The organism is Mesorhizobium sp. W050, from assembly GCF_054719535.1.
Window position 1 is genome coordinate 1010063 of the sequence record NZ_JBTTIH010000001.1, and the last position, 461373, is coordinate 1471435.

Annotated in this window: 419 protein-coding genes, 1 other RNA gene and 5 pseudogenes (2 of these 425 only partly in view); 248 read left to right on the top strand and 177 right to left on the bottom strand. The window is 62.1% G+C overall.

Annotation, left to right across the window (positions count from 1 at the left end; genetic code table 11):
• The 5 genes from ACYG9Y_RS04870 to ACYG9Y_RS04890 all read left to right on the top strand — a co-directional run.
• Positions 1-973, top strand: the 3' portion of a protein-coding gene (locus ACYG9Y_RS04870) for a sugar ABC transporter ATP-binding protein (protein ID WP_050592974.1). It extends 569 nt beyond the left edge of the window; the window shows 973 of its 1542 coding nt (coding positions 570-1542); the start codon falls outside the window, past its left edge; it ends in the stop codon at positions 971-973.
• Positions 974-993: 20 nt separating this feature from the next.
• The gene (locus ACYG9Y_RS04875; RefSeq protein WP_023716367.1) at positions 994-2049 is read left to right on the top strand and encodes an ABC transporter permease; all 1056 of its coding nucleotides are present in this window, start codon (positions 994-996) and stop codon (positions 2047-2049) included.
• Positions 2050-2077: 28 nt separating this feature from the next.
• Entirely contained in the window at positions 2078-3013 is a 936-nt protein-coding gene (locus tag ACYG9Y_RS04880) for an SMP-30/gluconolactonase/LRE family protein (protein ID WP_023716368.1), read from the top strand.
• A 102-nt stretch (positions 3014-3115) separates the two neighbouring features.
• Positions 3116-4192 (top strand): ABC transporter substrate-binding protein, encoded by a 1077-nt coding sequence (locus tag ACYG9Y_RS04885; RefSeq protein WP_373432856.1) that lies wholly within the window; start codon positions 3116-3118, stop codon positions 4190-4192.
• 62 nt (positions 4193-4254) lie between these two features.
• The gene (locus ACYG9Y_RS04890) at positions 4255-4587 is read left to right on the top strand and encodes a hypothetical protein (protein WP_023716370.1); all 333 of its coding nucleotides are present in this window, start codon (positions 4255-4257) and stop codon (positions 4585-4587) included.
• Between the two features lie 349 nt (positions 4588-4936).
• On the opposite strand, the pseudogene ACYG9Y_RS04895 reads toward ACYG9Y_RS04890, so the two are convergent.
• Positions 4937-5292 (bottom strand): annotated as a pseudogene (locus ACYG9Y_RS04895) (tyrosine-type recombinase/integrase); the annotation flags it as partial.
• A 1346-nt stretch (positions 5293-6638) separates the two neighbouring features.
• Here ACYG9Y_RS04895 and ACYG9Y_RS04900 point away from each other — a divergent pair.
• The 22 genes from ACYG9Y_RS04900 to ACYG9Y_RS05005 all read left to right on the top strand — a co-directional run bounded on the left by ACYG9Y_RS04900 (position 6639) and on the right by ACYG9Y_RS05005 (position 28816).
• Positions 6639-7256, top strand: a complete 618-nt coding sequence (locus tag ACYG9Y_RS04900; protein ID WP_023739628.1) for a cupin domain-containing protein — start codon at positions 6639-6641, stop codon at positions 7254-7256.
• A 141-nt stretch (positions 7257-7397) separates the two neighbouring features.
• Positions 7398-8339, top strand: a complete 942-nt coding sequence (locus tag ACYG9Y_RS04905) for an ABC transporter substrate-binding protein (RefSeq protein ID WP_023739627.1) — start codon at positions 7398-7400, stop codon at positions 8337-8339.
• Between the two features lie 95 nt (positions 8340-8434).
• Positions 8435-9235 carry an ATP-binding cassette domain-containing protein gene (locus ACYG9Y_RS04910; protein WP_444849049.1) on the top strand — a complete coding sequence of 267 codons (801 nt, stop codon included), beginning with the start codon at positions 8435-8437 and terminating at the stop codon, positions 9233-9235.
• Entirely contained in the window at positions 9232-10242 is a 1011-nt protein-coding gene (locus ACYG9Y_RS04915; protein ID WP_023672472.1) for an ABC transporter permease, read from the top strand. Before ACYG9Y_RS04910 ends, ACYG9Y_RS04915 begins: the two co-directional genes overlap by 4 nt.
• 1 nt (position 10243) lies before the next feature.
• Positions 10244-11332 carry a phosphotriesterase family protein gene (locus ACYG9Y_RS04920; protein WP_023739625.1) on the top strand — a complete coding sequence of 363 codons (1089 nt, stop codon included), beginning with the start codon at positions 10244-10246 and terminating at the stop codon, positions 11330-11332.
• A gap of 32 nt (positions 11333-11364) precedes the next feature.
• Positions 11365-12135 (top strand): glutamine amidotransferase, encoded by a 771-nt coding sequence (locus ACYG9Y_RS04925; protein WP_023739624.1) that lies wholly within the window; start codon positions 11365-11367, stop codon positions 12133-12135.
• A gap of 2 nt (positions 12136-12137) precedes the next feature.
• Positions 12138-13049, top strand: a complete 912-nt coding sequence (locus ACYG9Y_RS04930; RefSeq protein WP_023739623.1) for a ribokinase — start codon at positions 12138-12140, stop codon at positions 13047-13049.
• Entirely contained in the window at positions 13046-13888 is an 843-nt protein-coding gene (locus ACYG9Y_RS04935) for a BtpA/SgcQ family protein (protein WP_023739622.1), read from the top strand. Before ACYG9Y_RS04930 ends, ACYG9Y_RS04935 begins: the two co-directional genes overlap by 4 nt.
• Positions 13885-15123 carry a Zn-dependent hydrolase gene (locus ACYG9Y_RS04940; protein ID WP_023739621.1) on the top strand — a complete coding sequence of 413 codons (1239 nt, stop codon included), beginning with the start codon at positions 13885-13887 and terminating at the stop codon, positions 15121-15123. Before ACYG9Y_RS04935 ends, ACYG9Y_RS04940 begins: the two co-directional genes overlap by 4 nt.
• A gap of 223 nt (positions 15124-15346) precedes the next feature.
• On the top strand, positions 15347-15613 hold the full coding sequence (locus ACYG9Y_RS04945) for a hypothetical protein (RefSeq protein WP_023739620.1): 267 nt from the start codon (positions 15347-15349) through the stop codon (positions 15611-15613).
• Between the two features lie 305 nt (positions 15614-15918).
• On the top strand, positions 15919-16488 hold the full coding sequence (gene msuE / locus ACYG9Y_RS04950; protein WP_031193016.1) for an FMN reductase: 570 nt from the start codon (positions 15919-15921) through the stop codon (positions 16486-16488).
• Positions 16489-16512: 24 nt separating this feature from the next.
• Positions 16513-17613 carry a dimethylsulfone monooxygenase SfnG gene (gene sfnG, locus ACYG9Y_RS04955; protein ID WP_023739635.1) on the top strand — a complete coding sequence of 367 codons (1101 nt, stop codon included), beginning with the start codon at positions 16513-16515 and terminating at the stop codon, positions 17611-17613.
• Between the two features lie 51 nt (positions 17614-17664).
• Positions 17665-18567 (top strand): ABC transporter ATP-binding protein, encoded by a 903-nt coding sequence (locus ACYG9Y_RS04960; RefSeq protein WP_023739619.1) that lies wholly within the window; start codon positions 17665-17667, stop codon positions 18565-18567.
• Positions 18567-19463 (top strand): branched-chain amino acid ABC transporter permease, encoded by an 897-nt coding sequence (locus ACYG9Y_RS04965; protein ID WP_023739618.1) that lies wholly within the window; start codon positions 18567-18569, stop codon positions 19461-19463. The genes ACYG9Y_RS04960 and ACYG9Y_RS04965 overlap by 1 nt, the downstream gene beginning before the upstream one ends.
• Positions 19464-19466: 3 nt before the next feature.
• A complete protein-coding gene (locus ACYG9Y_RS04970; protein WP_023739617.1) occupies positions 19467-20516 on the top strand; it encodes a branched-chain amino acid ABC transporter permease in 1050 nt (349 codons plus the stop codon).
• Between the two features lie 50 nt (positions 20517-20566).
• A complete protein-coding gene (locus ACYG9Y_RS04975) occupies positions 20567-21898 on the top strand; it encodes an ABC transporter substrate-binding protein (protein ID WP_023739616.1) in 1332 nt (443 codons plus the stop codon).
• Positions 21899-21963: 65 nt separating this feature from the next.
• Entirely contained in the window at positions 21964-22755 is a 792-nt protein-coding gene (locus tag ACYG9Y_RS04980; protein WP_023739615.1) for an ABC transporter ATP-binding protein, read from the top strand.
• A complete protein-coding gene (locus ACYG9Y_RS04985) occupies positions 22752-23999 on the top strand; it encodes an SfnB family sulfur acquisition oxidoreductase (RefSeq protein WP_023739614.1) in 1248 nt (415 codons plus the stop codon). Before ACYG9Y_RS04980 ends, ACYG9Y_RS04985 begins: the two co-directional genes overlap by 4 nt.
• Before the next feature lie 33 nt (positions 24000-24032).
• Positions 24033-25208, top strand: coding sequence for an FMNH2-dependent alkanesulfonate monooxygenase (gene ssuD, locus ACYG9Y_RS04990; RefSeq protein WP_023686773.1), 1176 nt, complete (start codon positions 24033-24035; stop codon positions 25206-25208).
• The gene (locus ACYG9Y_RS04995) at positions 25205-26635 is read left to right on the top strand and encodes an FAD/NAD(P)-binding protein (protein WP_023739613.1); all 1431 of its coding nucleotides are present in this window, start codon (positions 25205-25207) and stop codon (positions 26633-26635) included. Before ssuD ends, ACYG9Y_RS04995 begins: the two co-directional genes overlap by 4 nt.
• A 27-nt stretch (positions 26636-26662) precedes the next feature.
• On the top strand, positions 26663-27169 hold the full coding sequence (locus ACYG9Y_RS05000) for a flavin reductase family protein (RefSeq protein WP_050593150.1): 507 nt from the start codon (positions 26663-26665) through the stop codon (positions 27167-27169).
• 1461 nt (positions 27170-28630) lie between these two features.
• Positions 28631-28816 carry a hypothetical protein gene (locus ACYG9Y_RS05005; RefSeq protein ID WP_023681021.1) on the top strand — a complete coding sequence of 62 codons (186 nt, stop codon included), beginning with the start codon at positions 28631-28633 and terminating at the stop codon, positions 28814-28816.
• A gap of 172 nt (positions 28817-28988) precedes the next feature.
• Here the strand turns inward: ACYG9Y_RS05005 and ACYG9Y_RS05010 are convergent, their stop codons facing one another.
• Positions 28989-29192 carry a hypothetical protein gene (locus tag ACYG9Y_RS05010; protein WP_155921622.1) on the bottom strand — a complete coding sequence of 68 codons (204 nt, stop codon included), beginning with the start codon at positions 29190-29192 and terminating at the stop codon, positions 28989-28991.
• A 371-nt stretch (positions 29193-29563) separates the two neighbouring features.
• On the bottom strand, positions 29564-29935 hold the full coding sequence (locus ACYG9Y_RS05015; protein WP_023670881.1) for a response regulator: 372 nt from the start codon (positions 29933-29935) through the stop codon (positions 29564-29566).
• Between the two features lie 506 nt (positions 29936-30441).
• On the opposite strand from ACYG9Y_RS05015, the gene ACYG9Y_RS05020 reads away from it, so the two are divergent.
• The gene (locus ACYG9Y_RS05020) at positions 30442-31134 is read left to right on the top strand and encodes a N5-glutamine methyltransferase family protein (RefSeq protein WP_023681023.1); all 693 of its coding nucleotides are present in this window, start codon (positions 30442-30444) and stop codon (positions 31132-31134) included.
• Positions 31135-31188: 54 nt separating this feature from the next.
• Here ACYG9Y_RS05020 and ACYG9Y_RS05025 read toward each other — a convergent pair whose 3' ends face one another.
• From ACYG9Y_RS05025 to ACYG9Y_RS05045, 5 genes are read right to left on the bottom strand one after another with little or no spacing between them, the layout of a single operon-like run.
• A complete protein-coding gene (locus ACYG9Y_RS05025) occupies positions 31189-31455 on the bottom strand; it encodes an acyl carrier protein (protein ID WP_023670883.1) in 267 nt (88 codons plus the stop codon).
• A gap of 52 nt (positions 31456-31507) precedes the next feature.
• Positions 31508-33064 (bottom strand): class I adenylate-forming enzyme family protein, encoded by a 1557-nt coding sequence (locus ACYG9Y_RS05030; protein WP_031253256.1) that lies wholly within the window; start codon positions 33062-33064, stop codon positions 31508-31510.
• Positions 33054-35081, bottom strand: a complete 2028-nt coding sequence (gene asnB, locus ACYG9Y_RS05035; protein ID WP_023739610.1) for an asparagine synthase (glutamine-hydrolyzing) — start codon at positions 35079-35081, stop codon at positions 33054-33056. Before asnB (ACYG9Y_RS05035) ends, ACYG9Y_RS05030 begins: the two co-directional genes overlap by 11 nt.
• 6 nt (positions 35082-35087) lie before the next feature.
• Positions 35088-36068 (bottom strand): NAD(+) synthase, encoded by a 981-nt coding sequence (nadE, locus tag ACYG9Y_RS05040; protein WP_280790896.1) that lies wholly within the window; start codon positions 36066-36068, stop codon positions 35088-35090.
• Positions 36065-38815, bottom strand: coding sequence for a non-ribosomal peptide synthetase (locus ACYG9Y_RS05045; protein WP_023739608.1), 2751 nt, complete (start codon positions 38813-38815; stop codon positions 36065-36067). Before ACYG9Y_RS05045 ends, nadE begins: the two co-directional genes overlap by 4 nt.
• A gap of 340 nt (positions 38816-39155) precedes the next feature.
• Between ACYG9Y_RS05045 and ACYG9Y_RS05050 the strand changes: the two genes are divergently transcribed.
• The gene (locus ACYG9Y_RS05050; protein WP_023739607.1) at positions 39156-39881 is read left to right on the top strand and encodes an AAA family ATPase; all 726 of its coding nucleotides are present in this window, start codon (positions 39156-39158) and stop codon (positions 39879-39881) included.
• An 80-nt stretch (positions 39882-39961) separates the two neighbouring features.
• Here ACYG9Y_RS05050 and ACYG9Y_RS05055 read toward each other — a convergent pair whose 3' ends face one another.
• Both ACYG9Y_RS05055 and ACYG9Y_RS05060 read right to left on the bottom strand, forming a co-directional pair.
• Positions 39962-40174 (bottom strand): DUF768 domain-containing protein, encoded by a 213-nt coding sequence (locus ACYG9Y_RS05055; RefSeq protein WP_023733260.1) that lies wholly within the window; start codon positions 40172-40174, stop codon positions 39962-39964.
• A gap of 88 nt (positions 40175-40262) precedes the next feature.
• Entirely contained in the window at positions 40263-41741 is a 1479-nt protein-coding gene (locus ACYG9Y_RS05060; protein ID WP_023739606.1) for a M10 family metallopeptidase C-terminal domain-containing protein, read from the bottom strand.
• A 1000-nt stretch (positions 41742-42741) separates the two neighbouring features.
• On the opposite strand from ACYG9Y_RS05060, the gene ACYG9Y_RS05065 reads away from it, so the two are divergent.
• The 6 genes from ACYG9Y_RS05065 (at position 42742) to ACYG9Y_RS05090 (ending at position 53085) form a co-directional block, all read left to right on the top strand.
• Complete coding sequence (locus tag ACYG9Y_RS05065) at positions 42742-43968, top strand: glycosyltransferase family 4 protein (RefSeq protein WP_023689774.1); 1227 nt, start codon at positions 42742-42744, stop codon at positions 43966-43968.
• Entirely contained in the window at positions 43965-45224 is a 1260-nt protein-coding gene (locus tag ACYG9Y_RS05070; RefSeq protein ID WP_023681031.1) for an O-antigen ligase family protein, read from the top strand. Before ACYG9Y_RS05065 ends, ACYG9Y_RS05070 begins: the two co-directional genes overlap by 4 nt.
• A gap of 1 nt (position 45225) precedes the next feature.
• Positions 45226-47223: an asparagine synthase (glutamine-hydrolyzing) gene (asnB, locus tag ACYG9Y_RS05075; protein WP_023739604.1), complete on the top strand. Its 1998-nt coding sequence runs from the start codon at positions 45226-45228 to the stop codon at positions 47221-47223.
• 1 nt (position 47224) lies between these two features.
• Positions 47225-49426 (top strand): GumC family protein, encoded by a 2202-nt coding sequence (locus ACYG9Y_RS05080; RefSeq protein WP_023739603.1) that lies wholly within the window; start codon positions 47225-47227, stop codon positions 49424-49426.
• A gap of 69 nt (positions 49427-49495) precedes the next feature.
• Positions 49496-51664, top strand: coding sequence for a polysaccharide biosynthesis C-terminal domain-containing protein (locus ACYG9Y_RS05085; RefSeq protein WP_031253257.1), 2169 nt, complete (start codon positions 49496-49498; stop codon positions 51662-51664).
• Positions 51665-51879: 215 nt separating this feature from the next.
• Entirely contained in the window at positions 51880-53085 is a 1206-nt protein-coding gene (locus tag ACYG9Y_RS05090; protein WP_023739601.1) for an acyltransferase family protein, read from the top strand.
• 49 nt (positions 53086-53134) lie between these two features.
• Here the strand turns inward: ACYG9Y_RS05090 and ACYG9Y_RS05095 are convergent, their stop codons facing one another.
• A complete protein-coding gene (locus ACYG9Y_RS05095) occupies positions 53135-54271 on the bottom strand; it encodes an NAD-dependent epimerase/dehydratase family protein (protein ID WP_084014363.1) in 1137 nt (378 codons plus the stop codon).
• Positions 54272-54430: 159 nt separating this feature from the next.
• On the bottom strand, positions 54431-55108 hold the full coding sequence (locus ACYG9Y_RS05100; protein WP_023689781.1) for a helix-turn-helix transcriptional regulator: 678 nt from the start codon (positions 55106-55108) through the stop codon (positions 54431-54433).
• 253 nt (positions 55109-55361) lie between these two features.
• Between ACYG9Y_RS05100 and ACYG9Y_RS05105 the strand changes: the two genes are divergently transcribed.
• Positions 55362-57080, top strand: a complete 1719-nt coding sequence (locus ACYG9Y_RS05105) for a PAS domain S-box protein (RefSeq protein ID WP_023739599.1) — start codon at positions 55362-55364, stop codon at positions 57078-57080.
• 101 nt (positions 57081-57181) lie between these two features.
• On the opposite strand, the gene ACYG9Y_RS05110 is transcribed toward ACYG9Y_RS05105, so the two are convergent.
• Positions 57182-57859 (bottom strand): LuxR C-terminal-related transcriptional regulator, encoded by a 678-nt coding sequence (locus ACYG9Y_RS05110; protein WP_023681040.1) that lies wholly within the window; start codon positions 57857-57859, stop codon positions 57182-57184.
• Positions 57860-58479: 620 nt separating this feature from the next.
• On the opposite strand from ACYG9Y_RS05110, the gene ACYG9Y_RS05115 reads away from it, so the two are divergent.
• The 9 genes from ACYG9Y_RS05115 (at position 58480) to ACYG9Y_RS05155 (ending at position 69046) form a co-directional block, all read left to right on the top strand.
• The gene (locus tag ACYG9Y_RS05115) at positions 58480-59208 is read left to right on the top strand and encodes a nucleotidyltransferase family protein (protein WP_023706591.1); all 729 of its coding nucleotides are present in this window, start codon (positions 58480-58482) and stop codon (positions 59206-59208) included.
• Positions 59209-59257: 49 nt separating this feature from the next.
• Positions 59258-60409, top strand: coding sequence for a DegT/DnrJ/EryC1/StrS family aminotransferase (locus ACYG9Y_RS05120; RefSeq protein ID WP_023681042.1), 1152 nt, complete (start codon positions 59258-59260; stop codon positions 60407-60409).
• Positions 60406-61080, top strand: a complete 675-nt coding sequence (locus ACYG9Y_RS05125; RefSeq protein ID WP_023681043.1) for a sugar transferase — start codon at positions 60406-60408, stop codon at positions 61078-61080. Before ACYG9Y_RS05120 ends, ACYG9Y_RS05125 begins: the two co-directional genes overlap by 4 nt.
• A gap of 44 nt (positions 61081-61124) precedes the next feature.
• Positions 61125-62129 (top strand): SDR family NAD(P)-dependent oxidoreductase, encoded by a 1005-nt coding sequence (locus ACYG9Y_RS05130; RefSeq protein WP_023739598.1) that lies wholly within the window; start codon positions 61125-61127, stop codon positions 62127-62129.
• Positions 62126-63403 (top strand): hypothetical protein, encoded by a 1278-nt coding sequence (locus ACYG9Y_RS05135; RefSeq protein ID WP_023739597.1) that lies wholly within the window; start codon positions 62126-62128, stop codon positions 63401-63403. The genes ACYG9Y_RS05130 and ACYG9Y_RS05135 overlap by 4 nt, the downstream gene beginning before the upstream one ends.
• The gene (locus ACYG9Y_RS05140; protein ID WP_023691487.1) at positions 63390-64649 is read left to right on the top strand and encodes a polysaccharide biosynthesis/export family protein; all 1260 of its coding nucleotides are present in this window, start codon (positions 63390-63392) and stop codon (positions 64647-64649) included. The genes ACYG9Y_RS05135 and ACYG9Y_RS05140 overlap by 14 nt, the downstream gene beginning before the upstream one ends.
• Before the next feature lie 72 nt (positions 64650-64721).
• Positions 64722-65636 (top strand): class I SAM-dependent methyltransferase, encoded by a 915-nt coding sequence (locus ACYG9Y_RS05145; protein ID WP_023749118.1) that lies wholly within the window; start codon positions 64722-64724, stop codon positions 65634-65636.
• A gap of 333 nt (positions 65637-65969) precedes the next feature.
• Positions 65970-67682, top strand: a complete 1713-nt coding sequence (locus ACYG9Y_RS05150; RefSeq protein WP_023739595.1) for a type I secretion system permease/ATPase — start codon at positions 65970-65972, stop codon at positions 67680-67682.
• A gap of 26 nt (positions 67683-67708) precedes the next feature.
• On the top strand, positions 67709-69046 hold the full coding sequence (locus ACYG9Y_RS05155) for an HlyD family type I secretion periplasmic adaptor subunit (protein ID WP_031253261.1): 1338 nt from the start codon (positions 67709-67711) through the stop codon (positions 69044-69046).
• 171 nt (positions 69047-69217) lie between these two features.
• Here ACYG9Y_RS05155 and ACYG9Y_RS05160 read toward each other — a convergent pair whose 3' ends face one another.
• Positions 69218-70648, bottom strand: coding sequence for a coiled-coil domain-containing protein (locus tag ACYG9Y_RS05160; RefSeq protein ID WP_023697139.1), 1431 nt, complete (start codon positions 70646-70648; stop codon positions 69218-69220).
• Positions 70649-71430: 782 nt separating this feature from the next.
• Between ACYG9Y_RS05160 and ACYG9Y_RS05165 the strand changes: the two genes are divergently transcribed.
• Entirely contained in the window at positions 71431-71658 is a 228-nt protein-coding gene (locus tag ACYG9Y_RS05165) for an aminotransferase class I/II-fold pyridoxal phosphate-dependent enzyme (protein ID WP_084014362.1), read from the top strand.
• A 1075-nt stretch (positions 71659-72733) separates the two neighbouring features.
• Here the strand turns inward: ACYG9Y_RS05165 and ACYG9Y_RS05170 are convergent.
• Positions 72734-73246: a response regulator gene (locus tag ACYG9Y_RS05170; protein WP_245260475.1), complete on the bottom strand. Its 513-nt coding sequence runs from the start codon at positions 73244-73246 to the stop codon at positions 72734-72736.
• 96 nt (positions 73247-73342) lie between these two features.
• On the opposite strand from ACYG9Y_RS05170, the gene ACYG9Y_RS05175 reads away from it, so the two are divergent.
• From ACYG9Y_RS05175 to ACYG9Y_RS05210, 8 genes are all read left to right on the top strand, one after another.
• A complete protein-coding gene (locus ACYG9Y_RS05175; protein ID WP_050596043.1) occupies positions 73343-73723 on the top strand; it encodes an ATP-dependent DNA ligase in 381 nt (126 codons plus the stop codon).
• Between the two features lie 68 nt (positions 73724-73791).
• Positions 73792-73941 carry a hypothetical protein gene (locus ACYG9Y_RS05180; RefSeq protein WP_245260474.1) on the top strand — a complete coding sequence of 50 codons (150 nt, stop codon included), beginning with the start codon at positions 73792-73794 and terminating at the stop codon, positions 73939-73941.
• 1504 nt (positions 73942-75445) lie between these two features.
• Positions 75446-75589: a hypothetical protein gene (locus tag ACYG9Y_RS05185; RefSeq protein ID WP_156942341.1), complete on the top strand. Its 144-nt coding sequence runs from the start codon at positions 75446-75448 to the stop codon at positions 75587-75589.
• A 1531-nt stretch (positions 75590-77120) separates the two neighbouring features.
• The gene (locus ACYG9Y_RS05190; protein WP_023739588.1) at positions 77121-77837 is read left to right on the top strand and encodes a pentapeptide repeat-containing protein; all 717 of its coding nucleotides are present in this window, start codon (positions 77121-77123) and stop codon (positions 77835-77837) included.
• Positions 77838-78341: 504 nt separating this feature from the next.
• Positions 78342-79529 (top strand): magnesium transporter, encoded by a 1188-nt coding sequence (locus ACYG9Y_RS05195; protein ID WP_023739586.1) that lies wholly within the window; start codon positions 78342-78344, stop codon positions 79527-79529.
• A 535-nt stretch (positions 79530-80064) separates the two neighbouring features.
• Positions 80065-81282 (top strand): tetratricopeptide repeat protein, encoded by a 1218-nt coding sequence (locus ACYG9Y_RS05200; protein ID WP_198018651.1) that lies wholly within the window; start codon positions 80065-80067, stop codon positions 81280-81282.
• Positions 81279-82103 carry a FecR family protein gene (locus ACYG9Y_RS05205; RefSeq protein WP_031251132.1) on the top strand — a complete coding sequence of 275 codons (825 nt, stop codon included), beginning with the start codon at positions 81279-81281 and terminating at the stop codon, positions 82101-82103. The genes ACYG9Y_RS05200 and ACYG9Y_RS05205 overlap by 4 nt, the downstream gene beginning before the upstream one ends.
• A 15-nt stretch (positions 82104-82118) precedes the next feature.
• Positions 82119-84164 (top strand): CHASE2 domain-containing protein, encoded by a 2046-nt coding sequence (locus ACYG9Y_RS05210; RefSeq protein ID WP_081726929.1) that lies wholly within the window; start codon positions 82119-82121, stop codon positions 84162-84164.
• An 85-nt stretch (positions 84165-84249) separates the two neighbouring features.
• Here the strand turns inward: ACYG9Y_RS05210 and ACYG9Y_RS05215 are convergent, their stop codons facing one another.
• The 4 genes from ACYG9Y_RS05215 to ACYG9Y_RS05230 all read right to left on the bottom strand — a co-directional run bounded on the left by ACYG9Y_RS05215 (position 84250) and on the right by ACYG9Y_RS05230 (position 87421).
• Positions 84250-85224 carry a L,D-transpeptidase family protein gene (locus ACYG9Y_RS05215; protein WP_023691458.1) on the bottom strand — a complete coding sequence of 325 codons (975 nt, stop codon included), beginning with the start codon at positions 85222-85224 and terminating at the stop codon, positions 84250-84252.
• 313 nt (positions 85225-85537) lie between these two features.
• Complete coding sequence (locus ACYG9Y_RS05220) at positions 85538-85792, bottom strand: hypothetical protein (protein WP_023699977.1); 255 nt, start codon at positions 85790-85792, stop codon at positions 85538-85540.
• 224 nt (positions 85793-86016) lie between these two features.
• The gene (locus tag ACYG9Y_RS05225) at positions 86017-86220 is read right to left on the bottom strand and encodes a hypothetical protein (protein ID WP_023667962.1); all 204 of its coding nucleotides are present in this window, start codon (positions 86218-86220) and stop codon (positions 86017-86019) included.
• 289 nt (positions 86221-86509) lie between these two features.
• Positions 86510-87421 carry a LysR family transcriptional regulator gene (locus ACYG9Y_RS05230; protein WP_023681081.1) on the bottom strand — a complete coding sequence of 304 codons (912 nt, stop codon included), beginning with the start codon at positions 87419-87421 and terminating at the stop codon, positions 86510-86512.
• Between the two features lie 176 nt (positions 87422-87597).
• On the opposite strand from ACYG9Y_RS05230, the gene ACYG9Y_RS05235 reads away from it, so the two are divergent.
• The 5 genes from ACYG9Y_RS05235 to ACYG9Y_RS05255 all read left to right on the top strand — a co-directional run bounded on the left by ACYG9Y_RS05235 (position 87598) and on the right by ACYG9Y_RS05255 (position 93532).
• Positions 87598-88800: an MFS transporter gene (locus ACYG9Y_RS05235; RefSeq protein ID WP_023714681.1), complete on the top strand. Its 1203-nt coding sequence runs from the start codon at positions 87598-87600 to the stop codon at positions 88798-88800.
• Between the two features lie 299 nt (positions 88801-89099).
• Positions 89100-89927 carry a transporter substrate-binding domain-containing protein gene (locus tag ACYG9Y_RS05240; RefSeq protein ID WP_023691453.1) on the top strand — a complete coding sequence of 276 codons (828 nt, stop codon included), beginning with the start codon at positions 89100-89102 and terminating at the stop codon, positions 89925-89927.
• A 144-nt stretch (positions 89928-90071) separates the two neighbouring features.
• On the top strand, positions 90072-91352 hold the full coding sequence (locus ACYG9Y_RS05245) for an NAD(P)/FAD-dependent oxidoreductase (protein ID WP_023687784.1): 1281 nt from the start codon (positions 90072-90074) through the stop codon (positions 91350-91352).
• 19 nt (positions 91353-91371) lie between these two features.
• Positions 91372-92343 carry an amino acid ABC transporter permease gene (locus ACYG9Y_RS05250; protein ID WP_023687785.1) on the top strand — a complete coding sequence of 324 codons (972 nt, stop codon included), beginning with the start codon at positions 91372-91374 and terminating at the stop codon, positions 92341-92343.
• Positions 92344-92968: 625 nt separating this feature from the next.
• A complete protein-coding gene (locus ACYG9Y_RS05255; protein WP_023667968.1) occupies positions 92969-93532 on the top strand; it encodes a sigma-70 family RNA polymerase sigma factor in 564 nt (187 codons plus the stop codon).
• On the opposite strand, the gene ACYG9Y_RS05260 is transcribed toward ACYG9Y_RS05255, so the two are convergent.
• From ACYG9Y_RS05260 to ACYG9Y_RS05310, 11 genes are all read right to left on the bottom strand, one after another.
• On the bottom strand, positions 93533-93709 hold the full coding sequence (locus ACYG9Y_RS05260; protein WP_023739583.1) for a hypothetical protein: 177 nt from the start codon (positions 93707-93709) through the stop codon (positions 93533-93535).
• A 142-nt stretch (positions 93710-93851) separates the two neighbouring features.
• On the bottom strand, positions 93852-94070 hold the full coding sequence (locus ACYG9Y_RS05265) for a hypothetical protein (RefSeq protein WP_023739582.1): 219 nt from the start codon (positions 94068-94070) through the stop codon (positions 93852-93854).
• Between the two features lie 73 nt (positions 94071-94143).
• Positions 94144-95046, bottom strand: a complete 903-nt coding sequence (locus ACYG9Y_RS05270; protein WP_023739581.1) for a class I SAM-dependent methyltransferase — start codon at positions 95044-95046, stop codon at positions 94144-94146.
• A gap of 4 nt (positions 95047-95050) precedes the next feature.
• Positions 95051-96031 carry a GNAT family N-acetyltransferase gene (locus ACYG9Y_RS05275; RefSeq protein ID WP_245260473.1) on the bottom strand — a complete coding sequence of 327 codons (981 nt, stop codon included), beginning with the start codon at positions 96029-96031 and terminating at the stop codon, positions 95051-95053.
• A gap of 8 nt (positions 96032-96039) precedes the next feature.
• Positions 96040-97197: a glycosyltransferase gene (locus ACYG9Y_RS05280; RefSeq protein ID WP_023739579.1), complete on the bottom strand. Its 1158-nt coding sequence runs from the start codon at positions 97195-97197 to the stop codon at positions 96040-96042.
• 7 nt (positions 97198-97204) lie between these two features.
• The gene (locus ACYG9Y_RS05285) at positions 97205-98137 is read right to left on the bottom strand and encodes a glycoside hydrolase 5 family protein (protein ID WP_023739578.1); all 933 of its coding nucleotides are present in this window, start codon (positions 98135-98137) and stop codon (positions 97205-97207) included.
• Positions 98130-98891 carry a TIGR04290 family methyltransferase gene (locus ACYG9Y_RS05290; RefSeq protein WP_023733222.1) on the bottom strand — a complete coding sequence of 254 codons (762 nt, stop codon included), beginning with the start codon at positions 98889-98891 and terminating at the stop codon, positions 98130-98132. The genes ACYG9Y_RS05285 and ACYG9Y_RS05290 overlap by 8 nt, the downstream gene beginning before the upstream one ends.
• Positions 98892-98894: 3 nt before the next feature.
• Positions 98895-99698 (bottom strand): sugar phosphate nucleotidyltransferase, encoded by an 804-nt coding sequence (locus tag ACYG9Y_RS05295; RefSeq protein WP_023739577.1) that lies wholly within the window; start codon positions 99696-99698, stop codon positions 98895-98897.
• Positions 99698-100798 (bottom strand): CgeB family protein, encoded by a 1101-nt coding sequence (locus tag ACYG9Y_RS05300; protein ID WP_023699986.1) that lies wholly within the window; start codon positions 100796-100798, stop codon positions 99698-99700. Before ACYG9Y_RS05300 ends, ACYG9Y_RS05295 begins: the two co-directional genes overlap by 1 nt.
• 14 nt (positions 100799-100812) lie before the next feature.
• Complete coding sequence (locus ACYG9Y_RS05305; protein ID WP_023667978.1) at positions 100813-101409, bottom strand: histidine phosphatase family protein; 597 nt, start codon at positions 101407-101409, stop codon at positions 100813-100815.
• Positions 101406-102509, bottom strand: a complete 1104-nt coding sequence (locus ACYG9Y_RS05310; RefSeq protein ID WP_023739576.1) for an inositol-3-phosphate synthase — start codon at positions 102507-102509, stop codon at positions 101406-101408. The genes ACYG9Y_RS05305 and ACYG9Y_RS05310 overlap by 4 nt, the downstream gene beginning before the upstream one ends.
• 14 nt (positions 102510-102523) lie before the next feature.
• Between ACYG9Y_RS05310 and ACYG9Y_RS05315 the strand changes: the two genes are divergently transcribed.
• Positions 102524-104407, top strand: a complete 1884-nt coding sequence (locus ACYG9Y_RS05315) for a hypothetical protein (protein ID WP_245260472.1) — start codon at positions 102524-102526, stop codon at positions 104405-104407.
• Positions 104408-104415: 8 nt separating this feature from the next.
• On the opposite strand, the gene ACYG9Y_RS05320 is transcribed toward ACYG9Y_RS05315, so the two are convergent.
• The 9 genes from ACYG9Y_RS05320 to ACYG9Y_RS05360 form a co-directional block, all read right to left on the bottom strand.
• A complete protein-coding gene (locus tag ACYG9Y_RS05320) occupies positions 104416-104601 on the bottom strand; it encodes a hypothetical protein (RefSeq protein ID WP_023667982.1) in 186 nt (61 codons plus the stop codon).
• A 94-nt stretch (positions 104602-104695) separates the two neighbouring features.
• A complete protein-coding gene (locus ACYG9Y_RS05325; RefSeq protein WP_023681096.1) occupies positions 104696-105736 on the bottom strand; it encodes a UDP-glucuronic acid decarboxylase family protein in 1041 nt (346 codons plus the stop codon).
• Positions 105737-105759: 23 nt separating this feature from the next.
• On the bottom strand, positions 105760-106863 hold the full coding sequence (locus ACYG9Y_RS05330) for a CgeB family protein (protein WP_023725529.1): 1104 nt from the start codon (positions 106861-106863) through the stop codon (positions 105760-105762).
• Positions 106860-107954: a CgeB family protein gene (locus ACYG9Y_RS05335; protein ID WP_023667985.1), complete on the bottom strand. Its 1095-nt coding sequence runs from the start codon at positions 107952-107954 to the stop codon at positions 106860-106862. The genes ACYG9Y_RS05330 and ACYG9Y_RS05335 overlap by 4 nt, the downstream gene beginning before the upstream one ends.
• The gene (locus tag ACYG9Y_RS05340; protein ID WP_023739574.1) at positions 107951-109081 is read right to left on the bottom strand and encodes a CgeB family protein; all 1131 of its coding nucleotides are present in this window, start codon (positions 109079-109081) and stop codon (positions 107951-107953) included. The genes ACYG9Y_RS05335 and ACYG9Y_RS05340 overlap by 4 nt, the downstream gene beginning before the upstream one ends.
• 2 nt (positions 109082-109083) lie before the next feature.
• The gene (locus ACYG9Y_RS05345) at positions 109084-110184 is read right to left on the bottom strand and encodes a glycosyltransferase family 4 protein (RefSeq protein WP_023681099.1); all 1101 of its coding nucleotides are present in this window, start codon (positions 110182-110184) and stop codon (positions 109084-109086) included.
• Positions 110169-111461, bottom strand: a complete 1293-nt coding sequence (locus tag ACYG9Y_RS05350; protein WP_023739573.1) for a TIGR04295 family B12-binding domain-containing radical SAM protein — start codon at positions 111459-111461, stop codon at positions 110169-110171. The genes ACYG9Y_RS05345 and ACYG9Y_RS05350 overlap by 16 nt, the downstream gene beginning before the upstream one ends.
• Positions 111458-112531 (bottom strand): GDP-mannose 4,6-dehydratase, encoded by a 1074-nt coding sequence (locus ACYG9Y_RS05355; protein ID WP_023691444.1) that lies wholly within the window; start codon positions 112529-112531, stop codon positions 111458-111460. The genes ACYG9Y_RS05350 and ACYG9Y_RS05355 overlap by 4 nt, the downstream gene beginning before the upstream one ends.
• Complete coding sequence (locus ACYG9Y_RS05360; protein ID WP_023681102.1) at positions 112528-113634, bottom strand: NAD-dependent epimerase/dehydratase family protein; 1107 nt, start codon at positions 113632-113634, stop codon at positions 112528-112530. The genes ACYG9Y_RS05355 and ACYG9Y_RS05360 overlap by 4 nt, the downstream gene beginning before the upstream one ends.
• Before the next feature lie 217 nt (positions 113635-113851).
• On the opposite strand from ACYG9Y_RS05360, the gene ACYG9Y_RS05365 reads away from it, so the two are divergent.
• Positions 113852-114127 carry a hypothetical protein gene (locus ACYG9Y_RS05365; protein WP_023667991.1) on the top strand — a complete coding sequence of 92 codons (276 nt, stop codon included), beginning with the start codon at positions 113852-113854 and terminating at the stop codon, positions 114125-114127.
• Positions 114128-114339: 212 nt separating this feature from the next.
• On the opposite strand, the gene ACYG9Y_RS05370 is transcribed toward ACYG9Y_RS05365, so the two are convergent.
• The 4 genes from ACYG9Y_RS05370 to ACYG9Y_RS05385 form a co-directional block, all read right to left on the bottom strand.
• Positions 114340-114666 carry a low affinity iron permease family protein gene (locus tag ACYG9Y_RS05370; RefSeq protein WP_023739572.1) on the bottom strand — a complete coding sequence of 109 codons (327 nt, stop codon included), beginning with the start codon at positions 114664-114666 and terminating at the stop codon, positions 114340-114342.
• A 110-nt stretch (positions 114667-114776) separates the two neighbouring features.
• Positions 114777-115259 carry a DUF2269 family protein gene (locus tag ACYG9Y_RS05375; RefSeq protein WP_023681104.1) on the bottom strand — a complete coding sequence of 161 codons (483 nt, stop codon included), beginning with the start codon at positions 115257-115259 and terminating at the stop codon, positions 114777-114779.
• Complete coding sequence (locus ACYG9Y_RS05380) at positions 115259-116545, bottom strand: SDR family oxidoreductase (protein WP_023739571.1); 1287 nt, start codon at positions 116543-116545, stop codon at positions 115259-115261. Before ACYG9Y_RS05380 ends, ACYG9Y_RS05375 begins: the two co-directional genes overlap by 1 nt.
• A 165-nt stretch (positions 116546-116710) precedes the next feature.
• Entirely contained in the window at positions 116711-117667 is a 957-nt protein-coding gene (locus ACYG9Y_RS05385) for an NAD(P)/FAD-dependent oxidoreductase (RefSeq protein WP_031253265.1), read from the bottom strand.
• Positions 117668-117855: 188 nt separating this feature from the next.
• Here ACYG9Y_RS05385 and ACYG9Y_RS05390 point away from each other — a divergent pair, with 188 nt between their 5' ends.
• The 8 genes from ACYG9Y_RS05390 (at position 117856) to ACYG9Y_RS05425 (ending at position 124485) form a co-directional block, all read left to right on the top strand.
• Entirely contained in the window at positions 117856-118197 is a 342-nt protein-coding gene (locus ACYG9Y_RS05390) for a DUF768 domain-containing protein (RefSeq protein WP_023667997.1), read from the top strand.
• 157 nt (positions 118198-118354) lie between these two features.
• Complete coding sequence (locus ACYG9Y_RS05395; protein ID WP_031253266.1) at positions 118355-119389, top strand: ABC transporter substrate-binding protein; 1035 nt, start codon at positions 118355-118357, stop codon at positions 119387-119389.
• Positions 119283-120167 carry an ABC transporter permease gene (locus ACYG9Y_RS05400; protein ID WP_245260469.1) on the top strand — a complete coding sequence of 295 codons (885 nt, stop codon included), beginning with the start codon at positions 119283-119285 and terminating at the stop codon, positions 120165-120167. The genes ACYG9Y_RS05395 and ACYG9Y_RS05400 overlap by 107 nt, the downstream gene beginning before the upstream one ends.
• A complete protein-coding gene (locus tag ACYG9Y_RS05405; protein ID WP_023714661.1) occupies positions 120167-120838 on the top strand; it encodes an ABC transporter ATP-binding protein in 672 nt (223 codons plus the stop codon). The genes ACYG9Y_RS05400 and ACYG9Y_RS05405 overlap by 1 nt, the downstream gene beginning before the upstream one ends.
• Complete coding sequence (locus tag ACYG9Y_RS05410; protein WP_023739566.1) at positions 120835-122010, top strand: type 1 periplasmic-binding domain-containing protein; 1176 nt, start codon at positions 120835-120837, stop codon at positions 122008-122010. The genes ACYG9Y_RS05405 and ACYG9Y_RS05410 overlap by 4 nt, the downstream gene beginning before the upstream one ends.
• On the top strand, positions 121998-122960 hold the full coding sequence (locus ACYG9Y_RS05415; RefSeq protein ID WP_023739565.1) for a PQQ-dependent catabolism-associated beta-propeller protein: 963 nt from the start codon (positions 121998-122000) through the stop codon (positions 122958-122960). The genes ACYG9Y_RS05410 and ACYG9Y_RS05415 overlap by 13 nt, the downstream gene beginning before the upstream one ends.
• Positions 122957-123682: an ATP-binding cassette domain-containing protein gene (locus ACYG9Y_RS05420; protein ID WP_023739564.1), complete on the top strand. Its 726-nt coding sequence runs from the start codon at positions 122957-122959 to the stop codon at positions 123680-123682. Before ACYG9Y_RS05415 ends, ACYG9Y_RS05420 begins: the two co-directional genes overlap by 4 nt.
• Positions 123679-124485 (top strand): ABC transporter permease, encoded by an 807-nt coding sequence (locus ACYG9Y_RS05425; protein ID WP_023713344.1) that lies wholly within the window; start codon positions 123679-123681, stop codon positions 124483-124485. The genes ACYG9Y_RS05420 and ACYG9Y_RS05425 overlap by 4 nt, the downstream gene beginning before the upstream one ends.
• A gap of 1 nt (position 124486) precedes the next feature.
• Here ACYG9Y_RS05425 and ACYG9Y_RS05430 read toward each other — a convergent pair whose 3' ends face one another.
• The 13 genes from ACYG9Y_RS05430 to ACYG9Y_RS05490 form a co-directional block, all read right to left on the bottom strand.
• Positions 124487-124903, bottom strand: coding sequence for a c-type cytochrome (locus tag ACYG9Y_RS05430; protein WP_023668005.1), 417 nt, complete (start codon positions 124901-124903; stop codon positions 124487-124489).
• Complete coding sequence (locus tag ACYG9Y_RS05435; protein WP_023668006.1) at positions 124884-125762, bottom strand: cytochrome c oxidase assembly protein; 879 nt, start codon at positions 125760-125762, stop codon at positions 124884-124886. Before ACYG9Y_RS05435 ends, ACYG9Y_RS05430 begins: the two co-directional genes overlap by 20 nt.
• Complete coding sequence (locus ACYG9Y_RS05440; RefSeq protein WP_023681115.1) at positions 125759-126100, bottom strand: hypothetical protein; 342 nt, start codon at positions 126098-126100, stop codon at positions 125759-125761. Before ACYG9Y_RS05440 ends, ACYG9Y_RS05435 begins: the two co-directional genes overlap by 4 nt.
• A complete protein-coding gene (locus ACYG9Y_RS05445) occupies positions 126100-126705 on the bottom strand; it encodes a cytochrome c oxidase subunit 3 (protein ID WP_023681116.1) in 606 nt (201 codons plus the stop codon). The genes ACYG9Y_RS05440 and ACYG9Y_RS05445 overlap by 1 nt, the downstream gene beginning before the upstream one ends.
• Positions 126702-128672 carry a cytochrome c oxidase subunit I gene (ctaD, locus tag ACYG9Y_RS05450; protein ID WP_023725519.1) on the bottom strand — a complete coding sequence of 657 codons (1971 nt, stop codon included), beginning with the start codon at positions 128670-128672 and terminating at the stop codon, positions 126702-126704. Before ctaD ends, ACYG9Y_RS05445 begins: the two co-directional genes overlap by 4 nt.
• Positions 128669-129682, bottom strand: a complete 1014-nt coding sequence (gene coxB, locus ACYG9Y_RS05455; RefSeq protein ID WP_023681118.1) for a cytochrome c oxidase subunit II — start codon at positions 129680-129682, stop codon at positions 128669-128671. Before coxB ends, ctaD begins: the two co-directional genes overlap by 4 nt.
• Positions 129679-130212 carry a c-type cytochrome gene (locus ACYG9Y_RS05460; protein WP_023681119.1) on the bottom strand — a complete coding sequence of 178 codons (534 nt, stop codon included), beginning with the start codon at positions 130210-130212 and terminating at the stop codon, positions 129679-129681. Before ACYG9Y_RS05460 ends, coxB begins: the two co-directional genes overlap by 4 nt.
• Entirely contained in the window at positions 130209-131000 is a 792-nt protein-coding gene (locus ACYG9Y_RS05465; protein WP_023668012.1) for a substrate-binding domain-containing protein, read from the bottom strand. The genes ACYG9Y_RS05460 and ACYG9Y_RS05465 overlap by 4 nt, the downstream gene beginning before the upstream one ends.
• A gap of 58 nt (positions 131001-131058) precedes the next feature.
• On the bottom strand, positions 131059-132936 hold the full coding sequence (locus ACYG9Y_RS05470) for a methanol/ethanol family PQQ-dependent dehydrogenase (protein WP_023681121.1): 1878 nt from the start codon (positions 132934-132936) through the stop codon (positions 131059-131061).
• Complete coding sequence (locus ACYG9Y_RS05475; RefSeq protein ID WP_023712209.1) at positions 132933-133715, bottom strand: heme-binding protein; 783 nt, start codon at positions 133713-133715, stop codon at positions 132933-132935. The genes ACYG9Y_RS05470 and ACYG9Y_RS05475 overlap by 4 nt, the downstream gene beginning before the upstream one ends.
• Before the next feature lie 273 nt (positions 133716-133988).
• The gene (locus ACYG9Y_RS05480) at positions 133989-135038 is read right to left on the bottom strand and encodes a chemotaxis protein CheB (protein WP_023681123.1); all 1050 of its coding nucleotides are present in this window, start codon (positions 135036-135038) and stop codon (positions 133989-133991) included.
• Positions 135039-135179: 141 nt separating this feature from the next.
• Positions 135180-136148 carry a manganese catalase family protein gene (locus tag ACYG9Y_RS05485; RefSeq protein ID WP_023681124.1) on the bottom strand — a complete coding sequence of 323 codons (969 nt, stop codon included), beginning with the start codon at positions 136146-136148 and terminating at the stop codon, positions 135180-135182.
• A 379-nt stretch (positions 136149-136527) separates the two neighbouring features.
• Entirely contained in the window at positions 136528-139680 is a 3153-nt protein-coding gene (locus ACYG9Y_RS05490) for a GAF domain-containing hybrid sensor histidine kinase/response regulator (RefSeq protein WP_023739563.1), read from the bottom strand.
• A 221-nt stretch (positions 139681-139901) separates the two neighbouring features.
• On the opposite strand from ACYG9Y_RS05490, the gene ACYG9Y_RS05495 reads away from it, so the two are divergent.
• The 4 genes from ACYG9Y_RS05495 (at position 139902) to ACYG9Y_RS05510 (ending at position 142529) form a co-directional block, all read left to right on the top strand.
• Positions 139902-140156, top strand: coding sequence for a hypothetical protein (locus ACYG9Y_RS05495; protein WP_023696347.1), 255 nt, complete (start codon positions 139902-139904; stop codon positions 140154-140156).
• 128 nt (positions 140157-140284) lie between these two features.
• Positions 140285-141343: an alpha/beta fold hydrolase gene (locus ACYG9Y_RS05500; RefSeq protein WP_023739562.1), complete on the top strand. Its 1059-nt coding sequence runs from the start codon at positions 140285-140287 to the stop codon at positions 141341-141343.
• Positions 141344-141363: 20 nt separating this feature from the next.
• Entirely contained in the window at positions 141364-141894 is a 531-nt protein-coding gene (locus ACYG9Y_RS05505; RefSeq protein ID WP_023739561.1) for a DUF1003 domain-containing protein, read from the top strand.
• Positions 141895-142136: 242 nt separating this feature from the next.
• Entirely contained in the window at positions 142137-142529 is a 393-nt protein-coding gene (locus ACYG9Y_RS05510; protein WP_023668021.1) for a response regulator, read from the top strand.
• A gap of 168 nt (positions 142530-142697) precedes the next feature.
• Here ACYG9Y_RS05510 and ACYG9Y_RS05515 read toward each other — a convergent pair whose 3' ends face one another.
• The 3 genes from ACYG9Y_RS05515 to ACYG9Y_RS05525 all read right to left on the bottom strand — a co-directional run bounded on the left by ACYG9Y_RS05515 (position 142698) and on the right by ACYG9Y_RS05525 (position 144162).
• Entirely contained in the window at positions 142698-142874 is a 177-nt protein-coding gene (locus ACYG9Y_RS05515; RefSeq protein WP_023725512.1) for a hypothetical protein, read from the bottom strand.
• 192 nt (positions 142875-143066) lie between these two features.
• On the bottom strand, positions 143067-143303 hold the full coding sequence (locus tag ACYG9Y_RS05520; protein WP_023668023.1) for a DUF6894 family protein: 237 nt from the start codon (positions 143301-143303) through the stop codon (positions 143067-143069).
• Positions 143304-143322: 19 nt separating this feature from the next.
• Complete coding sequence (locus ACYG9Y_RS05525; RefSeq protein WP_245260468.1) at positions 143323-144162, bottom strand: Crp/Fnr family transcriptional regulator; 840 nt, start codon at positions 144160-144162, stop codon at positions 143323-143325.
• Between the two features lie 306 nt (positions 144163-144468).
• Here ACYG9Y_RS05525 and ACYG9Y_RS05530 point away from each other — a divergent pair, with 306 nt between their 5' ends.
• Positions 144469-147798: a DEAD/DEAH box helicase gene (locus ACYG9Y_RS05530; RefSeq protein ID WP_023739559.1), complete on the top strand. Its 3330-nt coding sequence runs from the start codon at positions 144469-144471 to the stop codon at positions 147796-147798.
• 71 nt (positions 147799-147869) lie between these two features.
• Here ACYG9Y_RS05530 and cyoD read toward each other — a convergent pair whose 3' ends face one another.
• The 5 genes from cyoD to ACYG9Y_RS05555 form a co-directional block, all read right to left on the bottom strand.
• Positions 147870-148280, bottom strand: coding sequence for a cytochrome o ubiquinol oxidase subunit IV (cyoD, locus tag ACYG9Y_RS05535; protein WP_023668026.1), 411 nt, complete (start codon positions 148278-148280; stop codon positions 147870-147872).
• A complete protein-coding gene (locus ACYG9Y_RS05540) occupies positions 148277-148954 on the bottom strand; it encodes a cytochrome (ubi)quinol oxidase subunit III (protein WP_023739558.1) in 678 nt (225 codons plus the stop codon). The genes cyoD and ACYG9Y_RS05540 overlap by 4 nt, the downstream gene beginning before the upstream one ends.
• The gene (gene cyoB, locus ACYG9Y_RS05545; RefSeq protein ID WP_023704618.1) at positions 148951-150951 is read right to left on the bottom strand and encodes a cytochrome o ubiquinol oxidase subunit I; all 2001 of its coding nucleotides are present in this window, start codon (positions 150949-150951) and stop codon (positions 148951-148953) included. Before cyoB ends, ACYG9Y_RS05540 begins: the two co-directional genes overlap by 4 nt.
• 2 nt (positions 150952-150953) lie before the next feature.
• Positions 150954-151883 (bottom strand): ubiquinol oxidase subunit II, encoded by a 930-nt coding sequence (cyoA, locus tag ACYG9Y_RS05550; RefSeq protein ID WP_245260467.1) that lies wholly within the window; start codon positions 151881-151883, stop codon positions 150954-150956.
• Between the two features lie 230 nt (positions 151884-152113).
• A complete protein-coding gene (locus tag ACYG9Y_RS05555; protein WP_023668030.1) occupies positions 152114-153004 on the bottom strand; it encodes an MBL fold metallo-hydrolase in 891 nt (296 codons plus the stop codon).
• Positions 153005-153303: 299 nt separating this feature from the next.
• Here ACYG9Y_RS05555 and ACYG9Y_RS05560 point away from each other — a divergent pair, with 299 nt between their 5' ends.
• Positions 153304-154461, top strand: coding sequence for a hypothetical protein (locus tag ACYG9Y_RS05560; protein WP_023739556.1), 1158 nt, complete (start codon positions 153304-153306; stop codon positions 154459-154461).
• Positions 154462-154530: 69 nt separating this feature from the next.
• On the opposite strand, the gene ACYG9Y_RS05565 is transcribed toward ACYG9Y_RS05560, so the two are convergent.
• The 3 genes from ACYG9Y_RS05565 to ACYG9Y_RS05575 are packed head-to-tail and all read right to left on the bottom strand — an operon-like array spanning position 154531 to position 157417.
• On the bottom strand, positions 154531-155052 hold the full coding sequence (locus ACYG9Y_RS05565) for a ferritin-like domain-containing protein (RefSeq protein ID WP_023687824.1): 522 nt from the start codon (positions 155050-155052) through the stop codon (positions 154531-154533).
• Positions 155053-155099: 47 nt separating this feature from the next.
• Positions 155100-156242 (bottom strand): UDP-galactopyranose mutase, encoded by a 1143-nt coding sequence (gene glf, locus ACYG9Y_RS05570; protein ID WP_023681140.1) that lies wholly within the window; start codon positions 156240-156242, stop codon positions 155100-155102.
• 2 nt (positions 156243-156244) lie between these two features.
• On the bottom strand, positions 156245-157417 hold the full coding sequence (locus tag ACYG9Y_RS05575; protein WP_023704621.1) for a glycosyltransferase family protein: 1173 nt from the start codon (positions 157415-157417) through the stop codon (positions 156245-156247).
• A 353-nt stretch (positions 157418-157770) separates the two neighbouring features.
• On the opposite strand from ACYG9Y_RS05575, the gene ACYG9Y_RS05580 reads away from it, so the two are divergent.
• Positions 157771-158688, top strand: a complete 918-nt coding sequence (locus ACYG9Y_RS05580; protein ID WP_023668035.1) for a glycoside hydrolase family protein — start codon at positions 157771-157773, stop codon at positions 158686-158688.
• A 290-nt stretch (positions 158689-158978) separates the two neighbouring features.
• Here ACYG9Y_RS05580 and ACYG9Y_RS05585 read toward each other — a convergent pair whose 3' ends face one another.
• Entirely contained in the window at positions 158979-159281 is a 303-nt protein-coding gene (locus tag ACYG9Y_RS05585) for a hypothetical protein (RefSeq protein WP_155929678.1), read from the bottom strand.
• A 17-nt stretch (positions 159282-159298) separates the two neighbouring features.
• On the opposite strand from ACYG9Y_RS05585, the gene ACYG9Y_RS05590 reads away from it, so the two are divergent.
• The gene (locus ACYG9Y_RS05590; protein ID WP_023739555.1) at positions 159299-159808 is read left to right on the top strand and encodes a pyridoxamine 5'-phosphate oxidase family protein; all 510 of its coding nucleotides are present in this window, start codon (positions 159299-159301) and stop codon (positions 159806-159808) included.
• Positions 159809-159848: 40 nt separating this feature from the next.
• A complete protein-coding gene (locus tag ACYG9Y_RS05595; RefSeq protein ID WP_023739554.1) occupies positions 159849-160448 on the top strand; it encodes a cupin in 600 nt (199 codons plus the stop codon).
• A gap of 100 nt (positions 160449-160548) precedes the next feature.
• Here the strand turns inward: ACYG9Y_RS05595 and ACYG9Y_RS05600 are convergent, their stop codons facing one another.
• The 6 genes from ACYG9Y_RS05600 to ACYG9Y_RS05625 all read right to left on the bottom strand — a co-directional run bounded on the left by ACYG9Y_RS05600 (position 160549) and on the right by ACYG9Y_RS05625 (position 163341).
• Positions 160549-160845, bottom strand: coding sequence for a SemiSWEET family sugar transporter (locus ACYG9Y_RS05600; protein ID WP_023687830.1), 297 nt, complete (start codon positions 160843-160845; stop codon positions 160549-160551).
• Between the two features lie 15 nt (positions 160846-160860).
• Positions 160861-161427: a hypothetical protein gene (locus tag ACYG9Y_RS05605; RefSeq protein WP_023739553.1), complete on the bottom strand. Its 567-nt coding sequence runs from the start codon at positions 161425-161427 to the stop codon at positions 160861-160863.
• Positions 161428-161540: 113 nt separating this feature from the next.
• Entirely contained in the window at positions 161541-162317 is a 777-nt protein-coding gene (gene xth, locus ACYG9Y_RS05610; RefSeq protein WP_023739552.1) for an exodeoxyribonuclease III, read from the bottom strand.
• 68 nt (positions 162318-162385) lie between these two features.
• Positions 162386-162598 (bottom strand): hypothetical protein, encoded by a 213-nt coding sequence (locus tag ACYG9Y_RS05615; protein WP_245259911.1) that lies wholly within the window; start codon positions 162596-162598, stop codon positions 162386-162388.
• The gene (locus tag ACYG9Y_RS05620) at positions 162595-162750 is read right to left on the bottom strand and encodes a hypothetical protein (RefSeq protein ID WP_155929676.1); all 156 of its coding nucleotides are present in this window, start codon (positions 162748-162750) and stop codon (positions 162595-162597) included. The genes ACYG9Y_RS05615 and ACYG9Y_RS05620 overlap by 4 nt, the downstream gene beginning before the upstream one ends.
• Before the next feature lie 63 nt (positions 162751-162813).
• A complete protein-coding gene (locus ACYG9Y_RS05625) occupies positions 162814-163341 on the bottom strand; it encodes a YciE/YciF ferroxidase family protein (protein ID WP_023681150.1) in 528 nt (175 codons plus the stop codon).
• 413 nt (positions 163342-163754) lie between these two features.
• Between ACYG9Y_RS05625 and ACYG9Y_RS05630 the strand changes: the two genes are divergently transcribed.
• Positions 163755-165155, top strand: coding sequence for a phospholipase D family protein (locus ACYG9Y_RS05630; protein WP_023700029.1), 1401 nt, complete (start codon positions 163755-163757; stop codon positions 165153-165155).
• Between the two features lie 91 nt (positions 165156-165246).
• On the opposite strand, the gene ACYG9Y_RS05635 is transcribed toward ACYG9Y_RS05630, so the two are convergent.
• On the bottom strand, positions 165247-165444 hold the full coding sequence (locus ACYG9Y_RS05635; RefSeq protein ID WP_023700030.1) for a hypothetical protein: 198 nt from the start codon (positions 165442-165444) through the stop codon (positions 165247-165249).
• Positions 165445-165615: 171 nt separating this feature from the next.
• Entirely contained in the window at positions 165616-166608 is a 993-nt protein-coding gene (locus tag ACYG9Y_RS05640; RefSeq protein WP_023739551.1) for a YihY/virulence factor BrkB family protein, read from the bottom strand.
• A gap of 193 nt (positions 166609-166801) precedes the next feature.
• Between ACYG9Y_RS05640 and ACYG9Y_RS05645 the strand changes: the two genes are divergently transcribed.
• The 3 genes from ACYG9Y_RS05645 to ligD all read left to right on the top strand — a co-directional run bounded on the left by ACYG9Y_RS05645 (position 166802) and on the right by ligD (position 170121).
• Positions 166802-167026: a hypothetical protein gene (locus ACYG9Y_RS05645; RefSeq protein ID WP_155921617.1), complete on the top strand. Its 225-nt coding sequence runs from the start codon at positions 166802-166804 to the stop codon at positions 167024-167026.
• Positions 167023-167316, top strand: a complete 294-nt coding sequence (locus ACYG9Y_RS05650; RefSeq protein ID WP_023739550.1) for a hypothetical protein — start codon at positions 167023-167025, stop codon at positions 167314-167316. The genes ACYG9Y_RS05645 and ACYG9Y_RS05650 overlap by 4 nt, the downstream gene beginning before the upstream one ends.
• Positions 167317-167478: 162 nt before the next feature.
• Positions 167479-170121 carry a DNA ligase D gene (ligD, locus tag ACYG9Y_RS05655; RefSeq protein ID WP_023739549.1) on the top strand — a complete coding sequence of 881 codons (2643 nt, stop codon included), beginning with the start codon at positions 167479-167481 and terminating at the stop codon, positions 170119-170121.
• A 55-nt stretch (positions 170122-170176) separates the two neighbouring features.
• Here the strand turns inward: ligD and ACYG9Y_RS05660 are convergent, their stop codons facing one another.
• Complete coding sequence (locus ACYG9Y_RS05660) at positions 170177-170410, bottom strand: GFA family protein (protein ID WP_023712194.1); 234 nt, start codon at positions 170408-170410, stop codon at positions 170177-170179.
• 20 nt (positions 170411-170430) lie between these two features.
• On the opposite strand from ACYG9Y_RS05660, the gene ACYG9Y_RS05665 reads away from it, so the two are divergent.
• The 4 genes from ACYG9Y_RS05665 to ACYG9Y_RS05680 all read left to right on the top strand — a co-directional run bounded on the left by ACYG9Y_RS05665 (position 170431) and on the right by ACYG9Y_RS05680 (position 173856).
• Positions 170431-170676: a hypothetical protein gene (locus ACYG9Y_RS05665; RefSeq protein ID WP_245260466.1), complete on the top strand. Its 246-nt coding sequence runs from the start codon at positions 170431-170433 to the stop codon at positions 170674-170676.
• A 160-nt stretch (positions 170677-170836) separates the two neighbouring features.
• Positions 170837-171061 carry a hypothetical protein gene (locus ACYG9Y_RS05670; RefSeq protein WP_023712192.1) on the top strand — a complete coding sequence of 75 codons (225 nt, stop codon included), beginning with the start codon at positions 170837-170839 and terminating at the stop codon, positions 171059-171061.
• A gap of 290 nt (positions 171062-171351) precedes the next feature.
• Positions 171352-172842 (top strand): alpha,alpha-trehalose-phosphate synthase (UDP-forming), encoded by a 1491-nt coding sequence (locus tag ACYG9Y_RS05675; protein ID WP_245260465.1) that lies wholly within the window; start codon positions 171352-171354, stop codon positions 172840-172842.
• A 750-nt stretch (positions 172843-173592) separates the two neighbouring features.
• Positions 173593-173856 carry a hypothetical protein gene (locus ACYG9Y_RS05680; protein ID WP_023681159.1) on the top strand — a complete coding sequence of 88 codons (264 nt, stop codon included), beginning with the start codon at positions 173593-173595 and terminating at the stop codon, positions 173854-173856.
• A 222-nt stretch (positions 173857-174078) separates the two neighbouring features.
• On the opposite strand, the gene ACYG9Y_RS05685 is transcribed toward ACYG9Y_RS05680, so the two are convergent.
• Positions 174079-174369: a hypothetical protein gene (locus ACYG9Y_RS05685; protein ID WP_031253272.1), complete on the bottom strand. Its 291-nt coding sequence runs from the start codon at positions 174367-174369 to the stop codon at positions 174079-174081.
• A gap of 2 nt (positions 174370-174371) precedes the next feature.
• Complete coding sequence (locus tag ACYG9Y_RS05690; protein WP_050588792.1) at positions 174372-174926, bottom strand: response regulator; 555 nt, start codon at positions 174924-174926, stop codon at positions 174372-174374.
• Between the two features lie 158 nt (positions 174927-175084).
• Between ACYG9Y_RS05690 and ACYG9Y_RS05695 the strand changes: the two genes are divergently transcribed.
• Entirely contained in the window at positions 175085-178198 is a 3114-nt protein-coding gene (locus tag ACYG9Y_RS05695; RefSeq protein ID WP_023739545.1) for a CheR family methyltransferase, read from the top strand.
• Positions 178195-178611, top strand: a complete 417-nt coding sequence (locus ACYG9Y_RS05700) for a response regulator (protein WP_023700039.1) — start codon at positions 178195-178197, stop codon at positions 178609-178611. The genes ACYG9Y_RS05695 and ACYG9Y_RS05700 overlap by 4 nt, the downstream gene beginning before the upstream one ends.
• A 181-nt stretch (positions 178612-178792) precedes the next feature.
• Here ACYG9Y_RS05700 and ACYG9Y_RS05705 read toward each other — a convergent pair whose 3' ends face one another.
• The 3 genes and pseudogenes from ACYG9Y_RS05705 to ACYG9Y_RS05715 form a co-directional block, all read right to left on the bottom strand.
• Positions 178793-179038, bottom strand: coding sequence for a hypothetical protein (locus ACYG9Y_RS05705; RefSeq protein ID WP_023725497.1), 246 nt, complete (start codon positions 179036-179038; stop codon positions 178793-178795).
• Positions 179039-179128: 90 nt separating this feature from the next.
• Positions 179129-179531, bottom strand: a pseudogene (locus tag ACYG9Y_RS05710) (SDR family NAD(P)-dependent oxidoreductase); the annotation flags it as partial.
• Between the two features lie 604 nt (positions 179532-180135).
• Positions 180136-180921, bottom strand: a complete 786-nt coding sequence (locus ACYG9Y_RS05715) for an SDR family NAD(P)-dependent oxidoreductase (RefSeq protein ID WP_031253273.1) — start codon at positions 180919-180921, stop codon at positions 180136-180138.
• A gap of 531 nt (positions 180922-181452) precedes the next feature.
• Here ACYG9Y_RS05715 and ACYG9Y_RS05720 point away from each other — a divergent pair.
• Genes ACYG9Y_RS05720 through ACYG9Y_RS05735 form a run of 4 tightly spaced genes read left to right on the top strand, consistent with a single transcriptional unit; the run spans position 181453 to position 183822 of the window.
• The gene (locus ACYG9Y_RS05720; protein ID WP_245260464.1) at positions 181453-181911 is read left to right on the top strand and encodes a hypothetical protein; all 459 of its coding nucleotides are present in this window, start codon (positions 181453-181455) and stop codon (positions 181909-181911) included.
• On the top strand, positions 181908-183128 hold the full coding sequence (locus tag ACYG9Y_RS05725) for an NRAMP family divalent metal transporter (RefSeq protein WP_023739541.1): 1221 nt from the start codon (positions 181908-181910) through the stop codon (positions 183126-183128). Before ACYG9Y_RS05720 ends, ACYG9Y_RS05725 begins: the two co-directional genes overlap by 4 nt.
• Positions 183125-183487, top strand: a complete 363-nt coding sequence (locus ACYG9Y_RS05730; protein WP_245260463.1) for a hypothetical protein — start codon at positions 183125-183127, stop codon at positions 183485-183487. Before ACYG9Y_RS05725 ends, ACYG9Y_RS05730 begins: the two co-directional genes overlap by 4 nt.
• A 2-nt stretch (positions 183488-183489) precedes the next feature.
• A complete protein-coding gene (locus ACYG9Y_RS05735) occupies positions 183490-183822 on the top strand; it encodes a hypothetical protein (protein WP_023681169.1) in 333 nt (110 codons plus the stop codon).
• Positions 183823-183902: 80 nt separating this feature from the next.
• On the opposite strand, the gene ACYG9Y_RS05740 is transcribed toward ACYG9Y_RS05735, so the two are convergent.
• Positions 183903-184478: a GNAT family N-acetyltransferase gene (locus ACYG9Y_RS05740; RefSeq protein ID WP_245260462.1), complete on the bottom strand. Its 576-nt coding sequence runs from the start codon at positions 184476-184478 to the stop codon at positions 183903-183905.
• A gap of 201 nt (positions 184479-184679) precedes the next feature.
• Between ACYG9Y_RS05740 and ACYG9Y_RS05745 the strand changes: the two genes are divergently transcribed.
• The 5 genes from ACYG9Y_RS05745 to ACYG9Y_RS05765 all read left to right on the top strand — a co-directional run bounded on the left by ACYG9Y_RS05745 (position 184680) and on the right by ACYG9Y_RS05765 (position 188513).
• Positions 184680-185000 (top strand): hypothetical protein, encoded by a 321-nt coding sequence (locus ACYG9Y_RS05745; RefSeq protein ID WP_031195797.1) that lies wholly within the window; start codon positions 184680-184682, stop codon positions 184998-185000.
• A gap of 631 nt (positions 185001-185631) precedes the next feature.
• Entirely contained in the window at positions 185632-186042 is a 411-nt protein-coding gene (locus tag ACYG9Y_RS05750; RefSeq protein ID WP_023739537.1) for a DUF427 domain-containing protein, read from the top strand.
• Positions 186043-186082: 40 nt separating this feature from the next.
• Positions 186083-186502 (top strand): HD domain-containing protein, encoded by a 420-nt coding sequence (locus tag ACYG9Y_RS05755; RefSeq protein WP_023681173.1) that lies wholly within the window; start codon positions 186083-186085, stop codon positions 186500-186502.
• Between the two features lie 329 nt (positions 186503-186831).
• The gene (locus tag ACYG9Y_RS05760) at positions 186832-187338 is read left to right on the top strand and encodes a YciE/YciF ferroxidase family protein (RefSeq protein ID WP_023739536.1); all 507 of its coding nucleotides are present in this window, start codon (positions 186832-186834) and stop codon (positions 187336-187338) included.
• A gap of 128 nt (positions 187339-187466) precedes the next feature.
• Positions 187467-188513 (top strand): ATP-dependent DNA ligase, encoded by a 1047-nt coding sequence (locus ACYG9Y_RS05765; protein ID WP_023714624.1) that lies wholly within the window; start codon positions 187467-187469, stop codon positions 188511-188513.
• Positions 188514-189166: 653 nt separating this feature from the next.
• On the opposite strand, the gene ku is transcribed toward ACYG9Y_RS05765, so the two are convergent.
• Positions 189167-190156 carry a non-homologous end joining protein Ku gene (gene ku / locus ACYG9Y_RS05770; RefSeq protein WP_444849048.1) on the bottom strand — a complete coding sequence of 330 codons (990 nt, stop codon included), beginning with the start codon at positions 190154-190156 and terminating at the stop codon, positions 189167-189169.
• Between ku and ACYG9Y_RS05775 the strand changes: the two genes are divergently transcribed.
• From ACYG9Y_RS05775 to ACYG9Y_RS05805, 7 genes are all read left to right on the top strand, one after another.
• Positions 190149-190691: a DUF6894 family protein gene (locus ACYG9Y_RS05775; RefSeq protein ID WP_023700055.1), complete on the top strand. Its 543-nt coding sequence runs from the start codon at positions 190149-190151 to the stop codon at positions 190689-190691. The two genes, ku and ACYG9Y_RS05775, sit on opposite strands and share 8 nt — an antisense overlap.
• Positions 190692-190714: 23 nt before the next feature.
• Positions 190715-191335 carry a cysteine hydrolase family protein gene (locus tag ACYG9Y_RS05780; RefSeq protein WP_023739533.1) on the top strand — a complete coding sequence of 207 codons (621 nt, stop codon included), beginning with the start codon at positions 190715-190717 and terminating at the stop codon, positions 191333-191335.
• Positions 191336-191631: 296 nt separating this feature from the next.
• On the top strand, positions 191632-191907 hold the full coding sequence (locus tag ACYG9Y_RS05785) for a hypothetical protein (protein WP_023725485.1): 276 nt from the start codon (positions 191632-191634) through the stop codon (positions 191905-191907).
• Positions 191908-191934: 27 nt separating this feature from the next.
• Positions 191935-192108, top strand: a complete 174-nt coding sequence (locus ACYG9Y_RS05790; RefSeq protein WP_198018650.1) for a response regulator — start codon at positions 191935-191937, stop codon at positions 192106-192108.
• Between the two features lie 380 nt (positions 192109-192488).
• The gene (locus ACYG9Y_RS05795) at positions 192489-198200 is read left to right on the top strand and encodes a HAMP domain-containing protein (protein ID WP_031259075.1); all 5712 of its coding nucleotides are present in this window, start codon (positions 192489-192491) and stop codon (positions 198198-198200) included.
• 49 nt (positions 198201-198249) lie between these two features.
• Positions 198250-199575, top strand: a complete 1326-nt coding sequence (locus ACYG9Y_RS05800; RefSeq protein ID WP_460223105.1) for an ATP-binding response regulator — start codon at positions 198250-198252, stop codon at positions 199573-199575.
• Positions 199576-199620: 45 nt separating this feature from the next.
• Positions 199621-200286, top strand: coding sequence for a response regulator (locus tag ACYG9Y_RS05805; RefSeq protein WP_460223106.1), 666 nt, complete (start codon positions 199621-199623; stop codon positions 200284-200286).
• A gap of 84 nt (positions 200287-200370) precedes the next feature.
• Here ACYG9Y_RS05805 and ACYG9Y_RS05810 read toward each other — a convergent pair whose 3' ends face one another.
• The 7 genes from ACYG9Y_RS05810 to ACYG9Y_RS05840 all read right to left on the bottom strand — a co-directional run bounded on the left by ACYG9Y_RS05810 (position 200371) and on the right by ACYG9Y_RS05840 (position 206002).
• On the bottom strand, positions 200371-200799 hold the full coding sequence (locus ACYG9Y_RS05810) for a GFA family protein (protein ID WP_084014358.1): 429 nt from the start codon (positions 200797-200799) through the stop codon (positions 200371-200373).
• Positions 200792-200968 (bottom strand): PPC domain-containing DNA-binding protein, encoded by a 177-nt coding sequence (locus ACYG9Y_RS05815; RefSeq protein ID WP_023739530.1) that lies wholly within the window; start codon positions 200966-200968, stop codon positions 200792-200794. Before ACYG9Y_RS05815 ends, ACYG9Y_RS05810 begins: the two co-directional genes overlap by 8 nt.
• A gap of 26 nt (positions 200969-200994) precedes the next feature.
• A complete protein-coding gene (locus ACYG9Y_RS05820; RefSeq protein WP_023687854.1) occupies positions 200995-201312 on the bottom strand; it encodes a hypothetical protein in 318 nt (105 codons plus the stop codon).
• Between the two features lie 269 nt (positions 201313-201581).
• Positions 201582-202553, bottom strand: a complete 972-nt coding sequence (locus tag ACYG9Y_RS05825) for an SDR family oxidoreductase (RefSeq protein WP_023687856.1) — start codon at positions 202551-202553, stop codon at positions 201582-201584.
• Positions 202554-202736: 183 nt separating this feature from the next.
• On the bottom strand, positions 202737-203378 hold the full coding sequence (locus tag ACYG9Y_RS05830; protein WP_023702102.1) for a hypothetical protein: 642 nt from the start codon (positions 203376-203378) through the stop codon (positions 202737-202739).
• A 455-nt stretch (positions 203379-203833) separates the two neighbouring features.
• Positions 203834-204814 (bottom strand): cell division protein FtsZ, encoded by a 981-nt coding sequence (gene ftsZ / locus ACYG9Y_RS05835; RefSeq protein ID WP_031193049.1) that lies wholly within the window; start codon positions 204812-204814, stop codon positions 203834-203836.
• A gap of 318 nt (positions 204815-205132) precedes the next feature.
• The gene (locus tag ACYG9Y_RS05840) at positions 205133-206002 is read right to left on the bottom strand and encodes a LysR family transcriptional regulator (RefSeq protein WP_023739528.1); all 870 of its coding nucleotides are present in this window, start codon (positions 206000-206002) and stop codon (positions 205133-205135) included.
• A 235-nt stretch (positions 206003-206237) separates the two neighbouring features.
• Here ACYG9Y_RS05840 and ACYG9Y_RS05845 point away from each other — a divergent pair, with 235 nt between their 5' ends.
• A complete protein-coding gene (locus ACYG9Y_RS05845) occupies positions 206238-206393 on the top strand; it encodes a DUF1127 domain-containing protein (protein WP_023739527.1) in 156 nt (51 codons plus the stop codon).
• Positions 206394-206533: 140 nt separating this feature from the next.
• A complete protein-coding gene (locus ACYG9Y_RS05850) occupies positions 206534-207604 on the top strand; it encodes a DUF930 domain-containing protein (protein ID WP_023739526.1) in 1071 nt (356 codons plus the stop codon).
• 87 nt (positions 207605-207691) lie between these two features.
• Here the strand turns inward: ACYG9Y_RS05850 and ACYG9Y_RS05855 are convergent, their stop codons facing one another.
• The 6 genes from ACYG9Y_RS05855 to ACYG9Y_RS05880 form a co-directional block, all read right to left on the bottom strand.
• Complete coding sequence (locus tag ACYG9Y_RS05855; RefSeq protein WP_023739525.1) at positions 207692-208435, bottom strand: ribonuclease activity regulator RraA; 744 nt, start codon at positions 208433-208435, stop codon at positions 207692-207694.
• A gap of 23 nt (positions 208436-208458) precedes the next feature.
• On the bottom strand, positions 208459-209622 hold the full coding sequence (locus ACYG9Y_RS05860; protein WP_023739524.1) for a mandelate racemase/muconate lactonizing enzyme family protein: 1164 nt from the start codon (positions 209620-209622) through the stop codon (positions 208459-208461).
• A 31-nt stretch (positions 209623-209653) separates the two neighbouring features.
• A complete protein-coding gene (locus ACYG9Y_RS05865) occupies positions 209654-210751 on the bottom strand; it encodes an ABC transporter ATP-binding protein (protein ID WP_023739523.1) in 1098 nt (365 codons plus the stop codon).
• Between the two features lie 124 nt (positions 210752-210875).
• A complete protein-coding gene (locus tag ACYG9Y_RS05870) occupies positions 210876-211766 on the bottom strand; it encodes a carbohydrate ABC transporter permease (protein ID WP_023714612.1) in 891 nt (296 codons plus the stop codon).
• A complete protein-coding gene (locus tag ACYG9Y_RS05875; protein ID WP_023681191.1) occupies positions 211763-212722 on the bottom strand; it encodes a carbohydrate ABC transporter permease in 960 nt (319 codons plus the stop codon). The genes ACYG9Y_RS05870 and ACYG9Y_RS05875 overlap by 4 nt, the downstream gene beginning before the upstream one ends.
• An 81-nt stretch (positions 212723-212803) precedes the next feature.
• The gene (locus ACYG9Y_RS05880; protein WP_023712166.1) at positions 212804-214282 is read right to left on the bottom strand and encodes an ABC transporter substrate-binding protein; all 1479 of its coding nucleotides are present in this window, start codon (positions 214280-214282) and stop codon (positions 212804-212806) included.
• 205 nt (positions 214283-214487) lie between these two features.
• Here ACYG9Y_RS05880 and ACYG9Y_RS05885 point away from each other — a divergent pair, with 205 nt between their 5' ends.
• From ACYG9Y_RS05885 to ACYG9Y_RS05905, 5 genes are read left to right on the top strand one after another with little or no spacing between them, the layout of a single operon-like run.
• A complete protein-coding gene (locus ACYG9Y_RS05885; protein ID WP_023739522.1) occupies positions 214488-215198 on the top strand; it encodes a GntR family transcriptional regulator in 711 nt (236 codons plus the stop codon).
• A 54-nt stretch (positions 215199-215252) separates the two neighbouring features.
• On the top strand, positions 215253-216419 hold the full coding sequence (locus tag ACYG9Y_RS05890) for a mandelate racemase/muconate lactonizing enzyme family protein (protein WP_023739521.1): 1167 nt from the start codon (positions 215253-215255) through the stop codon (positions 216417-216419).
• A 56-nt stretch (positions 216420-216475) separates the two neighbouring features.
• Complete coding sequence (locus ACYG9Y_RS05895) at positions 216476-217834, top strand: mandelate racemase/muconate lactonizing enzyme family protein (protein WP_023704649.1); 1359 nt, start codon at positions 216476-216478, stop codon at positions 217832-217834.
• Positions 217835-217881: 47 nt separating this feature from the next.
• Entirely contained in the window at positions 217882-218208 is a 327-nt protein-coding gene (locus ACYG9Y_RS05900) for an NIPSNAP family protein (RefSeq protein WP_023704650.1), read from the top strand.
• Between the two features lie 8 nt (positions 218209-218216).
• Entirely contained in the window at positions 218217-219419 is a 1203-nt protein-coding gene (locus ACYG9Y_RS05905) for a mandelate racemase/muconate lactonizing enzyme family protein (protein ID WP_023739520.1), read from the top strand.
• 74 nt (positions 219420-219493) lie between these two features.
• On the opposite strand, the gene ACYG9Y_RS05910 is transcribed toward ACYG9Y_RS05905, so the two are convergent.
• Positions 219494-220132 (bottom strand): MarR family winged helix-turn-helix transcriptional regulator, encoded by a 639-nt coding sequence (locus ACYG9Y_RS05910; RefSeq protein ID WP_023739519.1) that lies wholly within the window; start codon positions 220130-220132, stop codon positions 219494-219496.
• Between the two features lie 117 nt (positions 220133-220249).
• Between ACYG9Y_RS05910 and ACYG9Y_RS05915 the strand changes: the two genes are divergently transcribed.
• Together ACYG9Y_RS05915 and ACYG9Y_RS05920 are read left to right on the top strand one after the other, a co-directional pair.
• Positions 220250-221779: an MDR family MFS transporter gene (locus ACYG9Y_RS05915; RefSeq protein ID WP_031253278.1), complete on the top strand. Its 1530-nt coding sequence runs from the start codon at positions 220250-220252 to the stop codon at positions 221777-221779.
• A 69-nt stretch (positions 221780-221848) separates the two neighbouring features.
• Complete coding sequence (locus tag ACYG9Y_RS05920; RefSeq protein WP_023739518.1) at positions 221849-222685, top strand: amidohydrolase family protein; 837 nt, start codon at positions 221849-221851, stop codon at positions 222683-222685.
• A 49-nt stretch (positions 222686-222734) separates the two neighbouring features.
• On the opposite strand, the gene ACYG9Y_RS05925 is transcribed toward ACYG9Y_RS05920, so the two are convergent.
• Positions 222735-223520, bottom strand: a complete 786-nt coding sequence (locus ACYG9Y_RS05925) for an SDR family NAD(P)-dependent oxidoreductase (RefSeq protein ID WP_023739517.1) — start codon at positions 223518-223520, stop codon at positions 222735-222737.
• Positions 223521-223603: 83 nt separating this feature from the next.
• Between ACYG9Y_RS05925 and uxuA the strand changes: the two genes are divergently transcribed.
• The 5 genes from uxuA (at position 223604) to ACYG9Y_RS05950 (ending at position 230944) form a co-directional block, all read left to right on the top strand.
• Positions 223604-224788: a mannonate dehydratase gene (uxuA, locus tag ACYG9Y_RS05930; protein ID WP_023739516.1), complete on the top strand. Its 1185-nt coding sequence runs from the start codon at positions 223604-223606 to the stop codon at positions 224786-224788.
• A gap of 203 nt (positions 224789-224991) precedes the next feature.
• Positions 224992-226281, top strand: coding sequence for a D-arabinono-1,4-lactone oxidase (locus tag ACYG9Y_RS05935; protein ID WP_023739515.1), 1290 nt, complete (start codon positions 224992-224994; stop codon positions 226279-226281).
• Positions 226278-227450, top strand: coding sequence for an alanine racemase (locus ACYG9Y_RS05940; protein ID WP_031253280.1), 1173 nt, complete (start codon positions 226278-226280; stop codon positions 227448-227450). The genes ACYG9Y_RS05935 and ACYG9Y_RS05940 overlap by 4 nt, the downstream gene beginning before the upstream one ends.
• A gap of 79 nt (positions 227451-227529) precedes the next feature.
• Positions 227530-229242, top strand: a complete 1713-nt coding sequence (locus tag ACYG9Y_RS05945; protein WP_023739513.1) for an aldehyde dehydrogenase family protein — start codon at positions 227530-227532, stop codon at positions 229240-229242.
• Positions 229243-229291: 49 nt separating this feature from the next.
• Positions 229292-230944: an FAD-binding dehydrogenase gene (locus tag ACYG9Y_RS05950; RefSeq protein ID WP_023739512.1), complete on the top strand. Its 1653-nt coding sequence runs from the start codon at positions 229292-229294 to the stop codon at positions 230942-230944.
• A gap of 237 nt (positions 230945-231181) precedes the next feature.
• On the opposite strand, the gene dgoD is transcribed toward ACYG9Y_RS05950, so the two are convergent.
• On the bottom strand, positions 231182-232330 hold the full coding sequence (dgoD, locus tag ACYG9Y_RS05955) for a galactonate dehydratase (RefSeq protein ID WP_023739511.1): 1149 nt from the start codon (positions 232328-232330) through the stop codon (positions 231182-231184).
• 7 nt (positions 232331-232337) lie between these two features.
• On the bottom strand, positions 232338-233027 hold the full coding sequence (locus ACYG9Y_RS05960) for a FadR/GntR family transcriptional regulator (protein ID WP_245260479.1): 690 nt from the start codon (positions 233025-233027) through the stop codon (positions 232338-232340).
• A 245-nt stretch (positions 233028-233272) separates the two neighbouring features.
• Between ACYG9Y_RS05960 and ACYG9Y_RS05965 the strand changes: the two genes are divergently transcribed.
• The 4 genes from ACYG9Y_RS05965 (at position 233273) to ACYG9Y_RS05980 (ending at position 237611) form a co-directional block, all read left to right on the top strand.
• A complete protein-coding gene (locus ACYG9Y_RS05965; protein ID WP_023739509.1) occupies positions 233273-234262 on the top strand; it encodes an arabinose ABC transporter substrate-binding protein in 990 nt (329 codons plus the stop codon).
• Between the two features lie 70 nt (positions 234263-234332).
• Positions 234333-235844 (top strand): L-arabinose ABC transporter ATP-binding protein AraG, encoded by a 1512-nt coding sequence (gene araG / locus ACYG9Y_RS05970; protein ID WP_023712137.1) that lies wholly within the window; start codon positions 234333-234335, stop codon positions 235842-235844.
• An 11-nt stretch (positions 235845-235855) separates the two neighbouring features.
• Positions 235856-236806, top strand: coding sequence for an L-arabinose ABC transporter permease AraH (gene araH / locus ACYG9Y_RS05975; protein WP_023729461.1), 951 nt, complete (start codon positions 235856-235858; stop codon positions 236804-236806).
• Between the two features lie 25 nt (positions 236807-236831).
• Entirely contained in the window at positions 236832-237611 is a 780-nt protein-coding gene (locus ACYG9Y_RS05980) for an SDR family oxidoreductase (RefSeq protein WP_023739508.1), read from the top strand.
• 62 nt (positions 237612-237673) lie between these two features.
• Here the strand turns inward: ACYG9Y_RS05980 and ACYG9Y_RS05985 are convergent, their stop codons facing one another.
• Positions 237674-238621 (bottom strand): GlxA family transcriptional regulator, encoded by a 948-nt coding sequence (locus ACYG9Y_RS05985; RefSeq protein ID WP_023739507.1) that lies wholly within the window; start codon positions 238619-238621, stop codon positions 237674-237676.
• 86 nt (positions 238622-238707) lie between these two features.
• Between ACYG9Y_RS05985 and ACYG9Y_RS05990 the strand changes: the two genes are divergently transcribed.
• The 7 genes from ACYG9Y_RS05990 (at position 238708) to ACYG9Y_RS06020 (ending at position 245842) form a co-directional block, all read left to right on the top strand.
• Positions 238708-239415: a DJ-1/PfpI family protein gene (locus ACYG9Y_RS05990; protein WP_023739506.1), complete on the top strand. Its 708-nt coding sequence runs from the start codon at positions 238708-238710 to the stop codon at positions 239413-239415.
• A 121-nt stretch (positions 239416-239536) separates the two neighbouring features.
• Positions 239537-240271, top strand: a complete 735-nt coding sequence (locus ACYG9Y_RS05995) for a FadR/GntR family transcriptional regulator (protein WP_023668124.1) — start codon at positions 239537-239539, stop codon at positions 240269-240271.
• Entirely contained in the window at positions 240268-241464 is a 1197-nt protein-coding gene (locus ACYG9Y_RS06000) for a PLP-dependent transferase (RefSeq protein WP_023712132.1), read from the top strand. Before ACYG9Y_RS05995 ends, ACYG9Y_RS06000 begins: the two co-directional genes overlap by 4 nt.
• 26 nt (positions 241465-241490) lie before the next feature.
• On the top strand, positions 241491-242768 hold the full coding sequence (locus tag ACYG9Y_RS06005; RefSeq protein WP_023739505.1) for an ABC transporter substrate-binding protein: 1278 nt from the start codon (positions 241491-241493) through the stop codon (positions 242766-242768).
• Positions 242769-242999: 231 nt separating this feature from the next.
• On the top strand, positions 243000-243923 hold the full coding sequence (locus tag ACYG9Y_RS06010) for a carbohydrate ABC transporter permease (protein ID WP_023685296.1): 924 nt from the start codon (positions 243000-243002) through the stop codon (positions 243921-243923).
• Complete coding sequence (locus tag ACYG9Y_RS06015) at positions 243923-244771, top strand: carbohydrate ABC transporter permease (protein WP_023668128.1); 849 nt, start codon at positions 243923-243925, stop codon at positions 244769-244771. The genes ACYG9Y_RS06010 and ACYG9Y_RS06015 overlap by 1 nt, the downstream gene beginning before the upstream one ends.
• 3 nt (positions 244772-244774) lie before the next feature.
• A complete protein-coding gene (locus tag ACYG9Y_RS06020; RefSeq protein ID WP_023739504.1) occupies positions 244775-245842 on the top strand; it encodes an ABC transporter ATP-binding protein in 1068 nt (355 codons plus the stop codon).
• Positions 245843-245844: 2 nt separating this feature from the next.
• On the opposite strand, the gene ACYG9Y_RS06025 is transcribed toward ACYG9Y_RS06020, so the two are convergent.
• Positions 245845-246687: an AraC family ligand binding domain-containing protein gene (locus ACYG9Y_RS06025; RefSeq protein WP_084014369.1), complete on the bottom strand. Its 843-nt coding sequence runs from the start codon at positions 246685-246687 to the stop codon at positions 245845-245847.
• Between the two features lie 246 nt (positions 246688-246933).
• On the opposite strand from ACYG9Y_RS06025, the gene melA (ACYG9Y_RS06030) reads away from it, so the two are divergent.
• From melA (ACYG9Y_RS06030) to melA (ACYG9Y_RS06055), 6 genes are all read left to right on the top strand, one after another.
• Positions 246934-248400 carry an alpha-glucosidase/alpha-galactosidase gene (gene melA / locus ACYG9Y_RS06030; RefSeq protein WP_023739501.1) on the top strand — a complete coding sequence of 489 codons (1467 nt, stop codon included), beginning with the start codon at positions 246934-246936 and terminating at the stop codon, positions 248398-248400.
• A gap of 164 nt (positions 248401-248564) precedes the next feature.
• On the top strand, positions 248565-250658 hold the full coding sequence (locus ACYG9Y_RS06035) for an ABC transporter substrate-binding protein (RefSeq protein WP_032923908.1): 2094 nt from the start codon (positions 248565-248567) through the stop codon (positions 250656-250658).
• Positions 250659-250757: 99 nt separating this feature from the next.
• Positions 250758-251765, top strand: a complete 1008-nt coding sequence (locus ACYG9Y_RS06040; protein ID WP_023668135.1) for an ABC transporter permease — start codon at positions 250758-250760, stop codon at positions 251763-251765.
• Positions 251766-252902 (top strand): ABC transporter permease, encoded by a 1137-nt coding sequence (locus ACYG9Y_RS06045; RefSeq protein ID WP_023739499.1) that lies wholly within the window; start codon positions 251766-251768, stop codon positions 252900-252902.
• 10 nt (positions 252903-252912) lie between these two features.
• Positions 252913-254580 (top strand): ABC transporter ATP-binding protein, encoded by a 1668-nt coding sequence (locus ACYG9Y_RS06050; RefSeq protein WP_023739498.1) that lies wholly within the window; start codon positions 252913-252915, stop codon positions 254578-254580.
• A 21-nt stretch (positions 254581-254601) separates the two neighbouring features.
• The gene (melA, locus tag ACYG9Y_RS06055) at positions 254602-255972 is read left to right on the top strand and encodes an alpha-glucosidase/alpha-galactosidase (RefSeq protein WP_352608518.1); all 1371 of its coding nucleotides are present in this window, start codon (positions 254602-254604) and stop codon (positions 255970-255972) included.
• Between the two features lie 29 nt (positions 255973-256001).
• Here melA (ACYG9Y_RS06055) and ACYG9Y_RS06060 read toward each other — a convergent pair whose 3' ends face one another.
• Together ACYG9Y_RS06060 and ACYG9Y_RS06065 are read right to left on the bottom strand one after the other, a co-directional pair.
• On the bottom strand, positions 256002-257648 hold the full coding sequence (locus ACYG9Y_RS06060; protein WP_023739496.1) for an acetolactate synthase large subunit: 1647 nt from the start codon (positions 257646-257648) through the stop codon (positions 256002-256004).
• A gap of 107 nt (positions 257649-257755) precedes the next feature.
• The gene (locus ACYG9Y_RS06065; RefSeq protein ID WP_023739495.1) at positions 257756-258643 is read right to left on the bottom strand and encodes an AraC family transcriptional regulator; all 888 of its coding nucleotides are present in this window, start codon (positions 258641-258643) and stop codon (positions 257756-257758) included.
• A gap of 147 nt (positions 258644-258790) precedes the next feature.
• On the opposite strand from ACYG9Y_RS06065, the gene ACYG9Y_RS06070 reads away from it, so the two are divergent.
• Positions 258791-259447, top strand: a complete 657-nt coding sequence (locus ACYG9Y_RS06070) for a glutathione S-transferase family protein (RefSeq protein WP_460223107.1) — start codon at positions 258791-258793, stop codon at positions 259445-259447.
• 124 nt (positions 259448-259571) lie between these two features.
• A complete protein-coding gene (gene msuE, locus ACYG9Y_RS06075) occupies positions 259572-260132 on the top strand; it encodes an FMN reductase (RefSeq protein ID WP_023739493.1) in 561 nt (186 codons plus the stop codon).
• Positions 260133-260296: 164 nt separating this feature from the next.
• Here the strand turns inward: msuE (ACYG9Y_RS06075) and ACYG9Y_RS06080 are convergent, their stop codons facing one another.
• The 9 genes and pseudogenes from ACYG9Y_RS06080 to pcaQ all read right to left on the bottom strand — a co-directional run bounded on the left by ACYG9Y_RS06080 (position 260297) and on the right by pcaQ (position 269838).
• Positions 260297-261328: a hydroxyacid dehydrogenase gene (locus ACYG9Y_RS06080; protein WP_023739492.1), complete on the bottom strand. Its 1032-nt coding sequence runs from the start codon at positions 261326-261328 to the stop codon at positions 260297-260299.
• A gap of 253 nt (positions 261329-261581) precedes the next feature.
• Positions 261582-263027 carry an aldehyde dehydrogenase gene (locus ACYG9Y_RS06085; RefSeq protein ID WP_023739491.1) on the bottom strand — a complete coding sequence of 482 codons (1446 nt, stop codon included), beginning with the start codon at positions 263025-263027 and terminating at the stop codon, positions 261582-261584.
• A 94-nt stretch (positions 263028-263121) separates the two neighbouring features.
• Complete coding sequence (locus ACYG9Y_RS06090; RefSeq protein ID WP_023739490.1) at positions 263122-263907, bottom strand: coniferyl-alcohol dehydrogenase; 786 nt, start codon at positions 263905-263907, stop codon at positions 263122-263124.
• A 2-nt stretch (positions 263908-263909) separates the two neighbouring features.
• Positions 263910-264974, bottom strand: a complete 1065-nt coding sequence (locus ACYG9Y_RS06095) for a branched-chain amino acid ABC transporter permease (RefSeq protein ID WP_023739489.1) — start codon at positions 264972-264974, stop codon at positions 263910-263912.
• On the bottom strand, positions 264971-265867 hold the full coding sequence (locus tag ACYG9Y_RS06100; RefSeq protein WP_023696245.1) for a branched-chain amino acid ABC transporter permease: 897 nt from the start codon (positions 265865-265867) through the stop codon (positions 264971-264973). The genes ACYG9Y_RS06095 and ACYG9Y_RS06100 overlap by 4 nt, the downstream gene beginning before the upstream one ends.
• Positions 265864-266585: pseudogene (locus tag ACYG9Y_RS06105) on the bottom strand (ABC transporter ATP-binding protein). Before ACYG9Y_RS06105 ends, ACYG9Y_RS06100 begins: the two are co-directional and overlap by 4 nt.
• Positions 266582-267256 (bottom strand): ABC transporter ATP-binding protein, encoded by a 675-nt coding sequence (locus ACYG9Y_RS06110; RefSeq protein ID WP_444848975.1) that lies wholly within the window; start codon positions 267254-267256, stop codon positions 266582-266584. Before ACYG9Y_RS06110 ends, ACYG9Y_RS06105 begins: the two are co-directional and overlap by 4 nt.
• Before the next feature lie 89 nt (positions 267257-267345).
• Entirely contained in the window at positions 267346-268644 is a 1299-nt protein-coding gene (locus tag ACYG9Y_RS06115; RefSeq protein ID WP_023739488.1) for an ABC transporter substrate-binding protein, read from the bottom strand.
• A 276-nt stretch (positions 268645-268920) separates the two neighbouring features.
• Positions 268921-269838 (bottom strand): pca operon transcription factor PcaQ, encoded by a 918-nt coding sequence (pcaQ, locus tag ACYG9Y_RS06120; protein WP_023685275.1) that lies wholly within the window; start codon positions 269836-269838, stop codon positions 268921-268923.
• Positions 269839-269930: 92 nt separating this feature from the next.
• Here pcaQ and pcaD point away from each other — a divergent pair, with 92 nt between their 5' ends.
• From pcaD to pobA, 6 genes are read left to right on the top strand one after another with little or no spacing between them, the layout of a single operon-like run.
• A complete protein-coding gene (pcaD, locus tag ACYG9Y_RS06125) occupies positions 269931-270740 on the top strand; it encodes a 3-oxoadipate enol-lactonase (RefSeq protein ID WP_023696241.1) in 810 nt (269 codons plus the stop codon).
• Entirely contained in the window at positions 270733-271146 is a 414-nt protein-coding gene (gene pcaC / locus ACYG9Y_RS06130) for a 4-carboxymuconolactone decarboxylase (RefSeq protein ID WP_023714835.1), read from the top strand. The genes pcaD and pcaC overlap by 8 nt, the downstream gene beginning before the upstream one ends.
• On the top strand, positions 271136-271891 hold the full coding sequence (gene pcaH, locus ACYG9Y_RS06135; RefSeq protein ID WP_023739487.1) for a protocatechuate 3,4-dioxygenase subunit beta: 756 nt from the start codon (positions 271136-271138) through the stop codon (positions 271889-271891). Before pcaC ends, pcaH begins: the two co-directional genes overlap by 11 nt.
• Positions 271891-272505, top strand: coding sequence for a protocatechuate 3,4-dioxygenase subunit alpha (pcaG, locus tag ACYG9Y_RS06140; RefSeq protein WP_023668155.1), 615 nt, complete (start codon positions 271891-271893; stop codon positions 272503-272505). The genes pcaH and pcaG overlap by 1 nt, the downstream gene beginning before the upstream one ends.
• A gap of 19 nt (positions 272506-272524) precedes the next feature.
• Positions 272525-273577, top strand: a complete 1053-nt coding sequence (locus ACYG9Y_RS06145; protein WP_023739486.1) for a 3-carboxy-cis,cis-muconate cycloisomerase — start codon at positions 272525-272527, stop codon at positions 273575-273577.
• Positions 273577-274749, top strand: a complete 1173-nt coding sequence (gene pobA / locus ACYG9Y_RS06150) for a 4-hydroxybenzoate 3-monooxygenase (protein ID WP_023739485.1) — start codon at positions 273577-273579, stop codon at positions 274747-274749. The genes ACYG9Y_RS06145 and pobA overlap by 1 nt, the downstream gene beginning before the upstream one ends.
• A gap of 13 nt (positions 274750-274762) precedes the next feature.
• On the opposite strand, the gene pcaF is transcribed toward pobA, so the two are convergent.
• The 3 genes from pcaF to ACYG9Y_RS06165 are packed head-to-tail and all read right to left on the bottom strand — an operon-like array spanning position 274763 to position 277612.
• Positions 274763-275968 (bottom strand): 3-oxoadipyl-CoA thiolase, encoded by a 1206-nt coding sequence (gene pcaF, locus ACYG9Y_RS06155; protein ID WP_023739484.1) that lies wholly within the window; start codon positions 275966-275968, stop codon positions 274763-274765.
• A gap of 1 nt (position 275969) precedes the next feature.
• Entirely contained in the window at positions 275970-276758 is a 789-nt protein-coding gene (locus ACYG9Y_RS06160; RefSeq protein WP_023739483.1) for a CoA-transferase subunit beta, read from the bottom strand.
• A complete protein-coding gene (locus tag ACYG9Y_RS06165; protein WP_023739482.1) occupies positions 276755-277612 on the bottom strand; it encodes a CoA transferase subunit A in 858 nt (285 codons plus the stop codon). Before ACYG9Y_RS06165 ends, ACYG9Y_RS06160 begins: the two co-directional genes overlap by 4 nt.
• 116 nt (positions 277613-277728) lie before the next feature.
• Here ACYG9Y_RS06165 and ACYG9Y_RS06170 point away from each other — a divergent pair, with 116 nt between their 5' ends.
• The 12 genes from ACYG9Y_RS06170 (at position 277729) to ACYG9Y_RS06225 (ending at position 289470) form a co-directional block, all read left to right on the top strand.
• Positions 277729-278499 (top strand): IclR family transcriptional regulator domain-containing protein, encoded by a 771-nt coding sequence (locus ACYG9Y_RS06170; RefSeq protein ID WP_023739481.1) that lies wholly within the window; start codon positions 277729-277731, stop codon positions 278497-278499.
• A 189-nt stretch (positions 278500-278688) separates the two neighbouring features.
• Positions 278689-279414, top strand: coding sequence for a GntR family transcriptional regulator (locus tag ACYG9Y_RS06175; protein WP_023687928.1), 726 nt, complete (start codon positions 278689-278691; stop codon positions 279412-279414).
• Between the two features lie 3 nt (positions 279415-279417).
• Positions 279418-280452, top strand: coding sequence for an ADP-ribosylglycohydrolase family protein (locus tag ACYG9Y_RS06180; RefSeq protein WP_023714832.1), 1035 nt, complete (start codon positions 279418-279420; stop codon positions 280450-280452).
• Positions 280449-281423, top strand: a complete 975-nt coding sequence (locus ACYG9Y_RS06185) for a PfkB family carbohydrate kinase (protein WP_023714831.1) — start codon at positions 280449-280451, stop codon at positions 281421-281423. Before ACYG9Y_RS06180 ends, ACYG9Y_RS06185 begins: the two co-directional genes overlap by 4 nt.
• A gap of 33 nt (positions 281424-281456) precedes the next feature.
• A complete protein-coding gene (locus ACYG9Y_RS06190; protein WP_023687931.1) occupies positions 281457-282518 on the top strand; it encodes an ABC transporter substrate-binding protein in 1062 nt (353 codons plus the stop codon).
• Positions 282519-282584: 66 nt separating this feature from the next.
• A complete protein-coding gene (locus ACYG9Y_RS06195) occupies positions 282585-283454 on the top strand; it encodes an ABC transporter permease (protein WP_023739480.1) in 870 nt (289 codons plus the stop codon).
• Positions 283454-284242 carry an ABC transporter permease gene (locus ACYG9Y_RS06200; protein WP_023687933.1) on the top strand — a complete coding sequence of 263 codons (789 nt, stop codon included), beginning with the start codon at positions 283454-283456 and terminating at the stop codon, positions 284240-284242. The genes ACYG9Y_RS06195 and ACYG9Y_RS06200 overlap by 1 nt, the downstream gene beginning before the upstream one ends.
• Positions 284242-285309, top strand: a complete 1068-nt coding sequence (locus ACYG9Y_RS06205; RefSeq protein ID WP_023712103.1) for an ABC transporter ATP-binding protein — start codon at positions 284242-284244, stop codon at positions 285307-285309. The genes ACYG9Y_RS06200 and ACYG9Y_RS06205 overlap by 1 nt, the downstream gene beginning before the upstream one ends.
• A 103-nt stretch (positions 285310-285412) precedes the next feature.
• Complete coding sequence (locus tag ACYG9Y_RS06210; RefSeq protein WP_352608507.1) at positions 285413-286501, top strand: Gfo/Idh/MocA family protein; 1089 nt, start codon at positions 285413-285415, stop codon at positions 286499-286501.
• A gap of 54 nt (positions 286502-286555) precedes the next feature.
• The gene (locus ACYG9Y_RS06215) at positions 286556-287470 is read left to right on the top strand and encodes a sugar phosphate isomerase/epimerase family protein (RefSeq protein WP_023668170.1); all 915 of its coding nucleotides are present in this window, start codon (positions 286556-286558) and stop codon (positions 287468-287470) included.
• An 18-nt stretch (positions 287471-287488) separates the two neighbouring features.
• Complete coding sequence (locus tag ACYG9Y_RS06220; protein WP_023739938.1) at positions 287489-288580, top strand: fatty acid desaturase family protein; 1092 nt, start codon at positions 287489-287491, stop codon at positions 288578-288580.
• A gap of 86 nt (positions 288581-288666) precedes the next feature.
• Complete coding sequence (locus tag ACYG9Y_RS06225; RefSeq protein WP_023705642.1) at positions 288667-289470, top strand: 3-methyl-2-oxobutanoate hydroxymethyltransferase; 804 nt, start codon at positions 288667-288669, stop codon at positions 289468-289470.
• Here the strand turns inward: ACYG9Y_RS06225 and ACYG9Y_RS06230 are convergent, their stop codons facing one another.
• Complete coding sequence (locus ACYG9Y_RS06230) at positions 289471-290979, bottom strand: HAL/PAL/TAL family ammonia-lyase (RefSeq protein WP_023739937.1); 1509 nt, start codon at positions 290977-290979, stop codon at positions 289471-289473.
• On the bottom strand, positions 290976-291977 hold the full coding sequence (locus ACYG9Y_RS06235) for an ornithine cyclodeaminase family protein (RefSeq protein ID WP_023739936.1): 1002 nt from the start codon (positions 291975-291977) through the stop codon (positions 290976-290978). The genes ACYG9Y_RS06230 and ACYG9Y_RS06235 overlap by 4 nt, the downstream gene beginning before the upstream one ends.
• Before the next feature lie 109 nt (positions 291978-292086).
• Here ACYG9Y_RS06235 and ACYG9Y_RS06240 point away from each other — a divergent pair, with 109 nt between their 5' ends.
• The 7 genes from ACYG9Y_RS06240 (at position 292087) to ACYG9Y_RS06270 (ending at position 301263) form a co-directional block, all read left to right on the top strand.
• Positions 292087-293520, top strand: a complete 1434-nt coding sequence (locus ACYG9Y_RS06240) for a DHA2 family efflux MFS transporter permease subunit (RefSeq protein WP_023696221.1) — start codon at positions 292087-292089, stop codon at positions 293518-293520.
• A gap of 272 nt (positions 293521-293792) precedes the next feature.
• Positions 293793-294779, top strand: a complete 987-nt coding sequence (locus ACYG9Y_RS06245) for an ABC transporter permease (protein ID WP_023690774.1) — start codon at positions 293793-293795, stop codon at positions 294777-294779.
• A gap of 59 nt (positions 294780-294838) precedes the next feature.
• Positions 294839-295864 (top strand): sugar ABC transporter substrate-binding protein, encoded by a 1026-nt coding sequence (locus ACYG9Y_RS06250; RefSeq protein ID WP_023668177.1) that lies wholly within the window; start codon positions 294839-294841, stop codon positions 295862-295864.
• 78 nt (positions 295865-295942) lie between these two features.
• On the top strand, positions 295943-298066 hold the full coding sequence (locus ACYG9Y_RS06255; RefSeq protein ID WP_023739935.1) for an ABC transporter permease: 2124 nt from the start codon (positions 295943-295945) through the stop codon (positions 298064-298066).
• Positions 298063-299112: an SMP-30/gluconolactonase/LRE family protein gene (locus ACYG9Y_RS06260; RefSeq protein ID WP_023739934.1), complete on the top strand. Its 1050-nt coding sequence runs from the start codon at positions 298063-298065 to the stop codon at positions 299110-299112. Before ACYG9Y_RS06255 ends, ACYG9Y_RS06260 begins: the two co-directional genes overlap by 4 nt.
• Entirely contained in the window at positions 299112-300608 is a 1497-nt protein-coding gene (locus ACYG9Y_RS06265) for a sugar ABC transporter ATP-binding protein (protein ID WP_023739933.1), read from the top strand. Before ACYG9Y_RS06260 ends, ACYG9Y_RS06265 begins: the two co-directional genes overlap by 1 nt.
• 247 nt (positions 300609-300855) lie before the next feature.
• Entirely contained in the window at positions 300856-301263 is a 408-nt protein-coding gene (locus tag ACYG9Y_RS06270) for a carboxymuconolactone decarboxylase family protein (RefSeq protein WP_023739932.1), read from the top strand.
• Between the two features lie 45 nt (positions 301264-301308).
• Here ACYG9Y_RS06270 and ACYG9Y_RS06275 read toward each other — a convergent pair whose 3' ends face one another.
• From ACYG9Y_RS06275 to ACYG9Y_RS06330, 12 genes are all read right to left on the bottom strand, one after another.
• Complete coding sequence (locus tag ACYG9Y_RS06275) at positions 301309-302196, bottom strand: amidohydrolase family protein (protein ID WP_023739931.1); 888 nt, start codon at positions 302194-302196, stop codon at positions 301309-301311.
• A complete protein-coding gene (locus ACYG9Y_RS06280; RefSeq protein ID WP_023739930.1) occupies positions 302196-303332 on the bottom strand; it encodes a vWA domain-containing protein in 1137 nt (378 codons plus the stop codon). The genes ACYG9Y_RS06275 and ACYG9Y_RS06280 overlap by 1 nt, the downstream gene beginning before the upstream one ends.
• 235 nt (positions 303333-303567) lie before the next feature.
• Positions 303568-304449 (bottom strand): AAA family ATPase, encoded by an 882-nt coding sequence (locus ACYG9Y_RS06285; RefSeq protein WP_023739929.1) that lies wholly within the window; start codon positions 304447-304449, stop codon positions 303568-303570.
• Between the two features lie 7 nt (positions 304450-304456).
• Entirely contained in the window at positions 304457-305461 is a 1005-nt protein-coding gene (locus ACYG9Y_RS06290; RefSeq protein WP_023733134.1) for a xanthine dehydrogenase family protein molybdopterin-binding subunit, read from the bottom strand.
• 1 nt (position 305462) lies between these two features.
• Complete coding sequence (locus tag ACYG9Y_RS06295) at positions 305463-306830, bottom strand: xanthine dehydrogenase family protein molybdopterin-binding subunit (protein ID WP_023739928.1); 1368 nt, start codon at positions 306828-306830, stop codon at positions 305463-305465.
• A gap of 11 nt (positions 306831-306841) precedes the next feature.
• Positions 306842-307324: a (2Fe-2S)-binding protein gene (locus ACYG9Y_RS06300; RefSeq protein ID WP_023673043.1), complete on the bottom strand. Its 483-nt coding sequence runs from the start codon at positions 307322-307324 to the stop codon at positions 306842-306844.
• Between the two features lie 60 nt (positions 307325-307384).
• A complete protein-coding gene (locus ACYG9Y_RS06305; RefSeq protein ID WP_023739927.1) occupies positions 307385-308179 on the bottom strand; it encodes an FAD binding domain-containing protein in 795 nt (264 codons plus the stop codon).
• A gap of 15 nt (positions 308180-308194) precedes the next feature.
• A complete protein-coding gene (locus ACYG9Y_RS06310) occupies positions 308195-308638 on the bottom strand; it encodes an SRPBCC family protein (RefSeq protein ID WP_023739926.1) in 444 nt (147 codons plus the stop codon).
• 111 nt (positions 308639-308749) lie between these two features.
• Positions 308750-309577, bottom strand: a complete 828-nt coding sequence (locus ACYG9Y_RS06315; RefSeq protein WP_023739925.1) for an AraC family transcriptional regulator — start codon at positions 309575-309577, stop codon at positions 308750-308752.
• Between the two features lie 151 nt (positions 309578-309728).
• On the bottom strand, positions 309729-310499 hold the full coding sequence (locus ACYG9Y_RS06320) for an SDR family oxidoreductase (protein WP_031253285.1): 771 nt from the start codon (positions 310497-310499) through the stop codon (positions 309729-309731).
• Between the two features lie 39 nt (positions 310500-310538).
• Entirely contained in the window at positions 310539-311537 is a 999-nt protein-coding gene (locus tag ACYG9Y_RS06325) for an ABC transporter permease (RefSeq protein ID WP_023673048.1), read from the bottom strand.
• 41 nt (positions 311538-311578) lie between these two features.
• A complete protein-coding gene (locus ACYG9Y_RS06330) occupies positions 311579-312319 on the bottom strand; it encodes an ATP-binding cassette domain-containing protein (RefSeq protein WP_023682237.1) in 741 nt (246 codons plus the stop codon).
• A gap of 466 nt (positions 312320-312785) precedes the next feature.
• On the opposite strand from ACYG9Y_RS06330, the gene ACYG9Y_RS06335 reads away from it, so the two are divergent.
• Together ACYG9Y_RS06335 and ACYG9Y_RS06340 are read left to right on the top strand one after the other, a co-directional pair.
• Positions 312786-313775 (top strand): sugar-binding protein, encoded by a 990-nt coding sequence (locus tag ACYG9Y_RS06335; protein WP_023673050.1) that lies wholly within the window; start codon positions 312786-312788, stop codon positions 313773-313775.
• Between the two features lie 179 nt (positions 313776-313954).
• Positions 313955-314737 carry a FadR/GntR family transcriptional regulator gene (locus tag ACYG9Y_RS06340; RefSeq protein ID WP_023729411.1) on the top strand — a complete coding sequence of 261 codons (783 nt, stop codon included), beginning with the start codon at positions 313955-313957 and terminating at the stop codon, positions 314735-314737.
• 19 nt (positions 314738-314756) lie between these two features.
• Here ACYG9Y_RS06340 and ACYG9Y_RS06345 read toward each other — a convergent pair whose 3' ends face one another.
• Positions 314757-315695 carry an NAD(P)-dependent oxidoreductase gene (locus ACYG9Y_RS06345; RefSeq protein ID WP_023690788.1) on the bottom strand — a complete coding sequence of 313 codons (939 nt, stop codon included), beginning with the start codon at positions 315693-315695 and terminating at the stop codon, positions 314757-314759.
• Positions 315696-315813: 118 nt separating this feature from the next.
• Here ACYG9Y_RS06345 and ACYG9Y_RS06350 point away from each other — a divergent pair, with 118 nt between their 5' ends.
• Together ACYG9Y_RS06350 and ACYG9Y_RS06355 are read left to right on the top strand one after the other, a co-directional pair.
• On the top strand, positions 315814-316704 hold the full coding sequence (locus ACYG9Y_RS06350) for an NAD-dependent epimerase/dehydratase family protein (protein WP_023739923.1): 891 nt from the start codon (positions 315814-315816) through the stop codon (positions 316702-316704).
• Positions 316705-316822: 118 nt separating this feature from the next.
• On the top strand, positions 316823-317599 hold the full coding sequence (locus tag ACYG9Y_RS06355) for a FadR/GntR family transcriptional regulator (protein WP_023739922.1): 777 nt from the start codon (positions 316823-316825) through the stop codon (positions 317597-317599).
• Between the two features lie 140 nt (positions 317600-317739).
• On the opposite strand, the gene ACYG9Y_RS06360 is transcribed toward ACYG9Y_RS06355, so the two are convergent.
• The 6 genes from ACYG9Y_RS06360 to ACYG9Y_RS06385 all read right to left on the bottom strand — a co-directional run bounded on the left by ACYG9Y_RS06360 (position 317740) and on the right by ACYG9Y_RS06385 (position 323191).
• Positions 317740-318846: a Gfo/Idh/MocA family protein gene (locus tag ACYG9Y_RS06360; RefSeq protein ID WP_023739921.1), complete on the bottom strand. Its 1107-nt coding sequence runs from the start codon at positions 318844-318846 to the stop codon at positions 317740-317742.
• A gap of 33 nt (positions 318847-318879) precedes the next feature.
• Complete coding sequence (locus ACYG9Y_RS06365) at positions 318880-319716, bottom strand: ATP-binding cassette domain-containing protein (protein WP_023712088.1); 837 nt, start codon at positions 319714-319716, stop codon at positions 318880-318882.
• On the bottom strand, positions 319713-320828 hold the full coding sequence (locus ACYG9Y_RS06370) for an ABC transporter permease (RefSeq protein ID WP_023739920.1): 1116 nt from the start codon (positions 320826-320828) through the stop codon (positions 319713-319715). The genes ACYG9Y_RS06365 and ACYG9Y_RS06370 overlap by 4 nt, the downstream gene beginning before the upstream one ends.
• Before the next feature lie 157 nt (positions 320829-320985).
• A complete protein-coding gene (locus tag ACYG9Y_RS06375; protein ID WP_023687959.1) occupies positions 320986-321954 on the bottom strand; it encodes a rhizopine catabolism ABC transporter substrate-binding protein in 969 nt (322 codons plus the stop codon).
• 63 nt (positions 321955-322017) lie between these two features.
• Complete coding sequence (locus ACYG9Y_RS06380) at positions 322018-322929, bottom strand: polysaccharide deacetylase family protein (RefSeq protein WP_023739919.1); 912 nt, start codon at positions 322927-322929, stop codon at positions 322018-322020.
• Positions 322904-323191 carry a hypothetical protein gene (locus tag ACYG9Y_RS06385; protein ID WP_156929748.1) on the bottom strand — a complete coding sequence of 96 codons (288 nt, stop codon included), beginning with the start codon at positions 323189-323191 and terminating at the stop codon, positions 322904-322906. Before ACYG9Y_RS06385 ends, ACYG9Y_RS06380 begins: the two co-directional genes overlap by 26 nt.
• A 112-nt stretch (positions 323192-323303) precedes the next feature.
• On the opposite strand from ACYG9Y_RS06385, the gene ACYG9Y_RS06390 reads away from it, so the two are divergent.
• Entirely contained in the window at positions 323304-324548 is a 1245-nt protein-coding gene (locus tag ACYG9Y_RS06390) for a DegT/DnrJ/EryC1/StrS family aminotransferase (protein ID WP_023739918.1), read from the top strand.
• Positions 324549-324569: 21 nt separating this feature from the next.
• On the opposite strand, the gene mocR is transcribed toward ACYG9Y_RS06390, so the two are convergent.
• From mocR to ACYG9Y_RS06410, 4 genes are all read right to left on the bottom strand, one after another.
• The gene (gene mocR / locus ACYG9Y_RS06395) at positions 324570-326036 is read right to left on the bottom strand and encodes a rhizopine catabolism transcriptional regulator MocR (protein ID WP_023696197.1); all 1467 of its coding nucleotides are present in this window, start codon (positions 326034-326036) and stop codon (positions 324570-324572) included.
• A 1-nt stretch (position 326037) separates the two neighbouring features.
• Positions 326038-326244, bottom strand: a complete 207-nt coding sequence (locus tag ACYG9Y_RS06400; RefSeq protein ID WP_023705614.1) for a LacI family DNA-binding transcriptional regulator — start codon at positions 326242-326244, stop codon at positions 326038-326040.
• Positions 326245-326458: 214 nt separating this feature from the next.
• The gene (iolE, locus tag ACYG9Y_RS06405; RefSeq protein ID WP_023739917.1) at positions 326459-327370 is read right to left on the bottom strand and encodes a myo-inosose-2 dehydratase; all 912 of its coding nucleotides are present in this window, start codon (positions 327368-327370) and stop codon (positions 326459-326461) included.
• A 208-nt stretch (positions 327371-327578) separates the two neighbouring features.
• Positions 327579-327866, bottom strand: a complete 288-nt coding sequence (locus ACYG9Y_RS06410; protein WP_023673065.1) for a DUF3175 domain-containing protein — start codon at positions 327864-327866, stop codon at positions 327579-327581.
• A 229-nt stretch (positions 327867-328095) separates the two neighbouring features.
• Here ACYG9Y_RS06410 and ACYG9Y_RS06415 point away from each other — a divergent pair, with 229 nt between their 5' ends.
• The 7 genes from ACYG9Y_RS06415 (at position 328096) to ACYG9Y_RS06445 (ending at position 336078) form a co-directional block, all read left to right on the top strand.
• On the top strand, positions 328096-329268 hold the full coding sequence (locus tag ACYG9Y_RS06415) for an MFS transporter (RefSeq protein WP_050587434.1): 1173 nt from the start codon (positions 328096-328098) through the stop codon (positions 329266-329268).
• Between the two features lie 159 nt (positions 329269-329427).
• Entirely contained in the window at positions 329428-330456 is a 1029-nt protein-coding gene (gene gntR / locus ACYG9Y_RS06420; RefSeq protein WP_023739916.1) for an HTH-type transcriptional regulator GntR, read from the top strand.
• A gap of 324 nt (positions 330457-330780) precedes the next feature.
• Positions 330781-331905, top strand: coding sequence for a sugar ABC transporter substrate-binding protein (locus ACYG9Y_RS06425; protein WP_023682221.1), 1125 nt, complete (start codon positions 330781-330783; stop codon positions 331903-331905).
• A 93-nt stretch (positions 331906-331998) separates the two neighbouring features.
• The gene (locus ACYG9Y_RS06430; protein WP_023733122.1) at positions 331999-333561 is read left to right on the top strand and encodes a sugar ABC transporter ATP-binding protein; all 1563 of its coding nucleotides are present in this window, start codon (positions 331999-332001) and stop codon (positions 333559-333561) included.
• A complete protein-coding gene (locus tag ACYG9Y_RS06435) occupies positions 333558-334538 on the top strand; it encodes an ABC transporter permease (protein ID WP_023733121.1) in 981 nt (326 codons plus the stop codon). Before ACYG9Y_RS06430 ends, ACYG9Y_RS06435 begins: the two co-directional genes overlap by 4 nt.
• Entirely contained in the window at positions 334535-335521 is a 987-nt protein-coding gene (locus tag ACYG9Y_RS06440; RefSeq protein WP_023696194.1) for an ABC transporter permease, read from the top strand. Before ACYG9Y_RS06435 ends, ACYG9Y_RS06440 begins: the two co-directional genes overlap by 4 nt.
• Before the next feature lie 2 nt (positions 335522-335523).
• Positions 335524-336078, top strand: a complete 555-nt coding sequence (locus ACYG9Y_RS06445) for a gluconokinase (RefSeq protein ID WP_023673072.1) — start codon at positions 335524-335526, stop codon at positions 336076-336078.
• On the opposite strand, the gene ACYG9Y_RS06450 is transcribed toward ACYG9Y_RS06445, so the two are convergent.
• Positions 336073-337218: a hypothetical protein gene (locus ACYG9Y_RS06450; protein WP_023739915.1), complete on the bottom strand. Its 1146-nt coding sequence runs from the start codon at positions 337216-337218 to the stop codon at positions 336073-336075. The two genes, ACYG9Y_RS06445 and ACYG9Y_RS06450, sit on opposite strands and share 6 nt — an antisense overlap.
• Before the next feature lie 113 nt (positions 337219-337331).
• Between ACYG9Y_RS06450 and ACYG9Y_RS06455 the strand changes: the two genes are divergently transcribed.
• Positions 337332-338873 carry an acyl--CoA ligase gene (locus tag ACYG9Y_RS06455; RefSeq protein WP_444849052.1) on the top strand — a complete coding sequence of 514 codons (1542 nt, stop codon included), beginning with the start codon at positions 337332-337334 and terminating at the stop codon, positions 338871-338873.
• Between the two features lie 63 nt (positions 338874-338936).
• Here ACYG9Y_RS06455 and ACYG9Y_RS06460 read toward each other — a convergent pair whose 3' ends face one another.
• Both ACYG9Y_RS06460 and ACYG9Y_RS06465 read right to left on the bottom strand, forming a co-directional pair.
• The gene (locus ACYG9Y_RS06460; RefSeq protein WP_023673075.1) at positions 338937-339386 is read right to left on the bottom strand and encodes an RrF2 family transcriptional regulator; all 450 of its coding nucleotides are present in this window, start codon (positions 339384-339386) and stop codon (positions 338937-338939) included.
• Between the two features lie 261 nt (positions 339387-339647).
• A complete protein-coding gene (locus ACYG9Y_RS06465) occupies positions 339648-340631 on the bottom strand; it encodes a sulfate ABC transporter substrate-binding protein (RefSeq protein WP_023673076.1) in 984 nt (327 codons plus the stop codon).
• A gap of 228 nt (positions 340632-340859) precedes the next feature.
• Here ACYG9Y_RS06465 and ACYG9Y_RS06470 point away from each other — a divergent pair, with 228 nt between their 5' ends.
• Positions 340860-341129: an AbrB/MazE/SpoVT family DNA-binding domain-containing protein gene (locus tag ACYG9Y_RS06470; protein ID WP_023739913.1), complete on the top strand. Its 270-nt coding sequence runs from the start codon at positions 340860-340862 to the stop codon at positions 341127-341129.
• On the top strand, positions 341129-341527 hold the full coding sequence (locus ACYG9Y_RS06475; protein WP_023739912.1) for a type II toxin-antitoxin system VapC family toxin: 399 nt from the start codon (positions 341129-341131) through the stop codon (positions 341525-341527). The genes ACYG9Y_RS06470 and ACYG9Y_RS06475 overlap by 1 nt, the downstream gene beginning before the upstream one ends.
• Positions 341528-341534: 7 nt before the next feature.
• Here the strand turns inward: ACYG9Y_RS06475 and ACYG9Y_RS06480 are convergent, their stop codons facing one another.
• The 7 genes from ACYG9Y_RS06480 to ACYG9Y_RS06510 all read right to left on the bottom strand — a co-directional run bounded on the left by ACYG9Y_RS06480 (position 341535) and on the right by ACYG9Y_RS06510 (position 354159).
• Entirely contained in the window at positions 341535-342575 is a 1041-nt protein-coding gene (locus ACYG9Y_RS06480; RefSeq protein ID WP_023739911.1) for a sulfate/molybdate ABC transporter ATP-binding protein, read from the bottom strand.
• Between the two features lie 73 nt (positions 342576-342648).
• Positions 342649-343533 (bottom strand): sulfate ABC transporter permease subunit CysW, encoded by an 885-nt coding sequence (cysW, locus tag ACYG9Y_RS06485; protein WP_023690809.1) that lies wholly within the window; start codon positions 343531-343533, stop codon positions 342649-342651.
• The gene (gene cysT / locus ACYG9Y_RS06490) at positions 343526-344377 is read right to left on the bottom strand and encodes a sulfate ABC transporter permease subunit CysT (protein ID WP_023739910.1); all 852 of its coding nucleotides are present in this window, start codon (positions 344375-344377) and stop codon (positions 343526-343528) included. Before cysT ends, cysW begins: the two co-directional genes overlap by 8 nt.
• An 18-nt stretch (positions 344378-344395) precedes the next feature.
• A complete protein-coding gene (locus tag ACYG9Y_RS06495) occupies positions 344396-345424 on the bottom strand; it encodes a sulfate ABC transporter substrate-binding protein (protein ID WP_023673082.1) in 1029 nt (342 codons plus the stop codon).
• A 230-nt stretch (positions 345425-345654) separates the two neighbouring features.
• Positions 345655-346338, bottom strand: coding sequence for a M15 family metallopeptidase (locus ACYG9Y_RS06500; RefSeq protein ID WP_023739909.1), 684 nt, complete (start codon positions 346336-346338; stop codon positions 345655-345657).
• A 145-nt stretch (positions 346339-346483) separates the two neighbouring features.
• Positions 346484-348589, bottom strand: a complete 2106-nt coding sequence (pbpC, locus tag ACYG9Y_RS06505; RefSeq protein ID WP_031245218.1) for a penicillin-binding protein 1C — start codon at positions 348587-348589, stop codon at positions 346484-346486.
• An 83-nt stretch (positions 348590-348672) separates the two neighbouring features.
• Positions 348673-354159: an alpha-2-macroglobulin family protein gene (locus ACYG9Y_RS06510; protein ID WP_352608489.1), complete on the bottom strand. Its 5487-nt coding sequence runs from the start codon at positions 354157-354159 to the stop codon at positions 348673-348675.
• Positions 354160-354436: 277 nt separating this feature from the next.
• Between ACYG9Y_RS06510 and ACYG9Y_RS06515 the strand changes: the two genes are divergently transcribed.
• From ACYG9Y_RS06515 to ACYG9Y_RS06550, 8 genes are all read left to right on the top strand, one after another.
• Positions 354437-356365, top strand: coding sequence for an autotransporter assembly complex protein TamA (locus ACYG9Y_RS06515; RefSeq protein WP_023739907.1), 1929 nt, complete (start codon positions 354437-354439; stop codon positions 356363-356365).
• Between the two features lie 2 nt (positions 356366-356367).
• Complete coding sequence (locus ACYG9Y_RS06520; RefSeq protein ID WP_023739906.1) at positions 356368-362415, top strand: translocation/assembly module TamB domain-containing protein; 6048 nt, start codon at positions 356368-356370, stop codon at positions 362413-362415.
• 252 nt (positions 362416-362667) lie between these two features.
• Positions 362668-364320, top strand: coding sequence for an ABC transporter substrate-binding protein (locus ACYG9Y_RS06525; protein WP_023668187.1), 1653 nt, complete (start codon positions 362668-362670; stop codon positions 364318-364320).
• 223 nt (positions 364321-364543) lie between these two features.
• A complete protein-coding gene (locus ACYG9Y_RS06530; RefSeq protein ID WP_023668188.1) occupies positions 364544-365578 on the top strand; it encodes an ABC transporter permease in 1035 nt (344 codons plus the stop codon).
• A 13-nt stretch (positions 365579-365591) separates the two neighbouring features.
• Complete coding sequence (locus ACYG9Y_RS06535) at positions 365592-366749, top strand: ABC transporter permease (RefSeq protein WP_023690814.1); 1158 nt, start codon at positions 365592-365594, stop codon at positions 366747-366749.
• Between the two features lie 47 nt (positions 366750-366796).
• Positions 366797-369013, top strand: coding sequence for a dipeptide ABC transporter ATP-binding protein (locus ACYG9Y_RS06540; RefSeq protein ID WP_023668190.1), 2217 nt, complete (start codon positions 366797-366799; stop codon positions 369011-369013).
• Positions 369014-369154: 141 nt separating this feature from the next.
• The gene (locus ACYG9Y_RS06545; protein ID WP_023668191.1) at positions 369155-369382 is read left to right on the top strand and encodes a hypothetical protein; all 228 of its coding nucleotides are present in this window, start codon (positions 369155-369157) and stop codon (positions 369380-369382) included.
• Positions 369379-369816 carry a TA system VapC family ribonuclease toxin gene (locus ACYG9Y_RS06550; protein ID WP_023682204.1) on the top strand — a complete coding sequence of 146 codons (438 nt, stop codon included), beginning with the start codon at positions 369379-369381 and terminating at the stop codon, positions 369814-369816. Before ACYG9Y_RS06545 ends, ACYG9Y_RS06550 begins: the two co-directional genes overlap by 4 nt.
• Before the next feature lie 56 nt (positions 369817-369872).
• On the opposite strand, the gene ACYG9Y_RS06555 is transcribed toward ACYG9Y_RS06550, so the two are convergent.
• Positions 369873-370463 carry a transglycosylase SLT domain-containing protein gene (locus tag ACYG9Y_RS06555; protein WP_023739905.1) on the bottom strand — a complete coding sequence of 197 codons (591 nt, stop codon included), beginning with the start codon at positions 370461-370463 and terminating at the stop codon, positions 369873-369875.
• A gap of 217 nt (positions 370464-370680) precedes the next feature.
• Between ACYG9Y_RS06555 and ACYG9Y_RS06560 the strand changes: the two genes are divergently transcribed.
• Both ACYG9Y_RS06560 and ACYG9Y_RS06565 read left to right on the top strand, forming a co-directional pair.
• The gene (locus tag ACYG9Y_RS06560; RefSeq protein ID WP_023739904.1) at positions 370681-372219 is read left to right on the top strand and encodes a trimethylamine methyltransferase family protein; all 1539 of its coding nucleotides are present in this window, start codon (positions 370681-370683) and stop codon (positions 372217-372219) included.
• 78 nt (positions 372220-372297) lie between these two features.
• Positions 372298-374739, top strand: coding sequence for a GcvT family protein (locus tag ACYG9Y_RS06565; RefSeq protein ID WP_023739903.1), 2442 nt, complete (start codon positions 372298-372300; stop codon positions 374737-374739).
• Positions 374740-374837: 98 nt separating this feature from the next.
• Here ACYG9Y_RS06565 and ACYG9Y_RS06570 read toward each other — a convergent pair whose 3' ends face one another.
• Positions 374838-375230, bottom strand: coding sequence for a DoxX family protein (locus ACYG9Y_RS06570; RefSeq protein ID WP_023739902.1), 393 nt, complete (start codon positions 375228-375230; stop codon positions 374838-374840).
• Positions 375231-375437: 207 nt separating this feature from the next.
• Between ACYG9Y_RS06570 and ACYG9Y_RS06575 the strand changes: the two genes are divergently transcribed.
• A complete protein-coding gene (locus tag ACYG9Y_RS06575; RefSeq protein WP_023739901.1) occupies positions 375438-375926 on the top strand; it encodes a hypothetical protein in 489 nt (162 codons plus the stop codon).
• A 75-nt stretch (positions 375927-376001) separates the two neighbouring features.
• Here ACYG9Y_RS06575 and ACYG9Y_RS06580 read toward each other — a convergent pair whose 3' ends face one another.
• On the bottom strand, positions 376002-376778 hold the full coding sequence (locus tag ACYG9Y_RS06580; RefSeq protein ID WP_023739900.1) for a VOC family protein: 777 nt from the start codon (positions 376776-376778) through the stop codon (positions 376002-376004).
• A 191-nt stretch (positions 376779-376969) separates the two neighbouring features.
• Between ACYG9Y_RS06580 and ACYG9Y_RS06585 the strand changes: the two genes are divergently transcribed.
• The 7 genes from ACYG9Y_RS06585 to ACYG9Y_RS06615 all read left to right on the top strand — a co-directional run bounded on the left by ACYG9Y_RS06585 (position 376970) and on the right by ACYG9Y_RS06615 (position 383259).
• The gene (locus tag ACYG9Y_RS06585) at positions 376970-377686 is read left to right on the top strand and encodes a gamma-glutamylcyclotransferase (protein ID WP_023739899.1); all 717 of its coding nucleotides are present in this window, start codon (positions 376970-376972) and stop codon (positions 377684-377686) included.
• Between the two features lie 128 nt (positions 377687-377814).
• On the top strand, positions 377815-379170 hold the full coding sequence (locus ACYG9Y_RS06590) for an NAD(P)-dependent oxidoreductase (protein WP_023739898.1): 1356 nt from the start codon (positions 377815-377817) through the stop codon (positions 379168-379170).
• A 5-nt stretch (positions 379171-379175) separates the two neighbouring features.
• The gene (locus ACYG9Y_RS06595) at positions 379176-380018 is read left to right on the top strand and encodes a class I SAM-dependent methyltransferase (protein WP_023739897.1); all 843 of its coding nucleotides are present in this window, start codon (positions 379176-379178) and stop codon (positions 380016-380018) included.
• A 12-nt stretch (positions 380019-380030) separates the two neighbouring features.
• A complete protein-coding gene (gene preA, locus ACYG9Y_RS06600) occupies positions 380031-381344 on the top strand; it encodes an NAD-dependent dihydropyrimidine dehydrogenase subunit PreA (protein WP_023699020.1) in 1314 nt (437 codons plus the stop codon).
• Between the two features lie 452 nt (positions 381345-381796).
• Positions 381797-382315, top strand: coding sequence for an RrF2 family transcriptional regulator (locus tag ACYG9Y_RS06605; RefSeq protein ID WP_023739896.1), 519 nt, complete (start codon positions 381797-381799; stop codon positions 382313-382315).
• A gap of 31 nt (positions 382316-382346) precedes the next feature.
• On the top strand, positions 382347-382805 hold the full coding sequence (locus ACYG9Y_RS06610; RefSeq protein WP_023668206.1) for a carboxymuconolactone decarboxylase family protein: 459 nt from the start codon (positions 382347-382349) through the stop codon (positions 382803-382805).
• Positions 382806-382881: 76 nt separating this feature from the next.
• Positions 382882-383259 (top strand): DoxX family protein, encoded by a 378-nt coding sequence (locus ACYG9Y_RS06615; protein ID WP_023668207.1) that lies wholly within the window; start codon positions 382882-382884, stop codon positions 383257-383259.
• Positions 383260-383261: 2 nt separating this feature from the next.
• On the opposite strand, the gene ACYG9Y_RS06620 is transcribed toward ACYG9Y_RS06615, so the two are convergent.
• Together ACYG9Y_RS06620 and ACYG9Y_RS06625 are read right to left on the bottom strand one after the other, a co-directional pair.
• Positions 383262-383984 (bottom strand): SDR family oxidoreductase, encoded by a 723-nt coding sequence (locus ACYG9Y_RS06620; RefSeq protein WP_023739895.1) that lies wholly within the window; start codon positions 383982-383984, stop codon positions 383262-383264.
• A complete protein-coding gene (locus tag ACYG9Y_RS06625; protein ID WP_023739894.1) occupies positions 383981-384820 on the bottom strand; it encodes an SDR family NAD(P)-dependent oxidoreductase in 840 nt (279 codons plus the stop codon). The genes ACYG9Y_RS06620 and ACYG9Y_RS06625 overlap by 4 nt, the downstream gene beginning before the upstream one ends.
• Before the next feature lie 99 nt (positions 384821-384919).
• Between ACYG9Y_RS06625 and ACYG9Y_RS06630 the strand changes: the two genes are divergently transcribed.
• Positions 384920-385792: a helix-turn-helix transcriptional regulator gene (locus ACYG9Y_RS06630; protein WP_023739893.1), complete on the top strand. Its 873-nt coding sequence runs from the start codon at positions 384920-384922 to the stop codon at positions 385790-385792.
• A 9-nt stretch (positions 385793-385801) separates the two neighbouring features.
• On the opposite strand, the gene ACYG9Y_RS06635 is transcribed toward ACYG9Y_RS06630, so the two are convergent.
• Positions 385802-386431, bottom strand: a complete 630-nt coding sequence (locus ACYG9Y_RS06635; RefSeq protein ID WP_023687993.1) for a TetR family transcriptional regulator C-terminal domain-containing protein — start codon at positions 386429-386431, stop codon at positions 385802-385804.
• Between the two features lie 255 nt (positions 386432-386686).
• Between ACYG9Y_RS06635 and aptA the strand changes: the two genes are divergently transcribed.
• The 5 genes from aptA to ACYG9Y_RS06660 all read left to right on the top strand — a co-directional run bounded on the left by aptA (position 386687) and on the right by ACYG9Y_RS06660 (position 391623).
• The gene (gene aptA / locus ACYG9Y_RS06640) at positions 386687-388015 is read left to right on the top strand and encodes an omega-aminotransferase AptA (RefSeq protein ID WP_023739892.1); all 1329 of its coding nucleotides are present in this window, start codon (positions 386687-386689) and stop codon (positions 388013-388015) included.
• Between the two features lie 69 nt (positions 388016-388084).
• Positions 388085-389335 (top strand): Zn-dependent hydrolase, encoded by a 1251-nt coding sequence (locus ACYG9Y_RS06645; protein WP_352608479.1) that lies wholly within the window; start codon positions 388085-388087, stop codon positions 389333-389335.
• A gap of 62 nt (positions 389336-389397) precedes the next feature.
• Positions 389398-390849, top strand: coding sequence for a dihydropyrimidinase (gene hydA, locus ACYG9Y_RS06650; protein WP_023699634.1), 1452 nt, complete (start codon positions 389398-389400; stop codon positions 390847-390849).
• Positions 390850-390929: 80 nt separating this feature from the next.
• Positions 390930-391223 carry a hypothetical protein gene (locus ACYG9Y_RS06655; RefSeq protein ID WP_245260981.1) on the top strand — a complete coding sequence of 98 codons (294 nt, stop codon included), beginning with the start codon at positions 390930-390932 and terminating at the stop codon, positions 391221-391223.
• Positions 391224-391245: 22 nt separating this feature from the next.
• Positions 391246-391623 (top strand): hypothetical protein, encoded by a 378-nt coding sequence (locus tag ACYG9Y_RS06660; protein ID WP_023705581.1) that lies wholly within the window; start codon positions 391246-391248, stop codon positions 391621-391623.
• Between the two features lie 17 nt (positions 391624-391640).
• Here ACYG9Y_RS06660 and ACYG9Y_RS06665 read toward each other — a convergent pair whose 3' ends face one another.
• A complete protein-coding gene (locus ACYG9Y_RS06665; protein WP_031196380.1) occupies positions 391641-392045 on the bottom strand; it encodes a cupin domain-containing protein in 405 nt (134 codons plus the stop codon).
• Positions 392046-392155: 110 nt separating this feature from the next.
• Between ACYG9Y_RS06665 and ACYG9Y_RS06670 the strand changes: the two genes are divergently transcribed.
• Genes ACYG9Y_RS06670 through ACYG9Y_RS06690 form a run of 5 tightly spaced genes read left to right on the top strand, consistent with a single transcriptional unit; the run spans position 392156 to position 396513 of the window.
• Positions 392156-392947: an ABC transporter ATP-binding protein gene (locus ACYG9Y_RS06670; protein WP_023687997.1), complete on the top strand. Its 792-nt coding sequence runs from the start codon at positions 392156-392158 to the stop codon at positions 392945-392947.
• The gene (locus ACYG9Y_RS06675) at positions 392937-393473 is read left to right on the top strand and encodes an endonuclease domain-containing protein (protein WP_023749128.1); all 537 of its coding nucleotides are present in this window, start codon (positions 392937-392939) and stop codon (positions 393471-393473) included. Before ACYG9Y_RS06670 ends, ACYG9Y_RS06675 begins: the two co-directional genes overlap by 11 nt.
• Positions 393474-394352, top strand: a complete 879-nt coding sequence (locus ACYG9Y_RS06680; RefSeq protein WP_023697049.1) for an ABC transporter permease — start codon at positions 393474-393476, stop codon at positions 394350-394352. It begins immediately after the preceding gene.
• Positions 394349-395503, top strand: a complete 1155-nt coding sequence (locus ACYG9Y_RS06685) for an ABC transporter permease (RefSeq protein ID WP_023739889.1) — start codon at positions 394349-394351, stop codon at positions 395501-395503. Before ACYG9Y_RS06680 ends, ACYG9Y_RS06685 begins: the two co-directional genes overlap by 4 nt.
• 38 nt (positions 395504-395541) lie before the next feature.
• Positions 395542-396513, top strand: a complete 972-nt coding sequence (locus tag ACYG9Y_RS06690; protein ID WP_023682178.1) for an ABC transporter substrate-binding protein — start codon at positions 395542-395544, stop codon at positions 396511-396513.
• A 49-nt stretch (positions 396514-396562) separates the two neighbouring features.
• On the opposite strand, the gene ACYG9Y_RS06695 is transcribed toward ACYG9Y_RS06690, so the two are convergent.
• Positions 396563-397021: an Lrp/AsnC family transcriptional regulator gene (locus ACYG9Y_RS06695; protein ID WP_023690839.1), complete on the bottom strand. Its 459-nt coding sequence runs from the start codon at positions 397019-397021 to the stop codon at positions 396563-396565.
• A 122-nt stretch (positions 397022-397143) separates the two neighbouring features.
• Between ACYG9Y_RS06695 and ACYG9Y_RS06700 the strand changes: the two genes are divergently transcribed.
• A complete protein-coding gene (locus ACYG9Y_RS06700) occupies positions 397144-398427 on the top strand; it encodes a cystathionine gamma-synthase family protein (RefSeq protein WP_023739888.1) in 1284 nt (427 codons plus the stop codon).
• A 446-nt stretch (positions 398428-398873) separates the two neighbouring features.
• A complete protein-coding gene (locus ACYG9Y_RS06705) occupies positions 398874-399662 on the top strand; it encodes a transposase (protein ID WP_198018660.1) in 789 nt (262 codons plus the stop codon).
• Between the two features lie 343 nt (positions 399663-400005).
• On the opposite strand, the gene ACYG9Y_RS06710 is transcribed toward ACYG9Y_RS06705, so the two are convergent.
• From ACYG9Y_RS06710 to ACYG9Y_RS06720, 3 genes are all read right to left on the bottom strand, one after another.
• Positions 400006-401655 (bottom strand): thiamine pyrophosphate-binding protein, encoded by a 1650-nt coding sequence (locus tag ACYG9Y_RS06710; RefSeq protein WP_023739886.1) that lies wholly within the window; start codon positions 401653-401655, stop codon positions 400006-400008.
• Positions 401652-402827, bottom strand: coding sequence for a CaiB/BaiF CoA transferase family protein (locus ACYG9Y_RS06715; RefSeq protein ID WP_023739885.1), 1176 nt, complete (start codon positions 402825-402827; stop codon positions 401652-401654). The genes ACYG9Y_RS06710 and ACYG9Y_RS06715 overlap by 4 nt, the downstream gene beginning before the upstream one ends.
• Positions 402828-402909: 82 nt before the next feature.
• On the bottom strand, positions 402910-403842 hold the full coding sequence (locus ACYG9Y_RS06720; protein WP_023739884.1) for an alpha/beta fold hydrolase: 933 nt from the start codon (positions 403840-403842) through the stop codon (positions 402910-402912).
• Positions 403843-404087: 245 nt separating this feature from the next.
• Between ACYG9Y_RS06720 and ACYG9Y_RS06725 the strand changes: the two genes are divergently transcribed.
• From ACYG9Y_RS06725 to ACYG9Y_RS06740, 4 genes are all read left to right on the top strand, one after another.
• Positions 404088-404873 (top strand): alpha/beta fold hydrolase, encoded by a 786-nt coding sequence (locus tag ACYG9Y_RS06725; protein ID WP_198018659.1) that lies wholly within the window; start codon positions 404088-404090, stop codon positions 404871-404873.
• Positions 404870-405319, top strand: a complete 450-nt coding sequence (locus ACYG9Y_RS06730; protein WP_023739882.1) for a MarR family winged helix-turn-helix transcriptional regulator — start codon at positions 404870-404872, stop codon at positions 405317-405319. Before ACYG9Y_RS06725 ends, ACYG9Y_RS06730 begins: the two co-directional genes overlap by 4 nt.
• Before the next feature lie 98 nt (positions 405320-405417).
• Entirely contained in the window at positions 405418-406425 is a 1008-nt protein-coding gene (locus tag ACYG9Y_RS06735; RefSeq protein WP_023739881.1) for a ribonuclease T2 family protein, read from the top strand.
• 70 nt (positions 406426-406495) lie between these two features.
• Positions 406496-407110: a hypothetical protein gene (locus ACYG9Y_RS06740; protein ID WP_156929749.1), complete on the top strand. Its 615-nt coding sequence runs from the start codon at positions 406496-406498 to the stop codon at positions 407108-407110.
• Positions 407111-407115: 5 nt separating this feature from the next.
• Here the strand turns inward: ACYG9Y_RS06740 and ACYG9Y_RS06745 are convergent, their stop codons facing one another.
• A complete protein-coding gene (locus ACYG9Y_RS06745) occupies positions 407116-408402 on the bottom strand; it encodes a GGDEF domain-containing protein (protein ID WP_023739879.1) in 1287 nt (428 codons plus the stop codon).
• A gap of 234 nt (positions 408403-408636) precedes the next feature.
• Here ACYG9Y_RS06745 and ettA point away from each other — a divergent pair, with 234 nt between their 5' ends.
• The 3 genes from ettA to ACYG9Y_RS06760 all read left to right on the top strand — a co-directional run bounded on the left by ettA (position 408637) and on the right by ACYG9Y_RS06760 (position 412359).
• Positions 408637-410286, top strand: coding sequence for an energy-dependent translational throttle protein EttA (ettA, locus tag ACYG9Y_RS06750; RefSeq protein WP_023688009.1), 1650 nt, complete (start codon positions 408637-408639; stop codon positions 410284-410286).
• Positions 410287-410335: 49 nt separating this feature from the next.
• Entirely contained in the window at positions 410336-411106 is a 771-nt protein-coding gene (gene tam, locus ACYG9Y_RS06755; RefSeq protein WP_023739878.1) for a trans-aconitate 2-methyltransferase, read from the top strand.
• 131 nt (positions 411107-411237) lie between these two features.
• Entirely contained in the window at positions 411238-412359 is a 1122-nt protein-coding gene (locus tag ACYG9Y_RS06760) for a beta-ketoacyl-ACP synthase III (protein ID WP_023668239.1), read from the top strand.
• Here ACYG9Y_RS06760 and ACYG9Y_RS06765 read toward each other — a convergent pair whose 3' ends face one another.
• Positions 412360-412506, bottom strand: a complete 147-nt coding sequence (locus ACYG9Y_RS06765) for a hypothetical protein (RefSeq protein WP_023749129.1) — start codon at positions 412504-412506, stop codon at positions 412360-412362.
• A 71-nt stretch (positions 412507-412577) separates the two neighbouring features.
• Here ACYG9Y_RS06765 and ACYG9Y_RS06770 point away from each other — a divergent pair, with 71 nt between their 5' ends.
• On the top strand, positions 412578-413195 hold the full coding sequence (locus ACYG9Y_RS06770) for an MOSC domain-containing protein (RefSeq protein ID WP_023739877.1): 618 nt from the start codon (positions 412578-412580) through the stop codon (positions 413193-413195).
• 59 nt (positions 413196-413254) lie between these two features.
• On the opposite strand, the gene ACYG9Y_RS06775 is transcribed toward ACYG9Y_RS06770, so the two are convergent.
• Together ACYG9Y_RS06775 and ACYG9Y_RS06780 are read right to left on the bottom strand one after the other, a co-directional pair.
• A complete protein-coding gene (locus ACYG9Y_RS06775) occupies positions 413255-414097 on the bottom strand; it encodes an SDR family oxidoreductase (protein ID WP_023690853.1) in 843 nt (280 codons plus the stop codon).
• Between the two features lie 145 nt (positions 414098-414242).
• Positions 414243-415205 (bottom strand): aminotransferase class IV, encoded by a 963-nt coding sequence (locus ACYG9Y_RS06780; RefSeq protein ID WP_023739876.1) that lies wholly within the window; start codon positions 415203-415205, stop codon positions 414243-414245.
• A gap of 152 nt (positions 415206-415357) precedes the next feature.
• On the opposite strand from ACYG9Y_RS06780, the gene ACYG9Y_RS06785 reads away from it, so the two are divergent.
• Positions 415358-415864 carry a hypothetical protein gene (locus ACYG9Y_RS06785; protein ID WP_023739875.1) on the top strand — a complete coding sequence of 169 codons (507 nt, stop codon included), beginning with the start codon at positions 415358-415360 and terminating at the stop codon, positions 415862-415864.
• Positions 415865-415870: 6 nt separating this feature from the next.
• On the opposite strand, the gene ACYG9Y_RS06790 is transcribed toward ACYG9Y_RS06785, so the two are convergent.
• Both ACYG9Y_RS06790 and tsaA read right to left on the bottom strand, forming a co-directional pair.
• Positions 415871-416185 carry a DUF2293 domain-containing protein gene (locus ACYG9Y_RS06790; protein ID WP_023739874.1) on the bottom strand — a complete coding sequence of 105 codons (315 nt, stop codon included), beginning with the start codon at positions 416183-416185 and terminating at the stop codon, positions 415871-415873.
• Positions 416182-416688, bottom strand: a complete 507-nt coding sequence (tsaA, locus tag ACYG9Y_RS06795) for a tRNA (N6-threonylcarbamoyladenosine(37)-N6)-methyltransferase TrmO (RefSeq protein WP_023690854.1) — start codon at positions 416686-416688, stop codon at positions 416182-416184. The genes ACYG9Y_RS06790 and tsaA overlap by 4 nt, the downstream gene beginning before the upstream one ends.
• Positions 416689-416855: 167 nt before the next feature.
• Between tsaA and ACYG9Y_RS06800 the strand changes: the two genes are divergently transcribed.
• Both ACYG9Y_RS06800 and metF read left to right on the top strand, forming a co-directional pair.
• Positions 416856-417878: an ArsR/SmtB family transcription factor gene (locus ACYG9Y_RS06800; RefSeq protein ID WP_023739873.1), complete on the top strand. Its 1023-nt coding sequence runs from the start codon at positions 416856-416858 to the stop codon at positions 417876-417878.
• Positions 417878-418795: a methylenetetrahydrofolate reductase [NAD(P)H] gene (gene metF / locus ACYG9Y_RS06805; RefSeq protein WP_023688016.1), complete on the top strand. Its 918-nt coding sequence runs from the start codon at positions 417878-417880 to the stop codon at positions 418793-418795. Before ACYG9Y_RS06800 ends, metF begins: the two co-directional genes overlap by 1 nt.
• A gap of 449 nt (positions 418796-419244) precedes the next feature.
• On the opposite strand, the gene ACYG9Y_RS06810 is transcribed toward metF, so the two are convergent.
• Positions 419245-420162: a DMT family transporter gene (locus tag ACYG9Y_RS06810; protein WP_023733081.1), complete on the bottom strand. Its 918-nt coding sequence runs from the start codon at positions 420160-420162 to the stop codon at positions 419245-419247.
• A 211-nt stretch (positions 420163-420373) separates the two neighbouring features.
• On the opposite strand from ACYG9Y_RS06810, the gene ACYG9Y_RS06815 reads away from it, so the two are divergent.
• Positions 420374-421594: an alanine racemase gene (locus tag ACYG9Y_RS06815; RefSeq protein WP_460223108.1), complete on the top strand. Its 1221-nt coding sequence runs from the start codon at positions 420374-420376 to the stop codon at positions 421592-421594.
• Here the strand turns inward: ACYG9Y_RS06815 and ACYG9Y_RS06820 are convergent.
• Positions 421591-422322 (bottom strand): SDR family oxidoreductase, encoded by a 732-nt coding sequence (locus ACYG9Y_RS06820; protein WP_023668251.1) that lies wholly within the window; start codon positions 422320-422322, stop codon positions 421591-421593. The genes ACYG9Y_RS06815 and ACYG9Y_RS06820 overlap by 4 nt on opposite strands.
• A 131-nt stretch (positions 422323-422453) precedes the next feature.
• Between ACYG9Y_RS06820 and ACYG9Y_RS06825 the strand changes: the two genes are divergently transcribed.
• Positions 422454-422975, top strand: coding sequence for a LysR family transcriptional regulator (locus tag ACYG9Y_RS06825; protein WP_023739872.1), 522 nt, complete (start codon positions 422454-422456; stop codon positions 422973-422975).
• A 37-nt stretch (positions 422976-423012) separates the two neighbouring features.
• Entirely contained in the window at positions 423013-423354 is a 342-nt protein-coding gene (locus ACYG9Y_RS06830; protein ID WP_023739871.1) for a LysR substrate-binding domain-containing protein, read from the top strand.
• 25 nt (positions 423355-423379) lie between these two features.
• Here the strand turns inward: ACYG9Y_RS06830 and ACYG9Y_RS06835 are convergent, their stop codons facing one another.
• Both ACYG9Y_RS06835 and ACYG9Y_RS06840 read right to left on the bottom strand, forming a co-directional pair.
• Positions 423380-424609, bottom strand: a complete 1230-nt coding sequence (locus ACYG9Y_RS06835; RefSeq protein WP_023682152.1) for a lytic murein transglycosylase — start codon at positions 424607-424609, stop codon at positions 423380-423382.
• 32 nt (positions 424610-424641) lie between these two features.
• Positions 424642-425439, bottom strand: a complete 798-nt coding sequence (locus ACYG9Y_RS06840) for a glycoside hydrolase family 25 protein (RefSeq protein ID WP_023682151.1) — start codon at positions 425437-425439, stop codon at positions 424642-424644.
• 283 nt (positions 425440-425722) lie between these two features.
• Between ACYG9Y_RS06840 and ACYG9Y_RS06845 the strand changes: the two genes are divergently transcribed.
• On the top strand, positions 425723-427102 hold the full coding sequence (locus tag ACYG9Y_RS06845; protein WP_023690860.1) for a serine hydrolase domain-containing protein: 1380 nt from the start codon (positions 425723-425725) through the stop codon (positions 427100-427102).
• 123 nt (positions 427103-427225) lie between these two features.
• On the opposite strand, the pseudogene ACYG9Y_RS06850 reads toward ACYG9Y_RS06845, so the two are convergent.
• The 3 genes and pseudogenes from ACYG9Y_RS06850 to ACYG9Y_RS06860 form a co-directional block, all read right to left on the bottom strand.
• A pseudogene (locus tag ACYG9Y_RS06850) lies at positions 427226-427882 on the bottom strand (class I SAM-dependent methyltransferase); the annotation flags it as partial.
• Positions 427879-429177, bottom strand: coding sequence for a BtaA family protein (locus ACYG9Y_RS06855; protein ID WP_031201832.1), 1299 nt, complete (start codon positions 429175-429177; stop codon positions 427879-427881). The pseudogene ACYG9Y_RS06850 and the gene ACYG9Y_RS06855, both read right to left, overlap by 4 nt.
• A 31-nt stretch (positions 429178-429208) precedes the next feature.
• Positions 429209-433168, bottom strand: coding sequence for a hydantoinase B/oxoprolinase family protein (locus tag ACYG9Y_RS06860; RefSeq protein WP_023739869.1), 3960 nt, complete (start codon positions 433166-433168; stop codon positions 429209-429211).
• A gap of 177 nt (positions 433169-433345) precedes the next feature.
• Between ACYG9Y_RS06860 and ACYG9Y_RS06865 the strand changes: the two genes are divergently transcribed.
• From ACYG9Y_RS06865 to ACYG9Y_RS06890, 6 genes and pseudogenes are all read left to right on the top strand, one after another.
• Positions 433346-433543: a hypothetical protein gene (locus ACYG9Y_RS06865; protein ID WP_023668260.1), complete on the top strand. Its 198-nt coding sequence runs from the start codon at positions 433346-433348 to the stop codon at positions 433541-433543.
• 208 nt (positions 433544-433751) lie between these two features.
• Positions 433752-434471: a J domain-containing protein gene (locus ACYG9Y_RS06870; protein ID WP_023739868.1), complete on the top strand. Its 720-nt coding sequence runs from the start codon at positions 433752-433754 to the stop codon at positions 434469-434471.
• Positions 434468-435235 carry an N-acetylmuramoyl-L-alanine amidase gene (locus tag ACYG9Y_RS06875; protein WP_023739867.1) on the top strand — a complete coding sequence of 256 codons (768 nt, stop codon included), beginning with the start codon at positions 434468-434470 and terminating at the stop codon, positions 435233-435235. The genes ACYG9Y_RS06870 and ACYG9Y_RS06875 overlap by 4 nt, the downstream gene beginning before the upstream one ends.
• A gap of 184 nt (positions 435236-435419) precedes the next feature.
• A complete protein-coding gene (locus ACYG9Y_RS06880) occupies positions 435420-436124 on the top strand; it encodes a lytic transglycosylase domain-containing protein (RefSeq protein ID WP_023739866.1) in 705 nt (234 codons plus the stop codon).
• A 50-nt stretch (positions 436125-436174) separates the two neighbouring features.
• Positions 436175-436571, top strand: an RNA gene (rnpB, locus tag ACYG9Y_RS06885) — RNase P RNA component class A.
• A gap of 178 nt (positions 436572-436749) precedes the next feature.
• A pseudogene (locus ACYG9Y_RS06890) lies at positions 436750-437109 on the top strand (type II toxin-antitoxin system ParD family antitoxin).
• An 85-nt stretch (positions 437110-437194) separates the two neighbouring features.
• Here ACYG9Y_RS06890 and ACYG9Y_RS06895 read toward each other — a convergent pair.
• Positions 437195-438310 carry a cystathionine gamma-lyase gene (locus tag ACYG9Y_RS06895; protein ID WP_023739865.1) on the bottom strand — a complete coding sequence of 372 codons (1116 nt, stop codon included), beginning with the start codon at positions 438308-438310 and terminating at the stop codon, positions 437195-437197.
• Positions 438311-438711: 401 nt separating this feature from the next.
• On the opposite strand from ACYG9Y_RS06895, the gene mraZ reads away from it, so the two are divergent.
• From mraZ to recN, 19 genes are all read left to right on the top strand, one after another.
• Complete coding sequence (gene mraZ / locus ACYG9Y_RS06900; protein ID WP_023739864.1) at positions 438712-439185, top strand: division/cell wall cluster transcriptional repressor MraZ; 474 nt, start codon at positions 438712-438714, stop codon at positions 439183-439185.
• Positions 439182-440198 carry a 16S rRNA (cytosine(1402)-N(4))-methyltransferase RsmH gene (rsmH, locus tag ACYG9Y_RS06905; protein WP_023739863.1) on the top strand — a complete coding sequence of 339 codons (1017 nt, stop codon included), beginning with the start codon at positions 439182-439184 and terminating at the stop codon, positions 440196-440198. The genes mraZ and rsmH overlap by 4 nt, the downstream gene beginning before the upstream one ends.
• Before the next feature lie 4 nt (positions 440199-440202).
• Positions 440203-440595, top strand: a complete 393-nt coding sequence (gene ftsL / locus ACYG9Y_RS06910; protein WP_023739862.1) for a cell division protein FtsL — start codon at positions 440203-440205, stop codon at positions 440593-440595.
• Positions 440596-440609: 14 nt separating this feature from the next.
• Complete coding sequence (locus tag ACYG9Y_RS06915; RefSeq protein ID WP_023739861.1) at positions 440610-442334, top strand: peptidoglycan D,D-transpeptidase FtsI family protein; 1725 nt, start codon at positions 440610-440612, stop codon at positions 442332-442334.
• Between the two features lie 54 nt (positions 442335-442388).
• Positions 442389-443843 carry a UDP-N-acetylmuramoyl-L-alanyl-D-glutamate--2,6-diaminopimelate ligase gene (locus ACYG9Y_RS06920; protein ID WP_023739860.1) on the top strand — a complete coding sequence of 485 codons (1455 nt, stop codon included), beginning with the start codon at positions 442389-442391 and terminating at the stop codon, positions 443841-443843.
• The gene (locus ACYG9Y_RS06925) at positions 443840-445273 is read left to right on the top strand and encodes a UDP-N-acetylmuramoylalanyl-D-glutamyl-2,6-diaminopimelate--D-alanyl-D-alanine ligase (protein WP_023682139.1); all 1434 of its coding nucleotides are present in this window, start codon (positions 443840-443842) and stop codon (positions 445271-445273) included. Before ACYG9Y_RS06920 ends, ACYG9Y_RS06925 begins: the two co-directional genes overlap by 4 nt.
• 18 nt (positions 445274-445291) lie before the next feature.
• Complete coding sequence (gene mraY / locus ACYG9Y_RS06930) at positions 445292-446374, top strand: phospho-N-acetylmuramoyl-pentapeptide-transferase (protein ID WP_023682138.1); 1083 nt, start codon at positions 445292-445294, stop codon at positions 446372-446374.
• Between the two features lie 8 nt (positions 446375-446382).
• Positions 446383-447783, top strand: coding sequence for a UDP-N-acetylmuramoyl-L-alanine--D-glutamate ligase (gene murD / locus ACYG9Y_RS06935; RefSeq protein WP_023682137.1), 1401 nt, complete (start codon positions 446383-446385; stop codon positions 447781-447783).
• On the top strand, positions 447783-448934 hold the full coding sequence (gene ftsW, locus ACYG9Y_RS06940; protein ID WP_023668275.1) for a putative lipid II flippase FtsW: 1152 nt from the start codon (positions 447783-447785) through the stop codon (positions 448932-448934). The genes murD and ftsW overlap by 1 nt, the downstream gene beginning before the upstream one ends.
• A gap of 1 nt (position 448935) precedes the next feature.
• Positions 448936-450060, top strand: a complete 1125-nt coding sequence (murG, locus tag ACYG9Y_RS06945; RefSeq protein ID WP_023682136.1) for an undecaprenyldiphospho-muramoylpentapeptide beta-N-acetylglucosaminyltransferase — start codon at positions 448936-448938, stop codon at positions 450058-450060.
• Positions 450060-451466: a UDP-N-acetylmuramate--L-alanine ligase gene (murC, locus tag ACYG9Y_RS06950; protein ID WP_023739859.1), complete on the top strand. Its 1407-nt coding sequence runs from the start codon at positions 450060-450062 to the stop codon at positions 451464-451466. Before murG ends, murC begins: the two co-directional genes overlap by 1 nt.
• Positions 451463-452428, top strand: coding sequence for a UDP-N-acetylmuramate dehydrogenase (murB, locus tag ACYG9Y_RS06955; RefSeq protein WP_031244260.1), 966 nt, complete (start codon positions 451463-451465; stop codon positions 452426-452428). Before murC ends, murB begins: the two co-directional genes overlap by 4 nt.
• Positions 452429-452730: 302 nt before the next feature.
• Complete coding sequence (locus tag ACYG9Y_RS06960) at positions 452731-453657, top strand: D-alanine--D-alanine ligase (protein ID WP_023668279.1); 927 nt, start codon at positions 452731-452733, stop codon at positions 453655-453657.
• Positions 453645-454586, top strand: coding sequence for a cell division protein FtsQ/DivIB (locus tag ACYG9Y_RS06965; protein WP_023739857.1), 942 nt, complete (start codon positions 453645-453647; stop codon positions 454584-454586). Before ACYG9Y_RS06960 ends, ACYG9Y_RS06965 begins: the two co-directional genes overlap by 13 nt.
• Positions 454583-455890 (top strand): cell division protein FtsA, encoded by a 1308-nt coding sequence (ftsA, locus tag ACYG9Y_RS06970; RefSeq protein ID WP_023668281.1) that lies wholly within the window; start codon positions 454583-454585, stop codon positions 455888-455890. Before ACYG9Y_RS06965 ends, ftsA begins: the two co-directional genes overlap by 4 nt.
• Before the next feature lie 66 nt (positions 455891-455956).
• Positions 455957-457615 carry a cell division protein FtsZ gene (gene ftsZ, locus ACYG9Y_RS06975; RefSeq protein WP_023705548.1) on the top strand — a complete coding sequence of 553 codons (1659 nt, stop codon included), beginning with the start codon at positions 455957-455959 and terminating at the stop codon, positions 457613-457615.
• A gap of 271 nt (positions 457616-457886) precedes the next feature.
• A complete protein-coding gene (gene lpxC, locus ACYG9Y_RS06980) occupies positions 457887-458834 on the top strand; it encodes a UDP-3-O-acyl-N-acetylglucosamine deacetylase (protein ID WP_023668283.1) in 948 nt (315 codons plus the stop codon).
• Between the two features lie 262 nt (positions 458835-459096).
• Positions 459097-459966 carry an outer membrane protein assembly factor BamD gene (locus ACYG9Y_RS06985; RefSeq protein ID WP_023668284.1) on the top strand — a complete coding sequence of 290 codons (870 nt, stop codon included), beginning with the start codon at positions 459097-459099 and terminating at the stop codon, positions 459964-459966.
• A gap of 218 nt (positions 459967-460184) precedes the next feature.
• On the top strand, positions 460185-461373 hold the 5' portion of the coding sequence (gene recN / locus ACYG9Y_RS06990; protein ID WP_023739856.1) for a DNA repair protein RecN. It continues 485 nt past the right edge of the window; only the first 1189 of its 1674 coding nucleotides appear in the window; the start codon lies at positions 460185-460187; its stop codon lies off the right edge, out of view.

Sequence of the window (461373 nt, forward strand, 5' to 3'; positions counted from 1 at the left end):
CGCTGACGAAGTCGAGCGGCTGTTCGACGCCATCCGCCCGCTCAAGCAACGCGGTGTCGGTATGATCTACGTTTCGCATCGGCTCGACGAGATCTTCCGCATCGCCGACCGGGTCGCCGTGCTGCGCGACGGCAGGCTGGTCGGCCAGAAGAGAGTCGCCGATACCAGCCCGGACGAACTTGTCGAGATGATCGTTGGTCGCCCGGTGAACCAGGTTTTCAGCAAGGCTCAGACGCAGGCCGGCGAAACGGTGTGCACGGTCCGTGACCTGGTCTGCGCCGGTGCCGGCCCTGTCTCTTTCGACGTGCGCAAGGGTGAGCTGCTCGGTCTGGTCGGCCTTCGCGGCGCCGGGCAGGAACTGGTTGGTCGGACGCTGTTCGGGTGTCAGGTTTTCTCCGGCTCGGTGACGATCAATGGCGTTGTGCCCGACCTGTCGAGCCCGATCGCGGCAATGTCGGCCGGCGTCGGCCTCATCGCACGCGACCGGACCGAGGAATCGATAGCAGCCTCCTTGTCGATCCGCGAAAACAGTTTTCTCAATCCCGGCGCCGGTAAGCGTGGCCTGTTCTCGTTTTTGGCGCCCTACAAGGAGGCGGCGCTGGCGCGTGAGATCGGCGGGACGGTCGGGCTTCGCCCCAACGATCCTAACCTGCCGATCGAAGCACTGTCCGGCGGCAACCAGCAGAAGGTGATTGTCGGCCGCTGGCTGCACACCGACCGAAAGTTGCTGATCGCCGAAGACCCGACCGCCGGCGTCGACGTCGGCGCCAAGGCCGAGATCTACCGGCTGATCGGCCGCGCACTTGAAGCCGGCCTCGCCGTCGTCGTGGTGTCGACCGATTTCGAGGAGATCGCCCATATCTGCCACCGCGCCCTGGTGTTTTCACGCGGACAGATCGTGCGCGAACTCACCAGCAACGACCTGACCACATCCGCCGTGATCACCGCGGCATCGGCTTCGGAAGCCGCCTGATCTTTCTGGGAGCGAACCTCATGCAATCGATCGAATCCAGCGCACTCGAACCGACCCGTGGCGAAATGGCAGGCTTGTCGTTGGGGCAGAAAATCATCCGGCTGCTGCCGGTCTACGGGCTGGTGATCCTGACGGCGCTGCTGATCCTTTTGTTTTCGATCCTGCTGCCAAACACCTTTCCAACCCTGCTCAATTTGCGCTCGATCATCTCCGACAAAGCAATCATCGCGCTGCTGTCGCTGGCGGCGATGATCCCGATGGCTTCTGGCCGCATCGACCTCACCGTTGGCTACGGCATCGTGCTGTGGCACATTCTCGCCATCAGCCTGCAGACCATGTTCGGCGTTCCGTGGCCGCTGGCGGTGATCATCGTGCTGCTTCTCGGCGCTGCGACCGGCTTCCTCAACGGACTACTGGTCGAAGTTGCCCGCATCGACTCTTTCATCGCCACGCTCGGCACCGGCACCGTGCTCTATGCGCTGGCGCTCTGGCACACCGGCGGCCGGCAAGTGGTCGGCGTGCTGCCCAACGGCTTTTACGCCCTCAATGGCACGATGGTATTCGGGCTGCCTATCACCGGCCTTTATGTGCTGGCGATCGCCGCAGCACTCTGGATCATCCTCGAATATCTGCCGATCGGCCGCTACGTCTATGCCATCGGCGCCAACCCGAAGGCTGCGGCTCTGAACGGCATTCCGGTGCGCCGCTTCGTCATCGGTGCCTTCATCTCGTCGGGCTTCCTGACGGCGCTGACAGGCGTGCTGCTCGCCTCTAAGCTGCGCATCGGCCAGGCCAGCGTCGGGCTGGAATATCTGCTGCCGGCGCTCGTCGGCGCCTTTCTCGGTTCGACCACCATCAAGCCCGGACGCGTCAATGTCTGGGGCACGATGACCGGCGTTGTCATCCTGGCGGTCGGCATTTCCGGCATCCAGCAGTTCGGTGGCTCGTTCTTCGTCGAACCGCTGTTCAACGGCGTGACGCTGCTCGTCGCCATCGGCATTGCCGGTTACGCCCAACGCAAGCGCGGCGCGGCGAACAGGGCCAGGACCAAGACCGCAACGCAGCCCTCGAAGTGACCAGCCGAACCCATCCGGGAATAGTGGAATGAGCGACTACGAGATTCTGGACGACCGGTTCCGAAAGCTGACGATCGGGCATGCCAAGCTCGAACGGCTGTGGACCGGGAGCCGCTGGGCGGAAGGACCGGTCTATGTTCCGGCGGCAAGGCATTTGCTGTGGTCGGATATCCCGAACGACCGGTTGCTGCGCTACGACGAAAGCGACGGCTCGGTCAGTGTCTTCGAAACCCATTGCAACAATCAGAACGGCCATACGCTCGATCGTGAAGGCCGCGTCGTCGCTTGCGACCATCGCGGTCGACGCATCTCCCGGCTTGAGCATGATGGGCGATGGCAGTCGCTTGTCGAAGTCATCGACGGCAAGCGGTTCAATTCACCGAATGACGTGGTGGTCAAATCCGATGGGACGATCTGGTTCACCGACCCCGTGTACGGCATCGACAGCCACTATGAAGGCATGATTGCCCGACCAGAGATCGGCGGGTCCCATGTCTACCGGTTCAACGAAGCAACCTGCGAGGTGGGTGTCGTCATCACTGATCTGGTGCAGCCGAACGGGCTGGCCTTTTCGCCCGACGAGACCATCCTCTACGTGTCGGATACTGGCGCAAGCCATGTTCAGGGCCTGCCGCGGGCGATCAAGACCTATGATGTCGCCGCGGACGGACGCTCGCTGCGGTCGCACGGCACGCTCGCCGAATGCGAGGCAGGATTTTTCGACGGCTTCCGCGTCGATCGCGATGGCAACATCTGGGCCTCCAGTGCCGATGCGGTTCGCGTCTACGCGCCGGACGGGACGCTGATCGGGCGCATCCTGGTTCCCGAAATCGTCTCCAATTTGTGCTTCGGCGGTCCGAAGCGCAACCGGCTCTACATCACCGCCCAGACGTCGCTTTATTCCATCTATGTCAACGCGCATCCAGCCGGTTTGGGCCCGGTGGCTGGGCAAATCAGCCAGTGACTTGGCGCCCGAAATCGAGTTCCGGAAGACCAGACAATTTTTGAAACCAAGGGAGGTACCAACATGCAACGCAGAACATTTCTAAAATCATCCATCGCCTTGATGGCCATCACAATCGCTGCTCCGGTCCTGTTCGCCGGCCAGGCACGGGCGGACGCGATGGCCGACGCCATGGCGGTGGTCGAAAAATATGCCCAGAAGGTCACCGCCTGGGACGGCCCGGCCACCGGTCCGAAGGCCCAGCCGGGCAAGACGATCGTCGTGCTCGCCGGCGACCTCAAGAATGGCGGCATTCTGGGCGTCACCACCGGCGTCGAGGAAGCCGCCAAGGCGATTGGCTGGGAGGTCAAGGTGATCGACGGCGCCGGCTCGATCGGTGGCCGCACCGCCGCCTTCGGCCAGGCGATGGCTCTGAAGCCGAATGGCATCGTCATCAACGGTTTCGACGCCATTGAGCAGGCGCCGGCGCTGGAACAGGCGAAGGCCGCCGGAATCCCGCTGGTTTCCTGGCATGCCGGACCGGTGATCGGACCCGACGAAAAGAGCGGCGTGTTCGCCAACGTCTCGACCGACGCCATGCAGGTCTCGACGGCTGCGGCCGACTGGGCCTATGCCGACGCCAAGGGCAAACCCGGCGTCGTCATCTTCACCGATTCGACCTACGCCATAGCCATCGCCAAGGCCGACAAGATGAAGGCCGAAATCGAGCGGCTCGGCGGCAAGGTGCTCGAATATGTCGACACCCCGATCGCCGAGACCTCGCAGCGCATGCCGCAGCTGACCACCTCGCTCTTGCAGAAATACGGCGATGCCTGGACGCATTCGCTGGCGATTAACGACCTCTATTTCGACTTCATGGGACCATCGCTTGCCGCTGCCGGCAAGGCCGGCACCGACGCGCCGATCAATGTAGCCGCCGGCGACGGTTCGGAATCGGCCTATCAGCGCATCCGCGCCGGGCAGTTCCAGAAGGTCACGGTCGCCGAACCGCTCAACTTGCAGGGCTGGCAATTGGTTGACGAGCTGAACCGCGCCATCGCCGGTGAAAAATGGTCGGGCTATCTGTCGCCGCTGCATGTGGTGACGGCCGACAATGTCGAGTTCGACGGCGGCCCGAAGAACGCCTTCGACCCGGAGAATGGCTACCGCGATCAGTACAAGAAAATCTGGGGCAAATAGGCCACCGAGGAGGGCGCATCACCGATGCGCCCTCATCCATGCAGACAATCAGGAACTTCAACATGATCATCCGCTACGCCCTCTTCGAAGGTGAAATCCATGCCGGGCGTGAGAACGAATTCCGGCACTTTGTCAAGGAGAAGCTGGTGCCGCTGTGGACGCAATTTCCCGGGGCGCAAGAGGTTCGCGTCCTGGATGGTACCGCGCGTGACGAGGGTGCTCCCGTCTACGCAATGGCTCTCGCCATTCGCTATCCCGACATGGACACCTGCAACCGGGCGCTTCAGTCGGATGTGAGATTTCAAAGCCGCGACGTGACGGGGGAATTGCTGAAGATGTTCACTGGGCGCGTTCATCATCATGTCTTCGAGGCAAATGAGTATCCAACCGGCTAGATCGAGCACGGCGACGTCTCTGCCAGATCTCGCAAACGCCCCCGGCATCTACATCGCCAGAACGTTCAAGTTGAAGCGCCGTTCTGTTTGGATTTCCCTGTTGGGCCACGATCATTTCGCTGTTAGCCCGCGCAGGGAATCCCTTACTAAGGCATTGAATCTGCGCCGAGATTCCGGCGCAAATTCGCCTTGAGCGCGGAAAATCGCCGAAATTCGCTGTTTTTCGGCGGCTAACAGGGAAAATCAGACAGAGACTGGTTCGCCAATGACTGCCAGCACCACCATTGTTATGGAGTGATTCGCCACGAGGTTCGCCGACAGGTTCGCCAAGCATCGGCTTGCGCGTGACCAGCCGCACGACTCGATCCATCCCCGGGACCGCCAGCCGCACCTGCGATGCCTCGCACGAATAGAGCTCCGCATGATCGATATCGTCGTGACCGAGACGTCCATCATCTGCCTGGTGAAGGCCTCGGCCTTCGCCAGATAAACACCGAGCGATTTCCTCAAACCATGCAGGGTAAGGCCGTTCGGAAGACCGGCAAGCTTGCACCAATGCGCCATCATTCCAGTCAAGGACTTGGCGGAGAAGGGCTCCCCATAGGCGTTGACCAAGACGGTCTCCCCGCGCCTGTCAGCCGCATCCAGGATCTCGGACAGCATCGGCGTGATTGGCACGAAAAGCCGTTTGCCGCCGGTTCCCCTTGTTCTTGGCCTGGACGATATCAAACCCCGTCGAAGTGCGCTCGATCTTGGAACCCCGGATCAGGATCGGCCGAATCGAACAGCTCAACGACGACTTTGAATTCATCGGCGTGACGCTGTCTCAAAAGGCCGATCGGATCGCACTGCGAGAAATGCGCCGGCACCTCAGCGTCAAGAACGGCGTGATCTGCATGAGCAAGGACTGGGACAGCCCCTCATGTGGGCGCACTACGCAGGCAGCCATAAGGGTATAGTCCTCGGCTTCGACGTGCCTGAAAAGGCACTCTATGATGTCGACTATGTGAAAAAGCGTCCGACGCTCACTGACATGGGCCTCAACATTCTGGATGAAATCACCCCCGAAGACATCAAACGTCTAATCCGGACAAAGGCCGATGGGTGGCCTATGAGCAAGAATATCGCGCCTACGTCGCGCTCAAAGACGGTGTCGAGGTCAATTGTGAGATGCACTATTTCATGCCCTTCTCGGAGAACATAAGCTGCGCGCGGTGATCGTGGGCTCACGCTACAAAGGCAGGCGGACCGAAATGGTGGCGGCCGTCAACGATCCGAGCGTCGACGTCTACATGGCGCGCGGATCGCTCGAGGAATTCAGGTGGTGCGACAGAACCAAGAGAGCATGTGGCCCTGACCATTACGGGTTGGGCGGCGTAGCTTTGGTGTCGCTGCTAAGGGCGGCGATGGTGTTGTTCAGCCGACGCAGCCTTCTATCCTATCGTTTCCTAGTACCTGCTCGTGCGGATCGCATGGAGGTCAAACACCATATACTCGGCCGGTTGGCAAAAGTGATGCGCCACGTCGTAGTCGCGCGCAAGTGCATCGACCATCTTGGGCGTTGGCTCGATCGCGAAGGTCCTTGGTACGGCAGAAGCGAGGTCATAATCGGGCCGATCAAAAACACGCGCGCATGGCGCACGCAGTCGGCGTCGAGATCGAGGTCGGCGAGCGCGGCCTCGCCGGTTTCCGACTGCATGAGACATTGCAGGTCGTAGTAATGGCCCGCTGCCCTGACGGCCGCAGTTCGCTGCGTCGGTCCCCAGCGGCGCGGTCAGTGAGCGATCACCACTTTGTCCCGGAAGGTTGGGGTCGCCTCGATCATGGTGTGCGGTACTGCGAGATCAACGCCTGCGTTGTCCTAACTTCTGCGGCATGCATCGGGCAGTTACTCGCAAATGCGCCGAACGCGTCGTAGCGTTTAGTGGGGGATGATGGTTTTGAAAAGGCCCACCGACGATTGGATGCATCGTCCGTTTTTCACAGGATGGACAACGCCTGGGATCGGTTTTACGAGTCAGCCCAACCAGCGGAGATGTTCGCGTCCCCAAATGAACAAGATGGACACCCAACACAGCAAGGGCGGCGACGAGCGCTCGACCGCCACCAGCCTTCTGCGGCTCGGCATACGGTTGAAACTCTCCCGGCAGACGCGTGGGCTGACCTTGAAGGCGCTAGCTGCCGCCGCGAACTGCTCTGAAAGCCTGCTTTCCAAGGTCGAGAACGGCAAGGTCTCGCCCTCGCTTCCCATGCTGCACCGGCTTGTCGAGGTGCTTGGCACCAACATTGGCTGGATGTTCGAGGAATCCGATGGTGAGGAAGGCATCGTCTTTCGGGCTGGATCGCGGCCGTTGATCGCGCTCGATCCGCTTCGGCGCGGCGAAGGCATTTCGCTCGAGCGCGTCATTCCGTATTCGCCCGGCCATCTCCTGCAGTGCAACATCCATCACATCGAGGCGGGAGGTGAGAGCGCCGGCCCGATCCAGCACGCTGGCGAGGAAGTCGGCTACCTCCTGGAAGGTGCGATCGAATTGATGGTCGGCGAAAAGACGTTTCGCCTGTCGGCCGGCGATTCCTTCGTCTTCAATTCCGAACTGCCGCACTGGTACCGCAATGTCGGCGACGAACGCGCCAGCATTTTCTGGGTGAACACGCCGGCAACATTCTGATCGGGCGAGCCCCTCATTTCTCTTCGTTGATGCCAATTCAAGTCACTTGACAAGAAATCAAGCATCTTGAAATATGCTCTGCGCTCAGGCGCCACGTGAGCCCGATCAAGGGCCTTTTCGAGAAAACCAAGGGGAACCGGAATGCGTCTTACCAAGATCCTTTCAGGCTGCGCCGCAGCCATCGCCATGACCCTCGCCCTCGGCTCTGCTTCCGCCATGGCCGAGACCTATGCGCTGGTGACCATCAACCAGCAGGCCCTGTTCTTCAACCAGATCAATGACGGCGCAACGGCTGCCGCAAAGGCTGCCGGCGTGGACCTCGTCATCTTCAACGCCAACAATGTACCAAGCGCGCAGAACGACGCCATCGAGAACTACATCACCCAGAAGGTCGACGGCATCATTCTCGTCGCCATCGATGTCAACGGTGTGAAGCCGGCCATCACCGCGGCCAAAGCCGCCGGCATTCCGGTCATCGCCATTGACGCGCAGATCCCAAATGGCGACAACGTCGCCTTCGTCGGCGTTGACAACACGAAGGCAGGCGAGGATATCGGCAAGTTCTACGCCGAATACGTGAAGACTAAGCTGAGCGGCACCGCCAAGATCGGCGTCGTTGGCGCGCTCAATTCGTTTATCCAGAACCAGCGCCTCGACGGCTTCAAGAAGGCTGTCACCGACAGCGGCCAGAAGGTCACCTTCCTCGACACGGTCGACGGCCAGAACGTCCAGGACGTCGCCCTGTCCGCCTCCGAAAACCTGATGACCGCCAATCCTGACATGACGACGCTTTACGCGACCGGCGAGCCGGCTCTGCTCGGCGCGGTTTCCGCCGTCTCCAGCCAGGTCCGTACGGGCGACGTCAAGGTGTTCGGCTGGGACCTGACCAAGTCGGCGGTGCAGGGTCTCGAAGAGGGCTGGGTGGTCGCTGTCGTCCAGCAGGATCCGGCCGGTGAAGGCAAGGCTGCCATCGAAGCTTTCGTCAAGCTCAAGAAGGGCGAGAAGATCGACCCGATCATCAACGTTCCGATCACCATCGTGACCAAGGAAAATGTCGGCCAGTTCAAGGACATGTTCAAGTAGTATCCTCCCCGGACCGCTGGGCTGCGCATTGACCCGAGGGTTGCCTGCGCGGCCCGGCGACCGATTGAACATGTCGCGCCCAGAGAATTGGAACCATGATGAGCGATGGCGAGACCTACCGCGTCAGGATGACCGGTATTTCCAAACGGTACGGCCCTATCCAGACGCTGGACGATGTCTCGCTGAACCTGAAGCCTGGCGAAGTGCTCGGTCTGGTCGGCGACAATGGCGCCGGCAAATCCACCTTGAGCAAGGTCCTGTCCGGTGCGGTCATTCCTGATGCCGGCACCATCGAGATCGATGGCAAGGCGGCGTCTTTCTCGTCGCCGGCCGATGCCCGCGCCGCGCGGGTGGAGATGGTCTACCAGGACCTTTCGCTCTGCGACACGGTGGATGTGGCGGGCAATCTCTTCCTCGGCCGCGAGCCGCGTCGCCGCGTTCTCGGCGTCCCCTTTCTCGACAACAAGCGCATGCATGGCGAGACGCGCCAGATGCTCGACCGGCTCGGCATCGTCATTGCCGATACCAGGCTCAAGGTCGAAAACCTCTCCGGTGGCCAGCGCCAGTCGATCGCCATCGGCCGCGCCGCTTCCTTCGATCCGTCGGTGCTGATCATGGACGAGCCGACGGCCGCCCTTGCGGTGGCGGAAGTCGAGGCGGTTCTGGAACTCATCCGCGCCGTCAGCGCCCGTGGTGTCAGCGTCATCCTCATCACCCATCGCCTGCAGGATCTGTTCCTGGTCTGCGGTCGTATCCAGGTCATGTACGAAGGCCGCAATGTCGCCGAGCGCAAGATCGGCGAGACCAGCATCGAGGAGGTCGTCAACCTGATCGTCGGCCGCAAATTCACCGCGCGCTCGGCCCGCGCAAGCCGCGATGAGGGGGTCCAACCATGAACGTTACCTCCGCCGGTGTTGGCGCCTCGCCCAAACGCGCTCACAACAGCACGTGGAAGGATGTGGCGTTCGCCAATGGCAGCGTCGTCTCGATTGCGCTGTTCTTCATCGTCGTCTGCGCGGTCTTCTCGCTGATCACCGGTTCCTTCCTGACGACGCCCAATCTGCTCAACATCGCGCGCCAGTCGGCGCCGCTGCTGATCGTTGCGGCCGCGATGACCTTCGTCATCACCACCGGCGGCATCGACCTCTCGGTCGGCTCCGTGCTGGCGCTGACGGCAACGCTGTCGGCGGTTTTCCTGCAGGCCGACCTGCCATGGCCGCTGGTCGTCATCGCCATGCTGGCGCTTGGTGCTGCGATCGGCGCCTTGCACGGCTTCTTCATCGCCTACGAGCGGATACCGCCCTTCATCGTCACCCTTGCCGGGCTCTCCGTCATCCGCGGCGTGGCGTTGCTGATCACCGGCGGCTATTCGATCCCGGTCGAACCGACCAGCTTCTTCGTCAACATCGGCAGGGCCTGGTTTCTCGGCGTGCCGGTACCGGCGCTGCTCGCCCTTGTCGTGCTGATCATTGCCTATCTCGCCTTCAACCAGACGCCGTTCGGCCGCTATGTCACCGGCATCGGCGCCAATACAGAGGCCGTGCGCCGAGCCGGTGTCGATACGCGCTTCATGACGCTCTTCGTCTACATCCTGTCGGGCATGGCGGCGGCGGTGGCCGGCATCATCCTCGCCGCCCGGCTCGGTTCCGGCTCGTCGAATGCCGGCCAGGGTTTCGAGCTCGATGTCATCGCCGCCGTGGTGCTTGGGGGCACCAGTCTGTTCGGCGGGCGCGGTACGATCATCGGCACTGTGCTCGGCGCGTTGACCGTCGCGGTCATCGGCAACGGCTTGATCCTGGCGCACATGTCCCCATTCCTGACGCCGATCGTTACCGGCACAATCATCCTCGTTGCCATCTGGCTGAATTTCCGCCTGTTCAAGGGCGCAACGCGGAGCCGCTGACATGGATCATCTGTTCGACGACAAGCCAAGGGAACGGGCGCCGATCGGTGTTCGCTCCGGCACGGTGATGACCGTCACCGGCCCGGTTGCGATCGCCGATATGGGCGTGACGCTGATGCACGAGCATATCCTGCTCGATGGCGCGACATCGTGGAAATGCCCTTGCCATCCCGACGAGAAAAAGATCGCCGAGCAGCCGGTCAGCATGGAGATCATCGGCGAGTTGCGGATGAACCCCTACATGAACCGCGACAACGTCTCGCTCGACGACAGCGACCTGGCGCTGTCAGAACTGGCGAAGTACCGGGCGCTCGGCGGCCATACCGTGGTCGATGCAACCAATATCGGCATTGGCCGCGATCCGGCGAAGCTGGCGCGCATTGCCCGCGCGTCGGGACTGCGCATCGTCATGGGCACTGGCTTCTACCTGCAGCACACCCATCCCGGCTGGCTGAAAGCGATGGACGTCGACGATGTCACCGAATTCCTCGTCAATGATGTCGGCGGCGGGTCGGCGCAGCCCGAAATCATTGCCGGCATCATCGGCGAGGTTGGCGTCAGCAAGGATTTTACCGACGAGGAGCGCAAGTCGCTGCGGGCCTCCGCTCGTGCGGCCAAGATGACCGGCGTGCCGCTGACGATCCATCTGCCCGGCTGGGAGCGGCTGGCGCATGATGTGCTTGACGTGGTCGAGACAGAAGGCGCCGATCTCCGGCATACGGTGCTTTGCCACATGAACCCCAGCCACAACGATCTTGCCTACCAGCAAAGCCTCGCCGCGCGTGGCGCCTTCCTGGAATACGACATGATCGGCATGGATTTCTACTATGCCGACCAGGATGCGCAGTCGCCGTCCGACGAGCAGAATGCGCGGGCGATCCGCTCGCTGATCGATATGGGACTGCTCGACAGGATTCTGCTGTCGCAGGACGTCTTTCTCAAGATCATGCTGACCCGCTTCGGCGGTTTCGGCTACGGCTTCATCCTCAAGCATTTCGTGCCGAGACTGAAACGCCATGGTGTCGAGCAGTCGGCAATCGACACGATGCTCATCGACAATCCAAAGACTGTGTTCGCCGAGGGCCTCTGAGCCGCGGCTCCAAAACAAGATAGGGAGACTACATGTCCAGGAAGAAGGTTCTTCTCGCAGGCGAGTCCTGGGTCTCGACCGCGACCCACATCAAAGGCTTCGATCAGTTTCCCACCGTGACCTATCACACCGGTGCCGATGAGTTGCTGGCCGCGCTGAAGGACAGCCTGTTCGACGTCACCTTCATGCCGGCGCATGAGGCACAGCGGAATTTCCCGCAAACCATGGAAGCGCTTTCGGCCTACGACGCGGTCGTGCTCTCCGATCTTGGAGCCAACACGCTGCTGCTTCACCCCGATACATGGATCCACTCCAAACCGGCGCCGAACCGGCTGCGCCTGTTGCGCGACTATGTCGGCAATGGCGGCGGCCTGTTGATGTTCGGCGGCTATTACAGCTTCCAAGGCATCAATGGCGGCGCGCGCTATCACAAGACGCCGGTTGAGGACGTTTTGCCGGTCATCTGCCTGCCGGTGGACGACCGTGTCGAGGTTCCAGAAGGCTATGCGCCGGTCGTCGTCGGCCCGCAGACCCATCCGATCCTCAAGGGCCTCGGCAAGGATTGGCCAATCCTTCTTGGCTTCAACGAGGTCACGGTCAAGGACGGCGCGGAAGTTCTCGCCACCGTCTCTTCCGACTACCGTTCGCTGCCGCTGCTGGTGACCGGCAAATATGGCCAAGGCCGCACCGTCGCCTGGACGTCGGATGTCGGCCCGCACTGGCTGCCGCCGGGCTTCATCGCCTGGAATGGCTACAAGACGTTGTTCGAACAGATGCTAGGCTGGGCAACGGCCAGGGATTAGCCATGCGCGTCCATGTCGTCGGTAATGTTTGCGTCGATACAACCTTTCAGTTGGACCGGTTTCCGGCGGCAGGCGAGACGCTGAACGCATCGGAACATGCTGACGGACTTGGCGGCAAGGGTGCGAACCAGGCGGTGGCCGCGGCGCGCACCGGAGCCGATGTTCGCTTCCGTGCCGCGATCGGCAACGATCCCGCCGGAGCCTGGATCACAGAGCAGTTGAGCCGCGATCTCGATGCCAGCCATCTGGCGGTACTGCCACTGCCCAGCGATCGGTCGACGATCATGGTCGATGCGCGCGGCGAAAACCTCATCGTCACCGGAGCCAGTTGCGCCGCCGCGTACAATCCTATGGCCGACTGCGGTTTTACCCGAGCGATCGAACGCGGCGATATCGTGGTATTTCAGGGCAATCTGGCTCCGGATATCACGGCCACTTGCCTGAAGGTGGCGCGCGGCGCGGGAGCGATGACGATCTTCAATCCGAGCCCGCTTGCTGCCGACCACACACCGGGCTTGAGCGACGTCAGCGTCGTCATCGCCAACGCGGGCGAAGCGGCGCAACTGACCGGGGCTGGCGACCCTGCCATGGCGGCCCGCGACTTGATCCGTCAGGGCGCCGGCGCTGCCATCGTGACGCTTGGCGCACTCGGCTGCCTTGTCGCCGATGGCGAAGGACGGATCGACCGGATCGCGGCGCCCAGGGTGGCCGTGCTAGACACCAGCGGCGCGGGCGACGTCTTTTGCGGTTGCCTCGCTGGTTGCCTTGCGGCCGGCATGGAGCTCCCCGCGGCAGCGCGGATTGCGGTCCGCGCGGCCGCTGTCTCGGTCGGACGCGCCGGCACGCTTGAGTCCTGCCCCGACAGGCGGGAGATGAAACTGCTCATGGAAACGACAGAAGCGGAAACCGCATGACACAATCCCCCAAACCCGTCGGCCAGGTGACGAATGATGCGCTGCAGTCGATCTTCGGCAGAAGCAAGGTGGTGATCGGCGTGGTTCATCTCGCCCCCCTGCCGGGGGCGCCGCGGTACGATGGCGAGGCGATCGAGGCCATCTATCAACGCGGCCTCGACGACGCCAAAGCCTATTTGCAGGGAGGGTGTGACGGCGTGATCGCCGAAAACCATGGTGACGTGCCGTTTTCCAAGCCGGATGATATCGGGCCGGAAACCTCCGCCTACATGTCTGTCGTCTCAGACCGGATCCGCAGAGAACTCGGCCGGCCGATCGGCATCAATGTGCTTGCCAATGCCTCCATTCCCGCGCTTTCGATCGCCAGTGCCTCCGGTGCTTCCTTCGTGCGCGTCAATCAATGGGCCAACGCCTATGTCGCCAACGAGGGCTTTATCGAAGGCGAAGCGGCGCGCGCCATGCGTTTCCGCGCTAGGCTTCGGGCCAACGGTATCCGCATCTTCGCCGACGCGCATGTCAAGCATGGCGCCCACGCGATCGTCGGCGACCGGCCGATCGAGGAGCAGGTCAAGGACCTCGTGTTCTTCGATGCCGACGCGGTGATCGCCACCGGCCAGCGCACTGGCCACGCCGCCGACCTCAGCTACATCAGGATGATCAAGGACGCCGCCGGACTGCCGACGCTTGTCGGCAGCGGGGTGACACCCGACAACGCCAACGATATCTTGGACATCGTCGACGGCGTCATTGTCGCCAGCTCGCTGAAACATGATGGAGTGTGGTGGAATCAGGTCGATCCGCAACGGGTGAAGGCCTTCATCCGCGGCCTCAAGCGGTGACTTTAGTGCCGGAGATCGACGGCGAGCGGCTGCTGGGCCGGCTCGATGCCTTCGCCCGGATCGGCGCGACGCCAGCCGGTGGCGTAAACCGACAGGCGTTCAGCATCGAGGATCGCGGCGCCCGGCGCCTGTTGGCGGAACTGGCGCTCGCGCGCGGCTTCGCGGTTTTCCAGGACGCCATGGCAAACCTTTTCATCCGCCGCGAGGGCACGGATGCCACCCTGCCGCCGCTGCTGATCGGCAGCCACCTCGACAGCCAGCCGACCGGCGGGCGCTTCGATGGAGCGCTCGGCACGCTTTCCGCCTTCGAGGCGCTCGAAGCGCTGGAGGACGCGAGGGCCGAGACTCGGATGCCGATCGAGGTCGTCGCCTGGGCCAATGAAGAGGGCAGCCGGTTTACGCCGGGTGTCATGGGCTCCATGGCCTTCACCGGAGCCGACATTTGCGCATGGCGGTCCATAGTCGGTAGCGACGGTGCGTCCCTCGCAGAGGAGCTCGGGGCAACGATCTCCGCCTTGCCAGAGGCAACCCTTCGCCCCCTCGGCATGCCGATATCCGGCTACATCGAGCTGCATATCGAACAAGGACCGTCGCTGGAAAAGGAGCGGTTGCCGATCGGTATCGTCACAGCCGTGCAAGGTACGCGCTGGCTGGAGGTCTGCATTGAGGGCGCCGCCGGTCACGCCGGTACAACCGACCTCGCCTACCGTAGGGATCCGATGGTCGCGGCCGTTGCCGCGATTCACAGGCTCCAGACGACGATCATGCCGTTGGACAGCAGGGCAAGGCTGACGGTGGGCCGGGTGACCGCCCAGCCGGGATCGATCAACGCCATACCGCAGTCTGTGGTCTTCGCCGCCGATATCAGGCATCCGCGGGTAGAGCGGCTCGATGCCATCGAAGCAGAACTGCGCCAGGTGTGCGCGGCGGAGGCAGAAGCTCAGCATTGCACGGTAACGATCAGTCGGTCGTTCGACATGCCGGGGGCGGCATTCTCTGCCGATATGGTCAAAACCGTCGAGGAGGCCGCCAATAGCCTAAAGCTGCCGCACAAACAGATGATCTCGGGTGCATTCCATGACGCGCTGTTCCTCGCCCGGGTGGCGCCTGCCGTGATGATCTTTGTGCCGTGCCGTGACGGGCTGAGCCACAACGAGGCGGAATATGTGGAGCCTGCCCACGCGGTTACCGGCGCGCGGGTTCTGCTTCAAGCGGCCACCGTCGCCGCCTCTTAGGCAGCGACGGTGACACAGGCGTGCTGGCGTGAAGAGGCAACCCGTGGGACTTCCTGGTGCCCGTCCGTCATTTCGTGACGTCGGCGGGCTGCAACGGGTGGTCAAGGCCGCCGAGCTGCGGCGGATTGATCGCGGACGTACGATCGGCCCACATTCAACACCTGACCCAGCAGAAAAGCCCACCAGATCCCTGGGCCGTCATTGACGCCGTGGGTGATAGGCGGTGACGATCTCGTCGCTTACCGAGATGGACGATCTGCTGGGCTATCGCCTCGGCCACCGGCAGGAAATCCCCACGCCCGCCATAGAGCTTGCCCGTGTCGATCGCGAGCAACTGGCGCCGTCCAGCCGTCCAGCGCTGCTGGACGTTGTCGCACTCGAGGCGTCCACAAGGATGCGTGTGTCCCAACTGTCGCTGCGGTTAATCCTAAAGCCAATGTCGCGCACCATGGAAAGAGACAATCCCGATTGGGCACCCAGAAACTGGTGATGTCGCCGGCAAGGGAAGCCGCTTCGTAGTATTGCGCGACGGCGACGCCAGGCATCATGGCAACGAACCTTATTGCCCAAAGGCATCGGCGCTTTCAAAAATGTCGATAGATGACTGCGAGCCGTTTTGATCCTTCCCGGCCATCGCCAGATGGACGTTGCTACCGCACATTAGCAGAACCGGATTTTTCTCGCCAAAGGCGAAAAATCGAAACGTCGTTCCTTATCTCTATAGATTTTGTCGAATATCGTCTGCCCCGGTTTGGAAATGACCGATGCGCATGCAGGGTCTGGGAGATTGACGAGTTGGCAAGGCTATCGGTTCTCGGAATATCCGGCGGCGTAAGCACGCCATCGCGCACAACCGCGGTGGTGAACGCGCTGGTCAAGGACGTCGCGCTGCGCGTCCCGGCAGACACGGGCCTGATCGAAATCACCGAGGCGGCGCCTTCGCTTTTCGTCGGACTGTCCCGTGGCGCCCTCGGCGCGTCCGGCGAAGCGATCATCCAGCGTGTCGAGAAGGCCGATCTGCTCGTGGTCGGAACGCCTGTCTATCGGGCTTCCTACACCGGCGCCCTCAAGCACCTGTTCGACCTCGTCGACTATCGCGCGCTCGCCGGCAAGACCGTGCTTCTCGCGGCGACAGGCGGAGGTCCATACCATGGCCTGGTTCTCGAACATCAGCTGCGGCCATTATTCGGCTTTTTCGGCGCCGTCACCGTACCGACCGGCGTCTATGGGGCGCCCGACGATTTTATCGGCGCCGAAATCGTCGGCGAGGCGATACGCGAACGCATTTCACGGGCCGCATCCGAAGCGGTTTCACTGCTCAATTCCAACCATGCAAATGCCGCCGCCGCAGCGCGCGTCGGCTGAGCCAACCAAAAAGGGAACAACGACATGACGTCTCATTCCGACGGCCTGAAATTCGCCTACTGGGTTCCGAACGTCTCCGGCGGCCTGGTCATCTCCAATATCGAGCAGCGGACCGGTTGGGACATCGACTACAACCGCAAGCTCGCCCAGATCGCAGAGGCCAACGGCTTCGACTACGCACTGAGCCAGATCCGCTTCACCGCCGGCTACGGCGCCGACAACCAGCACGAATCCGTGTCGTTCAGCCACGCACTGCTGGCCGCCACCACAACGCTGAAAGTGATTGCCGCCGTCTTGCCCGGTCCATGGAACCCGGCGCTGGCGGCCAAGCAGATCGCCACCATCAACCACCTGACCAATGGCCGCGTGGCCGTCAATGTCGTCAGCGGCTGGTTCCGTGGCGAGTTCGCCGCCATCGGCGAGCTGTGGCTCGACCATGACGAGCGCTACCGCCGCTCGGAGGAGTTCATCCGCGCATTGCGCGGCATCTGGACCGAGGACAATTTTACGCTGAAGGGCGACTTCTATCGCTTCACCAACTACTCGATGAAGCCGAAGCCGATCGATCCGCAGCCCGAGATCTTCCAGGGCGGCTCGTCGCGCGCCGCGCGTGACATGGCTTCGCGGGTGTCCGACTGGTATTTCACCAACGGCAACACGCCCGAAGAGATCAGGAAGCAGGTCGACGATATCCAGGCCAAGGCGAAGGCGAATGGCCACAAGGTGAAGATCGGGGTCAACGCCTTTGCCATTGCTCGCGAAACCGAGGCGGAAGCACGCGCCGTGCTGGACGAGATCGTCGCCAAGGCCAATCCCGAAGCGGTGCAGGGCTTTGCCGACCAGGTCAAGAATGCCGGCAAGGCCTCGCCGGAAGGCGAGGGCAACTGGGCGAAGTCGTCCCTTGAGGATCTGGTGCAATACAATGACGGCTTCCGCAGCAATCTGATTGGCACGCCGGAACAGATCGCCGAACGCATCCTCAAGCTGAAGGATGCCGGCGCCGATCTGATCCTGCTCGGCTTCCTGCATTTCCAGGAAGAGGTCGAGTTCTTCGGCAAGCGCATCATCCCGCTGGTGCGCGAACTGGAAGCGGCGCGTGACAGGGAGCTTGTCGCCGCCGAATAGGCCAGGGCGCGGCCTGCGGGCCGCGCACTCCTTCAAAATCAGGAACGTGTCATGATTGGTGCTTCGCTGGGAGCCGCCGCATACGAGCGTGCGCCCGAAATCCCCGGCATTCTTGCTGGCGCTGGTCCACTCACGGACACGCGCCCGGCGCGCCTGTCGGCAAAGGTCGATGCGATCCTGACTCTGAGCGGGATTGGCATTTCGTTCGGCGGCGTCACGGCGCTGAGCGATGTCGATCTCGAGGTCAAGAGCGGCGAAATCCGCGCCGTGATCGGCCCCAACGGCGCAGGCAAATCCTCGCTGATCAACATCATCAGCGGCCTCTATCACGCCGACCACGGCAAGATCGCGATCGCCGGCCAGTCATTCTCCCGTGTGCCAGCGAACCGTCTGGCACGTCTGGGCGTCGCGCGCACCTTCCAGAACCTGGCGCTCTTTCCCGGGCTTTCCGTGCACGACAACATCGCGTCGGGCCGCGTCCACACCAGGCGCGCCAGTTTCGTCGAACATATTGCCGGCCTGCCACGCGCCAGGCGCGAAGACGCTGCGATTGCCGAAAAGGTCGACAAGACAATCGCCTTCCTGCATCTGGAAACGGTCGCCGATCAGCTGGTCGCGACGCTGCCCTACGGCTTGCAGAAGCGGGTCGAACTGGCGCGAGCGCTGGTTGCCGAGCCGAACATCCTGCTGCTCGACGAACCGATGGCGGGCATGACGGCGACCGAGAAAGCCGAGATGGCCGGGTTCGTGCGCGCCGCGCGCGACCGGCATGGCGTCACCATCATCCTGATCGAGCACGACATCGGGGTCGTCATGGGCCTATCCGACCGCGTCGCCGTGCTCGATTACGGCCGCAAGATCGCCGACGGCACGCCGGCCGAAGTGCGCGCCGATCCGGACGTGATCCGGGCCTATCTCGGCACCGCCGAGGGCGAGGATGGCGAGGGCATCTGATGAGCTACTATGATTTTCTCTTCGTCGTCGAAGTGCTGGTCGGCGGCCTGTTGTCGGGAGTCATGTATTCGCTCGTCGCCATCGGCTTCGTGCTGATCTACAAGACGTCGGGTGTGCTGAACTTCGCGCAAGGGTCGATGGTGCTGTTTGCGGCACTCACCTTCGTCAGCCTGGTCGAACGCGGCATCCCGTTTGCGCTTGCGCTGCTCATCACCTTCGCAGTCATGGTCGCGCTGGGTTTCACAATCGAGCGAACCGTGCTCAGGCCGCTGGTGAACCGCTCGCCGATGACAATGTTCATGGCCACGCTTGGCCTGTCCTACATCATTGAGGGCGCTGCCCAACTGATCTGGGGCACGCAGGTGCACGGGCTTGATCTCGGCATCGACGACACGCCCTTCGAGGTCGGCGGCATCCTGATCTCGTCGTTCGACCTTCTGGCAGCTGGCATCGCCGCAGCGATGGTGGCGGGCTTGAGCGCCTTCTTCTACTGGACGCGGATCGGGCTGGCGTTTCGCGCCGTCGCCGACGACCAGTTCGCGGCCCTTGCCGTCGGACTGCGGCTGCCGCGGATCTGGGGAACGGTGTGGACGGCCGCGGGCTTCGTGGCGCTGGTCGCGGGACTGCTGTGGGGTGCCCGCCTCGGCGTCCAGTTCTCGCTGTCACTGATCGTGTTGAAGGCGCTGCCGGTGCTGGTGCTTGGCGGCTTCGATTCCATCCTTGGCGCCATCGTCGGCGGCCTGATCATCGGCGCCAGCGAAAAGCTCGCCGAGGTCTATCTCGGCCCCTTCGTCGGCGGCGGCATCGAAGGCTGGTTCGCCTATGCGCTGGCGCTGGTCGTGCTGCTGGTGCGTCCCTCCGGCCTGTTTGGCCAGAAAACCGTCGAAAGGGTCTGACCGATGGCCGTGCAAGCGCTCGATGCCGCAAGGGCTCCAATCGACTGGCTGAGGTTCGCCCGGAAATTAGCTTTGCCGGCCGTGGCGATCGTCGTCGTCTACGGCCTCGTCCCGGCCTTTGCGTCGAGCTATCTGGTCGAGGCGATCCTGCTGCCGTTCCTTGCGCTCAGCCTGGCGGCAGTCGGCCTCAACCTCCTGACCGGCTATTGCGGCCAGCTTGCGCTTGGCTCCTCCGCTTTCATGGCGGTAGGCGCCTTCGCCGCATACAATTTCAACCTGCGAGTCGAAGGACTGCCGCTGGCTGCCACCATGATCCTGGCCGGGATTTCGGCCGCCGGAATCGGCGTCATCTTCGGATTGCCGAGCCTGCGCCTGCGCGGCTTCTATCTCGCCGTTTCGACGCTCGCCGCCCAGTTTTTCGTGCAGTGGGCGCTGACCAAGTTCGGCTGGTTCTCCAACGACAATCCGTCCGGGGTAATTTCTGCACCGCACCTTGCCGTTGCCGGGTTTTCGCTCGACGGTGCCGCCGGACGCTATTTACTTTCCGTCACCACCGTCGCCTTGCTGACGGCACTGGTCTGGCGGCTGGTCAACAGCGCCACCGGCCGCAACTTCATTGCCGTGCGCGACAATGAAACCGCCGCGCGCGTCATTGGCGTGCCGGTGCTGCGGACCAAGCTGCTGGCGTTCGCCATTTCGTCCTTCATCATCGGCATCGCCGGCGTGCTGTGGGCCTTCACCTATCTGCGCACGGTCGAGCCGGCCGGCTTCAATCTAGACCGCTCGTTTCAGATCCTGTTCATTATCATCATCGGCGGGCTGGCTTCGATACGCGGTGCGTTTCTGGGCGCCGCATTCATCGTCGTCTTCCCGCTCGTTCTGTCTCGGCTCGGCGCCTTCGTGTTCGGCGGCCTGTTCGATTCTGGTGTGCTCGACATGAGCCAGCGCATCGTGCTTGGCGCGCTCATCATCATTTTCCTCATCGCGGAACCGAACGGGCTGTCGGCCCTCTTCGACCGCCTGAAACGACGGATCGGCTCAAGGTCCAGCTGAGCGCCGCTCGACATTCTCTCACGGACCCAAAACCTCAGGAGACGCAACTCATGACCTTCTTCAGTCACCTCAAGAAAGCGGCGATCGCCACCGCTTTCGTGCTCGGCGCGACAGCCGTCCATGCCGACGAACAATATTTCCCGCTGCAGAGCTACCGCGTCGGCCCCTATGCCGCGGGCGGCACCGGCTTCTTCGGCGGCTTCATCGACTATCTCAACCTGATCAACATCCGCGACGGCGGCGTCAATGGCGTCAAGCTGACCTGGAGCGAGGGCGAAACCCAGTATGAGGTCGAGAAGGGCGTCGAGGTCTACGAACGGTTGAAGAGCAATCCCGGCATCGCCGCCTGGAACCCGCTCTCGGTCGGCATCGCCTACGCCATGATCGACCGCATCACCGACGACAAGGTGCCGCTTATCACCATCAATCACGGCCGCACCGACACCACCGACGGCCGGGTATTCCCTTACGTCTTCCCGCTGCTGCTCAACCCCTACAGCGAAACATCGGGCATCGTGAACTACATCGCCTCCAAGGAAGGCGGCCTCGACAAGCTCAAGGGCAAGAAGATCGTCGTGCTCTATCACGGCTCGCCCTACGGCAAGGAGACGATCCCGATCTATGAGCTGCTATCGCAGAAATACGGTTTCGAACTGTCGCAGATCGAGGTTCCGCACCCCGGCAACGAGCAGCAGGCACAGTGGCTGACGATCCGTCGCGATCGTCCCGACTATGTCGTGCTGCGCGGCTGGGGCGTGATGAACCCGGTTGCGCTGAAGACCGCGCAGAAGACCGGCTTCCCGGCCGATCACATCGTCGGCAACGTCTGGTCCAACTCTGAAGAGGACGTCGTCCCCGCCGGCGACGCCGCCAAGGGCTACACCGCCATCACCACCCAGGCGTCTGGCGCCGACTACCCGGTCGTCAAGGAGATCGTCAAGACGGTCTACGACGCCGGCAAGGGCAATCTCGAGGACAAGAGCCGCATCGGCTCGGTCTACCACAATCTCGGCATCGTCAACGGCATCCTCAATGTCGAAGCCATCCGCATCGCGCAGGCCAAATTCGGCAATCGCACGCTGACCGGCGATGAGGTCCGTTGGGGCTTCGAACACCTCAAGCTCGACCCGGCGCGCGTCGAGGCGCTCGGTGCCAAGGACCTGTTCCACTCGATCAACGTCTCTTGGGACAATCACGAAGGTGACGGCTACGTGACCTTCCAGCAGTGGGACGGCAAGAAGTGGAACGTCGTGTCCGACTGGATCGCGCCGGACTGGAATCTGCTGCGCCCGATCATCGAGAAGTCGTCCGAGGCCTATGCCAAGGAAAAGGGCCTCAAGATCCGCACGGCCGAAGACGCCGATGCGGTGGTCAGCAACTGAGTTTGAAGAGCTCACGGCCGGCCCGCGGGCCGGCCGTGCCATCCATCTTCGCAGCGGAGTTATCGATGTCCAGCCCGGAAAATCCGATCCTGTCGGTCAGCCGCGTCGAGGCCGTCTACAATGGCGCCATCGCCGCTTTGCATGGCGTTGACCTCTCGGTCGGCAAGGGCGAGATCGTTGCGCTGCTCGGCTCAAATGGCGCCGGCAAGACGACGTTGTTGCGAGCCGCATCCAATCTTCTGCCGGCAGAGCGCGGCGCCGTTACCGCCGGCCGGATCATTTTCGATGGCGAGGATGTTTCAAGGGCAAGCCCCTCGCACCTTGTCCGCAAGGGCCTGGTCCAGGTTCTCGAGGGCCGGCACTGTTTCCGCTCGCTGACGGTCGAGGAGAACCTTCTGACCGGTGCGCTCGGGCGCTCGTCCTCGCGCCTTGGCGTGAAGGCCGACCTTGAGCGTGTCTACGCGCTGTTTCCGAGGCTTCTCGAGAAACGGCGCACGCGGTCCGGCCTCACCTCCGGCGGCGAGCAGCAGATGACGGCGATCGGTCGCGGGCTGATGTCGCGGCCGAAACTCTTCGTGCTCGACGAGCCCTCGATGGGGCTCGCGCCGCTGATCGTCGACGAGATTTTCAGCGCTTTGAAGCGGCTCAATCGGGACGAGGGTCTTTCGATCCTTGTCGCCGAGCAGAATTCGGCGGTGGCGCTGAAATATGCCGACCGCGCCACCGTGCTCGAAAACGGTAAAAGCGTGCTGGAAGGGTCGGCTGCCGACCTGCGCCAGCGCGACGACATCAAGATCTACTATCTCGGCGGCGCGCCGCTTCCATCGCAACACTTTCCCCAGGAGACTGCAGCATGACCATCCAATCCAAGCAGCCGTCCGACGCGCGCGTCGCCGTGCCTCCGGTCGAGCGCCCGTCGGCCAAGGCGCATATCATCAAGACCGATGCCGAGGCGATCGCCATCGCCGAAAAACTTGCCACTGAATTCACCAGGGAAGCGTCGAAGCGGGATCGCGAGCGCATCTGGCCGAAGGAAGAGCTGGATGCGTTTTCGCAGAGCGGCCTGTGGTCGATCAATGTGCCGAAGGCCCATGGCGGGCCGGAGGTTTCCTATGTGACGCTCTCGAAGGTGATCACCATCATCTCGGCGGCTGATCCCTCGCTTGGCCAGATTCCGCAGAACCATCTCGGCGTGGTCGCCGCCATCCGCACGGTTTCGGACGAGGCGCAGAAAAAGCTGCTCTTCGCCGAGGCACTGTCCGGCACGCGCTTTGGCAACGCGTTTTCCGAGTTCGGCTCCAGGCGTGCCGCCGACTTCGAGACCAAGTTTGTCGATGCCGGTGACCATGTCGTGGTCAACGGCCAGAAATTCTATTCAAGCGGCGCCCTGCTCGCCCATCTGGTGCCGATTGTGGCGCTCGATGACGAGGGGCGCGCCTGGTATGCCATCGCCGATCGCGGCGCGCCCGGACTGACCGTCATCGATGACTGGTCGAGCTTCGGCCAGAAGACGACGCTCTCCGGCACGGTCCTGCTCGACAATGTGAAGGTGGCGAAGACGCATCTCGTCCCCGGCTACAAGGGGTACGACAAACCGACAGCCGACGGACCCATCTTCCAGATCATCCAGGCGGCGGTCGATCTCGGCATCGCCAAGGCGGCGATCGACGAGACGGTCAGCTTCGTGCGCACCAGATCGCGCGCGTGGATCGACAGCGGCGTCGATCATGCCTGGCAGGATCCCTATACGATCCAGGCGATCGGCGACCTCCGCCTGCGCGCCAATGCGGCCGAGGCTATTCTGGAAAAGGCCGGCCTTGCGGTCGACCGCGCCGTGGCCGATCCTAACGAGAAGACGGTCGCGGAAGCGCAGATCGCGGTCGCCGAATCCAAGATCCTCACCACCGAGATTGCCATCAACGCCACCAACAAACTGTTCGAACTCGCCGGCACGCGATCCACGCTGGCCGAGCACAATCTCGACCGCCACTGGCGCAATGCGCGCACCCACACCCTGCACGATCCCGTCCGCTGGAAATACGCGATCCTCGGCAACTATTACCTGAACGAGGTCAACCCGCCCCTCCACGCCTGGAGCTGAGCGGGAACGCCGTAAAGTCACAAAGGACTATTCATGAGCACTGCCACCCCCGACAGGATCAAGGTCCTGTGGTTCTTGCCCACCCATGGCGACAGCCGCTATCTCGGAACCTCCGAGGGCGGCAGGGCGGTCGACCTGCCCTATCTCACCCAGGTCGCCAAGGCGGCCGACGCCATCGGCTATTATGGCGCGCTGCTGCCGACCGGGCGCAGTTGCGAAGACAGCTGGGTGGTGGCGTCGGCGTTGGCGCCGCTAACGCAACGACTTCGCTTTCTCGTTGCGGTCCGTCCAGGGCTGCAGTCGCCGACGCTCGCCGCGCGCATGACCTCGACGCTCGACCGCATTTCGGGCGGGCGCTTGCTGATCAACGTGGTCACGGGCGGCGATCCGGTCGAGAACAAGGGCGATGGCATATTCCTCAGCCATGACGAGCGTTATGAGGTGACGCGGGAATTTCTCGACATCTACAAGGCCGTGCTCAGCGGCGAAACCGTAGCCTTCGAAGGCAAGCATTTCCACATCGAAGATGGCAGGTTGCTGTTCCCGCCGGTGCAGACGCCGCACCCGCCGCTCTATTTCGGCGGCTCGTCGGACGCGGCCAATGCGGTCGCCGCCGAGCAGATCGACAAATACCTCACCTGGGGCGAGCCGCCGGCGGACGTCGCCGCCAAGGTCGAGCATGTGCGCGGCCTTGCCGAAAAGGCCGGCCGCGAAGTGAGCTTTGGCATCCGATTGCATGTCATCGTTCGCGAGACCAATGACGAGGCCTGGGCCGATGCCGATCGGCTGATCAGCCGCCTCGACGACAAGACGATCGCCGAGGCACAGAAGGTTTTCGCCCGCATGGATTCGGTTGGCCAGTCGCGCATGAGCCGGTTGCATGGCGGCAGCCGCGACAAGCTCGAAATCAGCCCGAACCTTTGGGCCGGCGTTGGCCTCGTGCGCGGCGGCGCCGGCACCGCCTTGGTCGGTGACGCGGCGACCGTGGCAGAACGGATCGACGAATACCGAAGGATTGGCATCGATACCTTCATCCTGTCCGGCTATCCGCATCTGGAGGAAGCCTATCGCTTCGGCGAACTGGTGCTGCCGCTGCTACCGCTCGATCACGAAATCTCGACCCGGCCGACGACGGTGAACATGGGACCGTTCGGCGAAACGGTGGCCGGAGATCATCGACCATCGGCGCTGCGCGCGAGCCAGTCTTGAGCGCTTCCCGCAGGGCTGGGAAACTGACGGTCGCCATCATTGGCGGCGGCTTTTCCGGCGCCGCAACCGCGTTTCACCTGGCGCGGCTGCTGCCCGCCGATGCAGCCAATATCGTGGTCGTCGAACCGCGCGAGGCGCTCGGCTATGGTCTGGCCTATTCGACGGCCGATCCCTCGCACCGCATCAACGTGCGGGCGTCCAGGATGACGCTGATCTCAGGTGAGGAGGGCCATTTTTCCGACTGGCTGGAGCAGACCGGCGCTATTCTGGACGATACGCAGGCCATCGCCGCCAGCGGCGCGATTTACCCGCAGCGTCGGGTCTTCGGCCGCTATGTCGAATCCCATCTGCAGCCCTTCCTGCAAAGCAAGGCGATCCGCCATGTCAGGGCCGAAGTTGCTTGGGTCGAGCGCAGTGGCGAGGGCTACCGGCTTGTCCTGTCCGATGGCGCAACGCTTTCCGCCGATGCTGTGGTGATCGCGGCGACGCATCCATTGCCGGCCCTCCCGGCGCCGCTGCGCAGCGTGGCCTCAGTCGCCGGATTGGTGGCCAATCCCTACGATCTCGAACGGCTGCAGGCGATCGCGCGCGACGACCATGTTCTCATCGTCGGCACCGGTCTGACCTCGGCCGACGTCATTGCAACGCTCGACCGCAAGGGCCATCGCGGCCGCATCACGGCACTGTCGCGCCATGGCTATCGCTCGCATGTGCAGGCCGCCATGCAGGGCGACCCGATAGGCGACTTCACCAGCTTGCCTTTACGCAGCGCCACGGTGCTGCTCGGGCACATCCGGGCCACGATCGCGGCAGCGACGCGACAGGGCGAAGACTGGTATCCGGTCCTCGACGCTGTCCGGCGTCAGGGGCAGTTGATCTGGCAGGCCTTGCCGCTCGCAGAGCAGCGCCGCGTGCTGCGCCATCTTCGCGCGCTCTGGGACGTGCATCGCTTCCGCATCGCGCCACAGGTAGCGGCCGTGCTGGATCGCCGCCTTGTCGAGGGGACGCTTGTTTATCGCGCCGCATCGATTGTCGAGGCCGATGAGGCCGACGGGCGTCTCCGCGTCACGCAGCGGTCAAGGCGCCGACACGACCTCATCGTCGAGACGTTCGACAGCGTGATCGTGACCACCGGGCCGGCGCATGCCGACATTCTTCGCACCAACACGGCGATCGCCACCCTTGGACATCTGGGCCTGGTCCGTCTCGACCCAACCGGCCTTGGTCTCGACATCGACAGCCACGGCCGCGCGGTCGGTGCGTCAGGTCACCCGGCCGACAATATTTTCATCAGCGGACCGCTGGCGCGCGGCAGCGTCGGCGAGCTGATGGGCATCCCTGAAGTCACCGCCCATGCCGAGAGCATCGCCACCGGAATTCACCAATGGTTGGGATACAAGACGGCGTTGCGTCGCAGGGCGTCGTGAAACTGCAAACACGATGAGGCTATCCAGATGACACTAACCGAACGCATTCTGCCGGATGAAACCCGGATCTCCCTAAAATTTGCGATGCGACACCTGGCCGGAGCCGTGTCCGTGGTCACCGCAGGCATCGGCGACGAGCGGACGGGCGCAACAATTACCACAGCCCATTCCTTGTCGGTCGAACCGGAGGTGATGGTCGTCAGCATCAACCTGAGCTCGTCGACATGGGCAGCCATCAGCCGGCATCGGCACTTCTGCGTGAATGTGCTGCGCGCCGACCAGATCGCGATTGCCGACCGTTTTGCTGGTCGAGGCGGCCTCAAGGGGCAGGCTCGCTACGAGGGTGCACGCTGGTCCACCCTTGCAAGCGGCGCATTGGCGCTCGAAGGTGCGCTTGCCGCGGTCGATTGCACCGTCGAGGATACCATAGTTCGCCACAGCCATGCGCTAATCCTCGGCAGCGTCCGGCATGTGGTGAGCGGAGAGCCCGGTCCGGCACTGATCTATCATCACGGCGCCTATGGATCGTCGTGAGCGGGTTGGTACGTGTCGTTTTCTGACAGCCATGAAATTCTTGGTCTCATTCAAGGCGGCGAAAGGAACGAAATACGAATTCTCCATAGCCCTTCGCCGAGACGCGCCGCACACACCCAAAATGCGAAAACGCGACCGAGATGGCGCGGGAGCACTATGTGCGATTGTTTGGATGTGAGCCAATACGGGCTTTGCGCGTTGTTGTTGAACTTGCGGAAGCCCTTTTCCAGCAAGAGGCTTGAGAGGAACAATTCTTCCGTGGCGCGTAGCGGCCAGGCACTGCCGTTGGGCAGCCGATTGCGATTGCTACGGCAACGAAGAAGTCATGCCCGCGCGCATGCGGTGCTTGCCGTTGAAGGCCACGACCGATCTGCCACTGGCGCCCGGCGCCGTCGGTCGCTGCGGTCCAGAGTTGCCGACCAGTAAGGACAAGGCAAAATCTGGTGTTCTCGCGAAAAATGGCGACAAGGCGCGGGTCGCAGGACATCACGCCGAAGCCGAAGAAACGCTAGATTCGCGCCGGCAGCCCTAACTAGCGCTGGCGAGACTGGCATGTCCCGCAGCGGCTTCTTGCGCTTCGGCGGCACATAGGCATCGCTCCGATCTTCTGCTCGAGTGGCTTAAACTAGGATTTGCAGTCGCCGTGTTTCTACGTTGTGGTTTCGGCGACATCTGTCGTTCGCAACATCAGTAAGTAAACCAGCTAAACGAAATCAATGAGAAAGATCAGGAAATTGCCCGGTCATTCAATCAGGAATCGTTCGCGTTGTCCTTTGCAGAAGGCCAGCGGATACGCCTATGGCTAGCGAAGGTCGTGCGCCTGTAGGGCGCTGTGGGGCGGCATTGTAGGCATCCAAGCATGAGCGGAACCTAATTTGCAGCCGCAAATTAATGTCCAATGAATGAACTCCCAAACCGGAAAAAACTCGTGCCTGACCCTCAACCTCGGCGGGGCTCCAACAAAGGTGTGTTGCTAGCGGCTGCAGCGCTGCTGTTTGCCTTTCTCGCTCTTATTCTGTTTGGGTTTTTTCAGTAAGTGCGCGCGGCGCCGGCGTCCCAGAGAGGGCAGAGCACCTGCCGACGTGATCTTCGATCCGCTCGCGTCCCAGCGGCGGGCCGATCATACAAGCCGGCTCGGTTCGTCGCTCCTGACGGGTTGATCGGTCCCACAGAGCAGGTTGATCATCGGCAATTTCTTGGCAGCGCCGGTATTCAACTCACGCCCAACGCGATTGAAAACTGAAGCTGGCCGTCCATCGTGACTGACGCAGCACGAGCCGAACAGGCGAGGCAAGCGCAAGCCTTGAGGCCCAACCTCGGACAGACGAATCACGCTCGTGCAGTCTGGAGACGCAACGAGTTATTCATTCGGGCGCCTTCGCATCACCAGCGGAACGAAAGAGTTAATTGACGATTTACTAGGGAAGGATTGCAGGACGGAAAACATTGAGGATTGCTGCCATGACAATGTTGTTCGAACCACTCGACTCTGAAGGTTACAAGCGCAGTGTGGTCTACCATGCCGCACGCTTGTCCATGCTCCACAACCGAATGCTGAAGCGTTTCGACAAGGTCGATAAAGCGGCTGAAAAGGTTGAAGCCGAGGTGGAGCTGTTTGATGAAGCTGTTCGCACTCTCTACGAATGAGCGGCATGTTGACCGCCGACGTTCCTCCTAGCGCGTATACGGGCGCGGGTTTCACCGTTGCCCACCAGGCGATGTCGCGCCGCGGATTTGGGCTTGATAAGCACGATCTAATGTATACGATTCACCCAGCCGGCCTGGCTCCCCCGCCATCGGGCCGGTCAGGCCCGACGGTTCAACGCACCACCCCAAACGACTGTCGGGCCGCCAGGACGCTCACTGCGCAGCCGGGTTCATGCTTTGCCTTTTTTTCTCGAAAAGCGCGAGCTTGGTCATATAACCAATTCTGATTTTTGCATGGCATTGGGTGCAGTTGAAGTTGGATATCACCTTCAACCACGATCCCTTTTTTATGATGACATGAGAACAGTTTGGACATTCCAGTTCCAGGTACTCGTCCCCCATATCGTTTGAAATCGGCACTACGACACTCCCCAACAGTTGCCCGTGAAACTTGCGCTTCGAGATCGGCCGGCACCTCCGTGCTCAAACCCGAACGTGGGTCCTTGGCAGATGTTCCGCAATCCGACCTCTGGCGACCGGGATCGGACCTAAGTCCAAATCGCCGCCAACAGGCCGAGAAGTGGAACCCCGGCGGATGCTTTTTGAACGCTGAATTTCCGTCCTCGACGGTCGTAGTCCGCCGTCCTCCTGGCCAAAGCTCCAATGTTGCCTTGTGTGAAACTGACCTCGCCCGGCCTATCAGGTCGCCAGGGCGCAACTCCGGTAATAATTCGGTCGGAGCGAATGTCAGCGCGAAGCTGTGCGCAGGGACGCCAACTCGCTGACAGCAGCAAGGATGACAGCATCGGTTGCCGGCTTCGGCAGGAATCTGCAGTCGCGGAAAGCCGCGGGAACGTCGGCGGGGCCAAATCCCGACAAGAAAGCAAAGGGGATGCCTCGCGCCTGCAATATCCTCGCCACCGGCAGACCCGTTTCACCGTTCAGCTGGATGTCTAGCAACGCCACGTCAATCTTGTCCGATTCGACAAGACGCAGAGCGGCAGATACCGACGGCACAGGTCCGACCACCTGATAACCGGCGCGACGCAGCCGCGCGGCAGTGTCCTGCGCGACTAGCCATTGATCCTCAACAATCAGAACACTCACGCTTTCGCTCACGGCCCCTCTCTGCGATTGACCGGAAATGAGATGTCGATCCGAGACCTTCGGACAGTTGTTTCGACATGTCCGCAAACCTATAGGTAACCTCTCCATGCAGCAAGGTGAGGCTGATGCTGGAGCGCAGGCGCTTCCACCGACCACTTGCTGAATTACCGGAGCCGAAGATTAGCGCGTCAATGGAGCTGCGGTCCGCCTCCGCTCCATCGAGAGTTGGATAGGCGCTTACCCCTCTCCACGATCCGCAAAATCTAAAAGCCTCCGTACCACGCCATTGGCTCTTCAAGCATGAGTAGCACCTCTCTCTCTCTCTCTCTCTCTCTCTCTCTCCATCTTGGGCGACCTGAGATTGCGGTCGGTCAATGAGCGTCAGAAGTGCGATGCACCGAGTTTGTACCTGCAGTTTTTCGAAGGAAAGGCTTGAGAATTCATGATTTCGGAGCAGGTTTGGCTGGCGCATGAGCGCCGCAGATCTATACTGGGGAGATCAAGCGATGGGGTCGGCCATGAGCAAAGAGTTCAGTGTAGCTGATGCCTATGGCGCCGGCCGCGCCATCTTCATGGGACTTGAACTGCTGGTTTCGCCCGGTGCGCTCGTCCCCAGACCTGAGACCGAGTTGCTCGGCAAGACCGCGCTTGGTGTGTTGCATCAGATGAACCTGCCGGCTCCGCGCATAGTTGATATGTGCTGCGGCACTGGGAATCTGGCGTGCGCGATCGCCTACCATGTGCCCAGCGCCCTTGTCTGGGCAAGCGATCTCACCGATGAATGCGTCGAAACGGCACGCCGCAACACCTCACATCACGGCATGGCTGAGCGTCTTTCGGTGCTTCAGGGCGACTTGTTCGACTCTCTCATCGGCCTTGGGTTAGACGGAACTATCGACGTAATCGTCTGCAATCCGCCTTACATTTCTGAAAAGCGGCTCGAGGGCGACCGCGCCCATCTGATCGAGCTTGAGCCGCGCGAGGCGTTCGCAGCCGGCCCTTACGGCCTGAGCATTCATATGCGCGTACTGAAAGACGCACCGCGATACCTGCGGCGTGGCGGCATCCTGCTCTTCGAGGTCGGGCTTGGCCAAGACCGACAGGTAGCGGGTCTGCTGGAACGCAGCAAGGCATTCGAGAACATCCGTTCGGTCTCGAACGAAGCAGGCGAGGGCCGGGTGGTTCTGGGGCAAGTCAAGACGCAGGCATAAATCCTGCGACAGTCAGACCAAATACGGGGCTGCTCTGGGCGTTACGCTCACCCATCAGTTCATTTTGCGGATGATGTATTGCTCGATCCCCTGGATGGAATCGAGGTTTTCAGGCAGAAGTTCGCTGTCCTCGACGGTAATGCCAAAGGTCTCCTCGATGAACCCGATAATCTCAAGCACACCCGTCGAGTCGACAATGCCTTGATCGAGCAAGGATGCGTCATCCAGCAATGCCTTGACGTCGCTGACGTAGAAATTTGAAACCAAGAAACTACGAATCTGCTCGCTGTAGATTCCGGTGCGTTCCTTGATGGTCAACATGAATTCGTCCTCCCTAACGACACCATTAACGCGACTTGGTTCTGGCCCCGCATCATGACAGCGCCGTTTTCTTGAGTTTTCCCGTGTCCGTCATCGGCAGGTTCGCCACAACGACGATGGATTTCGGGACCATGAAGTTTTCCAGACGCTTCTGGCACTCCTTCTGCAGTTCCCTTTCGCCAATGGCTCTTCCATGCTCCATCACCACAAAGGCTTTCACCGCTTGCCCGAGGAGCTCGTCGGGAACACCGATGACGGCCGCTTCCCGGACTCCTGGAATGTCCATGAGTACGTTTTCCACTTCCCTTGGCGCCACCTTCTCGCCTCGCGACTTTATGATCTCATCCCCACGGCCAACGAAGTAGAGGTAACCCTCCGTATCCATCCGGCAGTAGTCGCCGGTGTATAGGACTTGCTCGCCTGGCAGCGGGCCGGGTTTGAGTTTCCTGGCCGTTGCCTCGGGCTTGCCCCAATACCCCTTCATCACCGTTGCGCCGCGAATGACGAGTTGGCCGACAACGCCGGGGCCTATCCGCCTGTCATGCTCGTCAACGATCCACATCTCCGTATTCGGGATTGCGATCCCTACGCTCAATGGCTTTCGCTCGAGGTCCTCTGGCGGCAAATAGGTGCAACGTTTGCATTCGGTGAGACCGTACATCGAATAGATGCGTGCACCCGAAAACAGCTCGCGAAGCATGAAAATATGCTTGAGGGGTAGGGCTGCCGCAGTGTTTGTGACGTAGCGGATGCTCGAGAAATCCTGGTCTTTGAGGGACCTGAGTTCGGAGAGTGCGGCAAAGATTGTGGGCACGCCAGGAAAGCCCGTAACCCCCTCCTGCCTGATCAACCCGAGGATCCGTGCCGGGAAAGCGAACGAGCGTTCGAGCACCAGCCGGGCGCCGGTACGAAAAGCCATGATCATCTGGTACAGTCCATAATCGAAGGCGAGGGGTAGGACATTGAGGATCACCTCGTCCTCGGCAATTGCCAGGTAGGAAGCGACAGACGCGCACGCGGCCATCATGTTTCTGTGCGTCAGCATCACGCCCTTGGGTTCGCCCGTCGACCCAGACGTGTAGATGATGGCTGCCAGATCAACATCGATGCACTGCCGTGCCGGCGGCGTATCCGCGCCATTGGCGAGGGCGGCGTCCCAGCGCACGGCAAACGGCAGCTGGGCGAGTTCGACGTCGTCGATCGGTCCCGATACGATCACTCGCAGAAGTGACGGGCAGCCGCGCGCCGGCTCGCGGAAGATCGCGTGCAGATGGCCGTCCGTGATGAGCGCCGTCGGCCGGCAGTCGTTGAGCAGATAATCGAGCTTGTCGCTCTTGGTGAGCGGGTTGACGATGCACACCACCGCATTCGCCTTTAGCACCGCCCAGAAGCTAACCACCGTCTCGACGGTGTTGTCGGCGAAGATCATCACGCGATCACCGCGAACGACGCCGGATGCGGCAAGGTCCCGGGCGATCGCGTTGGCTCGCGTTTCGAGTTCGAGGTAGGTGACACGCTGCCTGTTGCACACCAGCGCCACCTTACTTCCGTGTCGGACGGCTGAATGGGCGAGGTAGTCATGCAGCAATGGTACGGCATCATGCAACATGCAGGCGCTCTTCCCGATGTTCGCAGTCGACGTCGACGCTGAGTGTGCATTCGAGCGTTGCACTGGGACAACCCGCGACGAACTGCTGATGAAGAAGTTGGGTCGACAACACGCCGACCAGCGCCATGTTGTCGGCATTGGACAGGTCGCCATCGCCAGTTCTGGCCTGGCATTTGGCAAGCAGGTGCGTGACCGCCTTTGGATCGAAGACATTCGCCTCGCGCAGGGCCGCCTGCGAAACCGCCTCGCGTGCGTAATCCGGAGCGTCTGCGCCGACGAAGCAAAGCGCGTTGGGCGCACGGAAGGGCTGCTTCTTGCGGGCTATGATCTCGGAGGGCAGGATGGGTGCCGCCATGCGCTTCAGCACGTGCTTCTCGTCGAGGCCGCGGAGTTTGAAGGAGGGTGGCAGCGAATTCGCGAGCCTCACAAGTTCATCGTCCAGGAACGGGAAGCGCCCCTCGACGGAGTGAGCCATCAGCATCCTGTCGCCTTGCGAGGAGAGCAGATAGCCCGACATCAGTGTTTGCACCTCGAGATACTGGTCCTGCGCAAGAGGGCTCCAACGGGCAAACTGCGCGGGCAGACGGGCGAGCAACTCGGACACGGCGTCGCGGCCCTGCGTTCGAGCCCGCATATCGGCCGTAAACAAGCGCTTGATGGCACTGGTGGTTCGCCAGCGTGTTTCATGAGCAAAGCCCGGCGCGTCGTAAGCGTGAATATTTCGCCCGAAGAACTGACGCGCCATCGCCTGCTGTTGCACCGGCGAGCGGGTGAGATAGGGGTAAAGGCGTTCCAGGAGCCGAGAGCGTCGTGCCGAAGTCGGGTGGCGCCCCCAGAAGCGGCGGACCTTGCCTTCGCGGAACAGGTCGTAGCCGGCGAACATTTCGTCAGCGCCTTCGCCGGTCAGCACGACCTTGATGCCACGCTCGCGCACCAGGTGCGAGAGCAGGAAGAGTGGCGCCGGGGCAGTCCTCAGGATCGGGCGTTCGGTGTGTTGGATTACCTCCGGAAAGATTCCGGCTATATCTCTGCGCGAAACGACCACTTCATGGTGCTCACTGCCGATCGTCTTGGCAACCATTCGCTGGAAGCGGGTCTCGTCATATTCGGCGTCGGCAAAACGTAAGGAGAAGGTTTGGAAGCGCTCGCCCGCGAAGCGCCTTGCGAGCGCAGCCACAAGCGAACTGTCCAGCCCTCCGGAGAGGTAGCACCCGACAGGCACGTCGGCGCGCACCATTCTGAGCGCCGTCGCGGCCTCAAGAGCGCTAGACACGCGGTCCACCGCGTCGTTGGAGGACCCGGGGAACTCGCCCTGCTGCGATCCGAAATTGTCGGGATAGGAAGGCTGCCAAAAAATCCGCTCACGAACGGTGCCATCCTGATAGATGCGGACACGACCCGGCTCGAGTTCGTTGATTCCGTGGAAAACTCCTTGCGGCGGAACGACCGTCCAGAGCGTGAACGTCTGATCGATGCCGGCGGGATCAAAGGCGCGAGGTATGGTTCGATCGGCTGCGAAAATGGCTTTCACTTCGCTGGCGAAATAAAGCCGGTGCGCATGCTCGCTGAAATACAGCGGGCAAATGCCGAAGCGGTCGCGCGACAATACGAGACGATTGGCCACTGAATCCCAGATCGCAATTGCCCATTGGCCGTTCATCCGCTCGAAGGCCGTTTCTCCCCACTCACGATAGGCGTGCAGCGCGACCTCCGTGTCGCTGCGGGTTCGGAAGCGGTGGCCGAGCGCCGTGAGTTTTTCACGCAATTCGACGTAGTTGAAGATCTCGCCGTTGAACACGATCCACGTCGTATCGCCTGTATCGGCCATCGGCTGCTGGCCACTGGAGAGATCGACGATGGACAGGCGCACATGCGCCAGCCCCGCGCGTCTGTCCCGGTAGAGACCGCGCCCGTCGGGACCGCGATGCGCCAGCGCGCCCATCATCTGCATCAGCGCCTGCCGCGAAGGAGAAGCCGCTGTGGCATTCAGCGCCACGATTCCAGCGATGCCGCACATGCTCGGTCAATCTCCGCCTTCGGCGGACAGCAAAGGCCGCGCGTGGAGATAGTGGGCCGCCCTTCGTTTCGCTTCGATGTCCTTGAACACTTTCTGAAGCTGGGGCTCGGTGAGGCCAGCAACCGCCGCGAGCTCATTGCTGGCGACCCCGTGGTTCAGGCCGTAGAGGCATAGATCCATCAGGTGATAGGGCAGCGCGAAATAGAATTCTTCCTGGCTTTGGGCCATGGAAAAAGTGTCGGTGGTCGGTGGCCGCCGCCGGATTTCATCATCCACCTCGAGATATTCCGCGAGTTGATAAACCTGGGTTTTGTAAAGGTGAACGATCGGCATCACGTCGGCGGCTCCGTCGCCCTGCTTGACAAAAAAGCCCTGGTCGTACTCGAGGCGATTTGGAGTGCCGACAACCGCGTATTTGAGGCGATCGGCGTGATAGTATTCCGTCATTTTGCGCAGGCGCTGCTTGTAGTTTGTCGCAGCAACGATCTGCAGATAGGCAGCTGGCGGCAGACGCACGGTATCTACTTTACCCTGCGGATCCTGGACCGTGAGGCGGGTTATATTGAGCCCGCTGCTCTCCAGAACCGACGCGATCACCAGCTTGCATTTCCACCCTTCCCCATAGTCGGGAACGACGGTCTGGATCGCATCGATCTGCCGGCGGTAGGCGCCGATGGCCTCCAGTGCCGGTGCTATGTCCTCAAGGACGCTTTCAATGCCAAGCTGTGCCGCGACGCGGCGGCCAAGTCTCAGGGAGTCGCCGGAAGAATCCCGCTCCGGCATGAACAGTCCCAGGACCTTGTCTTTCCCGAACGCGCGCATGCACAAGGTCGCGACGACGGAGCTGTCGATACCGCCGGAAAGACCGACAACCACGCCGCGACGATGCAGGGTGCCGAGAACCTGAGTGCGCAAGGTGTCAACGATGCGATCGACCTCCGCGCGGGCATCGAGCGTCAGCATGTCCTTGCTGAATTCCGGAATTATGTCGATGACAAGTCCTCCCTTTTGCGAGATTCGGCGGGGGAATAGGTCTGCACGATGGCCATCTCGATAAGCGGACGGTTGGTGGCAAGGTTTGGTTCGACGACAAGGTCGATGTGGCTGCCCTTGATCGAAATGACGTCCAGGTGTGCCAAGACGCTGTCCCAGCCCAAGGCCCGCGGCATTCCCACCCTGCGACATCGGAACAAGGTACCGGAGAGGGGCAGAGCCGGTTTCGGTGCCTCAAGCCACTGGAAGAATGACTTCGCCCTTAAAACCTCCTGCAGTTCCAGTTTGGTCCTGAAGATCGTCGGGTTGAACTCTCCATTGGCAAATCTGTCCAGTATCCTGGCCAGACGCGCTTCGCCGCCCACCGCGACGGTGATCTTCGCAAGGGCTCTGCAAGCCATCCGGTGCGCGGATATGCGATTGGTGCGAATACGATAGAACGTACGGGTAACTGTCTCCCAATGGTTGCTCGGCTCGTCCAGAAGGCTCGTGTCGAGGATGCCCAGGAACCGCACCGTTCGCCCGGCCTTCATGAGCCGTGCGGCAACCTCGAATGCAACCGCGCCACCCAGAGAATGGCCGAGAAGTCGCACGGGGCCCGCAGGTTGGATGCGGCTTATCTGCTCGAGTGCGGCGCCAGCCATGGCGCTGAGGGTGTTGTGTCCGTCCAGTATCGCCGCAAGGCTCGGATATCGGATCGGGTTTACACGGGCGACTTTTCCCATGGCGGCTGCGAACGCAGCCAGGCTCGGACCATAGCCAACGGACCCTGGAAACAGGAAAAGAACCGGGGGGTGGTGCTTCTTTTCGCGCCCTTCGCCCGACCGTGCAGAGACGACCGCCTCAACCATCTCGTCCAAGCTCATGCCGACGGTGAATGCCTCGAGGCCTAGCTCTTGCCCGATGGCGTTTTCGATCGCCATCACGCAGTGCAGCAGTTGCAGCGAATCTCCTCCAGCATCATCCCAGTTTCCCGCGGCAGTGCCTGTGTTGAGAACCTGCGTCCACGCGTGCTGCACTATTTGACGCGTGTCCTTTGCTCCTCCGGCTGGCGGAGCATCGAGAGTGGACGACCGGGCGGCTTGCGCCCTCCTTCCGTGCGAACGATCTATCTCGGCCAGTGTTGCCAAATCGACCTTACCTCCCGACAGGCGTGGGATTGCGTCAACGGTGTGCAATCGCAAGGGACGCAATGGTGCCGGCAAGGTCATCCTGAGGAGCTGGCGAAGGTCGTCCGCAAAAGCGCCGCCTGCGAAGCGCTGGGGAACCACGAAGGCGATGAGTTCCTGCGCGGCCGTTACCATCACTACGGCATCCGCCACCGAAGGCGCGCAACGCAAGACCCGTTCGAGTTCGGCGGGCTCGATGCGTCGACCATTGATCTTGATCTGGCGCCCTTTGCGGCCGACGATCCTCAAGATGCCATCATCGTCGAGCCGAACGAGGTCCCCGGTCGAAAAAAGCCGAGCCTCGGGATCGTCGGGGTCCGGCTGCGCGGGAACGACCACACCGTTCTCCCAATGACCAAGCAGGACATAGCGGCTTTTGATCAGAAGCTCTCCACTTTCGCCTGGCCCTACATTGCGCTCCGCTTCGTCGACGATAGCGAATGCCATACCAGGGAGCAGCCTGCCGACGGGAACCGACGCGTCTTGCTCGGGCCAGTCAGGCGGCAAGAACCATTGCGAACCGATGGTTTCAGTCGATGAGTAGCCGATCTGGATCAGGCACTGGTCCGAAACGGCTTTGCGCAGCAAAGCGATGTCCGTCCATGACACTTTCTCCCCACCGATCCGGGCCACTCTGAGCGGCCAGGAAGCGTCGGCGGGCGCCTCAGCCAGGAGGGCTCGAAGCAGTGCCGGCACAAGATAGGCGATCGTCACACCTTCGGACTGCAATCGAGCGCGCGTAGCGCGCAGGCCGACAGCCTCCACCTCGAGAAGATGCAAAGTGGCGCCCGTCAGCAGCGCCGCAAAGATCTCCCGGCAACCGGCGATCGTGGCTGGCCCGGTCAGCGGCAGGAAAACGTCATCCGCGCTGATATGGCACGCATCGACATATTGCCGGACCCGCCATAGCAGGCTTCGTTGGCTGTTGACAATTCCCTTGGGGCGCCCGGTGCTACCTGAAGTGTAAAGCACCAATGCAGGCGCATCGACCGAAACGATAGGGTGCTTATGCTGCTGTTCCGGGTGTTGATCGTTGGGCGCCACGGCGGCGGCAATATCGATCCAGACGATCTCCTGGGCCAATTCGACCGAGCGAACATTTTCGGCGCCTATAATCGCGCCGAGCCGCGCGGCACTGACTATATCGAAAATGCGAGAGGCGGGATCTCTTATGTTGAGCGGAACCGAAGGCCGTCCCGCCGTCATGGTCGCCAACATCGCCACAGGATACCAAGCGGAGTTTGCTTGCAGGATGCCGATGGCCTGCCCTTCGGGGACGACGGCACCGATATGAGTTGCCAGCGTCTCGACCGCCCGGAAAAGCTCAGAAAAAGTCAGGCGGTTGGCGCCGTCGCTGATTGCGAGCTTGTCAGGATACCGCCTGGCGACATCTCCAAGGTGATCGAAGATTGGAATGTCCGCAAATTTGGCACCCATCTGTCGGTAACGGCGCCAGACTGGCCCCCCTTGGTCAAGATCATATTCGGGAACGACTGACCACCTTCGGGTGGGTCGCAGATCCACCTGTAGGTTTTGATTTGCCACTTCCGAATGCAAACACACTGAGGACATTCAGGGCCCCGCCAAGCTGACGGTCGAACATCGCTCGCCGCGGAGATCTTTTCATCAATCATTCGGATGATGCCTCGATCTTGCCTAGCCAGCGCTTCCCGAGCGTCCTTCAGATGTTTTGCCATTTGTGTCCAGCACCGGTCGTTTTTCCTTGCAAGCTCCGTGGAGCGCAAGACGGCTTGCCCAGGCGAACGGATGCGATCGGCATCTCCGCTAGAATCCGGGCTCGGTGCCCAGATTCACTGACTGGAACAATCATTCAAATGAACGTTGGTGTGATCTGAAATCCGGCTAAGCTTGATCGGTAGGGGAATGACTGCTCGTTCGGAGACGAGAGCATATGATCATCGAGTTGTTTGGGCCGCCTGGCGCGGGTAAAACCACGCTGCTTCGCGGCCTCTGCCAAGGGCTGGCGAGACACGGCATCAATGTGAAGACAGTAAATGGGTATCGCCTGATTGAACCTGGATCGGTTCAGGATGACGCTCCGGAAATCCGCCACGGCATAGGGCGAATTGGCAAGAAGATTGCCACATCCGGTCCTATCTTGCTGTCGACCTTGCCGAAGGACAGTGTCGCGGCCCGGCTTCTGGCATCAATCCCTCTTCGAAGCCGCGTGTGGTCATGGCGAATGAAGGTCGACATCGCCCAACTGTGCCAGTCCTGGCGCCAAGCGCGGGAGTCGCCCGGTTGCTTCATCTTCGAAGAGGGCATGATTCAGGCTTTGTGTGCGCTGGGTGTGCTGGCTAGAACTCCAAGCCTGGAGGCGGTCCGCAAGTGCCTGGCGTTCCTGCCGCGGCCGGATCTCGTTGTGCAACTCGACGCGCCGCAGGAAACGCTACGCCGCCGTCTTGTGGATAGGCATGCGCAGCAACCGCTCCTCGAGGTTATGCTGTTCGAACTTGGCGTGGACAAAGGATTAAGGCAGGCCGAAATCTCAAGAGAGGTCGGCGAGTGCCTGCGCCAGGACCGATGGCCGTTGATACAGGTCAATGGTGCTGAACCTCACGACGTGGACGGGGTCGTCGCGCGCGTTCTGGGCGAGCATGTTGGTCATGCTGTCTAGGCTGGCCCATAACCTATGATCCATGACACATTTTATGCATTTCGCGCCAAGCCGGGCAGCATCTGCCGCCAAGCGCGCAATCATGTCGAATCGTGCTGATCGAGCACTTCGAGCATGGTCGTCAACATGCTTCCGACTTCCTCAGAGATTTCCTCGGGGCGGATTCCCGCTCTGATGGCATCCGCCGTTGCTTGGTCCGCAAGTTTCGCCGCAAGAGCCGGATCGGCCTTGGTGTAGAGCGGGATCTTATCCTCTATCCATTTCTGCAGGAATTCGATGCCGCGCGCGCTCATACCAACTACAAGCTCGGCGGGGCTTGTTGGTTCCGTCAGCCATATTCAAGAACGTCAGACCATCTTACTCAGGCTGACGTTCCCGCGGTCACGTCACGATGAACGAGGACGCCGTCAGAGCCAAGTGTGGCGATAGAGTGGCAAATTGGATCTGATGTGCGCCGCCCGAGCCGTCGCTGTCAAAGGAAAGCGCGCCGGTCGTGCTGTTATAGACGATGTGATCGCCGCTGTCGTGCGCGGCCCTGCCGGCGTAGAACGCCGAAGAGGGGAGGGCGCCGGTATGCAGGCCGGCAAACACAGTGTGGTCGAGTTGGATCTTGTCGTGGCCCACTTTGAAATCGGTGACCTTGTCGATATTGCCGCCCTTGAGAGCCGAATCGAAGACAAAGACGTCGTTGCCGCCATGTCCCGTCAGAACGTCTCTCCCGCCACCGCCGTTGATAGTGTTGCTCCCGGAATTGCCATCAATGGTTTGGGCGAATTCGTTTCCCGTGAGCTTGATGGCGGCAGTTCCCAATTTGCTGGTGGTCGCAAGATGCTCGACCTGCGAACCGGCCGACAGCGCGTAGCTGACCGATGCCAGCACGCTATCGTTGCCGCTGTGCCGCAGTTCCACCACCTTGTCGCCGGCGTTGTTGACATAGTAGGTGTCGTTGTAGCCGCGGCCCATCATCGTGTCCGCGCCAGCGGTGCCGCGAAGCACATCCGCGCTACCCGTGCCGTAGAAAATGTGATCGCCGGTGCTGGTCGGAGGGACACTTGTGGGCGGAGGCACTGTGCTGGTAGGCGGCGGCGTCGGTTCGCTGGCCGAAGGACCGCTTGCGGTGCTCTGGTTGTGTTGAAGGAACAGAGCCTGCAGCGTCGGCGAGCTCTCAAGCGCCGTGTCGCCCTGTTGAGAACCCCAAGCATAGGCATAGTCGAAGGCGGGCGAAGGCGCTACCTTGGCCCAGTGGTCCAACATAGTCTTTTCCTGAGCAACGCTGGGCAGGACATAGCGACCGCCCGTGTCGGTCGTCCAGTCGCCGCCGCCGAAGGTCTGATACACGGGAACGACCTGACTGAGCGGGATGCCCGAGGCGACGGCCGCCGCCACAGTCCTGTCGATCATGTTGTAGTCAATCGTGCTTGTTCCGGTCCGTACCGGGTAGGGATCCAAGCCGTAATAGTCGATATGCGTGTTGGCAGGATTGAATGTGTTTGAAAAGTCGGGGTTAGCGGAAGACCCCATGTTCATCATGGTTATGAAGGTCTTGGCGCCGGGCAGGTGGCTGTGGATCCAGTCCGACTCCGCCTTCAGATCAGCGGCGGTGGCATAAGTTCCCCATTTGCCGGTCGGGTCCGGCTCATCGACGAGGAAGAAGCCAAACACTTTCGGATTGCCGATGAAGGGCGTGACCTTCTGGATAAAGGAGGAGGTTGCACCATCGGCTTCATTGAGCCACACTAGGCCTTTCTGGCCGGCCGGCAAGGCGTTGAGCTGGTCCAAGGAAGATACATCAACAAGATTGAATCCGGCTTTCGCGACCTCGGAGGCCGACCCGCCCGAGGCGTAATGGAGTGTTGTCATTGACATACCCTTCGTCCGATTCGGTAGGCGCCCCACACCTGCCTAGGGAAAGGATCCATTAGCGACAAATCAAATACCGGCGCCCCTTGATAGAATCTTTGATCAGCGTCCGAAAAACACAACAGCCTCGATGCTACGCTTGCCTCAGAGGTATGTAGATGATCCAAGTATGGGTGCTCAAGCCTGCAACGAAAGCATTGCAGCGAAGTCTGCCGGAGCGCCTTGTGCGTTTGCAGTGGCGGCAATCGGCCAATGAACGTTCGGTTGAGCCACCGCCAAATGCGCGCTTCCGCAGGATTTCTTCGAGCTCAGACCGCAAAGGAATAGCGTCCTGGCGAAGCCCTCCCATTGCAGCCGCTCAATGCTCCTCGTGAAAAGCCTCGGCGCCAAAATGAGCAAGGCAGTACTCCAAAAGGTCATGCGAGACGCGCGCCGCTGGCAATTGCGGAGAGGCACTGAACTGGATCCCACCGGGTTCAACGGAAAGGCGGGCGTGCCGGTCCGAATGACGGCGAGCATGGCAACGCGGTCGCCCATCCGTGGGAAGAGGCGGCTGGTGGTCCGACCATATCCAGAGACCGGGTGAAAGCCTGTTCCAGACGAAGCGGTCGGGAGAACTGGCGGTGCGAGTCATCACACCATCTGGGGTGCGATGTTGATCCGGCGTGAGAAGGCGGGCGGAAGTTGCTTTGAACGCGGCGCGCGGACCTTTCGAACACAGCCCTTTTTTATATCCGGCCCGCCGTGTCGTACGCGAAGGTGCCGTCCTTGCACCGTCAGACCGGATGAATCCAACTCACTGACCGAGGTGACAGCGATTGTGGCTGCATTGCCGCATCGTTGATCAGCTTGCTTCATGCAAACAGACGAGGACAGCACGAAAGCCTGCTCCTAGCGTGGGACTGGCTGTTGTGTGTTCAGGGGCGATGAAACCGGCCATGGAAACCGCGGATAGGGTCAGCTGTTTTATGCGATTGGTATCGCATCCAGGAGCGACAGGATGAGTCCGCATCTGGTTTGCGTTGGAGGCGAGGATCATAGACTAAGAATCCCGTTTCTTTTGGCGCTTCGCGAAAGGGGTTTTCAAGTCACTGCCGTTTCGAGTGATCTCGGAGCCGCCTTCTCACCCCATGGCATTGCCCATCGCCGATTTGGGTTCGACCGCTTTGGCAGCGGCGGTGCAGAATGGGGTGCTGTCAGCGCGATCCGTGAACTGATGTCCGAACTGCGTCCGGACATCATTCAAAGTTTCGACACCAAGCCCAATATCCTAACTCCACTGGCGGTGCGCGGGCACGTTCCCGTCGTTCGCACCATCAACGGGCTTGGTTGGACATTCTCGTCGCGGGAGCCGCGTGCCCTGGCATTGCGTCCTTTCTTTTGCGGCCTTCAGGGGGTGGCGTCTCGTTGGACAGCCATGACCGTCTTCCAGAATAGTGATGATCAGGCCTTCTTCGAGCGCTACCGGCTGGTGACTCGCGGCAAAGGGCGACTGATCCGGAGTTCTGGCATCGACCCCGATGCATTCTCGATGGCAAGGTATCGTGGTCCTTCGGCTGCCACGATGCGCGAGGAACTTGGCCTTCAATCGGCCCAGGTCATAATATTTGTCGGCCGGCTCACGCGGCAGAAGGGGATTCCAACCCTCATCGAGGCGGTTCCTCGCGTTATCCGCGAGAGGCCCAACGCGCGTTTCGTACTTGTCGGCCCGCAAGACTCCGAAGGTCCGTTTGCCGTCAGCAGAGCCGATATCGAGCGCCATGTTCCCCACGTTGTCGCATTGGGGCCAAGGCGCGACATTCCAGCCCTCCTTGGGATGGCGGATCTGTTTGCGTTTCCGACGCAATATCGCGAGGGAATTCCGCGTGTCCTGCTGGAGGCGGGATTGTCCGGATTACCGATCGTCGCCTCCAACATGCCGGGCTGCAACGATGTGGTTGAGGATGGCTGGAACGGCTATCTCGTGGCGCCGCGCGATGCGGATGGCTTGGCCTCCCGGATAGTCGATATTCTTTCCGACCCCGCCCGTGGCAAGACCATGGGGAGCCGTTCCGTCGGATTCGTGCGGGAGCGGTTCTCGTTGTCGTGGGTCATCGACCAGTATTGCGACCTGTACAAGACAATCCTGGGTGGCAGATATCGCAGCAGGCTTGTTCAAGCTGCGCAGGCGAATCCGAGGGAAGAGGCGGTGCCGAGCCCCCATCGACTGGGCGAGGCGCGGCAATGATGCGTGATGCGCTTCTGGCCTTCGGCGTCGCGATGTCCTACGCGGCGCAACTCAGCATCCCAGGGCTGCCCTTCGGCTACAGCGAACTATGCCTCACGCTCTGGATAATGCTGTCGATGACGCGAATCCTTGCTGGCGGCCAACTGGAGGTTACGCCGGCCCTGGCCAAGCTTGGGCTTTTCTGGCTGATCCTGGCGCTTGCCATGGGCGTGGGTTACATCATCGGTTTTCTGACAACCACGTTGTTCCTGGATCCGTTGTTGCACGACACGCTGGCCTATGTGCTGTTGGCGTGCGTCACCTGTCTGGCCGCTGCGGAGCCCAACGCGTCTTTCCGTTTGCGTCGTATCGCCTGGTGGATGGTTGCTATCGCGAATGCGGGCTTCATCATCCAGGTAGGGCTTGGCTTCGGCTGGCTCCATCAGGCTGGGGTCGAGCCCTGGTACTGGGACCGCTTCTGCGGATGGTCCGACAATCCGAACCAGCTTGCGCTCTACTGCGCCCTACTCGGTCCACTGGCCTTGCATCTTGCCACAACCACCAGCAATAAATGGGGAAGATGCCTTGCCCTATGCAGCCTCATATTCACCGTTTACGTCGGAAGGCTGACAAAAAGCGATACCTACCTTTATACCACGGTCCTGGCTTGTCTGATCCTTCTCGGGCTGCGGGTCCGGGCCTGGCTGACGAGCGACGGCAATAAGGCGAGCCTTTCAAGGCAGCTTGCCGTCCTGATGGCCGTTGGCTTCCTGCCGCTGGCCCTGTCTATAGCGCCCTATGCCCTCAGCGAGGCCTCCAGCGCCGAAGACTTCGCCAAGAGCCTGACCAAAGACAAGGGCGGGGAAGCGACTGCCCAAACCGCGGCGCTTCGCCTCTACCTCTGGAATGCAGCCTTGGAGAAGGGGGCACGATCGGGATCGCTTGGACTGGGTCCGGGCCCGCACCTAGATAGTCCGCCCGTGGTCAATCAACAGTTTTTGCCGCGGCCCTTCGAGGCGCACAGCACCATCCTGGATCTCTACACTCAGGGCGGCCTGATTTCGGTTCTAGCCCTGATGTGGATCTTCGGCTCGGCTGCGTTGTCCGCCTGGCGGGCGAAGCTGGACGCTCTGGTGGCGCTCGTGGCATCGATCGCCGTTTTCAGTGCTCCGCATTTGGTCATCCGCCATCCGATCGTGTGGTTCTGTCTGACCCTCTGCCTTGCCGCTGGGACGCCGGAAGCGATCCCCGCGATTGTTCGCCAGAGGAGATGCTAGAATGTGTGGGATCGCCGGAATTTTGTTGGCGCCCGATGCAGCCAACGCAAGTGCGCTCAGGGCCATCGGACCGATGGCGACGGCGCTTCGTCATCGCGGACCTGACGGTGAGGCCTTCTGGGTGAGCCGTGAAGGGGGGGTAGCCTTCGGCCACCGGCGACTGGCCATCGTCGACCTGTCCGAAGCGGGTCGCCAGCCAATGCTCTCCGCGAGCGGTCGGTATGTCATCACCTTCAATGGCGAGATATACAATTTTCGCAATCTGCGCCGTGAACTGGAAGGGGCGGGCCATCATTTCCGCGGCGCCAGTGACACGGAGGTCATGCTGTGCGCGATCGAAAGCTGGGGCCTTGATGCAGCACTCGCGCGCTTCGCTGGCATGTTTGCTTTTGGGCTGTGGGACCTGAAGAACCGAACGCTTCAGCTTGCCCGCGACCGAATGGGCAAGAAGCCACTCTATGTCGCCTTGACACGTGACGCGCTTGTCTTCGCCTCGGAGCTGAAGGCGATCACTTGCTTCCCAGGCTTCACCCCGGAACTCGATGTCGATGCGGCGACGACGATGGTTTCCAACGGCTGGGTGCCGGATGACCGTTGCATTTGGCAGGGCGTGTTCAAGTTGCCGCCTGGTTCAGTCCTGTCGGTCACTGCGGCGCAATTCGCCAACGCCCGAGGCACCGGTTCGCTTGCGCATCGCATTCACCCTTGGTGGTCGCTGGCCGATGTCGCCGGCAAGGGACAGCGCGATCCGATAGCCGCCAGCGACGAGGACCTCGCGACCGAGCTCGACAGCCTGCTCCGACTGGCCGTCAAGGAACGAATGGTTGCAGATGTGCCGCTGGGCGCCTTTCTGTCGGGCGGGATCGACAGCTCGACTGTCGTCGCCCTGATGCAGGCACAGTCCCGAAACCCCGTTCGGACGTTCACCATAGCGTTCGGGGAAGGTGGGTTTGATGAAGCTCCCCATGCGGCCGCGGTTGCTCGGCATCTGGGCACCGATCATACGGAACTTCATCTCTCGCCGGCCGCCGCGCTTGAGGTCGTTCCGGAGCTGCCCCGGATTTGGGACGAGCCGTTTGCCGATGAATCGCAGATACCTACGCTGCTGGTGTCGCGCCTCGCGCGGCAACACGTAACCGTGGCGCTTTCAGGCGATGGTGGCGACGAGTGCTTCGCAGGCTATTCTCGACACTTCCTGGCAACCCGCCTCACAAAGCAGCATGAGCTGCCATTGTCATTTCGCCGGCTGTTGGCATCGGGGGCTGGGTTGCTGGCCCAGGCCTCTCAGAAAGATATCTTCGGCAATCTGCCGCTTTCGGCGAATATGCGGCATGGCTTGCGCGGTGACCGCCTGGCTCGCCTTGCCCGCCTGCTCGCGGCGCGAGATGAGGACGAACTCCTTCTGCAACTGACAAAATCTTCAGCCAACGACCTTGTTCATCGCAAGCCGTCGACAGCAGCTACCGACACGACAAAGCTCGACGGCCTGCTCTCGCGTCTCCTATTCGCCGACATGACAGGCTATCTACCGGGCGACATTTTGGTGAAGCTCGATCGAGCCACCATGGCCAACAGCCTCGAGGGGCGATGCCCGATCCTGGACCATCGCGTCGTTGAATTCGCCTGGCGCTTGCCAGCCCGTGCCAAAGTCCGAAACGGGAAGGGCAAATGGTTGCTTCGCCGACTGCTTGATCGTTATGTACCACGCCGACTGGTCGACCGGCCCAAGCAAGGTTTCGACGTTCCGGTCGGGACTTGGTTGAAAGGGCCCTTGCGCGGCTGGGCAACCGATATCATTGCCACGATCGGCCGCTCCGGGGACGGGGTCATCGACCGTGAGAAGGTCGACGCATGCTGGCGCAATCATCTGCATGGAAGCCAAGATAATTTCCGCGAGCTGTGGCCGGTGCTCATGTTTCAGGCGTGGCGCAACGAAGCCATGCGGCCATCGACGGTCGCCACGCACCCTTCTTACCATATCGAACTGACAGGGGATTGAGATGGAAGGTTCCATAGCCAACCGCGCCCGGCGTCCGCGCGCCAAGCAGATGGAAGCTGGGACACTTGAAACCAATCTGCGCTTGATGCGGCCGCCACGCGAGCCAACGCAATCGTCACCCTTCCACCAGCTCGTCATCATCCTGACGACGCGAAAATGGTTCTTGCTTGCCATGGCCCTTCTGGGCGGCATCCTGGCCGGACTGGCAGGCTTCACCCGCCCGGTGCTGTTCGAGGCAACGACCCAGGTCATCATCGATGCCCCGAGCAGCAGTGCTTCGGGCGGCGTGGCATCCGCCCAGGACTCGCTGGAATCGAACATCGATGATCATCTGACGATGCTCTCCTCGCAAGGCCACCTGCGTCGGGTCCTGGCAGCACTGCGCAAAGCCCAACCAGTCGACGGTAACGGAAAGACCGTCGTCAATGCCGTCCCGCCCGCGGCTGGCTCGTTCCTCATCGATCTCCTGAACAGGGCCTGGAGACAGGATAACACGGTGGCGGAAAATCCGGACGCAGCGGACGCGCCCGAGCTGAAGGCGCTACGCAACGGAATGAGGGTCGGACAAGAGCTGCGATCGCGCGTCATCACCATCGGCTTCACCGATCCAAGTCCGGCGCGTGCGGCACTTGTCGCGAACACGTTTGCCCAGGTCTACATTCAAGATCTGGTACAAAAAAGCCGGGCATCGGATCAGGTTAATCTGGATTCGATAGTCGCCAGCCTTCCGCAAGTACAAAGGGATCTTGTCGAAGCGACAGATCGGCTGGAGACATACCGGCTCACGCATGGCGCCGTCGATCAGACTGCGGCCAACAACGCAGCCAGTGAGACAGCGGAACTCGGCCGGCAGATATTCCTATCGAAAGCCAGTCTTTCCGCGTCGGAAGCGCGCCTTCGCCGTATTGAGGACCTGCGCAAGGCGGGCGCCCCGGTCACGGCCATCGCTGAAGAAATCGGGTCGCCCGTGTTGACGGACCTGGTGACACGCCAGTCGGGTGCCGCCGCCGACGGCGATCTGCGCTACGCGATCGCCCGCGAAATGGAGCAAAGCGTTGCCCGAATCGCTGCCGAGGCAAATGTCTACCGGTCTCAGGCTACGGCTCTTGAAAGTCGCAAGGCGATGCTCGACGCGGCCGTGGCCGACACGGCGAGCCAACTTTCGGGGCTGCGTTCCCTTGAGCCTAGGGTAGCCATCGTGACGCAGCATTACAACGAACTCCTGAGCCGGCAGCAGGATCTGATACGTCGCATCGCCGCTCCTTCGCCAGGCGTAGCGGTCCTTTCGACCGCCTGGCCGCCGTCGACCCCCGTGACATTGTCGCCGATTTTCCTGATTCCCCCCGGCATGGTCGTCTTTGGTCTCATGGGGGCGGTCATTGTCCTGGTCCGCAACGGTTTCAACCAAACCTTGCGCAGTGAAGCCGAAGCCGAGGCCGAGCTTGGGGTCCCGTGCGTAGGACTGCTTCCCAGGGTTGCGGGACTTAATGCCAGAAAGCTGCGGCATCTGGTTCTGAGCCAGCAGAACTTGCCGTTCAGCCGCGCCGTGACTTCGCTGCTCGTCACTGCGGCGCCAACTCAGGGGAAGGGGCAGCCGCCGCATATCATTCTCGTGACGTCCAGCATCCAGGACGATGCCAAGACCGAGTTGGCATGGAGCCTGGCGCTGGCGGCAACGCGGCTGGGAGGAAGAGTGCTTTTCCTCGATCTCGATCGCAAGGATGTACGGCTCACGAACGGGTTTCGTGGTGAATTCAGCACCGACAAGGCCCGGAACTCCTTCGGCGACTATGTGAATGAACGTTGCGTGCTGAAGGATGCAATCACGAGGATGCCGGAAATCGGTATCGACCTCATGGCCGCTCCAGCACCTTCCGATGATCTCCTGACGCTTCTGTCCACCGTCGACAAATGCCAGTTCACCGAGGAGCTGCGTTCGGCCTACGACGTGGTCATCATGAACGGTCCCCTGGGCCTCGGGGGGCCTGAAACCAGGCTGCTTAAGCGCTGGGCCGATTCGGTGCTTTTTGCCGTTCGCTGGGCAAGGACGAGGCGCAGCATTGCCCGTGGTGCTCTGGATGCAATAGGGGCCGGCGGATCCGCCACCGTTCCAGTAGGGAGTGTGCTCACCCGGGTGAACCTGAAGAGGCTAGCCGGCTCCAGGCTCGGAGACAACGCCGATCTTCTGTTGGAGAGGGTTTGAAGATGCGTGTGCGATCTTCAACAGAAGGTCCAGGGAGCGATCGCGCCCCTAAATCGAGCCAGCTACACGATGATCATTGAATTTTTCGGACCTCCAGGATCCGGCAAAACAACCTTCGCACATGCACTTGCGCAGCAGCTGCGCGGGAAAGGCTATCACGCCAAGGTCGCTCTCAGCTACAAGCCAAGCACCAGGGCCGCCAAATATGATCTCGGAATCTTTCTGTTCATATCACGGATCGTATCGGCGATGTTTTCAACAGCCAGAATACTGCTTTTTTCGGCAGGGCGAGCCGATGATATTTCCAATTCCTTTGCAATAGTGAGGATGATACCGCCAAAAAACCGAATATGGCGCGCGCGAATCTGGCGATACATCCTGCACCTTTCGCGTTGCTGGAAGTCTGCGGAGCAATCGCCCGAAATTATAATTTTCGATCAAGGATATGTTCAAGCGATTGGTTCGCTTGCGATGTTTAATGGGAGCACCAACCCCAGAGCGCTGGAAAAGGCGCTCAGCCTCGCACCGGCGGCCGATCTCACCGTCAGGCTCTTGGTGCCAGCTGCGGTCGTGGAAAGTCGCCTTCGTCGGCGGATGGAGCTTGAGCCGCCGGCGGAACGGATTTTCGAGGCCGACTTGAACGTTAACATGCGCTCATTCGCCGTTTTTGAAGCGATGCATGACCTCCTGACAACATCTGGCCGGGAAATCATCTCCGTCGAAAACACCGATGGTCCATCGACCTTTAAAAGTATTTGTCGGATTGAGAGACAAATACTTTCTGCATTGTCGCGCTTCGATAGGGCGGTCGGCGAAAAGCAAATTGAGTTGCCGGCTCATCGCGCAGATGTAACTGGTTCAGCAACCGCACCGCCGCGCAACAAGGACATGGGCTCGCGGCTCGCTTGGGCAAGCATATTCGCCTTGCTGATCTATATTGGTGGCGCTGGTTTGACCAGTCTTGCCCAGTTGGCAATTGCACGCCTTATCGGACCTCACAACTACGGCATCTATTCCTACGTTCAGGCTTGGACGTCAGTGCTCGCCTATCTGGCAACGCTTGGTTTTAATGTATCATTGTTGCGTTTCCTCCCGGCCTATAGGGCCAGTGGCAGGCTTGATCTGGCCCGCGGGGTGATAAGATTTGCGCTGCAGAGATCGCTGATAGCGGCAACCTTGTTCGGGATGATCGGCGCTGCGTCCGTCCTGTTCCTTTCAGATCCAACGGAAAGAGGGCTTGAGACAAGCATCGTGCTCGGCATGATGGCTGTGCCCTTGGTTACGGCCTATGCTCTCGGAGCCACGCTTGTGCGTGCTTTCGGCGGCGTTGTCTCGGCGTTGTTGCCGGAGCGCATCATGCGAGACGGGCTCCTGCTCGTGTTGGTAGCGCTCCTGGCATTGTCGGGATTTCGAACAGTGGATGCGCCCTCGGTGACGCTGGCGGTGCTTGTGAGTTCCGCTTTCACAGCGGCGCTGGTGTTCATCATCGCTAGGAGGTTTGAACCACCCGGCCTGGGACACGCCAAGCCAAGTTATGCCTCGAGGGAATGGTGGCTTGCCGTCCCCCCGCTCATGCTCATCACTGGGCTCGATGTTTTCGTCAGTCGGGCAGGAGTCCTGGTTTTGGGCTGGACAAGCCATATTGCTGAAGCGGGTATTTTCGCGCTGGCCTTGAATGTCGCGATGCTCGTGGGCCTGTCCCGTATCGCCGTGGCAACCATGTTTTCGCCAACAGCAGCCGATCTCTACGTCAGAGGCGATCGCAGAGGCCTACAACAGCTGTTCGCGCGCGCAACCCTGCTTTCTGCTGGCGGTGCCATCCTGGTGGCCGTCCCAATGATGGTGATAGTCGAGCCGTTCTTGAGCTATTTCGGTGAGGGTTATAGCGCGGGAGCGCCGATCGCACGGGTTCTGATTTTGGGATATGTCTTTGTCGCGCTGTGCGGGCCCCAACAGAATCTCCTGACCATGACTGGAAATGAATGGGCTGCGGCAACGACGATGGTAGCGGGTGCTGTGGCCAATATAATTGCCTGTGCAGCCGGAGTTGCGGTGTACGGCCTGCTTGGCGCTGCGGTGGGTGTGGCACTTGCACTGAGCATCTGGAGCATTGCCATGGCCGTCTATATCCGCAAGCGACTGAAAATCATGCCAGGCTTGGTTTTTGCCTTGCTGTCGATCAGGCCGAGCGCGGTCGATGCCCGTCAATGGCATTGGTTCTTGAGGGCGAGCAAATGAGAGCACTGTTTTGGCTACGGTGATTGCCGTCGTTCGGGCAGGAAGTCAAGAAGCCCGGATCGCACAAAGGCCATAGGGCTGCACAGACGCTTCGGCGTATCTCTGTTCCGGACACCCGCGCGGGCAGCCGATACTTCGCGGGCTGTGTCCGTCATTTGAAGGATGCATCAGTTTCGGAGGCGCCCCAGGGTGTGCTCACAATCTGCGGAGCATCCATGGAACAAGCCCGAATGGCGAGCGCCTCGGCGCCTGCAGTGCGCCGTCGCTCGGAGAGATCGACGCCTGTCGAGCGCAGCCAACGCGAAACCCTCACCCAAGTTCAGGTCCTGCGCGCCCTCGCGGCTAGTTCGGTCGCGCTGCGACACGCCCAGCATGATGCGGCCACCCTGGAATTACAGGCCGGCCGCACCTTTCAGAGCTGGAATCCGATACCATGGAGCGCTGGAGTCGATATTTTCTTCGTGATTTCCGGCCTTATCATGGTGCATACGTCGCGACAGCTGTTCGCAAAGCCCGGGGGCGCGCGTCTCTTCATTTCCCGCCGGATCGCGCGAATTGTCCCGCTATATTGGGCGCTCACCTCGCTCTACATTGCGGTAGCGGTGGCCGCCCCAAATCTTCTCAACCAGAGCTACGTCGATTTCAGGTTTGTAGTCGAATCCTACTTATTCGTTCCGGCCAGTCGCCCTGACGGCGTCGTTCAGCCGGTCTACGAGTTGGGTTGGACGCTCAATTATGAGATGCTGTTTTACGTGCTGTTCACGGCGACGATCGTGCTGCCCATGCGGTGGGCAGTTACGGTCCTGCTCACGATCCTGGTTGGGATGGTGCTCTTGGGCGCTCTTGCGGCTCCTTTGCCAGAGCCGTGGGGTTTCTGGACCAATCCGATCATCCTCGAATTCGCTTTCGGCGCGATGATCGGGGTCATGTGCGCCTCGGGCCTGCGGCCTTCCGGCCCAATCAGGGCCTGTGTCGCCGCAACGGGACTGGGTGCCCTGATGCTTGCGGCGGCGTTTCCCGATATCTCGGCCGGCCTTGGTCGCCCTGTCGTGTATGGCATTCCGGCGTCTCTAATTGTTTGGAGTGCTGCCCTGGCAGAGCCGGGTAAACTGAGGCATGACAGCCTGGCGGCGAGGTGGGCCGCTGGCGTTGGCGATGCGTCATACGCTCTTTACCTCATGCATCCATTCGTGATCCGCGCCATGCGCATAATTTTCTGGCGTACAGGCTTGATCTTTGTGCTCGGCCCGTGGGCTTTCATCGGTTCGGCCTTGGCGATAACCCTGGGCGTGGCATTTATCACCCACCGTCTGTTCGAGAAGCCGCTCACCCGCTATGCGCGGCGCCTTTTGGGGGTCGGGCACAGCACAGGGCGGCAGCTTGGGCCCCTTCCAGTGCCGGCCTATCCCAAGACAGATTGATGGCGAGCCGCGACCCTGCCACACCAAGGAAATGCCGCTGTTGTGCTCACTATGCCGTTACCGTAAGGCCGGCTGGTCGCACCTGTCCGACGGGGCATGCATGGAATTCCCGATACCATTCCACGAAACGTTGCACGCCGTCCTCCAGTGTTGTCGCCGGTGCGAAGCCAACGGCGCGGCGGAGGTCCCTGACATCGGCGCGGGTTTCCAGGACGTCACCTGGTGGTAAAGGTACGTTGACGCGAAGGGCGCGGCGACCAAGCGCCGTCTCGATGAGCGCGATCAGATGGTTGATTTCTTCCGGCCGATCATTGCCGATATTGTACAGCCGATACGGCGCCGAGCTGGTGGCAGGATCGGCAGCGCGACCGTCCCAACCGGGATCCTGACACGGTGGTTTGGCGAGCACGCGAACAACCCCCTCTACGATGTCGTCGATATAGGTGAAATCCCGCCATACGCGCCCGGCATTGGCGATTTCGATCGTTCGGCCCTCGGCGATGGCATGGGTGAAAGTATAGACAGCCATGTCGGGCCTGCCCCAGGGACCATAGACGGTGAAGAAGCGCAGTCCGGTTGCGGGCAAGCCGAACAGATGGCTGTAGGAATGCGCCATGCACTCGTTGGCGGCCTTGGTGGCGGCGTAGAAGCTCACCGGATGATTGGCACCATGATGCTCGGAAAAGGGTATGCGTCGATTGGCACCATATACGGAGCTCGACGAGGCATAAACGAGATGGCTGACGCCGGCGTGTCGGCAGCCCTCCAGAACGTTGAGAAACGCGACTATGTTTGACTCCACATAGGCATGCGGGTCCACGAGCGAATGACGTACCCCGGCCTGGGCGGCCAGATGCACGAAGTGCGATGGCTGGAATTCGCAGAACAGCGCTTTCACCAGCGACCGGTCCGCCAGGTCGAAGCGCATCGGCGTGAACCTCGGCTCGGCGCAGAGCCGTGTAAATCGCGCCTCCTTCAGCTTCAGGTCGTAGTAAGGCGTGAAGTTGTCGACGCCGATGACCTCGGCGCCGAGCCGCAAAAGGCGTAACGCAACATGAAATCCGATGAACCCAGCGGCGCCCGTGACGATGATCGGCCCCGTGTGCGTAAGGGTCGACGCAGCACCATCCTGCAGCCCGTGAACGATATCCGCCAGCTTGTTGACCTTCGAATCTGCTTCGGCCATGGCAAGTCACTCCCGTTTCCAGGTTCCGCGTTCCGCGCTATCTCGGCAGCGCTTGAACGATCGGAAATGGCGCCGCCGGCCTTGTGATCTACGCGACAGCGCGCTCAATGCGGGCCGCCGCTGTCTGAATCAAAGCGGATGCAGACAGCAGTCGATTTCTCATGGCAAAACCGAAATGCGCCCCAAAAGAGCCACTAGTTCCGCCTGACGCCTCGTGTCGGTCTTGGCGAACAGCGAGGCGAGCTGAGAGCGAATAGTCGTGCGACTGAGATGCCAGCTACGGGCGATCTCCAAGGGCGCGTCGCCATGGGCCAGGCGTAGCGCCAACTGCGTTTCCGCGCTGGTCAAACCGAACATCCTTTGCAACGTGCGAGGGTTGGCCGCCGATTTGTTATCCCGGTCCAGCAATGCGACGACGGTTGTCCCGTCCGGTGTAACGACGCCCGTCTCGTTCATGGTCACCGGCCTGTCGCCTCTGCTGTGGATCACTACCCATGAGAGTGAGCCCGGCTGGAGGTGGACCGGAACATTCGCGACCAGCCGCCTCAACCCGGCAGCAAGCTCGACGGCTGTATCAGTTGCTTCGCCCTGGCGTGCGAGGGTGTCCCGAGCGGCAGCGTTCCATTCTATTACTTTCTTGTCTCGGTCCAGGACGAGATAGCCGCAACCCATACGATCAAGCATGCCGGTGATGGATTCCAGGCTGCGTCGTCGAGATCCGCCGACCCTTGCGTCCGGCCGGTCCACAAGGCTTATCGGCCTTTCGTGGCGGGTATCGTTCAATACAATGTATTGCCTGCCTGCAAGCGCATCGTTTCGCGTTTCAATCAGTGTCATCGCTTCCACCCAACCCATTGCTACTGACGCAAATCAAATCTGATGAAGTTGCTGCTTCAACTTGAATTTCCACATACGCGAGAAATCTGCGAATGGTTTTTCCGCAGCGTCTCTTGGATATATCTTTCTGAAGAGCGCTCCTGACACCATGATTTTATTCGCCGGCAAAGTCATGGCAATCGGGCATTGGGATTAGGTGCCACCCCTTCGGCCTAGTCTCGACGGACTAGACCGAAAGTTGTAGTCTTTGCGCATGGGTTCGGACCTGCGCTGGCTCAAATCGAATGTGTCGAGCACTACGTGGGCTCATCTAGCTTCGCTTTTGGTGTTTGCAGCATCGATAGCATTCGAGGCGATAAGTACGGTATATGGCGGCCAGCCGTTGCCGCTTGTTGCGTTTATCCCCATAACCGTTGTCATCGTGTATCTTGAGGGCCGTTTTGTTGCCATCGCAGCAACGCTTCTGATGGCGGTCGCCGGCTTGTGGATGCGACACCTGCTGGACGGTCACCTCACTGGTGGAGACTGGACCGGGGCCGTCTTCCTTCTGGGTTCGGGTAGCCTGATCGCAGCTGTGTTCCACCGCCTGCGACAAGATCTGCATGGTGCGCTCAGGGTGGCAGAAGCGAGGCTCGGTGCCATCGACGCTGCCGCCTTGGGCTTTGCTAATACCAATCGCCATGGCGAACTGCTGCAGTCGAATAGACGGCTTTTGGAGATGACCGGCTACGCGCACAAGGAACTTGCCCAACTCAAGCTGGAGGAACTCATTGTCCCCGACGATCGAGGTACTGTGCGGAAACTTTTGCAAGATTTGGGCAATGGGACCGCGTCTGCTACGGATATCCGCGTTTTGCGCAAGGATGGCACGGCATTCTGGGCTCACCTGGCCCTGTCTTCGTCGCGGCCGGAAGAGGCGCCAAATGAGAGCGTATTCGCGGTGATTGACGATATTTCCGAGCGACAAGCGGCACGCGAGGCCCTTCGGGCTCAGAAGGAATGGCTCGATCTCGCCGTATCTGCCGGGCGCCTGGGCACATGGCAAATAGACATTGAGGATGGGACAGTCGCCGGCTCCGGCAAGTTCTGGGACATCCTTGGTCTGCCTCCGGCCCCAGTCCGCCGCTTGGAAGAACTCTCGGCCGTAATCCATCCCGTCGACTGGCCGAAGTTGTCCGCCTCGGCAAAGCCTTCATCGGCATTGAACTTTGACGTCGAGATTCGCGTCCGGCAAGTGGATGGTCACACACGCTGGATTGCATTGCGTGGACGGCAGGAAGAGCACGGCGACCGCAAAATGCGCATCGGGGTGGCGGCGGATCTGACCGAACGTCGACAAACAACTTTGCTTCGCGCCGCCGTAAAGAGACGCGAGCGCATAATGCGCGAAGAGCGCCATCGGTTCAGCAATGTGTTTCCAGTGATTAGAGCTCTGGTCAACATGATCGATATTCCCGACAATGATGTTGCCAAATACAAGGAGATGTTGATCGATTGGATTCGAACACTGGAGGCGACCCATCGCATCCTTTCTCGTCATGCCAACCTGTCAGGGATGCTCCATGAACTCGTGGACCGGGAATTGCAGCCCTTCAAGGAGACACGCGACATTACGATCAGTGGACCTTCCCTCACTGTGCCAAGCGGCGCCGCCGAGGGCTTGGCGATGATCCTTCACGAGTTGACGACAAACTCGGTGAAACATGGTGCGCTGGGTGACCCGAATGGCAAGGTCGAAGTTAAGTGGCGATTTGCATCCGAGGACGAAGGTGACGACCTCGTGTTCGATTGGGTGGAATCGGGCCGACGGAAGAGTTCAAAAGCCGTACGCCGCGGGTTCGGGTCACTGATAATCGGTGTGGACAGCACGCCGCTTGTCGGGCATTCCCCGAATATGGAAATAACCGAAGATGGCCTTCGATATTCGCTGCGTGTATCGCGCAAAGAAATTGAGGAATTTGGATTGCAATAGAGCCCCTCCAAGTCGAAGCCGAATTGGCCAATTAACCGATGGTGTGGGCCCTTTGCTGCGATTTCCTGCAAGGAAACTCGGGCCGGTTCGAGGGGCATACGTCAACTCGCCTGTCTCGTCAGCCAGCTTTGGAGCAACACAGCTGCTTCGGTACGGTTTCTAACCCCAAGCTCACGCAGCACGGCTGCGGCATGGATTTTCGTTGTCGCCTCGGCAATGTCCAGATTGCGGGCAATCTCCTTATTCGAGTACCCCTCTGCCATCAGCTTGAGGACGTCCTTCTGTCTAGACGTCAGCCTAGCGACGTCGCCCGAGCCCTCGTGCCGGCGGCTGGCATTTTGAACCGGAGGTGGGGGGGCATGCGATCTCTGGTCGGCAGACGTTCGAGATAGGAGAGATGGCACATAGATCCGGCCAGCGAGGATTTCGTTTACAGCCAGCACGACTTCTTCGTCGCTCTGCGATTTGACGATATACCCGTGAAGTCCGATCGAAAGCGCGGTCAGTATCTCCGAGCGGGAATCATCCCCGGAAACGATCGCAAAGCGAGTGTCAGGATAGGCAGCCATAAAGTCGCTGAGCACTTCCTGATGGAACAGCCCAGGCATGTTCAGATCGAGGATCGCAAGATCGATGGACGCCTGCTCCTCTAAAAGATTGACCGCGGCATCGAAACACGAAGCTTCGAATATTTCGGCGCTTGGAATTCCAGCCATGAGTGCCAGCCGGAGACCACGCCGATATAAGCCGTGATCGTCGGCAATGACGATCCGAGCCATGCAACTACCCCAACGCGTTACTCGGTTCCCGACGAGAAAACCCGCTGGAACCTCCCATTCGCCTATGATCGACAATCCGTGGTGGTCCTAAAATGGCGGCCATCCACTGGTCAACGCATCACAGTGATGTCCGCAGCGTCCCATCCACGCACATCCAGAACGTCTAATATAATACTAAATTGCGAAGCTCATCCATAGATTTTTAACCCTGGCGTGCGGTGCCTGTCCGCAAAACGATGCCGGTTCCCCATTTGTGGGTCCAAAGCCAGCTGTTCAGGACCATTTCTGTTATGTCGCCACCCGCTGTCGCTGGACCTGTAGGCCGGCCCGGCCCGGGCGGATCGCAGCTTTTTTGAAAGCAACTGCTTTCGTTTTATCGCCGTCATGATCAGTGCCCAATCGCGCTTCTATCGGCTGTTGATCTCGTGGCCATCTAATACCTTGAACGTTTTGAATCCCTACCATTCGAATGCACGACGACAGCCGCCCCGGCTGTCACATACCTTTTCACATATGATGTTCGGATTGCCGCCGAGGTTTGGCCGGATTTGAGGGTATGCCCTGGCCGGACAATGGAACACCGATCCCGAACAAAGCCAACTGCAGATCAGGAGGATCGAATGAAAGCGGTGATTCAATGTGGTGGGATGGGTACGCGCCTTCGACCGTTTACATCGGTCCTGCCGAAACCATTAATGCCGATAGGGGCCCGGCCTGTTCTTGAGTTGCTTTTGAAGTGGCTGCGGCGCAACGGCATTGAAGACGTGTATATTACGACAGGGTATCTAGGGCATTTGATCCGTAGCGTCTGCGGCGACGGATCGCAATGGAACTTGAAGATCAAATATACCCAGGAAATGGAGCCACTCGGCACCGTCGGACCTCTCTCTCTGATTAGGGATGAACTGAACGAAACATTTGTCGTTCTGAACGGCGATGTCCTCACAGATCTAAGCCTGAGCCGGTTTGTAGCCGCGCACCGCTTGCATAGGGATCCCGTTACGATTGCCACGGCGTGCCGTCATATCAAGATGGACTTCGGGGTCATCGACGAGATCGACAATACCGTCCAGCTCTTCCGGGAAAAGCCGACGCTTTCCCATCTCGTCAGCATGGGGATTTACTGCATGAACCCAGATGTCCTGCGGTTCATTCCGTCCGGGATCCCATTTGGGTTCGATGACCTGATGCTGCAGATGATGCAGGGCGGCACGACCGTGCATGTTTACAAGCATGACGGTCTTTGGCTCGACATCGGTCGTGTCGATGACTTCCAGAATGCACAGGCAATTGCCTGGGAAGATCAGTCGTCCTCAATCGAGGTCGCGGCTGCCGCTGCAGCCGCATGAAAGTCTGATGCAGAGGTCTAGCCACTAACGAGGCTTTCAGGAGGTCAAGATGCTCTTGGTGAGCGCCCCCATCCTAGGCGTGCCAGAGAAGGCAGCCCTGTCGCAGGTGATTGATAGCGGCTGGCTTACGATGGGGGACAGGGTACGAGAGTTCGAACAGGCCTTTGCCGGCATGCATGGCGCGCGAGATTGCGTTGCGGTTGGTTCCTGCACCGCAGCGCTCCATCTTCTCCTCCATGCTTTGGGCATCGGCCCTGGCGACGAAGTACTGGTTCCTTCGCTGACGTTCGTGGCGACGGCGAATGCGGTGCTGTATGTAGGGGCGACGCCGGTCTTCGTCGATATCGAGTCCGTCGACGTGCCGTTGATCTCGGTTGCGGAAGCCGAAGCGCGGTGCACGACGCGCACGAAAGCGGTCATTCTCGTTCACTTCGCCGGGTATCTCCCCGATCGGGAACAATGGCAGCGGTTCGCCCGGCTTCGCGGGCTGCATATCATCGAGGACGCTGCGCACGCGCCCGGGCTTAGGGAAGTCGGGACATTCGGCGCCGCGGCCGCGTTCAGCTTCTATGGCAACAAGAACATGACAACGGCCGAAGGGGGCGCCGTGATCGCACGTGACCCCGATCTGCTCGACAGGGTTCGCCTGGCCCGCGGGCACGGAATGACCACGGGGACGCATCAGCGGCTGAACAGTCGTACGCCGCAATATGATGTCACGATGCTCGGGTTCAACTACCGAATGGACGAGATGCGAGCGGCAATAGGGCTGGTTCAGTTGCAGAACCTGCAAGAGTGGAACGAAATCAGGCGTATCATAGCTGTCTTGTACCGACGCCTGATCGCGGACCGTTGCCCAGCCATTGTCATTCCATTTAGCGAACCCCGGACGTCGGCTTACCACATCATGCCGATCGTCCTGCCGCGCTACGCGAGCCGGCAGGATGTCATCGACGAGCTGCGGACACAGGGCATACAGACCACCATCCACTACCCGCCGGTGCACCAAATGACGTTCTACCGCGAGCGCTTTCCCGGCGTGAGTTTGCCCCGAACAGAGGATTTCGCTGAGCGAGAGCTCACAATTCCGCTGCACCCCCAGATCACTTCCGCCGCCGCCGAATCAGTCGTGGCTGCCCTGGCAGCCGCGCTCAAAACAGGCGCGCTCAAAGCAGGCGCCCAAAGAGGAACTGCTGCATGAATGCGTTAGACCCTGCCTTTCACCGGATGTTCGTTCCAAATCCTGATCACGGCTTTGCGAGACGCGCAATCGATCTTGCGGTGGCGGGCATCGCTACCGTCGCATTGGCGCCATTGATGCTGCTGATCGCCGGAGCGCTTCTGCTCGAGGGCGGTGGCTCGATCTTGTTCGCTCAGACCCGCATCGGGGCCGGCGGCCGAACCTTCCGCATGTACAAATTTCGCAAATTCGGTGTGAACTGCGGCTCTCAAGGCCTTGCGCTGACGGTCGTGGGCGATACACGCATGACCACCGTTGGCCGCTTTCTCGCAGCGACGAAGCTGGACGAACTACCGCAGCTGTGGAATGTCCTCAAAGGCGAAATGGCGATCGTCGGCCCACGGCCCGAGAGCCTGGCTTTCGCCGATTGTTTCCGGGGCGAGCTTAGGGCCGTGCTGCAATACAAGCCAGGCCTGCTGGGACCAGCCCAGGTCGTTTTTCGGCACGAAGCGCATTACTTCCCCCAATCCGTAGATCCGATCGTGTTCTACCGGGAGGTCATGTTCCCCGCCAAGGCAACACTGGACCTCTCATATTATCCGCGACGCACCATCGTCTCCGACCTCGCGTGGATGGTGCGGGGAGTGCTGGCAGTGGTCGGTTGGGTTCCGGTACCGCCGATCGACGTTTGAATATCCAAGGGAAGCGTTCCAAACAGCCAAGGGAATGCGCAGTGATGAGCTACAATGGAAAGAAAGTCCTGGTGACCGGCGCGGACGGATTCATCGGTTCGCATGTCACGGAGGCGCTTGTTCGCAACGGGGCAGATGTCACAGCCCTTGCCCTTTACAATTCCTTCGACAGCCATGGATGGCTAGACGATCTGCCGGACACCATCCGCAGCCAGTTGAGGCTCGTCCGTGGTGACGTCCGCGACAGTGCGTTCCTTAACCGGATCATGCGCGGCCAAGTCGCGGTGTTTCATCTGGCGGCGCTTATTGCGATTCCATATTCCTACGCCGCTGCCCAGTCCTATGTGGAAACCAACATCCTAGGCACGGTGAACGTCCTCGAAGCGGCGCGCCTATGGGAGACGAAGCGGGTGATCCATACCTCCACGAGCGAGGTCTACGGAACTGCCCAAACCATGCCGATCGGCGAAACACACCCCCTGCAGGGACAGTCACCATATTCGGCATCCAAAATCGGCGCCGACATGATGGCGGAGTCTTACGCCAGGTCGTTCGATGTCCCTGTGGTGATCATGCGACCCTTCAACACGTACGGCCCGCGCCAGAGTGAACGCGCCATCGTGCCGACCATTATCCGGCAGGTCCTCGACCCGAAATGTCCTGCGATCATGGTCGGCGATACCAGCCCGATCCGCGACCTGACCTATGTCGAAGACACCGCGACAGCGTTCCTGACCGCAGGTCTCGCCCAGCTCGAGTTCGGCCACGCCTACAACGCTGGCAGCCAACGCGCTGCGACCGTCTCGGACGTATTGGCCATTGTTCTTGAGTTGACCGATTGCAAAAAGCCGGTCCGTCGTGATGAAAGGCGCCTGAGGCCGCAAAATTCCGAAGTTCGCGCCTTGCTCGCCGACTCCTCGCGCTTTGAACGCGAGACTGGATGGCGGACACAGACCAGCCTGCGCGATGGGCTGGAGCGAACAATCACGTGGTGGCGCGAGCGTCTTAGTGAAGGCCGGGTACGGCGCGAAGTGGGTTACATGACATGACCCTGGGCGGCCGTCATGCGTTGGCGCTGTTGCTGGCTGCCGGTGCCATATCTCCCAACATCTACGTTGCCGGTGGCCGTCAAAGCAAGGCAGCGGAGGCGGCGGCCACCGCGGTTGTGGACAACCTGCCGGGCCATGTGCGCCAAACAAGGGATCCTTGGTCTCGCATGGTTTTCGCACGGATCACCAGACCGGGCGTTCTCGGCCGGGCGGGTGTATGCGGGAAGAAGTACTGCACCCACCGTTACTCAAGCGCACAGGCTTGGAATGCCGACCAGAGCCTGCTCCTGATCGCCAATGGCTGCGGTGGCCTGTGCTTTCTCGACGGACAAACCTACTTGCCTTTGTTCCACCGCAACCGCGCGACCGAATGCGAATGGCATCCCACTGATCCCGAGTTGATGATCTGTGTCGGGGGCCGGCAGATTGCGACATGGGCCCCACGTACCGATCATGAGGACGTCGTGTTCGCCTCCGGAGCGTACTCCAACCTCAAATTTGGACCCAACAAAGGCAATCCGAGCCGCGACGGCAGCCGGATTGCGGTGCGTGCAACGAACAATGACGGCCGAGCGGTGGTTTTTGGCTACGATCTCAAGCAACGGCGGAAATTCCCGGATATCGATCTTGCCGAATTCCCGGGAACGACCGGCTCCTGCTCGATCTCACCACTCGGAATCAACATAGTGTGTTCCCAGCAATTACCGGACGGAATCGAAGCGAGTTTCGTCTTCTCCATCGACGGCATATTGCGCCAGAAGTGGATGGAGCACCATCGACCGGGCCATGGCGACATGACGGTCGATTCCGACGGAAGCGAAATCTATGTCGGGATCAGCAAATCGGATCCTGACAAATATCAGGTGATCAAGCGCCGCTTGGCTGATGGCAAGGCTACCTCGCTGATGAAATATGGCGAGGCCATGCATGCGTCACTCAGGTCGCTCGGCAGGCCCGGCTGGGTGTTTCTGAGTTATGGCGGCACGCCAGCCGAACTATCGCAGCACCCGGATTGGGCGCCTTACGCTCAGCAAGTCATTGCTCTGCGTCTAGACGGCAGTGGAGAGGTCCGCCGTGTCGCAGACACGCACAACGCGCCCTTCGACTACTGGAGCGAGACGCATGCCTCTCCCTCTCCGGACGGCTCCCAGGTGGTCTGGTCCAGCAACTGGGGCGTGCCCGGTGGCCCGGTATACGATTTCGTTAGTCGTGTTGAATGGCCTTTGAAGCCGGTGTTTGACCGGAAGGAGATTGTCGCAAATGACCTTCAGTAGACGATACGTTCTTGGCGCAGTCGTGATGATGTCGCTAACCTCGATGGCTTGCGCAGGCGAGGTCGAGCCCTATCAACTCTCACCTGGCGATACGGTCGAGATAGGAATAGCGCCGATCCCTGATCGGACGCAGCGCGCCGTAGTCCAGATGGATGGCAATATCGCCCTTCCGGAGGCTGGAATGATCATGGTCGCAGGCCTGACGGCGTCCCAACTGCAAAGGCGCATGCAAGAGGTCTTGCCAAGCAAGATTTTTCACGTGCGTCTGACTGATGGGCGGGAGCAGACAGTTACTGTCGAGCCCGACGATGTCACAGCGATCATAGCGGACTATCGCCCGATCTATGTAACGGGCGATGTGCTCACCCCGGGACAACAGGCCTACCGTCCGCTCATGACTGTACGGCAGGCGCTGGCCGTTTCCGGCGGCTTCAGTTTCTTGCGATCACGGGCGGGCCAGGCCGGGCCTGATCCGGTCGATCTCAAGCGCGATTACGAAATGCTCTGGGGAGATTACACGAAAGAATACCTTCACGCTGCCCGCATTCGCGCCGAGCTTCAGGGCCAGGCGGATTTCGACAAGAAGACACCACAGGGATCACCTCTTTCGCCGAGCGTTGTAGCCGCGATGGCACAGGCTGAAGCAGAGGCGCTGAAGGTTGCGCTGAGTGATTTCCGGCAAGAGCAGGATTTTCTGGAGAAGGGCCGGACGGACGCTGCCGAGCAAATTGGCGTTTTGCAGAAACGCGAACGAGTCGAGGGCGAGAGCGTGAAGGCGGATGAGCAAGATTTGGCGCGAGTGACGAAGGCATTCGATGCAGGCAATCTGACCAACACCCGGCTCGCGGATGTCAGGCGCGCGTTGCTTTTATCTTCAAGCGGCGCGCTTCAAACCTCGGTCGAACTGATGAGGGCGCGGCGCCAGCAGGAGGACTTTGTCAGACAGCACGAACGCAACGACAATCAAAGGAGGATTGGCCTGCTGACGGATCTGAAGGACACCAACGCCCGGCTGGCGGATGTCACCGCCAGGCTCCATGCCGCCAGCGAGAAGCTGCAGCCGACCGGAGCATCCACACAGCCATTGCCGATTGCCGGCGAAACGGTACGGGCCCAGGTGACCATCGTACGCAAGATCGGCAATGAATGGCGCAAGCTGTTGGTTGACGAAGATGCGATTGTGCTGCCGGGGGATACTGTCGAAGCCAGATTCAGCAGTGAACTGCAAAGTGTGGCAGTCCAATAGGGCGTCAGCCGCAGTCCGTGCGGAGCTTACTGTTCTATCGGGGGGGCGAACCCAACTGAACGGAGATCCAAGGTGAGGCGCATTTTCAACCAGGGAGCGACCCTGACACCCTCAACGAACGCGGATCAGGTGACGCAGTCGTCAAGTTATGCTTTCCATATGCCGTCAGCGCGAATTGTGCGGTCCAGGTCACGCGCCGGTGAGTCCGGAAATTGGCAGGAATTTACGTCTAGCAAGGAGAGCAATGCGCAGGGCGGCTTCGTGTCGGACGGCTACAGGACCAGCCATTGCGCGCCCGGCTACGGCCTACATTACAACAAAACGCACAGTTCCGGCTATTATGGCGCGCTTTGGGAGAATATCGAAAAGCCCCTGATCCTCGACGTTCTTCGCCCCTTGAGCGGAGCGAGCCGAAACTGCCTCGATTTCGCATGCGGAACAGGTCGCATCGCCGAGGTAGCCGCCGGCCTCTTCAGCGAGGTGGTTGGCGCCGACGTTTCCAGAACTATGCTCGACAGCGCTCAAGTACCGCCCAATGTGAGTTTGCGTCACGTCGACGTGACAAGGGAGCAGTTGGGTATGACGTTCGATGTGGTAACCGCATTTCGTTTTTTCCTGAACGCAGAGGATGAACTGAGATGGCATGCACTGAAAGCGATCAATGAGCACCTTAAAGATGGCGGGCGGCTTGTGTGCAACGTTCACATGAATGCGACGTCGCCCGTCGGCCTGGCGTGCCGGCTGCTCAATCGAGTGTCTCGACGCACAATTCGCCACACGCTGAGCGCAGCGAGGTTCAAGGCCCTCCTGACTGCCTCGGGATTCACCGTCGAGCAGACGATACCGTATGGTTACCTGCCTCGGCCGGGAAACCTGTTGCCAGGGTTCTGTGAAATGATGATGCAGCCTGTCGAGAAGGCCTGCAGAAGGCTTCGCGTTCCTGGCCAGCTGGCGCAACACTTCCTGGTTGTTGCGAGGAAGCGCTAAATCCCGAGAAAGCCCCGAAAACGGCAGGCAGCGGTTTTCTTGGGGTGGCTCGCCCGGCATGAAGCCCGTCTAAATACGGTGGAACGGCAGTTTTCCCCCGATTTAATATGTGGGTTCCGGGTTTCTCGGGTCAGCGCCACGATTTTGCTACATTTTGACTAAAGTCCAATCATGTTAGTGGGGCGTAATATTAGAAGGCTAAGGGGATACGCTCCTGAACAGCAAGAGATTGTCCGTGCCCAGTGGGGCCAGTGAGCTTGCGCAACGATCTCTCACGGGAGGTCGAAACCCATGAACCCTGGTGGAAGGAGTTCGTCGGATCTGCGAGGCGCAATGCTTGGGACCGTGCCTGGCCTGGTAGGCGTCGGCGTCTTCTCGGCAGTCATAAACCTTCTCGCCCTGACCGGCTCGGTCTATATGCTGCAAATTTACGATCGCGTTCTACCTTCGCAGAGCGTTCCGACGCTTGTCGGGTTCACGATCGGAATGCTGGGTCTTTACGCTGTCTACGGGCTGCTGGATTTCGTGCGGCTGCGCCTGCTGGTTCGAGTGGGCAATCGTGTCCATAGGAATTTGAAGCAGAGGGTGTTCGGCCTCTCACTGTCCTTGCCGCTCATTGGCGGGCAGGATGCGAACCGGATACAGCCCCTCCGTGATCTCGATCAGTTACGCGGCTTCCTTTCCGGAATGGGGCCGACTGTCATCTTCGACGCTCCGTGGATTCCATTTTACCTGCTGATCATCTATTTCCTGCATCCTGCGCTCGGTCTGTTGTCCACAAGCGGTGCGATCATTGTCGTGCTGCTCACGGTCATGGCGGAAGTTCTTGGCCGCACATCGGTGACACGCGCGTCCGAGACGCTGGTGTCGCAACGCAATCTCGCCGAATCCGGACGCCGCAACGCGGAGGTCGTGCGCGCGATGGGCCTTTCCGCAAGGCTTGCCCACCGCTGGGGCGAGATCAATAACGCATATCTGAGGCACCAAGAGAAGCTTTCCGACGTCGTCGGCGCCACCGGGGCACTCTCTAGGGCACTGCGTTTGGCCTTGCAGTCCTGCGTTCTTGGACTGGGTGCCTACCTGGTGATAGGAGGCGAAGCCTCGCCAGGCGTGATCATCGCATCCTCCATCTTGCTGGGCCGCTCATTGGCTCCTGTTGACGCCGCTATCGCGAACTGGCGAGGCTTCGCCGCGTTCCGGCAAAGCTATTCGCAACTGGCAACGGCCCTGGCCGCTTTTCCTGACCGGGACGAACATATGGAACTTCCGCGCCCCCAAGCGGAGCTTGCGGTCGAGGACCTGACTATAGCGCCACCGGGCCAGCAAAAACCGACGGTAGCCAATGTCAGCTTCCGCCTGGCTGCAGGGACGGGAATGGCCGTTGTCGGCCCGAGCGGTTCTGGCAAAAGCACGCTTGTGCGCGCGCTGGTGGGCGTCTGGCAGCCACTTCGCGGCACGGTGAGGCTGGACGACGCCTCGCTTGACCAATGGGACCAAGAACAGCTTGGCGCGCATATTGGCTACCTGCCCCAGGACGTCGAACTGTTTGATGGAACGGTTGCCGATAACATTTCGCGATTTGGCGGGAAGGGCGACGCCAAGGGCGTGCTTGCAGCTGCCAAGGCAGCGGGCGTCGACAAAATGATCCTGCGATTGCCGAACGGTTTTCAAACACGCATGGGCGAGGGAGGAACAGCCTTGTCGGCTGGACAGCGGCAACTCGTAGGGCTTGCCAGGGCACTTTACGGCGATCCGTTTCTCGTCGTTCTGGACGAGCCGAATTCAAATCTGGACGTCGATGGCGATACCGCCTTGGCCGGCGCGATCCTGGCAGTGCGCAGACGTGGAGGCATCGTCATCGTAGTTGCGCACCGTCCTTCTGCCCTTACCAACATCGACAGGGTACTCGTAATGTCCAATGGGATGCTTCACGCCTTCGGCTCACGCGAGGAGGTCCTGGCCAACGTCATCCGCCCCTTTGCTGCGCCGGTTGAACGCCCGGCAGCGGCCGTCGCGATGCACAAAGGGGTGAGCGGTCACGCATGAGGGATATTTTTTTGTCTGAGGCGACGATGGCTCCATCGGCCCCGATCGGCAATGGGAGCCGGCGCAAAGCGATTTCGGGCACGCGCGATGGAATCGGGGCCAACCTGATCCTGGGTGCGGCGGTCACGGTTATGTTGCTTGCCGGCGGCGGGCTCTGGCTCGGTCTGACCAAGATTGCTGGCGCGGTAATTGCGCCGGCGACCGTGGTGGTCGAGAGCAACATAAAGAAGGTGCAGCATCTGACGGGCGGCACGATAGGTGGCATCTTCGCGCAAGACGGGGATCATGTACGGGCCGGCGATGTGATGGCACGGTTGGACGACACACTGACACGGGCCAATCTGCAGATAATTAGCAAGGATCTTGATCGGGCAACGGTTCGGCTTGTGCGGCTGGAGGCAGAGCGGCAAGGCCTGTCGGAGATGCAGCTTCCGTTCAGCCTTCAAGCGCGAATGGGCGAGCCGGAGCTGGCTGCGCTGGTGAACGGCGAGCGCACGCTGTTCGACAGCCGCGCTACGGCCCTCAACGGGCAGAAGGCACAATTGCAAAGCCGCTCAAAGCAACTCGAACGCCAAGTTGAGGGCCTCAAGGCGCAACAGACCGCGGAAGAACAATCCGTGGTCCTGCTGGATGGCGATCTTGTCGATGTACAGGCGCTTTTTACAAAGAAACTGGTGTCCAAAGAGCGACTTAGCAACATCAGACTGGATGCCACCCGGGCGCACGGAGAATCAGGGCGCCTCGCGGCGGCAGTTGCCGAGGCGCAGGCCCGGATCAGCGAGACCGAATTGCAGATTCTTCAGCTCGATGAACAAAGGCGTAGTGACGTAACGAGCGAACTTCGTGAAACGGAAGCCAAGCAAACCGAACTCAGCGAGCGCAAGGTTGTGGCACAGGACGAACTGGCCAAAACCACCATCCGCGCTCCGCAATCGGGAACGGTACAGGAATCTTCCATTCACACGATCGGCGGCGTGATTGCCGCGGGCGAAGTTCTGATGATGATCGTCCCTGACACCGGCAACCTTGTGGTCGACGCGCTGATTGCGCCGTCGCGCATAGATGACGTTCGTCCAGGTCAGCGGGTCTCGATCCGGTTTCCGGCTTTCGACGCCGGCACCACGCCTGCCTGCCAAGGGTCTGTCAAGCGCATCTCGGCGGACCTGATAAAAGATCAACAGCGCCAGCTTTCTTATTTCTCGGCGCGCATCAATGTCGAAGACAAGTCCACCTGTCTGACCGATGCCAAAGTCCTCAAACCCGGTATGCCAGCGGAGGTTCACATAAGTACGGACGAACACAGCGTCTGGTCTTATCTGCTGAAGCCGCTTACCGACCAGATGTCGAGGGCTTTCCGGCAGTGACATGGCGGCTGTCAGCGGTCGATCGCAGGCACACTGCAGGCGTGCATGCTGACATATTGGGGTAGGCGACGTGAGGCCGACAGGGGTGACGCCGGCGGCCGACGCGCGAGGCTCGTCTGGGACATTGTCATCGACAGGAGTGACTGCCTCGGGAGGAGAGGTTCTTTGCTCCTACAACGCAGCGAGGGCCCTGCGGCGGCCACGGCGCGCGGCATGCACCGTTCGGTCTGCAGTCACCGCTACATTTGCCACGTCAGATGTATGCGGCAAGGCGTTCGCGCTTCCATGCGACCTCTTGTAGGGCAGCAATTCCCTGACCCGAGCATTGACCGAGGCAATTTCGACCCGCAAGTCCTCGCATTCCTGCCGTCTCACATCGAGTTCGATCTGATCGGACGCCTGCTGCATGGACAGTTGCGCAAAATCTGCGGCGATCTTGGAAAGGTTCACCTTGTTGGTTTCGGCCTCCTCGGTGAGTGCGGCCAACCTTTCGTCGGTCACCTGTTTTTCCGCCAGGGCGTCGCTCCATTGTAGCTGGAGCCTGGCGATCTCGGCCGCGGCCTCGGTGTTTGCGATTGAGGCGAGTTCGAAGCGCGATTGGAGGCTTTGAACTTCTGAGCGCAATCCTCGGTTCTCAGCCTGGCAGCGTTTAAGCTCGCCATCCATGTCCGCCTGCATAATCCTGGCTGCTTCGGTCACCTCCCATAACTTCGCCTGCGCAACCTCGAGTGAGGTGTGCAATTTGATTGCCTCTTTTTCGCTCTTGCCGAGCGCACTCAGCATTTCGGAATTTCGCGCAGCTTCGTTGGCATGGATCGTCGAGAAGGCATCCAGCCTATGCCGTGCCTCTTCCTCCCGCTTCATGGCCTTTTCCAGGTCAATAGACAGGCTCACATTCTTTTCACGCAGCTGTTTGTTCTCTCGGGAGCGCCTGTCGGCCTCGACATTTGCGGCGGCAAGCATGTTCGTGAGGTCGCCAAATTCCGCTTCGTTCTTTGTGGTGGTGTTCGCCGCTTCGACCAGCTCCAGCCTTGCCGCGGCCAACGCGCCACGGAGCACTTCACACTCCTGAACAAGGCTTGCCTGGCGCTGCTGCAATGTCTCGATGGTGCCTTGACGCTCACAGTACCGTCTGTTCAGGTCATTGAGTGTTTCCGACAAGTTCCTTTGATCTGCGATCAGATTTTGGTTCGCCAGCTCCAGTTCGTTCGCACGGAGAATGTCCGCGTGAAGGATGTGAAAAAACTCGAACGTCAGTTGACATGTGCCTGTAATTTCGGAGATTTTTGCGTTGATCTCCTCGAAATGGAGCTTGGCATCGTGGAACAAGCCGTTGAACGAGCTCACTGCAGCAATTCGGCTCTGCGTGTGTGAGGTCAGCCGATGCGCTGGTATCGGCGAGCTATCATCGTCGTCGCCGGCACCGCCCTCACTCCGTACGCTGTCATCCTGTTCGTTGTTGTCGCCTGCCATGTTTGGCACGTCGGCGACATCCTCCAAATCGAGGCACTGGTCGACAGCGTTAGCCAAGTCAGCTTCGAGATCGTCGAACGACCTCTCCACATTGTCCTCGGCGCGTCTGATCAAATCCCTGAACTTCATGACTTCATCCCCTGCAGCCGCATGCCCGGAACCATTGAGGCACGAGGACTGAGATGCTTTTGTATCGAGAGCTCAACTCAGCGTCTTCGTTCAATCAAACGATGCCAGGGCGCCGGCGTCGCGAGGAGCCGAGAGCTGCGATTGGAAGGCCCTACATCGGTCTAGGTGCCTGCTGACTTATTCTTGAGGACTGCGCGACTCCCCTTCTTGCCATCGTCTTGGCGTCAATGGTGTGTTGCCTGGGCCCATTAACGCTCAGGTGCAGAAGCCCCGACGAACGGCCCGGCACAGCCTCTTGTGGGGCGCATCAGGCGGCCGGGCCTAACCGGCGGTTGAGTGTTTTGGTTTGCCGGCTGACTCACCATGCGACCTTGGCGAGGCAAGCGCATCATTCGAACGAATTGGGGACCGGCCGCCTGGCCGCCCAATCACACTAAGCTTCCGTTGCCGGACCTGGCGACGAGGTGCTTTGCCTTGAGCCTTGGTATCTACATACGAAGCGGCAATACGCGCCGGTGGAGCAGTGGTCCGACCCGCCAAACTATCGCTGCAAAATGCGCGGCGGAAGGCATCCGAGGATATTCTCAGTGCAAAGGTAGGAGATCGAACGCGGGCGATCTTGCTGAATTCCCCAAACAATCCCGGCGGATATGAGTTCGGCAGGGACGATCTGGAACAATTGCCACATTTGCCGAGCGGCACAATCTATGGATCATCAGCGATGAGGTTTACCGCAGCACAGTGTTCGACGGCGAGTTCCCTCAATAGCATCCATTCCCGGAATGAGAGAGCGGACGATAATTGTGAACAGCCTGTCGAAGTCTCATGCAATGACCGGCTGGAGGCTAGGGTGGACGCTTGGGCCGGTCTCGGCATCAGGTCATTTACAAAATCTTGCGCAATGCATGCTCTTCGGATCGCCGACCTTTATTCAAGATGCCGCAGCGGTGACTCTCGATGAGGCGGTGACGCAGAGATGCGTTTCTTTTCGGACGCCCTTCTGCCGTTGATGTTGACCATTGCTGTGCGGATGTTCGCCGGGATATGCGTGAACCTTATCGTCCGCTGCGGCGCTCAATTTGCTTGGGGTTCTTGGAACCGTTCCGAACTTTCTCCTTGCGCCTCCGATCGAGTTGCGCGTGCTCATGCGGGGCGCTGAGGTGTCTCGATCCGCAGTGGCGCGGCCATTATGCGACGAAGCCTATTAGCTTAGTTGAAATTTGTCCCCAGCGGACGGGAACGACGCTTGGCCATGTTAGTTGATGTGAATGGAGCAGCTAAGAAAAGATCTGGCATTGCTTACGCGACCCGGCTTCTGGATAGCTTTCGGCATTTTGTTGCTGCTTTACGGGATTCAGGTCTTTTTTCTAATTCGGGCATGCCAATGCCTTTAGCCTGGAACATCGATCCCCCTAGCTGGAACGCGGTCTGTCCATCTCCCGGCGGCTGCGCCGATAGCGTTGATCAACGGTATATTCATTTATAAGCCTGCTATTCCCGGGGATGCCGAGGTTGGCAGCGCCTGCATCGTTGAATACGCACGTGGCGCTCCCCTCAAGGTAGGTGGTTACCATTCTCGCGCTGCCGGTGAGCATTGGAGCCCGCACTGTGTTGGACGTGCGCTCATGCGTCGGGAAATTTCTTATAGACAGGGGAGGGTCTGTCAGGCTGGAAAATCACAAGCTGCCCCGCGAATGAGGAAGCAAAAAAGGTGCAAGACCAGATCGATTTCTTCCAGGCAACTCGGTCCTCGCATCATCGCCGATCAGCGGCCGTACCGTCGAGAACCAAAATGCGCACGATCTCAGCCGGTCGGCTTCGACCAAAACATGCGGACTACCGGACGGGGACAGTCGGTGCCGCGTCCCATCCTGTGGCCGGCGCTATGCTGACGCTCCTACGGTATCCCGTTCACCGCCCGCGCATGAGGGCGAATTTCCTCCGTCCTGCGCGCGACAACCGTCCACTGTTGCGGCCGCACGCAGGACTGCGGCTTATACGCCGTTCTTCCTTTGAGCGGCGTCCAGTTCGCAGGGCTAAATCACCATTGGTATGCAGACGAGCCTCTCGGCGTCTGGACAGAGATCAATTGCGCTTTGCACCAGGGTTCCTGGATCGTAAGCTCCAAACACGCTGCAGTCGCCTGATATGGTCCACTACGTTGGCCGGCTCATACGGCTTCGCAAGGTGCGGGCCTTCCTGACAAAGGTCGCCCGCCGCGATCGCAGTTCGTTCTACTGCGGCAGAAAGCACTATTTTGACCTCGGGCTTGTTCTCGCGAACCCACTTCGACAGTTGGAACCCGTCCATGTTGCCCGGCAGGTCAACGTCACACAAGACGGTGTCCACACCGAACTCCGCATAGTTCAACGCTTGTTGCGCCTCACGTGCGAAATGGGCCTCAATCACCCTGTAGCCACAGTGGCGGAGATAGTCCGCGATGACGCATCGGGCGATGACGTCGCCGTCAACCACGAGGATCGTTTGGCTCTGTTGGTTCGGGGCTTCCATAGACGGAGAACGGTCAGCAACCGGCAGGGTTCCACGCATCATGACCTGCGCGGGATGCCGACCGAAGATCGCGGCGAGATCCTGCACGAAATGATCCCTGCCGGCGGGCGCATTCAATTCAGAGGAGCGATGCCGCACTGGTGACGCCGTTTGCCACCTGGTCGACGAGACGGGCTAGAAGGCATGGTCTCGAAGCTCAAGGGGCAGTCCATATCGCAGCGGCAAACGAGCGCTTGGCGCAAGATCAAGTGCTTTGAGGAAAAGGAAATGCAAATCATCGGTGCACAGCGCGAGCGCGGCAAAGCTACCCAGGTGATCATGGCTGAAAAGGGCCTCTACAAAGGCGGCGCACTCGTCAACTTCAATGCCGCTGAGCGGCAAGCGCTTTGGGATCGTGTCCAGGGCAAGGTTGGCGGCCCGGTCCCGAAGGGACATAAAAAGGAAAAGGCCGAGTGGCTGAAGCCCGGACTGGTTGGCTGGGTCGAGACCCTCAAAGGCGAAGAGAAGCTGCGGCACGCAAGGCTGCTGGATTTCCGGGAGAAGAACGGAAATGGCCGTAGCTAAAAAGGACCAGGAGCGCGTCACCTATGCATGGATGTACGGTGCGCAGTCGCGCAAGGATGGCAAGGAGCGTGAGGTGCCATTACTGGCAGGAATATGCGGAAGCATGGCTGCAGGGCTTTGACGGTGTGGCGATGGACGGTTTTGGCAAGACCAAAACCGTCAACGACGAGATGGAGGCCGAGGTCGACGAAGCCGCCGTCGAGCGGCCCGACGAATAGCCATTTTGCCATGTGCCGTATGTTCGTTTTTGATTGAAGAAAGGGTTTCGGCGGGCCTATAAAGATTGCGTTTACCATTGCCTTTTTTGGGAGGATGCGATGGTTGCAACGCCCATAGATATCGCTCAAGCGGCCACTGCGACTACGGCTACCTTGCTGAAGTGGCAGAAGTCCATGGAGGAACGCGCCACGTTTCGCCAGAAATGGATCAATCGCGCAGGGCGATTCAAGCCTCACGCGATTTGCTGAAGCGCCTTCGCCAACGTCATCGCGACGACATGGCGGAAAGTTCGGAAAATGCCGACCCGTCTACTGCGCCGATATCGCAACGCGCCGGCAGCTAGCGGGAGGCGACCAGAGCCGATGTGATGGGGAAAGTTTCACTGGCCGTTCCTTGGGGGGCAGGCAAGTTAAACTTTTGTCAACGAGCGGCCTTTTTCGCGCTCGCGGAAGCGCCACGTGGCTTTCGACCAGGCGCACGTGCTCGGCCTCGACAGTCACCAATGGCCGGAGGCTGACGGTTACCTTGTTCCCGTCGATGCGTGTATAGGGCCGATCAATTCCATATGCTGGCCAATCACAGCCTTCGAAGCCGAATCGACAACAGAATGCGGGAAGTCGTAGGAGGGGATCGTGACGCTTATGCGATCGGGCGTCACCCGGCCGCGCACAATCGCCGTGACTGCGACCTCGTCGCCAACTTTGATACTTCCCCGAGCCATGCCCAAGACTTTGGAGCAGCCGGCACCGGCGTCAAGATGAGGGGGAGCTAATAAAACCCCTCCGCGCCGCGATTGTGACGCGAGGCGATCCGATCGCTGCCAGCGACTTAGCAGACCAATTGACGACGGCGGCCGAGAAGCCTGGCATCCCTGCCGACCAAATCAACGGCGAAATCGAAAGCGTCTTCGAACTGCTCTTAGAGGTGATGCGGCGCGAGAGTTGCGCGAGGACAACCAGCCCGGAGGCTTCTCCGGGGTTGTGCCGGTCCTGTCCCGTTCCAGCGGATGAACTGCGCCTTCTGGCCGGTGACCGTCTCAATCGACTTCAACAGGGGTCCATGGGCCTCAGGTAGAGCTTGGCAGTGCTCCCTGTGGTACGCCAGGAGCGGCCCGGCGATGCTCTTGTGCAGCGCTTCGGCTGCCGCCAGGAAGCGCTCGATTTCAGCCCGGGAAAGCTGTTCGGAAGGTTTGTTCTGGCCATTGGCGCTCTCCATTGAGGGCGTCGCCGCGACGAGGACCATAATCCTACATGCCAGGCCGTCTGACAAGCGCCTCGCCGGCCTTACCTGAAGGAAGACGCAGGGCCACGGCGCCAAGCGGAGCCATCAGGAGCAACCCGCAAAGATGAGCAACGGCAGGCCCGGCGACCTCCTTTGGCACATGGGACAAACAAGAAGGGCGCCGAGCCTTACCGGCGCTGCTTTGTGAGGGTGACGACGCCGGATGATGAGAGTATGCGATAATGCTAATGTCTGCGAACCATGCGAATGAAGGAAAGCCGCGTGGCAGTGCCAATCAACGACATTGAGACCAAGGTCGGCGGGTGCGATCAGGTTCGGACCATGATGACGGGCTGGTGGGCCTGCACATGGTGGTGGCTACCGCGCTACCGCCTTGCTTTGCGCCAGCCGGCGGCCCATGCCTAGCCTCGCTGCACAACCAGCGCTCGCTGTACTGAAACTGATCGTCGTCTGGCAGTAATGCTCCTGCCCTGGAACGTGATAAATCGCTCGTCGGTACTGGTGGAAATGTTGCCCTTGATATCGCAGCTCCCCGCGCCGGCCGTGCGGGTGCCACTCAGCCAGCCAGCTGGGATGAGCCCGACGAGCTTGTCGAGAGCTTGGGTTCACTTTGAAAACCGGTCAGGGAACCATCACCAGCGCCGGCAGATATTGCCGTCGCCACATCCACCGCCCCTTTGCGTTCTTGCGCCAGCGGTCGGCCTGATCCGCACCTTGATGACGCTGGACTTTGCCCACGCCCTCTCCCCCGAGTGCAGAATGCTTCCAAAGCGGTAGCGAGTCCAGACCGAAACATTAGCGCCGACTAACGGTTATTTCGGCAGTGTTCCGAACCGTGATTGGTAGAGCGTTGGTGGCGCCCTCCTAAAATATGTGGTCGGACGTGCTTTAGAAAGCTTCGCCCCAGCAGGGGCGTGCTTGACGATTTCGGCGAACAGAAAAAGTCGCCGGCTCCGCCCGACCAGGCCGGGAGGCGGTCTTCATGGACAAGCCTAAGGCCATGCGCGAAATGATCTTGCGCGAATGCAATGACGCGGCAATGAGCAAGCCCTACGCCGAGTTCTGCGCCGACGTGAATTCCCTCCGCGGAATGCAGTAGGTCATTCACGGCGCCGCGCAGTTTGACGACGATGGTGGGCAAATTGCCCTCATCACAATGACTGTCAGCTTCCGCAGGCAACAGCGTAGCCAGCGGTGACCGACGCCGGCCCAGAGACTCCCCAGGCCGCTCCTCGCCAGCCTACAGGCGAGCAGGCCGGCATCGGTCAGTAAGGTCCCGTAGGTGTGCAATATATCGTTCACGCCACGAATTGCGGACGTTCGAAACCGGTGATTGGCCATTTCGTGTGACCAAATTCCGCGACTGTTTACTTGCGATCACAAGGCCCCGCAACCTGGAGGTTCCGAAGCGCCATACTGGAGTACCATTGGCGTGGTCACGCGATTTGAACCCGACAACGGTGCTTGAACCAGACCAGGTTAAACATCCGTTATCGTTTTGCGCCAGAAGCGGCCAGTCAGCTTCCGGCCAAATGCGGCAGCGCTCATATTACCATGGTCAAATACAGCTCGCATGAAACTAGTTGTCTTCTTGGTCCTTTGGTTCGCCAGACCATACGAGAGAATACGAGAGAAACGGCTTGGCGAACTATGAAATCCAACGGATCTACGCTCCCCGTCATTTCCTTCGCGAGCGTCAGACGCTCCTCCAGGCGCTGCTCACGCTCCGTTCGTGCACTTGAGGCGCTCATGCGCGTCTGCGAAAAGGCACTCTGCCGTCAAAGCCTTTCCCCACTCTCGATAATTTCCGCAAGCTGCCGCTGGCTATCGGCGGTTCGTTGATGCGCAAACTGTGACGGCGGTCGTTACCGTGGCTCGAGTGTCAGCAGATGTGGTAAGGCTGATTGTCGACGAGTAGCAGAGGGGTCCAGCAACAATGACTTTGAGACGAACCAGAGCTTACGGCGGATCCGGCTTGGTTCTGGCGGTTTGCACTGTATTGGCTTGGCAAAACGCCTCCGCCGCTCAAGATTGCTACGCAGCCGCGACGCCTGGCGTCAATTGGCAGGAGTGTGACAAAAAGCTTCTCATCCTAGAAGGACAGGACCTGAGCGGGGCAAACCTGTTCGGTGTTGATTTCACTTCGACCGACCTCAGGAACAGCAATCTCCTTGCGGCAAATTTTGAGAAGGCAACGCTTGTGCGCGCTTCCCTGGCCGGCTCGACCGCCAAAGGCGCCCGGTTCGACAAAATCGAGGCTTACAGGACCGACTTCAGCCATATGGACGCGCAGGGCGCTGTGTTTGCGGGCGCGGAAGTGCAGCGCTCGAATTTCCAGGACGCCAATCTGGTCAATGTTGATTTCACAAAGGCGGAATTGGGGCGTGCACAGTTCCATGACGCCGATGTCAGCGGCAGCCACTTTTCGTTTGCCAATCTCGCGCGGGCGGACTTCCGAGGAGCGAAGTTCACCGCACCGATAGACTTTGACGGCGCTTTTTTCTTTCTGACCCGTATCGAGGGCCTCGATCTGTCCAATTCGGCGGGTCTGTCCCAGTGGCAGCTCAACATGGCTTGCGGAGACGCCCGGACCGAGTTGCCTTCTGGCATGACGAGGCCAGAAGATTGGCCCTGTCAATTCCAGCAGGAATAGCCTGCCCGTCCGCTTCCGGCCCAAAGGCTGCCGGGCGGCAATGCGCCTCAATGCAGTCCTCGGCCGCGGGTCAAAGCACGACACTGCGGGACATTTCCGGCAATCTCATTTACCGGCGAACGACAACGACCAAATGGAGGACGGATGCCCAAGGTCAAAGGTGATACCGCTCTGGACAAGGAGCGCGCCAAAACAGAGAAGCTCCTCAAAAAGGTTGGATATACAGCCTTGAAGGAGGCCGGTGTGTTATCCAAGCGACCCGACCTCCCAGATCTAAAGATTGAAAAGCGAGGGAAGTAGCGCGGACACTCCCATGCTGACCTGACCGAAGGCACGCCCAAAATGTAGACGTCTGCTTTGCCTTCTCAAGCTAGGAGTGTGCAGGCGGCGCTTGCGACAACCACAAAGCGGACTGCTGGGGCCGGAAGAAGCTGTCGTATTTCCGCCCCGGTGCGATCCGATACTTCACAACTTTTTCACTTTCCAATTGGGGGGCCATAGCAAATGAACGAAGAGACCGGCGTTCAGAAGTTGGTGCGCACGCTGCGTGCTCGAGCACCTGATGACGCAGCTGAATTGCTCGCTAGAGAGTCTCCCGAGTTCATCCGCGACACACTAAAGCTGTTGCCGGACGGGCACGCCCGTAAGGTGGCCGAGCATTTGCCACTGCATATGCGGCCCATCAGCTCTCATGACGGTGAGATGGGTTTCGCGATCCCCGAGTCGCTCGTCGAGATGATGGACCCGATCCCCGCCAGCGTTCCTGTCGGGACGACGGTTGCTGCCGCTGTGGAAGCTGTCAGAGGCGCCCAGGTGCCGACCGAGCTCACTTATCTCTACGTCACGGACGAGGGCAATAGACTGGTTGGCCTAGCGGTCCTGCGCGATCTGATGCTGAGCGAACCCGACGCGATTGTCGATCACATCATGCTGCCCAGGCCGTTCGCTCTTGATGTCGGTCTCTCTTTGAGTAACGCATGCAAGGCGGCGGTACGGCGTCACTATCCTGTCTATCCGGTGGTGGATGCGGAGAACCGGCTGCTCGGGCAGGTTCGCGGCTGGCGCTTGTTCGAGCAGCAAATCATCGAGATTTCCGCCCAGTCTGGCCAGATGGTAGGCCTCCAGAAGGAGGAGCGCTCTTTTACGCCGCTGTTTTCAGCCTTCCTGAAGCGTCATCCGTGGCTGCAGTTGAATCTCCTGACGGCCTTCATGGCCGCATTCGTGGTCAGTTCGTTCACAGGCACGATCGAGAAGATCGTCGCTCTGGCGGCGTTTCTCCCGGTCTTGGCCGGGCAGAGCGGAAACACCGGCTGCCAGGCACTGGCTATGACGCTGCGTGGCCTTGCCCTGGGGGATGTGGACAAACGACCGAAGCTGCACTTGGTGATGAGAGAGGGCGCGCTCGCGGCCGCCAACGGCGCGCTCGTCGGCGTTGTTGCGGCTGCGGCGATGTGGTTCTATGCCTCGAGGCAACCGGCGTCGGCGGCGCAGGCGCCGATGCTGGCACTTGTGATCCTGCTTGCCATGTCCGGATCGTGCCTCATGTCCGGCATCTCCGGCGTGCTGATCCCGTTGGGCCTGCGCCGGGTAGGCGCCGATCCGGCGGTCGCCTCGGCGATCTTCCTCACCACCGTGACCGATATTGTAGGCATGGGCCTGATGCTGGGGCTGGCCACCATGCTCGTGCTGTAGCAAGCTGCGTGCGGTGACGCGTCCCTGGGCGTTGAGGCAATGAGCTGACCTCGCGTTCAAAGAAATTGCAAGACCCGGGCCGAATCGCACACGCCTCGTGAGAAGCACCTTCCGGCAGCTCTCCGGCCTCTTGCGAAACGCGACGGAAGGCCTTTGGAAAAGCCGTGGGTGACCTTGAAGCCTGGTGACCAGATACGCAGAATCGCCCACCCAATATTAATCTTGTCGGCTGTGCGATCCACTACTGATGAGATTTGAGTTTGTTAAGCCTTGGGCCAAATACTTCAATCACGTGCAGCAATGTCGAGAATAGTTTTTGACAATCAGCGCATCCGAAACAGGAATAAACCCGATATCTTGTTGCGCAGCTGCAACAGCTGCTGAGGACTCGCATAAGTCCGGCGACCGTTCAGTCGCCTTTTTCTTGCAGTCGTGCTAAATCTCTCGCACTAGTCGGGTTTGGGGGTGGGTTCTCGGCATGCAATCTTCGTTTCGAACGATCTTCGGCGTCGCCGCAGCGCTGCTTTGTGCCGGCGTGTTGCCGGCCGGCGCACAAGGTCTTTTTGGGGCCTATGACGATGCGTTTGCGGCCCGCATCGCCAGTCCGGCCGACAACGGAACGCTCGCCCAATTCGTCACGGTTGCGGTCAACGCTGGGCAATACGATCAGGCGATCTCCTCGATCGAGCAGTATCTGATCCAGTACCCCCGCGATGCGCGCGCCCGGCTTGCGGCCAGCCGGTTGTATTACCATGTCGGGTCCTATGAATTGGCCCGGCGGCAGGTGCAGTACGGCATCGAAGTCGGGGGTCTGACCGCAAGTGAGCAACAGGAAGCTGTTCGCCTGCTCGCCCGCATCGAGCGCGCGTTGCGTGGCGTCACCTGGGAACTCGCCCTGACCGGCGGCGTATTCAGCGCATTCACCGATTTTGAGCCAGGCGGGGCGCAAGACGACGACAGCTTCGTCTCGCCTTACGGGCAGGCGGAAGGTTTTGTGCGGTGGGACCTCGGCACGCCAAGTGCCGACGCGCTCGTTCTTTCGGGGTCGTTGACCGCGACTGAGCGTCTTTTCACGGAAGACCTGTCGGTTCCGGGTGGCGAGAAGACTTTTATCCACGGCAACGCAGCGATTACCTGGGACAAGGGACTGCCCAACAGCGGGATCGATTCGCTGCGCCTGCTGCTTTCCGCGTTTACCGTTACGGATCGTTTCGACAGCGACATTTACGAAACCGGCATCGGCCTCAGTGGACGTTTCGTCGTTCGCCCGACGGTCGAGACGACGCTCTTCGCCGGTGGCGGCTACATCGATCTAAGCGCCTCGCAAGGCATTTTCGCGGATAGCAGGGTCTTCTATGAGGCAGGCGGCAGCTACCGCTTCCGCAATGGCCAGGCGCTCGGCTTGCGCTTTGTCGGCTCGAATGACTTCGCTTCCGGATCGGGCGAAATCAGCCGCAGCTATACGGGCGAGGTCCGCTATGGCGGCCTGTTGATTAACGTACCGGATTTTTTCGCATGGTCGCACCAGATCGCCTTATCGGCCGGCCACAGCGACACTCCCGATCTGTCCGTCGGCATCGGCACAAATATCAAGAGCGACTTCTGGCGCATTGCCTCGGAAAGCGATTTTCAGCTGACGGAAGCGCAGAAGATCAGCGTCGATCTCGCCTACCGCAAAACCAACTTCGCCCTCGCCAACCGCGACCGAAAATCGTTCGAAATGCTCATGAGCTATACGTTGACGCTCAATTGAAAGAGGCCGCGATGAGGTATCATCAGATCGTCGTTTTTATCGCCTGCCTCGCCTTCGCGGCACCATCCGCTGCTGAGACGGTCGGGTCGATGACGGCCTATCAGACCATCATCGTCCGCAATAACGGCGGGACGATGAACGTTGGCGCCGGCGTCGAACTCGGCGACCAGTTGCGCAGCAATCCCACCGGTCTCGGAATGCTGGTGTTCCGGGATGAATCGAGCGCCAAGATTGGTCCAAACACCAGCCTGACGATCGATGAGTTCGTCTACAATCCGGGCTCCGGGTCGGGAAAGATCGACATCGGGATGAACAGCGGCCTGGCCCGTTTTTATGGCGGCCAGGTTTCGAAAGGGGGCGTCATGCAGGTTGCGACGCCGCACATGGTGCTCGGAGCGAGAGGCGGCATCATCGAAGTGCTGGTGGCAGCCGGCCAGACCGTCGGCATATTGCGCGCCGGCCGTATGACCTGCACGATCAATGGCAAACGGCTGGTCATCACGAACCCGGGCTACGCCTGCACGTCGGACGATGGCAAGCTTCTGGCCGGCTACGGCGGCATCGACGCCTTCCCGATCTTGGACAGTATCGACCGGATAGCGGGAACTGGCCTGCCGGGCGCACCGGGTCCTGGGTTGGACGTAAGCGCAATTTGTGCGTCGGCTCTAGGCTCCTCGCTCAAAGTCTGCGGGTCCAGGGACGGCGCACTGCCAGGAGTGGTCATGGAATTCCCTGACAGCCCAACGCCACCTGCGGGCAGCGGGGGGCGGCGGGGCGAGTGTGAGGGTGAGGGTTGCTGCTACTACTACAACTGCGATTAGGCCTGGCTGCACGAGATGAGCCACTCGGTCGGTAGGCGCTGGGCTGATTGGCGGCAAGCCGGCAGGCGCAAAATATCCGGCCTTGTGGTCGTGCTCCTGCTGCTCGCTTGCCATTTGGCTTTTGACGGGCCGTTGTCGCGCCTGCGTGAGCGGACGTACGACTTCTATCAGTTTCTCGCCCCACGTCAGGCGACGAGCAATCCTGTCGTGATCGTCTCGATAGACGACGCCAGCCTCAAGGCACATGGGCGATGGCCCTGGAACCGTGGCCTCTTGGCCGATCTGGTCGATGGCATCACGCAATCCGGTGCGGCGGTGGTCGGGCTTGCGCTGGTACTCCCCGAGGCTGACACCTCGCCTGAGGGCATCGCCGGAGACAAGCGCCTGGCAGCGGCGCTGTCCAAAAGTCGAACGGCGCTTGCCGTCAGCCTGGGCAATGAAGCGACGGTATCAGAAGCAGAACCCAAAGCCGGCTGGTCGATCGTCGGGCAAGTGCCCGATACACTTCCCGGCTTCACCGGTCTTACCGGCTCGCTTGCCGAATTCTCGAACGCCGCCGCAGGCCTCGGCGTGATTCGCACCTTGCCCGATCCCGACGGCGTACTGCGCCATGTGCCGCTGCTCTGGCTTCGCAATACCCCTCAACGCGCGCAGCTGTGGCCGTCTTTCGCACTCGAGCTCCTGCGCCTTTACGCTGGACAGGACGGTTACACAGCCCGGATGAATGCAGCCGGGTTCGACGCACTCAGGATGGCAGGCGCCATTGTGCCGCTCGAGCCGGAGGGGAGCATCCGCCTCTGGGAAACCGCCACGGACACGCCTCGCCTGTCTGCCAGCACTATCCTTTCGGGCCATGGCGATCCGCGGCTGCGGGACGCCATCGCCATTGTCGACCTGTCGGCTGTGGGCCTGACGCAGTACCTGCCCACGCCGACGAGTCCAGCGCGACCAGGAGCGGAGATCCACGCCGATGCGATCGGCCAGATGCTTGCCGGGCGCTTCCTGGCAGAGCCAGCTCACGCGCGTATGCTCGAGCGGCTCTGGTTTCTCCTCAGTGCCGTCGTTTTCATCGGGCTTTCTGGAGTGCTCGCCGGGCGTGTCGTGCTTGGCGCCATCTCCCTGGCGCTGCTGGCCGTCACGCCGTTCGTGTTCGGCGCTCTCGAGTACAGCCTGCAGGGTGCACTCTATGACCCGCTGCAGCCGGCGCTTGCAACCATCATGGTTGCGGGCTTCGAAGGCTATGTCCTCTACAGGCGCAGCGAGCAGCGCCGGTCCACCCTGACGCGACAGTTCTCCCAATATCTGTCGCCCTCCGTGGTGCAGCGCCTCGCAAGCTCGGACACCGAGGCAATCCTGTCCGGCGAGAAGCGCGAGATCACAATTTTGATCAGCGACATACGTGGCTTCACGACCATGAGCGAACAGCTCGACACCCAAGAGATCGCCAAGGTGGTCAACCATTTCCTCGGCATTGCGACCGATGAGATCCTCAAGCGCGACGGCACCATCGACAAGTTCATGGGCGATGCGGTGCTGGCCTTCTGGAACGCACCGCTAGATCAACCCGATCATCGTGAGCGTGCGCTCGACGCGGGCCTGGCCCTTATCGAGCGGGTGAGGCGCGAAGACGCCGCCTTCACCGCGGATGGCCATCGCTCCATCGAAATCGGCGTCGCCATCGAGACCGGCATCTGCTCGGTAGGCAATTTCGGCTCCGAACGGCGCTTCGATTACACCGCGATCGGCTCCCCCGTGAACCGCGCGGCACGGCTCGAATCGACGACCAAGAAGCTGGGCATCCCCCTGGTGCTTGGACCCGGCTTTGCGGCAGGAGCATCGATGCCGGTCGTCCAGGCGGGCGCCTTTGAGCTCCAGGGTTTCAAGGGCGAGGTCCCGGTTTTCACCGTTCCGGAGATGCAAGCTGCTCAACAAGGTATGAGCCGCGAAGTAGAGAGCCAACGTGGTGAGCAATCTGGCGCCCCCGCCATGGTGGTTGGTTCGCCGCCATCCGTGCAAATGGCGCCGCTTGATGTTGCACCCCGAACCCGAAGCACGCGCTGATCGGCCAACGGGTCGCAGGATGCGATTGTCACGGGCACCGACGGACATCTTGTTTCGGCGACATCGAGGGATGCGACGGCTTGCGTCACTCGTCCTTGAAAGTCACCTTCATATGTTTGTGCACCATTGAGGCGAGGTCCTCGGCATCCCAGTTCGTTAGCCTGATGCAGCCGTGAGAGAAGGTCTTCCCGATCTTGCCGGGTTCGGGCGTGCCGTGAATGCCGTAGCTTTCGATGGAGAGGTCGATCCAGATTGATCCCACGGGATTGTTAGGGCCGGCAGCAATGGTGAAGGGCCGCTTGGTTTTGACTCCCTTGAATGCAAAATCGGGATCGTAGTGATAGGTCGGGTTGTGCACCACCCTTTGGATCTCTGCCTGCCCACTTGGTGCCGGCTTCTCGTCGCTCCCGATCGAGGCAGGGTAGACGGCAAGCGCTTTATTGGAGGGGTCGAGCACGCGCACCTGATGAGCGCCTTTGTCGACTTCGACGCCGGCAATGGTGGCGGGAGGTTCACCCCGGCCAACATCTGGTACCAGCAGCGTGGTTCCAGCTTTCCTGAATCCGGTGCCTGGGTTTAGCCTCCTGAGCAATGGTTCGCTCACATGGAAGCGCTCCGCCAGCTTCTCGATCGAGTCGTGATAGCCAAGCCTTCTCAGGCGAGCCATCCTCTCCATGCGCCCCGGAATGCGTTTGGTGAAGGGGCCGCGTACATCTTTGCGGGTCAGTTCATAGGTGATCAGAGCTGGGCTGGTGGAGGTTGCCATCAGCTTGTCCCAAGTCGCCTGGGTGAGCTTGCCATCTGGCGCCAGTCCGTTCGACGCCTGGAAGGCCTTGACCGCCTTGGCGAAGTTCTCTCCAAGGCGGCCGTCGATGAGCCCCGGTGAGAAGCGCGCACGATCCAAAAAAATTTGCGCCTTCAGCACGGCAGGATCGAGCCCTTTCGGATCGCCGGCGGAGAATTGCGCCTGATTTACCGCGGCTAGGTCCAGCTTGGCCGCCTCCGTCCCGCCGCATGCGAAGGCGAGTGCAATGGCGAGGAGGAGAAGGAGCCTGATCATCGATTTCACTCCTTACGTTAAATCGCACCTGATCTGCTTCTATGACGCGCTGTGGCAGATCTGGTTCCATTCGCCGGTAGGGGATCATAGGCAACCAGCCTTACGCTGCCGACCGGTCCGAGACGTTTGATGCCCATGCCTTGCCCCTCACGAGAGGCGTTGCTGGCCGCGCAGATCGGCAGTGTAAAAATGGTCTGGCCATGTTGACGTGAGCTTCTACCTTCAAACTGCCCACTACCTGGACCGGCAGTCAAATGGTCTCAGGGCAGCAAGTGAGGAGATGCGCTGGGAACCGGCTTATCGGGCGGGTATTCTATTGATCTTCGGTATCGATAGATCCATGTTCCGTCGTCACTGTGATCGCGTTGTCGCCCGCGATTGCTCTAGCGTATTCGAAGCGCTCCAACTTCTGTTCTGCCGATAGGCCTTTGAACATCGCGGTGGCCGAGTTCGTGATTTTGAAGTCGCCGCAACTCGGACAGCGAAACTCCCGGATGTCACCAACTGTCTCCGAATTAACGAGCGCCTGCTCATCTGTAATCGGGCAAATTGCGGCCATCCAAGCCATCGTGGTCCTCCGTCCTAAGGCCGTCCCCGATTACCCAAAAGGCATCGTCGAGTGCAAAATCCATTTCTGCCGACGCTCACCCCACCTGGAGTACTCCACCGAGTAGATTGCGCTCTCCACTCTCCAACCCAGAATGTGGATTAAAGCCAGTTCCTCGGCGAGCGATTTGCTGGTGAGCGGTAGGCGCTCTCGCTCTGGAGCCTCTCCCAAACGATCGGAGATGTTCATGTAGCGTCGGGCAGGACCGAAGGGCCGGAACGTGGCGTTTTCATCTCTTCGGCAATCACCAGTAGCGCCTCCAGAGCGACGGCGATCCCCGACATCACCGTACTTATGTCTGCGCTGCCGCCGAGCGTCGAAAGTTCGGCCGCTCGCGTTTGCATGCTTTGGCTCAGCTCTTGTAACTTCAGGCGCAGCTCGTCATCCATGTATGTTCTCCAAGCTTGACGCTGGAGGAACGCGCCTGCTTACAACCCGTTCCGCCGGTAGCCGCAGAGAACCAGAGACACCGCAGATGCTACAACTCGCGCTGTGGCGGCGCTTAGGATGGGCGGTGGATTGAGCCTCAGCGACTGACCGTCGGCAAATAGCGGATGCTTCAGTCTCGAAAAGGTGCTGGACGGCTCGATATGCACCGCCCCTTGGCCCTGGGTGCTGGTCCCATGCACAGTAAGGCCGTGCAAGTGCGCGCGGCCTCTGGGCTCAACATTCCAGTCGTCATGGTCCAAAGTTGTCCCAAGGTGGGTTCTCACCAAAGTGGGCGGCGAGAAGCGTTACGAAGCTTTGAACTTTGGCGGAAAGATGCCTTCTTGACGGGTACATAGCGTAGATCGACCGGCTTACCGGCTTGAACTGGGGCATCACTGTCTCCAGTTGGCCCGAACGAATGGCTTCTCCAACAAGGAAAGTGGGGCAAAGTACTATGCCTGCTCCACCCAGCGCCGCATCGCGCAGGAGCTGCCCGTTCGTTGCCGTCATCCGTGCAGTGATTTTTACCGCCACTTGCCCCTTTGGTCCGTCGAACCGCCATTTTCCGCGGCTGGCGCGCAACGCGTAGTCCAGACAATCATGGTCGTGGAGATCCGACGGCTTTGTGGGACGCCCGCGTCTGTCCAGATAATCGCGCGAAGCGCAGACCACCTCGCGTGACGGCGCGATTCGGCGAGCAACCAGATTGGAAACCGTGAGTGGAGCGATGCGTACCGCGACATCCAGGCCCTCTTCCACGATGTCAACCACACGGTCGTCCAACACCAACTCAACCGACACCTCCGGGTAGACCGCGAGATATTCTGCAACGACTCTCCCAAGGTGCATCGCGCCGAAGGAGATCGGCGCGCTGACACGCAGTGAGCCGGTCGGACGTGTCTTGCTCTCGGCCGCGCTCGTACGAACTTCCTCGACATCCTCGATTATGCGCAGACTGCGCTCGTAGACGGAGGCGCCGAGCTCTGTCAGGCTGATGCGCCGGGTCGTCCGGTTGAGAAGGCGTGCGCCAAGCCACTCTTCCAGCATTTGGACATGCTTGCTCACAGCCGCTGGCGATAGTCGCATCCGCTTGGCCGCTCCAGCGAAGCTGCCTTCACCGACGACGTTGGCAAACACGGTCATGCTGGTCAGCCGGTCCAACTGCAATCACCTCTTTCATTCACGTTTCGTGAATTCACCATCCATATCTCCCTCGATTATCAATCCGCAGTGGACAGATTATCTGAAACCAGGCCGGGATCAATTGCCCGATCCGTCTCTCTAACGTTTGCCCGAAACGTTGGCGTCGAGTGCCTTCTCGCGGGCTGGAGGTGATCATGTCTCTGACCAAAGCAGCCCTTCGGGAGAAACAGGGAGCCACTTTTCGCATGTGGCTCTCCGTGCTCACTGTATCGCTGGGTATTTTTTCGATGATCACTGCGGAGCAACTCCCTGTGGGGCTGATTCCGGCAATTTCTTCCGAGTTGAATGTCTCTATTGGGAGTGGCGGTCTCACGGTGACGATACCCGGCGTAATTGCGGCGTTCGCTTCTATCGGTTTGCCGTTGGCAGTGGGGAGGCTCGACCGGCGTATTCTGATGGCGGGCCTGCTCGCGGTAATGGCTGCGGCGAGCGTGATTTCAGCGCTCGCAACGAACTTTCCCGTTCTGCTCGCGTCCAGGCTGCTCGTCGGGATCACCATCGGTGGCTTTTGGGCGATAGCCGGAAGCATCGCAGTACGCCTTGTTCCTGGACCGTCCGTGCCGCGCGCCATGACTATTGTCTTCGGCGGTGTAAGTGCCGCTGCGGTGCTGGGCGTGCCGGCCGGCACGATCATCGGTGATCTAGTCGGCTGGCGCGGCGCGTTCTGGTCTCTCGCCGGCCTGAGCTTTGCCATACTGCTCGCCGCCCTGCTTGTGCTTCCGAAGCTGGAGGCGGCGCAGCCTGTGGAGGTGAAAGCCCTGCGTGCGCAATTGCGCAATCCCGCCCTCCTGTCGGGCGTGGTTGCGACCGCACTGCTGGTGGCTGCCCACTACGGTGCCTACACTTTCGTGAGCCCGGTGTTGCTGGAGGTCTCGGGCGTCACTGCAGGGAGCATAGGTTGGTTACTGTTGGGGTATGGCATTCTCGGAATGATTGGCAACGCCGTCGCAGGCGTCTGGGCCGCCAAATCCGTCGGTCGCACATTGGCCTGCATCGTCATTGGGCTCGGCGCCACGCTGGCTCTCTTCCCGTTGCTCGGGGTCACGCCGCTCACAGGAACCATCCTGCTGCTGGTGTGGGGCTTCGCGTATGGCGCGGCGCCCATCACGCTGCAGACGTGGGTGCTGAGTGCAGCACCAGAAAGCGCGGAGACCGCGACGGCCATCTACTGCTTCACTTTCAATCTTGCCATCTCCGTGGGTACCCTAGCGACCAGTCAGATCGTCGACACGATGGGCGTGAACAGGGTCCTCTGGGTCGACTCCGCCATCATCCTGCTGGTGCTGCTGCCGGTGTGCCGCGCACCCATGCTTAACCGGAACATCGGAAACTCGTAGACAGCAAGCCATCCTGTGCCGCCCATCTGGCAATGATGTGATAGGTTGAAGTAGATCTTCGTTTCCTCTGTCTTGAAAGTCACGCGCATCACATCAAACGCGGGTTCCGCCGCACCGTGCGGGTGCCGATGCTTTGCGCCCCCGGAGGACAACTGGCTACTTGAAAAAGGACTTGATCCCCTCGTCGATATGTGTGCTGATATGAGATCGATCTCATGCCGCGCTCTCAATTGCTGTTTCTCTACGGGAGCGCGCTCTGGGAAGCATATGTCTGAATGACGATGAAGAGGGAGGTTCAAGTGAGGAAATTGATCGCGTGGCTGGCCTTGGCCACTACCACGCTCGCGTTCGCGTCTGCGGCCTCGGCGGGTGAAACCATCAACCGGGTTACCTCGAAGAAGGCAATGGTGGTCGCCACAAACAGCGGTTGGCCGCCGCAGAGTTTCCTCGACGACAGCAATCAGTTGGTCGGCTTCGACATAGATGTCTCGAAAGAGATCGCAAGGCGCCTCGGTGTCGAGGTCAGTTTCGATACGCCGGACTGGGCGACGATGACGGGCGGCCATTGGCAGGGACGTTACGATCTGGGTGTCGGCTCGGTGACGCCGACCAAAGCGCGCGCCAAGGTGATCGATTTCGAAGGCATCTATTATTATAGCCCCTACGTTTACGTGGTTCACAAGGACAGCCCGGCCAAATCGGTCGCCGACCTGAACGGCAAGATCATCGGCGTCGAGACCGCCACCACGTCGGAGGATTTCATCCGTAGACAACTCGAGATCGATGCTCCCGGCCTGCCGCCCATCGAATACAAGCTGGAGCCCGGTGAGATCAGGACTTTCGCTGACTCAATGCTGCCGTTCGACGATTTGAGGCTCGGCGACGGCGTGCGCCTCAACGCGGTCATCGCACCAGAACAGACGGCTCAGAACGCGATAAAGAACGGCTACCCGTTGCGTGTCCTGGAAGGCGGCTATGCCTTCCGTGAGCCACTGGTGGTGATCGCGGAAAAAGGTGATGCCGAGTGGAATGCCAAGATCGGCGGCATTCTCGACGAGATGAAGAAGGACGGTACCCTCGCGAAACTGACCACCAAGTGGTACGGCAAGGATTACAGCTCTGACTGAGAGGCATCGTGGATAAAGCTTGAGCGGGGTGCATTCAATTGAACATCCCGCTCCATCTGTTTTGTTTCAGCCGCATTTCCACGACACCGGGCGGCTCCGCCTGCCTGCAAAATGCTCTAGTGCCGCCACCTCATCATATTGATCATGACATGTCCTGACACATATTACCGACGCACGCTTGCCGACAACACCATCAGACCGCCGCTGAGCGGCGTTTCCGAGTGCGAGACAGTCGTTGTCGGCGGCGGACTGGCCGGCCTGACGACGGCGTTGCAGCTGGCTCGCGCCGGCCAGCAGGTCGTCGTGCTTGAGGCGCAGCGGATAGGATTCGGCGCTTCCGGTCGCAATGGCGGCTTCGTTAATCCCGGTTTCGCCACCGGCACCGACAACATCGCCGCGATGGCCGGCGTCGACGCGGCACAAAAACTGCACCGCCTGTCCATCGAAGGCGTCGACTTCGTGCGGCAGACGATCCGCGATCTCGACGTCAAGGCGGCAGAGCCGCGCTCCGGTATATTGAGCGTGCTTCGCCACGATGGCGGCGCCGTGCTCAAGGCATATGCCGAGCAACTGGCGCGGGATTTCGACTACCGGCTCGACTATCTCGATCGCGACCAGGTGCGAGCGGTGCTGCATTCGGATCGCTACCACCAAGGCCTGCGCGATCCCAGCGCCTTCCACATGCATCCGCTTAACTATCTGCGCGCCGTTGCTGGCGAGATCGAGCGGCTGGGCGGCAGGATATACGAGAGAACGGCTGCCGTTGAAGCCAACCTTGACGGCGCCGAAAAGATCTTGCGTACCGACAGCGGCGAAGTGCGCGCCCGCCAGGCCGTAGTTGCCACCGGCGGATATACGGGCCCACTGGTCGGCCGGCTGCAGCGGGCATTCCTGCCTATCGCCACTTACGTTATGGTGAGCGAGGAGGCGCCTGACCTCATCGCCAAGGCGATTACGACGACCGACGCCGTCGGCGATAACCGTCGCGCAGGCGATTATTACCGTGTTGTCGAAGGCGGCAGGCGGCTGCTCTGGGGAGGGCGCATCACCACCCGGGCAGCCTCATCGGGCGTGTTGGCGAGGCAATTGCGCCGTGAGATGGTCACCACTTATCCGCAGCTCGAACACCTCAAGACCGAACTCGCCTGGTCCGGGCTCATGTCTTATGCCCGGCACATGATGCCCCAGATAGGCCCGTTGCAGCCGGGCGTCTGGTACCTCACGGCTTTTGGTGGCCATGGCATCAACACCACGGCGATCGCCGGCAAGTTGATCGCCGAAGCCATACTGGGACAATCGGACCGTTACCGGCTGTTTGCACCATTCGGCCTTGCCTGGGCGGGCGGCCCGGCTGGACTTGCGGTTGCGCAACTCACCTACTGGAAGCTGCAGGCGCAGGATTGGTGGCGCGAGCGGGCCCGCTGACCGCAGGGAGATCGAAGACGTGATCGGCCGACTATTGCTCAACCACCCGGACGCGGCGCGCCGCGTTGGCGTGTTCTTCGTGCTCGCCGCCATCGCCGCCGGCCTGTATGGGCTCGGCATCAAAGCCAGTTGGCTCGGCAAGCTCGTTCCGGGGTCGGTCGAGTGGCTCGCCGCCAACCCGGACGTCGGGCGGGCGGTCTCGGCGGTGCTGATCGCATTGATCTTGGTGGCGAACTGGAACGCGCTGCGGTATCTCAGCCGCAAACAGCAGATTGTGGCAGTTTGGATAGAGCTGTTCGTGTTGCTAATGTTGTTTTTCTATTCCTTCGACCTGTCCTTCGCGTTCATCGCCAAGAAGATCGGCTTCCTCGTCTCGAAGGGTGTGGTGACGACCCTCTACATTTCGGCCATTTCGATCGCCATCGCCACCCTCATCGCCTTCGTTGGCGCCATCGCCAAACTTTCCCGCAACGGCGTGGTCTATGGCTTGGCGACCTTCTATACCTCTCTGTTTCGTGGCTTGCCGTTGCTGATGCAGATCTACATCATCTATCTCGGCCTGCCGCAGATTGGCTACGTGATCGGCGCCGTGCCGGCTGGCATCATGGCGCTGTCGCTCTGCTACGGCGCGTACATGACCGAGATCTTCCGGGCCGGCATCGAAAGCATCTCGCGCGGCCAGACCGAGGGTGCTACGGCACTCGGCCTTAGCGCTAACCAGACGATGTTCCTGGTCATCCTGCCGCAGGCGATGCGCGTCATCGTGCCGCCGACCGGCAACCAGTTCATTGCGATGCTGAAGGATTCTTCGCTGGTCTCGGTGGTCGGGGTCTGGGAGATCATGTATCTCGCACGCACGCAGGGCCAGACCGAGTTCCGCCACATCGAGATGCTCATCACCGCCTCGATGATCTATTGGCTGCTCTCGATGGGGCTCGAGTTCCTTCAGTCGCGGATCGAGGACCGGTTCGGGCGCTCACTCAAGCGCTGATCGTCATCCGTGATCTTCGCCAAAGCGAGTTGCACAGCACCGCAACAGCCAGCTTCGGAGAGCAGCTGCAGATTGTACGCCACAGCACGCCGTTCGGCGACGCCGTCAAGGGTGAATCAACCCGGTATTTCATCGGCTTAGCCTGATCGGAGGGCAGAATAGAGCAAGTGCTGGACGAGCATGTTCGTTGGCCGACTGCCCGGCAACTTCGACCGATTGCTGGATTTCACCCGCGCCAACAAATCGATAAAGTCAACGACTTTAACATGTCCTCCGGGCCAACCATTATCGCTATGTATCGATGGTAGCCGAGTTCGCCACGTGGTTCGCCAATAGGTTTGTCAGGCAGTGGTTTGCGCGTTACCAGCCGCACGACTCGGTCCATGCCCTGCACAGCCAAACGCACCGGCGAGGTTCCCGGGAATGAAGCTCGGCATGGTGTTTCGTTCCTTTGAAGTGGGCGTGTTTGGGGGAAGACCGTAGTCGGCGTGTTCGCGCCCGGTGGAATTTTCGAAGAGTTGTTTCCAACGGCGGGAACGAACCAAACTTCCATGCATTTAGCTCTGGCTTCGTTCATTCACTCTTTCTTCTGGGAGCTGGACCATTGTCATCCGGAGGCTATCTCTTGGCCGACCAACAAACCAATGACGTTTCCATCGTTGATCTGATACCTGCCCTGCGGGCTTTCGCGCGCACCTTCTGCCGCGTCCCAGACGATGCCGACGATCTGGTGCAGGAAACGTTGACCAAAGGGCTCGCCAACATCGACAAGTTCGAACCCGGTACACGCATGAAGTCGTGGCTCTTCACCATCATGCGCAACACCTACTACACGCGGATCAAGATCGCTGCACGGGAAGCGCCAGGCCTTCTCGACTGCGCGTCTTCGAGACCGATTTCGGAAGCTACCCAGGAATGGACCGTTCAGAGCAAGGAAGTTCACGGCGCCATCCAAAAGCTGCCCGAACATCAGCGCGAGGTGCTGATGCTGATCGGCGTTTTAGGAGTGGGCTACGAGGAAACCGCCGAAATCTGCGGCTGCGCGGTAGGGACGGTCAAGAGCCGGCTGAACCGTGCCCGCGCCAACATCCTTGAGCTACTCGGGGAGAGCTCGTTGCAGACATTGATAGAAAGGCGAAATCAGCTGTCGGATGGTCAGCTCGATATAGAGGTCGACAGCCGCAGATAATCAGCTCTTCACGTCTCGCCGATGCTTCTCGACGAGAGCATTTTGCAATTCGATCGCCAGCTTGGATAGGCGGTCTGGTATCTTTTCCAGCTCTATGGCGGCCAGCAGGGAAGCAATCTCCCGATCCACAGCCATCTCGACAAGCAGATCCGTGGTATCGTCGCTCGAATGAGACATCACGTTCTCTTGATAGCATCCCTAGATCCAAGTCTGGTGGATGAGCGCTCGGCACTACAAGGCGTTGTGGCCGCCGAGAGGCTCACCGGCGGCCCTTGCACAGTTTTTCCTCCGTGCCGCGGCAAGACGCGGCGCGGTGGCGTCAGTCCTTCAGCAACCGGTTTGCGGCGTGATCCTGAAATTGATCGGACTTGATCCGATTGCCGTCCAGCCCGCGCTCTCGGCCATGTTGCTTCGTGTCGCGGTTGGACAAAACCGCGTTTTCCTCGATCTTGTCCTTTTCCAAGGTGGTCATTGCGCCGGCGCCGGCACCTTTGCCTTGGCTGCCTTGGCCGAAATGCTTTTTGCCGCCGGATGCCATGATCTCCTCCTTCGAATCCAGGACACCGATCGGTGCCGACGCCCGAACCGGCATCGCGCTGTAATGTTCCGTCTCACCCAGCAAGCAAGAAGGCGTCGCCATCCCATGATCGAAACGGCTTCTCGCCGTAGATGACGACCCGCAATTGGTGAGCTTGCGCAAGACGGCCGATGTCGGCCCGGTCCAAAGAAAGCGATCCGCGATAAGAATAGTTCAGCAATGCGAGCCGGCCCGGCCGTTTGAGAACGCGCGCAATTTCATCGAAAAGCCGCTCAGCCATGCCGGCTAAAACCAGGTAGGGAAAGCTGTCGACCGCCAACACGCAATCGAAACTGTCGTCGTCGAAGTCGGCCAGATCGAGACCGGAGGTTTGGCGCAGTTCGACATTGCCGAGCGCTGCGCATTGCTCGGAGGCGATAGAGATCATCCGCGATGATATGTCGATGCCGACCATCCGCTTGAAGGAATTGGACAGCGCGCGCTCGAAACGTCCGATGCCGCAACCGATGTCGAGAATGTCTCGTTGAATTCCGGTGAATTCTCGCGCCTCGAGCCATTCAACGATTTCGTCGGTCATGGCTGTCAGCCGCTCGTCATCGCCAAGGGATCCTAACTGGACACTTGCCGCGGTCGAAATTGCTGCCGCGGCATCAAAACTCGAGGCCAGCCTCCTGACCACGGCGATATCCGTCTCGCCGTTACCGCGTTCATGCCGAACGGCGCCGCCTGTCGCTCGCAAAGTGGCAAGGACGCCCGGTTTGTGGCGCAGCAGTCCAGCGACCTTTCGCAGTCTTTCAGCATCGCCGGTATTCGCCGGACGGACTTTCAGCACGACCTCCGCCAATTCCGCCGCTTCAATTGTGGGCGGCAGGTGAAGCGCCAGCCTGACGAGAACAGCTTCGGCGCAGGCACCATCGGCCACACAACCTTCGACCGCCCGTCTGACCGATGTCCGGCGCTGCGCGTGCACACTCATGACATCAACTCCGCGTCCAGATCCTCCGCATCGTCCACCTGTCGACGGCGCCCCAGCCATATTTGTAGGCTTCCTGGCCGCGCAGGAAGTCGAACTCGCGCGCATCCTCGCGGATCGACTCCGCGATCGCGTGGCCGATCAGAATCGCACCTGGGCTCTCCTCGGCATAAGCAGGATCGAGGCCGCCGAGATAGGCATAGGCGCGGCCGCGGTGGTGAAATCCGTAATAGGCGGCGACAGTCGTGCCTTCGATCGCGAGCAACCAGCAGCGGACCAGACCGTGAGCATCGAGCAAGGGAAGTGAAAGCCCATGGAAGTGCTGCACGGCGGGGTCGGCCAATACACCACCTCCATGTCCAACCCAGCGTGCATGGTGCAGGCGGATCAATTGGTTCAGGAAGTTCTGGTGATCACCCCTAGCTGACGCCAACGCGAGCCGGCCGCGTCTGGACGCAGCTTGGCGCGCCCGGCGCAACTGGCGCCTGCGCCGAGCGGGAACGCAGCCGGCCAACGTTTCGTCGCCGGCAACAGCAAGCACGGGGCAGGCTGCATGAATTACCGGCCTCTCGACCGTTAAACCGGGATGCGCGATCGTAAGACCGGCACTGTTTTGCGGCAGATCAGACAAGATCCATTGTGACCACCCGACCGAGCAGATCGTTTCGGCAATTGTGGACACGACCGCCGCCTCGATATCCCGGACAGCCAGGATGTCCAGATAATCGCTGAGCGAAATACCGACCGGAAGCAGCTTCGAACCGGCCGTTCCATGCTCGAGATAGAGTGGCGCCAGCCCGACCAGATCGCCGCCACGCCAGACCGCGACTGTCGCCAGTTCACCGGGTGCGAATGCGCGCCACCATGGCACCAGCCAGGCGGGGGATTGGAACGGCGTCGCAGAGGAACTCTGCTCCCACAGTTTCCACCAGTGCGGTGTCAAGGCATCGAATTTTACGAGGTCATCGATGATTTCGCTGCGCAACACTGCTTTTCTCACGGTGCCGCAGCGAAGCGCCTGCGATCGGTGCCAAGTTGTGCCAGGGCCTGATAGGCAGCCATATACGACGAGATCATCCGTTCCAGCGAAAACCGCCGCCGCGCTTCAACCCGGCACGCCTCGGCGTCCAGGCTGGGCGCCGCAAGAATGGCTTGGGCCATCTCGTCGACTGTATTGACGAGAAAGCCCGTCCTGCCGTGCTCGATGACATCCGCAAGCGCACCATTCGGGAATGCGACCACCGGGGTACCGCAGGCGAGGGCCTCCATAGCGACAAGCGAGCTTGTCTCGGCGGCCAGGCTTGGAATGACAAGACAGCGGGCTGCGTTGAGAAAACGCCTCTTGGTGTTAAAACCGAGCGGGCCCAGGAAGCGGCGGCGAGCATCAAGACGGGATTGGACCTCGTCGCGAAAGTAGCGCGTATGTGTTTCGTAGGGATAGACCTTGCCGCCGATGACCAGGGGCACGCCCGCCAGTTTGGCCGCGTCCAGGGCCAGGTGAATGCCCTTTTCCGGGCAGACCCGGCTGAGAACCAGGGCAAAGTCTCGCTTCAGCTGCACCAGGTTCAATGCTTCGATGTCAACGCCGTTGGGAATCGGCGCCACCAGTCTGGCCCCTGGTGGCGCCGTTTGCTGCTGGGTGGGCGAGACCGCATGGAGCCACAGGTCGTCGCGCGTCGGTCGCAGAGCCTCGGCCGGATACCAGTCCAAGGGTAGGTGCAGGCTCACCAGGGTCGGACCATCGTCGGGCAGATAGGCATGAAAATCGATGCCGTGCAGATGAACCACATCGATCGGCCATCGGGCGCGGGCAGCGGCGATCGCTTTGCGATGAGCCTGCTGCGCGCGGCTCTTCGCCGCCTCGTCGAGCACGCCGCTTTCAGCCGGTATTTCCACAAGGGTACCGCTCGCGCTGGAGCCGCGGCAGCCAATGACGATAGAGCGGTGGCCGGCGCGAACCAGCTCCCGATCGAGCATCGACAGAACCTGTTCGGCACCGCCGACAGCATCGGGTCCGACGGGTGCGAGAGGGTAGGCGACATTGAGGACAGTGAGCGCCGCGGCTGGTTGCGCCTCGGTCCCGTATGCCGCACCACCTGTCGATGATGCCGCTAATTCGTCCAATGTGTCAGGCGTCTGATGCATTGGCAGCATGACACTTTCACGCTGCCGAGGCCCGCCGCGTCGGGAGCGAAGCGGACGTCATGCCGGGCGCATAGCGGCGGATCATGGTTGCGCAGAATTCCGCGAACTCCTCCGGCACCAGAGGTGGGCTGGTGTGGTGGGGCATCATTCCGCGATGCTGCGGTGTAAAGCAAAAGGTGACCGTCACGTCGAAATCGGCGAGTGCCTCCATCTGCCGGTCAAACCAGTCCAGCGCGTTCGGCCGGAAGCTGTCTGCCCAGGAAAGCCCCGTGCGCATATTGGTGACGCCCAGCCGCTTCATCCAGGCGACGGCATCGTCCAGCCGGGGGTCCTCGAAATGAAACCACTGCACCAGCCCCATTGCGGGCGTATAGCGCAGGAACTCCTCCAGCGCAGGTTTTGGCGTACCGTCCTGGCGCAGCAGCCCCATGTGGAAATGTCGGTAGTAAGAAGAGCCCTCCGCCTCGCGATGCCGCGTCGTTGCTTCCCATTCGCGCGGAAGGTCGTAGAGGCTGTACCACTGGATGCGTGGTGCGTTGCCAATCAGCAACTCAGCGGTGCGCTTGAGCCCCCAAACCTGGATTTCTTCCGCGCCGAAGGTTGATACGCCGACTTCGCTGACCCAGATGGGTAGGTTGGTGACGGTCGCGATCTCGCCGATCTTCTGTGGCCATTCGTGGATCTGCCACAGGTTCCAGTCGAGCGGAAAGCCGTGCACGGCGACGGCATCGACATGGTCCAGCACGCCGAATTCCTTCATGCGGGTGATAAAGCCCGGATCTATCGGCGAGATGCCACCGAGTACTTTCGTCAAAGACGGGTTCTCTGACGCGATTGCGTCAGCCGACAAGATCGCCATCCTGGCAAAGCGGCTCCAATCGGGATCGAGCTCTGGGTCCCAATGCGATTTGTTGTTGGGCTCGTTCCAGATCATGGCGGCTTCAATCATGGAGCTGTCCTTTCGAGGGGTAGATGGCGCCGCCGCCGGCCGGGTCCCCGGCTGCGCGGCAGAAATAGACCTCCTGCTCGGGATGCAGAACGATCTCGAAACCGGCGCTGCGCAGCATCGCTTCGGTGCAGGCGCGGTTTGGAATCCACCAGTTGGTGGGATCGTCGGCATAGCGGTGCTCGATAAAATGCAGCTTGGGAAACTGCGGCTGGTCGAACAGGTCATGCGTCCAGAAATGATAGTTTTCTTCCAACTCGGGCAGATCCGCGCTGCCGCGCTGCATGGACTGGAAGATCATCAGGTCACGGGCGACATGTTCGCGGATCAGGTCGAGCGCGAGCAAGGGGTGGCGCAAATGGTAAAGCACCCCCATGAACAGCACGACATCGAACGTCTCGCGCAGCGAGCCGACGTCGTAGACCGAAAGCTTCTGGAATTCGATCTCGCAATCGGCAACCTCGGCGGCAAAGCGAGCCTGCGCCAGGTAGGCGTCATCGAAATCGATGCCGAGGACACGGTCAGCACCTCGCCGTTTCATCTCGATGGAGTAAAATCCTGCATTGCAGCCGATATCGAGTACGGCCTTGCCCCTCAGATCAGCGGGAATGGCATTGGCAAATTTGCGCCATTTGATCAGCGGGTAGTTGCCCAGAAAATGGTTGGGAGCGGTTTCGACGCCGGCAAGTTCCATGTTGTGGAACCATGGGCCGAGCGCATCGATGCGGCGGCGGATTTCGGCATGGGAATGCAGCATGGCTCAGGCTCCTTCGCCAGGAACGACGGGTACATGCGACTGCGCGCCGGGCATGATCATGGTGGGCCGGCGCTGCGCGGATGAGGCGTCGTTTTCAAGCAACCGCAGAGCTGTTCGATAGCCGTTGAAAGTGCCGACATCGACATAGTCCGACCCAGCCCTGACACCAAAAGCTGTACCGCCGGCCGCGATATAGGCGTTGACCAAAGTGCCGATATATTCGTCACTGCGCTCGCGCTCACGCCAGAGTGCCGCAAGCTGATGCAGGATATGGCCCGGCATCTTGAACGCACCCCAAACCCAGTTCGTGGCGGCATCCTGTCGCTTGACCTGGATTTCGATCACGCGCTCTTGGACGTCGATGACGACGGCGTCGAAGAATTCCGGCTGATCCACCGGGAAAAGCAGAAATGAGAGCTGATCGTCGGGCAAATGGCGGAAACCGTCCTCGGGAAACCAGATCGTATCGGGAAGGCCGACCAGGACGACCTCGTCGGGCGCGACGAGGGGCGCCGCCCGGAAGATCGCATCGCACAGACCGACGGGGTTCGGCTGCACCACGAAGAGAGCCGCCGCGTCACCGTAGCCGGCGGCGTAGTATTCAAGGATGTCGGATTTGCCCGATCCGATGATGAAGCAAATCTTGTCGACGCCGGCCTGCACCATGCGCCGTACCAGATACTCGCTCACGGCGCATGGACGCTCGGTCTGTCCATCGATCCGGCTACCGACCGGCAGCAGCTCTTTCGAGAAGCCGAGCGGCTGAATGCGGCTGCCGCGCCCGGCAGCGGGTACGATGCCCAACATCAGACCGCTTCCCTCATCGGTTCGCCGGGAGATCTTTGAAAGGCCTCGTTCAGGATGCGATCCAGTTCCGCCGCGCGCCGTGCGGAAGTGTGTTCGCCCAAGACCCGGTCGCGGGCACGCCTTCGAATGCCGTCGAGCTCGCGCTCCGGCAATCGCAATGCGGCGACCACATCATCGGTGTCATGCGCCAACAAGATTTCGCGGCCGGGTTCGAAAAATTCGGCCAGGCCCGGCCATGCATCGGTGACGATGGCAGCCCCACACGCGGCCGCTTCGAAGAGCCGTCCCGACGGGCACCAGCCCTTTTGCGCCATCGCCTCCCGGGTGACGTTCAGTGTCAGGCGAGATGATGAGAAGAAAGCCGGATGGTCGGCTGGCGGAAGATGCCTGACAAAGAAGATGTTGTCGCTCCATGGGAATTCCTGCGGATATTGCGCGCCGCCAATGATGAAACGGTGGTCGGGCAGGCGCGCGGCCGGGCGGACCAGCAGCTTTTCGACGCCGGCCTGGCGATCCGCCGCGTAAGTTCCGAGATAGGACAGATCACCGGCGAATTCGGCCCGCTTCTCTGCCGGCCGGTGTTGGTCGGGATCGACATGCCCATAGAGAGGCACCACGTGACGCGCGCCTAAAACCGACTTAAGCGCCTCGATCGCAGAGCCGCCGGTGTAACTCAAAACGAGGTCGAAATCGGCAAGACCCTCAGGTCCGAAATAGGGCGGACGCTCGCCTTGCTCGATGCGGGCAAGCGTGACCGGAGTGTCGAGATCGTAGAAGACACGCAATCCGCGACCTGTCTGCTGCGCCAGCCGCGAGGCCTCCACGGCGTCGGCACAGTAGGAGGTAACGACGACGACATCCGCTTGCTTCATTGCCCGCTCGGCAACGCGACGGATGTCTTCCCAGTCCGGATAAATGACGACGTTGCCGCCATCGAGCCGATCGAGATCACGCGTCCCGGCATAGTAGGGGGTATCGCGTTCGAAGAAGGTGATGGACCATCCCAGCCGACCCAGGGCGCGGATCAGTCCGCGCCAGAGCGTGGCATGGCCGTTGCCCCATGATGATGTAACGGTGAGACCGAAAATGACCATCTGCATCCGGAAAGTCCTCGTCAGGCAGCTTCGTTCATTCGCAGGAGCTTGGAGCCCCAGTCACCCGACACGATCGTCGTGATCGAGGCTGGATCGATGTCGAAGCGGAAGCAGTCGCCGACCGGCAAGCCAAGCACCTTGCAGACGGCGGCTTTGATCACGTCGGCGTGGCTGACCAGGGCGACACACTGATTCGGATGCCGCTCGCGTACTGCGTTCATCAGTGCGACGATCCGCTCCTGGACATCCAGCATGGTCTCGCCGCTCGGTGTCCTGGCCTCCTGCCGCTGGTCGTTCCACGCCCGCCAGCCGGCGTCGCCGTTCAACTCGTCGAAGGTCTTTCCCGACCAATCGCCGAAATCGATCTCGTCGAGTTCGGCGCAGATCGCGATTTCACCGACGCCGCAGGCAAGCGCGATCGGCACGGCCGTCTCTTGCGTACGCTCACGCGGGCTGCACAAGATGGCTTCAATCGGCTCCCGGGCCATGCGGCCACCAAGATGCGCGGCCTGCGCCTTCCCAGCCTCGCCAAGGCAAACGCCGTCCATTCGTCCTGCAAGATAGGAGCCGACATTGTCGTGCGCTGCATGACGGATCAAAAAGAACGTTGTCGTCATTCCGCGGCATCCAGCAAAGGCTCGTCCTTGCCGGCGATGAAAGCGAGCGTGCGCTGCCGCGCTTCGGCGTCGGTGAACTGTTCGGGAGGCGACTTCATGAAATAGCTGCAGGGGCCGGTCAGTGCTCCCGCTATGCCGCGATCGAGCGCAAGCTTGGCGCAGCGTATCGCATCGATCACCACGCCGGCTGAATTTGGAGAATCCCAGACTTCCAGCTTGAGCTCGGCGTTGAGCGGCACGCCGCCGAAGGTCGTCCCTTCCACTCGGATATAGGCCCATTTGCGATCAGTCAGCCACGGTACGTGGTCGCTGGGTCCGACATGAATATTGCCCGGCTCCAGGGGAACATCGAACTGGCTGGCCACGGACTGGGTCTTGGAAATTTTCTTTGATTCCAGCCGCTCGCGTTCCAGCATGTTGAGGAAGTCGGTGTTGCCGCCGAAATTCAGCTGATAAGTGCGATCGATGCGCACGCCGCGCTCGCGGAAGAGATTGGCCAGCAGGCGGTGAACGATGGTCGCCCCGACCTGGCTCTTGATATCATCGCCGACCAGCGGCAGCCCTCGCTGCTCGAAGCGCCGGCGCCATTCCGGACGTGAGGCGATGAAAACGGGTATGCAGTTGACGAAGGCGCAGCCGGCCTCAAGCGCGCATTCGGCGTAGAAGCGCGTCGCCTCCTCGGAGCCCACCGGCAGGTAAGAGACCAGCACGTCGGCGCCGCTGTTGCGCAGGATTTCGCTGACGTCGGCAACCGGCTCCGGCGCCTCCTCGATTTCGTCGCGCAAGTATTTTCCGATGCCGTCAAGTGTCGGTCCGCGCTCGACGCGAACGCCGTTTGCCGCCGCATCGGCAAAGCGGAACGTGTTGTTCGGGGCGGCGTAGATTGCTTCAGCGACGTCGAGGCCAACCTTGCTCCTGGCGACGTCGAATGCGCAGACAATCTCGATGTCCTCGACATGGTAACCGCCGAGGTCGGCATGCATCAGCCCTGGGATTGGTTCGTTGCTTTTTGCGTGACGATAATAGGAGAGGCCCTGCACCAGGGAGGATGCGCAATTGCCGACCCCGACGATACCGACACGAACCTTTTTCGATCCCACGAAACTGCCGCCCTATGCTGTTCAAAGGTAAGTTCCTGCCGCCGAACCACCAGCGTGCCGGAATGTTCCTTGGCCTGCCGAAAAATTGCGCAAGACACTGGATCGAAGCAGCGCTCGCTGCGTTGGCGCAAGGCAAAGCATTGGAAAACCGATCGATGATCGTTTACGGCGACCAGAAGCGGAGGCAGAGCGCAGAACGGCTTCGCGATGCTGCGAGCGAAATTGCTCAAAGTCTGGACCGCATGGCTCATGGCGTCCGACGCCATGCCGCGTTGGTCGGCCTATTCATCAGCGTATCGGAACTGGTTCGCGCGCTTGCCGATGTCGATTTCGAGAACAGGGGCATCGACATCTTTTCGCCGCGGCAACAGCAAGGCGCCAGATTGCTGGTTGGTCTTGCGGCAGAGGTGGCGAAGTCGTGGCGAAGCGGTTTCGCCGTGGGCGGTGGCATCGAGCCGGGACTTCTCCAACTGCTGGACGGGTTGGATTGCGAGGCTGAGGTTCTGACCGGTTCTGCCGAGGGTTACGCGCATTACGCGCTTTATCCCGAAAGCTATTTGGGAGCGGCGCAGGAGTCAGGTCTCGATGCGAACACATGCGTGATCGGCATCCGCAGCATCGGCCTGGGGCTTGCCGCCATAGTGGCTGCCGCGATTGGCGCGCCGGCGCCGTTCAGCGTTCGTCCGGTCGGCCATCCTTTCCGCAGGCACATCAATGCCGATTCGCGCTCGATCGCTTCCTGGAAGAACAATCCATCGGCACGCTTCGCCGTTGTAGACGAAGGTCCCGGTCTGTCCGGCAGTTCGATGCACGCCGTCGTCGCGTGGCTGCGGGAACTGGGTATTGGTATGGACCGCATTCACCTGTTTCCCAGCCATCCTGGCAACCCGGGCATCGAAGCGTCACGGGAGGCTAGGGAGACATGGTCGCGCTGTCCGAAACATGTGGCGACGGCGCTCGAATGCACCTTCCCCGAAAGCTCGAACATTCCCACGCTTAGCGAATGGGTGGCCGAGGCGGTCGGCAGCCCCGAATTACGCCTGACCGAACTGTCTGGTGGCGAATGGAGGAGCGTCCACTACGTCGACGAAAAGCATTGGCCGCCGAGCCCGCGCGGCATCGAGCGGCGTAAATTCCTGGCGTCCGCGGGGTGTGGTCGCTGGCTCGTCAAATTCGCCGGCCTCGGCGAAACCGGACGGCGTAAGAGACGAGCCGCGGAAATGTTGGGGAAAGCCGGGTTCGGATCGCAAGTGGTCGGGCTTTGCCACGGCTTTCTGGTCGAACGGTGGATTGACGGCACCACGATGGACCAGGCGCCGCTGCCCAGAGGAAGGCTGGTCGCGGAGTTGACGCGCTATCTAGCCTGGCGGGCGCTCAATCTCCGAACCTGCGAACCGGGTGCATCATTGCTCGCACTCGCGGAAATGGCTGTTTCCAATACATCTGAAGCCCTGGGCGAGAACCGAGCGGCGACGTTGCGCCATTGGCTCTCGAAAAAAACCCCTGCGCATGTTCTGCAGCGGGTGGAAATCGACGGAAAGCTTCACGCGTGGGAGTTTCTCGTTTGTGCCGATGGCACGGTGGTCAAGACAGATGCCGTCGACCATTGCCGGGCACACGATTTGATTGGCTGCCAGCCGATAGAGTGGGACATTGCCGGCGCCTGTGTCGAATATGGACTGTCCGACAGCGATGTGACGACATTGGTCGAGGGGATGGGGCTCGATATTGACAATGGCCACATCGATTTTTTCGAACCCTGCTATTTGGCGTTCCAAATCGGGCTCTGGAGCACGGCTGCGCAATCCGAAAATGGCCAGGAAAAAGCAAGGCTGGCCGCGACGGCAGACCGATACAGGGCGGGGCTGATACGATTCCTGGACGAATCTCAGGTGTAACGTTTCGATCAATCCAGCCTTCGCAGCATGTCTGCTTCCTGCTCAAGAATAGCGGCCACTTCCTCGCGCTGCAGATGCGTCATCATCAAGCTGACGCAGCACTCGAGATAGGTGATCGAGGAGCGCCGCAAATAGGCAGCCGCCTCGCGTTCGGCAATCTTGTCGACATCCTTCGCGGGTCGCTTGGGTTGCATGAGGATGATCCTCCGTATCGGGTCCCTCCCGCCAAACTACAAGGTTGGATGGATGTTCCGCACGATCTCCGGGCAGGTCCGGCCGCGGCCCACGTCATGCAGGAAGGTTCTGCAGCCCGCCTGCGGGTCTCCTTTTGGCAAGGCCTGTCATCTGATCGCCGATGCCGGTGCCTTCGAGCGCCGCGAAATAATCGATCGTCAGCTTGAGCCCTTCGTTGAGCGGCACTCTCGGCGACCAGCCGAGCAGCGTTTTCGCACGCGAAATATCAGGCTGCCTGCGCCGAGGATCGTCTTGCGGCAGGGGCAGAAATTTCAGATCCGACTTGGTGCCGGTCATCGCCTTCACCAATGCCGCCAGTCGCACGATGGTGAATTCTCCGGGATTGCCCAGATTGACCGGCTTGCCCGGATTGGGGTCGATGTTCATCAGGCGCATCAATCCATCAATCAAGTCGGAGACATAGCAGAAGGATCGCGTTTGCTGGCCGTCGCCGAATATCGTCAGCGGACGCTTCTCGAGCGCCTGCATGATCAAATTCGAGACGATGCGACCGTCGGCCGGATCCATTCTCGGACCGTAGGTGTTGAAGATGCGCGCGACGCGGACGTCGGCCTTGCCGGCCCTTAGATAGTCGAAGCAAAGCGTTTCGGCGGTGCGCTTGCCCTCGTCGTAGCAGGCGCGTGGGCCGGTGCAGTTCACATGACCGACGTAGTCCTCCCTTTGCGGGTGTTGTTCCGGATCGCCATACACTTCGCTCGTCGAGGCCTGCAGCAGTCGCGCGTCATTGCGGACAGCGAGTTCGAGCAGGTTGAGGGTTCCGATCACGCAGGTACGCGTGGTGTGTATCGGGTCGGCCTGATAACGCGGCGGTGAGGCGGCGCAGGCCAGGTTGAAGATGTGATCCACGGGCTCGCCGAGATCCAGTGGCCGGCAGATGTCCTGCTCGATCAACCGGAAACCCGGCCGGTCCATGATCGAGATGATGTTTTCCATGCGCCCGGTCAGAAAATTGTCGACGCAGATCACGCGCCAGCCGTTGCGGAGCAATACTTCGCAAAGATGCGAACCGAGGAAACCCGCGCCGCCGGCAACAAGCACCGTCTTTGCCCTGTGCGCCTTTCTTGTCTGTCGCATCGCTGTTTTCTCCTGTCTGCCGTTCATGCTGCACTTCCAATGTCGAGATCGAGGGCCGTCGCCCTTGGTTGGGTCAGCGCCGCCACGAATTCGCGAGCCCTGGCCCCACCGGTGTGGGAAGCGAGGACGAGTTTGCGAGCCCGGCCGGCCATGGCCAGGCGTGCGCGCTCGGACTCGCCAACGAGGATATCGATGACTTCGTCCGTCTCCGCGGCGGTGTGGATCGCCGATGCGGGAAAGAAGCTGTCGAGCCCTGGCCAGTGGTCGCTGACGATGGGCGTGCCGCAAGCCGCCGCTTCGAACAGGCGCACGCTGGGCGACCATCCTGCGGTGATCATGGAACTGCGTGTGACATTCAGCGTGTAGCGCTGACGGCTATAGAACGCGGCGTGATCGGCTGGCGGCAAATGTTCGATGCGTTCGACATTGTCCGGCCAGATGATGTCGGATGGATATTGGGAGCCGGCCACGACGAAACGGAGGTTCGGCATATGCCGTGCGGGCTCGAGCAGCAGAGCGTTCAGCGTTGTCTGCCGGTCCATGCTGTAGGTGCCGAGATAGCCGAGATCCCAGCGGATCGGATCTCCTGTCGGGTGATGCCGTTCTGGATCGACCGAACAATAGAGAGGTTCGGCATGGCGTGCGCCGAAGTCTTGCGCCAGATGGTTGAGCGTTGGTCCGCCAGTGAAGGAGAAATAGACATCGAAGTACGGAATTTGCCGCGAACTCAGATAATCGCAATCGTCGGCTGAAAGCTTGGCCAGGGTCACCGGGGTGTCGATGTCGTAAAAGCAGAGCTGCCCCTTGCAAAGCGAGGCGACGATGTCGATGACCTGGCGTCCTTCTGGAACAAAGGATCCGATGACGATGATGTCGGCCTGCTCCAGGCACTGTGCGTAGTCGCGTTGCAGCTCCGCAGTGGTTTCGTAGTAGCGCAAGGCGCAGAACTCCGGATCGCGCAGATCGCGGTGATTGGCGTACCACGGCACGTTGCGCTCCAGAAAAGTCACCCGGTGACCGAGTCCGTGCAAGCCTTTCAAAAGACCCCGGAAAGTCGTGGCGTGGCCGTTTCCCCAGGATGAGGACAGCGACAGGCCGAGAAAGACGATGTCCAGTTTCTTGGTCATTCCGCTGCCTCCACGGCCCCGTGCTCGAAATGACGTTTGAAGACGGCATCCGCCACATCCGCCCGAAGCGCGTAGGTATGGTCCGCCAGCACGCGGTGAAGTGCGGCTTGGCCGATTGCCTTGGCCCGCCCGGGGGTCAGCGAGCGCATTATTTCGGCGACATCGCCGCCGTCACGCGCGACCAGGATCTCCTCGCCTGGTTTCAGGAACAGTTCCACGCCCAGCCATGCATCCGTGATGAGACAGGCGCCCGCGCCGGCCGCCTCGAACACTCGCGTGGCCGGTGAAAAACCGTTGGCGGCCATGCTGTCGCGGCTGATGTTCAACACGGCTTTTGGGGTGACATTGAAGGCGTTGTGATCGCGGGTGCCGACATGGCCGAGCCAGCCTACATTGGTGGGGAGCGGCTTGTCGCCCCAACCCGAGCCTCCGAGCAGGAAACGCTGTTTCGGCAGCTGGCTGGCGGGATCGAGGAAAAACGATTCGACACGCGCTTCACGGTCCGGCAGCCGGTTTCCGAGGAACGCCAGGTCGCAGGCAAAACGCGCTTTGCTGGCGACCGGATGGTGCGTTTCGGGATCGAGCGCATTGTAGATGGGCACGCACTCCTTGGCGCCCATGGCACGATAGGCCCAGACAACGGGATCGCCGCCACCATAGGTCAGCACGAGGTCGATCTCCTGCAGTGCACGATGGAGCGGGTGGTCCGGCTCGTCGCGCAACTGGGCAAGCGTGGCTGGCGCATCCACGTCCCAGAATACGACAAGCGCGTCGCTGCGGGCGTGGTCGAGAACGGCGCGAAGCAGCGCCTCGTCTTCGAAACCGACGCCACTCGCCTTGACGACGATGTCGGCGCCGGCGGCACGTGCCGCGACCTGCATCAGCGCATGCTGGGTCGCCTCATAAACGACGACAGTGCACCAGTCGGGAGCTTCGATGTCGCGGTTCTTCTGCCGGTCGTAGACATCGGGTTCGTAGAACGTGATCTCGTAACCCAATTGCGAAAGTGCCTTGAGCAAACCGCGATAGTACGTCGCGGCACCGTTCCAGTAGGACGACAAAAGGCTCGATCCATAGAATGCGATCTTCATGCGACGGCTTCCTTTGCGGCTGTCGGGACGGCGGTGTGTCGGTTCGCGCATTGCGTGAGCACGCCGAGCAACTCGTCGACGCGGTGGCGGCAGGTGTGCCGCGAGCGGATGGTCTCGAGACCCGAGGTCACCAGGGAGGCCGCAAAGTCCTCGTCGGACAACACCGTCCGAAGCTGTTGCCGCATTTGCGAGCCATTCTCGGCAAACAGGAAGTCGACACCGGGCCTGAAAAGCTGCTCGACATCGGACCATGGCGCTGAAATCAGCGGAATGCCGCAGGCGAGTGCCTCGAACATGCGGATCGTCGGGATTCCGGGCAACCTCTCGCGATAGGGGCGCCGTGGGATGTGAACGGTGACACGATGCGCGGCGAAGGCCTTCGGCACGTCGGCATTGGCGATCCACCCCTCATAGCGCAGTCCTGCGGTGGCCAGATCCGCAAGTGCGGTCTTGGGGTAGCGTACGCCGTGAACAGCGGCATCAAGGCGGAGATCGTGCACCGGCTCGATCAGAAACTCCTTGAGTTCGGCGGTCCGCTCATCATCGCCCCAGTTGCCGATCCAGACCAGATCGGAGGTGGGGTGGATCTCCGGGTGCGGCTTGAACAGGCGATCGTCCGCCGCTTCATGCCAAGTGAAGACGCGCTTGCCCCAGCCGGCGCGCAGATAGCTCTCGCGCAAGGTTTCGCCAAAGGCGAGAACGCCGTCATAGTGCTCCAGCCGGAGCGCCGAGAGTGCCTCGGTCGCAGACACGGCCCGGTGGTGGGTGTCGTGAAAAAGAAGGATGAAGTTGCCGCCGGCGGCCCGGGCACGGCCAATACGTGCGACAAGCTCCGGATCCGTCCACTCATGAACGATCACAACGTCGGCCTCGGCAATCCAGGCTTCGTGATCAAATCCGGCATCGTAGGTCACCGGCATCAGTTCGGGAAAATCCTTGCGGAAGCGTTCGATGGCGAACGACCCCTTCTCAGCCAGCAGATTCGACCGGCTCCAGCCATTCGCCGGCTCCAGCGCAATCGCCTGATGCCGGCGCTGGACCAGCTCTCGCATGACGCCGCGCAGGAAATGGGCATTGCCATGGTTCCAGTCGGAAACGACCGAGTGGGTGTAGAACACAAAGCGCATGATCAGCGCTCCGCCATCGCTAAGGCCGCTTTGTCGTACACGCCGCGCATAGCCGCTGTCTGCTTTGTCAGCCTAAACCTGCGGCTGCGTCGGATGGCTGCCTGGCCAAGCTCTCGCCGGAGCTCGGCATCGCTGGAGAGACGGTTGAGGCAGGCAGCGAGATCGTGCGGATCGCGCGCGTCAAAGAATATCGCGGCCCCGTCCCATAGTTCGCGATAGGTGGCGATATCGGAAAGCACCAGGGGCGTAGCCGACATGGCGGCTTCCAGCGCGGCCAGGCCGAATGGCTCGTAGAGCGATGGCGATACGAAAATACCCGCGCGAGCCATCAACGAACGCACCTCATCGGACGGCACTGCTCCCAGAGGAACAGCATGGCTGAAGCTGACATGCTCGCCGTTTGGGCCGTTCGTCGAACCGGCGGCAAACAGAGGCCATCGCGTCAGGGACGCCGCCTGATCGACCACCGCCGCATTTTTGCCCTCGTCCCACCAGCGGGCAGCGGCGAAGACGAGCGGTTGATGCTTTTCGGCCTTCGGCAGAGGACGGGCACCATTTGTGACCACACTCAAGCGCGCGATCGGGCCGTAGCAGGTCTCTAGCATGTCGGCATGGCTGCGGCTCGGCGCGATGACCGCGTCGGCCCGATCCATGCCGCGTCTGTTGCGCTCCTTCTGCCAGGCCCATGCCCCATCCGCCGCCTGTCCTCTGACCGCATGGAACCAAGTCGTCACGCAGGAATGGGAGACCACCACGACCGGGCATGGCGCGTCGAATCCCGCCGCCTGCGAAGGCGCGTTGAAATGGACAAGGTCGATGGCGTGGTCGCGCATGGGCGCATGCAACTCCCGAGGCAGCGCGTCGAGATCACCGCCGTTCCGGGTCATCCAATCCGGCGGCGTGTTGAGCCAGATCAGCTTCGCGAAAGCCTCCGCCTCGTCGGCCTGCTGCCTGGACGGTGGCGGACCGAGACCGGCAAGCACTACGCTATCGCCGCCATTGACAAGTTCCCTGGCCAGGTCGAGCGCATAGCGCCACACGCCGCCCACGGCGTCGACCGTCATCAGGATGCGCCGCGAGCGCGGCGTCAGTGTCCGCAACATGTCGCCTCCAGTTCCGCCAGCGGACGCGGGCGCCTTTCCTGGATGTCGCTGAACTTCTGGAATGATGCGAGATAGTGATCATGGGCGCGCTCCCAGGCGAGGTCGTCGGGTTCGCCCCAAAGCTCGCGATAGCTTGGCGAACTCGGATATGGATAAAGCGGTACGGGTTCATTGGCCCACACGCCGTTGTCGATCAGGTGCGTTCGCCAGTAGTCCACAAGGGCAGGGTCATCCTCGACGACGCCGATCAGATTGGCCTGTACGAACGGAACGTGACGCCTGGCATTGACGAGCAGCGCGGCAAGTTCCTCGGTACCCAGCCGGCAGCGTTTCGCCAGCATCGCACGACCTTCCACGGTCAGGCTTTCGAGGCCGGCCTCGATGGAGACGCAGCCGGCCGCACCGAGCAGTTCCAGCAGATCGGGTTTCCAAAGGTCGATGCGGGTCTGCACACCGAACTTCACGTCGCGATCGATCAACGCTTCCAGCAGCGCTTTCTGCGGCAGGAAGATTTCATCGATGAAATAAATGTAGCCGACGCCCTGGGCAATCAGCCCATCGATTTCCGCTATGACCGCCTCGTGGTTTCGGCGGCGATAGGCATCGCGGAAATCGATCTTGGCGCAGAAGCTGCAATTGTAGGGGCAGCCGCGCGATGCTTCGACCTCCGCGCCGAACCCAACCTGCTTGTCATCGAACCTGTGATGGTGGTGCGAATGGGCTGTGATCCAGTCTGATGGCCATTGGAGTGGCGGATGATCGACAAACGAACTGGCGTGGACGCCGCCGGTCAAAACCACCTTGGCGTCGCGCAGGTAAGCGGTCGAGGGCACCGCGCTCCAGTCGTCGCGCCGGGCAAGTTCCGCGACGATTTCCTCGCATTCGCCGCGCACAACAATGTCGACGCCAAGCTTGCGCAAGGTTGGCGCGGGCGTAGCCGAGCCATGCGGCCCGACCGCGACTGTGCGTCCACCGCGCCCGGCGAGACGGTTGAGGAAATCGGCCGGCACGCGCAACTCGGGTGGTGCGCAGCGCCAGAACAGATAAGTCGGGGCGGTACTGACGACCGTTATTGCCGGCCCGAAATCAGCCACACGCTCGGAGAGGTCCGAGTTGTCGAGCTCCTGCAATTGCCCATCCAGCATCAACACCTCATGGCCGGCTGTTTCGAGCAGGGATTTCGAATAGCCGAGTTCCAGAGGGAGATGTGGTTGGCGGCAGCCGAAATAAATGCTGTCGTCGTAGGTCCAGAACGGGTTTACCAGGGCGATTTTCATGCGACGTACCTCACGACTTCGGGGCGAGGCTGGAGCCGGTGTTGTTGCAGCCAGTCTGCGAGATCGCGAATGCCTTCGCGCCATGAAACACGAGCTTTCCAGCCAAGCATCGCTTTGATCTTGCGGGTGTCGGCGACGAAGAAGGGCTGATCGCCGGTGCGTTCGCCATCATGGCGGATCGAAAGCTCACGGCCGGTCAAGCTACGGATCTCGCTCAACAGCATGCGCAGGCTGATCGCATTATCGGGGCCGCCGCCAAGATTGAATGCCTGGCCTTTGGTCGTCTCGATACGATCGAGCGTGGCCCTGTAGGCGGCGACCGCATCGGAGACATGCAGTATGTCGCGCACTTGTCTGCCGTCGCCGTAAATGGTGATTGGACGTCCCGTCAGCGCACTCAGCAGGAAGTGCGCGACCCAGCCTTGATCCTCGGTTCCGAACTGGCGCGGCCCGTAAATGCAGCTCATCCGCAGCACCGCCGTCGGCATGCCGTAGGATTTGGCATAGTCGAGCACATATTGGTCCGCCGCGCCTTTGGAGCAGCCATAGGGCGTGCAGAAATCCAGGCCGTGGGTCTCGTCGATGCCATTCGCTTGGATGATGCCGTCGCAAGGCAGGTAACGATCGCCGTCCTCGCGAACCGCGACGTCTGGCAGGCTGCCATAGACCTTGTTGGTGCTGGCGAAGACCACCGGAACAAACTCACTGCTCAGCCGCGCCGCCTCGAGGACATTGAACGTTCCTCGAAGGTTGATGTCGAAATCCTCGTCCGGTTGGACCAGGCTCGTTGTGACGGCGGTTTGCGCGGCCAGGTGGAAGATCGCCTTGGAACTCTTCAGAACGGGCGCAAGCGCGTTGGCGTCGCGCACGTCAATCGTTTCGACCATGAGGCGGCTTCCGTGTTTCTGCGCCAGCCATTCAAGGTTCTGTTCGACGCCGGGGCGGCTGAGATTGTCGATCACCAGCACCGGCTCGCCATCCGACAACAGGCTGTCGGCCAGGTTCGATCCTATGAAGCCGCTGCCGCCGACAATGGCGACGGGCGCGTCGCGTCGATTGCGCGTATTCATGACACCAGCCCACGTTCTTCAAGCTCGCGTTTCATGTCGGCGCCGCGGTCGATGGCGGACGAGTTGCGCACCCAGGAAACGAAATCGGCGAGCGAATTCTCCAGTTGTTGCCTCGGCTCGAAACCGAGCAGCTCACGGGCCTTGGAAATATCGGCGAAGCAGTTGCGGATATCCCCGGAGCGCGCCTTGCCGAGCAACTCTGGCGAGCGGTCCGGCGTTCCCATGGCCTCGGCAAGTACCCGCGCGACGTCGCTGATAGCATAGGCTCGGCCGCTGCCGATGTTGATGACGTGACCCCTTGCCTGGCGTTGCTGCAGCGCAAGACGAAAGGCGCGGGCGACGTCATCCACATGGACGAAATCGCGCTTCTGTTCGCCATCCTCGAAGATCATTGGCCGTTGGCCGTTGGCGAGACGCGAAGCAAAATTGGCCAACACGCCGGTATAGGGGTTCGACAACGCCTGGCCGGCGCCGAAGACGTTGAACAGGCGCAGCGCGACCGCATCGATGCCATAGGCTTCGCCGAAGATCAGCACGGCGCGTTCCTGGGCGTATTTCGTCAGCGCATAGATAGAGGCGAGGTCGACCGGCTTTTCCTCGTCCGTCGGCAGGGGAGAGAGGGGCTCGCCTTCCGGCGACAGCGGATTCCACTGCCCGTTTTTGATGTCGCTCGCCTTGCGCCGGGCATTGTCGATGCGCCGGCCGTCCGATGTAGCATAGAGGCCCTCGCCATAGACACTCATCGATGAGGCGACGACAATGCGCTCGACCGGATGTTTGATCAGCGCCTCGAGCAGCGTCGCGGTGCCGAGATCGTTGGTGCCGACATAGCGCGCGATCTCGTACATCGACTGTCCGACGCCGACTTCCGCCGCCAGATGAATGACCGCGTCAACGCCTTCCAGCGCCTTGGCGACCGCCTCCCGGTCCCGAATGTCGCCCTTGATCAGCTCGGCCCCGGCGGGAAGGGCGACTGTTTCGCCTGCGTGCACCTGCTCCAGCAGCACATCCAAAATGCGAACCGAATAATCCTGCTCGATGAGTTCCTGGGCGACATGCCGGCCAATGAAGCCGCAGCCCCCTGTAACCAATATCCGTTTCACGACCACTCCTCAGACAGGTAATCTTGGCGACCCGAACTTTTCGGCAAAAGGTTTGTTCCCTTGGCTTCAACAAAGTTCCTTTGGCCGGCTTCGTTCGGAAGCAGCCACATCGCGCTCGCCGCGCCGTGCCGGAACATTGCCGCCCTTGTGCTGTTAGGACGCCGGCAGCCCCGACGATGCCCGATGTTGGCAACGCCGATGATCAAAGGAGATTTCAATGTCCCAGTCGCAAACGACCACCAATCACGACGAAATCCGCAAATGGGCCGAGGAGCGGGATGGACGGCCGGCAGTGGTTCGCACCAAAGGGGCGGGCGGCATCCTGCGGATCGACTTCGGCAAACCCGAGGAAGCATTCGAGCCGGTGGAATGGGACGAGTTCTTCCGCATATTCGACGAGAACGATCTGGCCTTTCTTTACCAGTCCAAGACTGGTGACGGACAAACCAGCCGTTTCAACAAATTCGTCGAGCGCAACCAGAAAGGCGAATGACACATTTCGAGCCGGCCGATTTGCCCGACCTGGTTCTCGGGCCAATTTCTGGATGCGGTGGAACAATAGAGGCTCCGATCCTTCGGTCGCTGAACCACATCCGCAGCAAGGATCGAAGGCCTGGGCCTGAGCGCAGGAGGCGGCGGGGCTGGATAGGCGCCAAAAGCTGGAAACCCTCTACTCGCCCTGCCGTGAAACCAAAACGCCGCTCATCAGTCGTCCTGCTGCCTGCGGTGGCGGTGTTTTTCGATTTCCTCGGGCTCTTCACCGTCGATCCGCGTGATGTTCGAGGCATTGTGGTCTGATCGCAGGATCTCATCCAGTTTGGCGTGAATGGCCTGAGTGTCGCGGTGCTCGGCTCGCTGGATGAACAGCGTCATGGCCCACGTAAACAAGGTAGCCGCTCCATGCCAGTCCAGGGTCTGTCGCTCGAAGATCATCCAAAGGATTGCGTAGACCAACAGGATCAGGAATGCCGCGGGGCGGGAGGTTAATGTGCCGATTGAAGTAAGCACGCCGGTGACGGGATGATTGGCCATGCGAAGGAACTCGCGGCAGTGACCGTGGTTCCCGACCGCAGTGCATCGCGCCGGCACGAGCCAGCTAGGCGCGACGGATGAATTCACGGCGCAGTGCTTACCGATCGCAGCTACAACGATGACCACTCGATTGCCGGGCGCGCAATCATCAGCCAGAAAATGGCGAGCACGGCGCCGAAAGCTGGGAAGCCGAAGACAAACCAGCGTCTGAACAGCTGATGGTAGCGCTCGGGAGGAGGTTGGTTGGAGAGTGCGGCCTGTGTGGCTAGATTTCGCATCTCGATCTGCATCCACACGACAGGCAGCCAGAACAGGCCCGTTAAGATGTAGAGCAGGATCGAGAGAACGATCCATCCTTCGGACAGCGAATACCCCGCAACCCTAGCGAGGCCCAGTCCGGTCAGAGGTTGTGCGACAACGGCCGTAGCCGTGAACAGGAAATCAGCCAGCACGACAATGCGGGCGACGGCTGCGATCGTCGCGGCATTCCCGGTCCGGTGTGCCAAAAGCATGAAAAAAGCAATGCCGGCACCAGTTCCGAGCAGCACAGCAGCGCCGATCACGTGCAGGTATTTAAGCACGAAGTACATCATCAGCGTTCCTCCAGAATGGCCAGCGCTGCAAAATGCAGAACGAGGATCGGGAGGATTTTGATCAGCGGCCCGAGTGGCTCAAGCCAAAGATCCGGCCGCAGAATGCTCCCAGCGGTCGCATAGAAAAGCGATACCGCGATTGCGCCGAAAAGACCAAGCCGGCTGGTTGGGCGCCAGGCGATAAGCGCCCCGACGGCGATGTCAGCCAGCGCGCCGGCGACTACCGCCGGTTCGGCCAAGGGGCCGGCAGCAGTGCCAATCAGCAAGTCAACTCCGCTGCGCCAGCCGGCGGTGAGGGAAATGATGCCGGTCATGATCCAGAAGAGCGGCAAGACGACAAAGAGCGCCGGCTTGACGAAGTAAAGACCGGCGAACCATCGCTCCTGCACGGTCGCAGGATTTAAACGCAGTGCAGATGTAAGACTTGATGGTTGAATGCCGGTCGCCGTCATCCACGGCTGGGGATCGCCGACAGCGCCACGGGCAATCTCTTTTGCTGCATTGCTGCGCATCGGCGGGCGCCAGCCCAGCTGAGCCGCGGCATCCCCGAACCTGTACAAGATAGCTGCGGCCCAATTCGGCAAGATGAACTCCCGAGCACTGCTCCATCCGAACCAGCGGCGATAGCGACCCACGACCTCGCTCATCGAAAGTGCCTCGGGCCCAGCCAGGTCCAGCGTGAGGTGCGATGGGCTGCCGGGTTGGAGGAAGAACAGGACGGTGGAGATGACGTCATCGAGTTGGACGACTTGGAGACGGCCCGTGTCGGGCATCAACGGCAAGAGCGGCAAAGCCGCGAGGCCGCGAAACAGTGCACTTGCGCCGAAGGCCGGCCTTCCCAGCACTACGGAGGGGCGCAGGATGACCCAGCTAAGGCTACGTGCCATCAGTGCTTCATCGCCAGCGAGCTTGCTGGCGGAAAAGGCGGACGGCTGCTGGCGATCGACCCCGATGGCAGAAAAGTGGATCACCTTGTTCACACCTGCTTGCTCACACGCGGTGAAGAGAGCCGAGGCGCCGGTAGAATGGACATGCCGGGTGTTTTCCCGGGCACTATCCTGCAGGACGCCGGCACAGTTTACGACGGCGTCCACACCGGCGAGATAGGGGGTCCAGTCCTGAGGTCGCAAGGCCCGCGCCATATCCAGGGAAACGGTTTGGATCTCCGGGTGGACGCCAGTGTCTGCGTGGTGAAGCACGCGGACCACTTCATGACTCTCGCCGGTCAGGCGCGCGCAAAGCGCGGCTCCAATCAGACCTGACGCGCCGGTGACGAGAATTTTCATTCCTTCCTCCAGCCGTTCGCCAGCGCGTGCCCGTCCATCAACCCAGCGGCTGCGCCTGGGAGAACTCTAGCAAAGCCGAAGCCGGTAGTCTCACGCCGGGTGGAACGGGTTCCGGGCATCAACGCAGCCAAAGGTGAGCCGGTACGGTGCGTTCGCATCTGCAGGTCAACTTCGCCGGAAGTTCGTCGCCGGCTCGGCGCAATCGCGGAGGTCGTTATGAATGTGAGTTGCAGCCTTGGCGGCGTCTCCGAACGCAACAGCAATTTGATTGAGCCCCTCGGCCACGTCGCCAATGGCATAGAGTCCTGGCGTTGAAGTCTCAAGGTGTCGGTTGACCAGGACATAGCCTTCTGCGTCACAGTTAGCCCCCAGAGCAACCGCGAGTTCGGAGCGTACGTCGCTACCCATCGAAGGGTACACCACATCGATGTTGCGCATCGGGGCGCCCTCGGCCATGACGACATCGAACCCGGTTCGTCGAGGGATCAGGTCATCGACAGCGTCCCAGATTTCAACTCCGCCTGCCAAGGCGGCGCCGCGGGCAGCTTCGGAAACATCATCCTGGTTATTGGCGAGCAAGGCGACCTGACTGCCATATCCCTTCAGGAACAGAGCCTCCCTGACGGCGAGATGCTCCGGACCAACAACGCCGATGCGGCTACCCCGGGCCTCATATGCATCGCAAACCGGGCACAGTCTGACAATGCCGGTTGCGATCGCCTCCTCCAGTCTTTCAATGGGAGGTGCCTTGTCCACAATGCCCGTTGCCAGAATCACGCGCCTTGCTTGGACAATCCCGCAGGTGGTCGTCAGGACAAAAAAACCCTCGCGTTTTTCGGCGTGGCCTACGCAACCATGGACAAGGCTCGCGCCGTATAGCTGTGCCTGGGCTCGTAGGCGGCCGAGCAGTTCTTCCCCGCTGATGCCGTGGGGGAAACCGGGACAGTTGCGGGATTTTGGGATGAGCTTGGCACGCGCATGCCCCGCGTCGAGCGAGATCACCGAACGCAGAAACCTGGCTAAATACATGGCTGCAGCGAGCCCCGCGGGGCCGCCGCCGACGATGGCAACGTCAAAAACTTGTTCGCCCGAAAAACTTGGTTCGCCCGAAAAGCTTGGCATAGGGCCTAACTTCAACTCAACAAGCTTGTTCCACAGGGTCGAAATGGACGCAATCAGGATGCACACTGCGCGATAAGAGTGAACTCCAATCGAGTCGTGAAGAGAAAGGCCACTGCCTCATCAAGCCTGCAAAAACCTCGTGGCTCCCAACGCTGTGAGTACAGCGCCACTGGGAAAGTGAACGCATCATGGAACTTCGGCTCATCGTCGCGCTTAGTTTGGCGAAAGGGTGGTCTGAGATGAGCGCGACCAGAGAGTTTTTTCAAAACTGGCTACAGGAGAATGTCGGCACACTTCCTGGTCGAGAGGAAGTCAGCGTCGCGGTGCTCGCTCAGCAATTCGAGCAAGATGCCGAGGTGGCTGGTTATGGGCGTGAAGTAAGGGAGGACGAACTCGGAAACATCGAAGATGCTATCGTGCAAGCGATCGAGAACGCCGGGTCCGGGGTGCAGAGCCCGAGCTCCGAAAAGAGCGATCCGGCACCTGTAATGGACGCGTTGGAGGTCGATGATGCCAAGAGCGGACCGTAGCCCCTGACACCTTCTTCTGTTCGCCTGAACAAGCCCCCCGGGCTGCTATACGAGCTGAAAAACGGACCTTAGGTGCTTTCCCGTTAGTTCCATGCACCATTGAGGAACATTCCTGCCGCTACGGCGTTAGGAAAGTTCCTTCACACCCGGTGCGCCCGTGCTGACTGCTACCCTTCCAGGCGAATGGCTGACCCGGCATGATCAGGGTCACATCTCGCGGCGGGCCGCTCTTGCGGGTATTTGTTGCTGGCTATTGGGTGCTTCCGCAGAAGCCGCGCCACAGCCATCGCCGCTCGTGCGATTTGGCGTGCTGGGATTTGGCACCGCCGCCTGGGAAGTTGACGTCATGCGGCGACATGCGTTGGACACTGTTCACGGCGTATCAATCGAGGCTCAGCGGCTTGCCGGTACCGAAGCCGGTAAGACCGCATTGCTGGCGGGCAGCGTCGACGTCATCGTTTCGGACTGGGTGTGGGTCATGCGCCAGCGCAGCGAAGGCGCTGATCTGGTCTTCTATCCCTATTCTCGTGCCGTCGGCGCGCTGGAACTGCCGCAAGGCTCGCCCATTCGAACTCTTGCGGACCTCAAGGGCAAAAGGCTGGGGATCGCAGGTGGTCCGCTGGACAAAAGCTGGATCCTATTGCGCGCGCTCGGCCTCCGTCAGGTGAAGCGCGATCTTGCTGAAGAGGTGGAGCCAGTGTTCGGCGCGCCGCCTTTGTTGGAGCAGGAATTTCTGGCGGGGCGACTGGATGCACTGCTGACGTTCTGGAATTTCGCCGCCCGTCTCGAGTCAGAGGGGGCAAGGCCTCTGCTCAGTGTCGCGCAAATCCTGCAGGGGCTTGGCGTATCCGTGGACTTGCCGATGCTCGGCTACGTCTTCCATGAAAGCTGGGCGCGGGCCAACCCGATAGCCCTCGCGCGATTCACGAGCGCGACCGCGGCAGCGAAGTCGCTGCTCGAGTCTTCGGACGACGAATGGCGGGTGCTCGCGCCCCTATTGGGCACGGACGATCCTCACCTACAGGCGGCGTTACGCGCCGCCTATCGAGCCGGAATCCCTCGTCGGTTCGGCAAAGACGAACGTGATGGCGCGGCCCGGTTGTTTGCAATCCTGGCCGAATTGGGCGGCGAGGATCTGGTCGGCAAGGCGACGAGCCTCGATCCTGGTGTCTTCCGGGCCATACCGGCTTGAGCTCGCGCCAATGACCGATGTCCCAGCGTTCCCCATCACAATGCAGCGTTGTCAATCCACTGCGGCATTGCTGACCATGGTGCTCGTCTGGCAGATTGCATCATCAATCGCCGCCGATCGGCTGTTTCCTGGTCCGGTCCAGGTTGTTTCGGTTCTCCTGCACGAAGCGGTTCGGGGCGAGCTGCCATACCATTTGGGCATCTCGCTTGCGCGCGTCGTGGCAAGCCTCGGGTCGGCAATCGTCATCGGCGCGGCCCTTGGCTACGCGGCAGGCCGCTCGCACAGAGCCGACATATGGATGAGGCCTTGGATCGTGTTACTCCTCAACATGCCGGCGCTGATCACGGTCATTCTAATTTATATCTGGCTTGGTCTTGCCGAGACTGCGCTTGTCCTTGCGGTCGCGCTCAACAAGATCCCCAATGTCGTGGTGACTATTCGTGAAGGCGCCAGCCGGCTGGACAAGGACTTTGCCGAAATGGCTGAGCTCTATCGCTTCGGGCGTGCTGCAAAGCTGCAGCATGTCGTGCTGCCGCAATTGGCGCCGTTCTTTCTCGTCACCCTGCGCAGCGGGCTGGCATTGACGTGGAAGATCGTGTTGCTCGCCGAACTGCTCGGCCGCTCCAACGGCGTCGGGTTCCAGCTACAGGTCTATTTTCAGAACTTCGACGTCACCCACATCCTTGCCTATGCGATCAGCTTCGGCGTTGTGATGCTTGCCATAGAGTATGGACTGCTTGTGCCGTTGGAACGTCGTCTGTTCGCCTGGCGACGCTGATGCTGAGGATCAGGATCGAGGACAAGACTTTCCCCGGTGATGACGGACAGCGCCGGACGATCTTTCGCGCGCTGTCGCTTGATATAGCCGACGGACAGGTCTGCGTCCTGACCGGCCCTTCCGGTGTCGGCAAGTCGACGCTGCTGTCGATCGTTTCGGGCGTCGACCGCGAATTTCGCGGCAGCGTGAGCGGACGACCGCTTCCGATAGGCATGCTGTTCCAGACACCGAGGCTGCTGCCCTGGCTCACCGCCTTGCGCAATGTAGAGATGGCCATCCCGGATCGCGCGCCCGATGCGGCCCGGTGGCTTGCCGCTGTCGGCCTGAAAGGCAATGAGAAGAGCTATCCGCAGCGACTCTCGGGCGGCATGGCGCGGCGCGTAGCGCTTGCCCGGGCGCTCGCCGTGGAGCCTGCGCTCCTGCTCCTCGACGAGCCATTCGCTTCACTCGACGAGGCGACCGCGCAAGACATGCGCCGCCTGCTGCAGGATTGTTTCGCCAGTCGGCGGACTACCACGCTGCTGGTTACGCATGATCTCGCATATGCCTCGTCGCTGGGTGATCGGGTTATTGTTCTGGAGGGATCGCCGGCCCGCATCGTGCGCGATGTCGCAATCTCTCGTGGCGATGAAGCGGGATCGTCGCGCTTTGGGCTGGGGGCGACACAATGAGACTGTTGCTGGGCCTTCTCTTTCTTTTGCTGATCACCGGCCCTGGCGCCACCGAGCAACAGACGATGGTGATCGGGTATATCGGCCAGGAGCGCAAACCGGCTCTGCCCCTTGGACCCCTTGATGAAACCGTCACCGACGACGGCCTGCAAGGCGCACGGCTCGGCATTGCCGACGACGAAAGCACCGGCCGGTTTCTTGGGCAGAAATTTCGGCTGGAGGAAAGGTTATTGAAACCAACCGAAACGCCGGACGACGCGGTAAGACAATTCGCCGATGCCGGCATCGCCTTTGTCGTCGCCGATCTCGACGCCAGTCAGCTTCTACAGGCCAGTGCCGCGCCCGGTGCCGAGCAGATGACGTTGCTCAACAGCCGGGCGCCGGACGACGTGCTTCGCCAGCAGGACTGCCGTGGGAACGTCCTGCACACGATCCCGAGCCGCGCCATGCTCGCCGACGGGCTGGCGCAATATCTCGCCTGGAAGCGCTGGCAGCGTTGGTTCCTGCTTGTGGGGCCGCATTCGCAGGATCAGGCGATGGCTGCGGCCTTTCGACGGGCGGCGGCTCGCTTCGGAGCCGAGATCAAGATCGACCAGCCGTGGACATTCAGGCCCGCCAACGGACGTGCCGATACAGGGCATGTCACGCTGCAGACCGAAATACCGGCGGTCACGCAGGTCAGCGACTATGATGTGCTCGTGGTCGCCGACGAGGCGGATGAATTCGGCGCCTATCTGGAGGGCCGCACTGCGCTGCCGAGAATCGTCGCCGGTACGCAAGGGCTTGTCGCCACAGGCTGGAGCGCTGTCAGCGAGGAATGGGGCGCCACGCAACTGCAGGACCGTTTCCACAGGCAGGCAGGGCGCTGGATGTTGCCCAGCGACTACGCGGCCTGGCTCGCTGTGCGCAGTATCGGCGAAGCGGCGACGCGCCTGCACAGTCTCGATCCCGCGGCAATCGGCAGATATATACGCGGCGACGCGTTTCTTCTCGCTGGCTTCAAGGGGCAGGGGCTTAGTTTCCGTCCCTGGGACGGACAGATGCGCCAGCCCATTTTGATCGCCGGGCCTCGCCTCTTGATTTCCAGCTCACCGCAACCGGGTTTCCTGCATCAGCGCACGCAGCTCGACACGCTGGGCATCGACCTGGAGGAGAGCACATGCAAGTTCTGATGACGCTGTTGTTGGCGGCGTTCGCTCTTGCTGCTCCCGCCGCCGCCGAGACCATCTACGTTTCCAATGAGCAGGATAATACCGTCGCGGTCGTCGACGGCGTGACAATGACTTTGCTGGCGACGATCGATGTCGGCCGCCGTCCGCGCGGGCTGGCACTGTCGATCGACAACAAGATGCTGTTCGTCGCGGAAGGCGACGACAACCGCATCGACGTGGTCGACGTCGCGAAGCGGCGGGTCGTCGGGGAATTGCCTTCGGGAGCCGATCCGGAATTCTTCGCAGTCCATCCCGATGGCAAGCGGCTGTTCGTCGCCAACGAGAATGACAATCTGGTGTCGGTGGTGGACATCGCCGCGGCCAAGGTCATCGGCACCGTGGATGTCGGCGTCGAACCGGAAGGAATGGCGGCCAGCGCCGACGGCCGCTATGTCGCCTGCACTTCGGAGACCACCAGCATGGTGCATCTGATCGACGCAGGCACGCTTGAACTCGTCGACAATCTGCTGGTCGATACCCGGCCGCGCGCGGCTTTATTCTCGCCGGACGGTAAGCAATTCTGGGTGTCCTCGGAGATCCGGGGCACCGTCACCGTCTTCGACACGGCAACGCGCGCGCAGACCGGCAAAGTCGAGTTCGAGGTGCCGGGTATACGACGCGAGGGCGTGCAGGCGGTCGGCATGGCGACGTCCCGCGATGGCACGACCGTCTATGTGGCGCTCGGCCCCGCCAACAGGATTGCGGAAGTCGATGTGAAAACGCTGGCGGTCCGTCGGCTCTACCTTGTTGGTCAACGACCCTGGCACGTTGCGCTCTCCGGCGACCAGAAGCGCCTGGTCAGCGCAAACGGGAATTCCGGCGATATTTCGTTTATCGATCTGGAAAACCAGGAGGTGGTGAAATCGCTGCCGGTAGGGCGGGGGCCGTGGGGCGTCGTGATCGGGCCATGAACGCCTTGTCGGTCGAGAATCTGGGCCATAGTTTCGGAAACCGGCGGGTTCTCGACGGCGTCTCTTTCTCTGTGGCCCAAGGCAGGATGTGCATCTTGCTAGGCCGCAACGGCGCCGGCAAGACGACGTTGTTCTCGCTGATCACCGGTCTTTATCACGCCCGCTCCGGCTCGGTGCATTTCTTCGACCAGGCGATGGATGTCAACCCGTCCGCCGCGTTGGCGCAGATGGGCGTCGTCTTCCAGTTGCCGACCCTCGATCTCGATCTGACAGCCGGCGAGAACCTGCGTTACCACGCGGCCTTGCATGGGCTTAGCCAGGCCTTGAGCAAGGAGCGCTCCATCCACGAACTCGGCCGGCTGGACGTGCTGGACAGGATCGACGATCCTGCCCGAGCGCTTTCCGGGGGGCAGCGTCGCCGTGTCGAGATCGCACGCGCTCTGATGCATAGCCCACGCCTTTTGCTGCTGGATGAGCCGACCACCGGGCTCGACGTGCCGGGCCGCCGCGCGCTCGAGCGGCACGTGCGGGAGCTTTGCCGCGAGCGCGGCATTGCCGTCCTGTGGGCAACACATTTTCTGGAAGAACTAACGGCGGATGACGATGTGGTGGTGCTGCATCGAGGCACAATGCGGTGGGCCGGCCGCGCCGATCGTCTGGCTGCCGATCTCGGTGTAGCGAGCACGGGCGAGGCCTTCGCGTCGCTGACGGAGTCCGAATGAAAACGTCTCACGCGGTGCGCGCGCTCAACGGCATCCTGCGCAGGGAGATGCTGCGCACGTTGCGGCAACGCGGTCGGCTGCTCTCGGCGATGGTGCGGCCGCTGGTCTGGCTGGCAATCTTTGCCGCTGGCTTCCGCTCCGTTCTCGGTCTGTCGATCACGCCACCCTACCAGACCTATGTTCTCTATGACGTGTATGTGGTGCCCGGGCTAGCGGCCATGATGCTGCTCTTCCATGCCATGGCGAGTTCGCTGGCCATGGTCTACGATCGCGAGATGGGCAGCATGCGCTTGTTGCTGACCGCACCATTGCCGCGCTGGTACCTGCTTGCGGCGCGCCTGCTGGCCAGCGTGATCGTCGGCGTGCCGCTGGTCTATTTGTTTCTGTTGATCGCGCGTTTCTGGGATGTGCGGCCGCCCGTTCTCGGCTACGTCGCGGTATTTCCGGCGCTCGTGCTGGCGGGCCTCATGCTTGGCGCGTTCGGACTGCTTGTCTCCTCGGTTTCGACACAGATGGAGAACTTTGCCGGTGTCATGAATTTCGTCATCTTTCCGGTGTTCTTTGCCTCGACGGCGCTCTATCCGCTGTGGCGGCTTGCCGAGGCGGGACCGGTGCTGGCAACAATCGCCGCCTGGAACCCGTTCAGCTCGGCGGTCGAGCTGATACGCTTCGCGCTCTATCTGCGGTTCGATCCTGTCGCGGCGGTTGTGGTCCTTGGCTGCCTCATCGCCTTCTTCCTCGCGGCGGTCATCGGCTATGACCCCGGCCGCGGCTTGTGGTCCCGGCGCGGCGGCGAGGGATGAATTACTTCAACGCGTAGAGATAAGCGGCGATGTCCCGCGCCTGTTGCTCGGTGATCCTCGTCGACGGCATGGCCGTGTGCCGATTGACTTCCCTCGCCGAGCGTATCCAGCGGACCATGTTCTCCGGATTGTTTGCCAGCAGGCCACCGATAAAGACCCTGTCGGCAAGGCCACCGTCCAGGCGGGGTCCGACCTGGCCTTGCGCACCCGGCACGCCGGGTATCGTATGGCAGCCGGAGCAGCCATTCGCCGTCATGATTGGAATGGCGCGAGCGCCTACGCCCCCGGTCGCCGCATCCGACTCGTGCCGGACGCGCTCGCGCCGGTCGGACCACAAGGTCGCCGCTGCCACAGCCGCGGTCAGCAGCAGGATTGCGGCAAGGGCGCCCCCGATCAGCCTAACCAGGTCGGAACGCATGTGTTGCCTCCCTGGTTGCGCTGCTGCTTATCCAGAGGCCGGCGAGCAGCAAGGCGGCGCCGCCATAGATCAAGCCGGCCGGAACCCACATTACCAATCCGGCGAGCTGCTGGTCCTCGATCGCGGTCAGTCCCCACAATGCCGCGCCGGCGCCATTCTCCGGATACCAGAGTTTGGGCGACATCAGCAGCAGGACACCGAGCAGGCCGGTATGAAGCGAGGTGAAGAAAAGATGCATGACGGAGTTGCCATAGGTCTGCTGCCGACCGGGGCGCGGTAGGAGCGCCCACCAGAACAGCAAGGCTGTGCCGAGGAAGCTCGCATGCTGGGCATAATGGAGAAAGCCCTGCTGGAGCGCTGCCTGGAACAACGCCGGAATGTGCCAGATCCAGATGGCGACGCCGTGAATGATCGTCGCGTTGAGGGGGCGGATCACCAGGGCCCAAACCGATTGCAGCGTCTTTGCGCGCGTGAGCTTGCCCGTTCCGCGGCGAAGTGCGGCCGGCAAGGACCAGAGCAGGACTGCGCCTGGGCAAGCGGCGACAAGGAGGGGCGCCGCCACCGCCATCAGCAGTTCATGCTCGATCATATGGGCGGCAAACACCCGCTCGCCGAGCGCATGGATGGGGCTGACCAGTGCTGCCGTCAGCACGCCCCAACCGGCGGCGAAAAACAACGCCTGCCGCATCCGCTCGGGACGGCCTCGGCTGCTGCGGCGCCACAACCGAGTCGCTCCGATGGTATAAAGGAAGGCAATCGCGGCCAGCGGAAACGTGATGGGAAATGCGAGCGTCCATCCGGCCTCGGGCGCGCCGGCGCCGTAGCAGATCGAGGTCGAGAAGAACGCGTCGAAGCTCATCGCAGGCACTCGTCGAGAATGAGAGCCGCGCTGCCTTGCATGATGATGACGAGGGCAAACAGCAATGCCGCAAGCATGCCGAGATCGGCGACGAACTGCTCGGTGCTGCGCGTGCGCTCAGGCTTGAAGGCGGCGCCGCCCTGCCGCTTCGCCCGCCATGACAAGGCACCGCCGAGCAGCGAAAGCACGGCGAGCACCAGTGCCACGGGAAGCACCACCGGCACCTGGCGGTTGCACTGCCATGGTACGAGTGCGTAGTTCAGCTGCGTCGAGATTGCCCAAGCCATCGGCCCCGACAGAAGACCACCCCAGGACGTTCCCATTTTCAACGCACGCATCAGCCTAGCCTCGGCATCCAGTAGATGAGCAGATAGATCGGGATCCAGGTCAGCACCACGAAATCCCAATAGAAGACATTATCGCCGACATCGCCGAAGCGCCGGCCGCTATAGCCATGGCGTGTGAACATCAGCACCGTCAAAACGATGGTGTCGCCGACATCGGTGATCAGGTGTGTGGTGTGCAGCCCGAGCAGCACCCAGAGCATCGAGCCATAGGCGTTCGTGTCCCAGTAGATGTTCAGCGCCGGGAATTCGAACCAGCGCACGACAAGCGGGGCCAGACCGAGCAGCGACATCACCACCAGCCCGATCCGGACCGGTACGATCGCGCATTGCTTGGCATGGCCGTGGAGGATGTGATTCGGCACCACGCTGATGATAAACAGGATGGTGACGATCGTTCCGGGCCAATGATTGGGGTGCGGGGCGCTTAGACGCCAGTTGGGCCACAAAGTGGCGAGATAGAGATAAGCGCCGGCGGCCAACGCAAAGCCCATGCCTTCCAGCGCCATGAAGCCGAGCGTTCCCCACCAAGTCGGGCTGCGCGGACCATGTCCAAAGGTTGGGAGGTCCGAAAGATCCAAGCTGGGACGCTCACTCATCCCTCATCCTCCGGGTCGTCCTTGGGCCAGAACCAGCCGATCAAGGTGATGGCGATCGGCGCGGCGCCCCAGACGATCGCCCAGGGCGTGAAGATCGAATAGACAAACGTACCGCCGACGGCGATTGCCGCCAGCAGCGGCCAGATCGACGGTGTCGCCGATTTCTCGCGAATGTCGGGGTGGGCTTCCGCCACGGTTGAGATCAATAGCTCACGGACATCGACGCGGAGTCCGGTCGCCACAGGCATCGCCTCCCGTTCGGCCCAGAGCGGCTCGACATGTGTGACAATCGGTATCCGCGCGAAATTATAGCTTGGCGGCGGCGAAGACGTCGCCCATTCGAGCGTACCGGCATCCCAGGGATTGTTTCCGGCCAGTGCGCCCTTCAACGCGCCGTGTACAAGATTGAAAGTGAACAGTACGAAGCTGAGGAAAAAGAGCACCGCGCCGGCGCTGATGAACAGGTTGATGTTGCCCCAGCCAAGCTCGGCCGGATAGGTGTAGACCCTTCGTGGCATGCCCCAGAGCCCGACGAGATGCATTGGAAAAAAAGCCGCGTTGAAGCCGATGAAAGCCAGCCAGAAATGCCAGCGCCCGAGACGCTCGCTCATCATGCGGCCGCTGATCTTGGGGAACCAGAAATAGGCCGCGCCCAGCAGCGGGAAGACCGAACCGCCGATCAGCACGTAATGGAAATGGGCGACGACGAAATAAGTGTCGTGCACCTGGAGGTCCAGCGGCACCGAAGCGAGCATGACGCCGGTGAGGCCGCCGATGACGAAGATGAAAAAGAAGCCGAACACGAACAGCAGCGGCGTGCGGATCACCGGCCTGCCGTCCCACAAGGTCGCCAGCCAGCAGAAGATCTGAACGCCATTGGGGATGGCGATCAGCATGCTCGACGCGGTGAAGAAGCTGGCGCCGAGCTTGGGTAGCCCCGTCGCGAACATGTGATGGACCCAGAGGCCGAACGAAAGGAAACCGACGGCGATCAGCGACAAGACCAGCCCGAGATGCCCGAACACGGGACGCCGGGCGAAGACCGGGATGATCGCGGAGACCATGCCCGTCGCCGGCAGGAAGATGATGTAGACCTCGGGATGGCCAAAGAACCAGAACAGATGCTGGAAGAGCAGTGCGTCGCCGCCCTCGGCGGGGTTGAAGATATGTGTGCCGACCAGCCGGTCGAGGATCAGGAAGGTCGAGGTGATCATCACCGCGGGCATGGCGAAGACGACGACGAAGGAGGTAACCAGCATTGCCCAGACGTAGAGCGGAATCCTGTCCAGCGACATGCCGGGGGCTCGCTGCTTGAACACGGTGACGATGGTTGCCACCGCGACGGCCAGGGAGGATACTTCTGTATAAGTGATCATCTGGGCCCAGACGTCGGCCCGCTTGCCCGGCGCGAATTCGGGGCCTGACAGCGGCACATAAGCAAACCAGCCGACGTCGGGCGCCATGTTGAGCGCGAAAGACACCCAGGCGAATATGCCGCCCGAAACATAGATCCAGTAGCTGAACGCGTTCAGGCGGGGAAAGGCGATGTTGCGGCTGCCGACCATCAGCGGGACGAGATAGATGCCTGTCGCCTGCACGATGGGCACGGCGAACAGGAACATCATGGTCACACCATGCATCGTGAACAGCTGGTTGTAGAGGTCCGGGCCGATCAGACCGCGCTGCGGCCCTGAGAGCTGGATGCGCATGGCGACAGCGTTGAGCCCGCCCAGGCACAGAAACACGAAGGCGGTGATCAGATAGCGCCGTGCGACGACCTTGTGGTCGACGCTCGACAGCGCGCCGATGATGCCGGGGGGCGTGCGCCATGTCCGCGCCAGCCAGCGATCCAGGCTGGCATCGTCCATGCCGGTGTCGCGCGGTCCGTCATGCTCGGGTGCGACGTCGCCTGTGGCGGGCGTTTCGCGCGGCAGGTCGCGTTCGCTTGTGAGATCCGCGCTGCTCATTTAAGCGCCTCGAGATAGGCGACCATGGCGTTGAGTTCGTCGCCGCTGAGCTCCACCACCGGCATGTGGGATCCGGGCTTGATGCCCTGTGGGTCGGCTATCCAGGCGGCGAGATTGCCGCGGCTCATGGTCAATGTCCCGGCGGCAAGCGTCTGCCGGCTGGCTATATGGGTGAGGTCGGGGGCGACCGTTCCTCCGGCAGGCGTGCCGCCTATTCTGTGACACATCACGCAAGGGCGCTTCAGAAACAGATCCTGGCCGGCCTTGGCCTCGTCCCCCGTCGGAGTAGCTGCCGGCTGCAACTGGTCGTTCCACCAGGCGTCGAACTTCGCACGCGGCTCGGCGATGATGAAGGTACCCATGTTTGCGTGCTGCGCCCCGCAGAACTCGGCGCATTGACCTCGGTAAACACCAGGCTTGTCGGCCTTGAGGTCGAGCACGTTCATGTGGCCGGGAATGAGGTCGAGCTTGCCCGAAAGGCTCGGAATCCAGAAGGAATGGATGACGTCGGTCGAGGTCAGAAGAAGCTTCACCGGTTCCCCGGCGGGGATATGGATCTCGTTCGCCGTGGTCAGGATGCGGCTTGGCGTGGCATCCTCATAGCGCACCTCCCACCACCATTGATGGCCGGTGACCCGAATGGTCAGCGCGGCATCCGAGCCGATCGCGGCGAGCGTCCTGTTGGCGAAGAAGCTCAGCAAGGTCAGTCCGATCAGGACAATGGCGGTCAACCCGACGGCGGTCATCACCGCGCGCAGCTTCCGGTCGTCGGCGCCGGCCTCGATCGCGAGCGGCTCCGCCTGCGCGCGCGACCCCATCATCAAAGGCACGACAAGGGCGATCATCACCAGCACCCACACCACGGCGCAGAGCGCGGTGAAGAACCAGATCAGCCATGCCAGTTCGCTCGCCGCGGGACCTTTCGGGTCGAGGGCGGATTGCCAGCCCGCGCATCCCTGGAGCAACAGAGCCCCGGCGGTGGCGAACGCCATCGAGACGAGACGTTTCACGGCGACTTCCCCAGCGTGGCCGCGTCGGGCATGCGGTTTTCCGAAGGATGCGCCATCATGTCGTCATTGCGTTGCGGCGCGGCGGAAGACGGCGCGTTGCCGCTCAGCGAGCGCACGAAAGCCGCAAGCTCCCAGATCTGGTCGTCGGGAATCTTGTCGCGGAAGCTCGGCATGCCGTTTGGCCGACCGTCGCGGATCGTGGCATGGATGCTTTCGATCGAGCTGCCATAGAGCCACTTTTGGTCCATCAGGGCCGGCCCCATGCCGCCGCCGCCATTGGCGTGGCATCCCGAACAGTTGAACCAGCCGAAAAGCCGTTTCCCTTCGCTCATGTGGAAGGCGTTGGCCTCGAAGCTCGCCGCCTTGTTGTCGCTGGCGGGGGGCCGCTGTCCGCCGGGCTCCAGCGTGGTCACAGGCGTCGGCTGCTCGCCCGATCCGAGCGCCGATTGCGGGCGCGTGTCACGTTCCTCGCGCTGGCAGGCAGCGAGCGCCAGGACTGGAAACAGGAGCATGGCCACCGCGGCTCTCATCGCACCGGGCTCCCCGGGGCATCGAGGCGCGGCACGCCATACTGTGACAGCAAGGCATCTATCTCGACCTTGTGCCTGGACAGGGCGCCATTGACATCGCCGCGCAGCGCATCGTCTTCGCGGCGGACGCCCATCGAGATGTCGTAGATCATCGGCAGTTGCGGTCCGTCGATGCGGGGCGCAACCGGCGTGATGCGGAGCGGCACCTTCTGCCTGGCGGCGAAGTAGCCGGCGAGGGGGCCCCAGACCACGGCAAGGTCGATCTCGCCACTCGCCACCGCTTCGACGATGCGCGCCGGCGGGTTGGGGGCGGAATAATCGCCATAGACCGGATAGCCAACGAGGTGCCCGACGATACCTCGGCGGCCAAGCGCCTGGACCGGAGGCGAATTGGCGCCATCGTCGCCGATGAGCTGAACACCGATCCGCATGTCGCGCAGCCGCGGATCATTGAACGATGCTACGTCGGGGCCGTCCCTGCGGGTGACGAAGACATAAGACGATCGGTAGTAGGGCGTGGTGGTGCGCAGCATTTCGAGGTTGCTCGGCGTGCCCGGCACGAGATCGCATAGACCGGCCTTCAGCGTGTTTCGGATGAAGCCGCGGCGCTGCGCCCACCAGGTATAGGTCAGCTTCGCGCCGAGATCGGACGCAACGATTTCGGCGATCCTGTTCTCGAAGCCCTGACCGGCCGCGTTGGAGAACGGCATGTTGTTCGGATCGGCGCAGACCCTCAGCTCACGTGCGTCGGCTGTGGCCGTCAAGAACACGAAGGCGATGGCGGCCATGCCGATCACCAGCCGTTGACACGCCTTTCGCGCCGGACCTACGGTCAAGTACAATCCATCAAGGCAGCCGGAACACATAAAGCGTGCCTCCCGAGGTTGTCGCGTTCTTCAGATCCTTCATGGCATTGACGAAACCGAGCGCGGCGGTGGCGTCACGCGGGTCAAGATCGCCCGATACAATGGCGCCGGCCCAGCCGCCGACGCCTGAGAGGATGGCGACATATTGGTGCCCGTCGGGACCGCGATAGGTGATGGGCTGGCCGATGATCCCGGACGAGGTCTTGAACTGCCAAAGCAGGTCTCCGGTCTTGGCGCTAACCGCCTTGAACCAGCCTTCCATCGTGCCATAGAACACAACGTCGCCGGCGGTCACTACCGCGCCGCTCCACACCGGGAAATTCTCCTTGAGGCTCCAGGCGGGTTTCTCCGCGGCGATGTCCCAGGCGGTGAAGGCGCCGCGATTACCGCCAGGCCCTGGTATCATGCGGACGTTCATGCCCACATAGGGCGTGCCGGCGATGTAGTTCACCTCGACGCCTTCTTCATCCATGCACAGATTGTTGTGCGGGATGTAGAGCAGGCCGGTCTTCGGCGAGAACGCGGAAGGCTGCCAGTCCTTGAGGCCCGACGCCGTCGGACAGATATCGCGAACGACCTTGCCGGTGCCGGTCTTCTTGTCCGGGTTTACGATCAGCCGACCGGTTTTCAGATCCACACCTTTGCTGGAGTTGACCGGACCAAACGGTTTTGCCGACAGCACCTCGCCGGTTGTCCGGTCGAGGATGTAGAGATAGCCGTTGCGCTCCGGCCGGATCAGCACCTTGCGCGGCTTGCCCTGCCAGGTCATGTCGAGCAGGATCTGCTCGTTGATGCCGTCATAATCGTGGAGGTCGTGCGGGCTCCACTGATAGAACCATTTCGCCGCGCCGGTGTCGGGATCGCGCGCGAAAATGCCAGACGTCCACTTGTTGTCGCCCGGCCGCAAATCCGGATTCCATGGTCCGGGATTGCCGGTGCCGTGGAAGATCAGGTTCAGATCGGGATCATAGGAAATCCAGCCCCACATGTTGCCGCCGCCGATCTTCCAGGCTTCCGGCGGCCACGTCGTGACGCCAAGATCCTTGCCTTTGTCCATGTCGTAGTGCGGCTTGAAGTCCGATCCGATCAGCACGTCCTTGTCCGGCCCGGTGCTATAGGCGATCCAGACGACATGACCGTCGCCGGCGTCGAGCGCCTTTACCCAGCCGCGAACGCCCATCTCGCCGCCGGAATTGCCGACCAGCACTTTGCCCTTCACCACAAGCGGCGCCATGGTGATGGTCTCGCCGATGTTGATGTTGCCGACATGAGTGTTCCAGATCGGCTTGCCCGTGTTCGCATCAAGGGCAATCGTGTGGCCGTCCAGCGTATTGAAAAAGATGCGCCCGTCGGCGAATGCCACCCCTCGGTTGACGACGTCGCAGCAGGCCACCCCCTGTGCCGCCGGCTCGGGATTGGGTTCGTACTTCCACTTCATCGGGGCGCCGGGCTTGGAGAGATCGAGCGCATAGACGAAGTTGGGAAAGGGCGTCACGATATACATGGTGTTGCCGACGACCAGCGGCGCTGCTTCCTGGCCCTTGTTCACGCCTGTCGAGAACGTGAACGCGACCTGCAGGTTCTTGACGTTGCCTTCGTTGATCTCGGAGAGTTCGCTGAAGCGCGTCGACGCGTAGTTCTTGGCCGGCATCGTCCATTGGCCGTCATCGGGTGGCGAGGCTGCGGCTGGCGGTACGATCGCTGGTGTTTTAGGTGGCTCGGACGCAGCGCCCAAAAGCGGCAGGCAGGCGAGCAGCGTCACCAGAAGGATAGCGCCAAAGGAATTCCCGGCAGCCAATTTGCGGGTATGGCGTTCTACGTCAACGCGCGTCAATGCCAACTGGGGCATAGCTTTCATTTATTGATCGAGCCTCCCACGCCGGCGCCGAGTTCGGCCGCGATGTCGGCCTCCGTTCCGGCACAAAGCGGATGGCCCCAGCCCGAAGCGCTTTTGCCGCCGGGGTCCAGATCGTAGACAATGGCATCCTTGCGATTTGGATTGACGCCTGCCGGGACCTTGTCGAAGCCGAGCGCCGCGCGGATACGCCAAGCGACATTGTGATCGGCGCATGAGGAATCGCCTGAAACGCCGAGGCCGCCGACAATGCTCTTGCCGTCGTAGAGGGCAAGTCCGCCGCCAAACACCACGACGCCTCCGATCGGCTTGCCGACGAGCGGGTCGCCGGCGCTTCCGAACGTTTTGGGATCGCCCGTATAGGCCGCGGCCTGGTTGACGGGATTGGTCTCCTGCAGGCCAAATAGCGGTCCGCCGGGCTGCACCCCCGCATAGAGATTGGCCGTCGAGAGGGCCATCTGAGCCAGGCTGAGACCGTTGGCCGTGTTGGCTTTCTCCGCTGCTATGAGCCGACTTCCCGGCCATTGCGAGTCGGGGGTGGGGCCGCTGAACGCAATCGCGCAGACAGTGCCGTCACGGGCAACGATGGCTGCCCATTCGTTGGTTTCAAAGCCGCCATTGGCTGGTCCGCCGCTTGCCTTCACGTTGGCTTTGAGGGCTGCAAGCAGCTTATCGTGATCGGCCGGACAGGGTTCCTGCGCCATGGCCTCGTGCCCGTGGAACAGGCCACCCATCAGCAACAGCAGGCCAAAAAGAGGTACGAAAAGCTGCGAGCGATACATTGTCCTGGCATTCGTTTACAAAACAAGGACCACCCAGGCAGACCGCAGAATGCGAGGATACGTCCAATGGGTCAGTGCCTAACTCGCGTAATGCTTCTATGTTCCTGCTTTGCATAAAATTCGTGCAGTTGGATTTGGGTGCAGGTGTTCAATCAAAGCATGGGACCTGGATACCCGTGGCCACAGGCCAAGCGGTGAGGCAACGCGGCTGATCCAGGAAAATGCGATCGGAAGGACGCAGACGCACCCGCCCTGACAAACGCTGTTGCCTTGTCACGGCGTTCGACGATGGATGATCTCTTCAATAAGTTTCGCGTCGGCTTCGTACTCCGCGGCCCGCGCAGCCATTTGGCTGGCCAGGCTGTGTCTTTCCCGCGCGGCTTCGCGTTTTGCCGTACGTTTCGCCAACTCAGCCCGCTGCTGGTGCGCTCTTAAAAGGCTCCAAAGAGCCTGTTCCGCATCGTCAGCCTGGGCCTGCATTAAAACGTCCGCTCCGAACGCATGTCCGGTGTGGCAGCGGTAACGGGTAATCGGCCCGTCTTCTATCTCCCATAGGGGGCCATGACATTCGGGGCAGACAAATGTCGAGGGGGCGCCAAGCTGGCCTTCGGTCAGTTCCATTGTGCTGTGCTCCTGAGCTGCAATCGCTGCCTCAAGGCGGATGCCGGACGGGATTTCTGGTGTCGGTCCTGCGATTTCGGAAGCAAGCCTGTGCAACAGGCCAGCCATTTCGGACAGAGGGACGCAATGGTCGATTTCCACATTCTGCAAGGCGCTCAGCGGCATGTCGGGTACCGCAGCGTCGCCGGGGTCCTGGACTACGCTGACGCCTCCGCACATCTTGATTGCGTGCAGGCCGGCGGTGCCGTCGGAGAGGCTGCCTGTGAGCACGACGCCGATCACGCTGCCGCCAAAGCTGCAGGCCGCCGATCGAAACAGGGGGTCGATGGCGGGGCGCGCCAGGTTCTCGCGCGGCCCGCGCCGCAGCAGCATATGATCGTCATGTAACAGAAGGTGAGCTCCGGGCGGTGCAACGAAGATGTGCCCGTTTTTAACCTTCATGCCGTTGGAGGCATTTGCAACGGGCATGTTGGCAGCGCGACCGAGAATGTCGCCGAGGTAACTCGTGGGACCAACGTGCTGTACGACGAGGAGAGCCGCCGGGATGTCCGGCGAAAGATCGCGGACAAGTCTCTTCAGCGCGTCGACGCCGCCGGCCGATGCTCCGATTGTCACGATGCACCGGTTCTCGCAACCGTCGGGACGGACCTTATCCGGCTGGCCCGCACGCTCCGAATCTGATCGTGGTGCGGCGGTGGCCATGGTTGCTTCACCCACATTCAGCACAGATGTCGATGCGAGCGCTCCGGCCAGTCCGTTGCTGGTCGGATGCCCTGCCTTCGTCGGTGTTAGCTTCCGGCCGCATCGCGGAACATAGATGCCCGCAATGATGTCGGCTCTGTGCTAACGCCTACGTGCGCGTTTGACAGCAGCCTCTGCCACGGCCGGGGCCTCCTGAATGCTTGCCGCGCCGCCAAAATCGGCGTTCTTGGTACGGCCAGCTCCCGGGCCAGCCCCTAGATCAGCGCCTGTTGTCGGATCGGAAGCCGGATCGGAAAGCGTACGGTCGGCCATCCTGGCCACCACCTTCATGTCTTTGGCCCCCAGCTTGACAGTTGCAAGGCCGTCTCCACCGTCGACGGGCATCACCTCTTCAAGGTCATCGATCCGATCCCACTCTTCGCCGGAATTCCATGGGCCAGCGACATCGCCGTCGCCTTGAGAGGTGTTGACGTACATGCTGGCGTACTTCTCTACGCCTGGGAGCTTGCCGGAAGGGAAATTGTTTTCGATCGCGTAAAGTGCTTTCTCAAACGACTTCTGGTGCGCGATCTCGCGCGTCATCAGGAAGCCGAGCGCGTCCTTGATTCCCGGGTCGTCGGTGATGTTGATAAGGCGTTCGTAAACGATCTTGGCGCGGGCTTCGGCGGCGATATTCGACCGCAAATCCACCGTAGGTTCACCGCGCGAGTCGACATAGGCCGCGGTCCAGGGAACGCCGGCTGAGTCGCACAGCGCGGGAGCGCCGCCGAACAGAATTGATTCCTTGGCTGTTGTGCCGCTGGCGCCGATCATTAGGTAAAGGTCGGCTTCCTTCATTTGGCCCTCGGCCAGCTGTGCCTTGAGCCCCTTGTTGAGCATGGTGACGATTGATCCCACCACTTCGAGATGGCTGAGTTCTTCGGTCGCAATATCGAGCAACATGTCGCGACGGCCAAGATCGTCCTCGCCAAGCCCTTGCGTGAAATAGCGCATGGCCGCTGCAAGCTCGCCATCGGCGCCGCCGAACTGTTCCATGATCATGCAGGCCAGGCGAGGATTCGGCTCCGAGACGCGAACGGTGTACTGCAGGCGCTTGTTGTGCATGAACATGGACATCTCTCCGGTTAGATCATCCGAACATCCCCGCAAGATGATTGTTCCATCCGGCCATCGGCCAGCGAGCATTTTTACGGCAGCTTCAGTGTTGAGCATCGCAGGGAGCCAGAGGCGGCATTTATTTCTCGCTGGGATTCTCCGACTGGCGACCGGCGGCAACGAGATTTCGATCGTGCTGCGCCATCACGGCAATGAGCAAGGCCGCGGATGGGCAAGAGGTCGACAAAATCTGGAGGGATACTGGCTCGGAAAAGTGAAGCCGGGCCATATTAATACGATGTCGGTGTCGACACCTTCGGCCCGTTTCGCCGCACACCTTACGCGGCAAACGCCGGGTTCGGTCACACGGCGAGCGTCGCGGGCTGTTGCCCGTTCACTTTCGATCCAGCACCTTCCGGACTTTCTCTGCCAATTCGTCGATCGTGTAGGGCTTGGTCAAAAGTTCGGTTCCGAAATCGAGCGTGCCGTTGTGGACAATCGCATTTCGTGTGTAGCCGGTGGTGTAGAGCACTTTTAGCGACGGGTGCATTGTCTTGACCTGATCCACCAGCTCCCGGCCCGACATCTCCGGCATCACCACGTCGGTGAACAGAAGCGACGGCACTTGCCCGCTTTCGACGGCCACCAGCGCTTCGCGTGGACCTTGCATTTCCAGCACGGAGTAGCCCAGTTCCCGCAGCGCTTCCGCGGCCATCAGCCGGACGCGATCTTCATCCTCGACAACCATGATGATCTCGTCTGCACAGCCGGGGTGCTCGCCTGCCACGACGTCGATTTGGCTGTCGAGCACGCCATGGTGCGAGCGCGGCAAATATATTTTCAAGGTGGTTCCGATGCCCTGCTCGGAATAGATCTTCACACTGCCGCCGGACTGGCGAACAAACCCATAGACTTGGCTGAGTCCCAGCCCGGTGCCTTTGCCGACCCCCTTGGTGGTGAAGAACGGATCGAAGGCTCTTGCGACAACATCAGCAGTCATGCCCGTTCCTGTATCGGTGACCGCTATCATCACATACTGGCCGGAGGGGATCGCGTTCTCCCTGGCATAGCGATCGTCGACGTGGGCGTTTGATGTCTCGATCGTCAGCTTGCCGCCAGCAGGCATGGCATCCCTTGCGTTGACGCAAAGGTTGAGCAGCGCGCTTTCCAATTGCCCTGCGTCGGCCTCGACATGCCATAGGCCCGCAGCGAGCACGGTCTCGATCTGGATGGTCTCGCCAAGCGTCCGGTTCAGCAATTCGCTCATACCGGAGACGAGGCGATTTGGATTCAGCCGCTTCGGCGCCAGTGGTTGCTGGCGGGAAAAGGCGAGCAGTCGCCTGGTAAGTTCTGCGGCACGTTGTGCTCCATCGATCGCGCCGGTTACGAATTGGTGGACGTTGGTATCGCCGTTTCTGAGCTTGCGCTGCACAAGGTTCAGGCCGCCGATGATGACGGCCAGCATATTGTTGAAGTCGTGCGCGATGCCACCGGTGAGCTGTCCGACAGCTTCCATCTTCTGGGCTTGGCGCAGGTGCTCTTCTGCTCTGGCGCGTTCCGCAACTTCATCTTTGACACGTTGTTCGAGCGTGCCGTTGAGTGTCTGCAGCGCCTTGAACAGCCGGGAGTTGTCGATGGCCGTCGCGGCATGGCCGGCAAGCCCCAGCAAGGCCGCTTCTTGCTGTTCGGCGAACACGCCGGTCTCTGAATGACCAAGGAAGAGGCCGCCCAGGACCTCGCCCGAACGCGAGACGACCGGCACGGCGAGATAGGAACGCACCGGCAGATGGCCCTCCGGCATTCCCTTGCGGGGCCAGTTCTTGCCGTAACGCGGATCGGTGAGGATATCGTCGGAACGCACCACGCTTGTGCCGCGGAAAGTGGGCTCGAACACCGCGGTGTTGCGCGGCATGGGAAAGTTTTCGAAAGCAGAACGAGGTGCCCCCGAAAGGGCGTAGAGCACATAGCTGTCGCCCTTGTCGTCGATCACATTGTAGAAGAAAGCTCCAAATTGTGCGCCCGACAGCACGACGCCGGCATCGGTTACCGTCTGGACAATTCGCTCCACGTCAAGCTCGGCCGCCACGGCTGCCACCGTAGCGTTCATCAACTGAAGCTGATGCTCCACCCGCTTTCGCGCGGTGACATCAACCACGGTGCCGATGAAGCGGATCGCACGGCCGGACTGGAAAAGCGCTTCCCCCGTTGCGGCAATCCAGCGCTCCTTGCCATCCCGAAGGCCGATCGTCCGGTATTCGATGTCGTAGCGGGAGGGGGTGCCCGGCGCGAGCGACTGGCGTACGGCCTCGTCGGCCCGTGCGCGATCTTCCGGGTGGAGGCCCGCCAGGAAGGCGCTTTCATATGTCACCTCCGCGTCCGGCGGCAAACCAAAAAGGGCTTTGCACCGGTCGTCCCAACGCAGCACTCCGCTGATGGGATCGTAATCCCAGGTGCCAATAGCGGCCGCGTCGGTGGCAAGCCTCAGCCTCTCCTCGCTGGCCCGTGCCGCCTGTTCCGAGCGAACGCGCTCGATGTGAGCCCAGGACCGCTCCGTCACCTCGGTCAGCAAGGACAGTTCGCGTTGCGACCAGACGCGGCGCTGCTTGTCGTGGATGGCCATCAGGGCAGTCAGTCGGCCTTGTTTGACCAAAGGCATACAGATGGTTGCCGTTATCCCGATATCCTGAAAGGTCTTCGCTTCCTCGGGAGCAATTTCCTCAAGGTTGTTGTTGATGATAAGCGGCTTGTTGGCGCTGAGGTTGGTGACAGCCAGGCGACCGAAATCGGCAAGACTGTAATATCCCCTGATGCTGGGCGAGCCAGGTGCGCTCCAATCGCCGCGGATGGTGAAATGGTCTTGGTCCTGCTCCATGTCGGCATAGGCGCAAATCGACACGCCAAGATGTTCGCCGAGGAGCCGAGTGGTGATCTGCATGACAGCATCGGCGTCGGCCGCGAGGGCTATCTCCCTGCCGAGGCGGTCGAGAAAAGCAAGGCGTTCGGCGTTCTCACGCAGGGCCAGTTCGGCGCGAAGGCGTTCTATCGCCGTACGCGTCCGGTCCGCGACTGCCGAAATGAGGGCTACTTCCTCCGTCGCCCAGCGTCTGGGCGCGGAGTGGTTCAGGTATAACAGCGCCACCAGCCCGCCATGCTCGGTGACGGGCATGTTGATGACGGATTGGGCGCTGATGGCTTTGAGTGCCTCCGCATGGCCGCTGGTTCGCGGATCTGTCTCGGCGTTTTCAAAGACAACGGTTTCGCCTCGCTTCAAATCCTCGATATACGAGCCGTAGTTCCTGAAATTCAGCGTCCCAGCCAGGCTTTTGATGCCTGGCGCGTTCCAGTCCCTGTCGATGGTGATCGTTTCTTTCTCTAGATCGATCGTGCCGTATCCGGCTCGGCTGATGCCAAAATGGTTCCCCAGCAGTTCCGCGGCTGCGTAGGCCAGTTCTGCGGGATCCGTAATCTCGCGAATACGGTCGCCCAGCGCTGCCAAAAGCTCGAAGCGCTGCAGTTCAGATCGCGGATTGCTTGAAGTGGCCCCCATTTCGCCCCCGTTTTGCCCGGACTTAAATGCAGTCTGCGGCCAAGAGTTCCCCGCAGGACGGCAGTTTCTTTGGCGGGCCGGTCAGCCGAACACGCCGCACCGGTCATAGGTTAATGACAGCTTGGCGCGCTGTGGCGGATAAAGGGGGAAACCAGCGGGCACTTGACGAGCTCCCGCTGGCTGGGTGCCCGAACCGCACTTCACTCGTTTGGAGACGTTTGATGCTTGACCGACCCATTCTTACGAATACGGACGCTCTCTATCCAGACGACCTGAAAACGCTTCGGTCGGTTTTCGACGCGCTGTGTGAGGAATTTGAGATTTCGTCGGACACTACCGCGGCAGAATCCATCGCGAGAGAGTTGGTCAGACTTTTCCAGACCGGGATGACGGAAGCGGCCATGCTGATGATTGCCGTGCGCGCACGTTGGCAGGGTGATTGGAAACTGGGAGGCAGCAGCGCTGCCCAGGCTTAACGGTCCCAACTCCATGGAGAAGGCCTACTTTAGCCGCTTGAGCCGGTTGTACAGCGTTGTCTTGTCTGGCGGAACAAGCTTTCGCCCCGAGAGTTGGGGTCGGCAGATAGTTTCCAACAGGCACGGGCATGGCGTTCGACAGAGATGGACCGAAACTCGCGACCGGGTTGCTCGCGGCCTCGTTGGCGGCGCTGGCGGCATACAACGCCATCCGCGCCAAACGTGCGATTGCCGGCCGGGCGTGCGGACGTGTGATGGAGATCGATGGTCTGCGCCTGCATTTTATCGAAGCCGGAACCGGCATGCCGCTGCTTCTCCTGCATGGCAATGGATCCATGGCGGAGGATTTCAAGTCGAGCGGCATCTTCGATGAGGCGGCAAAGACCTACCGGGTGATTGCATTTGATCGTCCCGGTTTTGGGCGAAGCTCACGGCCGCGCGGCCGGCGTTGGTCCGCTCGCGACCAAGCCGACCTTATACATGCCGCCGCCTGCGGGCTGGGTATAGAGAAATACCTCGTGCTTGGACATTCCTGGGGAGCTTGGATCGCCCTCGAGTTGGCGCGAAGGCATTCTCCATCGGTCGCCGGCATCGTGCTGGTCTCGGGTTACTACTATCCGTCACCGCGGCTGGATCTTGCACTGGCCGCACTCCCTGCATTGCCTGTGATCGGCACCGCGTTTCGTCACACCTTGCTGCCCCCGCTTGTAAGGCTTGCCTGGCATTGGGCAATGGAGAAGATCTTTAAACCCGCCGTCGTCGCCAGCGACTTCGCCGCACTGGCCAAAGATGTCGCCAGCCGCCCTTCCCAACTGCGGGCGGTTTCTCTGGAGACAGCATCGATGCTGGCCGCGTCCCTCTTGGGAAAAGCCAACTATAGGGACATTGCCGTGCCCACCGGCATCATGGCGGGATCCGGGGACCGGTTGTTCGACGCGCAACGCGATGCACGACGCTTGCACGCGGAAGTCGGTAGGTCTCTCCTTGAGGTGGTTCCGGGCGCCGGCCATATGGTTCATCAGAGCGCCCCGCAAGCCGTGGTTGGCATGGTGCACACCATTGCAGGGCGGCACGCCTTGTTCCAAGCGGGCCGTCGGCAGCGACCCAAGTCGCGTGCCGACGAGTTCAAGGCAGATCCGGCCTCGCGGGAGCCACCGGCGATAAGCGACGCCGCTTGCACGGAATGATCTCCAAACGGGGCTTTCAAATGAGCGACCAACGTCCAGCCGACATGCAGTCGGTGCTCCACCAGAACATACAGGCCCTGGTCGAGCACAGGCGACAGCAAGAGGAGCACCAAGGTGTTCAAGCGTGGGTCGCCGGCGTTGTTTCGCGCTTCGCGGGAAGCATGACTTTCGTCTATTTGCACCTTGCAATTCTTGTCGTCTGGGTCCTCGCGAACCTTGGCGCGATACCAGCCGTCCCAGCCTGGGACCCGACTTTCGTGATCCTGGCCATGGTCGCCTCGGTTGAGGCAATCTTCCTGTCTACTTTCGTGCTGATCAATCAGAACAGAATGGCCGCACACAGCGAGCGCCGAGCCGAACTGGATTTGCAGATCAGCCTTCTAAACGAACATGAAACCACGCGGCTGATCGAGATGGTGGCTGCCTTGACGGCGCGTCTGAATATCTCGACCCCGGCCGACAAAGAGCTGCCGGAACTCGCCGAGAATGTCGATCCCCAAAAGGTGATGACGCAAATCCAGCAAGCTTCTGAAGATCAGGAGAACGCTTGATCAAAGCGACCTCGTCGGCGACGGTTCAGCGTCGGCTACAACCTGTAATTCAGCCTCATTGCCAAGGCTGTCGAAGCAGCTAAGCCGGTGTCGGCCTTTTCCAGGGTGGCTTCCCGACGTCACAAGTCCGCCGCGCAATCGAGGCAGCGTAGAGCTTCGATAGCCAAAAGGCTGCTGCGGGTCAGATGGAACCAAGTTGACGCCGAAATCGTATTAGCGGTGGCGGCTTGGGGAGATTCCGGATGAGCGAAGGTGCTGTTCTGATCGTCGAAGATGAGACAATGATCCTGCTCGACCTCGAGTCAGCTTTGGAGGAGGCCGGCTTCCAGGTGGTCGGCACTCGGAGTGCCGCCGAGGCGCTGGCGGCTTTCGACCCCGATCCGACCAAGTTCAAGGCCGTACTCACGGACATCCGTTTGGGACCAGGACAGTCGGGGTGGGAGGTCGCTCGGCACTTGCGAAGGTCCAACTCTACCATCCCCGTTGTCTATATCAGTGGCGACAGCGCGGTACACTGGGGAGCGGAAGGTGTGCCCAACAGCATAATGATCACCAAGCCCTTTTTTCTGCCGCAGATCATAACTGCCGTTTCTCAACTTTTAAACGCGCAGCAAGGTGCAGAAACTCACCTCTAGGAATCGGACCGCGGCTCCACGAAAACCACGGAACATTCAATCGGCGCTGTCTGGCGTAAAGCGTTCGCGTCTGCTTGGGCCGGCGGCCTCAACCAGATGTCGACCTCAGCTCCTTCCCCTCGCCACCGGCTCGCATCCACTCGGGAGCCCTCCCGAAAGCAGGGGCGCTCATTGGTTGAGCTTTCGGTCGAGTTCGTCAAGCAATGACCGATGCTCGCTGGGCATGTCCGTATCTGTCGGCAGATCCAGCAACTGGCGAAGCTGGCGACGATTGGCGTCCGATGAAATCCACTGCCGTATGAGGCGGGCTATGACCTTTTGTTGTGCCTTGCCGATTTCTTCCATGTTAGATTCCGAGCTTGTCCGTTGGACGAACTCGGCGGCTCTTTGATGGTTCCCCGTCCTGTACACAAATCGAGGCACAATCTATGGGTTAATGCATGTCGCTCAAAAGTGGCCCTGGTTTTGAGACACGACGTGCCAGTGGATGTTTGCAGTCCCAGTCCGCTCGCCTAACGCTGCGCGTAGAGTGCAAATTTATACGTTCGATTTTACCCGAAGCGAGAGGCTCAGCCGCAAAATCTTGGCGCCATTTTCATCGCGCACTTCGATAAACAATTGCTGCCCGTCGACGCTCTTCAGTGACTCTCTCGTGAGGTCGACAAGGCCCTCGAATCCCGCGCGGCGGACCTCCTCGAGGCCAGCGCATTCGACACCTATTTCGTCCTCGAAGATGAGATCGCCATCGCCGCTGTCGAAGAAAAATCGTGCCATCGGAGAGCTTCCGTCACTGCTAATCTGCGGGGTTCCTTTGGTGCAGGTAGGTCGTGTCGAAATCTCCTGCGTGAGTGAGGCCAGCCCAGTCCAGTGCGTGAACTTTTGATCCCGAGGTGGCAATGAGGCCTCTGCGTCGTAGTTCCTGGAGCATCCGGTTGACGTGGACCGTGGACAAACCCAGTGCATCGCCAAGGGCCGCCTGTGTAATGGGAATATCCGCCACGTGATCCTCAATGCGCCCCATGGAGCGCAAGCGAAAAATCAGTTCGCACAGGATGTGAGCCATGCGGGTGTATGCCTCGCGCCTTCCCACATTGATGACCCACTCCCTATAAATCGCGGCATCTATCAACGTCGACCGCCAAAAAGCGGTGGCGATGCGAGGGTGCTGGTCGCAAACGGCACGCAGAGTGTCATGCCGCATGAAACCTATTCGCGCCGGCGTAAGGGTCGAGAAGTTACAATCCATGACGGACAGATGCAGCCCATGCAGATCAGGAATGTCGCCGGCGACGAAGAATGATGTGATTTGTCGCTTTCCTTCGCCCGTATGTTTGGTGGAACCGACCAAGCCATCAAGAACGATAAACGAGTAAACAGGACGGTCGCCCTCACGCACCAGATCGTGGTTGGCCGAATATTCCTTCTCCTGGATCGGAATGCCTTTCAGAACGCCGATGTCGGCCTCTCGAAGATCCGAGATGGTCTGAAGCTTGCGAATGAGTACATCCGAGGATGAGGTGGGGAACAAATTGACTACCTGGCTGATGTTGGTGATCGAACTATTATCCGCGCCAAAAGTTCCGATTGGCATGGGGACATATGCGCGGCGGCAGAAGGCGCCGCCGTGCGGCATGGTCCCATGCCTGGAGCGTTCTGCCAGCGTCGAGGGTGGTTGAGGATCCCGGAATGATCGAAGCACAGTTTTTTAGGACAGCCATAGGTGAGGCAGGCAGCAATGCATTAACCTATGACATAGGCTCGGTTAGAAATTGTCCCGCTGGGCAGCCAGCCCCAGGAGTTCGCCGATCACGGCGCAGCTTTGACCCTTCGCTCCGCCCTTTCGAGGGCTGCACCCGCAGCCCGTCCTGGAACTCTTTGATGCGCCACCAGGAACGGGGTGGCTCCGCTGACGTTGTCTCAGTGGCAAGGTGAGATTTCAGTGAACAGGCATATTTCGCGGACGGATGTCGAACAAATCGATCACACGGATGACAGCGGGTTTGCGATAGAGCACGGCGGACCGCCAACCTCAGCAATCGCGGTAGCGCTGGCCCGTGGCCTGGAGACCAGTCGGGACAAGCACATCATCCATATAGCTCCCTCGGAACGCAGTGCCGAGGAGATCGCCGGCGCCTTGCGTCAGTTCCTGCCTGACGCGGATATAATCTTGCTGCCGTCCTGGGATTGCCTGCCCTACGACAGGGTGTGGCCCACACGCGCCAATATGGGGCGAAGGCTTCGTGCGTTGCGTGAGATCGCAACGAAGCCGGATCGCCCGCGCATCGCTGTAATGTCGCTCGAAGCCATTCTGCAGCGGGTGCCGCCTGCTCCGGTCATCGCTGGCGGTTTCACAATTCTGGAGGTGGGACAAAAGCTCGACCGTGACGATTTTAGAACCTGGTCCGAAGCCATTGGCTATGTCGTCGACGAGAGGGTCGACGAACCGGGTGAGATAGCCTTTCGGGGCGATCTCATCGATATTTTCCCTGCTGGCGCGGATGGCCCCGTTCGCGTCATCGTTGATCCCGATGCCTGCATCCGGCAGCTCAAGACCTACGACCCGCTCAGTCAGCTCAGCGATCAGGTTCGAGACTCGATTACGGTCGGACCGGCATCCGAGCTGATCTTTAAAGCTGGTGAGCATCCTGAGTTGACAGCGATGCGCGCGACGTCGATGGAGGAGCGCCTGGTCGCATCGTATGGCGCTATGCCATCCGTCTTCGATGCGGCATCCAGCGCTTCGATCTCCTTCCTTGAAGGGACCGACGGGCAGCCGCTCGGCAGAATTCTGGATCTGGTCGAGGATGCACGTCGTGCCAGGCAGGAGGCAGCCGGAACGAAAAAACCTTTGCCGGGACGATTTTACCTATCCCGTGAAGAGTGGGACGCTGCTCTGCTTAACCGCTGCTGCGTGAGACTAGCCGTTTCTGCCGTGGGAGTTCCCAAATTCTTCCGCCAGGCCCGACCCGGGTATGATTTCGCGGAATTCATCAGAGGGCAGACGAGTGCCGGAGTCAGAGTAGTGTTCACCGGCGATGCCTCTGAACTGCAGCGAGCAGATCGCCTGCTCGATAGGAGACTAGGCCGGCGGGCAGAGGAAGCGGCCGACTTGCCGCAAATCCTTTCGGCCGCGAGGGGCTCTGTTCTCAAGGCTGAATTCGTCCTCGACGAAGGGTTTGTCGACGCGCAATCCAATATCGCCGTGGTGGCCGCATCCGACCTGTTTGGGCCCGCGTTAAAGGCGAGCGGGAGCGCGACCACGGGCATACTCGAACCCGAGTTGCGCATTGGCGATGTCGTCGTCCATGAAGACCATGGCCTGGGCGTGCTCGCCGCGGTCGAACAGGTCGAGTTGGCTGGCCAGCAACAGGATGTCGTCAGACTGGAATATCATGGCGGGGCTTCCTTGCTGGTTCCGGTCGACGACTTTGGACGAATATGGCGCTACGGCTCGGAACCGGAGGCAGTGTCGCTTGATCGCCTCAAAGGCGAGGGCTGGCCGAAGCGACGCGAAGCTGCGTTGCGCGAGATCGACAGGCTGGCCAAACGCCTCTTGAGTCTTGCCAAAATCAGGTCCAGCCAGCCTGCCGAGATCATAAAGCCCTCCCGCACGGACTTGGCCCGTTTTGCGGCGAGATTTCCCTATACGGAGACGCCCGACCAAGCGGCCGCCATCCGCGCTGTGCTCGATGATCTTTCGTCGGGAAGAACAATGAACCGGCTCGTCTGCGGCGATGTCGGCTTCGGCAAGACAGAGGTCGCCCTGCGTGCTTGCGCCGCCGCGGCTTTCTGCGGGAAACAGGTTGCTATCATAGCGCCGACAACGGTGTTGGCACGACAGCACTATGAGACGTTCAGCCGCCGCTTCGCAGGAACCGGCCTGCAGGTCGCCCACCTTTCAAGAATGGTCGGGGCAGCGGAGGCGAGAGCGGCAAAAGAGGGTCTGCGGAGCGGCCAGGTTGCGGTCGTTGTGGGTACTCAGGCCCTGGCGTCCAAGAGCGTCACCTTCGCCAATCTTGGACTGCTGGTGATCGACGAGGAGCACCGGTTCGGGGTCAAGTTGAAGCGCGCGCTGCGGACCATGGCGCCTCGCCTCCATACGCTGAGCATGACCGCCACACCGATACCCCGGACGTTGCAATCGGCGTTGTCAGGCATCCAGGACGTCAGCGTCCTAAACTCTCCGCCCGCCAAAAGACGTCCCGTTCGCACGATCTTGGCAGCGTTCGATCCAGCATCGGTGCGCGCGGCCCTCCTGCGTGAATTTCACCGGGGTGGACAGAGCTTCTTCGTGGTCCCGCGTATCGAGGATATTGCCCCGGCCTGTGACCAGCTGAACAGACTGGTGCCGGAACTCGGGGTCAAGACGGCGCATGGTGAAATGAAGGGGAGACAGCTGGACGAAGTCATGGTCGGATTCGCCGACGGTGATGGCGACATTTTGTTGAGCACCGACATCATCGAGAGCGGCCTCGATGTGCCGCGGGCCAACACCATCATCGTTTGGCGCCCCGACCGGTTCGGTCTGGCGCAGTTGCACCAGCTGCGGGGCCGGGTCGGAAGGGGGGCGGTGCAGGCCGTTGCGTTTCTTCTGACCCAGCCTGGCGTTGAACTGACCGACAGCACCAGGGCCCGGCTTTCGACGATGCTTGCGCTCGATCGGCTCGGCTCAGGCCTGGCAATCAGTCAAAGGGACCTCGACCTGCGTGGCGCCGGCGATCTTTTCGGAGAAGACCAGGCCGGGCATATGAAGCTGATCGGAGTGGGCTTGTACGAGCACTTGCTGGAGCGCGCGGTCTCGGCGGCTGGCGGAGGGGCCAACTTCGGCAAGCAACTTGCCGAGATCAATGGCTCGGGAAAGGGGGCTTTTCCCGAGAGCTATGTCGACGAGCCTACGGTGCGCGTTGGCCTCTATGCGCGGCTCTCCCGCATCCGTTCGGAGCCGGACCTCGATACATTCAGCGAAGAGCTCGAGGACCGCTTTGGAGACATGCCTGGCGAAGTAACCCTTTTGCTGGAATTTACCAGGTTGCGAATAGCAGCGTCGGAATTGGGCGTCGGCAAAGTCGATGTGGGTCCCGAGGCCATCGCGATCACCCCTAGGAACAAGCCGTCGGCGTCCCGATGGCGGAACAGCAAGGCTTTGGGCCTGGAGTACCGGAACGGCCGCCTGATTTTCAGGCCAATCCCGCCCGGCGTCTCAGGCATCGATGCGGTCCGCTTAGCGCTTGATGCCCTACGTGCAGCCCAGCCAAAGCACGAGATCTGACGAGCCTTTTGTCTCCTCGCCCCACGGTGCGAATGGTGCACTGTGGCGGCTGTGCGTTCGCAGGGCAGCGTTCAAGGCATCGTTCCGGCTTGATGGGGTGTCATGGCAGCCATGTTTTCATTCAGATGGGCCATGATCCAGATAGAGCCCAGAACCACCAGCGCGACGATCAGCACGCCGAAGGCCAGGGCCAGGATGTTGTTGGTGTTGTCCGGCCCGGTGGTCAGGTGCAGAAAGAAGACAAGATGCACGCCCATCTGCGCAACGGCGAGCACCACCAGGGCCGAGATGACCGCGGGCTGGTAAATCAGGTCGGTTCGCGCCGCCAGGAATGACGCGATCGTGAGCAGGATGGCCAGCCCGAAGCCGAGCACATAGCCCGAGAGGCCCCCAGCCGTTTCGTGCTCGCTTATGTGTTCCTCGCCCGGCGCTGAATCGCGGCGGTCCTGCAACTCGCCGGTCTTGCTCTCGAACTCGGTCATGACGATGCTCCCAGCAGATAGACCAGGGTGAAGATGGCAACCCAGATGATGTCGAGGGCGTGCCAGAAGAGCCCGAAGCAGTGGAGCCGCCGCAAAATGTCGGGCCGAAAGCCCTTGACCCACAGCTGCGCCATCATCGTTCCCAGCCAGAGCAGGCCGAGACCGACATGGGCACCGTGGCAGCCAACGAGCGCAAAGAAGGCAGAAAGAAATGCGCTGCGCGAGGGGCCTGCCTGCTCGCCGATCATTGCCGCGAACTCCTGTAGTTCCAGGAACAGGAACGCTGCCCCGAGCAACCCCGTGACGAGAAGCCAGAACTGCGTGGCAGCCATTGATCTGCGACGGGTGGCGAGTGTTGCCACGCCGCCGGTGAAGCTCGAAGTGAGCAGAAGGCCCGTCTGGACCGCAACCCGTGTCGGTTCGAACAGATCCTTGCCTGTCGGTCCGCCGGCGGTTGCCTTGGCGAGCACGGCGTAGGCGGCGAAAAATGCCGAGAACATGATGATGTCGGACAGGAGAAAGATCCAGAAGCCGTAGGTCACCGTGACGAACTTTGAGGCCGGGCCGCCTTCTCCGTGGCCCGTCGCAGAGCGCACCGCATGCCGACCGGTGTGATTAAGCCGATACGGGTCCCGTGCGTGGGTGCCGACGCTGGAGAATGCATGATCGCTCATGCCGGGCGCTCCCACCCGCGCAGCCAGGCAAACTGGGCTGCCTTGTGGTCATGATCGATGCGGGCGACCTCGTCGACAGGGATCTCGTAGTCTCCATGATCGCGCCAGGCGAATACGACGAAGGTTGCGTAGGCGCCGATGAAGCCGACGATCGCCAGCCACCATATATGCCAGATCAGCGCGAAGCCGATCAGTGTGCTGAAGAAGGCGGTGACGAAGCCAGTCGGGCTGTTGCGAGGCATCTCGATCGGCTCATATGCCTTTTCCTCGTCCGAGCTCTGTTCGATCCCTCGTTGCTTGATGCTCCAGTAGGGCTCTTCGTCTTCCACGTGAGGCAGCCGTGCATAATTGAAGACAGGAGGAGGAGAAGATGTCGACCACTCCAGCGAACGCCCGTCCCACGGGTCGCCGGTTTCGTCGCGAAACTTGTCGCGATGCCGGATCGAAACGAAAAGCTGTGTGATCTGCAGCGCCGCGCCGGCGATCATCACCACCACGCCGAAAGCGGCCACCACCAGCCACGGTGCCCAAAGGTCCATATCGATATGTTGCAGGCGCCGCGTCATGCCGAGCAGACCGACAATATAGAGCGGTACGAAGACCAGCATGTAGCCGGCCAAGGTGACCCAAAATGCCGCCTTTCCCCAGCCTTCGTGCAAACGGAAGCCGAACGCCTTGGGGAACCAGTAGGTGAAGCCGGCGAATGCTCCAAACAACACGCCCGAGATGATGACGTTATGGAAATGCGCGACGAGGAAAAGGGAATTGTGTAGCACGAAGTCGGCCGGCGGGACGGCAAGCAGGACGCCAGTCATGCCGCCGACGGTGAAGGTGGTCACGAAAGCCAGTGCCCAAAGCATCGGCGTGTCGAAACGAACGCGCCCGCCATACATGGTGAAGAGCCAGTTGTAGATTTTCACACCGGTTCCCACGGCAATGACCGACGTGGCGATGCCGAAGGCGGCATTAACGTCCGCTCCGGCACCCATGGTGAAGAAGTGATGCAGCCAGACCATGAACGAGACGATGCAGATGAACATCGTGGCCGCGACCATCGAACGGTATCCGAACAGCGGCTTCGATGAAAAAGTCGAGAAAATCTCGGAAAAGATTCCGAAGGCGGGAAGCACCAGGATGTATACTTCGGGATGGCCCCACGCCCAGATCAGGTCGACGAACATCATCTGATTTCCACCGGCTTCGTTGGTGAAGAAGTGGAAGCCGAGGTACCGGTCCAGCGTCAGCATTGCGAGCGTGGCGGTAAGGATCGGGAAGGCTGCGACAATGAGCAGGTTGGACGCGAGCGAGGTCCAGCAGAACATCGGCATTCGCAGATAGCCCATTCCCGGCGCCCGCATCTTGAGGATGGTCGTCACCAGGTTGACACCGGTGAGCAGCGTGCCGACGCCGGAGATCTGGATCGCCCACAGATAATAATCGACACCGACGCCCGGCGAGTAGGTGGTTTCCGACAAAGGGGCATAGGGCAGCCAGCCGGTGCGCGCGAACTCGCCGATCACAAGCGAGATGTTGACCAGCAGGGCTCCGGAAGCCGTCAGCCAGAAGCTGACGGAATTGAGCGTCGGAAAAGCGACATCGCGTACGCCAAGCTGCAGCGGCACGACGAAATTCATCAGGCCGATCATGAACGGCATCGCGGCGAAGAAGATCATGATCGTGCCGTGCGCGGAAAAGATCTGGTCGTAATGCTCCGGCGGGAGGTAGCCCGGCCCGTGAATCGCCAGCACCTGTTGTGTGCGCATCATGATAGCATCGATAAAACCACGAAGAAGCATGAGCATCGCCAGCACAATGTACATCACGCCGATGCGCTTGTGGTCGACCGAGCTTATCCACTCGCTCCACAGATACGGCCAGTACCCCTTCACCGTTATCCAGCCAAGCACGGCGGCTGCTGCCAGAAAGACGCCAAGGGCTGCGCCGAGGGGGATGGGTTGATCGAAAGGAACGGCCGACCAGTCGAGCTTGCCCAGCATCGTCATTCTGCGCCTTGTGGATGATGGGTCATCGTTGCCGCCGCCGCGGGTAATGCCCTTGGGCTCACCTGTGGCTCGCCGCTGGCTGCGCTCTCAGCAGGCCCCGGACCCGGTGGGAGCGTCTGCTGAACGACCGTTTCGAACAGCCCAGGCTGGACATGACCGAAGGAAGCCGGCGCCACATTTGTGCTTTGCCGGGCGAGTTCGCGATAGGCGTTGGCGTTGAGCACGCCGCCCCCGCCACGCAGCGATGACGCCCAGCGGGTGAAGGCATCGGCTGAAACCGCGCTCACACTGAAATTCATATCCGAGAAGCCGTCGCCGCTGAAGTGCGCCGACTGGCCGAAAAAGCTGCCCTCGCGGTCGGCCTGCAGATGCAATTCGGTCTGCATGCCGTTCATGACGTAGACCATGCTGCCAAGCTGGGGCACGAAGAACGTGTTCATCACGCTGGCCGAGGTCAACTTGAAACGCACTGGAACACCGGCGGGGATAACCAGTTGATTGACAGCGCCCACGCCCTGCTCGGGATATAGGAACAGCCATTTCCAGTCGAGCGCCACCACCTGAATGTCGAGCGGCGGCTGGCTAGAAGGGATCGGTTTGCGCGGATCGAGCTGATACGATCCGTAGTAGATCAGACCGCCAATGAACAGGATGGTGAGCGTCGGGATCGACCAGACGATCAACTCCACGCGTCCCGAATAGGTGAACTCCGGGTTATAGCGGGCGTTGCTGTTCGAGGCGCGGAACTTCCAGGCGAATGCCAGAAGCGCAACAAGCGTGGGAACAACGATCACCAGCATCACCGCCAGCGAGTTCAAAAGGATCGTGCGATTACCGACACCAATTGGTCCTTGGGGATCGAGCACTCCCCCCGCGCAACCGGGCAAGAATGCGCCTCCGACGATCCAGAGCAGTTGGCGTGTCAACTTAGGGCTGGATGGCAAGAACACCGGCTCTGCAATCTCTCTTTGCGGGAACGCGGGCTAGAGGCATGCGTTCGTCGGGTTTCCATCTGAGCCTCCCCATGGCGCGGAACCTCGCGGCACTTCGCAGGGTGTCGCCACCTGAGCGAGTGCCCCAACTGTCGCCGGCCGGGTTTGTTCCGCTGGACCGAGTTACTCTGTCCGATGGTCCCGCCTTGGCCCAATCTGGCCATTCAGAACGATGGCGGCTCGATTGGCCTAGCTATCGGCGACGCTGGCTCCCGCACGAATTTCAATTTCGGCGGGACGGCGAATACCCTAAATCGCTCAGCCAGATTATCGAGAGCCTGACGCATGCCCACTCCCGCAGCAGCCGCACCGTGTCCACTGATGACCATCTGGGGGCCCAAGGCAGCCAGATGCTTCACGGACCTTTCCGCTGCATCCCAGTCTGGCGTGAAATAGCGCGGCGGACCGTGCATCTCGAGATCCTGTATGGCGACTTCATAGACCGACTCCTGACCGGTGGTGATGAAAGCGTCTCCTACGATGAGCGAGCGGTCTTGCTCGCGCCAGAGCGAGATATGCCCAGGGGCATGTCCGGGTGTGTGCAGCCATTGCCATCCGGGCATTCCGGGGATCGATCCATCGGCGGGCAAGGGTTGCAAACGGCTGCCAAGATCGATTGGCCCGCGTGGAAAAAGCGGTGAAAGCAGCGCCATCAGTCCACCCCCAACCCAGGGATCCGGTGGCGGATAGGATGTGGTTCCGTCCAAATAGGGGTGCTCGAGTGGATGGGCGAAGACAGGCACGTCCCAGCCATTTGCGAGTTCTAGAACCGTTCCCACATGGTCGAAATGGCCATGGGTCAGGATGATTGCAGCCGGCCGTGCGTTGACGCCGAACCGCTTTTCCGCGACCGCTAGAATGCTGCTGCGAGACGTCGGCAACCCGGTATCGATCAGCACCCAGTTCCGATCTCCGCTGCCCGGTGCGCCGAAGAACACGACATTGACGATTGCTAGCCGCAAGTAACCCAGGTCCGGTGCGATGCTCCAAGCGCCGTCGCCACGATCCTCGCGCCTGGCGTGGTCGATCTCGGAAAGTCGAATCTGAACGGTCATGTGATCCCATGCCTCTGTTGTTGCCGAGCAGCCGCTCGAGTGGATGACGGCGGCTGTACATCGCCCCGAACTTGGGACGGGCCTCCTTGTTCCTCATTTGCACGCGGCGCCCGGACAGTTCACCACCGGAACAAAGGCTCTACCAATGGGTTCGGCACTACCCGGCCACGCAAGGACGAGCTGGACTGAGCAACGAACATGGGGCGCGCCCGACTGAATTCGGTATTTCGCCAACGCGGTTCCCGGTCCGGACAAGGCGGCCGAGTTCGAAGCCGATTGCCCAAAGGAGACTTCGAAAAATGAGCGAAGTGGGACGCCAGACGGAGGCCTCGGTTCCGGAAGCTTCGCGCTTCGCCAGTTTTTTCATGGCAGGCTTTGAATGCTCCTCGCACCGGCGCAAGGACGGCGTTCGCCTCGATCTTATTCGTGCGACCTCGCATAATTTGCATGCCCTGGGCGACTACCGCGGCTGCGCCGAACTCGGCCTTCGCACCATCCGCGACGGCCTGCGTTGGCATTTGATCGAAACCGCTCCCGGAACCTATGACTGGTCAAGTTGGGCGCCAATGGTTGAGGCAGCCCGATCGGCAGGTGTTCAGGTAATCTGGGACATCTTTCACTACGGATCTCCGGACCATGTCGATCAGGGCTCGCCGCATTTCATCGACGCCTATGCCTCGTTCGCGGCAGAAGCCGTCAAGGTACACCGTTCGATCACCGGAACATCGCCTCTGTTGTGTCCCATCAACGAAATCTCCTTTTTCGCATGGGCTGTTGAGGTCGGCTATTTCCCGCGTGTGGGGCCGAACAAACGTGGATGGTTCAAGCGGCACCTCGTGAAGGCCGCCATCGCGGGTGTTCGTGCAATGCGGGAGATCGATCCCGCCTGCAGATTTGTCTGGGCCGAGCCGCTTATCCATATCGCCCCTCGTGACCGGACCCGCAGCGAACGGCGCCGGGCCGAAAACGCCCGACAGGGGCAGTTCGAAGCTTACGACATGTTGCTGGGCCGCGTCGAACCTGAGTTGGGCGGGAGCGAAGATGTTGTCGATGTCGTGGGCTTGAATTTTTACCCGCACAATCAATGGTACGTAAACGGGCCGACGATTCCGATGGGACACCACGAGTACCGCGCCCTGTCGGAAATGTTGCTAGAAGTTGCTCATCGCTACGGCAAGCCGATGTTCATTGCGGAGACCGGTTCCGAGGGATCCGGCGGGCCGGCTTGGCTCCACTATGTCTGCGACGAGGTGCGTTCCGCAATCAGTCTCGGAGCGCCGGTCGAGGGTATTTGCCTGTACCCGATAACGGCCTACCCGGGCTGGGACAATTCGCGACATGCCGAGGTTGGTTTGTTTTCCGTCATCCAGGCTGATGGCAGGCGACACCTGCGCAAACCCACAGCAGATGAACTGGCCCGTCAGCAAGCTCTTCTCGTGGCGAACACGACGCCTTGAAGAGGCCTCAACGAGGGAGGGGCGGGCGAGCGTCTGTTTTTGAAACGCCGCCCGCGCCGGTGCGGTGCATCAGCTTTTTGCAGTCGCCCCAGCCTCGCGCAACCTGGCATACCGCATGGTAACGTCGCTCAGATTTTCCTTGAGCCAATTGGCCATGGCTTCCTCTTCGTTCAGGTTCTGCTTGAGGGCCCTTTCAGCATCCTGGAAGCCCCCGGCGTCGGCCAGTACCAGCAGCGAATTGTAGGCAGCAATCTCGTAGTTCTCGAATGCGAAATTCGCCAGGCTGTTCTTGATGATCTCGTCGCCAGCCATCGAATGTCCAATGGCGGCCACGCTGCCAACCATAGACAAGGCAGTGTCCTTGAGGGTGGAGTGCTCCTCGCCAAGGCCCTCCAGGACGGACTCGAGTCTCGTGATCTGGCCTTCGGTTTCCTGAATGTGCCGGCGCAAGCGATCGGCCACCTCCGGATAGTTCTCTATACGCTCGACCTGAGGCTTCATGATCGACAGCGCTTGATTTTCCATGGCGTGCGCGTTGCGCAAGCCGACGATAAATATCTCACGGCTTTCCGAGTTGAAGTTTGTATCCATCGAGTTTCTCCTTCTGATACCCGCCCGATCTTCCGTCTTGGAAGAAACTATCTTCTCGGCTCGGCCAACAACGGCTCCTCCGTGCGTGCCCAGGCCGGGAGGCTTTTTTGGATGCGCGCGAAAGTGGCCAGAGCCTGTCCGACTACCTGGTCCATGTTGTAATAGCGGTAAGTTGCAAGCCGACCGACAAACCACACGTCTGGGCAGCTTGCCGCGAGCGCTTCATAGCGCTTATAGAGCACTTCGTTTTCGGGCCGGGGCACGGGATAGTACGGGTCCCCGATGTCCGTGGGGTATTCGTAGGTCAGGCTGGTCCGCGAACTCTGCTGGCCGGTCAGATGTTTGTACTCGGTAATGCGCGTGTAATCCTCCGTCTGGGGATAATTGACCACGGCAACCGGCTGAAATTGCTCGCAATCCAGTGTAACGTGCTCGAAACGAAGCGAACGGTACGGAAGGTGCCCGAGCTGCCAGCCGAAATATTCATCGATCGGGCCGGTATAAACCATGCGCCTGAACGGTATCTTCTCACGAATTTCACGGAAGTCGGTCTGCAGCATGATCTTGATGTTTGGATGATCGAGCATGCGTTCGAACATCCGCGTGTACCCGCCGGCCGGCATTTTCTGGAAGCTGTCGCTGAAATAGCGGTCGTCACGGTTGGTCCTGGTCGGCACTCGTGCCGTGACGGATTTGCTCAGCTGACTGGGATCGACGCCCCATTGCTTTCTAGTGTAGCCGCGGAAGAATTTTTCATAGAGCTCGCGCCCCACGGTGCTGACGACGACGTCCTCAGCCGTTCGGACGTCCTCCACCGTTTCGCGTCGCGACGCGAAGAAATCCTCCAGCTGTGCCGAGGTCAGGTCCAGCCCGTAAAGCCGGTTGATGGTGTCGAGATTGATCGGGATGGGAACCAGTTGCCCGTCCACGGCCGCCAACACCCTGTGCTCGTACGGCCGCCATTGCGTGAACTGCGAAAGGTGGTCCACGATCGTTTGGCTGTTGGTGTGGAAGATGTGCGGGCCGTAGCGATGGATGAGGATGCCGGCTTCATTGTAGCAGTCGTAGGCGTTGCCTCCCACATGGCTGCGGCGATCGATCAGCAAAACGCTTTCCTGACGCTGCGACGCTATCCTTTCGGCAAGCACACTGCCGGCGAAACCCGCGCCGACGATCAGCCAATCGAACATGGCTATGCACTCCTGCGAAGGGGCACGACCTTCTTGCGTTGATAGGCGCGCTCAATGTGAGCTGCCATGGCATTCCATGTCCGTTCCCAGGACATGTCCGCAAGGTAGGCATCGACTTGCTGCAGGAGCATCTGACGCGGTCGCGAAAGAACGGAGCGCAGCTTGATTTCCAGATCGTCACAGTCGGCGATTTCCACCAGCCCGGCAGCACCGTAACTGCGCACCACGTCGACGATTGCCGTCGAGATCACCGGCAGACCCGCCGCGAGAAATTCCGGCGTCTTGGTCGGGCTGATGAAACGCGTCGCCTCGTTGAGGGCAAACGGCATCCATCCGGCGTCCCAATGGCGCAGATAGTCGGGCAGATCGCAGTAGGCTTTCGGGCCAAGCCAATGCAGGTTTTCGGCTTGCGGCAGGCTTGCAGGGTCGATCTTGACAACCGGACCGAGCATGACGAAATGCACGTCCGGCATTGTCTTTGCCGCTAGCGCCACGAGATCGACGTCCAGCCGCTCGTCGATGACGCCGAAATATCCAACCCTCGGGGAAGGAATGCCCGCCTGGTCCGCTGGGTCCCTTCCTGGCCGTCTTGCGGTGTGAAAGTGCCTCACATCGATGCTGCTCGGAAATGGAAAGATGGCGGGATGGAGGTGACGCTTGGTCTCGAACAAGCTTAGACCACCGGTGAAAACCAGATCCGCGCGGCGCAGAAGCGCCTTTTCCATCTGGCCCAGCTCGGGGGGCGCATTCCTGAACGCAGAGAGTTCGTCCATGCAGTCATAGACGCATATGTCTGGGTCGAGGAATTCCGTAAAGCGAAGAGCCATTGGGGTGTAGTACCAGGCGATCAGCCGGCTATGCGGCATAGAAGCGATGGTCTGCTGCACAAATCTCCGCTGGACGGCATCTGCTTTCGCGGCCGACGTGCCAAGCGGCAGCACTGGTGTGACAATCAGAATGTTTTCCGATGCCACGCTCGTCCGCATCAGCGGCTGCGGCAATTCTTCGAAAACGGGTTCTTCAAAGTAGACCACTCGCTGCTGAGCGGATGCGAGAGTGAGGAGATGCTGCGGACGCTGGTGAACAAAATTCCATCGTAAGTGGGAGAAGCAAACCAGTATATTTTCGCGACGAACATATTGACTGCCGGTTACCCCGCCAAAGGCCGCTTCCATTGACATACTCCCTCTGTGACACTATTTATGTTACGATTAACATTTGTTAATCGCGAATGGAGAGAACTACTTAGTTCCAGCTCCTAACTTTCGATCAGGTGAGTTGTTCCAACTGAAATGAAGAAGGCCCGGTCGCCCGCTTGGTCCACGCACGAAGCGGGATCTGGTTGCGTAGGCGAGGGCGGCTGTCGGGACCCGGCCGCCACTGAAAGCGTGGTTGAACGACGAATGCTGGTGGACAGCGGCATTGCCGTATTTGCGTTCAACTCGTTGGCTATAGAATGTGCCTAACATCAATGATTCGCCTGTATCTCTGCGCGTCTCCGACTGCCGAGGCGAATTCCGGGGCTGACATGAACATCAACTTTGAAACCAACGTTTTTCCACTGTTTCATCCGCAAAGCGTGGATGATCTCAAGGACCCGTGTCCTGTCTTCGATGGCCGTGTCTGGCACGTCTTCGGGTCAAGCGGCACGGTCACCACCGAGACGTGGAGAATCTTGCATGCCACGGCGCCCGATCTTTATGGGCCGTGGGCCGAGCATGATCCGATCGAACTTCCAATCAACGGCACTGGTGTTGCGGCTCCCGGTGTGACCCACGAGTGCGGCGTCTTCCACATGTTCATTCAGACGGAATTCATGAAGTCGGGTGGCCGTTGCGAGCATGCGGTTTCCAACGACGGGTTCCATTGGGTAGTCCTCAGTCCGGCCATTCTGGCCATCCCGGACACGGAAGAGGACGGCATTTACGATCCGCATCCAGCAGTCATTGGCGGTGGGCGCTACCTGGTTTATTCGGCGATGCCAAAATTCACCAGGGTGCCTCAGCCCGACATCTATCTGGCACGTAGCCAGTCCGACTCGTGGTTCGGTCCGTGGAAGCGGATCGGCAAAATCCTCGACCACAACGATGTTCCCCACCATAACACCAGAGATGATCCCGACTACGAATGGGGCATTGAGGGCGCGCAACTGATCGAGCTGCCGGACGGCCGGGTGCTTCTCAACGCCACTTGCTTTCTTCCGAATGGCCTTCGGGGAAACCGGCAACGGGTGTTTTTTGCCATCGCCGACGAGGTCAGCGGGCCTTACGTTTCGATCGGCCCGGTGCTGGAGCCAGGTCAACCGGGCGAGAACGGCCACTCGACAGTGATGATCGATGGCAGTCAGCTTTCACTGTTCTACCAGAGCCGGGTTGCCACAACCGATCACCGATGGCGCTATGGTTTAGCCAGATGCGACGTCGCTCTCTTTTCAAAGGTCGCGTAATTTCCAGGCTGCCATTAGCGCCTTCAGGCGGATGCGCGTCATGCGGCCATGAAACTCCTGAGGGTTGAAGGTGATCCGCGTCGGTGACGGCAAGTAAAGTGTCATCCGACGCAGTAGGAGACACGACATGGCCGATGCGGATTGACGATTGCCGCGATCGCACTTGGCGGGCGGCAAGTCGGGAAGGCCGGCCCTAACTCTGTCGCTCTTAGCGAAATGACTTGAGCCGTTCGTCAATTTTCTCCGTGGCATTGATGACACCGCCAGATGCCCTGCCAATGAGCTCATAGCTATTTCTTCGGTCCCTTGACAGGGAATGTCGCGTCGCCGTCTTTTTTGCCGGAGATCACCCGCGGATCGGCGCTGGCGACGCCATCGCTTCCGCCGCCCTTGTGGTCCTTTTCCGACTGACCCTTTGCGTCCTGCTCGGGTGTCCGTTTTGATGTTCGAAGCGTCTTGTCCGCCATCATGGCCTCGCGTTTGCCATCCAAACTTCCGGCAATTTCGAAAGTTCCACCGCCGCTTAGCAGGTCGAAGGAACCAGTGAGTTGGAACGTCGTGGCGGGACGTGAGTTGTCAGCAAGGATATTCACCCGCAGGAGGACATCTTATGGCTAACCGCCGAGAGCAGCAGACGGACCTCACGCCCGCCGAGGCAACAGACCGCATCTGGGAACTCGCCGAAAACATCGACGTCTGCATGTTCGTGACCTGGGACGGCGAGTACAATCGAGCCCGTCCGCTATCTGCGCGTGTGGTCCGTGAGGAAAACGCCATATACTTCCTCGTCAATGACGACAGCGCCAAGAGCAAGCAGCTGTCGACCTATCCAAAGGTCACATTGGCCTGGAGTGACAACAGCCACTACAAATACGTCACGATGTCAGGCCCGGCCACAGTGACAAATGACAGGGAAAAGATCGCCGAGCTCTGGGAGAAAACTGACTCAGCCTGGTGGGATAATGCCGATGATCCCGAGATTCGTCTGATAACGGTGAAACCCGAGGAAGGCGAATTGTGGGACAGCCCGGGGCTAATGATGGCTACCGCAACGATGGTGTTTGCGGCCGTTACCGGCGCCAAGCCGAATGTGGGCGACAACGCAAAGGTCGAGCTCTGAGCGAGCGGCTAAACTAACCTCTGCTTTAGAGGCAGCGTCGATGAGCATTTTGGAAACCAGCAAGAAAGTGATCGAGAACGTCACCGGTTTCGCAAGACCGCGCAAGCAAGCTGTCGCCGGATTTGTGAGGCAGCGAAAGTCGAATGAGTTCTGGTTCAAGGATGATGGACTTGTACCCAATAATCCAGCATGGCCGCTCGTCGTTTATCGAGGCGCCGTCGAATTGCCCGAAGGACTTGATCCAGCAGCCGTCATGGAGGTGCTTTTCGATGCAAACGGATGGGGCGATAGCTGGCGAAACGGCATCTATGATTACGTTCACTATCATTCGCAAATACACGAGGTTCTGGGCATTGCCCGCGGAAATGCTGAAGTCCGGTTTGGGGGCAAGAAAGGACGAACGCTGTCGCTGAAGGCTGGCGACGTCGCGGTCCTCCCGGCAGGCACCGGGCACCAATGCCTCTCGGCATCCGATGATTTTTTGGTTGTCGGCGCGTATCCTCCGTTTGGGACTTATGACGAATGTAGGAGCAAGGATCAGCATAGCGATGCGCTCGCAACCATCCCCAAGGTGGGGCGTCCGCGCAAGGATCCTGCATATGGTAGCCAAGGTCCGCTTCTGAAAAGTTGGAAGCGCTAATGCATGTCGCTCAAAAGTGGCTCCGGTTTTGAGACGACGAGATGCATAAAACAAAGACCCAAAGCGCGCGTTTTCTGAGTCCGTTCAAACGCGACGCGCTTTAGTCGTCGGGGTCGAAAGCCTTGGCAACTGCGTCTTTCTCAGCCTGCGGCAGGACTGTCATTGTGAGAATGAAGGCTGACAGCAGGAGACAGACGCCATTCGTGATTATGATCGGCCACTCTGCCTTCATGATGCCGAAGGCCAGCCACAAGGCGAAGCCCAACACAGTGATGGCATACATCGGTGCGGAGATGCCGCTTGTCTCTCGTGTCCTGATGATTTTCCAGGCTTGCGGGGTGAAACTGCTCATCGAGCAGACGGTCGCGAGATAGCCGATGAGCGTGACTGTCTGCATTGAAGCGGCCCTGACCTACGTCGCAGATACGCGCTTGAGATCAGATACGCGGACCACGCCGTGCTGGCTGACAAAGGTCAGGGTGGAGTCCGTGCTCTGGCTCTGCGAAACACCGGATATGCGATGGTCGCCTGTGTCATAAATCTCCATCTTTCCATGATCGTCGATGACCAGGCGGCTTTGCTCAGGAAACGCTGCGTAGCGCATATTGTTTGGAGAACCAGCGGCAGATGGGCTCCCAAACTCCTCAGGCCACCATGAGCCGGCGTGGGCCATAGCTGCAGAACGATAGCTCGTGTCGTCGCGTTGTGGCTTGGCGGGATGATCGCGCAGGTAGGCCGAGAGCTCCGCCGCGATAGTGTTGAGCTTCGCCTTGAGGCTGTCATCGAACATGTCGCCGACCATCGTCATGCCGGAGGACCATTGTGACATTCCTCCGAAGTCGACGTGGCTGAACTGGGCCATGGTTCCACCACCACGCCGCAACGCCTCAAGGACAGCCATGACAGCGCCATCAGTGACGCCATGCTGGCGTGCAAGGCGCGCAATCAGTTCAGCTTCCTTTTGAGTGTTTGTCATCATTGCGTCCTTTGAATCGCTTGGCGCCGGCAGTCCTCATTGTTGGCGATAGACATGCGGCCAAATCTAATCACGAAGGAGCGCCACCAGGTCTTCAGGCTCCTTGCCGAGGAAGCTCAATCAAGTTCTATCCAGGCTGGCGCATGATCGCTCGGCTTGTCCCATGCACGCGTTTCGGCATCTACTCCGGCATTCTTCAGGCGATCCAATAGGGATGAACTCAGCAAGAGATGGTCCATCCGGAGCCCGGAACTCCGATCGTACCCGCCGCGGTAGGAGAAGTTCCAATAGGTGTAAATTCCCTTTTCTGGATGAATGCGACGGACGGCATCGATCCAGCCCTGAGCAAGCATTTCGGCGTACGCGCTCCGGCTCTCGGGGAAGTAAACGGCATCGCCAACCCAGCGCCCCGGCACCGCCGCGTCGATCGAGCCTGGAACGACGTCATAGTCGCCGCACAGGATGGTCGGTGAGCTATCGCCGAGCAGCACCTGGCCATAGGTGATCAAACGTTGGAACCAGCGAAGTTTGTAGTCGAACTTCGGCCCCGGCGCTGGATTGCCATTGGGCAAATACAGGCAGCCGACAACAAGCCCATTCACATCTGCCTCGATGTAGCGGCTGTGCGAATCGTCGGGATCGCCCGGCAGACCTCGACGACGTTCCAGCGGCTCAATCCCGCGAGCGAGGATTGCCACGCCATTGTAGGACTTCTGTCCGTGCCAGATTGCGCCATAGCCGGCGTTTCTAATCGCATCGACGGGATATTTTTCGTCAGAGGTCTTCAGTTCTTGAAGGCAGACGATGTCATAGCCGGTTTCGCCAAGCCACTTGAGAAGCACTGGCAGTCGGCCGTTGACGCCATTGACGTTGAAGGTTGCGATGCGGGTCATCTCGACGATTTAACGTCTTTGCGCCGCTTCGATGCGACATAGGGTCGGTAGCCAAATCTTGCCTTTTGTCATCGTCCATCTGCATTTTTGCTCGAAGCATTGGTGCTTTGACCGGAAGCAGCGGATGTCTTTGCATCTTTGGAATGCGCGGCAATCGCCGGACCCGCGCCGGTAGCTTTACGCATATCGCCGCTCCCCTTGCCGTCAGTCGATTTCTTGCTCAACAGTCCTGAGAAATATTTTCCAAAGAAGCCCATCCGACTCTCCATCTTGGCGCTCATTCGGCGCCTTTGCGGGCCCTGAACTCATCTCTGCGCTGTTCTCGCAACTGCCGAGGATCGCTGCGCGAACCACCAAGGGCGCGGCGCCTGACCAGCGCGGCCGAACACTCAAGCAGGAAACATTCCAGTCCTTTGTAGATATGCGTGATCATGTCCTTCATCTCCCGGGACCGCCTCGGCACATAGGTCGCCGAGGCGGTTGGGTAGGCGATCAATCAAGCCGCTTTCCGTTCTGCCGCTCGTTCGTTGACGCCGGCTTCACCGAGGGCAGTCAGCGCCTCGTCGGTGGCCTTCTCCTCCTCAAGTGTCGCATTGAGGAGCGCAACCACGTCATCCTTGCCGAGCGTCGTAGCCCAGGCAATCAGGGTTCCATACCTGGCAATCTCATAGTGCTCCACGGCTTGCGCGGCACCGACGAGCCCTGCATCGAGCGAAGTCGAACCCTTGTACTCCTGAAGGATTTCAGATCCTTCCTCCAGGATGCCGTCGATCGCCGGGCAGGTTTTGCCGCGCGCGGCCGCGCCGAGAATCTCGAAGACCTCCTCCAGACGTTCGACCTGCCCCTCGGTTTCAGCGAGGTGCTTCTCGAATGCTGCCGAAACTTGCTCTTCGGATGCGCCTTTGGCCATCTTCGGCAAGGCTTTCAGAATTTTCTTCTCGGCATAGTAGATGTCTTTGAGGCCATCGAGGAAAAGGTCCTCCAGGTCCTTGTTGTTGCCATTGGCTTTCTTGGCAGTGGGCATTGTGCCGTCTCCTCTGTTGAAAATTGCCCGTCGCGAGCATTTTCTTAACTCGGAAACCCGAACCCGGTTCCGGGATAATGGAGATATCTAAATTTAAAGGGTCCTGCGCTTCACTGAGAACAACGACCACGTCATTCTCGTCGAAGAGCCGCGGCGGGGCGCACGCCATCGGGCTCCCGCCAACGGTCGTGCGGTCTGACTGCAGGAGACGCAAGTTCCGCGGCGGCAGCAGAGCAGTCGGGGCAACGCCTCTCAAGCCTCCTGACCGCTCTGCAGCCGCTTGATTGCTGGCCCTGCTTGCATCCAGCAATTGGGTGATTGGACAATGCGTATGCAACCAGAATACCTCAGAATGGTTCTAGCTATGATTTGAGCGGGATGGCAGCGAGCACCGTCCAAAGGTGGCAATTTTTATGGACGTATCACTTTCGCGAACCGCAGACGACAACATCAAAACCGGCAAGAGCGGCTTGCTGCTTGTCTCGGACAATTATGACGCTTTCGCTGTGCGCGTGCTGGCGGCAAGGAGCGCTGAGCGCAGCCTCGACCTGATGTATTACCTTTGGCATGATGACCACACCGGCCGCTTGCTGCTTCGCGAGGTTTTTCGAGCTGCTGAGCGCGGTGTTCGGGTGCGCATGCTCCTTGACGACGTCAATCCGCGTAAAAATGATGCGGCATATCTGGCGCTGAACAACCATCCAAACATCGAATTGAAGTTGTTCAATCCGAGCGGTATCAGGCGCGGCCGGATCATGCGTGGTGTGGAAGTGCTGTTGCGGCTCTTTGCATTGACGCGACGGATGCACAACAAGGCTTGGATCGTTGACGACAAATTTGCCATTGTCGGCGGTCGGAATGTTGGCGATGCCTATTTCGATGCGGCAGAAACCAATTTCCGGGACCTCGATCTGCTGCTCCTGGGGCCTGCGGTACGGCAAACCGCGGCGATATTCGATGCCTTCTGGGCTTGCAATGAAGCCAAGCCAATCAAAACCTTGGGATCAGTGGCTGAGCATGAGCATGCCAAATGGCTTGAAGGAAGCGATACCGGCCCCGATCCCAAATTCTTGAACGGCATCGGCAACCGGGGCTCGATCACGGAGTTTATTGCGGCCAGCAACGACGTTCATTGGGTGGATGGCGTGCGGGTCATTTCCGATCCGCCGGAGAAGGTTCGTGGTTGGAGACGTCGCAGCTGGCTTATGAAAGAGCTGCGTCCGATCATCCAATCCACGCGCGGGTGTCTGGAAATTGTGTCGCCCTATTTCATCCCCGGCAAAAGGGGCACAGCGATCTTGCTGGACCTTGTCGGCGCCGGTGTTGACGTTTCGGTTCTGACCAATTCCCTGGCCGCCACGGACGTCGCCGCAGTCCATGGCGCTTACGCAAATTATCGCAAGCGGCTGCTGAGGAATGGCGTCAATATTTTCGAGCTTCAGCCGTTCAACCGGCGCTCCGCAATCTCGGTGTTTGGCTCGAAGGGCGCCAGTCTGCATACGAAAGCTTTCACCGTCGACGACAATATCGGCTTCGTCGGTTCCTTCAATTTCGATCCACGGTCAGTGTCCTTGAACTCGGAAATGGGCGTGCTGTTTGAGGATCCGAAATTGGTCGCCGAGCTGCGGCATCGATTCCAATCGGAAATATCTCCGGAAACAAGCTATCGGCTCGAACTGAAGCACAATGTTCTGCATTGGCATGGATGCGGCGAAGGCAAGATTCAGGACTATACGCATGAACCAGAAGCCGGATTTTTTCGCCGTATCCTGGCGGTCTTCGTCCGTCACCTCCCGATCGAATCTCAGCTCTAGCATCTGATGATGGCCGAGGACCTCGCGATCTCAGCGAATTGCCCTGCCGGGGATCGCGTGAGCGAAACGTGAAACCCTGATCTACCACGGGTCAGCCAGACCGCATCACACCCGGTTCTTCGACAACCGCGTCGCCAATCCCATGCTGTCCGGCGTCCGGATCACTCGGCAACACGTCGGAAAAATTGACTGTGGCGACCAGGTATCCGGCTTCATCGTAGACCTTGATAGTCGATCCCGATTGCTTGGTTCCTGACCCAGGATCCGCCGCCACCGCTACGCGCGCCATCTCTATTGCTCTCGGACTGGCCATCTCCGCACTCGCTAGCTCTTCCTCGAGAGCGGTAGTCTGGCCGGATACTGTCGTCTCAAAGCGGAATTTGGCATGGGCAACCTCCTGTTCCTATGCAATTCCGGTGTCCGGGTTGCGTTCCAAAGAAACAGAATTGGTGGGAAGCAGCTAAGATCGCCGCGATGGCCAGACCCGTGTCGCCACGAAGGTCAGCAAACCCGTGATCACAATCCAGGCCTGCACCTCGCGCTGGATGGTTGGCCCAGGGTTCGATGTCTGTCGCGACGGGCTCTCTGCCTCCACTATCGGTTGAAGGTCGGACCGACTGCCGAGACGGACGGAATAGGCCCGCGTGAACTCGGCGCCGAGCAGGAATATCTCAGACGAATAGTAAACCCAAAGCAGCACGACCAGCAGTGCACCCGCCGCGCCATAGGAGGATGCGATCGCGCTGGTTCCGATATACCAGCCAATCAGCGACTTGCCGATGGTGAAGAGCAAAGCGGTCACTGCCGCGCCAATTGCGACATCGCGCCAAGCGAGCGACCGGTCCGGCAGGATCTTGAAGATCGCGGCAAACAGAGCGGAAATCAGCACGAACGATACAATGCCGTTTATCGACGCGAGAATGATCGTGCCGAACGGCAGATGGGCGTTGATGGCAGCGCCAAGTGCGGAAATGGCGGCGCTCGCCGCCAACGAGACAAGCAGTAGAAATCCCAACGCTGCAACCAGACCCAGGCTGGCCGCCCGCGCCCGCACCAATCGCGACACAGACATGGGTGGTGGCTCAATCTTCCAGATTGTGTTGAGCGAAAGCTGCATTTCGCCAAACACCCCTGAGGCTGTCACGAAGAGGGTGACAATGCCCACCAAAGTGGCAACAGTGCCGGCGGTTCTGTGAGAAGCGCTTTCGATGGTGCTGCGCAGAAGGTCGCCGGTTTGCGATCCCATCACGCCTGCGATTTCGGCCGACAGAGCGAGTTGAGCTGCTTCATGCCCAAAGACAAGTCCAGCAATCGCAACAACGATCAACAAGATCGGGGCCAGGGACGTAACGGCATAGAATGCCATCGCCGCACCGTGGCTGAGGGCATTGTCGTTGATGAATCCGAGGATGCTCTCCTTGCCAAGAACCCAGGCTTCGCGTGCCACCCGCATGGGGAATTCCTTTTACCTCAACGAGCAACCTAATGCTGTCGGCAACGAAAGCGAGACCTGCCGCCAGTGCGCGAGGCGCGATTGCCGAGACACGCCCGCTTGTCTCTGCACCTACGGCCAGAAATGTTCCATGCGGCGCCGGAACTCGCCGGGCTCGTAATGGTTATCGGTCATCCGATTGGAGTGATCAAAAATGCCTGATAATGAAAACCGTCGCGAGACCGGCGCAACGAAGTACCCGGCTAGAACAGGTCCTGATCCTTCGGATGCGTTCTCTCAGGATGCGGCCGGCAACAAGAAACCCAAGAGTGGGGTCGGTCTGACGCGGCCAGTCAACGAAGTGGATGACAAGACGCACCAATCCGATGGCCAGAACGCCCCGGCGAGGCCGGGCGGCGGAAACACGGTCAAGCCATGAACGTTGCCAATCTTCAGCTTGAAGGGTTGATGATGGCGGTCGCGTCAATCAACAATCTGCTCGTTCACAAAGGTCTGCTGTCAATTGACGAGATCGATACCGCCCTGCGAAAGGCAGAGGCGTCCATGACAAGTGACGAGCGGACCTACGAAGACATGACACCGGCCAACCGTGACGCGATCTGCTTCCCGATCCGGCTTCTGCAGATCGCAAACAACGCGCAAGGCGAACTGGACATCCCACCATTTTCAGAGCTTGCAAAAATGGTTGGGCAAACCAAGGAACCTTAACGTCAGCGGTGACGACACCTGTAGTCTCCGTGAAGGCCTCATTTGACGCCGATGCCACTCTGAAGCGGAAAAGCAGCATCGGCGTCGTCTCGGCTATGAACCGAACCAAATCTCACCCACTGCGTTGAGTCCCGGCGTTGCGTCATTAGTCGGGGCACTTCCATGAAAACGGGCGAGCTTTCAACCTACCGGGCCAAAAGGGATTTCGCGAAGACGAAAGAGCCCAGCGGCGAAAGCTCGATTGCGGGTTCGAACCGACTCCGGTTCGTCATCCAAAAACACGCGGCCACGCGGCTGCACTATGATCTTCGCCTCGAGCTTGGCGGGGTCTTCAAATCATGGGCTGTGACCAAAGGTCCATCACTGGATCCTCACGACAAACGACTTGCCGTGGAGGTTGAGGATCACCCGCTGGAGTACGGCGACTTCGAAGGCACGATTCCCAAAGGACAATATGGTGGCGGCACGGTGCAGTTGTGGGATCGCGGATATTGGGAACCGGAAGGCGCCATGTCTCCCGAAAAGTCGTTGGAAAAAGGCGACCTGAAATTCACGCTGCAGGGCAAGCGCCTGCATGGAAGCTTCGTCCTCGTGCGCATGAAGCATGACCGCAATGGCGGGAAGCGGACCAACTGGCTGCTGATAAAACACCGCGACAAATACGCGACAGAGGGCAATGGCGATGCGGTGCTGGCTCAGGATCGATCCGTCGCCTCGGGTCGGAGCATGGAGAGGATTGCAGCGGGGAAGGGGGCAGGTCCGAAGCCGTTCATGATGAAAGGTTCATCGTTGGCCGATGCGGATGCCGTTTGGGACAGCAAGCGCGGCCATGCCGACAAGCGCGCCGCCAAGTCGGCAAAGCCTGCTCCGCGGCCGAAGCGAGCCGCTGGTGCCTCAGCGGCGAAGATGCCCGACTTCATCCCACCACAGCTTTGCGCAACGCTTTCCCGGCCGCCGGCCGGGACGAACTGGGTTCACGAAATCAAGTTTGACGGTTATCGCGTCCAGTTGCGCGTGGAAGACAAGGACATCGCCCTTAAGACCCGCAAGGGTCTTGACTGGACGGAGAAATTTGGCGCCATCGCAAAGGAGGCCGCCAGCCTCCCCAACGTCATCATCGACGGCGAAATCGTAGCGCTTGACGAGAACGGCGCGCCCGATTTTGCCGCACTGCAGGCGGCGCTGTCGGAGCGCCGGACGAAAGACCTGATCTACTTTGCTTTTGACCTGCTCTTCGCTAATGGCGTCGATCTGCGAAAGATGCCTCTCTCACAACGGAAGGAACGTCTGAGCGAGATGCTCGGCGAAGTCGATCGCGGCGCGCAAAATCTCATCCGCTATGTCGAGCACTTCAGCAATGGCGGCGACGCGGTGCTGCGTTCTGCCTGTCGCCTTTCGCTTGAGGGGATTGTCTCCAAGAGGGCCGATGCAACCTATGTTTCGGGGAGGACCGACACCTGGGCCAAATCGAAATGCCGCGCCGGGCATGAGGTGGTCATCGGCGGCTGGTCGACGACCAACGGCAAATTCCGGTCATTGCTCGTCGGCGTCAATCGCGGTGAACATTTCGCCTATATCGGCCGTGTGGGGACCGGATTCAGCGAGGCAAAGGTCAAGCAGCTGATGCCCAGGCTGCAGGAGATGAAAGCCGCGACGTCGCCGTTTACCGGCGATGGCGCACCGAAAAGGAATTCAACCGTCTTCTGGACGAAGCCGGAATTGGTCGCGGAAATCGAGTTCGCCGGCTGGACCGGGGGTGGCAATATCCGGCAGGCCGCCTTCAAAGGCCTGCGTGAAGACAAGCCCGCAAAAGACGTCGAGGCCGAGCGTCCAGCTGATCCTCAAGAGACGCCGATTGCCGACCCTGCCAAGGTGACTGGCAAGACAGGAAAAAGCCCGGTTGTCATGGGCGTCATCATTTCCAAGCCGGACAAGCCGCTTTGGCCGAATGCCGGCGACGGTCAGCCCGTCGACAAGCTCGATCTTGCAGAATATTTCGAGACCGTTGGCCCCTGGATGATCAGACATATCAAAGGTCGTCCCTGTTCACTCGTGCGCGCGCCGGATGGCTACGCCGGCGAGCAGTTTTTCCAGCGCCACGCAATGCCAGGCACATCCAATCTGCTGGAACTGGTAAAAGTCTTCGGCGATCACAAACCGTATCTGCAAATCGACCGCGTCGAGGGTCTGGCCGCGATCGCCCAGATAGGCGGCCTTGAGCTTCACCCCTGGAATTGCCAGCCGGGTCATCCCGAAATACCTGGCCGACTTGTCTTCGACCTTGACCCCGGTCCGGAAGTCCCTTTTGCGAAGGTGGTCGCGGCAGCCAAGGAAATGCGCGATCGTCTCGAAGATCTGGGCTTGGTGAGCTTCTGCAAAACCACGGGGGGCAAAGGCTTGCATGTCGTGACGCCATTGGCGGCCGAACGCAGCAAGACGACATGGGCCGAGGCCAAGGCCTTCGCAAAGGCCGTCTGCATCCAGATGGCGGCAGATAGCCCGGATCTCTACCTCGTCAACATGGCCAAGAAGCTGCGGACATCCCGGATTTTTCTCGACTATCTCAGGAATGATCGCATGGCGACAGCCGTCGCCCCTCTCTCCCCTCGCGCCAGGGAAGGCGCGACTGTATCCATGCCGCTGACCTGGAGTCAGGTGAAGGCGGATCTCGATCCGAAAAAATACACCGTTCGCACGGTTCCGGGCCACCTGAAAAAGACCGTCGCCTGGGCCGACTACGACGATGGCGAACGGTCGATCAGCATCGCCATCAAACGGATCGGTTCAGCAAAGCTCGCCGCATGACGACGTCGGTTCGCGCTGGCTTGCAGGTACGAGGCCCAAAGTCCAACCTCCTGCCTCACCGGTCTCTGGGATTGCCCAGGGCGGGGTCGCGCGCCCGGGTGTAGCCCTCGACGCGAGGCAAACCGTCATCCATCCTGATAAACGGCAGTCGCATTTCCCAATAGGCTTGAGCTTGGGGATGGAACTTCTCGGGCGCGTCCATGAATCCGATCGAGATGTAGAACTCGTTTGGCAAGCCTTCATCGGTGTACCCAATCGAGGTGCCACATTCCGAACAGAAGGAGCGCACGACGCCCCTGGTTTTCGAGAATGTTTTTGGTTTTGGGCCGAGCCAATCGACCTGATCTGGACGATAGCCAATCCAGATCGTCAGTGGGCGCCGATCGCTCGTCGGCAGTCATCGTCGTGGTCGAAACAAATCCAAAAGGGATCGCCACTGAATTCAGCTGTGATGGCTCCGCAAAAGCAACGCCCTCGATCAATCCGGGCCGGTTTTCTGATCGTCGTTCGGGGTTTGTCGTCCATGGTAATCTTCCGGCCAGCGTGGTGGCGTAACGCCGCGGACGGCAAGCAGTTCCTTTGGACGTCAGAGAGCCGCAGACGCGCAACCGGCGGGCTGCTCGTCAATATCATTTGAGGCAGGTCAGGCCTTAATTTGTTGGGAACATTTTTTCAGGTCCGCACTTTGTTCGCCGTCTGACCAAAGGAGGCGACCTTGAAAACACGACGCATCGACAGGGAAAAGATCGAGAGGGCGGATCGAGAAGCCAAGTTGCTGTTGCAAGCGGAGCGGCATGCCAGGGAAGCCAAGACGGCGCGGCTTAGAGAACAGCGACAGTTATTGGAGGCATCGATAGCGCAGACCCCGCCCGCGCCCGCAGCGGTAAAGCCGCCGCCCCGTCAACGAAAGCCGACGCGCAAGGTAATCGAGGTGGACTGACGGTTTGGTCAGTTGACGCTTTTGCCAAGGTGGGGAGTTGATATGACAGGGCAGGAGATCCGGCAGCATGAATACCAAAGCGGTAAGTCCGGCCGTCGCCAAAGCCACGGCTGCTCGGCATGCTGGATCAAGGCCTCATCACCGGTGCGTCCGACGACGATCCTGCGAGAGCCGCTGAAAAAGGCGCCCGAGCGGGCCGAGAACCAGCGAATCCGGCTGGACACTTACGTCGGGAACAATCGCACGCGCGGACCGTTCCCCAAGCAAATCTTCACGCTCAGGATTTGCTCTTGTTGCAGCGACCGGACGAAATTCTCAACGAGGCCTCGCAAACGGTTGGTGATCCCCTTGAGCGCGACGCCGTAGGTGGGGAGGCTGAGCTAACGGGCGATCGCGCCATCCCGCGTCGTCTGGTTGTCGTCTCGAACAGGCTGGGGAACATTCGCGATCTGCAAGCCGGCGGACTTGCTGTAGGCATCGGGGATGCGTTGGCCGAGCGTGGAGGCCTATGGCTAGGAGCAAGCGCCGAGTATCAGGACTACGCCGCGAGCGACGAACCGCTGATCCGCTTGGAACGCGTGGGAAAGATCGAGACAGCTGCGCTTACCCTGCCGTATGAGGAGTATTCGCTCTATTACAATGGCTATGCCAACAGCACGCTGTGGCCGCTTTTTCATTACCGACTGGACCTCGTGAACCACCGGGCAGAGTTTCTACAGGCTTACCGGCAGATCAATGCGCGGTTCGCGAAGGCGCTCGCAGGACTGCTGTCGGGCGACGACGACCTGGTGTGGGTTCACGACTACCACCTTATCCCCTTGGCCGCCCAGTTGCGGCGGCTGGGAGTCCGGAATCGGATCGGGTTTTTTCTTCACATACCGTTCCCGCCGCCTGACCTGTTTGTAGCCACGCCCGATCATAAAGAACTCATCGATGACCTGCTTCAATATGACGTCGTGGGGTTCCAGACCGAAACGGACGTGGGGAATTTCCGGCGCTCAGTGCAGGCGGCCAACTCCATTACTTTTGATATCAATGGTTCGGCTGAGATGAACGGCCGCACGGTGTTATCGAGGTGTTTTCCGATAGGCATCGACGTCGATTCAATCGCACGCATGGCCAATGAGGCGGCGGAGGATGTGCAGATCGATTCCATGCGCCTCCAGATTCTGGGCCTCAAGCAAATCATCGGCGTCGATCGGCTGGACTACTCCAAGGGTCTCCCCGGCCGCATGCAGGCTTTCGCGCGTCTTTTGGAAAGGCATCCGGAACACGAGCGGGCGGCAACCTATTTGCAGATTGCGTCGCCGACGCGCGAGGAGGTCAGCGCCTATGCCGACATCCGGGCCCAGCTTGAAGCAACCGCCGGCGCGGTCAACGGAAGATACGCGGATTTGGCTTGGACCCCGATCCGCTACATCCACCGTGCCGTATCACGCTCTCGGCTTGCTGGCCTGTTGCGCGCTAGCCAGGTCGGATTGGTCACGCCCCTGCGTGACGGAATGAACCTCGTCGCCAAGGAATACATAGCCGCGCAGGACGAAGCCGACCCCGGAGTGCTGGTTTTGTCGCGTTTTGCAGGTGCGGCCGAAGAACTTGCCGAATCCTTGATCGTGAACCCGTATGCGGTCGACGAGGTTGCCGATGCGATCGCAAAAGCGCTCGCGATGCCGCTTGAGGAAAGAATTGCAAGGCATAGTGCACTGCTCAAGCGCATCAGGCGCAATGACGCAGCAGAATGGCGGCGGTCATTTCTCGCCACGCTCGCGGGCGAGAACTAGCGTCTGGCATCGATGCCTGAATCCGCCCGTGTGTCACGCGTCCCACACGGTCATAGCCCGGCCATAACCCGGCTTGCCTAGCAGTTCGAAAGGCCTTGAAGCTGATCGTGTATCTTGTCCGTCCGCATCAGAACCTTTTCGCTCGTTGCCGGAAGCGCGATAGCCCGCCTCAATCGGTGGACTATCGAAGGTTCCACGGAACACACCGCCGGTCCGGTCGTTTGGGCTCTGATAGGAGATCTGCGATGACAAGGAACCCCACGCGAAAGGACAGTGATCTCTCTGAAAAAGAGGCAATCAAGTTGGCCGAAGTCACCGACGTGTCACCCGGGCAGGCCAAAGAGCTTGCAGCCGAGCACGGCAAAGACGGCACCAAGAAGGAAGCAAGGAATTACAAGGCGGAGGGCTGACTATGGCGGCCAGTGGATCCCCAAACGACAGAGACGCACGAGCCACCCTCTACGCACAAGGAGTAATGGAAGCCGAGCGTAAAGCGCGGGAAGAGAAAACGGCGCGATTGCGCAAAGCCCGTTTGGCGCATGAGGCGGTCAATCCGCCTGCACCCGAGCAGAAACCGGCAGTGCCGGAAACGCCAAAGCGGGTCGCCAAACCAGGCAGCCGAAAAGCTGGAGAAGATTAGCTTCAGCTTTCTTCAGCTGTGCCGGTGGCCGGCGCCGGGGAAGAGCAGACCGTGCGGTCGATCTGCACGATAAATTTGTACTTCATCGAATGACACAAAGGAGTCCAGTGATGACGGAGCATGTGTCCCGGAAGGAAGAACAGCGTGGCACCCGAAATGTACTCGGGTGGGGCGTCGTCATTGCGGCTGTGATCTTCGTCGCACTGCTAGCCTTCTTTGTGTTCATACCCCTTTCAGGCGGATCGTGGCAGACATCGCCAGTAAAGCGCACCCCGGAACAGAACCAAGGCGGCAATGCCCCCGCCGAGACATCACCCGCGCCCGGCGTTAAAAAGAACCCGCAAGAAAATACCGAGATGCCAGGGCAGCAGTGATCGACCTTGGGCTGCGACCCAAGTTGGCCCTGATCTTCCTGGTCTCATCGGCGTCATGATGGGATCAGGGCCTTCTGGGCGCAGGAACCGCTGAGCTATTGAGACTGGGGTTTCGCCCACATCGAGCGCAGAAAGATTACCGCAGCAGCATCGGTCTGGCGAACGAGGCGATGACGCCATCGTGGAACTCGAGGCACATCAAGATGCCTAGCTGCAGGCCGTTCAGTTGGGATTTTTCAGCTGCTTTGACAACAGCAGTTGCTGCTGCAGCTCAAGGGCGAGCTTCAACAGCCGTTCAGGTGTTTCCTCTTCCGCGATTTCGTCGAGCAGCGCTGCGAGTGCGTCGCCCTCAACAGGATCGCTGAATGAGTCAGGTTTGGTTTGCGGAGGTTTGGCCACGAGGATTTCTAGCAGGAATGCGGCCGTATTTGCAAGACGAAGCGAAGCGCTCTTGGGGAGGGGTACCGTAGCGGGGGCGGTCGACAGGGCGGCCTGCGGCAAACTATCGGACAATCTTAATTCATGATGCCAGACCTGTCGTTGCGGAGCACCTCCTCCATGAGTGTATTGAGCCATTCGCTCAAGGGAAGGTCATGCCGCGTCGACAACCGCTCCTCCAGCGCCGCCTTCAATGTCCGTTCGACGAGGCGATCGGCCGCCTGTGGGTCGCCCAGCAGCAGCCGCGCGGACAGCCTCAGTTTTGGAAGAGCGCGGAAAACATTGTCTTCACCAAGCGCTGTTGATTGCGCGGCGAGGATCCCGGCAACCGTCCTGAACCCGGCCGGCTTGGAGAGGTTTTGGGTGTACCGGAACCGCTCCGGCAGGGTGATCTGATCGTTTCCGGAGAAGAATACGAACGGGATGCCTCTGTCCGTCAGCTCGTCGGCGAGGGGAAAAACAGTCTCACCGTTGAGGTCGATGTCCAGCACCGCCCCATCCGCTGAATCGATATATCGTCGAGCCCGGCTGACTGACGACACCGGCCCCAAAACGGTCGCCCCACAATCGCTGAAATAAGAGGCAAGTTCGCTTGCCAGCAAGAATTCGTCCTCGACGAGCAGAATTCGCATGCCTAATAACATAGCAGCCCTCCGGGCTTTAAACGGCGGTCGCGTCCATCGGTTCCGTGGCTATCGGCGGTGCGGGATGGGAATTTGAGTAGGAACGGTTTACACATTGGATCGAAATCAGCGCTGCCGCGTTGCATTTCACTGAAGCAGGACAATTGATGCAAAAGCTGCCGAGGTTCCCCATAGTCGGTATTGGCGCCTCTGCGGGCGGCATTGCCGCCATGGAGGGATTTTTTCGCGGGATGCCGTCTTCGAGCGGGATGGCGTTCGTGATCGTCACGCATCTCAGCCCGGAACGGGAAAGTCTGCTGCACGAAGTGATTGCGCTTTACACCGGAATTCCGGTTCGTGTCGCTGAAGATGGAATGGATATCCATCCTGACACCGTCTACGTGATGCCGCACAATGCGATCCTCACCATCGAAAATTCCAGCCTAAAGCTGCGCCAACCGAATTCCGTGTCCAGGGAGCGCAAGCCCATCGATATCTTTTTCAGCGCGCTGGCCGAGGATCAGGGCGAATACGCCGTCGGCGTCGTCCTGTCGGGCGGCGATTCCGACGGTACGTTGGGCATCAAGGCAATCAAGGAGCATGGCGGCCTGACGCTGGCGCAACTCTCCGACGAGTCGGGTCCGAGCAATCCCGACATGCCGCGCAGCGCGATCAGTTCCGGTCTGATCGATATCGCCATCCCGGCCGATGAGATGGGTGCGAAACTCATGGAATTTGCCCATAGCTTTGAACTGCTCGACGAGCTTGAAGCTGACGATGGCAAGGCCAGTGCTTTGAAACTCCGCAAGGGCCAGGAGGAAATCTACGCGATCCTGCGCAGCCATTCGGGACATGATTTCTCGGGCTACAAGGCCAAGACGTTCTTGCGTCGCGTCAGGCGACGCATGCAAATAACGCAGAACACCGCGATCGATGCCTATATAGAGTTGCTTCGTTCAAATGCGGAGGAAGTGCGGTCGCTGTTTCGCGATCTGCTGATCAACGTGACAAATTTCTTCCGCGATACGGACGCTTTCAAGACCCTGGAAGAGACCGTCATCCCCAAACTTTTCGAAGGCAAGGACGCCAACGATACGATCCGCGTCTGGGTGCCCGGCTGCGCAACCGGCGAGGAAGTCTTCTCGATCGGAATGCTGATGCGCGAGCATATGGATACACTTTCGGCTGTGCCGCGCATCCAGATTTTCGCCACGGACATCGATGACGCGGCGTTGGGCATCGCACGTTCGGCGCGCTATCCGGAGTCATTGCTTGCGGGCGTTTCGCCTGAACGTCGCGAACGCTTCTTCAGCAATGACGGCACAAGTTTCATCTTGAGCAAGAGCGTACGTGATCTCTGCATCTTCTCGGCGCACAGCGTCATCCGTGATCCACCCTTCTCGCGCATGGACATGGTGTCGTGCCGGAACCTGCTGATCTATTTCGGCCCCGATGTGCAAAAGCAGGTTATTCCGACCTTCCACTATTCGCTGAAGCCCGGCGGCTATCTGTTCCTTGGCACCTCCGAGAGCATAAGCCAGCATGCCGATCTGTTTGCACCGGTCGACAAGAAACAACGGATATTCAAGGCACGAGAACATACGGCGCCGCCGCGGCTGCCGATCTTGTTGAATGCTGCGCCTGCAAGCAACTTTTCCAGCGCCAATGACACACATGCCCGCCGCGGCTTGTCTTATTCCCTAAGGCAAACCGTTGAAGCGCAGGTTCTCGAACGCTTCGCTCCGGCTCACGTCGTCGTCAATGGTGATGGAGATGTCGTCTATTACTCGGTCCGAACCGGCAAATATCTCGAGCCGCCGCAAGGGGTGCCGAGCAGACAATTGCTCACAATGGCACGCAGCGGCCTGCGTCTGGAATTGCGCGGCGCTTTGCGGGAAGCCGCCGAGGGCCGGCGCACGGTTGTGCGCGAAGCGATAGCCATTGAAGAAGATGAAGATCGTGTCCAATTCGTCACATTGACGATCGAGCCCTTGACTGATCGCGGCAGCGGCGAGCCGCTGTTTCTCGTCCTGTTCGAGCCGGTGGGCCAGCCGCAGCCGCGGCTGGAGGCTCTAAAGGTTCGACAGCCGGTGGCATCTGGGATTGCTGATTTCGAACGCGAGCTCCGCGATACGCGCGAGCGCCTGCAATCGACGATCGAAGAATATGAGACCGCGTTGGAGGAGTTGAAATCTTCCAATGAGGAACTCGTCTCGGTCAACGAAGAAGCCCAGTCCTCCAATGAGGAGCTCGAGGCCTCCAAGGAAGAAATGCAGTCCCTCAATGAGGAATTGAACACCATCAATGCCGAACTGGTTTCCAAGATCGAGGATCTCGATCGTGCCAACAGCGATCTGAAGAACCTGTTCGAGAGCACACAGATCGCGACTGTTTTTCTCGATACCAAGCTGGTTATCCGCAGCTTCACGCCGGCGGCGTCTTCGTTCTTCAACTTGCTGCCGACCGACATCGGAAGACCGCTGACCGATCTTGCCAGCCGGCTCGATTATCCGCACCTGCGCGACCATATTGCCCAGGTTTTCAGGGCCGGCGAGATGATCGAGCACCAGCTGCCGCGCGATAGCAACGGCATCCACTATCTCGTGCGGCTGATCCCCTACCGCGACAGCGCGCGGAAAATCCAGGGCGTGGTGGTGACCTTTGTCGATGTGACGACCATGGCTGAAGCCGAAGCCCACCAGCGGGTATTGATCTCGGAACTCAACCATCGGGTCAAGAACATGCTGGCTGTTACGGTCAGCATTGCCAGTCAGACTCTGAAAAATGCTCCCTCTTCGGAGGCTTTCGCCGAAGCGCTCATCGGTCGCCTGCGCGCCATGGCGCGGGCCTACGGAGTGCTCTCGCGCGAAAGCTGGAAAGAGGTCTCGGTCGAGGAAATCGTGCGGCAGGAAGTCGAGCCGTTCGGGCTGGAACGCATCAACACCACAGGCGAGGACATTCGGCTCAAGCCTCAGCAGGGCCTGTCGCTTGGCATGGTGATCCATGAACTTGCCACGAATGCTGGAAAATATGGCGCCTTGTCCGTGCCAAACGGCGTGGTGTCCGTGACTTGGTCGGCGTCGGATCACGGTTTTCAGCTCGAATGGTTAGAAAGCGGCGGTCCCGCTGTCAGTCCGCCTGAGAAGACGGGATTTGGTCTTTCGCTGGTGAAGGGCGAAATTGAGTATCGGCTTGGCGGAAATTTTGAAACATCTTTCGGTTCCGATGGTTTGAGCTTGCGGATTGAGTTTCCGTTTGATCATCGGGAGAGCGAAACGTGACTGCATCTCGTATCCTTGTCGTCGAAGATGAATGGCTGGTCGCGGAGGAGCACCGCGCAATCCTGGAAGAGGCCGGCTTCGCCATCGCCGGGCCAGTGCCGTCCGTTGCTCGCGCGAAAAAGCTGATCGAGAGTGAAGTCATATCTGCTGCGGTCCTGGACATTGGTCTCGGCGGCGAGACCAGCGCTGCCCTTGTCCCTCTTCTAGCGCAACGCGGAATTCCGTTTGTTTTCGTCAGTGGGTACACGGCATCCGACATCCCGCAAGATTTGCGTCATCACAAGATGCTGTCAAAACCCGTGTGGGCTGCCGCGCTGGTCGAGGCCGTGCGAAATATGCTCGGTGTTCAACCGACAGCTTTGGCAAGACACCAGGACAGCGGAACGGTGCCAACCCAACGAGAAGCCCGATAACTGCACAAAGACACTGGTTTTTCACCAGAGATGCGACGACATTCGGGTCCAGGCCCGAGCCGGCGTCGCCGGCAAGTGCCTGCGATCCGGCCGGCACGATTGGCATTCTCGCGGTCTGGCGTACTCCAGCGCTGGGCGAAAGTTCGCCACCGCGCGACGATTGGTCAGCCGTGTGAGCTTATCAAACAACGGGCAGTTCGCCCTCGGTTTTCCTCGCGTCGAATAGGACGCCAAGGCCGTAAGTGACGGCGCCAGCGGCAATCATCTCTGCCAACGCTGCGCTCGACACCGGGCAATGCGGCATGACAGCCTTGATCGCGAGTTCGGCATTCGCGATCGACACGAAATCGTGCCGTCGCTTACGGGTCTCCAGATATTGTTCGATCAACATCTGCAGTCGCCTTCTTTCTATATCATCGCCAGCCATTGGTTCCTCCTGTAGACAGACTGAAAGCCCACCACGCCTAAGGAGCGGTGGGCCTGGCGGCCCTTTTTGAGGACCGTGGACTCGAGTGAGGCGGGCAGCGTTGCTGACCAGGATGTCGAGACCGCCGAGGGGCGTTGCTGCTTCATCGACCAGCTTTCTGCAAAAGGCCTCATTGCGGATATCGCCGGCAAGCCTTTTGACCTGCCGCTTTTATTAGGTCCACCAGTTCGTCGGCGTCTTCCTGTTCTTCGGGGAGGTAGCCGAAAGCAACGTCCGCACGCTCGCGCGCGAATGCAATCGCCGCCGCACGACCGGTTCCGGAATCGCCGCCGGTTATCAGCGCTTTGCGACCGGCAAGCCTGCCTGGTCCCTTGTAGGTCGTTTCGCCGTGATCCGGGCGCGGCACCATCTTGCTGGCCAAACCCGGCCACTTCTGTTCCTGTGGCTTGAACGGCGGCTGGGGATATTGCGTCACCGGGTTCTGTTTGAGCATCGGGCTCGCAGGGCCTGCTTTAGCAGGCACTGTTCCCGTATCGGCTGACGCCGTGGAAGCATAAGCGGCGAGAATTCCTCCCGCCATGCTTCCAGCGACAAGTCTACGCGCTGCGTCTGGTACATTGTCATGCTGGTCGTGGTTCATCATGGGCTCGCTTTGACGGCAGGTGACCGTTACGGAAGTGGCACCTAACCGGCCGTCGACGCGAATGTTCCCTTGTGATTGCAGTGAGGTGTCGCTCGCCTTGCCCGTCTCGGCCGTGAGGCCGCATCACCACTTTGACACAACCTCCTGATTGTAGCGGAACGTCTTGTACAGACCGGCCCTGCTTCCAGATCGGCCGGTGGGTAATCAGAAAGGAGGGATCGATTTCGCCGTTCTGGACCATCGCCAATAAAGGTTCCAGGTAGCGTTGCGTATGCGTCTGGCCCATCCGGAAAGCCGGTCCCTCATTCATCGCCGCCAAACGGGATGTGATCGACCAGGCCAACACAGACGCCGGGAACCGAGATGGTGCCGCCTTGCGGCAGCGATAGATTGCCTCGCGCAGCACATGCGGTCTCTGCGAATGCCAGCCCGTTTGATGACGCGAAATATCAGCTCAGTCGCTGGACGCCGACCCCGGCTCGGCCATCCTACGGTGCTGTTCGGCCAAAGTGGCTGCCGGCGTGACATGCGCGGCGGCAACCTGCAGCTTGTTTTTCCAACCGCTGACGACCTGTTCATCACCGGCCATCATCGCCTCGTAACCCGTTTTGGCGACATCGGCCGGATTGTCCTTTTCATCGGTGCCGATCTTGGTATCCATCATTTCAGCGCGCTCGAAGAATCGCGTCTGCGTAGGGCCAGGCATCAGCACGGTGACCGTCACCCCGCTATCTTTCAGCTCATGGCGGAGCGCGATCGAGAAGGAATCGATGAACGCCTTCGTGCCGTTGTAGACGGCCTGGAATGTGCCGGGCATGAAGCCGGCGATCGATCCGGTGAACAGGATGCGCCCGCGACCTCGCCGGGCCATCTTGGCGCCGAGCTCATGCGCCAGATAGACCGTTCCAGTGACATTGGTGTCGATGATCCGGCGGACTTTTCGCCAGTCCTGGTCGACGAAGCCGTTGCCGAGCCCGCGTCCCGCATTGAGAAACAACAGGTCGATATCGCGATCGCCGATCTGGGAGATCAACCGATCGGCGCCCTCGACGGTCGCCAGATCGGCCTCAATGGCTTCGACCGTTACATTGTGGGTCTCAAGTGCCTCTGCCGCCTGCCGGATAGCCGGCTCGTCGGCGGCGATGATCAGGTCGTAACCGTCTTTAGCGCACAGCTTTGCGATTTCCCTTCCGATGCCACTCGAGGCGCCGGTCACCACAGCGAGTTTGGCGTCCGTCATCATATCCTCCATCTTCGTGCCATCGGAACCACGAGCGGGCACAATTGTTCCGCGGCGTTTGGGCTGGATTGATAGTGCGCTGTCATGACGGTCAGGCGAAGGTCGTCGTCGCGGTCGTCGCGCATTCATGGATGGGCCGTTGCGACAAAAACCGTTCTACGCCATGAGAACTCGCGATGGCCTACCTTCAAAAAAAGGCCCCCCGAACGCATGGATTGAGTACTCAGAACGGATCAGTTGAAGTTGGAACAAGTGGCCCGGTTGGAAGTTCGAACCGTGCAGCGTTGTTGCCCTCCCATGTTGATGCTGCGCGATCGGGTCATCCCCTCAGCCCGATCTGCCCGCGCTTCTCCGCGCCAAAGAGAAGCGCGGGCCCCCCCCCCACTTTCACGGCTGTCCGGGATGGAGCGTTTTGTTACGTTGAACTAGCCGACCTCACAGGCTCGTCGTCGGTTTCGTTTGACGAGCTCTCCGAGCGCTCTAGATCATTGATGCCGGACGCAGTTGGTTCGGGCCGGGGAGGAAATCCGCGTGGCGCATCCAACGCGCGCTGTACCCCATAACGACCGTCATTTTCCGGTTGGCTGCCTGTGCTTGCTTCTGATGCTAGCCGGGTTGGCCGGATGCTCGTCTTCCAATCAGGTGGCGCAGCAATCACGAACAGCGGCCTCCGCGGCACAGACCGTATCGATGGTGCTGGATGCCTGGGTGGAGGGAGCGGCACCGTCCGCCTATGCCACGGCCGCACTGCACTCGGTCGGAAAAACGCTGGCCGATGTCGAGGCGCAAATTCGATCGGCCGAGACCGCTGAACCAGCCGGGCGAGCAGGACTGACGGCAGCAGTCAACAGTTTGTCGGTGGCGGTGGCGCATGCCGAGGCGGGATTGCGGGTGAACAATCGCACTGAGGTGGAAAGCGCACAACAGGATCTTCGGGCGGGCATGCGCTCGCTCGCCGCTTACACCAGCGCTTTCGGACCAAAGCCGTGAAGAAGCTTCTGGAAATATCGCTTGGCGTCGTCACCAGTGTCGGAGGTTTCCTCGAAGTCGGGTCGATGGCTACGGCGGCGCAGGCGGGTGCCGCCTTCGGATTCCAGCTAATCTGGGCCATAGTTCTCGGCACCATATGCATCATCTTTTTGGTTGAAATGGCCGGTCGGTTCGCCGCGATGAGCCATCACACGATCTCAGAGGGCATTCGTGAAAGGTTTGGGTTCAACGTCTTCCTATGGCCGTTGCTCGTCGTCTTTCTCGTCAATTTCATGGTGCTGTCCGCTGAGATCGGCGGTGTGGCCATCGCACTCGAACTTGCCACCGGCATAGGCTTCCAGTGGTGGGCACTGCCGGTGGCGTTGCTGGCATGGCTGCTGCTGTGGAAAGGCACGTTTGGCTTTATCGAGAAAGGCGTTTCGGTCCTCGGCCTCGTGACGCTGTGCTTCGTCGTTGGTGCGGTGATGTTAAAGCCCGACTGGACAGCGGTCGCTGGCAGCGCCGTGCCTTCGCTGCCGGCTCACGATGCCATCAATTACTGGTTCATGGCGGCCAGCATTCTCGGCGCGTCGATCTCGCCTTATCTTTTCATGTTTTATTCCTCGGGAGCTATCGAGGACAAGTGGGATGAAAGCCACCTTGGGGCCAATCGTGCCATCGCCGGGCTGGGCATGACCTTCGGTGGGACCATTTCGATCGGCGTGTTGATCATCGCTGCTCTCGTTCTCGCGACGCACGGCATCGACCAGGTGGACGACTATCACCAACTGCCGTTGATGCTGATCCCTATATTCGGCTTCTGGGGGTTCGTTCTATTCGTTGCCTCGCTAGCCATTGCCTGTTTCGGCGCCGCACTCGAAGTCGGGTTGCAACAGGCATATCTGGTGGCACAGGGCTTTGGCTGGACCTGGGGCGAGGATCGCAAGCCGCGCGATGATCCGGGCTTCAGTGCCGTCTATACGGCATCATTGTTTTTGGCCGCCATTCCGATCATGCTTGGCCTCGACCCACTGAGGCTGACCATCTTTTCCATGGCGGTAACGGCGGCGAGCCTTCCGCTGACGGTAGTTCCATTTCTCTTCCTGCTGAATGACGAACGCTATGTCGGCGAACATCGCAACGGCATCATTTCGAATGCCGCCGTTGTCTTCATTATCGCGCTTGCCTTCGTGCTCGCCGTGGTGACAATTCCGCTGCAGATATTCGGAGGCACATGATGGAATTGATGCGTGATCTCCTGGACAAGCAGGTGTTCGACCGCCGGCGGGTCAAGATCGGCAAGGTCGACGGAGTGGTGGCTGAGTTGCGGCTGGGCAAACCACCAAGGATTGTCGCGATAGAACTCGGCTCCATCACTTTGGCGCGCCGCCTTGGCGCGCGGCCCGGGGAATGGATGGCGCAACTGGCGACGAGGGTGGGTGGCAAACGCCACGCCGAGCCACACAGGATTGCGTGGAAAAAGGTGCAGGACAACGGGCTCGACATCGAATGTGACATCGAGGTGGGCGAGACGTCGATTTTCGCCTGGCAGGACTGGTTGCGCGATCATGTCATCGGGCGCATCCCAGGAGCGTGATGATGAGGACAGTCAACCTCGAACATCTTGCCGGGCGACGCGTGCTCTCGCAGCGTGGAAAGAGCATCGGTCACATCGAAGAGATTCTCGCCGAACAGCGTGGCGACGAGCTCGTCGTTACTGAATTCCACGTTGGCATCTACGCCGCGTTCGAGCGTCTGTCGGCTTCGACCATCGGCATCGCGATGCTCGACCTGTTTCGGCTGCGCCGTCGCGACGGCCTGTACCGCATTCCCTGGGATAAACTCGATATCTCCGATCCGGCGCGACCGCGGCTGCTATGCCCGATGACCGAGCTTCCCGGATGGAAAGGGCAAAAGGACCTTCGGGAGTAGATGGCTACGGCTCGGGAGGGCTAAGGCGCCGGCGTTTTGCCGGCGAACAGCCGTTCGTGCAGATGGCGCCTCCGCAAAGATTACTGCAGGTTCTTGCGAAGGAAGATGCGGGCGTGTCCTGGAATAACGAATTCGACTTTGCCGAATTCCTCAAACCCATGAAGCCGGTAAAATTGAGGCGCCTGGAAACTGCTCGTCTCGACGACGGCTCTCTTGCATCCACGCCTAATGGCTTTCTCCTCAATCGCCATAAGAAGCTGTGATCCATAGGATCGGCCAAGCAATTTTTCAGGCAAGAAGAACATGTCGAGAAACAGGAGCCCCAGTTCCGTTCTGCCCCAAATTCCACCCCAGATCTTTCCCGAGGGGTCGGTAAGCTCCGCGCCGATCACTGCCCGGTCATCGATTCCGGTTTGTTCGATGTTGTGTCGATAGAGCGCAGCGGCCGCCTGCGTTCGTGCATCCCCGTTGTGAGCCAGAGCGATTGTAAATCCTTCGGATCGAGCCGGCATGCGTTCTGCTCCTGCGTCGGAATGGTCTTGAGATTCAACCGTCAGATTAACATCAAGGCGGCCGGTTCGCTCGCAGCTCTGATCGCCGCTTCTGTTGTAACCCGTCTTGCCCACATTCCGCATCGCGATCCGCGTCGGATGCATGCAGCCGCGCCCAACATATCGCTTTGGTGTTGAACAAAGCCCATCCTGCCCTTGTCAGGTCTCATCACAATTCGTGCGCCGTCAAGAGTGTCCACCTCGACGAAGCTGCTGCGGATCACAATCCATTACGCCGGGAACAATGAGAAAAACCTGTCGTTGGGAAAGCGATCGCAATTCGGCGATTCAAACACGGAGACTCCAATGTTGAAGAAAATTCTAGCCGCGTCGGTGCTAACTATTGCCTTGGCCGGTTCCGCCTTGGCGCAGACAAATGGAACGGGTGCTGGCGGCACGGCTGGCACGGGTAATGGAACTGGTACTGGAACTGTTGGCAGCGGCGGCGCCGCTGGCAATGGCACTGGAAGCGGGAATGCGGCCGTGCCAACCGATCCGAATTCCACAAACTCGACTACAAAATCGAACGGCATGACCGACCGTTGCAAGGACGCCGCAGGCAATGACATCGATAACAACACTGCAAGTGGCGCAACGACCTCGACCGTGCAAAATTGCAACAAGTAGCCGATGGACCTAGCGGCTTCGGCCGCCCGGAGGCCCGCCATCAAGACAATGGCGGGCCTCCGAGTACGTGCCTCGCATGGCTGGATACATAGGAGCACATGTGCCCAAAGAGACCCGGCGGGCCAAACTCGATCGCTTAGCAGCCTCCATTCCGAAGCACGAATTCGAATTCCTAATGAAGATTGCAAAGCTAAGCCGTCATGACTTACTTGGCCTGATCGCTAAACACGATGGCGGCAGGGACAAGGTCTATAGGGACCTTGCGGCCCACTTGGCAGCAACTGAGGCCGCCCCGGAGCCCGTACGTGAGGCGGCAGCTGACGACGGCCAAACAGCTGGAGCATCTCCTGCCAGGAACTCGCCCGCCCGTAAGTAGCGGCGAAGATCATTTCGGTGCCAGCCCTGACGCTCCACGGAAGCGACCACCGTGTCGTCTTCCAAAGTCTTCGAATGGGTTGGACGAGCATTTCGCCGCGCCTTACCGACGAGTACTGCTGGATACGGCAACCGGTAGGCGCTTTAAGTCCGGCTGCAATTCAGGTTCATCGGACATGCCGGAACCTGAAGCGCCGCCGCGCATTTCGTCTCCAAGCATGACCGATCTTGCGGTAATCGCCAGGGAGAAATCCAAATGCAAACTTCAGGCGCAACTTCACAGCAAAACCTTGGCCGATTGGCCATAGAACCGTTTGCCGGCACGGTGACGGTGCGGTTTTCCGACGCCATCGTCGCAGCTACGGAGCGAGCGAAGGTCCTGCGTGAAGACGGGCACAAGCCCGTTTTCTATATCCCCTTTGAGGACATCTATTTCGATCTTTTCGAAAAGACCGACACCACCACCCGGTGCCCGCTTAAAGGCACCGCAAGCTACTGGCGTGTCCACGCCGTCGGCAGTTCTTCCGACGATTTCATGTGGGCCTACGAAACGCCCGATGCGGCCGCTCTGGCTATTGCAGGTCACGGCGCTTTCGATCCGGAAAAAGCCCGTATCGATGTCGACCCTGCCGAGGACAAGCGACACACGCCACATATCGTCGAATAGGTTTCATCAGCCAGAGTCAATCACGGTAACGACAGGCGCGATGAGCATTTTCTACCAGGCGGCAAAGATTGCGGAGGAGGTTCACGCGTCGCAGCGCGATAAGACCGGGCGGCCCTACATCGAGCATTGCCGCCGTGTCGTCGACGCTGTCGAGACAATCGATCAGAAGACTGTTGCCTACCTTCATGACGTTCTGGAGAAAGGCGAGGGCTGGACCCGCGCCAAGCTCGAAGAAGCAGGCTTCGGACCGACAATTACCGCGGCGGTCGATGCCATGTCGCGCAGGCCGGATGAGGAGTATTTCGCCTTTGTCCGGCGGGCTGCGTCGAACCCAGTGGCGCTCCCCGTAAAACGCGCCGATCTGGAGGACAACATCTGGCAGTCGAGGCAGGTCGGAGCGTCGGCGGCCAAATATGAAGAGGGCCTTCGCATACTTGACCAAGAGTTCTCCCGACAATAGTGCGCGCCCGGCGCTGGCATTGCATCTGCCGAAGCAGCCATCGCCTGAGAGCTTGCGGCGCACAGCACGTTTCGGCTCTCCTGGCCGTCAGTTTTTCCGCGCCGGCGTGCGCCCGAGGGTCCTCGTCTGGACCATGGAACGTGTGATCGGGTCAAAGCTCCTCCGGAGATGGACCGCAGCGTCCCGAAAAGGAGTAACGGCCGGCTCGGAATCAGGAACTCCTCCGGCGCCGGTGCGTTGACCAGCAAGCCGGGACGAGTTCCCGGCCTCCGCGGGTGGCGGGCAAGCCGCCGCCGAACCCGAACTTCTGCACAATGAAAGGTAAGGCCATGGGCTTCTTTTCGAAGGACATCAAGACACTCGACGATCTCTTCGTGCACACGCTGCGCGACATCTATTACGCCGAAAAGCAGATCGAGAAAGCGCTGCCGAAGATGATCGGCAAGGCAACCGATCCGCAATTGAAGGCCGGATTCGAAAAACACCTCGAGCAGACCAAAGGCCATATCGAGCGCGTCGAACAGGTGTTCGAATTGCATGGCGTCAAGGCCAAGGAGGTCAACTGCCCGGCGATAGACGGCATTCTGGAGGAAGCCGACGATGTGAGCGGCGACGTTGACGACAAGGAGGTCCTAGACGCGGCGCTGATAGCGTCGGCGCAGGCGGTCGAACACTATGAGATGACCAGATATGGCACGCTCATCGCCTGGGCCAACCAGCTTGGCCGCAGCGACTGTGCCAACGTGTTGGCCAAGAACCTGAAGGAAGAGCAGGCGACCGATCGCAAGCTCACCGAAATGGCGGAAAGCAAGATCAACATGCAGGCTGCCGAGTAGACCGTCCCAGGTCATGATGAGATCTGGTTGAAATCTCATCATGACCTAACCCTGTTGAAGCATGATTTTTCCAAAACCGGCACCAGTGCTGCGTTGAGTCGATCTCCATCGTTGTCCACGGAACTTTCATGACGGGCGAATCTGCCATCTCTCGCGATCTGCCGACGAGTGTAAAATCGTCTTTCGGCGTGGCGTTGAGCACGGCGCCGATGGAAGCAAAGGCTGCCGACACGTTGCCGGCCGATGCTGGCCGATGGCAATACGAACCCAAATGGGACGGGTTCCGCTGCCTGGCCTTTAAAGCCGGCGCGGCCGTGGAGTTGCGTGCAAAATCCGGCAAGCCGTTAGGGCGGTATTTCCCGGAAGTCGTCGCGATGTTGCATGAACTGAAAACAAAAGAGTTCGTGGTCGATGGTGAGATCGTCATCGAAATTGCAGGCGCTCTTTCTTTCGACGCCTTGCAGATGCGGCTGCATCCGGCGGAAAGCAGGATCCGGAAACTGTCGGTCGCGACGCCGGCAAAGCTGATCCTCTTTGACATGTTGGCGACCTCCGAGGGCGCCTTGATGCAGCAGCCGCTCTCGGTTCGGCGCGCTGCACTCGAACTGTTCGTAAAGTCGGCCGGGCGAAAGGATCTCGAACTGTCTCGGGCGACGCGTGATTTGGCGGCGGCAGGCAGATGGCTTGGCCAATCCGGACAAGGTTCGACCGACGGGGTCGTTGCCAAGCTTCTCGATGACGAATATCGACCCGGCGAGCGCGCCATGGTCAAAGTCAAGCGCCTGCGCACGGCCGATTGTGTCGTCGGAGGGTTCCGCTACCTGGCGAATTCGCGTGAAGTCGGCTCCCTGTTGCTTGGCCTGTACAATGACCAGGGGCAACTCGACCATGTCGGGTTCACTTCGACCATCGCCCGGGAGGACAGGGCCAAGCTTACGCGACAACTTGAAGCTTTGCGATCGGCTCCCGGCTTCACGGGAAAAGCGCCGGGCGGTCCCAGTCGGTGGAGCACGGAAAGAAGCGGACAATGGGAGCCATTGCGGCCCGAACTGGTGGCGGAGGTGCGGTTCGATCATGTCACCGGCGATCGTTTCCGTCATGGCACCAAATTTCTGCGATGGCGTCCTGACAAAAGCCCGAAGCAATGCACGTTCGAACAGATACTTGGAAAATGAGGCTTGGCGAGGCGTCGGCAGGTCCACACCATCGAGACCAAATCCGTCAAGCATTCGGCGCAGCCAAATCCAGTGCATTTCACTGGCGATCTTGAACCCGGCGGCGAGATAAACGCCTTTGCAGGAGGATGCCGGACCAAACCCGTTGTTCAGTCTGTCACCACGCCTCGCTTTGGCGGATCACGGTTCTCGTCCGGATTAGGAACTGGCACTTCGTCGGGAAGAAGATCCGGCTCAGGCTCGCGTATGTCCGGCGTCCACGTCGGCGCATCCACTGGCGGCTCTTCGGTTGGCTCTGGTTTGGGGGGCACATCTATTCTCCGGGTTTCGCTTGGGCGTGGGGTTCGGCCCGCCACCGGTCGCGCGTCGCCGCGTCTGGAGGCGAAAGGGTCTTTTCACACCCCATGTATTTTTACCGATGGCCAGCGGTCCTGGGGCTTGTCGGCGCCCGATCAGAGTCCTGCGTTCCGGCTCCTTTGAGCGCAATGTTGGCATCCGCTGCCTCTGGCTCTTTGAGGACTGCCCTGTCGACGTTCTTGATCTCGGCCATAAGGCATCGTCCTTGGTGGCCAACGGGCAACCGCGAGAATTGTTCCGAGCTATTAAGGGCGGCTGGAGCTGCTGTGCGGACCTTCTGGCTGGGCAGTTATCAACTATGCTGTCTTGCGTTTCGGTGAGGCTCTCTTTGTGGATCTCGCCAGCCCTTCCTGTTTGAGGCTCTTCTTCAGCACCTCAGCGAGGTTGATGACATTCTCCTGTGGCCTTGGTGCGGGCTTCGGCAGCTTCTTGCCTTTGCGCTTTGCATCGATCATGGCGATCAGCGCGTCTTCATAGGTGTCTTCAAATTTCGAGGGATCGAAGGTCGTCACTTTTTTGTCAATAAGCATGCCGGCGATTTCGAGCAGATCGGGGTCGTATTTCTGCTTGGCCAATCCATCGAACACAGTGCTTTCCGAAACCATTTCGTTGTGGTTGCGAAGCTCGGTCATCACCATCCCCTTGCCATAGGGCTGAATCAGCACTTCGCGGCCGCGCTGGTAGAGCACCACGCAGGATCGAGCGGCCACGCCCTTGTTCTTCATGGCATCGCGGATCACTCCGTATGCTTCGATTGCGGCGCTGTCGGCCGGGATCAGATAGTAGGGCTTCTCGAGATAGCGCGTATCGATATCGTCAATCGATACGAATTCGCCGACTTCGAGCGTGTGCTTCGACGTCAGCTTCAACGCCTTTATGTCGTCAGGTTCGATCTGGAGAAATTCGTCCTTTGCGATCTCGAAACCCTTCACCTGATCCGCTGCATCCACCAGCTTTCCGGTCTCCTCGTCGGCGTAGACGCTCCTGACCGGCAGACCGTCCTTGCGGTTCAAAATCTTGAAATGGATCTTGGATGCTTCGCTGGTTGCGCCGACAATCTTCACGCCGCAAGTAACCGAACCAACCTTCAAGAAGCCCTTCCAGGCAGCACGTGGCGCGGCCATTTTGCGCTTATCCCGTTTCCAGCTAGGGCAACGCGTTTCCGTTCGAATTGTTCCTGCGGCGGGGGCTCGGTGCACCGTGAATGTCCGGTGGGGAAGTCCTGTCAGTCTCGACAGCCGGGCCGGCGCCTGCATCCGCAGGAACCGAAAGCGCACCATGAACATTGTCAGACACAGGCAGGAGAGTGTCATGCAAGTCGTTCGGACCGAAGTGGTGAATGCCAGGGCGCCAGACGGGCAGTCGGTTCGCCGGGTGATATTTTGCGGCGAGGGCGGCGACTGCGTTACGGTGGACATGGCAAACGTCGGGATACAAGCTGAAGATGACGTGCTTGCCCGCGCAAAGGCAATCCTGGTCCAGACAGCGACCTTTGATCTCGCAGCCAATGAATATGACGCGAGCAGCAACGGCAATTTCGACCAGGTCGAGATAACCTCTGCAAGCGACGGCGCCGGCGACGTATATGTCTTTGAGTATCGCGATGGCGAAACCAGCCGACGCATACCGCCGTCGAGGATGGCGAGCCTTGAGGCGGCCCGGTCCGAAGCTATCCGCTGCGCAATCGATCTTCTCGCCGACCTGCAGCCTGGCACGGACGCTCTGTCCGGCTGGCTTGTGAGGGTATCCAACGAAAACGGTGAATTGCTTTACACTGTTGATGTGGCTGAGGCCGATGCAGCGCGGCAGGCAGGCCAGTAACCCAAACCCGACGGAATCCACCAGTGGCCGCCCAAGGATTGATTCACGGACCAATAGGCGACGATGGCCTGCATCTGTGCGTCGACATGCAGCGCCTGTTTGCGCCGGGTGGACCTTGGCCCGTGCCGTGGGCTGAAAAGGTGGTCCCGGCGATCGAAGAACTGGTCGCCAGACATGCCAGCCGTACCCTGTTCACGCGCTTCATTCCTGCCGCCCGCCTGGGCGAGGCGCCGGGAATGTGGGCAAACTACTATCGTCGGTGGGCGGAGGTAACCCTTTCCAACATCGATCCGCGCCTGATCGAGCTGATGCCTCAACTTGCACGATTTGTACCGCCGGCGACGGTCGTCGACAAACATGTCTATTCGCCCTGGACCGAGGGGCGGCTCGACGCGCTGCTGAGTGGCTCCGGCGTGCGTGCGCTCGTGATCACCGGTGGCGAAACCGACGTTTGCGTTCTCGCGACCGTGCTTGGCGCCATCGATCGTGGCTTTCGCGTCATTCTCGTCACCGATGCCATCTGCAGCTCTGCCGACCAGACCCATGACGCACTGATGGAAGTATACCATTCCCGCTTCAGTGAGCAGATTGAGGCGGCCAGCATGGCGGAGGTTTTGGAGTGTTGGCCACAACTCACTCGCTGATCTGGGGGGCTTCAAGTGAAAGGGCCGACAATCGTCATTCTGGTCGGGCGGACTGTTTCAGTTGGCGGACGGCACTACAGTGAACCGGAAAACGTATATGAACGGCACGATTGCCTGATCTGGTCGCTCGCGTGAATCAGTGTCTGGAAGCGTACAAAGCCTTGCAGAGCTATCGACAGCGCGGCCAACCGTCATAGAATGAACAGGATACAGCGCCGAAGACTCGATGCCGGCATCTAGCAATCTTTGCGAGACATCCGGCGCCTCTGCCGTCGGCCTTCCGCAGGGAGGATGATGTGCTGAAAACCGAAGTCATTGACCTTGAAACCTATAGCGCAGTCTACGCGGTGATCTCTGGCTATCGCGCTGACGACATTATCTCGACGGCGTTTGCGGTCGATGAAATCCGCGCAAGGTTTCCTGAGTGTCGCTGCGACGACGAGGAATTGGTCGGGCTTATGGTCCATGCCATGTCCGGTAAGAAAATTGCCGTGAGCTTCGACCACCGGGTGGAACCGGTCAGGCGGCGTGCTGCGCTGCCGATCGCTTCGGAGAGCAAAGGACTGCGATAATTGGACCACCATAGGTCCGTTGCGATTTTGGAAGACGAGGCGTTTATCGCGCTCGAACTTGAAGACATGTTGCGCGACGCGGGGTTCGACATCGCTGGGGTCTTTTCGTCCTGCGTCGACGCGCTGGAATGGTTCAGGGGCAGTTCTCCCGACATTGTTGTCATGGATATCGGCCTGGCGGATGGGATTGCGTACGAATAGCTACGTTGCTTGACGCCCGAAACATCCCCTTTGTCGTCCATTCGGCAAGCTACGCCAATTCGGGTTTTCACGATCCGATTTTCCTTCAAGGGACATGGGTCGCAAAGCCTGCCTCGCCTTCCGAGTTGCGCAACGCAATTCATGCCTCTCTGGCAATGGCAAACGGCGATGACGTGTCGTGGTCGGCTAAAGCCCGATAAATCCACAACCGCATCATGAATCCGGCGTTCAAACCAAGGCGCAATCGTCGGCCTGGAATTCACGGCACGATGGAACAAAATGGAAAATGCCGCGTTTGGGGTCTTGCGGCGCGATCCACATTGGCCGCGGGGGCAATTTTATCCGTATAAATCCATAGGGCTGGGAGTGGCGCTGTGACCGTGCAGGCATCCAAGAAGCAATTGGACCGTCGAAGCATTCTGAATTCTCTGAAAGCCTTCCGGCGCGGCGATTTCTCCGTCCGCATCGACAATGTTTATGAAGGCCTCGATTCCGAGATAGCTGAGACTTTCAATGAGATCGCTGACCTCAACGACCAAGTGACGCGCGAGTTCGAGCGCTTGAGCCGGGTCGTCGGCAAGGAAGGGCGGATAGGCGAGCGCGGCCGGGTTCGCAATGCCACCGGCAGTTGGGAATCCAGTGTCCGTTCAGTCAATGATCTCATAGAAGACATGGTTCAGCCAACGGCTGAGGTTGCGCGCGTTATCGGCGCCGTCGCCAAGGGCGACCTGTCGCAGACCATGATGGTCGAAATTGACGGCCGACCGCTGCGTGGCGAATTCCTGCGCATCGGCAAGATCGTCAACACCATGGTCGGCCAGTTGGCCTCCTTCGCCTCTGAGGTGACGCGCGTGGCGCGCGAGGTCGGTACGGAAGGCAAGCTCGGCGGCCAGGCCCGGGTCAAGGGTGTCGCCGGCACGTGGAAAGATCTGACCGACAACGTCAACGCGATGGCCACGAACCTGACCGGGCAAGTGCGCAACATCGCGGAGGTTACGACCGCAGTCGCGTCGGGCGACCTGTCGAAGAAGATCACAGTCGATGTCAAGGGCGAAATCCTCGAACTGAAGAACACCATCAACACGATGGTGGACCAGCTTAATTCCTTCGCTTCGGAAGTGACGCGCGTGGCGCGCGAGGTCGGCACTGAAGGCAAGCTTGGCGGCCAGGCGCGCGTTGAGGGTGTTGGTGGCACGTGGAAGGATCTGACCGACAATGTGAATTCCATGGCCGAGAACCTGACTGGCCAGGTGCGCAACATCGCCGAAGTGACGACCGCGGTGGCTTTGGGCGACCTGTCGAAGAAGATTACGGTCGACGTGAAGGGCGAGATTCTCGAGCTGAAATCCACGATAAACACGATGGTGGACCAGCTGAATTCATTCGCGGGCGAGGTCACGCGCGTGGCACGCGAGGTTGGCACCGAAGGCAAGCTTGGCGGCCAGGCGCAGGTGCGCGGCGTCGCCGGCACCTGGAAGGACCTCACCGACAACGTCAACTCGATGGCCGAGAACCTGACCGGTCAGGTGCGCAATATCGCCGAGGTGACGACGGCGGTCGCGTCGGGCGATCTGTCGAAGAAGATCACGGTCGCCGTGCAAGGCGAAATCCTGGAACTCAAGGACACCATCAACACGATGGTCGACCAGCTGAACTCCTTTGCCTCGGAAGTGACGCGCGTGGCGCGCGAGGTCGGCACCGAAGGCAAGCTGGGCGGCCAGGCCGAGGTGAGGGGCGTCGGTGGCACATGGAAGGATTTGACGGACAACGTCAATCTCATGGCCGCCAACCTGACTGGCCAGGTTCGAAACATCGCAGAAGTCACCACCGCCGTGGCGCGCGGCGACCTGTCGAAGAAGATCACCGTCGACGTCAAAGGCGAGATCCTGGAGCTCAAGGACACCGTCAACACGATGGTCGACCAACTGAACTCCTTCGCCTCTGAGGTCACGCGTGTGGCCCGCGAAGTGGGATCGGAAGGCAAGCTTGGTGGCCAGGCGCATGTCGAAGGCGTCGGTGGCACCTGGAAGGATCTGACCGACAACGTCAACGCCATGGCCGGCAATTTGACGGTGCAGTTGCGTGACGTGTCGAAGGTGGCAACGGCCATCGCGACCGGCGACTTGACCCAGAAGATCACCGTCGACGCGCTGGGCGAGATCTTGCAGATCAAGGACGTCATCAACACGATGGTCGACCAGCTCAATTCCTTCGCTTCGGAAGTGACACGTGTGGCGCGCGAGGTCGGCTCCGATGGCAAGCTCGGCGGCCAGGCCCAGGTGCGCGGCATCGGCGGCACGTGGAAGGACCTGACCGAAAACGTCAACGCCATGGCGGCCAACCTGACCGGCCAGGTGCGCAACATCGCCGAGGTGACCACCGCCGTGGCGCTCGGGGACCTTTCGAAGAAGATCACCGTCGATGTCCGCGGCGAGATCCTGGAGCTGAAGGACACCATCAACACAATGGTGGACCAGCTCAATTCCTTCGCTTCGGAAGTCACGCGCGTGGCACGCGAGGTCGGCACGGAAGGCAAGTTGGGAGGCCAGGCGCAGGTGCGCGGCGTTGCCGGCACGTGGAAGGATCTCACAGACAATGTGAACTCGATGGCCGAGAATCTGACCGGCCAGGTGCGCAACATCGCCGAAGTCACGACCGCCGTGGCGCGCGGCGACCTGTCGAAGAAGATCACCGTTGATGTGAAGGGCGAAATCCTGGAGCTCAAGTCGACCATCAACACCATGGTGGACCAGTTGAACTCCTTCGCCGGCGAGGTCACCCGAGTCGCGCGTGAGGTTGGCACCGAGGGCAAGCTTGGTGGCCAGGCGCGCGTCGAAGGTGTTGCCGGTACCTGGAAGGACCTGACCGACAACGTCAACCTGATGGCGACGAACTTGACCAATCAGGTGCGCGGCATCGCCGATGTCGTGACGGCGGTCGCGCAAGGCAATCTCAGGCGCAAACTGACGGTCGACGCGAAGGGAGAGATCGCCCTGCTGGCCGACACCATCAACGGCATGATCGAGACGCTTGCCACCTTTGCCGACCAGGTGACCAACGTCGCCCGTGAGGTGGGCATCGAGGGTAAGCTCGGTGGTCAGGCGCGTGTGCCAGGTGCCGCCGGCCTCTGGCGCGACCTCACCGACAATGTCAATCAACTCGCTGCCAATCTGACCACCCAGGTGCGTGCCATCGCCGAGGTTTCGACGGCGGTGACGAAGGGCGATCTTACCCGTTCGATCAGCGTCGAAGCCTCCGGCGAGGTCGCCGCGCTAAAAGACAACATCAACGAGATGATCCGCAATCTGAAGGATCAGACGCTGAAGAATGCCGAGCAGGACTGGTTGAAGACCAATCTCGCCCGGTTTTCGCGCATGCTGCAAGGCGAGCGCGACCTTGCCACCGTCTCGCGGCTCATCATGTCCGAACTCGCTCCTCTGGTGAACGCCCAGTATGGGGTGTTCTACGTCACCAATCGCGACGAGGAGGAATCCTATCTTGAGCTGGCGGCTTCCTATGGCGCCGAGAGCAAAGCTGCCATCAAGCAGCGGCTTGATCTGCGAGAGGGCCTGGTTGGGCAAAGTGCCGCCGACAAGCGCGCCATCATGCTGGACAATGTGCCGCCAGAATTCCTTCGGGTCACATCTGGTCTTGGCAGCGCCTCGCCAGCCAATGTCATCATCCTGCCTGCTCTGTTCGAGGATGAAGTCAAAGCCGTCATCGAGCTCGCCTCGTTCGGCGAGTTTCGTGACACACACCAGTCGTTCCTCAACCAGCTCATGGAATCCGTCGGCATCGTTCTCAACACCATCGCTGCGACGATGCGCACGGAGGGCCTGCTCAAGCAGTCGCAACTGCTGACGTCGGAATTGCAAGCGCGTCAAACCGAGCTGACAAAAAAGCAGGAAGAGCTGCATGCGACGAACGAGGAGCTGCAGGAAAAGGCGCAGCTGCTCGAGAACGAAAAGAAGCAGGTCGAAAACAAGAATCTCGAAATCGAGATGGCGCGACGCGCGCTGGAGGAGAAAGCCGAGCAACTTGCGCTCACGTCGAAATACAAATCCGAATTCCTGGCCAATATGAGCCACGAACTGCGCACGCCGCTCAATTCGCTGCTCATTTTGTCAAACCTGCTGGCGACCAACCAGCACGGCAACCTCAACGAAAAACAGGTAGAGTTCGCCCGCACCATCAATTCGGCAGGAACCGATCTTCTCAGCCTCATCAACGATATCCTCGATCTGTCGAAGATCGAGTCGGGCACTGTTTCCATCGACATCAACGATATGCCGGTGACGCATCTTCGCCAGCATATGGAACGAACTTTTCGTCAGCTGGCAGCCGACAAGGGACTTGGCTTCACCATCAAGGTCGATCCGGCGCTTCCCGACACGGTCCGCACAGATGAGAAACGCTTGCAGCAGATTGTCCTCAACCTGCTTTCCAACGCATTCAAATTCACCTCGGAAGGCGAGGTCAGCCTGAACTTCCGGGTTGAAAAGGCCGGCCGCCGCAATGGCGCGACGCAGCCGGTGAAGGCTCTCGCGATCGCCGTCACCGACACCGGCATTGGCATTCCAGAAGACAAACAGAAGCTGATTTTCGAGGCCTTCCAGCAGGCCGACGGCACCACCAGCCGCAAGTATGGCGGCACCGGCCTTGGGCTCTCGATCAGCCGCGAGATCGCTCGCTTGCTTGGCGGCGAATTGCGGGTCGAAAGCACGCCGGGCAAGGGGTCGACATTTACCCTCATCATCCCGTTCGACGGCCCCCGCGTGACGACAGTACAGTCGACCTTGGCTCCGGCGGCGGAGGCGGTTGCTGCGACAGCTCTGCTCAGCAGTCCGCCCTCGGCAGAGCTGATCGACGACCGCGATTCAATCCTACCCACCGATCGGATCGTGTTGATCGTCGAAGACGATCCGACCTTTGGCGGGTTGCTGCTTGGCCTCGCCCGGTCGGCCGGGCTGAAAGGCGTTCTGTCGACTGCAGGTTCCGGCACGCTGGCATTGGCCCGCAAGCTCGTTCCCGACGCAATCACACTTGATCTCGGACTTTCGGATATCGATGGCTGGGTGCTTTTCGATCTGCTGCGGCATGACCAGAAGACGAGGGGAATTCCCATCCATGTCATCTCGGGTGCCGAAGACATCGACAGTCTCGCACGCAAGGGGGCGTCCAGCATTTCCACCAAGCCCGTTTCCTCGGACGAGCTGATGAAGGTGTTTCAGGATATCCACTCGAAGAAGCTCCGCGTTCAGCGCCGCGTTTTGGTCGTGGACCCTGACCCGGAGCGGCGTCTGGCGCTGGTCGAGGCAATCCGCGACGGCGTAACGTCGGTCACCGCGATCGGTCGTGTTGCGGCCAATGCAGAAGACGTTGGCCTCGCCTCCTATGATGCCGTCGTGCTCGGCTTTGGACGCTCCGCCAAGGACAACGCAAAGGCGCTAGACGAGATCACCGGCCAATTCGGCGAAGCCTTGCCGCAGCTCCTGTTCTTTACGCCTCACCCGGACGCGCTTGAACAGGTACTGGCATTGAACCCGGCCTTGGCGGAAGCACCGCGGGCGGAGAACTTCGCTCAATTGGCGCTGCATATTTCGGCAACGCTGCCGGGAGAAGGTCGCCAAGAGGCCTGGGCAGGAACTGAACACAACGACAAGTCCGATCTCGCCGGGGCGAAAGTTCTCATCGTCGACGACGACATTCGCAACATCTATTCGCTCACCAGTGTTCTGGAGACCTATGACATACAGGTTCTGCATGCCGAGCGGGGCCGTGATGGCATCGCGCTTCTTGAACAGGCGCCCGATGTCGACGTGGCATTGATCGATATCATGATGCCGGAGATGGACGGCTACGAGACGATGCGGCGCATTCGCGGCACACCGGCGATTGCTCATATCCCGCTGATTTCCGTCACCGCAAAGGCGATGAAGGGGGATCGGCAAAAATGTCTGGATGCCGGGGCTTCCGACTACATCGCCAAACCCGTCGACCTGGATCTCCTGCTGGCGCTGCTTCGTGTCTGGATCGGGCGTGCCCGATCCCGTGTCGAGAGCCCGGAAAAAATTCTCCTGGCAGCGAACTGACGGCCCTTCGATGCAAAAGCTGGCAAGAAACAGGGTTAGGAAACTTGAGGTGGCAGCTCTTGCCGAAGGGCCGGCAAGAGCCCGCATCCTGGCGGTGGACGACGATGAGCGCAATCTGCTGGCGATCAGCGAAGTGCTCGCGACTATCGGAGAGGTCATCTGCGCCCAATCGGGCGAAGAGGCTCTGCGCTTTCTGCTGAAAGAGGAGTTCGCCGTCATTCTCCTGGATGTCCTCATGCCAGGGTTGGACGGGTATGAAACGGCCGCACTTATCCGCCAGCGCGAGCAATCCAAGCGCACCCCAATCATCTTCTTGACCGCCATCAACAAGGAGGATGCGCATATGCTGCGCGGCTATGATGCCGGCGCGGTCGACTATGTGTTCAAGCCATTCGATCCGATCATGCTGCGTTCGAAAGTCGCGGTTTTCGTCGAACTCCACGAGAAGACGCTCGAGATCCAGCGCAAGGCGGAGGTCGAGCAGGGACTATTGGCGCAGGCGTTGCAGGCGCACAAGGACAAGCTTCAGGCCGAACGCGCGCTGCGCAGCGCCGAGCAACGGCAGGATGCCATCCTGAATTCGTTGCCGGTCTGCTTTCATGCTCGGGCAGCCGAGCCACCCTTCGCGGCGCGCTTTGTTACCGAGGGCGTCGAGCGCTTGACCGGCTTTGCGCCTGAATACCTGACATCGGATCCAGAGTTCGGTCTCAGCCGCGTTCATCCGGACGACCTGCCGCGATTGAGGGAAGCGCTGCTGGCGGCAAAAACCACCGGCTCCTATACGTGCGAGTTCCGCTGGCAATGCGCCAATGGCGAGTATCGCATCTTTCTCGACCAGGGCGTGATGTCGGACGGCTCAGATGGCCGTGAACCGGAAATTATCGGCACATTGCTTGACATCACCGAGCGGCGCGGTCTTGAGGATCAGCTGCTTCAATCCCAGCGCATCGACGCTATCGGCAAGCTAACCGGCGGCCTGGCGCATGATTTCAACAACCTGCTCGCCGCAATTCTCAGTGGGTTAGGGCTGCTTGAACGCCGAGCCACGTTGGATGATCAGGCGCAACAGGTACTCGACCTGACGCGGCGTTCTGCAAAACAAGGCGCTGACCTTGTGGCGCGAATGCTGGCATTCTCGCGGCGCCAGACCCTGAAGCCGGAAGCGGTGCGCCTTGCTGCGCTGGGCGACACGATGAATGGATTGGTGGCGCCCGTACTGGGGGGGTTGATCCGTTTCGACTGGCAGATCGATGACACGATCTGGCCGGTGCATGTCGATGCAGGCCAACTTGAATTGGCCCTGATGAATCTGGTTTTCAACGCGCGTGACGCCATGCCCTCTGGCGGGACAATAACCGTGCATGCGCAGAATTGATCGATCGGGACGCAAACAGAGGATATTCCGCCGGGCGACTATGTCTTGATCGCCGTGAAGGACACCGGATCCGGCATACCCCCCGATCTTGTCGCCAAGGTCGTCGAACCGTTCTTCACCACCAAGCCGGTCGGTAAGGGAACGGGCCTCGGCCTCAGCACGGTTTACGGCTTCATGAAGCAGTCAGGTGGGACACTTCGCATAGAAAGCGTCGTCAACCGCGGAACTACCATGCAACTCTGGCTGCCACGTTCGACCGAACAGCCGGTCGATCCTGTGGTGGAACCCGGCATTGAACGAGCGTTCGCCGATGCCGGAATGGAGCACCCATCAATCCTCCTGATCGACGACAGCCATGTTTTGCGGCAATTGACCGCCGAGTCCCTTCGCCAGCGTGGTTTCGAGGTGACCTGCGCGGGAGGAGGGGCGGAGGCGCTGGCCATGATGGAGCGCACTCCCGACGAGTTCGACGTCATTATCACCGATTTCGCCATGCCACTCGTATCCGGCGTCGACGTGATCCGCTTCGCGCGCAATTTGCGCTCGGACTGGCCAGCGGTCATGATCACGGGCTATGCCGATGCCCGGGAGATTGCCGATCGGCCGGCCGACGTGCCCTTGCTCGGCAAGCCCTTCCGGGACGAGGATCTGTTCGAAGCGATTTTCCTCGCGATAGAGAATGCGGCCCCCCAAAAGATCAAAACCGGCTAGCGCTTAGGGGTTGTCAACGGTCTGGCCACGTCGCAAAGGGCCGCATTCCTGATCGGCAATCTTGGTCATTCGCAACAGTCGGCGCTACCAGCGTTCCTCGGTGTCGCGGTCCGGTAGGTCTATTCCGCAGCACACCCAACCAAGGCGCTGCGCTGAACCATAGTTGTACCGAGGCTCCAGATTAGCCGGATCATCGAAGGTACCGACGTGCAGCGCGATCTCGGTTGGCGACGCGTCGTAGCAAAGGCTGAGCGGCGACCCGCATTCTGGGCAGAAGCCTCTTTGCGCGATCGGCGAAGACCTTCGATATGTTGGCGTTCCGGAATTCCAGGTCAGGCTTTGGCAGGGCATCCAGGCAAGAACTGCAAACGCGCTGCCGGTCGCTCGTCTGCACATATCGCAGTGGCAGTAGTGAACCCTCGGTTCGATCCCGGCGCTGAATCGGATCCTGCCACAGAGACATCCGCCCTTGATGGCCAAGGAGCCGGGTAGGCGCTTGCCAACCTCACGCATTAAGATCGATCAAGGCGGCGCCGAACGCTCCGATCGCAGTCAAAGAGGCACTGCCGAGGTTTTGGTCGGTTGCGAAGGCTGTCAGCTCGCCGACGCCTTCGTCGCCGAGGTCGAGCACGACGACGAAAATTCTTTGCCCGCTGACCTGATTAGCGAGCTTGGGTTTCATGGCGTTCCGAACCTGTTGCGGGGCAGTTAATGGGCATGGTGCTCGGCATTCCGCTTGCGGGTTGCCGCTGCCTTCTTTGCCGATTCCGATCGGCTTGCGGCTGACCGTGAAGCCGATGCCTTGCCGCCGCTTTTCCCACCCTTGTGGGCCGCGGGGTGTCCGGTGTGTTTACCACGACCCGAGCCGCCTTCTTTCTTGCCGCCGCCATCGTCCTTGTTGACGGTCGCCCATGCCCGGCGCTCGGATTCCTTCTCGGAAACACCGCGCTTCTCATAGCCTGCGGCAATGTGGTCGGCCTTGCGTTCCTGTTTGTCGCTGTATTTCGATTTGTCGCCTCGTGGCATGGTCGTTCTCCTGGCTCAATGATGTTTGAACGGGATGCCGGCGGGAGAGTTCCAAGCGGAAATTCAGAAAACTGAAAACGCGGGCGAGGATTTCGACCAACGCGGAGCGCTATTGCTCCGGAGCCGTGGCGGGTGCCGTGTAGCGGCGGCGCACGGCACCGATCACGCGTTTCTTGAAGCGACCGAGCACGGCAAGCGTCTCCCTGGAGACGACGTCGTCGCGTGCCGTCTACTCGGTAGCCCAATGCAATGAAATACGTTCCGCGATTTCAGTAGCCACCGACCACCGGCAGGATCTCTCCCGTGATGTAACTCGAGCAATGCGACGAGGCGAGGAACACGTAAGCCGGGGCAAGTTCTTCCGGTTGCGCTGGCCGTTTCATCGGCGTATCCGCGCCGAATTTCGAGACGTCGTCGGCTTCCTTGTCCGAAGGGTTGAGCGGCGTCCACACCGGACCTGGCGCGACCGCGTTTACCCGGATGCCCTTGCCGATCAGATTGCCCGAAAGCGCTCGCGTGAAGGCATGAATGCCGCCCTTGGTCATCGAATAGTCAACCAGTTGCTTGGAACCGTCGATGCCGGTCACCGAACCGGTATTGATGATCGCGGAGCCCGGCTCCATGTGCGGCACGCTCTCCTGCGCCATATGAAAATAGCCGTAAAGATTGGTCTTCAGCGTCGTGTCGAAATGTTCCTCGGTCAGGTCGTTGAAGTCACTGGAATGGATTTGGAAAGCGGCGTTGTTGACCAGCACGTCGATCCTGCCGAATTTTTCGACCGTCAGCGCCACGGCGTTGCGGCAATGCTCGCGTTCACTGACATCGGCTTTTATCAGTATGCAACGCCGGCCTTCCTTTTCGACGGCGTTTTTGGTCGCTTCGGCGTCCCTGTCTTCACTCAAGTATACGATCGCAATGTCGGCGCCCTCGCGGGCGAACAAGACTGCCACCGAACGGCCGATGCCGGAATCACCACCCGTGATAAGCGCTACCTTGTCGTCGAGTTTTTTCGATCCGAGGTAGTAAGGCGCATCGTAGAGCGGAGCGGGCTCGATCGCCCATTCATGCCCCGGTTTGGGTTGATGCTGCTCGGGAAAAGGCGGCTCGGGATATTTGCGGGCGCCGGCTTGCATCGCTTGTTGCATTTTGCCATTGCTCTTCGTCTCGTCTTTGGCGTCGATACCACGCTGGATATGGCGTTGCTTGGCGGCTTCAGCTGAAGTCTGCGACTTAGTCTGCATGGCTTTCTCCTGTGCTCGGAGAACGAACAACGCATGCCGGGCAAAAAAGTTTGCGCAAATATCTCGATCCCGAAAGGGCTCGCCATTGCGAACAGCCCGCGAGGAGCGTGGAGCATTGGTCGTCAATGAGACTGGAATTGCCATGCCGGTGGCGTTCAGACAAACACCACATTCATTACCCGCTCAAAGCACGCTCTTCTCAGAACCATAGGGTTTGGCAATGCGGACCATGCCTTTCGTCCGGAGGCGCTGGTATAAATAGAAAATCGTCATCAAGCCGATTGCTGTTCCAGCGCCAAGACACAGCGCGAGCAATAGTTCTGCACCGACACGAAACGCAAGCAGAGTAACGCCCGCCGCAGCGACGATGGCATTTATGAATGCGATCATAGTCGCTGCAGTGGTCAGGTACGCCAGGAGAGGCCCAGTACGAAGAGAAGGTTCGGCGTCATTTTCGGGCCAGCGCCCGAATTCCTTGGAAAACTGGAAGGCAGCCTCGTCGCCCAAAGTTCGATAGTAGGCTCTGATCCGGGCAATGCCGATATGGGCCTGCATGTTCTCAGCGGCGATGTCGACCAACCTCAAGACGGTAAAGGCACCCAGTAAAAAGACCGATGGCAGCACAACCGCGACAAACGGCAGGAAGAACTCGGAGGACTGCGTAACAAAGCCCGTTGCCACCAGAGCGCTCGACAGAGACATAATGTAGATGGTCGTTCGCGACGCCATTTCACTTATAGACGTGCTGATCGCTGTCTGCTGCACGAAATGCTCTGTCGTCAGGGCCGCGAGAAACGAAGCATCGGGTGTCGGCGTGTCAGCCATGGAGTATGCTCCTGTCGGGTAGACCTGAGTTTTTCTTCGATATAGTGCTTGCGAGGCTGGCCGCCACTGGATGCTCCCGACGTCTGACCCATGCCGGTTTTATTGTGCCATATCCAGCGAGCCCGCATCACCGATCAAAAAGGGCCGATCATGTGGTCAGCAGATGCTGGCCATATCGCAGGCGAAATGTCTGCCGTGTTCAATCTGTATGGCCTCCTGTTGGGGATCCGGGTCGATGCGCATTCGCGGCGCGGTTGCAGTTGGGAGCGGTTCTGCGGCGGCGCTGATGCGAGTTCGCGCATTCGTGGCAGCGGCCTCGAAACGAATTCGGTCCCTAGGCCGGCAACGCGAATTCACCCGCAAGTTCAATGGTGCGGGCTTGCGGGCCGACTTTTCGGTGGCGAAGCCCATGACCACGGTCCACCAGACTCATAAATCAGCAGCCCGGATCCTGCCTACTGCGGTATCGCCAGGCCCTGCCGCAATCCTGTCGCCACGACTGAGACCCTGAATTTTCCGGCGAGTGCCCGGTCGAATATGGCGCCGACGATGATGTCGGCGTCGGCGTCGACCTCCTCGCGGATACGGGTGGCGGCCTCATCGACTTCGAACAGCGTCATGTCCATGCCGCCCGAGATCGAGACCAGGACGCCCTTGGCGCCGATCATCGAGGCTTCGTCGAGAAGCGGGTTTGCTATCGCCGCTTCGGCGGCTTTCCTGGCGCGGTCCTCGCCCGTGGCTTCCCCGGTACCCATCATCGCGCGGCCCATGTCGCGCATCACCGACTTCACATCGGCGAAGTCGAGATTGATCAGCCCCTCCTTGACGATGAGATCGGTTATGCAGCCGACGCCGGAATAAAGGACGCGATCAGCCATGGCGAAGGCGTCCGCGAAAGTCGTCTTTGCGTCGGCGATCCTGAAGAGGTTCTGGTTCGGAATAACGATCACGGTATCGGCGCATTCGCGAAGCTGCTCGATGCCCTCTTCGGCGGCTTGCATGCGGCGCTTCCCTTCGAAGGTGAACGGCTTGGTGACGACGGCCACGGTCAGGATGCCGGCTGCCCGTGCAGCGTTCGCTATGACGGGCGCGGCACCGGTTCCAGTTCCGCCTCCCATGCCGGCGGTCACGAAGCACATATGGGTTCCCGCAAGGTGGTCCCTGATCTCGTCGATCGATTCCTCGGCTGCCGCGCGGCCGACCGCCGGCAGGGACCCGGCGCCCAAGCCTTCCGTGACATGGGCGCCCAGCTGGATCAGCCGCGATGCTTTCGACATGGTCAGTGCCTGGGCATCGGTATTGGCGACGATGAACTCCGCACCCTGCAAATTTTCGGCAATCATGTTGTTGACCGCGTTGCCGCCGCCACCGCCGACACCGATAACGGTTATCTTCGGCCGCATTTCCGAGATGACGGGCCTTGCCGCGGTGCTCATCGTCTTGTCTCCTTGGAATTGATCGATAAAAAAGTTCCCGGAACGCGCCGCTTGAACACGCCAGGTGCAAGAATCAGGTTCTATCGCCTTGGCACAGGGAATCAGAGGGTGAACTTTGCGGCAAGACAAGATGTGGGACTTGTACCATATACCCCTGAACGAGCCGACCTTTTGGACGAGTCTCCAGCCAATTTCCGGAATTGGCCCGGCTTCTGGCCAGCGAAAATCCACAATCCGGGATCCAACCCCTTCAAGCTTCACGCGCCCGCCTTACGCGCCAGAACCTTGAGAATCTGGCGGCCGATCGACGCCTGACGCTTAGCGGATCGGCATCTTGCCGCGAAACAACGGCTGATGGGCCCGCATCAGAGCGGCAATCCGGTCGGCAATCTTTCGTACTGGCGGGGAGTGGCGTTCCTCATGATGGGTGACGATCCACTGGTCGGTTTCGAGTTCGGGGATAGGCTGAGCGACGCGAACCAGCCGCGGATCGCTGTCGCCGACGAAACACGGAAACACGGAAAGGCCGGCGCCCGCGGCCACAAGTTCTCGCACCGAATGGGTGTTGTTGCCTCGCACGCCGATGCGGTCGCCGTGATGGGCTTGCAGCCAACGCGCCGAGGCGACGTTTGCTCCTTCGCCGGTGACGCCGACGAACAAGCCGGCAGCGATGCCGTTGATCAGGTGGCGTCCGGAATAAATGGCATACGCGACCTTGCCGCTCTGGCGGCCGGCCAGCCACTGTTCGGTTGGACGCTCGCTGCGGATGCCGATATCGGCGGCGCGGCGACCGATGTCGACCCGGTCGGTGGTGGTGACGAGTTCCACCCTGATGCCGTCATCGACCGTCCAGATTTCGCCGATATGGGCCGAAACGAAGGCCGAGGTCCAAGGCCCGGCCGAGACGCGGACAATGCGGTCGGGGAGGTTTCCCTCGCGCCTGCGGGTCAGCGACTGCATTGCTGCTTCGACGTCTTCGGCGCGCCGCAGCAGTTCTTCACCGACCGGGGTTAGCCGGTAGCCGGTCTGCTGACGTACGAACAGCGCTTCACCGATCTGCTTTTCGAGCGCGGTGACGCGTCGTCCGAGTGTGGCTGCGCTGAGGCGCGTGGTTGCCGTAGCCGCGCTCAGGCCACCCAGCCGCGCAACGTCGAGAAACAACCTCAGATCGTCCCAGCCAATATCCATTTTGCAGAAATGAAAAACTCCTTGCGACCGTGGCTGTAGCGCGAAGCGGCCATCACGCGCAAGTATATAGGCACTGGAAGCGCTTGATAATTCTGCCCTGGCGGGAAAATGACAGGCACCTCGGTTGGCCAGGCAGTCAGCGCAATCCGTTCGATCGTGCATACGCTTTGCGCGATTGTTTTGCGTTTTCGACCAATCCAAGAGCGTGGGTATCCCGCTCGCCAAGGAGACGATCATGTTGCATGAACTTCGACACCGTTTCGCCTGCTGGCTTGCCTATCGCCAGACGATCGCGAGCTTGAGGCGGCTTCCAGACAGCATATTGGCGGATGCGGGCCTTTCTCGCGAAGAGATCCGCGAGCGTGCCCGCGACGCCAGCCTGCGTCGCTGAGATTGGAGGCGACCATGCAGAATGGAGCCGGCGGCGAGTAGCAATCAGGCGTCGTCTCCTCACTGCTGAGCTGCGGCTAAATTGTGCCAATGCAGTGGCCATGCTTGATGCGGCCGCAGTTTCGCTCCACATCGAAAGGGATGAAGACCGAGACATCCGAGCGGCGGCGGACTTTGCTGTGGGCCTTGCCCGCCTCGCTGGTCCTGCACGCGCTTATCACTGCGTTCCTGGTCTACGGCCTGCCCGTTCCTGCCCAGCAGCCGCAGGAGGAGCAACCTATCAATGTCGCACTCGTGCCGCCGCCCGAACCACCAAAGCCGAAACCCGAAGCCAAAAGTCAGCCTGAAAAGAAGGTCGAAAAGTCGGTACCGGACAACCTGCCGTCAGAGAAAGTCCTGAAGCCTGCATTCCAGTTCGGTGACAAAGACACCGGCCCCAGGAAATCGCTGGATGGGAGAAGCGCTCAGGACCAAGCGTCGTCCACCGCCAAGGACAGCGAGCCCAAGCCGGCTGCCACGCCAACCGATGCGGAGAGCAGATCTGAACCGACGCCCGACGCTGCAAAGCCGGCGGAGCCAGCCAGCATCGATGAGAAGCCGGAAGCTGACAAACAGGAGGCGGGAGCTCCTGACGCCGACAGGCACGAATCGGCCGCTGCAACACCTTCGGCTGATGATGGCGGTGAGATCGAGCTTCCTGCGTCGGCTCAGGCGCCTGAGGCCAGACCCGACACTGCACCGAAACCCAGCCCGGCGAAGGCCGCGAAGCCGCCGCGCGCAAAGGCCGCAGAGCCAAACCCCACGGCCAACTCACTAGCGTATGCGGGGCTTCCGGGTGTTCGCAAGCTTTTTTCAAAAGGCGCTACCGGCGATCCCTTCGCAACGAACTCGATGGCCGACGTGCCACGGGGGCAACGCGTAGCCGACCTTTGCTCCAATCTTCTGGGTCAGCAACTGAACGACGCCGCTTATCGCCCCGTATTGCTCCCAAGCATTCCACTAGAGGTCGGCAATCTTCTGGACGCCCCGGATACCGCTTTTCGTACCGCGACGACTTGGTATCATGTGCGCTTTCACTGTGGGATCGACACCAATGCGACGCATGTGACGTCCTTCGCCTTCCGTATCGGAGCCGCCGCTTCACCCGAGGAAAGCGTTTTTCTGGATCGGGAGGCCCGTCGGCAGGGTTTTCGAGTGGGACCAGGCATGTAGCCGAAGGCAAGGGTCTCAAAACCCACGTATTGCGGGCAACAATCACCTCTTGAACGGCTGCATGCCGAATGCCGTTGCTGCCGGGCCTCAGCCCTTCACTGGATTGGCTTTGCGCCACTCCTCATATTCGCCGCGAGCATCGTCGTGCAGCGGATAGTAGCGCTGCAGCGGGGCGCCCTGCATGAGCTTCTCGCGCGAGAACTCCTCCCAATCGTGATGTTTTTTCGATTCTTCAATTACCTTTGCCGCCATTGCGACGGGAAGCACAACCGCCCCGTCGTCGTCTGCGATGATAATGTCGCCCGGGATCACCGTGACACCACCACAGGCTATCGGAACGTTGACGGCGTTCGGATAGATGCTGGTTTGCACATGGTAGTTGGGCGTCCAGCCGCGCAGCCATAAAGGCAGATCGAGCTTTTCGACATTCGGCCGGTCGCGCATACATCCGTCGATGACGATGCCCGCGCCGCCTCTGCCCTTGAAATATGTCGACATCATATCGCCGAAGACGCCCGAGCTCATGTCGCCGCGCGCGTCGACGACCACCACATCGCCTTCCTGCGCGTGATAGAGCACGTGCCGGTGCAGTTGCGTTTCCGGGTCGGCGTATTCTCCCTCGCTGAAGAGGTCCGGCCGCTGCGGCAGGAACTGCAGCGTCAGCGCCGGCCCGACGATCGACTTCCCACGGTTCTGCGCCACCGGACCGACCATGTGGGGATTGCGGAAACCCATATGGCCAAGCGTGCCGGCAACCGTCGCGGCGCCGATTTCCCTCAGGGCGTCAATGAGGTCTTTGGGCGGCCGCGTGATGTCAGGGGTATGCGTCATTGTGGACTCCGGTTCAATTGGGACTACCAGTTCGTAACAGACCCGTCGCGGCGCCTGAGGTGAGGCGCTTCCCAGAAACGAAAAGCCTCCGCCCGGACCGCCGCTTCGTTGACCTCGACGCCGAGCCCCGGCAGGTCGCTGACCGGATAGTCGGGACCGTCGAGCCGTGGCTGCACGGGGAAGAAGTCGGAATTGTCGAAGCCCAGCTTCGTCTCGGGTTCCCTGGTCTCGAGCCACGCGAAGTTGGGTACAGCGGCGGCGAGATGCAGGGTCGCGGCCGTGCACACCGGACCAAGCGGATTGTGCGGCATCAGGTCGACATAATGCGCCTCGCTCCAGCCAGCGACCTTCATCGCCTCGGTGAGCCCGCCGACATTGCAGACATCGAGCCGGTTGAACTGATGGATGCCGCGCTCGATGTAGGGCAGGAACTGCCACTTGCTGGCAAATTCCTCGCCGATGGCAAAGGGAATGTCGGTCATCCTGCGCAGGGATTCGTAGGCTTCAGGTGTCTCGTCGCGGATCGGCTCCTCGAGAAAATCAAGCACGCCGCGGCCGAGCTTGTTGCAGAAGCTCGCCGCCTCTGCCACCGACAGCCGATGATGATAGTCGATGCCGAGGACGACGTCGTCGCCCAGCGCCTCGCGCGCCTTGTTCAGCATGCTCGCGGTAGCGCCGATCGACTCGCGGGGTTCGAAGATGTCCCTGCTGCTTTGCCCTACGGGGAAGAAGCGGATCGCCTGCCACCCCCGTGCGCGCAGCTCCCAGGCTCGTTCGATGGCGACGTCGCCCTCGGCCTCGTCTCCGGTCGAGGCGAAGGTGGGGATGCGGTCGCGCTGCTTGCCGCCCAGCAGTTCGTAGACAGGCACCCCCAGCGCCTTGCCCTTGATGTCGTGCAGGGCGATGTCGATGGCGGAAATCGCCGCCTGCAGAACGCGCCCGCCTTCGAAGTACTGGCTGCGATATGCCTCCTGCCAGATCCGCCCGATCTGCATAGGATCGCGGCCGATGAGAAATTCGCGATAATGCTCGACCGCGCCGGCAACGGCCTTTTCGCGCCCGCTCAAGCCGCTCTCGCCCCAGCCGAAGACGCCTTGGTCGGTCTCGATCTTGACGAGCATCTGATTACGCGTTCCAACCCATACAGGATAGGGTTTGATCGCGGTGATCTTAAGCTTTTCAGTCATCCCCAACCTTCCCAATGAACCCCGTCTTGTCTCAGCCGGCCTTGAGGGCCAGTTCAGTTTCGCCATCGAACAGATGCAGCCGCTCCTGGTCGAACTCGAGCCAGATCTGCTCGTCAGGTGCGACGGCGATGTTGGGGGACACGCTGATGTTGACGATGGCGCCTGACAGCAACGCCTGCACGAAGGTGACGTCTCCGGTCGGCTCCACTGTATAGGCCCTGGCCGGGACGCTGCCTGGCACCGCGCTCTTGTGGAGCCTGATGGTCGAGTGACGTGCGCCGAGCACGACTTTCCTCGACGTTGCCTTCGCAACCTTCCGGGCGTTGAGCGGCGAGAGCTCAAGGCTCCAGCCCTCCGCGCCGGTCAACGCAGTGTTGCCGTTTGCTGTCGATGCCTCCAGTGGAACAAGGCTCATCGCCGGGCTGCCGATGAAGCTGGCGACGAACATGTTCACCGGATGGGCAAAGACCTGCGCCGGAGAATCGTATTGCAACAGGTAGCCGCCGTTCATCACCGCCATCTTGTCGGCCATGGTCACGGCTTCGAGCTGGTCGTGCGTGACATAGATGATGGTCGCCTTGAGGTCCTGGTGGAAGCGCTTGATCTCCGAGCGCATCTGGACCCGCAGTTTGGCGTCGAGGTTGGAGAGCGGCTCGTCCATGAGGAAAACGGCAGGGTCGCGGACGAGGGCGCGCCCCAAGGCGACACGTTGCTGCTGCCCGCCTGAAAGTTCGCGCGGCTTGCGCTCGAGAAGGTGCGTCATGTCGAGCACTCGCGCCGCTTCCTTGACCTTCCTGTCGATCTCGTCCCTGGGCAGCTTGCGCATCTGCAGCGGGAACGCCAGGTTCTTGTAGACCGATTTCTGCGGGTAGAGCGCGTAGTTCTGGAACACCATCGCGATGTCCCGGTCCTTGGGGTCGAGGTCGTTGACCACGCGGTCGCCGATGACGATGTCGCCCGATGTGACCGGGATCAATCCCGCGACAAGATTGAGCGTGGTTGTCTTGCCGCAGCCCGAAGGGCCGACGAGCGCAACGAACTCGCCGTCATTGACCGTCAGCGAAACGTCGTTGACAGCTTTGAAGCCGCCATAGGTCTTGACGAGATCTCTCAGGACCACGTGGGCCATCGGCAACTCCCTACGGCATGATGCCGAAAAGTGTGAAGCGGTTTTCGGACGACATCATGCTCTATCTCTTTGATTTAGAGGCGCATTCAGATTTCAGGTCGAACAGACCTGAAATCATCCGGCTCTAGTGTTTGACCGCGCCTTCTGTAAGGGCGCGTACGAAGTATCGTTGCAGGAGGAGGAACAGCACCACGACGGGCACGCTCATCATGAAGCTGGCCGCCATCAGGCCCGGAAAGTCCGTCGTATTCTCCGAGAAGAAACGCTGTATGCCGACCGGCAGGGTCAACTGCTCGTTCTTGGAAAGGAAGGTGTAGGCATAGATGTACTCGTTCCAGGCGCCAATGAAGGAATAGATCGCGGTGGCGATGATTCCGGGCGTCGAGAGAGGCATCACGATCAGGATGAAGGCCTGGAACCGGGTCGCCCCATCGATCCGCGCCGCCTGCTCGAGCTGCACCGGAATGTTGTCGTAAAAGCCCTTGAGCAGCCAGATCGCCAGCGGCAGGCCGAAGGTGAGATAGGTGAGAATGAGCGAGCCATGCGTGTTCACCAGCCCGATCGCGCGCATCAGGATGAAGAGCGGCACGAGAAAGATCACCGCCGGGAACATGTTGCGCAAAAGCACGGTGAAGAACAGGAAGTTTCGACCGGGGAAACGAAAGCGCGAAAACGCGTAGGCCGCAGGAACGGCCACGATCACCGAAAGGATTGTGGTGACCGTGGACACGTAGAGGCTGTTCCAGAAAAAACGCAGGAAGTCCTGGCCGACGCTGTTTTGCGGATCGAGCAGCTTTTGGTAGCTGGCCAGGGTAGGCTCTTCCGGCCACCATTGCGGCGGGAACTGCATCGCCGCGAAGCCGGACTTGATCGAGGTGATCAGCATCCAGATCATCGGCAACGCGGTGTAAAGCAGCATGAACACGAGGAAGATGCGCCCGGCCCAACGCCATCCGTCGATGCGCATGCGGCGCCGGGCCGGACGTCGAGGGACTGTCTCGACGATCGTGCTCATGCGCTCCCCTCTTTGCGCTCGTTGCCGGCCAGCGCACGGACGTAGAAGTAGCCCAGCACCATCAGCATGAGGAACAGGAGTACCGAATAGGCCGATGCGACACCCCATCGCTGCCGGCCGAAGGCGAGCTCATAGATGTGGGTGATCCAGATATGCGACGCGTTCGACGGCCCGCCACCGGTCATGATCCACGGGATGATGAAGGAATTGAAATTGGCCACCGCGAGCAGCAGGATCGTCACCGTCGAGACGTTGCGCAGATGCGGGAAGGTGACGTGCCAGAAACGCTGCCATGCATTGGCCCCGTCGACTTCGGCGGCGCGCAGCAACTGGTCGGGGACCGTCTGCAAGCCGGCCATCATCATGATCATGGCAAACGGAAACTCGCGCCAGATATTGACGACGATCAAGGAGGGCAGCACCGTGCTGACGTTGTCGATGAAGTTCGGCGGCCGGTCGGCCAATCCGAGGCCGACCAGCACCGCGCCGATGATGCCGAAGTCCGAATGGTAGATCCACTTCCAGATATAGGAGGCGGCAACCGCGCTGATGACCCAGGGAATGATCAGGATAGCGCGCAGGACGCCCCGGCCGATAAACTCGCGGTGGAGCGCCAGCGCGGCGGCAAACCCAAGGGCAAAGGCAACGAAGGTGGATGCGATCGTCCAGATCAGGGTGTTCAGGGTAACTTTCCAGAACACCTGACTGGTGAGGATGGCCGTGTAGTTGTCCAATCCGATGAAGGTCTTGTCGCGGAGCTGCAGGCCAGGCGGCGTCTTAAAGAACGACAGCTCGACCGTGTAGTAGATCGGATAGGCGATGACGATGAGCATCACGGCGATCGCTGGAAGCACGTAAGCGTAGTCGGCGCGATGCTCCCAGATATTCCGCAGCACGCCGGAGCTACCGGGTTGCAATCTTCGGCGAGCCTCGGCCTTGCCGGTCACGATCGTCACGATGGCGTGCCCTTGTTGTTCGGAGCAAACCGGCTGCACGCACTATCGGCGCAGCCGGTCGGATCGCAGGTCAGGCCCGGACTAGAGTCCGTCCATCAGGTTTTTCACCTTCTCGGCCGCGTCGTCCGCTGCCTGGTCGACGGTCATCGCTCCGGTCAGGGCGTTCTGCAGCATGTCCGGGACGATGATATTCATGATCTCGGGGGATTGCGGCAGCGCCGGGAACGGAATGCCGTATGGCAACATCGAGGTGGTGACATCGAGGAACTTGATGTTGTCCAGACGTTCCTTCATCCATTTGGTCTTGAAGCCGTTGAGGTTGCCCGGGTTCGAGCCGGCATACGCCATCTTCAGCGACCATTCAGGGCTCGTCCACATGCAGATGATGGCCTTTGCGGCCGGCTCGTCCACCTTGCCGCCCTCGACATATTCGGGCTTCAGGATGTGAATGTTCGAGCCGCCAAACACGACGGCGCGCTTGCCGTCGGGGCCGGTCGGGATCAGGCCGTAGCGCATGTTGTCGATGACGGTCTGCGCCTTCTCCTTGTCGGCGCCCGTTGCCTTCTTCTGCAGGTCGAGCATGACGTTATAGTCGGACGGGTGCGAGACCATCATGCCGAGTTGGCCGGCGACGAACAGGGGCTGGTTATCGGCCTGCTGGTTGGTGAGCGCCGAAACCGGAACCGACTTGTCGCGAACATACATGTCGTAGGAGGCTTGCAACGCCGCCTTGCTTTGCGGGCTATTGAGTTCGACCTCCTTATAGGTCGGGTTCGCGGAGGCTTCGTCGAAGACACCGCCGCCATAGGCCCATAGTTGCGGCATGAAGCGGTACGGCGTGTTGCCGGCGTTCTTTCGCGCCACGAGGCCGTAGCCGGCAATGCCGAGCTTGTCATGGATCTGCTTGGAATATTTGACGACGTCGTCCCAGGTCGCCGGAGCCTTGTCCGGATCGAGGCCCGCACGCTTGAAGATGTCGGCGTTCCAGATGAACGCCATCGTCTCATTGTTGGTGGGAATGCCGTAGGTCACGCCATCCCAGGTTACCGCCTTCATGGCGCCGGGCCAGAAATCCTCCGTGGGATAGCCCACATCTTCCGGCTTGAGCGGCTGCAGATAACCCTTCGAGGCGAACTCGGTTCCACCCAGGATTTGCAGGCGGACCGCCATCGGCGCGGCATTGCCCAGCAGCGCCGTGCGGAACTTGTCGAGAAGGTCGTTGTAGGTGAGGGCCTGATCCTCGAGCTGGATGTTCGGATAGGTCTTGCGGAAGGTCTCGAAGAAATCCTTGTAGTACTGACGCAGCAGGTCGGGGTCGCCCTCGAACACGCCCTGATACCAGAACGTCAGTCGCCCCTTGTAGTCGAGCGGAGTGACCTTGCCGCAATCGGCGGCCGTGTCGAAATCCTGTGTGCCGGCGATGGAGCGCACATATTCCGGCGACCACTTGCTCAAATCGACTGGCGGCGAACCCAGCGCCGATCCCGACATGAGCGACGCCATCAAAGCAGTGGCGACAGTGCCGCGCAGGACGGCACCGCCGAGTGTAATCCTCGTCATAGTATCCTCCCAGATTCTCCCATGCCGCTGTGCGCCAAGGGGCTCGTCCGACCGTGCGGGATGCGTCCTTCTGCTCAATGTATCCCTTCGATCATCTGGTACGTTTTCAGATCGTGGATTGCCTGTCAACGCACCCGATCGTACATTGTTTGCAAAACGCGTGTATGATATCGAGCATGCGATGTACTAATCGGGGGAGCCGGCTTTGGCCGAAACAAGTGATTTCAAAGCAGAGCCACCCGTGGGGATTGATCCCATCGGGGCGTCCAGCGAGGGCGCCTCGCTTTATGAGCTGATCCGGGAAGACATCATCGAGGGACGGCTCGCCGCCAACGAACGGCTTGTGGTCACCGATCTCGCCCGGCGTCACGGCACCTCGACCAACCCCGTACGCGAGGCGCTGCAGCTGTTGCGAGGGGAGGGCTTCGTCACCTTTGTCGCCAACCGTGGCGCGCGCGTCCGGCCCATAGACCAGGATTTTGTCCGGGATATCTACGAGATCGGAGTCCTGATCGAGCCGGCCCTGACGCGATGGTTCGTGAACATGGCGACCGGCGAGGACATCGCCGAACTCGAACGCATCCAGGCTCTGATCGAAGAGAACAACTTCACCGACACATTGCGGCACAGTGAACTGGATACCGCCTTCCACACCGTGATGTACCAGCGCCACTACAACCGCCATGCCGCCGAGCTTTGGTGGAAGCATCGCGAAGTGCTGCGAGCCGTGAGCCGGCGTTTCAATTTCACGCTCGCGCGGCGGGCCGCCATTATGCGTGAACACCGCGAGCTCATCGCGCATATCAGAGCGGGAAATGCCGACGAGGCGGCCGAACTCATTTCCCGCCATGTCGAGGGTTCCGGTCGGCACGTCCTCGAACAGATGCGTGCGCGCAATGCCGCTCGGGCCGGATAGAGTTTCCAGCCCAGAACATCATTGGTCCAGCCATCAGACAGAGGTAGTTGAGAGATGAAAATCACGAGCGTTCGGCCGTGGCTGATCAAGTCCGATGCTTCCTATTGGGGAGAGTTCCTGTTCGTCGAGGTGACGACCGACGAAGGGGTGAGTGGCTGGGGGGAAATCACCACCACCACAAGGCTCGCCAACCGCGCGCTGTGCACGATCCTGCGGCAGATCGGTGTTGCCGTCACAGGTGAGGATCCGGCGCGCATCGAGCATCTCTGGCACAAGATTTTCCGCAGCTTCACCTATATGGGCAGCCGCGGCGCCGCAGTCGAATGCGTGAGCGCTATCGACATAGCGCTCTGGGACATTCGCGGCAAAGTTCTAGGCAAGCCGATCTACGAGCTGCTGGGCGGACCGGTGCGCGATGAAATCGCGCTCTATACCCATCCCAACCAGGCCAAGTTTACCAGCAAGGAGGCTGTGGTCCGCGAAATTCGAGACATCGTCGAATCCGGACACACCGGGCTGAAGTTCGATCCTTTCCCCCACCAAGGCCGCATCGCCGATGGCTTGGCGCGCGAACAGCGGGACGGCTACCTCGATGGCAGCATGACCCGCAAGGACGAGCGCGAGGCTGCCGAACTAACGGCTTTGATCCGTGAAACGGCGGGGCCCGGTGTCGACATTCTCATCGACGCGCATGGCCGCTTCGACGTCCCCACCGCCATTCGCCTCTGCCGAAGCCTCGAGGAAGCCGGCCAGATCGACTGGTTCGAGGAGCCATGCCCGCCAGAAAGCCTCAATGCTCTCAAGCAAGTGCGTGAGAAGGTCAGTGCCGCCATCTCGTGGGGCGAGCGCGGCCACACCAAATGGGATTTCGTGCCGGTGCTCGAGAACAGGCTTGCGGACTACATCATGCCGGACGTTACCTGGACCGGCGGCATTACCGAACTGAAGAAGATTTCCGCCCTGTGCGAAGCCTACTACATCCCGGTCTCGCCCCATGACGCCGCGGGACCGATCAATGTGGTTGCGGGAGCGCAGGTGATGATGACGGTTCCCAACTTCTACAAGCTCGAAACGTCGGAGTGGAACCTGGACAAATATAATCACCTCATCGACGAGCCACTCGATGTCTCGAACGGCAGCCTCAAGCTGGCGTCGAAGCCGGGTCTCGGTGTCGAGATGAACCGAGACTACCTGCAGGCCCACGAGATAGAGCTTGGCTAGCAACGCTTATGCAGGCCGGGGGTGCGGGGCGCCACCAATCAGAACGAGGATAAGCCATGGCAAAGACGGGTAGCGCCGGCGAGGCGCTCAATCGGGTAAATACGAACTCCAGGCCGAGCGACCTGCGCATCACCGACCTGCGCGTTGCCGAGATCGTCGGCGCGCCGTTCACCTCCGCGCTGGTCAAGATCTACACCAACCAGGGCATTGTCGGCCTGGGCGAAGTGCGCGACGGCGCCAGCGCGACCTATGCGCTGATGCTGAAGAGCCGGTTGCTGGGCGAGAACCCTTGCGACGTCGACCGGCTGTTCCGCCGCATCAAACAATTTGGCGGCCATGGGCGGCAAGGTGGCGGTGTCTCGGCAATCGAGATCGCGCTTTGGGACCTCGCCGGCAAGGCGTATGGCGTGCCGATCTACCAGATGCTGGGAGGACGGTTTCGCGACAAGGTGCGTGTCTATTGCGACACCGACGCGGACAAGCCCAGCGGCACCGAGACCGGAAAGCGGCTCAAGGCGCGGATGGATCTCGGTTTCACCTTCCTCAAGATGGATCTCGGTCTGGCGCAGATTTCGCACATATCGGGCGCAGTGGTGGCGCCGGCCGGCGTGCTCGACGGTTTCCGCAGCCATGCCGCGCGCGGTCCGGCACGCACGCTGGACGAGCGCCGGGCGCGTAATGCCGCCTATGACGCGCAGAACGTGCCGCATCCCTTCACCGGCCTCCACTTCACCGAAAAGGGCATCGACCTGCTCGACCAATATATCCACGAGGTCCGCGAGGTGATCGGCTACGAGGTTCCGCTCGCCATCGACCATGTCGGCCACATCTCGCTGCAGGACGGCATCCGTCTGGCCCGGCGGATCGAGAAATACGCACCGGCCTGGCTCGAGGACGTGATCCCCTGGCAGTACACCGAGCAGTATCGGCAGTTGCAGCAGGCGACCTCGGTGCCGATCTGCACGGGTGAGGACATCTACCTCAAGGAAGGCTTCGAGCCGCTGCTCAACGCCGGCATCTCGGTCATCCATCCGGATCTGCTGACCACCGGCGGCATTCTCGAGACCAAGAAGATCGGCGACGCGGCGCAGGAGCATGGCGTCGCCATGGCCATTCACATGGCGGAAAGCCCGATCGCGGCAATGGCCGCCGCGCATGTCGCGGTGGCGACGGAAAACTTCATGGCGCTCGAATATCACAGCGTCGAAGTCGACTGGTGGGACGATATCGTCACCGGCCTGCCCAAGCCGCTGGTCAAGGACGGCTTCATCACCGTGCCCGACAAGCCTGGTCTGGGCATCGACGACATCGTCGACGAAGTGATCAGCCAGCACCTGCAGCCCGGCGTCACCGGCATCTGGCAACCGACCGATCACTGGGACGACGAATACTCCTGGGACCGCACCTGGAGCTGACTCTACACTTCTCTCCTCGGAGGGAGAGGTGAACAGAAGGATGGACCATGATCTACGAACTTCGCATTTACGACTGCGTGCCGGGCCGGCTGCCGGCGCTGCTCAAGCGTTTCAACGACCATACCTTGGCGCTGTGGGATAGACACGGCATCCGCCAGGCCGGGTTCTTCACCACGGTGGTCGGCGAAAACAGCAATCGACTGATCTATTTCGTCGCCTGGGAATCCCTTGCCGAGCGCGAAGTGAGATGGAAGGCCTTCACCACCGATCCGGCATGGCTCAAGGCCCGCGACGAGTCCGAGCGCGATGGCCCGATCCTGGCCAATATTTCCAGCCAGTTTCTCGCGCCAACCGCCTTCTCGTCGGTGAAATAGAGGACATCATGAAGATCACCGATCTCAGGTGCGCCGTCATCGGCAGGCACCCCATCGTGCGCATCGTCACCGACGAAGGCCTCCATGGCCTCGGCGAGGTCGAGTACACCAAGCCTTATCTGAAACCCTGGGTGCTGCATTTCCGCGACGCGCTGATCGGCGAGGACCCGACCGATGTCGAACGCGTGATGTTGAAAATCCGCCAGCGCGGCTCGTTCAAGCCCTACGGCGCCGCCGTCAGCGCTATCGAGCATGCTCTGTGGGACATCGCCGGCAAGGCGGCAGGCGTTCCGGTCTACAAGCTGCTCGGCGGCAAGGTGCGCGACAAGGTGCGGGTCTATAACGGTTCCATCCGCAAGAAGCGCACCGGCGACAGGCCGGAGGATTACGCGGCCGACGTCAAATGGATGATGGAGCGGCCGGAAGGTTTCTTCATGGTCAAGCAAGGCATCAGCTTTCATTCCAACATGAAGACCAGCGTCCCCGACTTCCACTACGGCGTGCGTCAGCCGCCGACCTATCACGGCGCGATGGACCAGGGGCAGATCAGCGAGCGCGGCATGGCGCATATGATCGAATGCGTCATCGCCATGAAGGATGTGCTCGGCGACAAGGTCTCGCTGGCGTTGGATTGCGGCCCCGGGTGGTTCCTGCCGGACGCCATCCGCTTCGCTCAGGCGGTGGAAAAATACAATCTGATGTGGCTGGAGGACATGCTGACCGGCGACTACGTGCCATGGGTCAATCCGCAGGCCTACCGCGAACTCACGACATCGACGTCCACCCCCATCCACACCGGCGAGCAGATCTACCTGCGCCATAACTTCAAGGAACTGATCGAGACGCAGGCGGTTCGCGTCATCGGTCCGGATCCCGCCGACATCGGCGGCATCGCCGAGCTCAAATGGGTGGCCGAGCACGCATACATGCACTCGATCATGATGGCGCCGCACGGCACGGCGAACGGTCTGCTGGGCCTCGGTGCGCTGATCAATGTCTGCGCCACGCTGCCGGCCAACTACATCGCCTTCGAATATCCCAGCGCCTCCGACCCGTGGTGGGAGGACATCGTCATCGGCCTGCCCAAGGGGCAGATCGTCAGGGAAAGTATGGTGGACCTGCTCGAAGCTCCGGGACTCGGCCTCGACATCGACGCCAAGGCAGCGAAGAAATACCTGGCGGAAGAGGACGCCGGTTTCTTCGACCGATAACGATCCGACGCGGCTCGAGCGTCAAGGGCTATCGAACGGCTCGCACACATGGGTGAGCGTCCACGCCGTGCCGCCTATTTCGTTTCGGGCAGCATCTCGTCCATCAACTGCTTGACGGCCTCGGCGGATCTTTTCATCCCGGCTTCGTCCATGGCCCAACCGGCGAAGCGTTCCAGCAAGGTGGCGAACCTTACTAGGTCCTGCTCATCCCACTGTGCCAGAGATCCGGCGAAAATCCGCCATTTGGTCTGGCGCACCGCCGCCACGAGGCGCTCACCCTTGGCGGTGAGTTTGAGGCAGATGCGGCGGGCATCGCGTTGCGATGCGACACGGCAGGCATAGCCGCGTTCGACGAGGTCGGCCGCGATGCGGCTGGCGCGCGACGGATCGATCTCGAGGCGCTCGGCGATGACGCCAACCGTCACCTCATCCTGCTGGGTAGCGCTGAAAACCGGATTGTTCGCGATGGCGCTGATCGCATCGAGATGGCTCACTTCCAGCGAAGGGTCTACGCGCGCCAGGATCATGCGGCCGAAGTCGCGGCGCTGGATCGAGCGGCGCACCTTGCTCATTACCGCATCGATGGCGGCCACGGCCTCGGCCGCCGGTTCGGACAGGCCGCTGCCGCGCGCCAGATCGGCGAGATCCCGGTCGCCGCGCGTCTGGAACAGGGCTGGAAATCGGTCCGGACTGCCGGATGCGTTGCTGCTCATCCCATAGCGCGTTAGCAAGAATATATGCTGATGTCAATTATATGCTACGCGCACATATCTGGTTGACACCTCTTGGTTGTGGGGACATAAATCGCGCCCCAAGCTACGGAGACACCGATGACTGTCGAGCAGACGCTGCCGGATGCGCCGCCCGTGGAGGCCCAAGTCAGGCCCGACCTTACGACCTTGATCGTCTATTTCGGCGCGCTGATCGCCATGTTCATGGCAACCATCGACATGCAGATCGTCGTCACCGCCTTGCCCACCATTGCCGGCGAACTCGGCAATCTGCATTTGTTCGGCTGGGTCGGTGCCGCCTACCTGCTCTCGACCGCCGCGGTCTCGCCATTCTACGGCAAGCTTGGCGACATGTATGGCCGCAAGAATGTCGTGCTGACGGCGATCGGCCTGTTCCTGCTGGGCTCGCTGGTCTGCGGCATGGCATGGTCGATGGAGAGCTTGATCGCCGCGCGCGTGCTGCAGGGTATCGGCGGGGGTGGGTTGATGGTTTCGGCCTTCGCCATGATCGGCGAACTGTTTTCGCCGCGCGACCGCGCCAAATATCAGGGCTACAGTTCGGCGGTGTTCGCGCTGTCGTCGGTGCTCGGCCCGCTGGCCGGCGGCTACATCACCAGCCTGTTCGGCTGGCGTTGGGTGTTCCTGGTCAATTTGCCGATAGGGATCATCGTGCTGGCGGTGCTGGCCTTCGCCATGCGCAGCCGGTTCAACGAAAAGCGGCACCGCATCGACTATCTCGGCGGCGTGCTGCTCGCCACCGGCACGACGGCGATCGTTTATTGGGGCTACCACGTGCTCGACCCCAGCGGACCGGACCTCATCACCTTCGCGCTGCCGCTGCTGGCACTAGTCGCCATCACCTTGTTCGTCATGGTCGAGCGGCGGGCCGAAGAGCCGATCGTACCTCTGCGGCTGTTCGGCAATTCGACGGTCAGCATCGTCTCGGGCGTGTCGCTGGTCGCTGGAACGGTGACGCTGGGCATGTTCTTCTATTTTGCCCTCTACATGCAGACGCTGACGGGCCTGAGCCCGGCCGAGGTAGGCTTCCTGTTCCTGCCGGCGTCGCTCACGTCCATGGTCATTTCGATCGTCGCCGGGCGGGTGATCGCGGCAACCGGACGCTACAAATGGATGCCGGTGGTCGCCATGGCTATTGGCGGGTTTCTGATGCTGGGCTTCGTCCTCACCAACCAGCATACGCCGATCTGGGTATTGGCGACGATGATGGCAGTGTTCGGCATCAGCATGGGCCTGCAGTTCCAGGTGCTGATCGTGGCGATCCAGGCGGCAGCACCGCTGCAGGATATCGGCGCGGTGACGTCGCTGATCACCCAGGCGCGGACGCTCGGAGCATCGCTGGGTCTGGCGCTGAACGGCGCGGTGATGATCTGGGCGCTGAACCGGCAGACAGCCGAGCTTCCTGCAGACGCCGCCGCCCTGCTGCCGGGTGGCCTGAACGGGTTGACGCCGCACCTCGCGTCGAGCCTGCCGGGCGCGATCCGCGAAGTGGTGCTCGACCATTACTCCAGTGGTTTCAACGTGATGTTCATCTGGGTGGCGGCGCTCTATTTCGTCGCCATGGGGCTGACGCTGCTGCTCGAGGACAAAGAGATCCCGAAGCGGGCCTGAGCAAAAGCTTGTGTCATGCGCTGGGTTTAGGCATTTGGCGATGATCTGAAATCACCGAGGAGGACAGCCATGATCATCGACACTCATCTGCACCTGATCGACCTGTCGGCGCTGCGCTATCCCTGGCTCAGCCGCGAGCCGGCGCTCAACCGCGATTTCCCGCACGCAGAATATGCGATCCAGGCCCGCCGCGCCGGTATCGAGGCCGCGCTGCATATGGAGGTCGACGTCGATGAAGCCGACATCCAGGCCGAGACCAGCCATGTGAAGGCGCAGTCGCTGGAGAAGGGCAGTCTGTTGCGCGGGGCGATCGCCTCCTGCCGCCCGGAGGAGGCCGGCTTCGCCGCCTATCTCGGGCGCCAGCAAGCCGACCCTTTCGTCAAGGGGTTCCGCCGCGTGCTGCATGTCATGCCGGACGAGCTTTCGGACAGCGCGCTGTTTCGCGAAAACATCAAGCGGCTTGCCGGCACCGGCCTGACCTTCGACCTCGTCGTCCTGCCGCATCAGATTCCAAGGGCGGTTGCGCTCGCCGATCTGGCGCCGGATGTGCAGTTCGTGCTCGACCATTGCGGCGTGCCCGACATCAAGGCCAGTGCGGAACATCCGTGGCGCGAGCATATGACCGAGATCGCGCGGCGTCCCAATGTCATCGGCAAGATCTCCGGTGTCGTCGCCTATGCCGATGCCGGCTCATGGACCGTCGAGACCTTGCGCCCCTATGTCGAGCACACGATCGGCATTTTCGGCTGGGACCGCGTCGTGTGGGGCAGCGACTGGCCGGTGTGCACGCTTGGCGGTGGCCTTGCCACCTGGGTGGCGGCGACACACGCGCTGATCGCGGGCGCCAGCCCTGAGGAGAGGACGAAATTGCTGTCGGGCAATGCCAAGCGGATGTGGAAGCTGTAGCGCGGTCGGACACCGATTGCCTGCAAGCGCGCAGAACGCCATCATAGCGCTACTTCACGCCAATACCTGCCGTCAGGCCGCCATCGATCCTGTAGTCCGCGCCGGTGCAGAAACCGGCCTTCGACGAGCACAGGAAGGCGATGAGTTCCGCCACTTCCTCCGGTTCGCCGATACGGCCGAGCGGATGCGCCGCGCCGAAGCGCTTGTAGGCCTCTTCGACATCGGCATCGCTGCCGCCGTCACCGCGCGCAGCCTTCTCCAGGATCGGCGTGCGGATCGAGCCCGGGCTGACCGAATTCACCCGAACGCCTGATGCCGCGTAGTCGAGCGCCAGCGAGCGCGTCAGCGTGTGGATGGCCCCTTTGGTCGTGGCATAGGCGGCGACGTTCTGCTGGCAGGCAAAGCCCTGCACCGAGGCGACGTTGACGATGGCGCCGCCTCCGCGCTTGATCATTTCGGGGATGCCGAAATGCGCGGTCAGGTAGATCGAGCCGACATTGACCGTCATCGTTCGGTTCCAGGTTTCCCAGTCGGTCGTCGTCGCGGTGCCATAGGGATGGACGGCGGCGGAGTTGACGATGACATCAAGGCCGCCGAACCTTGCGACGCCAGCCGCCACCGCGTCGCGCACCTGGTCGGAGATGGACACATCGGTTTCGATGACCAGCACCGCAGCTCCAGCGCTTTCCAGTTGCGCCTTCATCGCCGCATTGGCGGCGCGGTCGATGCCGCAGGCGATGATTGCGGCGCCACCGGCCGCAAGGCGTCTGGCGGTTGCCAGGCCAATGCCGGTCGTCCCCGTCACCAGGGCGACCTTGCCGTCGAAATCCATCATTTCCAAAAACTCCTCCATTTTCTATCGACTCCCATCGGGGTCCAACAATAAGTTGCCAACCTCTCGCAGAAGGAAAGCCGAAAATGGAACAATGCTGGCGCTGGTATGGGCCCGATGATCCGGTGACGCTCGATCATGTCAAGCAGGCGGGCGCCACCGGCGTGGTCTCGGCGCTCCACCATATCTATGACGGCCGGGCGTGGCCTGAGGCCGAAGTGCTGGAGCGCAAGCGCATTATCCAGGAAGCAGGACTGACCTGGTCGGTCGTCGAAAGCATTCCGGTCCACAATTCCTTCAAGATCGGCGCGCCGGAACGCGAGCGCTATGCCGGCTATTACCGCGACTCGATCCGCGCGCTGGCCAAGGCCGGCATCGCCACGATCTGCTACAATTTCATGCCGGTGGTGGACTGGACCCGCACCGATCTAGCCTACCGTCTGCCGACGACAGGCTACGCCCTGCGTTTTGATGCGATCGATTTCGCCGCTTACGATCTGTTCGTGCTGAAGCGCAGAAACGGCGTGGCATGCTATACGCCGGCGCGTATTGCGCAGGCGGAAGCGCGGCTGAAGGAATTGCCGCCCGAGAAGATCGACCAGATCGAGCGCAATCTGATCGCCGGCCTGCCGGCTACAGAGCGCAAGTATGACCGCGACAGTTTTCGCGAGGCGCTTGCGGACTATGACGGGATCGGGTCGAAGGAGTTGCGCGACAACCTCGCGTGGTTCCTGCGCGAGATCATTCCGGTGGCGGAAGAGGAGGGGGTGCGCATGTGTATCCACCCCGACGATCCGCCGTTTTCGCTCTACGGCCTGCCGCGCGTCGTTTCGACCGCCGAGGATGCGCGTTTCATTCTCAATGCCGTCGACAGCCAGGCCAATGGGCTGACGTTCTGCACCGGGTCCTACGGCACGCGCGCCGACAACGACATCGTCGCCATGGTCAAGGAATTCGCCGACCGCATCCACTTCGCCCATCTGCGCAATATCACCATCGAGGATGACGGCTCGTTCTACGAGGCCGAGCATCTCGAAGGCGGCACCGACATGGCGCATGTCATCCTGGCGCTGATGCAGGAGGAGGCGCGCCGCCGCAAGGAGGGCCGCGCCGACTGGCAAATCCCGATGCGGCCGGACCATGGCCACCTGCTCGCCGACGATATCGGCAAGACAAGGATCAATCCCGGCTACTCGCTGATCGGCCGCCTGAAGGGCCTGGCCGAATTGCGCGGCATCATGCGGGCCGTGGAAACGTTTGGGCTGGCTTGAAGGGGCAACGAACTGCGTTCAATGCCGACGCCGGCTCAGCGTGCGTCGCTATAGATCCATGTGGCCGGCGCGGACGCAAGACACCTCCGATTGCCAGCTTGACAGAAAGCTGACAATGTATCATATCCGGAAAAGCTGACTATGTATCATATTATCTAGCGCTAGGAGAAAGACCGGCAAAGCCGGCGCCCCAGGGAGGGATCGTGGGAGAGGCTATCAGCCAGTGGAGCAATTGGTCGGGCTATGTCACGGCCACGCCGCAGGCTTTTGCCGAACCGCAGAGTCTCGATGAGCTGAGTGGTGCCATTCGCAACGCGCCGGGACCAGTTCGATTCGCTGGCACGGGCCATTCCTTCACGCCTCTGGTTAAGAATGACGGGACGATCCTGTCGCTTGATCGCTTCGAGGGCCTGAGGTCGCACGATCCCGAAAGGCTGACAGCACGGGTCGGCGCCGGCACCAAGATCGGCGCGCTGGCAAAGCTGTTGCACGGCGTCGGCCAGGCGCTGCCGAACATGGGCGACATCGACAAGCAGGCGTTCGGCGGGGCGCTGGGCACCGCCACCCACGGCTCGGGCATCACGCTCGGCGCTTACCATACCCAGCTCGAGGCGATGCAGATCGTCGACGGGCGTGGCGCCGTGAAAGAGTTCGACCGTGCCAAGAGCCCCGACATGATCGAAGCCATGGGCGCTTCGCTCGGCGCTTTCGGCGCCGTCACCGAAGTGACGATCCGCAACGTGGCGAGCTACCGGATGCGGCACCGCCGCTGGACGGCGCCGATCGCCGATGTGCTTGCGCAATTCGAAAGCACCATGACGGCGCATCGTTCGGCCGAGTTCTACTACGTGCCGTTTTCGGGCCAGGCGCTGCTGATTGCCAGCGACATCACCGAGGCGCCGGCGACGGTGCGTCCGCCGACGGAAGACGACGATGCGGTGACGACGCTGAGAAAACTGCGCGACTATCTCAGCTGGCTCCCTTGGCTGCGCCGCCGTCTCATCGGCTCGGCCTTCGCCAAGGTGCCGGCCGAGGATTATATCGAGGAGTGGCTGAAGGTCTTCACCTCCGAGCGCAACGTCAAGTTCAACGAGATGGAATACCACCTGCCGTTCGAGGAAGGGGCGGCCACACTCAGCGAAATCATTGCGCTGCTCGAGACGCGGTTTCCAGAGGTCTATTTTCCGATGGAGGTGCGCGTCGTCGCGCCCGACAATGTCTGGCTCAGCCCCTTCTACAAGCGCCCAACCTGTTCCATCGCCATCCATCACGGCGTCGAGCGCGATCCGATGGCGTTCTTCAACGCCGCCGAGCCGATCTTCAGGAAGCGCGGCGGCCGCCCGCATTGGGGCAAGATGCACAGCCTGACATCAAGGGAATTGAGCGCGCTCTATCCGCGCTGGAACGATGCGATGGCGGTCCGCCGCGAGATGGACCCGGACAACCGCTTCGTGTCGCCCTATATTGCCAGGCTGCTCGGCGTCGCGGCATGAGCCTGACCGACACCTATTTCGCGGAAATGTCGGGCGCGCTCAGGGCAGCCGGGATCTTTCAGCCTTGCCTGGTGCTCGATCTCGACCGGCTCGATCACAACATCGCTGCGATCAAGGCGAAGTTCGCCACGGGCCTCGATCTGCGCCTCGTCGACAAGTCGCTGCCATGCCTGCCGCTGATCGACTATATCCGTGCGGCGTTTGCGACCGACAGGCTGATGACCTTTCATCTGCCGATCAGCGCCGAGATGCTGAAAGCGTTTCCCGATGTCGATCTCCTGTTAGGCAAGCCGATGCCGGTTGCCGGCGCCAGGCACGCGCTGACGAAGGGCGTTCTCGCCGGGCTCGGCGAAGCTACGTCGCGCATCGTCTGGCTGATCGATACCGAGGAGCGGCTGGCCGCCTATGGCTCGCTTGCCGCCGAGCTCGACCGCGAGCTGCGCGTCTGCTTCGAGGTCGATGTCGGCCTTCATCGCGGCGGTATCAGCGATCCCGACTCACTGGCCCGGGCAGTTTCCGCGTTGGCGAATTACCCGCGGCTGAAATGCGAAGGCGTCATGGCCTACGAGGCGCATATCGGCCATATCCCCAAACTGCTGGGAGGACCGGCCAAGGCGCGCGTCAAGGCGATCAGCCTGTTTCGCCAGTATGTCGCTTGCCTTGCCGCCGACCAGCGCAAGATCCTCAATCTTGGCGGCAGCAGCACCGCATTGCTCTATGACAGCTGGGTCGGCGCCAATGAATTGTCCATCGGATCGGCTTTTATGCTGCCGACCGATTTCGATGTGCCGAGCCTCAGCCAATTGCGGCCTGCGGCATTCATCGCGACGCCGATCCTGAAAGTGGTCGATGTCCAGGCGCCGGGCCTCGACCAGCGCTCCTGGCTGCTGCAGAAGCTCGGGCTGTTGCCGCGGCGCGGCTGTTTTCTCTATGGCGGAAAATGGATGGCGAAGCCCGTCCATCCCGTGGGGATGAAGACCGACAAGACGTTCGGCTTTTCGACCAATCAGCAATTCATGGCGCTGCCCGACAACGTCAATGTCGGGCCTGACGACTACGCCTTCCTGCGTCCGACGCAGAGCGAATTCGTGCTACAGCAGTTCGGTTCGATCCAGGTCTATTCCGGCGGGAAATTCGTCGAGCAATGGGCCGCACTGCCGTTTTCGTAGAGCAATTCCAGGAAAAGTGTGAAGCGGTTTTCCCACAGGAATTGCGTCAAACAAAGAGATCGAAGTGGAGGAGGATAGGATGGTTGCCAAGGCAGTCAAAACCCAGCCCGTGCAGCCTGAATGGGCAGCCGAACTCGACCTCGCGCTCACCGATCTCGACGCCAGGAAGGACGACTGGGCGCAGACCTCGAATGGCGAGCGGATCGCCTTGCTGCGGCAGGTCAAGGATCACATCCGCGAGGTCGCCGAGGCGTGGGTCAAAACCGCGACGCGCAAGAAGGGCATCCCGACCGGCTCGCCGCTGGAAGGTGAGGAATGGCTGGCTGGCCCGGCGGCGCTGATGGATGGCTGCAACCAGTTCATCCACACGCTGAGCCTGATGGACGGCAAGAAGTTCCTTGACAGTCTGCCGGTTCGCACCTTGCCCAACGGACAGGTGGCTGTGACGGTGGTTCCGAATTCGCTCTGGGACAAGGTGCTGTTCACCGGGCTGAAGGCCGAGATCTGGATGCAGCCCGGCGTGACCAAGGCGAACCTCGCCGCAAACACCGCCTCGGCCTATGACGCGCCGCGCACCAGCCGCAAGGGCAAGATCGGCCTCGTGCTCGGCGCCGGCAATGTCGCCTCGATCGCGCCGCTCGACTGCCTGCACAAGCTTTTGGTCGAGCACCAGGTGGTTCTGCTCAAGATGAACCCGGTCAACGACTATCTGATCGATTTCCTGCGGCCGGCGCTGCGGCCGCTGATCGAATTCGGTGCGCTGCGCATCGTGCGCGGCGGCGCCGATGTCGGTGCGTATCTGTGCAACCACGATCTCGTTGACGACATCCACATCACCGGTGCCGCGGCCTCGCATGACGCGATCGTCTGGGGGCCTGGCGAGGAGGGCCGCAAGAACAAGGCGGCGGGCAAGCCGCGCAACAGCCGGCGTATCACCTCTGAGCTTGGCGGCGTGGCGCCGACCATCGTGGTGCCCGGCCCATGGTCGAATGCCGACATCGCCTACCATGCCGAACTGATCGCCACACAGAAGCTCAACAATTCCGGTTTCAACTGTATCGCCTGCCAAATGCTCGTGTTGCCCGAAGGCTGGGACAAATCCGACGCGCTTCTGGCGGCCCTCGAAAAGGTGATGCAGAAAGCCCCGTCGCGCCCGGCCTATTATCCCGGCGCGACCGAGCGCCTCGCCGCCTTCGAGGCGCATGCCGACAGCGTACAGAAATTCGAGCGGCCCGGCGGGCCGGCCTGCGTGGTGGTGCCATTCCGGCCGGGCACGGATACCTATCTCGAAAATGCCGAGGTGTTCGCGCCGGCGCTCAGCGTCATGCGGCTGCCGGCGGGCAATGCGGAATCCTATCTGCGCGCCGCTGTCGCCTACGCCAATGAAAAGCTGCACGGCACGCTTGCCGCCAACATCCTCATCCATCCCAGGACGATCGCCGAGATCGGCCGGCAGCGCTTCGAGGAAATCATTGCCGAACTGCGCTATGGCGGCATCGGCATCAATTCCTGGAGCGGCGTTCTGTTCGCGCTGCTGCGCCCGACCTGGGGTGCTTTCCCTGGCCACACGCTCGACGACGTGCAGAGCGGCATCGGCGTCGTCCACAACACCTATTTGTTCGACAGACCGGAACGCAGCGTGCTCGAAGCGCCGTTCCGCATCATGCCGAAGCCGGCCTGGTTCCTGACCCACAAAAGGGCACACATGGTCGGCCGCCTGATCACCGAGTTCAACTACCAGCCGAGCCTCCTGAAGCTGCCGCGCATCATCTGGAACGCGCTGCGCGGCTAGCAACGAGCATCCGATCTCGAAAACAAAAGCCGGCACAGGAGCTACGACAATGGCTGACGCGGACGCAATCATCGTTGGCGGCGGGCTGGCCGGCCTGGCCGCAGCCGCGGAACTCGGCGATGCCGGCAAGCGCGTGATCATCGTCGAGCAAGAGGGTGGCGGTTTTCTCGGCGGCCAGGCATTCTGGTCGCTCGGCGGCCTGTTTTTGGTCAACACGCCCGAGCAGCGCCGCCTGCGCATCAAGGACAGCCGCGACCTCGCCTGGCAGGATTGGCTGGGTTCTGCCCAGTTCGACCGGCCCGAGGACCATTGGCCAAGGAAAGTGGCGGAAGCCTATGTCGATTTCGCCGCCGGCGAGATGCGGCCGTGGCTCTACGCCATGGGCATGCGCTGGTGGCCGGTGGTCGGCTGGGCCGAGCGCGGCGGCGCGCTGGCCAATGGCCACGGCAATTCAGTGCCGCGCTTCCACCTGACATGGGGCACTGGGCCGGGCGTGGTCGCGCCGTTCGAAAGGCGCGTGCGCGAGCACGTCGCCAAAGGGCTGATCACTTTGAAATTCCGTCATCAGGTCAGCCGGCTGATCAAGACCAACGGCGCGGTCACCGGCGTCGCGGGCGAAATCCTGGAGGCATCCGATGTCGAGCGCGGCAAGCAGTCGAGCCGCACGGCCGTCGGCGATTTCGACCTTTCGGCCGGTGTCGTGATCGTCACCTCCGGCGGCATCGGCGGCAATCATGAGTTGGTTCGCAAGGTCTGGCCGGTCGGGCGGCTGGGGCCAGCGCCGAAGCGTATGGTTGCCGGCGTGCCGCACCATGTCGACGGCCGCATGGTGGCGATCACCCAGGACGCCGGCGGGGCCGTCATCAACGCCGACCGCATGTGGCACTATGTCGAGGGGATCAAGAACTGGGATCCGATCTGGCCGAACCACGGCATTCGCATCCTGTCGGCGCCGTCGCCGCTATGGTTCGATGCGCTCGGACAACGCATGGAGGCGCCGTTCTTCCCGAGTTTCGATTCGCTCGGCACCTTGAAGCGCATCCTGTCGACCGGCCACGATTATTCCTGGTTCGTGCTGAGCAAGACGATCGTCTCGAAGGAGTTCGTGCTGTCGGGCTCGGAGCAAAACCTAGACTTTACGGCCAAGGATTGGCGGGCCGTGCTGAAGAACCGGCGCGGCGGCAAGGCGCCGCCATCGGTGGCGGCGTTCCTGGAAAAGGGCGAGGACTTCGTCGTCCGCGACAACCTGGCCGACCTGGTCGCCGGGATGAACGCGCTGTCAGGCGACAATCTGCTCGACTACGACGGGCTCAACGCCCAGATCGTGGCGCGCGATCGAGAGGTCGACCATGCCTATACCAAGGATGCGCAGGTCACAGCCATCCGCGGCGCCCGCAACTACATCGGCGACAAGATCTTCCGGGTGACCAAGCCGCACAAGATACTCGATCCCAGGCACGGGCCGCTGATCGCGGTGCGCCTCAACATCCTGACGCGCAAAACGCTTGGCGGCCTGCACACCAATCTCAATTCGCAGGTTCTCGATGGCAATGGCGCGCCCATTGCCGGGCTCTATGCGGCAGGCGAGGTGGCCGGCGGCGGTGGCGGCGGCTATCACGGCTACAATGCGCTGGAAGGGACATTTCTCGGCAGCTGCATCTTCTCCGGCAGGAACGCAGGCCGGCACGCCGCGGGCAGGTGACGCGGCTGGCGGGCCAAGAAAAGGTCGATGAGAACAGGACATCCGCCATGTCCCAGGATAGCGACCGCTTTCGATCGCTTGCCGCAACCGAGGCGGTCAGCAGTTGCGGCTTGCCGGCGCCGACGTTTCCCATGCGCTGGTGCTCGGCGCCGCGGCCCATCAGAGGCCTGCGTTACGCTGGCGCCACCGCGAAATTGAGCTCGAGGTCCTGAAGGCCTGGCAGCAAGATCGGCCGGACTACCACTCGGCAAACGAGCCGTCCTTGTGACGCCAGACCGGGTTGCGCCAGCGGTGGCCTTCCTTGGCGCGTTCCTTGACGTAGTCCTCGTCGATTTCGACGCCGAGGCCGGGACCATCGGGGATTGCGACATAGCCATCCTCGTAGCGAAAGACGTCCTTGTTGGCGGCATAATCGAGCAAATCGTTTGCAGCGTTGTAGTGAATGCCGAGGCTCTGTTCCTGGATGAAGCAGTTGTAGCTGACGGCATCGAGCTGCAGGCAGGCGGCGAGCGCGATCGGGCCGAGCGGGCAGTGCGGCGCGACCGCAATATCATAAGCCTCGGCCATCGCCGCGATCTTGCGGCATTCGGTGATGCCACCGGCATGCGAGAGGTCGGGTTGGATGATGTCGACGGCGCCTTGCTCGAACACCGACTTGAAATCCCAGCGGCTGTAAAGACGCTCGCCGAGCGCGATCGGCGTCGAGCCCAGCGCTGCGATCTCCTTCAGCGCCTCGCGGTTTTCGCTGAGCACCGGCTCCTCGATGAACATTAGCCGGTAGGGTTCCAGCTCCTTGACCAGCATGCGCGCCATCGGCCGATGCACGCGGCCGTGAAAATCGACCGCGATGCCGATACCAGGACCAACGGCCTCGCGCACCATGGCGACGCGTTCGACAGCCGCATCTATTCTGCCATGGCTGTCGACGATCTGCAGTTCCTCGGTGCCATTCATCTTCAGCGCCTGGAAACCGCGCGAAACGACCTCCCTGGCGCCAGCAGCCACTTCCGCCGGCCGGTCGCCGCCGATCCAGGAATAGACCTTGATGCTGTCGCGCAACTTGCCGCCGAGCAGTTCGTGCACAGGCACGCCGAGCGCCTTGCCCTTGATGTCCCACAGCGCCTGGTCGATGCCGGCAATGGCGCTCATCAGGATCGGCCCGCCGCGGTAGAAGCCGCCGCGATGCATCACCGTCCAATGGTCCTCGATCAGGCGCGGGTCCTTGCCGATGAGATAATCGCCGAGTTCCTTGACCGCTGCCTCGACCGTCAGCGCGCGGCCTTCGACGACAGGCTCGCCCCAGCCGGTGACGCCGGCATCGGTCTCGATCTTCAGGAACAGCCAGCGCGGCGGGACGATGTAGGTGGTGAGCGAGATGATTTTCATGCTGGTCTCAGTTGTTCTTGAGTTTCTTGGCGCTGACCAGGTCGCGCGCCGCAAGGTCGAGGATCCGGCCTGCCGCTGCACGCGCCGCCGCGGCATCGCGCATGCGCAGCGCCTCGACCACCTCGCGATGCGCCGCGACCGCTTCCATGCGCCGGCTGAGCGAAATGGTCGCCGTTGCTTCGAGCGAGAATTTCAGCCCGGTGTCGATCAGATTGCCGATCTGGCGAAAGATCGGGTTGTGGCTCGCGGCATAGACGATCTGGTGAAAGGTGATGTCCGAGCGCGAGAAGGCGGCGAGATCCTCGCCGGCATTGGCCATGCCGCGCCAGGCGGCTTCGAGATCGGCGATCTCCTGCAGCGTCGCACGAGTCGCCGCAAGTTCGGCGACCAGCGGCTCGATGGCGCGGCGCGTTTCGAGGATGGCGTCGAACAATTTGTCGTCCAGCGCATGCGGCGCGTGCCAGGCCAGCACCTGCGGGTCGATGATGTTCCAGTTGTCCTGTTCACATACAACCGTGCCGATGCGCGGCCGCGACAGCACCAGCCCCTTGGCGGCCAGCACCTTCAGCGCCTCGCGGATGACGGTGCGGCTGACGCCATATTCGACGCCGAGTTCGTTTTCGGTCGGCAGGGACGAGCCGGCGGGATAGCGTCCGGAAAAGATGTCTGCGGCAAGCGCCTTGGTCACATCGGGCATGACGCGCGGGCGGCGGGTGTCGCCTGATGCCTTCTTCGAAGTTTCGGTCACCTCAGCCCTCCTCCAAGGCGGCGAAACCACTGATCTCGCGTCCCCGGCCTTACCGGATGCGGAGGATTTGCGCCAGCGATCGCTTGTCAGAGCATATAGCTCAATTATCATACCAGATCAATTGACGAGTATGATAAAAAGAATTAGAGACTCTGCATCCGGGCTGAGCGCCCGGCCATCGCTGGGAGGTAATCATGCGACTTCTGAAGACCGCGCTCGTCGCGGGCGCGCTTGCCGTGCTGTCCGTCACGACCATCGCTGCATATGCTCAGGACACCAAGATCGGTTTCATCGTCAAACAGCCGGAAGAGCCGTGGTTCCAGGACGAATGGAAGTTCGCCGACCAGGCCGCCAAGGAGAAGGGTTTTACCCTGGTCAAGATCGGCGCCGAGGACGGTGAGAAGCTGATGTCGGCGATCGACAATCTGGGCGCGCAGGGCGCGCAAGGCTTCATCGTCTGCACGCCTGATGTGAAGCTCGGCCCCGGCATCGTCGCCAAGGCCGCCGCCAACAATCTGAAGCTGATGACGGTTGATGACCGTCTGGTCGGCGCAGACGGCAAGGCGCTGGAAGACGTGCCGCATATGGGCATTTCGGCGACCAAGATCGGCGAGGCCGTCGGCCAGGCGATCGTCGACGAAATGAAGGGACGCGGCTGGAAAGCCGACGAGGTGGGCGCCATCCGCGTCTCCTACGACCAACTGCCGACCGCCGTCGACCGGGTCGAAGGCGCCATTTCGGTGCTGAAGGCCAACGGCTTCAAGGCCGAGAACATTTTTGACGCGCCGCAGGCCAAGACCGATACCGAGGCTGCGCTTAATGCGGCGACGGTCGTGCTCAACGCCCATGCCGACATCAAGAAGTGGGTCTCCTTCGGCCTCAACGACGAAGCCGTTCTCGGCGCCGTGCGCGCTTCCGAAAGCGTCGGCATCCCGGCCGAAAACGTGATCGGCGTCGGCATTGGCGGCGCGGATTCGGCGATCAACGAGTTCAAGAAGCCGACCGCCACCGGCTTCGTCGGCACGGTGATCATCTCGCCGAAGCGTCACGGCTACGAGACTGCGCTCAACATGTATGACTGGGTCGCCAACAACAAGGAACCCGAGAAGCTCATCCTGACCGCCGGTGCGCTGGCCAAGCGCGACGACTACCAGACGGTCCGCAAGGATCTCGGCATCGAATAATCCTCCCTGTACAAACAGGCGGCGGCTCACAGTCGCCGCCTGTTTGGCATGGCAAAAGGATAGGCGCCCCATGTCCTTTCTCGACTTCTCGGAAATCACCAAGACCTATCCGGGCGTCAAGGCGCTGTCGGACGTCTCGTTCGGCGTCGACAAGGGCGCCGTGCACGGCCTGATGGGCGAGAACGGCGCCGGCAAATCCACGCTGATCAAGATCCTGTCCGGCGACCAGCATGCCGATGACGGCGAGATCCTCATCGACGGCAAGATGCAAGCCTATGCAACGACGCGAGATGCCTTCGACAATGGCGTCATCGTCATCCACCAGGAACTGCAGCTGGTTCCCGAGCTCACTGTTGCCGAAAACCTCAGCCTCGGCCGCTTCCCCGCCAACGCCGGCATCATCGCCCGTGCCAGGATGCTGGACGATGTTGGCGCCAAGCTGAAATCAGCCGGCATCGACATCGATATCAGCCGCAAGGTCAAGACGCTGTCGATCGGCGAGCGCCAGATGGTCGAGATCGCCAAGGCGATCATGCTCGACGCGCGCGTCATCGCTCTGGACGAGCCGACCTCGTCATTGTCGTCGCGCGAAAGCGAAATCCTGTTTGCCCTGATCGACCGCCTGCGCGGCGAGGGCAAGGTCATCATCTATGTCTCGCACCGGCTGGACGAAGTGTTCCGCCTCTGCGACAGCCTGACCGTGCTGCGCGACGGCAAGCTCGCGGCGCACCATGCGTCGCTGAAAAACGTCACACGCGACCAGGTCGTCGCCGAAATGGTCGGCCGCGAAATCTCCGATATCTGGGGGTTTCGCCCACGCCCGGCCGGCGATGTCCGGCTGAAGGTCGACGCTGTTTGCGGAGTAAAACTGACGACGCCCGCCAGCTTCGAGGCGAGGGCGGGCGAGATCGTCGGCTTCTTCGGCCTGATCGGCGCGGGGCGCTCGGAACTGATGCGGCTGGTGTTCGGCGCCGACCCGCGCTCAGGTGGCACCATTACCGTTGATGGCAAGGTCGTGCATGCCACCGATCCGCATGACGCGATCCGCGCCGGGATCGTTTTGTGCTCGGAAGACCGCAAGCATGACGGCATCATCCAGGGCCGCTCGATCGAGGAGAACATCAACATCTCGTCGCGGCGTCATCACACACGCTTCGGAATCTTGAACCGCGCTAGCGAGATCGCCACCGCCGAGACCTTCATCAAGAAGCTCAAGGTGCGCACGCCGTCGCGCAAGCAGGACATCATCAACCTCTCCGGTGGCAACCAGCAGAAGGTCATTCTCGGCCGCTGGCTGTCGGAGCAGGGCGTGCGCGTGCTTATCGTCGACGAGCCGACACGCGGTATCGATGTCGGCGCCAAAGCGGAAATCTACGAACTGCTCTACCAGCTTGCCGAAGACGGCATGGCGATCGTCGTCGTCTCGTCCGAACTGCCGGAAGTGATGGGCATTTGCGACCGCATCCTGGTGATGTGCGGCGGGCGCATCAGCGCCGAACTCGCGCGCGACCAGTTCGCCGAAAAAGCGATCCTGGCCGCCGCTCTTCCCGATCAGAAAACCCCCGACGCGATCGCATCCTGAGGATCTTTGCCATGACCGATCAGTTGAAGAAGATCCTGCTCGGCGAACAGGGCCTCGTCGTGATCTTCATCGTCGCCTTCGCGCTGGTGTCGCTGCTGGTGCCGAATTTTCTGACCGACCGCAACATGCTCGGCCTGCTGCAATCGGTGGTCACCGTCGGCATCGTCGCCTGCACGATGATGTTCTGCCTCGCCGCGCGCGACTTCGACCTCTCGGTCGGTTCGATCGTTGCTTTCGCCGGCATGGTCGCGGTGATGGCGTCGAACTATACCGGATCGATCATCCTCGGGCTTCTTGCGGCAATCGCCTGCGGCGCCTTCGTCGGCTTCATCAACGGCGTCGTCATCGCCAAGTTCCGCATCAACGCGCTGATCACGACGCTTGCTACCATGCAGATCGTGCGCGGCCTTGCGCTGATCGCATCCGATGGCCGCGCCGTCGGCATCAACAGCCCGGATTTCTACCAACTGGCGCTGTCGAAGCTGTTCGGCATTCCGACGCCGGTCTGGGTCCTGGCCGTGCTGTTCTGCATCTTCGGTTTTGTCCTCAATCGTACCGTGTTCGGCAAGAACACGCTGGCCATCGGCGGTAACCCGGAGGCTTCGCGCCTGGCCGGCGTCAATGTCGACTGGACGCGCATCTGGATCTTTGCGCTGCAAGGCGTGGTTTGCGGCATCGCCGGCATCCTTTTGGCCTCGCGCATCACGTCGGGCCAGCCCAATGCGGCGGTGGGGCTTGAACTCTCGGTCATCTCGGCCTGCGTGCTCGGCGGCGTCTCGCTTGCCGGCGGCCGCGCCACCATGTCGGGCGTCATCGTCGGCGTGCTGATCATGGGCATCGCCGAAAACGCCATGAACCTGCTCAACATCGCAGCCTTCTACCAATACATTGTGCGCGGCGTGATCCTGCTGCTTGCCGTTTTGCTCGACAATCTGCGTTCGTCGGCACTGGGCCGGCGCTGATCCGTCTTCCAGTGGAGTGACAGCCATGGCTGAGCGCCTGTCCGGCAAACGCATCTTCCTCACCGGCGCCGCGCAAGGCATCGGGCTTGCCATCGCCGAGGCCTGCCTGGCCGAAGGGGCAAAACTGTTCCTGGTCGATCGCGACGGCGCGCTGCTGGACAAAACGGTCGCCGGCCTTGCCGCACCGCAGGGCCATGTCGGACATACCGCAGCCGACATCAGCGACGGGGCCGCGATTGCCGCTGCCGTCAGCCGGGCGACCGACGCGATCGGGCCGATCAACGCGCTGATCAACAATGCCGGGATGAATGTGTTCTCGACGCCGCTCGAGGCGACCGAGGAGGAGTGGAATCGCAATTTCGATGTCAACGTCAAAGGCGCCTGGAACTGCGCCAAGGCGGTGCTGCCGGCAATGATCGCAAATGGCGGTGGCGCGATCCTCAACATCGCCTCGACGCACAGCTTCACCATCATCCCTCATACCTTCCCCTATCCCGTGGCCAAGCACGCGCTGCTTGGGCTGACCAAGTCGCTGGCGCTGGAATATGCCGGGCAGGGCGTGCGCGTGAACGCGCTGGCGCCCGGTTATGTCGAGACGCAGAAGGCGACCGACTATTGGAACAGTTTTGCCGATCCGGTTGCGGCGCGCGCCAAGACGCTGGCGCTGCATCCCGGCGGCCGCATCGCCTCGGCGCGCGAGATCGCGCTGGCCGCTGTGTTCATGATTTCTGAGGAGTGCCCGTTCATGAACGCGGCGACCCTCGTCGTCGATGGCGGGCTCAGCCAGCTACAGCATCCCGCCTGAACGCTGGAGAGGCTCTATTTCTACCGCATCGACCGCCGGCCTAATGGAGCAAGCAGTCGCGATCAGAAACGCTCGCGATAGGCGCGCGGATTGGTGCCCAGCACGCGCAGAAAGCCGCGCCGCATGGTTTCTTCCGAGCCGAAACCGCAGCGGCGGGCCGTCTGGTTGACGGGCTGGCCCCGCTCCAGCATCCGCCGCGCCGCCTCGATCCGGATCTCCTCGATCGCGCGGGCAGGTGTCCGGCCGGTGGCCTCGCGATAGCGCCGCGAGAAGCTGCGCGAGCTCATATTGGCGTGGTCGGCCAACTGCGTGAGCGACAGGTCACCGGCCAGATTTTCGAGGATCCAGCCATGCAGCCGGTCGAAGCGCCCGTCGCCTTGCTGCAGCTTGAGGGTCTGGCTGAATTGCGCCTGGCCACCGGGACGTTTCAGGAAGACCACCAACTCGCGCGCCACGCCGAGCGCCGTGTGCCGGCCAAGGTCGGCCTCGACGAGGGAGAGGGCGAGATCGATCCCCGCCGTTACGCCGGCGGATGTCCAGACATTGCCGTCGCGGATGAAGATCGGATCGGGTTCGAGCCGGACCGCGGGAAAGCGCCGGGCGAACTCCGCGCAGCGTCCCCAATGGGTCACCGCGCGGCGGCCGTCGAGCAGGCCAGCCGTCGCCAGCAGCATGGCGCCGCTGCAGACGGAAGCGGTTCGGGTGGCATCGCGCGAGCGACCGGCGATCCACTGGACCAGCACGGGATCGTCGCAGGCCGCGTTGACGCCCCATCCTCCGGGGACAAGCAGCGTGTCGATCTTACCTCCGTGGGTTGGCAGCACTGCTGCCTCCAGCACGAGACCGGCCGATGTCCGGATGCGCGGTGAGGCGGCGACGACCACGACCTCGTAAGGAGCCGGTTCGCCGGCCTGCCTTTTGAAATCATTGGCGCTGGCAAAGACCTGCAGCGGTCCGCTGACGTCGAGGAGCTGGATGTCGGGATAGGCAAGTACTTCGATACGGCGCATTGGTTTGGCCCGAAGCGAGGGATGAATGGCAATCGTGCCAAACCATGATGCCGTAGATTGCCGGAAGTCAACCCACGGAGATTTCCATGCCCCTTCGTTTCAGCATCCTCGTATTCCCCGACGTCCAACAACTCGACCTCACCGGCCCATACGAAGTCCTGGCATCGGCCAAGGATGCCGAGGTGGAACTGATCTGGAAGGATCGCAACCCGGTGACGTCATCGACGCGCCTCTCGCTGACGCCAACCGCGACCTTTGACGATTGCCGGCCCCTCGACGTGCTGTGCATTCCTGGCGGGGGCGGGGTCAACGCGCTGCTGGAGGACCAGACAGTCCTCGATTTCGTGTGGGAGCGCGCGGGGCAGGTGCGCTACATCACCTCCGTTTGCAGCGGTGCCCTGGTGCTTGGGGCGGCCGGACTGCTGAGGGGCAAGCGCGCGACCACGCACTGGTATGCGCATGATTTCCTTGAGGAGTTCGGAGCGATCCCGGTCGACGAGCGTATCGTCGAAGACGGCAAGCTCATCACCGCCGGCGGCGTCACTTCGGGGATCGACTTCGGCCTGGCGCTGGTTGCGAGGCTGCTTGGACAGGAGGAGGCCGAGATCGTGCAGCTCTCGCTCGAATACGCCCCGGCTCCTCCCTTTCGGTCCGGCACGCCCGCCGAGGCGTCGCCTGCGGTGCTGGCGCAGGCAAAAAAGCGCCTCTCTGGTTCGAGGCGGGTTCGCGAGGCAATCTTCGCTCGCTGGCGCGAGGCTCGCGCCGCCGCTGCGCCGGCGCGCATCCACGGCTGAAGCAGCAAGGCCGAAGGTGCATCCCCTGGCCCTTCGGCCTTGCTGCGTTTCCACTGTTGACAGGTCCCTTCGTCTGTGCAGAAATTGGTTGGACCATTGAACCACTTCGGTAATAGCCCCGGTGACCGAATTCAGCCTTCCGCCGATCCAGACGACGGCCCGCGACGACGCGGTGCTGAAGGCGTTGGCCGGCTTCGTCATGCGCGAGAAGCTGGAACCCGGTGAGAGGCTGCCGACCGAACGCATCCTCGCTGAGCGTCTGAAGGTCAGCCGCAACACGGTGCGCGAGGCGCTGACGCGCTGGGAAGGGCTTGGCCTGGTCGAGCGCCGGCAGGGCTCGGGCACCTATCTCAAGGCCGCCGTCTCGCTCGACATGCTGCACATGCCGCTGACGCTTGCCGGCGGCAATGATTTCACCGGTCTGATGCGCACGCTGGAAATCCGCCGCGCGCTGGAAGCGGAAGCCGCCGCCCTTTGCGCCATTCGTGCCGACAAGGACGACCTCGCCGAGATCGAGCGCAAGCTCGACATCATGGAGGAAGAGTTTCTCAGCCGCGCCGGCATGTCGTCGGAAGAGGACTGGGAATTCCATCAGGCGATCTACCGCGCCTGCGGCAATCCGCTGTTCGAGCAGATTATCGCCGCCATGCACGAACTGTTCCACCGCTTCTGGGAACATCCGCTCGGCGTGCGCGATTTCGGCCACGCAAGCTTTCCCTACCACCGCACCATGTTCGACTGCATCGCCGCGCACGATCCGGAAGGCGCCCGGGCCGAAGCGCTGAAGCTGATCGCCACGGTCGAGGACGATTTGAAGCGCGGCGCCGCCAACCTCAAACTTTCGGTCCGCACATGAACGAGCACAGCTTCGACCCAGGCATTTCCGGCAGCGACTATCTCGCCGAGGCGGCGACGCTTCTGGCGCATGACGACCCGTTCCCCGGCAATGCGGTGGTGCCGCCGATCTACCAGACCTCGCTGTTCACCTTCGCCAGCTATGCCGACATGGCCGACACCTTTGCCGGGCGCAGGAAACAGCCGATCTATTCGCGCGGCGACAATCCGACGGTGATGGAATTCGAGTCGCGCGTCGCAGCGCTTGAAGGTGCTGAAGCCGCACGTGGTTTTTCGAGCGGCATGGCTGCGATCAGCGCGACGTTGCTGGCTTTCGTCGGCGCAGGCGAACGCATCCTTGCGGTGCGCAATTGCTATGGCGACGCCTACCGACTGTTCGAGCGGCTGTTTCCGCGCCTGCATATCAAGGTGGACTATGTCGACGGCTCCGATCCGGATGCGGTGGCCGCGGCACTTCCCGGTGCGAAACTGCTCTACCTGGAAAGCCCGACCTCGATGATGTTCGAGCTGCAGGATCTCGAACATCTGACGCGGCTGGCGAAAGAGCAGGGCATCGTCACCACAATCGACAATTCCTGGGCGACGCCGGTGTTCCAGAAGCCGATCCTGCACGGCGTCGATCTGGTGCTGCACTCGGCCTCGAAATATCTCGGCGGCCACAGCGATACCGTCGCCGGTGTGGTGGCGGGCTCGGCCGCCCATATCAAGCACATCAACGACCAGACCTACTCGCAGCTTGGCGCAAAGCTGTCGCCCTTCGAGGGCTGGCTGCTGTTGCGCGGCCTGCGCACGCTGCCGCTGAGACTGCCGCATCACATGAAGAGCGGGCTCATCATCGCCGAGCGCTTGAAGGCGCATGACAAGGTCGAGCGGGTCAATCATCCCGCCTATTCCAACCATCCCGGCAAGAAGACGCTTGCCGGCTATGCCGGGCTGTTCTCCTTCGAGGTGACGGAGGATGTCGACATTCCCGCTTTCGTCGATGCGCTGAAATTTTTCCGCATCGGCGTCAGCTGGGGCGGTCATGAAAGCCTGGTCGTGCCGGCAAAGGCCTCGCTCGAGCAGACACCGGGTCTCAATTCGATGGCGCGCTTCGGCGTCAGCCCCCGAACCATCCGCTTCAATGTCGGATTGGAAAGCGTCGAAGACCTCTGGGCCGACATCGGCCAGGCCTTCGACAAAGCAAAAAAATGACTGGGTTCAAAATGGGAGTTCTGAACATGAAACGACTGAGCATCATGCTTGCCACCGCTGCCGGCCTGGCGATGTCCGCCAGCGGCGCGCTGGCCGACACCACCCTCAAGCTGGTCGAGGTCATCACCAGCCCGCAGCGCACCGAATTCCTGAAGAAGCAGATCGCCGAGTTCGAGGCCGCCAATGCCGGCGTCAAGGTCGAGGTGGTCTCGCTGCCCTGGGGCCAGGCGTTCGAGAAATTCCTCACCATGGTGCAGGCCGGCGATACGCCCGACATCGTCGAGATGCCGGAGCGCTGGATGGGCCTCTACGCCACCAACGGCCAGCTCGAGGATCTCGGTCCCTACATGGCCAAATGGGATGATGCCAAAACGCTCGGCGACCGCGCCAAGCAGTTCGGCTCGACCGTCAACAACACCCAGTTCATGATCCCGTACGGCTACTATGTGAATGCGCTGTTCTGGAACAAGAAGCTGTTCAAGGAGGCCGGTCTCGACGGCCCGCCGGCGACACTCGACGACTTCATCGCCGACTCCAAGAAGATCTCCGCCATTCCAGGCAAGTACGGCTATTGCCTGCGTGGTGGGCCGGGCGCCTTCAACGGCATGCACATGTTCATGAACATCGCCGCTGGCAAGGGCGGCTACTTCAACGAGGACGGCACCTCGACCATCAACGAGGAGGGCTCGGTCAAGGGCCTGCAGATGCTGGCCGACATGTACAAGGACGGGCTGGCGCCCAAGGATGCGGTGAGCTGGGGCTTTAACGAGACCGTCACCGGCTTCTATTCCGGCACCTGCGCCATGCTCAACCAGGATCCGGATGCGCTGATCGGCATTGCCGACAAGATGAGTGCCGACGATTTTGCCGTGGCGCCGCTGCCTGTGGGGCCAAGCGGCAAATCCTATCCGACGCTGGGCTATGCCGGCTGGGCGATGTTCGCCAATTCGCAGCACAAGGACGATGCCTGGAAGCTGATGGCGACGCTGTTGTCGCCCAAGGACAATCTCGAATGGGCCAAGGAAGTCGGCGTCGTGCCGATCCACAATGGCGCCGACCAGGATCCCCACTTCAAGACCGAGCAGTTCAAAGGCTGGTTCACCGAACTCAGCGACACTTCCAAATATGAAATGGTGACGCCGCCGACACATCTGGAGAACCTCGGCAATTTCGTCGACCAGGTGGCGATCAAGAATTTCCAGGAAGTGCTGCTCGGCCAGAAGTCGGCCAAGGACGTTGCTGATCAATGGGCCGCGTTCCTGACCAAGGAACAGCAGGACTGGCTGGCCAAGAACAAGAAGTAGTTCTTCCACCTTCTCCCCGTTTACGGGGAGAAGGTGGCCCGAATGCATGTCGCCCAAAAGTGCGTAGCGGTTTTGGGACAACGACATGCACAGACAGGCCCGGATGAGGGGCAGCGCGAGCACCCCAAGGCTGGCGCCGCCCCTCATCTGCCTGCCGGCATCTTCTCCCCGTGAACGGGGAGAAGGGTGCTGTTGCTGCTGTCGGCACCCACCCATGATTGTTGAGCGCTAATGACTTATGCCGTGTCCGAAATACGATCCGCCGGCCGGCCGCGAAAGAAGCGGCTGACGCATGCAGCAATCGAGCCCTGGCTTTATCTCAGCCCGGCGATCGTTCTGCTGGTCGTGGTGCTGCTGGTGCCGCTGATCATCGGCATTAGCTATTCGTTCCGGAAGTTCTCCGCCTTCAAATCCGAATATGTCGGTCTAGGCCAGTATCAGGCGATGCTGACCGACCAGGTGCTGGGGCAGGCGCTGGTCAACACGCTGTGGTGGACCGTCGCCAGCCTGTTCTTCCAGTTCTTCCTCGGCCTGGGTCTGGCGTTGCTGCTCGACAAACCGTTTGTCGGGCGCAAGTTCGTGCAGGCGGTGGTGTTCCTGCCCTGGGCGGTGCCATCTTTCCTGTCGGGCCTGACCTGGGCGTGGCTGTTCAATCCGATCATCGGACCACTGCCGCATTGGCTCTTCACGCTCGGGCTGAAGGCCGAGCCGACCAATGTGCTGTCCGATCCGGCGACCGCCATGTGGGGGCCGATCATCGCCAACATCTGGTTCGGCATTCCGTTCTTCGCCATCACGCTGCTGGCGGCGCTGAAGTCGATCCCGTCGGAACTGCATGAGGCGGCCGCAATCGACGGCGCTTCGCCTTGGCAGCGCTTCACCAAGGTGACGCTGCCGTTCCTGGCGCCGACCATCGTCATCACCGTCATGCTGCGTACGATCTGGATCGCGACCTTCGCCGATCTGATCTTCGTCATGACCGAGGGCGGGCCGGCCGGCTCGACCAGCACGGTGCCGGTCTACATCTATGTCAGCGCCTTCAAGTCGCTGGACAAGGGCTATGCCTCCGCGGTGGCGGTGCTGCTACTGGTACTGCTCATCGCCTATGCGATCGCGCTGATCGCCATCCGCCGCTTGCTGGTGAGGCACGTCTGATGATTGCCGGACGCTCCACCTCCTCGCGCATCTTCAGCGGCATCGGCCTCTACGCGGCGATTGCCGCCTATATGATCTTTGCGCTGTTTCCGATCTTCTGGACGCTGAAGATTTCGGTAACGCCGGAGCGGCTGCTCTATTCCGAGGGCATCACGCTGTGGCCGTCGCAGACCACCTTCCGCAACTTCATCACTGTCCTGGAAGCCTCTGACTTCCCCCGCTATTTCCTCAACAGCGTTATCGTCTCAGTGTCGACGGCGGCCCTGGTGACAGTCATCGCCACGCTCGCCGGCTACGCCATGTCGCGCTTCACCTTTCGCGGCAAGGCAACGCTGGCGATCATGCTTTTGCTGACGCAAACCTTCCCGCTGGTGATGGTCATTCCGCCGATTTACCGCGTCATGGGCGAGCTTGGCCTGACCAACAGTCTGGTTGGTCTGATCATCATCTACACCGCCTTCAACACCGCCTTCGCCACCTTTCTGATGCAGTCCTTCTTCGACGGCATTCCGAAGGATCTGGAGGAAGCGGCGATGATCGACGGCTGCACGCGGGCGCAGGCGATGCGCAAGGTGATCGTGCCGCTGACCTTGCCCGGCATGGGCGCCACGCTCGGCTTCGTCTTCACCGCCGCCTGGAGCGAATTGCTGTTCGCGCTGATGCTCATTTCCAGCGACGACCAGAAGACGTTTGCCGTCGGCCTGCTCACCTATATCGGCAAGTTCGCCGTCGACTGGGGGCAGATGATGGCGGCGTCGATCCTGGCGCTGATCCCGGTCTGCATCTTCTTCGCCTTCCTGCAACGCTATCTCGTCACCGGCCTTACCGCCGGCGCGGTCAAAGGATAATCGATGGCTTCCGTCACGCTGCAAAACGTCGAGAAGGACTACGGTTCGCTGCGCATCCTGCACGGCGTCGACCTCGAGATCGCCGATGGCGAGTTCGTCGTGCTGGTCGGCCCGTCCGGCTGTGGCAAGTCGACCCTTTTGCGCATGATTGCCGGGCTGGAGGAGGTGTCGGGCGGCGAGATCCATATCGGCGATCGGCTGGTCAACGATGTCGCGCCGAAGGACCGCGATATTGCCATGGTGTTCCAGTCCTACGCGCTCTATCCGCACATGGATGTGTCGTCGAATATGGGCTTCAGCCTGCTGTTGAAGAAGGCGGAGAAGACGAGGATCGACGGCAGGGTAGGGGCGGCAGCAAAGCGGCTCGGCCTCGACAATTTTCTCGGCCGTCTGCCCAGGCAACTGTCCGGCGGCCAACGCCAGCGCGTCGCCATGGGCCGGGCCATCGTGCGTGATCCCAAAGTGTTCCTGTTCGACGAACCGCTCAGCAATCTCGACGCCAAATTGCGCGTGCATATGCGCGCCGAGATCAAGGCGCTGCACCAGCAGCTCAAGACCACATCGGTCTATGTCACCCACGACCAGATCGAAGCCATGACTATGGCCGACCGCATCGTCGTCATGCATGACGGTTACGTCCAGCAGGTCGGCCATCCGCTCGAACTCTACGATCGGCCGATCAACACCTTCGTCGCCGGCTTCATCGGCTCGCCCGGCATGAACTTTTTTCCGGCGACAGTGGCCAAGGGCGGCAAGGTGGACGCGGTGCTGGCCGACGGCCAGAAGCTGAGATTGCCTGATGGCTTGCCATTGAAGGATGGCGATGTGCTCACCGTCGGGCTACGGCCGGAGCACATCCAGCTTGCCGACGATGGTCCGCTCAGGGCAGAGGTCGAGGTGGTCGAGCCACTCGGCCTGTCGACGCAGTTCTATGTCCGGCTCGCCAACCAGCTGGTTTGTGTCTTCGTCATGGGACGCAGCACTATCCGGCCTGGCGATAAGGTGCGGCTGTCTGCCGATCCGGCGGCGCTGCATCTGTTCGATCCCGCAAGCGGCAACCGCATCGGGTAATCCTATCGAAGGCTGCCCAGGCTGGCATACATGCCGGTGGTGCGGAACTGCGTCGGGTTGATGCCGTAGAGCCGGCGGAAGACTTTCGAGAAATAGTTGGCGTCCTCGAAGCCGCACAGGATGGCGACCTCCTTGACCGGCAGGAAATCGGCTTTGGTTAGCAGCTTCGCCGCCCGCTGCAGCCGCTGCTGCAGCACGAACTCGGCCGGCGGAACGCCTTCGCTCTCGGCGAAGCAGCGCGAGAAATGGGCGCGGCTGAGGCCGCTGATCTGGACGAGCTCGGCCACGGGCAAGGGCTTGTCGAGATTGGCGTTGATATGATCGATGACCGGCTGCATGACGCTCTGTTTCTCAGTAAAGGCGTGCGAGCCGAAGACATCGTCGTAAAGCGCCATCGCCGCCTCATAGGCGATTGCCGAAGCAGCGCCCGGCGAAGCGCCGGCCTTGATCAGGCGCAGGCTGCAATCGGCGAGATGATCGATCGTCTCCGGCTGCAGCCGAAACACCGGGCCGGAGACGCTGAGTATGGATTTGTGGACGCGCAGCGCCTCCTCGCCATTCATCGAGATCCAGAAATATTCCCAGCGGTCGCCCTTCTCCAGCCAGTAGCGATGGTTGTGTGGCACCAGCACCAGCAGCGTGTCGTTGGCCTGCAGGCGGTAGTTGCGGTTCTCGTAGCGCAGCTGGCCGGTGCCGCTGATCGTGTGCTGCAGCACGGTGAACGGTGTCTGGCCGCGCTTGCGCCCATCCCAGTCATAGGTCACGCCCTCGCGTACTTCATAGCCGGTGCTGGTTGGCATGGCATGCAGGCGCTGGCGGCCGCGCGGCAGCGAGATGGTTCGCATCAACTGTCCGTTGGCGATCAGATCATGCAGCACAAAATTACCCTCGAAAGCATAATCGTTCTCTGGCCGCGCCTTGGAATAACGGCATAATCCAAATCCTGAGAACGCGAAAGACCCGCGGTCGAGGAGCGGGCGGGGAGGAGAACGAGCCGGAATTCCGGCTCGAATGGCATGCGCGCCGAGGCGAGCCGCCATTCCCTTTCCTGTTGCTCCTTACCCGGCATTCGAATGCATCGAGGTGAGGTAATGAGTTTCAAAATCGCTATTATCGGCGCCGGCAGCGTCGGCTTCACCAAGAAGCTGTTCACCGATATTTTGTGCGTCCCGGAATTCAGCGACATCGAATTCGCGCTGACCGATCTCAGCGAACACAATCTGCAAATGATCAAGGCGATCCTCGACCGCATCGTCGAGGCCAACAAGCTGCCGACCAGGGTGACGGCGACGACCGACCGCCGCAAGGCGCTGGAAGGCGCGCGCTACGTCATCAGCTGCGTGCGGGTGGGCGGGCTCGAAGCCTATGCCGACGATATCCGCATTCCCTTGAAATACGGCATCGACCAGTGCGTCGGTGACACGATTTGCGCCGGGGGCATCCTCTACGGCCAGCGCAACATCCCGGTCATCCTCGACTTCTGCAAGGATATATTGGAGGTCGCCGAGCCAGGCGCCAAATTCCTCAACTATGCCAACCCGATGGCGATGAACACCTGGGCGGCGATCGAATATGGCAAGGTCGATACGGTCGGCCTCTGCCACGGTGTCCAGCACGGCGCCGAACAGATCGCCGAAGTGCTCGGCGCCAAGTCGCACAGCGAACTCGATTATGTCTGCTCCGGTATCAACCACCAGACCTGGTTCATCGATTTGCGGCTCAACGGCCGCAAGATCGGCAAGGACGAACTGGTGGCTGCCTTCGAGGCGCATCCGGTCTATTCGCAGCAGGAAAAGCTGCGCATCGACGTGCTGAAGCGCTTCGGCGTCTACTCCACCGAAAGCAACGGTCATCTCTCCGAATATCTGCCCTGGTATCGCAAGCGGCCGGACGAAATCACCCGCTGGATCGACATGTCCGATTGGATCCATGGCGAGACCGGCGGCTATCTTCGCTACTCAACGGAAACCCGCAACTGGTTCGAGACGGAATATCCGCAATTCCTCGAAGCGGCGTCGAAGCCGCTCGACGTATCGAAGCGCTCGAACGAACATGCCAGCCATATTCTCGAAGCGCTGGAGACGAACCGCGTCTATCGCGGCCACTTCAACGTCAAGAACACCGGCATCATCACCAATCTGCCGCAGGACGCGATCATCGAATCGCCCGGCTTCGTCGATCGCTTCGGCATCAACATGGCGTCAGGCATCACGCTGCCGGAAGCCTGCGCGGCCACCTGCATGGCTTCGATCAACGTCCAGCGCATGTCGGTGCATGCGGCTGTTACGGGCGACATTGACCTGCTCAAGCTCGCGGTGCTGCACGATCCGCTGGTGGGTGCGGTGTCGACGCCGGAAGAGGTCTGGCAGATGGTCGACGAGATGGTCGTCGCCCAGGCGCGTTGGCTGCCGCAATACGCCGATGCCGCGCCGGCCGCCATGGAGCGGCTTTCGAAATCGATGGTGAAAACCCGCGACTGGGCGGGTGCGGCGCGGCGCAAAGTGCGCTCGATCGAGGAACTGCGCGCCGAAAAAACGGCCCTGAAACAGGCCGGCTGAGAATGCTGGCAGGCGGACAGCGGGAGGCCGGTTCGCCAATCAGCCATCATGAATAGATGCGGGCAGCAGCAGACGTCGAAACATCTGGGAGGAACACAATGAGGAACTTTCGTGGAATTGGCATTCTCGCCGGTCGAAGAATTGGAATTCTCGCCGGGCGAAGAATGGGGATTCTCGCCGGGCGAAGAATTGGCATTCTCGCCGGGCTGGCGCTGAGCGTCTCGGCATCGGCGCTTGGCAGTGCATACGCGTCCGAGCCGACCACGCCGCCGGCGCCGGCGGCGTTTCCCGCCGAGGGCAAGATCAAATACGTCGCCCGCGATTCCATCCTGGAGTTCAAGGCGCTGCCCGAATATCACGAGCCCGACTGGGTCACCGAGAAATACGTCAAGACGGGCAAGCTGCCGCCGGTCAAGGATCGCCTGCCGAAGGAGCCGCTGATGTTCAAGACCGGCAACATGCCGGACGGCATCGGCGTTTATGGCGACACCATGCGCCACGTCATTGGCGGCCGGCCGGAAGGCTGGAATTATGGCGCCGGCCAGACCCAAGGATGGGGCGGCATCGACATCGGCCTTTCGGAATGCCTGACGCGCACCGCGCCTTTGTTCCAGGTCGAGGCCAAGGACACCGAGCCGCTGCCCAACCTCGCCAGGAGCTGGGACTGGTCGAAGGATGGCCACACGCTGACCATGCACCTGGTCGAAGGCGCCAAATGGTCTGACGGCGTTGCCTTCAATGCCGACGATGTCATGTTCTACTGGGACGATGAGGTCGTCGACCCCAATGTCTCGCCGTTGAACGGCGCCACAGCGGAAACCTTCGGTGTCGGCACGACGCTGAAGAAGGTCGACGACTACACCGTCGAGTGGACCTTCAAGGACGCTTTCCCCAAACAGTATCTCTACGCCATGGCCTACGGCACCTTCTGCCCCGGCCCGGCGCATATCCTGAAGCCGCAGCATCCGAAGTACTCGAAGAATACCTACGAGCAGTTCAAGAACGCGTTCCCGCCGGAATATATGAACATTCCGGTGATGGGTGCCTGGGTGCCGGTGGAGTATAGGCCCGACGACATCATCGTCTTGCGCCGCAATCCCTACTACTGGAAGGTCGACGAGAAGGGCAACCAGCTGCCCTATCTCAACGAACTGCACTACAAGCTGTCGACCTGGGCCGACCGCGACGTGCAGGCGGTGGCAGGGGCCGCCGACTTCTCCAACCTCGAGCAGCCGGAGAATTTCGTCGCTTCGCTGAAGCGAGCGGCGGACAAGGACGCGCCGGCCCGGCTCGCCTTTGGCCCGCGCCTGATCGGCTACAATCTGCGCATGAACTTTTCCGCCAATGGCTGGGGCAATCCCGACGAACGCGGCCAGGCGATCCGCGAGCTCAATCGCAATGAGGACTTCCGCAAGGGCATCACCATGGCGCTCGACCGCAAGGCGCTCGGCGACTCGCTGGTCAAGGGGCCGTTCACCGCCATCTACCCCGGTGGCTTTTCCTCGGGCACCAGCTTCTATGACCGCAACTCGACCGTCTACTATCCCTTCGACATCGAGGGCGCCAAGGCGGAACTGGCCAAGGCTGGTCTCAAGGATACGGATGGCGACGGCTTCGTGAACTTCCCGGCCGGGACCGCCGGCGGCAAGAATGTCGAGATCGTGATGCTGGTCAACAATGACTACGGCACAGACAAGAGCCTCGCCGAAGGCGTCGTCGGCCAGATGGAAAAGCTTGGCATCAGGGTCGTGCTCAACGGCCTCAACGGCACCCAGCGTGATGCCTCGCAATATTCCGGCCGCTTCGACTGGCTGATCAGGCGCAACGAGCAGGAGCTGACTTCCGTCGTGCAGAATACCGTGCAACTCGCGCCCGTCGGACCCAAGACCAGCTGGGATCACCGCGCGCCCGAAAGCGGCGTGGTCGACCTGATGCCGTTCGAAAAGGAGCTTGTCGACATCGTCAACAAGTTCGTCTCCTCGTCAGACAATGACGAGCGCGCCAGCCTGATGAAGACGTTCCAGAAGATCTCGACGGAGCATGTCTACAATATCGGACTGACCGAATATCCCGGCGCCCTGATCATCAACAAGCGCTTCTCCAACATCCCGCAGGGAACGCCGATCTTCATGTTCAACTGGGCCGAGGATTCGATCGTGCGCGAACGCGTCTTCGTCGCCGCCGACAAGCAGCAGAAATACGAACTCTTTCCCGACCAGCTTCCCGGCAAGCCCGGCGACAAGGGTCCGACGAACTGAGTTTCCTCCCCTGGCTGACGCCCGGCCGCGCTGCGCGCGCGGCCGGGACGGAGTAAGGTCAGCGGCAACAGATTAGATCCAAGGAGGAGAAACGGTCCGATGCTGCGATTCCTGGCCATGCGCATAGCATCGGCGGTGCCGGTCATGGTCATCCTGAGCCTGGTCACCTTTGCCATCATCCAGGCGCCGCCGGGCGACTATGCCGACTATATCCGTTCGCAGCTCATCAACCAGGGCGGGGCGTCTTTTGCCGAAGCCGACGCGCAGGCGCAGGCCTATCGGGTCGAGCACGGCCTCGATAAACCGCTGCCCGTCCAGTACCTGAACTGGGTCGCCGGCATCATCACCCGCGGCGATTTCGGCTACAGCCTCTATTACAACAAGCCGGTCGCCGCAGTGGTCGGCGAGCGGCTGCCGCGCACGCTGCTGCTGGCATTGGTCTGCCATCTGCTGGCGTCGGTGCTCGGCATCACCTTCGGCATCTGGGCGGCGACCAGGCAATACACATGGATCGACTCGGTGCTGTCGGCCATCTCCTTCCTCGGCATGACGGTGCCGCGCTTCCTGATGGCGCTGATCATCGTCTATCTCCTGGTCTTTCAGTTCAACGTGTCGGAGATCGGCAGCTTCTTCTCGCCGCAATATGGCGGCGCGCCGTGGTCGTGGGCGAAATTCGCCGACCTCGTCAAGCATGTCTGGCCGGTGGTGGCGATCGCCACCTTCGGCGGGCTCGCCTACAATATGCGCGTCATGCGCGGCAATCTGCTCGATACGCTGAACGCGCAATATGTCGAGACGGCCAAGGCCAAGGGCCTGACCGGCAGCGCCGTCGTCATGCGCCATGCCGTGCCCAACGCACTGCACCCGCTCATCATGTATCAGGGCGTGGTGCTGCCCTACATGCTGACCGGCGAGATCGAGACGGCGATCATCTTTGCGCTGCCGACGGTCGGGCCCGCCATCGTCGGCTCGATGGCGGTGGGCGACGTTTATGTCACGGCGACCTTCATGATGGTGCTGTCGGCAACGCTGATCGTCGGCAACATCATCGCCGACATGCTGCTCGCGCTGCTCGATCCGCGCGTACGCCAGTTCAGGGAGAGCTAGATGCTGGCGCGTGACCCATCCCCGCCGCCGCCCCCGGCTGAAGCAACCGCGATTGCGACCCCACGCGGCAATGAGAGCTATATGGCGCTGGTCTGGCGCCGGCTGAGGCGCTCCTGGACCGGCATGGCCGGGCTGATCCTGGTCGTGCTTCTGGTGCTGATGGCGCTGTTCGCCGATTTCTTCGCGCCGATGGACTCCAAGGTGACCGATGTCGCTTTCGCCCCGCCGCAAGTGATGAGTTTTCACGACAGAGACGGGAATTTCGTGCTCCAGCCGCGGGTCTATGCGCTGGCGGATTCTGCAGACCTCGACCCGGTCACCTTCCAGCCGGTCGTCGGGCCGGATTACGAGCATCCGCGCCTGCTCGGCTTCTTCGTCAAGGGCGCCGACTACCGGCTGCTTGGACTGATCCCCGCCAACCGGCATTTCTTCGCTTCGGCCGACGGCCAGCCGGTGCATTTTCTCGGCACCGACAAATTCGGCCGGGATGTGTTGTCGCGCGCCATCCAGGGCTCGCGCGTCTCGCTGATGATCGCGCTGACGGTGGTGTTCATCATCACCGTCATCGGCACCACGGTCGGCATGGTCTCGGGCTATTTCGGCGGCCGCTTCGACGTCTGGATGCAGCGCTTCGTCGAGTTGGTGCTCGCCTTCCCGCAATTGCCGCTCTATCTTGCGCTGACGACGCTGATCCCGGTGACCGCGCCGACCAACGTTTTCCTCGCCTTCGTCATCATCGTCATGTCGGCGCTGGGCTGGGCGCAGATGTCGCGCGAGGTGCGCGGCAAGACGCTGGCGCTGGCGCGGATCGACTATGTGCGCGCTGCCATGGCGGTTGGCGCCACCGACATGCGTATCATCATGCAGCACATTTTTCCCAATGTGATGAGCCACGTCATCGTCGCCGTGACGATCGCCATCCCGACGGTGGTGCTGCTCGAAGCCTTTCTCGGCTTCCTCGGCTTCGCCGTGAAACCGCCGCTGATCTCATGGGGGCTGATGCTGCAGGACACGGCTACCTATTCGGTCATCGGCACCTATCCGTGGATCCTGTCGCCGGTCGGCTTCGTGCTGATCACCGTCTTTGCCTTCAACGCGCTGGGCGACGGCCTGCGCGATGCCGTCGATCCCTATTGAGGTGGCCGGGATGACCGTTGCGCTCGCAGCCACCTTCGCACCAGCCGTCCGGCTCGACCATGCCGGCCGCCACGACCAACCCATCATCGATGCCCGCAACATCGAGGTCGCCTTCAAGGTCGAGCACGGCGTCGTCGACGCGGTGAAGGATGTCTCGTTCCAGCTCTATCGCGGCGAGACGATCGCCATCGTCGGCGAGTCCGGTTCCGGCAAGTCGGTGACGGCGCGCGCTGTCATGGGGCTCTTGTCGAAGCGGGCCACCGTGTCGCCGAACTCGACCATCGACTATTGCGGGCAGGACATACTGAAATTCCCCGAGAGCGCCCGGCGCAAGCTGCGCGGCAATCGCATCTCGATGATCTTCCAGGAGCCGATGAGCTCGCTCAACCCGATCTATACGGTCGGCAGTCAGATCGTCGAGGCGATCAGAGTGCATCGAAAGGTCAGCCGCAAGCAAGCCTGGGCGCGGGCGCTCGAGCTTTTGCGGCATGTCCAGATCCCCGAGCCGGAAGCGCGCATCAAACAGTATCCGCACCAGATGTCGGGCGGGCAGCGCCAGCGCGTGATGATCGCTATGGCGCTCGCCAACGACCCTGATGTGCTGATCGCCGACGAGCCAACGACAGCGCTCGACGTCACGGTGCAAGCACAGATCCTCAATTTGATCCGCAATCTGCAAAAAGAACTCAGGATGGCGGTCATCCTGATCACCCACGACCTTACCGTGGTGCGGAAATTCTCGGACTATGTCTATGTCATGCAGCATGGCGAGATGTGCGAGCACAACGTTACCGAGCGGCTGTTCGCCGACCCGCAGCATGCCTATACCAAGCGGCTGCTCGCGTCCGAGCCGCACGGCAAGCCGCAGCCGCTGCCGGAAAACAGCGGCACCATCCTCGAGGCCCGCGATATGCGCGTCTGCTTCATGCTGCGCCATGGCAGCTTCCTGAAGCCGGACTGGCGCGAACTGGTCGCCGTCGACGATCTCGGCCTGAAACTTTGCCGCCACGAAACACTGGGGCTGGTCGGCGAATCCGGCTCCGGCAAGACCACGTTCGGTCTCGCCTTGCTCAAGCTCACCGAGGCCAAGCGCGGCGAGGTCAGCTTCGACGGCCAGCCGATCCACGGCCTGTCGCGCGCCGGGATGCGGCCGCTGCGCTCGCGCATGCAGGTCGTTTTTCAGGATCCGTTCTCGTCGCTTAACCCGCGTATGACGATCGGCCAGATCATCGAGGAAGGGCTGGTCGTCAACAGGATCGGCGCGACACGGCGCGAGCGGGTCGGTCGGGTGCGCGACGCCCTGGTCAGCGCCGGCATGCCCGGCGATATCCTGTCGCGGTTCCCGCACGAATTTTCCGGCGGCCAGCGGCAGCGCATCGCCATTGCCCGAGCCATCGCGCTGGAGCCCGAATTCATCCTGCTCGACGAACCGACATCGGCGCTCGACCTTTCGGTGCAGGCGCAGATCATCGACCTGTTGCGCAAGCTGCAGGACGAACGCGGCCTTAGCTATCTCTTCATTTCGCACGACCTCAAGGTCGTGCGCGCGCTCTGCCACCGTGTCATCGTCATGCAGAACGGCAAGATCGTCGAACAGGGACCCGTGGACGAGGTCCTCACCCATCCCAAGACCGCCTACACCGAACGGCTCGTCAGGGCCGCCTTCGACGTGGCGTAGCAAAGTGCCGGAGGTTTAATAGTGGCAAGACATCCCAGGATCACCTTCATTGGCGCGGGTTCGACCGTGTTCATGAAGAACATTGTCGGCGACGTGCTGCAGCGGCCATCGCTGTCAGCCGCGACGATCGCGCTGATGGACATCAATCCGCAGCGGCTGGAAGAGAGCGCCATCGTCGTCAACAAGCTGATCGCAACGCTGGGCGTGAAGGCGAAGGCCGAGACCTATTCCGACCAGCGCAGGGCGCTCGCCGGCGCCGACTTCGTCGTCGTCGCCTTCCAGATCGGCGGCTTTGAGCCCTGCACCGTCACCGATTTCGAGGTGCCGAAGAAATACGGCCTGCGCCAGACCATTGCCGACACGCTCGGCGTCGGCGGCATCATGCGCGGCCTCCGGACCGTGCCGCATCTGTGGAAGATCTGCGAGGACATGCTGGCCGTCTGCCCCGACGCGATCATGCTGCAATACGTCAACCCGATGGCGATCAACACCTGGGCGATTTCAGAGAAATTTCCTGACATCAAACAGGTCGGCCTCTGCCATTCGGTGCAAGGCACAGCGATGGAACTGGCGCACGATCTCGACATTCCCTACGACGAGATACGCTACCGCTCGGCCGGCATCAACCACATGGCCTTCTACCTGAAGTTCGAGCACCGGCAGCCGGATGGCTCTTACCGCAACCTCTATCCGGACCTCGTCCGCGCCTATCGCGAGGGCAGGGCACCGAAGCCGGGCTGGAACCCGCGGTGCCCCAACAAGGTGCGCTACGAGATGCTCACGCGGCTCGGCTATTTCGTCACCGAAAGCTCCGAGCATTTCGCCGAATACACGCCCTATTTCATCAAGGAAGGCCGCCCCGACCTGATCGACAAGTTCGGCATTCCGCTCGACGAATATCCCAAGCGCTGCATCGAACAGATCGAGCGCTGGAAGGGCCAGGCCGAGGCCTATCGCTCGGCCGACCGCATCGAAGTCGAGCAATCGAAGGAATACGCGTCCTCGATCATGAACTCGGTGTGGACCGGGGAGCCTTCGGTGATCTACGGCAATGTCCGCAACAATGGCTGCATCACCTCGCTGCCGGACAATTGCGCCGCCGAGGTGCCGTGTCTGGTGGACGCCTCCGGCATCCAGCCGACCTATATTGGCGAGCTGCCGCCGCAACTCACCGCGTTGATACGCACCAACATCAATGTGCAGGAACTGACGGTGCAGGCGTTGATGACCGAAAACCGCGAGCACATCTACCACGCGGCGATGATGGACCCGCATACGGCGGCCGAACTCGATCTCGACCAGATCTGGGCGCTGGTCGATGAGTTGCTGGCGACACATGGCGACTGGCTGCCGACCTGGGCGCGTGGGAGCGCCAAGGTCCGGGCCGCCTGAGCGCTGCTGCGGCGGTATCTACTCCACCGTCAGGCCTCCGGTGGCGCCGGCAACCGGTGGCGCAGTTCCTGGACCAGCACGCGCTCGTTCTCCGAATAGTCGATCGGAACGACGACGAGATGGACGCCACCGCCGGCAAAAGCCTGTTCAAGCGTCGATTGTATTTCTGAGACGGCGCCGACCCTGGTTCCCTTGGCGCCATAGGCCTCGGCATATCTGACGAAATCGGGATTGCCGAAGGTCATGCCGAAATCGGGGAACCGGTCGACCGCCTGCTTCCAGCGGATCATGCCGAAAGCATTGTCCTCGATGATCAGCACGACGAGGTTGAGCTTCAGCCTGACGGCGGTTTCCAGTTCCTGGCTGTTCATCATGAAGCCGCCATCGCCGCAGATCGCCATGACGCGGCGTGCGGGATAGAGCATCGCGGCCGTCATCGCCGAGGGCAGGCCGGCGCCCATCGTGGCCAGGGCGTTGTCGAGCAGCAAAGTGTTGGCGACGCGCGTGCGGTAATTGCGCGCGAACCAGATCTTGTACATGCCGTTGTCGAGCGCCAGGATGCCATCGGCCGGCATCACCGCGCGCACGTCATGAACCAGACGCTGCGGCGTGAAACGGTCTTCGGTGGCGCGGGCGGCAATGCGGGTCAAAATGCCTTCGCGCAATGGCAGCAACGCTTGCGCGTTGGGGATCTTGCCCTCGATCCGGTCGGCAAGCAGCCTGAGCGAAGCGCCGATGTCACCGATCACTTCGGTCTGCGGGAAATAGACCTGCTCGACATTGGCTGGCTGGTAACCGACATGGATCACCTTCGGTCCCTTGTCGCCCATAATGAAGGGCGGCTTCTCGATCGTGTCGTGGCCGATGGTGATGATGAGGTCGGCCTGTTCTATCGCCTCATGCACATAGTCGCGCTCCGACAGCGCCGCTGTGCCCATGTAGAGTTCGGTGCCGCCGGGCACCGTGCCCTTGCCCATCTGGGTGGTGAAATAGGGAATGCCGGTTCTGATGACGAACTGGGCGAGGTCGGAGGTCGAGCGCGGCCGCGACGCGGCGGCGCCCAGCATCGCCAGCGGCCGCTGCGCCTTGATGATCATCTCAGCGGCACGGTCGAGCGCCAGCGGGCTGGCCAGCGGAAGCTCGACCGGATGCGGCGGGATCAGCGCGACATCATCGCACTCCTCGGCCGCGATGTCTTCGGGCAGTTCCAGATGCACCGGCCCCGGACGCTCCTCCTCGGCAATCCGAAACGCTTCGCGCACCACGGCGGGAATGGTCTTCGCCGAGATGATCTGACGTGACAGCTTGGTCAACGGCTTCATCGCGGCGACGATGTCGACGATCTGGAAGCGGGCCTGGCGCGACGAGCGGATGCCCTTCTGCCCGGTGATCATGATCATCGGCATGGCGCCGAGCAGCGCATAGGCGGCACCCGTCGTCAGGTTCAGGGCGCCGGGTCCCAGCGTGGTGATGCACACACCTGGCTTGCCGGTGAGCCTGCCATGGGTGGCGGCCATGAACGCCGCCGCCTGCTCATGACGGGTGAGGATGAGCTGGATCGAGGATTTGCGGATGGATTCGACGACGTCCAGGTTTTCTTCGCCGGGAATGCCGAAGATGCGATCGACGCCCTCATTCTCGAGGGCGGCAACAAGCAGGTCAGAACCTTTGGGCACGAAGCATCTCCTGGGCAAAGCGGCGGCGAACCGCGTCGGGATATGATCAGACATAGTGCTGGCAAAGCCCTAGCGCGAGGCGCGGCCGCCGCCAATATCGCTCTGCCTTACAGATCCTTCCGTTTCCTGAATTGGCCGGGCGAGACGCCGGCGTGGCGGCTGAAGGCGGTGGAGAAGGCGGCTTCCGAGCTGTAGCCGACCGCCTCGGCGACTTGGCCCAGGCTCTTGCCCTCGTGCAGCAGCCGGCTGGCCTGCCGCATGCGGCAGCCGAAGAGATAGGCCATGGGCGCTTCGCCGACGAGATCGCGAAAGCGGGCGGCAAAGGTTGCCCTGGAGAGCCCGACCGCGCGTGCCAGGGTCTCGATCGTCCAGTCGTGGTCATAGGCTTCATGCAGGGTCGCGAGCGCTCTGGCGATCGCGGGGTCCTGCAATCCCCTCAGCCAACCTGGATTGTCCATGCTTTCCAGACCGGAGCGCAAGGCGCGCGTGACGATGGCCCCAGACAGGCGAGCCATGACTACGTCGCTGCCGGGACCTTCGTCGGTCGCTTCCACCAGCAAGGCCTCGACATAGCCACGCAGCCATTTGGGCAGACGGCCATTCGATCCCCGGATGTGAACGATGCGCGGCAGGCCGGCAAGTGCCGGATGGTCGGCGTCGCGAAAGGCGAAGGCGCCGCACAGGATGACGGTCTTTTCGCCTTCGCCGCCGCTGCGAATACGCCCGGCTGCGGTTTGGGTCGCCAGTTCGGCGGCGGGGACGTTCGCGCTTTTGAGCGCGCCGGGCGACCGCAGCACATGCGGATCGGCGCGCGGTGCAATGATCAGGTCGCCGGCATCGAGAGGCTCGACATCTTCCTCACCGAACACCGCCTCGCATCGCCCCTTGATGACGACGTGAATGCCGCGAAGCCCAGCCTGGCTGAACGAGATCGCCCAGGGCGCGGCCAGTTCGAGGCGCCGGTACCCGGCGGCTGCGAAGTGCAATTCGCGCATGAGGGTAGCCAGGAGGTCCACGCTTCGCTCCAGAAACAGACGATCGATATATCAATCCAGACGCTGTCGAATAGCGCGCCGGCCTTACTGGACCTAGCTATGCCCGACAGGCCGCTTGTCGGCGATAACGAAACTCAGGAGTTATTCATGCCGCCAATCGAGCTTTTTGTCGCGCAGCTTTGTCCCTATGCGCACCGTGTCAGGCTCGCCCTTGCCGAGAAAGGCCTGCAGGCGACGGAAATCGAAATCGATCTGCGCAACAAGCCGGCGTGGTTCCTGAAACTCACGCCGACGGGAAAGGTGCCGCTGCTGCGCCATCAGGGGCAATATGTCAGGGAGTTGTCGATCATCTGCGAATATCTCGATGATGCATTCCCCGAACGGCCGATTTTCCCCAGGGATGCTCAGGCCCGCGCTGAGGCGCGCATCTGGATCAGCTTCGCCGACACGCAGCTTTACGCCCGGACGGCAACCATGATGCACACTTCCGACGCTATGGTTCATAAGCGGATCAAGGCCCAGCTTGCCGACGATCTGCGCTTTGTGGAACAGCATGCCTTCGCCCTGCGAGGGGCGGACGAACGGTTTTTGCTGGGCTCGGAATTCAGCGCCGCCGACATCGCCTTCTATCCCTGGTTCGAACAGCTGTGCGTGCTTGAGAAATATCTGGGCTTCGTCATGCCGACCGAATGCGAGCGCCTGCTGCGGTGGCAGGAAACGGTTGCCGCCAGGGAGGCGGTGCGGACCTGCGCCAGGTCGCCCGGCTTCTACCTGGAATCCTATGGCCCGCTTCTCGCGGCCTGAGACGAGCGGGCAAACGGAAAAAATTCCTCACTATGGTGCTGCAAGGTCAGTCATTTGCTTCTTGCGGCAGGCGCAAGCCTGTAAATATGCGGTATGAAACCCCGCCGCGAGAGGTGAGAGAAACATGCCCAATCCAACCGTCGTCGGGTTTTCCGGCAATTTCACCAGGCCGTCCAAGACGCGTGGTTTTGTCGACCAGGTTGTCAGGGATATTGCGCGCCAGCATGGCCTGTCGGCGAGCACCTATGACATCGAAGACCTCGGCCCGTCGCTCGGCGCTGCCAAATGGGCGCGCGATCTCGACGGCCAGTCCCGGGCAGTCTTCGACAGCGTCGTCAATGCCGATGTGCTGGTGGTGGGGTCACCGACCTACAAGGGCAGCTACACCGGCCTGTTCAAGCACTTCTTCGACCTCTTCGATCCCGCTTCCTTGCGCGGCAAGCCGGTGGTGCTGCTTGCCACCGGCGGCAACGATCGCCACGCGTTGATCGTCGAGCACCAGTTGCGGCCGTTGTTCGGCTTCTTCGAGGCGCTGACGCTGCCGACAGGGGTCTATGCCACGGACAAGGACTTTTCCGACGGCGTGCTGCGGGCCGAACCCATCCTGAAGCGCGTCGATCAGGTTGTCGGCGAGGTCGGGCTGGTGCTGGCCAATCGCTCGGCAGCCGGCGTTGCTGCCGGATAGAGCGAGGCGAGCGGGCCGCCTCCGGCTTTGCTCGGAGTGAATAAAATGGGAGCGATCCGGCTGAAAAACGCCAATGCCGGAAGGTTCCCGGTCATCCTGAGCGGCGATGACAAAGGGGTTTTGGCCAACTGCGAAATCCATCTCAGGCGGATTTCTCGCGACAACTAGTTCCTGTCCGCCGGCTTCGAACGCATCCTTGACACCGTCTCGCGCTCGGCGCGCTTGGAGCGCAGAGGCGGCAGGCCGCGGTCGATCAGGTCCATGTCCTCCAGCACCATGTCGCCCATGCGCTTGAAGGCGATGTCGAGCGCACCGGCGCGGTGGGCGGAGCGCAGGAAGCCGGGGATCGTGCGGACCGGATGGTCCTGCGCTAGCGGTTCTTCTGGGAAGACATCGCTGGCGGCGACGATGTGGCCGCTTTTCACCGCCGCCATCAGGGCAGGGAAGTCGACGACGCCGGCGCGGCTGAGCAGGATGAAGGCGGCGCCCTTGCGCATACTTGCAAAGGCCTCAGCGCCGAGGAAACCCTGGTTCTCCGAGGTCACCGAAGCGACGACGAAGACGAAATCGCTTGATGTCAGCACCTCGTCCAGCGAGGCCGGCTTGACCCCATTGTCGATCAGGATCGACGGCGGCAGCCAAGGGTCGAAGACCTTGGTGCGGGTGCGAAAACCCGACAGCAGCCGGTTCAGCGCACGGCCGAGATCGCCGAAGCCGATGATGCCGACATCGGCGCCGGACAGAAGCCGCGCCGTCAAATTGCCGTCACCGCCCCACAGCTCCTCGCCTTTGCGGAAGGCGAGGTCAGCATCGACGATGTTGCGGGCGAGGTTGAGCGCCATGGCGAGGCCAAGCTCGGCCACCGGCTCGGCGAAGACGAGGCCGGTGGTGACGACATGGATGCCGCGCACAAACAGCGTCTCATAGGGCATGTTGTTGATGAGGTTGGTCTCGACATTGAAGACGCAACGCAGCGCCTGCATCTGGTCCAAAGTCTCGGGCGAGATCGGCGGCTGGCCGATAATATAGCGGGCTTCGGCCAGCACGTCGGCGGGCAAGTTCGCCACGCCCTCGGCCGTCGTCTCGACGACGCGGTAATGCGCCTTGAGGCGCGCCAGCTGCGGTGGGGTGAAGATCAGGTCGAGCGTGCGTGGTTCCGGCGCGCTGATGACCAGCGGCAAGGCCTTGTTTGGCATGACGATTCCTCCCCGGCGCGATCCGCATCGCGTATTTTGCTTTGCACTTGTGGTAGTCCCAAAACCACTTGCCGCTTTCCGGCGGCATGTGCTTGAGGGGTAAAATACCCACCATCAAACGATTTACAACTCCGGGAGGGGCCGCCGATCGCGCGGCTCGAGCCTTGCCGGGTTTTGATGCGGGAATCCGTTGGCTCGCCAGGCAACGGCCCTGAGGGCTCCTTTCCTTCTCCCCCTGTGAGAGAAGGTGCAGTCAAAACGGATAGTGCTGCCCCGGATCCTCGATCGTCAGCCAGCGCAGGTCGGTGAACTCGGCGATCGAGGCCTTGCCGCCGAAGCGGCCGTAGCCTGAACCCTTGACGCCGCCGAACGGCATTTGCGCCTCGTCGCCGACGGTCGGGCCGTTGATGTGGCAGATACCGGCTTCGATGCGCGCGGCAACCGCCATGGCACGGCGGATGTCGCGGCTGAACACGGCCGAGGACAGGCCGTATTCGGTATCGTTGGCGACACATACCGCTTCGTCCTCGCCCTTGACGCGGATCACCGGCTTGACCGGGCCGAAGGATTCTTCCGAATAGACGCGCATCGCCGGCGTCACGTGGTCGAGCAATGTCGCCTCGACCACGGTTCCGGTGCGCTTGCCGCCGGCCACAAGCCTGGCGCCCTTGGCGACGGCGTCGGCAACCAGTTCTTCCATCTTGTCGGCGGCCTGGCTGCTGATCAGCGAACCGAGCACGACATGGCCGCGCGGGTCACCGGCAGGCAGCTGCGCCGCGCGGGCGGCGAGCTTGGCGACGAACTCGTCGGCGACCTTTTCATCGACGACCAGACGCTCGGTCGACATGCAGATCTGGCCCTGATGCATGTAGGCGCCGAAGGTCGCCGCATTGACCGCCGCATCGATGTCGGCATCGTCGAGCACGACCAGCGGCGCCTTGCCGCCGAGTTCGAGCAGCGCCGGCTTCAAGTGACGGCCGGCGAGTTCGGCAATGATTCTGCCGACCTTGGTCGAGCCGGTGAAGTTGACACGCCTGACTGCAGGGTGCGCGACCAGTGCCTCGACGATTGCCGCTGCGTCCTTGGGGTCATTGGTGACGACATTGATGACGCCCTTGGGCAGGCCGGCCTCGACCAGCACCTGGCCGATCAGCCGGTGTGTGCCTGGGCACATTTCCGAAGCTTTCAGCACAACCGTGTTGCCGCAGGCGATCGGCATGGCGATGGCACGGGTTCCGAGGATGACCGGTGCATTCCACGGCGCGATGCCGAGGCAGACGCCGGCCGGCTGGCGGATCGCCATGGCCAGCGTGCCGGGCTTGTCGGAGGGAATGACCTCGCCCGAAATCTGCGTCGTCATGGCGGCTGCCTCGCGCAGCATTTTGGCGGCGAGCATGACGTTGAAGCCGGCCCAGGGGCCGGTGGCGCCGGTTTCTTCCATCATCAATCTGGTGAATTCGCCGACCTTGGAGTCCATGACATCGGCCGCCTTGGACAGAAAAGCGCGGCGCTCGCCCGGTCCGGTCTTCGACCAGCTCTTGAAGGCGAGGGCCGCGGCTTCCACCGCGGCATTGGCGTCGGCGATGCTGGCTGCGGCAGCGCGGGTGGCCAGCTTGCCGGTGAACGGGTCCATGCGCTCGTAAGAGGCGGAGCCTGACGCATCCCTTTTGTCGCCGTCGATCAGAAGTCCGATGTCCATTGTTCTCTCCCTCGCTCGCCGTCGAGCGTCTTTTCTATCTATTATCGACCACGATCTGATCCGAACACCGGCTCCCACTTTTCGGGATCATGGTCTAGAAGCCGAGCACCTCGGCATTGATCGATGCTTCAAGCCCACCGTCAACCGGCACATTGGCGCCGTTGACCCAGCGTGCGCCGTCCGAGCACAGGAACAGCACGACAGGCGCGATGTCGCCCGAGGTTCCGGCGCGCCCGACCCTGGCGATGTCGCTGTCGACGCGGGCGTCACCCAGCACATTGCGGAACTGTTTGAGGATCGGCGTCTCGACCGGGCCGGGGCTCACTGCATTGACGCGGATGCCGCGGCTCCTGAACAGGTCCTGATGTGCGGCGCGCTGCGTCCACAACAGCAGCAGTTCCTTGGAAACGGAATAGCCTTCCTCGTTCTTCACCTGATGGTCGGCGACCACCTCCGCCACATCGGGAAAGCCTTCGATGCCGATCATCGATGCCGCGCGGTTGAGATTGGCGCGCCAGCCATAGCCGGCGATCGAGGCGACGTTGACCACGGCGCCGCCTTCACGAAGTCTTGGTGCGAGGCCTTCCGAGAGCGCGCGCAGGCCGTAGAAGTTGACGGTCAGTGTCGACACCGCACCGGTGTTGCCGGGGAGGCCGGCGACATTGCAGAGCGCATCGATGCGCTCCGGCAGGCGCCCGATGAGATCGACGACGCCGGCCTTGAACGAGATGTCGGCCTTGACGAAGAAGCCGACCGGTGCGGCAGGTTCACGCACGTCGACGCCGATCACGTCAGCGCCCAGTTGGCCGGCAAGTTCCGCGGTGCGGGCGCCGATACCGGACGCGACACCGGTGATGAGGATGGTCTTGCCGAACAGCATGGTCACGCCTTTTCACTATGTGTTGCGGTCTGTTGCGGCGAAGGCGTGGCGTCGCCATCTGCGGCGTTTGGCGGGAGCCTGACACGGTAGCCGACCGGCAGCAGGCGCAGGCCAAAGCGCTCCTCCAGCGTTCCCCACAGGCCGCGCGGCAGGAAGAGCGAGAACAGCACCGCCGTGGCGCCAAGGCCGATCAGATACCAGACGCCGGTGCCGCCGAACCAGGTCTCGATGAGGAAGAACAGCAGCGCACCCAGAATGGCGCCCTCGAAGGTGCCGATGCCGCCGACCAGCACCATGAAGATCATGTAGGCGGTCCACTGGACGTTGAAGTAGGTTTTCGGCTGGAAGGTGATCGACGTGGCCAACCACAGCGCGCCGGCCATGCCGATGCCGAAGGCGGCGAGCACGAAGAGCAGCCGCTTGGTTCCGGTGACGCGCACGCCGACCGATGCCGCGGCCTCCTCATTGTCCCTGATGGCGCGGATGGCCGCACCTGTGCTGCCACGCAGCAGGCTAAACAGGGTGGCGAGCAGCGCCGTCATCGCGGCCAACGCCAGCCAGTAGATCGTCGCCCGCCTGACGCCGGCGTCATAGACGTTGAGCGAGATCAGCGACGTCCCGGTCTCGCCTTGCACCAGCCGGTCGAGATTGACCAGGAGATGGGTGAGCGCCGCGATCACCCACATGCCGATGGCGAACTCGCCGTTCCTGAGCCGCAGCATGAACAGCGACATCGGCCAGGAGATCGCGCCGACAATGATCGCGGAGACGAACAGCGAAGCGAACGGGTTGAGGCCGGCATCGGCCAGGCGGATGGTGAAATAGGCGCCGAGGCCGAAGAACACTTGCTGTCCCACCGAAACCAGCCCGCCGAAGCCGGCCAGCGCGTTCCACATCGCCGCCAGGATCACATAGATGAACAAGGCGGTCACGCGGTCGACGGCGCCGGCCGAAAGGAAATGCGGCGCGACGCCAAGTAGCGCGATGATGACGACGACCGCAATCGCCGAGATGCGCGAGGCGGAGGTGCCGCGCTCGATAACGGGGGCGTTTAAAACCGCGCTCATGATGCTTTCCTCGCGGGCAGGCGCAGCAGGCCGCGCAGGCCGAGGCCGGAGGTGGAGAGCCGGATGAACAGCACGATCAGGAAGGCGACATGGCCGCCGATCAGAAAACCTTGCGGATGGATCTGCGCGCCGAGCGTCTGGGCGAGCGCCAGAACGATGCCGCCGACCAGCGTGCCCCATTGCGAACCGGCGCCGCCGATCACCGCCGCCTCGAAAGCGAACAGCAATTGAGGTGCGCCGGTATAGGGATCGAAGGTGGCGCGCATGCCGAGGAAGGCACCGGCAAGACCGACCGTGACCATGGCGATGGCGGCGGCGAGGGCGTTGGCGCGGCGCGCATCGACGCCGACGAGACCGGCCGTGTCGGGATCTTCCGACGTGGCGCGGATCGAGCGGCCAAGCCTGGTGTTGGTAAGGAACAGCTGCAGTCCGCCAAGCAATATGACGGCGGCGGCGAACATGATCACGGCAAGCTTGCCGACATAGATGCTGCCCGGCCATTCCCAGGAATCGTAGGAGAGGCTGCCGATATAGGGCGCCAGCGAACGTGTGTCGGCGCCGAACTGCTCGAACAGCGCATTGTCGATGACGATGGCGAGGCCGAACGTGGTCAGGATCGGCAGCAGCGCGCCTCCGCGGGCGCTGCGCTCGAGCAGGAAGCGCTGCAGCGCCCAGCCGATGGCCGCCATCAGCGGCAGCACGATGAGCAGGCCGACGAAGGGCGAGATATGGAATTGCGAGGCGAGCCACCACAGCGCGTAGGCGGAAAACACGGCCAGGCTGCCATGCGCGAGGTTGATGATGCGCATCACCGAAAACATGAAGGAGAGGCCGCAGGCGATCAGCGCGTAGTAGCCGCCGAGCAGGATGCCCTGGACGATCTGGTTGCTCATGCCGGCACACTCCCGGCGCTTTTTCTGTGCAGGCCGAAATAGGCTTTCGTCACTTCATCGCGGGACATGCCCTTGCTCGGGCCTTCCAGCGCGACGCGTCCTTCGAGCATGCAGATGACCTTGTCCGAGACCGAGAGCGCGCGATTGAGGTCCTGTTCGACCAGGATGATCGTCGTGCCGGAGCTGATCAGCCCTTGCAGCGAAGCGTAGACGCGATCGACCACCAGCGGCGACAGGCCGAGCGAGACCTCGTCGAGCAGCAGCAGCTCCGGATTGCTCATCAACGCGCGGCCGATGGCGGTGGCCTGCTGCTCGCCACCGGAGAGATGCCCGGTCTTGGCGTGGCGGCGCGGCTTCAGATTGGGGAACGTGTCGAGCACCCTTTCCACGCTCCAGTCGCCGGGCCGGCCGGCGGTCTTGCCGAGCAGAAGGTTCTCCTCGACCGTCATCTGCACGAACAGCTTTCGTCCTTCCGGCACCAGCGCCACACGACGCGCTTGTGCGACGGCACGCCGGTGATGTCGGCGCTGTCCAGCAGCACACGGCCGGCAGTCGGCTGATGCGCGCCGGCGATTGCCCGCAGCAGCGTCGTCTTGCCGGCGCCGTTGGCGCCGACCAGCGCCAGCGTTTCGCGGCGCTCGATCGTAAAGCTCACACCGCGCACCGCCTGCAACAGGCCGTGGCGGACGACCAGATTCTCGATTGCGAGCAGGCTCATTTCGGGCCTCCACCGAGATAGGCGCGCACGACTTCGGGATCGGCCATCACGGCTTGCGGCTCGCCATCGGCAATGATCTTTCCGGCATCCATGCAGATCAGCCGCTCGGCCACCTGCAGCAGGATGTGGACGATGTGCTCGATCCAGACGATGCCGATCTTGCGGCGGCGCAATTCCTTGATGGTATCGACGAGTTCGCTCGCCTCGCCATCGGTCAGTCCGCCGCCGATCTCGTCGAGCAGAAGCAGGGTCGGCCTTGCGGCAAGCGCGCGGGCCAGTTCCAGCCGCTTGCGGTCGAGCAGGCCGAGTGTCTCGGCGCGTCGGTTGGCGACGCCCAGCATGCCGCACAGTTTCAGCGACGCCAACGCCGCTTCATAGGCCTCGTCGCGGGCGAGACCCGCCCCATGCGACGCGGCGACGAAGACGTTTTCGAACGTGGTCATGCCGCTGAACGGTTTCGGCACCTGGTGCGTGCGCACCAGGCCGAGACGACAGCGCGCCGTGGCCGGCAGCGCCGTCACGTCGCCGCCCTTGAAGGCGACCGTGCCGGCGCTCGGCGGGAAGGCGCCTGACAAGATGCTGAGCAGCGTCGTCTTGCCGGCGCCGTTCGGGCCGACGATGCCGACGGCCTCAGCGGCATTCATGGCGAAGTCGACATCGTCGAGCACCACCAGCGCGCCGAAGCGTTTCTGGATGCCGGCAGCGCGGAGGATCGCGGCGTTTGCTGAACCGTTCACGATGCGACCCCCGTAGCCGTCCGTCAGCCGTTATACGGCTGGAGCTTGGCCTCGACCGGAACCTTCGGGTCGGTGGCGTTCTCGGTCACGACGTAGTCGAGCGGGAATTTGCCGCCTTCCTTGGCCGCCACCCATTGGGTGCCGATGATCGGGCCGGGAGAGACATTGGCGACCGGGCCGCTGGTGAAGTCGACCTTGCCGATCATGGTCTCGGTGTTGAGCGTGCTCAGCGCCTTGGCGACGGCCGCCTTGTCCTTGGCGTCGGTGCTTGCCTTCAGGGCCTCGAAGCCGGCGTCGAGCAGCGACATCGAGGCGCCGAGCTGCTGCGTCCATTGCTTGCCGCTGGCGGCCTCATAACCGTCGGCCAGTTCGGTCCCCGAAACGCCGGTCAGCGGCGACTTGTAGGGGAAGGCCTTGTGCCAGTAAGCGGCGCTCGAAATCTTGTTGCCGAGATCGCCGAGCGCCTCGATGTCGGACGGGAACAGCCCGGTCTTGGCGACCTGGCAGATCTTGATCTGCTTGATCAGGCCTTGCTGCGCGGCCTGGCGCCAGAAGGCGGCGAAGTCCGGCGGGATCGGGAAGGAGTTGAAGATCTCGACGCCTTCCTGCTTGAACAGAGCGATCTGCGAGGAATAGTCGGTGGTGCCGGTCTCGTAGGCGCCGGGATCGACGATGGTGAAACCCTGCTTTGCCAGCAACGGCGCCAGATGGGTGCGGATGGCATTGCCGTCGGCGTCGTTGGGATACATGACGCCGACCTTCTTGTTGGTCTCGATCAGGTTCCATTGCGAGATGTAGGTCCGGAAGAACTCGTCGACGCCGAAGCCGAAATGATAGGTCCATTTGAACGGCGAGGGTTCGCCGGGCTTGGCGCCGCGGCCGAAATACCAGGCCTCCCACGGCATAACGGTGGAGAGGCAAGGCACGCCGGCGGCTTCGCAGGCGTCGGCGACCGGGTTGATCACCTCCGGCGTCGACACCGCCAACATCAGGTCGACGGCCTGGTTGTTGATGAGGTCCTTGGCGAGCTGGCCGGCGCGCGACGGGTCGGATTGCGTGTCCTGGTCGATGATCTCGACACTGTATTTCTTGCCGCCGATGTCGAGGCCGTTGGCGAGCGCCTTGCGGGCGAGATCGAGCACATAGCCGTCGGTCTGGCCGAAGCCGGCGAGCGGCCCGGTGCGCGGGCTGACAAAGCCGACCTTCAGCGTGTCGGCGGCCTGCGCGAATGCCTGGCCGCGGCTGAGCGCAAGTGCCGCGCCGCCGGCGAGCGATGTGGCGATGAACTGGCGCCGCGAGACGCCGGATTTGCTTGAGGTCATGCTGGTATTCCTCCCTTTCCTGACGGCACCTGGAGGTCACCGCCGGCCTGCTCAAAATCGATGCCGCCCGTTCTTAAGATCGGAGATCGCCCCGGCAGGCCTTGAGGCGGCAGCGGAACGCCGCCAATGCCGATAACGGCACGATTTCGATCCTCCCATCGTCACAGTGCCCTAGGTGTTTGGTTTGGTAAAATGATATTTTGCGGTGTTTCGTTAACCAACAGGTTATGGAAATACGGCTGAAGGCCCGCTCTGCGCCAGATTGGCGAAAGGTGCTCAGGCGTTCTGGCTGGCCGCCTCGCGAATTGTCTGCAGCAGGATGGTGAAGGCCGGCGAAGGCGCAGTGTCGGTCCGCATCGTCAGGCCGACCGGCCCTTTGGTTTCCTCGGTGTTGACGGGCAAGGCGACGAAGGCGCCGCTGGAGAGTTCGTTGGCGACGACGCCTGTCGATATGATCCAGACCGCATTGCTTTGGCGCAGGAAGGCACGGCCGAAGGAATCCGAGACGGTCTCGATCTCGGTCGCAGGCGCCGTCATGCCGTTGGTGATGAACAGGCGGTCGACGAACGGGCGGATGACCGACTCCCGCGTCGGCATCAGCACCGGGAATTCATCGAGCCGGGCGAAGATGTCCTGGCCCGGCTGCAGCAGCGGATGGCCGGCCCTCACCACGAACAGCACCGGTTCGGAATAGAGATGCTCGAAGAAGAAGCCGGTCATGTTTTCCGGCGCCGCAAGCCGGCCGACGACGAGATCGAGCGCACCGACGCGCAACTGTTCCAGCAGGACCGCGTTCTCGCCGGTGACTATCTTGATCGCAGCACCGGTATTTTCACTCAGGAACAGGCTTATGGCGCGTGGCATCACCTTGGCCGACACTGTCGGGAGCGCGCCGATGCGGATCGGATGCCGGTTGATGGCGCCGTCCTGGCGGACGGAATCGACGCCGCGCTTCAGTGCCGTGATCGCCGTGCCGGCATGGCCGAGAAAGATTTCGCCAAGCCGCGTCACCCTGATGCCGCGGCCGTCGCGTTCGACGACAGCGATGCCAAGCGCCTCCTCCAATTCGCGCAACGTCTTGGTCACGGCCGGTGGGCTGACATGGAGAAAGTCGGCCGCCCTCGCCACGCTGCCTTGCCGCGCTACCTCAAGGAATGCCTGCAGGTGACGGAACCTTATGCGGCTTTCGGACATGTTCTCATAACCTAGCAGTTAATGAAACGGCGTAAAATATCATTTTACCAAACTAAATGCCTTGTGCAATGTGAACACGGAGGATTGAAATCGTGCCATTCGTCAACATTGGCGGCATCACGCTGCACCATCGCCATATCAAGGCGAAGGGAAATGCGCGGCCGATCGTGTTCATCAATTCGCTGGGCACCGACTTCCGCATCTGGGACGAGGTGTTGTCCGAACTGGGTGGCGAAATGCCTGTGTTGGTCTACGACAAGCGCGGCCATGGCCTGTCCGACATTGGTGGCGTCAGCTCGATCGACGAGCATGTCGATGATCTGTCGGGCCTGATCGATCATTTCGAACTGAACAATGCGGTGCTGTGCGGCCTGTCGGTGGGCGGCCTGATTGCGCAAGGGTTTTATGCCCGGCGCCCCGAAATCGTCGACGGCCTCATCCTGTGCGACACCGCCCACAAGATCGGCACGGCCGACAGCTGGAACACCCGCATCGAAACGGTCGAAAGCAAAGGCATCCAGGCCATCGCCGATGCCGTGCTCAAAATGTGGTTTACGCCTGCCTTCCACGCGGACCGTGTCGCCGAGCTCGACGGTTACTGGAACATGATGACCCGGCAAGCCGTCGCCGGCTATGTCGGCACCTGCGCCGCGGTGCGCGATGCCGATTTCACCGAGGCCGCGCAGGGGATCGCGGTACCCACGCTTTGCGTCGTTGGCGACCAGGACGGCTCGACGCCGCCGGATCTCGTCCGCTGGCTGGCCGATCTGATCCCAGGCGCACATTTCGAAATCATTCGTGACGCCGCGCACATCCCTTGCGTCGAACAGCCCAAGGCGCTGACCACCCTGATCCGCGATTTCGTCGCGGCGCTTCCCCTGAGAAAGCAGACCCATGGATGAACTGCCCAAAAACGAAACCAGATACCAGACCGGGCTGACCGTCAGGCGCTCGGTGCTCGGCGACCCGCATGTTGATCGCAGCGAGGATGCCGTCACCGATTTCGACCGGCCGTTCCAGGAACTGATCACCGAGGCAGCCTGGGGCACTGTGTGGACGCGTCCGGGCTTCAGCAGGCGCGAACGCTCGATCGTGACGCTGGCACTGCTGGCCGCCCTTGGCCATGATGAAGAGGTCGCCATGCATGTGCGCGCCACCGCCAACACCGGTGCGTCGCGCGACGATATCTGCGAAGCGTTCCTGCATGTCGCGATCTATGCCGGCGTGCCGGCCGCCAACCGCGCCTTCAGGATCGCCAAGGAGGTGTTTTCGGAAATGGACGGAAGCAGGGCTGGCCATGCCAGCTGATGCCGGCTCGAACCGCAGGCCCGAGAGCGGCGCCTTCTTCCAGCGCGACCGCGGCTGGCATCCGCCGGCGCTGACGCCCGACTACAAGACGTCGGTGCTGCGCTCGCCGCAAAAGGCGCTGCTGGCCTTCGACAACACGGCGTCGGAAATCACCGGTCCGGTGTTCGGCCACGCCATGCTGGGCGAACTCGACAATGACCTGATCCACAATTTCGCAAAGCCCGGCGAGAGCGCCATCGGCGAGCGTATCATCGTCTATGGCCGCGTGCTCGACGAGCGCGGCCAGGGCGTCTCCGGCGCGCTGCTCGAATTCTGGCAGGCCAATTCAGGCGGCCGCTACCGCCACAAGAAGGACGGCTATCTCGCGCCGCTCGATCCGAATTTCGGCGGCTGCGGCCGCACCATCACCGATGCCGATGGCGGCTATGCCTTTCGCACGGTGAAGCCCGGTCCCTATCCCTGGCCGAACGGGCCCAATGACTGGCGGCCATCGCACATCCATTTCTCGGTGTTCGGCCACGGCTTCGCACAGCGGCTGATCACCCAGATGTATTTCGAGGGCGACCCGCTGATCTGGCGATGCCCGATCGTGCGCGGTATCCGCGACAAGGCGGCGATCGAGACGCTGGTAGCGGCGCTCGACATGCAGGCGACGATCCCGTTCGACGCGCGCGCCTACAAGTTCGACATCGTGTTGCGCGGACGCCGCGCCGCGCTGTTCGAAAACCGTCCGGAGGGCAATTGATGGCGCAATCGCTGACCCGGCTGAAGGAGAGCCCGTCGCAGACCGCCGGGCCCTACGTGCATATCGGGCTGACGCCGAATTTCGGCGGTATCGGCGGCGTCTACCCGACAGACCTGGGCGCCACGATGCTCAACGACAACGCCAAGGGCGACCGCATCGGTTTGCGCATTCGCGTGCTCGACGGCACCGGCACGCCGCTCAGGGATGCGTTGATCGAGATCTGGCAAGCGGATGCCAATGGCTTCTACAATTCGCCGGCCGAATTGCGCGGCGATGCCGATCCGGATTTTCAGGGCTGGGGCCGTCAGCCGACCGACATGGAAACCGGCCTGTGCAGTTTTCAGACGATCAAGCCGGGACGCGTGCCGTATGGCGACGGCCGGCTGATGGCGCCGCATATCAGCCTGTGGATCGTCGCCCGCGGCATCAATATCGGCCTCCACACGCGGCTCTATTTCTCCGACGAGGCCAAGGCCAATGCCGAGGATCCGATCCTGGCCCGCATCGAGCACAAGGTGCGCGTGCCGACGCTGATCGCCGAGCGGCAAGGCGACGACTATATTTTCGACGTCCATCTCCAGGGGGAGAAGGAAACGGTCTTCTTCGACAGCTGACGGTCAGGAAACCAATGACATGACCGTATCGCCCTTCGACCATCCGCTGCTTTCCGGCCTGCTCGGCGACGAGGAGGCGGCTCGGCATTTTTCGGTGGATGGGGAAATCGCCGCCATGCTCGATTTCGAGCGCGCGCTGGCGCAAGCGGAAGCCGAAAGCGGGATTATCGGCACGGATGCCGCCGCGGCGATTATACCTGTCCTGTTGTCATACAAGCCGGACACCGCGCGGCTGCGGGCCGGTGTGGCGAAGGATGGCGTGATCGTGCCCGAACTGGTGCGCCAGTTGAAGGCAGCGGTCGGCGCGCCGCACGACGCCGGCGTGCATTTCGGCGCAACCAGCCAGGACGTCATCGACACTGGCCTGGTTCTTCGGCTGCGCCGGCTCATTGAACATCTCGACCTGCTGCTGACTGAGAACATTTTGCGGCTGGTGGGGCTGGAAGAACGTTTTGGCAGCCGTGCATTGACAGCGATTACGCGCATGCAGCCGGCGATCCCAATTCAGGCGTCGGACCGCGTGGCGGTGTGGCGCACGCCGCTGCAACGGCATCAGCAGAGACTCTCGGAGCAATCCAAGGGTCTGCTGGTAGTGCAATTCGGCGGCGCCGCCGGCACGCTGGAAAAGCTCGGCGACAAAGGCCCCGCAGTGCGCGCCGCCCTTGCCGCAAAGCTTGGCCTTGGCGATGCGCCGCAATGGCACAACCAGCGCGATGCGCTGGCCGAATTCGCCGGGCTGCTATCGCTCATCACCGGCAGTCTCGGCAAGTTCGGCCAGGACGTTGCGCTGATGGCGCAAGGTGGAACCGACATCAAGCTGTCCGGCGGCGGCGGCTCGTCGGCCATGCCGCACAAGCAGAACCCGGTGAAGGCGGAAGTGCTGGTGACGCTGGCGCGCTTCAACGCCACCCAGCTTTCCGGCATGCACCAGGCGCTGGTGCATGAGCAGGAGCGCTCCGGTGCTGCCTGGACGCTGGAATGGCTGCTCTTGCCGCAAATGGCGATAGCGACCGCGGCTGCGCTACGGCTCGCCGCCGAACTCGCCGGACAGATCGAAAGCCTGGGACACTGATGCGCACAAAGATCGTCATTGTCGGCTCCGGACCGTCCGGGCTGCTGCTTGGCCAGCTTCTCGGCACCATTGGCGTCGAGACGGTGATCCTCGAACGTTCGAGCCGGCAGCATGTGCTTGGCCGGGTGCGGGCAGGGGTGCTCGAACAAGGCACCGTCGAGTTGCTCGAAGAGGCGGGCGCAGCTGTAAGGCTGCATGCCGAGGGCCTGCTGCATGCCGGCATCTCGCTTGCCTTCGGCGGCGGCCTGCACCGGCTCGACCTCACGGCACTGACTGGGGGAAAGCATGTCACCGTCTATGGCCAGACCGAAGTGACGCACGATCTGATGGACAAGCGCGAGGCGGCCGGGCTGACCACCGTCTATGAGGCGGCCAACGTCGCGCTGCATAGTTTCGATGGCGAGGCGCCTTACGTCACCTACGGGAAGGACGGCGTCGGCCATCGCATCGACTGCGACTTCATCGCCGGCTGCGACGGCTATCACGGCGTTAGCCGCAAATCGGCGCCTGGGCGGGCGCTGAAAACCTTCGAGCGGACCTATCCCTTCGGCTGGCTCGGCGTGCTGGCCGAAGTGCCGCCGGCCGATCACGAACTGGTCTACGCCAACCATGAGCGGGGCTTTGCGCTATGCTCGATGCGGTCGACGCATCGCAGCCGCTACTATGTGCAGGTCCCCGCTGACGAACAGGTCGAGTCCTGGAGCGACGATCGCTTCTGGGACGAGTTGCGCAGTCGCCTGCCGGAAAAGACCGCAGCCGCCGTCGTTACCGGCCCGTCCTTCGAAAAATCGATCGCGCCGCTGCGCTCCTTCGTAGCCGAACCGATGCGCTTCGGCCGGCTGTTCCTGGTCGGCGACGCCGCCCATATCGTGCCGCCGACGGGCGCCAAGGGGCTCAACCTCGCCGCCAGCGACGTGCGCTATCTCTTTGCCGGGTTTCGCGAATTCTATCTGGACAAGTCGCCGGCCGGGCTCGACGCCTATTCAGCCAAAGCGCTGGCTCGGGTGTGGAAGGCGGTGCGCTTCTCCTGGTGGATGACGACGATGCTGCACCGCTTTCCCGATACGGGCGAGTTCGGCCAGCGCATCCAGGAAGCCGAGCTCGACTATCTCGTGCATTCGCAAGCGGCGTCGACCGCGCTGGCTGAAAACTATGTCGGTTTGCCCTATTAAGGGCGGTGCAAACTCAAACCCGTTCAAGCGCCACCGCGATGCCCTGGCCGACGCCGATGCACATGGTGGCCAGCGCATAGCGGGCGCTGCGCTCGCGCAGTTCCAGTGCCGCGGTGCCAGTGATACGCGCGCCCGACATGCCCAAGGGATGACCAAGTGCGATGGCGCCACCATTGGGGTTGACGTCCTCCGCATCCTCGGCGATGCCGAGTTGGCGGAGCACGGCGATGCCTTGGGAGGCGAAGGCTTCGTTGAGTTCGATGACATCGAATTGCTGCGGTGTCAGGCCGAGGCGAGCGCAGAGCTTTTGTGTCGCCGGGGCAGGGCCGATGCCCATGATGCGCGGCGCCACGCCGGCAGCAGCGCCGCCGAGAACGCGGGCGATTGGCGTCAGGCCGTATTTTTTCACAGCCGCTTCGGAGGCGATGATCAGCGCCGCCGCGCCATCGTTGACGCCCGATGCGTTGCCGGCGGTCACCGTGCCACCTTGCCGGAACGGCGTCGGCAATTTGGCCAGCGACTCGACCGTGGTGCCGGCGCGCGGATGCTCATCCTTCGATACGATAATCGCGTCGCCCTTTTTCTGCGGGATCGTCACCGGGGTAATCTCCTTCGCCAGCCGGCCATTGGCCTGTGCCGCGACGGCCTTGTCCTGGCTGCGCACGGCAAAGGCGTCCTGGTCGGCGCGCGACACTGAAAAATCCTCGGCGACGTTCTCGCCGGTCTCCGGCATGGAATCGACGCCATATTGTTTCTTCATCAGCGGGTTGATGAAGCGCCAGCCGATGGTGGTGTCATGGATCTCGGCATGGCGTGAAAAGGCGGTCTCGGCCTTGGGTATGACGAAGGGCGCGCGGCTCATCGATTCGACGCCGCCGGCGATCATCAACTCGGCTTCGCCCGCCTTGATGGCGCGGGCGGCAATGGTGAGCGCGTCCATGCCGGACCCGCAGAGGCGATTGACGGTCGAGCCTGAAATTTCCTTCGGCAGTCCGGCCAGGAGCAGCGACATGCGGGCTACATTGCGGTTGTCCTCGCCGGCCTGATTGGCGCAGCCATAGACGACGTCGTCGACAGCCTGCCAGTCGATGCCGGCATTGCGCTCGACCAGCGCCTTCAGCGGGATGGCGCCAAGATCGTCGGCCCGCACCGACGACAGCGAGCCGCCGAAACGGCCGATCGGGGTGCGGATGTAATCGCAGATGAATGCCTCGGTCATGTCATGCGGCCTTTTCTTTTCCGCTTCCCTCATGCGCCGCCTTGGTGCGGGCCTGCAGGTCGCGCAATGTCGTCAGCTCGAGTTCCGTCGGCGCCGGCGTTTCGTCAAGCGCCTCGGCGAACTTTACGATCCAGCCACAGCTGTCCTGCACCTCAAGCCGCGTTGCGCCGGGATGCAACGACACCACGGTGAATTCCTTGCTCATCGGGTCGGGCTTCCAGATGGCGAGGTCGGTGATCAGCAGCGTCGGTCCAGCGGTGTCGATGCCTAGGCGCTGGCGGTGATCGCCCCCATCGCCATGGCCGAAGGAGGTGAAGAAGTCGATCTTCTCGACCATGCCGCGCTTGGACTGCGCCATGGTGATGTAGATCTCCTTCGACGAGGTGGCGATCTCCGGCGCGCCGCCGCCGCCGGGCAGGCGGGTCTTGGGATGCGCATAGTCGCCGATGATGGTGGTGTTGATGTTGCCGAACTTGTCGAGCTGGGCGGCACCGAGGAAACCGATCGAAATGCGGCCGCCCTGCAGCCAGTAACGAAACATCTCCGGCACCGAGACGGTCGTGACGGCGGTATCGCAAAGTTCGCCGTCACCGATCGACAGCGGCAAAACATCGGGCGCGGTGCCGATGGTGCCACTTTCATAGATCAGCGTGATGTCGGGCGCATGCGTCAGCCGCGCGACGTTGCAGGCGGCTGACGGCGCGCCAATGCCGACGAAGCAGACATCGTCGTTTTTCAGGGCTCGGCTGGCGGCAATCGTCATCATCTCATTGGGAGTAAAGCCGCTCATCCCGCGCTCCTCAGATGCTTTACGCGGCCGGCGAAATCGTCCGCCGTGCGATCGAGGACATTGGCCTGCATCCAGGTCTGGAATTTTTCGCGGTCGGCGGCGATGTCGTCCCATTCGAGATAGGCGGCGTTGTCCCTGGCATAGTAGCCGTGCGTGTAGGAGGGATGCGAACCGCCTGATACCACCGAGATCGCAGCGATGGTCCAGCGCGGCAGCACGGTGAGGTTGGGATGCAGGTCGTCGAAATCGTCGACGACTTCCTCTACCGTCACCACGGCGCGCTTGGCCGCGAGCACCGCTTCCTTCTGGATGCCGATAATGCCTTCGACCAGAACATTGCCTTTTTTGTCGGCCTTCTGAGCGTGGATGAAGGTCACGTCCGGTCGGATGGAAGGAACGGCGGCAAGCACCTCGCCGGTGAACGGGCAGGTGACCGAGCGGATGTTGGGATTGACTGCCGCCAGCCCGGCGCCGCGATAGCCGCGGAACACCGCGCAAGGCAGGCCGGCAGCTCCCGCCTCGTAGGCGTTGGCCATGCCGGCATGGCTGTGCTCCTCGATCTCGATCGACCGGGGGAAGCCGTTCTCGATGGCGTCGCGGGCGCGGCGCAGCAGGCCGACGCCGGGATTGCCGACATAGGAGAAGATGATCTTCTTGGCCATGCCCATGCCGATCATCTGGTCGTAGATCAGGTCGGGGGTCATGCGGATGAGCGTCAGGTCGCGAAAGCTCTGGCGGATGGCCTCATGCGCCGCCGCCGTCGGGATCAGATGCGTGAAGCCTTCGAAGGCGACCGTATCGCCATCATGCAGGTTCTCAGCCACGGCCTGTTTGAGCGGCAGGAAATTGACCATCGCCAAGAACTCCGAAGTTCAAAAAGTTCGTATTGCGAACATTTGTTTTGTATGAGATATTTTTACATCGCGCCGCCGAGACGAGTCAAGGCGGCGCATTGTCTTGCGGAGGCCGCATGGAGGACAAGGCAAAGACGCGCGACCATGTCGGCTCGCTGGAGCGCGGCCTTGCAGTCATGGAGATACTGGCCCGGCATCCGGCCGGGATGACGCTGACCGAAATGGCGGAGGAGGCGGGGCTGACCCGCGCCGGCGCGCGTCGCTTCCTGCTGACGCTGACCGCCACCGGCTATGCCACGCAATCCGGCCGGCAGTTTTCGCTGTCGCCGCGCCTGCTCGCCATCGTGCGCTCTTGGCTCGGCGGCGCCTCGCTGTGGACATTCGCGGCATCCATCATGCGCGACGTCGCGGGCCAATTCGACGAGGCCTGCAACGCTGCGGTGCTGTCAGGCGAGGATGTCGTCTATGTCGCGCGCATTCCCGGCCGCCGCATCCTCAGTGTTTCGCTCGATGTCGGCACCAGGCTGCCGGCGCATTGCACCTCGATGGGGCGCGTCCTGCTGTCGGGGCTGGGCGCGGATGAGTTGAAGGCCTTCCTTGCAGAAGCCAAGATCGAACGGCGGACGCCGAAGACGATCACCAGCCGCACCGCGCTGGCCAAGGCCATCGACGCGGCGAGGGCGGGTGGCTTTGCCGTCGTCGATGAAGAGCTGGAGCTTGGCCTGCGCTCGATCGCGGTGCCTATCTGTGACCGCGCAGGCAAGACCGTGGCGGCGATCAACGTCTCGGCGCAGTCGGCGCGGTTCTCCGTCGAGGCGATGGAGCGGGATATCCTGCCAGCGCTGCGGACGGCCAAGCAACAGATTGAGGAATTTTTCTTCGTGTGAGCGCAAGGCTAATCGCCTGAGGGAAGCGCTGCCCCCGCTCTGTCTCGGAGACGGGACGCCCTACGCGGTTAGCGTCGCCATGCGAACAAACGATGCCCTGGGGCACCTGAGCACAACGCATATCGTTGACGCCGCCCTTCAACTCCAATATCGAACAGGACTATACAGGTTTACTGAACAGGTACCCATATGAAGCGGCGCGCGGTTCAACTTTCTCCCGGCACGGGCAAGCCCGAGCAGATCGCCACCGTTCTCGAACATGAGATCCGCTCCGGCGTGCTTGGCTTCGGCGACCGCCTGCAAAGCGAGAACGAACTCGTCCAGCGCTTTTCCGTCAGCCGCAACACGGTCCGCAAGGGCCTCGAGGAGTTGTCCAGCCGTGGGCTGATCACGACCAAGGTCGGCATCGGCTCCTTCGTCACTTTCGACGGCAAGCCGGTCGATGACAGCATTGGCTGGTCGCGGGCGCTGGCCAATGCCGGCGCCAATGCCGAGACGCGGACGCTGCGGCTTGAAGTGATCGAGGATGCCGATCTTGCCGCGCTGCTTGGCATCGAAAGCCCGTTCTTCATCGCCGTCGATCGGGTGCGCACCAATGCCAGCGACGGCCATGCGATCTCCATCGAACGCAGCCGCCTGCCGCTGTCGCCCGAACTGGAGGACGTGCCGCTGCGCGGTCTGCGCGAAGGCTCGCTGCACCAGACGCTGCGCGGCGCCGGCCTCATCCCAGACCATGGCGAGGAATGGGTCGGCATCGAGATGCTGAATGCCGAAGACGCCGCCATTCTCGGCTGCCCGCAAGGCACGCCGTTCCTGCGCGGACGCCGGCTGACGCGTGCGGCTGACGACCGGCCGATCGAATATGTAACCAGCCTGCTCAACCCGGCGCATTTCGCGCTGCATATGAGGTTTTGAGCGATGCCGGACAGAACCAACGACACGCTCGATCGCGCCATGGGCGCGCTTGTCGGTGGGGCGCTCGGTGATGCGCTGGGCATGCCGACGCAGCTTCTGTCGCCGGCGCGGATCGCCGAGCTATACGGCCATGTCGAGGATTTCGTGGCGCCGTTTGCCGATCATCCGGTGTCGAAGGGGCTCGTTGCCGGCACCATCACCGACGATACCGAACAGGCGCTGCTGCTTGGTCGCATTCTCGTCGAGTCCGGCGACCGCTTCGATCATGCGCGCTGGGTGAACGCACTGCTCGACTGGGAGCGCGAGGTCAAGGCGCGCGGCAGCTATGACCTGCTGGGACCATCGACCAAGCGCGCCATCGACGCCATCAATGACGGCGTGCCGGCGGAAGAGGCGGGAAGCCGGGGCGACACCAATGGCGCGGCCATGCGCATCGCGCCGGTCGGCATCATGATGCCGCTGGAACCGCTCGACGCTTTTATCGCCAAGGTGGCGGAGACCTGCCGCGCGACGCACAACACCTCGATCGCCATTGCCACGGCTGCCGCCGTCGCCGCCGCCGTCAGCCGTGGCGTCGCCGGCGGCGACTGGCGTGCCGCTTCCGACAGCGCGGTAGCAGCCGCGCGGCGAGGCGCCAGGCTCGGACATTGGGTGACTGGTGGCGATATCGCCGCGCGTATCGCCTGGGCGCAGGAGCTCGTGCGCGGCAAGACCACGCGGGATGCGATCGGGCTCATCACCGATCTCGTCGGCACCGGTGTGGCCAGCCAGGAGTCCGTGCCGGCAGCTTTCGCCGTGCTTGAAGTCGCGCAGGGCGATCCCTGGCAAGCGGCAATCATCAGCGCCAATCTCGGCGGCGACACCGACACGATCGGCGCGATTGCCTCAGGCATGGCCGGCGCCTGCGTCGGCTTTTCGCAACTGCCGCAACAACACATTGCCGGGCTCGTCGGCATAGATATGGGGGAGGTGCGCTCGCTTGCCGAAGACCTCGTCGCGGCGCGCACGGCAAAGGCCAGCAAGGATGCCGCGGCATGAGTGGGCGTCTGGTCCATATCGGCAGCGCCGTCGTCGACTATGTCTACCGCATCGACGCCTTGCCGGCGCCGGGCTGCGAGAAGACCGCGTCGAGCTTTGCGCAGGTCGCCGGCGGCGGCTTCAACATGATGGTCGCGGCCAGCCGCACCGGCATGACGGTTGTGTTCGGCGGCCAGCTCGGCAGCGGACCGAATGGTGATTTCTTGCGCGCCGCGTTTGCGGCCGAAGGCATCATAACGCTGACGTCGCCATCGCCGGTCATGGACAGCGGCAATTGCGTCGCCATGATCTCCGGGGATGCCGAGCGCACCTTCGTGTCGTGGCCCGGTGCGGAGAGCTTTCTCAGCCTCGAGATGATGAGGCCCGTGGTGGTCGCGCCTGATGATTGGGTGTTCACGTCGGGCTATACGCTGAGCTATTCCGGCAGCCGCGACGCGCTGACCGACTGGATCGAGGCGCTGCCAGAAAACATTCCCTTCGTTTTCGATCCAACGCCGGTCATCGCGGATATCCCACGTCCCATCCTTTCGCGGGTGCTTGCCCGTACGACATGGCTGAGCTGCAACATGACGGAAGCGGTCGAGATCGCTGGGCAAGGCGATGTCGAGGCACTCGCCGCCCGGCTGCTCGCCGACCACTGCCCAAAGGCCGAAGGCGTCGTTATCCGCGCCGGCGCCAAGGGCTGTTTCGTGAGGTTGGTCAATGGCGAGACGCAGACCATTGCCGGCTTCAAGGTCGATGCCATCGACACCAATGGCGCCGGCGACACCCATATCGGCGGTTTCGTCAGTGCACTCTCGCGCGGCGTGCATCCCTTCGAGGCGGCGCGCTATGCCAATGCGGCGGCAGCACTTTCCGTCACCCGCCATGGCGGCTCATCGGCGCCGACCGACAGCGAGATCCAGACTTTCCTGAGCCAGGCCGCCACGGGCGAGCCGGGCCAGAACCAGAAGGCCCATCAGACAGCCTGACCCGCCAAGCGGGCAAACAAGAGAGGAACGAACATGCGCATGCCAAGACTGACTGCCCTGCTGACGGCGACCGCCGTCATCACCTCCGCGCTCACGCTGGCCGCCAGTGCCGCCGAAGTGCATGTGCTCAACTGGAAGGGCTACGGCGCCGACGAGCCGTGGGCGATCGAAGCCTTCGAAAAGGCGACCGGCAACAAGGTCGTCAACGACTTCTTCAATTCCGAACAGGAAATGCTGACCAAGATCCGCACCAATCCGGGCCTCTATGACGTGGTCATGATCAACGCCGCCTTCAACGATCAGGCGATGGCGGAAAAGCTGATCCAGCCGATCGATGTCTCGAAGCTGCCGAACTATGCCGACATCAGCAAGGACAAGGCGCAATCGCCGATGCTCGACCATGACGGCAAGGTCTATGGCGTGCCGTGGGTGTGGGGCCTGACGGCGCTGGCAATCAACGAAAAGTCCTTCGACAAGCCACCGACCTCGATCGCCGAAATGTGGGACCCAGCGCATAAGGGCCGGGTCGTCATTCGCGACGACGCTGTCGAAGCGGTGCAGTTCGGCGCCATCGCCACCGGTCAGAATATCAACGACATCAAGGATATGGAAGCGGTCAAGGCGAAGCTGACCTCGCTGATGCCGCAGATCAAGACGTTCTGGAGTTCGGAGAACGACTGGAACCAGATGGTCGCCTCCAACCAGATCGACATCGGCACCTATTGGAGCGGCTCGGCCGATCGCGCCAAGACCCACTTCAAGCTGCCGGTCTCGCTGGTCGTTCCGCAGGAAGGCGCCGTCGCCTGGCTCGACGCGTTCTCGATCCCGGTGGGCTCGAAGAATGTCGAAGGTGCGCAGGCCTTCATCAACTGGATGATCGATCCGAAATTCTATGTCGAATGGGTCACCAAGGTCGGCGCTCCGGTGTCGGCCAACACCAAGGCGGTGGAAGCGCTGCCTGAAGACTCCTTCAACCGCAAGGTGATGGGCGATCCCGAGGTGGCCAAGCGCATCCAGTTCCAGGCGCCGATCACCGACGCGCAGCGCGAGGCCTATCTGGCGCTGTGGCAGCAGCTCAAAGTCGACGTGAAGTAACGCTCACGTCCGGACCAGCCGGCGGTTGGCGCCGGCTGGCCCTTCAATCCTGGGGAGGAGGGTATCATGGCGGTACAGGGTGCGGTCGCGTCGCGCAGCGGGCTGAGATCGGCCCTGCCGCTGCTGGCGCCGGCCTATCTCTGGCTGACGGTGGCGATCTTCCTGCCGCTCTCGGCCATGGTGTTCTTCTCCTTCATGACCGACCTGCCGCTGTCGGGAAAGCCGTGGGCCTTGACCCTTGGCAATTACGCCGCCTTCTTCTCGCAGAGCCTGTACCTGACGCTGCTGCTCGCTTCGCTGCGGCTCGGCCTCGAAGTGACTTTGTGGTGCGTCGTCATCGGTTATCCCGCAGCCTATATGTTGGCCAAGGTGCTGAAGGGGCGCAGCCGCGAGGCGATCTTCCTGCTGGTCATCCTGCCGTTCTGGTCGAACGGGCTGGTGCGCATCTTCTCCTGGTCGATGGTGCTGCGCGAGGGCGGCATCCTCGACACGGCGCTCAACGCCGTGCTGCCGTTCAATATCAACATCGACCTGATGTATTCCTACCCCGCAGTCATCATCGGCCTGGTGCACTCCTACGTGCCCTACATGGTGCTGACCTGTTACCTCACTTTGCAGGCCATCGACGACTCGCTGATCGAGGCCGGACGTTCGCTGGGCGCCTCGCGGCTGCAGGTGCTGAAGCGGGTGATCATCCCGCTGTCTATGCCCGGCCTGGTGGCAGGTGCGGCACTGATCTTCGTGCCGGTCGTCGGCTCGTTCATGGAGCCGCGCATTCTCGGCGGTCGCACCGGCACCTTCTACGGCACGGTGATCGAAGACCAGTTCGTCGCCGTGTTCAACTGGCCGCTTGGTGCGGCATTGTCGTTCATCCTGCTCGCCGTCGTGCTGGTCATCCTCGCAGTTGCCTCGCCGGTGCTGAAGAGGGCCGCGTGATGAAGACCACCCGCATCCTCCAAGGGCTGGGCCGGTTTTACATCTTCCTGCTGCTCGCCTTCCTCTATCTGCCGATCATCATCATGGCGCTGATGTCGTTCAACGTCTCGCCCTTCTACCAATTGCCGTTCGAATGGACGACGGAATGGTATGCCTCGCTCTGGCAGAACGACCAGCTGATCGCGGCGACCTGGAACAGCCTCGAGATCGCGGTCATCACCACGCTCATCTCAGTGGTGCTTGGCTCGGCCGCTTCGCTAGCGCTATTCCGCTATGATTTCCGCGGCAAGAAAGTGCTGCAGGCGCTGCTGTTTCCGCCGATCGCCATTCCGTGGCTGATCACCGGCACGGCGATGCTGATCTTCTTCTTCGGCGTCGGCATTGGCCGCGGCCTGTTCGCCATCCTGCTCGGCCATGTGGCGCTGGCGCTGCCCTATGTCATCGTCGTCGTCTCGGCCCGGCTGCAGACTTTTGCACCGGAGCTGGAAGAGGCGGCGCGCTCGCTCGGCGCCAACCAGTGGCAAGTGACGAGGCGTGTGACGCTGCCGTGGATCATGCCCGGCGTCATTGCCGGCGGCTTGTTCGCATTTGCCGTGTCGTTCGACCAGTTCGTCGTCTCCTACTTCCTGGCGACGCCGGGCCAGACGACGCTGCCGGTCGAAATCTACGCCGCGATCCGCAAGGGGTTCACGCCCGAGATCAACGCGGTCTCGACCATCATCATCGTCGTGTCGATGGCGCTGATGCTGCTCACGGCGCGCTTCTTCAAATTCGGCGGAGAGAAATAATGGCCGGCGTGCAGGTATCGAACGTCTCCCGCAGTTTTGGCGCGCACAAGGCGCTGGACCACGTCTCCATCGATTTCGCCGATGGCGGTTTCTATGGGCTGCTTGGCCCCTCGGGCAGCGGCAAGACCACGCTGCTCAGGCAAATCGCCGGCTTCGACTTTCCCGACTCCGGCCGCATCGCCATTGGCGGCGAGAGCGTCGAACGGGTGCCGGTCGAAAAGCGGCGCATCGGCATGGTGTTCCAGAACTATGCGCTGTTTCCCAATATGAGCGTCGCCGATAATGTCGCCTTCGGCCTGTCGGTGCGCGGCGAAACGAAAGCGACGATCGCCACCGAAGTGCAGCGCGCGCTCGATCTGGTTCAGCTCGGCAAGCTCGGCGAGCGCCGGCCGCACCAGCTCTCCGGCGGCCAACGCCAGCGTGTGGCGCTGGCGCGCGCCATCGTCACCAAGCCGCGCGTGCTGTTGCTCGACGAGCCGCTCGGCGCGCTCGACAAGGCGCTGCGCGTCGACATGCAGATCGAGCTGAAGCGCATCCAGCGCGAGATCGGCATCACCACCATCTTCGTCACCCACGACCAGGAAGAGGCGCTGACGATGAGCGACCGCATCGGCATATTGCGGGACGGCAGGCTCGTGCAGGAAGGGCCGCCGGAGGAAATCTACGACCGGCCGAAGAGCGAATTCGCCGCCACCTTCCTTGGCGACGCAAACATTTTTCGCGGCGATGCGACCGGCAACGGCATCCGGCTGCCTGACGGCACGGCGATCGCCGCCGGGGTGGGTGATCGGCTTGCCGCCGGTACGAAGGCCAGCTGCGCCGTGCGTCCCGAACGCATTCGCATCGCGACCGATGCCGGGGTTGCGGATGCGGCCAATGCCAACGCTCTGAAGGGCCAGATCTCCAAGCGCATTTTCGCCGGCAACAACAGCACCTATTTCGTCGAGCGTGCCGGCCAGACGTTGAAAGTCATCGTCCAGAATACCGGCAGTGACCGGCTGGCCGAGGGCCAGAATGTAATGCTCAGCTGGTCGCCGGAAAGCACCGTGCTGATTGCCGCAAACTAGTTCGCACCGTCACCCCGGCATGGTTCTGATGGGAATTGATGGAGCGGACCTTGGCTGATGGGCCGGCCATGGCGTTATATCCTGTCGTCCAAGGGAGGAATGGATGGCAGGCCAGGGTTTCGAGCCGGATGTGAGGGTTCGCACTAGCGAATACCGGATCGGTTGCATCGGCGCCGGCATGATCATGGCCGAATGCCATCTTGCCGCCTATGCGCAGGCCGGTTTCCCAGTCGTCGCCATCGCCTCGCGCACCAAGACCAGCGCCGAGAAGGTGGCGAAGCGCTGGAGCATTGCGACCGTCCACGACACACCGGAACAGCTGATCGAGGATTCTGAGGTCGAGATCGTCGACCTTGCCTTTCCGCCCGACCAGCAGCCGGCGCTGATCCGCCATGCGCTGAAGCAGCCTCACATCAAGGCGATCCTGGCGCAGAAGCCACTGGCGCTGTCGGTCGATGAAGCCGTGAAGCTGCGCGACGAGGCAGCCAAGTCAGGCAAGATCCTCTCGGTCAACCAGAACATGCGCTACGACCAGTCGATGCGCGTCCTGAAGCAGATCATCGACAGCGGCGCGCTGGGCGACATCGTCTTTGCGCAGATCGACATGCATGCGATCCCGCACTGGCAGACTTTCCTTCAGGACTACGACCGGCTGACGCTCGCCAATATGAGCGTGCATCATCTCGACGTGCTGCGCTTCCTGTTCGGCGATCCCTCGGAAATCACCACGCTGACACGCAAGGACCCGCGCACGACATTCGAGCATAGCGACGGCATCACCGTCTCGACGCTGCGCTTTCCCTCCGGCGTGCTCGCCGTGTCGTTGGAGGATGTCTGGTCCGGACCGCGCCAGGAGGGCTATCTGGACGACCAGCACATCAACTGGCGCGTCGACGGCACCAAGGGTGTCGCGAAGGGCACCATCGGCTGGCCGAAAGGCGCTGCCTCGACGCTGACCTATGCGTCGACCGAGACGACGGATGGCAAGTGGGTCAGCCCGAGCTGGGACACGATGTGGTTCCCGCATGCCTTCATCGGCGTGATGGAGCAATTGCAGCATGCGGTGAAGACAGGCGCGCCGCCGGCGCTCTCCGTCGCCGACAACGTCAAGACAATGGCACTGGTCGAGGCCGGCTATCGCTCGATCCACGAGGGCCGCACCGTCAAGCTGTCCGAGATATCGATCGACTGAACATGCCGCCGAATAGCGTGGCGGCTGAATCGCTCACAGGGAGGAGTTCACATCATGATGCAGGCAGGTATATTCACCGGCTATTTCCCCTATGAGCTCGCCGAGGCCGCCCGCCGCATCCGTGCACTCGGCTTCAACACGGTGCAGCTCGACATGCATTTCAGGGATGTCGATCTCACGGCCGGGCAGATCACCGGGGACAAGGCGAGGACAGTGCGCGACACGTTTCGCGACCACAATCTGCCGGTCTGCTGCATCTCGGGCTACACCAACATCATCCATCCCGACAAATCCGAGCGCGAGAAGCGCGTCGGCTATCTCAAGGAAATCATCCGCAATGCGCGCGACTTCGGCTCGCCCTACGTGATCTCGGAGACCGGCACCTACAACACCGAATCCGACTGGGTGCATCATCCCAAAAACAAGACCGAGGAAGGCTTCGAGGAATGCCGCAAGGTGATCTCGGATCTTGCCCAGACGGCTTACGACCATGGCGCGGTGTTCCTGCTCGAAACTTATGTCAACAATGTCGTCGGTTCGGTCGAGGAGACGGTCAAAATGTTCGCGCAGGTCGACCATCCGGGCCTCGGCCTGCTGATGGATCCGACCAATTATTTCGAGGCGCACAATATCGACCGCATGGACCAGGTGCTGAACCAGGTGTTCGACACGCTGGCCGACAAGATCCGGATCGCGCATGCCAAGGATGTGAAACGCTCCGGCAGCGACAAGACGGAAAAGCATGCCGATATCGGCGATGCGGATGCGCATGAGGGGCTGACCTTCCGCGGCGTCGGCGAGATCGAATTGCCGGCGCCCGGTCTCGGCTCGCTCAACTACGACCTCTATCTGAAGCGGCTCAGCGAAAAGCACCCGAACATCCCGGTCATCATCGAGCATCTGACCGAGGACGACGTGCCGCGCGCAAAGACATTCCTCGACGGGAAATTCCGCGCCAACGGTCTCTAAGGGCAGGGCGAGACGGTGATGCCGACGGCCAAGACAAAGCGCGATTACGGCCTGGTCGGCGAAAGCACCCGCCGGGCGATCGAGACCGGGCTGGCCTCGGCCGAGTGGTATCACACCGACGTGCCGCGCAAGGCAATGAAGGAACTGATGCAGCGCTCCGACGGGCCGGCGATCCGCGATACCATCATCTGGATCGCAGCCATCCTGGGCTCGGCCGCCGGCATCATCTGGTTCTGGGGCACGTGGTGGGTGGTGCCGTTCCTGCTCGTCTATGGCGTGCTGTATGGATCGTCGAGCGACTCGCGCTGGCATGAATGCGGCCATGGCACCGCTTTCCGCACACGCTGGATGAACGATGCGATCTACGAAATCGCCAGCTTCATGGTGGTGCGCAATCCGGTGCAATGGCGCTGGAGCCATGTGCGGCATCACACCGACACGATCATCGTCGGCCGTGACGCCGAGATCGCGGTAATGCGGCCGCCAAATCTGGTCAAGGCGGCGCTTGCCTTCACCGGCATTCTCGATTTCCGTTATTCGCTGCCGATCCTGGCGCGCCAGGCGTTGGGCAAGCTGTCGGACGACGAAAAGAGCTACATTCCTGAGACCGAACAGGGCAAGGCCATCACGGCGGCGCGCTGGCATGTCGCCGTGTACGTTGCGACGATCGCCCTCGCGATCGCGCTGGGTTCATGGCTGCCGCTGGTGCTGATCGGCCTGCCGCGTCTTTATGGCAGCTGGCACATGGTTCTGACCGGCCTGCTCCAGCATATCGGGTTGGCCGACAATGTCGTCGACCACCGGCTGAACACCCGCACCGTCTACATGAACCCGGTCAGCCGCTTCATCTACTGGAACATGAATTACCACGTCGAGCATCACATGTTTCCGATGGTGCCCTACCATGCGCTGCCGAGGCTGCACGAGCTGATCAAGCACGACCTGCCGGCGGCGAACCCGTCCATGTGGCATGCCTATCGCGAGGTCTGGCCGGTGCTGCTGAAGCAGCTGCGGTACGAGGATTATTTCCTCAAGCGCGAATTGCCGCCGACGGCGCGGCCCTATCGCGGTGAATTTCACGAGCTCGATATGTCGGCGGCGGCCGAGTAGCGAATAAACCAGCCCGCCTTCTATCCGGCCTGTTACGGGGCCGGTAAGGTGACCGGGAAAAGCAACCAGCCAACAGGGACATCCCGATGAGCCGAAAGAGACCGACCGTCGCCGATCTGCGCGCCATGAAGGGCAAGCGCCAGCTGACCATGCTGCGCGTGCTGACCATGGACGAGGCCGAGGCCGCCGAGCGGGCAGGGGTCGATATCGTCTCGGTGCCGCCCGAGCTGGTGCTCAACCCTGAGTATCGCGATGCGGCGCCCAGCCTGTTCACCATGCCGGGCGAGAATTTTTATGAGATCGGCACGGCGGACGATTTCCTGCACTGGGCGTTCCGGCTCTACAAGGCTGGCGCCGACGCCGTTTATTGCAGCGCCGGTTTCGCCACCGTGAAGCGGCTCGCCGACGACGCGATCCCCGTCATCGGCCATGTCGGCCTCATTCCGTCCCGCGCCACCTGGACCGGCGGCTTCAAGGCCGTCGGCAAGACCGCCGACACCGCCATGCAGATTTTTGAGGCGGTCAAGCAGTATGAGGCCGTTGGAGCGCTTGGCGCCGAGATCGAAGTGGTGCCGGTCGAGGTGGCGAAGGCGATCTCGGAACGGACCTCGCTGATCATGCTGTCGATGGGTGCCGGCACCGGCTGCGACGCGCAGTATCTGTTCGCCGACGATATTCTTGGCCAGAACCGGGGCCACATGCCGCGCCATTCCAAGGTCTACCGCAACTTCGCCGCCGAGTACGATCGCCTGCAGGCCGAACGCGTCGCGGCGTTTTCCGAGTACGTTGCCGACGTCGATAGCGGCGCCTATCCGGAAGACAGGCATGTCGTGCGCATGGATCCGGCCGAGCTCAGCCTGTTCATGAAACGGGTGGACGCAAAGGGCTAACTACTCGGCCTCCTTGCCGATCATCGCTGCACCTTGCCATGTTCCGTCAGCGAGCATGGCATGGAGCACCTCGGCCTCCGTTCCCAGCGGCCGGTCCTCCCTGAGCATCGCTACATGCGCGCGCACCGCGGTATGGACCGCTGCTGTGCCGGGCGCCAGCTTGAGACCGTCGCGCAGGTCCACGGCCTGTGCGGCGGCCATCAGTTCGAAGGCGATCAGCCGTCGCCACAGCGCGATCATCCCGGCGCATTTCGACACGGCAAGCGGCGTCTGCGTGGCGTGGTCCTCTACGCCTTCGGACACGGCCAGGAAATCCAGCATCACCGGATTGGCCTTGTGGCGGATGCCGGCCAGGATTGCCGTTGCGGTCTTTTGCAGCGGCACGAAACCGGCCGAGGCGCCGCCGACCGGCGACAAATATTTTGGCAGGCCGTTGCGGCCGGAGCCGGCGAGCTGGATGAAGCGGGCAACGCTTGCCGCGGCACATTGCGCGATCGCCAGGCCGAGCGTCTCGAAGGCAAGCGCCAGCGATGCGGTGTGGAAATTGCCGGTCGACAGAACCAGCCCGTCATCGCCCAGCACCAGCGGATTGTCGGCGGCGGCATTGAGTTCGATCTCCAGCGCCAGCCGCGCCTGATCGATCGCCTGGATCAATGCACCATGGATCGACGGCATGCAGCGGATCGACAACGGGTCCTGCAAGGTGGTCGGCGCCGGCTCCTCGTCACGGGCAAGCAGGTCGCGCAGGCCCTTGGCCGCGAGTTGCTGGCAGGCTGCCGGCCGCGCCAGATGCACGCGCGGATCGAGGATGGTGCGGTTGGCGCCAAACCCTTCCATGGTCAGCGCGCCGGCCTGCTGCTGTTGCGCAAAGGCCGACAGCGCGTCGGCCAGTACCAACGCGCCAGTGCCGGCTGATACCGCCGAGGCGTTGATCAGCGACAGGCCGTCTTTCGGCGCCAGGCTGATCGGAGCCAACCGCGCCATCATCAACGCCTTGGCCGCCGGCATGCGCCGACCCTGATAGTCAGCTTCGCCGTCGCCGGTCAGCAGACGGGCGAGCGCCGCCATCAGCACGAGATCGCCGGCGCCGATCGAGCCCAACTGCGGCATTACCGGATGCACGCCTGCATTGAGCGCATCGACAAGGGCGGTGAAAGCCGCCGGCGAAATGCCGGAGCCGCCGACTGCCAGCATCGCTGCGCGCGCAAGCATGGTCGCCCGCACCGCCTCTTGGGGCAACGGTTCGCCGACAGCGCCGCTTCGCCCTTCCAGCAACTGGCGCTGGAAGGCGCTGGCATCGCCCTCGACCGATGTGCCGAGATTGGCGCCGAGCCCGGTGTTGAGCCCATAGATTTGCTGACCGGACGCGGCGACCTGATCGAGCACTTTTCGCGCTTTGTCGAGCCTCTCGATGACTGTCGGTTCAACCTCGACCTTGCGGCCGCCGCGGGCGACCTGCGCAACGTCCTCGACGCTGACGCCGGCGCCGGTGAGGACGAGCGCGCTCATGCGAAGCGCAGCCTCTGGCCGATGCCTTTATCAGCAGCCTTGGCCAGCATCGCCTTGCCCAGCGCAATGTCGGACAGCGACAGGCCGCGATGCCAGAACAGGATCGTCTCGTCGTCGCTCTGGCGTCCCGGCTTGAGACCGGCAGCGATCTGGCCGAGCTCGGCGTGCAGCGTCGCTTCGCCCAGCCGCCCGGTCTCGACATGGGCGCGCAGCGAGCCGAACTTGCCGCCTTTGCACTGGCCCCAGTCGTCGACGACCATTTTCTGCATGATGTCGGTCAATGACAGCTCCACCGCGCTCATCGTACCATAGGGCACGACCAGCGCACCGGGCTTGATCCATTCGGTCTTGAGCAGCGGCTGCGGCTCCGGCAGCCGCGAGGCCTCGACGACGATGTCGGCGCCCTTGACGCAGCTCTCCCAGTCGGCAACCGCGGTAACTTTCTTGCCGAGATCGGCCGAGAGTTTGGCAGCGAAGCCGTCGCGGCTTTTCGGGCGGCGCGAATGAACGCGGATCTCGTCGAAGTCGAAGAGATGGTCGAGCAGGCGGACATTCCAATAGGCGGTGCCACGTGCGCCGATATGGGCCAGCACCTTGGAGTTCTTGCGCGCCAGATGTTTGGAGCCGATAGCGGTGACGGCGCCGGTGCGCATGTCGGTGATGACGGTGGCGTCGAGAATGGCGCGCGGCGTGCCGGTGCGCGGATCGAACAGGTTTAGAATGCCAAATTCTGAAGGGAGCCCGTGCAGATAATTGTCGACATAGTCGCCGACGATTTTCACGCCCGCCGTATCGAGCGGCGCAACGTAGCCGCGCAGAACGTTGAAATGGCCATGGAAGGAAGGGTCGGGTTCAAGATGGACGCGCGGCTCGATCACCGTCTGGCCATTGCCTTGCGCGATAAGCCCGGCTTCGACAGCGGCAATGATTTCGCCGTCGGTCATCTCCAGGGCTTCGATATCTAGGGCATTGAGGTAGTCGATATAGATAGGCTTCATGCAATGTCCTTGGCCGCCCGCCCATCCATAACAGGCTGCGAGCCGACACGGAAGTTTGTTGGATAAGCTCTGGACGGGGCCAGCCATATGCTGTTCAACGCGGTTCGCTATGACTGCCGTTCCCGACACCGAGGCCTCCGCCGCAACCGCCAGCAATGCGCGGCGCGTGGCGTTGATCGTTGCCATCGCGTTTTTCATGCAGCTGCTGGATTCGACGATCATCTCGACCTCGCTGCCGCAGATGGGACAATCCTTCGGCGTGACGGCGGTGGCGATGAGCATCGGCATCACCGCCTACATGCTGACCATGGCGGTGTTCGTGCCGCTGTCGGGCTGGCTTGCCGACCGCTTCGGCGCGCGCAACATCTTCCTGCTGGCGATTGTGCTGTTCACGCTGGCCTCGCTGGCCTGCGGCTTCTCGCAAAATCTGCCTCAGTTCGTTGCCGCCCGTGTCGTGCAAGGCCTGGGCAGCGCGCTGATGACGCCGGTCGGGCGCATTCTGGTGCTGCGCAATGCGTCGAAGTCGGAGCTGCTCAACGCCACGGCGCTGATCACCTGGCCGGCGTTGTTTGCGCCCGTGGTCGGGCCGGTGCTTGGCGGCTTCATCACAACCTATCTCTCCTGGCACTGGAATTTCTTCATCAACATCCCGCTTGGGCTGGTCGGGCTGGCGCTGGTCGCGCGCTTCATTCCGGGCGACCGCGCGGCCGATCCCAAGCCGCTGGATTGGCCGGGGTTTTTCCTCACGTCGCTGGGGCTCGCGCTGCTGCTCTACGGCCTTGAGCGCATCGCACATCCGGAAGACGGCGCTTTGCCCGCCGTGCTGCTGATTGCCGCCGGCATCGTCATCGGCTGGCTGGCGGTGCGGCATCTCCGGCGCGCGCCGCATCCGCTGCTCGATCTCAGCGCGTTCAGGGTGCAGACCTTCGCCATCTCGACGCTTGCCGCCGGCACCATTTTTCGCGTGGCGATCAACGCCACGCCGTTCCTTTTGCCGCTGCTGTTTCAGGTCGGCTTTGGCCTTTCGCCGGTCGATGCCGGCTTGATGATCCTGGCCTACTTCCTCGGCAATCTCGGCATGAAGACGGTGACGACGCCGACGCTGCGGCGCTTTGGTTTTCGCACGGTCATGGTCGTCAACGGCCTGATCGCCTCGGCCTCGATCATGGCCTGCGCGGCGATCTCGCCGGAGACGCCGCAGGCGCTGGTGGTAGCGCTGATGCTGATCGCCGGCCTGACGCGCTCGATGCAGTTCACAGCGCTGAATACTCTGGCCTTCGCCGATATCGATGCGGCGCAGCGCAGCTCGGCGGCAACTTTGTCGTCCATGCTGCAGCAGATGTCGATGCTGTTCGGCGTAGCGGTGGCGGCTGCCATTCTGAACCTGTCGCAGATCGTCAGGCACCGGCCGGCGCTCGACCTCGTCGATTTTCGCATCGCCTTCCTGGTCATCGGCGCCATCGGGCTGGCGGCGGCGTTGCGGTTCCTCGTGCTGCCGCCCGGTGCAGGCGCCGAAGTTTCAGGCCACACGTCCAGGACCTGAATTCGCAATTTTCGCCGCTCAGGCGGCAATTAATTCCGCCTTGTGCTTTCGCCTCAGAACGGCACCTTCGCGCATACGCGCAATGGTGCAACCAAATGCCAAAAGCGCAGCCTTTTCCTAGGATTGCGCCAGTTCTAGCAATCGGTGCGTCCACTGGAAGATTATCACTGCCAACGGGTGTTCCGAGCGCGGATTCATTTGACGAAGCGGCGCCGAGCCGATTAGCTTTCTTCGGAAGGGGTGGCAGAGCTGCCATCGGGGCGAATGCAGACATGAACACGATTGGCTGGCCAAATGTCAGGAGCCTGAATCAGGAAGGCATTGTCTTTGCCATCGCCGTGGTGCTGTTCGTCGCCGCTGCCATTGGGCTGCCTGGTTTCATCGCTGCCAACAATCTCGTTGCCATCGTCCGCTCGGTGTCGGTGCTGGGCATTTTGGCGCTCGGCATGGCGGTCGTCATAATCGGCAGGGGCATCGACCTGTCGGCGGTGGCGATCATGGCGATGTCGGTCGCCTGGTATCTACAATTGCTCAACGCCGGAACGCCTGATGGGCTCGCCTTCGCCTATGTGCTGGCAGGCGTGCTCGCCATCGGCCTGCTCAACGGTTTTCTCGTCGCCTATGCCGACGTGCCGGCGATCTTCGTGACGCTGGCGACCGGCTCCTTCGTCTTCGGCTATGTCCGCTCGCAACTGATCACACAGGATGCGGTGCCGGTGCCTCAGGGCCATTGGGTGGAGTTGCTCGGCGGCCTGCGTTTCCTCGACATTCCGATCGAAGTGTTCGTCTTCGCCGGGCTCGCCTTCCTGTTCTTCCTGTTCCTGCGCTACACCAAATGGGGCCGCTACATCTATTTCGCCGGCGACAATCCGGTCGCCGCGCGCAACATCGGCATTCCGGTGCGGCCAATGCTGGTGCTGCGTTATGTGGTTTCGGCCTTCGTCGCGCTGATCGCCGGCCTGCTGACGGCGGCAAGCCTGCACTCGATCAACACCCGCGTCGTCAACTCGACGCTGCTCTATGACATCGTGCTGGTGGCGGTGATCGGCGGCATCGGCCTTTCCGGCGGGCGGGGCGGAGTGCGCAATGTGCTGGTGGGCGCTGCACTTATCGGCATCCTGTCGAACGCGATGACCATCATCGACATTCCGCTGCTCTATCAAAACCTGATCAAGGCGGCGATCCTGCTCGGAGCCATCATCGTCGACGGCATCATCAATCCGCGCGACGAACAGACCGCGCAGCAGGGCGACATCTAAGGGGTACCCGACGGGTCATGCGGACCGGCCGGCAATAAGTGAAAAACAGAGGATGTGACATGAAACTGATCAGAACACTGATGGCGGCCGCCACGGCGCTTGCCGCTACCGCCTTCGTCGCGCCGACCTTCGCCGCCGACGATCCGGGCCCGGCCGCATACGCGCAGGCGCTCAAGGGCAAGCGCGTCATGCTGGTGCCGCTGGCGATGGGCTTCGACCTTGCGCAGGGCTGGTCGCACTATCTGAAGACGGAAGTCGAGGCGTGGGGCGGCACCTTCGAAACACGCGATCCGAACTGGGTCGTCGATGCCGGTGCACAGGCGATCACCGACGCGATCTCGTCCGACACAAGGCCGGACGTGTTGATCATCCATGCGCCGGACCTCAACTCCTATTCCAAGCTGATGAAGAAGGCACAGGCCGCCGGAACCTACGTCATACTGGTCGACAACCCCGCCAACTTCCCGGCCGACGCCTTTGTCGGCAGCGACTGGGACCGGCTTGGCCAGCTCGAAGCCGAAGCGGCGATCAAGGGCTGCGGCGAGAACTCGTCGAAGAAGATCGGCCTTGTGCAGGGCGATCAGGCCAACTCCTCCAGTCTCTACCAGTATGCCGGCATCATGAAGGTGCTGGAGAAGCACCCCGACTTCAAGGTCGTGGCCAAGCCCGACTCCAACTGGGATCCGACGACGTCGCGCAACGTGACGACGACAATGCTGCAGCAGAACCCGGACATCTGCTCGATCATCGACTTCTGGGATGGCGACGCCACCGGCGCTTCGGCCGCGATCCGCGACGCCAAGCTCGACGGCAAGGTGTTTTTGGTCACCACCGGCGGGGGCGAGAAGGCGGCCGATTGCGACAAGCTGCAGGACGGCACCTATGGCGCCGTTGTCATGACAGACCTTGCCCGCCAGTCCGGCGACATGAACGCTATCATCAAGTTCCTGCTGCAGAGCGGCCAGCCGGCCGGCACGTCGCACACCTACATCTACACGCTGGAGAAGGCTACGACCAAAGCCGACCTCAAGCCCGACAGCTGCTGGGACCTGAAGGCGCTGCAGGCCGAAGCGGCGGCGAAGTAAGCCGCGCTTTTCGACTGAAATAAACGAGGTGACTGGACAATCCGGTCACCTCGTTCCCTCATGGAATAGCAGCCGCCGATGTCCTTTCGCGAACGCCTCCAGTCCTGGCGCTACAATCTCGTGCCCGACCATCTGGTCGGCGAGATCCTGACAAAACGCTGGACCGACAACGCCATTCCGTTCCTGGCGCTGGTGGCGACGCTCAGCGTGTTCGGCTCGATCATTCCCGGCTTCTTCAAGCTGACCTCGCTGCAGGAATCGACCCGCCAGCTCGGCGAGTTCTCGATGGTGGTCACCGGCATGACGGTGGTGATGCTGGGCGGCGGCATCGACCTGTCCGTCGGCTCGATCTTCGCGCTGTCCTGTTTCTCCGCCGTCTATGTCTTCTTCATTCTCGAACAGTCTATCTGGCTGGCGCTGGCGGCATCGCTCGCCACCGGCCTGATCTTCGGCTCCGTCAACGGCTACCTCGTCGGCTACCTCAGGCTGCGCGCCTTCCTCACCACCCTGGTGACGTTCATCTTCGGCCGGGCGCTGTTCGATATTCTCGTCACCACCTATGCCGCCGACGTGCAGCTTTCCCAGGCGACATCGGACGTGCTCGACTTCATCGGCGACAGCACCTTCTGGGGGCTTTCGGTCTCGGTGTGGCTGGCGATCATTCTTGCCATCGTCACCCATATCGCGCTGACGCGCTCACGGCCGGGCTGGCATGTGCTGGCGGTCGGCGGATCCAGGCGCTCGGCGCACAATGCCGGCATTCGCGTGCGCCGCACCGTGTTCATGACCTATGTCTTTTCCGGCTTCTGCGCCTCGATCGGCGGCTTCCTGATCGCTTGCCGCCTGAGTGGGGCAGGGCCGGGCACCGGCCTCAACCTTGAGATCATGGCGCTGACGGCGGCGGTGGTCGGCGGCGTCAGCTTGGGTGGTGGCCGCGGCTCGGTCATCAAGGGGCTGATGGGCGCCATCATCGTCTTGACCATGACCAACGGGCTGATCCGGCTGGGCTATGGCACCGGCACCAACCAGATGGTGCTGGGCATCATGCTGGCGGTGGCGGTTACCATCGACATCCGCTGGCTGAAGAACCGCCACAAGGTGCTCAACGAGGTCTATGTCGCGCCGGTCTATCTCAAGATGGGCGAGACACAGTCTGCCGTGCCGGGATCAGGTACGCCCTACGCGCTCGACAACCGGCTGTCGGCGGCCGACCATATCGGGCTCGGCGAGTTGGAAGGGCCGGAAGACGTCATCCTCGACCGCGACGATCACCTCTATTGCGGCACGCGCCATGGCGAGATCGTCCGCTTCTTCGCGCCGGATTACGTTAAGTCGGAGGTGTTTGCCCATATCGGTGGTTTTCCGCTAGGCTTGGCCTTCGACAAATCGGGCAATCTGATCAGCTGCGTCGGCGCCATGGGGCTCTATTCCGTCTCACCGGATCGGGAAGTGAGGCGCTTGTCGGCCGAGACGTCGCGCTCCTGGACCTCGATCGTAGACGATGCGCGGCTGCGCGACCCCAATGATTGCGACATCGCGCCGGACGGGCGCATCTATTTCACTGACTCCACCAAGCGCTATGACGCCCACGATTGGGCGCTTGACTCGATCGAGAACCGCGCCACCGGCCGGCTGCTGGTCTATGACCCGAAGGACGGTTCGACGAAAACGCTGCTCGACGGCTACCGCTACACCAATGGTGTGTGCATGGCGCATGATGGGAAATCGCTGTTCTTCGCTGAGAGCTGGGCCTGCCGTGTGCATCGATACTGGCTGGAAGGGCCGAAAGCAGGCACCGCCGAATGCGTCATCCGCGACATGCCGGGCTATCCCGACAACATCAACCGGGCGTCGGACGGCAATTACTGGATGGCATGGCTCGGCATGCGCACGCCGAGCTTCGACCTGTCGCTGCGCCATCCCGATATGCGCAAGCGCATGACGCGCCGGCTGCCGCAGGACGAGTGGCTGTTCCCCAACATCAACACCGGCGGCGTGGTGAAATTCAACGACAAGGGCGGCATTGTCGAGGCGATGGGCGACCTTACCGGCGGCGCGCATCCGATGGTCACCTCGATGCGCGAGCACAAGGGTTTCCTGTTCGTCGGCGGCATCCTTAACAACCGCATCGGCCGCTACAAGATTGCGGGCGCCGACCCGAACTGGACCAGTTCCGCTTCTTATTGGGGAGCGAAGCCATGATCCTCGATCCTGTGCTCGACCTGTTTCGTGGCAAGGCGGTGACCATCCCACCGCTCGACGGTGCCTTCCGTCCCAACACGCGGCTGGACGAGGCGCCAGTGTTCGCCGATTTGACGGAGCCCGACAATCTTCTGGTTGCCGATGGCCGGCTGCTCGTTTCCAGCGGCAATGCGGTATATTCGCTTGCCGCAGGGGTGGAGCCGAAGGTTGTCGGGACCTTTCCTTCCCCCATCACGGCGCTGGCTCTATCACTGTCGGGCGAACTGACGGTGGGGTTGGAAAGCGGCAAGCTGCTGGTTGCCGGCAAGGAGGTTTCGCTGCCGGCCGGCGTCAGCTGCATCACCGCGCTTGCCTATGCAGACGACGGCACGTTGTGGCTGGCCAATGGCTCGGCTGAGCACACGCCGTCGCAATGGGCCGCCGACCTGATGAAGAAGGGCGCGTCCGGTTCGCTTTGGAGGCGGGACGCGGCCGCCGCCGAGTTCCGCAAAGTGGCCGGCGATATCGCCTTTCCCTATGGGCTGCATCCCATTGGGCGGGATGTGCTGGTCAGCGAAAGCTGGCGCCATCAGCTCGTTCGCTTCGATGGTGCGACCGGTAGCCGCTCGACCGTGCTGACGCATCTGCCCGGCTATCCCGCGCGCCTCGCGCCGGCCGGCGATGGCGGCGCGTGGCTGGCTCTGTTCGCGCCACGCAACCGGCTGATCGAATTCGTTCTCCAGGAAACCCACTATCGGCGCGACATGCTAGACCAGGTGGCGCCGGCCTACTGGATCGCGCCGGCTTTGGCCTCCAATCGCAGCTTCCTCGAACCGCTGCAATGCGGCGGCGTCCGCACCATGGGCATCCACAAGCCCTGGTCGCCGAGCCGCTCCTATGGGCTGGTGGTCAGGCTCGATCAGAACATGCAGCCGCAATTCAGCCTGCACAGCCGCGCCGACGGCACGCGCCATGGCATCTGCAGCGTGGCGGAAACGGACGGCCGCCTGTTCATCGCCTCCAGGGGCGGCGATTGCGTGCTGGCCATCGACGCAGGAGGTCTCTGATGGAACCGATCGTGCGCCTGGAAAATGTCACCAAGAACTATCGCGGCGTGCCCGCGGTCAGACAAGTCAGCTTCGAACTGCGCAAGGGCGAAATCCACGCGCTGCTCGGCGAGAACGGCGCCGGCAAATCCACGCTGACCAAGATCATCGCCGGCGTCGTCGACGCCACCTCAGGCAAGATGTTCCACAAAGGCCGCGAGATCGCTTATGCGTCGCCGCATGCGGCGCTCGAGGTCGGCATCGCCATGGTGTTCCAGGAGACCAGCCTGGTGCCGTCGATGACGGTGGCGCAGAACCTCTATCTCGGCACCGAAAAATTCCTCAACCGGCTGCGCGGCACCTACATTTCGGCGCAGCAGTTTTTGCAGTCGCTGAACTTTCCGGTCGACCCCAACGCCATGGTGGCGACGCTGGGCGCGGCCAAGCGTCAGATGGTCGAGATCGCGCGCGCCGTTCACCACAATGCCGAGATCATCATCTTCGACGAGCCGACGGCGACGCTGACGCCGGAGGAGAAGCGGCACTTCTTCGCGCTGATCCGGCGGCTGAAGGCGAACGGCGTCTCGATCGTCTTCATCAGCCATGCATTGGAAGAGGCGCTGATGATCGCCGACCGCATCACAATCCTGCGCGATGGCGAGCTGGTCATAACCGACGACACATCGGCCTTCGATCGCGACAAGATCGTCGCCGCCATGGTCGGGCGTACACTGTCGGGACAGATCTATCGCCAGCGCGACGAGGCCAGGCTGCGCAAGGCCGGCAAGAAGGTGCTGTCGGTGCAGGACATTTCGATGAGCAATGTCGTGCGCAACACCTCCTTCTCGATCTTCGAGGGACAGATCACCGGCGTGTTCGGGCTGATCGGCTCCGGCCGCACCGAGACCTTCAAGATCGTCTCCGGCATCTACAAGCGCGATTTTTTGCGCGGTGGCGCGATTGAACTCGACGACAGGCCGGTGCGCTATCTCGTGCCCAGTGAGGCGGTCGCCGACGGCATCGTCTATGTTACCGAGGACCGCAAGAGCGAGGGCATTTTCGAGACGATGGGCATCGCCGAGAACCTGTTCGGCGGGCTGCTGGCGGCGGGCCGCGAAAAGGCCTGGGTGATTAACCAGCAGGAGATGCGCACGCTTTCCGCTGAATGGACGAAGACGCTGAACATCAAGGCGATCAACGACAATGCCCGCGTGGTCGAGCTTTCCGGCGGCAACCAGCAAAAGGTGGTGATCGGCAAGGGGCTGGTGCAGCAGCCGCGTATCGTGATCTTCGACGAGCCGACGCGCGGCGTCGATGTCGGCGCCATCGCCGAGATCCACCAGATCATCAACCGGCTGGCCGACGAGGGGTTGGCGGTGGTGGTGATCTCGTCCTACCTGCCGGAAATCATGAACCTGTCGGACCGGATTCTGGTGTGCCGGCAGGGCCGTATGGTCGAGGAGTTTTCGCCCGCCGAGGCGACGGAGGAGAAGATCATGTATGCGGCGGTTCATTAGGTTTCTGGTCGGTGTTTGAGGGTGCGCATAGGTCGCCAATTGGCGAAGGCCTCAGCGCCTTCGTCATCCTCGGGTCTCCGCGACGGCGCTTCGCGCCTGCTTCGCCCGTGAATGACGAAGCTGAGATGCTTCGGCCAATCGCCATGTTCTGTCAGCATCAAAAACTGAATCGGAATATCCGGTTAGCCGCCCTTGCTCGAGACCTGATTCAACCACCTGATCGACCGATTCAACGAAAGGAAACGCCATGGCCGCCACAAAACTCCTCAGCGATGCCGAGGTCGAAAAAATCCCGGTTGCGAAGGCTGTGTTCGACGACATCCGCGCGACGCGCAAGTCGGACTTCGTCAACAATTTCTGGCGCGGGCTGGCCAACGATCCTGCCTTGCTGAAACGGACATGGGACCAGGTGAAAGTGGTGATGGCTACGGAAAGCGCCATCGATCCGCTGACCAAGGAGATGATCTACATCGCTGTGTCGACCGCCAATGGCTGCTCCTACTGCGTCCACTCGCATACGGCAGCTGCCCGCGCCAAAGGCTTGACCGATGCGCAGCATGGCGAGCTGGTGTCGATCATCGGGCTGGCCGGGCAGACCAACCATCTGGTTACTGCGATGCAGATTCCGGTCGATCCTGAGTTTGAAGTGAAGTGAGGGGCGGCTTTCCCTTCTCCCCTGTGGGAGAAGGGAAAGCCTGCGCTATGCCGGTCTGTAAACCTTCTCTGCTGTATTCCAAAAGATATCCGCTTCCGCCACCGGACCGTGCTTCGCCACGGCTGCACGATGCGCCTTGATCAGTTCGGCGTGGCTGGTCCAGAGCTTCTCTATCGGGAAGTTGGAGCCGAACATCAGGTGGTCAGCGCCCAGAATGTCGATCGCATTGTCGACGATGTAGGCAATCAACGCCGGATCGTTGCGGTGGGCGAAGGTGCCTAGGCCCGACAGCTTGGCGTAGAAGTTCGGCGCTGTTGATAGAGTACTCAGGCCGGCTTTCCAGGCCTCGGTGGTTTCCGGCTCCATGCCGGTCAGCATGCCGGCATGGGTGAGGATGAAATTGGTGTCGGGATTCTCGCCGACCAGCGTCAGCCCGTCCTTCATCTGGGCGGGGAAAAGCTGCAGGTCGAAGGACAGGCCATAGTCTTTCAGCCGCGCCACATTGGCCCGCACCTTGGGGTCGATGACTTGATCGGCCGAGGCAGCGAAGCGGAAGGCCGGCGTCTCGTGCCAGTGCAGCTGCATGCGCACGCCGCGCAGCAGCGGGTACTTTTTCAATCGATCGATCTGGGGCCGGACATCGTCGACGGTCATATCGGTATAGCCGACGATAGCGTGCGGCCAGCCGGTCTCGTCGGCAGTCTTCTGCAGGAAGGCGACTTCTTTTTCGAAATCCTCCTTGGCCCAGTTGGTCTGGACATAGACGGCCTTCTCGACACCTGCGCCTTGCTGATCGGCGAGAAATTCCTCGATCGGATAGTCGCGGCGGATGGGTTCGTAGGGGCCGAAAATGCGCGGCACCATCGGCCCGACCAGCCATGGCTGGTCCTGCTGGCGCCAGATGTGGAAATGCGCGTCGATGGCTTTCTGCATCACGATACCCTTTTCCAGATTGCCGACGCCGCCGGGGCCGGGCGGGCGAGCGACAGGATGAAATCGGTGAGACTCCCGAGCGACGAGCCGTCGATGAGATCGTCGAGATCAGGCAGGATGGCGCGGAGCGCTGCCGTGGCGGGAAGAAAACGCGGGTCGCCGGCCAGCGGTGTGGCCAGCGAGAGCCTGAAGGCGCGGGCGCTCAGCCGGCGCATTGCGGTCTCGAGATCGGCATGGTCGCCGCGCTCCAGCGCGTCCGACAGGATGATCACAGCAGCACCGCGGGCGAAAGCTGAGAAACGCGGCACCGAGAGGAAGGCGAGCAGGGTCGGTCCCATGCGCGTGCCACCGTCCCAGTCGTCGACGAGTGCCGCCGCGCGGGCGAGAGCCTGGTCGCGATCGCGGATACGCAGTGCGGACGTGATGCGGGTGAGCCGCGTGCCGAAGGTGAAGATTTCGGCACGGTCAGCAGCTTGTACGGCGGCGTGCGCCAGTTTGAGATAATCCGATGTGTGCAGCTTCATCGAGCCGGAGACGTCGATCAGGATCAGCAGCTTGCGCGGCACCGTCTGGCGGCGGCGGAGCTGCGGCTCAGGGATATCGCCATCGGCGCTGACGATTTCCCTGAGCGAGCGGCGCAGGTCGAGCTTGCCGCGCGAATGGGTGCGCACGGTGCGGAATGAGCGGCGTGCGGGGAGGGCTGAAGCGAGCTTGCGGCGGAAGGACCCAAGGCCATCGTCGTCGCGGAGGAAGTCGCGGCTGCTGAGCTGTTCGATTGCCGACGACAGCTCGCCGCCTTTCTCCTGGCGCGTGGTCTGTTTCTCCTCCTGGCGCGTGCCGTGATCGTCCTTGATGCGGGTTTCCTCGTCTTCCTCGCCTTCGATCGAGGGTTGGCCATCGCCATGGAAGTGATTGCGAAAATGCGCCTCGAATTCGCCGCGGCGATCGGGCGGGGGGGCAAGCGTTGCGAGCGCCGCCTCGCGGATGTCGGCCATGGAGCGCGGGCCGAGCAGGGTTATGGCCTGCATGAAACTGGAGACCTGCTCGGGGGCGACGGCAAAGGCGTGGCGGCGCAGCAGCCGGGCGAAGTGGAGGAAGGGCGCGGAGGCGAGAGGAAGGGTTCCCTGACGCATCATTCCTTCGCGCCCCCCTCTGTCCTGCCGGACATCTCCCCCTCAAGGGGGGAGATTGGCGGCTTCGGCGCTTCGGTTCTTTCTGCGCCGCTGGAGATTGGCGAAAGCCAGGATGACGGCTGATCTCCCCCCTTGTGGGGGAGATGTCCGGCAGGACAGAGGGGGGCGCTGTCCCGCCAGCGTTGCAGAGTGCCCAGGTGAGGCCACCTCGCTGTGAACGAGCTGTTGACCTCACACGTCACCCCAGCGCCTCCTCGACAATCCGGCCAAGCTCCGGCGCGATCGCGGACAAATCCTCCTCGTCCTTGATCAGCACGCCGATGGCGCGGCGGAAGGCTTGCGGCCATGGGCTGCCGCCTTTCTCCAGTATGGTGGCGGCGTTGGCCCATTCGACGGCCTCGGAGATGCCGGGCGGCTTGGCCAGCGGGCGGACGCGGATCTCCTGCACGGCGGCCGCCACGGCGCGGGCGGTCGCTTCGGCGACCCCGCCGGCGCGCAGCATGATGATGGCGGCTTCTCGCTCGGCGTCGGGATAACCGATCCAGTGATAGACGCAGCGCCGACGCAGCGCCTCCGCCAGTTCGCGGGTGCGGTTCGAGGTCAGGAGGACGATCGGCTGCGCTTCGGCGCGGATCGTGCCGCGCTCGGGGATGCTGATCTGGAAATCGGAAAGGAATTCGAGAAGCAGCGCTTCGAACTCATGATCGGATCGGTCGATCTCGTCGACCAGCAGCACGCGCTGCCGGGGCGCTCGCAGCACTTGCAGAAGCGGCCGGGCGATCAGGAAACGGTCGTCGTAGATGTCGACCTCGTGCTCGCCGGCATGGCGGATGGCGAGCAGCTGGCGCTGGTAATTCCATTCGTAGAGCGCGTGCGCAGCGTCGATGCCTTCATAGCATTGCAGCCGCACCAGATCGCGGCCGAGGAGCTGTGCGACCGCCTTGGCAGCTTCGGTCTTGCCGACGCCGGGCGCGCCTTCCAGCAGCAGCGGCTTGCCGAGCCGTATCGCCAGGAAGATGGCGGTGGCCAGGCTGTCGTCGGCGAGGTAGCGCGAAGCAGCGAGATGCTGTGCCACCGCCTCCGGCGAGGTCGCGACAGTCTCGGCATTCGGCTCCTGCATGTCGTCCTCAGTTCGCCGCTTGCGCCTTCAGCGCGCGCAATATGCGCTCCGGTGTGATCGGCAGCGTGTCGATGCGCACGCCGACGGCGTCGAAGACGGCATTGGCAACCGCGGGGATCTGCGGGTTCGCGCACATTTCGCCTGGCCCTTTGGCGCCATAAGGCCCGTCGGCCGAAGGCCGCTCCAGCACGATGATCTCGGTTTGGGCGAGATCGCCCGGTCCCGGCATCAGATACTGGTTGAAGTCGGTGCCGCCATGGTCGCGGTTGGGATAATAGGGCTCGGTCGTTTCGTATAGCGCATGGCTGATGCCCATCCAGGAACCGCCGACCAGTTGCTGCTCGACCATTTTCGGGTTCAGCGCGCGGCCGATCTCGAAGACGTTCTTGACGGTCAGCACCGTAACCTCGCCCGTCTCGTCATCGACCTCGACCTCGGCCACCGTGCAGGCATGGGCGTAGCAGGTCGACGGCTTCATCGCGCCGGTCTCTTTCTCCGGATAGGAGCGCGGGATCAGGAACATGCCGCGCCCGGATATCGAGCGCCCGCGCTTGAAATGCGCCGACAAGGCGACATCGAAGATCGAGATCGACTTTTGCGGCGCGCCCTTGACCAGAATATTGCCCTGGCCGTCAGTTTCAAGGTCGGAAGCGTTGACCTCCAGCTCTTCCGCCGCCACTTCCAGCATCACCTGGCGCGCTTCCTTGGCCGCCTGGATGACGGCGTTGCCGGCGCGGTGGGTGCCGCGCGAGGCGAAGGTGCCCATGCAGTGCGGACCGGTGTCGGTGTCGGCGGTGTCGATGGTAACCCGGTCCGTCGGCACGCCGATGGTCTCGGCGCAGATCTGCGCCATGATCTGCTTCAAGCCCTGACCGAGATCGACGCTGGAAAGCGTCACCATGAAATTGCCGGTCGGCGTCGAATGCACCAGCGCCTGCGTCGGGTCGCCGCCAAGGTTCATGCCCGTCGGATAGTTGATCGCGGCGACGCCGCGTCCGCGCCTTAGCGCCATCTCAAGCTCCCTTCTTGTAGGAGGACATCGCCATATACTTCTCCGCCACAGGCCAGTTGGCGGCGCGCGACGCCTCCTGCATACACTCGATCAGCGCCGCTCCTTCGGTCGGCTGGCGATGCGCCTTCATGTCGCCATCGCGATAGGCGTTGATGAAGCGGAATTCGAGCGGGTCCATGCCGATCAGCCGCGCCAGCTTGTCCATCTGCACCTCAAGCGCGAAGTCGCCGATGGTGACGCCGAAGCCGCGCATGGCGGAGGAGGGTGTACGGTTGGTGTAGACGCAGTAGGTGTCGATCCAGACATTGGGGATGGTGTAGGGGCCGGGATAGTGCGCGGCACCCTTCTGCGCACCGTAGGGCGAGTGCCGCGAATAGGCGCCGGCATCGGTATAGCCGGTCACCTTGCGCGCCACGATGCGGCCATCGTTCATCACGCCATCCTTGATGATTATCTTTTCGGCGGCGCGCGGCGAGGAGATCTGCATCTCCTCTTCGCGGCTGTAGATGAAGGAGACGGGACGTCCTGTCAGCTTGGCGCCAAGAATGGCGATCGGCTCGACGATGACGTCGACCTTGCCGCCAAAGCCGCCGCCGACGGTGCCGCCGGCGAAATGCAGTTTGGAGCCGGGCATCTGCAGGATGATCGAGGCGTTGTCGAGGGTGAAGAACATCGCCTGGGTGTTGGTGTAGCAGGTGAAGCGGTCATTGCCTTCGGGCACCACGACGCAACCGGTGGTCTCGGTCGGCGCATGCTCGATCGGCGAGGATTGATAACTCTGTTCGAGGATGTGGTCGGCGCCGGCAAAGCCCGCCTCGACATCGCCGAAGCGCACCTTGCGGCACTCGCCGCTGTCATAGAGATAATAGTTCTGGCCGTGATATTCGTTGACCAAAGGCGCGCCGGGCTTCAGCGCTTCCTCCATGTCGAAGACGGCCGGCAGCACCTCGTAGTCGACCTTGACCTTGGCTGCCGCTTCCTGAGCCGCGCGCTCGGTCTCGGCCAGCACCGCCACCACGGCCTCGCCCTTCCAGCGCACCTTGCCGTCGGCCAGCACCGTCTCGTCCTCCGGCCCGACCTGGATCAGGATCAGGATGGTGTAGACATTGTGCGGAACGTCCCTGGCAGTGAGGATTTTCACCACGCCGGGATGCTTCTCCGCTTCGGAAGTGTCGATCGAACGGATGCGGGCATGGTGGTGCGGACTGCGCACCATTTTCAGGTGAAGCATATTCGGGACGTTGCGGTCGGCGAAATAGGCGGTCTTGCCCGTCACATGTCCCGGCGAATCCAGCCGCGGCCGCCCATGGCCGATCTCGTACAGGCCGTCCTTGCGCTGATCGGCGAAATAGTTTTTGCGCAGTTCCATTCTTTTGGTCCTTAGGCCGCGTTCTGCGAATTGGCTCGGGCCGCGGTCAGCACCGCCTGGATGATCGGCTCGTAGCCGGTGCAGCGGCAGATGTTGCCGGACAGCGCCTCGACCACATCCTCGCGGCTCGGATTGGGGGTATGGTCGAGCAGCACCTTGGCGGCCATGATCATGCCCGGCGTGCAGAAGCCGCATTGTGTGGCGAAGGCGTCGAGGAAGGCACGCTGCAGCGGATGCAGGACGCCGGCCTCAGCGAGGCCCGATGTGGTGCGAATGTCGGCGCCGCCGCAGGTCTCGGCCAGGGTCAGGCAAGAGAGCCGGAGTTCGCCGTCGATGATGACCGAACAGGCGCCGCAGGTGCCCTGGTGGCAGCCGCCCTTGGGCGAGGTGTCGCCGATCTTGTCGCGCAGCGCGTGCAGCAGCGTCGTGCCGCTGTCGACAAATTCGGCCTTCTCCGAGCCGTTGAGCGTGAACTGAACCGGAACCTTTGCCATGTTTTCCTCCCAGCGCGCCTGCCCGGTTGATCGGACAGACGCGCGCCCCCCAAGCGGTGGTTAAGTAAGCAGCAGCCGGCCGAGATGGACCGGCAGAACCTCGGCGCGATACCAGGCGCTGGCGATCGGGTCGGTGATTGGCGAAGTGCCTTCACCGGCTGCAGCCAGCGCCGCTGCGACGCCGTCCTGCTCGAGCCTGCTGCCGATCAGTGCCTTTTCCGCAGCACGGGCGCGCATCGGCCGGCCTGCCATGCAGCCGAGCGCGATCCGCGCCGAGGAGACAGTGCCGTCGCCGGCCTGTTCGAGAACGGCGGCGATGCTGAGCACGGAGACGCCCTTCGGCTTGACCCGCGACACTTTCAGGAAGCGGAAATTCTCGGCCTTCGGCAGCGCGAAGGCGACTGACGTGACGATGGCGCGGCTGCCGTCCCGCTTGGCCAGGAAATCCTCGATAGGCAATTCCCCATCATCGGTGCCAACCGTCGCATCCAGCGCCAGCAACACCACGGCGAAATCGCCATAGGGCGCCGGCGCAAACAAATTGCCGCCGACGGTCGCCATGTTGCGGATCGCCGGGCCGCCGACGGCGCGCGCGGCCTTGGACAGTGCCGCAAGCTCGGGATGGCGGGCGATGGCCGCCATTGTCACCGAAGCGCCGATGCGGACCTTGCCGCCGGCAACGGTAATCCCGGAAAGGGTCGGATCGGTCGAGCGGACGAGGCCGGTGACGGAGACATCGCCTTCATTGGCGGCACGCACGACCAGCGTGCCGCCGCCGAGATAGCGGGTGCCGGGCGCCTTCAGCGCCGCGTTGGCATCCCTGACGGCCGAAAAGGTCTGGACGGCAAGCGCCATGGCAGGCTCCCTCACTCAACTCTGGCCAGAAAAATGGCTCTTCAACGCATTGAAGCCACCCTGGAAGACATTGGCGGCCATGCCGGCGGCGATCTTGTCGGCCTCTTCGGGCGCCGCGTCGAAAGTTGCGGTCCATTCGGCATAGGTGCGGTCGCCGTCGGTCACGCGGCGCAATTGCAGCATCGCTTTGTGATTGGTCAGCGGCTGCGGCGTCTCCAGGATGGAGTAGCTGACGCGGAAATTCGCATCGGAGAAGTCGAGCAGTTTCTCGCGGATACGCGCGCCGCTGGCGAGCTCGAAATTACGCACGCAGCCGATGGTTTCGGCGCTCTTGCCGTCTTCGATATGGCTCTTGACCATGCGCGGATGCCAGCCCGGCAGGCCGTTGAAGTCGCGTATGCGCGCCCAGACCTTTTCGACCGGCGCGTCGATGACGCTGGAGACGGTGACTTCAGCCATATGATCATTCCCCTACGAATCGATACGCAGCAGGGTAGGGCGGCGGCTGGTGCTGCGCTTATCAATGGGTCTTGCGGCCCTATCAAGGAGTCTGAAAAACGAACGGCCCGTTCAGGCCATGGCACGCGCCGCTTCGCGGTAAAGCGTCGGCGGCACGCCGACATGGTCGCGGAAGAAGCGCGAGAAATTGCCCTGGGTGGTGAAGCCGAGATTGCAGGCGACCGAGATCAGCGGTTCCTGCGACCACTGCAACTGCCGCACGGCTTCCTCCATGCGCAGCGTGTTCCAGTAGACATTGGGCGTCAGATTGGTCTGTTCCTTGAACAAAGCGAAGAAATGCGGCCGCGACAGGCCGACGCTGCGGGCGACGTCGTCGAACGAAATGCGCTCGCAGACATTGGCCTTCATCAGCTGGATTGCCTTGCGGACGCGGAAATCCTGCATGGTGTTTACGCGGATGCGCGTCTCCTGCGGCGCCGAGGCGTCGGCGGCGTCGAGCACGCTATCGATGAAGCGTTCGATCTCGTAATTGGCGACGTCGTCGATGCTTTCATTATCGCTCAAATGATCGAGTAGGTTGGCGGCGGCCTGGTGCAGCCATGGTTCGAGCGTGATCGCAGCCTGTGCAAACAACGGCGCCGACGAAGGCAGGTCGCGGCGCCGGCGCGCCCAATCCGGATCGATGTAGAAGGCGAGGAACAGGCCGGGCCTGCCGTTCTGCGACAGAATGTGGCTGTGCGGCTGGTAGGAATTGATGCCGGCGGCGGTGCCGGGACCCAGCGGCACCGTCTCGCGGCCGACGGTCATCTCGCCGGCCGTGCCCTCCAGCCAGATGATGATGTGGGCCTCGACATGCGCATGGGTGACGAAGTCGCTGGCGACATTCAGGACAGAAACATGTCCGAACCGGCCCCAATAGAGCCTGATCGCGTCCGTCATGGGTTATACCTCCCGCAGACGACTGGCCTCCCTATCGCCTGCAACGGGATTGTGCGGCTGAGTTCGGGGTCGCGTCAAGGCGCAGGGCGAAAGCCGCTGTGTGCTGCCGGCCGCAGTGGTGGATTTTCAGACTGAGCGATAGGGTTTCCCGTCAAACCGAAGCCGTCATGCCGCCGTCGACATAAAGCGTATGGCCGTTGACGAAGGATGAGGCGTCGGAGGCGAGGAACACGGCGGCGCCGATCAGTTCGTCGACATACCCCCAGCGGCCAGCCGGCGTGCGCTTTTCCAGCCAGGCGGAGAATTCCTGGTTGTCGACAAGCGCCTGGTTCATCTCGGTGCGGAAATAGCCGGGGGCGATGGCATTGATCTGCAAGCCGTATTTCGCCCAGTCGGTGCACATGCCACGTGTCAAATTGCGGATTGCGCCCTTGGTGGCCGTATAGGGCGCGATGTTGGGCCGGGCGAGTTCGCTCTGCACCGAGCCGATGTTGATGATCTTGCCTTTGCCGCGCGCGATCATAGTGCGGGCGACCGCCTTTCCGGCATGGAAGGCGCCGGAGACATTGGTCTTGAACAGCCGCTCCCACTGCTCCTCGGGAAAGTCCTCGAGCGGAGCGCGGAACTGCACGCCGGCATTGTTGATCAGGATGTCGATGGCGCCGATCTCGGCCTCGATGCGGGCGACATCGGCATCGACCGCACGAAAATCCGTCACGTCGAAGGTCGAGGGGTGCGCTTTGAAGCCTGCGTCGCGCATGCCGGCGACAGCACCGGCAACCTTGCCGGCATCGCGGCCGTTGAGCACGACACTTGCGCCATGCTCGGCAAGGCCGCGCGCCAGCGCCAGGCCGATGCCCTGGCCGGAGCCGGTGATCAGCGCCAGCCGCCCGTTGAGGTCGAACAGGGATTTCGATGTCAAAGCAACGGTTTCCAGCCGAAAGATTCAGTCCAAAAACATTCAATCATTGCGCCTGAAGTTGCGGATCCGGTCGAACAGCACCGCGAGCAGGATGGCGCCGCCGATGAACACGCCTTGCCAAAAAGCATTGATGCCGAGCAGACCAAGGCTGTTGCGGATCACTTCGATGAGCGCGGCACCGACAATGGCGCCGAAGGCGGTGCCGACGCCGCCGGCGAGATTGGCGCCGCCAATGACCGTGGCAGCAATGACCTGCAGTTCCATGCCGGTGCCGAGATTGGTGGTGACGGCGCCAAGCCATCCGGTCTGGATGATGCCGGCAATGCCCGCCGCCAGCGCCGAGATCATATAGACCGCGACCTTGATCTGCTTGACGGGAACGCCGGTCAGCGTCGCCGCGTGCTCATTGCCGCCAATGGCGAAGATGTGGCGGCCAAACTTGGTCCAGCGCAGCGTGAAGCCGGTGATCAGCGCCAAAAGGATCATGTAGAGCACCGGATTGGCGATGCCGAACACCCAGGCGCCGCCGCCCAGCGCCAGAAGCTTGTCGTGATCGGGGCCGAACTGGAAGACGACGGTGTTGTTGGAGGCGACCATGGCGAGGCTGCGCGCAATCGACAGCATGCCGAGCGTCACCACGAAGGGTGGAAAGCCGAGATAGGCGATCATGATGCCGTTGAAGGCGCCTATGGCGAGCGCGGTGGCGATCGAGGCGAGGATGCCGACCTCGATGGAGTAGCCGGCATGCATGGTGACGGCCAGCACCATCGACGACAGGCAGAGCACCGAACCGACCGACAGGTCGATGCCGCCGGTGATGATGACGAAGGTCATGCCGAGCGCGATGATGGCGACGAAGGTGATGTTGCGGGTGATGTTGTAAAGGTTCTTCGACGTGGCGAAGGCGTCGGTGGCAAAAGACAGGAACAGGCAAGCCAGGATGACCGCGATCACCACCCAGAAGGTCTGGCTGGCAAACAGTCTTGCCGGCAAGGATTGCTGCTTTTGTTCGATCGGCTGGTCAATTGTCAGTGCCATCGTCGACCTTCATGTGCTGTGCGTGGTGAAATTCGCTGAGATCAAACCTGTTCGATGGCGCCGGTGATCAGCCCGGTGACTTCCTCGGGCGAACTTGACGCAATCGTCTTGTCGGCGACCTTGCGGCCGCGCCGCATGACGATGACACGGTCGGCGACGGTGAACACGTCAGGCATGCGGTGGCTGATCAGCACCACTGCGATGCCCTGGTCGCGCAAATGGCGGATCAGGTTCAGCACTTCGGCGACCTGGCGCACCGAGATCGCGGCCGTCGGTTCGTCCATCAACACGATCTTGGCCTGCGACAGCATGGTGCGCGCGATCGCTACCGCCTGACGCTGGCCGCCCGACATCTGCTTGACGAGGTCGCGCGGACGGGTCTCGGACTTCAACTCGGCGAATAGCTGGCCGGCGCGCTTGTACATGGCGGCATAGTCGAGGATGCGTAAAGGGCCGAGGCCGCGGCGCAATTCACGGCCGAGATAGACATTGGCGGCAGCGGTCAGATTGTTGCACAGCGCCAGGTCCTGGTGGACGATCTCGATGCCGTGCTGGCGAGCTTCCGCCGGCTTGTGCAGGATCAACTCCTTGCCGTCCATGCGCATGACGCCATGGCTGGGGCGGAAATTGCCGGCGATCATCTTGACCAGCGTCGACTTGCCGGCGCCGTTGTCGCCCATCAGGCCGACCACCTGTCCGGGCTCGATCGACAGCGATACGTCGTTGACCGCCTGGATGGCGCCGAAATGCCTCGAGATATTGGTGAGTTCGAGAACCGCCACCAGTCTTTGCCTCCCCGTGTTTTGCGACCCGCTGCTGTTCCCGGCGTGAATGCCGGCGCTGCTTTGGCCCCGCTCTCCCCATCTCCTCCCGGAAACAGCGTCAGCGTTCTTTTACGCAAAAGCCGGCGCTCGTCAATCAATTGTCGGACGAATTGAAGCCTTGGTTATCCAAAAATCCGTTTTGTAGGACAAATAGCATTGACGTTGGCCGCAAGCCGATATTAGCTAAGCGTCGGAGGAGATTATGCCGATGCCGCTGGCGGTTAGCCGGGCGGAATCGGCGGAGGTTTATCGGTCGAGGTTGCGGCGCCACCCATGTGTTGAGCCGGGCCAATGCCGCATCTGGAAATGCTTATCGATCTGTCTTGGCGACACGAGTGCTCGTGAAACGAACCTCGGTCATTAAGCATCCGGTCGATCTGTGTGGCGGGCACGCCGTGTCCGTCTGTTTCAAGGGAGGACTGACATGAGGAAAACACTTTTGCTCGCCGCCGTCGCCGCCATGGCGCTGGGCGCCGGGCCGGCTTTGGCCAAGAAACAGCTCGTCATCGTGGTGAAGGGTCTCGACAATCCATTCTTCGAAGCCATCCACCAGGGTTGCGAGAAATGGAACAAGGAAAATGCCAGCTCGGAATATGAATGCTTCTACACCGGCCCGGCGTCGACCTCGGACGAGGCCGGCGAGGCGCAGATCGTTCAGGACATGCTGAGCAAGGCCGACACGGTGGCAATGGCGATTTCGCCATCCAACGCGCCGCTGATCGCGCAGACGATCAAGACCGCCAATCCGACGATCCCGATCATGACGCTCGACGCCGATCTCAGCAAGGAAGATGCCGCGCTGCGCAAGACCTATCTCGGCACCGACAACTATCTGATGGGTCACAAGATCGGCGAGTACATCAAGAAGGGCAAGCCGAATGGCGGCACGATCTGTACCATCGAAGGCAATCCCGCGGCCGACAACATCCTGCGCCGGGCGCAGGGCATGCGTGACGCGCTGTCGGGCAAGGAAGGCCTGGCGGCACTTGCCGGCGAAGGCGGCTGGACCGAAGTCGCCGGTTGCCCGGTGTTCACCAATGACGACGGCGCCAAGGGCGTGCAGGCGATGACCGACATCCTCGCCGCCAATCCCAAGCTCGACGCCTTCGGCATCATGGGCGGCTGGCCGCTGTTTGGCGCACCGCAGCCCTATCGCGACCTGTTCGGGCCGCTCAAGGACCGCATCGCCAGCAACGACTTCGTCATTGGCGCCGCCGATACGATCGGCGATGAAGTGGCGATCGCCCGTGACGGCCTTGTGACCGCTCTGGTCGGTCAGCGGCCGTTCGAAATGGGCTACAAGGCACCATCGGTGATGATCGATCTGGTCGAAGGCAAGGCCGTCGCCGATCCGGTGTTCACCGGCCTCGACGAATGCACCAAGGACACGGTCGACACCTGCATCCAGAAGTAGGTTCTCGATTTCGGGGCGCCCTTTGACGGGCGCCCCGTCTCTTCCCGGACGGACGCAACGGTTGGGGCAGCAGGCTCCGGCTTTGACGCGTCTGTAGTTTGGATTTTCGGCAACGAGATCGGCGCGCCGTGCAGGTTCGGACCAGTCCGGACGCAGACGGCCGACGCATTGGAACGTGAATGCCGGACGAGAAATCAAAGAAGCGAACCGAGCGGGCCAAGGCACAAGCCAGCCGCGGTCCGGCTGTCATGCGCAGAGCCGGTGCCGCGCATTTTCCGGGAGCGAGCGTCCATGTCTCGCTGGCCGGCGAGATCGGCCTCAGAATCGTGCGCGGCGATTATCCGCCCGGCACCATTCTGCCCAACGAGGCCAAATGGGCCGAGATCTTCGATGTCAGTCGTTCGGCGGTGCGCGAAGCCATCAAGATGCTGATGGCCAAAAGCCTGCTGGCTTCACGGCCCAAGATCGGCAGCTGGGTCGAGCCCAGGGAACGCTGGAACCTGCTCGACCGCGATGTGCTGGCCTGGTACGCGACCGGGCCGGACCGGGAAGCCTTCCTGCGCACGGTGCAGGAGTTCCGTCACATCATCGAGCCGGAAGCGTCGGCCTTTGCCGCTACGCGGCGCAACGACGAGCAGATGGACGAGATCAGCCAGGCCTGTCGTGAGATGGGCGAGGCTTTGAACCTGCAGGAGCGTATCCGCGCCGATACGCGTTTTCACCTCGCCATACTGCGCGCCTCGGGCAACGATCTGCTGGTGCCGCTTGGCGTTCTGATCGAGTCGGCGCTCGATCATCTCTTTGTCTTCGTCACACGCGAGACCAGCGATCAGCGGCGGGCGCAGGCGCTGCATGAGGCGATCGAGAAGAACATCCGCCTGCAGCGTCCTGCGGCCGCCCGCAATGCGGTGCACAGACTGCTCGCCAACACCGACGATGTTATCGGCCGGTCGAGGCGCTGACACAGGCTTTTCGCCGCCTTCAAATCGTCTGCTTCTTGCCGTCCTTGCTGGGCATCAGGTCGACGCCGTTGACCTTGCCGACATATGTCGCCAGCATCGGCACGAATTGCTCGGCCGGGCCAGTGGCATGGGCACCGGCGAAGGAGTTCTTGGTGGCGTTGCCGAGCGGGTTGGCGATGCCGGCCGCACCCGCCATCGATTCCAGATAGGTCAGGTCCTTGAAGGCGTTGGCGATGGTGAATTTATGCGCGTCGCGGTCGCCCTCCAGCGTCCAGCGCATGAAGGTCTGGTAGAAGCCGCAATCCATGCGGCCGTTGCGGATGACGCTGTCGAAACGCGGTGGCGAGATGCCGACCTTTTCGGCCAGCGCCAGCGCCTCGGAATAGATCGCGGCATAGCCCAGCGAGATGAAGTTGTTGAGCAGCTTCATGCGGTGGCCGTCACCTGTATCGCCAATATGGACGATGCGGCCGGCCCAGGTTTCGATGACAGGCTTCACACGGGCAAACAGCGCGTCGGGCGCGCCGACCATGGCGTCGAGCGTGCCTTCCCAGGCTTCCTTCGGCGTGCGGCTGAGCGGTGCATCGACGAAGTCGACGCCGATCTCCTTCAGTTCCGCCGCCAGCGCCACGGTCGAGACCGGATCGGCGGTCGAGCAATCGACGACAACCGAGCCTCTTTTCAGACCCTCCTTGAGGCCGCCGGGGCCACGGATGATGGCTTCGACCTCGCGCGAGCCGGTGACGCAGATGAAGACGATATCGGATGCCGCTGCCACCTCACGCGAGGTGGCCACTTCCTTCGCACCCCGGCCAGCCAAGTCTTCCGCCGGCTTGCGGTTCTTGCGGCCGAGGAAGGTCAGGCCATAGCCCTTGTCGACGATGTTCTTGGCAATGCCGTGCCCCATCAGGCCAAGGCCGATAAAGCCGATCTTTTCGCTCGCGGCGGTCGTGGTCATGTCTTGAAGTCCTGTTGCGATGATTGATATTGGGCGGCGCCGTCTTGCGGGCGAAGGGTGGTTGCAGAATGCCATATTGTCTGACAATACACAGAAATCCTAGGCATTGGAGACGAAAATGACGAAGCGGATCATGTTCACCGGCGGCAGCGGCAAGGCCGGTCGCCATGTCGTGCAATATCTGGTCGAACAGGGCTGCCAGGTGCTCAACATCGACACCAAGCCGCTCGACAATCCCAAGGTACGCACGCTGATCACCGACATCACCGACAGCGGCCAGGTGTTCAACGCGCTGTCGAGCTATATGGGCCTGCATGAATTCGATCCGTCGCTGCGCCCGCAGCCGGTCGATGCCGTGGTGCATTTCGCCGCCATACCGCGCATCATGATCACGACCGACAATGAGGTGTTCCGCACCAACGCGATGGGCACCTACAACGTCATCGAGGCGGCGGTGAAGCTTGGCATCCCCAAGGTGGTGATCGCGTCCAGCGAGACCACCTATGGCGTGGTGTTCGCCAATGAACCGCGCGACCCCAAATATTTTCCCCTCGATGAAGAATACGACGTCGATCCGATGGACAGCTATGCTCTGTCCAAGGTCGTCAACGAGCACACGGCGCGCGCCTTTGCGCAGCGCAACGGCACCGATATCTATGCCTTGCGCATCGGCAACGTCATCGAGCCGCACGAATATTCGCTGTTTCCGAAGTGGTTTGCCGATCCGGGCTTTCGCAAGCGCATCGCCTGGAGCTATGTCGACGCGCGCGATCTCGGCCAGATCGCGCTGCGCGCCGTTGAAACGGACGGGCTCGGCTTCCAGGTGTTCAACGCCGCCAATGACGATACCTCGTCCGACCTGCCGACAGCGGAACTGTTGAAGCGGTTTTATCCCGACGTGCCGGTCAAGACGAAGCTCGGCGAATATGAAACGCTGCTTTCCAACCGCAAGGCCAGGGACATGCTCGGCTTCCGTCCCGAGCACAGCTGGCGCAAATACGTCAAATAGGTCTGGCAAATTGGGCTTTGGGGCAAGGTTGTAACCTGATCTGTGCACAGCCACAGGCTTTGCCGCCTGCGCCCGGCCCTCTGCTTGACAGCTTTCGAAATCCGGACTTTGTGGATGCATGAGGGACGGAAAGCCGAATAAGGGAAAGAAGTCTGACAAGACTGAGACAGCCGAGCGCCCGGCTGCCGTTCGGCGGGCTGACGCCACCCGGATGCCCGGCACCAGCGTGCATGCCTCGCTGGCCAGCGAAATCGGGCTTCGGATCGTGCGCGGCGACTATCCGCCGGGCACCATCCTGCCCAATGAAGCCAAATGGTCTGAAACCTTCAACGTCAGCCGCTCGGCGGTGCGTGAGGCGATCAAGATGCTGATGGCCAAAAGCCTTCTGGCATCGCGCCCTAAAATCGGCAGCTGGGTGGAGCCCAGGGAGCGCTGGAACCTGCTCGATCGCGATGTGCTCGCCTGGTACGCGACCGCGCCCGACCGTGAGGTGTTCCTGAAGGCGGTGCAGGAATTCCGCCACATCATCGAGCCGGAAGCGACTGCCTTCGCCGCCATGCGACGCACCGAGGAGCAGATGGCCGAGATCAGCCAGGCCTGCCGCGAGATGGGCGAGGCGTCGAGCCTGCAGGAGCGCACGCGCGCCGACACGCGCTTTCATCTCGCCATCCTGCGCGCCTCCGGCAACGATCTGCTGGTGCCGCTCGGCGTGCTGATCGAATCCGCCTTCGATCATCTGTTCACCTATACGACGCGCGAACTCGACGATCTGCAGCATGCACAGCAACTGCACGAGGCGATCGAGAAGGCCATCCGCCTGCAGCGGCCGGATGCGGCCCGCAACGCGGTGCGCAAGCTGCTCGCCAATACCGACGGCGTCATCAACACCCGGTAGGATGTGCTGATATTCAGGTGAGGCCGGCCTGCAAACGCCGGCTTTCGCGCTTCACGTACTTAAGTACGCTCCGCTCCGGTTCTCGAAACCCAATGTTTTCGGCGCGGCCTGACCTGAATCTCAACACATCCTGCGAGTGCTCAGCCGGCCTGCGAAGTGGCCAGGTGCTGCCTGGTCAGCGCGACCAGCAGCGCCTGGTCGCAGGCGGCGTGCTCGGGGCGGTTGACCACCTCGTCGCCATTGACGATCGCACCCCAGAAGCCGCGCAGTTCCTCGACGAAGGCTTCGCCGTAGCCGGCACGCAGATCCCTTGTCGACAGTGTGTGGCCGTCCGAGGTCTTCACAGTCAGCCGGGTCGGATGATGGTTGAGCCAGGGCGAGGGGAATTCGAGCTCAAGGCTGGCATCGTCGAAGAAGAGCGTGATGCGTTCCTTGTAGTCGGCGAGCTTCGGCACGGTGAGATGCGTCATCGTCCACAGCGCCTGGCCGTCGAGCAGTTTTACCGCGCCCTGGCCGCCATCGCCATTGGCGAAGATCTGCGCGCCGACAACCTCGCCCTCCGGCACGCTGAGCGCGTCGAGCAGGCCGTGCAGGGCATTCACATCGTGAATCAAGGCGGAGCTGTAAGCGCCGGTAAACCCACGGAAAGCCAGATCGGTCATGGGCTGGCCGATGGCGCGCTCGACCTGTTGTTTCTGCTTGCTTTGCGCGGCGGCAATCAGCTCCTCGGGAATGTCGTTGCCGCGCTTGTAGCGCTGGTGGGCGATGAACGGCCAGGCATCGGGATCGTTGACCTCGACCGAGACGGACCGCAACGTCTTTGCCGTGCCGGGCAGCGAGGCCAGCGCCAGCCGGTAGCTCGGATCGAAGCGCTTCATATAGCCGACCTGCATGACCTTGCCGGCCTTGTCGCGCGCGGCGATGATCTCGGCGATTTCCGCCGGGGAATAGCAGAGCGGCTTTTCGCAGAAGACATGCAGGCCGCGCCCGAGTGCGGCCAGTACCTGCTCGTGATGCAGCGGGTCGGGCGAGCCGATGACGACGGCGTCGAGCTTCTGGCCGAACAGTTGCTCCGGCGTTTCGAAATTGGCGATGCCGTGAATTTCGCTGACATATTCCCGCGAAATCCTTGACGGGTCGGCAACGCCGACCAGTTCGAACAGGTCGCCGAGCCGCAACAGGTTTGGAATATGCTCGACCTGCGAAATCATGCCGGCGCCGATGACGCCGACGCGTATCCTGCTCATGCTGTTAATACTCTCTGCAAAAGTGTTCCAGGCTCAGGGTGCGGCGGCCGGCCGGTTGCCGATCTGCGCCAACAGCCCGGCAATCTCAGCTTCCACCGCCTTCAAATCCTCGCCGCCCGACATGATGGAAATCACCTCGTCGCGCGAGATCTCGGACTTGGCGTATGTACCGCGATTGCGGCCGCGGTTGAGCAGCGTGAAAGTGTCACCGACAGGGTAGGCGTGGTGGATGTTGTGGCTGATGAAGATCACGGCCAGGCCGCGCATGCGCGCCTCGATGATGAATTTCAGCACCATCGCCGCCTGATGCACGCCGAGCGCCGAGGTCGGTTCGTCCAAAATCAGCACCTTGGCGCCGAAATGCACGGCGCGTGCGATCGCCACCGACTGGCGCTCGCCGCCCGACAGCGTGCCGACGGCCTGCGTCGGGTCGCGCACGTCGATGCCGATATCGGCCATCGCCTGGCGGGCAATTGTGTTGGCGCGCTCCTTGTCGAAGCGCGAGAAGGGCAGGCGGCTTCTGGTCGGCTCGCGGCCGAGGAAGAAGTTGCGCGTGATCGACATCAGCGAGATCATGCCGAGGTCCTGGAAGACCGTCGCGACGCCGAGGTCCTGCGCGTCGCGCGGGCTGCGGAACGTGACGGGCTTGCCGTCGACGAAAATCTCGCCCTTGGTCGGCCGGTGCACGCCCGACAGAACCTTGATCAGCGTCGACTTGCCGGCGCCGTTGTCGCCCAGCAAGCAGTGCACCTCGCCGGGATAGACCTTGATGTCGATATCCTGCAGCGCGCGCACCGAGCCGAAATTGACCGACACACCACGCAATTCCATGGCTGGCTGGATGGCCGGGGACGGGTTTGGGTAGGTCATTTGCCGCCTCCGCGTCCGAGCGCCTTGAGGCGGATGTAGTTGTTGACCAGCACGGCCATTAAAATGACGATGCCGAGGAAGACCTTGAACCAGTCGGTGTCGATGCCGGTGTAGAAGATGCCCATCTGCACCAGGCCGAAGATCAGCGCGCCGAACAGCACGCCATAGACGGTGCCGTAGCCGCCGGTGAGCAGCACGCCGCCGATGACCGCGGCGATGATCGCCTCGAATTCCTTGAGCAGGCCGCGCGTGGTGTCGGCGGAGCCGGCCTCCATCACCTGGATGGTGGCAAGCAAGGTCGCGGCACAGGCGGTGTAGATGAACAGCGCGATCTTAACCCGGTCGACCGGCACGCCGACATTGCGGGCGGCATTGAGGTCGCCGCCGGTGGCGAAGATCCAGTTGCCGTATTTGGTCTGGGTCAAGACATAGCCGGCAAGCGCTGTCAGTCCGAGCCACCAGACGATCGACATCGGAATGCCGACGACGAAGGGAATGCCGTCGGTGCGGGTGGCGATCCAACCTTGCGTACCCATCCATTGGAAGAAGCCGGTCAGGAGATGGCCGTTGAACAGGCCCGCGGTTGCCGGGTCCGGCGCGCCGTCGAGGATGTAGGGGATCTGCGTGCGGCCGGTGACGGCGCGGGTGATGCCGATCGACAGGCCGCGCAGGATGTAGAGCGACGCCAGCGTCACGATGAAGGAGGGCAGGCGGGTCTTCACAACGATCAGGCCGTTGACGTAGCCGGTGAGGATGGCGACAGCGAAGGCGCAGGCGATGCCGCCCCACAGCGGCAAGCCCCAATATTTCACCGTCAGTCCGATGACGACGCCGGCGAAGCCGACCATCGAGCCGACGGAGAGATCGAACTCGCCGGCGATGATGAGAAGGGCTGCGGCCGTGGCGATGATGCCGAGTTCGGCTGCCAGCGTCAGGAAGGTCATCGACCCCTGTAGCGAATAGAGGTTCGACGCACCCGGCAGCAGGGCGAAGATGGTGACGGTGGCGATGAGGCCGCCGGCGGCACCGGCTTCGGGCCGGCGCAGCCATTGCGTCAGCCGGCCGGTGCTGGCCAGCCGCTCGTCAGTGCCGGCAGCCCGTTTCGACGTCATGCCGAAACGGTCCTTGCCCAGTACCCCGGGGGCCGGCGCTTCTGGAGGTATCGCCTTGTCTTCCACAACAGCCATTAGGCTCCCCAATCGCTCACTTCGCAATCTCGACCAGAGACGGGGAGCGCATGGCGGCTCCCCGATCCGTTTTGGTCTTGCCTTAGCGGATGCCGTCCTTGGCGAGCGCCAGGATCGCCTTGGCCTTGTCGGGCGAGTCGATGAACAGCGGCCCGGTGTAGGCGTTGTTCTGCGGCCAGAAGCCATGTGTGGCATGCTCGACCAGATAGATCACCGGCAGGTATCCCATCAGATATTGCTGGGCGTCCATGCCGAAGCCCATTTCGCCGGCGACGACGGAATCCAGGACTTCGGGGCTGATGTCGAAGGTGTAGAGCTTGATCTTGCCGAACAGTTCCTTCTGCCGGAAGAACGGGATCAGCGGATTGGCGGCGGTGGCGCCGAGCGCAAACACCGCCTGGGTGTCGGGATGCGCCGACAGATAGGCCTCGGTGCGGCGCTGGATGTCGGCCGGATCGGGCGACACGGTAAGCACCTCGGTGCCGCCGCCTGACGGCTTCAGCCCGTCATTCAACCCCTGGCAGCGCTGGTCGAGGCTGACATTGCCGACCTCGTGGTTGATGCAGACGACTTTGAGCGTGCCTTCCTTGGCCAGCCGCTCGCCGGCCTTCTTGCCGGAATCATATTCGGAGACGGTGCCGACATAGAGAGAGGTGCCGAGTTCGGCGCCTTCCTTCTCGCCGGAATCCAGCACGACCATCGGAATGTTGGCGGCAAGTCCGGCCTTGACCGATTTGCCGAGCGCATTGGCGTCGGCAATGGAGACGGCGATGCCGTCGGGATTGGTGGCGATGGCCGCGTCGAGCAGGCGGGCCTGCTCGACCACGTCGAACACTTGCGGCGCATAATATTCGACCTTGGCGCCGGTGAGCGCCGCCGCATCGTCGACGCCGCGCTTGACCACCGACCAGTAGGGATCGGAGGCCGAGCCATGCACCACGAAGGTGATGCGGACATCCTTCGGGTCCTTCAGGCCCGCGGCTTGCACGACACCCGCCAGCATACTCATCGAGACAAGCGCGCCGAGCGCCAGTTTCAGAACAGTCTTCATGTCATTCTCCCATTGTCGTTGCAGTTCCAATTCCCTCTTTGCGCCTCGGCCGACCGGATCGGCTTACGGTGCTGCCCGGGTGGCCGCTTTGCGGGCCTTTGCCGGTGTCGATGCCCCGAGCCGTGCACGAAGCTCCTCGCGCAGCGGCTTCATGCCGATGATGTCGATGTCCTGCACGCCGAGCCAGTCGCGAAAACCCTGGTCCCGGAAGAGTTCATATTCCTCGGTGCGGACATAGGCGGAGCGCGGCTCGATCAGTTCGAGCTCGCCCGGCGCGTTGAAGTGCAGGCAAAAAAAGGTCAGGCCTTCGCGCACCCCTTCGACCAATGCCTTGTAGACGGGCTCTATCGGCTTGGAGCGTGGACGGCCCCAGGTCGTCTGAATGGCGGCGTCGAAGATGACAAAGCCCTTAGCGCGGGCTTCAGTGACGCCGCGCTGGAACGCCGCTTCGGTGACGCCGACGAGATTGTCATTGGGCGAATAGGCCGACAGCGTTTTGGTCAACAGCACCGGCAGCCGATATTCCAGGCCGAGCTTGATGTAGACGTCGCAAAACTCGGGCGACAGCGCTGCTCCCATATGGGCATCAAGATGAGTGACGTCGATGCCGGCGCGGTAGGCGGTGTCGATCTGGGCGCGAAGCTCGGTTTCCACCGCTTGCGGTGCTGCCTTGCGGCGGGTGGTCGCGACATCGGGCCAGAAATAGCCGAACTCGTCCGTCAGGCCGGCCGCGCGCGACGGCGACGTCAGCGGCCGCCATTTGTAGTGCTGCTTTTCGCTGTTCAGCGTCAGGTGGACGCCGAGATCGAGCCGCGGATCGGCGGCTGCCGCTTCGGCCATCTCAGGGAACCATGGACACGGCACCATCACGGCGCCGGAGCTGCAGGCGCCCAGTGCGGTCAGTTCGAGGAAGGCGCTGTTGGCGCCATGGCACATGCCGACATCGTCTTCATGCAGGACGAGCTGTCGCGTCATGGACGGCCACCGTTTTGCCGGCCACCATCTTGCCGGCCACCATCTTGCGGGCCACCATCTTGCCGGCATGCCGGTTTCGAGGGTCTTCCAAAGTGTGTCCCGTGCTGCATGGAACCGACCGTTTGCCCAACTGGACGCGATGGAACGCCCAATGCGGGCTTTCCGACAGGGCCACTTCAGCGAATTCGGATGGGTACGATTTTTCCGCGGGCCTGCATTCTGGAATGTCGATTTCATTCGATATGCCCACATTCGGCGTCAAACCCGGCCATCAAGCAACCGGGATGGCTTGGTCAGATCGCAGCGGAGTGGTTCTTTCAAACAGCGGCCGCAGGCGTACTGCTTTCATACCATCAGCGATGTGGAGACTTGCCATGTACACTGCCGGCGAAGAAGAGATCGAAGCCATTGCCAGGGTGATCCGCTCGGGTGCGCTGTTTCGCTATGGCGAGAACAGCGAGTGCAACCGCTTCGAGGCCCGCTATGCCAGGCATCTCGGCGTCGAGCATTTTGCGCTGGCCGCCAGCGGCACCTATGGGCTCGCCGCCGGCCTGATCGGCCTCGGCATCGGCCCGGGCGATGAGGTGCTGGTGCCGGCGCACACCTATATGGCGACCGCGACTGCGGTTCTGTCGGTCGGCGCCATTCCGGTCATTGTCGATATCGACGAGAGCCTGACCATCGACCCGGCCGCTCTGCGCGACGCCATCGGCCCGCGCACCAAGGCGGTCATCCCGGTACATATGTGGGGTGCGGCCTGCAACATGAAGGCCATCATGGACATCGCTAAAAAACGCGGTCTGCTCGTGCTGGAAGATGTCTGCCAGGGCATTGGCGGCGGCTATGAGGGCAGGAAGCTCGGCTCCATCGGCCATGCCGGCGCCTACTCCTTCAACTACTTCAAGAACATGACGTCGGGCGAGGGCGGCGGCATCGCCACCAGCGATCCGAAAGTGGCCGAGCGCGCGCGCTGCGCCATCGACCCCTGCCATTTCTACTGGCAGGGCCGCAGCGACAGCATCAAGCCGTTCGCCGGCATCGGCGCGCGCGCCTCGGAATTGATGGGCGCGATGCTCAATGTCCAGCTCGACCGTCTGGACGGCATCATCGAGGCGATGCGGGCGGAGAAGAAGAAGGTGCTGGCCGGCACGCGCCATCTCGGCAATCTCGGCCTGACGCCGTCGCCGATGAACAGCCCCGACGACGATTGCGCGGCACAGGTAATGTATCTGCTGCCCAGCGAACAGGCGGCGCAGACTTTTTCGAAGACCATTCCGAGCGTCATTGCCGGCAAGACCGGCCGCCACAATTTCACCCAGTGGGACCAGGTGCTGATGCATGAGGGCGCGCATCATCCGGCGCTCAATCCGTACACGCTGCCGGAAAACAAGGGCCTGCGGCTGACCTATGCCGACGACCTCGGCAAGGGTTCTCTCGACATCCTCAACCGCACGGTGATGATCGCGATGAATCCGGCGCATGGCGACGCCGACATCGACGACATGATCCATAACATCGATGCGGCGGCCCGTGTGGCGCTGGAGAATGCCTCGCTGGACGATGTCGAGGTGCGCAAGGCAGCGCCCGTCGATCTGCAGAAATTCGATAGTGTGAACTGAAGCGCTCAGCGCTGGATCGGCCTATTGCCGGTCCAGCCGCATGAAGGCAGCGCGCAACGCCAGCACCGCGCGCAGGATCTGGCGTTCGTCCATCGCGGCATAGCCGAGCAGCAGGCCGTGTTCCGGCTCGCTCGAATGGTAGTTGATCGAGATGCCCTGCACGTCGAGGCCCTCCTTGACGGCGGCGGCGACGACGTCACTGTCCTTGTAGGGTCGGACAAAACTGGCCAGCAGTTGCATGCCGGAATCGTTCTCGGTCACTGTCAGCCATTCGGCCAGATGCTCCTGGCACAGCTTGACGAAATTGGCTTGCCGGCGCGCATAAAGGCGGCGCATGCGTTTCAGATGTGTGGCGAAATAGCCTTGCGTGATGAAGTCGTTGACCGTCGCCTGCAGGATCAGCGGCGCGAACTGGCCGGTGATCGAGACGGCACGGTCGAAGGGCACGGACAGTTCGCGGGGTACGATGAGATAGCCGATGCGAAGCGCCGGGATCAGCGTCTTGCCGAAGGAACCAATATAGACGACGCGGTCGGCATGATCGAGGCCGCGCAGCGCCGGCACCGGCCGGCCACGGTACCGGTACTCGCCGTCATAATCGTCCTCGACGATCCAGGCGCCGTGGCGCTCGGCGATGTCGAGCAGCTGCAGCCGTTCCTCGATGCGCATGATGGTGCCGAACGGCCACTGGCAGGATGGCGTCACATAGATCAGGCGCGGCGGCGGCAGCTCTGGGTCTGCGAGATGCCATCCAAGGCGATCGACCTTCAAGGGCGCAAGCTGCGCGCCGCTGGCGAGAAAGGCGCTCTTGGCGCCGAGATAGCCGGGCTCCTCCATCCAGACATGGTCGCCTTCGTCCATCAGCACGCGCGAAGCGAGGTCGAGTGCCGCCTGCGCGCCGGTGACGATGATGACCTGGTCGGCGGTGCAGTTGATGCCGCGCGACAGGCTGATGGTCGACGCGATGGCCTGGCGCAGACCGGGATGGCCGGCAAAGGAGATATAGCCGAGCAAGTTCTCGTCGCGGCTGCGCGCATTGCGCACCAGAAGGCTCGACCAGATGGTGAAGGGAAAGGATGCCGATTCCGGCACGCCCGGATGGAAGTTGATGACACCGGCATTGCGCGGCGGCTGCGGGCCGTTGACGATGGTCTGACCGCGCCGCGAGAGCTTTTGCGGAGCGGCAAGCCCGGCGCGCAGCGCGGCCGGCGGGCGTTTCTGCTGGATCGGCGCCACCCAGGTGCCGGACCCGGCGCGCGCCTCTATAAACCCTTCGGCGAGCAGCTGGTCGTAGGCGGCGATCACCGTGTTTCGGCCGACCTTGAGATCCTCGGCCAGCGAGCGTGTCGATGGTAGCAGCGTGTTCTGCTGGATCTGGCCGTCGAGGATGAAGCGCCGCAGGGCGCCATAGATCTGTCGGTGCATCGGTTCGTCCGAGCCGCGGTCGACCGACATGATGTCGAGGGAAAGGCGCATGTGGTCGGCCAAGCTAGTCTCCGACGAGCCTGGCTGCGCGCGCGATCTTTTCTTCGTTAAGCAGGCAAACGGTCTCGAGCACCAGCCGTCTGGTTGCGGGACGGACCTCACGGCTGTTCTTCAGCGCGCGGTGAACGGTTGCCGCGCCGAGTTCCGCCTTCTCGGCGATCTCACGGATGGTGCAAAGCCGTTCCATGCCGAGTGCCGCCTCGAATGCCATGTCGCTCCTCCATCCGCATCAAGGCATGCCTCGTCGCCAGCCTCAAGCTGGAAACGCCGGGCCGGCAACTCGGGGGCAAAAATTTCGATGCCAAGAACTGTGCGATCCGCGCCGCCAAGGGAGGGCGGCGGCGCGGATCGCCGGGCGCTTTCGCGTCGCTACCCCTACCGAGGCGCGCGCCCAACCGGCCCAACCACCAGCCCCCCGGCGGTGGTTAGGCCAAGTCTCGTATCGCGACGTCGAACCCGGCCGCGCAGGCCGATTTGAGAAGCGAAGCGTAACCTTTCGTGGCATAGGTCAAGGGGTGTGCCTTGGCCGGATCCTGCTCGGCCTCGACGACGATCCAGCCTTCGAAGCCGCGCTTGGCCAGCGGCTTCAACAGCGACAGGAAATCGACGGAACCGTCGCCGGGCACAGTGAAGATTCCTTCCATCACTGCCGCCATGAAACTCATGTCCTCGCGCCGTGCCTTCTCCAGCACGGCCGCGCGGACGTCCTTGCAATGGAAATGCACGATGCGGTCGAGATGCCGGTTCAGGAGGGAGGCCGGGTCGCCGCCTGAGAACAGACAATGGCCGGTATCGAACAGCAGGCCGACGCTCTTGCCGGTTGCGGCCATCAGCCTGTCGACCTCGTCATCGCTCTCGACGATGGTGCCCATATGGTGATGGAAAGCCATGCCGACGCCGAAGGCAGCCATGCGGTCGGCGAGTTCGGTCAGCTTCTCGCCATAGGCGGTCCATTCGCCGTCAGCGAGGCGCGGACGCTGTGAGATCGGCGCGAAAATGCCGTCATGACGGCCGCGCGAGGTGTCGGCATAGACGACGACCTTGGCGCCGAGGTCGCGCAGCAGGGTCAGATGCGAGGTGAGGGCGGCGAATTCCTCGTCGACCGTGCGGTCCAGAATGCGGCCGTCATACCAGCCGGAGACGAGCTCCAGTCCGTAAGAAGACAGGATCGGTCCAAGCTCGTCGCTTCGCCTGGGGAATTTGCCGCCGAGTTCGGTGCCGCGATAGCCGGCCTGCCTGGTTTCCGACAGGCATGTCGCGAGCGGCGTATCGCCGCCGAGTGCGGGAACATCGTCATTGCTCCAGGTGATGGGATTGATGCCGATCTTGACCGTCATGCCGCTACTTCAAAGGGCTCGGGGAAACACAAAGCCGAGGCCGGCAAACTGAGGGGAAAGAGGACCTGTCACTAGGTCCAGTTGAGGTGAATTTGGTAGAGCCAATCGGGAGCGCTAAAGCGCGTCCCGTTTGAACGGACTAAGTCGACGCGCTTAGGTCTTTGCATGTCGTTGTCTCAAAACCGGCGCCACTTTTGAGCGACATGCATTAATCCTGCTGCGGCCTTCCGAAGGCCGCGCGCAGTTCGTCCTTGGCGTCCTCGAGCACTTTCCGGCGCGCCTGCGGCAGGTTCTTGCCGGCGCGGTTGATGTAGAAATTCAGCATCGACATGGCCGACTGAAACGGCTCGGCCTTGCGGCGGTCGCTGTGCTCGGCCGAGCGCTTGAGCGAGGCCGCGATCTTCCTGGCGTCGTCGGCTTCGAAGATGTGGTCCTCGAGGTCCATCGCATCGCTGTGCTCGGTCACCTCGGCCGACCATTTTTTCTTCGCGGTCATGACAAACTCCTTCCTGTCGCAAAAACTCGGGCAGGCCGCCGCGGTTCCCGAGAAATCGCCGGGCCGCTGGAGCCACGGATCATGGCCCTGTGGCGCTGCCCGTCGCGGTGAATGCGCCGATAGTGGCGACACAACGGTCGACTTCCCAGGACCGTAGACAGGAAACGCCTTGACCCCGATCGTCGCCAATCAGGCGGATAGCCCCGGCATCGACAGCAGCTACGCCTGGATGCGGCTTGCCATCTCCATGCTGCTGGCGACGATCGGTGCGGTCGGCATGTGGGCCGTCGTCGTCGTGCTGCCGGCCGTGCAGGCCGAGTTCGGCGTTGACCGCGCCGCGGCATCGATGCCCTACACCGCAACCATGGTCGGCTTCGCCGCCGGCAATGTGCTGGTTGGCCGCGCGGTCGATCGCATGGGGTATTGGATCCCGGCACTGCTATCCTCGGTGGCTCTCGCCGCCGGCCTGCTGCTCGCCGCGCTGTCGACCTCTATCCTGCAATTCACCCTTGCCCAGGGCGTGCTGATTGGTGTCGGCACATCGGTGATCTTCGGGCCGCTGATCGCCGACATCTCGCACTGGTTCAACCGTCGGCGCGGCGTCGCCGTCACAGCTGCGGCGGCTGGCAACTATCTCGCCGGAGCGCTCTGGCCAACCATCATGCCGACACTGATCAAGGCGGAAGGCTGGCGCTTCACCTATGCCGGCATCGGTGTCTTCTGCCTGGTCACCATGGTGCCACTGGTGCTGTTGTTGCGGCGCGCTGCTCCGGCGGCGGCTGCCGCCGGTTCGCCCGGAAGCCGGCCAGTGCAGTCGATTTCGCTGTCGCCGGCGGCGTTACAGGTGCTGCTGATCGTTGCCGGTCTCGGCTGCTGCGTGGCGATGTCGATGCCGCAGGTGCACATCGTCGCCTATTGCATGGATCTTGGCTACGGCATTGCGCATGGCGCCGACATGCTGTCGATCATGATGGCGGCGGGCGTCGTCAGCCGGCTCGCCTCCGGCTTTGTCGCCGACCGCATCGGCGGCGTGAAAACCCTGCTTATCGGTTCCGTGCTGCAATGCCTGTCGCTTTTGTTTTACATCCCGTTCGACGGGCTTGCCTCGCTCTATGTCGTGTCGCTGGTGTTCGGCCTGTCGCAAGGCGGCATCGTGCCTTGCTATGCCATCATCGTGCGCGAATACCTGCCCGCCAGGGAGGCCGGCCAGCGTATCGGCATCGTCATGATGGCGACCATCTTCGGCATGGCGATCGGTGGCTGGATGTCGGGCTGGATCTACGACCTGACCGGCTCTTACGCCGCCGCGTTCCTCAACGGGATCGCGTGGAACTTGCTGAACATAGTGGCCATCGGGCTGCTGCTGTGGAAAGCAAAACGCAGTGCTGCCCTGATGGCTTAGGAAGGCAGGATTGCCCTGTTGCTTGACAAGGGCGATTGGCTGCGCGACGCCAGCAGGCGAGTGGGTGCGGCAGCAGCCGGTTGGCATGGTGGCAGTGGAAAAGCTGAACATGGTTTCGCAAGGGCGCAGCGGCCGGGGCCCGGCACGTGGAGGATGTCCATGACCAAGCCGCGCTCGCGTCGCGGGGGCGGCCGCCCGACCCTATCAGATGTGGCGCGCAAGGCCGGCGTCGGCGCCATTACCGTGTCGCGGGCGCTGCGCGAACCGGAACGCGTCAGCCAGGATCTGCGGCGCCAGATCCAGGCCGCCGTCGACGAACTCGGTTATGTCCCGGATCCCAATGCACGGGCACTGGCCTCGGCGCGCGCCGATGTGTTCGGCGTGCTGGTGCCGTCGCTGACCAACAACGTCTTCGCAGAAGTGGTGCGCGGCATCTATGACAGCCTGTCGGACGGCCCGTTCCGCGTCCAGCTCGGCAACACCCATTATTCCGGCCTCGAGGAGGAGCGCCTGCTGCAGGTGTTCGCACCGCAGCGCCCGGCGGCGCTGATCGTGGCCGGCATCGACCAGACGCCGACCTCGCGAAAGCTGCTGGAGAGCGCGGGCTGCCCGGTGGTGCAGGTGATGGAGACCGGGTCCGATCCGGTCGACATGCTGGTCGGCTTCTCGCATTTTGACGGCGGCCGCACCGCGACCGAGCATCTGATCGAGGCCGGCTACCGGCGGATCGGCTTCATCGGCGCACGCATGGACCCGCGCTCGCAGCGGCGGCTTGCCGGCTATCGCGCGGCAATGGAGAAGGCCGGCCTGTTCGACCCCCGGCTGGTCACCACCACGCCGCTACTGTCCAGCGTGACGCTCGGCCGCGAGCTGCTTCGCGATGCGCTGGCCAAGATGCCGGCGCTCGACGGCGTCTTCTGCAACAATGACGACATCGCGCTCGGCGTTTTGTTCGAATGCCATAGCGCCGCGCTCAACGTGCCGAAAACAATCGGCATTGTCGGCTTCAACGACCTCGAAATGATGCAGGCGGCGTTCCCGCCGCTCACCAGTATCCGCACCCCTCGCTATGAAATCGGCCGTCGGTCTGTTGCCATGGCGCTGGCGGCGATCGCAGGACGAAGGCCTGAGCAGCGGGTCGTCGATCTTGGTTTGGAACTCAAGCCCCGCGAGAGCACCGCACGCTGAACACGCTTTGGCTGCCTCAGCAAATGGTGCTTTACACAACGTCATGGTAGCGCTACCATTTTCGTCGGGCAGACGTTTTGATGAGAGGCCGTGCCTGTTTATTATACATAAGCAACAGCTCATGCTTGTTTATTATGTATAATATGCTAGTTTCGTTTCTCGCCTGTGAAGCGGCGAGGGGGAGGGGATCGGGCCGGCTTCGGCCCTTGAGACGTGGCGCCGGCCAGGCTGGAGGGCCTTCGGCAGGCGTGGAAACCACACCACGACAAACAGCATCAAATAACCAAGCAGCAGCAAACAAAACTACAACTGGGAGGAATATCGATGATCAAGTCACTTGTTGGTGGCATCGTTGCCGCCACTGCATTCGTCATGCTGAGTTCGTCGGCCATGGCCGACCCGGAAGTTGTCAAGGGCCCGTCGGCTGAGCCGGATTGCTTTGCGCCCTGGGCGGCCGATACGCAGTTCTTCAAGTTCCCCAAGAAAGACGGCCCATACCGCATCGCGCTCGCCAATGGCTATATCGCCAACACCTGGCGCATCCAGATGGTGCAGACCGCCAAGGCCTATGCGGCCCAGCCGGAGGTCGCCGCGAAACTGAAGGAATTCAAGGTCGTCTCGACCGGCGAGGACGTGCCGGCTCAGATTTCGGCGATCAACAACTTCATCGATTCCGGCTATGACGCGATCGTCGTCAACGCCCAGAACCCGACCGCTTTCGGGCCGGTCATCAAGCGCGCCAAGGAAGCTGGCGTCATCCTCGTCGCCTTCGACAATATTCTCGATACCAAGGACGCCATCAACGTCAATGTCGACCAGAAGGGCCTTGGCGAATTGTGGGGCAAATGGCTGGTCGGCCATGTGCCGAATGGCGGCAAGGTGCTCGAGGTGCGCGGCGTTGCCGGAACTTCCGTCGACACCGACCGTCACAACGGCATCCATGAAGCGCTCGATGCCTCCGGCAAGAAATGGGACGTCACCGAGGTGGTCGGCAAATGGGACGACGGCGTGGCACAGAAGGCCACGGCCGACGCCATTGCCACCAACGGTCCGTTCGACGGTATCACCGGGCAAGGCGGCGACACCGGCATCGTGCAGGCGATGATCGATGCCAAGCATGCTTTCGTGCCGTTCGGCGGCGAGACCGAGAACGGTTTCCGCAAGTTCTGCGCGGCACATGCCGGTGACGGGCTGAAATGCTCATCGGCTGGCACCGGTCCGGCGCAGGTCGCGGTCGCCATCAAGACGGCGATTGCCGCGCTCGAAGGCAACGTCGTGCCGCAGGCGGTGAAACTGCCACTGGCGATCGTCGAGGATCCGAACTTCAAGGCCGGTCAGGATTTCTTCCCCGACCAGTCCGACAATTTCTTTGTCGGCAATTCCTTCCCGACCTGCGGCATCAATTTCACCGCGCAGGAAATCATGGGCCAGACCAAAGCTGACCAATAGGGCTGACCAATAGGCGGCATATCCGGCGCCGCGGGATCTCCGCGGCGCCGGCCACTCGATATCCCTTGAAGTCAAACTGCCTCGGGAGGGCCGATGGACGGTGCGGTTCCGCTCTTCCGGATGGAAGGCATATCCAAGCGCTATGGTGGTGTGCGGGCGCTGGAAAAGGCCGAGCTTTCGGTCTCGTCCGGTAGCATCCACGCCATTCTCGGCGAAAACGGCGCCGGCAAATCGACGCTGATCAAGGTCATGGCGGGCGTCGTCGCGCCCGACGAAGGCCGCATGATGCTGAACGGCAGCGAGGTGACGTTCGCTTCGCCTGCTGCTGCAAACAAGTCGGGCATCGTCTGCATCTTCCAGGAGCTGTCGCTGGTTCCCGAACTCAGCGTTGCCGACAACATCGTCATCTCCGATCCGCCGAAGCGTTTCGGCATGATCGACCGCAAGGCGCAGCGCCGCATTGCCGAGGATGCGCTGGCACGCGCAGGTGCGGCCGACATCCATCCATTGGCGCTGGTCAAGGATCTTCCGCTTTCAAGAAGACAGATGGTCGAGATCGCCAAGGCATTGGCCAGGAAGCCGCGCATCCTGATCCTCGACGAGGCGACCTCGGCCCTGACCGCGACGGACGTCGCCAGGATATTCAGCGTGCTCAAGCGATTGCGCTCGGAAGGGCTGGCGCTGCTTTACATTTCGCACCGCATGAACGAGATCGCCGAGCTTGCCGACCACTGCACGGTGTTTCGCAACGGCCGCAATGTCGCCAGCTACAAGGCAGGCACAAAGAGCGACAACGAAGTCGTCGAACTGATGATCGGGCGCGAATACAGCCATATTTTCCCGCCGAAACCCGCGCGCACCGCAGCCGCCGCCGTTCCCGTGCTGGAGGCGCGCAAGCTGTCCTGGACGGACCGGCTGGACAATGTCTCGCTGACGGTCGGGGCAGGCGAGGTCGTCGGCCTTGGCGGCCTGGACGGTCAGGGCCAGCGCGAATTGCTGCTTGCCTTTTTCGGTGTGCTGCGCGGCCTCGGCGGCCAGATCCTTATCGACGGCAAGCCGGTTTCGATCGCCAGCCCGCAAGCGGCGCGCGACGACCGCATCGGCATGGCGCTGATCCCGGAGGACCGCAAGACCGAAGGCCTGATGCTGCCGATGACGGTGCGCGAGAACCTCTCCTTTGCCGCCCTCGACCGGCTGTCCAAGGCCGGCATCATCGACCGCGCCGCCGAACAGCGGCTGATCGACGACATGGTCGGGCTGCTGGCGATCAAGACGGCCGGCCTCGACATTCCGGTCGGTGCGCTGTCGGGGGGCAACCAGCAGAAGGTGGTCATCGCCAAATGGCTGATGCGACAGCCGCGTATCATCCTGCTCAACGATCCGACGCGCGGCATCGATGTAGGCACCAAGCAGGAACTCTATCAACTGATGCGCAAGCTGGCGGATGCGGGGGCGGCGATCCTGTTCTATTCGACCGACTATGACGAACTGATCGGCTGCTGCGACCGCGTGCTGGTGCTCTATGACGGCGCGGTCAAGCGCGAGCTGGTCGGGGCCGAGATCACCGAGCGGGCGCTCATTGCAAGCGCGCTCAACATCCACGGCGATGACGGCGCGAGAGACGATGCCGGCGCAAGACAGGGAGCGGACGCGTGAAAGAGTGGCGCTACTGGCTGGCCGAGCAGCGCGGAACACTGATGGCACTCGGCATATTCATTGTCATGTTCGTCATCTACACCTCGAACCATCCGGCGGGCTTCACCGCCAATGTCGTGCAGACAGCGTCCAACAAGGGCGTGCTGCTCGCCTTCGTCGCCATGGCCCAGACACTGGTCGTGATCACCGCCGGCATCGACCTCTCCGTCGGCATGATCTTCACGCTGACCAATTGCCTCGCCTCCTGGCTGGTCATCGGCACCGGCCTCGAGACCGCTTTCGGCGTCATCGCCGTGCTCGGCACCGGGTTCCTGTGCGGGGCGATCAACGGCGCCATCGTCATCTACGGCCGCCTGCAGCCGATCGTCGCCACGATCGCCACGGGTGCGGTCTATTTCGGCATCGCGCTGCTGCTGAGGCCGTTTCCCGGCGGTTCGGTCAACGAAGGTCTCGCCGACGCGCTGACCGGACGCCTGTTGGGCGTGGTGCCGGCGAGCCTGGTCGTGCTGCTCGCCGTCGTGCTCGTGGTCTGGGTACCGTTCAGCCGCTCGGTGCTCGGGCGCGCGGCCTATGCGGCCGGATCCTCGGAGACGGCGGCCTACATGTCCGGTGTGCCGATAAGGCGCGGCAAGTTCGCTGCCTACGCGCTCGCAGGCCTGTTGGCCGCGATCGGCGGACTGTTCCTGACCTTCTTCACCTATACCGGCGATGCAGCCTATGCCAGCGGCAACGCCTATACGCTGTTTTCGATCGCCGCGGTGGTGCTGGGCGGCGTCTCGCTGTTCGGCGGGAAAGGCAGCGCCATCGGCGCCATCTTCGGCGCGCTGGCCTTCCGCACCATCGGTGACCTGTTGTTCGTGTTCGATTTCGACCCGCTATGGCAGCCGCTGTTCCAGGGCGTGATCCTGCTGGTCGCGGTCAGCCTTGGCGCGTTTGCGCTGTTTCGGGTCCGCAACCGGCTGGAGTGGTTCCTGTGAGCGAAACGACATTGGGCGGTATCGCCGGCCGCGTGCCGAAATTCATCCGCCGCGCCGATCCGGCGGTGCTGACGGCCTTCGCCTGCATCGTGCTGTTGCTGTTCCTAGGCAGCCTCTATTCCAGGAGCTTTCTGTCGCCTGAATATCTCTTGCAGCAGCTCAAGGTGGCCTCGTTCCTCGGCGTCATCGCCACAGGCATGATGCTGGTCATCCTGCTAGGCCAGATCGACCTGTCGGTGCCGTGGGCGGTGGCGGCGGGCGCGATGATGGCGTGTGCGGCTGCCGCCTATGGCCCGATCGGTGTGGCTCTGGCCATCCCGTTCGGCATCTTTTGCGGGGTGCTGATCGGCATCGTCAACGGCTTTGGCGTCGCCTATCTGCGCATACCCTCGATGATCATCACGCTCGCCACCAACGCTGTCGCGCAAGGGCTCATGGTCGTTTATACCGGCGGCTACTCGCCACAGGATTCGGCCACCGGCGCCATGCGCTATCTTGCGACAGGTTTTACCATTCCTGGCGTGCCTAACGCCGTCATCATCTGGGCGCTGATTGGCGCTGCGATGGTGTTCGTGCTGTCCCGCACCAGCTTCGGCCGCACCGTCTACGGCATCGGCAACCGCGAGCGTGCCGCCTATCTCTCCGGCATCGATACAAGGCGCGTGGTGATGATCGCCTTCGCTATCTCAGGCGGGCTGTCCGCCTTTGGCGGAGTGCTTCTCGCCGGCTATGCCTCCAAGGCGGCGCAATCGATGGGCGATGCCTATCTCCTGCCGTCGATCGCCGCCGTGGTTCTGGGCGGCACCTCGATCCTGGGTGGCCGCGGCTCCTATCTCGGCACCGTCGCCGGTGTCATCCTGATCACGCTCCTGCAGTCCATCCTTTCGGTCATGCAGATGCCGGAGGCGGGGCGGCAGATCGTCTATGGCCTGGTCATCGTTGCCATGCTCCTGCTCTACGGCCGCGCGCCGGCAAGCCGCTGACCGTGGACGAAAAGACCGCAAAGGCGCCAATGGGCGCTACCGGCTCAGTGCCTCGGGCCATTGTGGTGATGGGCGTCGCCGGCTGCGGAAAATCGGCTGTCGGCAAAGCATTGGCAGCAGAGGAAGGGGCCGTCTTTGTCGAAGGCGACAGGCTGCACCCACCCGAAAACGTCGCCCGCATGGCGAGCGGCGAGCCGCTCACAGATCAACTGCGTGAGGGCTGGCTCGATGCCATCGGCGAGCGGATCGCCGACCTGACCGGCAGCGGCCAAAGCGTGGTTGCCGCCTGCTCGGCGCTGAAGCGCAGCTACCGCGATCGTCTGCGTGGCTTCCGCCGGGATATCGATTTCATCTATCTGAAGATCGATCCCGCAACCGCCAAGCAGCGTGTCGCCAACCGCAAGGGCCATTTCATGCCGGCAAGCCTGGTCGAAAGCCAGTTCGCCATCCTTGAGCCGCCTGGCGCCGACGAGCGGGCGCTGACGGCCGACGCCACACTTCCAGTGGCTGAGATCGTCACCGCCGTTGCCAGCCTGCTGGCCGGCGCAAAATCATGAACCACCCTCGTCGGGCAAGGCGGTTTCCGGCCGTTCGGTGAACCGGTCGGCGCCGGACCAGACCATCATTTGCTCGGGATAGAGTTTCAGCGCCTCCAGCAAGCGGTCGCGCTTGAGCAATATGTACTCGGCCTGCAGCGCCATGTTCTTGGCGCCGGCTCTGGCCGCGCGCTCGCCGGCCTCTGCCGGGGCCGGCACCAGTTCGGGACCTAGGACGGCGCGGTATTGGCGGAACGGATCGGTCTCGAAGGTCGACATGGAAAACAGCGCCGCCTTGCCTCTGGCAGCGAAATTCGTCGGCGCCGAAGCCAGGTGGGTCCAGCCGCTCTCGCCAAGGCCGACTTCGGTGAATGTCGAGCCGGCATGCACCGTGTTGGTCACCAACACCACGCCGTTGCTGCCAAGGATCTTCTGGATCCGGCCGGTGACCTGGTAGGCGTCGCTGCGGTCGAACACGATCCGGCTTTTCAGGAAACGGTTCTCGACCCGAACCATCGGCGGGTTCAGGAAGCGCAAGCCGAAGGTCGAATCGGATATGCCGTGAGCCCTGACGCTGAGCTGGTGTGTCTCGATACCGGCCTCATGGAGAGCGCGTTTGCCGATGATGGTCTGTGCCGTGAACTGATCGCACCAGATGATAGCGCCGTGGCCGCGCTTCAGCGCCGCTTGCAGGCCTTCCAGGCCCTCCAGCCGGATATCAGGTGACCAGCGGCGGCCGATGAGATGCGCGGCAAGCAGCAGACGCCGGCGGTGGTTGGCGCAGAGCAAGGCCCTGAACTGCCTTTGCGCATCGATGCCGTTGCCGAGCACGGCGCGCGTCGCGGCGGCGTAGCGCACGAAATCCTTGCGGATATGGCGCTTGAGGCGCAGCCCCGATACGCGGCTGCAGACCGCGGCCCACCAATCGACCGGCAGCGATGCCGCGACGCCGATGTAGAAGGCGGCCAGCAGCAGCTCGCGGAGATCCCTGTTGTTGAAGGTGCGCAACTTGCCGGCGCGAACCTGCTTGCGGCTGAAGAAGCGGACATGCTCGGCGCGTTCGGGCACCAGGATGTCGGCGATGATTTCCGTATGATAAATGACGGCGGAAGATGGTGTCCGGTCGGCTTTCCGGGATTTTCCCAACCACGGCAGCCTCATCCGATCGATGTCCACCTGTTCTTGCGTGCGTCCGGAAATCGCTTTACTGCGTCTGCCACGGGCGCGCAATCGGCGCCGGCAAGGCCATGGTGAACGCCATTCAGGGTTCGAACTTGAAACAGGCCCTATCGGTAGCACTTCCCCAACTGGCGCCCTGGCGGCCGGCTGCGGTGGCGCTGATGGCGCCGGACCGGCCATCCCTGAGCTTTGCCGGCCTCGCCAATCTTGTCGACAAGCTCTGCGGCGATCTCGCCAGGCGTGGCGTTCGCCGCGGGACGGCCGTCGGCATCGTCTTGCCCAATGGCCCGGAAATGGCGGCCTGTTTCCTGGCTGTCTCGGCGCTAGCGACGGCTGCGCCGCTCAATCCGGCTTACGGCGAAGACGAATTCCGCTTCTATCTCGGCGATCTCGATGTGAAGCTGCTGCTGTGCGGACAAGGCATGGGCGATGCCGCGCGCAACGCCGCAAAGGGGCTCGGCATTGCGGTGCTCGACGTCGTCGTGACTGACGGCGCCAAGGCCGGCGAGTTTCTCCTGGCGGGCGACGCCGAGGTGGAGGCTGCCAGTGAGGCTCGCCTCGACGATATGCAGCTCAACGGGCCGGACGATTTCGCGCTTGTCCTGCACACATCGGGAACCACGGCGCGGCCGAAGATCGTCGGCTTGCGGCAGCGCAATCTGCAGGCATCAATGGCCAACATCGCCCGCACCCTGGCGCTTTCGGCAGACGATATCTGTCTCAACGTGATGCCGCTGTTCCACATTCACGGGCTGATGGCGGCGCTCAGCGCACAGCTGGCAGTCGGCGGCGCTATTGTCTGCACGCCGGGCTTCAACCCGCTCAAATTCTACGGCTGGCTGGGCGACTTCAGGCCGAGCTGGTACAGCGCGGTGCCGACCATGCATCAGGCGATCCTGGCGCGCGCCGCCCGCAATGGCGAAACCATCGCGGCTGCGAGGTTGCGCTTCATCCGCTCGTCTTCGGCCGCACTTCCGGACACCGTGTTCCGCGACCTCGAGCGCGTCTTCGGCTGTCCGGTGGTCGAGGCCTATGGCATGACCGAGGCGGCGCACCAGATGACATCCAACGGCCTGCCGCCTGCGCGCCGCAAGCCAGGCTCGGTCGGCCTGCCTGCGGGTCCGCAGGTGACGATCCTGGACGACAAGGGGACGATCCTTCCGGCGGGTGAAAAGGGCGAGATCGCGGTGCGCGGCGCCAACATCCATGATGGCTATCTCAACAATCCGGTGGCCAATGAAGCTGCCTTCAGCGAAGGCTGGTTCCGCACCGGCGACCAGGGCCTGATCGACGAGGATGGCGATCTGAAGATCACCGGGCGGCTGAAGGAGATCATCAATCGCGGCGGCGAAAAGATCTCGCCGCTCGAAGTCGACAATGTCCTGCTCGATCATCCTCTGGTGGCGCAGGCGGTGACCTTCGCCGTGCCGCACGCCATGCTCGGCGAAGAGGTGGGTGCGGCCATCGTGCTGGCCGAGGGCGCCACCGCCGATGCCGAGCAGATACGCGATTTCGCGCGCAGCCGGATCGTCGAGTTCAAGGTGCCGCGCCACATCCTGTTTCTCCAGGAGATACCCAAGGGTCCCACCGGCAAAATCCAGCGCGTCGGCCTGGCCGGCAAGCTCGGCCTGGTCTGAGGACTCTCATTTGAGCATGATCTTGTCCGAACCGGTTCGCACTTTTCGGGACCATGCTCTAATTTAAATCTGCGACGTCAGCTCGACCGGAAAATCATCATTGTCGGCGTCGCGCATGGCGGCGAGGCTGCGATTGTCCAGCACTTCGGCGATCGCCTGGCGCACTTCCAGCATCATGTGCCGGACCTGGCAGGTCGCCTCGTCGCAATCCTCGCAGCGCTGGTATTGCGTGCGGCTGGCGCAGGGTATGGGAGCGAGCGGGCCGTCCAGCACGCGCACGACGTGGCCGATCTTGATTTCGGAAGCCGGCCGGGCGAGGCGATAACCGCCTTCCTTGCCCTTGCGGCTGAGGACGAAGCCGGCATTGCGCAGCTCGCCCAGAATGGCATCCAGAAATTTCTTCGGGATGTTGTTGGCGATCGCGATGTCGTTGACGAATGCAAGCTGGCCGACCGGCAGGCCGGAAAGATGCACGAGGGCCTTGAGGCCGTATTTGCCTTTTTTGGTAAGCATGCCCGGTTCAGTTCATGAAAACCCCAACCACCCGCATCTGGCGGTTGTTTGTGTGCAAATCATGACGTTTCGCCTGAACAACCCGGTTTCGCGTAGAACAAGCCGCCCGGTTGAGACGTTAGGCACAAAGGCGTTGATTCTTTGTAACGTTTTTCGCCGATCGCGACAGATTCCGCATGAAAGCCGTTTGTCGGCGCGCGAAAACGAAAAAGCCGGCAAAGCGCCGGCATTCTTGTGAGGTGAGGTCGAACGCTGCTGATATCAGCGGCTGCCATAGGTCTGGTCGAGCAGACCGCCGGCGGCGAAGTGCTCCTTCTGTACCTTGTCCCAGCCGCCAAAGACGTCTTCCACCGTCAGCAGGCGGACATCGGGGAAGTCGGCCTTGTATTTTGCCGCGACTTCAGCGTTGCGGGCGCGCAGGCCATTTTCAGCCGCGATGGTCTGGCCCTCGGGCGTGTAGAGGAAATCGAGATAGGTCTTGGCGAGGTCACGGCTGCCGTGCTCGTCGGCGACCTTGTCGACGATCGCCACCGGGAATTCGGCGAGCAGGCTGACCGTTGGCGTGACCTGTTCGAACTTGTCGTTGCCATACTCCTTGCGGATGCCGCGCGTTTCCGACTCGAAGGTGATCAGCACGTCGCCGATCTCGCGTTGCACGAAGGTGGTGGTGGCGGCGCGCCCGCCGGTGTCGAAGATCGGCACGTTGTTGAACAGCTTGGTGACGAACTCCTTCACCTTGGCGTCGTCGCCCTTGAAGGCTTCCTTGGCGTAGGCGGTTGCGGCCAGATAGGTGTAGCGCGCATTGCCCGAGGTCTTGGGGTTGGGGAAGATCACCTGCACGTCGTCGCGCACGAGGTCGTCCCAGTCCTTGATGTGCTTGGGGTTGCCGGCGCGGACGAGAAAGGATGGGAGCGAATAGAAGGGCGAGGCGTTGTCGGGGAAATCCTTCTGCCAGTCGGCGGAGACGAGGCCTTTCTTGACCAGAAAGTCGATGTCGGTGACCTGGTTGAAGGTGATGACATCGGCGCCGAGGCCTTCGGCAATGGCGCGCGCCTGCGCCGAGGTGCCGGCGTGCGACTGGTCGACGGTGACGCCCGGATGGCCGGCGACGAAAGCCTTGTTCACCTGGGCGAACAATTCGCGGCCGACATCATAGGAAGCGTTGAGCAATTTGTCGGCCGACCAAGCCTGCGAAGAGGCGAGGATCAGGCCGGCGGCGGCTACGCTGAGCAAAAAACGCTTCATGAAAAGGAGCTCCTTGAGAAGGCCGTTTGTCGATGCATCGATATAATGCGCCAACATAATAGGACCATGTCCAGCGCGGACAGACATGCGCGCCGGGTTCGCCATTCGACGATGAGAAAAAGCGTTGCCGAAACAGCCGATTGGTAGGATTTCCTTCCAACGCCATGCAAAATGATTGCATCTTGCCGCTGTGGCATATACATTTGGCATATACAAGGATGCATCGTGATGCCGCAACACCGCCATTCAACGCCGCCGAGAGAGGCGAAGCTCTTCCGCAACAACCGCAGCCAGGCGGTGCGCATTCCCGTCGAGTTCGAGCTTCCCGGCGAAAAAGTCCTCATCAGCCGCGACGGCGATCGCCTGGTTATCGAGCCAGTCCGTAAACCAGGCCTCACCGCCTTGCTCACCCAATGGGCGAAAGAGCCGCCGCTTGGTCCTGAAGACGACTTTCCCGAGATCCATGATGCGCCCGTGGGGCCTGAGGATATCTTTTGATGCGGTTCATGCTGGACACCAACATTCTCAGCGACATGATCCGAAACCCTGCCGGCAAGGCTGCCAGTACGGCGGTTCGCGCGGGAGACGGTGCCCTGTGCACCAGCATCGTTGTCGCCTCGGAGCTGCGTTATGGCTGCGCCCGCAAGGGATCGGCCAAGCTGCTCGCCAAGGTCGAGCAATTGCTCGCCGAGTTACCTGTGCTGCCGCTCGATGTGCCGGTGGATGCCGAATACGGCACGGTTCGTGCCGAACTGGAAGTAAGGGGCCAGGTCATCGGCCATAATGACCTTTTCATTGCTGCCCACGCCTGCGCGCTGGGGACGACGCTGGTTACGGCCAACACCGGTGAGTTCAGCCGGATCAAGGGCCTGAAGGTCGAGAACTGGCTGGAATAGCGCCGGCTCAGGTCGCCGGGAAAAGCTTCCAGCGCCGCGGCCTGAACGCCACCCGGCTCTTCTGCGCCGCAGGATGGTCCACAGGCAGTTCGATCTCGACCCGCTGGCGCTCGCCGCCGATTTCCAGTTCGACGCGTCTTGTGCCGGCGACGCGGCGGCTGGCGGCGACCGTGCCGGCGATGCAGCCGCTGCAGCCGTCGAGCAGTTCGATATCGTGCGGGCGGAAGTACAGCGTCGCATCGCCCTCGGGTGCGTGCGGCGCCGACACGCCGATCGGACGGTCGGCGAGCCAGATCTCGCCATTCTCAACCTTGACCGGCAGCATGCTCGATTCACCGATGAAGGAGTAGACGAAGGGCGAGTTCGGCGTGTCGTAGATCTCGTCGGCGGAGCCGACCTGCTCGATGCGGCCCTGGCTCATCACCACGACGCGGTCGGCAAGCTCGAGCGCCTCTTCCTGGTCGTGGGTGACAAAGACGGTGGTGTGGCCGGTGCGGTCATGGATTTCGCGCAGCCAGCGGCGGAGTTCCCGGCGCACCTGCGCATCGAGGGCGCCGAACGGCTCGTCGAGCAACAGCACCTTGGGCTCGATGGCCATGGCGCGCGCCAGCGCCACGCGCTGGCGCTGGCCACCGGAAAGTTGCGCCGGATAGCGCTTTTCCAGGCCGGAAAGCTGAACGAGATCGAGCAGTTCGGAGGCGCGTCGGCGGATTTCGGCCGCCGGTGGTCGCGACGGTCCATGCCGGACCTTGAGGCCGAAGCCTATATTGTCGGCGACCGTCATGTGCCGGAAGAGCGCATAGTGCTGGAAGACGAAGCCGACATTGCGCTCCTGGATCGAGCGGTGCGAGGCGTCCTCGTCGCCGAAGAAGATCTTTCCGCGCGTCGGCCGCTCCAGGCCGGCGATAAGCCTCAGCAGCGTCGTCTTGCCGGAGCCGGATGGCCCAAGCAGCGCGATCAGCTCACCCGACTTGATGTCAAGCGATACGTCATGGAGGGCCGGAAACCGGTCAAACTCCTTGCGTACGTTGGCAACGCGAACTTCCATGTAGATCCCTCAGTAATTTGGTGCATGTCGTTGTCGCAAAACCGGTTCCCAGTCTTGGGCGACATGCATTTAGTCAGTGCCCGCGCGTCGCGGCGATCTCGGCGCCGTAGCGCATCTCTAGAAGTGTTTTCAAGACCAGCGTGACCAGCGCCAGGCCGGCAAGCAGCGAAGCGACGGCAAAAGCGCCGACGGCGTTGTACTCGTTGTAGAGGATTTCGACATGCAACGGCATGGTGTTGGTCAGCCCGCGTATGTGGCCCGACACGACCGAGACCGCGCCGAATTCGCCCATCGAGCGGGCGTTGCATAAAAGCACGCCGTAGAGCAATCCCCATTTGACGTTGGGCAGCGTCACGTACCAGAAGGTCTGCCAGCCATTGGCGCCCAGAGAGAGCGCGGCTTCCTCGTCGCCGTTGCCCTGTTCCTGCATCAGCGGGATCAGTTCGCGGGCAACGAAGGGGAAGGTGACGAAGATGGTCGCGAGCACGATGCCGGGCACGGCGAACAAGATCTGGATGCCGTGCGCCTTCAGCCATTCACCGAACAGTCCCTGAGCGCCAAACAAAAGCACATAGACCAGGCCGGAAATGACCGGCGAGACCGAGAAGGGCAGGTCGATCAGCGTGGTTAGAAAAGCCTTGCCCTTGAACTCGAACTTGGCGATCGCCCAGGCAGCCGAAATGCCGAAGACGACGTTGAGCGGAACGGCGATCACCGCCACCAGCAGCGTCAGCCGGATCGCCGAGCGCGTATCGGGATTGGAGAGCGATTCCGTGTAGGCGCCAATGCCTTTCGCCAGCGCCTCGTGGAAGACGATGATCAGCGGCAGCAGCAGGAAGATGGCGAGGAAGGCGAAGGCCACCGCCATCAGCAGCAGCCGCACCGGCCGGCTTTCAGTCACCGCCGCCGACCGGCTCTCGTGATGCGGTTCGTAGGATTTGATCTCGGGGTCAGCCATAGCGCTTGCGACTCCATGACTGCGCCAGGTTGATGACCAGCAGCATCACGAACGACAGCAAAAGCATGATCGCCGCGATCGCGGTGGCCGCCGGATAATTGTACTCCTCGAGCCGGATGACGATCAGAAGCGGTGCGATCTCCGACTTGTAGGGAAGGTTGCCGGCGATGAATATGACCGAGCCGTATTCGCCGACCCCGCGCGCGAAGGCGAGCGAAAAGCCGGTGATGATGGCCGGCGCCAAGCCCGGAAACAGGATGCGGGTGATGATCTGGAAGCGGTTGGCGCCGAGCGTCGCGGCAGCCTCCTCCACTTCCTTGTCGATCTCCTCCATGATCGGCTGCACCGTGCGCACGACAAAGGGCAGGCCGATGAAGACGAGCGCCACGACGATGCCGAGCGGCGTGTAGGCGACCTTGATGCCGAGCGGCGCCAGGAGATGGCCGATCCAGCCATTGGGCGCATAGAGCGTGGTCAGCGCAATGCCGGCTACTGCCGTCGGCAGCGCGAAGGGCAGGTCGACCATGGCGTCGACGACGCGGCGGCCGGGGAAACGGTAGCGCACCAGCACCCAGGCGACGAGCGTGCCGAAGACGACGTTGACGGCGGCTGCGATGAAGGCTGTGCCGAAGCTGATTTCGAGTGCGTTGATGGTCCGGCGGTCGGTGACGATCGCCCAGAAATCGGTCCAGCCGAGGGCTGCCGAGCGCCAGATCAGGCCCGACAGGGGGATGAGGATGATGAGCGTGAGGTAGGCAAGCGAGAAGCCGAGCGTCAATCCGAAACCCGGAATGACACTCGGCTGTCTGAATCGCCACCCCGCCTTGGCGGGTGCTATGGTCATGTCGTCCTGATCTAAATCCTACTGGGCCGGCTTGTAGATCTGGTCGAATATACCACCATCGCCGAAATGATAAGGCTGTGCCTTCTTCCAGCCGCCAAAAAGCGGATCGTCGATGGAGATCAGCTTGATTTCGGGCGTCTTCGGAATGTCAGCCGCATCCACCAACTCGGGCTTGGCCGGACGATAGTGGTTCTTGGCGATGATCGTCTGGGCTTCCTTGGAATAGAGCCAGCCGAGATAGGCTTCGGCGACCTTGCGGGTGCCCTTGGCATCGACATTGGCGTCGACGATCGCCACCGGCGGCTCGGCCAGGATCGAGGTCGGGGGATAGACGATCTCGAAATTGTCGGCTCCGAATTCATTGAGCGCCAGATAGGCGTCGTTTTCCCAGCCGATCAGCACGTCGCCGATGCCCTTTTGCGCGAAGGTGACCGTCGAGCCGCGTGCACCGGTGTCGAGCACCGGAGCATTGGCGTAGAGCTTGCCGACGAATTCCTTGTTCTTGGCTTCGTCGCCGCCATCATTGGCGTTGGCATAGGCCCAGGCGGCAAGGTAGTTCCAGCGCGCACCGCCGGAGGTCTTGGGGTTCGGCGTGATCACCTGGACGCCGTCCTTGACCAGATCGCTCCAGTCGTGGATGCCCTTCGGGTTGCCCTTGCGGACCAGGAAGATGATGGTCGAGGTGTAAGGCGCCGAATTGTTTTCGAATTTCTTGCGCCAGTCCGGATTGATCTTCTTCGACTTGGTGACGATGGCGTTGATGTCGCCTTCGAGCGCCAGCGTGACCACATCGGCATCGAGGCCGTCGATCACGGCGCGGGCCTGGGCGCCCGATCCGCCATGCGATTGCTGGATGGTGACCGTCTCGCCGGTCTCGGCCTTCCAGTGTGCGACGAAGGCTTCGTCATAGGCCTTGTAGAGTTCGCGTGTCGGGTCGTAGGACACGTTCAGAATGGTCGTATCGGCAAACGCGAAACCGAGCGTGCCGAACTGGATCGATGTGGCGACCAGTGCGCCGAGCAGTTTCTTGAAATGAGGTTTGGTCATTCCCGCCTCCGTTGATGACGGCTGAACTCTATCGAATTGATAGAAATTAGATGCATTCAACGTTGCCTTTTTTGTCCACTCGAAGGAAATTTTCGCCGATATTAGGTTTCGGAAGGAAATATTTTCCTCATATTGGTCTAACCCAAATCCGGCCGGTTTGACGCTATCTAGGAGCTGACACCGCAGAAGCAAGGCCGAGCGAGGGAAGGCTCGGTGTAGCACCGGGCGGTTCAGCCCGCAGTGATAGGAAAATCGAAGCGCAGCTTTGGAAACGGCTCATCCCGAAGCGTGTAGTGCCACCACTCTCGCGCATAATTCTTGAAGCCGCCGGCGCGCATGGCGTCGAGCAGCCTTTTGCGGTTTGCCGCCGCTTCTGCCGCCAATGGGCGATGTGCGGTTTCGCTTGCCGGGTCGAAACAGTCGAAGCTGGTGCCGAAATCGAGCGTGCCGGCGCCGGCCGCGCCGCAAGCGGCGGATGACTTGTTCTTGCCGTCGCTGCGGGCGATGGCGATATCGACGGTCGAGCCGCGCGAATGGGTGGACAATTCGCCGATATAGCCCTTGGCGATGAGGTCGCCGCGCTGCACCTGAGGGTACCATTGCGGATCGGGCGGGCCGCCCTCTCTGGTCCATTTGCCCATGTCGGCAACGGCGCGGGCCGGGCGGTAGCAGTCGAAGACGACCAGCGTCAGGCCATCGGCGGCGAGCGCTTTCTGGACACCGGACAGCGCTTGCGCAGCTTGCTTCGTGAGGATGCAGATTGGGGCGTCGTAGCCATCGGCCTTGCGATGCAGGAAATTTTCCAGGCCGGCATAGCGGATGTCCTGGCGGATCGAGGGATCGACATCGGCCAGGCGGACAAAGCCGGCGGGCAGGGGATCGGCGGAGGCGGGGGAGCAAGTCGAAACGAACATGGATAGGGCTAAGGCCAATCCTCGATGCAAGCGCTTCGGCACACCCCCCTCTGGCCTGCCGGCCATTGGCCGGCAGGCCAGAGGGGGGTGCCTCGCGCCGGGTCTCGGGCGAAGAAGCCCAATCCCCTGAATCGCTTGGCGCCATCTATTCAACGAACACCTTCACGCTTGCCGCGCGTCCTACGGCGTCGATGACGGTGAGCGTCGAATAGCCGGCGCCGTCGGGCAGCCAGGTCGCGGTGCGGCGGCGGTCGATGCCGACGAGCGGCTTGCCATTGGCCAGCCAGCGGAACGGCGCGCGGCCGCCTTGCAGTTTCAGCACCAGCGGCGAGGCCTCGGCGGAATTGGTGGCGAGATCGACGCGGGCGCCGTTGGGCGGGAAAATGATCATTGGCGCCGGTTCCGTCGGGCCTGCCTGCACCAGTCCGTCGGCGCCGGCGCCGAAGCGCGCCAATGTCACCGGCAGGTCTTCGCGCCTGGCCTTGACGACGCCGGCCGGCTGGCTGGGCAACGGGACGGCGGTGAGGCCTGAACGGACGAAGCCCTCGAACAGGATGGGGGCGGCCGAGACATAGCCGGACAGGCCGGGCACCGCACCGGCATCGGCGCGGCCGACCCACACACCCAGCACGTAGCGGCCGTCGAAGCCGACCGACCAGGCGTCGCGGTAGCCGTAGGACGTGCCGGTCTTGTAGGCGATGCCGCGCTGCAAGGCGCCCTCGGGCGGCTTCACGCCCGACAATATGTCGGTGATCTGCCAGTTCGCCTGGGCGTCGAGGATGGTGGCGGTGGTGCGCTCGGCATTGGCCGGCTCGGTGCCGTCATGCAGCGTGTTTGCCTTGCCGCCATTGGCGAGGCCGGTATAGAGCTGGACGAGATCGCGCAGCGTTACGCCGACGCCTCCGAGGCCGATGGCGAGGCCCGGCGCCTCGTTGACCGGTAGCACCGGGCTGACGCCGGCCTGGCGGAAGCGCGCCATCAGCCGTGCCGGGCCGACAGAGTCGAGCACGCGGATTGCCGGCACGTTGAGCGATAGCTGCAGCGCCTGGCGGATCGAGACATCCCCCTGATAGCCCATGTCGAAATTCTTCGGCCGGTAGCCGCCGAAATCGACCGGTCTGTCCTCGATCAGCATTTCCTGCGCCACCAGCCCCTGCTCGAAGGCGAGGCCATAGATGAACGGCTTAAGCGTAGAGCCGGGCGACCGCACGATCCTGGTCATGTCGATCCAGCCGGAACGGCTGGCGTCGAAGAAATCGGCAGAGCCGACTTCGCCGAGGATGTCACCGGTGCGGGCATCGGCCATCACCATGGCGACGGAGAGGCGCGGCCCAAGTTTGATCGCGGCATCGCGCGCCACCTGCTCCAGTCCTTGCTGGACGCTTTTGCGGATCGTCAGCTGCAGCGGCTTGCCGGGGACGGCCTTGGGCAGCATGGCGTAGGCGGCGTGTGGCGCCAGCGCCGGCAATTTGCGGCGCAGGCCCGAGACATCGTCTAGTGCGGCGCGCGCGGCTTCGCGCTCGCCGAGCAGGCCAGCTGATACCATGCGGGTCAGCACGCGGTCGCGGGCGGCATGAGCGATGGTGAGATTGCGGTCGGGACGGCGCTTTTCCGGCAATTGCGGCAAGGCGACGAGCAGGGCTGCTTCCGAGACGGTCAGCCGCTTCGGCTCTTTGCCGAAATAGGCGAGCGAGGCGGCACGCACGCCTTCGAGATTGCCGCCATAGGGCGCCAAGGTCAGGTAGCGTTCGAGGATCTCCTGCTTGGACAGGCGCCGCTCGATCTGGATGGCGCGCAGCATCTGCTTGATCTTCGAGCCGAGGCTGCGGTTTTCGCGTGGCTCGATCAGCCGGGCAAGCTGCATCGACAGGGTCGAGCCGCCGGAGACGATATGGCCGCTGGTGGCGAACTGGCCGGCGGCGCGCGCCAGCGCCAGCACATCGACGCCATCATGGTCCCAAAAGCGCTTGTCTTCATAGGTGACCAGCATGTCGACGAACTGCTTGTCGACCTGGTCGAGATGAGTGTCGAGCCGCCAGTAACCGTCCGGCGTGGCGAAGGCGCGCAACAGCTGGCCGTCGCGGTCCTGGACCTCGGTGGAGACGGTGAGCCTTCCGGGCAGCGGCGGCGGAAAAGCGCGGTCAAGTTCCCAGAGAGAAGCGGCAGCGATCGCCGCAAGGCCGACGAGGGAGGCGGCGGCGATGCCTGTTCGACGGAGAAATTTTCTGGAGAGCATGGTGGTGCCCTTCATCCGCCTGCCGGCTCCTTCTCTCCGCATAGCGGGGAGAAGGAGATGGTCGCGGACATCGGCGTGTTCATCTTCGTCAAGGCGCCTTACGGCGCCTTGATCTCCATCATGCCGGTGGCGGTGCGGGCCGAATATTGCGGCCGGTACATGTCCTCCACCGTGGCCGCCGGATGGGCGTAGGTGCCCGGCGTCACCGCACGCACGACATAGGCCAGCATGATGTTACGGTCGCCATCGCCATCATTGGGATTGAATGCCGCGACGAAACGGTCGTCGCGGAATTCGAGATGGGCGGCGTCGGTTTGCGCCAGCCAGGTGAAGTTCGACAGCTGGGCGCTGGAAACAAGGCCCGGATTGTCGATCTCGAAGCCGGCCGGCAACAGGTCGGTGATCAGCAGGCGCGAAGGCCAGCGGTTCTGCTCGTAAACCTTGAGCACGACCACGTAGCGTTCGTTCTGCGTCGCCTCGGTGACGTTGGCTTCGGTGCCATCGAGCTTGTAGTAGGTGCGGTCGATGGTGAAGCCGTCGCCGCCGGCCGGCAAGGGCTCTACCGGCGAGGCGACCGTGGTGACGACCGCCTGCAGCGGCGTGGCGCCGGTGTTGGCGATGGTCAGCGGGCTGTCGGCAATGTCGGTGCCGCTGAGGTGGTTGGAATATCCACCTGCATGCGGCGCGCCGTTGACCGACAGCGTGATAGAGTCGTTGCCCGACTTCAGCGCGCGGGCCGCCAGAAGCATCCAGGACTCGTCCTGCGTGCTGGTCCAGCGGGCATCGGCGCGTTCCCTTGCCACCAGCCGGATCAGCTCCGGCACGATGGTCGGCACCGGCTTCGATTCGGCGGCGAGCGCCAGGATCGCGGCGCCATCACGCAGCCGCGAGCCATAGTCGGACCGGTAGTAGTCGTATTCGGTGGTCGACTTGGCCAGCTGCAGCGCCGTCTGGAAGGTTGCTTCCGAACGCTGCGCGTCGCCGTAGAGCGCTAGGCTCGCCGCCAACTGGGCGACGGCCATCGGGCTCGAGAAGGCTTCGAGCTTGGTGTCGGCGTAGTAGCGCAGATCGCCGACCGAGGCCTTCTTGTTGCGGGCCAGAACATAGAGCGCGTAGGCGATTTCGCTGCCGCGATCCTGGACGTCCTGGTCGTAACCGACCGAGTTTTGCAGATTGCTCAGCGCCTGGCTCATCGCCAGCGCCGGCACGTCGTAGTTCTGCTCGCGCGCCCGGGTCAGGAAGTCGGTGACGTAAGAGTCAAGCCACAGATCGCCGGAGCCCGGACCCCACAGGCCGAAGCTGCCGGCCGAAGCCTGGTAGCTCAGCACCTTGTAGATGGCGGCCTGCACGCGGCCGTGCAGTTCGGGATCGCTTTGCATGCCAACGCCGGACGCCAGATCGTTGACGTAGAGAAGCGGCATGGCGCGGCTGGTGGTCTGCTCGGCGCAACCATAGGGGTAGCGGTCGAGCGTCATCAGCAGCGACGGCACGTCGAAGGCGGCAGCCTGCGAAACGCCGACACTGATCGAGGCGCCGTCGAGCAGGCTTGCCGCGAGCAGCTCCTTGTCGACGCGCAGCGAGCCGCCATTGCCCTTGAGGTCGACGACCAGACGGGTGGTGACCGGCAATTGCGCCGGACGCACCGGAACATACAGCGTCTGCTCGACGGCGGTGCCGTCGCCATGGGCGAGCTTGATGGTGATCGAGGCATTGCCCGCCGTCTGTGCAATCAGCGGCACGGTCAGCGTCTGGCGCTTGCCCTTGGCCAGCGTCAGCTTTTCGGGCAAGGGCTTGTCGCCGGTCGAGAGGTCGCCGGTCGTGGCGATCGACAGGGCATAGTCGCCCTCCGGACCGTCGGTGTCGGCGACGTCGAGCCGCATGATAGCTGCATCTCCAGGCGCCAGGAAGCGGGGCAGGCCGGCAGTGATCACCACCGGATCGCGCACGATGACATCGGTCGTGGCATGGCCGACGGCCTCCTTGGTCCAGGCGACGGCCATGACGCGCACGGTGCCGTTGAACTGCGGGATGTCGAAGTCGATCCTCGCCTTGCCGTCGGCGTCGAGCTGGACCGGGCCGGAGAAGAAGGCGACCAGCTTTTCGGTCGGCGGACTGCCTTGCGGCTGCATCGAGGCGCCGTCGCCGCCGGTCCTGAGCTTGCCGCTGGTGCCGAGCGAGCCGTCGATGAGACGGCCATAGATGTCGCGGACTTCAAGCCCGAGCATGCGCTGGCCGAAATACCAGCCCTCCGGATCCGGCGCCTTGTAGTTGGTGAGGTTCAAAATGCCGACATCGACGGCAGCGACCGTGACATAGGCATTGCTGCCCGGTGCTACGCCGGCGACCGAAACCGGGATCGACAGCTGCTGGCGCGGCATCGTCTTGTCCGGCGGCGTCAGGGTGACGGCGAGCTTTTTCGAACCTGGGTCGACCGTCAGCCATTTTACGCCGATGGCGCGCGCCGGCATGCGGGTTTCCTGCGCATCGCCGGGCCGGAACAGGGTTGCGGTGATGTAGGCGCCGGCGCCCCAGTTGTCACCGACCGGGATGTCGACCGTGCTGCCGCCGGCCGGCACGGTTGCCGTGACGGTCTTGAGCAGCTTGTCGGCGCCGATGGTAACCAGCAGTTCGCCGGCAAAATGCGGCGACACTTTCAGCTTGGCCACGTCGCCGGCGGCATAGCTGTCCTTGTCGAGAGCGATCTCGAGCCCGTCAGGCGTTTCGGTGGAGGTCGAGGAGACATACCAGCCGGCGTCGAACTCATAGCTGGTCGCCGGGCCTTCGGGATCGGCAGTCTCGATCTCGAGCCGGTACTGGCCCCAGTCGACCGGCATCGTCACGGTCCCCTCGGCATCGGCGCTGAGATCGACCTGGCCGTTGGCGATCGACTTGGTGAAGGTGACCGGTTCGTAGTTCCACGAGTTGTTGTTGCGATACCACTGGTAATTGCGTTCGACCTTGACCAGCGACCACTGCGCGCCCTTCAGCGTCTCGCGCTTGCCGTCGGGGTCGACCGCGATGAGGCTGAACTTGGCGGTGCCGCCCTGCGGCACCTCATTGTCGGCGAAATCCGGACGAATGCCGATCATGTGGCCTTGCGGGCGGATGCCGATGTTGAGCGAGCGTTCGATGGCGCGGCCGCCGGTTTCACGCATGCGAACCGTGACCTTGGCGTCGACCAGCTTGGTGGTCGCGGGCAATTGGTCGACCGTGACCGGGAAGGTCGCCTTGCCGTCGTCGCCGACCACCGGCAGACCGGTGAACGGGGTGACCGAAGGCTCGGCCGACTGCTCGTCGGCAAGGCCGAACGAATAGCCGGCGAAACGGTCCCAGTCGCGCGCCGTCGAAAGCGTCAGCTCGCCTTCGAGTGCGAGGCCGGCGGCCGGCGCGCCATAGAGGAAGCGGCCGTCAATGTCGATGTTGGCGGTTTCGCCCTGTGCGATCTCCTGCTTGTCGGACTTCATGTCGAACTCGATGCGATCCGGCACGAAGTCTTCGACCAGGAACATCTGGCTGGAAACGGCCGCCTGCTTGGGATCGGTATAGATCGACACCGTCCAGGTGCCGCGCATGGCGTTGGCTTCGAGCGGCAGGTCGACGGCATAGCCGCCGGCCGAGACGCCATCGGCAACGATGCGGCGGTTCTCGACGCCGTCGGGACGGGTGAAGATGAAGGTCAGCGGCAGGTTTTCCACCGCTTTGGAGGCGCCGTCGCGGGCAAGGGCTGCGACATGCACATCCTCGCCGGCGCGGTAGATGCCGCGTTCGGTCCAGGCATAGACATCGAGCGCACCCGGTGCGGCACGTCCGGAGACACCACGATCGGAAAGATCGAAGCCGGCGCGGCCCATGTCGAGGAAGACGAAATCGTTGTCGCCCTGCTTGGCCATCAGAACGGCCGGCACCATGCCGCCGTCGCCGCGCGTCAGGCCGGGGTTGAAGACAGCGTGGCCTTCGGCGTCGGACGTGGCTGTGCCGAGGATTTCATTGTTCCTGGCCAGCAGCGTCAGTTCGGCGCCGGCGATCGGCTTGGCGGTTCCGAGCGAGCGGGCAAAGACATTGAGGCCATCCTGGCCGGTATAGGTCGACAGGCCGATGTCGGAGACGACGAACCACTGCGTGGCAAGCGAATTGTAATTGTCCTCGTCATTTTCATTTACCGCTTGCGCGGTCAGCACGTAGACGCCGGGCTTGCGCTGCGGCAAGGCTTCGTCGACCGGGAACGAAGTCGTGACGTCCTTGTTGAGGTCGTTGGCGATATCGAGCTGCCCCTGCCAGACCGGCTCACCCATCTGGTCGGAAATGCTGGAGATATCATAGCCGTCGAGCTGCTTCAGGAACTGATAGCCGGACAGAAGCTGCGCCAGCGAACGATCGCCGATACGGTAGAGCTTCATCTGCGCGGTGTTCATGTTGACGGTGACGATGGGGATGCCACGGCGGGCGCCGGCGGGCAGCACGAAGCTGTCGCCGGTGAAGCGGGCGGACGGCGCACGGTCCTGCACATAGATCGACAGCACGACCGGAGCGGCGGTGACCTCGCCAATGGCGGCCGGCAGACCGGCGCGGAAGGTCACTTCGTAATGTTGGCCGTGCTCCAGGCCTTCGACGCAGATCTGCTTGTCCTTGGCCTCGACGCCCTTGGGCGGCTGGTTGTCGACGGTGACGAACTGGGCGTAGTCGACGCCGGTCTTGACCAGCTCCTCGGAAAACTGCGCGCAAATGCGCGGCGCGCTGGTGTCGGCGTCGATCGAGTGATCGATGACGCGGAAGCCCTTGCGGGCCTTGAGATCCTCATATTCGGCCTTGACCGCCGGCGAACTGACCAGCGCGAGGCTGGCTTCATAAGCCTGCAGGGCCGGACGGTAGAGATCGCGGCGGTCGAGGCCGTTGCCGAGCAGCGCCAGCACTTCGGCGCGGGTCTTGGTGGTACGCAGCAACTTGTAGGCGTTGATGGCGGCGGAGGTGCCTTTGACCGGCAGATTGTAGGATTCGGAGGTGCCGCTGGCCGGCTGTATGGCAAGCGTTTCACGCGCCAGACCGAGCCAAAGCTGGCCGTCGTCAGGCAGGACCGAGACCGCGGCCTCGTATTTGTTCATGGCCTGGCCATGGTCGCCGGTCAGTGCAGCCTGTTCGGCGGCGGCGCGGAGTGATTCCAGCCCGTCGGTCGGCTTGTCATAGGCCGGATCGGTCAGCTTGTTGCGGTATTGCTGGGCCTGGTCGGCCATCCAGTTGGGGAAGAAGGCGAGTTCCGGCGGGGCGCCGATATCGGGGTCGCCATCGACATTGACGACCTTGCCCGCGACCGCGCCGCTGAAGGGTTTCAACTGGTTATAGTCGGATTTTAGGAAGCACCATTTGGCCTTGTTGTTGTAAGTAAAGGCGCGGCAGGCGGGATCGCCGAGGCATGTCGTCTTGCACTGATCGAGGCTGACATTCTGGTCCGATCTGAGATCGAAGCCGAAATAGTCGGAATTGTTTGAGGTCACCACCCGGCGGGCTTCGGCCGCTTGCGCTACAGACCCCCAGCCGAAAATGAGAAGAATCAAGATCGACAGACCACGAGCCGCCGCGCGCATCGCCATAACACCCTCCAGACACTGCTACGTCCGCGGCATGTTCAAGCTTCAGTCAAGCTTGTCAACACGAGGACGGGCAGGTTTCCGCCCGCCAACGGTTCCCAAACCGGCCAATGACCGGTATGCCGATAGTTCATCCACGGGAAAGGGATCACGCTTTCTTGCGAAAACGCAGAAGGTGTGAATTCCAAGCCCTGCCTATTTCAGACAATTGGATTGTGGCCCCTTTACGAGCGCTTCAAAACTTCATTCCAATTTTAGTTTTGTAACCTAGGTTGTCCTGATGCCGGCGTATGAAGCGCAGATGTGGAAGGTAAGTGCGCCACGGCGCACGCTTTCGCGCGCGCTGATTGTGGCGTTGGCGTGCTCGACCGTGCTCGTTGCCGAATCGGGGTCGGCGGTCGCCTTCGAGCTCTTCGGCATCAAATTGTGGGGCTCTTCGAATGACGAAGACGCCGATATCGTCGACCCGCTGCGCTATGCGGTGACCATCGAAGCGCCCGATGCCGACAAGGACCTGATCAAGAAGCTCGAAAACGCCTCGTCGCTGAAATCCGACGAGGACCGCCCGGTTTCCGGCTCGCTCGGCCTTTTGGCAAAGGCGCGTAGCGACCGCGAACAGCTGGTCGCCGCGCTTTATGCCGACGCCCGTTATGAAGGCGTCGTCACCATCACCATCCAGGGCAAGGTGCTCGACGATTTGCCGCCCGATGCCGAATTTACAGCTCCGCAGCCGGTGCCGGTGGTGATCAGCATTTCGAGCGGGCCCAAATTCACACTTGGCAATATCAGGCTGGAGGGCGATGCCGCCGGGCTGGCGAGCGCCGATTTCGGGCTGATAGCCGGCGGCGATGCCGGCTCGGGCGCCGTGCTCAAGGCCGAGGCGCTGATCGTGCGGGCGCTGAAGCAGGAGGGCCGGCCGCTGGCCCGGATCACCGACAGGCAGGTCGTGGCCGAGCACACCACCTCGACGCTCGACGTGACGCTGACGGTGGCCGCCGGGCCGGTTGCCGGTTACGGCGACACCACCGTCGATGGCACCGAGAAGGTCGATCGCGAGTTCACCGAATATATGACCGGGCTGAAACGCGGCCGGCAATATTCGCCTGACGAGATCGACGATGCCCGCGACCGGCTGCTGAGGCTCGAAGTGTTCAACAGCGTGACGCTGAAGGAAGCCGACAGTCTTGACCCCGACGGCAACATTCCGATCGGCGTTCAGGTCAGCGAGCGCAAACCACGCTATTTCGGCGTCGGCGGCACTTTCTCCAACACCGAAGGGCTAGGCCTGGAAGGCTATTGGGGCCACCGAAATCTGTTCGGCCGGGCCGAAAAGCTGCGCATCGAGGGCAAGATCAGCGGCATCGGCAGCAACGATCTCAGCGAGCTCAACTACAATGCCGGCATCATGTTCGAGAAGCCGGGGGTGGTCGGGCCGGCCTCGAAATTCATCGCCAGCGTCAAGACCGTACTCGAACATCCCGACGCCTACGACCATTTTTCGGTCAAGGGCAGCACCGGCCTGTCCTATGAGATCGACAAGAAGCAGACGGTTTCGGCTGAAATCGCGCTCGACTACTCCAGGATCACCGACGCTTTCGGCAAGCACAAATACCTGATCGCCAGCATTCCGCTGCAATATGTCTACGACAACAGGGACAACCGGCTCAACCCGACCAGCGGCTTCAGGGTTCTGGCCTATGCCGAACCGAGTTACGACATTCTGAGCGGCGCCGCCTTCCTCAAGCTCAGGGGCGAGGGGTCGGCCTATCAGTCGCTCGACACGGCCTCGAAATTCGTGCTTGCCGAACGCGTCGCGCTGGGTTCGATCGTCGGCACCGGCCTTCAGAACGTTCCAGCCGACAGGCGCTTCTATTCCGGCGGTGGCGGCTCGGTGCGGGGCTATGCCTATCAGGGCATCGGACCGAAGGACATCGACAATCAGCCGATCGGCGGGCTTTCCTTCTTCGAAACATCGGTCGAAATGCGCATTGCTCTGACCGACACGATCGGCATCGTGCCGTTCGTCGACGCCGGCACTGTCTCGACCACAGCGACGCCGGACTTTTCAGACGTGAAGGTCGGCGCGGGCGTTGGCCTGCGCTACATCACGCCGTTCGGGCCGCTGCGCATCGACGCCGCCGTGCCGCTCAACCGCGACCGTGGCGACCCGCGTTTCGGCATCTATGCCGGGATCGGACAGGCGTTCTGACGATGAAGATTTTGAAACGCATCCTTCGCCTGTTTTTCTACACGCTGCTGATCGTGGCGGCGGCGGGCATCGGCGCGTTGGTCGTGCTGACCAAGACCGAGCGCGGCCGCGAAAATCTCGCCGGCATCATCTCTGACATGGCCTCGTCAGGGGACAGCAAAGTCACGGTCAGCGGCATTAACGGTATCTGGTCCGGCGCGCTGACGGTCGACCATGTCGTGCTGGAAGACCGCGAGGGCGCCTGGCTGGTGGCCCGCAAGGTGGCCGTCGACTGGTCGCCGCTGGCGCTGTTGTCGAAGAATTTCAGCGCCGACCGCATAGCGGCCGAACGGATAGAACTGGCACGGCTGCCTATGGCGAGCACCGAGCCGAGCAAGAGCGGGTCGACCGGCCTGCCGGTTTCGCTTGATATCAGAGCGATCGATTTGCCGGAGATCGCGCTCGGCCAGCAACTTGCCGGCAGCGGCATTGCCGAACTTGCGGCCAAGGGATCGGCCAAGGTCGATGCGTCGCCGCTGGCGATCCAGACGGTGCTCAACGTTACCCGCCATGACGGCAAGCAAGGCAATGTCGACGCCAACATCCACTTCGCGCCGGATGAAAACAAGCTCGACCTCGATCTCAAGGCTTCCGAGCCGGCCGGCGGCATCATCGCCAACCTGCTCAAGCTACCCGGCGCGCCGCCGGTCAACATCGTCGTCTCGGGCACCGGGCCGCTGGCCAACTGGAGCGGCATCGGCACCTTCATGGTCGACGGTCAGATCGTTACCCAGCTCACCGGCCGGCACCAGCTCACCGACAAGGGCAACCGGATCGAGGCCAAGGGCGACGGTTCGTTCGAAGGCTTCCTGCCGGAACGGTTCAAGTCGCTGTTTGCCGGCAAGACCAGCTTCGACCTAGCCGGCACCGCGACCGCGACCGGCGGCGTCGACATCGAGCGCGCTGCGATCGAGAGCGACGCAGTTCATGGTACCGCTGCCGGCATGGTCGACCCCAAGGGCGCCAGCGACCTTTCGGTCGAACTCGTGGCCAAAGCCAAGCCGGTCACGGTCAATGTCGGTACCCCGGCGCAGCCGATCATGGTGGCCATCAACAATGTGACCGCGCGCGCCTTCGGTGACGGCAAGGCGCCGATGATTGACGCCGGCGCTTCGCTCGTCTCGGTGGTTGCGGGCGGTTCTCAGGTGAACAATCTTGATGCGCGGATCCATTCCGACGGTTTCGACATCGAGAACCGCAGCGGCCCGGTCAGCGTGTCGCTGGCGGCGGCCGGGCTGAAGACCGACGTGGCGACACTGGCCCCGCTGGTCACCGGCAAGCTGACGGCCTCTCTTTCCGGCTCGATCAGCAAGGATGAGATATCGCTCGATGAGGGTACGCTGCGCAGCGATGCGCTCAATGCCGGGCTGACGGCCAAGGTGGCGCTGGCCGACCTCGCCATGACGCTCAAGATGAATGCCGATGCTGTGTCGACGGCGCTGCCGCCGCAGATCAGTTCGCTGCTCGGCGAACGGGTCAAATTCTCGGCGACCGCGACGCGCGATCCGCAGGGCTCTTTCGCCGCCAACTCGATCGAACTCACTTCCGGTTCGCTGAGCGCCAGCGGCACCGCCAGCGCGCAAGGCAGCGATATCCAGGCCGACATCAAGGGCAAGCTCGGCGACGTCTCGGTGCTGTCTTCGCTGGTCGGCGTGCCGATCGCCGGCGGGGTCGATTTCGCGCTGACGGCAAGCGGCGCGCGCAACGCACCGGATTTCTCGGTTTCGGCCGACAGTGCCAGCCTGACGGCCTCCGGCCGCACCGTCAAGGACATCAAGCTGACCGCATCGGGCAAGGCCGGCATTGTGAGCCCGGCCGCAGATGTCTCGCTGACCGGCGCGGTCGACGAACAGCCGCTCGCCATCAAGGCGGCGCTGGTGACGAGCGACGGCAAGCGCTCCATCAAGGGGCTCAGCGTAGCGCTGGGCGACAACAAGGTGTCGGGCGACCTCGCGCTCGATGAAAAATTCCTGCCGCTGGGGACGCTGACGATCTCCGCCCCCGACATCGCGCCGCTGGCGTCGCTGGCCGGGCAGACGGTGGCCGGCGATATCGGCGGCACCGTGGTGTTCTCCAAAGACGGCGAGGCGCCCACCGTCACCATCAATGCAGCCAGCGTGTCGATCGCGCGCGGTGATGTGGCAGCCAAGGCAGTCACCGTCAGCGCACTGATCGCCAACTATCTCAACAGCCCTGCGATCTCCGGCACGATCAAGGCCGAGAGCGTGACCTCGGGAACGACCGTCGTCAGTGGCATCGGCGTCGACCTCAAGCGTGACGGCGACTGGACGAATTTCACCGGCGGCGCAACCATATCAGGCATTCCGGCGACAGCTGCCGGGCGGGCGAAGATTGCCGGCGGCGCGACCAGCGTCGAGATCGCGTCCGGCGAGGCGACGGTGCGCGGCATCAAGGTGGCGATCGCCGAGCCGTCGAGCCTGACCATTGCCGATGGCATAACCAACATTCAAAAGCTGGTAGTCGATCTCGGCGGCGGCTCGGTGACGCTGTCGGGCACGGCGGGCCGGACGCTCGATCTGGCGGCGACCTTCTCGGCGCTGCCGGCTGCGCTTGCCAATGGCTTTTCACCCGGCCTCGATGCCGGGGGCACGCTCGACGGCACGGCGCAAATCGCCGGGCCATCGGCAAATCCCGATATCCACTTCGATGCAAAGCTGGCCGGCGCCGAGACCAGCCAGACCCGTCAGGCCGGGCTCGGGCCGCTCGATGTCGATGCGGCCGGCAGCTATTCCGCGGCCGGCGGCGTCGTGCTCGACCAGGCGACGCTTTCGGGTGAGAAAATCTCCGGCAAGGCGGCCGGCACCCTCAACCCGAACGGCGCCAGCGATTTCGCGCTCGACCTGACCTCTTCCGGTCCGAGCCTGCCGCTGGCGTTCGGGAGCGTGGAAGGCCCGATCAAGCTCGAACTGCAGGCGCTGTCTGTGAAGGCGGCGGGGCAGGCTGCGCAAGCCAAGCTCGATATCTCGGCGGTGTTGCCGTCGGTGGCGACGAATTTCACCAAGGTCGAGGGCATCTCGCTGGCGCTGCATTCCGACGCGTTCGATGTGAGAAGCCGCACCGGTCCGATCTCGGGCACGATGACGGCGGACAAGATCGGTCTGGACAATCCGACCATCGCACCGCTGATCGCCGGCAAAGTCACCGCCAAGGTCGCGGGCAGCCTGGCGGCCGATGCGATCACCATCGACAGCGGCTCGGTGCAGGGCGATGCGCTGGGCAGTGCCTTCAATGGCCGTGTCGGCTTTGCCGATGGAGCAATCGACCTCAACCTCAACGCCGACGTGCTGTCGGCGGCGTTGCCGGCGGCGGCGCGCAGCGTGCTGGCAGAGCGCACGCAGCTCAGCGCCACGCTGAAGCGGGATGCCAATGGCAATGTCAGCGCCAATCCGGTCACGCTGGCGTCGGGCGCACTGACCGCGGACGGTCAGGCCAGCCTCGCCGACAACAAGCTTAGCGCAGATATCAAGGGTGCACTGGCCGACATCTCGCTGTTGTCGAAAGATGCCAAAGGCGCGATCAGCTTTGCACTCAACGCGCAGGGGCCCAGCCTGGCGCCGGACCTGTCGCTGACGGTCAACAGCGACCGCCTGCTGGTGGCGGAACGCGAAATCACCGGACTTAAGCTGATTGCGACCGGCAAGGCCGATGCCGCGAACCCGGCAGCCAATGTGCAACTGACCGGCAATGTCGCGGGGCAGGCGCTTCAAGGCAGCGCGGTGCTGGCCACGGCCGACGGCAAGAGCGCCATCAACGGCCTGCTGTTGTCACTCGGCAAGAACAGGATTTCCGGCGACCTCGCCCTCGACGAGGCTTTCGTGCCGGTCGGCACCATCGCGCTCGACCTGCCGGATATCGGGCCGCTGGCGGCGCTGGCGCTGGAAAAGGCCGAAGGCGACGTGCGCGGCACCATCGCCTTCTCAAAGACCGCGGATGGCCCGAACGTCGCCGTCAAGGCTGCGACCGCTTCGATCACGCGCGGCGATCTGCAGGCGAAGACGGTGTCGATCGATGCGCTGGTCGCCAACTATCTCGCCGCGCCGGTCATCTCGGGCAAAATTCGCGCCGACAGCGTCATTTCCGGCGGCACCGCCATCAGCGGCATCGATGTCGATTTGAAGCGCGACGGCGACTGGACCGGGTTTTCCGGCGGCGCCACCGTCAAGGGCATTCCGGCGAAGGCTGCGGGCAGGGTAAAGGTGGCTGGCGGCACCACCACCATCGAACTCGCTTCCGGCCAGGCCACGGTGCAGGGCATCAAGGCGGCCATCGCCCAGGCCTCGACCGTCAGCATCGCGAACGGCACCACGACGCTGGACAAGCTGGTGCTCAATCTCGGTGGCGGCACGGCGACGGTGACCGGCAAGGTCGGGCAGGCACTCGACATCAGCGCCGCGCTGTCGAAGGTGCCGGCCTCACTCGCCAACAGTTTTTCGCCGGGCCTCCAGGCCGCCGGTTCGATTTCGGGAACAGTCAAGGTAACCGGCGCGCCGGGCAATCCGACTGTCGCTTTCGATATCGATGCTGGTGGGGTGCAGACCTCGCAGACGCGCAGCGCCGGTCTTAGCGGCATGAATATCTCTTCGTCGGGAACATTCGCCGGCAAGAAGCTCACCTTCAACGCCGACATCAGCGACGGCGCCGGGCTTGGCCTCAAGGGCGGCGGTACGGTAACGACGGCCGGCACACCAGCGCTGGTGCTCGACTTCAACGGCAAGGTGCCATTTTCCTTCCTGGCCGCCAAGCTTGCGGCGCAAGGCCTGTCGCTCAGCGGCACCGCCAACGTCAATATCCAGATGCGCGGCCCGGCGGCGTCGCCGGTGATCGGCGGCACGGTCAGCACGTCGGGCGCCCGCCTGGTCGACGCGCGCTCCGGCCTTGCCGTCAACGACATTGCCGCCGACATTTCGATCGGCAACGGCGTTGCCCGGATCAACCGGCTGACCGGCACGCTGTCGACACGCGGCAGCCTGTCGGCCTCCGGCACACTCGGCATCAATCCGGCGCAAGGTTTCCCAGCCGATTTGTCTATCAAGCTGGTTGACGGCCGCTATACCGACGGCAGGGTGGTGACAGCCAATCTCGGCGGCGACCTGACCATCAAGGGGCCGCTCACCTCGGCGCCGGTGATTTCGGGCACCGTCAACCTGGCCAAGACCGTCATCACCGTTCCCGATAAGCTGCCGGGCTCGCTGGCGGCGCTCGGTGTCAAGCACAAGAACGCGCCCGCCTCCGTGCGGGCGCAGGACAAGGCCTTGCGACCGGCGGCGGCCAGCGGGGGTGGCGGCAGTGGGCTTGTCCTCGACGTCACGGTCAATGCGCCGAACCAGATCTTCATCCAGGGCAGGGGTGTCGATGCCGAGTTCGGCGGTTCGCTGAGGCTGACCGGCCCGGCGGCTTCGCCGCAGGCGGTCGGCACCTTCACCTTGCAGCGTGGGCGGCTGTCGATCCTCGGCAAGCGGCTGACCTTTACCGAAGGCACGGTCGGCTTTTCGGGCTCGCTGGTGCCCTACCTCAACTTGACCGCGACATCGACCACGACCAGCGCCACCGTCACCATCGTCGTCTCGGGCGAAGCGACCAATCCGAAATTCGACTTCTCATCGGTGCCGGCGCTGCCCGAGGACGAGGTGCTGGCGCAGCTGATTTTCGGCCGCTCTATGTCGAACCTGTCGCCGCTTCAGATCGCGCAGTTGGCCGAGGCCGCCGGCCAACTGGCCGGCGTCGGCGGCTCGACCTCGCTGCTCGAAAACCTGCGCAGTGCAATCGGCGTCGATGACCTGGATGTGACCACCGATGACCAGGGCGGCACCGCCGTGTCGGCGGGCAAGTACCTCAATGACCGCACCTATGTGACGATCCAGAAAGGCGACAGGCCAGGATCGGGCAAGGCGACGATCGACCTCAATGTGGGACGCGGCGTCAAGCTGCGCGGCGAGGCCAACGATGGCGGCGAGGCCAAGGGCGGCATATTCTACGAAAAGGAATATTGAGTTCCTGGCCCTTACCGCCACCGGAACTGGCGCTGTCTCAACCCGCCCAAATGTATCAATTACTCGCCTAAGCAGATTCCGGCGGAATCTGGGCGCGCTAGCACTTTTGCGCCAAGTCTGTCGTTATCACGCGAACCGCTCCCTTTTCAAAGTTGCACATTCCCTAACAGGTTCCGTAGCCATGCCGTCTTTGACATCACGGCAGGGATGCGGAATGTTAAAAGGCGGAAAGCCAACAATGGGAGTTAAGGTATGACAAATTACAAGAGTAATGGCGATCGCGTTCCCGATCACATCCTGGCCATGGCCGAAGAAGCCAAGGCAGGCAAAGTCGATCGCCGCGAGTTCCTCGCCATGGCGAGCGTGTTCGGCGCGTCGACTGCGATGGCCTACGGCATGCTCGGCGTAGCCGTGCCGACCCAAGCCAGGGCCGAAGAGGTGCAGGGCAAGAAGGGCGGCATCCTTAAAGTCGCGCAATGGGTCAAGGATCCCAAGGATCCGCGCAAGGCCGACTGGTCGGAAATCGCCAATGCCGAGCGTCAGGCGCTTGAGCCGCTGGTCAAGTACACCAGCGAATACACGTTCCGCCCGTACCTTCTGGAGAGCTGGGAGGTCAACGACGACGCCACCGAGTACACGCTGCATGTGCGCAAGGGTGTGACCTGGTCGAATGGCGATGCCTTCACCGCCGATGACGTCATCTTCAATCTCAAGCGCTGGGCCGACAAGAAGGCCGAGGGCAATTCGATGCCTGGCCGTCTCGGCACGCTGGTCAAGGACGACAAACTCGACGAAAGCGCCGTGACCAAGGTTGACGACCACACCGTCAAGCTGAAGCTCGGCAAGGCCGACATCGCGCTCATTCCGAACATGTGCGATTATCCCGGTCTCATCGTCCACAAGAGCTTCGACGAGAAGGGCGGCGACTTCAAAGCCTGCCCGATCGGTACCGGTCCGTTCGAGCTCGTCTCCTACGATGTCGGCCAGAAGGTGGTCTACAAGCGCCGCGAGGACAACAAGTGGTGGGACGGCGAGGTGTTCCTCGACGGCATCGAATTCGTCGACTACGGCACCGATCCGGCAGCCATGGTCAGTGCCTTCGAGGCGGGCGAAGTCCATACCAATTTCGAGACCTCGGCCGACTATGTGTCGATCCTCGACGGACTGGACCTGGTCAAGTCCGAAATCGTCACCGCCTCGACCATCGTGTGCCGCACCAACATCAACAACAAGCCTTACGGCGATCAGAAGGTGCGCAACGCGCTGCAGTTGGCGGTCGACAACAATGTCGTTCTGCAGCTTGGCTACGGAAATGCCGGCACGGTGGCTGAAAACCACCATGTCTGCCAAATCCACCCGGAATATTACGAGCTGCCCAAAGTCGCTCGCGATCCGGCCAAGGCCAAGGCGCTGATGGCGGAAGCCGGCCAGGCCGACTTCGAGCATGAGCTGATCACGGTCGACGAAGACTGGCACAAGAATACCGGCGACGCCATCGCCGCGCAGATGCGCGACGCCGGCCTCAAGGTAAAGCGCACGGTGCTGCCGGGCTCGACGTTCTGGAACGACTGGACCAAGTACCCGCTGTCGATGACCAACTGGAACATGCGCCCGCTCGGCGTTCAGGTTCTGGCGATCGGCTATCGCACTGGCGAGGCGTGGAACGAGTCGGCCTATTCCAACCCCGAATGGGATGCCAAGCTCAATGCAGCATTGGCTGTCGCCGATGCGGCCAAGCGCAAGGAAATGATGAAGGACATCGAGCAGATCCTGCAGGATTCCGGCATCATGATCCAGCCATACTGGCGCAAGCTCTACAGCCACTCGGTCAAGGCGGTGCAGAATTACAAGATGCATCCGACCTTCGAGCGCGACTACGGCAAGGTCTGGCTCGACCAGGCGTGATTGGAACGTCAGGGAAGGGGCGCTTCGCTCCTTCCCGTCACGCCTCGCATGGCCCAGAACCGGAAGCCGCCGCAGCAAAAAGTTGCGGACTCTCCTGAAAGACCGTTCAATAAAACTGGGTTGATTGCATCCGAGTGCCGATTTGACGGCCAACTCTGCCGGCAACGGCAAAGCTGGTTTTTCGAACTGGCTCCAACCCCAACCAGACCGGCAGGGGACCGCCATGCTTTCTTTCGTAATCCGGCGTCTCGGCACCATGGCATTGACGATGCTGTGCCTGACGATGATCGTCTTCTTCCTGATCAACCTCGAGCCTAATTTGAAGAAGCTGGCGATCAGCCAGACCGAAATGCACACATCGGCCGAACAGCTCGAAAGCTGGCTGGTCAACCATGGCTACCGGCAGAACTTCTTCGTGCGCTACGGGCAATGGCTGGGCGTCGTCCCGAAGCAACCGGTGACCGATCCGGCGACCGGCAAGCCGACGCAGCGTTTCTCCTTCTGCAACGATCCGCTGGAGCCGAAATTCTCCGGCATCCTGGAAGGTGATTTCGGCTGCTCGACCAAGTTCAAAACCTCCGTTGCGTCAAAGCTCTTCCCCGCACTCGCCGCCACCGGTATCCTGATGCTCTGTGTGCTGTTGGTGATGGTGCCAATTTCGCTGCTGATTGGCATCCTGGCCGGCATGCGCGAGGGCTCGCGAACGGACCGAACGCTGTCCGTCGCATCGATCGCGTCGACCGCGACGCCCGAATATGTGTCCGGCGTCATCTTCACCGTCATCTTCGCCTCCTGGCTCGGCTGGCTGAACGGTTCGGCCGCCTCGGCAAGCCAGGGCATCACCTTCTACAATTTCACCCTGCCGGTGATGACGCTGGCGATCTACGGCATCGGCTACATCGCCCGCATGACACGCGCCTCGATGGTCGAGGTGATGACGCAGCAATATATCCGCACCGCCCGGCTGAAAGGGCTTTCCTTCGGCAGCGTCGTCGTCAAGCACGCGCTGCGCAATGCGCTGATTGCGCCGTTCACCGTCATCATGCTGCAATTTCCCTGGCTGCTTACCGGCGTCGTCATCGTCGAGGTGATGTTCCGCTACCAGGGCTTTGGCTACACGCTGGTCGAGGCCGCCGGCAACAACGACATCGATCTGCTGCTTGGCTGTTCACTGGTCTCGGTGTTCATCGTGCTGATCACGCAGCTCATTTCGGATGTCGGCTACGCGTTCCTCAATCCGCGTATCAGAGTTCAATAGGGGGCTGGGGCAGATGCAGGTCGAATATATCGGTGCCTTCAATGTCGTGCTCGGCGTGATTGGGCGTTTCTGGCCAGTCTGGTTAGGGCTTGCCCTGGTGATGGGGGTGAGCTTCACCTACAAGAAAAGGCTCGGCCTCTACGGCCAGTTGTTCGACAGCGGCGTCGGCATAGTCGGTGTCGGCATCTGCCTGTTCTGGCTGTTCACGGCAATCTTCGCGTCGACCGTCGCGCCCTTCGATCCGCTCGCCCAGGTCCCGATCATGAAGGATGCGCTGCCGGGCGCGCTCGAGCCGGTATCGAAACTCATCTACTATTTCGGCGGCGACAAGCTCGCCCGCGATGTCTTTTCGCGCATGGTCTATGGCAGCCAGATCGTGCTGATCATCGCACCGGCGGCGACCGGTTTCGCGCTGATGGTCGGCATCACGCTCGGTCTGCCCGCCGGTTACTATGGCGGCCGGATCGACACCGTGCTGTCGTTCCTAGCCAATCTGGTGCTGGCCTTCCCGGTGATCCTGCTGTTCTACCTGCTGGTGACGCCCGGCATCATGGATACGCCCATCCCCTACGCCATGGCCGGGTTGTTCTTCCTGTTCCCGATCATATTCTTTTCCGTACTGTTCTGGACGCGCTACAAGAACCGGCCGGACCGCCTCTATATATTGCTCGGGCTGACGCTGATCATCGGCGGCTGGGTCTATGCCGGCCTGGTCTTCGATGCCGATCCGTTCAAGATCATCCACATCGACCCCAACCAGCTCAATATCTTCGTGGCGGTGGTGTTTGCTTCAAGCCCCGGCGTGTTCCGCATCGTGCGCGGCCTGGTGATGGACATCAAGACGCGCGACTATGTGGCGGCGGCGCAGACGCGCGGTGAATCGCCTTGGTACATCATGCTGTGGGAGATCCTGCCCAATGCGCGCGGGCCGCTGATCGTCGATGCCTGCCTGCGCATCGGCTACACCACGATCCTGCTCGGCACGCTCGGCTATTTCGGGCTGGGCCTGGCGCCGGAGAGCCCGGACTGGGGCACCGCGATCAAGGACGCCAGCCGCCTGCTGCGCTCCTTCATCCACCCGGCGCTGCCGCCGACCATCGCGCTGATGTCGTTCGTGCTGGGCTTGAACCTGCTTGCCGACTCGCTGCGCGAACAATCGATGAAAGACTGATCTGCGGGTTTCGGCCCGCGAGCATGAAAATAGGATTGGAGCGACCCATGAATGAGGCAGTTCGAAATCCCGGCAACCCGACCCTTGGGCCAAGCGCTGCGCCGATCATCGAGATCGAGAACCTGTCGATCTCCTTCTTCACCCGCAAGGGCGAGATCCCCGCCGTCATGGACTTTTCCTGCACGGTGATGCCGGGCGAAGCCATGGGCATCGTCGGCGAGTCCGGCTGCGGCAAGTCGACCGTGTCGCTCGGCATCATGCGCGACCTCTCCAACATCGGAAAGATCGTCGGCGGCAAGATCAAGTTCCAGGGCAAGGACATGGGCGAGCTGTCCGACGAGGAGTTGCGCTCCATCCGCGGCAACAAGATCGCCATGATCTACCAGGAGCCGATGGCGAGCCTCAATCCGGCGATGAAGGTCGGCCAGCAATTGATGGAAGTGCCGCTGATCCACGACAAGGTGTCGAAGGAAGAGGCTTACAAAAGGGCGCTCGAAATGGTGCGCTCGGTGAGATTGCCCGATCCCGAACGCATGATGCGTTCCTATCCGCACCAGCTGTCCGGCGGCCAGCAGCAGCGCATCGTCATTGCCATGGCGCTGCTGTCGAAGCCGGCGCTGCTTCTGCTCGACGAACCGACGACGGCGCTCGACGTGACGGTGGAGGCCGGCATCGTCGAACTGGTCAAGGGGCTGGGCGAGAAGTTCGGCACGTCGATGATCTTCGTGTCGCACAATCTGGGCCTCATCCTCGAGACCTGCGACCGCATCACGGTGATGTATTCGGGCGAAGCGGTCGAGACCGGCAAGATCAAGGACGTGTTCGACCGGATGCGTCACCCCTATACGCAAGGGCTGTTCCGCTCGATTCCGCTGCCGGGCGCCGACAAGAATTCGCGGCCGCTGATCTCTATCCCCGGCCAGTTGCCGCTGCCGCATGAGCGGCCCAAGGGCTGCAATTTCGGGCCGCGCTGCCACCATTTCGTTGAGGGCGTCTGCAATGCCGCCGAAATCCCGATGATCGAGGTCGCCGGTCACGAAGGGCATTTCTCGCGCTGCGTGCGCTTCAACGAGATCGACTGGGAAGCGCTGCCTCCCGGCGCCAAGAAGGTCAATGAGAAGGTCGTGCCCGGCGCGCCGGTGCTCAAGATCGAGGATTTGAGAAAATACTACAAGGTCGGCGGCAGCGAAGTGTTCGGCTCCAGCGAAGGCCGCGTCGTCAAGGCCAATGAGACGATCTCGTTTATGGCCCGCGAATCCGAGACCGTCGCCATCGTCGGCGAGTCCGGCTGCGGAAAGTCGACACTGGCCAAGGTCCTGCTCGGGCTGGAGACGGCAAGTGCCGGCACAGTGACGCTGGGCAACAAGGAGATCCAGTCGACCGGCATCGAGAAGCGCAGCGTCGAAACGGTGTCGTCGATCCAGATGGTGTTCCAGAACCCGTTCGATACGCTCAATCCCAGCCACTCCGTCGGCTCGCAGATCATCCGCACGCTGGAAAAATTCAAAGTCGGCAACAATGTCGCCGAGCGGCGCAAGCGCATGCTGGAGCTGCTCGACCTGGTGAAGCTGCCGCGGGCCTTCGAGACGCGCAAGCCGCGTCAGCTCTCAGGCGGCCAGAAGCAGCGCATCGGCGTGGCGCGCGCCTTTGCCGGCGATGCCAAGGTGGTGGTGGCCGACGAGCCGGTGTCGGCACTCGACGTCTCGGTGCAGGCGGCGGTGACCGAGCTGCTGATGGACATCCAGCGCAAGAACAAGACGACGATGCTGTTCATCAGTCACGATCTGTCCGTCGTGCGCTACATCGCCGACCGGGTCGTCGTCATGTATCTCGGCTACATCGTCGAGCAGGGTACGACCGACCAGATCTTCGCGCCGCCCTACCACCCCTACACAGAGGCGCTTCTGTCGGCGATCCCGATCGCCGACACCAGCGTGGTCAAACGGCACATCGTGCTCGAAGGCGATATCCCGTCGGCGATGAACCCGCCGAGCGGCTGCCCGTTCCAGACGCGCTGCGGCTACAAGAGGCTGGTGCCGGACAATCTGTGCGAGACCAAGGTGCCGCCGGTGAAGCATCTCGGCGATGGCCATATGAGCCTGTGCTGGCTGTCGGACGATGTGCTGGCGACGATGGAGCCGGTGATCAAGTTCGACAGGGAACACGCAGCGCACGAGGGCGTGCCGGAAGACGCACCGGATGGGATCGGCCCCGGTTTCGCCGGCGAACCGCCGAAGCGCCCGCATGGCAAGAAGCCGAGCTGACCAGCCATAGAGGCAATGCCGCTCGTTGGCGCATTGCCGCAGCGTCGCCATAGCTCAAGGAACGACAGCTACGTTCGCTTGAATATTGCTGTCCATTGCTTTATGTGATGCGTGATGTTTGATGCGCGTAGGGAGCATGTTGTGAGAACCACACTTGCAATCGATGACGATGTCCTACTTGCGGCCAAGGCCATGGCGCGACAGCAGGATCGCAGTGTTGGCGACGTCATTTCCGATCTGGCTCGCCGCTCACTGCGCAGGCCCCCGACCGGCGGTGAACGCAACGGCATCCCCTTGCTTGCATCGCGGCCCGACGGCCCGATGGTCGATCTCGAAATGGTCAATGCGCTTCGCGACGAATTGCCGTGACCTTCCTGCTCGACGTCAATGTGTTGATTGCGTTGATCGATCCGGCTCACGTCGCGCATGAAGATGCCCATCGGTGGTTCCAATCCACCGGGCATTTGTCATGGGCAACATGTCCCATTACCGAGAATGGCGTCATCAGGATTGTAAGCAACCCGAAATACCCCAATTCTCCGGGTTCGCCCGCCGTGGTGGCGCAGATTGTCGGCAAGCTGCATGCCCTTTCAGGACATCAGTTCTGGCCTGACGAGATCAGCCTTGTCGGTTCCAACGACATCGATGCAGCCAGGATCCTCACCCCGGCACAGGTAACGGATAGCTATCTGTTGGGACTCGCCAAGGCGCGTGACGGCCAATTGGCGACGTTTGACCGAAAGCTGTCGACGGCAGCGGTAAAGGGAGGAAGGTCGATCCTCCACCTGATCCCAAGCGAATGAATGGCTGAGTTCCGCTTCGATCGCAAACTGCGTGGCTGCAAGACCGCTTGGCAACGTCAGCTGCCGCATTGCTGCAGCTGTTCGGCATAGTCGCGGCCCATCTTTTCGGTCGCCCTGGCATAGCCCTGCACGCCGGCGTCACCACGGTTGCCACGGCCGTAGGCGGTCCAGCCGAGATAGTAGGCGAGATAGAGATTGTAGGTGTCGTTGCGGGCGACGCCGAACGTGTCTGATGTCTTGGAATGGTACCAGCCGACGAAATCGACGGCATCGGCAAATTTGGTCCGCCGCGCCGCCCAGCTGCCGGTTTCGCTTTGGTATTGCGACCAGGTGCCGTCGAGCGCCTGCGAGAAACCGGTGGCCGACGAGACATGCTTCCACGGAATGAAGCCGAGCAGTTTGGTACGCGGCGGCCTGGCATTGCTCTTGAAACCGGATTCCTTGCGCACCGTCGCCATCAGCACGGGGACGGGGACGCCGTATTTCTGCGAGGCGCGCTCGGCGGCCGACTGCCAGTTGTCGAACCAGCCGTCGTTCTGGTCGAAGACGGCGCAGACATTGTTGATATGGTTGGGCGGCGTCGCGCAGGCCGGCAAAGCCAGCAGCACGCCAACCGCTACAATTTTACTCAAATTCGAACTACGCATGGAAGACGGATAGGCTGAAATCATAAAGGGAATCTTGCGGCGTTTCTTAACGGCTTGCCGGCCCGGCTCCGCTGAGTGGGACCTTTATCATTATTCCGACCTTTTGCGTCGCCTCTGTCTCCATACGAATTCAAAAATGCCGCCTTGGCTAAAATCACGCCCGCGAAGGGCGGATTTCTGACAGCGATATCCGGATGCCGGCGCTCTGATGCCAGGCATGAATGAACCAAGACGAAAGCGCGGCGCGGAGCGAACCAGCAACCGGGGGCCCGCCGCCATCCCGCAACTTCCACTGCGGCGGGTGACCAATCCCTATCCGCCGATGGCGATGCTCTCAGTCGACCAGGTCGAAGCGATCCACCAGGCGTCGATGCACATTCTGGAAAATTTCGGCATCGAGGTGATGTCTCAGCGGGCGCTGGCGCTGTTCGAGAAGGCGGGCGCAAAAGTCGACCATGCGACCGCGAATGTCCGCATCGACCGGGGTCTTGTCGCCGAGGCGCTGAAGACCACGCAGTCCAGCTATCGGCTGACGCCGCGCAATCGCGCCAACACCATTCATCTCGGCGGCAACACGATCAATTTCACCCTCGTCGCCGGGCCGCCCAATGTGCACGACATGGAGCGCGGCCGGCGCGCTGGAAACTTGCACGACTATGCCGATCTGACCCGGCTAGCGCAGCATTTCAACTGCATCCACATGCTCGGTAACCAGGTCTGCGCGCCGGTGGAACTGCCGGCCAACACCAGGCACATGGATACCTATTTCACCAATCTGACGCTGACCGACAAATCGTTCCATGTCTCGGCGATCGGACGAGGCCGGGCGCTGGACGGCATCGAGATGATGGCAATCGCGCGCGGGCTGACGCTGGACGAGATGCGCGATGATCCCGGCATTGCCACCATCATCTCGGTCAACTCGCCGCGGCGTTTCGACGAGATGATGGCCGAAGGGCTGATGACCATGGCTGAGTTCGGCCAGTCGGTGGCGGTGACGCCGTTCACGCTGATGGGCGCGATGAGCCCGGTGACGCTCGCCGGCGCCCTGGCGCAGCAGAATGCCGAGGCGCTGTTCGGCGTGGTGCTGACGCAACTGGTGCGCCCCGGCGCGCCGGTGATGTACGGCGCCTTCACCTCCAACGTCGACATGAAGTCGGGCGCGCCGGCCTTCGGAACGCCGGAGAACACCAAGGCCAACATCGCCTCGGGGCAATTGGCGCGGCGCTACAATCTGCCCTACCGCACGACACCGGGGTCGGCATCGAATGCGGCGGACGCGCAAGGCGCCTACGAGACGCTGATGGCGCTGTGGGGCGCTGTGCTCGGCCACGGCAACCTCGTCTATCATGCCGCCGGCTGGCAGGAGGGCGGGCTGACGGCATCGTTCGAAAAGCTCATCATTGATGTCGAGATGATCCAGCACATGATGGAGTTCTTGCGCCCGATCGTCGTCGACGAGGCGGAGCTTGCGGTCGAGGCGCTGGGCGCGGTGCCGACCGGCGGCCATTTCTTCGGCGAACCGCACACGCTGGAACGCTATGCCACCGCCTTCTACCAGCCGATACTGTCCAACTGGCAGAATTACGAGGCATGGCAGGAGGCCGGCGGCCTCGACACGACGGCGCGCGCGACCCGGCTGTGGAAGAAGGCGCTGGAAGACTATGTCGAGCCGGTGATGGATATCGCCGTGCGCGAGGCGCTGGAGGCGTATGTGGCCAGGCGCAAGGAAGCGATCGGGCAGGGCGAGCCGTGACTTTTTCAGCGTCGGCGCGCGGCGCTGCCTTTCTGATTCACCTTATCTCCTCAACTCATTGATAACAGAGCAAAACTCATGAAATCGCATGCAAAGGTCGTGGTCATTGGCGGTGGCGTCGTCGGGTGCTCCGTGCTGTTCCATCTGGCGCGTCATGGCTGGACCGATGTCGTGCTTTTGGAGCGCGACGAGCTGACCTCCGGCTCGACCTGGCATGCGGCCGGCGGCATGCACACGATCAATGGCGACCCCAACGTCGCCAAGCTGCAGAAATACACGATCTCGCTCTACAAGGAGATCGAGGAGCTGTCGGGACAGGCGACCGGCGTACATCTGACCGGCGGCGTGCTTCTGGCGGCAACCGAGGCGCGGCTCGACTGGCTGCGCGGCGTCGTCGCCAAGGGGCGTTACCTCGGCATCGACCTCGAGGAGATATCGGCCAATGAAGCGGCCGAGCTGATGCCGCTGCTCGACCCGAAACAATTCGTCGGCGCCGTCCGCAACAAGGAGGACGGCCATCTCGATCCCTCTGGCGTTACGCATGCCTATGCCAAGGCCGCGCGGAAACTGGGCGCCGAGGTCGAGCGCTTCACCAAGGTCGAGGACATTGTGCGCCGGCCCGACGGCATGTGGCGCGTCATCACCAACAAGGGCGAAGTGGTGGCCGAGCATGTCGTCAATGCCGGCGGGTTATGGGCGCGCGAGGTCGGCCGCATGGTCGGGCTGGAGCTGCCGGTGCTGGCAATGGAGCACATGTACCTGATCACCGAGGATATGCCCGAGGTGGCGGCGTGGAACGCCAAGACCGGGACCGAGATCATCCATGCCGTCGATTTCGATGGTGAGCTGTACCTGCGCCAGGAGCGCGGCGGCATGCTGATGGGCACGTACGAGAAGGCCAACAAGGTCTGGTCCGAATTCCAGACGCCGTGGAATTTCGGTCATGAATTGCTGGAGCCGGACATCGACCGCATCGCGCCGTCGCTCGAAGTGGGCTTCAGGCATTTCCCGGCCTTCGAGAGGACCGGCATCAAGCAGATCATCAACGGGCCCTTCACCTTCGCGCCGGACGGCAATCCGCTGGTCGGGCCGGTGCGTGGCCTTCCCGGCTTCTGGGTCGCCTGCGGCGTCATGGCGGGCTTTTCACAAGGCGGCGGCGTCGGCCTGGCGCTGTCCAACTGGATGATCGAGGGCGATCCAGGCGCCGACATCTGGGCCATGGATGTCGCGCGCTACGGCGACTGGGCGACGATGGCCTACACCAACGCCAAGGTGCGCGAGAATTATTCGCGCCGCTTCTCGATCCGCTTCCCCAATGAGGAACTGCCCGCCGGGCGGCAGCTCAAGACGACGTCGATCTACGATTTGCTGTCGGCCAAAGGCGCGCAATGGGGTGTGTCCTATGGGCTGGAAGTGCCGCTGTGGTATGCGCCCGAGGGTGTCAGGGACGAATTCTCGTGGCGGCGTTCCAGCGATTTTTCCCATGTCGCCAATGAGGTCGCGGCGGTTCGTGAAAGCGTCGGCCTGGCGGAGATTTCGAACTTCGCCAAATACAAGGTGACGGGAGAAGGGGCGGCCGCTTGGCTCGACCGGATCTTTGCCTGCAAGTTGCCCAAGCCAGGCCGCATGACGTTGGCGCCGATGCTGAAGGACGACGGCAAGCTCATCGGCGATTTCACGCTGGCCAATATCGGTGCCCCCAATTCCAACGGGACCGAGTGGTTCATCGCCGGCTCCGGTATCGCCGAGCAGTATCATATGCGCTGGTTCGAGGCGCATTTACCTGCGGATAGCTCAGTGCGCATAGAGGCGCTGGGGCAGAAACTGACCGGTCTGGCGATCGCCGGACCCAAGGCGAGGGAGGTGCTGGCAAAGGCCAGCCGCGCGGATGTCGCCAACATCGCATTCCCGTTCATGGCGGTCGCGAAAATGGACATCGGCACGGCGCCGTGCCTGGTCGGCCGCGTCAGCTACACCGGCGATCTCGGCTACGAGATCTGGGTGGGGCCGGAATATCAGCGCGCTGCCTTCCAGGCGTTGATGGCGGCAGGCGAGGAATTCGGCCTCGGCCTGTTCGGCTCGCGCGCGCTCAATGCGCTGCGGCTGGAGAAAAACTACGGCTCATGGGCGCGCGAATACCGGCCGATCTACGGGCCGCTGGAGGCCGGGCTCGACCGTTTCGTCGCCTATGGCAAGGATGCCGATTTCATCGGTAAAACCGGCGCTCTTGCCGAGCGCAAGCAGGGCGGCAAGCTCAGGCTGCGCACATTTATCCTCGATGCTGACGATGCCGATGTCATCGGCGACGAGCCGATCTGGTACGATGGCGCGGTGCGCGGCTGGGTGACGTCAGGCGGCTATGCGCATCACTCGAAGAAATCCGTCGCCATCGGCTATGTGCCGAAGGAGATCGCCGATGAGAGCGACGGCTTCGAAATCGAACTTTTGGGCAAGCGCCACGCGGCGCGCGTTCAGGCAGCGCCGCTCTTTGACGCGAACTTCGAGCGAATGCGCGCCTGAAGCGCTTCGGCTTTCGCCGAGGCGCTTCAGATTCTTGTTTTGTGCAAGTCGTTATCCCAAAACCGCTGCGCACTTTTGGGCGACATGCATCAGGCGCGTCAGGTGCTGCGGCGGTTGTCGAGCGCGAAAGCGCCGGCGCCGGCAAACACCAGATAGAGGAAGATGAAGCAGAAGGAGATTGCCGCGTCGCCGCTGTTGTTGACCGGGAAGAAGTCGCGCGGGTAGTGCGCCATGAAATAGGCGATGGCCATCTCGCCGGCCAGAAGGAACGCGACCGGGCGGGTCAACAGACCGAGCGCCAGCAGGATGCCACCGGCGAACTCCAGGATGCCTGCAGTCATCGTCAGGCCGATAAGAGCGTGAGGCTCGGCGCTGACCGGAAAATTGAACAGTTTCTGCGAGCCATGCTCGAGGAACTGCAGGGCTGTGATGATGCGCAGGACGCCGAGCGCCTGCGGCTGAAATCTGGCGAGACCGTCAAAAAGCTTCATCTAAACTCCATTTTTCCAACCATGTGGCCCGGCCATAAATCATCACCCGGCGCTGGACCATTCACTTCCCATGGCCTGTCATCAACAATCGGTGATTGCAATTATTTCCAGTCTGACTTCGAAATTTGCTCTCGTTATGGTTGCATACATCTCGTTAAGGTTGTATATCTGCGAGTAGACACTCCAAACCAGACGGGTTCCTTCGCCATGAAAAAAGTCGCCATCAGCCTGTTCGCAATCCTCGCAAGCACCAGTTTCGCCATGGCCGCTGATGCTGGCTGCGATGCCTTCAAATGGCCGGTGACACGCGAGCAGGAACTGTTTCCGGCAGCGCCCGCCGCGCAGTCCGGTGCCTCTCTTGCTTTCGGCGAAGCCGCGGATATGGCGCTGGAGCCGGTCGATGCGGTCAGCTTCATGGTCTCACCGCAACGCGCGCCGGCAGCCGGCACGTTCGGCGCGACGGCAAACGTGGCCGTGCCAACGGAAGGAGAGCTCCAGATCAGCCTGTCCGATGAGGCCTGGGTCGACGTCATTCAGGATGGCCAGGCCGTGAAATCAGCCGGTTTCAGCGGCGTGAAGACCTGCCTCGGCGTCCGCAAGAGCCTGCGCTTCAAGCTGACGCCTGGCGCAGCCACGATCCAGCTCAGCGGCGCCAGGAAAGAGAACCTCAAAGTTGCGGTGCTGGCGCCGGAGTGACCGCGCCCGGACGCGCCTCTCATCGCACCAGCGGCGCGATGAGAGCAGTTCCGTGCAGGCGAGTACCGGAGGGGATCAGCGGCCCGGCGCGATCAGCGCGAAATAAGCGCCTTGCGGATCGGTGAACTGGGCAATCCATTGGCCGGCCGGCACCGGCATCGGACCCATGACGATGTTGCCGCCATTGTCGGTGACGCGTTTGGCGGCTGCGTCGATGGCATCGACATTGAAGTAGAACAGCCACACCGGCACCGGCAGCTGTTGTGGCTTGTTCATGATGCCGCCGCCGGATTCAGGGCCGGCCGAGAAGGTCTGATAGATGCCCATCTCGCCGATGTCCATGCTACCGGCATCGGTCCAGCCGAACTGGCTGGAGTAGAAATCGAAGGCCTTCTGGCGGTCGGACGCATAAAGCTCGTGCCAGCCGACATGGCCCGGCGTCCTTGCCGGAAGGACGGGCTGGTCGGGACCATTGGGCTGCAGGAACATGAAGGCGGCGCCTTGCGGGTCGGCGACGACGGAGAAGCGGCCGACGCCGGGAATGTCGTCGGGTTCGCGGTGAACAGTCCCGCCGGCGGCTTTCAGTGCCTCGGTCGAGGCATCGGTATCGCTGGTGTGGATATAGCCGAACCAGGCCGGCTTCAGACCCGTCCTGGCTGCTTCCTCGGGCAGGGTCATCAGCCCGCCGACGCCACGCTCGGCGGAGTTCACCACGATATAGCGCGGCATGCCGGGCGCCTTGTCGAAGGGCTCAGCCCGCCAGCCGACCACGGTGGTGTAGAACGCTTGCGCCGCATCGAGGTCGCTGGTCATCAACTCGTACCAGAAGAAGGGCATTGGGGATCTCGGCATTCTCGGTCTCCTACCTATGCATAGATCGTCGTCCGATCCATCAAAGGACGTTTTCAGCGACGCGAATCCGACAGCGAACCGGAGAAAATTCAACGGCTGCGTTGACACATCGTTCCGCACTTCGCCCCACCGACGCCTTGCACGTGCGGCGGTTTTCGACTTTCCTTGGGCAAACGAGGGGTAGTCGTTTCATGCGCCTTATGTCGCTCACGCCTGAGCTTGTGTCACTGTGTCACCGCGAAGAGGTCGATCCCGGACCGGACGGCAGCTGGACGCAGCTGAACGACGAGGATTACCGGACATTAGCCTTGCGGCTGTCTGATGAAGCAGACGAGGGGCCTCTGTGGGTGTTCGCCTATGGCTCGTTGATCTGGAAGCCGGCTTTCGAGTCCGTCGAACGCCAGCGCGCCACTGCGTTTGGCTGGCATCGCTCCTTCTGCCTCGACATGGTGCGCTGGCGCGGCAGCGTAGCGCAGCCGGGGCTGATGATGGCGCTCGAACGCGGCGGCCGATGCGACGGCGTCATCTACCGCCTGCCCGACGGCGACAAGCCGCAGCAGATCGAAAGATTGTTGCGGCGCGAGATCGACGACCATGAGAGTGTCAGCTCGGTCCGGTGGGTTCCCGTGCGCACGGAGCAGGGCCGGATACGGGCGCTCGGCTTCTGGGTCGGGGTGACGGGCAGGGGAACCTCGCTCGGGCAGCCGCTGGATCGGGTGGCGAGGGTGCTTGCCAGAGCCTGCGGCAATGTCGGCTCGGGTGCCGAGTATCTCTACAACACCGTCAGCCACCTTGAGGAATTCGGCATCCGCGACCGCAATCTGTGGCGGCTGCAGCAACTGGTTGCCAACGAGATCAGGTCGATCCATGGCGGCGCTACGAGCACTGGCTTTTCGCCCGTGACATAGGCCATAACATGAGTGGTCCGATCATATTATCAGCTAGGCTTTTCAGTGGCTTGCGGTGAAAATTGACCAATTGATAAAAAAATAAAACGTGCTAGCCTTCCCCAAAACGAAAACATGGGGAACTGACGATGCCACAAGGCCAGTTCAAGGACGGCATTGCCGGCGGCCGGCTTGCCGCCGACCAGTACGCCGAGAATTTTTCCGACCTGCATCCGCCGCTCGATCACCACGAAGCGCTGGTCGAATCCGACCGCTGCTATTTCTGCTACGATGCGCCGTGCATGAACGCGTGCCCGACCTCGATCGACATTCCGCTGTTCATCCGCCAGATATCGACCGGCAACCCGATCGGTTCGGCCAAGACGATTTTCGACCAGAACATATTGGGTGGCATGTGCGCCCGCGTCTGCCCGACCGAGACGCTTTGCGAAGAGGTCTGCGTGCGCGAGGTGGCGGAAGGCAAGCCGGTGCAGATCGGCCGCCTGCAGCGCTACGCCACCGACGTCGCAATGGCCGAGCACAAGCAGTTTTATCCGCGCGCTGAATCGACCGGCAAGTCGGTCGCCGTCGTGGGCGCCGGACCGGCCGGTCTTGCCGCCGCCCACCGGCTCGCTCGCCACGGCCATGACGTCACCATTCTGGAAGCCCGCCCGAAGGCCGGCGGCCTCAATGAATATGGCATCGCCGCCTACAAGAGCATCGACAATTTCGCCCAGGCCGAGGTCGACTATGTCACTGGGATCGGCGGCATCGATATCCATAACGGCAAGGCGCTCGGTCGCGACTACCAGCTGTCGGACCTGATCCTCAATTATGATGCCGTCTTCCTCGGCATGGGGCTTGGCGGCGTCAATGCGCTGCGCGCCGATGGCGAGGAGGCCGGTGGCGTCGTCAATGCAGTCGAATTCATCGCCGAACTGCGCCAGGCCAGCGATCTCTCGAGCCTGCCAATCGGCCGGCGCGTCGTCGTCATCGGCGGCGGCATGACGGCGATCGACGCCGCCGTGCAGTCGAAGCTGCTCGGCGCCGAGGAGGTGACGATCTGCTACCGGCGCGGCCAGGAACACATGAACGCTTCCGAGTTCGAGCAGGATCTGGCAGCCGCCAACGGCGTCACCATCCGCCACTGGCTGCAGCCGAAGCGGGTCATTGTCGAAGGTGGCAAAGTGTCGGGCATCGAGCTCGAATACACAGCGATGAACGGGGACACGCTTGTCGGCACCGGCGAGCGGCTGACGCTGGCCGCCGACCAGGTGTTCAAGGCGATCGGCCAGAGCTTTGTGCCGGCGGCACTTAACGGCAGCGGTGCTGCGATCGAACTCGAAGCCGGCCGCATCAAGGTCGACGCAGAAGGGCGCACCTCGCTCGCCAATGTCTGGGCCGGCGGCGACTGCATTTTTGGCGGCGACGATTTGACGGTATCGGCCGTCGCGCAAGGCCGCGATGCGGCGGAGAGCATCAACCGGAGTCTGGCACAGGGATAGAGATCATGGCCTCAGTGGAATCAGGCATCGCGCGTCACTACGACGTCTCGGATCTTGAGCAGCACATTCTTGCCGTGCTCGCCGATACCGGCGTGGAAATTGCCCATCTACGCGCTGGCGATCTCGAAGCGGTCGACGAGTTCCACATTGGCGGTATCGCCGCCACCAGGGAACTCATCGGCCAGATGGGTTTGAAGCCGGGGGCCAGGCTGCTCGACATTGGTTCCGGCGTGGGTGGTCCAGCCCGTTTCGCCGCCAACAATGCCGGCGCCGATGTCACCGGCATTGATCTGACGCAAAGCTATGTCGACATCGCGACCAGCCTGTCGAAGCGGGTGGGAATGGCCGACAAAGTCCGGTTCGTGCAGGGCAGCGCGCTGGACATGCCGTTCAGCAACAAAAGCTTTGATACGGCCATGATCCTGCATGTCGGCATGAATCTTCCCGACAAGAAAAAGCTGATGAGCGAGGCGGCGCGTGTGCTCAAGCCGGGCGGCGTCTTTGCCGTCTACGATGTGATGCGGCTCAAGGCAGGTGCGCTGACCTATCCGCTGCCATGGGCATCCGACGAGAGCATGTCCTTCGTTGCCACGCCCGACGACTATCGTTCGGCTGCCGCCGCCGCGGGGTTCTCTGTAACCGCCGAGCGCCCTCGTGGCGCCTTCGCCATCGAATTTTTCGACACGATACGGGCGCGCATGGCTGCGGCGCAGGCGGAAGGAAAAAAGCCGCCGCCTGGCGTTAATCTTATCATGGGCGAGAACGCCGGCACCAAGATCGCCAATCTCACCCCCGCGCTTAAAAGCGGCATTCTCGCACCCGTGGAAATGCTCTTTCGTCTCGGTTGAAAGGGACCTGTCATGGCAGACATCCGCAACAATTTCGTCGGCATCAAATCGCCCAATCCGTTCTGGCTGGCTTCGGCGCCGCCGACCGACAAGGCCTACAACGTCATCCGCGCCTTCAAGGCGGGCTGGGGCGGCGTCGTGTGGAAGACGCTGGGCGAAGAAGGTCCGCCGGTGGTCAACGTCAACGGCCCGCGTTATGGCGCGATCTGGGGGGCGGACCGGCGCCTGCTCGGCCTCAACAATATCGAGCTGATCACCGACCGCGATTTGCAGGTCAATCTGCGCGAGATCAAGCAGGTCAAGAAGGACTGGCCCGACCGCGCCATCGTCGTCTCACTGATGGTGCCATGCGTCGAGGAAAGCTGGAAGGCGATCCTGCCGGTGGTCGAGGAGACCGAAGCCGACGGCATCGAGCTCAATTTCGGCTGCCCGCACGGCATGTCGGAACGCGGCATGGGCGCGGCTGTCGGCCAGGTGCCTGAATACATCGAAATGGTGGTGCGCTGGTGCAAGGCCAACACCCGCATGCCTGTCATCACCAAGCTGACGCCGAATATCACCGATGTGCGCAAGCCGGCGCGCGCCGCACTCTCCGGCGGAACCGACGCGGTGTCGCTGATCAACACCATCAACTCGATCACCGGCGTCGACCTCGACAGTTTCGCGCCGCAGCCGACCATCGACGGCAAGGGCTCGCATGGCGGCTATTGCGGCCCGGCGGTGAAGCCGATCGCCATGAACATGGTGGCCGAGATCGCCCGCGATCCGGAAACGCGCGGCCTGCCGATCTCCGGCATTGGCGGCATCACCACCTGGCGCGATGCGGCTGAATTCATGGCGCTCGGCGCCGGCAATGTGCAGGTGTGCACGGCGGCGATGACATACGGCTTCAAGATCGTGCAGGAGATGATCGCCGGTCTCGAAAACTGGATGGACGAGAAAGGCCACGCCTCGCTCAACGACATTGTCGGCCGCGCCACGCCCAACGTCACCGACTGGCAGTATCTCAACCTCAATTACATCGCCAAGGCGCATATCGACCAGGACGCCTGCATCAAATGCGGCCGCTGCCACATCGCCTGCGAGGACACTTCGCACCAGGCGATCACCAACATGGTCGACGGTGTCAGGCATTTCGAGGTGATCGAGGCCGAATGCGTCGGCTGCAATCTGTGCGTCAATGTCTGCCCGGTCGAGAACTGCATCACCATGGAGCCGCTGGCCGCCGGCGTGATGGACCAGCGCACCGGCAAGCCGGTGTCGCCGGTCTATGCCAATTGGACGACACACCCGAACAACCCGATGGCCAAGGTGGCTGCGGAGTAGACTTGGGTTCCTCGCCCCGATCGACGTCTACGTTGTGCACTCATCTTCTGTGACTGGTCGGCGTGAGGGCTTGGTTGCCACGTGGTTCCCCCAATCCGTCGCTGCTTCGCAGCGCCACCTTTCCCCCTTCGGAGGGAAAGGAAGGGAGCTTTACTGACGAACGTTGACGGCAAAAACTTGGCGCCGTTCCTCTCCCCCCGTCGATCCGGGGAAAGGTGGCTCCGGCGAAGCCGAGACGGAGTGGGGGTCGATCAGCGCAATATAAGACAATGCATGCGCCAAGCCGCCATACACGCTATCGCCACAGACCAGCCGCCCAGAAATGTGTGCAGGCCGCAGAGCGGGATGCCCAAGTTCTGTGAAGCCATCGCTATATGTGAATTTCCGCATTTTCCTATTGCAGATAAGTTTTATCCGCGATAAAAGATATCCATGAATAGGAGCGCAACATCATGAAGCTGGGCGAAGGTGTAGAAGCGGCCATCCATTGCGCGGCCACCCTGGCCAGCGTGGAGGGCAACAGCACGATGCCGGGTGCTGCTTTGGCAGAGTCCTTCGGCCTGTCGCCGAGCTATCTGCTGAAACATCTGAACCAGCTGACGGCTACGCGGATCCTGGAATCGGTGCCGGGACCGGCGGGCGGCTACCGGCTGGCGCGTCCGGCCGAGCGCATCACGCTGCTCGATATCGTGCTGGCGATCGAAGGCCGTGAGCCGGCCTTCCGCTGCGGCGAGATCCGCCAGCGCGGCCCGGTCAAGATCGATGCTTCGGCCTATGTGAAGCCGTGCGGCATCAATGCCGCGATGCTGAAAGCCGAGCGCGCCTATCGTGCCGCTCTCGCGGAAACCCGGTTGTCCGACATCGTGGCTGACTACAAGGCCGAAGGCGATCCGCGATCGTTTGCCGCCAGCTGTGCCTTTGTGGCGCGCCATCAGCGGCCGCAGAAACCCGCTTCGACCAAACAGATTTAATCCCCCGCAAACAGATGTGAAAGGAAAGACGATGAAACAGAGACTGCAATTCTTCGCCAAGGCGCCTGAGATCATGAAGGCGGTGTCAGCGCTCAACAAGGCGGTCGACGAATGCGGGCTTGAAGTGAGCCTGCTGCATTTGATCAAGCTCCGCGCCTCGCAGATCAATGGCTGCTCCTACTGCGTCGAGATGCATAGCCGCGAGGCGAGGCGCGATGGCGAAACCGAGACACGGCTCTATCTGGTTTCGGCCTGGAAGGAATCGCCGCTGTTTTCCGAGCGCGAACGCGCGGCGCTTGCTTGGACCGAGGCAACGACCCTGATCGCCAACAATGGCGTTTCGGACGAACTCTATGCCCGCACGCTCGAGCACTTCTCGGAAGAGGAACTGGTCAAGCTGTCGGTCGCGATCGGCATGATCAACACCTGGAACCGGCTCTGCATCCCGTTCCACGCCATTCACCCGATGCCGGCTGCCAAAGCAGCCTGACCGTCCGGTTAGTCATGGAGCGCCGTGGAAAGGGCGGCGCTCCACCTGTTTCATGCTTAAGTACGGGGAAGATTTCATGCCTGTCGATTTGCCTTCGACCTTTTTGTTTCTCGGCCGCCTGTTGCTCGGCGGCGCCTTCGTTTGCGCCGGCCTGCGCAATGTTCAGAACGAGACCTTCCTGACCGGGCTGATGACCGCGCGCGGCGTGCCGCAGGCGAGATTGGCGTTGTGGGCCGGCATCGTCCTGCAGACCATTGCCGGCGCGCTGTTGATGGCCGGCCTGTGGACTGCGACCGCCTGCGCCGTGCTGCTGCTGTTTCTCATCGTCGCCACGCCGATGTTCCACAATTTCTGGGACCATCAGGGCCCGGACCGGGCGTCGCGCATCAACGGTTTCGTAGGCAACGTCGCACTGGCCGGAGGCCTTCTCACGCTGATCGCGCAGTCGCTGTAAGGTCACGCCGCGTAGCGCAGGCCGCCGTCGCAGGTCAGCACCTGGCCGGTCATGAAGCCGTTGGAGACTAGAAAGGCGATTGCGCCGGCGACGTCTTCGGCGCGGCCGATCCTGCCCACCGGGGTTTTGCCGGCATATTCGCTGAACACCGCCTGCCGCTGGTCTTCGGCCAGAAAATCCCACCATGGCGTGTCGATGACGCCGGGCGCCACGACGTTGACGCGCAGAGGCTTCAGTTCGACCGCCAGGATCGGCACCACCGTCAGCAGCATGCCGTTGACGGCGGCAATGCCAGCCACGCCGGGCGCCGACAATTGTGCCGACACCGCCGAGATGAAAGTGACCGATCCCGATCTGTTGAGCGTCGGCAAGGCTGCCTGCAAACAGGACAGCTGCGGCCTGACTTTCTCGTCGACGCCGCCGGCGATGTCTGAGAGGTCGAGGGTTTCGAACGGCCCAAGTCCCTTGCCGCCGCTGGCAGCCAGCACGAGGTGATCGAACGGTCCGAGTTCCCCAAAGAACTGGCGAACTTCGCCCGGCTTCGAAGCATTGAAGGCAGCTTTTTCGGCGGCGCCGCCGAGGCTCTTCCAAGCGCTGGTGAGCTTGTCCTGGTTTCGTCCGGTGATGGTCACCTTCATGCCTGGGCCTAGCAGTTTTCGCGCCGTTGCCAGGCCGATGCCGGATGAGCCGCCGATGACGACCGTGTGTTCGATCTTGCCGGTCATGAATGCTGTTCCTTCGATTTTGGGGAAGCCTGGCCGACGAGGTCGAGGCTCAGGGTTCGCAATTGCTGTCTGGCCTTGGCGTCATAGGTTTGTGCGTCGGCGCGGGCCTCCCTTCGGCCGTCGAAATAGAGGCCGCTGCGGCCCTCCAGCGCGGGCGATGTCGCGAGGTTGAGAATGGCGTCGGCGCCGGTCTCGACCGAGCTCCATGGCGTCACGCCGGCCTGGCGGACCATGGTGGTGTTCATGTAGCTCGCCGGATGCAGAGCGTTGACGGTGACGCCGCTGCCTTTCAACTCTCCGGCGAGGTCGATGGTGAATAGGATCTGCGCCAGCTTGCTCTGGCAATAGGCGCGCACGCCGTCATAGGAACGTGTCAGCATGACATCGCCGAAATCGATCGCCTGCTGGCCGGTCGAGGCGACGTTGATGATGCGCGCCGGCGAACTCGCCTTGAGCAGCGGCAGCAGTTCCGAGGTCAGCAGGAAACCGGCGAGATAGTTGACCGCAAAGCGCAGTTCGAAGCCGTCGGCGCTGAGCTGTCGCTTGGCGCCGGCCGTGCCGATGCCGGCATTGTTGATGAGGATGTCGAGCCGGTCGGTTTTTGCGCGTACGGCCTCGGCGAGGCGGCGGACCTCGGCTAGCCAGGCGAGGTCCGCGGCGAGGAACTCGGCTTTGCCGCCGGCGGATTCGATATCTGCGACGGTTGCCTTGCCGCGAGCCGCGTCACGGCCATGCACCAGCACGCGCGCGCCGCCGGCGCCAAGCTGTTGCGCGACGACACGGCCGACGCCATCGGTCGAACCGGTGATGAGGATTGTCTTGTCTTTCAGATCCATATTCAGAGCCTCCATCTCTCTGGATGGAAGATGGGGCGCCTGACGCAGCCCAAACAGTTCAAACTTTATCCTGGTATCAATACTGCTATAATAGCTCTCATGGATGCTCCCACGCACTCCGCTGAAGACAGCCGCCGGCGCGAGCTTGGCGCCTTCCTGCGCTCGCGCCGCGAAAGATTGACGCCGTCCGCCACCGGCATCGCGACCGGTCTGCGGAGACGCACGCCCGGCTTGCGTCGCGAGGAAGTGGCGATGATCGCCGGCGTCGGCACCACCTGGTACACATGGCTAGAGCAGGGGCGCGAGGTCAGACCCTCGGTGGAGGTGCTAGCGGCGCTCAGCGAAGCGCTGCGCCTCGACGCCGTCGAAAGGCGGCATCTGTTCATCCTGGCAGGCCGCCAGCAACCGGAGAACCGCGTGGCTGCGCCGGAAAAGGTCGATGGCCCGCTGATGCATATGCTGGAGAGCCTGGTGCTGCAGCCGGCCTATGTCGTCGGGCGGCGCTGGGATGTGCTGGCCTGGAATCCGGCGGCGGTAGCGGTGTTCGGTGATTATGGCCTGCTAGAGGGCGACGCCCGCAACATCGTCCACATGGTGTTCACCAATCCGCATCACCGGCGCCTGCTGGTTGACTGGGAGCAATTGGCGCGCACCGTGCTGGCCTCGTTCCGGGCGGAAAGCGCCCACTATGTGGGCGATGCGGATTTCGAGCGGCTGATCGTGCTTATGACGCGCTCAAGTCCGGAGTTTCGCGACTGGTGGCCGCAACGCGACGTGGCACGCCGATTGTCGGGGGTGAAACATGTCCGACATCCGAGCGCCGGCGCCATGACGTTCGAGCATATGAGCCTGTCGATCGACGACGGCTCGGACATGAAGCTGATCGTCTACACGCCGCTGGCCGAACAGAATTCGATCGAGAAGCTGCAGAATTTGCTTGAGGCGATGCCGGCGGAGCGCCGCAGCGCCTGACGCCCAAGGTCAGCCCTTCGGCTTCAGCCCATCAATGAACAACTGCTCCAGAAACCGCGCCGCATCCTCGAAGCGGCCGTCGCCGCCGCGATCGGGCCCAAGCACCGCGCGGACCTGGACATCGAAATCGGCATAGTGCTGCGTCGTCGCCCAGATCGAAAAGATCAGGTGCCAGGGATCGGTGCGGGCGATTTTTCCTGCGCGCATCCAGCCCTTGATGACGTTGGCCTTCTCGTCGACCAGCGTTTTCAGCTCACCCGCCAGCAGCGGCATGATGCGCGGCGCGCCTTGCAGGATCTCGTTGGCGAACAGCCGGCTTTCCCTGGGAAAATCACGCGCCATTTCGAGCTTGCGCCGGATGTAGCTCCTGAGCTCGGTCAGGGGGTCGCCGATGTCGTCGAGTTCACGTAGCGGCGCCAGCCACGTCGCCAGCAGCCGCTCCATCAGCGTTTCGTGGATGTCTTCCTTGCGGCGGAAATAATAGAGCAGGTTCGGCTTCGACATCCCCGCGGCCTCGGCGATCTGGTCGATGGTCGAGCCGCGAAAGCCGTTGGTGGAGAAGACTTCGAGCGCTGCTTCCAGGATCAGTTCGCGCTTTTCCTGCTGGATGCGGGTGCGGCGAGGGGCTGAGCCTTCCATGGCGCCGCTCACCCCTGCAAGCCTTGGCCGAGCGGGTCATCTGGACCAATTCTCTGGACCAGTTTTTCTCTTACCCGTGGAGCGCACTTCGCAGGCCGCATTTCCGCTAGTAATCCCTTGACCGCCGACAGGGCGGTGCTAACGTTTGTCCAATCGGTCAAAAATTTGCGTAGCATGAAAACGCAGCAAAGACCAAGCTTTGGAAAGACCAAGCGTTAGCCGCACCGAAACAGGTTACAAGGGGAAGTCTTGGTCATGTCCAACCGGCTGAAAGTCACGCCGAACGATCTCAGCGCATTCTGGATGCCGTTCACGGCAAACCGGCAGTTCAAACAGGCGCCGCGCATGTTCGTGTCCGCCAAGGACATGCACTACACCACCAGCGACGGCCGCAAGGTGCTCGATGGCACCGCCGGCCTCTGGTGCGTCAATGCCGGCCATTGCCGTCCCAAGATCACCGAGGCGATCCAGCACCAGGCGGCCGAACTCGACTATGCGCCGGCCTTCCAGATGGGCCACCCCATCGTGTTCGAGCTGGCCAACCGCCTGGTCGATCTCGCGCCCAAGGGCATGGACCATGTCTTCTTCACCAATTCCGGTTCGGAATCGGTGGAAACCGCGCTGAAGATGGCGATCGCCTATCACCGTGTGAAGGGCGAGGGCGCGCGCACCCGCCTGATCGGCCGCGAACGCGGCTATCACGGCGTCAATTTCGGCGGCATCTCGGTCGGCGGCATCGTCACCAACCGCAAGATGTTCGGCACGCTGCTCGGCGGCGTCGACCACATGCCGCACACGCATCTGCCGGAAAAGAACACCTTCTCCAAGGGCGTGCCGGAATATGGCGCGGAACTCGCCAACGAGCTGGAGCGCATCGTTGCCCTGCATGACGCCTCGACCATCGCCGCCGTCATCGTCGAACCGGTCGCCGGCTCCACCGGCGTCATCCTGCCGCCGAAGGGCTATCTGCAGAAACTGCGCGAGATCTGCACCAAGCACGGCATTTTGCTGATCTTCGACGAGGTCATCACCGGTTTCGGCCGTCTCGGCGCGCCGTTCGCAGCGGATTATTTCGGCGTCACGCCCGACATCATGACCACCGCCAAGGGCGTCTCCAACGGCGTCATCCCGATGGGCGCGGTGTTCGTGAAGAAGGAAATCCACGACGCCTTCATGACCGGCCCCGAGCACATGATCGAGTTCTTCCACGGCTACACCTATTCGGGCAATCCGATCGCCTGTGCCGCCGCACTCGGCACGCTCGACACCTACAAGGAAGAGGGCCTGCTCGCCCGTGGCGAGGAACTGGCGCCGTACTGGGAAGATGCGCTGCATTCGCTGAAGGGCGAGCCGCATGTCATCGACATCCGGAATATCGGCCTGATCGGCGCGATCGAACTGGCGCCGATCGCCGGCAGCCCGACCAAGCGGGCCTTCTCGGCCTTCGTCAAGGCGTTCGAGCGCGGCGCGCTGATCCGCACCACCGGCGACATCATCGCGCTGTCGCCGCCACTGATCATCACCAAGGGCCAGATCAACGAATTGATCGACCATGTCAGAGAAGTGCTGAGGGCGATCGACTAATCTATCCAGCCAGTCGGGCGGCGGCGGGAACCGCCGCCCGGTTGGTTATATGAAATGAGAGGACTTTGAATGGCCGCCCCAGGCGAGAATCTGCGAATCAATTCAGACCGTTTGTGGGATTCCATCATGGAGATGGCGAAGATCGGCCCCGGTATTGCCGGCGGCAACAATCGCCAGACCGTGACCGACGAGGACGGCGAGGGACGGCATCTGTTCAAGCGCTGGTGCGAGGCGGCCGGGCTCGAAATGGGGCTCGACGAAATGGGCACCATGTTTGCCCGCCGGGAAGGCGCTGATCCCAGCCTGCCGCCGGTTTATGTCGGCAGCCACCTCGACACGCAGCCGACCGGCGGCAAATATGACGGCGTGCTCGGCGTGCTCGGCGGGCTGGAGATTATTCGCTCGCTTGACGATCTCGGCATCCAGACCAGGCATCCGATCGTCGTTACCAACTGGACCAATGAGGAAGGCTCGCGCTTTGCCCCGGCTATGATGGCGTCCGGCGTGTTCGCCGGTGTGCTCGATCAGGCGGACGTGTATCAGCACACTGATAAACAGGGCAGGAAATTTGGCGAGGAACTGGAGCGCATCGGCTGGAAAGGCACCGAGAAAGTCGGTGATCGCAAGATCCACGCCTTCTTCGAACTGCATATTGAGCAGGGGCCGATCCTCGAGGACGAAGGCATCGACATTGGCGTCGTCACCCACGGCCAGGGCCTGAAATGGCTGCAGGTAACGCTGACCGGCAAGGAGGCGCATACCGGCTCGACCCCGATGCCCAAGCGCCGTAATGCCGGGCTCGGCATGGCTCGGGTCATCGAACTGGTGCACGAGATCGCCATGGACTACCAGCCCGACGCCGTCGGCGCGGTCGGCCACATGGAAGTGTTTCCGAACTCGCGCAACATCATCGCCGGGCGCACCGTCTTCACCATCGACATCCGCTCGCCCGAGAAGGAAGTGCTGGACGCGATGGATGGGCGCATACGCGAAGGCATCGACACGATCTGTGAGGCGCTCGACATCCAGTACAAGGTCGAGCAGGTCGGCGCTTTCGATCCGGTCACCTTCGATGCCGGCTGCGTCAAGGCGATCCGCGACGCCGCCGATCGGCTCGGCTATTCCCACCGCAACATCGTCTCCGGCGCCGGCCACGACGCCTGCTGGATCAACCGCGTCGCGCCGACCGCCATGGTGATGTGCCCCTGCGTTGACGGGTTGTCACACAACGAGGCCGAGGAAATCACCAAGGAATGGGCCGGCGCCGGCGCCGACGTGCTGTTCCATGCGGTGGTAGAGACAGCGGGGATCGTGGCGTGAACTAAGATCTGTATTCAAAACGACGCTCACAAGAAGCGCGAAGAGAACAAGGGAACACGACAATGACCAAAGTCATCCGAAACGGCACCATCGTCACCGCCGACCGCACCTGGAAGGCCGATGTGCTGATGCAGCACGGCAAGATCGTCGCCATTGGCTCGAACCTGCATGGCGACCATGAGTTCGACGCCAGCGGCTGTTACGTCATGCCGGGCGGCATCGATCCGCACACCCATCTCGAAATGCCGTTCATGGGCACCTATTCGGCCGACGATTTCGAGTCCGGGACGCGTGCGGCCCTTTCCGGTGGCACCACGATGGTGGTCGATTTCTGCCTGCCGGCGCCGCAGCAATCGCTGCTGGAAGCGTTGCAGATGTGGGACAACAAGACCTCGAAGGCTGCCTGCGACTACTCCTTCCACATGGCGATCACCTGGTGGGGCAAGCAGGTGTTCGACGAGATGGCCACCGTCGTCGACAGAGGCATTACCTCGTTCAAGCATTTCATGGCCTACAAGGGCGCGCTGATGGTGGACGACGACGAGATGTACGCGTCGTTCCAGCGCTGCGCCGATCTCGGCGCGCTGCCGCTCGTTCATGCCGAGAATGGCGACGTGGTTGCGGCGCTGTCGCAAAAGCTGCTCGCCGCCGGCAATAATGGCCCCGAGGGACACGCCTATTCGCGGCCGCCGGAAGTGGAGGGCGAGGCGACCAACCGCGCCATCATGATCGCCGACATGGCCGGCGTGCCGCTCTATGTCGTGCATGTGTCCTGCGAGCAGAGCCACGAAGCCATCCGCCGCGCCCGCCAGAAGGGCATTCGGGTTTTCGGCGAGCCGCTGATCCAGCATCTGACGCTGGATGAAAGCGAGTATTTCGACAAGGATTGGGACCATGCGGCGCGCCGCGTCATGAGTCCGCCCTTCCGCAACAAGCTGCACCAGGATTCGCTGTGGGCCGGCCTGCAGGCGGGATCGCTGCAGGTGGTGGCGACCGACCACTGCGCCTTCACCACCAAGCAGAAGCGCAACGGCGTCGGCGATTTCACCAAGATCCCGAACGGCACCGGCGGGCTTGAAGACCGCTTGCCCGTGCTGTGGACGACGGGCGTCAACACCGGGCGGCTGACGATGAACGAGTTCGTCGCGGTGACTTCGACCAACATCGCCAAGATCCTCAACATGTATCCTAGGAAAGGCGCCATCGTCGAAGGCGCGGACGCCGACATCGTGGTGTGGGACCCCAGCGCCAAGAAGACCATCACCTCGAAGAAGCAGCAATCGGTGATCGACTACAACGTCTTCGAAGGTTTTGAGGTGACCGGCCTGCCGCGCTTCGTCTTTTCGCGCGGCGAATTGTCGGTCGAGGAAGCGGAGGTCAAGGCCAAGCCCGGCCATGGCGAATTCGTCGCCCGCGAGCCGAACGCGGCGGTCAACCGGGCTCTATCGACCTGGAAGGACATCACCGCGCCGCGCAAGGTCGAACGCACCGGCATTCCGGCGACAGGCGTTTGACGTTGCGGAGCCCGGGGGCGCTCATTTCACTGGTCGTGGCGATGGTGGTCGCTGGTCCGGCAACAGGGGCCGAGAGGCTGGTGGGCTTCTGGGGCAACGATGCCGGTTGTGTCTTTGCAAAGGCCGGCTTTCAGGGCCGCGACGATTATATCGTGCTGACCGCCGAGGGCATCGAGACCTATGGCAGCGGCTGCCGGTTCGCGCAGCAATTGACGTGGGCGCCGGGCACGCAATCGCTTGATGCGACCTGTTCCGCAGAGGGCGAGGCGGGGACGACGGCTGAAACCGTTGTGGTCACCAACAAGGGCGAGGGTGGTTTCTTCGTGACCATCCCCGGCCTCGAAGAAATGGGGCCGCTGCTGCCGTGTTCGTGATGTTGGTTTCGGGGGAATGAGTGTGCGTGGGTTGGTTCTATTCGTAGCGGTTCTTGCCGGGCTGGCTGCGGGTCAGGCCCATGCGGCAGGGATCGACCTGTCGAAACCCTATGGCGACAAATATGGCTGCATCAACCGCAACGGCCAGGAGGTCGCCGCCGATCGGATGCTGCTTTTGACCGACGAGGCGTTGATCACCGCCGCCAGCGCCTGCACCTTCACGGAGAAGCAAGCGCAGGCTGATGGTTCGCTGGTGGTGACGGCGACGTGCGAGGCGGAAGGTGAAGACGGGCAGGAGCCGACCAAATTCACCATCAAGCGCAGCGCCAAGAACGCCAAGAAGCTGACGGTCGCCGACGAGGACGGCAATGTCATGGGCGAAGTGGCGCGGTGCAAATGACGGCAGTCCCGTCAGCGTCAGGCCACCAGCGCATCCAGCTCCGGCAACAGGACGACGCTTTCCTGTTCATTGGGATCGGTGCGGGCGATGACGGCCGAGGACGGGGCGTTGCTCATATTGGCCGGCAGATGCGGTACGCCGGCCGGGATGTAGAAGAGGTCGCCGGCCTTGACGACGATGTGGTTCTCGAGCCTGTCGCCATACCATGTGTGGACCTCGCCCGAGAGCACATAGATCGCCGTCTCATGGCTTTCATGCAGATGCGCCTTGGCGCGGGCGCCAGGCGGCAGGGTGAGCAGATGCATGCAGATGCCGGACGAGCCGACCGTCTCGGCTGCAATGCCGGCAAAATAGGTCAATCCCTGCTTGCCTTCATAAGTGCTTTCAGGACGGATAAGGTGACAAGTGGGTTTGGGCGACATCGGCAAGGCTCCGGGCGTCGATTGGGTGGGATTGGACGAGTGGAAAGCAACATCAACGCGAATGCAACGGCATTTCATCCTGGGCGGCTGCGAGAGGCAGGCAGCAAGCGATGACGGGACAATCGCCAGCCGTCGTCTCGGCAAGCAGACTTGGCCTTACCTTTCAGACCAATGACGGTCCGGTAGAGGCGCTCTCCAATGTCGACCTGACCATCGGCAAGGGCGAGTTCGTCTCCTTCATCGGCCCATCGGGCTGCGGCAAGACCACCTTGCTGCGCGTCATCGCCGATCTGGAAAAACCGACATCGGGCACGATCTCGGTCAACGGAATGACGCCGGAACAGGCGCGCGAGAAACGCGCTTATGGCTACGTCTTCCAGGCGGCAGCCCTTTTCCCGTGGCGCACGATCGAGCGTAACGTGGCGCTGCCGCTGGAGATCATCGGCCTTTCGAGAGCGGAGCAGGCCGAGCGCATCAAGCGCACGATGGAGCTCGTCAACCTCTCCGGCTTCGAGAAGAAATACCCCTGGCAGCTTTCCGGCGGCATGCAGCAGCGCGCTTCGATCGCCCGCGCGCTCGCCTTCGACGCCGACCTGTTGCTGATGGACGAGCCCTTCGGCGCGCTGGACGAGATCGTGCGCGACCATCTCAATGAACAGCTTCTGGAATTGTGGGCGCGCACCAACAAGACGATCTGCTTCGTCACCCATTCCATCCCCGAGGCGGTGTATCTGTCAACGCGCATCGTCGTCATGTCGCCGCGCCCAGGTCGGGTTACCGACATCATCGAATCGACGCTGCCAAAGGAGCGGCCACTGGACATCCGCGAGACACCGGAGTTTTTGGCGATCGCGGCCAGGGTACGCGATGGGTTGCGGGCAGGGCACAGCTATGATGATTGAGGGGGCGAACGACCGGCTGGCTCCTCTCCCCAACGGGGTGAGGGTGGCCGGAGCGAAGCGGAGGTCGGGTGAGGGGGCGGCGCCGACGGATCCGACCAAGAGAAATGTCGGGGCAACCGCTCGCGCCCGAAAGCTGCGGTTTGACGAGACCGAAGCTGAATACCGGCTTTGGGGGGAATTGAGAGGACGTCATCTCAACGGCTACAAATTTGTGCGGCAAGTGCCGCTCGGACCTTTCATCGCGGACTTCGTCTGCCGCGAGCAGGGGCTGATTGTCGAACTTGATGGCAGCCAACACGCGGATTCACTGACCGATCCCGCCAGGACAGCCTGGCTGAACGGACAAGGTTATTCGGTTCTGCGCTTCTGGAATCACGAAGTTTTGGCTGAGCGCCGAGCGGTCCTGGATACGATCTTGGCTTGTCTCGACGGAAAGATTTCTACCCCCTCACCCGACCTCCGCTTCGCTCCGGCCACCCTCTCCCCGTTGGGGAGAGGAGGGCGCCCCGCTGGCGAGGCGCGCTAGATGGACACCTTCCGCGAAAAACTCATCCCCGTGACCTCCATCCTCCTGGGCGTGGTGGTGCTCTGGTATGTCTTCGCCGTCATCCTAAACGCGCCCTTCCAGCGCGACCTCGACCGGCGCGCCGGGGAAACCCACGGCACAGTCGAATTCATCGGCAAGACGCTGTCGCAGCCCAAGCCGACGCTGCCGGCGCCGCATCAGGTGGCGGTGAACTTCTTCGAGAACACCTTCCTGCGGCCTATCACATCGAGCCGCAGCCTCGTCTACAATGCCTGGGTGACCCTGTCGTCGACGTTGCTCGGCTTTGCCTTCGGCACGGCGCTCGGCATCGTCATCGCGGTCGGCATCGTGCATGTGGCGACGCTCGACCGCAGCCTGATGCCGTGGATCATCGCCTCCCAGACGATTCCCATTCTGGCCGTGGCGCCGATGATCATCGTCGTGCTCGGGGCGATCGGCATCAGCGGTCTGATCCCAAAGGCGATGATCTCGACCTACCTGTCGTTCTTCCCGGTGACGGTGGGCATGGTGAAGGGCCTGCGCTCGCCCGAACTCATGCATCTCGACCTGATGCACACCTACAATGCCAGTGTCTCGCAGACCTTCTGGAAGCTGCGGGTGCCGGCCTCGGTGCCGTTCCTGTTCACCTCGATGAAGGTGGCGGTGGCGGCGAGCCTGGTCGGCGCCATTGTCGGCGAACTGCCGACCGGTGCTGTCGCCGGCATCGGCGCCAAGCTTTTGGCAGGTGCCTATTACAGCCAGTCCATCGACATCTGGTCCGCCCTTGTGGCGGGCTCGGTGGTGGCGGCCCTTCTGGTCATGGTGGTCGGCATAGCCGGGCGCCTCGTTGACCGCGCCATGGGCGGGAGGCCGGCATGAACTGGCTGAAGCCCTCCTGGCAAGCCGTGCTGGCCGTTGCGCTGTGCCTCGTCGCCGTCGCGCTCGGTGCGATGTCGAAGCCGGAAGCGGCCGCCCTTGCAGACCCGACGGCAAGCTTCGACTACCCCTATTTCGGGATAAAGATCCCGATGATCGGCCTGGCCGTGCTGGCAGGGCTGATCTCGATGATCAGAATTTCGCCGCTGGCCGAGGCTGCGGTGCTGTTCATCGGCGCTCATCTCGTCGCCTGGATGCTGATCTCGGGCATTACAGGTTTCGAAGGCACGGCATTGGCGCCGTATTTCCTGCTGCTCGCCGCTGCCTGGCTGCTGGCATGGCGCTGTGTGGCGGTGCTGTCGGGGCTTCGCCCGATGGCAAAAGGGGCGCGGATGGCGCTGCGCCTCATCATCCCGGCGATCTTCGGCGCCTGGATCCTGATCATATGGGAAGCGATGACGCGTGGCGCCGGCATTCCCTTCATCCTTTTGCCGCCGCCGAGCGCCATCGGTGTGCGCATCGCCAGTTCCCTGCCGGTGCTCGGCGCCGATATCAGGCAGACCATCTTCAAGGCGGTGATCTTCGGTTATGTCATCGGCAGCGGCGCCGGCTTCCTGGTGGCGATTGCGGCCGACCGCGTGCCGTTCCTGCGCCGCGGTCTGCTGCCGATCGGCAATATGGTCTCGGCGCTGCCGATCATCGGTGTGGCGCCAATCATGGTGATGTGGTTCGGCTTCGACTGGCCGTCCAAGGCCGCGGTCGTCATCATCATGACCTTCTTCCCAATGCTGGTGAACACGGTTGCCGGTCTTGCCGCCTCCGGCCATATGGAGCGCGACCTGATGCGCACCTATGCGTCGGGCTACTGGCCAACACTCTTGAAGCTCCGGCTGCCGGCGGCAGCGCCCTTCATCTTCAACGCGCTGAAGATCAACTCGACGCTGGCGCTGATCGGCGCCATCGTCGCCGAGTTCTTCGGCACGCCTGTGGTCGGCATGGGCTTTCGCATCTCGACCGAGGTCGGGCGGATGAACATCGATATGGTCTGGGCCGAAATCGCAGTTGCAGCACTGGCGGGTTCGGTCTTTTATGGCGTGGTCGCTCTCGTCGAGAGAGCCGTCACGTTTTGGCATCCCTCTGTCCGTGGTGGATAGGGCGGTGGGTTCGGGTGTTAACTTCAGAGGGTAAAAACATGAAAAGACTGATCATTCCGATGCTGGCCGGCGCGATGTCGCTGGCCGCGTTCCAGGCAATGGCCGCCGACAAGGTGACCTTGCAGCTGAAATGGGTCACGCAGGCGCAGTTTGCCGGCTACTATGTCGCCAAGGCCAAGGGTTTTTATGAAGCAGAAGGCCTCGACGTCGACATCAAGCCGGGCGGTCCCGATATCGCACCCGAGCAGGTGATCGCCGGCGGTGGCGCCGACGTCATCGTCGACTGGATGGGCGGGGCGCTCGCCGCGCGCGAAAAGGGCGTGCCGCTGGTCAACATCGCCCAGCCGTTCAAGAAGGCCGGTATGGAGCTGGTCTGCCCGAAGGATGGCCCGATCAAGACCGAAGCCGATTTCAAGGGTCACACGCTCGGCGTCTGGTTCTTCGGCAACGAATATCCTTTCTACGCCTGGATGAACAAGCTCGGCCTGAAGACCGAAGGCGGCCCGGACGGCGTCACGGTTTTGAAGCAGAGCTTCGACGTGCAGCCGCTGATCCAGAAGCAGGCGGATTGCATTTCGGTCATGACCTACAATGAGTACTGGCAGCTGATCGATGCCGGCTACAAGCCGGACCAGCTCACCGTGTTCAACTACTCGGCGATGGGCAACGACCTGCTCGAGGACGGGCTCTATGCCTCGGAAGACAAGCTCAAGGATCCGGCTTTCGAAGACAAGATGGTGCGTTTCGTGCGCGCCTCGATGAAGGGCTGGAAATATGCCATCGACAACAATGACGAGGCCGCGGGCATTGTCATGGACGGTGGTGGCCAGGACGAAAACCATCAGAAGCGGATGATGAGCGAAGTCGCCAAGCTGATCGACAATGCCGACGGCAAGCTCGACCCGGCGACCTACGAGCGCACCGCCAAGGCGCTGCTCGACCAGAAGATCATCACCAAGGCGCCGACCGGCGCCTACACCACAGCCATCACCGACAAGGCGATCAAATAAGCCTGGCCAGGCAATTTCGACCTCGAGAGCGGCGCCTTTGACCCAAATGTCAGAGGCGCCGTTCCTTTATGGTGTTCATGACGAAGCTGGTCTCGATCGAAGCGACGCATTTCAGCCGCGCGATCTTTTCCTTGATGAAGCGCTCGTACTGTTCGAGGCTGCCGGTCACCACCTTCAGCACATAGTCGCGCGACCCGGTGACGAGGTGGCATTCCAGCACCTCCTCCCAACCGCGGATGGCGTCCTCGAACATGACGATCTCGTCCTCGTTCTGGCGGCTGAGCCGAACGGTGGCGATGGCGACCATGTTCCAGCCGAAGGCGGAGGGATCAACCAGCGTGGTATAGCCCCGGATAATGCCGGCCTCCTCCAGCCGGCGTACCCTCCTCAAACATGGCGACGGCGACAGGCCGATGCGCTCGGCAAGCTCATTGTTGGTGATGCGGGCGTCGGCCTGCAGCTCGCGCAGGATCTTGCGGTCGAAATCGTCGGCTATCTTCTGCTGCACTTCTGCTCTCGCTCGGCAATTTGTTGCCGGGATGCAGCCATGCGACGCCGAAAATAGCAAGGACTGGCGGACCGGGATCGCATAAATTGCGGCACGAGACTCCTCCAGATGCAGGAAAAGCCATGACCGCGCCGCGCCCGTCGAAAACCCACATCGGCAATCACAAGCTCCATCCGGAAACGCTGATGCTGAGCTATGGCTTCGATCCGCAACTGTCGGAAGGCGCCGTCAAGCCGCCGGTGTTCCTGACCTCGACCTTCGTGTTCAAATCGGCGGAGGAGGGGCGCGACTTCTTCGACTACACATCCGGCCGCAAGGAGCCGCCGAGCGGCACGGCGTCCGGCCTGGTCTATTCGCGCTTCAATCATCCCAACTCGGAGATCGTCGAGGACCGGCTGGCGGTCTATGAGGGAACGGATGCCTGCATCCTGTTCTCGTCGGGCATGTCGGCGATCGCCACCACACTGCTCGCCTATGCCCGACCGGGCGATGTCATCTTGCATTCGCAGCCGCTTTACGGCGGCACCGAGACGCTTTTGACGCGCACGCTGTCCGGCTTCGGCATCGGCGCTGTCGGCTTTGCCGACGGCGTCGACGAGAAGGCGGTGCGCTCGGCTGCGGATGCTGCGGTGGCAAAGGGGCGTGTGTCGGTCATCCTCATCGAGACGCCGTCAAATCCGACCAACAGCCTGGTCGATATCGCGCTGATCCGGAAGATTGCCGACGAGATCGGCGCAAGCCAAGGATCAACGCCGATCATCGTCTGCGACAACACGCTGCTCGGCCCGGTGTTCCAGCGGCCGATCGAACATGGCGCCGATGTCTCCGTCTATTCGCTGACCAAATATGTCGGCGGCCATTCCGACCTGATCGCCGGTGCGGCGATGGGCAGCAAGGCGGTGACCAAGCCGATCAAGGCGCTGCGCGGCGCCATCGGCACGCAACTCGACCCGCATTCCTGCTGGATGCTCGGCCGCTCGCTGGAGACGCTCTCCATCCGCATGGAGCGCGCCAACGACAATGCGCGGCTCGTGGCCGAATTCCTGCGCGATCACGCCAAGGTCGAGAAGGTGCATTACCTGCCGTTCCTGGGCGAGGATACGGCAGCGGGACGGGCCTACAAGGCGCAATGCAGCGGCGCCGGGTCGACATTTTCTTTCGATATCAAAGGCGGAGAGAAGGCGGCCTTCGCATTTCTCAACGGGCTGCAAATATTCAAGCTGGCGGTGAGCCTCGGCGGCACGGAGTCACTCGCCAGCCACCCGGCGGCGATGACGCACTCCGGCATTCCCTTCGACGTGCGCCAGCGCATTGGCGTGCTGGAGACCACGGTCAGGCTGTCGATCGGCGTCGAGCATCCGGACGATCTTATCGCCGACCTGACGCAGGCGCTGGCAGCGGTCTGATAGCTCGCTTGTAGATATCAGGAAAGGGGCGATCGTCTTGGCAGCGTCGGCGGGACAGCACCCCCCTCTGTCCTGCCGGACATCTCCCCCTCAAGGGCATAGGCGCTAAGATAGGTATTGCCTTGCGGAATCGGGTGTGATTCTACGCTGCGATGACACACGAATCGCTTGTTGATGACGGCTGGGCCGAGACGATTGAGCTTCTGGGCGGCGAAGAGTTGATCGCAGGAAGTGCCCGCGAGACGAAGGCGTTCCTGCGCCCGCGGGGCGTCAGGTCGGCGAGCGACCTGTTGCGCCTGACACTGGCTTACTGCCTTGGCAAGGTTGGCATGCGGGGCGTCGTGGCCTGGGCGGCGGCGAGCGGGATTGCCGACATTTCGGACGTGGCGTTGCTTGGCCGGCTGCGCAATGCAGGACCATGGCTGCAGCAGTTGATTGGGCACCTTTTGAAGCGCGAGGATGCAGGTTTGGCCAAAGGCCGACTGGTTCGCATCCTCGATGCGACAGCGGTTGCCAAGGCCGGTGCGTATGAGAAGAAGAACAATGGTCTTTGGCGCATGCACTGCGCCTTCGAGCTTGAGCGCGAGCAGTTCGACTTCATCGAGATCACCGACCAGAGCGAGGCCGAGCTGATCGACCGCGTGCCGGTGGTGCCGGGCGAGATCCGCATCGGTGACCGCGCCTATCTGCAGGCCGAGCGGATCGCCAAGGTGATGGCGCAAGGCGGCGATGTTGTTGTGCGCGCGTCGTGGAAAAACGCGCGATGGCTCGACGCCAACGGCAGGGCGTTCGATCTCATCGGCTACCTGGAGAGCTGCCGGGAGGAAGTCTGCGAAACGCCTGCCCGGCTGGCACTCAAGAAGGGCGAGCCTGTGAAGATGCGCCTGATCGCCTTGCGCAAATCCGAGGCCGCGGCACAAGAAGCGCGGCGCAAAATCAACAAGGAAGCCAGGGCCAAGGGCAACAAGGTTCAACCGCAGACGCTGATTGCGGCCGGCTTCGTCCTGCTTGTGACCTCGCTTGACCGGGAGGAGTTTCCCGCCGATACGGTCCTCAAGCTCTACCGCATGCGCTGGCGCATCGAGCTCGCCTTCAAGCGCCTGAAGAGCCTGATCGGGCTGCGCTCTCCTCCCGCCAAAGACCCAAGGATCGCAAAGCCTTGGATCTTTGCACACTTCCTCATCGCGCTCGTGACCGAACCCCTCTCGCGGGAGTTGGGTGTCTCTCCCCCTTGAGCGACGGGCGCCCGCTGCTGTGGCGCGCCACCCGCCAGATCGTCGCCTCTCTGATCGCAGCGATCTTCGCTCAACCTCCCTTGGCAACCCTGCGCCACAATCTCCGTGCCTTGCGATATCGCTGGCGTGAGCCACCACGAAAGCGCAAGTTTCAGTCCATGCCAAAGCTATCTTAGCGCCTATGCCCTCAAGGGGGGAGATCAGCAGCTCTGACCATAGCGCCCTGTCTGCAACGCTGCAGATTGGCGAAGGGCGACATGACATCCAATCTCCCCCCTTGAGGGGGAGATGTCCGGCAGGACAGAGGGGGGTGTGACGGAACTCGGCTTTCGCTGCTAACGTCTCAGCTCTTGTCGCGGATCTGCGTCATCGTCCGCGTCGGCGTGATCGCCTCGGGATCGAGCCTGATTTCGACGATCGCCGGCTTGCCGCTGGCGCGGGCACGCTCGAAGGCAGGGGCAAAATCTGCCGTGTTCTCGACCGTCTCGCCGTGGCCGCCATAGGCGCGGGCAAGAGCGGCAAAGTCAGGGTTCTTCAGATCGGTGGCGACGACACGGCCGGGATAGTCGCGCTCCTGGTGCATGCGGATGGTGCCGTAGATGCCGTTGTTCACGACGATAACGATGATCGGCAGGTCGTATTGCACGGCGGTAGCGAATTCCTGTCCGTTCATCAGGAAGCAGCCGTCGCCGGCAAAGGCGATCACGGTGCGGTCGGGATGGAGCGCCTTGGCGGCGACCGCAGCCGGGGTGCCGTAACCCATCGAACCGGAGGTCGGCGCGCCTTGGGTGGCGAAGCGGCGGAAGCGGTGGAAGCGGTGCACCCAGGTGGCGTAATTGCCGGCGCCGTTGGTGAAAATGGCGTCATCGGGCAAAATCTTTTCCAGATAGTTCATGATCGGCCCCATCTGGACCGGGCCGGGGCCGGTCTCAGGAGGCGTCGACCAGTCGAGGTAGGCAGCGTGTGCTTTCGCTGTCTCACCCGCCCAGGCTGGCGTGGAGGTTGGCTTGCGCTTGGCAAAAGCCTCGACGAAGGCCGAAGGCGAAGCGTTGATCGCCAGGGTCGGCCGGTAGACGCGGCCGAGTTCGCCGGCATCGGCATGGACATGGACCAGCGTCTGGTCGGGGTAAGGGCTCTTCAGCAACGTATAGTCGGAGGACGGCATCTCGCCCATGCGGCCGCCGATCAGCAGCACCAGGTCGGCCTGCTTGATGGCGGTGGCCAGCTTCGGGTTGATGCCGATGCCGACATCGCCGGCATAGTTCGGGTGCAGATGGTCGAACAGCATCTGGCGGCGGAAGGAGCAGCCGACCGGCAGCGACCAGGCCTCGGCAATGGTGCGCATACGTGCCACCGCTTCCTCGTCCCAGCGTGTGCCGCCGAGGATGACGAAGGGACGCTTGGCCTTGGCCAGAAGCTTTTCCAAAGCATCGAGTTCGGCTTCGCCGGGCCGGGTTTCGACCGGCGTGTGCGGCAAGGCCGCGGGCGCGTCGACAAGACTGGTCAGCATGTCCTCGGGCAGCGAGACGACGACGGGGCCGGGGCGGCCCGATGTCGCGACAGCAAAGGCGCGGGTGACGAGTTCGGGGATGCGCGCGGCATCGTCGATCTCCACCACCCATTTGGCGATGTCGCCGAAGAAGCGCTTGTAGTCGACCTCCTGGAAAGCCTCCCGCTCCTTGGCGTGGCTGGCGACCTGGCCGATGAACAGGATGACGGGTATCGAATCCTGCATGGCAATGTGAATGCCGGCCGACGCATTGGTGGCGCCGGGGCCGCGGGTGACGAAGCAGATGCCGGGCCGGCCGGTCAGCCGCCCCTGGCAGTCGGCCATCATGGCGGCGCCGCCTTCCTGGCGGCAGACAATGGTGCGGATGGGCGAGTCATGCAGGGCGTCCAGCACAGCGAGATAGGATTCGCCAGGCACGCAGAAGATGCGGTCGGTGCCGTTCGCCTCGAGTGCGTCGACAATCAGTTGTCCACCGGTCTTCATCGTCCAGACTTCTCCAGTTCGGCAAGAATTTCTTCGGTATGTTCGCCAAGGCGAGGCGAGGGACGCTCATAGACGAGCGGCGTGCCCGACATCACCATCGGCGCGCGCACCGAGGGCAGACGATTGCCATGGCCATCGTCGAGGTCGAGGCGCATGCCGCGTGCGATCGTCTGCGGGTCGGCAAACATCTGGCCGATGTCGTTGATCGGGCTCGCCGGCACGCTTGACGCTTCGAGCCTGGCCAGCAACGGGTCGCGATCCCAATTCTTCAGCGTCTCGATCAAGTGCTCGCGCAAGTTCACCCGGTTGGCGACGCGGGCCGGATTGGTGGCGAAATCGGGATTCGCTGAGAGATGGTCGAGACCGACGGCAGCGCAGAATTTGGCGAACTGGCCGTCATTGCCGACCGCCAGGATGATGTGGCCGTCCCTGACCGGGACAACCTCATAGGGCGCAATGTTCATATGCGCATTGCCCATCTGCACCGGCGCCTTGCCGGAGACGAGATAGTTGAGGTTCTGGTTGCCGAGTGCGGAAATCTGCGTGTCGAACAGCGCCATGTCGATATGCTGGCCTTCGCCGGTCTTTTCGGCATGGCGAAGCGCTGCCTGGATGGCGATCACAGAGTAAAGGCCGGTGAAGATGTCGGAAATAGCGACGCCGGCCTTTTGCGGCTCGCGCCCGACCTCGCCGGTGATCGACATCATGCCGGCCATGGCCTGGATGATGAAATCATAGCCGGCGCGTGGGGCGTAAGGCCCGTCCTGGCCGAAGCCGGTGATCGAGCAGTAGACGAGCTTTGGATTGATCGCCTTCAGGCTCTCGTAATCGAGCCCGTATTTCTTCAGGCCGCCGAGCTTGAAATTCTCGATCAGAATGTCGGCCGTGGCAACCAGCCGGCGCACCGTCTCGGCCCCTTCCGATGTCGAGAAATCGACGGCGATGGAACGCTTGCCGCGATTGCAGGAATGGTAATAGGCGGCCGACAGGTTCTCGCCATCATGGCTCATGACGAAGGGCGGACCCCATTTGCGGGTATCGTCGCCGCCGTCGGGGCTCTCGACCTTGATGACATCGGCGCCGAGATCGGCCAGCAATTGTCCTGCCCAGGGGCCGGCCAGGATGCGGGCGAGTTCGACGACGCGGACGCCTTTCAGCGGAGGTTCAGCCATAAATCACCAAAAACGGGTCGGAACCGCAGCCTCTATCAACCCGGGATGCCGCTGTCACGGGCCTTGCGGTAGGCCAGCGATGTCACTCTTTGAGCACGCTATCGGCCCAGGCAGCGAAATCGTCCATAACGGTGTCGCGGTTCACCTCGTTCAGGCTTTCGTGGCGGGTGTCGGCGTAAACCTTTGAAACCAGATTCGAAAAGCCCATCGCGCGCATCCGCTTGGTGAGATGATCGATGCCTTTGCCATAGTCGGAGGCCGGATCCTTCTCGCCGCCGACGATGCTGACGGGCAGGTCGCGCCTGATGCCGGCAAAGCCCGCATCCTTGCCGCCTTTCTGCGCCATCTCCACGACATCGCGCCACATCGAGATCGAGGCATCCCAGCCGCACAGCGGGTCGGCAATGTACTTGGCCACTTCAGCCTCGTCGCGCGACAGCCAGTCGAACGGCGTCTTGTGGTTGGGCACCGCCTTGCCCCAGGCCTGGAAGGTCAGTTTGGGCAAGACGCGTGAGGGAACATCGGAGCCGAGCCTGAAGCGCTCATAAGCGAGGATGGCGAGTGCAAGCTGACCAAGCAGGCCTTGTGAGAAATTGCCGTTCCAGATCGCCGCGGCGTGGACGCGCGGCGAGTGCGCCAGCAGGTAGTTGAGCGCCACCGACGCACCCATCGAATGGCCGAACAGGATGACCGGCAGGCCGGGCTGCTCCTTCGCAATCAAATCGTGGACTGCGTCGACATCGGAGATCACCTTGGCCGGGCCGCTTGTGCCGGCGAATCTGCCGAGCGGGGCATCGGGCGCCTTGGTCGCGCCATGGCCGCGATGGTCGTGGACGTAGACATGAAAGCCGCGGGTGCTGAGGTAATCGGCGAAGCGGGCATAGCGCGCGGCGTGTTCGGCCAGGCCGTGATTGACCTGGACTACCGCGCGTGGAGAGCCCCCCGCGTGCTTAACATAGAGATTGAGCGTGGCCCCGGTCGGTGAGGCCAGCGTCGTCTGCTTGTCAAATGCCATGTCTCGCTCCCTTGGCGACTGTTGGGCGACGGCGTGACCGACGTCAAGGGGATGTCGAAATCAGCCGGCGTCACTATTGACAGTGTGCTGTCAATTTGGCTATATGACAGCGTGCTGTCAAATTACGTCGGGAACATGAGCATGAAACCGTTTCGACCGTTTCGCGCCGCGCGTTTCTGCTGGCGAGCCTTTCATCCGCAATGCTCCTGCCCGGCATTGCTTCCAGCCAGACCAGGGAGATGACCATGAAGACCTCAACCATTGCCGGCCCGCAGGGCCAGCTTGCCGGCTACGACATCAAATCCGGCGACGGCCTGCCGATCCTGTTCGCGCATGGCGACTGCAGCCGCGCCACACAGTGGAACCGGGTGATGCAGCTCACCGCAGGTGGCCGTGAGGCGGTCGCCTTCGATTTTCGCGGCCATGGCGCATCGGCGCCTGCAGCTGATGCCGACTACGGCTATGACGGCCGTGCCGACGATATTGGTGCGGTGGCCGATGCGTTCGGCCTGAAGCGGTTTGTCCTCGTTGCACATAGCGGCGGCAGTGGGGCCGCGCTCGCCTATGCCGCCGGCCATGCCGACCGTGTTGCCGGCATCCTGCTGGTCGATCCGGCGACCGATCCGCGCGCCCTGCCCAAAGAGATTCGCGACGGGTTCGTGCGCGATCTGGCGGGGCCAAACGGTGGCGATGTCCTGAGCGCTTATTACATCTCGATCGCCGGCTCCAATGAAGATGTCCGCAAACAGGTCATCGCCGATGCGGCGGTGGTCGATCCGGCGGCTCGGGCAGGCGTCGGCAAGGCGCTGGCGGAATGGAATCCCGAGCCGACGCTCGACGCCTATCATGGGCCGATCTTCGTGCTGGCCACGGAGGCCAATGACAATGCGGCGGCCCTGTTTCGGCTGCGCATCGGAATTGGCCACAGAACCGTCGCCGGTTCCGGCCATTGGGTGATGCTTGACAAGCCGGAGGCGGTGGCTGAAGCCGTCAACACTTTCGTTTCCACCATCGAGGCCGGCCAGAAATGACAAGCAGGACCGAAGCCGGAGATGTGCTCAGCGAACTGGTGCTTGCCGTGTTCCGGCTGAATGGCGGGTTTCTCGACGCGGCCGACCGGCTGGCCGAGCCTGCCGGGTTGACGGCGGCGCGCTGGCAGGTTCTGGGCGCGGTGCTGAAGGAGCCGAAATCGGTGGCCGACATTGCCCGCGACATGGGGCTTGCCCGCCAGAGCGTGCAGCGCCTTGCCGACATTCTGGCCGCCGAAGGGCTTGCCGCCTATGCGGACAACCCGGCGCACCGCCGCGCGAAGCTCCTGGCGATGACCGATGCCGGCCGGGCCGCGATCCGGGATATCGGCACGCGCCAGCATGTCTGGGCCAACCGCATCAGCGAGGGCATCGAGGCTCGCGCGCTCGAGACAGCGCTTGATCTGCTGCGTATGTTGACGAAGCGGGTCGAGGAGGGCGGGGTCTGATCGACCGAGCGATTGTTTTTTGCGGCGGACGAAAGAAATCGTAATTCTGACATGTCACACGTTTCTAGCTTGCGCTATGAAACGCTAGGAGTGCTGGAATGCGGATATCGGCGATTTGGGGTGCGGTGTTGGTGGCGCTGGCCGGTGTCGGCATGGCGCGCGCCGATGTGAAGATGGGCGGCTCCTTCGTGGCCGATGCGGCTTGCCCGGCGACGCAGGCAATCAAAAGCGGCAAGAACCCCGGCAATATCGCGACAACGGCTGGACAGAGCTACGACCTCCTGGCCGGCAACAAGGATGCGCCGACGCATTACCTCATCCGCGTGCCGGGCGCCGATCCTGAGCGTCGCTGGGTCAAGATCAGCTGCGGTCATGTCGCCGGCGGCAGCGCAGCCGCCCAGCCGGCCGCGCCCGCCGATCAGGGCAAGCCTGCGGCTTCGGGAAAGCCCGAATATGTCTTTGCGCTGAGTTGGCAGCCGGCCTTCTGCGAAACCAAGGCAAGCAAGCCCGAATGCCAGGCGCAGACGGCGGGCGGCTTCGACGCGTCGCATTTCACCTTGCATGGGCTCTGGCCGCAGCCGAACGGCAATTTCTATTGCCAGGTGCCGACGAGCGACAAGGCCAATGATAATCCGGCCCATTGGGCCGACCTGCCGCCGGTCGATCTCGATGCCAATACGCGCGCCGAACTCGACCAGGTGATGCCTGGCACCGCCTCCAAGCTCGAGCGGCATGAATGGATCAAGCACGGCACCTGCTACGGCAAGAGCCAGCAGGAGTATTTTGCCGAGGCGCTGAACCTGATGCGGGCGGTGAATGCGTCGCCGGTGCGCGAGCTCTTCACCAGGAATGTCGGCAAGCAGCTGACTTCGGACCAGATCCGCAGCGCCTTCGACAGCGCCTTCGGCGCCGGGTCGGGCGCGCGGGTGCGTGTCTCCTGCCTGGTCGATCCGTCGAGCGGCAGGCGGCTGATCGGCGAGCTGACGCTCGGCCTGACCGGCCCGATCGGCCCCGACAGTTCGCTGAGCACTCTCATGCTCGCCTCGGCGCCGACGACCAAGGCGGGCTGTCCGAAGGGCTCGGTCGATGCGGCCGGGTTCCAGTAGGATATCCGTCTGTCGCTTGGCAGTGACGCGGTGATATGGTCTGGATGTGTTTCATTCGGCGGGGGTGGCGATGAGTGGCATGACATCAGGCGCGCTGGCGCGGCTGGCTTTCTGGGCCAGGGGAATGACAGCCATAAAAGACGGCCGCATGGAATGGCCGGGCTTTTCCTATACCGATGCCGAGTGGGCGCGCATGCGCGTGCTTGCCGCGCCGATCGGGGCAGGCCGCTACCAGCTGTTCACTTGGGTCAATGCCGCGATCTTCATCGCCATTGCCGCGCTCGGGATCGTCTGTGTCTTCCTGCCGCTGGCGACACTTTTGTTTCCGGTGCCGGCCAAGACCAGCGCGCTCAAATTCTCGGCTCTGCTGGCGGCGTGTGCCTTCCTCATAATCGGGCTCGGCTTGCCGATCTCGATGCGCCTGTCGAGCGCGTTGGCCATCTCCCGGGAGATGCGCGCCGGTCTTGTCGGCGAAGCCGGTGACGAAGCGCTGGCAGCAAAAGTGTCTTGGCAGATCAACCGCATCATGCTGGTCATGTGCGGCCTGCTGGTGCCCGGCATTCTGTTGTTCATCGCTTATGACATCGATGCCAGTCCGATCATCACCACGCTGAAATGGCTGGCCATCGCGCTGATAGCCGTTTCAGTTGCGGTCGGCGCGTTGCATCAACGCAAGCGGAGCTGACAGCGTTATCCGCTGACGCCGCCCGTGGACACTGTCCGCGTGCTGAGGTCTTCGGCATCGTCCCTCGATTCTCCGATGACGCGGTCGCGCCCGGTGGACTTGGCCTTGTAGAGACGCTCGTCGGCAAGGGCGAAGAGATCGGCAAGCGAGCCTACGGTCTCGTCGACAGTGGCGATGCCGGCGCTGACGCTGATGTCGAACCGGTTTACGCACGCCTTGACGGCCTGGCGGAGGTTTTCTCCGAGCAACCTGGCGACCGCATGCGGTTGCGAGCAAAGGATGGCGAACTCCTCGCCGCCGATCCTGAAAACCTGATCGTGCGCGCCGGCCGCCTGGGTCAGCACCTGGGCGATCGATCTCAGCACCCTGTCGCCCTCGGCATGGCCGAAGCGATCGTTGATCGACTTGAAATGGTCGACGTCGACGATCAGCAGGCTGAGCGGTTGGGCCGTGCGCAGGCTGACAGCGACCAGACGTTCGCCGTCGCTGTCAAAGCGTCCCCTGTGCAACAGGCCGGTGAGGCCGTCGCGGCCGACATGTTCGACCAGGGCTTCGTAGCGCTCGCGATAGGTCAAGGTGTCGAAGACGTCGGACAACCCACGTGGTGCCACGACCTGACGCGTTTCGAACCATCTGAGGTAGGCGACAAGCATGGCGCTGTAGGCAAAAGCGGCACCCATCTTGGCGAACCAGCCGCCGAAGAAGACCGCAATCGGCGCGCCGGCGACGAAATGCAGGGCGCTGAAAAATCCGGCCTGGTCGAAGGTGAGCACGCAGGCGACGCAAATCAGGATGCGGGAGAACGGCGCCCTGCGTAGATAACGCCCGAGCTTTTCGTAAAGCAGGATGATCAGGATGGCGTCGATGAAGAGCAGCGTCGTGCCCCACACCATCAGCCAGCCCAACTGGTCGATGAAACCGATATCGGGAAGCTTGCCGTCGGAAAGGGCTGAAATATCGTGCAGGCGCAGGATCAGGACCAGCCCGATCATCAAGGCGTTGCCGAGCAGCAGGCCATAGATCGGCTGGCGCACCGTGGCCGCATCTTCCTTCATGTAGAGCAGAAGCAGCATCACCAGCTTGCCGGAAAACAGCACCGCCGAGCCTGGCGAGACCATGCCGAAGGGCAGGGCGACGTAGAAGACGCTGGCGAGATAGGTTTCGAGGAAATGCATGGCGCCCAGCGCGCAGACGAAGACGCCGAGGCCGATGCGATCCCTGAAGCGGAACAGCGTGACCATGACGCTGAAGTAGACGACCGCTTCGGCAAGGAGCAGGAAACTGTTCAGCACTACCTTCGGGCCGATCTTTACTTTCGATCGCGACAGGCCAGCGATCGATCCTGTTTTGACGCTGAAGGGTTAACCGGGGATTTCAACGCTCCCCGCAACCGGCGGAAAACTTAACGTGCGGTGTACACCCGGCTTGAAATGGCAAAAGCGATTGCCGTTCGGCCCGGCATCGCCTACATAGCGGCCAACCTCCATTCAATCCGACATTTCGGTCAATCATCAAGGAAAGCGCGCGTGGCACGCCAGTTCATCTATCACATGGCCGGCCTCAACAAGGCCTATGGCACCAAGAAGGTGCTTGAGAATGTTCATCTCTCCTTCTATCCCGACGCCAAGATCGGCATCCTCGGCCCCAACGGCTCGGGCAAGTCGACGATCCTCAAGATCATGGCCGGGCTCGACAAGGAGTGGAACGGCGAAGCCTGGCTCGCCGAAGGCGCCACCGTCGGCTATCTCGCGCAGGAGCCGGCGCTCGATGCCAACAAGACGGTGTTCGAGAACATCATGGAAGGCGTCGCCGCCAAGACCGCCATCATCGAGCGCTACAACGAATTGATGATGAACTACTCCGACGAGACGGCTGACGAGTCGGCCAAGCTCCAGGACGAGATGGACCGGTTGAACCTGTGGGATCTCGAACAGCAGGTCGAGATGGCGATGGAAGCGCTGGGCTGCCCGCCCAAGGATTCCGAGGTCACCAAGCTTTCGGGCGGTGAGCGCCGCCGCGTCGCGCTCTGCCAGCTGCTGCTGCGTCAGCCCGACCTCTTGCTGCTCGATGAACCGACCAACCATCTCGACGCCGAGACCACGGCGTGGCTGGAAAAGCACCTGCGCGCCTATCCCGGCGCGGTGATGATCATCACCCACGATCGCTACTTCCTCGACAATGTCACCGGATGGATCCTCGAGCTCGATCGCGGCCGCGGCATCCCCTATGAGGGCAACTACACCAAATACCTCGAAGCCAAGGCCAAGCGCCTCAAGCAGGAAGGCCGCGAGGACGACGCCCGCCAGCGTGCCATCGGTCGCGAACGCGAGTGGATCCAGTCCAGCCCGAAAGCTCGCCAGACCAAGTCCAAGGCGCGTATCCAGGCGTTCCAGGACCTGCTGGATGCAGCCGACAAGCGGCGTCCGAGCGATACGCAGATCGTCATTCCGCATGGCGAACGGCTCGGCAATGTGGTGATCGAGGCGGAAGGCCTGTCGAAGGGCTTTGGCGACACGCTGTTGATCGAGGGTCTGGAATTCAAGCTGCCGCCAGGCGGCATCGTCGGCGTCATCGGCCCGAACGGCGCCGGCAAGACGACGCTGTTCCGCATGATCACCGGCCAGGAAACGCCGGATGCCGGCTCTGTCCGCATCGGCGAAACGGTGAAGCTCGGCTATGTCGATCAGAGCCGCGATGCGCTCGATCCGTCAAAGACCGTCTGGGAAGAAATCTCGGGCGGCGCCGAAGTGGTCAAGCTCGGCAAGTTCGAAGCCAACACCCGCGCCTATTGCGCATCGTTCAACTTCCGTGGCGGCGACCAGCAGCAGAAGGTCGGCAACCTCTCTGGCGGCCAGCGCAACCGCGTGCATCTGGCAAAAATGCTGAAGACCGGCGGCAATGTGCTGCTGCTCGACGAACCGACCAACGATCTCGACACCGAAACGCTGGCGGCACTCGAAGACGCGCTGGAAAACTTTGGCGGCTGCGCCGTCATCATCTCGCACGATCGTATGTTCCTCGACCGTCTGGCCACCCACATCCTCGCCTTCGAGGGCGACAGCCATGTCGAATGGTTCGAGGGCAATTTCGAGGACTACGAGCAGGACAAGATCCGTCGTCTCGGCCCCGAGGCCGTCAACCCGCACAGGATGACCTACAAGAGGCTGACGCGGTAAGGGAGCAACCGGGGCGGCGAATTTCTCAACTGATACGAGGAAAGCTTGAATGACCGACTGGTCAGCCGCCCAATATCTGAAATTCGAGGATGAGCGCACACGGCCGGCGCGCGATCTTGTTGCGCAGGTGCCGGTGGATTTCCCGCGCCGGGTGGTCGACATCGGCTGCGGCCCGGGTAATTCGACCGAGCTGCTGGTCGAGCGCTGGCCGGGCGCTGAGGTGAGCGGCTTCGACACCTCTCCCGACATGATCGAGAAGGCGAAGGCGCGCCTGCCCAGCGTCAATTTCGACCTCGCCGATGCCTCGACATGGCGGCCGGCCGAGCCGGTCAACGTCATCTTCGCCAACGCGGTATTCCAGTGGCTGCCCACCCATCCCGCTGTGTTTCAGCGGCTGATGGGCTTTCTCGCCCCCGGTGGCGCGCTCGCCGTCCAGATGCCCGACAATCTGCTTGAGCCGTCGCATCAGGTGATGCACGAGACGGCCGCCGAAATGCCGTTCGCCGCCAAGATGGCAGGTGCTGCGCGCGGACCGCTGCCGGCGGTGTCGTTCTATTATGATCTCTTGTCGCCGCTCTCCGCCCGGGTGGATATCTGGCATACGGCCTACAATCATCCGCTGACCGACGCCGAGGCGATCGTCGAATGGGTGAAGTCGACGGGGCTGAAGCCTTTCCTCGATCGGCTCGACGCCGGCGAGCGCAAGACCTTCCTCGACAGCTACACGGCCAAGATCACCGAGGCCTATCCGAAGACCGCAAACGGCAAGGTGCTGCTGCGCTTTCCGCGTATCTTCATCGTCGCCAAGCGGGCCGGCTAGCACTCCCGATGACATCCGGCCACAGCCTATGGTTTAAGCCGGCGTAAACCGGTGGGGTGAGAAAAGTGTTGTGTCGCGCCCCTTCGTCGTTCACATGAGAACGACAACGCCTGCGCATGGACGGACTGGATATGCATCGCGTCATCATCAGCGGCATTGGCGTTGAAATCCCTGAAGCCAAGATCACCAATGAAGAACTGGTCGCCAGCTTCAATGCCTGGGTCGACACCGAGAATGCGCGCCGGCAAGGCACGGATGAAACGCTGCTGCAGAAATCCGACAGCGCCTTCATCGTCCATGCCTCGGGCGTCCAGACCCGCCATGTGATCGAGCGCGAAGGTATTCTCGATCCGACCCGCATGGCGCCGCGCATTCCGGCGCGGCCCGATGATGCGCTGTCGCTGCAGGCCGAGTTTGGAGTGGCCGCGGCCCGGAAGGCGCTCGACCATGCCGGCCTGAAGCCGTCCGACATCGACCTGGTGATCTGCTCGGCCTCGCACCAGCAACGGCCCTATCCGGCGATCGCCATCGAAATGCAGGAGGCGCTGGGCACCAAGGGCGCCGGCTTCGACATGGGGCTTGGTTGTTCATCGGCCGCGGCCGCCTTGCACATTGCGGCCAATCTCGTGCGGGCGGGTGCGCACAAGCGCGTGCTGGTGGTCACGCCGGAGATCATCACCGGCCATCTCAATTTCCGCGACCGGCAGACGCATTTCATCTTCGGCGATGCGTCGGTGGCGATGGTGGTCGAGGGGCTGGGCGAGGGCGAGAGGCGGCCGGGGCGTTTCGAGGTGCTGGACACGCGCACCTGGACGCAGATGTCGAACAATATCCGCACCAATCTGGGCTATCACACCCGCACCGCCCAGGACGATCCTTACATGATCAACCTCGAAGGCAACCTGATCAAACAGGTCGGCAACAAGGTGTTCAAGGAAGTCACCGTCGCCGGCCACAAATTCATTGTCGAATTCCTCGCCGAGCACGGGCTGACGCCGCAAGCCATCAGGCGCTTCTGGCTGCATCAGGCCAATGCGCGAATGAACGCCATGATCCTGAAACTGGCCTTCGGCCACGAGGTCGACCACGACCGCGCGCCGATGGTGCTGGAGCGGCTCGGCAACACCGCCGGCGCCGGCGCCATCATCGCGCTGTCGGAAAACCACGCCGACATGAAGCCCGGCGATTTCGGCGTGCTGTGCGCCTTCGGCGCCGGCTATTCGATCGGTGGCGCGCTTTTGCGGATGCTGTAATCAGGCCGGCATGAACGGCACCAGCATCGGTACGCTGCGGGCATAGTCATCATAGGCGTTGCCGAGTTCTCCGCGCAGAAAGCGTTCCTCCAGCCTTGCCTTCATGACGATGCCGATGGACGCCATCAGCCGGTTTGATCGAATCATCATCGCTTTCGACTGGACCCGAGCCCACGGCTACGGCTAATGCGACGTCATCCTGCAGAAGGAACGAAGCCATGCTGGACCTCTTCCCGGAGTCTGAGAAGCCGGTCGACATCATCCCCGCCAGGAAGCTGTCCGCCAAAGTGGCCGCTTTGTACGTCGCACCGTCAGATCACTTCCAGACGCGCCCAGTGGAAGCATGGCAACTCGGTTTCGAAGGCATCGACGGCGACTTCCACGCCGGCGCCACCCGTCGTTCCGGCGGTCGCGAACCCTGGTATCCGCGCGGCACCGAAATCCGCAACGAGCGGCAGATATCAATCGTAGCAGCGGATGAACTCGCCGTCGTTGCCGAGCGGATGGGGCTGGCCGAGATCAAGCCGGAATGGATCGGCGCCAATCTGCTGATCGAAGGCGTGCCGCATCTCTCGATGCTGCCGTCAGGCACGCTGCTGTTCTTTAGAGGTGGCGTGACGATCAAGGTCGATGCGCAGAACGGGCCTTGCCGGCTTGCTGGACGTGCGATCGCCGAAAACGCCGGGATGGCCGATCGGGAGGCCGGCGCGCTGGCCTTCCCGAAGGCGGCGAAACGGCTGCGCGGCCTCGTTGCCTGGGTCGAGAAACCGGGTCGTATGACAACAGGGGAAGAGATCTCGGTGCGCGTGCCCGAGCAGTGGATTTATCGATCCTAGTACCGGGCTAGGGCACGGGCTGCGCCGCCGGGGCGACGCAGCCGGATTTCAAGACGCGCTCAGGCCGCCTTGCGGTTCTTCTTGGCGCCCTGCGCCTCGACGGAAACGTGGTCCCACTTTTCCCACAGCGCGATGCGGTTGGCGTATTCCTGCTTGATCATCGGCAGGCCGCCATCGCCGAAGAAGACGCGCAGCGGCGGCTCGGCCGCGTCGACGATTTCAAGCATCGCCGGTCCGGTGGCCTCGGGGTCGCCGGCGACCGAGTTGGCGCGGCGTTCCGCCATCTTGGCGCGGGCCGGCGCGTAAGCCTCGATCGCTTTGGAGACCTTGGCCGAGGCGCCGGACCAATCGGTGGAGAAGCCGCCCGGTTCGACAAGCGTCACATGGATGCCGAATTCGGCGACCTCGATGCTGAGCGACTGGCTGAAGGCTTCGAGCGCCCATTTCGAGGCATGGTAAAGGCCGAGCGACGCAAAGGCGTTGACGCCGCCGATCGACGAGATCTGGATGATGTGGCCGGAGCCCTGCGCCCGCATGATCGGCAAAGCCGCCTGGGTGACCCAGAGCGCGCCGAACACATTGGTTTCGATCTGGTCGCGGGCTTCCTGTTCGCTGACTTCCTCGATGGCGCCGAAATGGCCATAGCCGGCATTGTTGATGACGACGTCGAGCCGGCCAAAGCGCTTGTGCGCCTCGGCGATGGCCGCATCGACGGCCTTCTTGTCGGTGACGTCGAGCTTGATCGCGGCGACATTATCGCCGTATTTCGCGACGAGATCGGCGAGCGTGCCGGCATCGCGCGCGGTTGCGGCGACACGGTCGCCGCGGGCGAGTGCGGCCTCGGCCCAGACTCGGCCAAAGCCTTTCGACGATCCGGTGATGAACCAAACCTTGCTTGTCATGACGTGGAATCCTTGCCCATGCGGGCCGTGAACTGGGAAGCGGAGGCTTCTCCGCTTCCGCGATATACGGTGCGTCGAGCGATTTTCCAGAGGCGAGGGGGAATCTTTTTGGTCACGACATCGTGTGGAGCAGGACCTTCGCCGGTCAGGGATAGCGCACCGGGCTCGACCAGGCCGAGTCGTCATGCTTTTGCCAGTAGAGCGCCATCAAGCGCTTTGTGATCCCGCCTATCTTGCCGTCGGCGACAGCAGCGCCGTCGATCACTGTCACCGGCATGATGCCGCCGGCGGTGGAAGTGATGAAGACTTCGTCGGCAGCCTTCAGCGCGGCAACGCTGACGTCGACGGCCGTGGTGGGAAGCGCTGCCTCGGCGCAGAGGTCGAAGACGGTGCGCCTGGTGATGCCGGGCAGCACGCCGGCGGCTGGCGTCGACAGCCTGCCGTCCTTGACGCAGAACACGTTGAAGCCGGGGCCTTCGGCGACAGCGCCGTTGAAGTCGAGAATCAATGCGGTTTCGGCCCCACGATCATAAGCGTCGTAGAGGCCGCGCACGAGGTCGAGCCAGTGGTAGTTCTTGATCGCCGGATCGATCGAGACCGGCGGAATGCGCACCTTGTCGCTAATGGCGACATGCAGGCCGCGCCGCAACTGCTCGGCATTGGCGACCGAGCCGAAGGGAACTGCGAAGGCCATGAAGCGGTTGACCGCCTGGCGCGGATCGCGGCTGAAGGTCGGCGAGGCGCCGCGCGTGCACAGCATTTCGACATAGGCGGCGCGATGGCCCGACAGCGCCACGCAATTGTGCAGAATCTCGGCCACGCCATCGCGGTCGGACGGGATCGTCATGCGCAGTTTTTGCAAGCCGGCGAAGAAGCGGTCGAGATGCAGGTCGAGTCGGAAGAAGCTCCCGTCCCAGACATGCACGGTGTCGTAGGTGGCGTCGGAATGCAGAAAGCCCCAATCCAGCACCGAGATTTTGGCCTGCGACATCGGCAGATACTGACCATCGAGAAAGGCGACGCCGTCGGGATAGGAATGCGGATCGATATGGCGATCCGACAAAGCCGGCAATGGCACGATGCTACCGGCTGCTGCGCTTCGGTTCATGGCGATTGGTCCCTTCGGCTTGATGCGGCAGAGTCAAGCTAGTGGTCCCCTGCAGGCGGCATAGGGCCACCCAACCATCGCTGTTTGTCCTAGGTAGCACATTCGATATGCCCTATGGTCCGGCTTGAAAATATCCGGCCGGGAGGGGCAAAATGGGCAAATCTTTTCGGACCATCAGCTTTGCAATTTTCGTCGTCTTCGTCACTGGCGATGCCTTCGCGCAATGCGCTCGCGAGGGCGAGGCGCTGTGCCAGAACGGCCAGACCTATCGTTGCGAGAAGACGGGCAGCGAACTGACGCCGATCTTTCAGAACGTGCCTTGCGTGGTCAACGCGACGGGGCTCAACGGGATCTGGACCGGCAGCGGCCATCAAAGTCCGGCCGGGGCTGCCGGCGCCGATTGGGCGATCGCCATGACCATCGGCGATGGCGCCGCGTCGATCGACTATCCGTCGCTCGGCTGCGGCGGATCGTTGACCCAGATTTCTCGCGACGACAGTTCGGCGGAATACCGGGAAAACATCAGCTACGGCCAGGACAAGTGCATCGACGGTGGCGGCATCACCGTCCGATTTTTCAAAGGGAACCTGTCCTGGACCTGGGTTGGCCAGGCCGACGGCCAGCCCTACAATGCGGTTGCCGTATTGAAGCGACGGTAGCTGAAGTTATTCCTCTTCGTCCTCTGCATCGAGCAGGCGCGTGGCGCGCCAACGGGTCAGCACCATGTTTGTTTGCTCGATGACGAAGAACCGCGCCGAGTCGCGGTCATAGCCCTCGGCCAGCAGCTTTTCATAGTCGGTATGGCCGTGCCTGATATGGGCGATCGTCGCCAGCCAGACCGCGATGCCCGGCGGCAGCGTCTTCATGTGCACGGCGCCGGCCCCGGTGCGGATTTTCTCCATATCGGCATAGGGCGCCAGGGGCAGCAGTGCGGTCAGCGCCTTGGCGATGGCGCGGCGGCGGCCGGTGGGCGCGCTCATTTTTCGTCACGCCCGGCAATGGTCGCCTCGGGAAAGGCGTCGGTCGAGGCGAAATAGGGCTTGATGTCGATCACCGGGGTGCCGTCGAGCACATCGATGGCGTCGATGGCGATGCGGCCGTGGTCGATGTCGACGGCGATCAGGCCGGCGATATGCAGCCCGACTGGGTTCGGCCGGGCAGGGGAGCGCAGCGAGAAAACGCCTTTCGGCTCAGCCGCATGGCGGGGTCTCTGGACAATCAGTGCCCGCGGCGCGTGATGCAGCCAGGACAGGATGACGATGTGGCTGGCCCGCTCCAGCGCAAGCAGGCCGTCGCGATAGGCAGGGTCGATGAGAACCGTGGCCGCCTGTCCGGCCTCGCGCGCCGCGCGCATGTTCTTTGGGCAGGTTTGCCTGGATGTCCATGGCGAGGCGATGCGGCCGATGAACACGATATGGCCATCCGCCGGCATGTCAGCCGGGTCAGTCTGCAGGAGCTTTTCGCCGTCGCGCTTCTCGAACATGGCTTTCGCCCTAGCACAAGTTTCCAGCCGATCGTCAGGGAAAAGCGGTTCTCTCAGGCGGGGATCATGTGTGCGGCATTTTCTTGTCAGGAAGCGACATAGGCCTTGCCATGTCGTCAAAGCTGACATAAACATATGTTTATATCTTTTTCAACGAGAACGCGCCGATGCATGTTTCGCTCGATACGATGGTTGATACGTTGAAGGCTGCGGCCGAATCGAGCCGGCTCCGCATCCTGGCGCTGCTGTCGCGCGGCGATCTCACCGTGTCCGACCTCACCGAGATCCTCAGCCAGTCGCAACCGCGGGTGTCGCGGCATTTGAAGCTGCTGCTGGAGGCCGGGTTGATCGGCCGCTACCAGGAGGGCTCGTGGGCCTTCTTCCGGCTGTCGGATACGGATTCCGCGCGCGACTTCGTCATGGGGCTGGTCTCTGGCATTCGCGGCGCCGATCCACAGGTCGAGCGCGATCTCGAGCGGTTGGCATCGGTCAAGCGCAAGCGCCAGGACCGTGCCGCCGAGTATTTCTCCGAGAACGCCGCCAGCTGGGATCACATCCGCTCGCTGCATGTGCCGGACCGCGCGGTGGAAGCCGCACTCCTCAAGCTGGTCGGCAAGCGGCCATTCCAGTCGATGCTAGATCTCGGCACTGGTACCGGGCGGCTGCTGGAGATATTTTCGCCGCTCTACCGGCGCGGCGTCGGCATCGACATGTCGCGGGAAATGCTGACGGTGGCGCGGGCCAATCTCGACAAGGCAGGCATCGCCAATGCGCAGGTCCGCCAAGGCGACATTTTCGCGCCGCCGGTCGAGCGCGACGCCTTCGACCTCGTCACCATCCATCAGGTGCTGCACTATCTCGACGATCCGGCACGCGCCATTCGCGAGGCGGCGCGGCTGCTGCGTCCGGCGGGCCGGCTGGTGATCGTCGACTTCGCGCCGCATGCGCTGGAATTCCTGCGCGACCAGCATGCGCATGTCAGGCTGGGCTTTTCCGACCGCCAGATCTCCGAATGGTTTGCCGAGGCCGGGCTTGATCTCGAGGATGCCCAGGAATTCGAGCCGCGCGGCGGCAACGAAGCCAGGCTCACCGTCAAGCTGTGGCTCGGCCGCGACCGCCGCATGCTGATCGCCGAGCCTTCAAATGACACCCAACCTACCAAAGCGTACCCTATGGGGGAAATCGCCTGATGAACCAGTTCCGCTTTTCCCGCCGTCCCGACATTGGCGACAAGGTGCGCGTCTCCTTCGAGTTCTTCCCGCCGAAGACCGACGAGATGGAAGCCAGGCTCTGGGACACCGTCACCAGGCTGGAGCCGCTGAAGCCGAGATTCGTCTCGGTGACCTACGGCGCCGGCGGCTCGACGCGGGAGCGCACGGCGCGCACGGTCAAGCGCATCCTGAACGAGACGACGCTGACGCCGGCGGCGCACATGACCTGCGTCGACGCCGCCCGCCATGAGGTCGATGCCGTGGTCCGCGAATTCGCCGATATGGGCGTGAAGCGCTTCGTTGCGTTGCGCGGCGATCCGGCGGCGGGTGTCGGTACGGCCTACCGGCCGCATCCCGATGGCTATGCCAATGGCGCCGAACTTGTCGGAGCGCTGAAGGACGCCGGCGATTTCGACATCTCGGTCTCGGCCTATCCCGAAAAGCATCCGGAAAGCCCCGACTTCGCCACCGACTTCGACATGCTGAAGCGCAAGGCCGACAATGGCGCGACGCGGGCGATCACCCAGTTCTTCTTCGACAACGATCTCTACGAGCGTTATGTCGAGAAGGCGCGCCGTGCCGGCATCTACATCCCGATCGTGCCCGGCATCCTGCCGGTGCACAATTTCACCCAGGTCGCCAATTTCTCGGCGCGCTGCGGCGCGCTGGTGCCGGCATGGCTGGCCGAGCGTTTCGAAGGGCTGCACAACGATCCGCAGACGCATGCGCTCGTGGCGTCTGCCGTGGCGGCCGAGCAGGTGCTCGATCTCGTCGAGCGCGGCGTCAGCGACTTCCATTTCTACACCATGAACCGGGCCGACCTGGTGTTTGCCATCTGCCATATGATCGGCATCCGCTCCCACGAAACAGAGGCAGCTGGATCCGCCGCCGCCTGAGCTTCATCGTGGTATGAAATCTGAAATGCAAAAGGCCGGGCGAAACACCCGGCCTTTCGAATTTGTGGGCTATTGCTGCTGTTCTTCCGCTCCGGCGGTTACGGAAGAACACCTATGATAAGGGCGCCAATGAAGGCAAATGCAGCACAGATCATCAATGCGTTGATTGGCCTCGTAAGTCCCATGTCATAGTCTCCTCTTCAAGAGCTATGGGTGGAGTCTAGGGGCATTTGTGCCACAGGCAAGCGGAAAATATGCTGCAATGCGACGCGATTGTGGAATTTGCGACCTGCCACCTGTCGTTAAGCGTTGAAACTCTTCGGCAAAAGCCGCTGGCAGCCTGTGAATAAATTGTGACGCCGCCGTGGCGAAAGCGAGGCATGGCAGCGCTACCAGACCTAAAGCGCGTCGTTGTCCCAAAACCGCTGCGCACTTTTGGTCGACAGGCATTAGCGCCGACCAAACAACCGCCCGTCGATCGTCACCAGGCCAAGCGCGATTAGTGCCATGCCGCAGAACTCAAACAGAGCGAGCCGCTCGCCGAGGAACAGGAGGCCGAGCAGGATGGCGCTGGCCGGGACGATGAGCGTGACCAGCGAGGCGTTGGTGGCGCCGGCCGAGGCGACGACGTTGAAATAGAGGATGTAGGCGAAGGCGGTGGAGAGCAGCGCCAGCGCCAGCACCGCCGTCCAGACCGGCGGCGAGGCCGAGAACAGGCCGGCCGGGCCATAGGTGAGCAGCACCACCGGGATCATGATGATGGTCGACGCCGTCAATTGTCCGGTGGCGATGACCGGCGAGGGCACGCCCTTGAAGCGGCGGGCAATCATCAGCGCGACGGCGTATGACAGCGAGGCGCCGATCAGCGCGAATTTCGCCCAGACCGGGCCGCCGAGCCCGGCCAGCAGGCCGGGGCCGATCATGACAGCGGTGCCGGCGATGCCGAGCCCGATGCCGGCAAGCTTGTTCCAGGAGAGCTTTTCGTCCGCTGTCAGCGCGTTGGCGAGGATCAGCGTCCAGAACGGCGTCGTCGCATTGAGCACCGAGGCGACGCCGGCGCCAAGCGCGGTCTGGCCGGCAAAGATCAGCGAGAACGGGACGACATTGTTGGCGAGCGCCAAAAGGAAAAACAGGCCGGCATGCGGGAAGGCGAGGCGGAAGGACGGACCGCGAATGCCGAGATAGAGCTGCAGTGCAATGGCCGCAATGGCAACGCGAAACAGCACCAGCACCAGCGGGTGCATTTCGGCAACGGCGATGCGGGCAAAGAAGAACGAGCCGCCCCAGATGGCGCCGAGCAGCAGAAGCTGTCCCCAGTCCCTCAGCGTCATCGGTCCGCGCTGCACGGCTGTCGTGGCTATTGCCATCGTGAACGTCCTTCCCCGCGGCATCAATGCCAGCCACTCAGGCAGAAGGCATATCGGGTCCGGCGACAAGAGCCACCCGAAACCTGATTGCTGGCAACAGTGCTGCCAGGAGGATGCGCCGCTGGGTCAGTGCCCGCCAGACACAGAATTGTTTTCTTTGGCCGCTAGCTTGGATTAATTGTGCGCAGCCGAGAAGTCAGGGGATTCGTCCATGCAGCAATTCGAGAATGCCCGCGAGGCGGCGCTGGCGCTTCGGCCGGACGATCCGGTCTACTGCTTTCGCCCGCAGGTGCTGAAGGCGGATGCCAAACAGTTCATGGGCATGTTTCCCGGCAAGACCGCCTACGCAGTCAAGACCAATGGCGAGCAGATCGTGCTCAAGGCGCTGGTCGAAGCCGGCGTCACCGCCTTCGATGTGGCCTCGCCCGGCGAGTTCGCCGCCGTGCGCGCCGTCTCACCCGACGCCGAGATGCTCTACATGCATCCGGTCAAGGCGCAGTCGGACATCAAGCTTGCGCTGGAAAAATACGCCATCCGGGTCATTTCGCTCGACCATGAGGACGAGATCACCAAGCTGACGCGGGTGGTGCGGGCGCTTGACATCGATCCGGGCTCCATCAGCGTGTTCGTGCGAATCCAGACCAAGGGTTCGGCGGCCTATGAACTGTCGAAGAAATTCGGCGCCGGGCCGGCCTATGCGGTGGAACTCGCCGAGCGGCTCAACCGCACCGGCTACAAGGTCGGCCTGTGCTTCCATGTCGGCAGCCAGATCGAGGATCCCGACACCTATGAACGGGCGCTGGCCTCCGCCGATTGGGTGCGCAACCGGCTGACCTTCGACATTGCGGGCCTCGATGTCGGCGGCGGCTTTCCCGCCGAGTACGGCCATGACCCCAATCGCAAGCAGATCGAGATGCCGTCGCTCGGCCAGATCATGTCGCGGCTGTCGGGCGACCTGAGGGAATACCAGTTCGACCAGATCCCGTTGGTGGCCGAGCCCGGCCGGGTGATCGTGGCGCGCTGCCTGTCGCTGATCGTGCGGGTGCTGCTGCGCAAGGGCAAGCGGCTCTACATCAATGACGGCATCTGGGCGTCGCTGTCGGATTCTTGGACCGGCAAGATCACACTGCCGGCCCGCTTCATCCCCGATCCGGCGATCCGCTCGCGCAATGGCGAGGAGAAGAACATCGTGCCGTTCAAGGTCTGCGGCGCGACCTGCGATTCCGTCGACATCCTGTCGCGGCCGTTCTGGCTGCCGGAAACCGTCGACACCGGCGACTGGATCGAGATCGGCCATATCGGCGCCTATTCGCTGTCGCTAAGAACCCGCTTCAACGGCTTTTATCCCGATACCTTCGTCGAGGTGACGACACCCTTCGATGAAGGCGATGCGCCGCAGGGATTCGCCAGCCTAGAGACGATGGCGGACTAAGCGACCCCGCCACCGGCCTGGATATTCTCGCCGGTCAGCCAGCGGGCCTCGTCGCTGGCCAGGAAGACCGCGACATCGGCAACGTCGCGGGGCGCGCCGATCCTGCCAAATGGAGACATGCCGGCCGCCACGGCGCGATCGCGCTCGGGAAGCAGGTCCGTGTCGGTGAAGCCAGGCGACAGCGCATTCACGGTGATGCCGCGCGGTCCGAGTTCACGCGAGAGCACACGGACGAATTGTTCGACGGCGCCCTTGCTGCCGAGATAGAGCGCCGTTTGCGTGAAGAACATCTTGGTGCCGCCGGTGGAGACCGCGATGATGCGGCCGCCGTTTCGCACACGGCGCGCTGCTTCCTGAAGCACGAAGAACGTGCCCTTGGCATTGGTGCCGAAGACATGGTCGAAATCGGCTTCGGTTGCCTCGGTCAGAGGCTTGATGACGGCGACGCCGACATTGGCAACCACGATGTCGATCGCGCCGAACTCACTCTCAGCCTCGTCAAACAGGCGATGAATATCCGAGACGCTTGATATGTCGGCCTGGACGGCCATCGCCTTTCCTCCCTTGCCGGCGATGGCGGCCACGACCTCGTCAGCGGCTTCGTGGTTGCCGACATAGTTGACGACGACGGCAGCGCCCTTGGAGGCGAGGCCTTCGGCGATGGCTCGCCCAATGCCGCGCGAACTGCCGGTGACGAGTGCGGTTTTGCCTTGCAAGGACTTGGGCATGATACGTTTCCTTCAATCATTCAGGCCCGTGCCGGTTTCATCCGACGGGTCTGCTAGTCGAGAAATAGGGCCATGCAACTGATCAGATAATGGCCTATTATCTGACTAGCTTGTTAATCTAGGGATACACAATGCGCGGTTCTGAATTCGCCGAGCTCAAGGCATTTGCCGCAATCGTGGAAGAGCGTAGTTTCGTCCGCGCCGCCGCCCGGCTGCGTGTTTCCCCGCCGGCGCTCAGCCAGTCGATCCGGCAACTGGAGGCTCGCATCGGCGTCAGGTTGCTGAATCGCACGACGCGTAGTGTTTCACCCACTGGTGCCGGCGAGACGCTGTTTGCGCGCCTTGCCGTTGCGTTCGAAGAGCTAGAGGGCGCCGTAGCGGACATTCATGCCGCGCGTGATCGACCGGCGGGTTCGCTACGAATAAACGTGCCGCGTGTTGCCGCGGTGCGGTTCATCGGCCCGATCCTTGGCGACTTCCAACGCGCCTATCCTGATATCGCGCTGACCGTCATCGTCGACGATACGCTGACCGACATTGTTCGAGGACGGTTCGATGCCGGAATCAGGCTTGGCGAGCGGCTGGAGAAGGACATGGTGGCAGTGAAACTGAGCGGGGATTTGCAGATGGCGGCGGTGGCCGCTCCCGTCTAATCTCGAAAATCGGGCCATACCGCGCCATCCGCAGGAGTTGCATCAGCACCAATGCATAACATTCCAGTGGCCTGGTGGCGGCAACCTCTATCGATGGGAGTTCGCGCGCGGCAAACGGTCTCTGGAAATCGCCGTCGAGGGCAGCCTGACTGTTAACGACACCGAGCTGATGCTGAACGCGGCGCTGGGTGGAGCAGGCGTTGCCTACATGATCGACTATCAGGTCCAGTCCTGGATCAATGCGGGCAGGCTGATGAGATTTCTAGAGCCCTGGTCGCCCAGCTTTCCAGGCTTCTTCCTGTATCACCCGAGTTCGAGGCACGTCCCCCCGGCTTTGCGGGCATTTATCGACTTCGTCCGGGCAAGGAGTAGGGAATAAGGAACCCAGCTTGGGCAGATTCTACTCACAGTTTCCCCAAAAGCTCCGGCGTCGGCCAGCCGTCGACCGGCATGCCGAGCCGCATCTGTTCCTTGCGGATGGCTTCGCGGGTGTTGGTGCCCAGAATGCCGTCGACGGTGCCGACGTCATAGCCCCTGGCTTCGAGCTTGGTCTGCAATTCCTTCATCTGGTCGCCATTGAGCCCGGTTTCGGGATTGCGCGGGTCGAACTGCTTTGCCCCGGCCAGCCGGCTGGCGAAGTTGGCGGCGGTCAGCGCGTAGGTGAAGGACTGGTTCCATTCGAGATAGACGTCGAAATTGTCGTAGGCGAGGAAGGCCGGACCTTTGCGGCCCATCGGCAGCGCCAGGCCGGCCTTCAGGCCATTGTCGATCAGCGGCGTGCCATCGGGATTGGTGACGCCCCACGCGGCCCATTGAGACAGCGGCAGCTTGTTGGTGCGGCCGGTCTGCTCCCAGGGCATGTCCTCGGGCACGCGCACTTCCTCGATCCACGGCTGGTCGCGTTTCCAGCCGCGCGACAGCACCTTGTTGGCCGTGGTCATGATCACGTCGGGTACGCTGCGCCTGAGGTCGACGATGCCGTCGCCGTCGCCGTCGACGCCGCGCGCGAGATAGTCGGAAGGCAGGATCTGCGTCTGGCCGATCTCGCCGGCCCAGGCGCCGGTGACGTCGGCCGGAACGACGCCGCGATCGATCAGCGTCAACAGCGGCAGCAGTTGCGGCCGAAACAGCTGCGGGCGGCGGCAGTCATGCGACAGCGTCACCAAGGCGCTCAGCGTGTGGAAATCGCCCTGTACGGCGCCGAAATCGGTCTCCAGCCCCCAGAAGGCGGTGATGATCGGCGCCTGGACACCGAACTGCTGGTCGGCGCGCGCAAAGATTTCGGCGTATTTCTTCAGATTGGCCGCGCCCTGCTTCAGCCGGTAGGCCGAGATCATGCGGTTGGAGAACTGAATGAAGGTCTGGGCGAAGACGCCCTGGGCGCGGTCACGCGCGAGCACCTTGTCGTCGATGGTGGCGGCCTCCAGCGCGTTAAGGCCGACAGCGCCGACACCGGCTGCCTTGGCTTCCGCCGCCACGCCTTGCTTCCAGGTTTCGAAGTCGCCGCCGCATTCCTGCGCCGCCGCCGGCATCGCCGTAGCGCCGAGCAGCAGGGCCGCGAGCAGCCCGGAGCGCAGGCGGCTCTTCGACTGTTTCCGGCGTAAATATCCCAGTGGCTGCAGGTAGGTGCGCATGGGACGTCGAAAAGCAGGCGGCAGAGCCGGTGTCAACGGGTGTTCTGCCGCAGCCACTTTTTCCAGGCTGCCTCAGTGCCGTTGAAGACGTTGATATCGGACTTGCCGTTCATGCCGGGCACGATACCGGTTCCGGTGTATTGCCAGAAGGTGAAAGGGTGGCTGCCGTACTTCTGGCGGGGGTGGCCGGCCACCGAGCGCAGCCAGTAGGGATAGCCGCGGAAGGTCGCAAGGTCGTTATCGTCGAAGAAGTCGACCGAGGTGTAGATGATCGGCTTCTTGCCATAGTGCCGCTCGATCATCTCGAGAAAGGTGGTCATTTCGGCCCGCACCGTCGCTGAATCCGGGCGCAGCCGGCAGGTCGGCGATTGCGGGTTCCACTCCATGTCGAGCACCGGCGGCATGGCCGAGCGGTCGACGGGCACGTTCTGGATGAACCAGCGCGCCTGGGTGGCGGCAGGCGTGCAGAAATAGAAGAAATGGTAGGCCGCGCGCGGAATGCCATTGGCCTTGGTGCGCGACCAATGCTCGTTGAAATACTCGTCGAAACGGTCGCCGCCCTCGGTCGCCTTGATGAAGGCGAAGGAGATGCCGCTGGCCTTGGCCGTCGGCCAGTCGACCGAGGTCTGGTATTTGGAGACGTCGGTGCCGTGAACGGCATAGTTCCAAGGCGCGCCGCTATCCCATTCATGCGGCTTGGAGTCTTCGAAACGCGGTGCACGCACGGCAACCGTCGGGCTGCTGGATGGCGACATCGAGGGCACGAGATCGCCGGCGGTCGAGCAGGCGGCCAGCAGCGTCAACGTGATGAGGGCCGCGAAACGGCGCATCGCATTTCCCGAGCCGGAATCAGCCGGTCGCTGTTGGGTTGTCGTTGCAGGTGCCCCTCAGGCGATCGCCCCACAGCATCGCCTGATACGCTATTTTCGTGCATGTCGTTGTTCCAAAACCGCTGCGCACTTTTGGGCGACATGCACCAGTGATCGCCGATCATGGTTGATAACAGGTTGACGGCGCTCGACAAGAACACCGATTTTGCGGAAGCAATGGCGGCAAATCGATGACATAAATCGGGCCGCAAGCCACGGGCAGCGGAAAAGCAGGGACGGAAAGATGCGGATCGCCGTGAAGATCATCAAATGGCTGCTCGGCCTGGTCGTGTTGGCCATAGCCGCCCTGTTTACCTGGCTCTACGTCGCGCCGCCCGAACTGATCCGCGTCGGTTCCGGCTATTCCGCCAAGATTGTCTGCTCGAATGTTTTTATCGCCGGCCGTGATCCCAATGAGGTGCTTGCCATCGACGTGCAGGCGCCCGGCCATCCGCTTCTCAGGCTGATGAAGGTGTCGGTCGACAAGAACAGGGGGACCGTCTCGGCCGGGCTGCTTGGCTTCCTCGGCAAGAGCGTTGCTGTTGCGCGCGCCGGCCTGGGTTGCGCCTCGGTTCCTGATGGCGACGTCGGCAAGGCACGGCGCACGTCAATCCCTGCCGAGGCGTCGGCGGCCACCAAGGGCGATCTGTGGCCCGAGGGAGATCGAGTCGATGCCTCGCAAAATCCCGAAATCAACAAGATCCTCGACGGTGCGGCGATGACCGGCATCGGCATGCGCGCCGTGGTGGTGGTCAAAAATGGCCGCATTGTTGCGGAGCGTTATGGCGACGGCTTTTCGGCGAAAACGCCGCTGCTGGGCTGGTCGATGACCAAGACAGTCAACGCCGCGCTCGTCGGCACGCTGGTCAAGGACGGCAAGATGGCGGTGACCAATCAGGGCCTGTTCGGCTCATGGAAGGCGGACGGCCGCGCCGCCATCAGCCTTGCCGATATGATGGCGATGTCGAGCGGACTCGAGTTCAACGAGGATTATGGCGACGTTGCCGATGTGACGCGCATGCTCTACCTCGAACCGGATATGGCGGGCTTCGCCGAGGCCAAGCCGCTGACCGGCGACGTCGGCAAGGTCTTTTCCTATTCGAGCGGCACGGCGGTGATGCTGTCGCGGCTGTGGCAGGATGCTATCGGCGACAAGGACAAGGCGCTGATGTGGCCAAGGGCAGCGCTGTTCGGGCCGCTCGGCATGCAAAGCGCGGTGCTCGAAACCGACGAGGAGGGTACCTTTGTCGGCTCATCCTACCTCTATGCCACGGGGCATGACTGGGCGCGGTTCGGCCAATTCCTGCTGCAGGGCGGCGTCTGGAACGGCAACCAGATCCTGCCGGCCGGTTTCGTCGACTGGATGCGCGAACCGGCACCGGCCTCGAAAGTCTACGGCAAGGGGCAACTTTGGATCGAAGCCCCGGGGGACGAAGGAAATCCCGGCGCCGGCGTCGCCGCCGGCCTGCCCAACGATACCTACTGGATGGAGGGCCATGACGGCCAGACGGTCGCCATCATCCCGTCGGAGCAACTGGTGGTGGTGCGGCTGGGGTTGACGCCGGCCAAGCTCGGCTACCGGCCGCAGGTGATGGTCGGCGCGCTGATGAAGGCACTGCGCTAGCTCCCTTTACCCTCCCCTTGATGGGGAGGGCGGGGGCGTAGCGCCGGGCGGGGTGCCTGGCACTTCACCCCTACCCGCGCCTTCAGCGCGACCTCCCCCATCGAGGGGGAGGTAAGAGTGCGCGATCTTGACGACCGCCAGCCAGGCATAGCCGCGATAAAGCGCGCGGAAACAGAAGCTTGCGCCGGTTCGCCGAGATTCCGATTCCAAGACTTCGCGCAATGATTCACGTGGGGTGACATGGAATTTCTTGAGCCAGCCGCGCAGCAATGTCCGGAACCAGTTGGGCAAGCCTTCCTGCTGGCCGAAATCGACGACATGCAGCGAGCCGCCGGGCGCGAGTGCCGCAAGGGCTGCCGAAACCGTCTTTTCCCAACCGGGGATCATCGACAGCGAATAGGACACGAAGATGCGGTCGAAGCGCTCGACGCCGAACAGCGTCTTGGCGTCGAAATCGGTGGCGTCGCCGCGCGCCAGCACGGCGCGGCCGGACAGGCCGTCGCGGCCGATCGCCTTGCTCGCCGTCTCCAGCATCTCGGCCGAGATGTCGAGGCCGTAGAAGAGGGCGTCGGGATAGCGGCGGGCGGCAAGCGCGATGTTGCGGCCGGTGCCGCAGCCAAGTTCGAGCACTCTGCCATTCGCCGGCACATCCAGCCCGGCTATCATCTGGTCGCGGCCAAGCAGATAGTATTTGCGGGTCAGGTCGTAGATATGGCGTTGCCAGCGATAGACGCCGTCCATCAGTTCGGCATGGTCGGCCGGCAGCTCGCTCGCGCTCATGCCGCGCGCTTCACATAGAGGTGGAAGCCGCCATAGATGGCCGAGCGGTCGCGGGCCGAACAGTCGCGCGAGGCCTCGTCCTCGTAGGTCCACTGGTCGAGCAGCGAGATCGAGACGCGGCCCGGCAGCAGGCTGGGCTCGGCGGCGGTACGGAAGATGACTCGGGCGCCGACCGAGGCGGTGCGGGTGATCTCCGACCAAAGGGCATTGAGCTGGTCGTTCGTCATCCAGTCCTGCGCGTCGAGCAGGACGAAACGATCGACGGTGCTTGCGTCCTTGCCGGCCAGAAATTCGATCAGATTGGCGTGGTGGATGCCGACGCGATCGACATTGTTGCGGATCGCCTTGTAGTTGGCCTCTTCTAGATAGGCGGGCAGGGCGGCCTCACCCGGATTGGGATAGCGACGGGCGAAGGCTTGCCAAGCGAAGTAGTTGTTCTTCAGTGGAAAATCGCAAGCGAGCTTTTCCAGCCGGGCCTTCAGCACGCTGGCCATCGAACCATCGCCCGAGGTGATCAGCGAATCGTACTGCGCCGGCGGAATGCCGAGGCCGAACAGCGAAGCCTTGCGCGAGGTAGCCCAGCGCAACAGCTTCTTGTCGAAGACCGGCGCCAGCTCTTCGTTGAAGAAGCGGCGCTGGTCGGCGAGGCTCTTCGACGCCATGATACCGGCGGGATCGACGCCGAAGAATTTGGCGATGCGGTGGCCCATGGCGATGAACAGGCCGAGCAGGCCGGTCTGGTAGAAATTGCGGTCGAAGACGGTGATGCGCCGGCGGCCGGGCCAGCTGCGACGCTCCCAATAGTGGCGGCTGACCGGGTCGAGATGCGGCGCGATGAAGCGGTCATAGGCTTGCGAATTGTGGCTGGTGCCGGCGGCGCCGAAGAAACGGAACAGATCGCCCTGCGAGGGCAGATGCCGCACCGCCTCCAGCTTCATCCGGTTCAAGGCGATGTGGGCGGCGTTGAGGTCGACCGCATCGACGCGTTCAGGCGAGCGGGTGAGGTAGGCGAGGATGTTGCAGCCGCCCGACGCTATGGTGACGACGCGGTGACCCTGGCCAAGCTGCATGGCCTCCATGTCGACTTCAGGGTCTTCCCAGATCTGCGGATAGACGAGACCGGAAAACAAGAGGGCGAACAGCCGCTCCGAGATGCCGGCCTTCGACAGCGGGCGGTTCTGGTAGACGGCTTTTCCAACTTCCTTGCCGCGGCGAAAAACGAGATCCGAGGAGACGTCCGTCATGGCAAAGTGATTCCCCATTTGCTTTGCCGCAAGCGGGTAACTCAGGGGCATGACAGGCGGGTGACAGCCTGTTGACGCGAGTTCAGGCCTTGCCAAATCCCCCGGGTGTCGGCGTCGTCAGGATGACGGCGTCGCCGGCGTCGAGCACGGTCTGGTCGCAGGCCTTCAGCGTCTCGGCGCTGCCGTCCTGGCGGCGGACCTTGGTCGAGCCGACCTCGCCGTCACCGCCGCCGTCGAGGCCTTGCGGCGGGCGGTTGCGGTGCGAGGACAGGATGGCGCATTCCATCTTTTCGAGGAAACGGATGGTGCGCCTGGTGCCGTCACCGGCATCCCATTTGCCTTTGCCGCCGGAGCCATCGCGAATGTGGAAATCCTCGAGCAGCACGGGAAAGCGCAATTCCAGCACCTCCGGGTCGGTCAGGCGCGAATTGGTCATGTGGGTGTGGACGCCGGATGTCCCGGCAAAGCCGCGGCCGGAGTTCATCCGGCCTGCCGGCGAGCCGGAGCAGATGGTCTCGTAATACTGGTACTGCTTGTTGCCGAAGGTCAGGTTGTTCATCGTGCCTTGCGCATTGGCCATGGCACCCATGGCGCCGAACAGGGCGTTTGTGACATGCTGCGAGGTCTCGACATTGCCGGCGACGACGGCGGCGGGGTAGGCGGGCTTCAGCATCGAGCCGTCGGGGATGATGATGTTGATCGGCCGCAGGCAGCCGGCATTCATCGGGATCATGTCCTCGACCATGACACGGAAGGCATAGAGCACGGCTGCGCGGGCGACGGGCTCGGGCGCGTTGAAATTGTTCTTCTCGACCTTCGACGTTCCGGTGAAGTCCACGGTCGCCTCGCGCTTTTGCCGATCGACGGTAATCTTCACCTTGATCACCTGGCCGGTGTCGGTCGGGTATTCGTACTCGGAACTATCTGGCAGCCGCTCCAGCACGCGGCGCACGCTTTCGGCGGCGTTGTCCTGGACATGGCCCATATAGGCTTCAACGACATCGAGGCCGAAATGGGTGACCATCTTGCGCAATTCCGCCACGCCCTTTTCGTTCGCGGCGATCTGCGCCTTGAGGTCGGCGATGTTCTGGTGCGGGTTGCGGGCGGGGTAGGGGTGGTCGGTGAGCAGCGTTTGCAACTCCGCCTCGCGGAATTTTCCACGATCGACGACCCGGAAATTGTCGAACAGCACGCCTTCCTCATCGACAGTGGTGGCGAGCGGCGTCATCGAGCCGGGCGCGGTGCCGCCAATATCGGCGTGATGGCCGCGTGAGGCCGCCCAGAACAGGATTTCCTCCCCCCTAGAAGGGGAGGTGGCGGCGGAGCCGCCGGAGGGGGTCGCTGCGGCAGTGCTCGACGCCCTTGCGGTGCCTTCTGAGAGGACCCCACCCGGCCGCTGCGCGGCCACCCTCCCCTCAAGGGGGAGGGAAAACACCGGCGTCACCACGGTGATGTCGGGCAGATGCGTGCCGCCATTGTAAGGTGCGTTCAGCGCAAAGACGTCGCCGGGGTGGATGTCGCCGGAGTTCAGCCGGATGATGGTTTCGACCGAGCGATCCATTGAGCCGAGATGCACCGGCATGTGCGGCGCGTTGGCGACCAGCGCGCCGTGGCGGTCGAAGACGGCGCAGGAGAAATCCAGCCTTTCCTTGATGTTGACGGAATAGGCGGTGTTCTGCAGCGTAACGCCCATCTGTTCGGCGATCGACATGAAGAGGTTGTTGAAGACCTCCAGCATCACCGGATCGGCTTCGGTACCGAGGGCAGCCGTGCGAACTTTCCGTTCGGTGCGGCGGATGACGACGTGATTGAGGTTGGTGATTTCGGCCCGCCAGCCCGGCTCGACGACGATGGTCTGGTTCGGCTCGATGATCAAAGCGGGGCCTGCGATCAGGTTGGATGGGCGCAGATTTTCGCGACGATGGATGCCGGCCTCATGCCAGCGGCCCTCGGTATAGATGCGCCGCGTTCCGGACGCACCCGCTTCAACCCTTGCCGGTCCGGCGGGCGCAACGGCTTCGGCCGTGGTCTCGACGATCTCGGCGCCTTCCACGCCAACGGTCTCGACGATCATCGGCTTGTCATCATAGACGAACCCGAACTGCGCCTTGTGGGCGATTTCGAAATCGCGCCTGGCCTGGAAGATCGAGTCGCCTTCGAAATTCACCGGCAGCGTGGTGTCGGTGCCGTCATAGCGGATGTGCAGCACCGGCTTTGCCGCAATCTTGTCCTCGGCGATGCCTTGCGCTACCAATTCGGCGATGACGGCTTTTTTCAACGTGCCGATGAGGCTGCCCATCTGGGTCCTGGATTCTTCGGCAAGCGGCTTCAGGAGCGCCTGCTGGCGCGACGCGAAAACCGACGACAGGCCGATACCATAGGCTGAGAGCAGACCGGAGAAGGGGTGGATCAGTACCGCCTCCATGCCGAGCGCGTCGGCAACCAGGCAGGCATGCTGGCCGCCGGCGCCGCCAAAACAGTTCAAGAGATATTCAGTGACGTCATAGCCGCGCTGCACGGAGATCTTCTTGATGGCATTGGCCATGTTTTCCACCGCGATGGTGACGAAGCCTTCGGCGACGGCTTCCGGCGTGCGGCCATCGCCGATTTCGACGGCCAGCGCAGCGAATTTTTTGCGCACGGCGGCCACATCGAGCGGCTGGTCCTGGCCTGGGCCGAAAATTGCCGGGAAGAAATCGGGCTGCAGCTTGCCCAGCATGACATTGGCGTCGGTGACGGCCAGCGGGCCGCCGCGCCGGTAGGCGGCGGGGCCAGGATTGGCGCCGGCGGAATCCGGGCCGGCGCGGAAACGGCCGGCTTCGTAGTGCAGGATCGAGCCGCCGCCGGCAGCGACGGTATGGATGCGCATCATCGGCGCACGGATGCGCACGCCGGCGACCTCGGTGTCGAAGGCGCGCTCATACTCGCCGTCATAATGGGCGACGTCGGTCGAGGTGCCGCCCATGTCGAAACCGATGACTTTCTCGAATCCGGCGAGTTTCGCCGTCTCGACCATGCCGACGACACCGCCGGCCGGGCCGGACAGCAGCGCGTCCTTGCCCTGAAACATGTCGGCGGCGGTAAGCCCGCCCGACGACATCATGAACATCAGGCGAGGGTTCTCCCTCCCCCTCGAGGGGAGGGTGGCGGCGAAGCCGCCGGGTGGGGTCGCCGCGGCAGTGCTCGACGCTTTGGTGGTGCCTCCTGAGAGAACCCCCTCTGTCGGCTTTGCCGACTGCCCTTCGCTATGGCTCCGGGCGTTCGTCGCTGAAAAAGCCAAATCGTTGGCTTTTTCTCGGCCTTTGGCCGACCGCTCCTCACCCCCCACAAGTGGGGAGATTGGCGTCGCGCCCAGTTCTCCCGCCACCCTTTGCACATAGCGCGACAGGATCGGCGACAGATAGGCATCGACCACGGTGGTGTCGCCGCGGCCGACCAGTTTGATCAGCGGCGAGACTTCATGGCTGACCGAGACTTGGCTGAACCCGATCTTGCGGCAGACTTTCGCCACCGCCTTCTCGTGGTCGGGATATTTCCAGGCATGCATGAAGACGATGGCCACCGCATCGATGCCGTCGGCCTTCGCCTGTTCGATGGCGGGCCGGCAGGCGGCGATGTCGAGCAAGCGCTCGACCTCGCCATTGGCGCGCACACGCTCGTCGATCTCGATGACTCGCTCGTAGAGCTGTTCGGGAAGGATGATCTCCTTGGCGAAGATGTCCGGCCGCGCCTGATAGGCGATCTTCAGCGCGTCGCGAAAGCCCTTGGTGATGAGCAAAAGCACACGGTCGCCCTTGCGCTCCAGCAGCGCATTCGTGGCAACGGTGGTACCCATCTTGACGTCACCGACCAGGCCCGGAGGAATAGCGGTGCCGGATTTCAGCCCCAGAAGCTCGCGGATGCCGGCTATGGCCGCGTCGGGATAGGCTTCGGGATTTTCCGACAGGAATTTCCTGGGATGCAAACCGCCTTGCGGATCACGTCCGATCACGTCGGTAAAGGTGCCGCCGCGGTCGATCCAAAAATCCCATTTCTTGTCCACGCAGAACTCCGGCATTGCATTTGGGTCCAGACTGTTAGTTCGGCATCGCCCGGCCCGCAATCGGTAGTGCGCGGATGTTACATCAGGAAACGCAACGTTACGAAACTCATGGCCGTTTGATGCATTTTGCCTTCGACCGTTCACCGCAACGTGAGCGTGTGTTGAAGGAGAGATGTCATGAAAAAGCTCATTCTTGCTTCCGTTTCCGCCCTGGCCCTGTTCGGCGTTGCCGCCTGCAGCGACAGCGGTACGGATAACACCACCACCCAGAGCACCAATCCGCCAGCCGCCGAGCCCATGAAGCCGGCGACGCCGGATGCACCGAAGCCTGCAGAACCGGCTCCGGCAACACCTGCTCCTGCCCCCGCGCAGTAGCAGCAGTCCCGGTCACTTTGACGTGACGAGAGAGGAGGCCGGCTCCGCGCCGGCCTTCCTGCGTTTAGGTCAATTCGGGGCTCAAGGGCCTTGAACCGGCTCTTTTCTACGGTTTGGGATCTGGCGCGTCGGTTGCTTGCGCAAATCGATCCACTCTGCGGCGCTGTCTTGGCTTGATAGCAATGGCCGGCGGCCCTAATAAGCGCTCATGTCGATTTGGGATCGCCTCGGCGACTTCATCAACCGCGTTTCATCTTCAGCCACGTCCGGTGTAGCCGATGTGGTCGAGGCCGTGCGCACGGTTTTCTCCGGTGACGCTGATCTGCGCCGGCGCGTCGCCTTCTCTGTGGCGATGATTGCGCTGTCAGCCAAGATGGCCAAGGCCGATGGCATCGTCACCCAGGACGAGGTTCGCGCGTTCCAGGAAATATTTGAGGTGCCGCGAGAACAGACCCGCAATGTGGCGCGGCTTTACGATCTGGCCAAGCGCGACGTCGCCGGGTTCGAGACCTATGCCGAGAGTATGGCGCAGATGTGCGGCTCGGGCCATTCGAACTGCGTCATGCTGGAAGACATACTCGACGGTCTGTTCCACATCGCCAAGGCGGACGGGCTGGTGCATGAGCGCGAAGGCGTTTTCCTGCACCGTATTGCCGAGATTTTTCGCATCGACGAGGTGCACTACGAAGCCATCCTGGCCAGGCACGTCAATCTCGGGGCCGGCGATCCCTATATCGTGCTCGGCATTGAGCGCGGCAAGCCGTTCGAGGAGGTCAGGAAGCGGTACCGCAAGCTGGTCTCCGACAATCATCCGGACCGCCTGATCGCGCGCGGCCTGCCGCAGGAATTCATCAAGATTGCAACGACCAGGGTCGCGGCTATCAACGCGGCCTATGAAATGATCGAGCGGGGCCTCAGGCACGCATGACCGGCTTCTCGCCCGACGAGCCAAGCGCGGAGGTCAGGGTATCGCCGAATTTCGGCCCGCGGCGCGAAACGCTCAGGCCCGATATGATCGTGCTGCACTATACCGGCATGGCGACGGGTGCTGCCGCGGAAGCCTGGTTGTGCAACCCCAAAAGCGAAGTCTCGTCGCACTACCTCGTCCATGAGGATGGCCGCATCATCCAGATGGTGCGCGAAAGCGACCGCGCCTGGCATGCCGGTGCAAGTTCCTGGTTCGGTCGTCGCGACATCAACTCCTGTTCGGTCGGCATCGAAATCGTCAATCCCGGCCATTCGCTCGGCTATTCGGCCTTTCCCAAGCGGCAGGTGGAAGCGGTGATCGGGCTTTGCCTTGGTATCATCGAACGCCATTCCATTACGGCGCAAAGGGTGCTTGCCCATTCCGACATCGCGCCGGGGCGCAAGATCGACCCGGGCGAGAAATTCCCCTGGAATGCGCTGTTTGCGGCCGGGGTCGGCCATCTCGTGCCTGCGGCGCCGGTCCGGCGCGGCGCGGTGCTGAAAGCCGGCGATACCGGCGCCGAGGTCGAGACACTGCAGTCGATGCTGGCGCTCTATGGCTATGGCGTTGAGATATCAGGTGTCTTCGACCGCCAGACCGAAATCGTCGTCGAAGCTTTTCAGCGGCATTTCCGACCGCGCCTGGTGGATGGTGTCGCCGACGGCTCTACGTCTAGCACGCTGCAAAGCCTGCTGACTTCCCTTACGTCAGTTGCCTCTAAATAATCTTTTTCTGATATTCAAGTTACAGCCTGTCACTGAAAGTGAATTGCCTCGCCTTGTTCGACACAAATTCCGCCCTCAAAGGCGGTTCGTGCAAGTTATCGGACCTCCAGCCCCCCGGATGCTCCGATATTGATTAGGCGTTGCTGCGTGAAGATCTTCGCGCGGCCAAACAGAACGGGACCACATGCAGAAATTGACCGTTGTAACGGCAGCTATTGCTGCCGGCGTAATGACTTTTGCCTTCAGCACGGCCGATGCCGCACCACTGAGCCAGAGGGCGGACCAGGGCTTCATCGCCGCACCCGCCAAAGCCACCATGACGAAGGCAAACCCAACAGCAAAAAGGGCAATCACCGCGAAAGGGCGCAAAGCAGCCGTGGTGAAAGCCAGAAAAGCCACGGCCAAGAGGCATTTTAAGCGCAACAGGAAGAGCGTCGACCTGACGACGACCGCATCGATCCGCCCAAGCACCGCTGCGGAGTCGACTGCGGCAGCCGCGCTTGGCGGCCAGTATTCGGCAATCATTGCCCGCTATGCTGCGGCCGAAGGCGTGCCGGTGTCGCTGGCCCAGGCGGTCATCAAGATCGAGAGCAACTACCGGCCGAACATCGTCGGCAGCGCGGGTGAAATCGGCCTGATGCAGATCAAGCCGGCAACGGCGCGGATGATGGGGTATAGCGGCTCCGCCAAGGGTCTGTTCGATCCCGACACCAACATCAAATACGGCATGAAGTACCTTGCCATGGCGCGCAATCTCGGCGGCGGCACCACCTGCGGCACGATCCTGAAATACAATGCCGGCCATGCCGCGACGAGGATGAACCCGGTGTCGGCGGCCTATTGCGGCAAGGTCAAGGTGCAGTTGGCGGCATTGGGATCGCCGGCATAAGTCTGCTTTTTCATTTGCGTTTTGGAACGTGAACCCCTTTATACGCTCTGCCAGCTGGCCGGGCGGCCGCACCCGCAAAGCCGAAAGGCTGCGGGTGAGGAAAGTCCGGGCTCCATGGAAACACGGTGCCGGTTAATGGCCGGCGGGGGCGACCCCAGGGAAAGTGCCACAGAAAGCAAACCGCCACGATTTATCGGGGCAAGGGTGAAAGGGTGGGGTAAGAGCCCACCGCGCGACTGGCAACAGGAGCGGCACGGTAAACCCCACCGGGAGCAAGACCGAATAGGGACGGTGCGAGGGGAAACCTTCAGGGCTGTTTCCGGCTCACCGTCCGGGTAGGTTGCGTGAGGCGCATGGCAACATGCGCCCAAGATGAATGGCCGCCACGTTCTCGCCCCGAAAGGGGCGAGGGCCATACAAAACCCGGCTTACAGGCCAGCTGGCAATTTCTCCCCATATCGCGATTAATCCTTTGGGATCAGCAGTCTGCGCCTTCGGGCGCAGCTGACGATTCAGGTGCTTGAGCGATTGAATCAACTGCACCGGGTGGGTCGAGACAAACGCATTCTTGAAGCTGGTACGATTAATCGTACCATGATCGTCGTGGTTTGATCAGGAGCACGCCATGGGTCATGTCGACAAACGCAGCATCACGCTTTCGCCGGAACTGGCGGGGGCGGTCGACGACGTCGTGGCCGCCGGCGAATATGCCTCGGCCAGCGAAGTGATCCGTGACGCACTGCGGCAATGAAAAGACCGCCGCGATCTTCTCGGCTACACGGTCGAGGAATTGCGCAGGCTGATTCAGGAGGGGATCGACAGCGGACCGGGACGATTTGCGTCGATGGACGAGATCAAAGCCGAAGCACGTAAGGACAGGTTGTCTGACGACCTTGAGAGCGGGAGGATAGACGGACATCTGTTCATGAAGCGCTTGCAAGCCAAATATGCCGCAGTGACTGAGGCAAGGGACTCGAAGAAGTGAGATCGCTTCAGAGGTTGACGCTGCCCCTCATCCCCCTGCCGGGACCTTCTCCCCGTACAGTGACGGGGAGAAGGGGCAAGCCGCCTCAGATGCCGATCTTGTCCAGCGATGCCTCGATCGCCTGCCAGAGTTCTTCCACCGGCTCGCAGCCCACCGACAGGCGCACGAAGCCGGGCGGAACCGAATCTCCTCGCTTGGCCCGCCGCTCGGCGGAGGTGTGGACACCCCCGAACGACGTTGCCGCCTGCATCAGCGTGCAGTTGTTGATGAAATCCTCGGCCTTCTCCTGGGAAGCGAGTTCGAAGGACACGAGGAAGCCGAAGCGCTCCATCTGCGCCCGGGCCAGGTTGTGCGACGGGTCGCCCTCCAGCCCGGGGTAGCGCAAGCCGCTAACGGCGCGATGGTCTTTCAGGCGCTTCACGATCACCTCGGCAGAAGAACACATGCGGTCGAAGCGTACGTCCAGCGTCTCCAGGCCGCGATGCACCAGCCAAGCCTCGAACGGGCCGGGAATGCCGCCCGCGGTCTCGCGCCAGCCGGTGACGGCCGCGATGATATCTGGATTGCGACTGGCGACATGGCCGAACAGCACGTCGGAATGCCCGTTGGCCGCCTTGGTGTCGGCAGCAACGACGATGTCGGCGCCGAGATCGAGCGGACGCTGGCCGAACGGCGTCATCGTGGTGTTGTCGACGACGACGATCGCGCCCGCTTGGTGCGCGGCCTCGGTGACGGCTGTGATGTCGCAAATGTCCAATCGCGGATTTGACGGGGTTTCAACGTAGACAAGGCGGTAGCCGTCGAAGCCGCCGTCGAGGAATGTAGCTGTCGGCCGCAGATCATAGGCGACGCCGAAGGGCTTGAGGAAACGTTCGGCCAGCGCGCGTGTGGCATGGTAGCCGTCCGAAGGCAAAAGCACGCGGTCGCCGGATTTCAACAGGCCGAAAAACACCGCCGAGATTGCCGCCATTCCTGAGGGGAAGCCGACGCATGGCGCGTCTTCGAGATGCGCCAGCATGTGCTCGACTGCATCCCAGGTGGCATTGCTGTAACGGCCGTACTGACTGTAGCCGGCGCCGTCGGCCGGGTTGTGGAAAATAGCGGCCATGGTCAGCGGCAATGGGATGGGGTCGCCTTTGGCAAGTCCGTCGCGACGCAGATGGGCAAGGGAGGCCGCGCGGGACCTGGCTGTTTCGGGCATGGATTTCTGACCTTGTTGCTCAGCGAAAAGACTGACGACGCTATTCGCGGCAGTGATGCGCGGCAAGCCGCTTCCGCTTGGGCCAGCCCGCTCTAACGGTTCGTTAGGCTTAATGGGAGATAAAGACGGGAGTGTTGTCAGAGCTGCTCTCACCGGTTGTGGCGCGCGCGTTTGTGAAGCCTGTTCCCGTTGACGCCCATAGTGCCCCATGATATCCCATTTCGATACCAAAGCCTTCGTTCCGCGTCAGGGTAAAGCGTACGCCAATCGGGCAGCCGCGGCGGCTGTGCGTTTGCGGGGTTTTGCCGCTGGGATCGAAGCGGATTTTCGGCAGGGGACGCGCTTCGGCGCGGACGAAAACATGGAGAGGGGTGCGGCGGCGGAAGCGGCTGCAGCGTGTCATGGACCGGTTTCTGTCAAGCGCGGTGAACAGGATCGATGCGAAGGGGCGGGTCTCCGTTCCGGCGCATTTCCGCGCGGTCGTGCAGAAGCGTGGATATTCGGAACTCTATGCGCTGCGCGGCCTGGACGTGCCTGCGATGGATGTCGGCGGGCTCGATCTGCTCGACCGCTACGAGCAGCGCATCGCGCTGGAAGACCCTTTTTTGCAGACGGCCGACGATATGTCGTTCTTCTGCCATGGCGACGGGACGTTCCTGAAGCTCGATCAGGATGGCCGCATCACGATGAGCGATTTCATCCGCGAGCATACGGGCATCACGAGCGAAGTGGCCTTTGTCGGCCGCGGCAATTTCTTTCAAGTTTGGGAGCCTGGACGGCTGACCGCCTATGGGGCGCAGGCGCGGGCCCGGCTTTTGCAGCTTCGGCAGGGGACGAAGGCTCACGAGGGCAAGGCTGGGGAGCGACCGGAATGATGGCGGATCACGGCGATGATCTCAGCGCCGTTGGCGGACCGGTCCGCCACATTCCGGTCCTCCTAGCCGAAGTGCTGGAAGCGCTCTTGCCCAAAGAAGGCGATGTGATCGTCGACGGCACGTTCGGCGCCGGCGGCTACACCAAGGCGATCCTGGCGAGCGGCGCCTCGGTGGTGGCGATCGATCGCGATCCCGATGCGATTGCCGCCGGGCGCGGCCTGGAACAGCAATCCGGCGGCAGGCTGAGGCTGGTGCAGGCGCCGTTCTCGACGCTGGACGAGCAGGTCGAAAGCGCCGACGGCGTGGTGCTCGACATCGGCATTTCCTCCATGCAGGTCGACCAGCCCGAGCGCGGCTTTTCGTTCCGCACGGACGGGCCGCTCGACATGCGCATGGCGCAGGCGGGGTTGAGTGCTGCCGACGTTGTCAATTCATTCAAGATGGGCGACTTGGCTCGCATCTTCGGCTTCCTTGGCGAAGAGCGTAACGCCGGGCGCATTGCCCGCATGATCGAGAGCCGCCGCGAAAAACGGTTGTTCGAGCGCACGCTCGATCTCGCCGACGCCATCGAGACGCATATCGGCCGCGCGCCGAAAGACAAGATCCATCCGGCCACCCGCGTCTTCCAGGCGCTGCGCATTTTCGTCAATGACGAGTTGGGCGAATTGGCCAAGGCTCTGGTGGCGTCGGAGCGGGTATTGAAGCCCGGCGGGCGGCTTGCCGTGGTGACGTTCCATTCGCTGGAAGACCGCATCGTCAAGCGGTTCATCGCCGACCGCGCCGACGTCGCCACCGGCTCACGTCATTTGCCCGAGGCGCATGCCCGCACCGCGACCTTCCGCAAGGCCGGTGGCGGCGTGACGGCAGGCGATGCCGAAGTCGCTGCCAATCCGCGGGCGCGCTCGGCCAGGCTGCGTGCCGCCATCCGCACCGAGGCGCCGGCGCGCGCCGGTGATCTCACCGTTTTCGGACTTCCAAAACTTCCCGGCATCCAACTGCCGCGAGAGAGGTGAATACGTGTTTCGAACCAGCGACATAGTCCTGATCGCCGTCATGGTCTCGGCCGCGGCCCTGACCTACAAGGCCAAGCGCGAGGCCGAGGAACAGCTGGCTTCGGTGCAGAAGATCGAGGCGCAGATCCGCTATGAGGAGGACACGATCGACCTGCTCAAGGCCGACTGGAGCCTGCTGACCCAGCCGTCGCGCCTGCAGAAGCTGGCTGAAATCTACAAATCGCAGCTCGCACTCGAGCCGGTCAATGCGCGGCAGATCGTCGGGTTCGACGACCTGCCGGCAAAACCGCTCAACATCGAGGACCTATCGTCGCAGCGGCTTGGCGGCATGGCCGACAATTCCGGCAAAGGACCAGCCGACAAGGATCCCGTGGTGACCGGAGCCATCGTCCAATGATCGCTGGATTTCCAATGCGCGCCAAACTTCCGTCGGTCGGCAAATTGCTGAAGCGCCGCGCACGGACCGGCGAGGACGGCTCCATCGTGGTCGAAGGCGCGCGCAAGGCGACCGGCGGCAAGGCCAAGACCCGCATCGTGATGACGATGGCGGTGTTCTTCGGCATTTATTCGACCATCGCCGGGCGGCTGGTCTATCTCGGTTTCCAGTCCCCCGACATGTCGAATGGGCCGCAAAGCCGGGTGACGGCGTCGCGTCCCGACATCGTCGACCGCAACGGCGAGGTGCTGGCGACCGACATCAAGACGGCATCGCTGTTTGCCGAGCCGCGCCGCATCGTCGATGCCGACGAGGCGATCGAAAAGCTGTCGACCATTCTGCCAGATATCGACCCCGAGCAGACCTATCACAAGCTGAAAAGCGGCGCCGGCTTCGTCTGGCTGCAGCGGCAGCTGACGCCCAAGCAGCAGGCCGACATCATGCAGCTCGGCATTCCCGGAATCGGCTTTCGCACCGAAAAGCGCCGCTTCTATCCTGCCGGCGTGACCTCGTCCTACATTGTCGGCCTCACCAACATCGACAATCAGGGCATCTCCGGCATGGAGAAGTACATTGACGAGCAGGGCCTGAGCGACCTGCAGGCCTCAGGCTTGGCGATCGCCAAGGATCTGAAGCCGGTTCAGCTGTCGATCGACCTGCGCGTCCAGCATGTGGTGCGCGACGAGATTGCCGCCGGCCTCGAGCGCTATCGCGCCATGGGCGCCGGCGCCGTCGTGCTCAACATCAAGACCGGCGAAGTGGTGGCGATGGCCTCGGTGCCGGATTTCGATCCGAACAATCCCTTCAATGCGCAGGACAAGGATCGGCTGAACCGCATGTCGGCCGGCCTCTACGAGATGGGATCGACCTTCAAGAGCTTTACCTCGGCCATGGCACTCGATTCCGGCAAGGCGAATATGAACAGCCGTTTCGACGCCTCGCACCCAATCCGGGTCGGCCATCAGGCCATCCACGATTTCCATGGCAAGAACCGCGTGCTGTCATTGCCGGAGGTGTTCCTTTACTCCTCCAACATCGGATCGGCGCGTGAGGCCGAGATGGTCGGCATCGAGGGGCACCGCGAATTCCTGCATCGCCTTGGCCTTTTGGACAGGATGCAGACCGAACTGCCTGAGGTCGCGCGCCCGACCGAACCGAAGGTTTGGAAACAGGTCAACTCCTTCACCATCGCCTTCGGCCATGGCGTGTCGACGACGCCGCTGCAGGCCGCCGTCGGCTGCGCGGCGCTGATGCAGGGCTACCTGATCCCGCCGACTTTCCTGGTCCGCAGCGAGCAGGATGCCATGGTGGTGGCCAAGAGAGTGGTCAGCGAAAAGACTGTGGAGGGCATGCGCTACCTCTATACGCTCAATGCCGAGAAAGGCTCGGCCAGAAACGCCAGGGCCCCCGGCTACCGCGTTGGCGGCAAGACCGGAACCGCCGAGAAGGTCATCAATGGCCGCTACTCGAAGGAACTGAATTTCAACACCTTCGTCGCTGCCTTCCCGATGGACGATCCGCAATATCTGGTGTTTACGATCGCTGACGCTCCGCACCCGGAAAAGCCCGGGATGACCGACGTCGCCGCCAACAATGCGGGTGTCATGGCCGGAAACATCATCAGGCGGGCAGCCGCCATGCTTGGCGTGAAGCCAGATTTCAGCCATGAAAATGGCGCAACGCTGGTTTCCTATCAGTGATTCTTAGGGCGCGCCGGCAACTGCGCGCCATTTTGTTGAGATAAACGGGGTTCGATGCACCTGAGAGATTTAGCCGGTATCCTGCCTGTCGAGGGAACATCTTCCCGCGATGTGGAGGTAACCGGGATTTCGTCGGATTCCCGCACGGTCAAGACCGGCGGGGTCTTTTTCGCGCTCGCCGGCAGCAAGGCGGATGGTTCGGCCTATGCCGCCGATGCGGCAAAGCGCGGCGCAGCGGCGGTTGTCGTGGGCAAGGCCGGCGCCATTTCCGGTCTGTCCGTCCCGGTGCTCAGCGTCGACGACCCACGCCTGGCGCTGGCGCTGAGCGCGGCACGTTTCTTCGGCAGCCAGCCGGAGACCATGGTCGCGGTCACCGGCACCGCAGGCAAGACCTCGGTCGCCGCCTTCACCAGGCAGATCTGGGAGCAGGCCGGCTTTGCCGCCGCGTCCATCGGCACCACCGGCGTGGTGGCGCCGGGCCGCAACGACTACGGTTCGTTGACCACGCCCGATCCGGTGGCTTTGCACCAGTTGCTCAAGGAATTGGCGGAAGCCGGCGTCACCCACGCCTCGATGGAGGCTTCCAGCCATGGTCTCGACCAGCGCCGTCTCGATGGCGTCAAGCTCGCCGCGGGCGGTTTCACCAATCTCGGCCGCGACCATATGGACTATCATCCGACGGTCGAGGACTACCATCGCGCCAAATTGCGCCTGTTCGACACGCTGCTGCCGAAAGGCGCGCCGGCGGTCATCTTTGCCGACGATCCGTGGTCGGCGCCGACCATCCAGGCTGCGCAGGCCGCCGGGCTCAAGGTGCTGACGGTCGGCCGCCATGGCGATTTCCTGCGCCTGAAGCGGGTCGAGCACGAGCGCCACCGCCAGCGCGCCGAGGTCGAAGCCGACGGCGTGCTCTACGAGATCGACCTGCCGCTCGCCGGTGACTTCCAGATCGCCAATGCCCTGGTTTCGGCCGGGCTGGCCATTTCCACCGGAACGTCGGTCGCCAAAGCTTTGACGGCATTGGAGAAACTTCAGGGGGCTCCGGGACGGCTCGACCTTGTCGGCGCCACCGCCAATGGCGCGCCCGTCTATGTCGACTATGCCCACAAGCCGGATGCGCTGGAAAATGTGCTGGCCGCCGTGCGCCCGTTCACCACCGGCCGCGTCATCGTCGTGTTCGGCTGCGGCGGCGACCGCGACCGGGGCAAGCGGCCGATCATGGGCGGAATCGCCACGCGGCTCGCCGACGTCGTCATCGTCACCGACGACAATCCGCGCTCGGAAGTGCCGGAAACGATCCGTGCCGCGATCCTGGCAGCCGCACCCGGCGCCATCGAAATCGGCGACCGCCGCAAGGCGATCCACGAAGCGGTCGCCATGCTGAAAGCGGGCGATACGCTGATCGTTGCAGGCAAGGGCCATGAAGAGGGCCAGACCATCGGCGCCGAGACTTTTCCGTTCTCCGACCACGAGGAAGTCCGGTCGGCGCTGCGGGAGCGGGCCGCATGAGCGTGCTCTGGACTTCCGAGGCGCTGGTCGACGCCATGGGCGGTCGGCCGCTCGGGCCGATGCCGGAGGGAATTTCGGGGATCTCGATCGACAGCCGCAGCCTGCAGCCGGGCGACGCCTTCTTCGCCATCAAGGGCGAGGCGATGGACGGCCATGACTTCGCGACCGCGGCGATCAAGGCCGGCGCCGGCGTGCTGGTCGTTGCCGAGGGCAAGTTGCCGTCGCTTGGGCGGCTGACGGCGCCGATGATCGTCGTGCAGGATGTGCTTGCCGCACTCGAAAAACTGGGCGTCGCCGCACGCGCCCGGTCCAATGCAAAGATCATCGCGGTGACAGGATCGGCCGGCAAGACCACCACCAAGGAGGCGCTGCGCCATGTGCTGTCGGCCGTCGGCACGGTGCATGCCTCGGCGCAGTCCTTCAACAATCATTGGGGCGTGCCGCTGACGCTGGCGCGCATGCCCGGCGATTGCGACTATGCGGTGTTCGAGATCGGCATGAACCATCCGGGCGAGATCCGGCCGCTGGTCAAGATGGTCCGGCCACATGTGGCCATCGTCACGATGATTGCCGCGGCGCATCTCGGCTTCTTTAGAAATCTCGACGAGATCGCCAAGGCCAAGGCTGAGATCTTCGAAGGCATCGAGCCCGGCGGTGCGGCCTTGCTCAACCGCGACGATGCGCGCTGGAAGCTGCTAGACAAGATGGCGCGGGCCGCCGGCGTCGAACATGTCTTTGGCTTCGGCGAGAATACACGGTCGACCTACAAGCTGACCAAATGCGAGCTGCATGCCGATCATTCCGATATCACCGCCAGGATCGGCGGTCAGGATGTCGTTGCCCGGATCGGCGCGCCCGGCCGCCACATGGTACAGAATGTGCTCGCCGTTCTTGGCGCGGCGCATCTCGTTGAAGCTGACATCGCAAAGGTGGCGGAAGCGCTGGCCGATCTCTCCGCCGAACGCGGCCGTGGCAAGCGCCATATGCTTCGCCACCCCAAGGGACCGATCACACTGATCGACGAGAGCTACAACGCCAATCCGGCCTCGATGGCTGCTGCCATGGCGCTGCTCAACGCGACGCCTGTCACGGGCGAGGGCCGGCGCATCGCCGTGCTCGGCGACATGCTCGAGCTCGGCGACCATTCGGCCAAGCTGCATGCAGCCCTTGCCGAGTTGATCGTCGGCACCGGCACAAACACGGTCTTTCTCGGCGGTCCGGAAATGCGGGCGCTGGCAGACATCCTGCCCGACGAGATCAAAACGGAATACCGCGCCGGCGCCGAGGAATTGAAGCCGCTGCTGTTGTCGACGCTGAAGGCCGGCGACGTGGTGATGATCAAATCGTCGAAAGGCATCGGCTTTTCAAAGCTGGTCGAGGCCTTGCTCGGCAAATATCCGGCGGAAGCCGCAGGCACGAAACAGAACTAGTCCGGGGAACGGAATCGTATGTTTACATTGCTCGTCGATTTTGCGGACAAGGTCTCGGTCTTCAATGTCTTCCGCTACATAACTTTCCGCACCGGCGGTGCGCTGATCACCTCGGCGCTGATCGTCTTCATCTTCGGGCCGACCATCATCAATTCGCTTAGGCTGCGGCAAGGCAAGGGCCAGCCGATCCGCGCCGATGGCCCGCAGACGCATTTCAAGAAGGCCGGCACGCCGACGATGGGCGGGCTGATGATCCTGTGCGGCATCGTCGGCTCGTCGCTTCTATGGGCGAACCTCTCCTCGATCTATGTCTGGGTGGTGCTCTTGGTGACGCTGGGCTTCGGTTCGATCGGCTTTTACGACGACTATCTCAAGGTAACCAAGGAGTCGCATCTCGGCTTTTCCGGCAAGGCGCGGCTGGCGTTGGAATTCGTCATCGCCGGCATCGCCGCCTGGGCGATCATGCATAATGGCCAGGCGCCGTTCTCGTCGTCGCTGACCTTCCCCTTCGCCAAGGAATTCATCATCAATCTCGGCTGGTTCTTCGTGCCGTTCTCCTGCTTCGTCATTGTCGGCGCCGGCAATGCGGTGAATTTGACCGATGGCCTCGACGGGCTGGCGATCGTGCCGATCATGATTGCGGCGGCATCCTTTGGCGTCATCGCCTACCTCTCCGGCAATGCGGTGTTCGCCGAATATCTGCAGATCCATTTCGTGCCCGGCACCGGCGAGCTGGCTGTCGTGCTCGGCGCCGTCATCGGCGCCGGCCTCGGCTTCCTCTGGTTCAACGCCCCGCCGGCGGCGATCTTCATGGGCGACACCGGTTCGCTGGCCATGGGTGGCCTGATCGGTACGGTCGCGGTCGCCACCAAGCACGAGATCGTGCTGGTCATCGTCGGCGGATTGTTCGTCGTGGAAATCCTGTCGGTCATCATCCAGGTCGGCTACTTCAAGATGACCGGCAAGCGCGTCTTCCTGATGGCGCCTATCCATCATCATTTCGAAAAGCTCGGCTGGACCGAAAGCCAGGTGGTGATCCGCTTCTGGATCATCGCCGTCATCCTGGCGCTGGTCGGCCTGTCGACCCTCAAGCTGAGATAGGAACCCGCTTGATCCCCGCCGCATCCTTTTCGGGCAAACGCGTTTCGCTCTTCGGGCTCGGTGGCTCGGGGATCGCCACGGCGCGCGCGCTGATCGAGGGCGGCGCCGACGTGCTTGCCTGGGACGACAATCCCGATAGCGTCGCCAAGGCTGCTGACCAAGGCATTGCGACCGCCGATCTGCGCGGCGCCGACTGGTCGAAATTCTCGGCCTTCGTGCTCTCGCCCGGCGTGCCGCTGACGCATCCCAAGCCGCACTGGACGGTGGAGTTGGCGCGTGGCTCCGGCGTCGAGGTGATCGGCGATATCGAATTGTTCTGCCGCGAGCGGATTGCGCGCGCGCCTGATGCGCCGTTCATCGCTATCACCGGCACCAACGGCAAGTCGACGACCACGGCGTTGACCGCGCATATCCTCAAATCGGCAGGGCGCGACACGCAAATGGGCGGCAATATCGGCCGGGCCATCATGACGCTCGATCCACCGCAGGCTGACCGGGACTATGTCGTCGAGTGTTCGTCCTACCAGATCGATCTCGCGCCCTCGATCAACCCGACGGCCGGCATCCTGCTCAACCTGACGCCCGACCATCTCGACCGCCACGGCACCATGCAGCATTACGCTTCGATCAAGGAGCGGCTGGTTGCCGGCAGCGAGACGGCGATCGTCGGCGTTGACGATTCCTGGTGCGCGCAGATCGCTGACCGGCTGGAGAGGGCGGGCCGGGAGGTGATCCGCATCTCCAAGCGGCTGCCGCTGACCGACGGCTATTTCGCCGACGGCTCTGATCTGATGGAAGCCGTGCATGGCCGCTACAGCCGCGTCGCCTTCCTCGAAGGCATCGGTTCGTTGCGCGGCCAGCACAATGCGCAGAACGCGCTTGCCGCCGTCGCAGCTTGCCTCAAGGTCGGCTTGAGCCTGGGCGAAATCCAGGCGGGACTGGAAAGCTTCCCCGGCCTCGCGCATCGCATGGAGCAGGTCGGCCGCAAGGATCATGTGCTGTTCGTCAACGATTCCAAGGCGACCAATGCCGATGCGGCGGCACCGGCGCTGTCGAGTTTTTCGCGCATTTACTGGATCGCCGGCGGACTGCCCAAGGAAGGCGGCATCGAGCCGTTGCGCGGTTTCTTCCCGCGCGTCGCCAAGGCCTATCTGATCGGCGAGGCGGCGCCCGCATTCTCGGCGACGCTCGGCGAAGCCGTGCCCTATGAAATCTCGGGCACCCTGGCCGCCGCGGTCGACCATGCCGCGAAAGACTCGGCCAAGGATGACAACGGCGAGGTGGTGGTACTGCTGTCGCCGGCCTGCGCCAGTTTCGACCAATTCAAGAATTTCGAAGTTCGCGGCGAAGCCTTCAGGCAAGCTGCGAATGCTATCGAGGGTGTCAAACCCATCGGAGGGGCACGATAATGCAAAGCCGTCTCGACAAAAGCCCGGTTGCAACCTGGTGGTGGACGATCGATCGCTGGTTCCTGGCGGCGTTCCTGTCGCTAATGGGGCTTGGCATCGTCTTGTCCTTTGCGGCAAGCCCGGCGGTGGCCGAACGCATCGGCCTCGATAGTTTCCACTTTGCCACCAGGCAGATCATCTTCACCGTGCCGGCGCTCGGCGTGATGCTGGCGGTCTCCTTCCTGGAATCGCGGCAGATCCGGCGCATGGCGCTGATCATCCTGGGCATCATGCTGGTGCTGATGGTGGCCGTGCTCTACATCGGCGTCGAGGTGAAGGGCGCGCGGCGCTGGGTGTCGTTTGTCGGCATGTCGATCCAGCCGTCGGAATTTCTGAAACCCGCCTTCGTCATCGTCTGCGCCTGGCTGTTCGCCGAACACAAGCGCCAGCCCGACATCCCCGGCAATTTGTTTGCCATGCTGCTGCTGATCCTGGTCATCTCGCTTCTGGTGGCGCAGCCCGATCTCGGCCAGACCATGCTGGTGACCGGCACCTGGGGCGTCATGTTCTTCATGGCCGGCCTGCCATGGCTATGGATCATCGCGCTTGGCGCCACCGGCGCCGGCGGCCTGTTTGCCGCCTATACGGTGTTCCCGCACGTCGCCGCCCGCATCGACAAATTCCTGACCGGCGAAGGCGACACGTTCCAGGTCGACATGGGTCGCGAGGCGCTGATCAACGGCCACTGGTTCGGCGTCGGCCCGGGCGAGGGCACGGTCAAGCGCGTCATCCCCGACGCGCATGCCGACTTCGTCTTTTCGGTCGCCGGCGAAGAGTTCGGGCTGATCATGTGCTTCTTCATCATGTCGATCTTCGCCTTCATCGTGCTGCGCGGCCTCAGCACGGCGCTGAAGGAACATGATGATTTCACCCGCTACGCCGTCGGCGGTCTCGTCACCGTGTTCGGCCTGCAGTCGGTCATCAACATGTGCGTCAACCTGCAGCTGATGCCGGCCAAGGGCATGACGCTGCCTTTCATCTCCTATGGCGGCTCCTCGCAGATCGCCATTGCCATCTCGATGGGCATGGTGCTGGCGCTGACCCGCAAGCGACCGGAAAAGCGCAAGCAGATGGGCTTTGCCCTGTCGCAGCGCGCCCTGCCGGCGGAGTGATATGGCGCGGGGTGTGATCCTTCTCGCGGCTGGCGGAACCGGTGGACATCTGTTTCCGGCCGAGGCGCTGGCGCATGAGCTGATCGAGCGCGGCTGGGGCGTGCATCTGGCGACGGACGACCGCGCCGAGCGCTTTGCCGGCCATTTCCCGGCCGCCGCCATCCATCCGATCCAGTCGGCGACGATGGGCTCGAAAAACCCTGTCGCGCTGCTTGGCGCGTTCTGGAAGATCTGGCGCGGCGTGCGCCAAGCCTCCGCCGTCATCGCCAGGATCAAGCCTGATGCGGTCGTCGGCTTTGGCGGTTATCCGACCTTGCCACCGCTCTATGCCGCGACGCGGCGCAAGCTGCCGACGCTGATCCATGAGCAGAACGCAGTGATGGGCCGCGCCAACCGGGCGCTGTCCGGGCGCGTCGATGCCATCGCCGGCGGCTTCCTGCCGCAAGATGAAAGTGCCACAGGCGCCAAGACGGTGACGACAGGCAATCCGGTCAGGCCGCCAATCCTGGAGGCGGCAAAGACGCCCTACACCGCATCCAAAGGGGCGGATCCGTTCAGGCTCCTGGTGTTCGGCGGCAGCCAGGGCGCGCAGTTCTTTTCCGACGCCATGCCGACGGCGATCGCACTTCTGCCGGAGGCGCAGCGCAAGCGGCTGGTGATCACCCAGCAGGCCCGCGCCGACGACGTGGCGCGGGTGAAGGCCGGCTATGCGGCACTCGGCGTCCATGTCGACGTCTCGCCCTTCTTCACCGATATGGCACAGCGCATGGGCGCGGCGCATCTGGTGATCTCGCGCTCCGGCGCCTCGACGGTTTCGGAGATCGCCGTCATCGGCCGGCCGGCGCTGCTGGTGCCTTATCCCTATGCGCTGGATCACGATCAGGCGGCGAACGCAGCCGCCCTTGCCGCGGCGGGCGGCGGCGAGGTGCATCCGCAATCGTCACTGTCGCCGGAGCGCATCGCGGCTCTCATTGGCGGGCTGATGGACACTCCCGAGCGGCTGACGGCCATGGCTGCCGGAGCGAAGTCGGCTGGCCGGCCGAACGCGGCACGGTTGCTCGCTGATCTCACAGAGGCTATTGCGTCCAGAAAAACCGTTTCGGATTTCAGGAAAGGGACGCATTGATGAAGATGCCGCAGACCATCGGCCTTGTGCATTTCATCGGCATTGGCGGCATCGGCATGAGCGGCATCGCCGAGGTTCTGCACAATCTCGGCTACAAGGTGCAGGGTTCGGACCAGGCCGACAGCGCCAATGTCCAGCGGCTGCGCGACAAGGGCATCGAATGCTTTGTCGGCCACAAGGCCGAGAATATCGGCGCGGCCGAAGTGGTGGTCGTCTCCACCGCGATCAAGAAATCCAATCCCGAGCTGAAGGCCGCGCGGGAGAAGTTGCTCCCAATTGTCCGCCGGGCCGAGATGCTGGCCGAACTGATGCGCTTCCGCCAGGCGGTCGCGATCGGTGGCACGCATGGCAAGACCACAACCACGTCGATGGTGGCGACGCTGCTCGATGCCGGCGGGCTCGACCCGACGGTGATCAATGGCGGCATCATCAATGCCTATGGCACCAATGCCCGTATGGGCGATGGCGAGTGGATGGTGGTCGAAGCCGACGAAAGCGACGGCACCTTCCTCAAGCTGCCGGCCGAGATCGCCGTCGTCACCAACATCGATCCCGAGCATCTGGACCATTATGGCAGTTTCGACAAGGTGCGCGAGGCCTTCCGGCAATTCGTCGAGAACGTGCCGTTCTACGGTTTTGGCGTGATGTGCACCGACCATCCGGAAGTACAGGCGCTGGTCAGCCGCATCGAGGACCGCCGCGTCATCACCTATGGCGAGAACGCGCAGGCCGATGTGCGTTTCACCAACCACCGCATGGCCGGTGCCGTCTCGGCATTCGACGTGGTGATCCGCGACCGCAAGACCGGCGGCCAGACGACGATATCGGATCTGCGGCTGCCGATGCCCGGCCGCCACAACGTCTCCAACGCCACCGCCGCAATTGCGGTCGCGCATGAACTCGGCCTGTCGGCCGAAGCGATTAAGAAAGGGCTGTCGTCCTTTGCGGGCGTCAAGCGGCGCTTCACCCACACCGGCTCGTGGAACGGCGTCGACATCTTCGACGATTACGGTCACCACCCGGTCGAGATCACGGCGGTGTTGAAAGCGGCGCGCAGCGCCACCAAGGGCCGCGTCATCGCCATTGCGCAGCCGCACCGCTTCACCCGGCTGCACGATCTGTTCGACGAATTTTCGGTCTGTTTCAACGATGCCGACACGGTGATGGTGGCGCCGGTCTATACGGCGGGCGAGGAGCCGATCGACGGCGTGACCTCGGAGGCGCTGGTGTCGCGCATCCGCTCCGGCGGCCATCGCGATGCGCGCTACGTCGAAACCCCTGCCGCGATTTCGCCCGTCATCCGCGCGTTGGCGAAACCGGGCGACTTCGTCATCTTCCTGGGCGCCGGCAACATCACCCAATGGGCCTATGCGCTGCCTGGGGAACTCGGCGGTACCGTCTCATGATGCGCGGCCAGGACCTGCTCGACAAACTTGGCGACCGGCTTGCCGGCCTGCGCGGCCGCATCACGCCCAATGCCGAGATGGACAAGATCACCTGGTTCCGCGCCGGCGGTCTGGCGGACGCCCTGTTCCAGCCGGCCGACGAGGAGGATCTGGCTGCCTTCCTGCGCGCCGTGCCGGAGGACATCCCGCTCACCATCGTCGGTGTCGGCTCCAACCTCCTGGTGCGCGACGGCGGCATTCCAGGTTTCGTCATCCGGCTTTCGGCCAAGGGCTTTGGCGAGGCCGAGGTGGTTTCGCCGACCGTCATCAAGGCCGGTGCTGCGACGCCCGACAAGCGCGTCGCGGCCGTCGCTTATGAGGCCGGTATTGGCGGCTTTCATTTCTATCACGGCATTCCCGGCGCCATCGGCGGGGCGCTGAGGATGAATGCCGGCGCCAATGGCGTCGAGACGCGGGAACGTGTCGTCGAGGTTCGGGCGCTCGACCGCAAGGGCAATCTCCACACCCTCAGCAATGAAGACATGGGCTATGCCTATCGTCACTCGGCCGCACCTGCCGGGCTGATCTTCACCTCCGCCGTTTTCGAAGGTGTTCTGGAAGATCCGGAGGCGATCAAGGCGGCCATGGACGCCGTCCAGACGCATCGCGAGACGGTGCAGCCGATCCGCGAGAAGACCGGCGGCTCGACCTTCAAGAATCCGGAAGGCACCTCGGCCTGGAAGGAAATCGACAAGGCCGGCTGCCGCGGGCTGATGATCGGCGGCGCGCAGATGTCGCCGATGCACTGCAACTTCATGATCAACACCGGAACAGCGACCGGATACGACCTCGAATATCTCGGCGAGACGGTGCGCGCCCGCGTGCTTGAAAATTCAGGCATCCGCCTGCAGTGGGAAATCAAGCGGCTCGGCAATTTCCGCCCCGGCCATGCCGTGCAGGAATTCCTCGGACAGCTTCTTTAGCGCAAGCTGAAGTTCATGTGATGCTTGAACTTCAAACGGTCTGAAACAACAGCGCCACCGTTGCTCCAAAGACTCACAACACGCTTTTTCCGGCCGTTTTCGCGGAAAGTGAATCTGTCGGAATCATAAGCACTTGCCAGCGAATCAACTCTCTGATTCTCTGCCTTAAAGCGTTTCCTGATTTGAGTCGTTCGACGCGTCGACCGCGTTTTCCGTCTGGGGGGCAACCTGCCGGGAGACTCGGACTCAATTTGGTCGCTGAATGCGTGGTTGCGGGCCCGCCGTGAGAGGGATGACGGGATATGAAGAACAAGCATGTGGCTGTCCTCCTGGGCGGATTCTCGTCCGAGCGGCCCGTGTCTCTGTCTTCGGGAAAGGCGTGTGCGGATGCGCTTGAGAATGAAGGCTACCAGGTTACCCGCGTCGATGTTGCGCGCGATGTCGGCGCCGTGCTCACCGAACTCAAGCCCGATGTCGTCTTCAACGCACTGCACGGCCCGTTCGGTGAAGACGGCACCATCCAGGGCATCCTCGAATATCTGGCCATTCCCTACACCCATTCGGGCGTGCTCGCCTCGGCGCTCGCCATGAACAAGGAGCAAGCCAAGAAGGTCGCCAAGGCTGCCGGCATCGCGGTGGCGGAATCGAAGGTTGCCAGCCGCTTTGCCATCCAGAACAAGCATCCGATGAAGCCGCCCTACGTGGTCAAGCCGGTCAATGAAGGCTCAAGCTTCGGCGTCGTCATCGTGCATGAAGGGCAGTCGCATCCGCCGCAGGTCATCGGCTCGTCCGAATGGAAATATGGCGAGACCGTCATGGTCGAGCGCTACATCCATGGGCGCGAGCTGACCTGCGCCGTCATGGGCGACGTGGCGCTCGGCGTCTGCGAGATCATTCCGACCGGCCATTCCTTCTACGACTATGATTCAAAATACGTCGCCGGCGGATCAAAACACGAAATCCCTGCTAAAATTTCATCAAATATTTACCAAAAAATACAGACACTGGCGCTCAAGGCACATCTGGCTATCGGCTGCCGGGGCGTTTCCCGATCGGACTTCCGCTATGACGACCGTCACTCCGAAAACGGCGAGATTGTCTGGCTCGAGATCAACACTCAGCCGGGCATGACGCCGACGTCTTTGGTGCCTGAAATCGCCGCCCAGGCCGGGCACTCGTTTGGCGAATTGTTGAGTTGGATGGTGGAGGACGCTTCGTGTCTGCGTTGAAATGGGGACAGGACAAGGTCAGGGGCGGCGCCGGGCCGGCGCTGTTCGGCATGCCGTTGTCGTTCGACCATTTCGTGCTGCCGCGCGTGCTGCGCCGGCCGGTGCGCGTGCTGGCGCGCCTGGGCGGCGGCGACTTCGTCGCGCCGCGCTTTTCCGCGGCCATCCTGTCGGCTTCGCTCATTGCATCAAGCAGCCTCTACGGCGCCATTCTCGGCGGTCATGCCGACGACATCGTCCAGAGCATCACCGCCCGGACCGGCTTTGCCGTCGACCAGATCAAGGTGGTCGGCAACCGCCAGACTTCGGAGATCGACATACTGGACCGGCTCGAGCTCGACGGCTGGACGTCACTGATCGGCTTCGATGCCGAGGCCGCGCGTGAACGTATTGATACCTTGCCCTGGGTCGAAGTGGCGGCGGTGCGCAAGGTCTATCCACATACGCTGGAAGTGCGTGTCGAGGAGCGCGAGCCCTTCGCGCTCTGGCAGCAGGGCGCGGAGCTTTCGGTCATCGAACGCTCCGGCGCGGTGATCGCGCCGTTCTCCGGCGGCAAGCAGGCGCTGCTGCCGCTGATCATCGGCACCGGCGCACCGGCCAAGGCGCCCGACTTCGTGGCCAAGATCAACAAATTTCCCGAGCTCGCGGCTCGGGTCAAAGGCTATATCCGCATCGGCGAACGGCGCTGGGACCTTAAGCTGGAAAACGGCATCACGATCAAGCTGCCCGAGGATGGCGAGGATCAGGCGATTGCCGACCTGGTTCGGATGGACCACGACAACGGGCTTCTGACGCGGGACATCGCCGCCGTCGACATGCGCATCTCCGATCGCCTGGTGGTGCAGCTGACGCCGGAAGCGGCGACACAGCGCCAGGCCGCGCTCAATGAAAAGCCGCAAAATCTGAAGCGCAAGTCGGGGACGAAGATATGAGCTGGCTTGGCGGCAAGAGCGATGCCTCTTCGCGGCGTTCCGGCACGCTCACCGTGCTGGATGTCGGCTCAAGCAAGGTTTGCTGCGTGGTGGCGAAACTGAAGCCGCGCGAGGACGGCAAGCTGTTGCGCGGCCGCTCGCACCGCATCCAGGTGATCGGCATCGGCCACCAGAAATCGCAAGGCGTGAAGTCGGGCGTGGTCGTCGATCTCGACCGCGCGGAGCACGCCATTCGCCTGTCCGTCGACGCCGCCGAACGCATGGCGGGACTGACGGTGGATTCGCTGATCGTCAACATGACGGCCGGCCGGCTGAAGAGCGAAACCTATTCGGCCACCATCAATCTCGGTGGCCATCAGGCCGACGAAGCCGACATCAAGCGCGTGCTTGCCGCCGGCGCCAAGCAGGCGCTCAAGGCCGAACGCGACGTGATCCATTCGCTGCCCGTCGGCTTTTCGCTGGACGCCGAGCGCGGCGTGCGCGATCCGCGCGGCATGGTCGGCGACCAACTCGGCGTCGATATGCATGTGCTGACGGGCGATGCCGCGCCGCTGCGCAATCTGGAGCTCTGCATCAACCGCTCGCATCTTTCGGTCGAGCGCATGGTGGCGACGCCCTATGCCAGCGGGCTTGCGGCCCTGGTCGACGACGAACTGGAAATGGGTGCGGCCTGCATCGACATGGGCGGCGGCACGACGACCATCTCGGTGTTTTCGGAAGGCAAATTCGTCCACGCCGATGCCATTGCCATCGGCGGCAATCATGTGACGCTCGATATGGCCAAGGGCCTGTCGACCTCGCTCGACGCCGCGGAGCGGCTGAAGGTGATGCATGGTTCGGCGCTGCCTGGCAGTGCCGACGATCGCGACCTGGTCTCGATCCAGCCGATCGGCGAAGACGGCGAGATGCCGCTGCAGATCCCGCGCTCGGTGATGACGCGCGTCATCCGCGCCCGCATCGACGAGACGCTGGAACTGTTGCGCGACCGGCTGAACAAGTCGGGCTACGGCAATGCCGTGGGAAAACGCGTCGTGCTGACCGGCGGCGCCAGCCAGCTTGCGGGTCTCCCCGAGGCGGCGCGCCGCATTCTGGGACGCAATGTGCGCATCGGACGCCCGCTCGGCGTGGCGGGCCTGCCGGAAGCTGCCAAGGGGCCGGCTTTCTCGACGGCGGTCGGGCTGCTGATCTATCCGCAGATGGCGAGCTTCGAGAGCCATCCGGCGAAAGGAATTTCCGGTCTCAGGATGACCGGGACGGGCGGAAAACTGCATCGCATGAGTCAGTGGTTGAGAGACAGTTTCTAATTGACGGGGACAGCCCCATAGGTGGCCGCGGCGGCGAAGCGGCGGGAAAGGCAAAGGACGGAGACAATGACGATCAATCTGCAAAAGCCGGACATCACCGAGCTCAAGCCGCGGATCACCGTATTCGGTGTCGGCGGCGGCGGCGGCAATGCCGTCAACAACATGATCACCGCGGGCTTGCGCGGTGTCGAGTTCGTCGTGGCCAACACCGATGCACAGGCGCTGACCATGTCGAAGGCCGAGCGGCTGATCCAGCTCGGCGCGCATGTCACCGAGGGGCTCGGCGCCGGCTCGCAGCCTGAAGTGGGCCGTGCGGCGGCGGAAGAGTGCATCGATGAGATCATCGATCATCTCTCCAACACCCATATGTGCTTCGTCACCGCCGGTATGGGTGGCGGCACCGGAACCGGTGCGGCTCCCGTGGTTGCCCGCGCGGCGCGCGAACGGGGTATCCTCACCGTCGGCGTCGTCACCAAGCCGTTCCATTTCGAAGGCCAGCGCCGCATGAAGACGGCGGATCTCGGCATCGAGGAGCTGCAGAAATGTGTCGATACCCTGATCGTCATCCCCAACCAGAACCTGTTCCGGCTGGCCAATGACAAGACCACCTTTGCCGACGCCTTCGCCATGGCCGACCAGGTGCTCTACTCCGGTGTTGCCTGCATCACCGACCTGATGGTCAAGGAAGGTCTGATCAATCTCGACTTCGCCGACGTGCGTTCGGTGATGCGCGAAATGGGCAAGGCGATGATGGGCACCGGCGAAGCTTCGGGCGAGGGCCGCGCGATGGCCGCCGCCGAGGCGGCGATCGCCAATCCGTTGCTCGACGAGACCTCGATGAGGGGCGCCAAGGGCCTGCTGATCTCGATCACCGGCGGCCGCGACCTAACCCTGTTCGAAGTCGACGAGGCCGCGACCCGCATCCGCGAGGAAGTCGATCAGGACGCCAACATCATCCTCGGCGCCACCTTCGACGAGGAACTCGAAGGCGTCATCCGCGTCTCGGTGGTCGCCACCGGCATCGACAAATCGGCAGCTGAAATTGCCGCGGCGCCGATCTCGATCCGGGCCGTGCCGCCGCAGCAGAAGCCGGTCAGCCGCCCAGCGGCTCCGGGGGCGGAAGGCCGTCCGGCACCGGTCCAGCAGCAGACCTATGAGCAGCGCGCGGCCGATCCGGTGGCCGAGGCGATCCAGCTTGCCGAGGCCAATGCGGCGGCAATGGCTCGTCCGGCGCCGATGGCCCAGGCGGAAGATTTCCGCCCGCAGAGCAAGATCTTCCAGGCCCCGCCTGCCCAGCCGCAGCCTGTCGTGCAGCAGGTGATGCAACCGGCGCCGATGCGGGAAATGCCGCAGCCGGTGGCTGCCGCACCGCAGCGCATGCCGCGGGTGGAGGATTTTCCGCCTGTGGTGCGGGCCGAGGTGGAAGCCAAGGGCCGTCCGGCCGACCATGAAAACAGCGGGCCGATGGGGCTGCTCAAGCGGCTGACCAACGGGCTGACGCGCCGCGAAGAAGAGCCGGCCCGGTTGCAGCCGGCACAGCCGCGCGAACCGAAACTGCGCCAGGCGGCGCCGGAAATGCGCCGCCTTGCCAGCCAGGATCCGCAGCTTTACGCGCCGCGCCGCGGCCAGCTCGACGATCAGGGCCGGTTGACGCCGCAGACCAGGTCGACCCAGGAAGACGACCAGCTGGAGATACCGGCTTTCCTGCGCCGCCAGGCCAACTGAGCCGTTAACGGTATGTAACACTTGTTAACAGCAGACGAGAGATTGTCTGCCTGTTAACGTTTAAAGGGGTTTAATAACAAGGCGTTACGATGTGACGCTCAAGGTCTGTCGCGGTTACACAGAGTAAGAAACCGTGATTTGGAGTCTCCCTGACAGACCATTATCTTTGCCGCAGCACTTTCGGTGTGCTGGCATTCGGGGAAGTGGCCCTGCCTGCCGATAAAAAAAGAGCCGCGCCTTTTGGGTTAAAGCGGACTTAGGCGTTTGGGCTATGGGGTTTGTCTTGCAAGACTATCAGACGACACTGAAATCGCGTGCAACGCTGACCGGTACCGGCGTTCACAGCGGCAAACCGGTCACCGTCAATTTCCTCCCTGCGGACGCCGACACCGGCGTGCTCTTCCACCTTTCGAACGGAAGCGAGAGCCGCGAGTTCCGCGCGCTGGTTGCTGAAGTCGGCGCGACCGATCTCTGCACCATGCTCGGCGATCCGGCAGGCGAGCATATCGCCACCGTCGAACATCTGATGGCGACGCTTTTCGGGCTCGGCATCGACAACATCGTCATCGAGATCGACGGTCATGAGGTTCCGATCCTCGATGGCAGTGCGGTGGCGTTCGTGGAAGCCATCGACCAGGCCGGCATCGAGACGCTGGCGGTCAAGCGCCGCTACATCAGGGTGGTCAAGCCCGTCCGCATCGAGAATGGCGCGTCCTGGGCCGAGTTCAGGCCCTATAGCGGCACGCGCTTCGAGGTCGAGATCGATTTCGAAAGCCCGGCGATCGGCCGCCAGCTATTCGCCTCCGACATCAACCCCGACATCTTTCGCCAGGATATCGCGCGCGCCCGCACCTTCGGCTTCATGAAGGATGTCGAGCGGCTGTGGGCGGCCGGCTATGCGCTGGGCTCCTCGCTGGAGAACTCGCTGGTGATCGGCGACGACAACCGGGTGATCAACATGGGTGGCCTGCGCTATCCCAATGAGTTCGCTCGCCACAAGACGATGGACGCGATGGGCGACCTGGCGCTGGCCGGCGCCCGTTTCATCGGTTGCTTCCGCTCCTATCGCGGCGGTCACCGGATGAATGCGGCTGCTTTGCGGCGACTTCTGTCCGACCGTTCGGCCTTCGAGGTCGTCGAGACCACGCGCCGCGAGCGCGGCCGCACCGCCGAGATGAGCGCCGTCACCGGCCCTGTCTTTGCACCTTGGGTGATCTGATTCTTAACGTATTTCTGGCTTTCTGAACGCTGGCCGGTGTTGCACGGATGCATCACCGGCGGTGAAAGTGCATAGCTTTCCGGGCAACACCAAGCCGCCACAAAAATGTGCGATTGGCTAGACATAGCGTTGCTGGGCAAGGCAGTTATGGTTTATGGCTGCTGCCGTCTGTTAGGCGCATGTCGCTCAAAAGTGGGGATCAGTTTTGAGGGAACGCCATGCGAAAGGCATTGAACTAACGCCGAAAGGGCGCAATCCAATCATGTTCTTCAAGCGAGTTGGTCAATCGAAAGCGCCGTATCGGGCTGTTTTCCTGGCGCTTTCGGTGGTTGTGCCATCGCTGTTCCTCTCGGCCTGCATGTCGTCCGAGAAAGACGTCGACCTGTCGACCTATGTCGACCAGACCGAACCGGCCGACGTCCTTTACAATCAAGGCCTTGCCAATCTCAATGCCGGCCGCCTGGATGAGGCGAGCAAGAAGTTCGACGCCGTCGACCGCCAGCACCCCTATTCGGAATTCGCCCGCAAGTCGATGGTGATGGGCGCCTTCGCCGACTATCGCGCCGGCCGTTATGACGAAGCAATCGGCTCGGCCAAGCGCTATCTGACGCTTTATCCGTCGACCGACGACGCGGCTTACGCCCAGTATATTATCGGGCTGAGCTACTACAAGCAGATCAAGGACGTCACCCAGGATCAGAAGGAAGCACGCCAGACCGTGCAGACGATGCAGGATTTGGTGACGCGCTGGCCGACGTCGGAATATGTCGACGACGCCAAGGAAAAGATCCGTTTCGCCAACGACCAGCTGGCCGGCAAAGAGATGCAGATCGGCCGCTATTATCTCGAGCGGCGCGAATACATTGCTGCCGTCAAGCGCTTCCGCAACGTGGTCGAGAACTATTCCAACACCCGCCATGTCGAAGAGGCGCTGGCGCGTCTGGCCGAAAGCTACTACGCGATGGGCTTGACCTCGGAAGCGCAAACCGCCGCTGCGGTGCTCGGCACCAATTATCCCGACAGCCAATGGTACAAGGATACCTACAAGCTGTTGCAGAGCAACGGGCTTGAGCCGCGCGAGAATGCCGGATCGTGGATATCCAAGGCCGGCAAGCTGATCACCGGCGCCTGACGCCCGAGCATCGACTGAGGCGGAACGCGCTTTTCGGATTGATCCGACGCTCAAACAAAAAGATAGTGCGGCGCTGCGACTCCATCGGTCGCATGCCGCTTCACAGCGGTTCAGTGGTTTGATTGAGGCGCTGAACCGTCCTAACTTTTTGTTCTACGCAATTCCGGACGGAAAACCGCTACGCACTTTTCCTGGAATTGCTTGAGGTCCGGGTTCTGATGCTTTCCAGACTGTCGATCCGCGATATCGTCCTGATCGAGAAGCTGGATATCGACTTCCAGCCCGGCCTTTCCGTGCTGACCGGTGAAACCGGCGCCGGCAAATCCATCCTTCTCGACGCGCTGTCGCTGGCGCTTGGCGCCCGCGGCGACGCCTCGCTGGTGCGGCACGGTGCTGCCCAGGGCCAGGTCATTGCCGTCTTCGATGTGCCGCGCAACCACCCGGTGCGCGCGCTGCTGGCCGAGAACGCCATCGAGGATGACGGCGACATCATCCTGCGCCGGCTGCAGACGGCGGATGGCCGTACCCGTGTCTTCGTCAACGACCAGCCGTCCAGCGTCACGCTGATGCGCGACATCGGCCACGCGCTGGTCGAGATCCACGGCCAGCATGACGAGCGCGCCCTGGTCGATCCAGGCGCGCATCGCGAATTGCTGGACAGTTTTGGCGGCCATCTCGGCGCCGCCCGCGCGACAGGCGAGGCGTGGCGCTACTGGCGCGGCTGCGAGCAGGAGTTCGCCAGGCACCGCGCCAAGGTCGAGGCGGCGGCGCGCGAGGCCGATTATCTCAGGGCCTCGGTGGCGGAACTGGCAAAGCTCGATCCGCAGCCCGGCGAAGAGACACAGCTGGCGGAGTTGCGTGCAACGATGATGCGGGCGGAAAAGATCGCCTCGGAAATACACGACGCACAGGATGTGCTGTCAGGCCCGTCCTCGCCACTGCCGCAACTGGCCAGTTTGCTCAGGCGCCTGCAGCGCAAGGCCAGCGAAGCGCCGGGCCTGCTCGAGGATCTGGTGAAGTCGCTGGATGAGGCGATGCTGTCGCTGGATGCCGCGCAATCGGGCGTCGAGGCGGCATTGCGCGCCACCGAATACGACCCGCAGCGGCTGGAGAAGGCGGAGGAGCGGCTGTTTTCGCTGCGTGCGGCCTCACGTAAGCACAGTGTGGCCGTCGACGATCTGGCGCAACTGCGCGACACCATGTCCGCCGATCTCGCCGATCTTGATGCCGGCGAGGGGCGCCTGCATCTCCTGGAAAAGCAGGCCTCAGCGGCGCGCGAAGCCTACGATATTTCCGCAGCCCAGCTGTCCTCGCTTCGCCATGCGGCCGCGGTCGGCCTGACCAAGGCTGTGATGGCCGAATTGCCGGCGCTGAAACTGGAACGGGCTGAGTTCATCGTCGAACTGG

Coding starts and splice junctions, on each gene's coding strand:
- ACYG9Y_RS04875 (WP_023716367.1), top strand. CDS start 994: ATGCAATCGATCGAATCCAGCGCACTCGAACCGACCCGTGGCGAAATG.
- ACYG9Y_RS04880 (WP_023716368.1), top strand. CDS start 2,078: ATGAGCGACTACGAGATTCTGGACGACCGGTTCCGAAAGCTGACGATC.
- ACYG9Y_RS04885 (WP_373432856.1), top strand. CDS start 3,116: ATGGCCATCACAATCGCTGCTCCGGTCCTGTTCGCCGGCCAGGCACGG.
- ACYG9Y_RS04890 (WP_023716370.1), top strand. CDS start 4,255: ATGATCATCCGCTACGCCCTCTTCGAAGGTGAAATCCATGCCGGGCGT.
- ACYG9Y_RS04900 (WP_023739628.1), top strand. CDS start 6,639: ATGAACAAGATGGACACCCAACACAGCAAGGGCGGCGACGAGCGCTCG.
- ACYG9Y_RS04905 (WP_023739627.1), top strand. CDS start 7,398: ATGCGTCTTACCAAGATCCTTTCAGGCTGCGCCGCAGCCATCGCCATG.
- ACYG9Y_RS04910 (WP_444849049.1), top strand. CDS start 8,435: ATGATGAGCGATGGCGAGACCTACCGCGTCAGGATGACCGGTATTTCC.
- ACYG9Y_RS04915 (WP_023672472.1), top strand. CDS start 9,232: ATGAACGTTACCTCCGCCGGTGTTGGCGCCTCGCCCAAACGCGCTCAC.
- ACYG9Y_RS04920 (WP_023739625.1), top strand. CDS start 10,244: ATGGATCATCTGTTCGACGACAAGCCAAGGGAACGGGCGCCGATCGGT.
- ACYG9Y_RS04925 (WP_023739624.1), top strand. CDS start 11,365: ATGTCCAGGAAGAAGGTTCTTCTCGCAGGCGAGTCCTGGGTCTCGACC.
- ACYG9Y_RS04930 (WP_023739623.1), top strand. CDS start 12,138: ATGCGCGTCCATGTCGTCGGTAATGTTTGCGTCGATACAACCTTTCAG.
- ACYG9Y_RS04935 (WP_023739622.1), top strand. CDS start 13,046: ATGACACAATCCCCCAAACCCGTCGGCCAGGTGACGAATGATGCGCTG.
- sfnG (WP_023739635.1), top strand. CDS start 16,513: ATGACGTCTCATTCCGACGGCCTGAAATTCGCCTACTGGGTTCCGAAC.
- ACYG9Y_RS04960 (WP_023739619.1), top strand. CDS start 17,665: ATGATTGGTGCTTCGCTGGGAGCCGCCGCATACGAGCGTGCGCCCGAA.
- ACYG9Y_RS04965 (WP_023739618.1), top strand. CDS start 18,567: ATGAGCTACTATGATTTTCTCTTCGTCGTCGAAGTGCTGGTCGGCGGC.
- ACYG9Y_RS04970 (WP_023739617.1), top strand. CDS start 19,467: ATGGCCGTGCAAGCGCTCGATGCCGCAAGGGCTCCAATCGACTGGCTG.
- ACYG9Y_RS04975 (WP_023739616.1), top strand. CDS start 20,567: ATGACCTTCTTCAGTCACCTCAAGAAAGCGGCGATCGCCACCGCTTTC.
- ACYG9Y_RS04980 (WP_023739615.1), top strand. CDS start 21,964: ATGTCCAGCCCGGAAAATCCGATCCTGTCGGTCAGCCGCGTCGAGGCC.
- ACYG9Y_RS04985 (WP_023739614.1), top strand. CDS start 22,752: ATGACCATCCAATCCAAGCAGCCGTCCGACGCGCGCGTCGCCGTGCCT.
- ssuD (WP_023686773.1), top strand. CDS start 24,033: ATGAGCACTGCCACCCCCGACAGGATCAAGGTCCTGTGGTTCTTGCCC.
- ACYG9Y_RS05000 (WP_050593150.1), top strand. CDS start 26,663: ATGACACTAACCGAACGCATTCTGCCGGATGAAACCCGGATCTCCCTA.
- ACYG9Y_RS05005 (WP_023681021.1), top strand. CDS start 28,631: ATGACAATGTTGTTCGAACCACTCGACTCTGAAGGTTACAAGCGCAGT.
- ACYG9Y_RS05010 (WP_155921622.1), bottom strand. CDS start 29,192: ATGTCCAAACTGTTCTCATGTCATCATAAAAAAGGGATCGTGGTTGAA.
- ACYG9Y_RS05020 (WP_023681023.1), top strand. CDS start 30,442: ATGAGCAAAGAGTTCAGTGTAGCTGATGCCTATGGCGCCGGCCGCGCC.
- ACYG9Y_RS05025 (WP_023670883.1), bottom strand. CDS start 31,455: ATGTTGACCATCAAGGAACGCACCGGAATCTACAGCGAGCAGATTCGT.
- ACYG9Y_RS05030 (WP_031253256.1), bottom strand. CDS start 33,064: ATGTTGCATGATGCCGTACCATTGCTGCATGACTACCTCGCCCATTCA.
- asnB (WP_023739610.1), bottom strand. CDS start 35,081: ATGTGCGGCATCGCTGGAATCGTGGCGCTGAATGCCACAGCGGCTTCT.
- ACYG9Y_RS05045 (WP_023739608.1), bottom strand. CDS start 38,815: ATGTCCTCAGTGTGTTTGCATTCGGAAGTGGCAAATCAAAACCTACAG.
- ACYG9Y_RS05050 (WP_023739607.1), top strand. CDS start 39,156: ATGATCATCGAGTTGTTTGGGCCGCCTGGCGCGGGTAAAACCACGCTG.
- ACYG9Y_RS05055 (WP_023733260.1), bottom strand. CDS start 40,174: ATGAGCGCGCGCGGCATCGAATTCCTGCAGAAATGGATAGAGGATAAG.
- ACYG9Y_RS05060 (WP_023739606.1), bottom strand. CDS start 41,741: ATGACAACACTCCATTACGCCTCGGGCGGGTCGGCCTCCGAGGTCGCG.
- ACYG9Y_RS05065 (WP_023689774.1), top strand. CDS start 42,742: ATGAGTCCGCATCTGGTTTGCGTTGGAGGCGAGGATCATAGACTAAGA.
- ACYG9Y_RS05070 (WP_023681031.1), top strand. CDS start 43,965: ATGATGCGTGATGCGCTTCTGGCCTTCGGCGTCGCGATGTCCTACGCG.
- asnB (WP_023739604.1), top strand. CDS start 45,226: ATGTGTGGGATCGCCGGAATTTTGTTGGCGCCCGATGCAGCCAACGCA.
- ACYG9Y_RS05080 (WP_023739603.1), top strand. CDS start 47,225: ATGGAAGGTTCCATAGCCAACCGCGCCCGGCGTCCGCGCGCCAAGCAG.
- ACYG9Y_RS05085 (WP_031253257.1), top strand. CDS start 49,496: ATGATCATTGAATTTTTCGGACCTCCAGGATCCGGCAAAACAACCTTC.
- ACYG9Y_RS05090 (WP_023739601.1), top strand. CDS start 51,880: ATGGAACAAGCCCGAATGGCGAGCGCCTCGGCGCCTGCAGTGCGCCGT.
- ACYG9Y_RS05095 (WP_084014363.1), bottom strand. CDS start 54,271: ATGGCCGAAGCAGATTCGAAGGTCAACAAGCTGGCGGATATCGTTCAC.
- ACYG9Y_RS05100 (WP_023689781.1), bottom strand. CDS start 55,108: ATGACACTGATTGAAACGCGAAACGATGCGCTTGCAGGCAGGCAATAC.
- ACYG9Y_RS05105 (WP_023739599.1), top strand. CDS start 55,362: ATGGGTTCGGACCTGCGCTGGCTCAAATCGAATGTGTCGAGCACTACG.
- ACYG9Y_RS05110 (WP_023681040.1), bottom strand. CDS start 57,859: ATGGCTCGGATCGTCATTGCCGACGATCACGGCTTATATCGGCGTGGT.
- ACYG9Y_RS05115 (WP_023706591.1), top strand. CDS start 58,480: ATGAAAGCGGTGATTCAATGTGGTGGGATGGGTACGCGCCTTCGACCG.
- ACYG9Y_RS05120 (WP_023681042.1), top strand. CDS start 59,258: ATGCTCTTGGTGAGCGCCCCCATCCTAGGCGTGCCAGAGAAGGCAGCC.
- ACYG9Y_RS05125 (WP_023681043.1), top strand. CDS start 60,406: ATGAATGCGTTAGACCCTGCCTTTCACCGGATGTTCGTTCCAAATCCT.
- ACYG9Y_RS05130 (WP_023739598.1), top strand. CDS start 61,125: ATGAGCTACAATGGAAAGAAAGTCCTGGTGACCGGCGCGGACGGATTC.
- ACYG9Y_RS05135 (WP_023739597.1), top strand. CDS start 62,126: ATGACCCTGGGCGGCCGTCATGCGTTGGCGCTGTTGCTGGCTGCCGGT.
- ACYG9Y_RS05140 (WP_023691487.1), top strand. CDS start 63,390: ATGACCTTCAGTAGACGATACGTTCTTGGCGCAGTCGTGATGATGTCG.
- ACYG9Y_RS05150 (WP_023739595.1), top strand. CDS start 65,970: ATGCTTGGGACCGTGCCTGGCCTGGTAGGCGTCGGCGTCTTCTCGGCA.
- ACYG9Y_RS05155 (WP_031253261.1), top strand. CDS start 67,709: ATGGCTCCATCGGCCCCGATCGGCAATGGGAGCCGGCGCAAAGCGATT.
- ACYG9Y_RS05160 (WP_023697139.1), bottom strand. CDS start 70,648: ATGAAGTTCAGGGATTTGATCAGACGCGCCGAGGACAATGTGGAGAGG.
- ACYG9Y_RS05165 (WP_084014362.1), top strand. CDS start 71,431: ATGAGAGAGCGGACGATAATTGTGAACAGCCTGTCGAAGTCTCATGCA.
- ACYG9Y_RS05175 (WP_050596043.1), top strand. CDS start 73,343: ATGGTCTCGAAGCTCAAGGGGCAGTCCATATCGCAGCGGCAAACGAGC.
- ACYG9Y_RS05190 (WP_023739588.1), top strand. CDS start 77,121: ATGACTTTGAGACGAACCAGAGCTTACGGCGGATCCGGCTTGGTTCTG.
- ACYG9Y_RS05195 (WP_023739586.1), top strand. CDS start 78,342: ATGAACGAAGAGACCGGCGTTCAGAAGTTGGTGCGCACGCTGCGTGCT.
- ACYG9Y_RS05210 (WP_081726929.1), top strand. CDS start 82,119: ATGAGCCACTCGGTCGGTAGGCGCTGGGCTGATTGGCGGCAAGCCGGC.
- ACYG9Y_RS05215 (WP_023691458.1), bottom strand. CDS start 85,224: ATGATCAGGCTCCTTCTCCTCCTCGCCATTGCACTCGCCTTCGCATGC.
- ACYG9Y_RS05220 (WP_023699977.1), bottom strand. CDS start 85,792: ATGGCTTGGATGGCCGCAATTTGCCCGATTACAGATGAGCAGGCGCTC.
- ACYG9Y_RS05225 (WP_023667962.1), bottom strand. CDS start 86,220: ATGGATGACGAGCTGCGCCTGAAGTTACAAGAGCTGAGCCAAAGCATG.
- ACYG9Y_RS05235 (WP_023714681.1), top strand. CDS start 87,598: ATGTCTCTGACCAAAGCAGCCCTTCGGGAGAAACAGGGAGCCACTTTT.
- ACYG9Y_RS05245 (WP_023687784.1), top strand. CDS start 90,072: ATGACATGTCCTGACACATATTACCGACGCACGCTTGCCGACAACACC.
- ACYG9Y_RS05260 (WP_023739583.1), bottom strand. CDS start 93,709: ATGTCTCATTCGAGCGACGATACCACGGATCTGCTTGTCGAGATGGCT.
- ACYG9Y_RS05265 (WP_023739582.1), bottom strand. CDS start 94,070: ATGGCATCCGGCGGCAAAAAGCATTTCGGCCAAGGCAGCCAAGGCAAA.
- ACYG9Y_RS05270 (WP_023739581.1), bottom strand. CDS start 95,046: ATGAGTGTGCACGCGCAGCGCCGGACATCGGTCAGACGGGCGGTCGAA.
- ACYG9Y_RS05280 (WP_023739579.1), bottom strand. CDS start 97,197: ATGCTGCCAATGCATCAGACGCCTGACACATTGGACGAATTAGCGGCA.
- ACYG9Y_RS05285 (WP_023739578.1), bottom strand. CDS start 98,137: ATGATTGAAGCCGCCATGATCTGGAACGAGCCCAACAACAAATCGCAT.
- ACYG9Y_RS05290 (WP_023733222.1), bottom strand. CDS start 98,891: ATGCTGCATTCCCATGCCGAAATCCGCCGCCGCATCGATGCGCTCGGC.
- ACYG9Y_RS05295 (WP_023739577.1), bottom strand. CDS start 99,698: ATGTTGGGCATCGTACCCGCTGCCGGGCGCGGCAGCCGCATTCAGCCG.
- ACYG9Y_RS05300 (WP_023699986.1), bottom strand. CDS start 100,798: ATGCAGATGGTCATTTTCGGTCTCACCGTTACATCATCATGGGGCAAC.
- ACYG9Y_RS05305 (WP_023667978.1), bottom strand. CDS start 101,409: ATGACGACAACGTTCTTTTTGATCCGTCATGCAGCGCACGACAATGTC.
- ACYG9Y_RS05315 (WP_245260472.1), top strand. CDS start 102,524: ATGCTGTTCAAAGGTAAGTTCCTGCCGCCGAACCACCAGCGTGCCGGA.
- ACYG9Y_RS05320 (WP_023667982.1), bottom strand. CDS start 104,601: ATGCAACCCAAGCGACCCGCGAAGGATGTCGACAAGATTGCCGAACGC.
- ACYG9Y_RS05325 (WP_023681096.1), bottom strand. CDS start 105,736: ATGCGACAGACAAGAAAGGCGCACAGGGCAAAGACGGTGCTTGTTGCC.
- ACYG9Y_RS05330 (WP_023725529.1), bottom strand. CDS start 106,863: ATGACCAAGAAACTGGACATCGTCTTTCTCGGCCTGTCGCTGTCCTCA.
- ACYG9Y_RS05335 (WP_023667985.1), bottom strand. CDS start 107,954: ATGAAGATCGCATTCTATGGATCGAGCCTTTTGTCGTCCTACTGGAAC.
- ACYG9Y_RS05340 (WP_023739574.1), bottom strand. CDS start 109,081: ATGCGCTTTGTGTTCTACACCCACTCGGTCGTTTCCGACTGGAACCAT.
- ACYG9Y_RS05345 (WP_023681099.1), bottom strand. CDS start 110,184: ATGTTGCGGACACTGACGCCGCGCTCGCGGCGCATCCTGATGACGGTC.
- ACYG9Y_RS05350 (WP_023739573.1), bottom strand. CDS start 111,461: ATGAAAATCGCCCTGGTAAACCCGTTCTGGACCTACGACGACAGCATT.
- ACYG9Y_RS05355 (WP_023691444.1), bottom strand. CDS start 112,531: ATGAATACGCGCAATCGACGCGACGCGCCCGTCGCCATTGTCGGCGGC.
- ACYG9Y_RS05365 (WP_023667991.1), top strand. CDS start 113,852: ATGTCCCAGTCGCAAACGACCACCAATCACGACGAAATCCGCAAATGG.
- ACYG9Y_RS05370 (WP_023739572.1), bottom strand. CDS start 114,666: ATGGCCAATCATCCCGTCACCGGCGTGCTTACTTCAATCGGCACATTA.
- ACYG9Y_RS05375 (WP_023681104.1), bottom strand. CDS start 115,259: ATGATGTACTTCGTGCTTAAATACCTGCACGTGATCGGCGCTGCTGTG.
- ACYG9Y_RS05380 (WP_023739571.1), bottom strand. CDS start 116,545: ATGAAAATTCTCGTCACCGGCGCGTCAGGTCTGATTGGAGCCGCGCTT.
- ACYG9Y_RS05385 (WP_031253265.1), bottom strand. CDS start 117,667: ATGCCAAGCTTTTCGGGCGAACCAAGTTTTTCGGGCGAACAAGTTTTT.
- ACYG9Y_RS05390 (WP_023667997.1), top strand. CDS start 117,856: ATGGAACTTCGGCTCATCGTCGCGCTTAGTTTGGCGAAAGGGTGGTCT.
- ACYG9Y_RS05400 (WP_245260469.1), top strand. CDS start 119,283: ATGGCGCGGCCCGGTTGTTTGCAATCCTGGCCGAATTGGGCGGCGAGG.
- ACYG9Y_RS05405 (WP_023714661.1), top strand. CDS start 120,167: ATGCTGAGGATCAGGATCGAGGACAAGACTTTCCCCGGTGATGACGGA.
- ACYG9Y_RS05410 (WP_023739566.1), top strand. CDS start 120,835: ATGAGACTGTTGCTGGGCCTTCTCTTTCTTTTGCTGATCACCGGCCCT.
- ACYG9Y_RS05415 (WP_023739565.1), top strand. CDS start 121,998: ATGCAAGTTCTGATGACGCTGTTGTTGGCGGCGTTCGCTCTTGCTGCT.
- ACYG9Y_RS05420 (WP_023739564.1), top strand. CDS start 122,957: ATGAACGCCTTGTCGGTCGAGAATCTGGGCCATAGTTTCGGAAACCGG.
- ACYG9Y_RS05425 (WP_023713344.1), top strand. CDS start 123,679: ATGAAAACGTCTCACGCGGTGCGCGCGCTCAACGGCATCCTGCGCAGG.
- ACYG9Y_RS05430 (WP_023668005.1), bottom strand. CDS start 124,903: ATGCGTTCCGACCTGGTTAGGCTGATCGGGGGCGCCCTTGCCGCAATC.
- ACYG9Y_RS05435 (WP_023668006.1), bottom strand. CDS start 125,762: ATGAGCTTCGACGCGTTCTTCTCGACCTCGATCTGCTACGGCGCCGGC.
- ACYG9Y_RS05440 (WP_023681115.1), bottom strand. CDS start 126,100: ATGCGTGCGTTGAAAATGGGAACGTCCTGGGGTGGTCTTCTGTCGGGG.
- ACYG9Y_RS05445 (WP_023681116.1), bottom strand. CDS start 126,705: ATGAGTGAGCGTCCCAGCTTGGATCTTTCGGACCTCCCAACCTTTGGA.
- ctaD (WP_023725519.1), bottom strand. CDS start 128,672: ATGAGCAGCGCGGATCTCACAAGCGAACGCGACCTGCCGCGCGAAACG.
- ACYG9Y_RS05460 (WP_023681119.1), bottom strand. CDS start 130,212: ATGAGAGCCGCGGTGGCCATGCTCCTGTTTCCAGTCCTGGCGCTCGCT.
- ACYG9Y_RS05465 (WP_023668012.1), bottom strand. CDS start 131,000: ATGGCCGCCATCGCCTTCGTGTTCTTGACGGCCACAGCCGACGCACGT.
- ACYG9Y_RS05470 (WP_023681121.1), bottom strand. CDS start 132,936: ATGAAAGCTATGCCCCAGTTGGCATTGACGCGCGTTGACGTAGAACGC.
- ACYG9Y_RS05475 (WP_023712209.1), bottom strand. CDS start 133,715: ATGTATCGCTCGCAGCTTTTCGTACCTCTTTTTGGCCTGCTGTTGCTG.
- ACYG9Y_RS05480 (WP_023681123.1), bottom strand. CDS start 135,038: ATGGCCACCGCCGCACCACGATCAGATTCGGAGCGTGCGGGCCAGCCG.
- ACYG9Y_RS05485 (WP_023681124.1), bottom strand. CDS start 136,148: ATGTTCATGCACAACAAGCGCCTGCAGTACACCGTTCGCGTCTCGGAG.
- ACYG9Y_RS05490 (WP_023739563.1), bottom strand. CDS start 139,680: ATGGGGGCCACTTCAAGCAATCCGCGATCTGAACTGCAGCGCTTCGAG.
- ACYG9Y_RS05495 (WP_023696347.1), top strand. CDS start 139,902: ATGCTTGACCGACCCATTCTTACGAATACGGACGCTCTCTATCCAGAC.
- ACYG9Y_RS05500 (WP_023739562.1), top strand. CDS start 140,285: ATGGCGTTCGACAGAGATGGACCGAAACTCGCGACCGGGTTGCTCGCG.
- ACYG9Y_RS05505 (WP_023739561.1), top strand. CDS start 141,364: ATGAGCGACCAACGTCCAGCCGACATGCAGTCGGTGCTCCACCAGAAC.
- ACYG9Y_RS05510 (WP_023668021.1), top strand. CDS start 142,137: ATGAGCGAAGGTGCTGTTCTGATCGTCGAAGATGAGACAATGATCCTG.
- ACYG9Y_RS05515 (WP_023725512.1), bottom strand. CDS start 142,874: ATGGAAGAAATCGGCAAGGCACAACAAAAGGTCATAGCCCGCCTCATA.
- ACYG9Y_RS05520 (WP_023668023.1), bottom strand. CDS start 143,303: ATGGCACGATTTTTCTTCGACAGCGGCGATGGCGATCTCATCTTCGAG.
- ACYG9Y_RS05525 (WP_245260468.1), bottom strand. CDS start 144,162: ATGCCGCACGGCGGCGCCTTCTGCCGCCGCGCATATGTCCCCATGCCA.
- cyoD (WP_023668026.1), bottom strand. CDS start 148,280: ATGACCGAGTTCGAGAGCAAGACCGGCGAGTTGCAGGACCGCCGCGAT.
- ACYG9Y_RS05540 (WP_023739558.1), bottom strand. CDS start 148,954: ATGAGCGATCATGCATTCTCCAGCGTCGGCACCCACGCACGGGACCCG.
- cyoB (WP_023704618.1), bottom strand. CDS start 150,951: ATGCTGGGCAAGCTCGACTGGTCGGCCGTTCCTTTCGATCAACCCATC.
- ACYG9Y_RS05555 (WP_023668030.1), bottom strand. CDS start 153,004: ATGACCGTTCAGATTCGACTTTCCGAGATCGACCACGCCAGGCGCGAG.
- ACYG9Y_RS05560 (WP_023739556.1), top strand. CDS start 153,304: ATGAGCGAAGTGGGACGCCAGACGGAGGCCTCGGTTCCGGAAGCTTCG.
- ACYG9Y_RS05565 (WP_023687824.1), bottom strand. CDS start 155,052: ATGGATACAAACTTCAACTCGGAAAGCCGTGAGATATTTATCGTCGGC.
- glf (WP_023681140.1), bottom strand. CDS start 156,242: ATGTTCGATTGGCTGATCGTCGGCGCGGGTTTCGCCGGCAGTGTGCTT.
- ACYG9Y_RS05575 (WP_023704621.1), bottom strand. CDS start 157,417: ATGGAAGCGGCCTTTGGCGGGGTAACCGGCAGTCAATATGTTCGTCGC.
- ACYG9Y_RS05580 (WP_023668035.1), top strand. CDS start 157,771: ATGAACATCAACTTTGAAACCAACGTTTTTCCACTGTTTCATCCGCAA.
- ACYG9Y_RS05590 (WP_023739555.1), top strand. CDS start 159,299: ATGGCTAACCGCCGAGAGCAGCAGACGGACCTCACGCCCGCCGAGGCA.
- ACYG9Y_RS05595 (WP_023739554.1), top strand. CDS start 159,849: ATGAGCATTTTGGAAACCAGCAAGAAAGTGATCGAGAACGTCACCGGT.
- ACYG9Y_RS05600 (WP_023687830.1), bottom strand. CDS start 160,845: ATGCAGACAGTCACGCTCATCGGCTATCTCGCGACCGTCTGCTCGATG.
- ACYG9Y_RS05605 (WP_023739553.1), bottom strand. CDS start 161,427: ATGATGACAAACACTCAAAAGGAAGCTGAACTGATTGCGCGCCTTGCA.
- xth (WP_023739552.1), bottom strand. CDS start 162,317: ATGACCCGCATCGCAACCTTCAACGTCAATGGCGTCAACGGCCGACTG.
- ACYG9Y_RS05615 (WP_245259911.1), bottom strand. CDS start 162,598: ATGAGCGCCAAGATGGAGAGTCGGATGGGCTTCTTTGGAAAATATTTC.
- ACYG9Y_RS05620 (WP_155929676.1), bottom strand. CDS start 162,750: ATGATCACGCATATCTACAAAGGACTGGAATGTTTCCTGCTTGAGTGT.
- ACYG9Y_RS05625 (WP_023681150.1), bottom strand. CDS start 163,341: ATGCCCACTGCCAAGAAAGCCAATGGCAACAACAAGGACCTGGAGGAC.
- ACYG9Y_RS05630 (WP_023700029.1), top strand. CDS start 163,755: ATGGACGTATCACTTTCGCGAACCGCAGACGACAACATCAAAACCGGC.
- ACYG9Y_RS05635 (WP_023700030.1), bottom strand. CDS start 165,444: ATGGCGCGCGTAGCGGTGGCGGCGGATCCTGGGTCAGGAACCAAGCAA.
- ACYG9Y_RS05640 (WP_023739551.1), bottom strand. CDS start 166,608: ATGCGGGTGGCACGCGAAGCCTGGGTTCTTGGCAAGGAGAGCATCCTC.
- ACYG9Y_RS05645 (WP_155921617.1), top strand. CDS start 166,802: ATGCCTGATAATGAAAACCGTCGCGAGACCGGCGCAACGAAGTACCCG.
- ACYG9Y_RS05650 (WP_023739550.1), top strand. CDS start 167,023: ATGAACGTTGCCAATCTTCAGCTTGAAGGGTTGATGATGGCGGTCGCG.
- ligD (WP_023739549.1), top strand. CDS start 167,479: ATGAAAACGGGCGAGCTTTCAACCTACCGGGCCAAAAGGGATTTCGCG.
- ACYG9Y_RS05665 (WP_245260466.1), top strand. CDS start 170,431: ATGTTTTTGGTTTTGGGCCGAGCCAATCGACCTGATCTGGACGATAGC.
- ACYG9Y_RS05680 (WP_023681159.1), top strand. CDS start 173,593: ATGACGGAGCATGTGTCCCGGAAGGAAGAACAGCGTGGCACCCGAAAT.
- ACYG9Y_RS05690 (WP_050588792.1), bottom strand. CDS start 174,926: ATGCGAATTCTGCTCGTCGAGGACGAATTCTTGCTGGCAAGCGAACTT.
- ACYG9Y_RS05695 (WP_023739545.1), top strand. CDS start 175,085: ATGCAAAAGCTGCCGAGGTTCCCCATAGTCGGTATTGGCGCCTCTGCG.
- ACYG9Y_RS05705 (WP_023725497.1), bottom strand. CDS start 179,038: ATGGCTGGCGATGATATAGAAAGAAGGCGACTGCAGATGTTGATCGAA.
- ACYG9Y_RS05715 (WP_031253273.1), bottom strand. CDS start 180,921: ATGACGGACGCCAAACTCGCTGTGGTGACCGGCGCCTCGAGTGGCATC.
- ACYG9Y_RS05730 (WP_245260463.1), top strand. CDS start 183,125: ATGATGGAATTGATGCGTGATCTCCTGGACAAGCAGGTGTTCGACCGC.
- ACYG9Y_RS05735 (WP_023681169.1), top strand. CDS start 183,490: ATGAGGACAGTCAACCTCGAACATCTTGCCGGGCGACGCGTGCTCTCG.
- ACYG9Y_RS05740 (WP_245260462.1), bottom strand. CDS start 184,478: ATGCATCCGACGCGGATCGCGATGCGGAATGTGGGCAAGACGGGTTAC.
- ACYG9Y_RS05745 (WP_031195797.1), top strand. CDS start 184,680: ATGTTGAAGAAAATTCTAGCCGCGTCGGTGCTAACTATTGCCTTGGCC.
- ACYG9Y_RS05750 (WP_023739537.1), top strand. CDS start 185,632: ATGCAAACTTCAGGCGCAACTTCACAGCAAAACCTTGGCCGATTGGCC.
- ACYG9Y_RS05755 (WP_023681173.1), top strand. CDS start 186,083: ATGAGCATTTTCTACCAGGCGGCAAAGATTGCGGAGGAGGTTCACGCG.
- ACYG9Y_RS05760 (WP_023739536.1), top strand. CDS start 186,832: ATGGGCTTCTTTTCGAAGGACATCAAGACACTCGACGATCTCTTCGTG.
- ACYG9Y_RS05765 (WP_023714624.1), top strand. CDS start 187,467: ATGACGGGCGAATCTGCCATCTCTCGCGATCTGCCGACGAGTGTAAAA.
- ACYG9Y_RS05775 (WP_023700055.1), top strand. CDS start 190,149: ATGAACATTGTCAGACACAGGCAGGAGAGTGTCATGCAAGTCGTTCGG.
- ku (WP_444849048.1), bottom strand. CDS start 190,156: ATGTTCATGGTGCGCTTTCGGTTCCTGCGGATGCAGGCGCCGGCCCGG.
- ACYG9Y_RS05810 (WP_084014358.1), bottom strand. CDS start 200,799: ATGCGTGAGGTTGGCAAGCGCCTACCCGGCTCCTTGGCCATCAAGGGC.
- ACYG9Y_RS05815 (WP_023739530.1), bottom strand. CDS start 200,968: ATGAAACCCAAGCTCGCTAATCAGGTCAGCGGGCAAAGAATTTTCGTC.
- ACYG9Y_RS05820 (WP_023687854.1), bottom strand. CDS start 201,312: ATGCCACGAGGCGACAAATCGAAATACAGCGACAAACAGGAACGCAAG.
- ACYG9Y_RS05825 (WP_023687856.1), bottom strand. CDS start 202,553: ATGCAGACTAAGTCGCAGACTTCAGCTGAAGCCGCCAAGCAACGCCAT.
- ACYG9Y_RS05830 (WP_023702102.1), bottom strand. CDS start 203,378: ATGGCTGACACGCCGACACCCGATGCTTCGTTTCTCGCGGCCCTGACG.
- ftsZ (WP_031193049.1), bottom strand. CDS start 204,814: ATGAGCACCGCGGCAAGGCCCGTCATCTCGGAAATGCGGCCGAAGATA.
- ACYG9Y_RS05840 (WP_023739528.1), bottom strand. CDS start 206,002: ATGGATATTGGCTGGGACGATCTGAGGTTGTTTCTCGACGTTGCGCGG.
- ACYG9Y_RS05845 (WP_023739527.1), top strand. CDS start 206,238: ATGTTGCATGAACTTCGACACCGTTTCGCCTGCTGGCTTGCCTATCGC.
- ACYG9Y_RS05850 (WP_023739526.1), top strand. CDS start 206,534: ATGAAGACCGAGACATCCGAGCGGCGGCGGACTTTGCTGTGGGCCTTG.
- ACYG9Y_RS05855 (WP_023739525.1), bottom strand. CDS start 208,435: ATGACGCATACCCCTGACATCACGCGGCCGCCCAAAGACCTCATTGAC.
- ACYG9Y_RS05860 (WP_023739524.1), bottom strand. CDS start 209,622: ATGACTGAAAAGCTTAAGATCACCGCGATCAAACCCTATCCTGTATGG.
- ACYG9Y_RS05865 (WP_023739523.1), bottom strand. CDS start 210,751: ATGGCCCACGTGGTCCTGAGAGATCTCGTCAAGACCTATGGCGGCTTC.
- ACYG9Y_RS05870 (WP_023714612.1), bottom strand. CDS start 211,766: ATGAGCACGATCGTCGAGACAGTCCCTCGACGTCCGGCCCGGCGCCGC.
- ACYG9Y_RS05880 (WP_023712166.1), bottom strand. CDS start 214,282: ATGACGAGGATTACACTCGGCGGTGCCGTCCTGCGCGGCACTGTCGCC.
- ACYG9Y_RS05890 (WP_023739521.1), top strand. CDS start 215,253: ATGAAAATCACGAGCGTTCGGCCGTGGCTGATCAAGTCCGATGCTTCC.
- ACYG9Y_RS05895 (WP_023704649.1), top strand. CDS start 216,476: ATGGCAAAGACGGGTAGCGCCGGCGAGGCGCTCAATCGGGTAAATACG.
- ACYG9Y_RS05900 (WP_023704650.1), top strand. CDS start 217,882: ATGATCTACGAACTTCGCATTTACGACTGCGTGCCGGGCCGGCTGCCG.
- ACYG9Y_RS05905 (WP_023739520.1), top strand. CDS start 218,217: ATGAAGATCACCGATCTCAGGTGCGCCGTCATCGGCAGGCACCCCATC.
- ACYG9Y_RS05910 (WP_023739519.1), bottom strand. CDS start 220,132: ATGAGCAGCAACGCATCCGGCAGTCCGGACCGATTTCCAGCCCTGTTC.
- ACYG9Y_RS05915 (WP_031253278.1), top strand. CDS start 220,250: ATGACTGTCGAGCAGACGCTGCCGGATGCGCCGCCCGTGGAGGCCCAA.
- ACYG9Y_RS05920 (WP_023739518.1), top strand. CDS start 221,849: ATGATCATCGACACTCATCTGCACCTGATCGACCTGTCGGCGCTGCGC.
- ACYG9Y_RS05925 (WP_023739517.1), bottom strand. CDS start 223,520: ATGATGGATTTCGACGGCAAGGTCGCCCTGGTGACGGGGACGACCGGC.
- uxuA (WP_023739516.1), top strand. CDS start 223,604: ATGGAACAATGCTGGCGCTGGTATGGGCCCGATGATCCGGTGACGCTC.
- ACYG9Y_RS05940 (WP_031253280.1), top strand. CDS start 226,278: ATGAGCCTGACCGACACCTATTTCGCGGAAATGTCGGGCGCGCTCAGG.
- ACYG9Y_RS05945 (WP_023739513.1), top strand. CDS start 227,530: ATGGTTGCCAAGGCAGTCAAAACCCAGCCCGTGCAGCCTGAATGGGCA.
- ACYG9Y_RS05950 (WP_023739512.1), top strand. CDS start 229,292: ATGGCTGACGCGGACGCAATCATCGTTGGCGGCGGGCTGGCCGGCCTG.
- dgoD (WP_023739511.1), bottom strand. CDS start 232,330: ATGAAAATCATCTCGCTCACCACCTACATCGTCCCGCCGCGCTGGCTG.
- ACYG9Y_RS05960 (WP_245260479.1), bottom strand. CDS start 233,027: ATGCCCGATGTGACCAAGGCGCTTGCCGCAGACATCTTTTCCGGACGC.
- ACYG9Y_RS05965 (WP_023739509.1), top strand. CDS start 233,273: ATGCGACTTCTGAAGACCGCGCTCGTCGCGGGCGCGCTTGCCGTGCTG.
- araG (WP_023712137.1), top strand. CDS start 234,333: ATGTCCTTTCTCGACTTCTCGGAAATCACCAAGACCTATCCGGGCGTC.
- araH (WP_023729461.1), top strand. CDS start 235,856: ATGACCGATCAGTTGAAGAAGATCCTGCTCGGCGAACAGGGCCTCGTC.
- ACYG9Y_RS05980 (WP_023739508.1), top strand. CDS start 236,832: ATGGCTGAGCGCCTGTCCGGCAAACGCATCTTCCTCACCGGCGCCGCG.
- ACYG9Y_RS05985 (WP_023739507.1), bottom strand. CDS start 238,621: ATGCGCCGTATCGAAGTACTTGCCTATCCCGACATCCAGCTCCTCGAC.
- ACYG9Y_RS05990 (WP_023739506.1), top strand. CDS start 238,708: ATGCCCCTTCGTTTCAGCATCCTCGTATTCCCCGACGTCCAACAACTC.
- ACYG9Y_RS06000 (WP_023712132.1), top strand. CDS start 240,268: ATGAACGAGCACAGCTTCGACCCAGGCATTTCCGGCAGCGACTATCTC.
- ACYG9Y_RS06005 (WP_023739505.1), top strand. CDS start 241,491: ATGAAACGACTGAGCATCATGCTTGCCACCGCTGCCGGCCTGGCGATG.
- ACYG9Y_RS06010 (WP_023685296.1), top strand. CDS start 243,000: ATGACTTATGCCGTGTCCGAAATACGATCCGCCGGCCGGCCGCGAAAG.
- ACYG9Y_RS06015 (WP_023668128.1), top strand. CDS start 243,923: ATGATTGCCGGACGCTCCACCTCCTCGCGCATCTTCAGCGGCATCGGC.
- ACYG9Y_RS06020 (WP_023739504.1), top strand. CDS start 244,775: ATGGCTTCCGTCACGCTGCAAAACGTCGAGAAGGACTACGGTTCGCTG.
- ACYG9Y_RS06025 (WP_084014369.1), bottom strand. CDS start 246,687: ATGCGAACCATCTCGCTGCCGCGCGGCCGCCAGCGCCTGCATGCCATG.
- melA (WP_023739501.1), top strand. CDS start 246,934: ATGAGTTTCAAAATCGCTATTATCGGCGCCGGCAGCGTCGGCTTCACC.
- ACYG9Y_RS06035 (WP_032923908.1), top strand. CDS start 248,565: ATGGGGATTCTCGCCGGGCGAAGAATTGGCATTCTCGCCGGGCTGGCG.
- ACYG9Y_RS06040 (WP_023668135.1), top strand. CDS start 250,758: ATGCTGCGATTCCTGGCCATGCGCATAGCATCGGCGGTGCCGGTCATG.
- ACYG9Y_RS06045 (WP_023739499.1), top strand. CDS start 251,766: ATGCTGGCGCGTGACCCATCCCCGCCGCCGCCCCCGGCTGAAGCAACC.
- ACYG9Y_RS06050 (WP_023739498.1), top strand. CDS start 252,913: ATGACCGTTGCGCTCGCAGCCACCTTCGCACCAGCCGTCCGGCTCGAC.
- ACYG9Y_RS06065 (WP_023739495.1), bottom strand. CDS start 258,643: ATGCGCGAATTGCACTTCGCAGCCGCCGGGTACCGGCGCCTCGAACTG.
- ACYG9Y_RS06070 (WP_460223107.1), top strand. CDS start 258,791: ATGCCGCCAATCGAGCTTTTTGTCGCGCAGCTTTGTCCCTATGCGCAC.
- msuE (WP_023739493.1), top strand. CDS start 259,572: ATGCCCAATCCAACCGTCGTCGGGTTTTCCGGCAATTTCACCAGGCCG.
- ACYG9Y_RS06080 (WP_023739492.1), bottom strand. CDS start 261,328: ATGCCAAACAAGGCCTTGCCGCTGGTCATCAGCGCGCCGGAACCACGC.
- ACYG9Y_RS06085 (WP_023739491.1), bottom strand. CDS start 263,027: ATGGACATCGGACTTCTGATCGACGGCGACAAAAGGGATGCGTCAGGC.
- ACYG9Y_RS06090 (WP_023739490.1), bottom strand. CDS start 263,907: ATGCTGTTCGGCAAGACCATCCTCATCACCGGTGTCGCGTCCGGTATC.
- ACYG9Y_RS06095 (WP_023739489.1), bottom strand. CDS start 264,974: ATGAGCGCGGTTTTAAACGCCCCCGTTATCGAGCGCGGCACCTCCGCC.
- ACYG9Y_RS06100 (WP_023696245.1), bottom strand. CDS start 265,867: ATGAGCAACCAGATCGTCCAGGGCATCCTGCTCGGCGGCTACTACGCG.
- ACYG9Y_RS06115 (WP_023739488.1), bottom strand. CDS start 268,644: ATGACCTCAAGCAAATCCGGCGTCTCGCGGCGCCAGTTCATCGCCACA.
- pcaQ (WP_023685275.1), bottom strand. CDS start 269,838: ATGTCCGAAAGCCGCATAAGGTTCCGTCACCTGCAGGCATTCCTTGAG.
- pcaC (WP_023714835.1), top strand. CDS start 270,733: ATGGATGAACTGCCCAAAAACGAAACCAGATACCAGACCGGGCTGACC.
- pcaH (WP_023739487.1), top strand. CDS start 271,136: ATGCCAGCTGATGCCGGCTCGAACCGCAGGCCCGAGAGCGGCGCCTTC.
- pcaG (WP_023668155.1), top strand. CDS start 271,891: ATGGCGCAATCGCTGACCCGGCTGAAGGAGAGCCCGTCGCAGACCGCC.
- ACYG9Y_RS06145 (WP_023739486.1), top strand. CDS start 272,525: ATGACCGTATCGCCCTTCGACCATCCGCTGCTTTCCGGCCTGCTCGGC.
- pobA (WP_023739485.1), top strand. CDS start 273,577: ATGCGCACAAAGATCGTCATTGTCGGCTCCGGACCGTCCGGGCTGCTG.
- pcaF (WP_023739484.1), bottom strand. CDS start 275,968: ATGACCGAGGCATTCATCTGCGATTACATCCGCACCCCGATCGGCCGT.
- ACYG9Y_RS06160 (WP_023739483.1), bottom strand. CDS start 276,758: ATGAGCGGCTTTACTCCCAATGAGATGATGACGATTGCCGCCAGCCGA.
- ACYG9Y_RS06165 (WP_023739482.1), bottom strand. CDS start 277,612: ATGGTCAATTTCCTGCCGCTCAAACAGGCCGTGGCTGAGAACCTGCAT.
- ACYG9Y_RS06170 (WP_023739481.1), top strand. CDS start 277,729: ATGGAGGACAAGGCAAAGACGCGCGACCATGTCGGCTCGCTGGAGCGC.
- ACYG9Y_RS06175 (WP_023687928.1), top strand. CDS start 278,689: ATGAAGCGGCGCGCGGTTCAACTTTCTCCCGGCACGGGCAAGCCCGAG.
- ACYG9Y_RS06180 (WP_023714832.1), top strand. CDS start 279,418: ATGCCGGACAGAACCAACGACACGCTCGATCGCGCCATGGGCGCGCTT.
- ACYG9Y_RS06185 (WP_023714831.1), top strand. CDS start 280,449: ATGAGTGGGCGTCTGGTCCATATCGGCAGCGCCGTCGTCGACTATGTC.
- ACYG9Y_RS06190 (WP_023687931.1), top strand. CDS start 281,457: ATGCGCATGCCAAGACTGACTGCCCTGCTGACGGCGACCGCCGTCATC.
- ACYG9Y_RS06195 (WP_023739480.1), top strand. CDS start 282,585: ATGGCGGTACAGGGTGCGGTCGCGTCGCGCAGCGGGCTGAGATCGGCC.
- ACYG9Y_RS06200 (WP_023687933.1), top strand. CDS start 283,454: ATGAAGACCACCCGCATCCTCCAAGGGCTGGGCCGGTTTTACATCTTC.
- ACYG9Y_RS06205 (WP_023712103.1), top strand. CDS start 284,242: ATGGCCGGCGTGCAGGTATCGAACGTCTCCCGCAGTTTTGGCGCGCAC.
- ACYG9Y_RS06210 (WP_352608507.1), top strand. CDS start 285,413: ATGGCAGGCCAGGGTTTCGAGCCGGATGTGAGGGTTCGCACTAGCGAA.
- ACYG9Y_RS06215 (WP_023668170.1), top strand. CDS start 286,556: ATGATGCAGGCAGGTATATTCACCGGCTATTTCCCCTATGAGCTCGCC.
- ACYG9Y_RS06220 (WP_023739938.1), top strand. CDS start 287,489: ATGCCGACGGCCAAGACAAAGCGCGATTACGGCCTGGTCGGCGAAAGC.
- ACYG9Y_RS06225 (WP_023705642.1), top strand. CDS start 288,667: ATGAGCCGAAAGAGACCGACCGTCGCCGATCTGCGCGCCATGAAGGGC.
- ACYG9Y_RS06230 (WP_023739937.1), bottom strand. CDS start 290,979: ATGAGCGCGCTCGTCCTCACCGGCGCCGGCGTCAGCGTCGAGGACGTT.
- ACYG9Y_RS06235 (WP_023739936.1), bottom strand. CDS start 291,977: ATGAAGCCTATCTATATCGACTACCTCAATGCCCTAGATATCGAAGCC.
- ACYG9Y_RS06240 (WP_023696221.1), top strand. CDS start 292,087: ATGACTGCCGTTCCCGACACCGAGGCCTCCGCCGCAACCGCCAGCAAT.
- ACYG9Y_RS06245 (WP_023690774.1), top strand. CDS start 293,793: ATGAACACGATTGGCTGGCCAAATGTCAGGAGCCTGAATCAGGAAGGC.
- ACYG9Y_RS06250 (WP_023668177.1), top strand. CDS start 294,839: ATGAAACTGATCAGAACACTGATGGCGGCCGCCACGGCGCTTGCCGCT.
- ACYG9Y_RS06255 (WP_023739935.1), top strand. CDS start 295,943: ATGTCCTTTCGCGAACGCCTCCAGTCCTGGCGCTACAATCTCGTGCCC.
- ACYG9Y_RS06260 (WP_023739934.1), top strand. CDS start 298,063: ATGATCCTCGATCCTGTGCTCGACCTGTTTCGTGGCAAGGCGGTGACC.
- ACYG9Y_RS06265 (WP_023739933.1), top strand. CDS start 299,112: ATGGAACCGATCGTGCGCCTGGAAAATGTCACCAAGAACTATCGCGGC.
- ACYG9Y_RS06270 (WP_023739932.1), top strand. CDS start 300,856: ATGGCCGCCACAAAACTCCTCAGCGATGCCGAGGTCGAAAAAATCCCG.
- ACYG9Y_RS06275 (WP_023739931.1), bottom strand. CDS start 302,196: ATGCAGAAAGCCATCGACGCGCATTTCCACATCTGGCGCCAGCAGGAC.
- ACYG9Y_RS06280 (WP_023739930.1), bottom strand. CDS start 303,332: ATGATGCGTCAGGGAACCCTTCCTCTCGCCTCCGCGCCCTTCCTCCAC.
- ACYG9Y_RS06285 (WP_023739929.1), bottom strand. CDS start 304,449: ATGCAGGAGCCGAATGCCGAGACTGTCGCGACCTCGCCGGAGGCGGTG.
- ACYG9Y_RS06290 (WP_023733134.1), bottom strand. CDS start 305,461: ATGGCGCTAAGGCGCGGACGCGGCGTCGCCGCGATCAACTATCCGACG.
- ACYG9Y_RS06295 (WP_023739928.1), bottom strand. CDS start 306,830: ATGGAACTGCGCAAAAACTATTTCGCCGATCAGCGCAAGGACGGCCTG.
- ACYG9Y_RS06300 (WP_023673043.1), bottom strand. CDS start 307,324: ATGGCAAAGGTTCCGGTTCAGTTCACGCTCAACGGCTCGGAGAAGGCC.
- ACYG9Y_RS06305 (WP_023739927.1), bottom strand. CDS start 308,179: ATGGCGCTTGCCGTCCAGACCTTTTCGGCCGTCAGGGATGCCAACGCG.
- ACYG9Y_RS06310 (WP_023739926.1), bottom strand. CDS start 308,638: ATGGCTGAAGTCACCGTCTCCAGCGTCATCGACGCGCCGGTCGAAAAG.
- ACYG9Y_RS06315 (WP_023739925.1), bottom strand. CDS start 309,577: ATGACGGACGCGATCAGGCTCTATTGGGGCCGGTTCGGACATGTTTCT.
- ACYG9Y_RS06325 (WP_023673048.1), bottom strand. CDS start 311,537: ATGGCACTGACAATTGACCAGCCGATCGAACAAAAGCAGCAATCCTTG.
- ACYG9Y_RS06335 (WP_023673050.1), top strand. CDS start 312,786: ATGAGGAAAACACTTTTGCTCGCCGCCGTCGCCGCCATGGCGCTGGGC.
- ACYG9Y_RS06340 (WP_023729411.1), top strand. CDS start 313,955: ATGCCGGACGAGAAATCAAAGAAGCGAACCGAGCGGGCCAAGGCACAA.
- ACYG9Y_RS06345 (WP_023690788.1), bottom strand. CDS start 315,695: ATGACCACGACCGCCGCGAGCGAAAAGATCGGCTTTATCGGCCTTGGC.
- ACYG9Y_RS06350 (WP_023739923.1), top strand. CDS start 315,814: ATGACGAAGCGGATCATGTTCACCGGCGGCAGCGGCAAGGCCGGTCGC.
- ACYG9Y_RS06355 (WP_023739922.1), top strand. CDS start 316,823: ATGAGGGACGGAAAGCCGAATAAGGGAAAGAAGTCTGACAAGACTGAG.
- ACYG9Y_RS06360 (WP_023739921.1), bottom strand. CDS start 318,846: ATGAGCAGGATACGCGTCGGCGTCATCGGCGCCGGCATGATTTCGCAG.
- ACYG9Y_RS06365 (WP_023712088.1), bottom strand. CDS start 319,716: ATGACCTACCCAAACCCGTCCCCGGCCATCCAGCCAGCCATGGAATTG.
- ACYG9Y_RS06370 (WP_023739920.1), bottom strand. CDS start 320,828: ATGACGTCGAAACGGGCTGCCGGCACTGACGAGCGGCTGGCCAGCACC.
- ACYG9Y_RS06375 (WP_023687959.1), bottom strand. CDS start 321,954: ATGAAGACTGTTCTGAAACTGGCGCTCGGCGCGCTTGTCTCGATGAGT.
- ACYG9Y_RS06380 (WP_023739919.1), bottom strand. CDS start 322,929: ATGACGCGACAGCTCGTCCTGCATGAAGACGATGTCGGCATGTGCCAT.
- ACYG9Y_RS06390 (WP_023739918.1), top strand. CDS start 323,304: ATGTACACTGCCGGCGAAGAAGAGATCGAAGCCATTGCCAGGGTGATC.
- ACYG9Y_RS06400 (WP_023705614.1), bottom strand. CDS start 326,244: ATGGCATTCGAGGCGGCACTCGGCATGGAACGGCTTTGCACCATCCGT.
- iolE (WP_023739917.1), bottom strand. CDS start 327,370: ATGACGGTCAAGATCGGCATCAATCCCATCACCTGGAGCAATGACGAT.
- ACYG9Y_RS06410 (WP_023673065.1), bottom strand. CDS start 327,866: ATGACCGCGAAGAAAAAATGGTCGGCCGAGGTGACCGAGCACAGCGAT.
- ACYG9Y_RS06415 (WP_050587434.1), top strand. CDS start 328,096: ATGCGGCTTGCCATCTCCATGCTGCTGGCGACGATCGGTGCGGTCGGC.
- gntR (WP_023739916.1), top strand. CDS start 329,428: ATGACCAAGCCGCGCTCGCGTCGCGGGGGCGGCCGCCCGACCCTATCA.
- ACYG9Y_RS06425 (WP_023682221.1), top strand. CDS start 330,781: ATGATCAAGTCACTTGTTGGTGGCATCGTTGCCGCCACTGCATTCGTC.
- ACYG9Y_RS06430 (WP_023733122.1), top strand. CDS start 331,999: ATGGACGGTGCGGTTCCGCTCTTCCGGATGGAAGGCATATCCAAGCGC.
- ACYG9Y_RS06450 (WP_023739915.1), bottom strand. CDS start 337,218: ATGAGGCTGCCGTGGTTGGGAAAATCCCGGAAAGCCGACCGGACACCA.
- ACYG9Y_RS06460 (WP_023673075.1), bottom strand. CDS start 339,386: ATGCTTACCAAAAAAGGCAAATACGGCCTCAAGGCCCTCGTGCATCTT.
- ACYG9Y_RS06465 (WP_023673076.1), bottom strand. CDS start 340,631: ATGAAGCGTTTTTTGCTCAGCGTAGCCGCCGCCGGCCTGATCCTCGCC.
- ACYG9Y_RS06470 (WP_023739913.1), top strand. CDS start 340,860: ATGCCGCAACACCGCCATTCAACGCCGCCGAGAGAGGCGAAGCTCTTC.
- ACYG9Y_RS06475 (WP_023739912.1), top strand. CDS start 341,129: ATGCGGTTCATGCTGGACACCAACATTCTCAGCGACATGATCCGAAAC.
- ACYG9Y_RS06480 (WP_023739911.1), bottom strand. CDS start 342,575: ATGGAAGTTCGCGTTGCCAACGTACGCAAGGAGTTTGACCGGTTTCCG.
- cysW (WP_023690809.1), bottom strand. CDS start 343,533: ATGGCTGACCCCGAGATCAAATCCTACGAACCGCATCACGAGAGCCGG.
- cysT (WP_023739910.1), bottom strand. CDS start 344,377: ATGACCATAGCACCCGCCAAGGCGGGGTGGCGATTCAGACAGCCGAGT.
- ACYG9Y_RS06495 (WP_023673082.1), bottom strand. CDS start 345,424: ATGACCAAACCTCATTTCAAGAAACTGCTCGGCGCACTGGTCGCCACA.
- ACYG9Y_RS06500 (WP_023739909.1), bottom strand. CDS start 346,338: ATGTTCGTTTCGACTTGCTCCCCCGCCTCCGCCGATCCCCTGCCCGCC.
- pbpC (WP_031245218.1), bottom strand. CDS start 348,589: ATGAAGGGCACCACCATGCTCTCCAGAAAATTTCTCCGTCGAACAGGC.
- ACYG9Y_RS06510 (WP_352608489.1), bottom strand. CDS start 354,159: ATGGCGATGCGCGCGGCGGCTCGTGGTCTGTCGATCTTGATTCTTCTC.
- ACYG9Y_RS06515 (WP_023739907.1), top strand. CDS start 354,437: ATGCCGGCGTATGAAGCGCAGATGTGGAAGGTAAGTGCGCCACGGCGC.
- ACYG9Y_RS06520 (WP_023739906.1), top strand. CDS start 356,368: ATGAAGATTTTGAAACGCATCCTTCGCCTGTTTTTCTACACGCTGCTG.
- ACYG9Y_RS06525 (WP_023668187.1), top strand. CDS start 362,668: ATGACAAATTACAAGAGTAATGGCGATCGCGTTCCCGATCACATCCTG.
- ACYG9Y_RS06530 (WP_023668188.1), top strand. CDS start 364,544: ATGCTTTCTTTCGTAATCCGGCGTCTCGGCACCATGGCATTGACGATG.
- ACYG9Y_RS06535 (WP_023690814.1), top strand. CDS start 365,592: ATGCAGGTCGAATATATCGGTGCCTTCAATGTCGTGCTCGGCGTGATT.
- ACYG9Y_RS06540 (WP_023668190.1), top strand. CDS start 366,797: ATGAATGAGGCAGTTCGAAATCCCGGCAACCCGACCCTTGGGCCAAGC.
- ACYG9Y_RS06555 (WP_023739905.1), bottom strand. CDS start 370,463: ATGCGTAGTTCGAATTTGAGTAAAATTGTAGCGGTTGGCGTGCTGCTG.
- ACYG9Y_RS06560 (WP_023739904.1), top strand. CDS start 370,681: ATGAATGAACCAAGACGAAAGCGCGGCGCGGAGCGAACCAGCAACCGG.
- ACYG9Y_RS06565 (WP_023739903.1), top strand. CDS start 372,298: ATGAAATCGCATGCAAAGGTCGTGGTCATTGGCGGTGGCGTCGTCGGG.
- ACYG9Y_RS06570 (WP_023739902.1), bottom strand. CDS start 375,230: ATGAAGCTTTTTGACGGTCTCGCCAGATTTCAGCCGCAGGCGCTCGGC.
- ACYG9Y_RS06575 (WP_023739901.1), top strand. CDS start 375,438: ATGAAAAAAGTCGCCATCAGCCTGTTCGCAATCCTCGCAAGCACCAGT.
- ACYG9Y_RS06580 (WP_023739900.1), bottom strand. CDS start 376,778: ATGCCGAGATCCCCAATGCCCTTCTTCTGGTACGAGTTGATGACCAGC.
- ACYG9Y_RS06585 (WP_023739899.1), top strand. CDS start 376,970: ATGCGCCTTATGTCGCTCACGCCTGAGCTTGTGTCACTGTGTCACCGC.
- ACYG9Y_RS06590 (WP_023739898.1), top strand. CDS start 377,815: ATGCCACAAGGCCAGTTCAAGGACGGCATTGCCGGCGGCCGGCTTGCC.
- ACYG9Y_RS06595 (WP_023739897.1), top strand. CDS start 379,176: ATGGCCTCAGTGGAATCAGGCATCGCGCGTCACTACGACGTCTCGGAT.
- preA (WP_023699020.1), top strand. CDS start 380,031: ATGGCAGACATCCGCAACAATTTCGTCGGCATCAAATCGCCCAATCCG.
- ACYG9Y_RS06605 (WP_023739896.1), top strand. CDS start 381,797: ATGAAGCTGGGCGAAGGTGTAGAAGCGGCCATCCATTGCGCGGCCACC.
- ACYG9Y_RS06610 (WP_023668206.1), top strand. CDS start 382,347: ATGAAACAGAGACTGCAATTCTTCGCCAAGGCGCCTGAGATCATGAAG.
- ACYG9Y_RS06615 (WP_023668207.1), top strand. CDS start 382,882: ATGCCTGTCGATTTGCCTTCGACCTTTTTGTTTCTCGGCCGCCTGTTG.
- ACYG9Y_RS06620 (WP_023739895.1), bottom strand. CDS start 383,984: ATGACCGGCAAGATCGAACACACGGTCGTCATCGGCGGCTCATCCGGC.
- ACYG9Y_RS06625 (WP_023739894.1), bottom strand. CDS start 384,820: ATGGATCTGAAAGACAAGACAATCCTCATCACCGGTTCGACCGATGGC.
- ACYG9Y_RS06630 (WP_023739893.1), top strand. CDS start 384,920: ATGGATGCTCCCACGCACTCCGCTGAAGACAGCCGCCGGCGCGAGCTT.
- ACYG9Y_RS06635 (WP_023687993.1), bottom strand. CDS start 386,431: ATGGAAGGCTCAGCCCCTCGCCGCACCCGCATCCAGCAGGAAAAGCGC.
- aptA (WP_023739892.1), top strand. CDS start 386,687: ATGTCCAACCGGCTGAAAGTCACGCCGAACGATCTCAGCGCATTCTGG.
- ACYG9Y_RS06645 (WP_352608479.1), top strand. CDS start 388,085: ATGGCCGCCCCAGGCGAGAATCTGCGAATCAATTCAGACCGTTTGTGG.
- hydA (WP_023699634.1), top strand. CDS start 389,398: ATGACCAAAGTCATCCGAAACGGCACCATCGTCACCGCCGACCGCACC.
- ACYG9Y_RS06665 (WP_031196380.1), bottom strand. CDS start 392,045: ATGTCGCCCAAACCCACTTGTCACCTTATCCGTCCTGAAAGCACTTAT.
- ACYG9Y_RS06670 (WP_023687997.1), top strand. CDS start 392,156: ATGACGGGACAATCGCCAGCCGTCGTCTCGGCAAGCAGACTTGGCCTT.
- ACYG9Y_RS06675 (WP_023749128.1), top strand. CDS start 392,937: ATGATGATTGAGGGGGCGAACGACCGGCTGGCTCCTCTCCCCAACGGG.
- ACYG9Y_RS06680 (WP_023697049.1), top strand. CDS start 393,474: ATGGACACCTTCCGCGAAAAACTCATCCCCGTGACCTCCATCCTCCTG.
- ACYG9Y_RS06685 (WP_023739889.1), top strand. CDS start 394,349: ATGAACTGGCTGAAGCCCTCCTGGCAAGCCGTGCTGGCCGTTGCGCTG.
- ACYG9Y_RS06690 (WP_023682178.1), top strand. CDS start 395,542: ATGAAAAGACTGATCATTCCGATGCTGGCCGGCGCGATGTCGCTGGCC.
- ACYG9Y_RS06700 (WP_023739888.1), top strand. CDS start 397,144: ATGACCGCGCCGCGCCCGTCGAAAACCCACATCGGCAATCACAAGCTC.
- ACYG9Y_RS06710 (WP_023739886.1), bottom strand. CDS start 401,655: ATGAAGACCGGTGGACAACTGATTGTCGACGCACTCGAGGCGAACGGC.
- ACYG9Y_RS06715 (WP_023739885.1), bottom strand. CDS start 402,827: ATGGCTGAACCTCCGCTGAAAGGCGTCCGCGTCGTCGAACTCGCCCGC.
- ACYG9Y_RS06720 (WP_023739884.1), bottom strand. CDS start 403,842: ATGGCATTTGACAAGCAGACGACGCTGGCCTCACCGACCGGGGCCACG.
- ACYG9Y_RS06725 (WP_198018659.1), top strand. CDS start 404,088: ATGAAGACCTCAACCATTGCCGGCCCGCAGGGCCAGCTTGCCGGCTAC.
- ACYG9Y_RS06730 (WP_023739882.1), top strand. CDS start 404,870: ATGACAAGCAGGACCGAAGCCGGAGATGTGCTCAGCGAACTGGTGCTT.
- ACYG9Y_RS06735 (WP_023739881.1), top strand. CDS start 405,418: ATGCGGATATCGGCGATTTGGGGTGCGGTGTTGGTGGCGCTGGCCGGT.
- ACYG9Y_RS06740 (WP_156929749.1), top strand. CDS start 406,496: ATGAGTGGCATGACATCAGGCGCGCTGGCGCGGCTGGCTTTCTGGGCC.
- tam (WP_023739878.1), top strand. CDS start 410,336: ATGACCGACTGGTCAGCCGCCCAATATCTGAAATTCGAGGATGAGCGC.
- ACYG9Y_RS06760 (WP_023668239.1), top strand. CDS start 411,238: ATGCATCGCGTCATCATCAGCGGCATTGGCGTTGAAATCCCTGAAGCC.
- ACYG9Y_RS06765 (WP_023749129.1), bottom strand. CDS start 412,506: ATGATTCGATCAAACCGGCTGATGGCGTCCATCGGCATCGTCATGAAG.
- ACYG9Y_RS06770 (WP_023739877.1), top strand. CDS start 412,578: ATGCTGGACCTCTTCCCGGAGTCTGAGAAGCCGGTCGACATCATCCCC.
- ACYG9Y_RS06775 (WP_023690853.1), bottom strand. CDS start 414,097: ATGACAAGCAAGGTTTGGTTCATCACCGGATCGTCGAAAGGCTTTGGC.
- ACYG9Y_RS06780 (WP_023739876.1), bottom strand. CDS start 415,205: ATGAACCGAAGCGCAGCAGCCGGTAGCATCGTGCCATTGCCGGCTTTG.
- ACYG9Y_RS06785 (WP_023739875.1), top strand. CDS start 415,358: ATGGGCAAATCTTTTCGGACCATCAGCTTTGCAATTTTCGTCGTCTTC.
- ACYG9Y_RS06790 (WP_023739874.1), bottom strand. CDS start 416,185: ATGAGCGCGCCCACCGGCCGCCGCCGCGCCATCGCCAAGGCGCTGACC.
- tsaA (WP_023690854.1), bottom strand. CDS start 416,688: ATGTTCGAGAAGCGCGACGGCGAAAAGCTCCTGCAGACTGACCCGGCT.
- ACYG9Y_RS06800 (WP_023739873.1), top strand. CDS start 416,856: ATGCATGTTTCGCTCGATACGATGGTTGATACGTTGAAGGCTGCGGCC.
- metF (WP_023688016.1), top strand. CDS start 417,878: ATGAACCAGTTCCGCTTTTCCCGCCGTCCCGACATTGGCGACAAGGTG.
- ACYG9Y_RS06810 (WP_023733081.1), bottom strand. CDS start 420,162: ATGGCAATAGCCACGACAGCCGTGCAGCGCGGACCGATGACGCTGAGG.
- ACYG9Y_RS06815 (WP_460223108.1), top strand. CDS start 420,374: ATGCAGCAATTCGAGAATGCCCGCGAGGCGGCGCTGGCGCTTCGGCCG.
- ACYG9Y_RS06820 (WP_023668251.1), bottom strand. CDS start 422,322: ATGCCCAAGTCCTTGCAAGGCAAAACCGCACTCGTCACCGGCAGTTCG.
- ACYG9Y_RS06825 (WP_023739872.1), top strand. CDS start 422,454: ATGCGCGGTTCTGAATTCGCCGAGCTCAAGGCATTTGCCGCAATCGTG.
- ACYG9Y_RS06835 (WP_023682152.1), bottom strand. CDS start 424,609: ATGCGCACCTACCTGCAGCCACTGGGATATTTACGCCGGAAACAGTCG.
- ACYG9Y_RS06840 (WP_023682151.1), bottom strand. CDS start 425,439: ATGCGCCGTTTCGCGGCCCTCATCACGTTGACGCTGCTGGCCGCCTGC.
- ACYG9Y_RS06845 (WP_023690860.1), top strand. CDS start 425,723: ATGCGGATCGCCGTGAAGATCATCAAATGGCTGCTCGGCCTGGTCGTG.
- ACYG9Y_RS06855 (WP_031201832.1), bottom strand. CDS start 429,177: ATGCCCCTGAGTTACCCGCTTGCGGCAAAGCAAATGGGGAATCACTTT.
- ACYG9Y_RS06865 (WP_023668260.1), top strand. CDS start 433,346: ATGAAAAAGCTCATTCTTGCTTCCGTTTCCGCCCTGGCCCTGTTCGGC.
- ACYG9Y_RS06870 (WP_023739868.1), top strand. CDS start 433,752: ATGTCGATTTGGGATCGCCTCGGCGACTTCATCAACCGCGTTTCATCT.
- ACYG9Y_RS06875 (WP_023739867.1), top strand. CDS start 434,468: ATGACCGGCTTCTCGCCCGACGAGCCAAGCGCGGAGGTCAGGGTATCG.
- ACYG9Y_RS06880 (WP_023739866.1), top strand. CDS start 435,420: ATGCAGAAATTGACCGTTGTAACGGCAGCTATTGCTGCCGGCGTAATG.
- ACYG9Y_RS06895 (WP_023739865.1), bottom strand. CDS start 438,310: ATGCCCGAAACAGCCAGGTCCCGCGCGGCCTCCCTTGCCCATCTGCGT.
- mraZ (WP_023739864.1), top strand. CDS start 438,712: ATGGACCGGTTTCTGTCAAGCGCGGTGAACAGGATCGATGCGAAGGGG.
- rsmH (WP_023739863.1), top strand. CDS start 439,182: ATGATGGCGGATCACGGCGATGATCTCAGCGCCGTTGGCGGACCGGTC.
- ACYG9Y_RS06915 (WP_023739861.1), top strand. CDS start 440,610: ATGCGCGCCAAACTTCCGTCGGTCGGCAAATTGCTGAAGCGCCGCGCA.
- ACYG9Y_RS06920 (WP_023739860.1), top strand. CDS start 442,389: ATGCACCTGAGAGATTTAGCCGGTATCCTGCCTGTCGAGGGAACATCT.
- ACYG9Y_RS06925 (WP_023682139.1), top strand. CDS start 443,840: ATGAGCGTGCTCTGGACTTCCGAGGCGCTGGTCGACGCCATGGGCGGT.
- mraY (WP_023682138.1), top strand. CDS start 445,292: ATGTTTACATTGCTCGTCGATTTTGCGGACAAGGTCTCGGTCTTCAAT.
- ftsW (WP_023668275.1), top strand. CDS start 447,783: ATGCAAAGCCGTCTCGACAAAAGCCCGGTTGCAACCTGGTGGTGGACG.
- murG (WP_023682136.1), top strand. CDS start 448,936: ATGGCGCGGGGTGTGATCCTTCTCGCGGCTGGCGGAACCGGTGGACAT.
- murC (WP_023739859.1), top strand. CDS start 450,060: ATGAAGATGCCGCAGACCATCGGCCTTGTGCATTTCATCGGCATTGGC.
- murB (WP_031244260.1), top strand. CDS start 451,463: ATGATGCGCGGCCAGGACCTGCTCGACAAACTTGGCGACCGGCTTGCC.
- ACYG9Y_RS06960 (WP_023668279.1), top strand. CDS start 452,731: ATGAAGAACAAGCATGTGGCTGTCCTCCTGGGCGGATTCTCGTCCGAG.
- ftsA (WP_023668281.1), top strand. CDS start 454,583: ATGAGCTGGCTTGGCGGCAAGAGCGATGCCTCTTCGCGGCGTTCCGGC.
- ftsZ (WP_023705548.1), top strand. CDS start 455,957: ATGACGATCAATCTGCAAAAGCCGGACATCACCGAGCTCAAGCCGCGG.
- lpxC (WP_023668283.1), top strand. CDS start 457,887: ATGGGGTTTGTCTTGCAAGACTATCAGACGACACTGAAATCGCGTGCA.
- ACYG9Y_RS06985 (WP_023668284.1), top strand. CDS start 459,097: ATGTTCTTCAAGCGAGTTGGTCAATCGAAAGCGCCGTATCGGGCTGTT.